Annotated in this window: 380 protein-coding genes, 1 tRNA gene, 4 pseudogenes and 1 riboswitch (2 of these 386 running past the window's edge); of the genes and pseudogenes, 200 read left to right on the top strand and 185 right to left on the bottom strand. The window is 63.8% G+C overall.

Annotated elements, in window-relative coordinates; all coding sequences use genetic code 11:
* Together LOY34_RS16190 and LOY34_RS16185 are read left to right on the top strand one after the other, a co-directional pair.
* On the top strand, window positions 1-752 hold the 3' portion of the coding sequence (locus LOY34_RS16190) for a DUF4880 domain-containing protein (RefSeq protein ID WP_195884487.1). The gene continues 217 nt to the left of window position 1, outside the view; the window shows 752 of its 969 coding nt (coding positions 218-969); the start codon falls outside the window, past its left edge; it ends in the stop codon at window positions 750-752.
* Between the two features lie 108 nt (window positions 753-860).
* Window positions 861-3,296 carry a TonB-dependent siderophore receptor gene (locus LOY34_RS16185; RefSeq protein ID WP_258663539.1) on the top strand — a complete coding sequence of 812 codons (2,436 nt, stop codon included), beginning with the start codon at window positions 861-863 and terminating at the stop codon, window positions 3,294-3,296.
* Here LOY34_RS16185 and LOY34_RS16180 read toward each other — a convergent pair.
* The 3 genes from LOY34_RS16180 to LOY34_RS16170 form a co-directional block, all read right to left on the bottom strand.
* Window positions 3,284-3,796: a hypothetical protein gene (locus tag LOY34_RS16180; protein ID WP_123566261.1), complete on the bottom strand. Its 513-nt coding sequence runs from the start codon at window positions 3,794-3,796 to the stop codon at window positions 3,284-3,286. The two genes, LOY34_RS16185 and LOY34_RS16180, sit on opposite strands and share 13 nt — an antisense overlap.
* Window positions 3,797-3,807: 11 nt before the next feature.
* Entirely contained in the window at window positions 3,808-4,746 is a 939-nt protein-coding gene (locus LOY34_RS16175) for a YncE family protein (RefSeq protein WP_258663535.1), read from the bottom strand.
* 106 nt (window positions 4,747-4,852) lie between these two features.
* Window positions 4,853-5,743 carry a LysR family transcriptional regulator gene (locus tag LOY34_RS16170; RefSeq protein ID WP_123566263.1) on the bottom strand — a complete coding sequence of 297 codons (891 nt, stop codon included), beginning with the start codon at window positions 5,741-5,743 and terminating at the stop codon, window positions 4,853-4,855.
* Between the two features lie 100 nt (window positions 5,744-5,843).
* On the opposite strand from LOY34_RS16170, the gene nfsB reads away from it, so the two are divergent.
* Both nfsB and LOY34_RS16160 read left to right on the top strand, forming a co-directional pair.
* Window positions 5,844-6,497: an oxygen-insensitive NAD(P)H nitroreductase gene (nfsB, locus tag LOY34_RS16165; protein ID WP_195884485.1), complete on the top strand. Its 654-nt coding sequence runs from the start codon at window positions 5,844-5,846 to the stop codon at window positions 6,495-6,497.
* Window positions 6,498-6,539: 42 nt separating this feature from the next.
* Window positions 6,540-6,851 (top strand): putative quinol monooxygenase, encoded by a 312-nt coding sequence (locus LOY34_RS16160; protein WP_195884484.1) that lies wholly within the window; start codon window positions 6,540-6,542, stop codon window positions 6,849-6,851.
* A 70-nt stretch (window positions 6,852-6,921) separates the two neighbouring features.
* Here LOY34_RS16160 and LOY34_RS16155 read toward each other — a convergent pair whose 3' ends face one another.
* Both LOY34_RS16155 and LOY34_RS16150 read right to left on the bottom strand, forming a co-directional pair.
* Entirely contained in the window at window positions 6,922-8,508 is a 1,587-nt protein-coding gene (locus tag LOY34_RS16155; protein WP_195884483.1) for a hypothetical protein, read from the bottom strand.
* A 115-nt stretch (window positions 8,509-8,623) separates the two neighbouring features.
* Window positions 8,624-9,010 carry a hypothetical protein gene (locus LOY34_RS16150; protein WP_123566267.1) on the bottom strand — a complete coding sequence of 129 codons (387 nt, stop codon included), beginning with the start codon at window positions 9,008-9,010 and terminating at the stop codon, window positions 8,624-8,626.
* Between the two features lie 131 nt (window positions 9,011-9,141).
* On the opposite strand from LOY34_RS16150, the gene LOY34_RS16145 reads away from it, so the two are divergent.
* From LOY34_RS16145 to LOY34_RS16125, 5 genes are all read left to right on the top strand, one after another.
* Window positions 9,142-9,609, top strand: coding sequence for an NUDIX domain-containing protein (locus LOY34_RS16145; RefSeq protein ID WP_093381448.1), 468 nt, complete (start codon window positions 9,142-9,144; stop codon window positions 9,607-9,609).
* Window positions 9,610-9,625: 16 nt separating this feature from the next.
* Window positions 9,626-10,105 (top strand): isochorismatase family protein, encoded by a 480-nt coding sequence (locus LOY34_RS16140; RefSeq protein ID WP_045194144.1) that lies wholly within the window; start codon window positions 9,626-9,628, stop codon window positions 10,103-10,105.
* Window positions 10,106-10,246: 141 nt separating this feature from the next.
* Window positions 10,247-10,741, top strand: coding sequence for an Hcp family type VI secretion system effector (locus LOY34_RS16135; protein WP_093387481.1), 495 nt, complete (start codon window positions 10,247-10,249; stop codon window positions 10,739-10,741).
* Window positions 10,714-11,442, top strand: coding sequence for a DUF4225 domain-containing protein (locus tag LOY34_RS16130; protein WP_230090871.1), 729 nt, complete (start codon window positions 10,714-10,716; stop codon window positions 11,440-11,442). The genes LOY34_RS16135 and LOY34_RS16130 overlap by 28 nt, the downstream gene beginning before the upstream one ends.
* On the top strand, window positions 11,439-11,729 hold the full coding sequence (locus tag LOY34_RS16125) for a hypothetical protein (protein ID WP_143013272.1): 291 nt from the start codon (window positions 11,439-11,441) through the stop codon (window positions 11,727-11,729). The genes LOY34_RS16130 and LOY34_RS16125 overlap by 4 nt, the downstream gene beginning before the upstream one ends.
* A 150-nt stretch (window positions 11,730-11,879) precedes the next feature.
* Here LOY34_RS16125 and LOY34_RS16120 read toward each other — a convergent pair whose 3' ends face one another.
* The 4 genes from LOY34_RS16120 to LOY34_RS16105 all read right to left on the bottom strand — a co-directional run bounded on the left by LOY34_RS16120 (window position 11,880) and on the right by LOY34_RS16105 (window position 13,546).
* Window positions 11,880-12,038, bottom strand: coding sequence for a DUF2986 domain-containing protein (locus tag LOY34_RS16120; RefSeq protein ID WP_093381451.1), 159 nt, complete (start codon window positions 12,036-12,038; stop codon window positions 11,880-11,882).
* A gap of 4 nt (window positions 12,039-12,042) precedes the next feature.
* Complete coding sequence (locus tag LOY34_RS16115) at window positions 12,043-12,933, bottom strand: sensor domain-containing diguanylate cyclase (RefSeq protein WP_195884482.1); 891 nt, start codon at window positions 12,931-12,933, stop codon at window positions 12,043-12,045.
* 89 nt (window positions 12,934-13,022) lie between these two features.
* Window positions 13,023-13,355, bottom strand: coding sequence for a low molecular weight protein tyrosine phosphatase family protein (locus tag LOY34_RS16110; RefSeq protein ID WP_195884481.1), 333 nt, complete (start codon window positions 13,353-13,355; stop codon window positions 13,023-13,025).
* Complete coding sequence (locus LOY34_RS16105; RefSeq protein ID WP_123566273.1) at window positions 13,352-13,546, bottom strand: hypothetical protein; 195 nt, start codon at window positions 13,544-13,546, stop codon at window positions 13,352-13,354. Before LOY34_RS16105 ends, LOY34_RS16110 begins: the two co-directional genes overlap by 4 nt.
* Before the next feature lie 154 nt (window positions 13,547-13,700).
* Between LOY34_RS16105 and LOY34_RS16100 the strand changes: the two genes are divergently transcribed.
* The gene (locus LOY34_RS16100; protein WP_195884480.1) at window positions 13,701-14,177 is read left to right on the top strand and encodes a hypothetical protein; all 477 of its coding nucleotides are present in this window, start codon (window positions 13,701-13,703) and stop codon (window positions 14,175-14,177) included.
* Window positions 14,178-14,342: 165 nt separating this feature from the next.
* Here LOY34_RS16100 and LOY34_RS16095 read toward each other — a convergent pair whose 3' ends face one another.
* The 3 genes from LOY34_RS16095 to LOY34_RS16085 all read right to left on the bottom strand — a co-directional run bounded on the left by LOY34_RS16095 (window position 14,343) and on the right by LOY34_RS16085 (window position 16,422).
* On the bottom strand, window positions 14,343-15,212 hold the full coding sequence (locus LOY34_RS16095) for a GyrI-like domain-containing protein (protein WP_195884479.1): 870 nt from the start codon (window positions 15,210-15,212) through the stop codon (window positions 14,343-14,345).
* Between the two features lie 146 nt (window positions 15,213-15,358).
* On the bottom strand, window positions 15,359-15,700 hold the full coding sequence (locus LOY34_RS16090; protein WP_195884478.1) for a DUF3077 domain-containing protein: 342 nt from the start codon (window positions 15,698-15,700) through the stop codon (window positions 15,359-15,361).
* Between the two features lie 395 nt (window positions 15,701-16,095).
* A complete protein-coding gene (locus tag LOY34_RS16085) occupies window positions 16,096-16,422 on the bottom strand; it encodes a hypothetical protein (RefSeq protein WP_195884477.1) in 327 nt (108 codons plus the stop codon).
* Window positions 16,423-16,765: 343 nt separating this feature from the next.
* Here LOY34_RS16085 and LOY34_RS16080 point away from each other — a divergent pair, with 343 nt between their 5' ends.
* A complete protein-coding gene (locus LOY34_RS16080) occupies window positions 16,766-18,985 on the top strand; it encodes a TonB-dependent receptor (protein WP_195884476.1) in 2,220 nt (739 codons plus the stop codon).
* A 140-nt stretch (window positions 18,986-19,125) separates the two neighbouring features.
* On the top strand, window positions 19,126-19,479 hold the full coding sequence (locus tag LOY34_RS16075; protein WP_195884475.1) for a DUF1428 domain-containing protein: 354 nt from the start codon (window positions 19,126-19,128) through the stop codon (window positions 19,477-19,479).
* A gap of 120 nt (window positions 19,480-19,599) precedes the next feature.
* Here LOY34_RS16075 and LOY34_RS16070 read toward each other — a convergent pair whose 3' ends face one another.
* Entirely contained in the window at window positions 19,600-21,225 is a 1,626-nt protein-coding gene (locus LOY34_RS16070) for a methyl-accepting chemotaxis protein (protein ID WP_195884474.1), read from the bottom strand.
* 139 nt (window positions 21,226-21,364) lie between these two features.
* Window positions 21,365-22,276, bottom strand: coding sequence for an AraC family transcriptional regulator (locus LOY34_RS16065; RefSeq protein WP_195884473.1), 912 nt, complete (start codon window positions 22,274-22,276; stop codon window positions 21,365-21,367).
* Window positions 22,277-22,382: 106 nt separating this feature from the next.
* Between LOY34_RS16065 and LOY34_RS16060 the strand changes: the two genes are divergently transcribed.
* From LOY34_RS16060 to LOY34_RS16035, 6 genes are all read left to right on the top strand, one after another.
* Entirely contained in the window at window positions 22,383-22,940 is a 558-nt protein-coding gene (locus LOY34_RS16060; RefSeq protein WP_195884472.1) for a carboxymuconolactone decarboxylase family protein, read from the top strand.
* 50 nt (window positions 22,941-22,990) lie between these two features.
* Window positions 22,991-24,052 carry an acyl-CoA dehydrogenase family protein gene (locus tag LOY34_RS16055; RefSeq protein WP_093381470.1) on the top strand — a complete coding sequence of 354 codons (1,062 nt, stop codon included), beginning with the start codon at window positions 22,991-22,993 and terminating at the stop codon, window positions 24,050-24,052.
* On the top strand, window positions 24,049-24,897 hold the full coding sequence (locus LOY34_RS16050) for an ABC transporter ATP-binding protein (protein WP_093381472.1): 849 nt from the start codon (window positions 24,049-24,051) through the stop codon (window positions 24,895-24,897). The genes LOY34_RS16055 and LOY34_RS16050 overlap by 4 nt, the downstream gene beginning before the upstream one ends.
* Window positions 24,863-26,062 (top strand): ABC transporter substrate-binding protein, encoded by a 1,200-nt coding sequence (locus LOY34_RS16045; protein ID WP_195884471.1) that lies wholly within the window; start codon window positions 24,863-24,865, stop codon window positions 26,060-26,062. The genes LOY34_RS16050 and LOY34_RS16045 overlap by 35 nt, the downstream gene beginning before the upstream one ends.
* A complete protein-coding gene (locus tag LOY34_RS16040; RefSeq protein WP_195884470.1) occupies window positions 26,062-26,817 on the top strand; it encodes an ABC transporter permease in 756 nt (251 codons plus the stop codon). The genes LOY34_RS16045 and LOY34_RS16040 overlap by 1 nt, the downstream gene beginning before the upstream one ends.
* 220 nt (window positions 26,818-27,037) lie before the next feature.
* Window positions 27,038-28,030: a hypothetical protein gene (locus LOY34_RS16035; RefSeq protein WP_195884469.1), complete on the top strand. Its 993-nt coding sequence runs from the start codon at window positions 27,038-27,040 to the stop codon at window positions 28,028-28,030.
* A gap of 105 nt (window positions 28,031-28,135) precedes the next feature.
* On the opposite strand, the gene LOY34_RS16030 is transcribed toward LOY34_RS16035, so the two are convergent.
* The gene (locus tag LOY34_RS16030) at window positions 28,136-29,266 is read right to left on the bottom strand and encodes a Bcr/CflA family efflux MFS transporter (RefSeq protein WP_195884468.1); all 1,131 of its coding nucleotides are present in this window, start codon (window positions 29,264-29,266) and stop codon (window positions 28,136-28,138) included.
* Window positions 29,267-29,366: 100 nt separating this feature from the next.
* On the opposite strand from LOY34_RS16030, the gene LOY34_RS16025 reads away from it, so the two are divergent.
* Window positions 29,367-30,137 carry a helix-turn-helix domain-containing protein gene (locus LOY34_RS16025; RefSeq protein ID WP_195884467.1) on the top strand — a complete coding sequence of 257 codons (771 nt, stop codon included), beginning with the start codon at window positions 29,367-29,369 and terminating at the stop codon, window positions 30,135-30,137.
* A gap of 19 nt (window positions 30,138-30,156) precedes the next feature.
* On the opposite strand, the gene LOY34_RS16020 is transcribed toward LOY34_RS16025, so the two are convergent.
* From LOY34_RS16020 to LOY34_RS15995, 6 genes are all read right to left on the bottom strand, one after another.
* Complete coding sequence (locus LOY34_RS16020) at window positions 30,157-30,552, bottom strand: hypothetical protein (protein ID WP_093381488.1); 396 nt, start codon at window positions 30,550-30,552, stop codon at window positions 30,157-30,159.
* A gap of 12 nt (window positions 30,553-30,564) precedes the next feature.
* Entirely contained in the window at window positions 30,565-31,395 is an 831-nt protein-coding gene (locus LOY34_RS16015) for an AraC family transcriptional regulator (RefSeq protein ID WP_195884466.1), read from the bottom strand.
* Window positions 31,392-31,715 carry an AzlD domain-containing protein gene (locus LOY34_RS16010; RefSeq protein ID WP_093381490.1) on the bottom strand — a complete coding sequence of 108 codons (324 nt, stop codon included), beginning with the start codon at window positions 31,713-31,715 and terminating at the stop codon, window positions 31,392-31,394. The genes LOY34_RS16015 and LOY34_RS16010 overlap by 4 nt, the downstream gene beginning before the upstream one ends.
* Window positions 31,712-32,410 carry an AzlC family ABC transporter permease gene (locus LOY34_RS16005; protein ID WP_045195646.1) on the bottom strand — a complete coding sequence of 233 codons (699 nt, stop codon included), beginning with the start codon at window positions 32,408-32,410 and terminating at the stop codon, window positions 31,712-31,714. Before LOY34_RS16005 ends, LOY34_RS16010 begins: the two co-directional genes overlap by 4 nt.
* Before the next feature lie 104 nt (window positions 32,411-32,514).
* On the bottom strand, window positions 32,515-33,243 hold the full coding sequence (locus LOY34_RS16000; RefSeq protein WP_195884465.1) for a sel1 repeat family protein: 729 nt from the start codon (window positions 33,241-33,243) through the stop codon (window positions 32,515-32,517).
* A 118-nt stretch (window positions 33,244-33,361) separates the two neighbouring features.
* Window positions 33,362-33,979 carry a LysE family translocator gene (locus LOY34_RS15995; protein ID WP_195884464.1) on the bottom strand — a complete coding sequence of 206 codons (618 nt, stop codon included), beginning with the start codon at window positions 33,977-33,979 and terminating at the stop codon, window positions 33,362-33,364.
* Window positions 33,980-34,091: 112 nt separating this feature from the next.
* Between LOY34_RS15995 and LOY34_RS15990 the strand changes: the two genes are divergently transcribed.
* A complete protein-coding gene (locus LOY34_RS15990; RefSeq protein ID WP_195884463.1) occupies window positions 34,092-34,991 on the top strand; it encodes a LysR substrate-binding domain-containing protein in 900 nt (299 codons plus the stop codon).
* On the opposite strand, the gene LOY34_RS15985 is transcribed toward LOY34_RS15990, so the two are convergent.
* Window positions 34,988-35,893, bottom strand: coding sequence for a LysR family transcriptional regulator (locus tag LOY34_RS15985; RefSeq protein ID WP_093381496.1), 906 nt, complete (start codon window positions 35,891-35,893; stop codon window positions 34,988-34,990). The two genes, LOY34_RS15990 and LOY34_RS15985, sit on opposite strands and share 4 nt — an antisense overlap.
* A 113-nt stretch (window positions 35,894-36,006) precedes the next feature.
* On the opposite strand from LOY34_RS15985, the gene LOY34_RS15980 reads away from it, so the two are divergent.
* A complete protein-coding gene (locus tag LOY34_RS15980; RefSeq protein ID WP_195884462.1) occupies window positions 36,007-37,215 on the top strand; it encodes an MFS transporter in 1,209 nt (402 codons plus the stop codon).
* A 66-nt stretch (window positions 37,216-37,281) separates the two neighbouring features.
* Window positions 37,282-39,642 (top strand): DNA polymerase II, encoded by a 2,361-nt coding sequence (locus LOY34_RS15975; protein WP_258663528.1) that lies wholly within the window; start codon window positions 37,282-37,284, stop codon window positions 39,640-39,642.
* 62 nt (window positions 39,643-39,704) lie between these two features.
* Here LOY34_RS15975 and LOY34_RS15970 read toward each other — a convergent pair whose 3' ends face one another.
* On the bottom strand, window positions 39,705-40,208 hold the full coding sequence (locus LOY34_RS15970) for a DUF1772 domain-containing protein (RefSeq protein WP_123566296.1): 504 nt from the start codon (window positions 40,206-40,208) through the stop codon (window positions 39,705-39,707).
* 223 nt (window positions 40,209-40,431) lie between these two features.
* On the opposite strand from LOY34_RS15970, the gene LOY34_RS15965 reads away from it, so the two are divergent.
* Window positions 40,432-41,013 carry a DUF4174 domain-containing protein gene (locus LOY34_RS15965; RefSeq protein ID WP_195884460.1) on the top strand — a complete coding sequence of 194 codons (582 nt, stop codon included), beginning with the start codon at window positions 40,432-40,434 and terminating at the stop codon, window positions 41,011-41,013.
* A 3-nt stretch (window positions 41,014-41,016) separates the two neighbouring features.
* Here LOY34_RS15965 and LOY34_RS15960 read toward each other — a convergent pair whose 3' ends face one another.
* The 4 genes from LOY34_RS15960 to LOY34_RS15940 form a co-directional block, all read right to left on the bottom strand.
* Complete coding sequence (locus LOY34_RS15960; RefSeq protein WP_195884459.1) at window positions 41,017-42,225, bottom strand: GNAT family N-acetyltransferase; 1,209 nt, start codon at window positions 42,223-42,225, stop codon at window positions 41,017-41,019.
* A 42-nt stretch (window positions 42,226-42,267) separates the two neighbouring features.
* Window positions 42,268-43,362, bottom strand: coding sequence for a polyamine ABC transporter substrate-binding protein (locus LOY34_RS15950; RefSeq protein ID WP_195884458.1), 1,095 nt, complete (start codon window positions 43,360-43,362; stop codon window positions 42,268-42,270).
* 36 nt (window positions 43,363-43,398) lie between these two features.
* Entirely contained in the window at window positions 43,399-44,214 is an 816-nt protein-coding gene (locus tag LOY34_RS15945; protein WP_195884457.1) for a carbon-nitrogen hydrolase family protein, read from the bottom strand.
* A 94-nt stretch (window positions 44,215-44,308) separates the two neighbouring features.
* Window positions 44,309-44,896, bottom strand: a complete 588-nt coding sequence (locus LOY34_RS15940) for an SMI1/KNR4 family protein (RefSeq protein ID WP_195884456.1) — start codon at window positions 44,894-44,896, stop codon at window positions 44,309-44,311.
* Window positions 44,897-45,099: 203 nt separating this feature from the next.
* Here LOY34_RS15940 and LOY34_RS15935 point away from each other — a divergent pair, with 203 nt between their 5' ends.
* The 3 genes from LOY34_RS15935 to LOY34_RS15925 all read left to right on the top strand — a co-directional run bounded on the left by LOY34_RS15935 (window position 45,100) and on the right by LOY34_RS15925 (window position 49,095).
* On the top strand, window positions 45,100-45,633 hold the full coding sequence (locus tag LOY34_RS15935) for a sigma-70 family RNA polymerase sigma factor (RefSeq protein ID WP_093381507.1): 534 nt from the start codon (window positions 45,100-45,102) through the stop codon (window positions 45,631-45,633).
* Complete coding sequence (locus LOY34_RS15930; RefSeq protein ID WP_195884455.1) at window positions 45,633-46,598, top strand: FecR domain-containing protein; 966 nt, start codon at window positions 45,633-45,635, stop codon at window positions 46,596-46,598. The genes LOY34_RS15935 and LOY34_RS15930 overlap by 1 nt, the downstream gene beginning before the upstream one ends.
* Before the next feature lie 157 nt (window positions 46,599-46,755).
* Window positions 46,756-49,095 carry a TonB-dependent siderophore receptor gene (locus LOY34_RS15925; protein ID WP_309475830.1) on the top strand — a complete coding sequence of 780 codons (2,340 nt, stop codon included), beginning with the start codon at window positions 46,756-46,758 and terminating at the stop codon, window positions 49,093-49,095.
* Window positions 49,096-49,330: 235 nt separating this feature from the next.
* Here the strand turns inward: LOY34_RS15925 and LOY34_RS15920 are convergent, their stop codons facing one another.
* Both LOY34_RS15920 and LOY34_RS15915 read right to left on the bottom strand, forming a co-directional pair.
* Entirely contained in the window at window positions 49,331-49,840 is a 510-nt protein-coding gene (locus tag LOY34_RS15920; RefSeq protein ID WP_195884453.1) for a methylated-DNA--[protein]-cysteine S-methyltransferase, read from the bottom strand.
* A 14-nt stretch (window positions 49,841-49,854) separates the two neighbouring features.
* Complete coding sequence (locus tag LOY34_RS15915) at window positions 49,855-50,412, bottom strand: helix-turn-helix domain-containing protein (protein WP_195884452.1); 558 nt, start codon at window positions 50,410-50,412, stop codon at window positions 49,855-49,857.
* Between the two features lie 96 nt (window positions 50,413-50,508).
* Here LOY34_RS15915 and LOY34_RS15910 point away from each other — a divergent pair, with 96 nt between their 5' ends.
* Window positions 50,509-51,432, top strand: coding sequence for a DMT family transporter (locus LOY34_RS15910; RefSeq protein ID WP_045194109.1), 924 nt, complete (start codon window positions 50,509-50,511; stop codon window positions 51,430-51,432).
* An 18-nt stretch (window positions 51,433-51,450) separates the two neighbouring features.
* Here the strand turns inward: LOY34_RS15910 and LOY34_RS15905 are convergent, their stop codons facing one another.
* From LOY34_RS15905 to LOY34_RS15895, 3 genes are all read right to left on the bottom strand, one after another.
* Entirely contained in the window at window positions 51,451-52,137 is a 687-nt protein-coding gene (locus LOY34_RS15905; RefSeq protein ID WP_195884451.1) for a TIGR04211 family SH3 domain-containing protein, read from the bottom strand.
* Between the two features lie 182 nt (window positions 52,138-52,319).
* A complete protein-coding gene (gene ppnN, locus LOY34_RS15900; protein WP_045194108.1) occupies window positions 52,320-53,693 on the bottom strand; it encodes a nucleotide 5'-monophosphate nucleosidase PpnN in 1,374 nt (457 codons plus the stop codon).
* Between the two features lie 86 nt (window positions 53,694-53,779).
* A complete protein-coding gene (locus tag LOY34_RS15895; protein ID WP_045194107.1) occupies window positions 53,780-54,874 on the bottom strand; it encodes a P1 family peptidase in 1,095 nt (364 codons plus the stop codon).
* A 166-nt stretch (window positions 54,875-55,040) separates the two neighbouring features.
* Here LOY34_RS15895 and LOY34_RS15890 point away from each other — a divergent pair, with 166 nt between their 5' ends.
* Together LOY34_RS15890 and LOY34_RS15885 are read left to right on the top strand one after the other, a co-directional pair.
* Window positions 55,041-55,832 carry a helix-turn-helix transcriptional regulator gene (locus LOY34_RS15890; RefSeq protein WP_045194106.1) on the top strand — a complete coding sequence of 264 codons (792 nt, stop codon included), beginning with the start codon at window positions 55,041-55,043 and terminating at the stop codon, window positions 55,830-55,832.
* A gap of 3 nt (window positions 55,833-55,835) precedes the next feature.
* A complete protein-coding gene (locus LOY34_RS15885) occupies window positions 55,836-56,459 on the top strand; it encodes a glutathione S-transferase family protein (RefSeq protein ID WP_093387487.1) in 624 nt (207 codons plus the stop codon).
* A 12-nt stretch (window positions 56,460-56,471) separates the two neighbouring features.
* Here the strand turns inward: LOY34_RS15885 and ampC are convergent, their stop codons facing one another.
* A complete protein-coding gene (gene ampC / locus LOY34_RS15880) occupies window positions 56,472-57,629 on the bottom strand; it encodes a class C beta-lactamase (RefSeq protein ID WP_195884450.1) in 1,158 nt (385 codons plus the stop codon).
* Window positions 57,630-57,760: 131 nt separating this feature from the next.
* On the opposite strand from ampC, the gene LOY34_RS15875 reads away from it, so the two are divergent.
* Entirely contained in the window at window positions 57,761-58,636 is an 876-nt protein-coding gene (locus tag LOY34_RS15875; RefSeq protein WP_195884449.1) for a LysR family transcriptional regulator, read from the top strand.
* Here the strand turns inward: LOY34_RS15875 and LOY34_RS15870 are convergent.
* From LOY34_RS15870 to LOY34_RS15850, 5 genes are all read right to left on the bottom strand, one after another.
* Window positions 58,626-59,675 carry an FAD-binding oxidoreductase gene (locus tag LOY34_RS15870; RefSeq protein WP_195884448.1) on the bottom strand — a complete coding sequence of 350 codons (1,050 nt, stop codon included), beginning with the start codon at window positions 59,673-59,675 and terminating at the stop codon, window positions 58,626-58,628. The genes LOY34_RS15875 and LOY34_RS15870 overlap by 11 nt on opposite strands.
* Window positions 59,672-60,097 carry a hypothetical protein gene (locus LOY34_RS15865; protein WP_195886012.1) on the bottom strand — a complete coding sequence of 142 codons (426 nt, stop codon included), beginning with the start codon at window positions 60,095-60,097 and terminating at the stop codon, window positions 59,672-59,674. Before LOY34_RS15865 ends, LOY34_RS15870 begins: the two co-directional genes overlap by 4 nt.
* Window positions 60,098-60,126: 29 nt before the next feature.
* Window positions 60,127-62,787 carry a DUF4132 domain-containing protein gene (locus LOY34_RS15860; RefSeq protein ID WP_195884447.1) on the bottom strand — a complete coding sequence of 887 codons (2,661 nt, stop codon included), beginning with the start codon at window positions 62,785-62,787 and terminating at the stop codon, window positions 60,127-60,129.
* A gap of 5 nt (window positions 62,788-62,792) precedes the next feature.
* Window positions 62,793-63,188 carry a hypothetical protein gene (locus LOY34_RS15855; RefSeq protein ID WP_195884446.1) on the bottom strand — a complete coding sequence of 132 codons (396 nt, stop codon included), beginning with the start codon at window positions 63,186-63,188 and terminating at the stop codon, window positions 62,793-62,795.
* 81 nt (window positions 63,189-63,269) lie between these two features.
* Window positions 63,270-64,082, bottom strand: coding sequence for a helix-turn-helix domain-containing protein (locus LOY34_RS15850; protein ID WP_195886011.1), 813 nt, complete (start codon window positions 64,080-64,082; stop codon window positions 63,270-63,272).
* Between the two features lie 79 nt (window positions 64,083-64,161).
* Between LOY34_RS15850 and LOY34_RS15845 the strand changes: the two genes are divergently transcribed.
* Window positions 64,162-65,154: a bile acid:sodium symporter family protein gene (locus tag LOY34_RS15845; RefSeq protein ID WP_195884445.1), complete on the top strand. Its 993-nt coding sequence runs from the start codon at window positions 64,162-64,164 to the stop codon at window positions 65,152-65,154.
* Here LOY34_RS15845 and LOY34_RS15840 read toward each other — a convergent pair.
* From LOY34_RS15840 to LOY34_RS15830, 3 genes are all read right to left on the bottom strand, one after another.
* On the bottom strand, window positions 65,135-66,052 hold the full coding sequence (locus tag LOY34_RS15840) for a bestrophin family protein (RefSeq protein WP_195884444.1): 918 nt from the start codon (window positions 66,050-66,052) through the stop codon (window positions 65,135-65,137). The genes LOY34_RS15845 and LOY34_RS15840 overlap by 20 nt on opposite strands.
* Window positions 66,053-66,463: 411 nt before the next feature.
* Window positions 66,464-67,183 carry a thioredoxin family protein gene (locus LOY34_RS15835; RefSeq protein ID WP_195884443.1) on the bottom strand — a complete coding sequence of 240 codons (720 nt, stop codon included), beginning with the start codon at window positions 67,181-67,183 and terminating at the stop codon, window positions 66,464-66,466.
* 294 nt (window positions 67,184-67,477) lie between these two features.
* Window positions 67,478-68,134 (bottom strand): HAD family phosphatase, encoded by a 657-nt coding sequence (locus tag LOY34_RS15830; RefSeq protein WP_195884442.1) that lies wholly within the window; start codon window positions 68,132-68,134, stop codon window positions 67,478-67,480.
* Window positions 68,135-68,211: 77 nt separating this feature from the next.
* On the opposite strand from LOY34_RS15830, the gene lexA reads away from it, so the two are divergent.
* The 4 genes from lexA to LOY34_RS15810 are packed head-to-tail and all read left to right on the top strand — an operon-like array spanning window position 68,212 to window position 73,948.
* On the top strand, window positions 68,212-68,829 hold the full coding sequence (gene lexA, locus LOY34_RS15825; protein ID WP_195884441.1) for a transcriptional repressor LexA: 618 nt from the start codon (window positions 68,212-68,214) through the stop codon (window positions 68,827-68,829).
* Window positions 68,829-69,446: a translesion DNA synthesis-associated protein ImuA gene (imuA, locus tag LOY34_RS15820; RefSeq protein ID WP_093381566.1), complete on the top strand. Its 618-nt coding sequence runs from the start codon at window positions 68,829-68,831 to the stop codon at window positions 69,444-69,446. The genes lexA and imuA overlap by 1 nt, the downstream gene beginning before the upstream one ends.
* A 6-nt stretch (window positions 69,447-69,452) precedes the next feature.
* A complete protein-coding gene (locus LOY34_RS15815) occupies window positions 69,453-70,868 on the top strand; it encodes a DNA polymerase Y family protein (protein WP_195884440.1) in 1,416 nt (471 codons plus the stop codon).
* A complete protein-coding gene (locus LOY34_RS15810; RefSeq protein WP_195884439.1) occupies window positions 70,844-73,948 on the top strand; it encodes an error-prone DNA polymerase in 3,105 nt (1,034 codons plus the stop codon). Before LOY34_RS15815 ends, LOY34_RS15810 begins: the two co-directional genes overlap by 25 nt.
* 15 nt (window positions 73,949-73,963) lie before the next feature.
* Here LOY34_RS15810 and LOY34_RS15805 read toward each other — a convergent pair whose 3' ends face one another.
* Window positions 73,964-74,791 (bottom strand): aldo/keto reductase, encoded by an 828-nt coding sequence (locus LOY34_RS15805; protein ID WP_195884438.1) that lies wholly within the window; start codon window positions 74,789-74,791, stop codon window positions 73,964-73,966.
* A complete protein-coding gene (locus LOY34_RS15800; RefSeq protein ID WP_123566324.1) occupies window positions 74,779-75,684 on the bottom strand; it encodes a LysR family transcriptional regulator in 906 nt (301 codons plus the stop codon). The genes LOY34_RS15805 and LOY34_RS15800 overlap by 13 nt, the downstream gene beginning before the upstream one ends.
* Window positions 75,685-75,821: 137 nt before the next feature.
* Between LOY34_RS15800 and LOY34_RS15795 the strand changes: the two genes are divergently transcribed.
* The 3 genes from LOY34_RS15795 (at window position 75,822) to LOY34_RS15785 (ending at window position 78,760) form a co-directional block, all read left to right on the top strand.
* A complete protein-coding gene (locus LOY34_RS15795; RefSeq protein WP_045194087.1) occupies window positions 75,822-76,520 on the top strand; it encodes a CoA transferase subunit A in 699 nt (232 codons plus the stop codon).
* A 32-nt stretch (window positions 76,521-76,552) separates the two neighbouring features.
* The gene (locus LOY34_RS15790; RefSeq protein ID WP_045194086.1) at window positions 76,553-77,209 is read left to right on the top strand and encodes a CoA transferase subunit B; all 657 of its coding nucleotides are present in this window, start codon (window positions 76,553-76,555) and stop codon (window positions 77,207-77,209) included.
* Between the two features lie 120 nt (window positions 77,210-77,329).
* A complete protein-coding gene (locus tag LOY34_RS15785; RefSeq protein ID WP_195884437.1) occupies window positions 77,330-78,760 on the top strand; it encodes a short-chain fatty acid transporter in 1,431 nt (476 codons plus the stop codon).
* On the opposite strand, the gene LOY34_RS15780 is transcribed toward LOY34_RS15785, so the two are convergent.
* Window positions 78,761-79,198: a carboxymuconolactone decarboxylase family protein gene (locus LOY34_RS15780; RefSeq protein ID WP_045194084.1), complete on the bottom strand. Its 438-nt coding sequence runs from the start codon at window positions 79,196-79,198 to the stop codon at window positions 78,761-78,763. It lies immediately after the preceding gene.
* A 102-nt stretch (window positions 79,199-79,300) separates the two neighbouring features.
* Window positions 79,301-80,731 (bottom strand): PLP-dependent aminotransferase family protein, encoded by a 1,431-nt coding sequence (locus LOY34_RS15775; protein ID WP_195884436.1) that lies wholly within the window; start codon window positions 80,729-80,731, stop codon window positions 79,301-79,303.
* Between the two features lie 160 nt (window positions 80,732-80,891).
* On the opposite strand from LOY34_RS15775, the gene LOY34_RS15770 reads away from it, so the two are divergent.
* Window positions 80,892-81,134, top strand: coding sequence for a DUF2790 domain-containing protein (locus LOY34_RS15770; RefSeq protein WP_045194082.1), 243 nt, complete (start codon window positions 80,892-80,894; stop codon window positions 81,132-81,134).
* On the opposite strand, the gene dkgB is transcribed toward LOY34_RS15770, so the two are convergent.
* Window positions 81,131-81,934 carry a 2,5-didehydrogluconate reductase DkgB gene (gene dkgB, locus LOY34_RS15765; protein ID WP_195884435.1) on the bottom strand — a complete coding sequence of 268 codons (804 nt, stop codon included), beginning with the start codon at window positions 81,932-81,934 and terminating at the stop codon, window positions 81,131-81,133. The genes LOY34_RS15770 and dkgB overlap by 4 nt on opposite strands.
* 159 nt (window positions 81,935-82,093) lie before the next feature.
* Between dkgB and LOY34_RS15760 the strand changes: the two genes are divergently transcribed.
* Window positions 82,094-82,714 carry a TetR/AcrR family transcriptional regulator gene (locus LOY34_RS15760; protein WP_045194080.1) on the top strand — a complete coding sequence of 207 codons (621 nt, stop codon included), beginning with the start codon at window positions 82,094-82,096 and terminating at the stop codon, window positions 82,712-82,714.
* Between the two features lie 41 nt (window positions 82,715-82,755).
* On the opposite strand, the gene LOY34_RS15755 is transcribed toward LOY34_RS15760, so the two are convergent.
* From LOY34_RS15755 to LOY34_RS15735, 5 genes are all read right to left on the bottom strand, one after another.
* Window positions 82,756-84,042, bottom strand: a complete 1,287-nt coding sequence (locus tag LOY34_RS15755) for a hypothetical protein (protein WP_195884434.1) — start codon at window positions 84,040-84,042, stop codon at window positions 82,756-82,758.
* Entirely contained in the window at window positions 84,039-85,772 is a 1,734-nt protein-coding gene (locus LOY34_RS15750; RefSeq protein ID WP_195884433.1) for a hypothetical protein, read from the bottom strand. The genes LOY34_RS15755 and LOY34_RS15750 overlap by 4 nt, the downstream gene beginning before the upstream one ends.
* Before the next feature lie 44 nt (window positions 85,773-85,816).
* Window positions 85,817-86,638: a WG repeat-containing protein gene (locus LOY34_RS15745; protein WP_176794246.1), complete on the bottom strand. Its 822-nt coding sequence runs from the start codon at window positions 86,636-86,638 to the stop codon at window positions 85,817-85,819.
* A 77-nt stretch (window positions 86,639-86,715) separates the two neighbouring features.
* A complete protein-coding gene (locus LOY34_RS15740; RefSeq protein WP_045195638.1) occupies window positions 86,716-87,195 on the bottom strand; it encodes a GNAT family N-acetyltransferase in 480 nt (159 codons plus the stop codon).
* 34 nt (window positions 87,196-87,229) lie between these two features.
* Window positions 87,230-88,441 (bottom strand): multidrug effflux MFS transporter, encoded by a 1,212-nt coding sequence (locus LOY34_RS15735; protein ID WP_195884431.1) that lies wholly within the window; start codon window positions 88,439-88,441, stop codon window positions 87,230-87,232.
* Window positions 88,442-88,531: 90 nt separating this feature from the next.
* Between LOY34_RS15735 and LOY34_RS15730 the strand changes: the two genes are divergently transcribed.
* Together LOY34_RS15730 and tam are read left to right on the top strand one after the other, a co-directional pair.
* Entirely contained in the window at window positions 88,532-89,986 is a 1,455-nt protein-coding gene (locus tag LOY34_RS15730; protein WP_195884430.1) for a PLP-dependent aminotransferase family protein, read from the top strand.
* Between the two features lie 62 nt (window positions 89,987-90,048).
* Window positions 90,049-90,813: a trans-aconitate 2-methyltransferase gene (tam, locus tag LOY34_RS15725; RefSeq protein WP_195884429.1), complete on the top strand. Its 765-nt coding sequence runs from the start codon at window positions 90,049-90,051 to the stop codon at window positions 90,811-90,813.
* 140 nt (window positions 90,814-90,953) lie between these two features.
* On the opposite strand, the gene LOY34_RS15720 is transcribed toward tam, so the two are convergent.
* The 4 genes from LOY34_RS15720 to hydA all read right to left on the bottom strand — a co-directional run bounded on the left by LOY34_RS15720 (window position 90,954) and on the right by hydA (window position 95,664).
* On the bottom strand, window positions 90,954-91,337 hold the full coding sequence (locus LOY34_RS15720) for a DUF2784 domain-containing protein (RefSeq protein WP_195884428.1): 384 nt from the start codon (window positions 91,335-91,337) through the stop codon (window positions 90,954-90,956).
* Between the two features lie 122 nt (window positions 91,338-91,459).
* Window positions 91,460-92,737 (bottom strand): NAD-dependent dihydropyrimidine dehydrogenase subunit PreA, encoded by a 1,278-nt coding sequence (gene preA, locus LOY34_RS15715; RefSeq protein WP_093387493.1) that lies wholly within the window; start codon window positions 92,735-92,737, stop codon window positions 91,460-91,462.
* On the bottom strand, window positions 92,734-94,101 hold the full coding sequence (locus tag LOY34_RS15710) for an NAD(P)-dependent oxidoreductase (RefSeq protein ID WP_195884427.1): 1,368 nt from the start codon (window positions 94,099-94,101) through the stop codon (window positions 92,734-92,736). Before LOY34_RS15710 ends, preA begins: the two co-directional genes overlap by 4 nt.
* Window positions 94,102-94,218: 117 nt before the next feature.
* A complete protein-coding gene (gene hydA / locus LOY34_RS15705; protein ID WP_195884426.1) occupies window positions 94,219-95,664 on the bottom strand; it encodes a dihydropyrimidinase in 1,446 nt (481 codons plus the stop codon).
* Window positions 95,665-95,995: 331 nt separating this feature from the next.
* Here hydA and LOY34_RS15700 point away from each other — a divergent pair, with 331 nt between their 5' ends.
* Window positions 95,996-97,483: an NCS1 family nucleobase:cation symporter-1 gene (locus LOY34_RS15700; RefSeq protein ID WP_195884425.1), complete on the top strand. Its 1,488-nt coding sequence runs from the start codon at window positions 95,996-95,998 to the stop codon at window positions 97,481-97,483.
* Between the two features lie 44 nt (window positions 97,484-97,527).
* Window positions 97,528-98,811, top strand: coding sequence for a Zn-dependent hydrolase (locus tag LOY34_RS15695; RefSeq protein WP_195884424.1), 1,284 nt, complete (start codon window positions 97,528-97,530; stop codon window positions 98,809-98,811).
* A gap of 59 nt (window positions 98,812-98,870) precedes the next feature.
* Here LOY34_RS15695 and LOY34_RS15690 read toward each other — a convergent pair whose 3' ends face one another.
* A complete protein-coding gene (locus LOY34_RS15690; protein WP_045194066.1) occupies window positions 98,871-99,740 on the bottom strand; it encodes a LysR family transcriptional regulator in 870 nt (289 codons plus the stop codon).
* A 191-nt stretch (window positions 99,741-99,931) separates the two neighbouring features.
* Here LOY34_RS15690 and LOY34_RS15685 point away from each other — a divergent pair, with 191 nt between their 5' ends.
* The 3 genes from LOY34_RS15685 to LOY34_RS15675 all read left to right on the top strand — a co-directional run bounded on the left by LOY34_RS15685 (window position 99,932) and on the right by LOY34_RS15675 (window position 103,460).
* Window positions 99,932-101,248 (top strand): MFS transporter, encoded by a 1,317-nt coding sequence (locus tag LOY34_RS15685; protein ID WP_045194065.1) that lies wholly within the window; start codon window positions 99,932-99,934, stop codon window positions 101,246-101,248.
* A gap of 18 nt (window positions 101,249-101,266) precedes the next feature.
* Window positions 101,267-102,658 carry an FAD-dependent oxidoreductase gene (locus LOY34_RS15680; protein WP_195884423.1) on the top strand — a complete coding sequence of 464 codons (1,392 nt, stop codon included), beginning with the start codon at window positions 101,267-101,269 and terminating at the stop codon, window positions 102,656-102,658.
* 94 nt (window positions 102,659-102,752) lie between these two features.
* Entirely contained in the window at window positions 102,753-103,460 is a 708-nt protein-coding gene (locus tag LOY34_RS15675; protein WP_045194063.1) for a YebC/PmpR family DNA-binding transcriptional regulator, read from the top strand.
* A gap of 68 nt (window positions 103,461-103,528) precedes the next feature.
* Here the strand turns inward: LOY34_RS15675 and LOY34_RS15670 are convergent, their stop codons facing one another.
* Window positions 103,529-104,821, bottom strand: a complete 1,293-nt coding sequence (locus LOY34_RS15670; RefSeq protein ID WP_195884422.1) for a leucine-rich repeat-containing protein kinase family protein — start codon at window positions 104,819-104,821, stop codon at window positions 103,529-103,531.
* A gap of 142 nt (window positions 104,822-104,963) precedes the next feature.
* Here LOY34_RS15670 and LOY34_RS15665 point away from each other — a divergent pair, with 142 nt between their 5' ends.
* Window positions 104,964-106,853 carry a propionyl-CoA synthetase gene (locus LOY34_RS15665; protein ID WP_195884421.1) on the top strand — a complete coding sequence of 630 codons (1,890 nt, stop codon included), beginning with the start codon at window positions 104,964-104,966 and terminating at the stop codon, window positions 106,851-106,853.
* 5 nt (window positions 106,854-106,858) lie between these two features.
* Here LOY34_RS15665 and zapE read toward each other — a convergent pair whose 3' ends face one another.
* Complete coding sequence (gene zapE / locus LOY34_RS15660; RefSeq protein ID WP_408980883.1) at window positions 106,859-107,983, bottom strand: cell division protein ZapE; 1,125 nt, start codon at window positions 107,981-107,983, stop codon at window positions 106,859-106,861.
* A 242-nt stretch (window positions 107,984-108,225) separates the two neighbouring features.
* Here zapE and LOY34_RS15655 point away from each other — a divergent pair, with 242 nt between their 5' ends.
* The 7 genes from LOY34_RS15655 to LOY34_RS15625 all read left to right on the top strand — a co-directional run bounded on the left by LOY34_RS15655 (window position 108,226) and on the right by LOY34_RS15625 (window position 114,558).
* Window positions 108,226-108,753, top strand: coding sequence for a spore coat U domain-containing protein (locus tag LOY34_RS15655; RefSeq protein WP_093381651.1), 528 nt, complete (start codon window positions 108,226-108,228; stop codon window positions 108,751-108,753).
* 32 nt (window positions 108,754-108,785) lie between these two features.
* On the top strand, window positions 108,786-109,313 hold the full coding sequence (locus LOY34_RS15650; RefSeq protein WP_195884420.1) for a spore coat U domain-containing protein: 528 nt from the start codon (window positions 108,786-108,788) through the stop codon (window positions 109,311-109,313).
* Window positions 109,314-109,330: 17 nt separating this feature from the next.
* Window positions 109,331-109,864, top strand: coding sequence for a spore coat U domain-containing protein (locus LOY34_RS15645; protein WP_123566347.1), 534 nt, complete (start codon window positions 109,331-109,333; stop codon window positions 109,862-109,864).
* 33 nt (window positions 109,865-109,897) lie between these two features.
* The gene (locus tag LOY34_RS15640) at window positions 109,898-110,371 is read left to right on the top strand and encodes a spore coat U domain-containing protein (protein WP_195886009.1); all 474 of its coding nucleotides are present in this window, start codon (window positions 109,898-109,900) and stop codon (window positions 110,369-110,371) included.
* 40 nt (window positions 110,372-110,411) lie between these two features.
* Entirely contained in the window at window positions 110,412-111,203 is a 792-nt protein-coding gene (locus LOY34_RS15635; RefSeq protein ID WP_093381660.1) for a molecular chaperone, read from the top strand.
* Window positions 111,204-111,268: 65 nt separating this feature from the next.
* Entirely contained in the window at window positions 111,269-113,596 is a 2,328-nt protein-coding gene (locus LOY34_RS15630) for a fimbria/pilus outer membrane usher protein (RefSeq protein WP_258665113.1), read from the top strand.
* Window positions 113,593-114,558, top strand: a complete 966-nt coding sequence (locus LOY34_RS15625) for a spore coat U domain-containing protein (protein WP_195884419.1) — start codon at window positions 113,593-113,595, stop codon at window positions 114,556-114,558. Before LOY34_RS15630 ends, LOY34_RS15625 begins: the two co-directional genes overlap by 4 nt.
* On the opposite strand, the gene LOY34_RS15620 is transcribed toward LOY34_RS15625, so the two are convergent.
* The gene (locus LOY34_RS15620) at window positions 114,522-115,730 is read right to left on the bottom strand and encodes an MFS transporter (RefSeq protein WP_195884418.1); all 1,209 of its coding nucleotides are present in this window, start codon (window positions 115,728-115,730) and stop codon (window positions 114,522-114,524) included. The two genes, LOY34_RS15625 and LOY34_RS15620, sit on opposite strands and share 37 nt — an antisense overlap.
* Window positions 115,731-115,821: 91 nt before the next feature.
* Between LOY34_RS15620 and LOY34_RS15615 the strand changes: the two genes are divergently transcribed.
* From LOY34_RS15615 to LOY34_RS15590, 6 genes and pseudogenes are all read left to right on the top strand, one after another.
* Entirely contained in the window at window positions 115,822-116,271 is a 450-nt protein-coding gene (locus tag LOY34_RS15615) for a helix-turn-helix domain-containing protein (RefSeq protein ID WP_045194053.1), read from the top strand.
* Between the two features lie 105 nt (window positions 116,272-116,376).
* Window positions 116,377-117,879, top strand: coding sequence for an APC family permease (locus tag LOY34_RS15610; RefSeq protein WP_045194052.1), 1,503 nt, complete (start codon window positions 116,377-116,379; stop codon window positions 117,877-117,879).
* Complete coding sequence (locus LOY34_RS15605; protein ID WP_195884417.1) at window positions 117,839-118,423, top strand: DUF3156 family protein; 585 nt, start codon at window positions 117,839-117,841, stop codon at window positions 118,421-118,423. Before LOY34_RS15610 ends, LOY34_RS15605 begins: the two co-directional genes overlap by 41 nt.
* Window positions 118,424-118,540: 117 nt before the next feature.
* Window positions 118,541-119,466, top strand: a pseudogene (gene feaR, locus LOY34_RS15600) (transcriptional regulator FeaR).
* A gap of 131 nt (window positions 119,467-119,597) precedes the next feature.
* Complete coding sequence (locus LOY34_RS15595) at window positions 119,598-120,821, top strand: multidrug effflux MFS transporter (RefSeq protein ID WP_045194049.1); 1,224 nt, start codon at window positions 119,598-119,600, stop codon at window positions 120,819-120,821.
* 27 nt (window positions 120,822-120,848) lie between these two features.
* The gene (locus LOY34_RS15590; protein ID WP_195884415.1) at window positions 120,849-121,433 is read left to right on the top strand and encodes a TetR/AcrR family transcriptional regulator; all 585 of its coding nucleotides are present in this window, start codon (window positions 120,849-120,851) and stop codon (window positions 121,431-121,433) included.
* 83 nt (window positions 121,434-121,516) lie between these two features.
* Here the strand turns inward: LOY34_RS15590 and LOY34_RS15585 are convergent, their stop codons facing one another.
* Together LOY34_RS15585 and LOY34_RS15580 are read right to left on the bottom strand one after the other, a co-directional pair.
* Window positions 121,517-121,882: a cupin domain-containing protein gene (locus tag LOY34_RS15585; protein ID WP_093381683.1), complete on the bottom strand. Its 366-nt coding sequence runs from the start codon at window positions 121,880-121,882 to the stop codon at window positions 121,517-121,519.
* A gap of 34 nt (window positions 121,883-121,916) precedes the next feature.
* Window positions 121,917-123,215 carry an FAD-binding oxidoreductase gene (locus LOY34_RS15580; RefSeq protein ID WP_195884414.1) on the bottom strand — a complete coding sequence of 433 codons (1,299 nt, stop codon included), beginning with the start codon at window positions 123,213-123,215 and terminating at the stop codon, window positions 121,917-121,919.
* Window positions 123,216-123,379: 164 nt separating this feature from the next.
* Between LOY34_RS15580 and hpaR (LOY34_RS15575) the strand changes: the two genes are divergently transcribed.
* Window positions 123,380-123,802 (top strand): homoprotocatechuate degradation operon regulator HpaR, encoded by a 423-nt coding sequence (hpaR, locus tag LOY34_RS15575; protein WP_093381688.1) that lies wholly within the window; start codon window positions 123,380-123,382, stop codon window positions 123,800-123,802.
* Between the two features lie 72 nt (window positions 123,803-123,874).
* On the opposite strand, the gene hpaI is transcribed toward hpaR (LOY34_RS15575), so the two are convergent.
* The 8 genes from hpaI to LOY34_RS15535 form a co-directional block, all read right to left on the bottom strand.
* Window positions 123,875-124,678, bottom strand: coding sequence for a 4-hydroxy-2-oxoheptanedioate aldolase (gene hpaI, locus LOY34_RS15570; protein ID WP_195884413.1), 804 nt, complete (start codon window positions 124,676-124,678; stop codon window positions 123,875-123,877).
* 10 nt (window positions 124,679-124,688) lie between these two features.
* Entirely contained in the window at window positions 124,689-125,492 is an 804-nt protein-coding gene (hpaH, locus tag LOY34_RS15565; RefSeq protein WP_045194043.1) for a 2-oxo-hept-4-ene-1,7-dioate hydratase, read from the bottom strand.
* Window positions 125,493-125,503: 11 nt separating this feature from the next.
* A complete protein-coding gene (locus LOY34_RS15560) occupies window positions 125,504-126,808 on the bottom strand; it encodes an MFS transporter (RefSeq protein WP_093381700.1) in 1,305 nt (434 codons plus the stop codon).
* 51 nt (window positions 126,809-126,859) lie between these two features.
* Window positions 126,860-127,252: a 5-carboxymethyl-2-hydroxymuconate Delta-isomerase gene (locus LOY34_RS15555; protein ID WP_045194041.1), complete on the bottom strand. Its 393-nt coding sequence runs from the start codon at window positions 127,250-127,252 to the stop codon at window positions 126,860-126,862.
* Between the two features lie 105 nt (window positions 127,253-127,357).
* The gene (gene hpaD, locus LOY34_RS15550) at window positions 127,358-128,215 is read right to left on the bottom strand and encodes a 3,4-dihydroxyphenylacetate 2,3-dioxygenase (protein ID WP_195884412.1); all 858 of its coding nucleotides are present in this window, start codon (window positions 128,213-128,215) and stop codon (window positions 127,358-127,360) included.
* 119 nt (window positions 128,216-128,334) lie between these two features.
* A complete protein-coding gene (gene hpaE, locus LOY34_RS15545) occupies window positions 128,335-129,795 on the bottom strand; it encodes a 5-carboxymethyl-2-hydroxymuconate semialdehyde dehydrogenase (protein ID WP_195884411.1) in 1,461 nt (486 codons plus the stop codon).
* Window positions 129,796-129,800: 5 nt separating this feature from the next.
* Window positions 129,801-130,574, bottom strand: a complete 774-nt coding sequence (locus LOY34_RS15540; RefSeq protein WP_045194039.1) for a fumarylacetoacetate hydrolase family protein — start codon at window positions 130,572-130,574, stop codon at window positions 129,801-129,803.
* A complete protein-coding gene (locus tag LOY34_RS15535; RefSeq protein ID WP_045194038.1) occupies window positions 130,574-131,245 on the bottom strand; it encodes a fumarylacetoacetate hydrolase family protein in 672 nt (223 codons plus the stop codon). Before LOY34_RS15535 ends, LOY34_RS15540 begins: the two co-directional genes overlap by 1 nt.
* 143 nt (window positions 131,246-131,388) lie before the next feature.
* On the opposite strand from LOY34_RS15535, the gene hpaA reads away from it, so the two are divergent.
* A complete protein-coding gene (gene hpaA, locus LOY34_RS15530) occupies window positions 131,389-132,291 on the top strand; it encodes a 4-hydroxyphenylacetate catabolism regulatory protein HpaA (RefSeq protein WP_195884410.1) in 903 nt (300 codons plus the stop codon).
* Here the strand turns inward: hpaA and LOY34_RS15525 are convergent.
* From LOY34_RS15525 to LOY34_RS15515, 3 genes are read right to left on the bottom strand one after another with little or no spacing between them, the layout of a single operon-like run.
* Window positions 132,288-133,847 carry an ABC transporter substrate-binding protein gene (locus LOY34_RS15525; protein WP_195884409.1) on the bottom strand — a complete coding sequence of 520 codons (1,560 nt, stop codon included), beginning with the start codon at window positions 133,845-133,847 and terminating at the stop codon, window positions 132,288-132,290. The genes hpaA and LOY34_RS15525 overlap by 4 nt on opposite strands.
* A 4-nt stretch (window positions 133,848-133,851) precedes the next feature.
* Window positions 133,852-135,048, bottom strand: a complete 1,197-nt coding sequence (locus LOY34_RS15520) for an LLM class flavin-dependent oxidoreductase (RefSeq protein ID WP_195884408.1) — start codon at window positions 135,046-135,048, stop codon at window positions 133,852-133,854.
* 11 nt (window positions 135,049-135,059) lie between these two features.
* Window positions 135,060-136,283 (bottom strand): lipase family protein, encoded by a 1,224-nt coding sequence (locus LOY34_RS15515; protein ID WP_195884407.1) that lies wholly within the window; start codon window positions 136,281-136,283, stop codon window positions 135,060-135,062.
* Window positions 136,284-136,557: 274 nt separating this feature from the next.
* Here LOY34_RS15515 and LOY34_RS15510 point away from each other — a divergent pair, with 274 nt between their 5' ends.
* The 9 genes from LOY34_RS15510 (at window position 136,558) to LOY34_RS15470 (ending at window position 150,907) form a co-directional block, all read left to right on the top strand.
* Window positions 136,558-137,631 (top strand): sigma-54-dependent Fis family transcriptional regulator, encoded by a 1,074-nt coding sequence (locus tag LOY34_RS15510; protein WP_093381715.1) that lies wholly within the window; start codon window positions 136,558-136,560, stop codon window positions 137,629-137,631.
* A gap of 134 nt (window positions 137,632-137,765) precedes the next feature.
* Window positions 137,766-139,448 carry a nitrite/sulfite reductase gene (locus LOY34_RS15505; RefSeq protein ID WP_195884406.1) on the top strand — a complete coding sequence of 561 codons (1,683 nt, stop codon included), beginning with the start codon at window positions 137,766-137,768 and terminating at the stop codon, window positions 139,446-139,448.
* On the top strand, window positions 139,436-139,930 hold the full coding sequence (locus LOY34_RS15500; RefSeq protein ID WP_093381720.1) for a DUF934 domain-containing protein: 495 nt from the start codon (window positions 139,436-139,438) through the stop codon (window positions 139,928-139,930). The genes LOY34_RS15505 and LOY34_RS15500 overlap by 13 nt, the downstream gene beginning before the upstream one ends.
* Window positions 139,931-140,210: 280 nt before the next feature.
* Window positions 140,211-142,349 (top strand): CHAT domain-containing protein, encoded by a 2,139-nt coding sequence (locus LOY34_RS15495; RefSeq protein WP_213604091.1) that lies wholly within the window; start codon window positions 140,211-140,213, stop codon window positions 142,347-142,349.
* A gap of 12 nt (window positions 142,350-142,361) precedes the next feature.
* Window positions 142,362-146,171, top strand: coding sequence for an AAA family ATPase (locus LOY34_RS15490; RefSeq protein WP_195884404.1), 3,810 nt, complete (start codon window positions 142,362-142,364; stop codon window positions 146,169-146,171).
* Complete coding sequence (locus tag LOY34_RS15485; protein ID WP_195884403.1) at window positions 146,168-147,586, top strand: hypothetical protein; 1,419 nt, start codon at window positions 146,168-146,170, stop codon at window positions 147,584-147,586. Before LOY34_RS15490 ends, LOY34_RS15485 begins: the two co-directional genes overlap by 4 nt.
* A 182-nt stretch (window positions 147,587-147,768) precedes the next feature.
* Window positions 147,769-149,607, top strand: coding sequence for an amidohydrolase (locus LOY34_RS15480; protein ID WP_195886008.1), 1,839 nt, complete (start codon window positions 147,769-147,771; stop codon window positions 149,605-149,607).
* A 48-nt stretch (window positions 149,608-149,655) separates the two neighbouring features.
* Window positions 149,656-150,165, top strand: a complete 510-nt coding sequence (locus tag LOY34_RS15475; RefSeq protein ID WP_195884402.1) for a GNAT family N-acetyltransferase — start codon at window positions 149,656-149,658, stop codon at window positions 150,163-150,165.
* A gap of 46 nt (window positions 150,166-150,211) precedes the next feature.
* Complete coding sequence (locus LOY34_RS15470) at window positions 150,212-150,907, top strand: glutathione S-transferase N-terminal domain-containing protein (protein WP_195884401.1); 696 nt, start codon at window positions 150,212-150,214, stop codon at window positions 150,905-150,907.
* 62 nt (window positions 150,908-150,969) lie between these two features.
* On the opposite strand, the gene LOY34_RS15465 is transcribed toward LOY34_RS15470, so the two are convergent.
* A complete protein-coding gene (locus tag LOY34_RS15465; protein ID WP_258663486.1) occupies window positions 150,970-152,586 on the bottom strand; it encodes an inorganic phosphate transporter in 1,617 nt (538 codons plus the stop codon).
* A 128-nt stretch (window positions 152,587-152,714) separates the two neighbouring features.
* Here LOY34_RS15465 and LOY34_RS15460 point away from each other — a divergent pair, with 128 nt between their 5' ends.
* Together LOY34_RS15460 and LOY34_RS15455 are read left to right on the top strand one after the other, a co-directional pair.
* Window positions 152,715-153,113, top strand: a complete 399-nt coding sequence (locus tag LOY34_RS15460; RefSeq protein WP_195884400.1) for a DUF488 domain-containing protein — start codon at window positions 152,715-152,717, stop codon at window positions 153,111-153,113.
* Window positions 153,114-153,131: 18 nt separating this feature from the next.
* The gene (locus LOY34_RS15455; protein ID WP_195884399.1) at window positions 153,132-153,563 is read left to right on the top strand and encodes a GNAT family N-acetyltransferase; all 432 of its coding nucleotides are present in this window, start codon (window positions 153,132-153,134) and stop codon (window positions 153,561-153,563) included.
* A 237-nt stretch (window positions 153,564-153,800) separates the two neighbouring features.
* Here LOY34_RS15455 and LOY34_RS15450 read toward each other — a convergent pair.
* From LOY34_RS15450 to LOY34_RS15400, 11 genes and pseudogenes are all read right to left on the bottom strand, one after another.
* Window positions 153,801-154,676, bottom strand: a pseudogene (locus LOY34_RS15450) (right-handed parallel beta-helix repeat-containing protein); the annotation flags it as partial.
* A gap of 350 nt (window positions 154,677-155,026) precedes the next feature.
* A complete protein-coding gene (locus LOY34_RS15445; RefSeq protein ID WP_195884398.1) occupies window positions 155,027-156,142 on the bottom strand; it encodes a polysaccharide lyase in 1,116 nt (371 codons plus the stop codon).
* On the bottom strand, window positions 156,133-157,536 hold the full coding sequence (locus LOY34_RS15440) for an alginate O-acetyltransferase AlgX-related protein (protein ID WP_195884397.1): 1,404 nt from the start codon (window positions 157,534-157,536) through the stop codon (window positions 156,133-156,135). The genes LOY34_RS15445 and LOY34_RS15440 overlap by 10 nt, the downstream gene beginning before the upstream one ends.
* A 2-nt stretch (window positions 157,537-157,538) precedes the next feature.
* On the bottom strand, window positions 157,539-158,183 hold the full coding sequence (locus LOY34_RS15435) for an alginate O-acetyltransferase AlgF (protein ID WP_195884396.1): 645 nt from the start codon (window positions 158,181-158,183) through the stop codon (window positions 157,539-157,541).
* Window positions 158,184-158,193: 10 nt separating this feature from the next.
* Window positions 158,194-159,288: an alginate O-acetyltransferase gene (locus LOY34_RS15430; protein WP_195884395.1), complete on the bottom strand. Its 1,095-nt coding sequence runs from the start codon at window positions 159,286-159,288 to the stop codon at window positions 158,194-158,196.
* A 9-nt stretch (window positions 159,289-159,297) separates the two neighbouring features.
* Window positions 159,298-160,725: an MBOAT family protein gene (locus LOY34_RS15425; protein ID WP_045194019.1), complete on the bottom strand. Its 1,428-nt coding sequence runs from the start codon at window positions 160,723-160,725 to the stop codon at window positions 159,298-159,300.
* A gap of 14 nt (window positions 160,726-160,739) precedes the next feature.
* Window positions 160,740-162,191: an alginate export family protein gene (locus LOY34_RS15420; RefSeq protein ID WP_045194018.1), complete on the bottom strand. Its 1,452-nt coding sequence runs from the start codon at window positions 162,189-162,191 to the stop codon at window positions 160,740-160,742.
* Window positions 162,188-163,639 (bottom strand): sel1 repeat family protein, encoded by a 1,452-nt coding sequence (locus LOY34_RS15415; RefSeq protein WP_195884394.1) that lies wholly within the window; start codon window positions 163,637-163,639, stop codon window positions 162,188-162,190. The genes LOY34_RS15420 and LOY34_RS15415 overlap by 4 nt, the downstream gene beginning before the upstream one ends.
* Before the next feature lie 24 nt (window positions 163,640-163,663).
* Window positions 163,664-164,815: a PilZ domain-containing protein gene (locus LOY34_RS15410; protein ID WP_195884393.1), complete on the bottom strand. Its 1,152-nt coding sequence runs from the start codon at window positions 164,813-164,815 to the stop codon at window positions 163,664-163,666.
* A 15-nt stretch (window positions 164,816-164,830) separates the two neighbouring features.
* Window positions 164,831-166,363: a glycosyltransferase gene (locus LOY34_RS15405; RefSeq protein ID WP_082075380.1), complete on the bottom strand. Its 1,533-nt coding sequence runs from the start codon at window positions 166,361-166,363 to the stop codon at window positions 164,831-164,833.
* A gap of 192 nt (window positions 166,364-166,555) precedes the next feature.
* The gene (locus tag LOY34_RS15400) at window positions 166,556-167,863 is read right to left on the bottom strand and encodes a nucleotide sugar dehydrogenase (protein ID WP_045194015.1); all 1,308 of its coding nucleotides are present in this window, start codon (window positions 167,861-167,863) and stop codon (window positions 166,556-166,558) included.
* A gap of 648 nt (window positions 167,864-168,511) precedes the next feature.
* On the opposite strand from LOY34_RS15400, the gene LOY34_RS15395 reads away from it, so the two are divergent.
* The 5 genes from LOY34_RS15395 (at window position 168,512) to LOY34_RS15375 (ending at window position 172,201) form a co-directional block, all read left to right on the top strand.
* Entirely contained in the window at window positions 168,512-168,898 is a 387-nt protein-coding gene (locus LOY34_RS15395) for a helix-turn-helix domain-containing protein (RefSeq protein WP_195884391.1), read from the top strand.
* Between the two features lie 100 nt (window positions 168,899-168,998).
* Window positions 168,999-169,637 carry a UvrY/SirA/GacA family response regulator transcription factor gene (uvrY, locus tag LOY34_RS15390; RefSeq protein ID WP_010221877.1) on the top strand — a complete coding sequence of 213 codons (639 nt, stop codon included), beginning with the start codon at window positions 168,999-169,001 and terminating at the stop codon, window positions 169,635-169,637.
* Between the two features lie 8 nt (window positions 169,638-169,645).
* Window positions 169,646-171,469 (top strand): excinuclease ABC subunit UvrC, encoded by a 1,824-nt coding sequence (gene uvrC, locus LOY34_RS15385; RefSeq protein WP_045194013.1) that lies wholly within the window; start codon window positions 169,646-169,648, stop codon window positions 171,467-171,469.
* 32 nt (window positions 171,470-171,501) lie between these two features.
* Window positions 171,502-172,062: a CDP-diacylglycerol--glycerol-3-phosphate 3-phosphatidyltransferase gene (gene pgsA, locus LOY34_RS15380; protein ID WP_010221879.1), complete on the top strand. Its 561-nt coding sequence runs from the start codon at window positions 171,502-171,504 to the stop codon at window positions 172,060-172,062.
* Window positions 172,063-172,125: 63 nt separating this feature from the next.
* A tRNA-Gly gene (locus LOY34_RS15375) sits at window positions 172,126-172,201 on the top strand.
* A 129-nt stretch (window positions 172,202-172,330) separates the two neighbouring features.
* Here LOY34_RS15375 and LOY34_RS15370 read toward each other — a convergent pair.
* The 12 genes from LOY34_RS15370 to tssF (LOY34_RS15320) form a co-directional block, all read right to left on the bottom strand.
* On the bottom strand, window positions 172,331-172,531 hold the full coding sequence (locus LOY34_RS15370) for a hypothetical protein (protein WP_195884390.1): 201 nt from the start codon (window positions 172,529-172,531) through the stop codon (window positions 172,331-172,333).
* 62 nt (window positions 172,532-172,593) lie between these two features.
* A complete protein-coding gene (locus tag LOY34_RS15365; protein ID WP_195884389.1) occupies window positions 172,594-173,484 on the bottom strand; it encodes a hypothetical protein in 891 nt (296 codons plus the stop codon).
* A 328-nt stretch (window positions 173,485-173,812) separates the two neighbouring features.
* Window positions 173,813-174,151: a hypothetical protein gene (locus tag LOY34_RS15360; RefSeq protein ID WP_195884388.1), complete on the bottom strand. Its 339-nt coding sequence runs from the start codon at window positions 174,149-174,151 to the stop codon at window positions 173,813-173,815.
* A gap of 69 nt (window positions 174,152-174,220) precedes the next feature.
* Entirely contained in the window at window positions 174,221-174,481 is a 261-nt protein-coding gene (locus LOY34_RS15355; RefSeq protein WP_408980916.1) for a PAAR domain-containing protein, read from the bottom strand.
* A gap of 105 nt (window positions 174,482-174,586) precedes the next feature.
* Window positions 174,587-174,961: a hypothetical protein gene (locus LOY34_RS15350; RefSeq protein WP_195884386.1), complete on the bottom strand. Its 375-nt coding sequence runs from the start codon at window positions 174,959-174,961 to the stop codon at window positions 174,587-174,589.
* Between the two features lie 4 nt (window positions 174,962-174,965).
* The gene (locus LOY34_RS15345) at window positions 174,966-176,063 is read right to left on the bottom strand and encodes an RHS repeat-associated core domain-containing protein (RefSeq protein ID WP_258663478.1); all 1,098 of its coding nucleotides are present in this window, start codon (window positions 176,061-176,063) and stop codon (window positions 174,966-174,968) included.
* 18 nt (window positions 176,064-176,081) lie between these two features.
* On the bottom strand, window positions 176,082-176,420 hold the full coding sequence (locus tag LOY34_RS15340) for a hypothetical protein (RefSeq protein WP_195884383.1): 339 nt from the start codon (window positions 176,418-176,420) through the stop codon (window positions 176,082-176,084).
* Window positions 176,421-176,489: 69 nt separating this feature from the next.
* A complete protein-coding gene (locus LOY34_RS15335) occupies window positions 176,490-176,753 on the bottom strand; it encodes a PAAR domain-containing protein (protein WP_195884382.1) in 264 nt (87 codons plus the stop codon).
* 891 nt (window positions 176,754-177,644) lie between these two features.
* A complete protein-coding gene (locus LOY34_RS27530; RefSeq protein ID WP_195884381.1) occupies window positions 177,645-178,028 on the bottom strand; it encodes a DUF2750 domain-containing protein in 384 nt (127 codons plus the stop codon).
* Window positions 178,029-182,561, bottom strand: a complete 4,533-nt coding sequence (locus tag LOY34_RS15330; protein WP_195884380.1) for an RHS repeat-associated core domain-containing protein — start codon at window positions 182,559-182,561, stop codon at window positions 178,029-178,031.
* Window positions 182,548-185,265 (bottom strand): type VI secretion system Vgr family protein, encoded by a 2,718-nt coding sequence (locus tag LOY34_RS15325; RefSeq protein WP_258663476.1) that lies wholly within the window; start codon window positions 185,263-185,265, stop codon window positions 182,548-182,550. Before LOY34_RS15325 ends, LOY34_RS15330 begins: the two co-directional genes overlap by 14 nt.
* Before the next feature lie 298 nt (window positions 185,266-185,563).
* Window positions 185,564-187,342: a type VI secretion system baseplate subunit TssF gene (gene tssF, locus LOY34_RS15320; protein WP_195884378.1), complete on the bottom strand. Its 1,779-nt coding sequence runs from the start codon at window positions 187,340-187,342 to the stop codon at window positions 185,564-185,566.
* 553 nt (window positions 187,343-187,895) lie between these two features.
* On the opposite strand from tssF (LOY34_RS15320), the gene LOY34_RS15315 reads away from it, so the two are divergent.
* The 8 genes from LOY34_RS15315 to LOY34_RS15280 all read left to right on the top strand — a co-directional run bounded on the left by LOY34_RS15315 (window position 187,896) and on the right by LOY34_RS15280 (window position 204,384).
* Entirely contained in the window at window positions 187,896-188,657 is a 762-nt protein-coding gene (locus tag LOY34_RS15315; RefSeq protein WP_082075376.1) for an efflux RND transporter periplasmic adaptor subunit, read from the top strand.
* Entirely contained in the window at window positions 188,654-189,973 is a 1,320-nt protein-coding gene (locus LOY34_RS15310) for an efflux RND transporter periplasmic adaptor subunit (protein WP_195884377.1), read from the top strand. Before LOY34_RS15315 ends, LOY34_RS15310 begins: the two co-directional genes overlap by 4 nt.
* Entirely contained in the window at window positions 189,970-192,069 is a 2,100-nt protein-coding gene (locus LOY34_RS15305) for an HlyD family efflux transporter periplasmic adaptor subunit (protein WP_177329136.1), read from the top strand. Before LOY34_RS15310 ends, LOY34_RS15305 begins: the two co-directional genes overlap by 4 nt.
* Window positions 192,070-192,183: 114 nt before the next feature.
* A complete protein-coding gene (locus LOY34_RS15300; protein ID WP_195884376.1) occupies window positions 192,184-192,687 on the top strand; it encodes a GNAT family N-acetyltransferase in 504 nt (167 codons plus the stop codon).
* Entirely contained in the window at window positions 192,684-193,013 is a 330-nt protein-coding gene (locus tag LOY34_RS15295) for a DUF6916 family protein (protein WP_052676460.1), read from the top strand. The genes LOY34_RS15300 and LOY34_RS15295 overlap by 4 nt, the downstream gene beginning before the upstream one ends.
* A 52-nt stretch (window positions 193,014-193,065) precedes the next feature.
* Window positions 193,066-193,602: a phage tail protein gene (locus LOY34_RS15290; protein WP_258663473.1), complete on the top strand. Its 537-nt coding sequence runs from the start codon at window positions 193,066-193,068 to the stop codon at window positions 193,600-193,602.
* 94 nt (window positions 193,603-193,696) lie between these two features.
* Complete coding sequence (locus LOY34_RS15285) at window positions 193,697-202,855, top strand: DUF4347 domain-containing protein (protein WP_258663470.1); 9,159 nt, start codon at window positions 193,697-193,699, stop codon at window positions 202,853-202,855.
* Window positions 202,856-202,908: 53 nt separating this feature from the next.
* A complete protein-coding gene (locus LOY34_RS15280) occupies window positions 202,909-204,384 on the top strand; it encodes a TolC family protein (protein WP_045194002.1) in 1,476 nt (491 codons plus the stop codon).
* Window positions 204,385-204,398: 14 nt separating this feature from the next.
* Here LOY34_RS15280 and LOY34_RS15275 read toward each other — a convergent pair whose 3' ends face one another.
* From LOY34_RS15275 to tssB, 20 genes are all read right to left on the bottom strand, one after another.
* Window positions 204,399-205,250 carry an alpha/beta hydrolase gene (locus LOY34_RS15275; RefSeq protein ID WP_195884374.1) on the bottom strand — a complete coding sequence of 284 codons (852 nt, stop codon included), beginning with the start codon at window positions 205,248-205,250 and terminating at the stop codon, window positions 204,399-204,401.
* Entirely contained in the window at window positions 205,250-207,865 is a 2,616-nt protein-coding gene (locus LOY34_RS15270) for an autotransporter outer membrane beta-barrel domain-containing protein (RefSeq protein ID WP_408980882.1), read from the bottom strand. Before LOY34_RS15270 ends, LOY34_RS15275 begins: the two co-directional genes overlap by 1 nt.
* A gap of 144 nt (window positions 207,866-208,009) precedes the next feature.
* Complete coding sequence (locus LOY34_RS15265) at window positions 208,010-208,660, bottom strand: hypothetical protein (RefSeq protein WP_195884373.1); 651 nt, start codon at window positions 208,658-208,660, stop codon at window positions 208,010-208,012.
* A 113-nt stretch (window positions 208,661-208,773) separates the two neighbouring features.
* A complete protein-coding gene (locus LOY34_RS15260) occupies window positions 208,774-210,513 on the bottom strand; it encodes a dipeptidase (protein ID WP_195884372.1) in 1,740 nt (579 codons plus the stop codon).
* Window positions 210,514-210,687: 174 nt separating this feature from the next.
* The gene (locus tag LOY34_RS15255; RefSeq protein WP_258663464.1) at window positions 210,688-211,887 is read right to left on the bottom strand and encodes a DUF2169 domain-containing protein; all 1,200 of its coding nucleotides are present in this window, start codon (window positions 211,885-211,887) and stop codon (window positions 210,688-210,690) included.
* Window positions 211,888-212,163: 276 nt separating this feature from the next.
* Window positions 212,164-212,379 (bottom strand): hypothetical protein, encoded by a 216-nt coding sequence (locus LOY34_RS15250; protein ID WP_195884370.1) that lies wholly within the window; start codon window positions 212,377-212,379, stop codon window positions 212,164-212,166.
* Between the two features lie 75 nt (window positions 212,380-212,454).
* A complete protein-coding gene (locus LOY34_RS15245) occupies window positions 212,455-213,447 on the bottom strand; it encodes a DUF6708 domain-containing protein (protein ID WP_195884369.1) in 993 nt (330 codons plus the stop codon).
* Between the two features lie 98 nt (window positions 213,448-213,545).
* On the bottom strand, window positions 213,546-215,102 hold the full coding sequence (locus LOY34_RS15240) for a DUF3396 domain-containing protein (RefSeq protein WP_258663460.1): 1,557 nt from the start codon (window positions 215,100-215,102) through the stop codon (window positions 213,546-213,548).
* A gap of 2 nt (window positions 215,103-215,104) precedes the next feature.
* Window positions 215,105-215,974: a VRR-NUC domain-containing protein gene (locus LOY34_RS15235; protein WP_195884367.1), complete on the bottom strand. Its 870-nt coding sequence runs from the start codon at window positions 215,972-215,974 to the stop codon at window positions 215,105-215,107.
* The gene (locus tag LOY34_RS15230; RefSeq protein ID WP_258663454.1) at window positions 215,974-218,340 is read right to left on the bottom strand and encodes a type VI secretion system Vgr family protein; all 2,367 of its coding nucleotides are present in this window, start codon (window positions 218,338-218,340) and stop codon (window positions 215,974-215,976) included. The genes LOY34_RS15235 and LOY34_RS15230 overlap by 1 nt, the downstream gene beginning before the upstream one ends.
* Before the next feature lie 18 nt (window positions 218,341-218,358).
* Window positions 218,359-218,616, bottom strand: coding sequence for a PAAR domain-containing protein (locus tag LOY34_RS15225; protein ID WP_195884365.1), 258 nt, complete (start codon window positions 218,614-218,616; stop codon window positions 218,359-218,361).
* A 75-nt stretch (window positions 218,617-218,691) separates the two neighbouring features.
* Complete coding sequence (locus tag LOY34_RS15220; RefSeq protein WP_045197961.1) at window positions 218,692-219,204, bottom strand: Hcp family type VI secretion system effector; 513 nt, start codon at window positions 219,202-219,204, stop codon at window positions 218,692-218,694.
* A gap of 120 nt (window positions 219,205-219,324) precedes the next feature.
* On the bottom strand, window positions 219,325-220,131 hold the full coding sequence (icmH, locus tag LOY34_RS15215; RefSeq protein WP_195884364.1) for a type IVB secretion system protein IcmH/DotU: 807 nt from the start codon (window positions 220,129-220,131) through the stop codon (window positions 219,325-219,327).
* Window positions 220,124-221,470, bottom strand: a complete 1,347-nt coding sequence (gene tssK, locus LOY34_RS15210) for a type VI secretion system baseplate subunit TssK (RefSeq protein ID WP_195884363.1) — start codon at window positions 221,468-221,470, stop codon at window positions 220,124-220,126. Before tssK ends, icmH begins: the two co-directional genes overlap by 8 nt.
* Before the next feature lie 37 nt (window positions 221,471-221,507).
* A complete protein-coding gene (gene tssJ / locus LOY34_RS15205; protein ID WP_258663449.1) occupies window positions 221,508-222,923 on the bottom strand; it encodes a type VI secretion system lipoprotein TssJ in 1,416 nt (471 codons plus the stop codon).
* Entirely contained in the window at window positions 222,920-223,945 is a 1,026-nt protein-coding gene (tssG, locus tag LOY34_RS15200) for a type VI secretion system baseplate subunit TssG (RefSeq protein WP_258663446.1), read from the bottom strand. The genes tssJ and tssG overlap by 4 nt, the downstream gene beginning before the upstream one ends.
* Window positions 223,909-225,675 carry a type VI secretion system baseplate subunit TssF gene (gene tssF / locus LOY34_RS15195; protein ID WP_258663444.1) on the bottom strand — a complete coding sequence of 589 codons (1,767 nt, stop codon included), beginning with the start codon at window positions 225,673-225,675 and terminating at the stop codon, window positions 223,909-223,911. The genes tssG and tssF (LOY34_RS15195) overlap by 37 nt, the downstream gene beginning before the upstream one ends.
* 7 nt (window positions 225,676-225,682) lie before the next feature.
* On the bottom strand, window positions 225,683-226,099 hold the full coding sequence (gene tssE / locus LOY34_RS15190) for a type VI secretion system baseplate subunit TssE (protein WP_045197969.1): 417 nt from the start codon (window positions 226,097-226,099) through the stop codon (window positions 225,683-225,685).
* Entirely contained in the window at window positions 226,100-227,578 is a 1,479-nt protein-coding gene (gene tssC, locus LOY34_RS15185; RefSeq protein WP_045197971.1) for a type VI secretion system contractile sheath large subunit, read from the bottom strand.
* Between the two features lie 62 nt (window positions 227,579-227,640).
* Window positions 227,641-228,156: a type VI secretion system contractile sheath small subunit gene (gene tssB, locus LOY34_RS15180; protein WP_195884360.1), complete on the bottom strand. Its 516-nt coding sequence runs from the start codon at window positions 228,154-228,156 to the stop codon at window positions 227,641-227,643.
* Between the two features lie 298 nt (window positions 228,157-228,454).
* Here tssB and vasI point away from each other — a divergent pair, with 298 nt between their 5' ends.
* From vasI to LOY34_RS15150, 6 genes are all read left to right on the top strand, one after another.
* Window positions 228,455-229,132, top strand: a complete 678-nt coding sequence (vasI, locus tag LOY34_RS15175; RefSeq protein WP_230090869.1) for a type VI secretion system-associated protein VasI — start codon at window positions 228,455-228,457, stop codon at window positions 229,130-229,132.
* The gene (gene tssA / locus LOY34_RS15170; protein ID WP_195884359.1) at window positions 229,120-230,550 is read left to right on the top strand and encodes a type VI secretion system protein TssA; all 1,431 of its coding nucleotides are present in this window, start codon (window positions 229,120-229,122) and stop codon (window positions 230,548-230,550) included. Before vasI ends, tssA begins: the two co-directional genes overlap by 13 nt.
* 7 nt (window positions 230,551-230,557) lie before the next feature.
* Entirely contained in the window at window positions 230,558-234,166 is a 3,609-nt protein-coding gene (tssM, locus tag LOY34_RS15165; RefSeq protein ID WP_258663437.1) for a type VI secretion system membrane subunit TssM, read from the top strand.
* A gap of 92 nt (window positions 234,167-234,258) precedes the next feature.
* Complete coding sequence (locus tag LOY34_RS15160; RefSeq protein ID WP_195884357.1) at window positions 234,259-235,569, top strand: coproporphyrinogen III oxidase; 1,311 nt, start codon at window positions 234,259-234,261, stop codon at window positions 235,567-235,569.
* A 203-nt stretch (window positions 235,570-235,772) separates the two neighbouring features.
* The gene (locus LOY34_RS15155) at window positions 235,773-236,963 is read left to right on the top strand and encodes an NnrS family protein (RefSeq protein WP_195884356.1); all 1,191 of its coding nucleotides are present in this window, start codon (window positions 235,773-235,775) and stop codon (window positions 236,961-236,963) included.
* A 17-nt stretch (window positions 236,964-236,980) separates the two neighbouring features.
* Window positions 236,981-237,418 carry a hypothetical protein gene (locus tag LOY34_RS15150; RefSeq protein ID WP_195884355.1) on the top strand — a complete coding sequence of 146 codons (438 nt, stop codon included), beginning with the start codon at window positions 236,981-236,983 and terminating at the stop codon, window positions 237,416-237,418.
* 138 nt (window positions 237,419-237,556) lie between these two features.
* On the opposite strand, the pseudogene LOY34_RS15145 reads toward LOY34_RS15150, so the two are convergent.
* Window positions 237,557-237,991, bottom strand: a pseudogene (locus LOY34_RS15145) (hemerythrin domain-containing protein); the annotation flags it as partial.
* A 167-nt stretch (window positions 237,992-238,158) separates the two neighbouring features.
* Here LOY34_RS15145 and norR point away from each other — a divergent pair.
* The 7 genes from norR (at window position 238,159) to LOY34_RS15110 (ending at window position 244,772) form a co-directional block, all read left to right on the top strand.
* Complete coding sequence (gene norR / locus LOY34_RS15140; RefSeq protein WP_195884353.1) at window positions 238,159-239,679, top strand: nitric oxide reductase transcriptional regulator NorR; 1,521 nt, start codon at window positions 238,159-238,161, stop codon at window positions 239,677-239,679.
* An 81-nt stretch (window positions 239,680-239,760) separates the two neighbouring features.
* Entirely contained in the window at window positions 239,761-240,408 is a 648-nt protein-coding gene (gene pdxH, locus LOY34_RS15135; RefSeq protein WP_195884352.1) for a pyridoxamine 5'-phosphate oxidase, read from the top strand.
* An 89-nt stretch (window positions 240,409-240,497) separates the two neighbouring features.
* A complete protein-coding gene (gene moaB, locus LOY34_RS15130; protein WP_195884351.1) occupies window positions 240,498-241,052 on the top strand; it encodes a molybdenum cofactor biosynthesis protein B in 555 nt (184 codons plus the stop codon).
* On the top strand, window positions 241,049-242,284 hold the full coding sequence (gene glp, locus LOY34_RS15125) for a gephyrin-like molybdotransferase Glp (RefSeq protein WP_195884350.1): 1,236 nt from the start codon (window positions 241,049-241,051) through the stop codon (window positions 242,282-242,284). Before moaB ends, glp begins: the two co-directional genes overlap by 4 nt.
* Window positions 242,285-242,411: 127 nt before the next feature.
* Window positions 242,412-243,407, top strand: a complete 996-nt coding sequence (locus LOY34_RS15120; protein ID WP_258663429.1) for a peptidase U32 family protein — start codon at window positions 242,412-242,414, stop codon at window positions 243,405-243,407.
* A 10-nt stretch (window positions 243,408-243,417) separates the two neighbouring features.
* The gene (locus LOY34_RS15115) at window positions 243,418-244,308 is read left to right on the top strand and encodes a U32 family peptidase (protein ID WP_195884348.1); all 891 of its coding nucleotides are present in this window, start codon (window positions 243,418-243,420) and stop codon (window positions 244,306-244,308) included.
* Complete coding sequence (locus LOY34_RS15110; RefSeq protein ID WP_093381867.1) at window positions 244,302-244,772, top strand: SCP2 domain-containing protein; 471 nt, start codon at window positions 244,302-244,304, stop codon at window positions 244,770-244,772. The genes LOY34_RS15115 and LOY34_RS15110 overlap by 7 nt, the downstream gene beginning before the upstream one ends.
* 20 nt (window positions 244,773-244,792) lie before the next feature.
* Here the strand turns inward: LOY34_RS15110 and LOY34_RS15105 are convergent, their stop codons facing one another.
* The 3 genes from LOY34_RS15105 to LOY34_RS15095 all read right to left on the bottom strand — a co-directional run bounded on the left by LOY34_RS15105 (window position 244,793) and on the right by LOY34_RS15095 (window position 248,006).
* On the bottom strand, window positions 244,793-245,470 hold the full coding sequence (locus tag LOY34_RS15105) for a Crp/Fnr family transcriptional regulator (RefSeq protein ID WP_195884347.1): 678 nt from the start codon (window positions 245,468-245,470) through the stop codon (window positions 244,793-244,795).
* An 89-nt stretch (window positions 245,471-245,559) separates the two neighbouring features.
* Window positions 245,560-246,207 (bottom strand): two-component system response regulator NarL, encoded by a 648-nt coding sequence (gene narL / locus LOY34_RS15100; protein WP_195884346.1) that lies wholly within the window; start codon window positions 246,205-246,207, stop codon window positions 245,560-245,562.
* Window positions 246,204-248,006, bottom strand: a complete 1,803-nt coding sequence (locus LOY34_RS15095; protein WP_195884345.1) for a HAMP domain-containing protein — start codon at window positions 248,004-248,006, stop codon at window positions 246,204-246,206. The genes narL and LOY34_RS15095 overlap by 4 nt, the downstream gene beginning before the upstream one ends.
* A 315-nt stretch (window positions 248,007-248,321) precedes the next feature.
* Here LOY34_RS15095 and LOY34_RS15090 point away from each other — a divergent pair, with 315 nt between their 5' ends.
* The 14 genes and pseudogenes from LOY34_RS15090 (at window position 248,322) to LOY34_RS15025 (ending at window position 273,516) form a co-directional block, all read left to right on the top strand.
* Window positions 248,322-249,617 carry a nitrate/nitrite transporter gene (locus LOY34_RS15090; RefSeq protein WP_045198009.1) on the top strand — a complete coding sequence of 432 codons (1,296 nt, stop codon included), beginning with the start codon at window positions 248,322-248,324 and terminating at the stop codon, window positions 249,615-249,617.
* Window positions 249,604-251,001: a NarK family nitrate/nitrite MFS transporter gene (locus tag LOY34_RS15085; protein WP_258663425.1), complete on the top strand. Its 1,398-nt coding sequence runs from the start codon at window positions 249,604-249,606 to the stop codon at window positions 250,999-251,001. The genes LOY34_RS15090 and LOY34_RS15085 overlap by 14 nt, the downstream gene beginning before the upstream one ends.
* Window positions 251,002-251,074: 73 nt before the next feature.
* The gene (locus tag LOY34_RS15080) at window positions 251,075-254,842 is read left to right on the top strand and encodes a nitrate reductase subunit alpha (RefSeq protein ID WP_195884344.1); all 3,768 of its coding nucleotides are present in this window, start codon (window positions 251,075-251,077) and stop codon (window positions 254,840-254,842) included.
* Between the two features lie 11 nt (window positions 254,843-254,853).
* A complete protein-coding gene (narH, locus tag LOY34_RS15075; protein WP_195884343.1) occupies window positions 254,854-256,392 on the top strand; it encodes a nitrate reductase subunit beta in 1,539 nt (512 codons plus the stop codon).
* A gap of 2 nt (window positions 256,393-256,394) precedes the next feature.
* Window positions 256,395-257,150, top strand: a complete 756-nt coding sequence (narJ, locus tag LOY34_RS15070; RefSeq protein WP_195884342.1) for a nitrate reductase molybdenum cofactor assembly chaperone — start codon at window positions 256,395-256,397, stop codon at window positions 257,148-257,150.
* Window positions 257,143-257,823 carry a respiratory nitrate reductase subunit gamma gene (gene narI / locus LOY34_RS15065; RefSeq protein ID WP_195884341.1) on the top strand — a complete coding sequence of 227 codons (681 nt, stop codon included), beginning with the start codon at window positions 257,143-257,145 and terminating at the stop codon, window positions 257,821-257,823. The genes narJ and narI overlap by 8 nt, the downstream gene beginning before the upstream one ends.
* A gap of 10 nt (window positions 257,824-257,833) precedes the next feature.
* Entirely contained in the window at window positions 257,834-258,658 is an 825-nt protein-coding gene (locus LOY34_RS15060) for a peptidylprolyl isomerase (protein ID WP_195884340.1), read from the top strand.
* Window positions 258,659-258,668: 10 nt separating this feature from the next.
* Window positions 258,669-259,661, top strand: a complete 993-nt coding sequence (moaA, locus tag LOY34_RS15055; protein WP_195884339.1) for a GTP 3',8-cyclase MoaA — start codon at window positions 258,669-258,671, stop codon at window positions 259,659-259,661.
* Between the two features lie 158 nt (window positions 259,662-259,819).
* Window positions 259,820-262,033, top strand: a pseudogene (locus LOY34_RS15050) (ribonucleoside triphosphate reductase).
* Complete coding sequence (locus LOY34_RS15045; RefSeq protein ID WP_195884337.1) at window positions 262,030-262,725, top strand: anaerobic ribonucleoside-triphosphate reductase activating protein; 696 nt, start codon at window positions 262,030-262,032, stop codon at window positions 262,723-262,725. The pseudogene LOY34_RS15050 and the gene LOY34_RS15045 overlap by 4 nt, the downstream one beginning before the upstream one ends.
* Before the next feature lie 12 nt (window positions 262,726-262,737).
* Complete coding sequence (locus tag LOY34_RS15040; protein WP_195884336.1) at window positions 262,738-264,357, top strand: methyl-accepting chemotaxis protein; 1,620 nt, start codon at window positions 262,738-262,740, stop codon at window positions 264,355-264,357.
* 95 nt (window positions 264,358-264,452) lie between these two features.
* Window positions 264,453-264,674: a DUF3079 domain-containing protein gene (locus LOY34_RS15035; protein ID WP_195884335.1), complete on the top strand. Its 222-nt coding sequence runs from the start codon at window positions 264,453-264,455 to the stop codon at window positions 264,672-264,674.
* A gap of 59 nt (window positions 264,675-264,733) precedes the next feature.
* The gene (locus tag LOY34_RS15030; RefSeq protein WP_195884334.1) at window positions 264,734-268,990 is read left to right on the top strand and encodes an NEL-type E3 ubiquitin ligase domain-containing protein; all 4,257 of its coding nucleotides are present in this window, start codon (window positions 264,734-264,736) and stop codon (window positions 268,988-268,990) included.
* A complete protein-coding gene (locus tag LOY34_RS15025; RefSeq protein WP_258663412.1) occupies window positions 268,987-273,516 on the top strand; it encodes an NEL-type E3 ubiquitin ligase domain-containing protein in 4,530 nt (1,509 codons plus the stop codon). The genes LOY34_RS15030 and LOY34_RS15025 overlap by 4 nt, the downstream gene beginning before the upstream one ends.
* A 7-nt stretch (window positions 273,517-273,523) precedes the next feature.
* Here the strand turns inward: LOY34_RS15025 and LOY34_RS15020 are convergent, their stop codons facing one another.
* The 3 genes from LOY34_RS15020 to LOY34_RS15010 form a co-directional block, all read right to left on the bottom strand.
* Window positions 273,524-273,772 carry a hypothetical protein gene (locus tag LOY34_RS15020; RefSeq protein WP_195884332.1) on the bottom strand — a complete coding sequence of 83 codons (249 nt, stop codon included), beginning with the start codon at window positions 273,770-273,772 and terminating at the stop codon, window positions 273,524-273,526.
* 272 nt (window positions 273,773-274,044) lie between these two features.
* Window positions 274,045-274,566: a lactoylglutathione lyase gene (gene gloA / locus LOY34_RS15015; protein WP_045198037.1), complete on the bottom strand. Its 522-nt coding sequence runs from the start codon at window positions 274,564-274,566 to the stop codon at window positions 274,045-274,047.
* A gap of 216 nt (window positions 274,567-274,782) precedes the next feature.
* Window positions 274,783-275,142, bottom strand: a complete 360-nt coding sequence (locus tag LOY34_RS15010) for a histone-like nucleoid-structuring protein, MvaT/MvaU family (RefSeq protein ID WP_045198039.1) — start codon at window positions 275,140-275,142, stop codon at window positions 274,783-274,785.
* A gap of 364 nt (window positions 275,143-275,506) precedes the next feature.
* Between LOY34_RS15010 and LOY34_RS15005 the strand changes: the two genes are divergently transcribed.
* Window positions 275,507-276,796 (top strand): OprD family porin, encoded by a 1,290-nt coding sequence (locus LOY34_RS15005; RefSeq protein ID WP_093381901.1) that lies wholly within the window; start codon window positions 275,507-275,509, stop codon window positions 276,794-276,796.
* A gap of 72 nt (window positions 276,797-276,868) precedes the next feature.
* Window positions 276,869-277,618 carry a precorrin-6A synthase (deacetylating) gene (gene cobF, locus LOY34_RS15000; protein ID WP_195884331.1) on the top strand — a complete coding sequence of 250 codons (750 nt, stop codon included), beginning with the start codon at window positions 276,869-276,871 and terminating at the stop codon, window positions 277,616-277,618.
* Here cobF and LOY34_RS14995 read toward each other — a convergent pair.
* Window positions 277,584-278,903: a glycosyltransferase gene (locus LOY34_RS14995; protein WP_082075442.1), complete on the bottom strand. Its 1,320-nt coding sequence runs from the start codon at window positions 278,901-278,903 to the stop codon at window positions 277,584-277,586. The two genes, cobF and LOY34_RS14995, sit on opposite strands and share 35 nt — an antisense overlap.
* Window positions 278,904-278,967: 64 nt before the next feature.
* The gene (locus LOY34_RS14990; RefSeq protein ID WP_093381907.1) at window positions 278,968-279,330 is read right to left on the bottom strand and encodes a response regulator; all 363 of its coding nucleotides are present in this window, start codon (window positions 279,328-279,330) and stop codon (window positions 278,968-278,970) included.
* A gap of 296 nt (window positions 279,331-279,626) precedes the next feature.
* Here LOY34_RS14990 and LOY34_RS14985 point away from each other — a divergent pair, with 296 nt between their 5' ends.
* The 7 genes from LOY34_RS14985 (at window position 279,627) to LOY34_RS14955 (ending at window position 288,667) form a co-directional block, all read left to right on the top strand.
* Window positions 279,627-283,118, top strand: a complete 3,492-nt coding sequence (locus LOY34_RS14985) for a response regulator (protein WP_195884330.1) — start codon at window positions 279,627-279,629, stop codon at window positions 283,116-283,118.
* Window positions 283,115-283,936 carry a protein-glutamate O-methyltransferase CheR gene (locus LOY34_RS14980; RefSeq protein ID WP_045198052.1) on the top strand — a complete coding sequence of 274 codons (822 nt, stop codon included), beginning with the start codon at window positions 283,115-283,117 and terminating at the stop codon, window positions 283,934-283,936. The genes LOY34_RS14985 and LOY34_RS14980 overlap by 4 nt, the downstream gene beginning before the upstream one ends.
* Window positions 283,933-284,508 carry a chemotaxis protein CheB gene (locus LOY34_RS14975; protein WP_195884329.1) on the top strand — a complete coding sequence of 192 codons (576 nt, stop codon included), beginning with the start codon at window positions 283,933-283,935 and terminating at the stop codon, window positions 284,506-284,508. The genes LOY34_RS14980 and LOY34_RS14975 overlap by 4 nt, the downstream gene beginning before the upstream one ends.
* Complete coding sequence (locus LOY34_RS14970; RefSeq protein WP_045198057.1) at window positions 284,502-285,728, top strand: hybrid sensor histidine kinase/response regulator; 1,227 nt, start codon at window positions 284,502-284,504, stop codon at window positions 285,726-285,728. Before LOY34_RS14975 ends, LOY34_RS14970 begins: the two co-directional genes overlap by 7 nt.
* Before the next feature lie 53 nt (window positions 285,729-285,781).
* A complete protein-coding gene (locus tag LOY34_RS14965; RefSeq protein WP_093381910.1) occupies window positions 285,782-286,159 on the top strand; it encodes a response regulator in 378 nt (125 codons plus the stop codon).
* Window positions 286,160-286,266: 107 nt separating this feature from the next.
* Entirely contained in the window at window positions 286,267-288,027 is a 1,761-nt protein-coding gene (locus LOY34_RS14960) for a PAAR domain-containing protein (RefSeq protein ID WP_258663408.1), read from the top strand.
* Window positions 288,020-288,667, top strand: coding sequence for a DUF2931 family protein (locus LOY34_RS14955; RefSeq protein ID WP_195884327.1), 648 nt, complete (start codon window positions 288,020-288,022; stop codon window positions 288,665-288,667). The genes LOY34_RS14960 and LOY34_RS14955 overlap by 8 nt, the downstream gene beginning before the upstream one ends.
* A gap of 1 nt (window position 288,668) precedes the next feature.
* Here the strand turns inward: LOY34_RS14955 and LOY34_RS14950 are convergent, their stop codons facing one another.
* The 3 genes from LOY34_RS14950 to LOY34_RS14940 are packed head-to-tail and all read right to left on the bottom strand — an operon-like array spanning window position 288,669 to window position 291,321.
* Window positions 288,669-289,262: a TetR/AcrR family transcriptional regulator gene (locus LOY34_RS14950; RefSeq protein ID WP_195884326.1), complete on the bottom strand. Its 594-nt coding sequence runs from the start codon at window positions 289,260-289,262 to the stop codon at window positions 288,669-288,671.
* An 11-nt stretch (window positions 289,263-289,273) separates the two neighbouring features.
* Entirely contained in the window at window positions 289,274-290,122 is an 849-nt protein-coding gene (locus LOY34_RS14945) for a 3-hydroxybutyryl-CoA dehydrogenase (protein WP_195884325.1), read from the bottom strand.
* A gap of 14 nt (window positions 290,123-290,136) precedes the next feature.
* On the bottom strand, window positions 290,137-291,321 hold the full coding sequence (locus tag LOY34_RS14940) for an acetyl-CoA C-acyltransferase family protein (RefSeq protein WP_045198067.1): 1,185 nt from the start codon (window positions 291,319-291,321) through the stop codon (window positions 290,137-290,139).
* 170 nt (window positions 291,322-291,491) lie between these two features.
* On the opposite strand from LOY34_RS14940, the gene LOY34_RS14935 reads away from it, so the two are divergent.
* Window positions 291,492-292,523: an AraC family transcriptional regulator gene (locus LOY34_RS14935; RefSeq protein WP_195884324.1), complete on the top strand. Its 1,032-nt coding sequence runs from the start codon at window positions 291,492-291,494 to the stop codon at window positions 292,521-292,523.
* Here LOY34_RS14935 and LOY34_RS14930 read toward each other — a convergent pair.
* The 3 genes from LOY34_RS14930 to LOY34_RS14920 all read right to left on the bottom strand — a co-directional run bounded on the left by LOY34_RS14930 (window position 292,492) and on the right by LOY34_RS14920 (window position 295,884).
* Entirely contained in the window at window positions 292,492-294,021 is a 1,530-nt protein-coding gene (locus LOY34_RS14930; protein WP_195884323.1) for a catalase, read from the bottom strand. The two genes, LOY34_RS14935 and LOY34_RS14930, sit on opposite strands and share 32 nt — an antisense overlap.
* Before the next feature lie 160 nt (window positions 294,022-294,181).
* Window positions 294,182-295,066, bottom strand: coding sequence for a dihydrodipicolinate synthase family protein (locus tag LOY34_RS14925; RefSeq protein WP_195884322.1), 885 nt, complete (start codon window positions 295,064-295,066; stop codon window positions 294,182-294,184).
* 35 nt (window positions 295,067-295,101) lie between these two features.
* On the bottom strand, window positions 295,102-295,884 hold the full coding sequence (locus LOY34_RS14920; protein ID WP_195884321.1) for an aldolase: 783 nt from the start codon (window positions 295,882-295,884) through the stop codon (window positions 295,102-295,104).
* A 160-nt stretch (window positions 295,885-296,044) separates the two neighbouring features.
* On the opposite strand from LOY34_RS14920, the gene LOY34_RS14915 reads away from it, so the two are divergent.
* Together LOY34_RS14915 and LOY34_RS14910 are read left to right on the top strand one after the other, a co-directional pair.
* Entirely contained in the window at window positions 296,045-296,581 is a 537-nt protein-coding gene (locus tag LOY34_RS14915) for a helix-turn-helix domain-containing protein (RefSeq protein WP_045198076.1), read from the top strand.
* Between the two features lie 5 nt (window positions 296,582-296,586).
* Window positions 296,587-297,372, top strand: a complete 786-nt coding sequence (locus LOY34_RS14910; protein WP_195884320.1) for an AraC family transcriptional regulator — start codon at window positions 296,587-296,589, stop codon at window positions 297,370-297,372.
* Here the strand turns inward: LOY34_RS14910 and LOY34_RS14905 are convergent.
* On the bottom strand, window positions 297,361-297,948 hold the full coding sequence (locus tag LOY34_RS14905; RefSeq protein WP_258663400.1) for a LysE family translocator: 588 nt from the start codon (window positions 297,946-297,948) through the stop codon (window positions 297,361-297,363). The two genes, LOY34_RS14910 and LOY34_RS14905, sit on opposite strands and share 12 nt — an antisense overlap.
* Window positions 297,949-298,129: 181 nt before the next feature.
* Between LOY34_RS14905 and LOY34_RS14900 the strand changes: the two genes are divergently transcribed.
* Together LOY34_RS14900 and LOY34_RS14895 are read left to right on the top strand one after the other, a co-directional pair.
* On the top strand, window positions 298,130-298,840 hold the full coding sequence (locus LOY34_RS14900; protein WP_195884318.1) for an SDR family oxidoreductase: 711 nt from the start codon (window positions 298,130-298,132) through the stop codon (window positions 298,838-298,840).
* 201 nt (window positions 298,841-299,041) lie between these two features.
* Window positions 299,042-300,613 carry a TerC family protein gene (locus LOY34_RS14895; protein ID WP_195884317.1) on the top strand — a complete coding sequence of 524 codons (1,572 nt, stop codon included), beginning with the start codon at window positions 299,042-299,044 and terminating at the stop codon, window positions 300,611-300,613.
* On the opposite strand, the gene rarD is transcribed toward LOY34_RS14895, so the two are convergent.
* Both rarD and LOY34_RS14885 read right to left on the bottom strand, forming a co-directional pair.
* A complete protein-coding gene (gene rarD, locus LOY34_RS14890) occupies window positions 300,576-301,463 on the bottom strand; it encodes an EamA family transporter RarD (RefSeq protein ID WP_045198084.1) in 888 nt (295 codons plus the stop codon). The two genes, LOY34_RS14895 and rarD, sit on opposite strands and share 38 nt — an antisense overlap.
* Before the next feature lie 61 nt (window positions 301,464-301,524).
* On the bottom strand, window positions 301,525-303,096 hold the full coding sequence (locus LOY34_RS14885) for an EAL domain-containing protein (protein ID WP_258663397.1): 1,572 nt from the start codon (window positions 303,094-303,096) through the stop codon (window positions 301,525-301,527).
* A gap of 325 nt (window positions 303,097-303,421) precedes the next feature.
* Here LOY34_RS14885 and hppD point away from each other — a divergent pair, with 325 nt between their 5' ends.
* Window positions 303,422-304,498, top strand: coding sequence for a 4-hydroxyphenylpyruvate dioxygenase (gene hppD, locus LOY34_RS14880; protein WP_123566094.1), 1,077 nt, complete (start codon window positions 303,422-303,424; stop codon window positions 304,496-304,498).
* A gap of 62 nt (window positions 304,499-304,560) precedes the next feature.
* Here hppD and LOY34_RS14875 read toward each other — a convergent pair whose 3' ends face one another.
* Window positions 304,561-305,349, bottom strand: coding sequence for a CSS-motif domain-containing protein (locus LOY34_RS14875; protein ID WP_195884315.1), 789 nt, complete (start codon window positions 305,347-305,349; stop codon window positions 304,561-304,563).
* A gap of 137 nt (window positions 305,350-305,486) precedes the next feature.
* Window positions 305,487-306,182 (bottom strand): type 1 glutamine amidotransferase domain-containing protein, encoded by a 696-nt coding sequence (locus LOY34_RS14870; RefSeq protein WP_258663393.1) that lies wholly within the window; start codon window positions 306,180-306,182, stop codon window positions 305,487-305,489.
* A 154-nt stretch (window positions 306,183-306,336) separates the two neighbouring features.
* Here LOY34_RS14870 and LOY34_RS14865 point away from each other — a divergent pair, with 154 nt between their 5' ends.
* Both LOY34_RS14865 and LOY34_RS14860 read left to right on the top strand, forming a co-directional pair.
* A complete protein-coding gene (locus LOY34_RS14865) occupies window positions 306,337-306,795 on the top strand; it encodes a nucleoside deaminase (protein ID WP_195884313.1) in 459 nt (152 codons plus the stop codon).
* 64 nt (window positions 306,796-306,859) lie between these two features.
* Window positions 306,860-308,887: a PAS domain-containing sensor histidine kinase gene (locus LOY34_RS14860; protein WP_258663391.1), complete on the top strand. Its 2,028-nt coding sequence runs from the start codon at window positions 306,860-306,862 to the stop codon at window positions 308,885-308,887.
* Here the strand turns inward: LOY34_RS14860 and LOY34_RS14855 are convergent.
* The 16 genes from LOY34_RS14855 to LOY34_RS14780 all read right to left on the bottom strand — a co-directional run bounded on the left by LOY34_RS14855 (window position 308,848) and on the right by LOY34_RS14780 (window position 330,496).
* Window positions 308,848-309,807 (bottom strand): lysylphosphatidylglycerol synthase domain-containing protein, encoded by a 960-nt coding sequence (locus tag LOY34_RS14855; RefSeq protein ID WP_195884311.1) that lies wholly within the window; start codon window positions 309,805-309,807, stop codon window positions 308,848-308,850. The genes LOY34_RS14860 and LOY34_RS14855 overlap by 40 nt on opposite strands.
* Window positions 309,804-311,015 (bottom strand): cardiolipin synthase ClsB, encoded by a 1,212-nt coding sequence (gene clsB / locus LOY34_RS14850; protein ID WP_195884310.1) that lies wholly within the window; start codon window positions 311,013-311,015, stop codon window positions 309,804-309,806. The genes LOY34_RS14855 and clsB overlap by 4 nt, the downstream gene beginning before the upstream one ends.
* Window positions 311,012-311,794, bottom strand: coding sequence for an endonuclease/exonuclease/phosphatase family protein (locus LOY34_RS14845; protein WP_195884309.1), 783 nt, complete (start codon window positions 311,792-311,794; stop codon window positions 311,012-311,014). The genes clsB and LOY34_RS14845 overlap by 4 nt, the downstream gene beginning before the upstream one ends.
* A complete protein-coding gene (locus LOY34_RS14840) occupies window positions 311,791-313,425 on the bottom strand; it encodes an ATP-binding protein (protein ID WP_195884308.1) in 1,635 nt (544 codons plus the stop codon). Before LOY34_RS14840 ends, LOY34_RS14845 begins: the two co-directional genes overlap by 4 nt.
* Before the next feature lie 121 nt (window positions 313,426-313,546).
* Window positions 313,547-314,602 carry a tetratricopeptide repeat protein gene (locus tag LOY34_RS14835; protein WP_195884307.1) on the bottom strand — a complete coding sequence of 352 codons (1,056 nt, stop codon included), beginning with the start codon at window positions 314,600-314,602 and terminating at the stop codon, window positions 313,547-313,549.
* A gap of 203 nt (window positions 314,603-314,805) precedes the next feature.
* Window positions 314,806-316,233 (bottom strand): efflux transporter outer membrane subunit, encoded by a 1,428-nt coding sequence (locus LOY34_RS14830; RefSeq protein WP_195884306.1) that lies wholly within the window; start codon window positions 316,231-316,233, stop codon window positions 314,806-314,808.
* Window positions 316,230-319,409 (bottom strand): efflux RND transporter permease subunit, encoded by a 3,180-nt coding sequence (locus tag LOY34_RS14825; RefSeq protein ID WP_045198110.1) that lies wholly within the window; start codon window positions 319,407-319,409, stop codon window positions 316,230-316,232. The genes LOY34_RS14830 and LOY34_RS14825 overlap by 4 nt, the downstream gene beginning before the upstream one ends.
* Before the next feature lie 12 nt (window positions 319,410-319,421).
* Complete coding sequence (gene mexE / locus LOY34_RS14820; protein WP_093381986.1) at window positions 319,422-320,663, bottom strand: multidrug efflux RND transporter periplasmic adaptor subunit MexE; 1,242 nt, start codon at window positions 320,661-320,663, stop codon at window positions 319,422-319,424.
* Window positions 320,664-320,788: 125 nt separating this feature from the next.
* A complete protein-coding gene (locus LOY34_RS14815) occupies window positions 320,789-322,108 on the bottom strand; it encodes a di-heme oxidoredictase family protein (RefSeq protein WP_195884305.1) in 1,320 nt (439 codons plus the stop codon).
* A complete protein-coding gene (locus LOY34_RS14810; protein WP_195884304.1) occupies window positions 322,105-323,406 on the bottom strand; it encodes an ABC transporter substrate-binding protein in 1,302 nt (433 codons plus the stop codon). The genes LOY34_RS14815 and LOY34_RS14810 overlap by 4 nt, the downstream gene beginning before the upstream one ends.
* A gap of 44 nt (window positions 323,407-323,450) precedes the next feature.
* Complete coding sequence (locus LOY34_RS14805) at window positions 323,451-325,427, bottom strand: TonB-dependent siderophore receptor (protein ID WP_258663379.1); 1,977 nt, start codon at window positions 325,425-325,427, stop codon at window positions 323,451-323,453.
* Between the two features lie 200 nt (window positions 325,428-325,627).
* Window positions 325,628-325,903 carry a hypothetical protein gene (locus LOY34_RS14800; protein ID WP_093381997.1) on the bottom strand — a complete coding sequence of 92 codons (276 nt, stop codon included), beginning with the start codon at window positions 325,901-325,903 and terminating at the stop codon, window positions 325,628-325,630.
* Window positions 325,904-326,341: 438 nt separating this feature from the next.
* On the bottom strand, window positions 326,342-327,739 hold the full coding sequence (locus LOY34_RS14795) for an isochorismate synthase (protein WP_195884302.1): 1,398 nt from the start codon (window positions 327,737-327,739) through the stop codon (window positions 326,342-326,344).
* The gene (locus tag LOY34_RS14790; RefSeq protein WP_045198124.1) at window positions 327,736-328,041 is read right to left on the bottom strand and encodes an isochorismate lyase; all 306 of its coding nucleotides are present in this window, start codon (window positions 328,039-328,041) and stop codon (window positions 327,736-327,738) included. The genes LOY34_RS14795 and LOY34_RS14790 overlap by 4 nt, the downstream gene beginning before the upstream one ends.
* Window positions 328,041-328,829: a thioesterase II family protein gene (locus tag LOY34_RS14785; protein ID WP_258663377.1), complete on the bottom strand. Its 789-nt coding sequence runs from the start codon at window positions 328,827-328,829 to the stop codon at window positions 328,041-328,043. The genes LOY34_RS14790 and LOY34_RS14785 overlap by 1 nt, the downstream gene beginning before the upstream one ends.
* Window positions 328,829-330,496: a (2,3-dihydroxybenzoyl)adenylate synthase gene (locus LOY34_RS14780; RefSeq protein ID WP_258663375.1), complete on the bottom strand. Its 1,668-nt coding sequence runs from the start codon at window positions 330,494-330,496 to the stop codon at window positions 328,829-328,831. The genes LOY34_RS14785 and LOY34_RS14780 overlap by 1 nt, the downstream gene beginning before the upstream one ends.
* Window positions 330,497-330,717: 221 nt before the next feature.
* On the opposite strand from LOY34_RS14780, the gene LOY34_RS14775 reads away from it, so the two are divergent.
* The 11 genes from LOY34_RS14775 (at window position 330,718) to LOY34_RS14725 (ending at window position 352,734) form a co-directional block, all read left to right on the top strand.
* Window positions 330,718-331,611: a helix-turn-helix transcriptional regulator gene (locus tag LOY34_RS14775; protein ID WP_045198130.1), complete on the top strand. Its 894-nt coding sequence runs from the start codon at window positions 330,718-330,720 to the stop codon at window positions 331,609-331,611.
* Window positions 331,612-331,764: 153 nt separating this feature from the next.
* Window positions 331,765-336,087 carry a non-ribosomal peptide synthetase gene (locus LOY34_RS14770; protein ID WP_195884299.1) on the top strand — a complete coding sequence of 1,441 codons (4,323 nt, stop codon included), beginning with the start codon at window positions 331,765-331,767 and terminating at the stop codon, window positions 336,085-336,087.
* Window positions 336,084-341,489 carry a non-ribosomal peptide synthetase gene (locus tag LOY34_RS14765; RefSeq protein WP_258663372.1) on the top strand — a complete coding sequence of 1,802 codons (5,406 nt, stop codon included), beginning with the start codon at window positions 336,084-336,086 and terminating at the stop codon, window positions 341,487-341,489. Before LOY34_RS14770 ends, LOY34_RS14765 begins: the two co-directional genes overlap by 4 nt.
* A complete protein-coding gene (locus LOY34_RS14760) occupies window positions 341,486-342,523 on the top strand; it encodes a Gfo/Idh/MocA family oxidoreductase (RefSeq protein WP_195884297.1) in 1,038 nt (345 codons plus the stop codon). The genes LOY34_RS14765 and LOY34_RS14760 overlap by 4 nt, the downstream gene beginning before the upstream one ends.
* Entirely contained in the window at window positions 342,520-344,259 is a 1,740-nt protein-coding gene (locus LOY34_RS14755) for an ABC transporter ATP-binding protein (protein ID WP_258663370.1), read from the top strand. Before LOY34_RS14760 ends, LOY34_RS14755 begins: the two co-directional genes overlap by 4 nt.
* Window positions 344,256-345,953, top strand: coding sequence for an ABC transporter ATP-binding protein (locus LOY34_RS14750; protein WP_195884295.1), 1,698 nt, complete (start codon window positions 344,256-344,258; stop codon window positions 345,951-345,953). The genes LOY34_RS14755 and LOY34_RS14750 overlap by 4 nt, the downstream gene beginning before the upstream one ends.
* 168 nt (window positions 345,954-346,121) lie before the next feature.
* Window positions 346,122-348,215, top strand: coding sequence for a TonB-dependent siderophore receptor (locus tag LOY34_RS14745; RefSeq protein ID WP_408980881.1), 2,094 nt, complete (start codon window positions 346,122-346,124; stop codon window positions 348,213-348,215).
* Window positions 348,215-348,496: a hypothetical protein gene (locus LOY34_RS14740; protein ID WP_045198145.1), complete on the top strand. Its 282-nt coding sequence runs from the start codon at window positions 348,215-348,217 to the stop codon at window positions 348,494-348,496. The genes LOY34_RS14745 and LOY34_RS14740 overlap by 1 nt, the downstream gene beginning before the upstream one ends.
* Entirely contained in the window at window positions 348,493-349,992 is a 1,500-nt protein-coding gene (locus LOY34_RS14735; RefSeq protein WP_258663366.1) for a PepSY domain-containing protein, read from the top strand. Before LOY34_RS14740 ends, LOY34_RS14735 begins: the two co-directional genes overlap by 4 nt.
* Window positions 349,993-350,004: 12 nt before the next feature.
* Window positions 350,005-351,222 (top strand): RhtX/FptX family siderophore transporter, encoded by a 1,218-nt coding sequence (locus LOY34_RS14730; protein WP_195884292.1) that lies wholly within the window; start codon window positions 350,005-350,007, stop codon window positions 351,220-351,222.
* Window positions 351,223-351,399: 177 nt separating this feature from the next.
* Window positions 351,400-352,734 carry a hypothetical protein gene (locus LOY34_RS14725; protein WP_195884291.1) on the top strand — a complete coding sequence of 445 codons (1,335 nt, stop codon included), beginning with the start codon at window positions 351,400-351,402 and terminating at the stop codon, window positions 352,732-352,734.
* A 35-nt stretch (window positions 352,735-352,769) separates the two neighbouring features.
* Here LOY34_RS14725 and LOY34_RS14720 read toward each other — a convergent pair whose 3' ends face one another.
* Window positions 352,770-353,390, bottom strand: coding sequence for a hypothetical protein (locus tag LOY34_RS14720; protein ID WP_195884290.1), 621 nt, complete (start codon window positions 353,388-353,390; stop codon window positions 352,770-352,772).
* A gap of 164 nt (window positions 353,391-353,554) precedes the next feature.
* Here LOY34_RS14720 and LOY34_RS14715 point away from each other — a divergent pair, with 164 nt between their 5' ends.
* The gene (locus tag LOY34_RS14715) at window positions 353,555-354,268 is read left to right on the top strand and encodes a tellurite resistance TerB family protein (protein ID WP_195884289.1); all 714 of its coding nucleotides are present in this window, start codon (window positions 353,555-353,557) and stop codon (window positions 354,266-354,268) included.
* A 6-nt stretch (window positions 354,269-354,274) separates the two neighbouring features.
* Here LOY34_RS14715 and LOY34_RS14710 read toward each other — a convergent pair whose 3' ends face one another.
* Complete coding sequence (locus LOY34_RS14710; protein ID WP_195884288.1) at window positions 354,275-354,847, bottom strand: LuxR C-terminal-related transcriptional regulator; 573 nt, start codon at window positions 354,845-354,847, stop codon at window positions 354,275-354,277.
* A gap of 143 nt (window positions 354,848-354,990) precedes the next feature.
* Between LOY34_RS14710 and LOY34_RS14705 the strand changes: the two genes are divergently transcribed.
* From LOY34_RS14705 to LOY34_RS14695, 3 genes are read left to right on the top strand one after another with little or no spacing between them, the layout of a single operon-like run.
* Entirely contained in the window at window positions 354,991-356,169 is a 1,179-nt protein-coding gene (locus LOY34_RS14705) for an acetyl-CoA acetyltransferase (protein ID WP_195884287.1), read from the top strand.
* A gap of 2 nt (window positions 356,170-356,171) precedes the next feature.
* Complete coding sequence (locus LOY34_RS14700; RefSeq protein WP_195884286.1) at window positions 356,172-357,713, top strand: class I adenylate-forming enzyme family protein; 1,542 nt, start codon at window positions 356,172-356,174, stop codon at window positions 357,711-357,713.
* A 43-nt stretch (window positions 357,714-357,756) separates the two neighbouring features.
* Window positions 357,757-359,106, top strand: coding sequence for an MFS transporter (locus LOY34_RS14695; protein WP_195884285.1), 1,350 nt, complete (start codon window positions 357,757-357,759; stop codon window positions 359,104-359,106).
* Here LOY34_RS14695 and LOY34_RS14690 read toward each other — a convergent pair.
* The 3 genes from LOY34_RS14690 to LOY34_RS14680 form a co-directional block, all read right to left on the bottom strand.
* Window positions 359,064-359,618 (bottom strand): YdeI/OmpD-associated family protein, encoded by a 555-nt coding sequence (locus tag LOY34_RS14690; RefSeq protein ID WP_195884284.1) that lies wholly within the window; start codon window positions 359,616-359,618, stop codon window positions 359,064-359,066. The two genes, LOY34_RS14695 and LOY34_RS14690, sit on opposite strands and share 43 nt — an antisense overlap.
* A 100-nt stretch (window positions 359,619-359,718) precedes the next feature.
* Complete coding sequence (locus LOY34_RS14685; RefSeq protein ID WP_195884283.1) at window positions 359,719-360,945, bottom strand: MFS transporter; 1,227 nt, start codon at window positions 360,943-360,945, stop codon at window positions 359,719-359,721.
* A 928-nt stretch (window positions 360,946-361,873) separates the two neighbouring features.
* The gene (locus tag LOY34_RS14680; RefSeq protein WP_258663361.1) at window positions 361,874-362,485 is read right to left on the bottom strand and encodes a recombinase family protein; all 612 of its coding nucleotides are present in this window, start codon (window positions 362,483-362,485) and stop codon (window positions 361,874-361,876) included.
* A 781-nt stretch (window positions 362,486-363,266) separates the two neighbouring features.
* On the opposite strand from LOY34_RS14680, the gene LOY34_RS14675 reads away from it, so the two are divergent.
* The 6 genes from LOY34_RS14675 (at window position 363,267) to LOY34_RS14650 (ending at window position 370,109) form a co-directional block, all read left to right on the top strand.
* On the top strand, window positions 363,267-363,698 hold the full coding sequence (locus tag LOY34_RS14675) for a hypothetical protein (RefSeq protein ID WP_258663360.1): 432 nt from the start codon (window positions 363,267-363,269) through the stop codon (window positions 363,696-363,698).
* A 289-nt stretch (window positions 363,699-363,987) separates the two neighbouring features.
* Entirely contained in the window at window positions 363,988-364,911 is a 924-nt protein-coding gene (locus tag LOY34_RS14670; protein ID WP_258663358.1) for a hypothetical protein, read from the top strand.
* Window positions 364,912-364,917: 6 nt separating this feature from the next.
* Window positions 364,918-368,337 (top strand): hypothetical protein, encoded by a 3,420-nt coding sequence (locus LOY34_RS14665; protein ID WP_258663356.1) that lies wholly within the window; start codon window positions 364,918-364,920, stop codon window positions 368,335-368,337.
* A complete protein-coding gene (locus LOY34_RS14660) occupies window positions 368,324-368,569 on the top strand; it encodes a hypothetical protein (RefSeq protein WP_258663355.1) in 246 nt (81 codons plus the stop codon). The genes LOY34_RS14665 and LOY34_RS14660 overlap by 14 nt, the downstream gene beginning before the upstream one ends.
* Complete coding sequence (locus tag LOY34_RS14655; RefSeq protein WP_258663353.1) at window positions 368,562-369,128, top strand: hypothetical protein; 567 nt, start codon at window positions 368,562-368,564, stop codon at window positions 369,126-369,128. The genes LOY34_RS14660 and LOY34_RS14655 overlap by 8 nt, the downstream gene beginning before the upstream one ends.
* 3 nt (window positions 369,129-369,131) lie before the next feature.
* On the top strand, window positions 369,132-370,109 hold the full coding sequence (locus LOY34_RS14650; RefSeq protein ID WP_258663351.1) for a hypothetical protein: 978 nt from the start codon (window positions 369,132-369,134) through the stop codon (window positions 370,107-370,109).
* Between the two features lie 500 nt (window positions 370,110-370,609).
* Here LOY34_RS14650 and LOY34_RS14645 read toward each other — a convergent pair whose 3' ends face one another.
* The 7 genes from LOY34_RS14645 to LOY34_RS14615 all read right to left on the bottom strand — a co-directional run bounded on the left by LOY34_RS14645 (window position 370,610) and on the right by LOY34_RS14615 (window position 376,732).
* Complete coding sequence (locus LOY34_RS14645) at window positions 370,610-370,978, bottom strand: DUF4238 domain-containing protein (RefSeq protein WP_258663349.1); 369 nt, start codon at window positions 370,976-370,978, stop codon at window positions 370,610-370,612.
* A 9-nt stretch (window positions 370,979-370,987) separates the two neighbouring features.
* Entirely contained in the window at window positions 370,988-371,590 is a 603-nt protein-coding gene (locus tag LOY34_RS14640; protein ID WP_258663347.1) for a DUF4238 domain-containing protein, read from the bottom strand.
* 73 nt (window positions 371,591-371,663) lie between these two features.
* A complete protein-coding gene (locus LOY34_RS14635; protein ID WP_258663346.1) occupies window positions 371,664-372,047 on the bottom strand; it encodes a hypothetical protein in 384 nt (127 codons plus the stop codon).
* Window positions 372,040-373,836, bottom strand: a complete 1,797-nt coding sequence (locus tag LOY34_RS14630) for a primase-helicase family protein (protein ID WP_258663344.1) — start codon at window positions 373,834-373,836, stop codon at window positions 372,040-372,042. Before LOY34_RS14630 ends, LOY34_RS14635 begins: the two co-directional genes overlap by 8 nt.
* Before the next feature lie 70 nt (window positions 373,837-373,906).
* A complete protein-coding gene (locus tag LOY34_RS14625; RefSeq protein ID WP_258663341.1) occupies window positions 373,907-374,257 on the bottom strand; it encodes an AlpA family transcriptional regulator in 351 nt (116 codons plus the stop codon).
* Window positions 374,258-374,425: 168 nt separating this feature from the next.
* A complete protein-coding gene (locus LOY34_RS14620; RefSeq protein WP_258663337.1) occupies window positions 374,426-375,664 on the bottom strand; it encodes an integrase arm-type DNA-binding domain-containing protein in 1,239 nt (412 codons plus the stop codon).
* 153 nt (window positions 375,665-375,817) lie between these two features.
* Complete coding sequence (locus LOY34_RS14615) at window positions 375,818-376,732, bottom strand: LysR family transcriptional regulator (RefSeq protein ID WP_093382064.1); 915 nt, start codon at window positions 376,730-376,732, stop codon at window positions 375,818-375,820.
* Window positions 376,733-376,931: 199 nt separating this feature from the next.
* Here LOY34_RS14615 and LOY34_RS14610 point away from each other — a divergent pair, with 199 nt between their 5' ends.
* The 9 genes from LOY34_RS14610 (at window position 376,932) to pgm (ending at window position 391,125) form a co-directional block, all read left to right on the top strand.
* Entirely contained in the window at window positions 376,932-377,957 is a 1,026-nt protein-coding gene (locus tag LOY34_RS14610) for a zinc-dependent alcohol dehydrogenase family protein (RefSeq protein ID WP_093382068.1), read from the top strand.
* A 516-nt stretch (window positions 377,958-378,473) separates the two neighbouring features.
* Window positions 378,474-379,943 (top strand): hypothetical protein, encoded by a 1,470-nt coding sequence (locus LOY34_RS14605; protein WP_258663334.1) that lies wholly within the window; start codon window positions 378,474-378,476, stop codon window positions 379,941-379,943.
* Window positions 379,943-381,346 carry a PLP-dependent aminotransferase family protein gene (locus tag LOY34_RS14600; protein ID WP_195884282.1) on the top strand — a complete coding sequence of 468 codons (1,404 nt, stop codon included), beginning with the start codon at window positions 379,943-379,945 and terminating at the stop codon, window positions 381,344-381,346. The genes LOY34_RS14605 and LOY34_RS14600 overlap by 1 nt, the downstream gene beginning before the upstream one ends.
* 39 nt (window positions 381,347-381,385) lie before the next feature.
* Window positions 381,386-381,898 carry a sigma-70 family RNA polymerase sigma factor gene (locus LOY34_RS14595; protein WP_258663331.1) on the top strand — a complete coding sequence of 171 codons (513 nt, stop codon included), beginning with the start codon at window positions 381,386-381,388 and terminating at the stop codon, window positions 381,896-381,898.
* Window positions 381,898-382,863, top strand: coding sequence for a FecR domain-containing protein (locus tag LOY34_RS14590; protein ID WP_258663328.1), 966 nt, complete (start codon window positions 381,898-381,900; stop codon window positions 382,861-382,863). Before LOY34_RS14595 ends, LOY34_RS14590 begins: the two co-directional genes overlap by 1 nt.
* 105 nt (window positions 382,864-382,968) lie before the next feature.
* The gene (locus LOY34_RS14585; RefSeq protein ID WP_258663326.1) at window positions 382,969-385,398 is read left to right on the top strand and encodes a TonB-dependent receptor; all 2,430 of its coding nucleotides are present in this window, start codon (window positions 382,969-382,971) and stop codon (window positions 385,396-385,398) included.
* Window positions 385,399-385,490: 92 nt separating this feature from the next.
* Window positions 385,491-387,134: a VRR-NUC domain-containing protein gene (locus LOY34_RS14580; protein WP_258663322.1), complete on the top strand. Its 1,644-nt coding sequence runs from the start codon at window positions 385,491-385,493 to the stop codon at window positions 387,132-387,134.
* Window positions 387,131-389,392 (top strand): ATP-dependent DNA helicase, encoded by a 2,262-nt coding sequence (locus LOY34_RS14575; protein WP_195884279.1) that lies wholly within the window; start codon window positions 387,131-387,133, stop codon window positions 389,390-389,392. Before LOY34_RS14580 ends, LOY34_RS14575 begins: the two co-directional genes overlap by 4 nt.
* A 95-nt stretch (window positions 389,393-389,487) precedes the next feature.
* Window positions 389,488-391,125, top strand: a complete 1,638-nt coding sequence (gene pgm / locus LOY34_RS14570; protein WP_195884278.1) for a phosphoglucomutase (alpha-D-glucose-1,6-bisphosphate-dependent) — start codon at window positions 389,488-389,490, stop codon at window positions 391,123-391,125.
* An 87-nt stretch (window positions 391,126-391,212) separates the two neighbouring features.
* On the opposite strand, the gene LOY34_RS14565 is transcribed toward pgm, so the two are convergent.
* Window positions 391,213-391,911, bottom strand: coding sequence for a pirin family protein (locus tag LOY34_RS14565; protein WP_093382094.1), 699 nt, complete (start codon window positions 391,909-391,911; stop codon window positions 391,213-391,215).
* Between the two features lie 189 nt (window positions 391,912-392,100).
* Here LOY34_RS14565 and LOY34_RS14560 point away from each other — a divergent pair, with 189 nt between their 5' ends.
* Window positions 392,101-394,605 (top strand): UvrD-helicase domain-containing protein, encoded by a 2,505-nt coding sequence (locus tag LOY34_RS14560; RefSeq protein ID WP_195884277.1) that lies wholly within the window; start codon window positions 392,101-392,103, stop codon window positions 394,603-394,605.
* Here the strand turns inward: LOY34_RS14560 and LOY34_RS14555 are convergent.
* Window positions 394,602-397,661: an efflux RND transporter permease subunit gene (locus tag LOY34_RS14555; RefSeq protein WP_195884276.1), complete on the bottom strand. Its 3,060-nt coding sequence runs from the start codon at window positions 397,659-397,661 to the stop codon at window positions 394,602-394,604. The two genes, LOY34_RS14560 and LOY34_RS14555, sit on opposite strands and share 4 nt — an antisense overlap.
* 5 nt (window positions 397,662-397,666) lie before the next feature.
* Window positions 397,667-398,770 (bottom strand): efflux RND transporter periplasmic adaptor subunit, encoded by a 1,104-nt coding sequence (locus LOY34_RS14550; protein WP_309475817.1) that lies wholly within the window; start codon window positions 398,768-398,770, stop codon window positions 397,667-397,669.
* 740 nt (window positions 398,771-399,510) lie between these two features.
* On the opposite strand from LOY34_RS14550, the gene LOY34_RS14545 reads away from it, so the two are divergent.
* The 11 genes from LOY34_RS14545 to cysC all read left to right on the top strand — a co-directional run bounded on the left by LOY34_RS14545 (window position 399,511) and on the right by cysC (window position 410,339).
* Window positions 399,511-399,930 (top strand): MAPEG family protein, encoded by a 420-nt coding sequence (locus LOY34_RS14545; protein ID WP_045198192.1) that lies wholly within the window; start codon window positions 399,511-399,513, stop codon window positions 399,928-399,930.
* A gap of 67 nt (window positions 399,931-399,997) precedes the next feature.
* Window positions 399,998-400,414 (top strand): hypothetical protein, encoded by a 417-nt coding sequence (locus LOY34_RS14540; RefSeq protein ID WP_195884275.1) that lies wholly within the window; start codon window positions 399,998-400,000, stop codon window positions 400,412-400,414.
* A gap of 116 nt (window positions 400,415-400,530) precedes the next feature.
* Window positions 400,531-402,363: a fatty acyl-AMP ligase gene (locus tag LOY34_RS14535; protein ID WP_195884274.1), complete on the top strand. Its 1,833-nt coding sequence runs from the start codon at window positions 400,531-400,533 to the stop codon at window positions 402,361-402,363.
* On the top strand, window positions 402,360-402,608 hold the full coding sequence (locus LOY34_RS14530; RefSeq protein WP_093382114.1) for an acyl carrier protein: 249 nt from the start codon (window positions 402,360-402,362) through the stop codon (window positions 402,606-402,608). Before LOY34_RS14535 ends, LOY34_RS14530 begins: the two co-directional genes overlap by 4 nt.
* Window positions 402,605-403,510, top strand: coding sequence for a fatty acid desaturase (locus LOY34_RS14525; protein WP_195884273.1), 906 nt, complete (start codon window positions 402,605-402,607; stop codon window positions 403,508-403,510). The genes LOY34_RS14530 and LOY34_RS14525 overlap by 4 nt, the downstream gene beginning before the upstream one ends.
* Window positions 403,511-403,529: 19 nt before the next feature.
* Window positions 403,530-405,011, top strand: coding sequence for a coniferyl aldehyde dehydrogenase (locus tag LOY34_RS14520; protein WP_195884272.1), 1,482 nt, complete (start codon window positions 403,530-403,532; stop codon window positions 405,009-405,011).
* Between the two features lie 2 nt (window positions 405,012-405,013).
* Window positions 405,014-406,225, top strand: coding sequence for an aminotransferase class I/II-fold pyridoxal phosphate-dependent enzyme (locus LOY34_RS14515; RefSeq protein WP_052676522.1), 1,212 nt, complete (start codon window positions 405,014-405,016; stop codon window positions 406,223-406,225).
* Window positions 406,226-406,263: 38 nt separating this feature from the next.
* Window positions 406,264-407,427, top strand: coding sequence for a sulfotransferase (locus tag LOY34_RS14510; RefSeq protein ID WP_052676523.1), 1,164 nt, complete (start codon window positions 406,264-406,266; stop codon window positions 407,425-407,427).
* Window positions 407,428-407,498: 71 nt separating this feature from the next.
* Window positions 407,499-408,857 carry a DUF1254 domain-containing protein gene (locus LOY34_RS14505; protein WP_176794251.1) on the top strand — a complete coding sequence of 453 codons (1,359 nt, stop codon included), beginning with the start codon at window positions 407,499-407,501 and terminating at the stop codon, window positions 408,855-408,857.
* A 5-nt stretch (window positions 408,858-408,862) separates the two neighbouring features.
* On the top strand, window positions 408,863-409,660 hold the full coding sequence (locus LOY34_RS14500) for an SDR family oxidoreductase (protein ID WP_045198203.1): 798 nt from the start codon (window positions 408,863-408,865) through the stop codon (window positions 409,658-409,660).
* Between the two features lie 67 nt (window positions 409,661-409,727).
* Complete coding sequence (gene cysC, locus LOY34_RS14495) at window positions 409,728-410,339, top strand: adenylyl-sulfate kinase (protein WP_045198205.1); 612 nt, start codon at window positions 409,728-409,730, stop codon at window positions 410,337-410,339.
* 12 nt (window positions 410,340-410,351) lie between these two features.
* On the opposite strand, the gene LOY34_RS14490 is transcribed toward cysC, so the two are convergent.
* A complete protein-coding gene (locus LOY34_RS14490) occupies window positions 410,352-410,564 on the bottom strand; it encodes a hypothetical protein (RefSeq protein ID WP_038994976.1) in 213 nt (70 codons plus the stop codon).
* An 11-nt stretch (window positions 410,565-410,575) separates the two neighbouring features.
* Window positions 410,576-412,003, bottom strand: coding sequence for a cytochrome-c oxidase, cbb3-type subunit I (gene ccoN / locus LOY34_RS14485; protein WP_045198209.1), 1,428 nt, complete (start codon window positions 412,001-412,003; stop codon window positions 410,576-410,578).
* A gap of 518 nt (window positions 412,004-412,521) precedes the next feature.
* Between ccoN and LOY34_RS14480 the strand changes: the two genes are divergently transcribed.
* The 9 genes from LOY34_RS14480 to LOY34_RS14440 all read left to right on the top strand — a co-directional run bounded on the left by LOY34_RS14480 (window position 412,522) and on the right by LOY34_RS14440 (window position 422,945).
* Window positions 412,522-414,060, top strand: coding sequence for a phosphopantetheine-binding protein (locus tag LOY34_RS14480; protein WP_258663309.1), 1,539 nt, complete (start codon window positions 412,522-412,524; stop codon window positions 414,058-414,060).
* Entirely contained in the window at window positions 414,047-415,624 is a 1,578-nt protein-coding gene (locus LOY34_RS14475) for a class I adenylate-forming enzyme family protein (RefSeq protein ID WP_093382133.1), read from the top strand. The genes LOY34_RS14480 and LOY34_RS14475 overlap by 14 nt, the downstream gene beginning before the upstream one ends.
* A gap of 45 nt (window positions 415,625-415,669) precedes the next feature.
* Window positions 415,670-416,596, top strand: coding sequence for an alpha/beta fold hydrolase (locus LOY34_RS14470; protein ID WP_258663306.1), 927 nt, complete (start codon window positions 415,670-415,672; stop codon window positions 416,594-416,596).
* A gap of 12 nt (window positions 416,597-416,608) precedes the next feature.
* Window positions 416,609-417,292: a ribulose-phosphate 3-epimerase gene (gene rpe, locus LOY34_RS14465; protein ID WP_045198215.1), complete on the top strand. Its 684-nt coding sequence runs from the start codon at window positions 416,609-416,611 to the stop codon at window positions 417,290-417,292.
* Window positions 417,293-417,336: 44 nt separating this feature from the next.
* The gene (gene hemE / locus LOY34_RS14460; RefSeq protein ID WP_195886004.1) at window positions 417,337-418,413 is read left to right on the top strand and encodes a uroporphyrinogen decarboxylase; all 1,077 of its coding nucleotides are present in this window, start codon (window positions 417,337-417,339) and stop codon (window positions 418,411-418,413) included.
* Window positions 418,406-418,834, top strand: coding sequence for a MarR family winged helix-turn-helix transcriptional regulator (locus tag LOY34_RS14455; protein ID WP_038994982.1), 429 nt, complete (start codon window positions 418,406-418,408; stop codon window positions 418,832-418,834). Before hemE ends, LOY34_RS14455 begins: the two co-directional genes overlap by 8 nt.
* 104 nt (window positions 418,835-418,938) lie before the next feature.
* Window positions 418,939-419,445: a sigma-70 family RNA polymerase sigma factor gene (locus LOY34_RS14450; protein ID WP_045198458.1), complete on the top strand. Its 507-nt coding sequence runs from the start codon at window positions 418,939-418,941 to the stop codon at window positions 419,443-419,445.
* A complete protein-coding gene (locus LOY34_RS14445; RefSeq protein WP_195884270.1) occupies window positions 419,442-420,416 on the top strand; it encodes a FecR domain-containing protein in 975 nt (324 codons plus the stop codon). The genes LOY34_RS14450 and LOY34_RS14445 overlap by 4 nt, the downstream gene beginning before the upstream one ends.
* 99 nt (window positions 420,417-420,515) lie before the next feature.
* On the top strand, window positions 420,516-422,945 hold the full coding sequence (locus LOY34_RS14440; protein WP_408980880.1) for a TonB-dependent siderophore receptor: 2,430 nt from the start codon (window positions 420,516-420,518) through the stop codon (window positions 422,943-422,945).
* A gap of 4 nt (window positions 422,946-422,949) precedes the next feature.
* Here the strand turns inward: LOY34_RS14440 and LOY34_RS14435 are convergent, their stop codons facing one another.
* Window positions 422,950-423,336 (bottom strand): hypothetical protein, encoded by a 387-nt coding sequence (locus LOY34_RS14435; protein ID WP_195886003.1) that lies wholly within the window; start codon window positions 423,334-423,336, stop codon window positions 422,950-422,952.
* 126 nt (window positions 423,337-423,462) lie between these two features.
* Between LOY34_RS14435 and LOY34_RS14430 the strand changes: the two genes are divergently transcribed.
* Entirely contained in the window at window positions 423,463-424,155 is a 693-nt protein-coding gene (locus tag LOY34_RS14430; RefSeq protein WP_195884268.1) for an MOSC domain-containing protein, read from the top strand.
* Between the two features lie 84 nt (window positions 424,156-424,239).
* Here LOY34_RS14430 and LOY34_RS14425 read toward each other — a convergent pair whose 3' ends face one another.
* Window positions 424,240-425,055: a gamma-glutamyl-gamma-aminobutyrate hydrolase family protein gene (locus tag LOY34_RS14425; RefSeq protein ID WP_195884267.1), complete on the bottom strand. Its 816-nt coding sequence runs from the start codon at window positions 425,053-425,055 to the stop codon at window positions 424,240-424,242.
* Window positions 425,056-425,422: 367 nt separating this feature from the next.
* On the opposite strand from LOY34_RS14425, the gene hpaR (LOY34_RS14420) reads away from it, so the two are divergent.
* Entirely contained in the window at window positions 425,423-425,845 is a 423-nt protein-coding gene (gene hpaR / locus LOY34_RS14420) for a homoprotocatechuate degradation operon regulator HpaR (protein WP_258663298.1), read from the top strand.
* A 161-nt stretch (window positions 425,846-426,006) separates the two neighbouring features.
* Entirely contained in the window at window positions 426,007-426,300 is a 294-nt protein-coding gene (locus tag LOY34_RS14415; RefSeq protein ID WP_010222003.1) for a hypothetical protein, read from the top strand.
* Window positions 426,301-426,340: 40 nt separating this feature from the next.
* On the opposite strand, the gene LOY34_RS14410 is transcribed toward LOY34_RS14415, so the two are convergent.
* The 7 genes from LOY34_RS14410 to LOY34_RS14380 form a co-directional block, all read right to left on the bottom strand.
* Window positions 426,341-427,486, bottom strand: a complete 1,146-nt coding sequence (locus LOY34_RS14410) for a DUF1624 domain-containing protein (RefSeq protein ID WP_195884266.1) — start codon at window positions 427,484-427,486, stop codon at window positions 426,341-426,343.
* 189 nt (window positions 427,487-427,675) lie between these two features.
* Window positions 427,676-428,464, bottom strand: a complete 789-nt coding sequence (locus LOY34_RS14405) for an amino acid ABC transporter ATP-binding protein (RefSeq protein WP_195884265.1) — start codon at window positions 428,462-428,464, stop codon at window positions 427,676-427,678.
* A gap of 18 nt (window positions 428,465-428,482) precedes the next feature.
* Window positions 428,483-429,724, bottom strand: a complete 1,242-nt coding sequence (locus LOY34_RS14400; protein ID WP_195884264.1) for an FAD-binding oxidoreductase — start codon at window positions 429,722-429,724, stop codon at window positions 428,483-428,485.
* 25 nt (window positions 429,725-429,749) lie between these two features.
* The gene (locus tag LOY34_RS14395; RefSeq protein WP_045198238.1) at window positions 429,750-430,460 is read right to left on the bottom strand and encodes an ABC transporter permease; all 711 of its coding nucleotides are present in this window, start codon (window positions 430,458-430,460) and stop codon (window positions 429,750-429,752) included.
* The gene (locus LOY34_RS14390; protein WP_195884263.1) at window positions 430,457-431,176 is read right to left on the bottom strand and encodes an ABC transporter permease; all 720 of its coding nucleotides are present in this window, start codon (window positions 431,174-431,176) and stop codon (window positions 430,457-430,459) included. The genes LOY34_RS14395 and LOY34_RS14390 overlap by 4 nt, the downstream gene beginning before the upstream one ends.
* A 143-nt stretch (window positions 431,177-431,319) precedes the next feature.
* Entirely contained in the window at window positions 431,320-432,078 is a 759-nt protein-coding gene (locus tag LOY34_RS14385; protein WP_045198241.1) for a transporter substrate-binding domain-containing protein, read from the bottom strand.
* Between the two features lie 34 nt (window positions 432,079-432,112).
* A complete protein-coding gene (locus tag LOY34_RS14380) occupies window positions 432,113-432,982 on the bottom strand; it encodes a MurR/RpiR family transcriptional regulator (protein WP_045198460.1) in 870 nt (289 codons plus the stop codon).
* 150 nt (window positions 432,983-433,132) lie between these two features.
* On the opposite strand from LOY34_RS14380, the gene LOY34_RS14375 reads away from it, so the two are divergent.
* The 8 genes from LOY34_RS14375 (at window position 433,133) to LOY34_RS14340 (ending at window position 446,958) form a co-directional block, all read left to right on the top strand.
* Entirely contained in the window at window positions 433,133-434,158 is a 1,026-nt protein-coding gene (locus tag LOY34_RS14375) for an Ldh family oxidoreductase (RefSeq protein WP_195884262.1), read from the top strand.
* Window positions 434,159-434,289: 131 nt separating this feature from the next.
* The gene (locus LOY34_RS14370; protein ID WP_195884261.1) at window positions 434,290-435,486 is read left to right on the top strand and encodes an amino acid aminotransferase; all 1,197 of its coding nucleotides are present in this window, start codon (window positions 434,290-434,292) and stop codon (window positions 435,484-435,486) included.
* Between the two features lie 217 nt (window positions 435,487-435,703).
* The gene (locus LOY34_RS14365) at window positions 435,704-436,981 is read left to right on the top strand and encodes a serine/threonine transporter (protein WP_195884260.1); all 1,278 of its coding nucleotides are present in this window, start codon (window positions 435,704-435,706) and stop codon (window positions 436,979-436,981) included.
* 159 nt (window positions 436,982-437,140) lie between these two features.
* Window positions 437,141-437,641 carry a thiol peroxidase gene (gene tpx / locus LOY34_RS14360; protein WP_195884259.1) on the top strand — a complete coding sequence of 167 codons (501 nt, stop codon included), beginning with the start codon at window positions 437,141-437,143 and terminating at the stop codon, window positions 437,639-437,641.
* 234 nt (window positions 437,642-437,875) lie between these two features.
* Window positions 437,876-439,159, top strand: coding sequence for an MdtA/MuxA family multidrug efflux RND transporter periplasmic adaptor subunit (locus tag LOY34_RS14355; RefSeq protein WP_195884258.1), 1,284 nt, complete (start codon window positions 437,876-437,878; stop codon window positions 439,157-439,159).
* On the top strand, window positions 439,156-442,251 hold the full coding sequence (locus LOY34_RS14350; protein ID WP_195884257.1) for an MdtB/MuxB family multidrug efflux RND transporter permease subunit: 3,096 nt from the start codon (window positions 439,156-439,158) through the stop codon (window positions 442,249-442,251). The genes LOY34_RS14355 and LOY34_RS14350 overlap by 4 nt, the downstream gene beginning before the upstream one ends.
* Window positions 442,252-442,369: 118 nt before the next feature.
* The gene (locus LOY34_RS14345) at window positions 442,370-445,477 is read left to right on the top strand and encodes an efflux RND transporter permease subunit (RefSeq protein WP_195884256.1); all 3,108 of its coding nucleotides are present in this window, start codon (window positions 442,370-442,372) and stop codon (window positions 445,475-445,477) included.
* Entirely contained in the window at window positions 445,474-446,958 is a 1,485-nt protein-coding gene (locus tag LOY34_RS14340; RefSeq protein WP_093382187.1) for an efflux transporter outer membrane subunit, read from the top strand. The genes LOY34_RS14345 and LOY34_RS14340 overlap by 4 nt, the downstream gene beginning before the upstream one ends.
* Before the next feature lie 91 nt (window positions 446,959-447,049).
* Here LOY34_RS14340 and LOY34_RS14335 read toward each other — a convergent pair whose 3' ends face one another.
* Window positions 447,050-448,186 (bottom strand): hypothetical protein, encoded by a 1,137-nt coding sequence (locus LOY34_RS14335; RefSeq protein ID WP_195884255.1) that lies wholly within the window; start codon window positions 448,184-448,186, stop codon window positions 447,050-447,052.
* A gap of 452 nt (window positions 448,187-448,638) precedes the next feature.
* Between LOY34_RS14335 and LOY34_RS14330 the strand changes: the two genes are divergently transcribed.
* Together LOY34_RS14330 and LOY34_RS14325 are read left to right on the top strand one after the other, a co-directional pair.
* Entirely contained in the window at window positions 448,639-449,574 is a 936-nt protein-coding gene (locus LOY34_RS14330; RefSeq protein ID WP_195884254.1) for a hypothetical protein, read from the top strand.
* 207 nt (window positions 449,575-449,781) lie between these two features.
* Window positions 449,782-451,866, top strand: a complete 2,085-nt coding sequence (locus tag LOY34_RS14325; RefSeq protein ID WP_093382198.1) for a bifunctional diguanylate cyclase/phosphodiesterase — start codon at window positions 449,782-449,784, stop codon at window positions 451,864-451,866.
* Here the strand turns inward: LOY34_RS14325 and LOY34_RS14320 are convergent, their stop codons facing one another.
* Window positions 451,867-452,127, bottom strand: a complete 261-nt coding sequence (locus LOY34_RS14320) for a DUF1652 domain-containing protein (RefSeq protein ID WP_045198261.1) — start codon at window positions 452,125-452,127, stop codon at window positions 451,867-451,869. It lies immediately after the preceding gene.
* A gap of 308 nt (window positions 452,128-452,435) precedes the next feature.
* Between LOY34_RS14320 and LOY34_RS14315 the strand changes: the two genes are divergently transcribed.
* Window positions 452,436-453,659 carry a pyridoxal phosphate-dependent aminotransferase gene (locus tag LOY34_RS14315; RefSeq protein WP_195884253.1) on the top strand — a complete coding sequence of 408 codons (1,224 nt, stop codon included), beginning with the start codon at window positions 452,436-452,438 and terminating at the stop codon, window positions 453,657-453,659.
* Here LOY34_RS14315 and LOY34_RS14310 read toward each other — a convergent pair.
* Window positions 453,618-454,265: a DUF1345 domain-containing protein gene (locus tag LOY34_RS14310; RefSeq protein ID WP_123566602.1), complete on the bottom strand. Its 648-nt coding sequence runs from the start codon at window positions 454,263-454,265 to the stop codon at window positions 453,618-453,620. The two genes, LOY34_RS14315 and LOY34_RS14310, sit on opposite strands and share 42 nt — an antisense overlap.
* 115 nt (window positions 454,266-454,380) lie before the next feature.
* Here LOY34_RS14310 and LOY34_RS14305 point away from each other — a divergent pair, with 115 nt between their 5' ends.
* A complete protein-coding gene (locus LOY34_RS14305) occupies window positions 454,381-455,187 on the top strand; it encodes a hypothetical protein (RefSeq protein WP_195884252.1) in 807 nt (268 codons plus the stop codon).
* Between the two features lie 181 nt (window positions 455,188-455,368).
* Window positions 455,369-456,283, top strand: a complete 915-nt coding sequence (gene xerC / locus LOY34_RS14300; protein ID WP_093382210.1) for a tyrosine recombinase XerC — start codon at window positions 455,369-455,371, stop codon at window positions 456,281-456,283.
* A 19-nt stretch (window positions 456,284-456,302) separates the two neighbouring features.
* Here xerC and LOY34_RS14295 read toward each other — a convergent pair whose 3' ends face one another.
* From LOY34_RS14295 to gspG, 4 genes are all read right to left on the bottom strand, one after another.
* Entirely contained in the window at window positions 456,303-456,968 is a 666-nt protein-coding gene (locus tag LOY34_RS14295; RefSeq protein WP_093382213.1) for a TenA family protein, read from the bottom strand.
* Window positions 456,969-456,971: 3 nt separating this feature from the next.
* Window positions 456,972-457,619, bottom strand: coding sequence for a TenA family protein (locus tag LOY34_RS14290; RefSeq protein ID WP_093382217.1), 648 nt, complete (start codon window positions 457,617-457,619; stop codon window positions 456,972-456,974).
* A gap of 81 nt (window positions 457,620-457,700) precedes the next feature.
* Window positions 457,701-457,815: riboswitch (TPP riboswitch) on the bottom strand.
* Window positions 457,816-457,853: 38 nt separating this feature from the next.
* Window positions 457,854-459,041, bottom strand: coding sequence for a type II secretion system F family protein (locus LOY34_RS14285; RefSeq protein ID WP_093382220.1), 1,188 nt, complete (start codon window positions 459,039-459,041; stop codon window positions 457,854-457,856).
* A gap of 15 nt (window positions 459,042-459,056) precedes the next feature.
* Complete coding sequence (gene gspG, locus LOY34_RS14280; protein WP_045198278.1) at window positions 459,057-459,479, bottom strand: type II secretion system major pseudopilin GspG; 423 nt, start codon at window positions 459,477-459,479, stop codon at window positions 459,057-459,059.
* A 177-nt stretch (window positions 459,480-459,656) separates the two neighbouring features.
* Between gspG and LOY34_RS14275 the strand changes: the two genes are divergently transcribed.
* On the top strand, window positions 459,657-460,256 hold the full coding sequence (locus tag LOY34_RS14275) for a lytic transglycosylase domain-containing protein (RefSeq protein WP_195884251.1): 600 nt from the start codon (window positions 459,657-459,659) through the stop codon (window positions 460,254-460,256).
* A gap of 186 nt (window positions 460,257-460,442) precedes the next feature.
* Window positions 460,443-461,373, top strand: partial view of a manganese-oxidizing multicopper oxidase MnxG gene (gene mnxG / locus LOY34_RS14270; protein ID WP_195884250.1) — the 5' portion only. 4,949 nt of this gene lie beyond the right edge of the window; only the first 931 of its 5,880 coding nucleotides appear in the window; the start codon lies at window positions 460,443-460,445; its stop codon lies off the right edge, out of view.

The following is a 461,373-nucleotide window of genomic DNA, read 5'->3' as shown; positions in this document are numbered from 1 at the left end:
CGGGGGCGCGCAGCCTGCTTGAGGCGCGTTCGCTGCCTTCGCGCAGGGCAGTCCTCAAGAGCCTGGTCGCCGGTGGCGTACTGATCGCCAGTGGCTACGGGGTACAGCAGCGCAGTGTGCTGCCGGGCCTGTTCAGCGATTACGCCACTGCCACCGGCGAGCGCCGCAACTGGACCCTGGCCTCGGGGCTGGCGCTGCAACTGGATACCCGTAGCGCCCTGGACAGTGATGTGCTCGATGGCGTCCGGGTGCTGACTTTGAACCGTGGGCGGGTATTGCTGGAGGTGGGGCAGGGCACCAGCGTCAGCCTGCGCACGGGCGAGGCCCGGGTACGGCCAGCGGCACTGTCGCGCCTGGTGGTCAGCCGGCAACCCAGCGCGACGCTGGTGCAGATGCTCAAGGGCACCGTGCAGGTCGAGCATGGGCAGGGCTCAGGCTTGACCCTGCAGGCCGGCTGGCAACAGCTTTACAGCAGCACCCGGGCCGGGCCGTTGTTGCCACTGGCAGCGGGTGCGCAGGCCTGGACCCAGGGCCTGCTGGTGGCGCAGCGCATGCCGCTGGCCGAACTGCTGGCCGAGCTCGACCGCTACCGCCCCGGCGTGCTGCGTTGTGATCCGCAGGTTGCCGGCCTGCAGGTCAGCGGCTCGTTCTCCCTCGATCAACCCGATGCCAGCCTTGAGCTGATCACCCAGGTGTTGCCGGTTCGCGTGCAGCGGCTGCTGGGTTACTGGGCCAGCGTTGTACCGGCCTGAAATAATGTTCATTGGCGTTGGCAGGTTTTCTTGCTTCGCGCATCAAGACAAGGGAAAGCGCTGAACAGCCAGCGCCATGCCCACCTCTGCTCTCCAAGGACTGTCTCGATGCGTTGTCGCCTTACCCCCCTTGCCACTGCCGTTCGCGCCCTGATGCTGGGTGCTACCCTGGTCACCTTCAACCCAACCGTAATGGCTGCCCAGGCGAGCGCGGAGCAGGCCGGTATGCGCAGTTATGACATCGCCCCGGGGAGCCTGGACAGCGTGCTCGGCCAGTTTGGCCAGCAGGCCGGGGTGATGGTCGCGGTGGACTCGCAGGTGTCCAACGGCCTGCACAGCCCCGGGCTGCGCGGCCAGTTCGCCGTCGACCAGGCACTGGCGCAACTGCTGGCCGGCACCGGCCTGCAACCTGTGGTCATGGGCCAGGGACGTTACCGGTTGATACCCCGCGCCGCGGATGCCGGTGCCCTTGAGCTGGGAGCGACCAGTGTCAGCGCCGCCGGCATGGGCGCCACTACCGAAGGCACGGGCTCCTACACCAGCGGCTCGACCAGCACGGCGACCAAGATGAACCTGTCGATCCGCGAAACACCGCAATCGATCAGTGTCGTCACCCGCCAGCGCATGGACGACCAGCAGCTGCGCAACATGTCCGATGTGCTCAACCAGACCCCCGGCGTGACCATGTCCCAGGACGGCGGCGAGCGCTTCAACATCTATTCGCGCGGCAGCGCCATCAACACCTATCAGTTCGACGGCGTCACCACCTACCAGGAAAACCAGACCCGCACCATGCCCAGCACCCTGCTGGACATGGCCATCTACGACCGGGTAGAGGTGGTGCGCGGTGCCACCGGGCTGATGACCGGGGCGGGCGACCCCAGCGGCGTGGTCAACGTCATCCGCAAGCGCCCGACCCGCGAGTTTCAGGGTTATGTGCAAGGCGGCATCGGGTCGTGGGATTTCAAGCGCCTGGAGGCAGATGTCTCCGGGCCGCTGACCCCCACCGGCAACCTGCGTGGGCGCATGGTGGCGGCCAAGCAGCTCAACGACACGTTCATGGACTGGTACCAGCAGGACCGCGACATTCTTTACACAGCGCTCGAAGCCGACCTCAGCGACACCACCCTGGTGCGCCTGAGCATCGATCACCAGCGCTACCGGCCCACCGGCGGCCAGGGGGTGCCGATCCTGTTCAGCAACGGCCAGCCAACGGATTTCTCCCGTGATGCCAGTTCCGGCGCGCGCTGGGCGTCAGATCGCTTCGACACCAACAACTACAGCCTGGCGCTCGAACAGCAGCTGGCCAACGACTGGCAGTTGAAGGTCGCGGGTACCTTCATGGATGTCGATCGCGACACCCGTAGCGGCTCCTACCAGAGCTCTACCGGCATGTCGTACATCACCCCCGAGGGCAATGCCACCATCAGCCAGGGCTGGTCCGAAGCCACCCAGCACCAGAAAGCCGTCGATGCCACCTTGCAGGGGCCATTCGAGCTGTTCGGGCAAACCCATGAACTGATCGTCGGCGCCAACTACCTCGACTACGTCAACCACCACTACGCCACCAGCGGGCGTTCGGCCATCGTCGACTTCAATACCTGGAACAACGAACTGCCCAAGCCCGACAAGGACAGCTTCGCCCCGGCGCTGGACTACGACGTCGACACCCGCCAGAGCGGCTACTTCGTCGCCGGGCGCTTCAACCTCAGCGACAGCCTGCACCTGATCCTCGGCGCCCGGGCCAGCAACTACCGCTATCACTACTATTCCAAGAGCCTGGCTTCCGGTTACGTGCTGGACTACAGCATGACCGAACGCGGCGAAGTCACGCCCTACGCCGGGGTGGTTTATGACCTGACGCCCGAGCAGTCGATCTATGTCAGCTACACCGATATCTTCAAGCCACAGTCGAGCCAGGACCGCAGCGGCAAGGTGCTGGAGCCGGTGGTCGGCAAAAACTATGAACTGGGCTGGAAGGGCGAGTTCTACGACGGCCGCCTCAACGCCAACGTCGCCGCCTACGTGATCAAGCGCGATAACGTCGCCGAGCTGGATGCCGGCTACACTGTGCCGGGCACCGACCAGGACGCCTACCGCGCGGTCAGCGGGGCCAAGACCAAGGGCGTTGACCTAGAACTGGCCGGTGAGCTCGCCCCGGGCTGGGAGCTGCAAGCGGGCTTTAGCCACTCGCGCACCGAAGACGCCGAAGGCCAGCGCCTGACCAGCCAGCTGCCGCTGGACACCTTCCGGCTGTGGACCACCTACCAGCTACCCGGCCAATGGCAGCGCCTGACCCTCGGCGGCGGCGCCAGCTGGAACTCCAGCAACTCGCTGTACTTCAGCCGCTACAACAGCCGCGTCAGCCAGGATGACTACGCGGTGTTCAACCTGATGGCGCGCTACCGGCTCAGCGATCATCTTTCCACCACCCTCAACCTCAACAACCTGCTGGACGAGAAGTACTACGCCGGGTTTTCCGGCAGCTACGGGCACTACGGGCCGCCGCGCAATGTGATGATGAATGTGCGTTACGACTTCTGAGGTTTGTAGTCGCAATGGATCTGCATGCTCTCTGTTTCGTTTCGATGGATGTCAAAGCCGCATTGTTTCAGTGCGTCTTTGACCCTGTCGATAACCACCAGGTAGTGCGCTGCGCGTGCGCGCTGGCGAGTCAGCGAGGTAAAGACGCCAAAGGGCAGCAAGCGCAGCCTTTTTCCCTTTAACACAATGGAGACATCGACATGTGAGCCATCCACGTCATGGCCATTGGCGCCAAATATCTCGCCGACTTCATCCTTGCGACCGGGGTAGCAGGCGCAGAACACCTTGATGCCCAGCCAGCGTGAGAGTGTTCTGAACGAACCCAGATGGCTGTTTTTGTTTTCATACCCGCGTACCAGCAACAGCTCAATGTCGGGTGGCAGCGTTGATTGGGCCTCAATCAACTTATGGAAAGTTTCTTCATCGATGGCTACTTCAGAGGACGGCCAGCGCGGGGATACTCGTATCCCGTGGCGCTCTCCCTTTGGCAATACAAGCATGCTGGGCGTTCTCAAATGGGGCTATCCGGGGAGAGGGGGCTGGTCAGATCAAGCACATCGACGACTGCACCGCTGAAAAAGTCCACGACCTCCAGACGGTGGGTCAGCAACTGATCGCCAAACCAGTCAGCGGCGAGCCGGCCGGGTGGGCCTTTGTGGCGTACAACCGTGGTTTCGATCTGGCCGCTGTCAGCCGCAAGGATGATGTCTTCACCCCAGTTCGAACGCTGCGTCGCTGAGATCGGCAGGCACAGGTGAGTAGCGGATTCATTGAACAGGATTGTCCCGGCGCCTACCTGACCATATTCGTCGATGTCCCTGGACCACAATGTCGCGCCGTTGCGATCGCAGCACAGCAGGCGGTTGTTTTCACCGGTGACAAACAGGTATTGACCATCACGGGAAAAGCGCAGGCTTCTGACCTTGGCGTCCAGCGCCAGGGTGATCTTGTTGATCTCGCCACTGGCGCAATCAACCGTCAGCACACTGTTGCTGGCCCGCTCATCGGGTGCCCAGAGTTTGCCTTGCACGGGGTCGATGCAACCAAACCGGGCATCGACATTGCGGGCGATCGGTTCGCTGCATTCGCCGCTGTCCAGGTCGATGATCACCGGGCGCTTTTTATCGTTGCCGACCCCGACCAGCGCGTACCGGCCGCTGGGGTCCAGGTGCGACCAGTACGCCAGGAACCTGTCGGTTTCATGCAGCGCCGTGCGATCTTCAAGAAAGCTCAGGCGCGAGCGACTGGCGCCGCGCACCACCCGCCAATCGGTGCCTTGCAGGGCCATGCGCCGGCCATCGTGGGAGATGTCGCAAACCCTGTCGTCGGCCTGGGTACCGACGGGGTGGGTCAATGCACCGGTGTCCGGATCGTACTGGGTCAGGCAGGCGGGGCGAATACTGTCGCTTTTATCGAAGAACACCAGGCGGCGGGGTACATCAATGTACATTGCAACTCCCGAAAGTCAGCGAGCAAAGTGCGCAAGGATAAGGCTGCGGCGGCTACCTGAAAAGCAGGTGCGAGCTGTGGGAGATTCTATGGTTCACAGGAAGGCCTCAAATCGGCTTCAACGACTCGAACTGATTGGCCAGCCACCCCTGCAGCCGTGACACCGCAGGCGAGACCTGCTTGCGGTGCGGGCAGACCAGACTCAACGGCAAGGCCTCGCCAGGATGGTCCTGCAACACCACCAGCAGACGCCCGGCCAGCACATCGGCACTGACATCCAGCCAGGACTTGAAGGCAATCCCTTCACCCTCAACCGCCCAGCGCCGGGCGACATCGGCGTCGTCACTGAACAGCGGCCCGGACACCTGGACCGTTTGCGCGCCTACCCGCCACTTGTCAAACACGCGGCCGTTCTGCAGGTAAAGCAAACACGCATGATTGAGCAAGTCTGCCGGTACCCGTGGGCTGCCATTGCGTCTGAGGTAATCCGGCGAGGCTACCAGCACCCGCCGATTCCACGGCGCCAGCGGTAGCGCAACGTAGTTGGCGTCACCATTGAGCCCATAGCGAATGGCGACATCCACCGGGTCGCGAAACAGGTCGGCAATCTGGTCAGAGAGAAAAAAGCGCAGGTTCAGCTGCGGGTGCTCACGTCGAAACGCCGAAAGCCAGGGCAGCAGGATATTGCGCCCCAGATCCGACGGCGCTGCAATCTGCAGCACCCCGCGCAGCGGCGCATTATCACCGCGCAGGCTCTCGCGCCCTTGCTTGAGGGTCTCCAGCACCGACACCGCAGTGGGCAGGTACTGCTCGCCTTCGGCCGTCAGGCGCAGGCTGCGGGTGGTGCGGGCAAACAGGCGCACATCAAGTTCGCGCTCAAGGCGCTTGATCGCCGCCGCCACCTGGCCTGGCAGTAAATCCGCCTCGAGCGCGGCGGCGGTAAAGCTGCCAAGGGCAGCGCTGCGGACAAACATGCCCAGATCATCGATACGGATCATTTTCACTCCTGCAGTGAAAGTGTTGGCGCATTCTGCCGGTTTTTCTTTACCCCAGGGAAGGTGCACCCTTCATTCCTGCTTTTTCAACCAGGAGTAACCCATGGATCTCGTCAGCTTGGCTCAACGCCGCTACACCACCAAGGCCTTCGATGCCGCCCGCAAAATACCTGCCGCCACCGTGCAAGCCTTGCTTGAACAACTGCGCAACAGCCCCTCTTCGGTGAACTCCCAGCCCTGGCATTTCGTCATCGCCCAGACGCAGCCGCAGCGCGTGCGGGTGGCCAAAAGCACTGACGGCGGGTTTGCCTACAACCAGGCAAAAATTCTCAATGCTTCCCACGTTATTGTCTTCTGCACGCGGACCCACATGCCCGACGACCACCTGCAGGCGGTACTGGCCCAGGAAGCTGCGGATGGACGTTTTCACAATGCCGAGGCCAGGGCAGGGCAGGACCGCAGCCGACGTGGCTACGTCGACCTGCATCGCTTTGACCAGAAAGACTTGCAGCACTGGATGGAAAAGCAAACGTACCTGGCACTGGGCACGCTGTTGCTGGGCGCGGCCGCCCTGGGCGTTGACGCCACGCCCATGGAGGGCTTCGACAGCAAGATGCTGGATGCAGAGCTGGGGCTGCGTGACCAGGGCTTTACCAGCCTGGTGCTGGTCAGCCTTGGCTACCACAGCAGCGATGACTTCAACGCCGGCCTGCCCAAGTCAAGGTTGCCGGCCGAATCGCTGTTTACCTTTCTGTAACGACCGGATTGCCTTTGGCCTGAGCTGAACAGTGGAGCATTGATGAAGACTGAACATGAGAAACACCTGGTATCGATCGCGGTACTCAAGGCTGCAACCGGTAAACAGCAAATGTTGAAAGAGGCGCTGGTGGCGCTGATCGAACCTACCCGGGCGGAGCCGGGCAACCTTGACTATGTACTGTTCGAACGCCGGGATGAACCGGGCACATTCTATATGCGCGAAGCCTTCAAGGATCAAGCGGCGCTCGATGCACACTTCGCTATGCCGTACTTCCAGAACTTTGCGGCTGCCAGCGAAGTGCTGCTCGCAGCACCCCTGGAACTGATCTTCCTCGAACAGGTTTCGACTTAGCGCATTGCGTCCCGGCGCGGGCCCGTGACCGCCTGGCCGGTGGATTACCGAGCTGCTGGCGTAAGCTGGGTTACTGCTGGGGATCCTGCGGGCGGATCAGCGCCGGATCGGACTGCAACTGCCACTGGCTGCGCAGCGACTGCAGCTGTGCCTCCAGGATCGATACGCCGCGGTCGCGCTGGGAGATGCGCTCGCGCTCGAACAGGTCAGTGATCAGGCCAAGCAGGTTGCGCGATTCCGAGACCGACGCCGGTGTGCTCACGTCGCTTTGCAGCACGCCATCGGCGTAAGAGCGCACACGTTCATTGCGACTGGCCTGCTGGCTGACGCTGGCTTGCACCAGGCTGTTTTTGTCGTAGCGCAAGCGCGTGCTGGTGCTCGATTGGTCGCTGATCTCGTGGTAACGGTAGTTCTGCGTCGCCAGGGCGTCGACCAGCGCCATCTGCGGGTTGAGGCTGGTGTGGTAGGCGGCCGACAGGTTCGCTTGCTGATCCTGTTGCACCGCGCGGTTCGCCGGCGACGCACCACTGATCGTGGTTGACTGGGACACTTTGTAGTCGAAGCGATCCAGCTCGGTGGGGCGCAGCGGGTTGGGCTGCTGGCTGGTCTGGCTGATCGAGGCACTGAAGTCGGCCAGGCCACTGAGCAGGGCGGTGTCTTTGGCTGCCAGCAGCGGGATGCTGCCGGTCGCTGGCCTGGCGATATCGTCGGCGCTGTTGAGCTGAACGAAGGCGTCCTTGAGCAGGCCCACCAGGTTCTCGTCGCCTTTGCCGCGGCTCTGCGCCGCATCGAACTGGCTCAGGTAATTACTGATCGCCGCCTGGCGCTGGGCGCTTTTACCCAGCAGCGAAGTGTCACGGGTATCGAGGTTCAGTTGCACGTTACCGGCCGGGCCCTGCAGGCTGAGCTTGCGCGCGCTGTCATCCAGGGTCAGGTCGAACGTCAGCTGCTGGCCATTTACCGTGTCCAGCTTGGCGTTCATCTGCAGCGCGCTGAACAGGGTCGGGTCGAGCGTGGCCAGCTTGCCCAGTTGCAGGCGTGGTGGTTGCTCGCTCAGGCCGTTGATGGCGCCCTGGAAACTTTCGGCCAGCGACGCCAGGCCCTTGAGCTCATCGCTGCTGAGCTGGCCGCCCTGTACCTCGGCGCTGACCGCCAGGCCTTGCTCATTGCTGGCCAGGGACAGGTTCACGGTGGCACCGGAAGCGGTGGTCAAGCTCAGGTTTACCGCATTGGCCGGGTGCTGGCGCAGGTTGTTGCTCTGCACCTTGAGTGCTTCGGCGCTTGGCTGGGCGCCGTCGGCGAAGGCGAACACCGATTGCGTAAACGACTGGCCGCCGTTGGCTACCAGTTGATTCACCAAGGCTGCGCCGAGCCCGTGGAAGCGCGAACCGATAGCGCTGGCCTGAACACCCACCATCATGTTCATGCTCAGCTTGTTCAGGTTGTCGTTTTCCAGCACATAGCGCAACGGCACCGCGAGGGTCCCGCGCGACGAATAAGTCGCTGCATCTTCGCTACGAGGGCTTTGGCCCAGGTTGACGGAGGTACTGGGCGGCGTCGCGAGCTGATCGGTGCGACTGCTGACAGCGTTGGCCGGTGTCGCCTGGGGGGCGGCGTATGCAGGGGCAATGCGCAGTCCTGCGTTGATTGTGGTCATGCTCGGTACCCGTAGATTCCATTCTTGTTCAAGGGTATCGGCGGTGAACTCCCAAGCTTGAGCGTGTGTAGGAGCGAGCCTGGCCCGCAATCCCGTTCAGTTGTCGCCCGGCACGTTAACGACGATAGTAGCGGCGGTCGTCCTCGTAACGGTAACGCATGGCCCGGTCATGGTGGCGCTCCCAATAACGATGGCGCTCGGCCTCGCGTCGGGCTTGCTCCCTGCGCCATTGTTCTCTGCGCCAGTTTTCCCGGCGCCAATCATCCCTGCGGTCGTGCCAGCGGTGGTCATCGCGGTAGCGGTCGTCATGGGCCAGCAATGGCCCAGGCTGTTGCTCGGTCATGCTCGCCAGGCTCGGCCAGGGGCTTGGCGCAGGTTGTACAGCACGGGCTTCAGGGGCCAGCAGCGGGGTGGACGTCTTCATCTGAGTGGCTGATGCCGAGCCCGCTGCCGCGAGTGCGAACAGGGCAGCGAGCAGCATCCGTGGGGCATGGAGTTTCATGAGCGAAGACAACCTCTGAATGACGATTGAACGTATCCCAATAGACCGGTAAACAGAGAAAAGTTCTATGGCTGCGCGGCTAAAGCGCTGGCGTATGATGCGCAGCCCTCTTTGCCGACAAGGATATCGCCATGCTCCCCAACAAGGCCTGCGCCGTGGTTGTTGCCGCCACCCCGAACCCCAGAATCCTCTTGTTTCGTCATCCGCTGGCGGGTGTGCAGCTAGTAAAGGGCACGATTGAACAAGGCGAAACGGCGGGCCAGGCAGCGCTGCGGGAACTGGCCGAAGAGTCTGGCATCAATGCCGCGACCCTTGCCGATGATCTTGGCTGTTGGGACGCCGGGCATCTGGGGCAGGTCTGGTCGTTCCACCTGTGCCAGGCGAGCGGACCTTTGCCGGAGCAATGGACGCATCAGACGCTTGACGACCACGGCCACAGGTTCGAATTCTTCTGGGCTGCGCTCGAGCATTTGCCCCTTGCCGATTGCCATCCGGTCTTTCAGCGCGCGCTGCAGTTTTTATCGGCAAGCCTGAAAGCGCGCGGTCATTGGGCAGGCGAACAGCCGTTGCAGGACGATATACTCCGCGCCATTGATTGATGCTCAAGAGAACGTTATGCGCCAGGTTTTGCTTATCGTAGATGTCCAGTCCACCTTCAGCCCGCCCGAGTGGCTGGTCGATGGCGTGCGGGCGTTGTCAGAACGGATCCTGACGATTGCCTCGGTCGAGTTGCACGATGAGCAGGTGACGCCGTTTGAACAGCAACTCGGCTGGCATCCTGCGGCCGAAGACGAAAGCCTGGTCGAGGCCGATAAAGTGTTTATCAAGCACGGTTACGGGCAGACCGCTGAAACCATCGAGTACATCAAGCAACTCGGCGTTGAGCGCGTGCTGGTGTGCGGCATCCAGACCGAAACCTGCGTGCTCGCCGCCGGCTTTGCGCTGTTCGATGCCGGGCTCTCGCCGACGCTGGTGACCGACCTTACGGTGGGCTCATCGCTGGACCGCTCGGGGCAGTTGGGCATCAGTCTGTGGAAGCATCACTTTCGTCAGGTTACGACCCGGGCAGAGGTGATTGCTGAGCTTGATGCTTGAGACCTCGCGGCAGATGCTTGAGGGATATTTTGATAGAGAGCGCTTTTAGCGCATCAGATAGGTGACGTTCGGAAACGTCCGACAGACGCGCGGGTCATGTTTTCCATAGTCTAGGTACTCTACTTACAAGGAGTACGCACAGTGGCGCATCATGGTTACATGTCAATTGTTGGCAAGCATCAAGGGTTGATCTCTGCAGGTTGTTCATCCTTGGACTCCATTGGCAATAGATGCCAGTCCGCTCACCTTGACAAGATCTTGGTGCTTTCTTTCTCTCACAACCTATCCAATGTAGATAACACCCAGTACGCGACGCACCGCCCCATCGTCCTCATCAAGCACGTCGACAAGGCAACACCATTGCTGGCGCAAGCCTTGGCTCGTCGCGAGAGAGTGAACTGCGAATTCGACTTCTACCGCACCAGCAGGAGTGGCAACCAGGAGCGATATTTCAGCATTCAACTTTGGGGTGGTGTGATTGTTGATCAAAGAATGGAAATGCCCCATTCCGTTCTGTTTAACGATCAAGATTCCCAGGAACAGTTGGCAATCAGTTACACCGACATCAACTGGACTCATCATATTGCCGCTACCACTGGTAGTGCCTCGTGGACGAACTCTCCGTGGATAGAGTGAGCAAACCCCACAAGGTGACCCCGCACGAATTCTGGGCGGTTAACGATGCTGCCGTCAGATTGAGCCAATATGCTTGCACCATCAGCGCTCAGCACATTGAAGACGGAGGATTGCGAAGTCGCTTCAATCGAGAAGTAACTGCCTTTGGGAAGTCGGTCGTTGAGGATGTTGAGCAGGCAAGAAAGCCCGTTGAGCACGGGCTTGAGGAAATCAACAACAAATATCGGTTTCTCAGGCAACAGGTCACTGAATATGCAAAACTGGTTGCTGGTTTGAGCGCTGGCGCCTTGCAGTTCGGTACAGGGGCGATGCTGTGTTACAGCTCGGCTGGAGTATTGTGCGGCCTGGCAGGTGCCCCCATGATGCTGCATGGATTGAACAACGCGTATGAGAGTGGTCGGAACATCATTCAAGGTCGCACAGATACGCAAGGTCCCCTCAGAAAAGCGTATCAAATGACGGCGCAGTCAGTGGGCGGGCGGGTGGTGCACGGGAACATGGCCTATGGCTTGAGTGATATCGGTTTATCAGTTTACGGGTTGTGGCGAATGGTACTTAAGCCTGATGCTTGGCGCCTGTTCCGCTATATCGACGCTGATAAAACTCGGGCTCATCGGGTCATGGGCTCTGGCCCGCTCGTCTTTGAGGTTGGCATCGACATGATGACCGGTGAGCAAGTGTACGTAGAGTCGCAGAAGTGATTCCCGGGCTGTTCGTACTCTTGTCCATATCAGCAGTAGTTGTAGCCTTTGTTTTGAGACACAAATCGTCGGGCGATGCCTTCAGCGGTTGGCGCTTCCTTGGCTGCCTGGCCTTCAACCTGTTTTTTGTGACCTACCATCTGCGCTTTCAAGACAATGGCTACTTGTTGCTGTTGGGAGAATACTCAGCGCTGGAAGGGCAATATCCCGTTGTCGGTTGGGTGTCGTTGCTCGCGATGCTGTTGCATTGTTTTGCTAGTCCGGTGAAATGGCGACTTGCTCGCTAAATGAAGCATCCTGAAATGTGCAGTCCCGACGTTCCTGAATCACGCACTGCCCATTTCTTCATACCAGGCAACAACGCGCGTTATCCGCGCTGCCCAAACGGCCCGGTGACCCCACTTCAATTATCGAATGGCAGTCCAGCGGGTGACGATTCACTCGGCAGTCGAAACGACAGCTTCGCTGGCCTCAGCTTCCAGTTTCAACCGGTCAGCCTTGCTGATGTATTTAGGCTTGCTCTTGGGCGCCAGTTTGGCGCTGGCCTTTTTCGCGTGGGCCTTTAACAGCTGCTTGATTTTCTTTTGACGGTTCACGTTGTCACTCGACTGGTAATTGCTTGAGAGCTACCCGCTGCGCGGCGCGGTGCTTCTTGATCCGGTACATATCGCCATCGGCATGGCTGAGCAGGGTATCGGCATTCTCCGCGTCCTGAGGGTAAAAGGCTACGCCGACACTGCACGACGGCATCGAGACAGCGCCGAACTCGGCACCCAGCGGCTCGGCCATGGCCGCGAGAATCTGCCCCACCTTGGCGTAGACGGCTTCCTGCGACGCGATACCCGGCAACAGCACGGTGAATTCATCGCCACCAATCCGCGCCACCGTGCCAGCCTCGCGCACACAGTCTTCCAGGCGCCGGGCAATCATGCAGAGGATGCGGTCACCCATGGCATGCCCATGAACATCATTGATCCCCTTGAAATCATTGACGTCGAGAAACAGCAACGCCAGTGCGCTTTGCTGGCACTGCGCCGTGCGCACGGCCGACTCCAGCCGATCATTGAACAGCGCGCGATTGCTCAGCGCCGTCAACGGATCATGATGGGCCAAAAAGCGTAACTCCGCTTCGGCCTCGTGCAGCGCTGTCACGTCCCGCGCCACACCGATGCGCGCACCCACCTCCTCGGACCAGAACGCCGCCCAGAGGATGTGCACGATGCCGCCATCCTTGCGGATGTAGCGGTTACGAAAATCGACGTGGGATTGGCCGTTCATGACCCGGACAATGGAGGCCTTTGTCACCGCAAGGTCATCAGGATGAATGTAGTCGGTGATCGGCGTGCCGGTCAGCTCGCCAGCGCGGTAACCCAGCAGCGCCTCGCAGGCATCACTGACAAAGACAATCTGGTGATCCCTGTCGACCACAAAGACCGTGTCCAGCATCAGGTGGATCAGTTTCGGGTACAGCGCTTGGAGGTCAACGGGCATAGGCTGGCACGTCCGGTGGGTGTCGGTGAATCGTAGCGCGATCGCCGCATTGCTAGTGCAGTTACGCTGTGCTTGCCAGCGTTTGTACATCAACCCTGGGCGGCTAGAAAAGCCCCGACGCTGTCTTCGAGCAAGGCCACCAGCTCCGGGTCCATGTACTGAAAATCGTCGGGAATATCCAGGGTATGGAGCGGCTTGTGCTCAAGCAGCCGCGCGTACTGCGCCTGCAGACGATTGTGGTGCTTGCGTTCCATGACGAAAATCACATCGGCCCAGCGAATGTCTGCCGGGCCGATGGGTTTGCGCGCATTCGGGCTGGTGCCCGCCGACCGGGCATCGAAACCTTGGCGGCGGCGCCAGAGCGCTTCTGCGGTAGGGCTGCGCCACTGGTTGCGGCTGCAGACGAACAGGAGGTTAGTCACTCTTGATCCAACAGTTGGCGGGTGGAGCGAACGGGGTAGCTCAGGCCGAGCTGGCGTGCCCGTAGCAACTTGTCGCCACGGGTGTAGAGCAGCTTCCAGTTCTTTTCAGGCTTGAACAGCAGCGGGTCTGGCGCTTTGCTCTTGGCGTTTTTGCGGGCCTGTGAACGTCTCCAGGCGCGGGTTCTTTGCATGATCATGTCCTCGTGAGTACCGGGTTCAGCAGCCGCGGTAATACGAGTTGGCGCTATAGTAAGCGCGAATCAGCGTTGCGGCTAGGTAGTCGCTGGTTTTCATGTAGGAGCGGGCTTGCCCCGCGATCCAGTCGGCGGATACAGGAAGTACTCAATGAACACACCGCAATGGCTCGCCTTGTTCGAGCACGCTTTTCGCAAAATGGAAAAGAAACTTGAGCAAGTCGTGCAACTGAACAGCTGCCGCGAACACTGGATACAGGCCGAAATCAGCCTGCACGCCTGGTTTGAACAGAACATTGAAATCTGGACAGAGCTGCCGATAGGTGAGCGGCGTAAAGCGGACCTGTACGCGCTGGATGCCAGTGGCGCCCCGGCGATGGTTGCTGAAATCAAATGCCTGGGCGATGTATCGCAAGCCAAGTGCCTGGAAGGCGATTGGTCGGTCCGTGCTGATGTCGACCGGTTGCGCTCGTTCGAGTGCCCGACCCGGTTGTTTGTGCTGGTGATCGCCAAGGGTGAGCGGGAAACCACTACCGGGCGCCGTCTTCGTGAGGACGAATGGGTGGATGGGCGTGAGTGCGTGAGCGTGGACCTGGAGTTTGCACGGGTGCGGATGTGGGCACTGTGATCGACCTCAGCGGTTGGTAAGCCGGGGTTTGCACATCCATTGTGGGAGCGGGCTTGCCCCGCGATCAGGCCAGCCCAGCCAGCACATAAGGCGGCGCCTGGATTACGACCGCTTCGCGCTCGATCGCGGGGCAAGGCCCGCTCCCACAGGCCCCAATACACCTCTCTAGCGTAACGGCACGTAGATATCCGTCTGCCACTGCGCCTGCGGCGTCTCTGGATACACGCTCAGGTAATGAAAAAACAGCGGCTGATCGCGCAGCTCCTCACCACTGTCCGGCAACCAGTCGCGGTAGATCGGATAGATGGATTCACCAATATGGTCGGGCGAACCCACATGCCGCACCACGGCATAGCGCCCGCCAGCAATCAGCCGCTCGTGCACGCCGGCTTCATTCGCCGCCACCGCCTCGTCGATCTCGCCACAAATGGCGAAACGAAAATCCTCCGCCGGCGTGGTATCGGGGTTGCCATAGGGGATGCCAAAAGTACGGCTCGACGCCACCGGCGACTGCCCGCTGGCCATGCGCCAGGCGATGAACCGGTTCACGCTCTGGCTGACCTGCGCGGGCGGCCCGCAGTGCTCCAGCGCCGCGACCCGGGTTTGCGCAAACTCGACAATACGTACCTGCATGATGACGCTCCTGGAAAAGTGAGGGATAGCGAACACCGCATTCCAGGCCTGCCAGTTCGGCTGCCGGCGAAAGCCACTCGGCGACATCCCCAGCGCCCGCCGAAACGCCCGGCTGAACGCCTCGGGGCTTTCAAAACCTGCCGCGAGGGCGGCCTCCAGCACCGAGAGCTCGGCATTGGCCGCCAACCGGTGCGCCGCCTGGCGCAAGCGCATCAACTGCACATAACGCGAAACCGGCACGCCGACGTACGCCGTGAACTGGCGGTGAAAGTGAAACACCGAAAAGTTCGCCACCTGGCTCAGGGTTTTTACCGACAGATCACCGTCGAGGTTGGCGTCGATGTAGGCCAGTACAGCGCTGAAGCGCAGGGTGTAGGCGGCGTTGGGCGGCAGGTCGGGCACGGCTTCAGGCTCTTGGAAGTACGGTCGGCATAGAATCGACTATACCCGCGTGGCTGCGCCTAGCCGGGTTTGCTCAAGATGAATTTTCAGCGGATGAGCATGCGCTCGGTGGGCCGCGTCGGCGGCCCGGGGTTAGCCTGCTGCCTTCACTTCAGCGTCGCTTGATCCATCTGCGCAACACGCCCCTGCAAGGCTGCAGTCATGGCGTGTGCCTCGACTTCATCCAGGCACGCTTCGACCAGCGCAATGCTCATTTCCAGCGAGTGCTGAGTAGCCCAGAGCAGGCCGCGTACGTCAGGGTCGACCTTTTCACAGGCCTGGGCGTTGGTCTGGTAGGCGCTTTTGAGCAGAACGGTGGCATGCACCAGGGCGTCTTCGGCGCAGGCACCCGTGCGCACGGCGAACAGAGGGGCGTGGCTGCCGTTGCAGGAGCCGAAGGTGGTGGCGGTTTTGGTGACGAGGGGTGGGTCGGGGACGGGCTTTGTCATTGTTGTGCTCCTAGAGTGGTGGAGCCAGCATCAATCGCTACCAAACGATTGGTGACGGCTGTACGCAGGTTGGTAGACCGGGACTCTAGGAACCCAGCGCGCACGAATGCGCCCCACGCACAGCCGCCATAGCACGAACAGCAGGCACAAAAAAACGCCGGCTGATCGGGAGCGGCGTCTGCACGCCTTAGAGTACTCGGGCTACCAAACCCGGCCGCTGGATTTACAGCGACTGGGGGCAGGGTAGCGAGGTTGACTGTGGGAATCAAGGGCAGGTCTGATGCCTTTTCTGCTATCTAGCTCGTTTAGTGAATGCTCGTATTGCGAGTGGCGCCACCTACAAAAGAGCCTTCTTTTGGAGCGGAGCTGTGCCAGCATTTCTGCTTGTGCAGATCCTAACCACCCCGAAGAGCTACTCTTTTAAAAGTGCCATCCTCAGAGCGCTGCCATTTCGACAAAAAACTAACCATACGTTCGTCATAGCTGTCGTTGTCGTCAATTGTAACTACGTCACTTATAAGGATTGTATCCCAGCCCCCATTGGGGTGATACAGAAGAAAATTGGCATCATTGGGGTCCCAGTTGTTCATGGAAGCGGCATTATATTTTTTTAAAATACCCTCGTAATGCCGGAGCTTTCCTCCAAAACTTGCATCAATTCGTAGGAATTTATCGGGGGTGTAACTGCTCAGTATCTCTTTAATATTTTTTGTTGTGCTCATAATGGCATCCTCGCATTTGAAAACGCACACTGCGCATTTGTTAGGTTAAGTTAAATTGTGCGCTTGAAAACTAGTAAAAATGATAGTTTTTAGCTGGATTTAGTCCCATCTGTCGGGTTTCACATGTCGACTCGAAAAGAAAGTGGCGTTTGTTCATGGGTAATCAGTTGGCAATCGTCGTAAGACGTTGCTGATCCGCATGCAACCAATGTTGAAGCACTGCTGGTAACGCAACACCTATTTTTTATCTGTCGGGAAAAGTCATAAAAATCAACCCACTTCCAACCTGGCACAACCATTGCGAAGCCCCCGTCTCTTTCCCCCTTGTGGAACATTGACGTTCATGACCGCTCCCTTCGCCCGCGTGCCCCTGTTACTGGCCATCGCCGCAGCCTTACCCACGCTCCCCGGCTTCGCCGCCGAGCCAGCCCCCGAAGCCCTGCCCACCGTTACCGTCACCGCGCAAAAGCGCGAAGAGTCGGTGCAGGACGTGCCCTCGGCCATCTCTGTGGTCAGCGCCAGACAGATCGCCGACAGCGGCGGCGGTTTCAGTGCCGGCAAGGCGTTGCAGAACGTGCCCAACGCCATCGCTCCGGAGTTTGCCGGGCACCAGCGGCCGCGCTGGTACATTCGTGGCATGGGCTCGGGGGACATGGCCTCGACCACGGTTTACCCGGTGGGCATCTACACCGATGACGTGTACATCGACCCTCACGTAGCCACCGGTTTTCCGCTCTACGACATGGAGCGCGTCGAGGTGCTGCGCGGGCCGCAGGGCACGCTGTGGGGCAAGAACACCACCGGCGGGGCGATCAACTTCGTTTCGCGCAAGCCGGATTTCGAGAAAGCCAACGGTTACTTCAAGCTCGACCTGGGCAACTACAATGCGCGCCTGTACGAAGGTGCCTATGGCGATACGCTGATCGACAACAAGCTGGCCGCACGGGTGGCGTTTGTCGACCAGAGCGCCGATGGCCAACTGGAGAACCAGGTCGATGGCCACACCGTCGGCGATATCCACGACCAGGCCCTGCGCCTGCAGTTGCTGGCGCAGATCAACGACGACCTGCAGGCCACCCTGCAATTTCATGGCCGCGACTACACAGGCCAGGGCATTGCCACCCGCGCCTGGGGCTCGGGGCCGGGCGGCAGCACGCTGTTTGGCCCGGCACCCAAGCCGGATACCGATGAGGCCGCATTTACCGGCAAGGCCGAAGACCGCATCGAGCACAACGGTGTGCAGCTGGCGCTGAAGTGGGACCTGGGCGACCTGCAACTGGATTCGATCACCGCCTTCGACGATATTCACGAAAAAGCTGAAAGCCCGAACATGAGCATCTACGAGTTCGGCCGCGGTTTTAACGATGACCGCTGGAAGCAGGTGTCTCAGGAGTTGCGTTTGTCTTCGGCGAAGAACCAGCCGCTCAGCTGGATCGTCGGCACCCATCTGTTCCACGAACAGCTCGACAGCCGCAACGACAACGGCCTGTTGCCCAAGCCCTACAACCAGGCCTTTGGCGTGGCCGATTATGGCCGTACCGATATCGACCAGCGCACCGACAGTTTCGCGATTTTCGGCAGCAGCACCTGGCAGGCCACTGACAACCTGAGCCTCACCGCCGGCCTGCGCTGGACCCGCGAAACCAAGGACATCGACCTGCACCGCGTCGCCGCGCCGGATGCCGACGGGGTCAGCTACAGCAGCGAACGCGACTGGTGGAAGCACTACAGCGGCGACCTGGTGACCCGCGTTGAACAGGACGAAAAGCGCACCTGGAACAAGCTCACCTACGACTTCACTCCCGAGTACCAGCTCAACGACAACACGCGGGTGTATTTTCGTTATGCCAAGGGCTTTCGCTCCGGTGGTTTCAGCGGCGGTGCACAGGTGCAGGCCGAGGCCTCGGTGGTGGCGCCGGAGAACGTCGATGCCTATGAACTGGGGGTCAAGAGCGAGTGGTTCGACGAGCGCCTGATCGCCAACGCCAACGTCTTTTACTACGACTACTCGGACATCCAGGTCAACGCCGTGTCGGTGCGCGACGGGCAGGTGGTGTCGCTGCTGACCAACAGCGGCCAGGGGGTGATTCGCGGCGCCGAGTTCGAGCTGCAGGCCTTGCCGTTCAGCAACCTGGAGCTGCATGGCTCGCTTGGCTTGCTGCATACCGAGTTGCAGGACTTCGAGTCGGGTGGGGTGGATTACTCGGGTAACCGCATTGCCCGCTCGCCGTCGCGGACCCTGGCGGTAGGCGGCAGTTACCGGATTCCGCTGGAGAATGGCGACGAAGTGCGCCTGAACACGGACTGGCGCTACCAGAGCCGGATCTTCTTCCTGCCCACGGCGCAGCAGGATCACAGCGTGTCCCAGGGCGGCTACACCCTTGGCAATGCCAGTGCCACCTATCACCTGGGCGGGCGCTATGACCTGGACCTGACCGCTTACGTGAACAACCTGACCGACAAGCAGTACAAGACCGACAGCGTGCCGCTGCCGTTTGATATTGCCTGGGATGCGCGCGGGGATCGGCGTACCTTCGGGGTGAGTGCGACTACGCGGTTTTGAGCCGGGGCTGCCGGCCTCATCGCTGGCAAGCAGCTCCCACAGGGTGCGATGACCATCGGTCGGGCTTGCGTGCAAGCCTGTCGATCCACCCCCGGCCCAATCGACCATCCTGCACATACCCCACGTGCAGGAGTGCCCCCATGTCCTATGTAGACGGTTTCGTCCTCGCGGTCCCCACCGCCAACCGCGACACGTTTAAAAAGCACGCCGAAGAAGCAGCCGTAGTGTTCAAGGAATGCGGTGCCTTGAAGGTCATCGAATGCTGGGGCGACGATGTGCCGGATGGCAAGATCACCTCGTTCCCCATGGCCGTGAAGCTCAAGGACGACGAGACGGTGGTGTTTTCCTGGATCCTCTGGCCGTCGCGCGAAGTGCGCGACGCCGGGATGCAGAAGATGATGAAAGACCCGCGCATGCAGCCGGACAAGAATCCGATGCCGTTTGATGGCATGCGAATGATTTTTGGTGGGTTCAGGATTCTGGTGGAAGCTTGAGGTTTTTGGGCTGCTTTGCAGCCCATCGCCGGCAAGGCCGGCTCCCACAGGGAACTGTGAACGCTGACCCTGTGGGAGCTGGCTTGCCAGCGATGCAAGGCAAAGCCTTGCTGCTTTTGATTACACCCTGAACCGCGCCACCAGCGCCGTCAGCTGCCCGGCCAGCCCCGCCAGCGCCTGGCTGGCTTCGCGGGTTTCCTGCGCCCCGGCCGCCGAGCGGGTCGACAGGTCGCGAATGTTCAGCAGGTTGCGATCCACTTCCCGCGCCACCTGCGCCTGTTCCTCGGCAGCGCTGGCAATCACCAGGTTGCGCTCGTTGATCTCGCCAATGGCGCTGTAGATTCCCTCCAGCACCTGCCCCGAGGCCTGGGTGATGCCCAGGGTTGATTGCGCCCGCTGGGTGCTGGCATGCATCGAGGCCACCGCCGCTTCGGTACCGTGCTGCACGCGGCCGATCATCTGCTCGATTTCCTGGGTCGATTGCTGGGTGCGGTAGGCGAGGGTGCGTACTTCATCGGCGACCACGGCAAAGCCACGCCCGGCTTCACCGGCACGGGCCGCTTCGATGGCGGCATTGAGCGCCAGCAGGTTGGTTTGCTCGGACACCGAGCGGATCACTTCCAGCACCTGGCCGATATCGCGAATCTGCCCGGCCAGTTGCTCCAGGTGCTCGCTGCTGGTTTGCACTTCACGGGCCATGGCCTGGGTGCCGTCGAGGTTGTCGCTGACCTGGCGGCGGCTCTGTTCGGCCAGGTCATTCGAGGCGCTGGCGGCCTGGGAGGTGGACACGGCATTGCGCGCTACTTCTTCCACCGCGGTGGTCATTTCAGTGACGGCGGTGGCAGCCTGTTCCAGCTCCTGGTCCTGCTGGCGCAGGCTGTGCGAGCTCTGTTCGGTGATGCCGTTGAGCGCACCGGCAGCTTCGGCCAGTTGCGTGGCGCAACTGCTGATCTGCCCCAGGGTGTCACGCTGGCTGTGCTGCATGCGCTGCAGTTCGCTGAACAACTGACCGATCTCGTTGCTGCTGTGCACCGCCACCGGTACGCTCAAGTCACCGCCGGCAATGCGCTGAAAGTGCTGCCCGGCTTCACGCAGCGGGCGCAGCACGCGCTGGGCGATAAAGCTCCAGCACAGTGCGGCAAGCAGCAAGGTCAGCAGCCCCAGCGCCACGCTCAGCACCTGGGCGCTGCTCAGGCGTCGATCGGATTCGAGCATGATCTGCTGGCTGCGCTCGTTCAGCGCCGCCACCAGTTGCTGGCGCAGCGCCTGCAAGCGGCCCATGGCGTTGCCAGCGTCGGTGTTGACCCTGAAGTAATGCTGCAGGTCGTTGTTGCCGGTCGCTTCACGCTGGCCGGCCACGGCCTTGGCGTAGTCGCCGAAGGTGGTTTGCAGCTCGACGGCGAGGCCTTTAAAGGTGGGCTCCTGGGCATTGCTGACCAGCTCGCTGATCAGTTGCGCGCTGTTGCCCAGCAGTTCTTGCGAGAGCTTCAAGCGTTTGTTGGCGCTGTCGCTGTGGCCGCCGCTCTGTTCGATAAAGCCCGAAGAGACATTGGCGCTGGCGCGGATCGCCATCAGCAAGGCGTTGTTCAGGCGATCCGACTGGTGCGCGGTCTGGTCCAGTTCGCTGATCTGCTGGTCGCTGCCCACCGCCGCGCGCCAGGCGCTGACGGTGGAAAACAGCAAGGTCAGGCTGAACAGCGACAGCACCCAGAACATACCGGTGCGGATTTTCAGGTCGGCGAACATGCGGGCAGTACTCCTTGAGTTGTTATCAGCACCACGCTTTGCCGCGGCAACGGCGGTGGGTGGTCTGCTATCGGAGTCGCCGGCGGCGGACTTGAGGGCGCTTAGCCTGCTTGTGTTCGATTACCGCCCGCTGTTTGCCTCAGCGCCCTTCATGCTGGCGCCGATAGGCCCCCGGCTGCACGCCAACGGCCTTGCTGAAGGCGCGGGTAAACGCGGCAATCGACTGATAACCCACTGCCGCGCACACCTGCTCGACGGTGTTGTTGGCCTTGAGCAACTGGCAGGCATGACGCATGCGCAGGGCCAGCAACACCTGCCCCGGCGATTGCCCGGCCAGTTCGCTGAAACGCTTGAAAAATGCCGAGCGCGACAGCCCGGTGCAGGCCGCCATGCTTTCCAGCGACCAAGGCTGCTCGGGGTGTTCGATCAACTGCTCAAGCAGGCTGGCAAAGTTGCCGTGGCGGGCCAGGGCGACCAGGCCGCGGATGCCCTGGTCGTCACTGACCCGCTGGCGCAGCACGTACAAGAACAGCAAGTGGCTCAAGCGTTCGAGCAAGGCCGAGGAGGGCGCAGGCAGGCGTTGGCACTCGGCCAGGATCAGCTCGAACAGCGCCCGCGCCGCGCTTAGCGCCGGGTCGCCGGCACGCAGGATGATCCAGTCGTCCAGGCCTTCGATGATCAGCGACGACAAGCCCGGCTGAAAATGAAAGAAGCCGCACACCAGGCCCACGCCATCGGTGGCTGTACTGTCCAGCGGCTGCATGACCTGGCGCGGTTGCTGCCGGGCCAGCTCGCACTCCTCGGCGTTGGACAGCCGATAGTTGAAGTCGCGCAGCAGGAACACCGCATCGCCCGCTTGCAGGCGAATGGCCTCGGCCTGGCCATCGATATGCAGCCAGCAGTGGCCCTGGACGATCAGGTGGAAACTGGCCCGCGCCAGGCCGTGGGTGCTGGCGTGCCAGCCACCGCAGTAACGCCCGACATGGAACAGGCTGGCGTCTAGCTCAAGGCTTTCTAATAACCAATCGACTACTGGGCTGGATGAAATCATCTAATGAAAAGACTCAGGAGCAAGTAATAGCGACTGCAGAATATGGCAGGTAATTCTTATAACCAACAGACTTGTGGCACACCCTCAGTCAGCAGGAGTCCACTCCATGTCGCGCGTCACTGTCCATACTCTGCAAAGCGCCCCAGAGGCTGCCCGCCCTTACCTGGAAAACGCCCAGAAGGCTTCGGGCTTCATCCCCAACCTGCTCGGCGTGCTGGCCAGCGCCCCGGCGGCGCTGGAAACCTACGTCACCGTCTCGGCACTCAACGCCAAGGCCGAGCTGAGCCTCGCCGAGCGTGAAGTGGTGCAACTGGTGGCCGCCACCAACCATGGCTGCGACTTCTGCGTGGCCGGCCACACCGCCGTGGCACTGAACAAGGCCAAGCTGGCGCAGGAGGTGGTCGACGCCCTGCGCGCCAAGGGCGAGCTGCCAGAAGAGAAGCTCGAAGCCCTGGCGGCGTTCACCCGCGAAGTGATCGCCACCCGCGGCAATGTCAGCGAAGCCGGCTACGGTGCGTTTCGCGAAGCCGGCTACAGCGAAGGCAATGCCCTGGAGGTGATCCTCGGTGTCAGTCTGGCAACCCTGTGCAACTTTGCTAATGTGTTCGCCCAGACGCCGCTCAATGACGAGCTGAGCAAGTACCGCTGGCAGCCTTCGGCATAACGACCCTCGGCGCCAGCGCAAGCTGGCGCATTGTTAAAGGAGTAAACCCTATGCTCGATCCCGCATTGGTCGCGTGGCTGGATGCCCAGGCCGAAGCCCTCGACCAGGGCCACGGCGACCCGCAGGCGGTACTGGGGCAACTGGCGGCGGCGCAGGTGCTGCGCGTCGGTATTGACCAGAACCTGGGCGGCAGTGGCGGCACGGTCGCCGACGCGGTCGAGACGCTGGCCACGGTTGCCAGCCATTCCCTGGCGGCAGCCTTCGTGTTCTGGGGCCAGCGCGCCTTTATCGAATACCTGCTGCACAGCCCCAACGCCGGGCTGCGTGAACGCCTGCTGCCTGAGCTGCTTAGCGGCCAACTGGCTGGCGCCACCGGCCTGTCCAACGCCATGAAGTACCTCTCGGGTATCGAAGCGCTGCAGGTCAAGGGCCTGCGCGACGACCAGGGCTGGACCCTGGCCGGGCGCCTGCACTGGGTCACCAACCTGCGCAAGGGCGGATTTGTGGTGGCGGCGGCGATTGAAGAGGAGGGCGCCTCGCCGTTCGTGCTGGCGATCCCCGATCACGCTGCAGGGCTGAGCCGCTCTGACGACCTTGAGTTAATGGGCCTGCAGTCGAGCAACACCGCAGCCTTGAGTTTCGAACAGGTGTCGATCAGCCGTGACTGGCTGCTGCACGACAACGCCAAGCAGTTCCTGCCTGCCGTGCGCCCGTCGTTCCTGGGCCTGCAATGCGGCATGGCCATCGGCCTGGCGCGGCGCTCGTTGAGCGAAGTGGAAGGGCACCTTCAGGGCATGCGCTCGTTCCTTGGCGAGGCGCTGCAGGTGCTGCGCGAGCGCCTGGAAAACACCGTGGCCGAACTGAAAAAGGGCTTGCTCGACGGCCGTTTCCTGAGCCAGCCGGCGGCCTTGTTCAAGCTGCGCATCACCCTTGCCGAAACGGCTGCCGATGCCGTGCAGCTTGAGTTGCAAGCCAGTGGCGGCAAGGCTTACCTGACCGCCTACGGCGCAGGTTTTGCCCGGCGCTGGCGCGAGTCGGCGTTCGTGCCGATCGTCACCCCAAGCCTGGTGCAACTGCGCGCCGAGCTGCAGCGCCAGGCGTCATCAGCATGACCGAAGTGTTGCTCGAAGCCCGTGGCATCAGCCTCGGCTACCCGCGTGAACAAGGCTGGCAAAGCGTGCTGGAAAATTTCGACCTGCAACTGGCGCCGGGCGAGGTGATCACCATCCTCGGCCCCAGTGGCGTTGGCAAATCCAGCCTGTTGCGGGTGCTGGCCGGCTTGCAGCAGGCCCGCGCCGGCAGCGTCAGCCTGCTCGGCGAGCCGTTGCAGGGCCCGCACCCGCGCCTGGCGGTGGCCTTCCAGGACCCCAGCCTGCTGCCCTGGCTGAGCCTGGAAAGCAACGTCGCCTTCGGCCTGGATTTCGCCCGCCAGCCCAAGCTCGCTGCCAGTGAGCGACGGGCGCGCATCGATCACGCCATCGAGGCGGTCGGCCTGCAGCATGCACGCGAGCAGTACCCGGCGCAGCTCTCCGGCGGCATGGCCCAGCGCACCGCGCTGGCCCGCTGCCTGGCGCGCCAGCCACAAGTGCTGTTGCTCGATGAACCCTTCGGTGCGCTGGATGAAGTCACCCGCGCCGACATGCAGCAACTGCTGCTGCAACTGATTGCCCGGCACAACACCGCGGCCATCCTTATTACCCACGATATCGACGAAGCCCTGCTGCTGTCCGATCGCGTGCTGCTACTGGGCAACCACCCGGCGCGCACCCTCGGCCAATGGCTCATCGACCTGCCGCAACCGCGCGAGCAGCGGGTCGAGGAACTGGGCGCGCTGCGCATCGACATACTCAAAACCCTTCGGCGGGCCAGCCGCACACCCGAACCTTCTTCTGAACCTATGCCGCTGCCGTCGGAGACTGCCCATGTGCCTGGACGACTTCACCCACACTCGTCGTGACTTCATCAAACTCAGCGCCTTGCTCACCGCCGGCGGCGCCATGCCGCTGCTCGGCAGCCTGCAGGCCCGCGCCGCGAGCGACCCGGACGCCCCGGTACGCATCGGCTACCTGCCGATCACCGACGCCACGCCGTTGCTGGTGGCGCACAACAATGGCCTGTTTGAAGCCGAAGGCATCAAGGCCGAGCGGCCGGTGCTGCTGCGCAGTTGGGCGCAGGTGATCGAGGCGTTCATCTCCGGGCAGGTCAATGTCATTCACCTGCTGTCGCCGATGACCGTCTGGGCCCGTTATGCCAGCAAGGTGCCGGCCAAAGTGGTGGCCTGGAACCATGTCGGCGGCTCGGGCCTGACCGTCGCCCCGGGCATCACCGAGGTCAAGCAACTGGGCGGGCAGACCGTGGCCATTCCGTTCTGGTATTCGATCCACAACGTGGTGGTGCAGCAGCTGTTTCGCGACCACGGCCTGACCCCGGTGTCCAAGGCCGCCACAGCCCAGCTGGCCGCCAACGAGGTCAACCTGGTGGTGTTGCCGCCGTCAGACATGCCGCCGGCCCTGGCCAGCAAGCGCATCGCTGGCTACATCGTCGCCGAGCCGTTCAACGCCCTGGCCGAAGACCTCAAGGTTGGCCGCGTGCAACGCTTTACCGGCGACATCTGGCGCAACCATGCCTGCTGTGTGGTGTTCATGCACGAGCATGACCTGAACAACCGCCCCGAGTGGTCGCAGAAGGTGGTCAACGCCATCGTCAAGGCCCAGCTGTGGACCCGCGAGCACCGCGCCGAAGCCGCCGCGCTGCTGTCCAAGAGCGGGCCGAACAAATACACCCCGCACACCCCGCAGGTGCTCAGCCAAGTGCTGGCGCCGGCGGCCGCGGCCCGCGACGCCTACATCGCCAGCGGTGCGATCCAGCATGCGCAGTGGGACGAAAAGCGCATCGATTTTCAGCCTTATCCGTTCCCCAGCTACACCGAAGAACTGGTGCGTCGCCTGCAGAATACCCTGATCGAGGGCGACAAGGGCTTTCTTGCCGGCCTCGACCCGCAACAGACCGCCCGCGACCTGGTCGACGACCGCTTCGTGCGTAACAGCATCGCCGCCGTTGGCGGGCTCAAGGCCTTCGGTTTGCCCGAGAGCTTCGAGCGTAGCGAGGAGTTTTCGATCTGATGGGCAAGCATGCAATCCATGGCGCCCTGGGCGTCGCCGGCCTGCTCGGCTTGTTGTTGCTGTGGTGGCTGGGCGTGCAGGTGTTCGGCCAGGCCGATGGCCTGTCGGCGCGTTTTTCGCCGCAGGCGACCCTCAGCAGCCTGATCGAGCTGCTGGGCCAAGGCGAGGTCTACGAGCACATCTGGGTCAGCCTCAAGCGCATCCTTGTCGGCTTGCTGCTGGCCTTGCTGATCGGCGTGCCGCTGGGCTTGCTGGTGGGCAGCTACCGTCACCTGGAGGCGGCGACTACCCCGGCGTTCCAGTTCTTGCGGATGATCTCACCGCTGTCGTGGATGCCGGTGGTGGTGATGCTGATGGGGGTGGGCGACCAGCCGATCTACTTCCTCCTGGCCTTTGCCGCGCTGTGGCCGATCTTGCTCAACACCGCCGCAGGGGTGCGCCAGCTCGACCCGCGCTGGCTGCAGTTGAGCCGCAGCCTCAGCGCCACGCGCTGGGAGACCCTGTGCAAGGTGATCATCCCCGGCGTGCTCGGCGATGTACTGACCGGCGTGCGCCTGGCCATCGGTATTCTGTGGATCGTGCTGGTGCCGTGCGAGATGCTCGGAGTCAGTGCCGGGCTGGGCTACTTCATCCTCGATACCCGTGACCGGCTGGCGTATTCGGAGCTGATGGCGATGGTGCTGCTGATCGGCGTGCTGGGCTTTATGCTCGATGCCATTGCCCGTGGCCTGCATCGGCGTTGGGTGCATGCCTGATCGTGGGCACGTTGCAGTGCTTTAGCGATTGGTTTGCAAATTGCCTGTGGCCGTCTAGATTCTCATTCGGACCACGTTCAGTTTTTCAATGAAGCAATTGACCTTCGCCGACGTCAGGTGCGCAAGCCAGTGGATAACTCAAGGTCGCCTTACTGCCGCTGTTTGGAAATGCGTGCCGTAGATCGAACTTATCCTGCTGACAGCGTCGTCGGAGAATGCCATGAGCCTCAGATTATTCAATGCAATCGTATTCCAGATCCCGATAGTGGCAATCGCTTTAGCACTATTGGCAGGGTGTGCCGAGCACCCACCAACGCCTGTTGCCCAGCCCCCTGAAAAGTCCAAGGGAACCTTGGTACACATCAAGCGAATAGATGGTTATTGCCTGGCCGTGGGCGCGTTCAACTTTGATAAACCCTATACACGACATGTTGGGCTGGCCACGTGCAATGATCAGGACCCCGCTCAGCAATGGCACTACACCGAAAATAAAGAAATACTTTCGCAAATCACCGATCCGAGGGGAGAGCGATTGATGTTGTATGGGATGGACATAGTGGGTGGCAGACCTTCGGTTTGGGTAACGTCACCACCCTCAGTAGTTTCTCCCAGTTACCGCTGGGAGCATGATGCCCAGCGAAACACACTGACGACGCAGGTTCCGGCTCATGCAGGGCTTGCTTTAACTGTGTTTGTCGAGGGCTATGGTTGGTTGGATCCTCGGGTCAATGGTCGTGTCACGCAGAATTTTACTATTGTACCGATTCAACAGCCCGTCGCTCCGTGGGTGCAAATCAAACAGAGTAATGGCCACTGCCTGGCCGTAGGGGAGCTTGATGCTACGCAATCGCTCGCGACTCGCCGTGTCGGCCTGGTTACTTGCAACGCTACCGATCCAGCGCAGCAATGGCGCCACACTGCAGATAACGAAATCATTTCCGCGGTGGCCGACAGCAAGGGCGGGGCATTACTGCTGGAGGGGGAAAACATAGAGGTTGGCCGAGGCGCTGTTTGGGCCCGCCCGCGCGCTTCAAAGGCACAGGCCTACCAACATTGGACGTACAACAGTCGGCGAAAGGGCCTCTTTCCTCAGGGCCCGGGCACGGCTGATAAAGCCTTGACCGCTTTTCTCGACGACCTGGGAATGTCCTGGCTGGACCCTTGGAACGGCACGCCAATGCAACGGTTCACGCTTGATCCCGTCAGCCCCTGACAGGTCAGCACGCTACCCCCACCAACTTGCCGCCTTGGTGCGGCAAGTTGATGATCGGGTTCTTGGGATGCTTCTGGCTTCAGTTCAATGGGCACCACGATGCACTCATAAGCTCCGTCGCCCATAAACCCGCGCCGCAACACTGGCAAGCGCTGCACACAACATCAGGCTAACCCCCAATGCCTGCCACTCACTTGCCAGGCTCAAGCCCGCGCCAATCAACGCGTAATACAACAACCCGAACAACGCCCCCGCCGTCCCCCGGCAATCGCCATACTCGATCAGCGCCGAACCCAGCAGCAGCGCAATCGCCATGGCGAAGGCGCCGAGCATGAAGGCCATGGCCACCGCGATCAGCCAGTGCTCGCCCAGCAGCAGGATCGCCAGCGCCGCCAGCAGGTTCACCGCGCAGGCCAGGTTGAGCAGGGTTGCCTGGCTGACACCCCGTGCCAGCAATCGCGCATTGAGGCGCGCGCCGAGCAGCGAGCCCAGCGCCAGCAGTACGCCGCTGTAGCCAAACAGGCTGTGCAACTGCAAACGCTGGAAAATGAACGGTGCCAGGCTGTACCAACTGAACACGCCGATGTTGAACAACGCCACCAGCAGCGTCGCCAGCAGCACCCGGCGATCACCGAGCATCCGCCGCAAGGTGCCGATCACACTGGCGTGGTGGGGCGTTTGCGGGCGGGTTTCCGGCATCAGTTGCCAACTCCACAGCGATAACGCCAGGGCCATCAGCAACTGCGCGGCGAGCACGCCACGGTAACCCAAGGCCTGGGTCAGCAGCGAGCCGCTGAGCACGCCAATCGCCGGGCTGATGGCCAGGAACATGCCGATCAGGGAAAACACCCGCGCCAGTTGCGCACCGCTATATGCATCGCGTAGCGCGGTTTGCGTGACCACCGAACCGACCGCTGCGGCGAAGGCGGCGACGATGCGCGCGCCAAGCAGGCCGGCGAAATGTGTGACCAACAGGGCCGCCAGCGAAGCCAGGCCGTACAGCAGCAAGCCTGCGAGCAACGCCGGGCGTCGGCCCCAGAGGTCGCACAGGCGGCCCCAGACCAGCACGCCGACGGCAAAGGCGGCGAAATACAGCGACAGGGTTTGCCCCGCCTGTGCAGGCGTTACCCCAAAGCCCTGGCCGATATCCACCAGGGCGGGGCTGTAGAGGGTTTCGCCGATCTGCGGGAACATCAGCAGGGCCGTGGCCAGGGGCAACCAGGTGCGTTGGGTCATGAGCAGGGTCCCGTGGGTAAAAGGGCGCTCATGGTAGGCGGCGGGCGATGGGTGTATTGTCGCGGTCTGGTCTAGAAATAGTGAAAATCGGACAACCTGCATGGCCTGGCTGGAACCTACCGCCCTCTTCAACCCCGAGCACGTCGATGCGCCCATCGTCGGCATCTGCTCGGCCCTGGGCGAGCACGATTCCGGCGTCCATCAGCACCGTATGGGACAGGTGCTGTTCACCCGCCAGGGCTGTGTGCGCATCGATGCCCAGGCGCCGGACCTGCTCTGCCTGCTGCCGCCGACCCGCGCGGCCTGGATTCCCGCCGGCGTAGCCCATCGGGCGCGAATGCGGGCGACCGTGGACTATCGCTCGGTGTACCTGGACACCCGCCACTGGCCGCGTTTGCCGGATGAAGTGGTGATCCTCGACGTCAACCCGCTGCTGCGCGAACTGCTCGAACGCATCGCCCAGGCGCCGTTCGAAACCGACTGGAGCCAAGGCGCCGCCGCGCACCTGGCCGGCCTGTGCATCGCCGAACTGCAGGCTGCCGGGCAGCAGCCGATGCGCTTGCCGCTGCCCAGGGACCGGCGCCTGGCGCGCCTGGTCGAGAACCTTGAGCAGTTGCCGCCGCCGCTGCAAGAGCTGGCCCGCACAGTGGGCGCCAGCGAGAAAACCATCGGTCGCTTGATTCGCCGCGACACTGGCATGTCCTACCAGCAATGGCGCCAGCAGTGGCGGCTGGTACGGGCGGTGGAGCAGTTGGCGATCCATCAGCCGCTGACCCAGGTGGCGCTGGAGCTGGGCTTTGCCAGCGACAGTGCGTTCATCGCTTTCTTCAAAAGCATGACCGGCAGCACGCCGCGGGCGTATTGCCGCTGAGCAGAAGAGCAGCCCAGGCTCAATCTTGCAGGTCGTCCTCGCTCATCCACTCCACGGCATCGGCCAGCGCCACTTCGGCCACCCACTCACTGAAACTGCGGGTCACCTGTTCATAGCTCAGCCGCGAGCGTAGCTCCAGCTTGTCGGCGAACGACAGGTGCGCGGTGATTACCTTGTCTTCGATCACCCCGTCGCGCACCACGAAGAAGGCAAAGTCTTCCCGGTCCTGGCGGCGGGCGAACAGGTAGACCTCGAAGTCCGCGCCGGTCTCCTTGGCAAAGGCCCGGGCGGCGAAGGCGTTTTTGCTCAGGTCCGGGCCTTGTTGCAGTGACGCCGGGGTGTCGCAGAAATACCACGGCTCCCAATCGGTCAGGCCTTTGTGGATGAACCAGCGGTAGGCAAGCGGGTAGGGCATGGGGTTGGTCCGTCAATGAATACAGGCGCGGCGGTACTCGCCCGGCGTTACGCCATAGGCTTGCTTGAACTGCCGGTTCAAATGGCTCTGGTCGGAAAAGCCCAGGGCGAAGGCGACGTTGAACGGTAGGCAATCGTTTTTCAGCAGTTCGCGGGCGCGGCTCAGGCGCCGTTGCTTGAGCCAGGCATGGGGCGGCAGGCCGGTGGCCTGGCGGAACACCCGGGCAAAGTGAAAGGGCGAGAGGTTGACCGCCGTGGCCAGTTCTTCCAGCGATGGCGGGTAGGCCAGGCGGCTGTCCATCAGTTCCTTGGCCCGGGCCACGGCGCAGGGTTCGTTGCCGGGCGTGCGCGCGGTGCCGGCACGGGCATGGCGTTGCACCAGCAACAGCACGGCTTCGCGCCAGGCGGTTTGTTGTTCCAGGGCACCGGCGCCGTGTTCGGCCGAGCAGTGCAGCCAGCTGAAGGCCTTGGCCAGTTGCGGGTCGTGCAGTACGCTGGCGTCGAAGCGCGGCAGGCCGTCGCGCTTGAGCTCCAGCTCGTCGAGCACGCCGGTGATGCGCTCGCTGTCGGGGTAAAAACCGCGATAGCGCCAGCCATCTTCGCTGGCCTTGGCACCGGTGTGCAGCTCGTCGGGGTTGATCAGCACCATGCTGCCCACCGGCGCCAGGTGTTCGCTGCCGCGGTGCCAGAAACGCTGGGCACCGGACTCGATGATGGTGATCACGTAGCCTTCGTGCACATGGGGAGCGAAGCGCTGCTGAAAATAACGCGCGTGCAGCATCTCGGTATCACCGAGCGCCGAGGCTTGCCAGAAGCGGGTCTGTTCCTTGTGTGCAGGGTTCATGGGCTGCCGTTCAACCACCAACGAAAGACAAAAAAGAAGGCCATGCTCAGCAGCATGCTGATCAAGGTGCTGCGGGTCAACAGCACCAGCACCACCGCCACTACCGAACCGACCAGGTACGGGTTGCTCAGGCTCAGGTCGAGCTGGTGCCCGGGCAAGAACACAATCGGCCCGCAAATGGCGGTGAGCATGCCCGGCACGGCAAAGCCGAGGAACTGCCGGGCATTGGAGCTCAGGCGCAAGGGCAGGCGCGGTTCCAGGAAGGCATAGCGGTTGAGGAACACCAGCAGGCCCATGCCGATAATCAGGGCGAAGATCATGCGCGTGCTCCACTGAATTTCTGGCAGACAAAGCCGGCGCTCATGCCCAGCAACCCGGCGGCCACCAGGCCGATGTCCCAGTGCCAGGCGCTGAACAGCACCGAGCAGAACAGCGACACCGCCACGCACACCACGGTGGGCAGGTTGCGCACCAGCGGCGCGATCAGGGCAACGAAAGTGGCGACGATGGAAAAATCCAGGCCTAGCTGGTCGAGGTGCGGAATGTTCTGGCCGAGGATGATCCCGGCCAGGGTGAACAGGTTCCAGGCAATGTAGAACGTCAGGCCGACCCCCAGGGCGTACCAGCGATTGAACTGCTGTTGGTCGTACTGGCTGGTGAGGGCGAAGAACTCGTCAGTGAGCAAAAAGCCCAGGCCCAGCCGCCAGCGGGTCGGCAGGCCCGACAGCACCGGGCGCATCGACAGCCCGTAGAGTAGATGCTGGGAAGTCAGCAACAGGGTGGTCAGCAGGATCGAGAACAGGTTGGCGCCGCCCTTGAGCATGCCGATTGCCACCAGCTGCGCGGCACCGGCAAAGACGATCGCCGACAGGCCCTGGCCTTCCCAGGGGCTGAGGTTGGCTTCGATGGCCATGGAACCGGCCAGCAGCCCCCAGGGAGCGACGGCGAGGGACAACGGCAGGATGGCGATGGCGCCACGGATGAAGGCCTGGCGGGCGAACGGCGGACTGGACATGGACGGCAGCAACAACCAATGAACAAGGTTGTACAGCATGCCAGAGGCGGGCGCCGCTGACTTGAACGATCTTGCTGTCAGCGGCGCGGCAGAGGGCTTGGCGCTCAGTAGTGGTTGCTGGCCAGGCGGCGCTGCGCGGCGATGCAGCCATTGATGTCCACCGCTTTTTGCCAGTAGGCCTTGCTCTGCGCCGGGTCGGTGCTGGCCAGCAGGCGGTAGACCTCGGCCTGGTAGTCGCGCTGGCGGCCCCACTGCATGGCCAGGCCCTGCGGTTGCTCGCGATGGCACAACAGGCGCACGGCCGGTTGCGGGTAGTAGGGGGCGTACAGGCTGGCCAGGTTCGGCACGCTTTCGAGCGCGTTGCGGTATTCGCTACGGCTGTAGTTGGGGCACCAGTTCTCGATGCCCAGGGCCGCCGGGGCAAAGCCCTGGCCCATGCTGGCTTCGAGCAGCGGGCAGGCGGCAGCGGAAATCTGTGCTGCCGGCAGGTAGGTGATGTAGTAGAGCGCCAGGCGATACTGGGCGGCCGGGTGGTCAAGCTCCACGGCTTTTTTCAACAGGCTCACCGCAGGCGCCAGGGTGCGGCCCAGGGCCTGGCCTTGCTGGGCAAGATCCTGGTCGGTGGTGCTGGTCTTGAGGGTGAAGCTGGCGCTCTGGTTGTCGGCCTGTTCCAGCAAACTCACGGCCTGGCGGTACAGCAGGTCGGCATGCGGGTCGATCTGTACGCCGGCAGCCAGTACCGAAGTCGGCAGCACGACGGCGAGCAGGCCGTGCAAAAGGGGCGAGCGGATCAAGGAAGTGCCTCTGGAATTCGGGGCCGGGCGGGTATGCATGTTGGCTTGGAGAAGACTGCGCTGTTCAGGGTTCAATCCGACTGTCCATAGTGTGGCTGGCCTGGGTGATAGCGCGCCATTCTAACCGCTCCGGGCCCGCGCCCGAAAGCGTAGCCCGTCAGGGCAACAGTTGCCGGATGTTGTAGGCCAGCCCGACGGCGGCGATGGCCAGCAGTACCACGGCGCTGATGGCGCTGATCAGGCGCCGGTCGAGGCGCTCGGCGAGGCGGCCGATGACCAGGATGTACAGGCCCAGAATGCCCAGGTCGAGCACCAGCCAGACCAGCGCCAACAGCATCAGGCTGTGGCTGAATTGCTCGGTGACCTGAATGAACTGCGGGAAGAAAGCGACGAAAAACAGGATGTCCTTGGGGTTCGACAGGCCAATGGCAAACCCCTGCCATAGCCCGCCCTGGTGCACCGCAGGCGGCGCTGCGGCGTGCGCGGGCCGGCGCAGTTCGGCCAGCGCGCCGAGGCCCAGAAAGCCGATGAACAGGCAGCCAAACACGCTCAAGGCGCTAAGCAGCAGCGGGTTGATCGCGGCGCTGCTGAAGATCAGCAGCGCCGCCAGGGCGATCAGCACCAGTGACGCGCCGTTGGTGCCCAGGGCGGTCAGCAGTGCCTGTTTGCGCCCGGCGCGAGCGGTGGTGTTGACCACCAGCGCCACCACCGGGCCGGGGCTGGCGATCAGCAGCACAACGGTCAGGGCGTAGGTAGCAAGCAGGGCACTGTTCACGGGCGGGTCTCGAGGGCGTTTGGCGGGAGCGCAATTCTCGGCAGGCCCGGTCCGGTTGTAAAACGCCTGTTACTGTGGCTTTCTATTAGTTTGACTCATGCTAGAGGCGGCCATGACCGAACGCATTCCCGCATTGCAGGCGCTCAGGGCGTTCGAGGTGGCCGCGCGCTACGGTTCGTTCACCCGCGCCGGCGAAGAACTGGCCCTGACCCAGGGCGCCATCAGCCATCACATCAAAACCCTCGAAGGCCTGTTCGACTGCGCCCTGTTCGAGCGCCGCGGGCCGAAAGTGGCGCTGACCGAAGCGGGCCGGCTGCTGGCCCAGGAGCTGAAAATCGGCTTCAAGATCATCGAAAACGCCTGTGGCCTGCTCAGGCAGGACCGCCAGCAGCTGCGCCTGAAGGCGCCCTCGACCCTGACCGTGCGCTGGTTGCTTGGCCAGTTGGCGCTGTTCAAGCACTGTGAAGAACACGCTCAGGTGCAACTGAGCAGCGTGTGGATGGACATCGATACGGTGGATTTTTACAGCGAGCCCTACGACTGCGCGATCCTGTTGGGCGACGGACATTTCGGCGCCGGCATCGCCAGCCTCAAGCTGTTTGACGAATGGCTGGTACCGGTGTGCCAGCCCGGTTACCCGGCAGACCTGGCCCATTGCGAGCTGCTGCACCCATCTCCCGACCGGCGCGACTGGCGGCGCTGGTTGCAGCGCACCGGGGCTGCGGCCATCAGCCTTGAGCGCGGCCAGCTGTTCGACACCCTTGACCAGGGCATCTCGGCGGCTCAGCAAGGCCTGGGTGTGGCCGTGGTCGACCTGTTGCTGGCCAGCGCCGAGCTCGCCGCCGGGCGCCTGGTCACGCCGTTTGCGCAGGCGGTGGCCACCGGTGAGGGCTATTACCTGGCCTGGCTGCAGGCCAGCCCCAAGGCCCGCCAGGTGCAACAACTGGGGGCGTTCTTGGTGCAGCAGGTGCCACAATTGCCTGCCCAGGGCTTTGATTATTTATATGACTAATACTGCGGCGCGCCAGCATCGGGCAGCAGCCGCGTGCTCATGAAGTCGATGAACACCCGCAGCCGTGGCGGCACTTGCCGCCCCGAGGGCCACAGCAGGTAGAAGCTGCCGCGGCGCTCCATGTAGTCATCGAGCACGGTCACCAGGTCACCGCGCTGCAACTGCTGGCGCACGGTGAAGTCGGGAATGCAGGTGATGCCGCGATCGCGCATGGCAAAGCAGATGCGCGTGTCGACGTGGTTGCAGACCATCGACACCGGGATCTCATAGGCGTGGCCGGCGGGCTCCTGACGCAGCGGCCACTGTTCGAGCTTGCCGGTGCTCGGGAAACGGTAGTGCAGGCAGGTGTGGCGGGCCAGTTCGGCGGGGTGCGCGGGGCTGCCATTGCGCGCCAGGTACGCCGGCGAGGCCACCAGTACATGGTGAAAATGGCCAAGAAAGCGCGCGCTCAGGCGTGAGTCGCTGGGCGTTCCGCCGCGCATTACCACGTCAAAACCTTCGCCGATGATATCGACCATGCGGTCGTCGAAATCCAGGTCCAGTTCGATCTCCGGGTACTGCGCCATGAACTCGCTCAAGGCCGGCATCACCAGCGCAGTCACCTGCGGCAGGCTGATGCGCAAACGCCCGCGCGGCACTTCACTGGCCTGGGACAGCTCAAGCTCGGTGGCCTCGATCTCGGCAAGGATGCGCCGGCTGCGCTCCAGAAACTGACTGCCCTCGGCGGTGAGGGTGATGCTGCGCGTGCTGCGGTGAAACAGGCGTACGCCCAGGCGGCGCTCCAGGCGCGCCACGCGCTTGCCAATGGCCGAGGCGCTGACCCCCAGCGACTGCGCAGCGCCGACAAAACTGCCGGTTTCTGCCACCCGCACGAACACCACGAAACCGCTGAGGCTATCCATCTGCATTTCCCGATTGCGGACACCCGTGTCCGTTATGAGCGGAATTGTACCCGGCTTTTTCCGCAGTGCGCGCAGGCTTAAGGTTCGCCCATCTTTCCTACAGGAGTTTCACCATGACCCACATCAGCTGCAGCGCCGATGGGCCGGCCGCACTGGAGCAGCCCTTGCCGGTCAGCGGCCTGCTGGCCCTGGCCATGACCGGCTTTATCGCCATCCTCAGCGAAACCTTGCCGGCCGGGCTGCTTGGGCAGATCTCCAGCGGCATGCAGGTCAGTGAGGCGATGGCCGGGCAGATGGTCAGCGTCTATGCCCTGGGCTCACTTTTGACCGCCATCCCGCTGGTGACCCTGACCCAGGGTTGGCGGCGGCGTCCGGTGCTGTTGCTGGCGATTGTCGGCTTTTTGCTGTTCAACACGGTGACGGCGTTGTCGAGTTCGTACTGGCTGACCCTGGTCGCGCGCTTCATGACCGGTGTTGCCGCGGGCCTGGCCTGGGGCGTGATTGCCGGGCATGCACGGCGCATGGTCAGCCCCGAGCAGCAAGGCCGGGCCATGGCGGTGGCGATGATTGGTGCGCCAGTGGCCTTGTCGCTGGGGGTGCCGGCCGGCACCTGGCTGGGCGAGTTGCTGGGCTGGCGCATGACCTTTGCCCTGGTGTCCGGCGCGACCCTGGTGCTGGTGGCCTGGGTGCTGTGCAAGGTGCCGGATTTCGACGGCCATGCCCCGGGCCAACGCCCCGGTATCGCTCAGGTGCTGCGCACACCCGGGGTGCTGGCGGTGCTGCTGGTGATCCTCACCTGGGTGCTGGCGCACAACGTGCTATACACCTACATCGTGCCGTACCTGGCCTCGGTGGGCCTGGCGGCGAGCACCGGCATGGTCCTGCTGACCTTCGGCATTGCCGCCCTGGCCGGCATCGGCGTGGTCGGTGCGCTGATCGACAAGCACCTGCGCAACATGGTCCTGCTGAGTTTGTTCGGTTTTGCCGTGGTGGCGCTGGTGCTTGGTTTTGTCAGCCAGTCGGCGCCGCTGGTGTATGTCAGTGTCGCGCTCTGGGGCCTGACCTACGGCGGCGCGCCAACCCTGCTGCAAACCGCCAGCGCCGATGCCGCCGGGGAGGGCGCCGATGTCGCCCAGTCGATGATCGTCACGGTATGGAACTCGGCCATTGCCGCCGGTGGCCTGCTTGGCGGTGTGTTGCTCAGCCAGTGGGGCGTGGGCAGTTTCCCCTGGGTGTTGCTGGCGCTGATCGCCCTGGCCCTGCTGATTGCCGGTCGCGCCCATGGCCACGGTTTCGCCCCGGGCGCACGGGTGCCGAGCTAAGTTCGCCAGGCCGCCGCGCAGACGGGTAGAATCGCCACATACACAGGTGTTTTCGAGGTTGCAGCGGTGGAGTTACAGCAGGGCTTTGTCCTGACCCGGCATTGGCGCGATACCCCGGCCGGTACCGTTGTCGAGTTCTGGCTGGCCACCGACCAGGGCCCACGGCGCTTGCGTCTGCCGCTGCAGACTTCAGTGGCGTTCGTCCCCGCCGAACAGCGGCGCCAGGCCGAGGCGGTGTTGCGCGGCGAGCGCGAGGTCGAGTTGCGCGAGCTGGCCCTGCGCGATTTTGAACAACGGCCGGTGCTGGGCTTGTACTGCCGTCAGCACCGCCAGTTGATCCAGCTGGAAAAGCGCCTGCGCGCCGCCGGCGTGCAAATCTACGAAGCCGATGTGCGCCCGCCGGAGCGCTACCTGATGGAGCGCTTCATCACCGCGCCGGTCAGCTTCAGCGGCACGGCGGATGCCAGCGGCGTGTTGATCGACGCCCAGCTCAAGCCCGCCGCCGATTACCGCCCCACGCTCAAACTGGTGTCGCTGGACATCGAAACCACCGAACGCGGCGAGCTGTATTCGATTGCCCTCGAAGGCTGTGGCCAGCGCCAGGTGTACATGCTCGGCCCGGCCAATGGCGACGCCGCAGGCGTGGATTTCGACCTCGAATACTGCGACAACCGCGCTCAATTGCTCGAACGCCTCAACGACTGGCTGGCCGTGCACGACCCCGATGCGATCATCGGCTGGAACCTGGTGCAGTTTGACCTGCGCGTACTGCAGCAGCACGCCACCCAGCTCAAGGTGCCGCTGCGCCTGGGCCGTGGCGGTGAGGCAATGGACTGGCGCGAGCACGGCAGCCGCGCGCATTTTTTTGCCGGGGCGGCCGGGCGGCTGATCATCGACGGTATCGAAGGGCTGCGTTCGGCGACCTGGAGCTTCCCCTCGTTCAGCCTGGAGAACGTGGCCCAGACCCTGCTCGGCGAAGGCAAGGCGATCGACACCCCGTACCAGCGCATGGACGAAATCAACCGCATGTTCGCCGAGGACAAGCCGGCCCTGGCCCGCTACAACCTCAAGGACTGCGAGCTGGTGACGCGGATCTTCGCCAGGACCGAACTGTTGACCTTCCTCCTCGAACGGGCCACGGTCACCGGTTTGCCGGCTGATCGCAGCGGCGGTTCGGTGGCGGCGTTCTGTCATTTGTATATGCCCTTGATGCACCGCCAGGGCTTCGTCGCGCCCAATCAGGGCGAGCGCCCGGAGGAGGCCAGCCCGGGCGGTTTTGTCATGGATTCGCGACCGGGCTTGTACGAGTCGGTGCTGGTGCTCGACTACAAGAGCCTGTATCCGTCGATCATCCGCACGTTTCTGATTGACCCGCTAGGGCTGGTCGAAGGCTTGCGCGAGCCGGGCGATGAGACCTCGGTGCCAGGCTTTCGCGGGGCGCGTTTTTCCCGCAGCCGGCATTGCCTGCCGGCGATTGTCGAGCGGGTCTGGCAGGGCCGTGAGACAGCCAAGCGCGAGCACAATGCGCCGCTGTCCCAGGCGCTGAAGATCATCATGAACGCCTTCTACGGCGTACTCGGTTCCAGCGGTTGCCGCTTCTTCGACCCGCGCCTGGCCTCATCGATCACCATGCGCGGCCACGAGATCATGCGCCGTACCCGCGAGTTGATCGAAGCCAAGGGTTATACGGTGATTTATGGCGACACCGACTCGACCTTCGTCTGGCTCAAGCGTGCCCATGACGAGGCGGACGCGGCGCAAATTGGCCGCGAGCTAGTGCAGCAGGTCAACCAGTGGTGGCGTGAGCACCTGCGCGACAGCTATGGCCTGGACAGTGCCCTGGAGTTGCAGTACGAAACCCACTACAAGCGCTTTTTGATGCCGACCATTCGCGGCGCCGAGGAAGGCAGCAAGAAACGCTATGCCGGCCTGGTGCAACGTGGCCAGGGCACTGAAGAGATGATCTACAAGGGCCTGGAAAGCGTGCGCACCGACTGGTCGCCGCTGGCCCGGCAGTTTCAGCAGGAGCTGTACGAGCGCATCTTCAAGCGCCAGCCTTACCAGCAGTACCTGCGTGAGTATGTGCGCAAGACGTTGGCCGGTGAGCAGGATGAACTGTTGATCTACCGCAAGCGCCTGCGCCGCCCGCTGGCTGACTACCAGCGCAACGTGCCGCCGCATGTGCGGGCGGCGCGCATGGCCGATGACTTCAATGACCGTCAGGGCCGGCCGCGGCAGTATCAGAATGGCGGCTGGATCAGCTACGTGATAACCGTGGCGGGGCCGGAGCCGCTGGAGACGCGACATTCGGCGATCGATTACGACCACTACCTGATCCGGCAATTGCAGCCGGTGGCGGATGCGATCCTGCCGTTCGTGGAGGATGACTTCACGGCGCTGATCGATCGGCAGATGGGCTTGTTCTAGCCGGACCTGCATGCACCGACCCTGTGGAAGCTGGCTTGCAAGCGATGGCTGCGTAGCAGCCGCTATTGAGTCCACACCACCCGCAGCAAAGCCACCATCAACCACGCCGTCGCCGCCAGGGCGGTGATGGTGCGCACATGGTTCCAGCGGTTCCACACCCGTGCATAGGTGGGCCAGGCACTGGCCGCTTCGCTGCTGGCCGGGTCCAGGCGCGCCAGGCTCTGGTTGCGCGGCACGTTGAACAGCAGGGTCACCAGTACGTTGCCGAGCAGGTACAGGCCGCTGCCGATGCCGATGCACAAGCTGCCGGGCAGTGGCCAGCGCAGCCAGGCCCAGGCCAGCAGGATCGCGCAGGTGACGGCGGTGCCGAGAAACAACGACAGGAACAGGCGGTTGAGCACCACCTGGTTGATCGACTGCATGGCGGTGACCGCGCTCTGCGCCGGGATGCGCTCCAGGGCCTGCATGACAAAGTTTGAGAAGGCGAAGAACAACCCGCCCATCAACCCACAGCCCAGGGCGGTAACAAGGATCAGCAGCAACAGCAGGGTATCGGCAATGCTCATGGTTCAGGCCTTTTTCCAGGGTGGTCGACGGGCATGGCTGGCGGCCTTCAGCTATCCTCAGAATCGGATGACAGACCTTTCGGAAGGTATCCAAGGTCGCACTTGGTAATCGGAAGTTACCTTTGCTTTGCCCACTCATCTGGCCCTGTAGTTTAGGCTCGCAACCCGGATCTTTCGTCGCGATTTGTAGTCTTTGATGCATGGAAATTGAAAGGAGATGCGCATGCTTGTTCGGTCACTGACCCTCGCCGCCTTGCTGGCCTTTGTTGCCGGTCCTGCCCTCGCTGCCGATAGCGATGACCCTCTGGCCCGGGATCTGAACAAGGCCCGTCCCTTGGTAGTCCTTGCCCCCAGCACCGCCGACCCGACTCTGCGCGAATTGAACAAGGCCCTGGAAGACCCGGCCAGCAAGGCGGCATTCGAGGAACGCAAGCTGGTGCTGTACAGCGTTGCCGGCATGATCGGCAAGCGCGATGACAAGTTCATGGATCAACAGGAGACCATGGCCCTGATCCGCCGGTTCAAGTTCAGTGCCCGGGATACGATGGTCACCCAGGTGGTACTGGTAGGCAAAGACGGCGAACAGCACCGGATCGAACACACCGGCACCCTCGAGCCCAAGGCGATTTTCGATGCGGTCGACCAGTTGCCAGCGGCAGAGAAAGCCATCGTGCCGGCGACCGTTGCCGATTTGAAGGAGGACGCCACCAAGGGCAAAGAGGTCAAGTCCGGCAAGGACGGCAAACCCGCTAAACCCGCCAAGCCGGCACCACCACCCAAACCGCCGAAGCCGCTGGAGGATTGAGGTTCAACCAGAAGCGTGCAGACGTACAAAGAATGCTGTGTTGAATGTGCCGAGCTGTTCGAGGAACTGTTCGGCGCTGGCTTCGGGTTGATAGGCGTGACGCAAAAAGAATTCGACCTCAGCGGCCAGTTGCGGACAAGCAATACGTAACTGGTCAGCATGATCCTCCAGGGTCAGCGGCCACGAAGGGTCCTTGTCACTTCGCAGCATATTGCCGGCCCGCAATGCCTTGCGTGAGGCTTCCCGTTGCAGCCGGCGCAGCGTGTCTGCGTCGCCCGCATCGGCGATACCCTCGGCATATCGCTCAAATGCAGCGTGCAGGTCGGTATTGACTGCCCGCGCGATGGCTGGTGAAGGCTTGAATGGCGCGAAGTTCTGGGCGAGGTCTTCGCCCCAGATACAGCGGCAGTGATGCTTTAGCCAGTAACCCCAACTGTTGCGGTGTTCCTCGGCCAGCACCTGATCACGGGTGCCGATGTCGAAATCGATCTTGCTCACCAGTGGGTGCCGGTCCTGCAGCTCAGCTCTGGCCCGTTCTAGCTGCTGCAGATCATTGGCGTTGGGGCAATGGTTGAATATCAGGGTCACGTCCAGGTCCGATTCACCTTCGCGGGCATCGCCACGGGCAACGCTGCCGTAAAGGTAAATGCCACCGAGCAGCGTATGGCATCGGTTTTCGAGGGTGCGGCAGAGGTCGTCGAGCACAGGCCGGTAGGCGGGTTGTTGCGCTATCGGCGCAAGCGTGAGGATATCGCCGTTGGCATCCACCCCACCGATGTACTTCTCCATGAACACCCGTTGGAAACCCTGATCGAGGGCGCGATGGGTTTCGTGATACCCAAGCGCTTGATACAGCCCCAGGTTCTCCGCCATGGCCTGGTTGGTGTACAGGCGAATCCGCGGCAATCCCAGCTGGCGGGCGCGGGCTTCGGCCTGCTCGAGCAGCTGGCGGCCATGACCGCGGCCCTGGGCTTGGGGATGCACCGCGACATTGTCGAGGAGCATTGTCTGCGCTTCGACGATCAGCACCAGCAGACCCACTACCTGTCCCTGGTCTTCCAGCACCTGAAGCTGCCGGCGGGTGACCAACTGCGCGTAGTCTTCCAGCATCGGGCCGGGCTTGGCGCCGATGCGGGCGATGTAGGGGCTGTAGGCCGCCTCGATCAGAGCATCGATGGCGGGCAGGTCTTCAGTGGAGGCCAGGCGGATCATGCAGCGAGTCCTTGGGCGAGCGTGCGGTTCACTACGCTAACACTAACTCCCGGTCTTGACCTTGCTCCATACCCGGGTGCGGATGCGTTCGTACTTGAGTGGCAGCGGCTCCAGGGCGAACAGGGTGTCGAGCACCGCCTGGGGTGGGTATACCGACGGGTTGTCGCGGATTTTTGCGTCTACCAGCGGCGCGGCATCCTTGTTGGCGTTGGGGTAGCCGAGGTAGTTGGTCGAGGCAGCGATTACCTCGGGGCGCAGCATGTAGTCGATGAAGGCCAGGCCTTGCTGCGGGTTGGGCGCGTCCTTGAGCAGGACCATGCTTTCGAGCCAGAACGGTGCGCCTTCGTGCGGAATGCTGTAGCGGATGTCGCGGCCATTGTTGGCGTTGTTGGCGGCAAGCTTGGCATCGAACACCCCGCCAGACCAGCCGAGCACCACGCAGACATTGCCGTTGGCCAGGTCGGAGATGAACCGCGAGGAGTCGAAGTAGGCGATGTGCGGGCGCACCTTGAGCAGCAGCGCCTCGGCCTTGCGGTAGTCCTCGGGGTTCTTGCTGTTGTAGGGCAGGCCCAGGTAGTGCAGGGCGATGGGGATGATCTCGCCGGGTGCATCGAGCATGGCCACGCCGCAGTCGGCCAGCTTGGCGAGGTTTTCTTCCTTGAAGATCAGGTCCCAGGAGTTGAGCGGTGCATCCTTGCCCAGGCGCGCCTTGACCTTGTCGACGTCATAGCCCAGGCCCGTGGTGCCCCACAAGTAGGGGGCGGCGAAGCGGTTGCCGGGATCGTTGCCCTGCAGTTTGGCGAGGATCTGCGGGTCCAGGTGCGCCAGGTTGGGCAACTGGCTGCGGTCGAGCTCGGCCAGTACCCCGGCCTTGATCAGGTTGGGCAGCAGGTCGGCGCTGGCAAACACCACGTCATAACCGCTGCGCCCGGCCATCAGCTTGCTCTGCATGCCATCGCTGTTGTCGAACACGTCATACACCGGGGCGATCCCCGAGGCCTGCTGGAACTCCTTGGTGGTGTTCGGCGCGATGTAGTCATACCAGTTATAGATGTGCACGCTGGGCGCGGCGGCCTGGGCGGCGGCCAGGTTGAGCAGCGCGGCCAGGGCCAGGGGCAGGCGACGGATCGACTTCATGAAGGGCACTCCGGATTCTTGTTATAGGGGTAGCGCTCAGGGGATCAGCAGTTCGCGGCGGCCATCGGCGTGTTCAAGGCGCTGGCCAGGCAGGTGCAGGCGCCGGTCGGCCAGGTAGTCGTAGTCGCGGCGAGCCAGTTCGAGTTGCCCAATGTCCAGTTCGATGAGCTGCCGGCAGGGCTCGCGCCCGGCCTCGAACAGCAGGCGCCCGTGCGGGTCGACCACGGCGCTGCCACCGGCGAACACCAGGTTGTCATCGCCTGCACCGACGCGGTTGACCATCAGCGCGAAGGCCTGGTTCTCCTGGGCGCGGGCCATGATCGCGGTGCGGTGCACCGGGCCGTAGGGGTCCATGTTGCCGTTGCTGACCACGATCAGCTCGGCGCCCAGTTGCGCCAGGGCGCGGCTGCTTTCCGGCAGCTCGATGTCGTAGCAGATCAGCAGGCCGATACGCAGGCCTTTGAAGGTGGTGGTGGCGTAGCGATCACCGGGGGTGAACAGGCCGCGCTCCGAGGGCCACAGGTGGGTTTTGCGGTAGCGCAGGGCGATGCCTTCGGGGGTGAGTAGCAGCGAGGTGTTGTAGAAGCGGCCATCGGCCTTTTCGGCCAGGCCGATCACCACCGCCACGTCACGTTTGCGCAGCGCCTGCAGCACCGCCTGGACGCTGGGGCCGTCCACCGTTTCGGCAACTTCGGCCAGCTGTTCGGCGCTGGCAAAACCCATCAGTTGGGTTTCCGGGAACACCAGCAGGTCGGTGTCGGCCGCACAACCGGCGATCGCTTCAAGGGTGCGTTGCAGGTTGTAGGCGGTATCGCCGTCGCGGCCGGCGAGTTGTATCAGTTCGATCTTCATCGGGGTTCCTTGCGGGGGGCTGGAACCGAGTATGCGGCGCGACGGCGTGGGCGTTAATTACGTTGATGGAGTAACCCTGAATGGGTAATGGCGTTCAGATCTCGCGTTCGACAAAGGCAAAGTCATCGTCGATCAGTTGCTGCAGGTACTGATCGAAACTGTCGGCGATCACTTCATAACTGTCCGGGTCGTGCAGGTAGCGCACCACCTGGCCGACAGTGCCACCAGCGGCGGGGTTGAAGTCGATGTACAGCTTCGAGCTACCGCCGTTGTTCATGCAATGGGAGAAACACAGGCGCTGGTTCATGGCCAGGTCGCTGTCGATGCCCGCGCCGACGGTTTCCGGGTATTCCTCCAGGTACTCGCCGTACATGCCGCGAATGCTGTCGGTGTAGCTCCGGGCGTCTTCGAGGATCTGCTCGCTGGCGCTGAGGTAATAGGGGTATTCGAACACGTCCGAACCGAGCACCAGGACGATGACCGTGCCGCCTGGGTAATCACGAAAATGAGTGCCGTCGATCTGCCCGAGCAATCGCAGCAGGCTGTCGGGGCACAGCGGGTAGTGGGCGCTGAGTTTTTGCAGGTCTGCGGCCGAAGCGCCGTGGGCGAGGTTCAATTGTTCAAGCTCTTCGCTTGGCAGCGCCTGGCGCAGGCCGCTGAGGTAGGTTTCGACGAGTGACATGGGGCGGTTCCTTCCTGAAAGCGCAGAGATGTCTGGGCAGGCTGACTGAAATTGGCCGTGATTGCGAGCGCTATGCGCTCGATCGCCGGCAAGTCCGGCTCCCACAGAGCTGGCGCAATTCTCAAGGTTCACCGGCGCTCTTCCAACCACTTCACTCATTCGCATAGAATGATAGAAATTCTCATTTACTTTTTCGAGTCATCATGAGCGATTCCAACCCCGCCCTGCGCCAGCAGGTCAGCCACCTGTACCAGGCTCATCACCGCTGGCTGACCGGCTGGCTGCGCCCGCGAGTGGCGTGCCATGACCTGGCCGCCGACCTGATGCAGGACGTGTTTGTCCGCGTGCTCAGCGCCGACGATGCCGTCGACCGCCTGCGCGCCGTACGCGAACCGCGGGGCTACCTGGCGACCATCGCCCGGCGCTTGATGATCGACCATTTTCGCCGTGCGCGGCTCGAACGCGCCTGGCTGCAGGCGCTGGCCGAGCAACCTGAAGCCCTGGATATTTCCGCTGAAGCGCGGGCGATCCTGCTGGAAACCCTGTGCGAGCTGGATGCCATGCTCGCCGGCCTCGGCGCCCGGGTGCGCAAGGCTTTTCTGCTCTCGCAACTGGACGGCATGACCTACAAGGCCATCGCCGAAACCCTCGGCATTTCGGTGGTCACGGTCAATCGTGACATCGCCAAGGCCCTGCACCATTGCACGCTGTACAGCCTGCAACACGAGGCTGACTGATGGCCGCCCTCGATTCGCGCCAGCTCGCTGCCCTTGAGCAGGCCGCCGCCTGGCGTGCGCGCCTCAATGATGAAAGCGCCGGCAGCGCCGAACACGCCGCCTGGCACGCCTGGCTGCAGGCCGACGAGCAGCACCGCTGGGCCTGGCAGCAGGTCGAGCGGGTGCAGCAACGCCTGCAGCAAATGCCCACGCGCCTGGCCGGGCGCACCCTGGAACTGGCCGGCCAGCAACCGGCGCTGGGCCGTCGCGGTGTGCTCAAGGGGCTGGTGCTGGCGGCGGGAGCCGGTGCTGTGGGGTGGGGCGGTTACCAGCAGGCGCGCCAGGGCCCCTGGTTCGCTGATTATCACACCCGCACCGGCGAACGCCTGAACCTGACCCTGGACGACGGCAGCCAGGTTCAGCTCAACACCGCCAGCGCCCTGGATGTGCGCTTCGACCTTCAACAGCGCCTGCTGGTGCTGCGCGATGGCGAGGTGCTGATCACCACCGCCAAGGACCCGGCCAACCGGCCCTTCCTGGTACAAACCCGCCACGGCACCGTGCAGGCATTGGGCACACGCTTTTCGCTGCTGGCCGGCGAGAACACCACGCGCCTGGCAGTGTTCGAAAGCCGCGTACAGGTGCTGGCGGGCGAGCAGGGCGGCGGTGCGCTGCTGGAGGCGGGCGAGCAATGCCGCTTTGCCAACCCGGCGCTGGTGCTCAGTTCGCCACTGGAGGGCAACCTGGATGCCTGGAGCAAGGGCCTGCTGATCGCCAACGAGCAGTACCTGGGGGTCTTTATCGCTGACCTGGCGCGCTACCGCCGCGGCTGGTTGCGTTGCGCGCCGCAAGTGGTGGGGCTGCGCATCAGCGGCACCTTCAGGCTCGACGACCAGGCACAGATCTTCCGCGCCCTTGAAAGCACGTTGCCGGTGCGGGTCAGCCAGCGCACGCCGTATTGGGTGACGGTAGAGGCACGCAAATAAAAGTATTTTTCATGCAAATGATATTAATTCGTCTTGTCGTTCGACTTATGGAAGGCAGGCCCACTGCCTGAATGCCAACCAGAAGAGAACGCATCGAATGAGAACCCGCCCGATTCACCACGCCCTGCGCTGTTGCGCGCTGTTGTTGCCCTTGAGCATGGCCCAGGCCGAATCGGCCGCGCGCAGCTACGACCTGGCCCAGGACGATCTTGGCCAGGTGCTGACCCGTTTTGCCGCCCAGGCCGGCGTGGTGCTGTCATTTGACCCGGCGCTGACCCGGGGCCAGCGTAGCGAAGGCCTGCACGGCCAGTACGGGGTCGAGGAGGGCCTGCGCGCCTTGCTCGCCAGCAAGGGCCTGGCACTGATCAAGGAAGCCGACGGGCGCTACAGCCTGGTGCGCGAAGTGAACGAGGCGGGTGCGATCAACCTCAGCGCCACCGAGGTCACCAGCAACCAGCTGGGGACCATCACCGAAGAAAGCCACTCCTACACCCCCGGCACCATTGCCACCGCCACACGCCTGGTATTGACCCCGCGCGAGACGCCGCAGTCGATCACCGTGGTGACCCGCCAGCACATGGATGACTTCGGCCTCAACAACATCGACGATGTGATGCGCCACACCCCGGGCATCACCGTCTCGGCCTATGACACCGAGCGCAACAGCTACTACGCCCGCGGCTTTGCCATCAGCAACTTCCAGTACGACGGCATTCCCTCGACTTCGCGCAACGTCGGTTACTCGGCTGGCAACAGCCTCAGCGACATGGCCATCTACGACCGCGTCGAAGTGCTCAAGGGCGCCACCGGCTTGCTCACCGGCGCAGGCTCGCTGGGCGCGACCATCAACCTGGTGCGCAAGAAACCCACCGCCGAGTTCAAGGGCCATTTTGATCTGGGCGCCGGCAGCTGGGACAACTACCGCAGCGAACTGGACGTCAGCGGCCCGTTGACCGACAGCGCCAACGTGCGTGGCCGGGCGGTGGCGGCCTATCAGGACAAGCACTCGTTCCTCGACCACTACCAGCGCAAGACCAGCGTCTACTACGGCGTCCTCGAGTTCGACCTCGACCCCGACACCCTGCTGACCGTCGGCGCCGACTACCAGGACAACAACCCCAAAGGCTCCAGCTGGTCGGGCACCGTGCCGCTGTACGATGGCAATGGCGACACCAATAATGTCTCGCACCACTTCAACAACGCAGCGAAATGGAGCAGCTGGGAGCAGTACACCCGCACCGTGTTCGCCAGCCTTGAGCATCACCTGGACAACGGCTGGGTGGCCAAGGCCCAGTTCGATCACAAGATCAACGGCTACCACGCGCCGCTCGGCTCGATCCAGGGCTACCAGCCACGCAAGGACGGCACCGCCGGCATCTATGCGCAGAAGTACACCGGCGAAACCGTGAGCGACTCCCTCGACCTGTACCTGAGCGGGCCGTTCCAGCTGTTCGGCCGCGAGCATGAACTGGTGATCGGCAACTCCTATACCGCCTCGCGCTGGAAGGGCAACGACTACCGCGACGTTACCCATGCCAATAACAACATCCTCGACTTTCCCAGCTGGGACGGCGACATCGCCGAACCTGACTGGGGCCCGGTGTCGGCGCGCACCGACGACAAGGTTCGCCAGAACGGCACTTACCTCACCGCGCGCCTGCACCCGATCGACGACCTGACCCTGCTGCTCGGCGGGCGCCTGGTCAACTACAGCTACGACGGCATCGACGCCGACAACAAGGAAAACGACCGCCTGATCCCTTACGTAGGCGCGGTCTATGACCTCAACGACACCTATTCGCTGTACGCCAGCTACACTGACATCTTCATGCCTCAGGACAGCTGGTTCCGCGACCGCACCGACCGCCTGCTGGACCCGGACGAAGGGCAGAACTACGAGGTGGGGATCAAGGGCGAGTTCCTCGATGGCCGGGTCAACGCCAGCCTTGCCTATTTCGAGATCCACCAGAGCAACCGCACCGTCGAGGACAACCAGTACAACGGCGACCCGACCAACCCGGCGGTGGGCTTCGCCTGGATGGGCGTCAAAGCCAAGACCAAGGGCTTCGAAGCTGAAGTCTCGGGTGAGCTGGCGCCGGGCTGGCAGCTGCAGGGCGGCTACACCCACAAAGTGATTCGCGATGACGATGGCCAGAAGGTGTCGACCTGGGAGCCGGAAGACCAGGTCAGTTTCTACACCAGCTACAAACTCAAGGGCGCGCTTGATCGCCTGACGGTCGGCGGCGGCGCGCGCTGGCAGGGCAAGGGCTGGCAGGTACTGCGCAACCGCCCCAAGGGCATCGACGAGGAGTTCGCCCAGGACCCGTTCTGGCTGGTGGACCTGATGGCCCGCTACCAGTTCACCGAGCGTTTTTCGGCCACGGTAAATGCCAATAACCTGTTCGATAAACGTTATTACACCAACATCGGTTTTTATAACTCGATGTCGTACGGTGACCCGCGCAATTTAATGCTGACTACGCGCTGGGATTTCTGATCGGCTAAATAAAAAACGCCCCCTTGATCTATAAAAAAGGGGGCGTTCTGTTATTCCGGCTTACAATTGCTTATCGAGCGCCAGGCCCGGCTTCTACGGGCGGCTTCAGGATCAGGTAGGCTTTTAGCGCAAGGGCTGCAAAGCAGAAGGCCATGCCGGCAATGAATTGAAATGTAGTCATAAACTGCCCTCCAAAACAATTAACTGACGATTATAACATCTATAAATAATATAACTAGGCGTGGCGTTCGTGTTGCAATAACCAGCGCTTGCGTTCAATACCGCCGCCATAACCTGTCAGTGCGCCATTGCTGCCCACCAGCCGATGGCAGGGAATGGCCAGGCTCACCGGGTTCAGCGCATTGGCCAAGCCCACTGCCCGTGCAGCTGCCGGGTTACCCAGCTGTGCAGCAATCTGCCCGTAGGTGCGGGTAGTGCCTGGCGGAATTTCCCGTAACGCCGCCCACACCCGTTGCTGGAACGGCGTGCCGCCGGCATCAACTACCAGCGCATCAAACGCCTGCAACTGGCCTGAGCAATAAGCCTGCACAGCATCGGCGAGCGCCGTCAGCCCAGCGGTTTCGCGTAATTGCACAGCGGCGCCAAAACGGGTGCGCAGCAACCGCAGCAGGCGTTTTTCTGGCTCATCGAATTCCAGCGCCAACAGCCGTTGGTCATCGCCGACGATCAGCACCTGGCCAATCGGCTCCGGCAGGTGCAGGCGGCGCAGCAGCAGTTCGCTCATGGGCAGTCCTCGTTTCAGGCGTGTTCGATCAGCATCACCGCCAGGGTGTCGGCGGCCAGGGCCTCGAACACGTGCGGGGCGTCGGCCGAATAGCTCATGTAGTCACCGGCCTCCAGGGTCACCGTTTGCTCGAGCGGGCCGACCCGGGCGCGGCCGCTGCAGAGGATCACGTGCTCAAGGGTACCCGGTGGATGCGGTTTTGACCGCCGCGGTTCACCCGGCTGCACCCGCAGCCGGTAGAGATCGCGCTGTGCCCCGGCCGGGCAGGCGGCGAGCAGGGTGGCGGCGTAATGGGCCTGCTCGCTATGGCTGGCGGCGCCTTCAGCGGCGCGAATCACCTGCACGTGCTGACGCGGCTGGCCCATCAGCCGGCTGACCGGCACCTGCAACGCAGTGGCCAGGGCCCAGAGGGTTTCCAGGCTGGGGTTGCCGACCCCGGACTCCAGTTGCGACAGGGTCGACTTGGCCAGGCCCGCGCGCTTGCCCAGCTCGGTCACCGACAGGCCCAGGCGCTCGCGCTCGCGGCGGATGGCGCTGGCCAGCAGCAGGATAGGGGAATGGGCTTCGATCATGTGTTCTATATACCGGTCATTTGTTCGTCTTGACGAACGCTACTCATCTGTTCAGCATAACGGACCTTTGTTCGATATGACAGGAGTCGATACAGCATGCACCTGAAAACACGTGGCACCCTGGAGATGACCGCGGCCATGGTGATCTCCGGCACGGTGGGCTGGTTCGTGCTGGCCGCAGACCAGCCGGCAGCGGCTGTGGTGTTCTGGCGTTGCCTGTTTGGCGCGCTGGCGTTACTGCTGGCCTGTGCCGGCCTGGGCTTGCTCCGGCGCAGGGTGATTAGCGGCCGCCAGGCGCTGGCGGCGGTGTTGGGCGGGGTCGCGCTGGTGCTGAACTGGGTGTTGCTGTTCAGTGCCTATACCCATGCTTCGATTGCCGTTACCACCGTGGTTTATCACACCCAGCCGTTCATGCTGGTGGGTTTGGGCATGCTGCTGTTCGCCGAGAAGATGACCGTCAACAAGGCCGGCTGGTTGCTGGCGGCGTTCGCCGGGATGCTGCTGATCGTCATGGCCGGATCGAGCGTTGACAGCGTTGCCGGAGACTACCGCCTGGGCGTGCTGATGGCCCTGGGCGCGGCGTTTTTCTATGCCGTCGCTGCCGCTATCACCAAGCGTTTGCAGGGGGTGGCGCCGCACCTGATCGTGTTGATCCAGATGCTGGTCGGGGTGCTGCTGCTGGCGCCGTTTGCGCAGCTGCCGGGGTTGGCCCTGGCGCCCGCTACCTGGGCACTGCTGGCCACGATCGGCATCGTCCACACCGGCTTGATGTCGACCCTGCTGTACAGCGCCATCCAGAAAATCCCCACCAGCCTGGTCGGCGCCTTGTCGTTCATCTATCCGGTGGTGGCGATCCTGGTCGACTGGCTGGCCCTGGGGCATCCGCTGAGTGCGCTGCAACTGGCCGGTTCCGGCTTGATATTGCTGGCGGCGGCGGGGATGACCTTTGGCTGGATGCTGCGCATCACGACTGCTGCGCGGCCGATCGCTGGCAAGGCCAGCTCCCACGGGGATCGTTGAGCACCTCAGGATTATCCATCAGAACCAGCGGTCATTCTTTTTGCGCCCACGGCTCAAGGCCGGCAAGATCAAGCCCGCCAGCAAACCGGCACCGGCGATGCCGCCGCCGTACACCATGTAGCGCATCAACACCTGTTTGTTCTCGTCACCCAGGCGCGCCTGGGTGCTGCGCAGTTCCGACTGGGTGTCGCTCAGCTCGGCATTGAGCGCCTTGCTGCGTGCTTGCAGCTCGTCGATCAGCGCCTTGCGCGAGTCGAGGGTCTCTTGCATGCCTTGCACGCGGGTCTTCCAGCTGTCGTCGATGGTCTTGAGCTGTTCGCTGAGCTGGGTCACCTGCTCGGTCAGTTGCGGCAGGCGCTCGGCCTGGCCGGGCACGGCCTGCAGGTCGCTGCTGGTGATCCACACGGTGTCGCCGGATTCGCCGCGCACCTGGCTGTAGTTACCCTGGGTGGCCAGTAGTGTGACCTTTTGCCCGGACTTGAGGTTGCCGACAATGCGGTGGCCGTCGGTAGGGCCGCTACGCACGTAGGTGCTCAAGCTGTCGCTGACCCAGCGCTCGCTGCTGGGCGCTGCCTCTTCGGCATGCAGCGGGTTGGCCAAAACCAGCAGGGCGCCTATCAGGCTGCCGGTCAGCAGGCGGCGCGCGCCCGGGTTGCAGGAGGAAAACAGCGCGGGCGCCGCAGAAACGGGACGAGAGATAGGCATGATGGTCTTCGCGTGAAATAAACAATAAAAGCCCGATGACTGGGCCGGTGAACAGTCGGCGTGCGCGCAGGCCGCCTGCTGAAAGACCATATTTCTGCGGGCAGGTTCACTGAAGGGGGTAGGAAAATAGCAGCAAATGTTGCGGGCACAGGCTGTGCCCGCAAGCGGGGGCGGGGCTTGAATCAGCTCACGACGCGGTAGCAGGGCACGTATTCGGCACCGCCCGGCAGTTTCATCCGGTGCTGGTCGACGAACGCCTGCAGCAGGTGGCCGAGGGGTTCGAGCACGGCGCTGTCACCTTTGATTTCGTACGGGCCTTTCTCTTCGATCAGGCGGATGCCCTTGTCCTTGACGTTGCCGGCGACAATCCCGGAAAACGCCCGGCGCAGGTTGGCGGCCAGTTCGTGAGGCGGTAGCGCGCGGCTGAGCTTGAGCCCGGCCATGTTCTCGTGGGTCGGGTCGAAGGGGCGCTGGAAGCCTTCTTCAATCTTCAGCAGCCAGTTGAAGTGGAAGGCGTCGTTGCGCTCGCGGCGAAACTGCTTGACCTCCTTGAGCCCGTCGACCATCTGCCGGGCCACTTCGGCCGGGTCGTCGATGATGATCTGGTAGTGCGCCTGGGCCTCGTCGCCGAGGGTCGCGCGCACGAAGGCATGCAGTTGCTGCAGGTACGGCGCGGCGCTCTTGGGCCCGGTGAGGATGACCGGGAACGGCAGGCCGCGGTTGTCCGGGTGCATGAGGATGCCGAGCAGGTACAGGAATTCTTCGGCGGTACCGGCGCCACCGGGGAAGATGATGATGCCGTGGCCGACACGCACGAAGGCTTCAAGACGCTTTTCGATGTCCGGCAGGATCACCAGTTCGTTGACGATCGGGTTCGGCGCTTCGGCGGCGATGATGCCAGGCTCGGTCAGGCCCAGGTAACGGCTGCCGCTCATGCGCTGCTTGGCGTGGGCGATGGTCGCGCCCTTCATCGGGCCTTTCATCACGCCCGGGCCGCAGCCGGTGCAGACGTCCAGCTTGCGCAGGCCGAGCTCGTGGCCGACCTTCTTGGTGTACTGGTATTCCTCGGTGCTGATCGAGTGACCGCCCCAGCACACGACCATTTTCGGCTCCACGCCAGGGCGCAGGGTGCGGGCGTTGCGCAGCAGGTGGAAGACGTAGTCGGTGATGCCCTGGGAGCTTTCCAGGTCGATGCGCTGGCTGGCCAGTTCGCTTTCGGTGTAGACGATGTCGCGCAGGGCGCTGAAGAGCATTTCACGGGTGCTGGCGATCATTTCGCCGTCGACGAAGGCATCGGCCGGGGCGTTCAGCAGTTCCAGGCGCACGCCGCGGTCCTGCTGGTGAATGCGTACCTCGAAGTCCTTGTAGGCTTCGAGGATGGTCTTGGCGTTGTCGACGTGCGCGCCGGTGTTGAGGATTGCCAGCGCGCACTGGCGGAACAGGGTGTACAGGCTGCCGGAACCGGCTTCACTCAGTTGCTGTACTTCACGTTGAGACAGTGTTTCCAGGCTGCCTTTTGGGCTGACAGATGCATTGATAACTTCACGTTGGGGCATTCTGGGTTTCCTGTGAGCGGGTAAACGTCCATCTTCAGAACACCACCATACCGACAAATTGTCGCAGCAACGAGTGCCTTTCGCTGTCAGGCCTTCCAGCCGACCGCCTGCAGGGCCTCAAGCAAACGCTCGGGGCGCAGCGCCAGGACCTTGCTGCCATGGGCCTCGAGGTCGGTGGCAGCCAGCAGGGCATTGACGATGGCTTCCTCGACGGCGTCCGCCGCTGCGCTGAACAACGCTGAGATATGGTCGTTGTTGACCATCTCAACCGTGCTGGTCGGCGCGCCGGGGTGGCCGAAGTTGGCTGCCGGCAGGCTGTTGCCGGTGGAGAAGGCGATGAAGATATCGCCACTGGAGTCCTCGGTGCCGCCGCCGACCCGGGCCAGGCCGACGCTGGCCCGTTGCGCCAGGCGCGTGCATTGGTGCGGCAGCAGCGGGGCGTCGGTGGCCAGGGTGATGACAATCGAGCCCATGCCCGGCTCGCCGACATTGCGCGGCGCGCTGAACGGCGAATGCACCTCGCCCAGCACCTGGCCGACCGGGTAGCCGGCCACCCGCAGGGCGCCGCGTACGCCATAGTTGGCCTGCACCAGGACGCCGACGGTCCAGCCGCCGGCCGCGCGGTCCAGGACCCGCGACGAGGTACCGATACCGCCCTTGAACTCGTGGCAGATCATCCCGGTACCGCCGCCGACGCACCCTTCGGCCACCGGCCCCGATTGCGCCGCGGCCAGTGCGGCGTGGACATGCTCGGCCGTTACGTGCTGGCCCCAGATGTCATTGAGCACGCCGTCGTAGGTTTCCAGTACCGTCGGCATGCACCAGTAGGTGCGGGCCTTGGCCATCTCGCGCTCGGCCGCCACCAGCGCATCGCGGACCACGCCGACGCTGTGGGTGTTGGTGTAGGCAATCGGCGTGGTCAGCAGGCCGGCTTCGCGAATCCACTCAAGGCCGGTGGCATCGCCGTTGCCGTTGAGCACGTGCACACCGGCAAAACACGGCTGCAGGCTGGCGGCCTGGGCCCGTGGTTCGATCACCGTGACGCCGGTATTGACCGCGTGGTCGCCGCTGCCGCGCTGCACGGTGTGATGGCCGACACGCACGCCCGGCACGTCGGTAATGGCGTTGAACGCGCCAGGGGTGCCGACGCCGATACGAATGCCCAGATCACGTACACGCATTGATTCACAGCTCCTGTTGGAAGGTTCGAGGGGCGCGCAAGGGCCGTTGTTCGCAGCGCATGACAAGTGCTTGAGCAACGGCAATACTGCGTGCCGGTGTGCAGAGTCTAGGAGCCCGACCTGCCGCTGGCGATTCCCCCCAATCGTTACCCCCTAGGAGTTACCGGTGAACCTGCTATTCGAAGCCGCTGCCCACCACCATGGCCTGGCCCGGGTCATCGACCAGTTGGGCAAGCCGGGGTTCTGGCATCAGCTGATCGTGCTGCTCGATCAACTGCTGCCGTGCGACACCGCCCTGGCCTTGCTGGTGGAGCGCGAGGGCGCGCCGCAGGTGCTGGAGGAATTTGACCGCGGCTTTCGCGATGCGCCGGCGGCAGCGCCCCTGTACCTGGGCGGTCTGTACCTGCTCGACCCGTTCATCCAGGCCATGCGCGACGGCCTTGCCGATGGCGTGTACCGCATGGAAGAGGTCGCCCCGGACGAGTTTCGCAAGAGCGACTACTTCAACAACTACTTTCGTGCCCTGGTCGGCGAGGACGAGCTGCAACTGATCCTCAACCTCGATGCGGGCAAGGTCCTGGCCATCTCGCTGGGCGCCAACCAGCGTTACAACACCGCGGCCATAGGCCAGCTGAGCCTGCTGGCGCCGTGGCTGCTGGCCTTGATGCGCCAGCACTGGCACCAGCAGCATCCCCGGCAGGTTGCCGAGCATTCGACCCCGGTCGAGCGGGCGCTGGAGCATTTTGGCAGCGACACGTTGTCGGCGCGTGAGCTGGAAACCGCCCGCCTGGTGCTGCGCGGCAACTCCAGCAAGGCCATCGCCAAGCGCCTGGACATCTCCCAGGAGACGGTCAAGGTGCACCGGCGCAACCTCTACAGCAAGCTTGGGGTCTCGTCCCAATCGGAGCTGTTCAGCCTGTTTTTGCAACACCTGGGACAACATGACCATCAGGAGTGAATGATGCTACGGATACTCGGCAAGGCTTCATCGATCAACGTGCGCAAGGTGCTGTGGACCTGCGCCGAATTGCAGTTGCCGTTCGAGCGCGAGGACTGGGGCTCGGGCTTTCGCTCGACCGAGGATGAGGCCTTCCTGGCGCTGAACCCCAACGCCATGGTGCCGGTGATCGTCGACGGCGATTTTGTCTTGTGGGAGTCCAACAGCATCATCCGCTACCTCGCCGCCCAGTATGGCGGCCAGGCGTTGTACCCGGCCGAACCGAAGGCGCGGGCGCGGGTTGATCAATGGCTGGATTGGCAGGCCACCGACCTCAACGGTTCGTGGAGCTACGCCTTTGTCTCGTTGGTGCGCAAGGCACCGACCCACCAGGACCCGCAAGCGCTGGCGGCGGGTTGCCGCAACTGGGCGAAGCACATGACCATCCTCGAACGTCAGCTGGAACGTACCGGGGCCTATGTCAGTGGCCAGGACTTTGCCCTGGCGGACATCGCCATCGGCCTGTCGGTCAACCGCTGGCTGCAGACCCCCATGGAGCGCCCGGCGTTGCCGGCGGTCGAGGCTTACTATGAGCGCCTGAACGTGCGTGAAGGCTATCGCTTGCATGGGCGCAACGGGTTGCCGTGAGACCTACTGGCCTCATTGCGGGTCAAGAGCCGTGAGGATCTGATGCGCCACCTTCACCCGCTCGGCAATCGGGTAGTTCTTGTTCGCCAGCAACACAATGGCGATGCGTTTTGACGGCACGAACGCCACGTAGGCACCAAAACCATCGGTCGAGCCGGTCTTGTTCAAGAAGGTGTCGGCTGGCAGCGGCCGCGCCGGTTTCAGCCAGCTCACAGGTTGCGGCTCCAGCACCATCGACGGCGCATTGCCGGCCTGCAACTGCTCAAGGCTGACCGGGTAGGCATACTGCTCCCAACCCAGGCCCTGGGTCATGGCACCGACCTGGTAATAGCCGGTCTGGGTGGTGGCGATGGCCCGTTGCAGCGGTTTGCTCAGGCTGTGCGGCTGCATGTTCAGGTCCAGGTAATGCAACAGGTCCACGGCCGTGACTTTCAAACCATAGGCCTCGCCATCCAGCGGCCCGGGGCCGACGCGCACCGCTTGGTCCTGCTTGTTGTATCCCTGGGCATAGTTGCCCATCTGCGCGCCAGGCACTTGCAGGTAGCTGTGCTGCAGGCCCAGTTGCGGCAGCAGCTGTTGCTCCATCAACTGGGCGAACGGCGTTCCCAGGCTTTTCGCCGTGAGGTAGCCGAACAGGCCCAGGCTGGGGTTGGAATACAAGCGCTGAGTGCCCGGCGCGTAGTCGGCTTTCCAGTGGCCGTAGTAGCCGGCCAGGTCGGCTTCGCCCTTGACCGCGTCAGGGAACTGCAAGGGCAGGCCGCCCGCGCTGTAAGTCCCAAGGTTGAGCAGGGTGATGCCATCGAACGCGGTGCCTTTGAGTGCGGGCCAGTGCTTGCTGGCCGTATCGCCAAGGCTCAGCTTGCCACTGGCCTGGGCAAAGCCTGCAAGGGTGGCGGTAAAGGTTTTGCTCACCGAGCCGATCTCGAACAGGGTGTCGGCATTGACTGGCTGGCCGCTCTGTTTCGAGGCCACTCCGTAGTTAAAGTAGTGCTGCTGGCCATCGACGCTGATGGCCACGGCCATGCCGGGGATTGCCTGTTGCTGCATCAGCGGGCGCACGACGGCGCTCACCGTTGACTCCAGCGGCGTCTGCGCAAGGCTTTGCCCGGTAACCAGGCAAAGGGTAAAGGCAGCCAGAATCCCTGGCTTGAGGTTGGTTTTTTGGTGCATGATCGGCAACCTTTCCTTAAGTGGACTGTTGTGAGCCTGGCTGCAGCAGGGAGCGCCAATCTAGGCGCTTTGCCCAGGTTGCACAAACGATGATATTTCGCAGCAGCCATTAGAAAAATTTGGGAGTCTGCATGATCCGACCACACCTGCCCCTGAATGCCCTGCGTGCCTTCGAGGCTTCGGCCCGGCATTTGAGCTTTACCCGCGCGGCCATCGAGCTGTGCGTGACCCAGGCGGCGGTCAGCCATCAGGTCAAGAGCCTCGAGGCCCAGCTCAAGGTCGCCCTGTTCAAGCGCCTGCCGCGCGGGCTGATGCTCACCCGTGAAGGCGAAACCTTGCTGCCGGTGCTGCGCGAATGCTTCGACCGCATCGCCCAGACCCTCGACTGCTTCGACGGCGGCCACTACCGCGAAGTACTCACCGTCGGCGCGGTGGGCACCTTTGCGCTCGGCTGGCTGCTGCCACGCCTGCCCGAGTTCCAGGCCCTGCACCCGTTTATCGATTTGCGCCTGTCGACCAATAACAACCGCGTCGATATCGCCGCCGAAGGCCTGGACTACGCCATCCGCTTTGGCAGCGGCGCCTGGCATGGCATCGATGCCATGCCGTTGCTGGAGGCGCCGCTGTCGGTGTTGTGCGTGCCGTCGATTGCCGTGCAGTTGCACAGCCCGGCTGACCTGCTGCAACACACCCTGCTGCGTTCCTACCGCAGCGATGAGTGGGCCGAATGGTTCCAGGCCGCTGGCCTGCCGGGCGCGGTACAGCCGTCGCGGACCATGGTCTTCGATTCGTCGCTGGGGATGATGGACGCCGCCCTGCAAGGCGCCGGTGTGGCCCTGGCGCCACCGCTTATGTTCGAACGCCTGCTGGCCAGCGATGCCATTCGCCAGCCATTTGCCCTGGGCATCAGTACCGGCAGCTACTGGCTGACGCGCCTGCAGTCCAAGGCCGAAAGCCCGGCGATGGTGGCGTTCAAAGCCTGGCTGTTGAAGGCAGCTACAGGCTGAAACGCGAAGGCCGGCAGCCTTGCAGCTCGGGCGCCAGTCGGCTGTCGATCAGCTCTTGCGCCACCAGTCGGCCGACCACGGCCGCCAGGGTCACGCCCGAATGCATCACCGCCAGGTACAGGCCGCTGACAGTTGGCAAGGCACCGATAATGGGGATGCGATCATCCGGCATGGGTCGCAAGCCAACCTCGGTACTGATTAGCTCAAGGCCCTGGCCGCCGTGCAAACTGTTGCGGATGGTAGTGCGCGCCCGCTGGGCAATGCCCTCGGGACCGTCTTCGCCGTCGGCGTCGAGGTAGTCTTCGGCGGCCAGGATCAGCTCCGGCGTCGGTTGGCGGATTTCCAGTTCGCTGCTGGCGATCAGGGTGTGCACCAGCCGCCGTTGCGCCCGCAGGCGGATCAGGATCGACGGCGACGGATGCAGTGGCAAGCTGACGCCCAAGGGCTGCAGCAAGGCCTTGCACGCGGTGCCTGCCGCTACGACCAGGCGCTCGCAACTGATCCGTCCCTCTGCGCTGACAAGCGCGGCGACGGCGCCGTCCCGGCATTCAATCGCCAGCACCTGCATATCGGTCAGCACCCTGGCGCCGTTGGCCTGGGCGCGTTCCAGCAGCAAGCGGGTCATCGCCAGCGGGTCGATTGAGCCTTCCTGCGGTGCAAATAGCGCCTGTTGCAGTGGCGCTTTGAACTGCGGCTCAAGCTTTCGCACGCGAGCCGGGTCGATCGGCTCGACGCCAGCGGCGGGCGAGGGCGCTGCACTGAACGACAGTGCGCCGCTCCAGTTGATCGGCGCCGTGCCCAGCTCGTCTTGCAGGCGGTGATACTCACCAATCGCCAGATTGCGCAAGGCGGCGAATTCGCCAGGCTGCGGCGCCGTGGTGTTGATCCAGCCAAAGGCTCGCGAGGTGACCCCCAGGCCCGGCTGGCCCTTGTCGATCACTGTCACCTGGGTGTGCTTGCTCAGGTGATAGGCAATCGAGGCACCGACGATACCGGCGCCGATGACCACCACGTGCGGGCGCTCGGCCTCTGCTGTCATTGGCGATTCTCCGGCCAGGTTGCGGTCGGGAAGTAGCTTTCCATGCCCGGCTCCTTGTGCTCGACGCCGTCGCGTTGCCAGTAGCAGGTCAGGCGCGCGTAGTTGTCCAGGTCGCCGTGGATCAGGCAGGTCGAACGGTGACCGGGCCAGGTGAAACGCAGCACCTTGGCCTTGGCAATGGCCGCGACCTCGACCTGGCCGATGGCGGTGTGGGTCTTGCCGTCAATGGTCGTTGCCAGCAGCAGTTGCCCGTCCACATAGCGCAGCGTGGCCCGGCCGGCATAGCTGGCGCCGTTGTCGGGTTCTTTCCCGATCAGCGCATAGGAGCCGACCACGAAGCCGTACAGCGGGTCCGGATAGTCCTCGTCATCGGCCACGCAAACCGTGCCGACCAGCAACAGACTCAGCAGCAACAGCCTCATGGCAGGCACGGGGCGATACTCTTGTACGTTCACTTCAAAGCCAACTGCCGGGTAATGGTCGGGTCGCTGATCTTGTCGTCGTCAATCAGCAGCAAGGCCTTGGAGAGGATGATCGACAGCAGCGCGTCGCCCTCGAACGGCAGGTACTGCGGGGTGTTTTTCTGCCGCGCCTTGGCGTCGGGGACGATGCACAGGTACTGATCGTTGGGCAGCATCAGGATGTTGCCCGAGCCCAGGTGGATCTTGTAGCTGCGCAGCTTGCCGGTGACCTCCAGGAAGCGCCCGTGCAGGGTCCATTTGTCTTTGAGGCGGGTCATGCGCGGCAGCAGTTTTTCCAGCAATTGCTTGCGCGTTTGCGCGGTGGCGCCCAGCTCGCCGAACGAGTGGTTGTGCCAGTAATCGCGGTAGCGGCCGTCCGGCCCGCCGTCGGCCCACAGCGGGTCGTTGGCCAGCGAGGCGACGCCGACAAACAGGTCGACATCGCGCATCACTTCGCTGAGCACCAACGGCGGCACCTGGTCCAGCGGCAAGGGCGCAGCGTCCACGGCGTTATCCCAGCGGTTCAAGGCATAACCGCCGCCACCGGCATGGGCGCTGCGCTGGGCGGCGTCGATGGGGTAGAAGCGTACCTGGTCGCTGCTCAGGCGCAGGAAGGCGCCGGCTTCGTTGGTATCGACGCCATAGTCGTCGCCCACGCCCTCGATCCAGAACTCGGCGCGCAGGCCCCAGGCCGGCAGTTCGCGGCTGGCCGGCGGGTAGGTATCATCGACCATCAGCCGCAGCTTGTTGCGCCAGCCGCGGGCGGCGGCCAGGGCGTGGAACTGGTGCTGGCGCAAAATGTGCGCGGCGAAGCGGTTGGAGTAGCTGGCGGTGTTGCGCTCGGCTTCGGTCAGCAGGTAGACCTCGCGGTGGGCCTGCTTGAATGGCTGGGTGATCTGCAGCGCTTCAATGCGCTCGCGCCAGGCCAGGACCTCCTCCAGCGGGCGGCCGATCGGGTGCCAGAGGCGCACTTGCGCCGCGCTGGAAGGGCTGATGGTTTTACCGTCCAGGGTTTGCAGGCAGCCTTCGTTGAACACCACGGCGTGCTGCTGGCCGCCGTCGCTGATCACCCAGATCAGCCGCCGCGCCAGGGTGCCGATCAGCGGGTGGTCGAGGTAACGCTCCTGCCATTGATCGTACGGCCAGTGCTTTTCCAGCAGGAACAGGCTGTCCAGGCGCTCGGCCTGGGCCGGCAACATGGCGCCGATGTCCTTGAGCGCGCCTTGCAGCTCCTTGAGCTCGTCCTTGTAGTCGGCCTTGACCTTGGCCGGCACCGATTTTTGCGGCGTGCCGTCGGCGCGGAACCAGCTCAGGGTAGCGGCCTTGCCATCGACTTTGAGCTCGGCGACAAAGGCGCCGTCATCAAAACTTTCGCGGCGCAGGCCGACCTGCTCCAGACCGTAGGTCGGCACGCCGAGTTCTTCGATCTGGTCACGGGGCAGTTGCAGTGCTTGGGCGGCGCTGGTGAAGGCTTTTTCGATTTCCTTCTGCGCGGTGCCGAACTTGACCCGCACCTTGAGCAGGGCCAGTTGCCCGACTGCTTCGCTGGTTGGGATCGACGACAGCGCGAACACCGCCGCGTTGCCGACCTTGGGCGCCCGTGGGCCGATGCCGCGCACCTTGCGGTAGGCGCTCAGGGCCAGGCGGGCGATGGCCCGGGTCAGTTCGCTGTCGGCCAGCGGCGCGCACATCCACAACAGGCCGCGCAGCACCGTGGCGTTGCCATCGTGCATGCGTGCGCGGTCATCGGTGCTTTCCCAGCCGACGTTGAGCAGCGCGCCGCAGCGCCCGGCATCGACCCGCGCAAACCAGCGCAGCAGTGCCGCCCGCAGCGGTGCTTCACCGACCTTGGCCAACAGCGCCTGGGCGTTCTTCAGCCATTTCGCCGAGGGCCGCGCCGAAGTTGCCGCAGCGGCCTGACGCAACAGCGCCAGCCAGTCTTCGCGCACCTCGGGGCTCAGTTGTTCGAGGTCTTCCAGGGCCAGTTGGGTCCAGTGTTCGCACGGCGCCAGCACCTGCCAGGCGCCGCTGCCCAGCAGCGGGTCGAGCTTGGCCAGCAGTTGTTCGCCGAAGTTGCCGTAGTGGCCCAGGTCGGCGCACTGGCTGCGCAGCATGATCAGCAGGTCACGCAGGTCGGTTGGCACTGTGCTGAAGTGTTGCGCGATGATCCAGTCGGTCACCGTCAGGGTTGGCAGGGTGCCGTAATAGGCAAAGCGGTAGCTGGTAAACCACTGCAGCACAGGCTCGGCCAGCTGGCCGACGTCGGCGCCGTTTTCCATCAGCCAGGTCATCAGCGCCGGCAGTACGCCGTAGTCGAAAATGTGCGAGAAGGCATGCCCGGCACTGGCGGTGCTCAGCTCACCGTTGTAGGCCACCACCCGTTCGATCAGCGCCAGCACCAGGCGCGTGCGCAGCGCCGGGTCAGGGCTCAGGGCCATCACCGCCGGCAATTTGCCCAGGGCGAAGACCATGGCGTCGGGGCGGCCGTGAATTTTTTGCAGCAGCGGCAGCAGTTCGCTGATCAGCGCATGCTCGTGGCGCAGTTCGGAGCCGGCCAGCAGCGGGTAGCCGTCCGGGCCGATGTGCTCGACCGGGCCCAGTTCGGTTTGCGCGCGATCGTGGCGAAACGCCTGAAGTTGTTCCAGTGCCATGAGGTTCAGCCTCCTACCAGCGGGGTCAGTTTGATGAAATTGACCACGCTGTCGTGGCGGATGGTCAGGACTTCGTCGAGGCTTTCGGCCTGACGCTCGTCGAGCAGGATGAAAAAGCCATTGCGCTCGAAGGCCTCACAGGCGATGTCGACCTGCTTGCGCCAGTCGATGGTCTGGCGCTCGACGACAGGCTCGCCATTGAGCGCAGCTTCCAGCGGTTCGGGGCTGACCAGGCGCTGGCGCCGACTGTGGCCGGTCTCAGTGCTGCGCTGCTGGACTTCCTGATGGACCCGTTCGCGGATCAGTTGGCGCACGGTGATGGTGTCGGTGGCAAAGTGCAGGGCGAAATCGTCGAAGACTTCGCCCGAAACCGACTCGTCGCGGACGGTGAGCGTTGCCATGGGAACTCCTTTTCTGGCAAGAGGCAAAACGAATGGGCGCAAGAGTATCAGGCTGGTCGGCGGATTTCGACGTGCAGGCGCTCAACCATCACTGCCGTTGCGTGCGCGAAAGAACTCCCCCGGCGGCAGGCCGAACTGCTTGCCGAAGGCGGCGATAAACGCCGACAGTGATTCGTAGCCGCAGGCCAGGGCCACGTCGGTGACCCGCTCGCCGCGCTCAAGGGCCGGCAGGGCGCAAAGCAGGCGCATGCGCTGGCGCCAGAGGCGAAAGCTCAGGCCGGTTTCGCGTTGAAAACGCCGGCTCAGGGTTTTCTCCGACACGCCGGCTTGCCGCGCCCAGTCGGCCAGCCCGGTCGGCGAATCGGGTTGTGCCTGCAGGTGGCTGCACAGGGCACGCAACTCAGGGTCCAGTGGCAGCGGCAGCATCAATTGCTGTTGTTCTGCATTGTCCAGCTGGTCGAGCAGCACCTGCACCAGGCGCCCGTCGGGGCCCTCGCTGTCGTATTCCACTGGCAGTTCGCTGAAGCTGCGGATCAGCTCGCGCAACAGCGGCTTGACCGCGACTACCCGGCATTGCGGCTCGCGCCAGCTTGCCGGTGCTTGCTCCAGGTACAGGCTGCGCAGGCAGGTGTCGTCGGCGCAACTGACCCGGTGCGGCACGTGCGCCGGCAGCCACACTGCGCGCTGCGGCGGCACCAGGTAGAAACCCTGGTCGGTGTGCACCTCCAGCACGCCGCGAATGGCATAGGACAACTGCCCCCACGGATGGCTATGGCGGTAGCCGAGCACCACGTTGGGCAGCGCCTGCACATGGCCATACACCGGGCGCGGCAGTGCCGTCAGCTGCTCCAGTGACTGCGGGGTGAAGGCGGGCGGTTGTCCTTTTGGCGACACTGGCGGGGCGCTGGCGTTAGTCAAGATCGGGCAAAGACCTTAACGTCTGCGGCGCCACAATAACAAGCCGGGAGCGGCCATGAAGTACCTGCGGATGCTGTTCGACAATTTCACCCTGGCGCTGCTCGGGGTTATCCTCATTGCCACGCTGCTGCCCTGCGAAGGCAGTGGCGCCGTGCTGTTCGGCTGGTTGACCAACCTCGCCATCGGCCTGCTGTTCTTTTTGCATGGCGCCAAGCTGTCGCGCGAGGCGGTCGCCGCCGGTGCCGGGCACTGGCGCCTGCACCTGCTGGTGTTTGCCTGCACCTTTGTGATGTTTCCGCTGCTGGGCATGCTGCTCAAGCCGCTGTTGCTGCCGCTGGTGGGCGATGAACTGTACCTGGGCGTGCTGTACCTGTGCGCCTTGCCGGCCACGGTGCAGTCGGCCATCGCCTTTACCTCGCTGGCCCGTGGCAACGTACCGGCGGCGATCTGCAGCGCGGCGGCGTCGAGTTTGCTCGGCATCGTCTTGACGCCGTTGCTGGTGGTGCTGCTGATGGGCGTCGAGGGTGACAGCGGCTCGAGCCTCGATGCCGTGCTGAAAATCGTTGTGCAACTGCTGGTGCCGTTCGTGGCCGGGCAACTGGCGCGGCGCTGGATCGGCGCCTGGGTGGCGCGCAATGCCCGCTGGCTGAAGAGCGTCGACCAGGGTTCGATCCTGCTGGTGGTTTATACCGCCTTCAGCGATGCGGTGGTCAGCGGCCTGTGGCATGCAGTACCTGCGTCGCGCCTGCTGGGCCTGGCGCTGGTCTGCTGCCTGCTGCTGGCGCTGGTGCTGTGGCTGACCGGCGCGCTGGGGCGCTGGCTGGGCTTCAACCTCGAAGACCGCATCACCATTCTGTTTGCCGGCTCGAAAAAAAGCATGGCCACCGGCGTGCCGATGGCCCAAGTGCTGTTCGCTGGCGGCGGTATCGGTGCAATGATCCTGCCGCTGATGCTGTTCCACCAGATCCAGCTGATGGTCTGCGCGGTACTGGCCCAGCGCTATGCCGCGCGTACTGAAGAACCCTCGCTTACAACAGAACCCCTTTGACCGGTTGCAGTGGTGCCGGCGCCGCCTCATCGGCCAGCTCGCGCACGGCGATTTCCAGGTTGCGGCACATGGCGTCCAGGGCCAGGTCGTTGGGCTGGGTGTCGAACGGGTCGGCGATCTGGTCACCCAGGGCATCCAGGCCGAAGAAGGTATAGGCCAGCACGCACACGGCAAACGGCGTGAACCAGCCGATGCTGTCGACCAGGCAGAACGGCAGCAGGAAGCAGTAGACGTGGACGATGCGGTGCAGCATGAGGATGTAGGGGTAGGGGATGGGCGTGTTTTTGATCCGCTCGCAGCCACCCAGCACGTACGACAGCCGGTTGAGCTGCTGGTCGAGGTTGGCCTGGATCACCTCGCCGGCGCCGGCATCGCGGGCCTGGGCCATGAAGCGCTGGCCGAGCAGGCCGAGCAGGCGGCTGGCAGGCGCATCGCTGCTGGCCAGGCTGGTGCGCGTCGGGGTGTCGAGCAGGCGCTGGCGGTCGGCGCAGGCCGGGGTGCCGCGCAACTGGTCACGCAGCACGTAGGCGAAAGCAATCAAGGGGTCGAGCAGGGCGCGGCGCTGGCTGGCGTCGAGGCTCGGCAGCAGGCTCAGGGTCTGGCGGGTCAGGTTGCGGCTGACGATCAGCAGCTCGCCCCACAGCGTGCGCGCTTCCCAGAAGCGCTGGTAGGCCACGGTGTTGCGAAAGCCGAGGAAAATCGCCAGGGTCAGGCCCCAGAGGGTAAAGGGCGTGGCGGTGAGGATCACCTTGTACTCGAACAGGGTGCCATGGGTGGCTACCACTGCCGAGCTGATCAGCACGGTGTACAGCACCTTGCGCCAGATCGCCGGGATGATCGAGCCCTTGAGCGAAAACAGCAGGACGCGGATGGAGGGTTTTTGTGGCTGGATGATCATGCAAGGCAGGCCCTGTACAGTAACGCGAGTATTGACGCGCGTTACTGTAGGGCAAAGCTGGGTCAGGATACAGTTTGGGATAAAAATGCCAGGGTCATCGGCACCAGAGAGTGAAGTTGTCGAGTAAAGAGTAGTCGTGTGCGATGACACGGATCAGGGCGATGTTGCTGTTCGCCGGGGCCGGGTATTCCAGCCAATCATACGCAGCAGAAGCAGGGCGCTCGAGAATCTGTCTATGCAGAAGATTGCCTCGCGGATCAAGGAACTCAACTTCGCCGTGTTCGTTTCTGCCGCTCCAATAGAACCTGATACGCCCTGCCTCCGGGGTGGGGCCTGTCGGTCGACAGGCCTCGGTGCATTCGAGCACCGCCAGGGCGTGCTGGCTACTGGCAAAAATACCAGGTAGCGCGGCTATTCATGGCAGCAGTGGGGTGGTTGGGCGAGGTCTTGGTAACGGTCATGATGGCGCACCCAGTCCATGGTGCCTTCCTCGTTGCGGCCTTTGGGCATCAGGTCGAGAAAGTTGTAGGTACCGACCAGCATGTCCAGGCCGCGGGCGTAGCTTGAGTAGGTGTGGAACAGCGTGCCGCCGGCATCGCGGTAAAACACGCTGAGGCCCGGCAGCTCGGTTTCCTCGCCCGAATACGGCTCATAGTTGTACTGGTCGCTGCCCTTGGCGCCGACGCCGAAGTCCTGGTTGAAGCTGCTGCCATGCGACGAGACCCAGGGAAACTTCCAGCCCATGCGTTGTTTGAACGCCTGGAACTGGACGTAGGGCGCGCGCGACACCGCCACCAGCGACACATCGTGGTGGGCCAGGTGCAGGTTGGCGCCGTCGAAATGATCGGCCAGGAACGAACAGCCCGGGCAGCCTTCATCCCAGCCTTCGCCGAACATGAAGTGATAGACCAGCAGTTGGCTGCGGCCGGCAAACAGGTCGCCAAGGCTCAGGCGGCCCTCGGGGCCTTCGAAGCGGTAGTCCTGGTCGACCCGCACCCAGGGCAGGGCGCGGCGGGCCTTGCTCAGTTCGTCGCGCTGGTGGGTCAGGGCCTTTTCATGCAGCAACAATTGGCGGCGGGCGCTGAGCCATTCGCTGCGCGAGACCACCTGGGGGTTTTGATGGTTGTCCATGGGTACGGCTCCGCTGGGGGGAATGTACTCATGGTCGATTGTCGGGTGGGGGATTCGACAGAGGTGAGTGCAGGGCTGATGAACGGTGGTGAATTCATCGCGGGTCAAGCCCGCTCCCACAGGTTTTGCATCAACCCTTTGTGGCTGGCTTTAAGCCCCCACAGACCCACTGTGGGAGCGGCGGTGCGGCGACCCGACTTGACCCGCGATGAGGCCAGTACAGCCAACTCATCAAGTGGTGCCCGGATTACGACCGCTTCGCGCTCGATCGCGGGGCAAGGCCCGCTCCCACTTTCAGCCGGACATCCGCCCGATCAGCGCCCACAAGCGCTCATCGTCGAAATCCTCTACCACCAACTGCGCACCAGCCTCCAGCAAGGCTTCAGGCCGCTGGCTGGTCGATAGCCCGACGGTGAAGATCCCCGCGCCGCTGGCCGCCTTCACTCCCGGCAGCGAGTCCTCGAACGCCAGCGCATGCGCCGCCCGCGCCTGCAGGCGTTCAAGGCCGGTGAGGTAGGGCAGCGGGTCGGGCTTGGCCCGGGCCAGTTCTTCGGCCACCAGCACATGCTCGAAGCGTTGCTCCAGGCCCATGGCGGCGAGCATGTGCACGGCGTTGGCCCGTGGTGCGTTGGTGACCACGGCAACGCCGATGCGCTGGCGTTCGGCATGTTCAAGCAAACGCAGCAGGCCGGCGGTGGGCTGCAAGGTGGGCGACAGGGCGCGAAAGCGCGCCTCCTTGCGCTCGGCGAACAGCTGGTGCTCGCTCACCGGCCGGTCAGGGAACAGGTAGCGGCACAGGTCGGCATTGGCCCGGCCGCTGACGTGGGCATCGAACTCGGCTTCGGTGAACACCCGGCCTTCTTCGAGCAACAGCTGTTGCATGGCCAGCAGGTGGAGTTTGTCGGTATCAGTCAGTGTACCGTCGAGGTCGAACAACAGGGCATCAAGCATGGTCGGCTTCCGCTGCGGTGGCCGGCCATGATAACCGGATCAGCGGGGCTGGTCAGATGCGTAGGAAAAGAGTACAAATGTACTCCATGAATAAACTATCGCCCAAACGCCGCGCTATTCTCGATTTCATTCGCCAGCGCATCGCCGATCAGGCCCAGCCGCCAAGCCTGGCCGACATCGCCACGGCCTTCGGTTTTGCCTCGCGCAGTGTCGCGCGCAAGCACGTCCAGGCGCTGACCGAGGCCGGTTTCATCGAGGTCACCCCCAACCAGGCCCGTGGCATCCGCCTGGCCGGTGCCTTGCGCCGCCCCGAGGTGCTGGAGATCCCGGTGCTCGGCCAGGTCGCCGCCGGCCGGCCGATCGGCCCGGACGTGGATATCCACGAACAACTGATGCTCGATTCGCACCTGTTCAGCCGCTCGCCGGACTACCTGCTCAAGGTGCGCGGCGACTCGATGATCGACGCCGGCATCCTCGATGGCGACCTGGTCGGCATCAAGCAGCAGGCCGAGGCCCGTGACGGGCAGATCATCGTCGCGCGCCTGGACGGCGAGGTGACCATCAAGCGCTTCGAACGCGCCGGCGGGCATTACCGCCTGCTGCCGCGCAACCCGGCCTATGCCCCCATCGAGGTCGGCCCGGAGCACGACTTCGTCATCGAAGGGGTGTTCTGCGGCCTGGTGAGGCGCGGCTGATGGGCGCGGTGGTCAGCCTCGACGGCCTGCTCGACCAGCAACGGCTCTGGAAGGGCCGCCCGCAGGCCTTGCCCCAGGGCCTGCAGCCCAGCGGTCATGCCGCCCTGGATGCGGCACTGCCCGGTGGCGGCTGGCCGCCCGGGGCGCTGACCGAGCTGCTGCTGGCGGCCGAAGGCTGTGGCGAGCTGCAATTGTTGTGGCCGAGCCTGGCGCGACTGACCCAGGCCGGCGAGCGGGTGGTGCTGATTGCGCCGCCGTTCATTCCCTACCCGCCGGCCTGGCAGGCGGCCGGGGTCGACCTGCAGTGGCTGGCAGTGGTCCAGGCCACTGCCGGCGAAGTACTCTGGGCCGCCGAGCAGTGTTTGCGCTCGGGCAGTTGCGGCGCCGTGCTGTGCTGGCCGCACAAGGCCGATGATCGCGCCTTGCGCCGCTTGCAGGTTGCCGCCGAAAGCGGCCAGACCCTGGCCTTTGCCTGTCGCCCGCAACAGGCTGCGCTCAACCCGTCACCGGCGGCGCTGCGCATTGCCGTCGATGCCCAGCCGGCCCAGTGGCGGGTGCTCAAGTGCCGCGGCGGCCTGGCTCCGGCTACGCCCATTGCCTGCCCCGGGCGAGGCTGATGGATCATGCTCTGGGCCTGTATCCTGCTGCCGCAGCTGGCACTCGACGCCGTGCTGCGCGCCCGCGACGACGCCGACACGCCATTGGTGCTGCTCAGCGGCCCGGCCCAGCGCCGGGTCTTGCAGGCGGTCAACCCGCCAGCCGCTACCCTGGGCCTGCGCGCCGGGCAGGCGCTGACCACCGCCCAGGCCCTGGCCGGCAGTTTTACCTGCGTCGAGCACGACCCGGCAGCTATCGAGCAATTGCAGCAGTTTCTGGCCGCCTGGGCCTATCGCTTCAGCTCCCAGGTCAGCCTGCATTACCCACGGGTGCTGTTGCTTGAAGTCGAGTCCAGCCTCGGCCTGTTCGGGCCCTGGCCGGCCTTTGAAGCGCGGCTGCGCGCAGAGCTCAAGGCGCTGGGTTTTCGTCACCGCATCGTCCTGGCCAGCAACCCGGTGGCGGCGCGCATGCTCGCCAATGCCCACGACGGCCTGGCCCTTGAGTGCCCGCAGCAAACCCGCGCGGCGCTGGAGCAGATGCCCATCGACCGCGTCGGCCTGCCCGCCGAGGCCGCCAACGCCTTGGCGCGCATGGGCCTGCGCCAGCTCGGCCAGGTCCTGGCCTTGCCCCGTGATGCCCTGGCCCGGCGCTTTGCCGCAGCGGTGCAACTGCACCTGGACCGCCTGCTCGGGCGCCGGCCCATGGCCCTGGAATTCTATTTGCCACCGGACCGCTTCGATGCGCGCCTGGAGCTGAACTTCGATGTCGAATCCCATCAAGCCCTGCTGTTCCCCCTGCGCCGGCTGATCAACGACCTTGCCGCCTTCCTCGCCGGGCGCGACAGCGGCGTGCAGCGCTTTGCCCTGCACCTGGAGCACGGCGAAGGGCCCGACACCTGCGTGCCGGTCGGCCTGCTGGCGGCCGAGCGTGATCCGTCGATGCTGTTCGAGCTGGCCCGTGGCCGCCTTGAGCAACTGCAAATTGCCGCGCCGGTGCGCAACCTGCGCCTGCTGGCCGAAGACCTGCCGGCCTTCGTGCCGCAGCGCGCCGAACTGTTCGACCCGCGCCCGCAACAGAACCAACCCTGGGAGCAACTGCGCGAACGCCTGCGCGCGCGGCTGGGCGACGAAGCGGTACGGGGGCTTGCGGCCCAGGCCGATCACCGCCCCGAGTGCGCCTGGCAGGCGGGCGACGGGCCGCGCCAGGCGCTGGCGCTACCAGGTGCGCCACGCCCGGGCTGGCTGCTGGCCGAGCCCCAGGCCTTGCCCGGCGTCGGCGTGCAGTTGCTGACCGGCGCCGAGCGCATCGAATCCGGCTGGTGGGACGGCGGCGATGTGCGCCGCGACTACTACCGGGTGCGTACCGCCAGCGGTCTGCACGGCTGGGCCTACCGCACCCTCGGTGAAGACGGCCGCTTGTGGCTACAGGGCTGGTTCGCATGAACACCCCGGGCTACGCCGAGCTGCACTGCCTGTCCAACTTCAGCTTCCAGCGCGGCGCTTCCAGTGCCCAGGAGCTGTTCCAGCGTGCCCGCCAGCAGGGCTACCAGGCCCTGGCGATCACCGACGAGTGCACCCTGGCCGGTATCGTCCGCGCCTGGCAGGCAGCCAGGGCGGCGGGCCTGGCGCTGATCGTCGGCAGCGAAGTGCGCCTGCACGACGGCCCCAAGCTGGTGCTGCTGGCCGAGAACCTCGGCGGTTACCAGCACTTGTGCAAACTCATCACCCTGGGCCGGCGACGGGCGAAGAAGGGCGAGTACCAACTGCTGCGCGAAGACTTTGCCACGCCCCTGGATGGCCTGCTGGCGCTGTGGGTGCCGGACGGCAGTGAGGCTGACCAGGCCAGCGGCCACTGGTTGCGCGAGGTGTTCGCCGAGCGGCTGTGGCTGGCGGTCGAGCTGCACCGTGGCGCCGATGACCCGCGGCGCCTGCAACAGTTGCTGGCCCTGGCCGAGCGCCTCGATATTCCGGCCGTGGCCAGCGGTGATGTGCACATGCATGCCCGTGGTCGTCGTGCCCTGCAGGACAGCATGACCGCCATCCGCCATCACTGCAGCGTGGCCGAGGCCGGCCAGCGCCTGTTCGCCAATGGCGAACGGCACCTGCGCCCGCTGGCGCAACTGGCCGAGCTGTACCCGCCGGCATTGCTCGAAGAAAGCCTGCGCATTGCCGCGCGTTGCCAGTTCGACCTGGGCCAGTTGCGCTATCAATACCCTCGCGAACTGGTGCCCGAAGGCCAGACGGCCAGCGCCTGGCTGCGCCATCTGTGCGAGCGCGGCCACCGTGAGCGCTGGCCCGGGGGCATTGGCGACAAGGCGCGCCAGTCCCTGGAACACGAGCTGCAGCTGATTGCCGAGCTCAACTACGAAAGCTACTTTCTTACCGTCCACGACATCGTCAACTTCGCCCGGGGCCAGGGCATTCTCTGCCAGGGGCGCGGCTCGGCGGCCAACTCGGTGGTGTGTTTCGTGCTCGGCATCACCGAGCTCGACCCGATGAAAAGCCACCTGCTGTTCGAGCGCTTTTTGTCCCGCGAGCGCGACGAGCCGCCGGACATCGACGTCGACTTCGAACACGACCGCCGCGAAGAAGTCCTGCAGTACGTGTTCCGCCGCTACGGTCGCCATCGCGCGGCGCTCACCGCCGTGGCCAGCACCTACCACGCTGCCGGTGCAGTGCGCGATATCGCCCGGGTGCTGGGCTTGCCGGTGCAGCAGATCAACGCCCTGGCCGATTGCTGCGGGCGCTGGAGCGACCGCCTGCCGCCTCCCGAGCAACTGCGCGAAGCCGGTTTCGACCCCGACAGCCCGTTGCTGCGCCGGGTGCTGGCGTTGACCGGCGAGCTGATCGGTTTTCCTCGCCACCTGTCCCAGCACCCGGGCGGCTTCGTGATTTCCGAGCAGCCGCTGGACAGCCTGGTGCCGGTGGAAAACGCCGCCATGGACGAGCGCACGGTGATCCAGTGGGACAAGGACGACCTCGACCTGGTCGGCCTGCTCAAGGTCGATATTCTTGCCCTGGGCATGCTCAGCGCCTTGCGCCGCTGTTTCGACCTGCTGTATCGCCACCGTGGCCGCCGGTTGACCCTGGCGAGCATCCCGGCCGACTGCGCGGCGACCTACGCGATGATCGGCCGCGCCGACACCGTCGGTGTGTTCCAGATCGAGTCGCGGGCACAAATGGCCATGCTGCCGCGGCTCAAGCCGAAGAACTTCTACGACCTGGTGATCGAGGTGGCTATCGTTCGCCCCGGGCCGATCCAGGGCGACATGGTTCACCCGTTCCTGCGCAGGCGCCAGGGGCTTGAGCCGGTGAGCTATCCGTCGGATGCGCTGAAGCAGGTGTTCGAGCGCACCCTCGGCGTGCCGTTGTTCCAGGAACAGGTGATGGAACTGGCGATGGTTGCCGGCGGTTATTCGGCCGGCGAGGCCGACCAGCTGCGCCGGGCCATGGCCGCCTGGAAGCGCCACGGCGGCCTGGAGCCGCACCGCCAACGGCTGACCCAGGGCATGCTCGACAACGGCTACAGCGCAGAATTTGCCGAGCGCATCTTCGAGCAAATCAAGGGCTTTGGCAGCTATGGCTTCCCCGAGTCCCACGCCGCCAGCTTCGCCTTGCTGACCTATGCCAGTTGCTGGCTCAAGTGCCACGAGCCGGCAATCTTTGCCTGTGCGCTGATCAACAGCTGGCCCATGGGCTTCTACAGCCCCGACCAGATCCTGCAGGACGCCCGCCGTCATCACCTCGAGATCCGCCCGGTGGATGTCTGCCACAGCGACTGGGACTGCAGCCTGGAGCCGGGGGCAGGGGACGCCCTGGCCATTCGCCTGGGCCTGCGCCAGGTGCGCGGCTTTCGCCAGCAGGACGCCTTGCGCATCGAACAGGCGCGGGCCGAGTGCGGCTGGCGCGATGTCAGTGACCTGTGCCTGCGGGCGCAGCTCGATGCCCGTGCGCGTGAGCTGCTGGCCGATGCCGGGGCCTTGCGCGGGTTGGCCAGCGACCGTTACCGGGCGCGCTGGAGCGTGGCCGCGGTGCAGGCGCAACTGCCGTTGTTCGCTGGCATCGAGGCGCCAGTGGAAGCACCGGTGGATTTACCGCAACCGTCGCTGAGCGAGGACATGTTTGCCGACTACGCCAGTGTCGGCACCACCCTCGGCCCGCACCCGCTGACCTTGCTGCGCCGCCGCCTGAATGCCCTGGGGTGCCGCAGTTCGCAAGCGCTGGAGCAGGCCGAACACAACGATCGGGTCAGCGTGGCGGGGCTGGTGACCGGGCGCCAACGACCGGGGACCGCCAGCGGGGTGACCTTCGTCACCCTTGAAGACGAGTTCGGCAACGTCAACGTGGTGGTCTGGCGCGACCTGGCCGAGCGCCAGCGGCGGGTGCTGGTGGGCGCGCAACTGCTGCGGGTGAGCGGAAAGCTGGAGTGCGAGAGCGGGGTGCGTCACCTGATTGCCCAGCGCCTGGAGGATCTGAGCCCGCTGTTGCAGGGGCTGGATGTGCGCAGTCGGGATTTTCACTGAACAGCATCGCGGCCCTCATACCATCGACAGATGCTGCTTGCGTGTCGGCGGCGCAAAGGCCCGGTCGATTGCGCGCAGGTCTTCACTGCTGAGCACCAGGTTGGCCGCCGCCGCGTTCAGGCGCACATGCTCAAGGTCCACCGCCTTGGGAATGGCAATCACGCCGTCCTGGCGAATCACCCAGGCCAGGCTCACCTGCGCCGGCGTCGCACCATGGCGCTCGGCAATCTCGGCCAGGGTCGGGTGCTTGAGCAAGCGCCCGGCCTGGGCCAGCGGGCAGTAGGCCATGGTCGGCAGGTTACGCTTGTGGCTCCAGGGCAGCAGGTCGTATTCGATGCCGCGCAGGGAGGGGTTGTAAAGCACCTGGTTGGCCGCGCAATCACCGCTCAGCCGATACAGCTCGCGCAGGTCGTCGACATCGAAGTTGGACACGCCCCAACGGCCGATCTTGCCCTCGACGCGCAAGCGCTCGAAGGCTTCGACGGTTTCCGCCAGCGGGTACTGGCCACGCCAGTGCAGCAGGTACAGGTCGATGTGTTCGGTGCCCAGGCGCTTGAGGCTACGTTCGCAGGCCGCGGGAATGCCTTTGAGGCTGGCGTTGTGCGGGTACACCTTGCTGACCAGGAACACCTGCTCGCGACGCCCGGCAATGGCCTTGCCTACAACGGTTTCCGCGCCGCCTTCGGCGTACATTTCGGCCGTATCGATGAGGTTCAGGCCCAGCTCGATACCGTGCTGCAAGGCGGCGACTTCGGCGTGCTGGCGGGCCGGGTCTTCGCCCATGTACCAGGTGCCCTGGCCGATGGCCGGGATGTTGTGTTCGGCAAGTTTCACGGTACGCATGTCACCTCCTGTGGGCGGATATGTTCAAGCAATACATCGAGCAGCGCCTGCGCCGCTGCCGAGAGTTTATGGTCGGCCAGCAGGGTCACGCCAATACGCCGTTCTATACTCGGTTCTACCAGCGGCACGCAACGCGCACCCAGCTCCTGCATCTGGCCGATGCACAGCGCCGGCACGGCACTGACGCCCAGGCCGTTGGCAACCATGCGGCCGATGGTCGACAACTGATGGCTTTCAAAGGCTACCGCCAGCTTGCCGTGTTCGGCGGCCAGGTGTTGCTCCAGCAGCAGGCGCACCGCCGAAGGGCGTTGCAGGGCAATGAAGTCCTCGCCCAGCAGTTCACGCCAGCTCACCTGTGGCTGTTGCGCCAGCGGCGAGTCGGCTGGCACCACGGCGACGAAGCGGTCCAGGTACAGCGGCGTGAAGCGCAGCGGCTCGCTGGCTTCGGGTTCGAAGCCGATGCCCAGTTCGACGCGGCGGTGGCGCACCAGTTCCAGCACCTGTTCGTTGATGACGTCGTGGACGGTGACGTTGACCCTCGGGTAGCGCTGGCGGAACACCTTCAGCGCCGCCGGCAGCAGGTTGCCGGCAAAGGCCGGCATGGCGGCGATCGACACCCGGCCAAGCTGCAGGGTAAAGCGCTGGCGCAGCAATTCTTCGGTGTTGTCCCAGTCGGCCAGCAGTTGCCGGGCCAGCGGCAGCAGCACTTCGCCCTCAGGCGTCAGGCTGACGCTGCGGGTGGTGCGGCTGAGCAGGGCGCCGCCGAGGTTGTCCTCAAGGGCCTTGATGGTCAGGCTCAGGGCCGGCTGCGACAGGTGCAGGTGTTCGCCAGCCTGGGCAAAGCTCTGGTATTTGGCGACGGTGACGAAGGCGCGCAACTGTTTGACGTTCATCGGGCTAGGCTATTCTTTTGAAAAGTTAATCAATCGATCATAAAAACAAAATTAACAAATAAGTGCTCAGGGGTGAAGATGGTTCAAACGCTCGCCGACACCCCTGTCGGATCAACAACTACAAAAGGCGGATCAGCATGGCCGGACTGGACAAGCGCGTAGCAACCTATGAACAGGCCCTTGAAGGCCTGACCGACAACATGACGGTACTGGCCGGTGGTTTCGGCCTGTGCGGCATCCCGGAAAACCTCATTGCCGAAATCAAGCGCCGTGGCGTCAAGGGCCTGACCGTGGTCTCCAATAACTGCGGCGTCGACGGCTTTGGCCTGGGCGTGCTGCTTGAAGAGCACCAGATCCGCAAGATGGTTGCCTCCTACGTGGGCGAAAACGCCGAGTTCGAGCGCCAGCTGCTCAGCGGCGAACTTGAAGTGGAACTCACCCCGCAAGGCACCCTGGCCGAGAAGATGCGCGCTGGCGGCGCCGGCATCCCGGCCTTCTTCACCGCCACCGGCTACGGCACCCCGGTCGCCGAAGGCAAAGAGGTGCGCGAATTCAACGGCCGCAAGTACATCCTTGAAGAGTCCATCACCGGCGACTTCGCCATCGTCAAGGGCTGGAAGGCCGACCACTACGGCAACGTTGTGTACCGCAACACCGCGCAGAACTTCAACCCGCTGGCCGCCACCGCCGGCAAGATCACCGTGGTCGAGGTCGAAGAGATCGTCGAGCCGGGCGTGCTGCTGCCGAGCGAAATCCATACCCCGGGCATCTATGTCGACCGGGTCATCGTCGGCACCTTCGAGAAGCGTATCGAAAAACGCACCGTCAAAGCCTGACCCGACCCCAGAACAATAAAGAGATCCTGACCATGGCACTTACCCGCGAACAAATGGCCCAACGTGTAGCCCGTGAACTCAAGGACGGCTACTACGTCAACCTCGGCATCGGCATCCCGACCCTGGTGGCCAACTACGTCCCGGCCGATATGGACGTAATGCTGCAATCGGAAAACGGCCTGCTGGGCATGGGTGAATTCCCCACCGAAGCGCAGCTGGACGCCGACATGATCAACGCCGGCAAGCAGACCGTCACCGCCCGCACCGGCGCCTCGATCTTCAACTCGGCCGAATCCTTCGCCATGATCCGCGGCGGTCACGTCGACCTCACCGTGCTTGGCGCCTTTGAAGTGGACGTGCAAGGCAACATCGCCTCGTGGATGATCCCCGGCAAGCTGGTCAAGGGCATGGGCGGGGCGATGGACCTGGTGGCCGGTGCCGACAACATCATCGTCACCATGACCCACGCCTCGAAGGACGGCGAGTCCAAGCTGCTGCCGCGTTGCAGCCTGCCGCTGACCGGCGCCGGCTGCATCCGCAAGGTGCTCACCGACCTGGCATACCTTGAGATCGAGAACGGCGCCTTCATCCTGCGCGAGACTGCGCCGGGGGTGACGGTTGAAGAGATCATCGAGAAGACCGCGGGCAAGCTGATCGTGGCGGATGATGTTAAAGAAATGACCTTCTGAGTCGTACTTTCGGGCCCCATCGCGGGTCAAGCCCGCTCCTACAGGTATTTGTGGGAGCGGGCTTGCCCCGCGATGGGGCTTTTGGCTGTTCCAGAAAAATAACGATAAAAGGAAAATCCCGTGGCCGCTGATATCCAAGACAGCCGCTCCGCCCGTTTTGCCCTGCGTTGCTCGAACTGGGCCGAACGCTGGTTCCCCGACTCCTGGGTGTTCGCCGCCCTGGCCGTGGTGCTGGTGTCGGTCGCTGCCCTCGCCATGGGCGGCAAACCCACCGATACCGCCAAGGCCTTCGGTGACGGTTTCTGGAGCCTGATCCCGTTCACCATGCAGATGGCTTTCGTGGTCATCGGCGGTTACGTGGTGGCCAGCTCGCCACCTGCGGTCAAGTTGATCGACCGCCTGGCGCGCCTCCCCAACAACGGTCGTTCGGCGGTGTGCTGGGTGGCGTTGATCTCGATGGTCGCCTCGTTGCTCAACTGGGGCCTGTCGCTGGTGTTCGGCGGTTTGCTGGTGCGCGCCCTGGCCCGGCGCACCGACCTTAAAATGGACTACCGCGCCGCCGGTGCCGCCGCCTACCTGGGCCTGGGTGCGGTGTGGGCCCTGGGCCTGTCGTCTTCGGCCGCGCAACTGCAGGCCAACCCGGCCAGCCTGCCGCCGTCGATCCTGGCGATCACCGGGGTGATCCCGTTCACCGAGACCATCTTCCTCTGGCAGTCGGGGGTGATGCTCGCCGCGCTGGTGGTGGTTTCGCTGGTCGTGGCCTATGCCACTGCGCCGGGCCCCAACAGCGCCCGCAGCGCCGAAGCCTGCGGCGTCGACCCAAGCTTCTCGGCACCGCCAACACCGCAGCGCACCCGCCCGGGCGAGTGGCTGGAGTACAGCCCGATCCTGATCCTGCTGCTGGTGGCCCTGGCCGCTGGCTGGCTGTACAACGAGTTTTCGACCAAACCTGCGATCACCGCGATTTCCGGGCTGAACACCTACAACCTGCTGTTCATCATGGCCGGTGCCTTGCTGCACTGGCGCCCGCGCAGCTTCCTCGATGCCGTGGCCCGTGCGGTACCGACCACCACCGGGGTGCTGATCCAGTTCCCGCTGTACGGCTCGATCGCGGCGATCCTGACCCAGGTCCAGGGCGCCGATGCGCAGAGCCTGGCGCACCACATCTCGACCTTCTTCGTACAGATCGCCACCCACGACACCTATGCCTTGCTGATGGGCGTGTACTCGGCGGTGCTGGGCTTCTTCATCCCTTCGGGCGGCGGCAAGTGGATCATCGAAGCGCCGTACGTGATGCTGGTGGCCAACGACCTGCAGTACCACCTGGGCTGGGCGGTGCAGATCTACAACGCCGCCGAGGCGCTGCCGAACCTGATCAACCCGTTCTACATGCTGCCGCTGCTGGGCGTGCTGGGCCTGAAGGCGCGCGACCTGATCGGCTTCTCGTTCGTGCAGTTGCTGGTGCACGTGCCGCTGGTGCTGTTCCTGCTGTGGATCCTCGGCACCACCTTGCAGTACACGCCGCCGGTGATGCCGACCCCTGCGGGTTGATCAGCCAGGAATCATCGCAAAGCCGACGCCGAAGCGGTTCCAGGCGTTGATGGTGGCGATGGCCAGGGTCAGGTTGACCACTTCGGCTTCGCTGAAGTGCTCGAGCAGCGCGCGGTACTGGTGCTCCGGGGCGCGCTGGTCGGGCAGGCGGGTCAGGCTTTCGACCCAGGCCAGCGCCGCCCGCTCGCGCGGGCTGAAGAATTCGGTTTCGTCCCAGACGCTCAGGGTCTGCAGGCGCGCTTCGCTTTCCCCGCTTTTGCGTGCATCGTTGGCGTGCAGGTTGACGCAGTAGGCGCAGCCATTGATTTGCGAAGCACGCAGGCGCACCAGCTCCAGCAGCGAATTCTCAAGCCCCGATTTACCCAGGGCCATTTCCAGGCCGACCATGGCTTTGTAGGCTTCAGGCGAGTGTTTGGCCCATTCGATACGATTGCTCATTGCTGCTCTCCGCTAAGGTCCGCCACAGGCGGCGATGGCGCTACCTTAGCGCCAGGTACGGCGTACTCGAATAGCCAATTTTGCCCTTTGTCAGGAGGCCAATCAGTCAAGGGCCTGGAGCACGTCGCGCAGGCGGTCCAGGGCCGGGTCGATGTCCAGCCGTTCGATGGCGCCAAAGCCCAGCAGCAGGCCCTGGCGCACCGGCACGCGGGCATGGAAGGGCGCCAGTGAATACAGGCCGACCTCGACCTTGCGCGCCATGCTGATCAAAAACTCCACGTCCAGCTCGCCCCGGGCCAGGGCGCTCAGGTGATAACCGGCAGTGGCCGGCACCACTTCGAACCAGGGCGCAAGATCACCCTGCAGGCGGGCCAGGATGCATTCGCGGCGCGCGGCATAGACTTCATGCACGCGGCGGATGTGCTTTTGCAGCGAGCCTTCGCTGATGAACTGCGCCAGCGCCCACTGGTTGAGGGTCGGGGTGTGCCAGTCGGTCAATTGCTTGGCGATGCAGATCGCCTCGCGCAGCGCTTCGGGGACGATGCAGTAACCCAGGCGCAGCTCCGGCAACAGGGTCTTGGAGAAGGTCCCGACATAGGCCACCAGGCCGTGGCGGTCGAGGCTTTGCAACGAGTCGGTGGGCCGCCCTTCATAGCGGAACTCGCTGTCGTAGTCGTCCTCGATGATGATCGCGCCCAGCGCTGCGGCACGTTCGAGCAAGGCCTGGCGGCGCGCCGGGCTCATCGGCATGCCCAGCGGGAACTGGTGCGAGGGGGTGACGTAGATCAGCCGCGTACCCTCGGCGATCTGCTCGACGCACATGCCCTCGGCGTCGACCGGCACGCATTGCAGCTCGGCGCCCTGGGCCAGGAACAACTGGCGCGCCGGGGTGTAGCCGGGGTCTTCCATGGCCACCTGGCAACCGGGTTCGACCAGCACCCGGGTGATCAGGTCCAGGGCTTGCTGGGCGCCGTTGCAGACCACCACGTCCTGGCTGCTGCAACGCACGCCGCGGGCGAAGGCGATATGCCGGGCGATCGCTTCGCGCAACTCCGGCAGGCCCTGGTGGGCGCTGTAGCGGGCGCTGCTGTGGCGGATCTGGCGCAGGGCGTATTGGCTGCAGCGGCGCCAGTCATCGAAGGGGAACTGCACCTTGCTCGAGGCGCCGCCGATAAAGTCGTAGCGCAACATCGGCAGTTTGAGGTCAGCCAGCGGGTTGGCCCGGGCCTGCCATTTGGCCAGGGTGGCGGCGCTGGCCAGGGGGATGCTGGTACCGGGGGGAGGGTTGCGGGTGGTGGCAGGGGTGATAAAGCTGCCTTTGCCGACCTGGCCGCTGAGCAGGTTGTCGTAGGTCAGGCGCGAATAGGCTTCGGCCACGGTCTTGCGCGACACCCCCAGTTGCTCGGCCAGCAGGCGGCTGGGGGGCAGTTGCGTGCCGGCCGCCAGGCGGCCGCTGTCAATGCCGTCGCGCAACTGCTGGTAAAGCTGCTCGGCCAGGCCCTTGCGGCCTTGCAGGCTGATGTGGAGTTCCATGGTGAGGGGCGTATCCGCAGGCGTTTGTCTGGCGTTCAGGTTACCTGATTCGCTGCCGTTGATCCCCTGGTGCAACGCCTATGCCCGCAGCGCGCCACACTCAACGGGTCGAGGTTCGCCGGCACTGCGGCGAACCGCTTGCGTGCACAGGAGAATCACCATGAGCCTGCGTTATCTGCCGGGTTTGAGCCTGTTGCTGGCGGCGACGGCCCAGGCCGCCACACCGGTGCCGGTCTATCACTATGGCATGCCCGTGGATGTCGCCCGGGTGCTGCAGCTGAGCGAACCGGCCAGCGACACCTGCGAGGTGGTGCTGGCCAGCATGGTCTATGTCGACTCCGCGGGCCGGCAACACAGCCTGCAGTACCTGAAACTGGCCCGGGTCTGCACCGACCGCGGTTAGTCCCAGGCTGGCGCCAGGCTCTCGGGGCTGGTCAGGCGCAGGCCGCTGTCGAGGGCGGCGATCCTGCCCATGTCGTCAGCGCTGAGCTTGAGTTCGCGGGCCTTGAGGTTGCCGGCCAGGTTCTCGCGCCGGGTCGAGGACGGGATCACCGCATAACCCAGCTGCAGGGCCCAGGCCAGGGTCACCTGCGCCGGGGTGGCGCCGTGCTGCGCGGCGATCTGCTCGATCACCGGGTCGTGCAGGACCTTGCCGTAGCCCAGGGTCATGTACGAGGTCACGGCAATCCCCTGGCGGTGCATGAAGTCCACCAGCGTGCGGTTCTGCAGGTACGGGTGCAGCTCGATCTGGTTGGTGGCGATGGCGTCCTTGCCGACCACCTCAATGGCCTGGCGCAGCAGGTCGATGGTGAAGTTGGACACGCCGATCTGCCGGGTCAGGCCCTGCTTTTGCGCTTCGGCCAGGGCGCCCATGAACTCGCTGACCGGCACTGCGCCCTGGGGCGATGGCCAGTGGATCAGGGTCAGGTCGAGGTAGTCGCTGCGCAGCTTGTGCAGGCTGTCCTTGAGGCTGGGGATCAGCTTGTCGGCGGCCAGGTTCTCGGTCCAGATCTTGCTGGTGATGAACAGCTCGTCACGGTCGATGCCGCTGGCGGCCACGGCCTGGCCGACCTCGGCTTCGTTGCCGTAGATCTGCGCGGTGTCGATGGCGCGGTAACCGAGTTCGAGGGCGGTGGCCACCGAATCGATCACTACCTGGTCCTTGAGGCGGAAGGTGCCAAGGCCAAGGGCGGGAATAGTCATGAGCGGGTTCCTCCGGTGCGAGCGTTGATAAACAAGACGTGCAGTATTGCGACTGTGCCCGCGCAGAAAAATGCCCGTTGCCGCACAAGCTTTTTGCTTGCAGCGCACGAATGCTCCGGCAGTGGTAGCCTTGCAGGGTCAGTCGCAACGGATTCGGCCATGGCCCAGCACAAGCTCAGCATTCGTCAACGCAACGTTGACAACATCCTTCTGGCAGCGGAAAAGGTCTTTGCCGAAAAAGGCTTCGCCGGCACCGCCATGGCCGACATCGCCGAGGCCGCGCAGCTTCCACGCAGCAACGTGCACTATTACTTCAGCACCAAGGCCGAGCTGTACCAGGCGGTGCTGTTCGGCCTGCTCGATGTGTGGAAGCAGGATGCCCTGTGTTTTGAACTGTATGACGATCCGCGCATCGTGCTGAGCAGCTACATCCGAGCCAAGATGAACCATTCGCGCACCCGGCCCCATGGCTCCAAAGTCTGGGCCAACGAGATCATCCATGGTGCGCCGAACCTCGGCGCGGCGCTGGACGACCCGCTGTACGACTGGGCGAAAATGAAAGAAGCGAAGATCCGCCAGTGGATCGAAGACGGGCGGATCCTGGCGGTGGAGCCCTCGGGCCTGCTGTACATGATCTGGGCCTCGACCCAGCACTACGCCGACTTCAGCCACCAGGTCGGGCTGCTCAACGATCACCAACCGCTGTCGGAGCTGCAGTTCGAACGGGCGGTACAGACGGTGACCAGTGTGATCCTCAGGGGGATCGGGCTTGAGCCCTGATCAAAAGCATCGCTGGCAAGCCAGCGATAGGGCCCTGATCGTCAAAAGCTGAACTCGATCTCCTCGTACAAGCTTCCCGGCTCCAAGCCATCGGTGCTGTGCAACTCGCTCTCCTTGCCCAGCGCCTCCAGCAACGGCCGCCTTGGCACTTCGGTGCCGGCCTCGGGGTTGCCGTGCTTGCCGGGCATGGTCGACAGCACGCTGGTCAAGCGTTGTGGCGTGCCGGCCTTGCCGCGTTTGTTGAAGCCGCCCCAGAGGCTTTTTGGCGTGGCATTGAGGCTGCCGTGGTGGCCGACCTTGTACAGGTCGACGTCTGCCAGCAACGCGCGAATGTCCGGCTGGCTCAGTGCGTAACTCCAGTTCTCGATCTGCGCATCGCCCGGGAACAGCAGCTTCTTGCCCGCCACTTCAAACAGCAGGATCAGGCTGGTGTTGTTCATTGCCTTATCCAGCGCGGTGACGATCTGCAGCAACTGCTCGCCACGGGCTTCGCGCACCCGCCGGGCGATCCAGCGGGTGCTCATCGGCAGCTTGCTGCCACGGGTCGCCGGGTAGTCGGCAAAGGGCCCGGGGTCGTCGTCCGGCGCATTGACCTGGGCATCGACCAGTTGCCGGTGCAGGTGCCAGAACTCGGCCGGGTCACGGCTGCGCTGCTTGCGGATCGAGGCGCTCTGCTCGACCGTGGGCGGGCCGAGAACATGGGTACGGACACCGGGCAACAGTTCGGCCAGGGCATCTTCGCTGCCAAAAAAGGCATAGGCGTTGCGCTTGCCCATGCTCGCCAGGTTGTTCACCGCGCTGGCGTTGGAGATGTTGTCTTCGCCGATAAACCCCAGGCGCCTGGCCAGCTCTGCGGACAACCCATGCTTGCCCTGGTCGAGCAGCTTGACTACGGCGCTGGCCAGGGCATTCATGCTCTTGAGGGTCTGGGCCATGCTGCGCGCGCCGCGCAGGCCCGGTTGCTCGGGGGCAATGGCGTCTTCGGCCAGCTCCAGCTGTTCGGTCCAGGGTTGCAGCACCAGCTCAGGTGCCAGGCTGCGAATCACATCGCCACTGGCGGTGCCGGCGCGATTGCTGGCAAAGCCGCTGATATGGTCGGCGTGCCGGTGGGTGGCGACCACCGCATCGAGCTTGCCCGCGCACTTGGCCTTGATGTCTTCGGCGATTGCCAGCAGGCGCTGGCCCTGGGCAACGCCCTTGGGCATGCCCATGGAGCCGAAGTCGATCAGCACATGGCGGCGTACGTCACCGGGGTAGTTGAAACGCAGCAAAAAGCAGTCGCCAAAACCGACCTGGTAGGCATAGAGGGTCAGGCTGGTCGGGTTCATGCTTGCTCCTCGCGCAATGGGCCGACCTGCCAGGCGCGCTGGCGGTGCAGTTGCGCCAACGGGTTGCGCAGGTCCAGCTCGCTGGTATCGAGACCTGCCAGGTAGCTCAAGCGCCGCAATTGCCACTGGCCGTCGTTGAGCGGGCGCTGGACGTGATACTTGATGCGCCCGTACTGGTCGAAAATCAGCGTGCCGGCGCCGTAGACGGTGAGCGCGTCGGTGGTCTTGATCCAGGCCGGGCGCGGGCTGATGTTGCACACGCTCTTGAGCTCGGCGCCAAAGATGTTGGCCTTCATGATGTATTCGCACACGCTCTCGCGCAGCAGCAGGCCGTCGGTGCCCAGGCGGATGCTCGGGCGCACCGACACCACTTCGGTGTAGGCGCGCTCGTCGATGCCCAGCACCGCACGGTTCTCCCAGAGAAAACGGAACACCTCTTCGTCGTCGCGCAGCATCGAGTCGAAGTGGCTGTTGCGGTATTGCACCCGGCCGTTGTCGGCAAAGCCGTGCCAGCAGCCGTCGCTGTCGGTGCGCGCTGGCGGCGGATTGATGCCGAAGGCTTCGAAGGTGGTGCGGATGATCAGCCGGTAGTCGTAGCGCGAATCGTCCGGGGCCACCTGGGCATCGACGGTGAGCAGAGCGGCCAGGTAGTCGCCGAACTCCAGGTCCAGCGGCGGGCAGTAGTCCAGGGCGCGGATGGCGATGGTCAGCAACTGGTCGGCGGCCTTGGCGCCTTCTTCAACCACTTCGCGCAGGTTGTACAGGTTGTCGCCAAAATTGCCCAGCTCGCCCAGGCGCGCCACCCACAGGGCGAGCATGCTGCGAAGCATGGCGGCGGCGAAAACTTCGCCACGGTTGTGGGCTTCGGCGAACTGCTCGTCGCTCAGGTAATCCGCCGACGGCGGCAGCATCACCGAGCGGCGCAGGGCATTGGCGCGCAGGCCTTCGAGTTGCTGGCCGAACTCTTCGCCGATACCGAACAGCAGCGACTCGGCAAGGTTCTGCGGGCTCAGCTGGTCGCCGTTGAGCAGCCGGCGATCGCCCTGTACGGTGAGCTCGATACGCCCGCCATTGGTCAGGGCGTACTCGATGATTTCGCGCAGGGAAAACACCGACAGCAGCGCCACCACGTCGGCAAAGCCTTCGTGGAAGGCTGCCTGATCGGGCCCCGAGGCATTCATGAAGCCGCCGCGCAGGCCGTCGAGAATCGCGTGGGTGGCCTCGTGGGCGACGATGTCGTGGGACAGGCAGGTGAACACGTGCTGGCCGTCGAGGCCCTTGAAATAACCGAACATCAAGGCGCGGTCGGCCCGCGAGTAAAAGGCATTGGCCTCGACGAAAGCATGCGGCACCACATGCAACTGGTGGCCCTCGAAGCCCCAGCCGACCCTGCGCCCCAGGGCCATCTCGAAGCGCGCCAGGGTGCGCATGACCACCGCGTAGACGTGCTGGCAGTGGAACGCCGGATTGCCCAGCAGCGCCTCGCCGGGCTGATCGAAGGGGTCGATCATCGCGCCGCTGGTGGCGTCCTGCTGGTAGGCGTGGGCGTGGTACAGCTGGTTGCGCGAGGCGTCGAAGTCGACCACCTTCAGGCGGTAGCCGGTGGGGCCCAGGCCGAGGGTTTCCAGCGGCACGCTGACCCGGGCGAACAGCAACTGGCCGCGGGCATCACGCACCGCCGGGTCCTGGGCGAGGATGGTGAAGGTCTGGCTATTGGCTTTGACGACCATGGGCAGCACTCCTGTGCACCAGGCTTACATCATTGGAAATACTCTCAGGGTAGCTTCAATGGCTCGTATTCCAAGGGCGTTTCGTTGCCCTTGCGGTCGATCCGGTAGTGCTTGCCATCGCGTTGTACGATGGCCTGGCCGTCGCGAAAAAAACCGGGTCTGTCATAGATATAGGGCAGCACCACCTTGCCCTTAAGGTCGATAAAGCCCCATTTACCTTCTTTTGCCGCGCTCAGCAGATTGTCGTTGATCAGCCGTCCGCCCCAGGTATTGTAGGCGAAGCCGTCGTATTCGAAAGGCAGCACCACTTTGCCGGATGTGTTCATCAGGCCGCTTTTTTTGCTGGCGCTGTCGTTCAGCAGCACATAGCCCTTCTCGGTAATGGGCCGCGAGCTGAAGCGCAGGGGGATCACCTGCTCGCCCTTGCGGTTGATCATGCCGAACAGGTTGCCTTTGGCGACTACCGCCAGGCCGTCCTTGGCGTCGTCGAAACCCTCTACCCAGTCATACTCGAACGGCACCACGGTGCGGCCCCGGGTATCGATGTAGCCACACTCGGAATACGTCAGGCAGACGCCTGCCAGGCCATCGCTGAACGGCCCGGGGCGCTTGTAGAGGGTCGGGATGAGCAACTGCCCCTTGCGGTCCATGTAGCCCCATTTGTTGTTGATGCGAACGGCTGCCATGCCTTCGTGGTAAACCGGTTGCAGCTCGATGGACGGCGCAACGATGACCTTGCCGCTGGGGTCTTTAAGGCCATACAGGTCATTTTCCTTGAAACTGACCGGGTCGGCGGGGGTGGCGCTGCAGGCCGCCAGGGCAGCGCCCAGGCACAGTAACGGGAGGGAGCGAAAGAGGGCCTTCAATTCAGTGCATTCCTTGGCAAGGCGAGGTAAGGGCAAGGCGCGCACCTTAGCCGATCGCGCCGCACTTGCCCAGCCATTCAACCGCGGGCGAAAGCCTCAAGGCCGGCGCCTTCGAGGCGGTAGCGCACCCATTCATCCTGGGGCAGGGCGCCCAGGGATTTATAGAACTGGATGGCCGGCTCGTTCCAGTCGAGCACGCTCCACTCCAGGCGCCCGCAGCCGTTGGCCAGGGCTTCGACGGCGATATGACGCAGCAACTGCTTGCCGGCACCGCCACCGCGTTGCTCGGGGGTGATGTACAGGTCTTCGAGGTAAATGCCGTTGCGCCCCAGCCAGGTCGAGTAGCTGTAGAAGTACACCGCATAGCCAATGGCCTGGCCGTCGCGCTCGCAAATCAGGCTCAGGGCCTTGGCGCCGTCGTCGAACAAGGTGCGTTCGATGTCGGCCCGGGAGGCGATTACTTCGTGGACGGCGCGCTCGTAGTCGGCAAGCTCGGTGATGAAGGCGAGGATCTGGGCGGCGTCTTCGCGCCGCGCGGGGCGGATGGTCAGGCTCATGGCAGGCTTCCGGCGGGTGAGGTAATCGCCCATGTTAGCCGGAACCAGCCTTGAGCGTCATCGCTTCGCTGCGCAGCCATTTGAGCACCAGGGCAAAGGCCAGGCTGGCCAGCGCAGTCATGCCGGCCAGGGGCCCGGCGCTGCCATCGGAGAGCTGGCCGATGACCAGGCTGCACAGTGCAGTGAAGGCCATCTGGATGAAAAAGAACAACCCCGAGGCGCTGCCGGCGATGGCCGCATAAGGCTGCAGCACCGCCCACTGGCAGGCCGGAATGGCCAGGCCCACCGAGAGCATGATCAGCAGCATCGGCAGGACGATCGCCAGCAGCGCGTCGGGCCACAGCCGGGTGGCGAGCATCAGCAGCAGCGCGCCAGCCAGGTTGAGCACCAGGGCCTGGCCGAGCAAGGCATCGGCGCTGTAGCGGCCACTGCGCCGGCGAAACAGCTGCGAGCCTACCAGGTAGCCACCGACGGTGACGGCGAACAACGCGGCGTACTGCGCCGAACTCAGGCCCAGGCGGCGTTGCAGCAGGGTCGAGGACTCGGCGATGAACGGGAAGTAGGTGCAGTAAACGCAGGCAATCGCCAGTGAATAGCGCATGAAGTAGCCGTCACCGAGCAGGCGCAGGTAGACCTTCAGCACCGGTTGCTGACGCAGCCCGTCCACTTGCGGCGGGCGGGTTTCCGGCAGGCGCAGGGCGATCAGCAGCAGGCTCAGGGCAGCGCTCAAGGTCAGCAGCAGGAAGATCCAGCGCCAGCCCAGGCCGGTTTCGATCAGGCTGCCCAGCACGGGCGCGATCATCGGCGACAGCGCCATACCCATCGACAGGTAGCCGAGCAACTGGCCCTGCTGCTGGCGGTCGAAGTGATCACGCACCATCACCCGGCCAATCACCGCCCCGCAGCAACCGCCCAGGGCCTGGAACAGGCGCGCGGCAATCAGCACCTCGACACTGCTGGCCAGGCTGCAGGCAAGGCTTGCCAGCAGGTAGATCGTGCCGCCGAGCAGCAACAGCGGGCGGCGGCCAAAACGGTCGCACAGCGGGCCGCTGATCAGCATGCTCAGGGCGTAGCCGAGCATGTACAGGGTCAGGGTCAGGTGCAACTGGGCATCACTGGCGTGCAGGGCGATGGCGATGTCGGGCAGGGCGGGCAGGTAGATGTCCAGGGCCACCCGCGGCAGGCAGACAATCATCAGCAGCAATAGAAGCCAGGTTCGCGGGCCGGGCGAGGAGGGGGTGGGCATTGAACGGTTCCTTGTGATCGATGCGCAGACCTTAGCGGCCAATGTGGTTTAATCGGCAGCGCCATTAAGAACAAACCTGATTGGACCACTATGCGCACAGGCAAAGCCGCCATCGCCCTCGATCTCCCGCTGCCCACGGCATTGGCCCAGGGCAAGCAGCAAGGCGCCTATGCCGCCCTGCGCGATGCGATCCTCGACAAGCGCCTGGCGGCCGGCAGCCGCTTGCCCTCGACGCGCACCCTGGCCGAGCGTTGGCAGCTGTCGCGGGGCACCCTGGAGCTGGTGTTCGAGCGTCTGCGCGATGAGGGCTATGTCAACCGGGTGGCCGGCTCCGGTACCCGGGTGTGTGCGGTGGTGCCTGACGCCTTTATCGCTGCTGGCAGTGAGCCGGCAGCGGCGCCGGCGTGCCAGCCGCTCAGCGCACCGAGCACGGCCAGCGGCGCCGGTGTGCAGGTGGGTGTGCCGTTTGTCGCGCGCCTGGCCGACCCGGCGCTGTTCCCGCTCAAGGCCTGGTCCCAGGCGCTGGCCAAGGCCCTGGCGACAGCGCCGGCAGCCTTGCTCAGCTCGCCGGATGCGGCCGGGCTGCCGGCCCTGCGCGAGCAGATCGCCGACTACCTGCGCCGCTATCGCGGCATCCGCTGCACTGCCCAGGACTTGATCGTCACCAGCGGCATCCGCCAGTGCATCGACCTGTTGGCGCGCAGTGTGATCCGCCCGGGCGACAAGGCCTGTGTCGAAGACCCCGGCTACCGCACCGCCAGGTCGCTGTTTGCGCGGGCCGGGGCGCAGGTGGTGGCGGTGCCGGTAACCGCCGAGGGCATCGACGCGCAAGCGCTTGAGCGTCACCTGGATGCCCGCCTGGCCTGCGTGACCCCGGCGCACCAGTCGCCGTTGGGCGTGACCCTGTCGGTGTCGCGGCGGCTGATGCTGCTGGACTGGGCCAAGCGTGCCGAGGCGTGGATCGTCGAAGACGACTACGACAGTGAATTCAACTACAACAACGCACCGCTGCCGGCGCTCAAGGCCCTGGATCACGGCGACCGGGTGATCTACTGCGGCAGTTTCAACAAGACCCTGTTCGCCGGTCTGCGCGTGGGTTTCATGCTGGTGCCGGCGAGCCTGCGCGCACCGTTGCTTTCGACCCTGCAGGGCACCGGCGGCGCGGTCGGGGTTACCGAGCAACTGGGCCTGGCCGAGTACCTGGCCAATGGCAGCTTCGTACGCTACCTGAGGCAGGCGCGCCAGGCCTATCAGCAGCGCCGCGACCTGCTGCTCGCCTGCCTGGCCGAGCATGCGCCGGGCCGTTATGAGGTCAGCGGCCAGCAAGCCGGTTTGCACTTTGTCCTGTGGTTGCCGGCAGGGGCGGATGAGCAGGATTTTTGCCAGCGCGCCGCCGACCAGGGCCTGCAACTGCAACCGATCGGCAGCTTCTGCCAGCAGGTGCAACTGCGGCCTGCGGTGATGATCGGCTTCACCGCCCTGAGCGATGCGCAGTTGCGTTTTGCCGGGCGCAAACTGGCGGCGCTGCTGTACGAGGTTTCTTAATCGGCGGGTAACCGGCATGCTAGGACACGCTCGATTTCCCAAGGCCACTAAAGGAACCTGCGATGACCTGGTCAGCTGCGCAATACAGCACCTTCGAGAACGAACGCACGCGCCCGGTGCGCGACCTGGTAGCGGCGCTGCCCAACCACACAGTCGCCAGCGCCGTGGACCTTGGCTGCGGCCCGGGCAACTCCACGCAAGTGCTCGCCAGCCGCTATCCCGAGGCGCAGGTGACCGGCCTGGACAGCAGCGAAGACATGATCGCCGCCGCCCGCCAGCGTTTGCCGCAGATGGCCTTCGAAGTGGCTGATATCGCTAGCTGGAGCGTCGATGAGGGTGTCGATGTGATCCTCGCCAACGCCTCGCTGCAATGGCTGCCCGACCACGCGCTGTTGTACCCGCAGCTGGTACGTCAACTGACGGCCGGTGGCAGCCTGGCGATCCAGACCCCGGACAACCTCGACGAACCGGCACACCGCCAGCTTCGCGAGATCGCCAAACTGGGCAGCTGGGCCAGCAAGGTCGGTGATCTGCAGTTGCCGCCACGGCACACTGCGGCCTATTACTACGATGTGCTCAGCCCCCATTGCCGGCGCGTGGACGTCTGGCGCACCACGTATTACCACCCGCTGGCAGGCGGCGCGCCGGCGGTGGTGGAGTGGTTCAAGGGCTCGGCATTGCGGCCGTATCTGGCGGCGCTGGATGCCCAGGAGCAGGCAGACTTTCTGCAGTACTACCTGCAGGCGATGGAGCAGGCGTATCCGCCTGCCGCCGATGGCACGGTGCTGTTGCCGTTTCCGCGCCTGTTTATCGTTGCTACACGCTAGGCTTTGTACGAAAAGTGCCTGCGCGACGATCATGCTGCGTTGAAAACAGGCTCGGAATGCTCATTTACAACTCGTAAACTCCGCTTCCTCGCCTGTTTTCGCCTTGCCTGATCGCCGCTCGGCGACTTTTCGTACAAACCCTAGGCAATGCGCTGCTGACGTCGCGCCTGCCACTGGCGCATTACGTGCAGGTAGACCAGGCCGTTGACCAGCACCACCACCGAACCGAGCACCAGCTGGATGCCAGGCGTCAGCCCCGCCGGGTAGATGATCGGCCAAATGTAGTGCTCGATGAAGCCGCCTTCATAACCGGCCAGGCCCGAGGCCTGGCGCAGGCGGTTTTCCCACTCGGTGAGCGGGCAGGTGAGGTGCAAGAACTCCACGGCCATGCCCCAGCTCATCGCCGGCAGATGCCACCACATCGCACCGCGCCATTTGAGCACCAGCAAACCGCCAAACAGCACGAAGACAATAAACAACAAGTGAAACAGCACCAGACCATCGGCGCCCAGGCGGTAAAGCATGACGATTCCTTCCTCGCGGGGATATTCCTGTAACCGTCATGATATAGGCATTCGTGCAGCGCTACGATTGCCTTCAGCGAGGGAGAGCCGCCAGGCCTCCCTCGCTGTTTTTGCTGCCTGCCTCAGGACGCTTCGCGGTAGGGGTTGCGCGGGTCATGCAGCCAGTCAAGAAACGGCTTGCCGGTGTCCTGCGGGACCATCTCGATGCAGTCCTGCACCGGGCAGGTGATCTGGCACAGGTTGCAGCCCACGCATTCGGCGTCGATCACCTCGTAGCGGTGGCTGCCGTCGGTCTGCTTGAGGTTGGCGATGGCCTGGTGCGAGGTGTCTTCGCAGGCGATGTGGCAGCGCCCGCAACCGATGCACGCCGCCTGGTCGATCCTGGCCACCACCTGGTAGTTGATGTCCAGGTACTTCCAGTCGGTGGTGTGGCCCACGGCGCGGCCCTGGAACTCCTTGAGGCTGCGGTAGCCCTGGCTGTCCATCCAGCGCGAGAGGCCATCCTTCATCTCGTCGACGATGCGAAAGCCATGCAGCATCGCCGCCGTGCACACCTGCACCGCGCCGCAGCCGAGGGCGACGAACTCGGCGGCGTCACGCCAGCTGCCGATGCCGCCAATACCGCAGATCGGCAGGCCGTGGGTGGCCGGGTCGCGGGCGATTTCGGCAACCATGTTCAGGGCGATCGGCTTGACCGCCGAGCCGCAATAGCCGCCATGGGTGCTCATGTCGCCGACAATGGGGTGGGCAACCATGCGTTCGAGGTCGACGCTGGTGATCGAGTTGATGGTGTTGATCAGCGACACCGCGTCGGCGCCACCACGATGGGCGGCGCGGGCCGACTGGCGGATGTCGGTGATGTTCGGTGTCAGCTTGACGATCACCGGCAGCGAGCAGTACGTCTTGCACCAGCGGGTGACCTGTTCGACGTACTCCGGCACCTGGCCGACCGCCGCGCCCATGCCGCGTTCGGGCATGCCGTGGGGGCAGCCGAAGTTGAGCTCGATGCCGTCGGCGCCAGTGGCTTCGACCAGCGGCAAAATGGCTTTCCAGGATTCTTCGACGCAGGGCACCATCAGCGAGACGATCAGTGCGCGGTCTGGCCAGTCCTTCTTCACCTGGGTGATTTCGCGCAGGTTGATTTCCAGCGAACGGTCGGTGATCAGCTCGATGTTGTTGATGCCCATGACCTCGCGGTTGGCCCCGTAATGCGCCGAGTAACGCGACGAGACGTTGACTGCGGCGGGGTCTTCGCCCAGGGTTTTCCAGACCACGCCACCCCAGCCGGCCTGGTAGGCACGGACCACGTTGTAAGCCTTGTCGGTGGGCGGTGCGGAGGCCAGCCAGAACGGGTTGGGCGCCTTGATGCCAGCGAATTCGATCGACAGGTCAGCCATTATGCAGCCTCCACATTGAGCATCAGGTGCGCATGCATGGCCTCGGCGGCCAGCTTGCCGTGCTGCACGGCCTGGACGGTAAGGTCCTGGCCGAGCTGGGTGCAGTCGCCGCCGGCATACACGCCGGGCAGGCTGGTGCGCAGCTGCTCGTTGACGCGAATGCGCTCGCCCTCGCGGGCCAGCTGCTGGCCGCTGCTGTCGCTCAAGGCGCTGGCATCGAAGGCCTGGCCGATGGCTTTGAAGATCGCGTCGGCAGCCAGTTCGAAGGTCTCGCCGGTTGGCTGCAGGCGGCCATCGCTTAACTGCGTGCGGGCAAAGCGCATGCCGCGCACCCGGCCCTGATCGTCGAGCAGCACTTGTTCGGGCTGGGCCCAGGTCAGCAGGCGTACCTGGTTGTCCTTGGCGATGTGTTGCTCGTGCGCGGTGGCGCCCATGTCCTCGACGCCACGGCGATACACCAGGTTGACGTCGCGGGCACCGAGGCGGGCCATTTGCACGGCCATGTCGATGGCGGTATTGCCGGCGCCGAGGACGATGCAACGGTCGGCCACCGGCAGGGAGGTGAGGTCATCGGCCTGGCGCAGTTCGCGGATGAACTCGGTGGCGGCGAGCATGCCCGGCGCTGCCTCGTTGGCCAGGCCCAGCTGGCGCACGGCATTCAGGCCCAGGCCGAGGAACACCGCGTCGAACTGCTGTTGCAGCTCGGCCAGGCTGAGGTTGTCGCCCAGCACCTGGCCGTGACGAATCTCGATGCCGCCGATCTGCAGGACAAAGTCCAGCTCGCGCTGGGCGAAATCGTCGACCAGCTTGTACTTGGCGATCCCGTATTCATTGAGGCCGCCGGCTTTGTCCCGGGCTTCGAAGATCACCACGTCATGGCCGTGCCAGGCCAGGCGGTGGGCGCACGACAGCCCCGCCGGGCCGGCGCCGACCACGGCAATGCGTTTGCCGGTGCTGGCGGCGCGCTGGAACGGGTGCTGGGCAAACTCGGCATGGTCCACGGCATAGCGCTGCAACAGGCCGATCAGCACCGGCGCGCACTCCTGGTGGTTGTTGCGCACGCAGGCCTGCTGGCAGAGGATCTCGGTGGGGCACACCCGCGCGCAACTGCCGCCGAGGATGTTGGCCGAGAGAATTTTCTGCGCCGCGCCCTGGACGTTCTCCTGGTGGATGTTGCGGATGAACGAGGGGATGTCGATCTCGCTGGGGCAGGCGTTGACGCAAGGCGCGTCGTAGCAATACAGGCAGCGTGAGGCTTCAAGCGCGGCCTGGCGGGCGTTCAACGCTGGCGCCAGGTCGCTGAAGTGCTCGGCGAGGGTGGCGTTGCTTTCGGACGGTCGGGGGAGGTGGTTGAGGGAATCGATCACGGTGGGTTCCTCATTTTTTTATTTTTTTTGGGGAAGGCTTTGCCTTCCATCGCGGGTCAAGTCGAGGCGTCGCACCGCCGCTCCCACATGTGGGAGCTGGCTTGCCCGCGATGCTCTTCAGCGCTTAACGGCGACCGGCCGGGAATGCTCGGCCCGCTTGCTGAGCAGGTCGAACACCGCCGGGTACGCCGGCCGTTCGATGTAGCGCCCGGCGCCGCGCTCGGCGCGCAGGTCGCCGTGGGCCCAGACCAGCTTGCCCTGGCTGATGGTGTGGCTGGGGATGCCGCGCACGGTCTTGCCTTCGAAGATGTTGAAGTCCACCTGCTGATGGTGCGTGGCCGCCGAGATGGTCCGTGTGCCTTGCGGGTCCCAGAGCACCAGGTCGGCGTCGGCACCGACGCGCAGGGCGCCTTTGCGCGGGAACAGGTTGAAGATCTTCGCGGTGTTGGTCGAAGTCAGGGCGACGAAGTCCTGCATCGACAACTTGCCGCTGTTGACCCCTTCGTCCCATAGCACTGCCATGCGGTCCTCGATGCCGGCAGTACCGTTGGGGATGCGGCTGAAGTCGTCGCGCCCGGCGGCTTTCTGTTCGGCGCAAAAGCAGCAATGGTCGGTGGCGGTGGTGTGCAGGTTGCCCGATTGCAGGCCGTGCCACAGCGCCTCCTGGTGGCCGTCCTGGCGCGGGCGGAACGGCGGGCTCATGACGTAACCGGCGGCGGTTTGCCAGTCGGGGTGGCGGTAGACGCTGTCATCCAGCAGCAGGTGCCCGGCCAGCACTTCGCCGTAGACCTGCAGGCCTTTGTTGCGCGCGTAGGTGATTTCATCCAGGGCTTCGCGGGTCGAAACATGCACCAGGTACAGCGGCGTGCCGAGGGTTTCGGCGATGCGAATGGCGCGGCTGGCGGCTTCGCCTTCGACCTGCGAGGGCCTTGATAGCGGGTGCGCTTCCGGGCCGGTAATGCCCTGGGCCATCAGTTTGCGCTGCAGGTGATAGACCAGTTCGCCGTTCTCGGCATGCACGGTCGGCACCGCGCCGAGCTCCAGGCAGCGCTCGAAGCTGGCGACCAGGGTGTCGTCGGCGGCCATGATCGCGTTCTTGTAGGCCATGAAGTGCTTGAAGCTGTTGACCCCATGCAGGCGCACCAGTTCGCCCATCTCCTCGCGCACCTGCTCGCTCCACCAGGTCACGGCGACGTGAAAGCCGTAGTCGCTGGCCGACTTCTCGGCCCAGCCACGCCACTGGTGGAAGGCTTCGAGCAAGGACTGCTGCGGATTGGGAATCACGAAGTCGATGATCGAGGTGGTGCCGCCGGCCAGGCCCGCGGCAGTGCCGCTGTAGAAGTCTTCGCTGGCCACGGTACCCATGAAGGGCAGTTGCATGTGGGTGTGCGGGTCGATGCCGCCGGGCATCAGGTACTGGCCGCTGCCGTCGAGCACTTCACAGCCGGCCGGCACTTCAAGGTCAGGGCCGATGGCCTTGATCACGCCGTCGGCACACAAGACATCGGCGCGGTAGCTTTCTTCATGGGTAATCAGGGTGGCGCCACGAATCATAAGCGTCATCAGATGCTCCTCGCAGGCTTGACCGGTTGTTACCGGTTCTAGGTTTTGTACTTTTTTCAGCGTAGGCGAAAACCTGTCATCGCTGTCAGGAAATGAATCTAGTCGGCGATTTCAGATAGGGCAAATATTTAATTTATATGCATATAACAAGGTTAACTTACTGATTTATAAGATTTATATGATTTGAGTGGTGCTGAGGGAAAACGACCAGTGGTCCTGTCGTTCTTGACAGGTTGTAGAAATGGTCAAGATTTCTCATGGGCAACCGTGATTGCCCACATGCCCGTGCAATGCAACCAACTCCCAAAAACACAACAACAGTGGAGCGGCCATGCAGCAGACCAGATCGCAGGTGAGCGAACGCGACGGCTTGTTCGAACTCGACGCCGGCAGCGACGTCCTCGACAGCCCCCGGTATAACCACGACATCGCCCCGACCAAGGTGCACGAGCGCACCTGGAACAAATGGCACATCACCGCGCTGTGGGTCGGCATGTCGATCTGCGTGCCGACCTACACCCTGGGCGGCGTGCTCACCGCCTATTTCGGCCTGACCGTGGGCGAGGCGCTGCTGGCGATTTTGCTGGCCAACACCGTGGTATTGATCCCGCTGACCTTGAACGCTTTTCCCGGTACCAAGTACGGCATTCCCTTTCCGGTGCTGCTGCGTTCGTCCTTCGGCATCATCGGCTCCAACGTACCGTGCCTGATCCGCGCCCTGGTGGCTTGCGGCTGGTTCGGCATCCAGACGATGTTCGGCGGCCTGGCCATTCACCTGTTTCTCGGCTCGCTGTCGGCGGACTGGAAAGCCCTCGGCGGCACCGGCGAGGTGATCGGCTTCATGCTGTTCTGGTGCCTGAACCTGTGGGTGGTGCTGCGCGGCGCCGAGTCGATCAAATGGCTGGAAACCCTGTCGGCGCCGCTGCTGGTGCTGGTGGGAGCGGGGCTGCTGGTGTGGGCCTTGCCCAACGTCTCGATCAGCGAGTTGATGGCCCAGCCGCCCAAGCGCCCCGAGGGTGCCAGTGTCTATGGCTACTTCTTTGCCGGGCTCACCGCCATGGTCGGGTTCTGGGCCACCCTGTCGCTGAACATCCCTGACTTCAGCCGCTACGCCAAAAGCCAGAAGGACCAGATCCTCGGGCAGATCTTCGGCCTGCCACTGACCATGTTCCTGTTCGCTGCCCTCGGCGTGGTGCTGACCGCAGCCTCTGCCTCGCTGGTGGGCGAAACCGTGTCCGATCCGGTCAGCCTCATCGGCCACATCCAGAGCCCGATGTGGGTGGCGCTGGCCATGGCCCTGATCATCATCGCCACGCTGTCGACCAACACCGCAGCCAATATCGTCTCGCCGACCAATGACTTCCAGAACCTGGCGCCCAAATGGATCGGGCGCACCACGGCGGTGCTGCTCACCGGCCTGGTGGGCTTGCTGCTGATGGGCCATGAGCTGCTGAAAAAGCTCGGCTGGATCGTCAGCGACGTCAGCCTGGAGAGCGTCTATTCCAACTGGCTGCTGGGCTATTCGAGCCTGCTCGGGCCGATAGCCGGGATCATGGTGGTCGACTATTTCATCACCCGCAAACAGACCCTGGACCTCGCCGGCCTGTACCGCGACGACGTCTACCCGGCCTGGAACGCCGCTGGCTTCATTGCCTTCGGCGTGCCGGTGGCGCTGACCCTGCTGTCGCTGCACAGCAGCGCCTTCAGCTGGTTCTACGACTTTGGCTGGTTCACCGGTTCTGCCCTGGGCGGGCTGATCTACTACGCCCTCGGTAGCTTCAGGGCCGCCCGCACGGCCAACCTCAAACCCACCGTGTAAGCCCATGGCCCGCAGAGGCCAGGCACGTGATGCAGGAGACGCACATGCAAACCGCTCAGGATGTTCTGCAATCGACCCAACGGCATATCAACGGCGAACGCCTGTGGCAGTCGCTGATGGAGCTGGCCCGGCTTGGCGCCACGGTCAAGGGTGGCGTTTGCCGGCTGGCTTTGACCGACCTCGATCGCCAGGCCCGCGACCTGTTCGTCAAATGGACCGAAGAGGCCGGCTGCACCGTCAGCATTGATGGCGTCGGCAACATCTTCGCCCGCCGCCCGGGGCGCAACCCGCAATTGCCGCCGGTGATGACCGGCAGCCATATCGATACCCAGCCCACCGGTGGCAAGTTCGATGGCTGCTTTGGCGTGCTGGCCGGGCTGGAAGTGCTGCGCACCCTCAACGACCTCAAGGTCGAAACCGAAGCGCCGCTGGAAGTGGTGGTGTGGACCAACGAAGAGGGCTCGCGCTTTGCTCCGTGCATGATGGGTTCGGGGGTGTTTGCCGAAAAATTCACCCTGGCCCAGACCCTGGCCAAGACCGACGCCGAAGGCATCAGCGTCGGCGAGGCGCTTAACGCCATTGGTTATGCCGGGCCGCGGGCGGTCAGTGGTCATCCGGTGGGCGCCTATTTCGAAGCGCATATCGAGCAGGGGCCGATCCTTGAAGACCAGCACAAGACCATCGGCGTGGTGCTTGGCGCGCTCGGGCAGAAGTGGTTCGACCTGACCCTGCGCGGCGTCGAGGCCCACGCCGGGCCAACGCCGATGCACCTGCGCAAGGACGCCCTGGTCGGCGCCAGCGCGGTGGTGGCGGCGGTCAACCGCGTGGCTCTGGAGCACCAGCCCCATGCCTGCGGCACGGTCGGTTGCCTGCAGGCTTATCCCGGCTCGCGCAACGTCATTCCTGGCGAGGTGCGCATGACCCTGGATTTCCGGCATCTGGAGCCGGCGCGGCTCGACTCGATGATCGCCCAGGTCAAGGATGTGATCAGGAGCACCTGCCAGCAGCATGGGCTGACCTACAGCCTGACGCCGACCGCAGACTTTCCACCGCTGTACTTCGACGAGGGTTGCGTGCAGGCGGTGCGCAGCGCAGCCCAGGGCCTGGGGTTGTCGCACATGGATATCGTCAGTGGCGCCGGGCATGATGCGATCTTCGTCGCCGAACTGGGCCCGGCGGGGATGATCTTTGTGCCTTGTGAAGGCGGGATCAGCCACAACGAGATCGAGAATGCCGCGCCGCAAGACCTGGCCGATGGCTGCGCGGTGCTGTTGCGCTCGATGCTGGCCGCGGCCCAGGCGCTGGCGCGGGGCAGGGAGGCGGCTTAGGCCCTGATCGCGGGTCAAGCCCGCTCCTACTGTAGGAGCGGGCTTGACCCGCGATGGGACTAAAGGCTGTCCTGCACCATCTGCAAAAACGTCGCCACCAGCCGCCGTGAGCTCTGCTCGCGCAAGCACACCAGGGTCTCGGTCAAACGCCGCTGGCAATCGACAATCGGCAACGCACACACCCGCGCATCGGCGCCGAACTCGGCGGCCGACACCACGCCCACGCCAATCCCCACCACCACCGCCTCGCGCGCCGCTTCGCGGCCTTCGACCTGGATCGCCGCGCGGATGCGCAGGCCGGCGCGGGCCATTTCTTCTTCCAGGGTCTGGCGGGTGACCGAACCCGGTTCACGCAGCACGATTGGCGTGTCGTCAAGGTCGGCCAGGCTGATCGAACCACGGCTGGCCCAGGGGTGGTTGTGCGAGACGAAGGCCACCATCGGGTCGCTGCGCAGCGGCACGCACAGCAGCCGGTCATCATCAACGTCGCGGCCGAGCAGGGCCAGGTCGGCCTGGTAGTTGAACAGCCGCAGCAGCGACTCGTCGGTATTGCCGGTCTCGACCTTGACGCTGATCCCCGGGTACTGCTGGCAGAAGCGCGCAATCTGCGGCAGCACGTGCACCGGCGCATCCACCGCCAGCACCAGGGTGCCGGTCTGCAAGGCGCGCGAATCCTGCAGCAGCTCATGGGCTTCGGCCTCGCAGACGAACAAGCGCTGGGTGATCGCCAGTAAACGCTCGCCCAGATCGGTCAGTTGCACCGAACGCTTGTTGCGGTGAAACAGCAAAACCCCGAAACGTTCTTCGAGTTTACGCACCTGGTCGGAGATCGCCGGCTGGGTCAGGAACAACCGTTCGGCGGCGCGGGTGAAGCTGCCGTGCAGGGCAACTGCGTGAAAAGCCTTCAACTGAGCGTGGGACACCGACATCGCAGCACCTGTTACAAGCTGAGCTTATTTGTGAAATACGATAAATCGATTTTATTTATCAGTCAGTAATTGTTTCTATCTGAGCAGGTGACGGGTTCGACCGGCCGTCACGCAGTGCGCAACACAACAACAAGACAGGCGTTTTTTTCAAATTCTGCCGGCACACTCAGCTCTCGAGGTCAGATCCCACCATGAACAAACACGTTGCAGATATCAAACGTTGGCGCGTGCAGATTTTTGCCATCACCTGGCTGGCCTACGCCGCGTTCTACTTCACCCGCAAAGCCTTTTCGGTGGCCAAGCTCGGCATCGCCGAAGACCCAAGCTTCACCCTCGACAAAATGGCCATGGCCAACCTCGACGCCATCTACCTGACCGCCTACGCATTCGGGCAATTTACCTGGGGCATGCTCGCCGACCGCTTCGGCCCGCGGGTGGTGGTGCTCGGCGGCCTGGTGATTTCTGCCGCCGCTGCCGTGGTGATGGGCAGTTACGCGACCTTCCCGATCTTTGCTACCTGCATGCTGGTCCAGGGCCTGGCGCAATCGACCGGCTGGGCCGGGCTGTGCAAGAACATCGGCAGCTTCTTCCCGTCCTCCCAGCGCGGTCGGGTATTGGGGCTGTGGAGTTCATGCTATGCCTTTGGTGGCCTGGTGGCCTCGCCGTTTGCTGGTTGGTGGGCCTACACCCTGATCGGCAGCTGGCATGCGGCGTTCATCTCCAGCGCGGCGGTGGTGGCGCTGGTAGCGGTGCTGTTCTTCATCTTCCAGCGCAACAAGCCTGAAGACGTCGGTTTGCCGGCGGTGGAGCCCGAGCCCGAAAGCATGCTGCCGGGCTCGACGATTTGCAGCATCTGGGCGCCGTTGCGCGAGATCCTGCGCAACCGCACGGTGCTGACCCTGGGGCTGGCGTACTTTCTGTTAAAACCGGCGCGCTACGCGATTCTGCTCTGGGGCCCGGTGATCGTCTTCGAACAGATGCCGTCGGTGGGCAAGGTTGGCGCGGCAATCATCCCCACTGCCTTCGAGCTGGCCGGCTTGCTCGGCCCGATCATGATTGGCCTGGCCTCGGACAAACTCTTCGGCGCCCGGCGCATGCCGGCCTGCGTGATCAGCCTGGTGGTGCTGACCGTGGTGCTCGGGCTGTTCATGGCCGCCCTGCATACCGGCAGCGTATTGCTGGTGGTGGCTTTGCTGTTTGTCATGGGCCTGACCCTGTACGGGCCAGACTCGATGATCAGCGGCGCTGCCGCCATCGACTTCGGCACCGCCAAGGCCGGCGCCACCGCCGCAGGCTTCGTCAACGGCTGCGGTTCGGTCGGGGCGATTCTCGGCGGCCTGCTGCCGGGTTACTTCGACAGCGTCACGGTGTTCATTGTCTTTGCCGGCTGCGCGCTGTTCTCCGCCCTGGTGCTGCTGCCGCACTGGAACAGCCGCCCGGCCAGCCCCGAGCACACCCCGGCCGTTGCCCCCAACACGGCCATGGCGATCAAACCGCTGCGTACTTGAACCTATAAGGAAACCGACATGAGACCGTTCTGGCTGCAACAGGCGCTGGACCAGGAAGTTGCACCCGCGTGCCCGCCGCTGGCGGCTGATACCGACTGCCAGGTGTGCATCGTCGGTGGCGGCTACACCGGCCTGTGGACGGCGCTCATGCTCAAGGAGCACAACCCGGCGCTGGATGTGGTGCTGATCGAGGCCGACATCTGTGGCGCCGGCGCCAGCGGGCGCAACGGCGGCTGCGCGCTGTCGTGGTCGGCCAAGTACTTCACCCTCGAACGGCTGTTCGGGGCGCAGGAGGCGGTGCGCCTGGTCAAGGCTTCGGAGCAGAGCATCTACGCCATCGGCGAGTTCTGCCAGGCCCATGGCATCAACGCCGACTACCGCCTGGACGGCACCTTGTACACGGCCACCAATCGCGCCCAGGTCGGCGCCACCGATGGCGTGATTGCAGCGCTTGAGCGCCAGGGCATCAACTCGTTCCAGCGCCTGGCGGTTGCGCAGGTGCAGCGTCTAGCGGGCTCGGCCAAGCACCTGGAAGGCTGGTTCTCGCCGGCCGCTGCCACGGTACAGCCGGGCAAACTGGTGCGCGGCCTGCGCCGGATCGCTTTGCAAAAGGGCGTGCGCATTTATGAGGGCACGGCCATGAGCGGTTTGCAGCAAGGGCCGCAGGCGCTGGTCGAAACCGCCCGTGGCAACATCCGCGCCGGTCGCGTGGTGCTGGCCCTCAACGCCTGGATGGCGCGGGCCTTCCCGCAGTTCGAGCGCAGCGTGGCGATCGTCTCCAGCGACATGATCATCACCGAGCCGCAACCGCAGTTGCTCGAACAGATCGGCCTGACCAGCGGCATCAGCGTGCTCGATTCGCGGATCTTCGTGCATTACTACCACAACACCAGCGATGGCCGGCTGATGCTCGGCAAGGGCGGCAATACCTTCGCTTATGGCGGGCGGATGCTGCCGGTGTTCGACCAGCCTTCGCCCTATGAGCCGTTGCTGCGCCGCAGCCTTGGCGAGTTCTTCCCGGCCCTGGCCCAGGTGCCGGTTGCCGCGACCTGGAACGGGCCGTCGGACCGTTCGGTGACCGGCTTGCCGTTTTTTGGCCGGCTCAATGGCCAGGGCAACGTGTTTTACGGCTTTGGCTACTCGGGCAGCGGCGTCGGCCCCTGCCACATGGGCGGGCAGATCCTTTCGTCGCTGGCCCTGGGCCTGGACAACCCATGGACCCGCTCGCCGCTGGTCAACGGCCCGCTGGGCTACTTCCCGCCGGAGCCGATCCGCTACCTGGGCTCGCTGATGGTGCGCAATGCCATCCGTCGCAAGGAGCAGGCCGAAGACAACGGCCGCCGGCCGCGCCACCTTGACGTGCGCCTGGCGCGTTTTGCCGCTGCTGCGGGCAAGGCCGACAAGGGCTGAAGGGTTTTTTTGTCGATGGCTTGCGGAGCGTATAAACTGCTTGCCACTTTGGCCGGTCGCTACCTGAACCGGCACCTGAAACAAGAGAGTCGAGATGGGCGCACAGTGGAAAGCCAAGCATAGAGAAGTCGCAGCCAACGCCAAAGGCAAGATCATGGGCAAGCTGTCCAAAGAGATCCAGATCGCTGCCAAGTCCGGCGCCGACCCGGACATGAACCCGCGCCTGCGCCTGGCCATCGAGCAAGCCAAAAAGGCTTCGATGACCCGCGAGACCCTTGAACGTGCCATCCGCAAGGGTGCCGGCCTGGACGGCGACGCGGTGCAGTACACCGCCGTCACCTACGAAGGTTTTGCCCCGCACCAGGTGCCGCTGATCGTCGAGTGCCTGACCGACAACGTCAACCGCACCGTGGCGCAAATCCGCGTACTGTTCCGCAAGGGCCAGCTGGGCGCTTCCGGTTCGGTGGCCTGGGATTTCAACCATGTCGGCCTGATCGAAGCCACGCCGGCCAGCCCTGACGCTGACCCGGAAATGGCCGCCATCGAAGCCGGCGCCCAGGATTTTGCCGAAGGCGAAGAAGAGGGCGCGACCCTGTTCATCACCGACACCACCGACCTCGACGCCGTGCAGAAAGCCCTGCCGGGTCAAGGCTTCACCGTGGTCTCGGCAAAAATCGGCTACACCCCGAAAAACCCGGTCAGCACCCTGAGCGATGAGCAGATGGCGGAGGTTGAAGCCTTCCTGGAAGCCATCGACGATAACGATGACGTGCAGAACGTCTATGTAGGTCTGGCGGGTTGATGTGAACCTTCCGCTCCCACAGGTACATTGTGGGAGCGGCGGTGCGACGCCTCGACTTGACCCGCGATTCAGACGCCGCGAAGCCGCTGACAAACCTCGGCAAACCCCGGCCGCAGCATCACCTCATCCCGTACACACTCGCGCTGCACCCCCCGCAACACCTCGCAATCGCCCTCGCAACACGCCAGCAATTCCCCCAGCAACACCCCAAACGCCAGCACCTCGATCCGCTGTAGCGCTTCAGTCGCCACGCTGCCATCCAGCGGATGGAACGACGCCGCGCCAAAGTCCCCCAGCAAGCAGTCGCCATGCTCGTCACACAGCACGTTGTGCGCATACAGGTCGCCATGGGTGATGCCGTGCCCGTGCAAATGCGCGCCTACCGCTGCAATGGCAGCGGCCAGGCGCCGCACGCTGGCAAGGCGCAAACGCCGCTCGCGCGGATAACAGTCGCGGGTGCATGAATCCAGGCTCGGCGGCCCGGCCAGGTTGAACCAGCTCGGCTCGATCAACTGCATCACCAGCGCCGGCAGTTGCTGCGGGTGGTTGTCGATGCGCCCGACCAGGCGCACCAGTTGCGGGTGATCGCCAGCGGCAATGCAGGCGCTCATTTCGTTGAGCGGCAAGCCGTCGCTGGTGATCTCGCCCTTGTACAGCTTGACCGCCACCGGTGCGCTCTGCTGCTGCCAGCGCGCCTGGTGAATGACCCCGGACGCGCCCTGGCCCAATACCTGTTCAAGGTCGATCTGCTGCCAGTCAATCACCTGGCAATGGCCAGGATCTTGCGGTGTGCAGTAGCCCGCCGCCATGGGGTTGCCGGCGTAGGCCAGCCAGGCCAGGCGCGGCATCTGCAGCAACCAGTCGGGCAGGGCCGGCAGCCGGTTGGCCGACAGGCGCAGCAGTTCAAGCCTGGTGCAGCGCGCAAGGCTTGCCGGCAGTTCGCGCAGGCGGTTGCCGGCAAGCATCAGCTTTTGCAGGTGCGGGCAATCGCCCAGGGCTTCGGGCAAGTATTCGATGCGATTGTCGGTCAGCACCAGGGCCCGCAGCCGTGGTGGCAGCGCCGCGCCGCTGACCTGCTCGATCTGGTTGCTCTTGAACCCGACCATTTCCAGCATCGGGCACTGGCCGATGCCTTCGGGCAGGTGGCGAAAGCGGTTTTGCGAGCAGAACAGCACCTTGAGCTGGTGCAGCCGGCCCAGGTCCTCGGGCAGGTCGCTTAGGTTGTTACCGGTCAGGTTGAGTACCTGCAGGCTGTCGGCCAGGTCGAAAATTTCCCGGGGGAAGTGCTCCAGCCCGCAGGCCAGGTCGAGGCGGGTAATGCCCGTCAGACGGCCGGCTTTGAGGTCTTCAAGGGTATGCATGGGGTTGGCGGCAGGCTCGTAAATAAACGCCGGTCATCATACCGGCAAGATGCGACTTAAGTCCCATGGCAGACTGACAACTGCGGTCCATACTCGAAGCTCGCCCTTTATTAATAACAACAAGTTCAGGGTTCTACATTCAATGACATACCAGCACAGCTACGCCCGCTCCATCGCCGATCCTGCCGCCTTCTGGGCCGAACAGGCCGATCACCTGGCCTGGTACCGCAAGCCCCTGCAAACCCTTGTTGAAAATGCCGATGGCAGCCACCAGTGGTTCGCCGACGGCCGTCTCAACAGCTGCTACCTGGCCCTCGACCATCAGATCGAACAGGGCCGTGGCGAGCAGACCGCGCTGATCTATGACTCGCCGGTAACCGGCAGCCAGCAGCAGTTCAGCTACAACCAGCTGCGCGATGAAGTGGCGCGCCTGGCCGGCTTGCTGCGCGAGCTTGGGGTCGAGAAGGGCGACGGGGTGATCATCTACATGCCCATGGTGCCCCAGGCGGCCATGGCCATGCTCGCCTGCGCGCGTATCGGCGCGGTGCATTCGGTGGTGTTTGGCGGCTTTGCCGCCAACGAGCTGGCGCTGCGCATCGACGATGCCCGGCCCACCCTGCTGCTGACTGCTTCGTGCGGGCTGGAATTCGACCGGGTCGTCGACTACAAGCCGCTGGTCGACCGCGCCTTGCAGCTGGCCAAACACCAGCCGCGCCAGGTGCTGGTGCTGCAACGCCCGCAAGCCACCGCAACCCTGGTCGAAGGCCGCGACCTCGACTGGCTCGAAGCGGTGGCCACGGCCAGAGCGGTGGCGCCGGTGGAACTGGCCGCCGCCGACCCGCTGTACATCATGTATACCTCGGGCACCACCGGCAAACCCAAGGGGATCGTGCGCGAAAACGGCGGCAACGCCGTGGCCCTGAGTTTTGCCATGCGCCATATCTATGGCATGCAGGCGGGCGACGTGTGGTGGGGGATTTCCGACGTTGGCTGGGTGGTTGGCCATTCGCTGATCGTCTACGGGCCGCTGATGAATGGCTGCACCACGGTGTTCTACGAAGGCAAGCCGATCCGCACCCCGGATGCCGGCGCCTACTGGCGGGTGGTCGAGCAGTACCGGGTCAACGGCCTGTTCTGCGCGCCCACCGCCATGCGCGCGATCCGCAAGGAAGACCCCGACGGCGAATTGCTGCGCCGCTATGACCTGAGCTCCCTGCGCCAGCTGTTTCTGGCCGGCGAGAAACTCGATTCCAGCACCCATCAATGGCTGGAGGCCACCAGCGGCAAGACCGTCCACGACCACTGGTGGCAGACCGAAACCGGCTGGCCGGTGACCGCACCGTGCGTGGGCATGGAGGGCAGTGCAGCGCGGCCGGGCTCGAGCAACCGGGCGGTGCCGGGCTACAACGTACAGGTGCTGGATGATGACGGGCATCTGCTCGGCGCCAACCAGCAAGGCTCGATCGTCATTGCCTTGCCGCTGCCGCCCGGTTGCAGCCAGACCTTGTGGGGCGACCACCAGCGCTACCTGGATGCCTACCTGAAGACCTACCCCGGCTATTACCACACCGGCGACGGCGGCTATCTGGATGAAGACGGTTTCGTCTACATCATGGGCCGCACCGACGACGTCATCAACGTCTCCGGCCATCGCCTGTCTACCGGCGAGATGGAAGACCTGGTGGCCCGCCATCCGGCGGTGGCCGAATGCGCGGTGATCGGCGTGCACGACGAGATCAAGGGCCAGGTGCCGCTGGCGCTGGTGGTGCTCAAGGACGGCCAGGACATTGCCCAGGCGCAGTTGCAGAGCGAGCTGGTGGCCAGCGTGCGCGAGCAGATTGGTGCGCTGGCCTGTTTCAACCAGGTGCGGGTGGTCAAGCGCCTGCCCAAGACCCGCTCGGGCAAGATCCTGCGCGCGGTGCTGCGCAAGATTGCCGATCAGCAGCCGTATACACCGCCTTCGACCCTGGATGATCCGGCGGTGTTGGTGGAGATTGAAGCGGTGTTGGCGAGCCTGGCGCGGGTTGGGTAGGGCTTTCATCGCGGGTCAAGCCCGCTCCCACAGATCTCAGCAACCTGGCGCAACTGCCCCAACCGACTACGGGTGCGGGCCAGGTCGCTGGCGCTGCCGCCCAGGCTTGCGGCCAGCGGCAGGCTGCCGATCAGCACCAGGTGCTTGTCCTGGTCATAGAGCACGTCCACCAGGTTGACGAAGCGCTGCTGGGCGGCAATCGAGCAGTCTTCAAGGTTCGGCAGGCAGTCGATGATCCAGTGGTCAAAACGCCGCGCCAGCTCCAGGTAGTCGATCACCGCGGTGGGTTGCTCGCACAGCTCGACAAAATCAAACCCCACGGTGCGCTGCTCGCTCAGGCGGGCGCGCAGTGTGCGCTTGCCTACCTCCAGTAAAACCGGCGCGTCACCCGGCTCGGGCAACTGCAGGGCCTGGCGCTGTTCGCGGCTGCCCGGCCACAGGTAATGGCCCTGGGTAAAGCGCTGCTGGCCAGCCGCGCCGGGCAGGCTGCGAAAGTCTTGCTCACCGCCGACTTCCAGCACTTGCATGCGGCTGTTGATCAGGCGGATCACCGGCTCGAAACGCTGGTGATACAGCGGGTTGGGCAGCAAGCCTTGCGGCGCGTAGTTGGAGGTTACCAGGAGAAAAATCCGCCGCTCGAACAAGGCCTGGAACAACCGGGTGATGAGCATGGCATCGCCGATGTCATGCACGTGGAACTCGTCGAAACACAGCACCTGGCAGTCGTCGAGCAATTCATCCAGGGTGCAGGCCAGGGCGTCGTCCTGCTGGCGATGATCAAACATGCCCTGGTGCAGGCGGGCGAAAAAGTCATGAAAGTGCAGGCGGCGCTTGCGCGCCTGAGGCAGGGCCTGGAAGAAACCGTCGAGCAGCCAGCTTTTGCCGCGCCCGACCGCGCCGTACAGGTACAGGCTGCGCGCCTGGCCGCTCTCAATTTGCGCTGCCTGGGCCGCCATATGTTCGATGACGTGTAACTGGCCGGCGCTCAGGGTATAGCCGCGGGCTTGGGCCTTGGCGGCAAAATGCTGACGAACGGTCGCCGCCACGCTGTTGTCTTCGGCCACCGGCGTGCGTAAGCGACGCCAGGCGCGCAACGGCGAACGTATCCAGGAAGGGGGCAGGGCAGGCAAACCGGGCTCCTCGGGGCAACGGCACTCAAGGGCCAGCTTGAGCGAGGGCGGCTAATTTAACCAATATGAATAAGGCCGGCCAGCGATCTCTGAGCGGGATAAGTGATGGCTTCTATCGCGGGGCAAGCCCGATCCTACAGATAGATCTTGTACGGGGCTTATACATTTCCCTGCAAACTGGCAGGTTTTTCCTTCACTGCTACCCTCAAGGTCAGATCACTCCTGCGTTGAAGGATGACAAGGTGAAGGGACGCTCTTTGGCGACGCTGCTCGGGCTGAGCATGGCCAGCACCGCAGGCGCCGCCGATTTCATGGTTGAAGTCAAAGTGCAAGTGGAGCGCGGCTGCCTGCTCATCCACCAGCCCCGCGATGCCGGCGCCCAGGCCTTGGGTGTGCTCGATTTCGGCCGCACGGCGCGGCTGGACGACCCGGCCGGCCCGCTCAGCAGCCAGTTGCTCGCGCTACGCCCGCCACGCCTGGAATGCAACCCAGACACCGCTTACCAGGTGCAGGTCGATGGTGGCCAGCACGGCGGCATCGGCGAGGTGCGCTACCTGGCCAGCAACCAGCCTGCGGCGAAACCCATACCCTACCGTTTGTACCAGGACCCGGCCTGGCGCCTGCCGCTGCCGGTCAATGTTGCCCAGCATGCGCGGGTGCCCGATTCGGGCTCGGTGGCGCTGCCGTTGTATGCGCGTATCGAGCGCCTGGCCGAAGTGCCGGCGGTGGGGCGTTATTCGGACCTGCTCAAAGTCACCGTCACCTGGTAACCGGGGCGGCGCCTGCTAAAGGAACTGGCAGTATGAAAGGGATAATGCTGTTGACGCTTGGCCCGCTGCTGTTGCTCAGCCCCGATGCTTTCGCGGCCATGAGCGGGCATATCCAGGCGCGCCTGGTGATCAGCAGCGCCTGCCAGATCAGCGGCGGGCCGGGCACCCTGGAAACCCCCGGCGGCGGTGTACTGGATTTTGGCAGCCAGGGCCCGAGCTGGACCAACCCGCTGCGTTCCGGCATCGAAGAGGCCACCGGTGACGGCAGCCTGCAGGTGCGCTGCAACCCGGCGGTGCGCGCCTTTACCGTGAGCATCAACGGCGGTGCCAACGGTGATGGCGCCACCCGGCGCCTGAGCAATGGCCGCGAGCTGATCCCCTATGAGCTGTCTGCCGACCCGTCGGGCCGGGCCCGTTACAACATCGGCCAGACCCGCAATTTTTCGGTCAGCAGCGCCGCGCAGATTCCGATTCCAATCTACGGTGCAGTAGTCGCCCATCCCAAGGCGCTACCGGCCGGCATTTACCGCGACACCCTGATGGTGACCCTGGACTGGTAATACGCAAGGAGTGACTCATGCACCCGAACCTCTCACGCTTGATTTTCGCAGGCCTAGGCCTGGCGCTCGCCACCCAGGCCCAGGCGGCCACGGTAACCGGCAACATCACCGCCACCCTGACGCTGATCGCCAGTTGCCAGGTCAACGGGGGCGGCGGTGCCAGCGGCCTGAACTTCGGTACGCTGAACTTCGGTACCCAGGAAGCGCTGTTCACCACTGCCGGCGGGCAGGTGCTGGGCGGCGGCGGTGGCGCCATGAGCATCCTCTGCTCGAGCGGCACAGTGCCGGTGATCAAAGTGCGTGCCGGCGCCCACGACAGCCAGTCGCCCGGCGGCAGCCGTGCGCTCTACGACGGCGTGGCGAATTACGTGCCCTATGATTTCTACACCGATTCAGGGCACACCCAGCTGCTGGCCATCGACGGCACCATCACCTTGCCGACCAGTACCGGCGTGGCCCAGACCGTCAACCTGTATGGCCAGGCCAAGGGCAAGGCGGGCCTGCCAGCCGGGGTGTACACCGACACGGTGGCGGTCGAGCTGAGCTTCTGAACCGTGAGCCGCACCTGGTCCGGGCTGCTGGCCATGGTTGCCTGCTGCCTGCCGCTGCCGTTGGCGGCGGTCACCACCAGCACTTTCCAGGTCAGCGCCACGGTGGCGGCCGGTTGCCTGGTGATGGGCGGCGTGAGCAACTACGGCAACCTCAATTTCGGCAGCTATTCGGCGCTGTCGACCAGCAGCGTCACCACCGCCCTGGGCGGCACCACGGTGACCCTGCAATGCACGCCGGGAGTGAGCTTGAGCATGAGCGTCGATGCCGGGCTGAACAGCGCCAGCGGCACGCGCAACCTCAAGCGCAGCAGCGGCACCTCGCTGGTGGCCTATCAATTGTTTCGCGACGCCGGCTTCAGTCAGAGCCTGGGCATCAACCAGAGCGTGGCGGTGAGCTACAGCGATCCGAGCACGATCAAGTTGCCGGTTTACGCCCGTGCCCAGTTGACCGGCAACCTGCCGGCCGGCAGTTACACCGATGTGGTGCAGGTGGTGCTGACCTTTTGAACGGCGCCGCCGGATGAATATGACAATAAGGAGAGTGTGCATGGAAGTAGGCGCCGGCAGTTCGCGCTTGAGCTACACCCTGTTGAGCTGCGCCCTGGCGCTGTTGTGCAGTGCGCCGTTGCAGGCCGCCACCTCGGTACTGATCTGGCCGATCGATCCGGTGCTGGAGGCCAATCAGAAAGCCGGCGCGCTGTGGCTGGAGAACCGTGGCGATGCGCCGGCCAACCTGCAGGTGCGGGTGTTCGCCTGGCGCCAGGGCGAGTTCGACGACCAGTACCAGGCCCAGCGCGAGATTATCGGCAGCCCGCCAGTGGCCAATATCGCCCCGGGGCAAAAGCAGCTGATTCGCCTGACCCGCACCGGCAGCTCGCCGGTGGGCCAGGAGCAGGCCTACCGGATCATCATCGATGAAATTCCCCCGGCCTTGCCGGCTGCGGCCAGCGCCGACAAGGCCCAGGCGGCGATCCGCTTCCAGATGCGTTATTCGGTGCCGCTGTTCGTCTATGGCGAAGGCTTGTGGGGCAAGCCTGACCCCAGTGGCCAGCGCGGTGACAGTGCGGTGGGCAAGCCGTTGCTGAGCTGGCGTCAGGTCTCTGTACAAGGCAAGCCCTATGTGGAAATCCGCAACAGCGGCCCGGTGCACGCGCGCCTGACTGACGTGGTGCTACAGCAGGGCAGCCAGAGCCGGCCGCTGGTGGAGGGTTTGCTCGGCTATGTGCTGCCCGGCGCCAGCATGCGCTGGCCGGCGCCGCAGCCGCTGGGCGCCGCTTCAGTGCTCAAGGGCCGGGTCAATGGCCAGGAGCCTGCGCAAACCCTGAGCCAGGGGCAATGAACGACAGCTAGCAGCACTACAGGGGCCAGGGAGGACCCGGTAATGGTCGGATACTGTGTGTGAGCATCTCTTCGGCGCTGCGGGCCTGTGGCCTGACCGTGCTGGGCTGTGGATCGCTGCTGGCTGGCGAACTGCCGCCGCCCCCGGCCAGCCTCGAGGCGGTCGCCGATGCGCCGTTGTTCCTGGAACTGCTGGTCAACCAGATGAGCAGCCCTGAGCTGGTGGCGGTGCAGCAGCGCGCCGGGCGCCTGTACATGGCCACCGCCGACCTGCAGGCGGCCGGCATCGAGCTGCCCGGCGAGTATGGCGACGAAGTGGCGCTGGACAGCATCCCCGGCCTGCACAGCGACTACGACAGCCAGGGCCAGCGCCTGGTGCTGCAGGTGCCACCGGCCTGGTTGCCGACCCAGCGCATCGGCAGCCGCCAGTTGTACCCGGCCAGTGAAGCGCGCAGCAGCTTCGGCGCCTTGCTCAACTATGACCTGTATTTCAACGATACCGACGACGGTGGCCGCTATCTCGCGGCGTGGAACGAGCTGCGCCTGTTCGACAGCTGGGGCACGCTGTCGACCACCGGCCAGTGGCGTCAGTCCTTGGGCGGCAACGACTACGCCGACAGCCAGGAAGGCTTTCGCCGCTACGACACCACCTGGCGCTACACCGACGAGGCGCGCCTGCTGACCCTGGAAGTCGGCGACGTGCTCAGCGGCGCCTTGCCCTGGACCAGTTCGGTGCGCCTGGGCGGCCTGCAACTGTCGCGCGACTTTGCCGTGCGCCCGGACCTGGTCACCTATCCATTGCCGGCCTTCGCCGGGGAAGCGGCGGTGCCGTCCTCGGTGGATCTGTTCATCAACGGCTACAAAAGCTCCAGCGCCGATTTGCAGCCAGGCCCCTACACCCTGACCAACGTGCCGTTCATCAACGGCGCCGGCGAAGCGGTGGTGGTGACCACCGATGCCCTCGGCCGGCAGGTGTCGACCACCTTGCCGTTCTATGTCACCAGCAGCTTGTTGCAAAAAGGCCTGGCGGACTTCTCGCTGGCCGCCGGCAGCCTGCGCCGGGACTACGCGCTTCGCGACTTTGCCTATGGCCCGGGGGTGGCCGCCGCCAGCCTGCGCTACGGCCTGAGCGACAGTTTCACCCTCGAAAGCCACGCCGAGGCGGCCGAGTCCCTGGCCCTCGGCGGGCTGGGCGGCAACTGGCAGGTGGGCAACTGGGGCGTGGTCAATGCGGCGCTGAGCCAGAGCAGCTTCGACAGCCGCAGCGGCCAGCAACTGAGCGTCGGCTACCAGTACAACAGCCAGCGCCTGGGCTTCAATTACCAGCGCCTGCAACGGCGCGGCGACTATGCCGACCTGTCGCTGGTGGACAGCCCCTACACGCGTCTGAGCCAGCGCAGCGAACAGGTGACCATGAGCGTCAACCTCGAACGCTACGGCAGCCTCGGCGCTGGTTACTTCGATGTGCGCGCCGGTGACAACTCGCGCACCCGTTTGCTCAACCTCAGCTTGAGCAAGCCGTTGTGGCGTAACAGCAGCCTGTACCTGTCGGCCAACCGCGAAATCGGCGACAGCCAGTGGGCAGTGCAGGCGCAACTGGTGATTCCGTTCGACCTGCGCGGCACCCTGAGCTTTAGCGTTGAGCGCAACAAGGAGGGCCAGAACCAGCAACGGGTCAACTACAGCCGCGCGGTGCCCAGCGAAGGAGGCTTGGGCTTCAACCTCGGTTACGCCGACGGCGACCGTGAGGCTTACCGCCAGGCCGACGTCACCTGGCGCCTGCAGTCGGTGCAACTGCAGGCCGGCGCCTACGGTAGCAGCGACAGCATGACCCGCTGGGCCGATGCCAGCGGTTCGCTGGTGTGGATGGACGCCGGGCTGTTCGCCGCCAACCGTATCGACGATGCCTTCGTGGTGGTCAGCACCGAGGGCTTTGCCCAAGTGCCGGTACGCTACGAAAACCAGTTGGTCGGGCGCACCGACAAGAACGGCCACCTGCTGGTGCCCTGGAGTAGCGCCTACTACCGCGCCAAGTACGAGATCGACCCCATGGAACTGCCGGCCAACGTCCAGAGCCCGCAGGTCGAGCAGCGGGTGGCGGTGCGCCGGGGCAGCGGCTACCTGCTGGAATTCCCGCTGCAACGGGTGGTGGCGGCGAGCATCGTCCTGGTCGATGGCAACCATAAGGAACTGCCCCTGGGTAGCCAGGTGCGCCATGAGCAGAGCGGGGCGCTGGCGGTGGTCGGCTGGGACGGGCTGGTGTACCTGGAAGGGCTGGCCGCGGACAACAGCCTGCAGGTGCAGATCGCCAACGGCGGCAGTTGCCGGGTGCAGTTCAAGCTGGCGCCCGAGCAGGACCAGGTGCCGCTGATCGGCCCGCTGGTGTGCCAATGAAGCGCCTGCTGATGCTCCTGGCCTTGCTCGCCAGCCCCCAGGTGCACGCGTTGTGCTCGGTGATCGATACCGCGCCGGCAAGCTTTGGCAGTGTCAGCTCGACCCTGGTGCGCACCACCGTGCAGTCGGCCTCGACCCTCAATGGCGGGCTGCAATGCACCGGCTCGCTGGTCAGCCTGCTGGCCAGCGACGATCACTTCTACGCCACTTTCACCCCACCGGCCGGCAGTACCGGCCTGCTCGGCCCCACGGGCGATGTGATCGGCTACACCCTGTACGCCAACAACACCACCAACTACCCGATCGCCCGCAGCCTGCCTTACGACTTTGCCCGCAACGGCATCCTCGATGCCTTGGGCCTGCTCAACGGCACCACGCCCAAGTCGGTGCCGCTCTACCTCAAGAGCCTGAGCGGCAGCAACGTTGCCGCCGGTCTTTATCAGGAAGTCCTGACGGTGTACTGGAACATCAGCTACTGCTGGGGCATCGGCATCGGCAGCATCTGCCTGGGCCGGCAGAACCTCACCGGCACCACCAGCCTGACCGTGAGCCTGACGGTCACCAATGACTGCCAGATCACCAGCCCCAACATCAGCTTCGGTAGCGCGCCGGTGGTCGGCGGCTTCAGCACGGTCAACAGCAACGTCAATGTCTCCTGCACCAAGGGCAGCAACTACACCGTGGGCCTGGACGATGGCCAGAATGTCTCCGCCGGGCGCCGGCGGATGAAGTCGGCGGCCAACAACTATATGGCCTATGACATCTTCAAGAGCGCCGGCAGCGTGCGTTGGGGCAGCGTCACCACGGCCCGGCGGGCCAGCAGCGACGCCGATATCAACCCCGGTGTGGGCACCGGCACCGGCAGCCAGATCTTCAACTACAACGCCAAGGTCTACACCGACCAAGCCACACCGCCCGCCGGCACTTACCTGGACAACGTAATACTCGACGTGCAGTTCTGAGCCCGTGCGCCTTCGCTCAGCCACCAGTAACCCAGGGCCACGGCATTGAGCAGCGCGCCATAGGCACACACCAGCAGCCAGCCGCCCCAGGCATAGGCCAGGGTCGAGGTCAGCGCGCCGAAGGCACTGCCCACCGAGTAGAACAGCATGTAGGCAGCGGTCAGCCGGCTGTGGGTGGCTTCAGGCAGGCGGTAGATCAGGCTCTGGCTGGCGACGTGCACGGCCTGCAGGCCCAGGTCGAAGACCACCACGCCGAGCAGCAGCGCCCACAACGAATATTCAGTCAGGGCGATGGCCGCCCAGGACGCCAGCATCAATAACAGCGAGCCGCCACTGACCCACTGGCCCAGGCCGCGATCCACCAGCGCCCCGGCCCGCGCCGCCGCCAGCGCACCTGCTGCGCCCGCCAGGCCGAACAGGCCCACTTCGCTGGTCGACAACGACAGCGGCGGGGCGCTCAGGGGCAACACCAGCGGCGTCCACAGCACCATCGCCGAGGCGAAGCTGAGCAGGGCCAGCACTGAGCGCCGGCGCAGCAGCGGTTCATCGCGCAGCAGCAACGCCAGTGAATGCAGCAGCTCGCGGTAACTGCCCGCCGCCTGCACCGGTTGTTGCCGAGGCAGCACGCGCCAGAGCAGGGCGGCAATCACCAGGGTCAAGGCCGCCGACAGCCAGTAGATCGAGCGCCAGCCGGCGAGGTCAGCCATGGCCCCGGACAAGGTACGCGCCAGCAGGATGCCGATGACGATGCCGCTGGTGATCACCCCCACGACATGACCGCGTTCGCTGGCCGCCGACAGCGTCGCGGCGTAGGCCACCAGCACCTGGGTGACCACCGCCAGCAGGCCGGTCAGGCCCATGCCCAGCAGCAGCCAGGGCGTGCTCGGCGCCCAGGCGATCAGCACCAGGGCCAGGGCCGAGAGCAGCGACTGGCCGACGATCAGTCGCCGGCGGTTGAGGCGATCGCCCAACGGCACCAGCAACAACAGGCCCAGGCCATAGCCGACCTGGGTCAGGGTCACCACCAGGCCGACCAGGCCGGGGTCGATGGCAAATTCCCGGGCCATGGCTTCGAGCAAGGGTTGCGCGTAGTAGACATTGCCAACCGCCAGGGCACAGGCCACGGAGAACAGCAAGATGACGGCGGATGACATTCGGTGTTGGGGTTGCATGGGGTCTACCCTTCTGGTTGCATAATGAAACCAGTTGTACGCTAGAGAAACTGGTTTTATATTGCAACCACTTTCACTGGCGAGATTTCCCATGGTCCAACGTACCCGCCTGCAAGACGCCGAATGCCCGGTGGCGCGTTCCCTCGATGCCATTGGTGACTGGTGGTCGCTGCTGATCGTGCGTGATGCCTTCGATGGCCTGAAGCGCTTCAGTGAGTTCCAGCGCAACCTGGGCATGGCCAAGAACATCCTCAGCACCCGCCTGCGGCAACTGGTCGAGCACCAGATCTTCGAGCTGGTGCCGGTGTCCGAGGGCAGCGCCTACCAGGAATACGTGCTCACCGAGAAAGGCCTGGGCCTGTTCCCGTTGATCGTCGGCTTGCGCCAGTGGGGCGAGGCGTTCTACTTCGCCGAGGGCGAGGCCCATTCGCAACTGGTCGACCGCGAACACGGCAAACCGGTCCAGGCCCTGCAGTTGCGCGCCGCCGACGGCCGCCTGCTCGGCCCGCACGACTGCGTGCGCCTGCCGGCCCGGGGCTGAGCCTGGCAGCCAGCTACAACCTTCACGGCAGCCACGGGCAAGACGGCCATTGCCAGCGCGCGCAGAGTAGGACCACTGTCATCCTTCTGCTCGAGGTCTTTTGCCATGTCGCTCAACGACACGCTCAGTGCGCACCTGAATCGCGGCACGGTCGGCTTTCCCACCGCCCTTGCCAGTACCATCGGCCTGATCATGGCAAGCCCGGTGATCCTCACCGCGACCATGGGCTTCGGTATCGGCGGCAGTGCCTTCGCCGTGGCCATGCTGATCGCGGTGGTGATGATGCTGGCGCAGGCGACCACCTTTGCCGAGGCGGCGTCGATCCTGCCGACCACCGGCGCGGTGTACGACTACATCAACTGCGGCATGGGGCGCTTTTTCGCCATCACCGGCACGCTGTCGGCCTACCTGATCGTCCACGTCTTTGCCGGCACCGCCGAGACCATGCTGGCCGGGGTCATGGCCCTGGTGAACTTCGAGCACCTCAACACCCTGGCCGAATCGGCCGGTGGTTCGTGGCTGCTGGGTGTCGGCTTCGTGATCATCTTCGCCATCCTCAATGCTTTTGGCGTCAGCGCCTTCGGCAAGGCCGAGATCATCCTCACCTTCGGCATGTGGACCACGCTGATGGTCTTCGGCGTGCTCGGCCTGATGGCCGCGCCGGCGGTGGAGCTGGAGGGCTGGTTCGGCGTGTCGCTGGTCGGCACGGACCTGGTGACCATTCTCTCGCTGGTGGGCATGGCCATGTTCATGTTCGTCGGCTGCGAGTTCGTTACGCCGCTGGCGCCGGATTTGCGCCAGTCGGCGAAAAGCATGCCACGGGCCATGGCCCTGGGCCTGCTGGGGGTGGCGACGTGCATGTTCATCTATGGCGCAGCGATGAAGCGCCAGGTCGACAACGTATTGCTCGACGCCGCCAGCGGCGTGCACTTGCTCGACACGCCCATGGCCATCCCGCGCTTTGCCGAACAGGTGATGGGCGATATCGGCCCGCTGTGGCTGGGCATCGGCTTTCTGTTCGCCGGTGCGGCGACCATCAACACGCTGATGGCCGGGGTGCCGCGGATCCTCTACGGCATGGCCGTGGACGGCGCCTTGCCCAAGGTGTTCACCTACCTGCACCCGCGCTTTAAAACGCCGCTGCTGTGCATCCTCGTCGCCGCCTTGATTCCATGCCTGCATGCCCTGTGGCTGGGCGGCAACACCGACCGCATCATGCACCTGGTGCTGGCGGCGGTGTGCGCCTGGAGCACCGCGTACCTGCTGGTAACGCTGTCGGTGGTGATCCTGCGCATCCGTCGCCCGGACCTGCCACGGGCCTATCGCTCGCCATGGTTCCCGCTGCCGCAAATCCTCTCGAGCGTCGGTATTGTCCTGGGCATGTGGTTCATTACCCCGCCGGGCATGGACCCGGCCGACATCTACGTGCCCTTTGGCCTGATGCTGGCCGGCACCGCGGTGTATGCGCTGTTCTGGACGCTACTGGTGCAGAAGGTCAACCCGTTCAAGCCGGCTTCGGTAGAAGAGGTGCTGGCGCGCGAATTCGCTCATCAACCGGGGACTGCACATGGCTATTGCCCTGCGCCAACTGTGGCAAAGGCTGTCTGATCGGGCGCCGGCCGGCTATCGGCCGGGGCTGACCCTTGAAAAGCTGCAACGCAACCTCGGTCTGGACAGCTTCGAGGTGCTCGGCCCGGGCTTTGGTCGCTTCAACTGGGCCGGGCAGGCGGTGCAGGTGCGCGAGCGCTGCGAAGCGCAGTTGCTCATGCACCTGGTGCTGAGCGAATTCAGCCTGAGCCTGCCTGCCACAGGGCAGGGCAGCGCCCACCTTGAACTGCACCACAGCGGGTCGTTGCGCCGCAGCGGCCTGCGGGTTCAGCTGCGTCAGGGCGAGCCGGCGTTGCAGGCCGAACTGCAACGGCGCCTGCTGGCCGATAGCGCGTTGCTGCAGGCGCTGATGCCCCTGGACTTCAAGCGCCTGCGCCTGCACAGAAGCGACGGCCAATGGACCCTGACCCTCGAACACATCGGCGCCAGCGAGGTGGTCAACCGCCTGCCGGCCTTTCGTCGCTACATTCGCCTGAGCCCCGAACAATGCCAGCACCTGCTGGCCACCCTGCAAGGCGTGCCGGGGCTGTTGGCCGGGCTCTGAGCCGGCCATCTGGCATCAAACCTGCTTCCACTCTGGCTGCTTCACGCAAGTTGCGCGCACATAGATAACATGTTAACTATTGCCCAACAAAAACAAGATGCCATTGTGGAGGTACCCATGAGTATCCATCACGCCAGCAGCCCTGCGCTGGAACGCTGGAACGCAACGATGCAGAACATCTGCGGGGTGTACGAGACGGAACTGGCGTTCAACCCCTCGCTGTTCATCGGCGAGATTTCCACCTGGTCGCGCGGCGGCCTGGCCCTGGCCAACCTGCGTACCAACGCCGGGCTGATCCGCCGCAAGGGCCTGAACAGCGACCGCGACAACGACCAGCATTGCTTTCTGGTCAGCCAGCGCACCGGCTTCTCGCAGATCACCCAGAACGGCGTCAGCATCCAGCTGGCGCCCGGCGAAATGCTCCTGATGGACGCCGCCGGTGCCTGCGAAATCATGCCCTTCGGCCTGATCGAGCACGCTTCGCTGTCGCTGTCGCGGGCCGAGGTGTGCAAGCAGTTGGGCAGCGACAGCCGCACCTTCGGCAAGATCTCCCAGACCCGCGCCTGCTGATGGACCAGCTGTGCAAAGAGCAAAGCGCCGGCGAAGACGAGCAGGGCGAGGGCCAGGCGCTGCACAGCGCCTTCCTGTCGCTGCTCGGTTCGGCCCTTGAAGGCAGCGACGACCTCTGCGCGTTGCCGGCCTCAATACAGGGCGCCAACCTGCGCAGTTATGTGCAAAAAGTCATCGATGACTCCCTCGGCCAGGCCAACCTGACCCCGGTCAACCTCGCCAACCGCCTGAACATTTCCGTGCGCCACCTCTACCGCCTGTTCGAAGAGCAGGGCGACAGCGTCTGCCGCTACATCCAGCGCGCGCGCCTCAAACGCAGCGCCGCCGACCTCGCCAACCCGGTGCTCAAGCGCGAGTCGATCACCACCATTGCCTACAAATGGGGCTTCACCGACTCGGCGCACTTCAGCCGCTCGTTCAAGAAACAGTTCGAGCAGTCGCCCAAGGACTACCGCGCCAGCAGCCTGGCCTGATCAGCGTTTGATCGTTGCTGACTTGACCGCAGGATGCGGTCTGTATAGGCTCGTCCGACCTCGCTACCTACCGATAGGTAGGTAGAGCGCCAAGCGCCAGCCAGGTCCCGTTTTTATCTGGAATCAAGCCTATGCACAGTGCAGCCTCCACGCCGACCGCCCGGGTCGGCTTCGCCATTTCCCTGGCCCTGATCGGCGCCCTCGGGCCCTCGGCGGTCGACATGTACCTGGCCAGCATGCCAAGCATCGCCAGCGAGTTCGCCACCTCCTATGCCGGGGTGCAACTGACCCTGACCGTGTTCCTCCTGGCCATGGGCGCCGGGCAGTTGTTGTTCGGGCCGCTGGTCGACACCCTCGGTCGGCGCCGGCCGTTGCTTGCCGGTTTGCTGGTATTCGTCTTGAGCTCGCTGGCCGCCGCTGCCGCGCCCGACCTCAACAGCCTGCTGCTGGCGCGTTTCATCCAGGGCCTGGGTAGCGCCCTGACCCTGGTGGTGATCATGAGCATGGTCCGCGACGTTGCCGAAGGCGCGCGGGCGGCGCAGATCTTCGCCTTGCTGATGACCATCGAAGGCCTGGCGCCGGTGATCGCCCCGGCATTGGGCGGCTTTGTCGGTGCGCACTTTGGCTGGCGGGCGATCATGCTGGTGCTGGCGGCATTGGGCGTGCTGGTGCTGATCAACTCGGCGCTGATGCTCAAGGAAACCTTGCCCGAGGACAAACGCATGGCCTGGCAGCCTCGGGAGTTCCTGCGCACTTACGTACGGATCGCCCGTGACCGCCAGTTCCTGCGCCCGGCCCTGGCCTTGTCGGCGGTGTTCTTCTTTCTGTTTGCCTACATCGGCGGGGCCGCTTTCGTTTACCAGCATCACTTCGGGCTGTCGGTCGAGGCGTTCGGCACCCTGTTCGGCGCCACCGGCGTGGCCATTCTGCTCGGCGCCATCACCGCGGGCCGCCTGGTGGCGCGCAAGGGCCTGGTGCGCCTGGCCCGCTGGGGCGCGGCGTGCATGCTGGTCGGCGCCGTGCTGGTGCTGGCCGGTGCGCTGAGTGCGGCGGGGCTGGTGGGTATCGTTGCCGGCATGGCGGTTGCCATGTTCGGCCTGGGCATTGCCGAGGCCACGCTGATGTCGCTGGTGATGTCTTCGCAGAGCACCGCGCTGGGCTCGACTGCTGCGTTGCTCGGTGCCTTCCAGTTGATCATTTCGTCGTTCGCCACGCCATTGTCGGGCATCATGGCGCCTTTGGGCGCGGCGCACTGGGCGTTGTTGCTCGGCCTTTCGGCGCTGTGCGTGGCGCTGCTGGTGCACATCAGCACCCGCCATGCCGAGCCGCAGGTGCACAGCCTGGCTGGGCATTGATCCGTATTTGTTGGGGGAGACACCGCTATGAGAAGCCTGACGCCGTCGGCGGAAAAGATCTGCGCGATTGCCGTCGAGCAGTTTGCCGAGCTGGGTTACGACGCCTCGTCGCTCAACGATATCGCCGCCGCGGCGGGCATGCGCAAGCCGTCGTTGTATGCGCATTTTGCCGGCAAGGACGACCTGTTCCAGGTGGTCTATGCCCGGGCCCTGCACGCCGAGCACGAGTACCTGGAGGCGTGCTTTGCCGAGCAGGTGCCGACCGGCGAGCTGCCGGGGCAACGTTTTGCCGAGCGCTTGAACGCGCGCTACCAGGCCTCGGCGCATTTGCGCTTCATGCTGCGCACGGCGTTCTTCCCGCCCAGTGAACTGCGGCCGGTGATCTGTGCCGGCTTCGAGGCCTACCTGGCGAGGTTGGGCGAGTTGTTTGCCCAGGCGTTGCGCACGTTCGCGCCGGGGCTGGAGGAGGGGCAGCAGCGCTTGTATGGCGATGCCTACCTGGGGATCGTCGACAGTTTGAATGTCGAGTTGATCTATGCGGGGGCGGAGGCGTTCGAGCGGCGGTTGGCGGCGCTTTGGTGGATGTTCGGGGCGTCTTTGGCCAGGCTTTAGGGCCTCATCGCGGGTCAAGCCCGCTCCCACAGGTTCGGTGCATGCAGTACTTGTGGGAGCTGGCTTGCCAGCGATGCTTTCAGTCAGACCACCGCAAAGTAATGCTTCACAAAGCTCTCGCTGAGAATCTCCCAGAGCACCGGCGTGCCCTTGGTCACGAACCAGCTGTCACCCACGTTGTAGGTGCGGCTCACACCCGTGGCTTCGTCGGTCAGGCGCACCTGGCCGGTGACTACCACGGCCTGTTCGTTGAACGGGTAGACCATGCGGAACTTGCCGGTGGTGGTGCCAAAGTAGGCGCTGCTGACCGGGTCGGTCGGTGCACCGAAGGTCATTTTGCCGAAGGCGCGTACTTCGCCTTCGAGTATCTGCGAGCCCAGGTCGGCAACGGTGCCCCAGGCGTCGAGTTGGCTGAGCTGGAGGTTCGGGGTGACGGCAGTCAGGGTCATGGCAGTGTTCCTTGAGGGTTGAAAGAGTTGGGGCTTAGCGCCGGCCATTCCAGTAGCCGGACAGCTGGTGCCAGGATTTGCCGGCGGTCAGCAGCACCGAGCGCAGTTGATCCTTGGCCGGGATGGTCGGGCGTGGCACCGAGCTGATCAGGTCATAGCGCGCCGAGCCTTCGCTCATGCCTTCGGCCAGGACCTTGCAGATGATGTGGCTGGGGGTGACGCCAAAACCGGAATAACCTTGCACGTAGAAAGCGTTGCGCCGACCGGGCAGGGTGCCGATCTGCGGGAACAGGTTGGGGCTGCAGGCCATCGGCCCGCCCCAGGCCAGGTCGATTTTCACGTCCTTGAGGTAGGGGAAAATCTTCAGCATCAGGTTGCGGTTCCAGGCCTTGAGATCGCCCGGGATGTGTTCGACCAGCGGCGTGGCGGCACCAAACAGCAGGCGATTCTCATTGGTCACCCGGTAGTAATCGATCACCGGGCGGATGTCGCTGTAGGCCCCGCGAATCGGGCTAATGCGCTGGATCAGCTCGTCTGGCAGCGGCTCGGTCATCATCTGGAAGGCGTAGGTGTTGATGGTCGAGCGGTGCAGCTCCGGCTCCAGCTTGTTGAGGAAACTGTCGCAAGCCCACAGCAGCTTGCTGGCGGTCACCGAACCGCGCCCGGTGCGCACGCGGATGCGCTCGCCGTACTGCACCTGCAGCGCCGGGCTGTTCTCGAAAATGCGCACGCCGTGTTCGCTGAGCGCCTTGGCTTCACCGAGCAACAGGTTCAGCGAGTGCACATGGCCACCGCCCATGTGCAGCAAGGCGCTGCTGTAGGTGTCGGAGCCGATGATCTGCTTGACCTCGCTGCCACCGAGAAATCGGATCTCATGCTGGGAGTTGACTGACTTGAAGTCTTTTTCCCAGGCGCGCAGGGTTTTTTCCTGGCGGGCGTTGAAGCCCATGTAGCCATAGCCGTGACAGAAGTCGGCGTCGATGGCGTACTTGGCGATGCGGTTCTTGATGATGTCGGCGCCCAGGTCGCTGATCTCGAAGATCTGCCGCAGGCCATCGTCGCCGACGTGCTGTTTGATCTTCTCCAGATCATGGCCGATGCCGGCCATGATCTGCCCGCCATTGCGCCCGGTGCCACCAAAGCCCAGGTAGCGGGCTTCGAGTACGACGATGTTGGTGATGCCTTTTTCCGCCAGCTCCAGGGCCGTGTTGATCCCGGAAAAGCCGCCGCCGATGATGACCACGTCGGCGTCCACGTCCTGTTCCAGGGTCGGGAAGCTCAGGTTGTATTTTTTGGTGGCGGTGTAGTAGGTCGGCGTTTCGATGTTGATCATGGCGCAGCCTGAAAAGTGAAGTACTGATGGGCTCTATTAAGGCCTTGCCCGGCGCCTGCGTCTTGACCCTGCGTGCCGCCGGGCTTGACTGCCGGTGCCAGGGCTGTGGCAAGGCGTTGATTTTGTTAAAGTGTTAACAAAATAGCCTGATGATTAGCCTTCCCATGCCCCAGCCGCGCCCGTCGTTGACCCTGACCTTGTTGCAAGCCCGCGAAGCGGCCATGCGTTTTTTCCGCCCCTCGCTCAACCAGCACGGGCTCACCGAGCAGCAGTGGCGGGTGATCCGTATCCTGCGCCAACAGGGCGAAATGGAGATCTACCGCCTGGCGGAACTGGCCTGCATCCTCAAGCCGAGCATGACCGGGGTGCTGGTACGCATGGAGGCGGCCGGCCTGGTCAGCCGGCGCAAGGCCGAACAGGACCAGCGCCGGGTGCTGGTCAACCTGGCGCAAAAGGGCGAGGAGATTTTTGCTTCGATGAGCCAGTGCATGGAGAGCAATTACCGGCGCATTCAGGAGCAGTTCGGCGAGCAGAAGCTGCAGGCGTTGCTGGGCTTGCTGGAGGAGTTGAAGCAGGTGGGGCGGTGACTGCATCGCGGGTCAAGCCCGCTCCTACGGGATGTGCAGGAGCGGGCTTGACCCGCGATGAGGCCAGTACAGTCAATACACAGAAGGCCCAGACGAGCTCACTACCACATCCCCCTTGAACTTACCCGCCAACCCCTGCAAGCCCTTCATCAACACCGTGGTATCGACCCCCACCGCGACGAAGCCTGCGCCCAGTTCCAGGTAGCGCCGCGCCAGGCCCTCATCGGCACTGAGAATTCCCGCCGCCTTGCCGGCCTTCTGAATCTGCACGATCGCCTGTTCAATCGCCGCTTGCACCTCGGGGTGCCCGGGGTTGCCACGATAGCCCATGGAGGCACTCAAGTCCGCCGGGCCGATGAACACCCCGTCAACGCCCTCGACCGCAGCAATTGCCTCGAGGTTGCGCAGCCCTTCAAGGCTTTCGATCTGCACCAGCAGGCACATCTGTTCATCGGCCTGCTCGAGGTAGCCGGCGATGCTGTTCCAGCGCGAGGCCCGCGCCAGGGCGCTGCCGACGCCACGCACGCCCTTGGGCGGGTAGTGCATGGCGCGCACCAGTTCGCGGGCCTGCCCGGCGCTTTCGACCATCGGCACCAGCAGGGTTTGTGCGCCGATATCCAGCACCTGCTTGATCAGCGCGGTGTCGCCGATCACCGGGCGGATGATCGCCTGGGCCGGGTAGGGGGCGATGGCCTGCAACTGGCCGAGCATGCCGCGCAGGTCGTTGGGCGCGTGTTCGCCGTCGATCAGCAGCCAGTCGAAACCGGCGTTGGCGGCAAGCTCGGCACAGTACGGCTCGGCCAGGCCAAGCCACAGGCCGATTTGCGCCTCGCCGCGTTGCAGGCGTTGTTTGAAGCGGTTGACGGGCATGTCCATGGGCAATTCCTCAAACGAAACGGCAGGCAATCGAACCGAGCATGTCGTAGTCGACATGGAAGGTATCGCCGGGGTTGGCCGCCACCGGGCGGGTGAAGGAGCCGCCGAGAATGATTTGCCCGGCTTCAAGGGTGACGTCGTACGGCGCCAGCTTGTTGGCCAGCCAGGCGACGCCCTTGGCCGGGTGGTTGAGCACCGCCGCCGAGACCCCGGACTCTTCGATCACGCCGTTGCGGTAGAGCACCGCCGGCACCTTGCGCAGGTCGATATCGCCCGGACGCACCGCGCGCCCGCCCATGACCACGCCGGCGTTGGCGGCGTTGTCGGAGATGGTGTCGAAGACCTTGCGGGTGGCCTGGGTCTGCGGGTCGATCTGCTGGATGCGCGCATCGATGATCTCCAGCGCCGGGATCACCCACTCGGTGGCATCGAGCACGTCGAACAGGGTCACGTTCGGGCCCTTGAGCGGCTTGCCGAGGACGAACGCCAGCTCCACCTCGACCCGCGGCACGATAAAGCGCTCGAAGGGAATGTCGCTGCCTTCGTCGAAGAACATGTCATCGAGCAGCGCGCCGTAGTCCGGTTCGGTGATGTTCGATGACACCTGCATGGCCCGTGAGGTCAGGCCGATCTTGTGGCCGACCAGCTTGCGCCCGCCCTCGATTTTTTGTGCGACCCAGGCGCGCTGGATGGCGTAGGCGTCCTCGATGCTGATGCCCGGGTGCTCCAGGGAGAACTGCCGCACCTGTTCGCGGCTGCGTTCGGCGCGCTCGAGCTGGGCGGCGGCTTGCAGGATCTGGCTGTGGTCAAGCATGGCGAAATCTCTTACTGAGGGTTGACGATGGCAGCCTTGGTGCGCAGCACCAGCAAGCCGCCGAGGGTGATGAACAGCGCCAGTACGTACAGGGCCAGGCTGGCGCTCTGGGTGGTGTCGCGCATCCAGCCGATCAGGTACGGGGCGAGGAACGAGGCGATGCTGCCGAACGAGCTGATCAGGGCGATACCGGCGGCCTGGGTGGTGTTCGACAGGAATGCCGGCGGCAGCTGCCAGAACATCGGCAAGGCAGCGCTGGCGCCCATGCCGGCGATGATCAGGCCGCCCAGCACCATCACCGGGTTGCCGGGTGCCAGGCCGGCCACGGCGATGCCGGTGGCCGACATCAGCAGCGGCACGCACAGGTGCCAGCGGCGTTCACGCTGACGGTCGGAGGAACGGCCACAGGCGATCATGAAGAAGCACCCGGCCAGGTACGGCACGGCGCTCAAAAGCCCGACGCGGCCATCGCTGCCGATGCCGGCGCCGTGGATCAGGGTCGGCATCCAGAACGCCAGGGTGTTGACCGCCAGCATCACCGCAAAGTACACCGCCACCAGCAGCCAGACCTGGCTGTCACGCAGGATGCCGGCAAACGAGGTGATGGATTTGCGCTGCTCTTCCTGGTTCAGTTGCTCGCGCAGTTGCTGCTTTTCAGTGCCGTTCAGCCAGCTGACACTCTCGAAGCTGTCGGGCAGGCACTTGAGTACCACCAGGCCGAGCAACACCACCGGCGCGCCTTCGATCAGGAACATCCACTGCCAGCCACGCAGGCCGGCGGCGTCGTGGAACAGCTCGAGGATGCCGCCCGACAGCGGCCCGCCGACCACCCCGGCCATGGGCACGGCGATGGCGAACAGCGCGGTGATCTGCCCACGACGGCGGGCCGGGTACCAGCGGTTGAGGTAAACCAGGATGCCGGGGAAGAAGCCGGCTTCAGCGACGCCGAGCAAAAAGCGCAGGACATAGAAGCCCGAGGCCGATTCGACCCAGAGCATGCTGGTCGACAGCGTGCCCCAGACCACCATCAGGGTGGCGATCCAGCGCCGTGGGCCGACGCGGTCCAGGGCCATGTTGCTGGGTACGCCGAACAGCGCGTAGGCAATGAAGAACAGCCCGGCACCAAAGCCGTAGACCGTGTCGCTGAAGTGCAGGTCGCTGCTCATCTGCATCTTGGCAAAACCAATGTTGATGCGGTCCAGGTGAGCGAACAGGTAGCAAATCAGCAGCAGCGGCATCAGCCGCCAGGTGATCTTGCTGTGGGTCGAGTCATGTTGGGCAAGGGCAGCGTGTTGGGCAGTATTGGCTGTGCTCATGATCTTGTACTTTTTGTCAGAGGGCCGTTGGGGAGGGCGGGTGGCTGTGGTTCAGCCCGCCTGGTTTTGCAAAAAGGCGTGAACGTTGTTCTGTTTGAAGTTCAGCTGCGGGTGCAGCTCGATCATCTCGAACGACAGCGCCAGCAGGCGTTGACTTTGCAGCTCGGCAAAGTGCGCGGTGATCACCGCGAACAGCGCCTCGGCGACCTCGGTGCGGGTTTGCAGATCGCGGCCGTGGCCGACCTTGAGGGTCATGTGGACGAAGGCGTAATCGTGCTTGCCATCGGCCATGCGCCAGCTGTCCAGGCGCACGCCACGGCTGCGGATGCCGCCCAGGGGGAACACGCCGCTGGCGCCCAGGCTGGCGTGGACCTTGGCGAACAGGCCGGGCAGGTCGGCCTGTTGCTCGATGTTGTCGGTGTACTCAATGATGAAATGCGGCATGAAGATCTCCGTTTGAACGGCGGCAAGCGGCAAGCTACAAGCGGCAAGAGCGCGTGCTCTTCGCTTGCAGCTTGTGGCTTGAAGCTTGTGGCTGCTGCCTTCGCGCTACAGCGGGAAGATGGCGTTGATTTGCCCGGTGCCGGAGCTGCCGAACGGCTCGGTCAGGACCTCGACCGGCTTGTTGTAGTCGGCGCCGCCAAGCAGGCCCAGGAGCATCGCCGTGTCGTGCATGCCGCCTTCGCCGTAGCAGTGGTTGGCGTAGTCCGGGAGCATCGCGCAGAACTCCTTGAAGCGGCCCTGCTTCCACAGCTCGACCACGCGCAGGTCCATCTGCTTGTCGAATTCGCGGGTCCAGTTGTGGATGTTGGCTTCGGCGTTGCGGTCATCGGAAAAACGGTGCGACAGCGAACCGGAGGCCAGCACCAGCACTTTGCGGTCGCTCTTTTCGATGGCCCGGCGCACTGCGGCGCCGAAGGCGAAGCTGTCTTCCAGGCGGTGCCAGGCGCACCAGGCGGCAATCGACACGACCTTGAGCTTATGCGCGTCGGGCACGTCCATGTGCATGTAGCGCATCGGCACCAGGGTGCCGTATTCAAGCTCAAGGCTTGGGATGTTGTGGGCCAGGGTGCGCACGTCGGCGGCGTTGGCTTCAAGGCCGATCAGCTCGCCCAGTTGCGGGCAGCCGGGGTACTCGAAGTCCATGTTCTTGATGAAGTGCGGCAGCTCGTTGCTGGTGTAGGTGCCCTTGAAGTGCTCGCCACAGTTGATGTGGTAGCCGCTGTTGACCAGCCAGTGGACGTCGAACACCACGGCGGTGTCGGCGCCCAGTTCGCGGGCGCGGCGGCCGATTTCCTTGTGCCCGGCGATCGCCGCCTCGCGGCAGCCATGGTGCTTGCCGGGCAGTTCGGACAGGTACATCGAGGGTACGTGGCAGACTTTGGCTGCCAGGACGACTTCGCCCATGATGGAACTCCTGGAAATTGTTGTTCTTGTGTGCGATCGGTTGCGCCTCATCGCGGGTCAAGCCCGCTCCCACAAGGCAGCCTCAAAACCTGTGGGAGCGGGCTTGCCCCGCGATGCTGTCAGACGCCCCAGCGCGGAATATGGTGACTGCCCATCGAGATACACACGTTCTTGATCTCGGCAAACACCTCGAAGCTGTACTGCCCGCCCTCACGGCCGGTGCCTGAACCCTTGACCCCGCCGAACGGCTGGCGCAGGTCGCGCACGTTCTGGCTGTTGATGAACACCATGCCGGCCTCGATGCCGCGGGCCAGACGATGCGCCTTGCCGATGTCCTGCGTCCAGATGTACGAGGCCAGGCCATACTCGGTGTCGTTGGCCAGTCGCAGCGCCTCGGCTTCGTCCTTGAAGGGGATCAAACACACCACCGGGCCGAAGATTTCTTCCTGGGCGATGCGCATGCTGTTGTTCACGTCGGCAAACACCGTCGGCTGAATGAACTGCCCGCGGGCCAGGTGCGCCGGCAGGTTGGCCGGGCGCTCAAGGCCGCCAGCGAGCAGGGTCGCGCCTTCTTCGATGCCGATCTTGATGTAACCGCTGACCTTGTCATAGTGGGCCTGAGTGATCATCGAGCCTACCTGGGTTTGCGGGTCTTGCGGGTCGCCGACGATCAGGCGCTTGGCCCGCGCGGCAAACTCGGCGACGAACTGCGGGTAGACGCTCTGCTGGATGAAGATACGGCTGCCGGCGGTGCAGCGCTCGCCATTGAGCGAGAAGATGGTGAACAGCGCCGCATCCAGGGCGCGCTCAAGGTCGGCGTCTTCAAAAATCAGCACCGGCGACTTGCCGCCCAGCTCCATGGAGTACTTCTTCAGGCCCGCAGTCTGCATGATCTTCTTGCCGGTGGCGGTGCCACCGGTAAAGGAGATGGCACGCACGTCGGGGTGGCGTACCAGGGCGTCGCCAGCGGTGGCGCCGTAGCCCTGGATGACGTTGAGCACGCCGTTGGGGATGCCGGCTTCCACCGCCAGGCGCCCCAGTTCGTTGGCGGTCAGCGGCGACAGTTCGCTCATCTTCAGCACTGCGGTGTTGCCCAGGGCCAGGCACGGCGCGGTCTTCCAGGTGGCGGTCATGAATGGCACGTTCCACGGCGACACCAGCCCGCACACGCCCACCGGCTGGTACAGGGTGTAGTTGAGCATCTGGTCGTCGACCGGGTAGGTATGGCCGTCCATGCGTGTGCAGACTTCGGCGAAAAAGTCGAAGTTATGCGAGGCCCGCGGGATCAGCACGTTCTTGGTCTGGTGGATCGGCAAACCGGTGTCGAGGGTTTCAAGCTCAGCCAGGTGCGGCACGTTCTGCTCGATCAGCTCGCCGAGCTTGCGCATCAGCCGCGCGCGCTCCTTGGCCGGGGTGTTGGCCCATTTCGGGAACGCCTCTTTCGCTGCCGCTACCGCCTGGGCTACTTCTTCGGCGCCGCCGCTGGCGACTTCGCCAATGGCCTCGCCGGTGGCCGGGTTGTAGTTGACGAACACGTCTTTGCTTTCGACCTCACGGCCGTTGATCCAGTGTTTGATCATGCTGCTCATGCCTCTTGGCGGTTGAGGGCGAAGAACTCGGCTTCGCTGACAATACGGTTGACCAGGCGCCCGACGCCTTCGACTTCGACCACCACTTCATCGCCCGGCACCACGTCGGCCAGGCCTTCAGGGGTGCCGGTGGCGATCATGTCGCCCGGCTGCAGGGTCATGAAGCTGGACAGGTATTCGATCAGGTAGGGGATGTCGAAAATCATGTCCTTGGTACTGCCTTGCTGCTTGAGCTCACCGTTGATCCAGGTGCGCAAGGTCAGGTTGGAGGCATCCGGCACATCGGCGACATCGACGATCCACGGCCCGACCGGGGTGGTGGCGTCGCGGTTCTTGACCCGCAGGTTGGGACGGTAGTAGTTCTCCAGGTAATCGCGAATCGCGTAGTCGTTGCACACCGTGTAGCCGGCCAGGTACTCCAGCGCATCCTCGCGCTTGACGTTGCGCGCAGGCTTGCCGATCACTGCCACCAGTTCGCACTCATAGTGCATGTAGGCGACGTTGTCCGGGCGCCAGCTGACCTGGTTGTGGCCGGTGTAGGTGCCCACCGATTTGACGAACGCCAGCGGTTCGGTGGGCGGTGTGAAGGCAAGCTCGGCGGCGTGGTCGGCGTAGTTCAGGCCCAGGGCGAACATATTGCCGGTGGCCGGTGGCAGCCACTCGACCTGCTGCTCGGCGAGCAAGCGGCCATCGGCCAGGCGCACGGCGTTGTCGGCCTCGACGGTGACGGCGTGGACTTCGCCCTGGTAACGGATACGTGCGTGTTTCATCAGCGCTTCTCCTGCGCGGCAACGATGCTGTTGGTCAGGCGTCCGAGGCCGCTGATCTCGACTTCAACCTGGTCCCCGGGCAGCACATCGACGCGGCCTTCGGGGGTGCCGGTAATCAGCACATCGCCTTCGTGCAGGGTCATGAATTCGCTGATCTCGGCGATCAGCTGGGCGACGCTGCGAACCATGTTGGCGGTGCTGTTGTGCTGGCGCAGGGCGCCGTTGACGAACAGCTTGATGCTCAGTTGCTGCGGGTCGGCGACCTGCGCGGCCGGCACCAGTTCAGGGCCCAGGGCGCAGAAACCGTCGCGGCACTTGGCCTTGACCGCCGGGCGGTAGTAGCTGTCTTCGGGCAGGCTGAATTCGTTGACGATGGTGTAGCCGGCGACATGGCTGAGGGCCTCGTCGACGCTGACCCGGGTGGCACGCTTGCCGATCACCACACCCAGGGCCGGGCCCGGTTGCAGGTGCTCGATGCCTTGCGGGTAGACCACCGGCTGGCCATGGCCATTGCGGGTGTTGGGGGTCTTGATGAACAGCACCGGCTTGACCGGTGGCTTTTGATAGGGCGGCTGTTCGAATTCGGCGAGACGCTGGTCAAGCAGGCCCTGGTAGTTCAGCGCAACGCCGAACAAGGTACCGCTGGCAGCATCGTGCAAGGCACGGCTCATGGGGTTCTCCTGGCTGGGGCAGGGGCAGGGTCCCTGCTCGAATAATTGTTAATGTGTTAACGTTATAATTAAGATGTTAACGAAATGCAAGCGGCTTGCTGCAGGAGTAAGCTGGCCGCATAACAACAGGCGTGAGCAGGGCCATGCGCGAGCAACAACCAATCCCCAACATCAACATCGGCCAGGTCTACGATCAGCGCTACAGCGATGCCGAGGTGCACTACGACAAGCTCGGCAACCTCGCCGGGTTTTTCGGCCGCAATATGCCGGTGCACCGCCATGACCGGTTTTTTCAGGTGCATTACGTCAAAAGCGGCACGGTGCGGGTGTACCTGGACGATCAGCAGTACGTCGAATCGGGGCCGATGTTTTTCCTTACGCCACCGACCATCCCGCATTCCTTCGTAACCGAACCCGATGCTGACGGCCATGTGCTGACCGTGCGCCAGCAACTGGTCTGGCAGCTACTTGAAGCCGATTCCGGATTGGCGCCGGGGCCGCAAGTGGCGCCGGCCTGCGTGGCCTTGAGCGGCCTGGAACCAAGCTACGCCGCCGAGGCGCGGCGCCTGGCGCTGCTGTTCGATGAGCTGCACAGTGAAATCAACGCCAGCGCCGCCGGGCGCGGGGCGGCGCTGGAAAGCCTGACGCGGCTGATCATGACCAGCCTGCTGCGCCTGTGCGCGCGCTCGCTGCCGGCGCGGCAAACCCGTCATGAAGACTTGCAGGTGTTTCATCGTTTCAATGAACTGATCGAGGCCCACTACCTTGAGCACTGGCCGCTGGCGCGCTATGCCCAGGGCATCGGCGTCACCGAAGCGCGGCTCAACGAAGTGTGCCGGCGCATCGCGGACCTGCCGTCCAAGCGCCTGATTCTCGAACGCCTGATGCAGGAAGCACGGCGTCTGCTGCTGTACACCGGCAGCTCGGCCAACGAGATCTGCTACCGCCTGGGCTTCAAGGACCCGGCGTACTTCAGCCGGTTCTTTTTGCGCTATGCGCAGCTGACGCCGGGGGAGTACCGTCAGCGTCAGGCTGGATTGCGCTAGGCCTGGCCGCGCAGCCAGAGGTTGTCGAAACGCCAGGTGCTGAACAGTGTCTGCTCGGCTGCGGCGCCGCCGACCTGGCGCGAAAACGCATCGAGCAGATTCACATAGCCCCAGATCAGCAAGCCGCCGCGCTCATACTGAATCTGCTGGGCCTGGTGCACCAGTGCGCTGCGCTTGGCCAGGTCCGGCTGGGCCATGGCCTGGAGGAACAGTTCGCTGAACTGCGGGTCGTTGAAGTGGGTCTTGTTGGCCACGGCGAAGGGCGCATCGATGTGCATGGCGCTGGCCAGAAACGGCGCGCCGATGGTGCCGCCAGTGCTCAGTTGCCACTGGTCGTGCTGCGGGCCGTCGAAGGTGGCCTGGTCGACCTGGCGCACCTTGAGGTTCACACCGATGGCCTTGGCCTGTTCGGCGAACACCAGCGCCGAGGCCAGGGCCGGGCCGCTGGTGGTCACCAGCTCGACTTGCAACTGCTCGTAGCCGGCTTCGCGCAGCAATTGCGCCGCCCGTTGCGGGTCATGGGGGCGCGGGCCGAGGCTGTGGTTGAAGGTCGGGTCATCAGGTGCGTACAGGTCGTTGGCCACCCGGCCCTGGCCGTTCAAGGCACGGCGCACCAGCTCCGGGCGGTCGGCGAGGAGGCGAAACGCCTCGCGCACCTTGGGGTTGTCGAACGGCGGTTTGCTGGTGTTCATCTCGAACGACAACCAGTTGCCGCTGACCGAAGTCACCAGTTGCAGGCGCGGGTCGCGTTCGATGATCTGCAGCTGCTCGCTGGGCAGGCCGTTGGCCATGTCGATCTGCCCGGCGCGCAAGGCCGCCAGGCGCGAGACCTGGTCTTTGAAGTCGATGATCTCCAGTTCATCGGCGTAGGGTTTGCCGTCCTTGTAGTAGTTCTCGAAGCGGCTGAACACCGAGCGCTGGCCGGGGCTAAAGCTTTTCAGCTTGTACGGCCCGGCACCCACCGGGTTGGTCACCGGGTGGTAATCGACCGGGACGATGCCGCCGAAGTTGACCCAGGTTTCGGCCAGCGGCAGGTAGCTGCGCCCGTCCTTGAAGCGGATGCGCACGGTGCGCGCGTCGAGTTTCTCCAGGTTGTCGCGATCGACCCAGTGCAGCAGCGCGGCGTAAGGCGACGCCAGTTGCGGGTCGGTCAGGCGGCGAATGGAAAAGATCAGGTCGTCGGCATCGATGCTCTTGCCGTTGTGAAACTCAAGACCCTGACGCAGGCGCACGGTCCAGCTGCTGGCGTCGGCGCTGGCTTCGGCTTCTTCAGCCAGGGCCAGGCGCGGCTGCATCTGCTCGTCCCATTCCCACAGCTTGCTGTACAGGGCAAAGCCGCGGACGATGCCGCTGCCGATCGGTTTGTGGGCATCGAGGTTGCCGACCTGACCGCCGGCCAGCACGCCCAGGCGCAGGCGCCCGCCATGGCGCGGCTGGTCGCTGGCCGGGCTGCTGGCGGCCGGTGCGTCAGGGCCGCAGCCGCTGAGCAGCAGGCCGCCGCCCAGCGCCAGGCTGTAGCCGAGAAAGCGTCGGCGCTGCTGATCGAAAAGGTCCATGGCCTCAGGCTCCTGCTGCACGCAGGGCTGGCGCCTGGGTGTCGATGCGCTTGAGCGGCGCCCGTTCGCCGCGAAAGTGCGGGAGGATGTGCTCGCCCAAGCGGTAGGCTTCTTCCAGGTGCGGGTAGCCGGCGAGGAAGAACAGGTCGATGCCCAGCGCGTTGTACTCGCGAATCCGCGCCACCACGTTGGCGTAGCTGCCGACCAGCGCCAGGCCCGGCGGAATGCCGATATAGCCGAAGCCGGCCCAGACGTTGGGGTAGATGAAAAAGTCGTCGAACGGCCGGGTTTCGTCCTTGGCCGCGTACTCGTTTTCGTAACTGAGCTTGCGCGCGGTGCGCAGCCCGGCATGGGCGGCCACAGCCTTGACCGCACCTTTGGCCACGCCTTCGTCGAAGAAGCGCCTGGCCTCGGCCAATGCCTGGGCTTCGGTCTCGCGGGTAATCACATCGATCGACAGGCCGAAGCGGATATTGCTGCGGCCATGCTTGAGCGCGCGCTCGCGAATGTCGGCTATCAGCGTGCGGATCTCGTCCGGGTGCTCGGCGCGCATCAGGTAGAAGTCGGCGTGGCGGGCGGCGAATTCCCGTGCTGCGATCGACGAGCCGGCGGTGCAGATCAGCGGCAACTCGGCCTTTTTCTGCGGGCCGCGCAGGCCGCCACCTTCGGCCTTGTAGAAGCGCCCCTGGTAGTGGAAGTTCTCCGAGTGCCAGTAACCCTTGACCACGTCCATGAACTCGGTGGCGCGCTCGTAACGTTCATCGTGGTCGCTGAAGTCGCCAACCTGGCGCTGCACGGCATCCGAGCCGCCATTGATGATGTTCCACACCAGGCGGTTGCCGCTGGCGCGCTGGTAGGTCGCCGCTTGCTGCACCGCGATCCAGGGCGTGTAGTGGTAGGGCTGGAAGGCGGTGACGTAGCTCAAGGTGCGGGTTTCGCGGGCCAGCAGCGAGCACACTGTCCAGGGCTCTTCGCCGGACGGCGCGTTGACCATCAGCGCGCCACCGAAGCCGTTGATTTCGGCGGCGCGGGCGATCTGCCCGAGGTAGTCGATGTAGGTGAAGTGATCACCCACGGCAAAGTTCGACACGGCGCCGGTGCTGTCGCCGCCGGCATGCCAGTCGCCGCGGTTGCGCGGGTCGCCGGGGAGGAACTGGGTTTCGCCGTGCAAGGGCAGGCGGGTGAAGAACTCAATGCTCACGGTCAGCGTCCTTATTGCACGGTGGGGTTGCAGAGGGGGGCGATGGGCTGGTCGTTGAACACCTTGCGGGCAAACGGCAGCGAGTCCTTGAGCGAGGCGTTGACCGTCTCGCTGTGGCCCAGCCCCTTGTACAGGTGGCCTTCGACGATCGAGCCGGTCTTGCAGGCGTCCTGCATCAGCGCCACCTGGGTAGCGGCCGCCGGGGTCTTGTCTTCGGCGCCGGTGCCGATGAAGATCGGCTGGGCGAGTTTCAGGGTCGGGTAGGAGACTTGCGCCAGCCACGGCTTGAGCTGCTCGCCGTTGTTGGCCTTGCGGGTGTTGGCCGGGGTCAGGCCGGTGCCGAGCACATCGGCCACCAGCGACGACAGGCAAGTGCTGCGCGCTTGTTCGAACAGCGGCAGGGCCTTGTCGGTGTAGAAGTCGCGTGGGTCGATGCTCGGGTCGTACTGCTGCGCCGCCAGCAGGGTGTAGAAACCGTAGGCCAGCGAGGCGTCGACCTTGTCCTGGTCCTGTTCGCCGACGTTCTTGGCGCCGACGGTGTAGATCACCCCGGTGCCGACGCTGCCCTTCAGGCCCAGGTCCGGGGCATAGGTGGGCGCATAGGCGGCCGAGGCGAAGGCGCCGGCGCCGCCCTGGGACTGGCCGACCACCAGCACCTTGTTGGCCAACCCCGGCACCCCGGCGATCACCGCGCGGGCGGCATCGAGGATGCCGTAGGCGGCCATGCGGTTGTTCAGCAGCGGATGGCCGCCGGGCACGCCCAGGCCCTGGTAGTCGGTGGCGACGATGGCGTAGCCCTCGTTGAGCCAGCGCGCCAGGTACTGCACGTCGCGGTACGAGCGCCCGGCCCAGGACGGCGCGCAGACATCCGCCACGCCCACCGTGCCATGGCCCCAGGTCACTACTGGCCAGCCGCCTGCCGGCGCCTGGCCTTTGGGGATGAACAGCGCGCCGGAGACCGCCACCGGGGTCTTGCCGTCGATGCCGTCGGTAGAGCTGTAGAGAATGCGCAGTTGCGAGGCGGCGCCAGGCAGGCTCAGGGTCTTTTCCAGCGGTTCGCTGCGCAGCAGTTTGCCCGGTTTGCCAGGGATCGCCTGGCTCCAGCTGTAGAACGCCGAGACCCGGCCATCGCCTTGCAGCGGGTCGGGCTTTGGCGCGAAGGTTTCTGCGGCCACGGCGCTGAGCGACAGGGCCAAAAGGCTCAGGCCAAAGGCGAAGGTTTTTTCCAGTTTCATCGAGAGGTCCTTGCACGGTGCGTTTGCCAGGCCTGAGCGAAATGCGTGCCAGGGCGCTGCAGGGCTCGGTTTTGCGGGGCCGAAATGCCTTCAAGGGCAATCCTGGCGGCGCGTCGATGCTGGCTGGCAGCCACGGGTTGCTGGGCGACTGCTGCTGTGGCAGCAGCCTCAAGTGCATATCTCTAATTGGAATATATAAATACTAATTAATAATTATTTGTTCTAATTTGTTTCGGGCACTATGGCCCTGCGCTTTCACTGCCAGGAATGCACCATGTCGCTGATAACCCATCCCCACGCCCGGGAACTGACCAAATCCGTTCGCGCCACCGTTCTGGTGTTCAAGGACCCGCGCTCCCAGGAACTGCTCAGCCGCATCGAACGCCTGGCGCCGAGTGAAGCCAACACCCTGATCATCGGCGAGACCGGCACCGGCAAGGAGCTGGTCGCCCGCCATATCCATCAACTCAGCCGCCGCGGGCGCGAGCCGTTCGTGGCGGTCAACTGCGGCGCCTTCGCCGAAACCCTGGTCGAGAGCGAACTGTTCGGCCACGAGAAGGGCGCCTTTACCGGTGCCACCAACAGCAAGGCCGGTTGGTTCGAAGCGGCCAATGGCGGCACGCTGTTCCTCGATGAAATCGGCGACCTGCCGTTGAACATGCAGGTGAAATTACTGCGCGTGCTGCAGGAGCGCGAAGTGGTGCGCCTCGGTTCGCGCACACCGATCCCGATCAACGTGCGCCTGGTGGCGGCGACCAACGTCAACCTTGCCGATGCGGTGGTGGCCGGGCATTTCCGTGAAGACCTGTTCTACCGTCTGCACGTGGCAACCATCCGCCTGCCGCCGCTGCGCGAACGGCCTGGGGATATCCTGCCGCTGGCTGAGTTTTTCCTTGAAGAGCACTGCCAGCGCCTGGGTTACAGCCGCGCCAGCCTGAGCCTGGAAAGCGAACGCAAGCTGCTCTCGCACAGCTGGCCGGGCAACATCCGCGAGCTGGAAAACGCCATTCACCATGCGCTGCTGGTGTGCCGGCAACAGGTGGTGCAGCCGGCCGACCTGCACCTGGTGGACATGCGCTCGGTGGGCATCCGCCAGGAAGAACACAGCCAGCCGCTGCGTATCGCCAGCGAGCCGCCAAGCCTTGAAGCGGCGCTGACGGCGCTGTTCGAGCAGAACATCCCGGACTTGTACGAGCATATCGAGCAGACGGTGTTTCGCAGCGCGTACCGCTTCTGTCATGGCAATCAGTTGCAGACCGGGCGCTTGCTGAATATCAGCCGCAACATCGTGCGGGCGCGGCTGGAGAAAATTGGTGAGTTGAAGCGCACGGACGGTGTCGCCCTTTAGGGCCTCATCGCGGCGACCCGACTTGCCCCGCGATGCTTAAAGTCCATCTGATCCGTATAATTACCGCCAACCTGAATCTGTAACTCAGTACACCCAAAAGCCATAGTAACGGCCTCCCTGATGAGGTCCGAACCATGTATCAGTATGACGAGTATGACCGTGCGCTGGTGTTCGAGCGCGTGGCGCAATTTCGCGATCAGGTGCGCCGGTTCATCGCTGGCGAACTGAGTGAAGAAGAGTTCCTGCCCCTGCGCCTGCAAAACGGCCTGTACCTGCAAAAGCATGCCTACATGCTGCGCGTGGCCATTCCCTACGGCACCTTGGGTGCCCGGCAGCTGCGCACCCTGGCGCAGATCGCGCGCGAGTACGACCGTGGCTACGGCCACTTCACCACGCGCCAGAACATCCAGTTCAACTGGGTCGAACTGGCCCAGGTGCCGGACATCCTCCAGCGCCTGGCCGAGGTCGAGATGCATGCGATCCAGACCTCCGGCAACTGCGTGCGCAATATCACCACCGAGGCCTTCGCCGGGGTGGCCGCCGACGAGTTGCTCGACCCGCGGCCGCTGGCCGAGATCCTGCGCCAGTGGTCGACCATCAACCCGGAATTCCTGTTCTTGCCGCGCAAGTTCAAGATCGCCATCTGCTCGGCCATCGAAGACCGCGCAGCAATCATGATGCATGACATCGGCCTTTATCTTTACCGCGACGGCCGTGGCCAGATGTGCCTGCGGGTGATGGTCGGCGGCGGCCTGGGGCGCACGCCGATCCTCGGTTTGCAGATTCGCGAAGGGCTGGCGTGGCAACACCTGTTGTCCTACGTCGAAGCCATCTTGCGCGTGTACAACCGCCATGGCCGGCGCGACAACAAGTACAAGGCGCGGATCAAGATCCTGGTCAAGGCGCTGGGCATCGAGGCGTTCTCCCGCGAGGTGGAGGAGGAGTGGCAACACATCAAGGACGGTCCGGCGCAACTGACCGAGGACGAATTCCAGCGTGTCGCCGCCGCCTTCGAACCACCGGCCTACGACAGCGTCATCGATGATGAGCTGGCCTACGACACCCACCTGGCCCAGGATCACGCCTTCGCCCGCTGGGTGGCCTGCTGCGTCAAGGCGCACAAGGTCCCGGGTTATGCCAGCGTGGTGCTCTCGACCAAACCGGGCGATGCCTCGCCACCGGGCGACCTGACCGATGCGCAGATGGACGCGGTGGCCGACTGGTCGGAGCAGTTCGGTTTCGGCGAGATCCGTATTGCCCACGAGCAGAACCTGATCCTTCCCGACGTGCGCAAGCGCGACCTGCACGCGCTGTGGCGCCTGGCCTGCGAGCGCGGCCTGGGCACCGCCAACATTGGCCTGCTGACCGACATCATCGCCTGCCCGGGCGGCGACTTCTGCGCCCTGGCCAACGCCACCTCGATCCCGATTGCGCAGTCGATCCAGCGCCGCTTCGATGATCTTGACTACCTGCACGACCTGGGTGAGCTGAGCCTGAATATCTCCGGCTGCATCAACGCCTGCGGCCACCACCACATCGGTAACATCGGCATCCTCGGCGTCGATAAAAACGGCAGCGAGTGGTACCAGGTGACCCTCGGTGGCGCCCAGGGCAAGCACAGCACCCTGGGCAAGGTCATCGGCCCGTCGTTCAGTGCCGCCGAGATCCCCCAGGTGATCGAGCAGATCATCGCCACCTACTGCGCTTATCGCGAACTGGACGAACCCTTTGTCGACACCGTGCGCCGGGTCGGCCTGGAGCCTTTCAAGGAACGTGTCTATGCCAAGCGCCCGGAGGAGCTGATATGCGTAATGTGATTGGCCTGCGCAACGGTGAAGCGCAGTTGATCGAGGACGATCCCTGGCAGCTGTTGCGCGAACCCGGCGAGCTGCTGCCTGACGGCCTGGTGATCTTGCCCCTGGCCAGCTGGATTGCCCGCCGTACCCAGCGGCCCTTCGGCCGTGATGGCGTGTTGCTGGGCCCGGACGACGAGCTCGAGCCGCTGCGCCCGTGGCTGCCCCAGGTGCCACTGATTGCCGTGGATTTCCCGAGCTTTCGCGATGGTCGTGGCTACAGCCAGGCCTACCTGCTGCGCAGCCGCCTGGGCTGGCATGGCGAGCTGCGCGCGGTGGGCGATGTGCTGCGTGACCAGCTCAGCCATATGCGCCAGTGCGGTTTCGACAGCTATGCCGTGCGCCAAGACAAGTGTGCCGAGGATGCCCTCAAGGGCCTGGCCGGCATGAGCGTGCTGTACGGGCGTTCGGTGATCGAACCACGGCCGCTGTTTCGTCGACGTTGATCAACAAACGGCATTCCGACCAATGGTTAAGGCCCTGTGTACGGGGCCGCGTGTGGATCCAAGCGCCGGGGTAACATCTTGAATAAACATGTAAATTGCAACTAAAGGAGGACGTATAGATAACAGCTAAATGTCATAAGCTGTTATCGCCGCTTGGCCAATTAGCGATAGTCTGGCTGTACTGTTGCGCGCTTGAAACACCTGCGCCGGGCGGTAGTTTGCGTGGCGCATAGCGCCTGCTATACCAAGGGAACGAGGTGTTGTCAGGACGCTGAATATCATGCCGAAGAATGAATACTGTGAATTAGAGTTACGCTTGGCCTGGCATGATGAAAGCAGTTATCTGCTGGATGCACGGTTCATGAACCCAAGTAGTGATACGGAGAATGAACTGGTTGCGCCGGTGCGAATAACGTTTGACATGGCGCAACTTCGTGATGCCGTGCTTGATGCCGAGCGCTACGGAACATTATTGACTCACCTGTTGTTTTCCGGCGCCGGAAGTCCCTTGCGGGAAGCGTATGTCCATGCACGTATTGCCGCCGCCAGGCAACATGGATTGCGCGTGCGTTTGAATATTCAGAGCAGTGCGCCGGAACTTCACGCTTTACGTTGGGAAACCTTGCAGGATCCGGATGATAACAGCCGGCTGCTGGTGCAGGAGAATGTATGGTTTTCGCGCTTCCTCAGTGCCCGGGACTTTCGCTGGCAACCGCGTGCCGACAGCGGGGAAATCTCCACCTTGGTGGTGGTGGCCAACCCGGATGACTTGAACACGCGCTGGAACCTTGCGGCCATCGACAGTGCTGCCGAGCTGGCGCGGGTCACGAACGCGGTGAAGCTGGGCGAAGCGCGTGCGTCAACCAGCATACAGATACGCACCCTGGATAAACCCGCCTCGGTGTTCAATATTGCCACTGCCCTGAAGCACAAATACGCCGACGTCCTCTACATCATTTGCCACGGAGCGATTACCAGCGATGGCAAACCCCGGCTATTGCTCGAAAAAGAAGACAAGACTTCGCATTTCATCGAAGGCAAGGAGCTGGTCGAACGTATTCGAGACATGGATGAGCGGCCTCGCTTGATCATTCTCGCTTCCTGCGCCAGCGCCGGCGACGAACACGCCGGCGCATTGACCGCCATCGGTCCCAGCCTGGCGGCAGCGGGGGTGCCGGCGGTGATAGCCATGCAAGGTGCGATCACCCAGCGCACCAGCGCCATGTTCATCAGCACGCTGTTCGAGGAACTCGCCTGCCACGGCCAGATCGACCGCGCCGTGGCCGCTGCGCGCAGCCAGGTGCGCGGTGAAAGCGACTGGTGGATGCCGGTGCTGTTCATGCGCTTGCGCTCCGGGCGGTTGTGGCCGGCGTTTGCCCAGCCCGACGCCCAGTTCGACAGATGGAAAAGTATCGTCACCGATGTGGCCAAGGAAAAGTGCGTACCGATTCTGGGGCCCGGACTGGTGGAGTCGACACTGGGCAGCATGGGTAACATTGCCAAGAAGTGGGCGCAACTGTATGAGTTTCCGTTGGCCCCTCAACACCGCGATCGGATCGAGCATGTCGCCCAGTACTTGAAGTACCGGCAAAGTCCGAATGTGGTCGTGGCGGAACTTCAGTCGTATTTGATATCGCACATCCGTGAACGCTACAAGGAACAGCTGGCAATAGTGGAGGATGATCAGGGTGAACGGTTGCGCAATGGCAAGGACTCGGATCAAACCCTCAATGAGTTAATGGCTTTTGTTGGCCGTCATCAGCGCCAGCAGCATAAAGAAGATGTGCATCGATTATTGGCCAGGTTGCCAGTGCCGATTTACATCAATGCCAACCGGGATAATTTTCTCAGGGATGCCTTGATTGAAGCAGGTAAACAACCGCAGATTGCATTGTGTACCTGGGTGACCAATAACAATACGCCGCAGTTCAATGGCCCGTCGCTGCCGAAGAAATACAAACCCAGTGTCGCCGAACCGTTGATCTTTTATGTGTATGGCAGCCTCGAATATACCAACAGCCTGGTGATTACCGAAGATGATTATTTTGATTTCCTCATGGCGGTCACCCGCAATGAGCGCTCCCAGCTGGCCAGTATCCCGGGGGCGGTGTCCAGCGCATTGGCGTCGCAAGGTGCACTGTTACTGGGATTTCAACCCGATGACTGGGACTTCCGGGTGCTGCTCAAAGGGATCCTGATGCAGCCGGGAAGCTCGCTTAACGGTACCCGCGTGGCGGTGCAGGTCAGCCCGCGTGAGGGCCTGATCATCGACCCGGACCGCGCCAGTGATTACCTCGCCAAGTATTTCATCGATGCCCACCAAGGCAAGCTTCACGTGTTCTGGGGCAGCGCCCAGGCGTTTATCCAGTCACTGACGGAACGTTGTATCGAACAAGGTGTAATCCCTCCTGACGCGTAACGAGGTGGCACCATGACAGACCATGCCAACCCCTATATTGGTCCGTTACCGTTCACTGAAGGCAAAACCTTGTACGGTCGGGAGCAGGAAACCCAGGTGCTGTTCGACCTGTTGATCAGCAAGCGCATCGTACTGCTGATTTCACCCTCCGGTGCCGGCAAGACATCGCTGATCCAGGCCGCCTTGCTACCGCAGCTCAGAGAGCGCCTGTGGCCATTGCCGATTATCCGCCTGGACAGCCTGAGCCCGCCTGGTGCGGGCGAAAGCGATTCGTTCAATCCGTACCTGAGCGCGACCCTGCATTCGATGGAGGCCGGGCGCGGCGATGAGCGCTTGAGCGAGGGCGTGCTGGCGCAGCAAACACTGGCAAGCTACTTGAAACTGCGCATGCGCGATGCAGAGCAGGCGCAGCCCAATGGGGTGTTTCCGGTGCTGGTCCTCGACCAGTTTGAAGAGCTGTTTACCCTGGATCGATACGACTGGGAGCGCAAGCAGGCATTCATCCAGCAACTGGGTAAACTGCTGAGCGAAGGCATTGACCTGGGGCCCGGCGAGGATGGCACCCCCCGGGTGCAGCAGGTCTGGGCACTGTTCTCGATGCGTGAGGACTATGTTGCCGAACTTGAGCCGTATCTGGACCTGATTCCGACGGCCCTGACTTTCCGTTATCGGCTCGAACCACTGGACCGCACGCAGGCAGTGGAGGCGATCGTTGGCCCGGCAGCGGGGTGGTTTGAAGCCGCTGCCGCCGAGCGCCTGGTCAGCGACCTAAGCGGCACCGGCCAGCCGGGCGAGCGCAATACCAAGCAAGGGCGCTATGTCGAACCGGTGCAACTGCAGGTCGTCAGCTTGCGCTTATGGGACAAAGTGGTTATCGGCGAACAGCGGGCAATCACCGCGGCGGATATCAATGCCGATGGGCAAAGCAACGAGGTCGACACCGCGCTGGAGGAGTACTACCAGGTCGAATTGAATCGGGCCAGCGCCGGTCGCAAGATTCGAGAACGCACTCTGCGCGACTGGATCGAGAGCAAGCTGTTGACCGACAGCCAGGCACGTACTCGGGTGCTGCGGGAAATCGGCGTTGATCCTGCTCTGGATGAAGCGGTGGACTCATTGATCGACGGCCACCTGTTGCGTGCCGACACCTCGGGTGAGCGCACCTGGCTGGAGCTGTCCCATGATCGCCTGGTCAGGCCGATTCTGGACAACAACCAGAAGTGGCGGGAGTCGCATCTGCAGTTGGTGCAGAAGCGCGCCATGCAGTGGATCAAGGAAAACCGCGCGGAAAACCTGCTGCTCAATCCTGCAGAGTTACTAAAAGCCCAGGAATTCGTGGAGGAGCATCCTGGCGAACTCAACCCGCTCGAATGCGAATTTCTCCAGGAGTCCCGGGACTTGCAGGCCGAGCTGCAGGAGCAGGCACGGCGCAATGAACAGATACGCGCTGACAATCGCCGATTGGGCAAGCGCCTGGGGATTGCCGCGGGGTTGATTGGCAGCCTGGTCTTCGGCCTGGTAATCGTGGCAATTGCCTGGATCAGTGCAAACGATGCCAAGGATGCGGCAGAGAAAGCAAAAATCGCTGCGGACCAGCAACGTACTGAAGCCTTGCAGGCCAAGTACCAGGCCCAGGAACGGCTGCTGCAGGCACGAATGATGGAAGCCAACGTGCAGACTGACAGTGGCCGGTCGTTGAGCAGCTTGTCGCTGCTGGAGCCCGGCACGAGTGTGTCGATGCAGGCGATGTATTTTCGAAGCTTGCTCAAAGCGTTGGGGTCGAGTCCGCCGCTGACCCGGGTGGTCGGCCAGGGCCATGTGGTCAAGGGCTTGCAGTTTTCCGCCGATGGCGGGCAGTTGTACTCCGGCGACTGGAACGGGCAGACCTTCGCCTGGCCGCTGGCCGGGGACGAGGCGCCCGGCCAGAGCCTGGACAACGATGCAGGGCAGAGCATCCAGTCGCTGGCCTACAACCCGCTGCGCAAGCTGTTGGTCAGCGCCAACCGCATCGGTGCAATGGTCCTCTGGCAGGAAGGTGGCGCGGCCCCGGTGGAGCTGGCGCGGTTTAATGCTCGGGATGTGAGTGTCGACCGTGGCGTGCTGATGAGTGCGCAATTCGATGCCAGCGGCCAGTGGCTGGTAACCCCGGGCAATCGCCGCAGGCAACCGTCGTTGTCGGTCTGGTCGCTGGCCGACCTGGCCAAGCCGGCCGTGGTTGCAACCTTGAGTGGCTACCACACCACCAACATTTCCAGGGTTACCTTCGTACCGGCCGGAAAGTATGCCGGCTACCTGGTCTCTGCCGATACCGAGGGCAATCTGGCACTGTGGAAACTGCCCGCAACGGCCACGGCACCTGTCGTTACCCTGCACACCCTGGACGTCATTCGCAAGAAAGTCGGTGTCTTTGCCGCAACGGTCGACCCCTCCGGGCGCTGGCTGGCAGCAGGCACCGCCGACGGCAGCCTGCTGTTCTGGGATCTGTGGGCGCAAAAGCCGGGCGACAGTGGAGTGGTAGTGCCCAGTTTCATGCATCACGGCCGCGTCACAGCCATGGCTTTTTCCCGCAAGGGGGACAAGCTCTATAGCGTTGGCGGCGACAAACTGTTGCTTGAGTGGACGCTCCCTGAGCAAGCAGCCAAACCGCTGGATACCCAACAGTTGGCATCCGCCATCCAGGTCGTGCGCGTCGATGGCTGGGGCGAGAAGCTCTACAGTATTGCCCTGCACCCGCAACAGGAAGGCATTGTCGCAGTGGGTGGCGGTACCCAGATCCGCATGCTCGATCTCAACCGCATGACGCCTTTGACCAGCCGCATGACTGGCAGTGAAGGCCCCTGGCGGGCAATGAGCGCTTCGCATGATCAGCAGGTGGTGGTCGGCCTGTCGGCCAATACGCTGAGCGTCAGGCGTTGGTACCGGCGCGAGGCCAACGCACAACCGCAGTCCCTGGACTTCCCGGGCCCTGAACGGCGGCTGACGACCCTGGCATTGTCGGGCGACGGGCATACCCTGGCAGACCTGACCTGCGATGGCTACTTGCAAGTCTGGGATGTGACGGGCGATACACCGCAACGCAGGCTGGAAAGCAGGGCCGGCCGGCAGGAGCAGCAATGCCGAAGTGAGCGCGATGAGTCCGTGGCATTTCAGCCCGGCGGGCAATTGCTCGCCAGTGCCTTCGGTAATCAACTCAAACTCTGGGCGCAAGACACCAATGGCGGCTGGTCACTGGTGGGCCAGCACGCGCTGGCCGAGCAGCAACGGATCAAGGCGCTGGCCTTCAGTCCGTCTGGCAAGCAATTGGCCATTGCGGGGGATTGGGGCGTCATCGAACTATGGTCTACCGACGGCGGCGCGCTGAGCCAGGTTAATCAGGTCAGTGCGGGAGCCCAGGCATTGATCACTGCTCTGGCCTTCAGCAGCAATGGCGAGCGCCTCGCTTCCGGTGGTGATGATGCATCGGTTATCGAGTGGCGGGTGGCCGACCTGCAGTTCCTGGGTTCCAGCCAGTGGCACAACCGGGCGGTGTCGAGTATTGCCTACCTTGCCCAGTTCGACTCCACCCTGCTGGTCAGCGGTGATCGCGAAGGGCAGATGGTGCTGTGCGCGACGCCGGTCAGTGAAGACCAGTGCTCGCCAGTGGGCAGCCCCCGGGGGACGCCGATCAGCGCAATGGCCGCCGTGGCGGACGAACTGCTGGTATCGAGCAACGCGCTCTGGCAATGGCAACTGCAACCGCAGGTAATGCGCGCCGCGGCGCAACGTCTGGCGCGCAGGCCCACGGCAGTCGTCGAGGTGCCTACCCAGGCGCAGGCGCAATGAACAACCAGACGGTTGTCTTCAACGGTATCAACGGTGCCGACGGCAATTACCTGACTGCACCGTTAACGCCTGAGTGTCTGGGGCAGCGCCTGATGCAATTGAACGACCCTGCCAGTGACCTTGAATCCCTGAAGGCGCGTGACCTGAAAAGGCAGGCGTGCTTCGGTCTGCCATTGGACATGGATGGCCAGGCATTGGCGCAAACCGGTTGGGCGGTAATCTTTGCCCGCTCGGCGCGCGCCGAGGTACGCCAGGCCCTGGCTCCGCTGCTGGCGTTGCGAGCCCAGGAGGCCGGGGCGTTGTACCGCGAGTTCAGCGGCGAAGCGGGTTACTGGCCAGGCGATACCGCACGTGCATGGCTGGCTCGCCAGCCCCGCGGCAAGTCACCGGGTGTTGTCGCTCCGCAGAAGGTGCCCTACTACCTGATGATCGTTGCTGACCCGCAGGACATTCCTTTTCGCTTCCAGTATGAACTGGCCGTCAGCTATGCAGTCGGCCGAATCCATTTTGACCATCTGCAGGGCTACCACAACTACGCCCGGTCGGTTGTCGCGGCGCAGGCCGCCGAGGTCGCATCGACACGCCGGGCATTGTTCTTCGGCCCCTGCAACGAGGCGGATGCGGCCACTCGGCTGAGTTGCGCGCTGCTGGTCGAACCCCTGGCACAACAACTCGCAACGCTTTCGCTCGAACATTGGCAGGTCGAGCAGTGCGTGGCAGACCAGGCCACCAAGGCCAGGCTGCTTGGGCAACTGTCGGGGCAGCCGCCGTCTCTGCTGTTCACCGCCAGCCATGGCATGGGCTTTCCTTGCGGCGATCCGCGACAACTGCGCCATCAGGGCGCGTTGCTGTGCCAGGACTGGCCAGGGCCGCAGCAGCACCGGGGGGCGATCCCCGCTGACTACTACTTGAGTGCCGATGATCTGGACGACCATCTGTGCCTGGCCGGCAGCGTGATGATGCATTTCTGTTGTTATGGTGCCGGCACGCCACTGCAGGATAACTTCAAGCACAGCAACGAGGCCTTGCGCCAGCTTGCATCGCGGCCATTTCTGGCCGCTTTGCCGATGCGTGCGCTGAGCTTGCCGGCCGGCGCTGCGCTGGCGGTGATCGGACATGTCGAGCGGGCTTGGTCCTACTCGTTTGACTGGCCCGGTTGCGGCGATGACCTGGCCACCTTCAAAGGTACCGTACAGGCGTTGATGAAGGGCAAGCGCGTGGGGCTGGCAATGGATCATTTCGCCATGCGTCACGCCGAAGTGTCGGTAGCGTTGAATGGTGAACTGGATGTGCTCAAAGACCCGATCGCCAAGCGAGATGACCTCGCGCTTGGCGCGCTGTGGATTGCCAGCAACGATGCACGCAACTATGTGATCCTCGGCGATCCGGCAGTCAGGCTGCAGGTAGAGGTCTGACCGGCAGTGGTCTATGGTTTCTGTCTGGTGAGTACATCCTGCCTGAGAGAGGCCTTATGACCGAGCCCAGCAACAGCCGCCGCCGCTTTATCGCCGCCAGTTCCGTGCTCGGTGCCGCCGGGGCCATGTACTCGACGGCGCCACTGGCCGCCGGAGCCCTCCTGCGCGGGACCGAAACGGCCGTGCCGGCCGAGCTGATCCTGCACAACGGCCGGCTGCACACGGTGGACCGCGAGCGGCCACAAGCCAGCGCCGTGGCCATCCGCGACGGGCGCTTCGTGGCGGTCGGCGATGACGCCCAGGTCATGGCCCTGCGCGGGCCGGCGACCCAGATCATCGACCTCAGGCAACGCACAGTGATCCCCGGGCTCAATGATTCGCACCTGCACTTGATCCGCGGCGGCCTGAACTACAACCTGGAACTGCGCTGGGAAGGCGTGCCGTCGCTGGCCGACGCCTTGCGCCTGCTCAAGGACCAGGCTCTGCGCACGCCGGCGCCGCAGTGGGTCAGGGTGGTCGGTGGCTGGAACGAGTTCCAGTTCGCCGAGCGCCGTTTGCCGACCCTTGATGAGCTGAACCAGGCCGCGCCCGACACCCCGGTGTTCGTCTTGCACCTGTACGACCGTGCCTTGCTCAACCGCGCCGCCCTGCGCGTGGTCGGCTATGACCGCAATACGCCCAACCCGCCGGGTGGCGAGATTCAGCGCGACGCCAACGGCAACCCTACCGGCATGCTGATCGCCCGGCCCAACGCGATGATCCTTTACTCGACCCTGGCCAAGGGACCGAAGCTGCCACTGGAGTACCAGGTCAACTCGACACGCCAGTTCATGCGCGAACTCAACCGCCTGGGCCTGACCAGCGCCATCGATGCCGGTGGCGGCTATCAGAACTACCCCGACGATTATGCGGTGATCGAGCAACTGGCCAAGGCCAGGCAGTTGACCGTGCGTATCGCCTACAACCTGTTTACCCAGAAGCCCAAGCAAGAGCTGGCCGACTTCAAACACTGGACCCGCAGCGTCAAGTACGGCCAGGGCGACGACTTTTTGCGCCATAACGGCGCCGGCGAGATGCTGGTGTTTTCCGCTGCCGACTTCGAGGACTTCCTCGAACCACGCCCGGACCTGCCCGCCAGCCTGGAGGGCGACCTGGAGCCGGTGGTACGCCATCTGGTCGAACAGCGCTGGCCGTTTCGCCTGCACGCCACCTACGACGAATCGATCTCGCGCATGCTCGAGGTGTTCGAGAAGGTCAATCGCGACATTCCCTTCAACGGTTTACCGTGGTTCTTCGATCATGCCGAAACCATCAGCCCGAAGAACATCGAGCGGGTGCGGGCGCTGGGCGGCGGCATCGCCATCCAGGACCGCATGGCCTTCCAGGGTGAGTACTTTGTCGAGCGCTACGGTGCCAAGGCCGCCCAGCACACACCGCCGATCCAGCGCATGCTCGCCGAGGGCATCCCGGTGGGGGCCGGTACCGACGCCACCCGGGTGTCCAGCTACAACCCCTGGACTTCGCTGTACTGGCTGGTCAGCGGCCGTACCGTCGGCGGCCTGGCGCTGTACCCGCAGGGCCTGGACCGCGACACCGCGTTGTCGCTGTTCACCCATGGCAGCGCCTGGTTTTCCAGCGAGCAGGGCAAGAAGGGCCAGATCAAGGTTGGCCAGTTGGCAGACCTGACAGCCTTGAGCGCCGACTACTTCAGCATCGACGCCGAAGCGATCAAACACCTGGAATCGGTGCTGACCCTGGTCGACGGCAAGGTGGTATACGGCGCAGCCGAGTTCGCCCGGCTTGACCCGCCGGCGTTGCCGGTGTTGCCCGACTGGTCGCCGGTGGCCAAGGTGCCTGGGCATTGGCGCCAGGGTGCGCCGCTGAGCGCCCAGGTGCATCAATGCGTCGGGGCCTGTGCGGTGCATGCCCACCAGCACCAGCACGCGCGCCAATCGTCGGTGCCGGTCAGTGATTTCCAGGGCTTTTGGGGCGCTTTTGGTTGTTCCTGTTTTGCCTTCTGAAGGTTCGGGCTACCATGCCGGATCGCCCGTTCGACAGGATGTTGCTGCATGCCATTCACTACCCGCGTTGCCCGGCCCAGTGATGCCGAGGCGCTGAGCATCATCGCTGGCCAGACCTTTGCCCTGGCCAGCCCGCCAGACGCTGCCGCCCCGGCATTGCAGGCGTACATCGACACGCAGTTGCAGCCCGAACACTTCGTCCTGCACCTGCTCAACCGACGCAAGCGCCTGCGCGTGCTCGAGCACCTGGGCGCGGTGGTGGGCTACAGCCTGGTAGACAGCACACCCGAGGTATTGGGAATTGCTGAAGCGGACGGCTTGCCGGAGCTCAGCCGCTGCTACGTGCTACCCGAGCACCATGGCCACGGCGGCGCCCAGCGGCTGCTCGACGACACCCTGGCGCAGGTGAGCGGCGCCATTCGCCTGACCGTCAACGAACAAAACGCCCGGGCGATCCGCTTCTACCAGCGCAATGGCTTTAACAAGGTCGGCGAGGCCGTGTTCGAATGCGGGACGGAGCGCCATCGCGACTGGGTGATGGTCGCGCGGCGTGGATAAAACTGGTTAAAGTGTCGTTCACCTCTTATTGCTCAAGGTTGTGTTCATGACTGATCTCAGCGCATTCCCGATCACCCGCAAATGGCCGCCCAAACAGCCCGAGCTGCTGCAGCTGTATTCGCTGCCCACACCCAACGGCGTCAAGGTGTCGATCATGCTCGAGGAGATCGGCCTGGCCTACGAGGTGCACAAGGTCAGCTTCGAGAGCAATGACCAGCTCACCCCCGAATTCATCTCCCTGAGCGCCAACAACAAGATCCCGGCGATCCTCGACCCCAACGGCCCGGGCGGCCAGCCGCTTGCGCTGTTCGAGTCCGGGGCGATCCTTATCTACCTGGCGGAAAAAACCGGCAAGCTGCTGCCGGCCGACCCGGCCAAGCGCTACCAGACCCTGCAGTGGCTGATGTTCCAGATGGGCGGCATCGGGCCGATGTTCGGCCAGCTAGGGTTCTTCAACAAGTTCGCCGGCAAGGACTATGAAGACAAGCGCCCGCGTGACCGCTATGTGGCCGAGTCGCGGCGTTTGCTCGGGGTGCTCGACAAGCGTCTTGAAGGGCGCGACTGGGTGATGGACGAGTACAGTATTGCCGACATCGCCATTGTGCCCTGGGTGCGCAACCTGATCGGTTTTTATGAGGCGGGCGAGCTGGTCGGCTTTGACGACTTTGCCAACGTCAAGCGCGTGCTCGCGGCGTTTGTCGCGCGGCCGGCGGTGGAGCGGGGGCTGAAGATCCCTGCTTAGCGCTCAATCGCGGGGCAAGCCCGCTCGCACATACCTGTGGGAGCGGGCTTGCCCCGCGATGACTAAAACACCTGCCGAAACACCCAGTACAACCCCCCGGCCAGCACAATCGCCGCCGGCAAGGTCAGCACCCAGGCCATCAGCAGGTTGAACAGGGTGCGCATCTGCAAGCCCGAGCCATTGGCAACCATGCTCCCGGCCACCCCGGACGACAGCACGTGGGTGGTCGATACCGGCAGCCCGTACATGTCCGCCGCGCCAATGGTGCACATCGCCACCAGCTCCGCCGAGGCGCCCTGGGCGTAGGTCAGGTGGGTCTTGCCGATCTTCTCGCCGACGGTCACCACGATGCGCCGCCAGCCGACCATGGTCCCCAGCCCCAGGGCGATGGCCACGGCGATCTTCACCCACAACGGAATGTAGCGGGTGGCGCTGTCGATCTGTTGCTTGAACAGCTGCACCTTGGCCCGGGTATCGGCATCGAACCGCGCCAGCTGGTGCTTGTCGATCAGGCGGATGGCCTCGGAGGTCAGGTACATGTCGTTGCGCACGTTGGCCATGGCCTCAGCGGGCACCCGGTTGAGCGAACCGTAGCCTTTGACTTCGCTGCCGATCATCCCGGCCAGCGCCGCCAGGGCCGGCAGCAGTTCGTCGCTGGCCTGTGGCTGGCGGATGAAGGCGCTGAGGGTCTGTCGTGAGTCCGCCGGCGCTGCTTGCGGGGCACTGCGCTGCAAAGCCTGCTGGGTGACCTCGGCGACGGCGGCGAACTGCAGCGACTGGTCGGCCGGCATGGTCCGGTTCAGGGCATAGGCCATGGGCAGGGTGCCGACCAGGATCAGCATGATCAGGCCCATGCCTTTTTGCCCGTCGTTGGAGCCATGGGCGAACGACACCCCGGTGCAGGTGAGGATCAACAGCCCGCGAATCCACCAGGGCGGCGGCGTGTTGCCGACCGGCGCCTGGTACAGCTCGCGGCGCTTGACCAGCATGCGCAGGGCCAGCAGCAATAGCGCCGCGCAGGTAAAGCCCACCAGCGGCGAGAGCAGCAGCGAATAGCCGACCTTGCTGGCCTGGGCCCAGTCCACGCCGCTGGTGCCGTCGCGCCCGTGCATCAGTGCGTTGGCGATACCAACGCCGATGATCGAGCCGATCAAGGTATGCGAGGACGAAGCCGGCAGGCCCAGCCACCAGGTGCCCAGGTTCCAGATGATCGCCGACAGCAGCAGGGCGAACACCATCGAGAAGCCGGCCGAGGAGCCAACCTGCAAAATCAGCTCCACCGGCAGCAAGGCGATGATGCCGAAGGCCACCGCGCCGCTGGACAGCAGCACGCCAAGAAAGTTGAAACAGCCGGACCACACCACGGCCACCGACGGCGGCAACGAATGGGTGTAGATCACCGTGGCGACGGCGTTGGCGGTGTCGTGAAAACCGTTGACGAACTCGAAGCCCAGGGCAATCAGCAACGCCAGGCCGAGCAGCAGGAAGGGGGTCCAGGTGGTGACGACGGTGCCGGTGGCGTCGATGTCGCGCAACACGCTCCAGGCGGTATATACAAGGCCGGCCACCAGCAGGCCGAAAAACAGGGTCAGGGTGGTACGGCCGGGTTTGTGATCCAGACGTGGGCGTGGATCGTGGTTGGCCAGCGATGGGCTGCCAGCCAGGGTCGGGGTGGTCATGATGACGGGTCCGGGTTACCAGAAAGGGTCTAGCCTTGCCCGGCCATGATAAAAACAATCGGTGACAGCACCGTGACCTCGGTCAAGGAAAGTCCTAGGATCAAGGGACCTGCCGATGGAGGGTAACGATGATCCGCTGCAAACGCGTTTATGACCCGCAGGACGCTGCCGATGGCCAGCGGGTGCTGGTCGACCGCCTGTGGCCGCGCAACACGCGCAAGGACCAGCTGCAGGCCCTGTGGCTGCCGCAGGTGGCGCCGTCAACGGCGTTGCGCCAGGCGTTTCATCAGGGTGAAGTGGACTTTGCCGGCTTTGCCCAGCGTTATCGCCAGGAACTGACGGCGCAGCCGGCGCACTGGTGGAAACTGCTGGGCATGGCCGGGCAGGGCGATCTGACCTTGCTGTATGCCGGCAGGGACACCGGGCACAACAATGCCACGGTGCTCGCGCAATGGCTTGAGGATGAGCTGGAGCGCCAAGGGCCGGGGAGTTCGCCGGTGTGTTATGCCGACGAGTTCAAACCTTGACCCGCGAAGAGAACCACTATGACTGTGCAACTGACCCCCGCCAGCGACCAGCACCGCACCTTCGCCCGCGACCTCACCCGGCGGGCCATGCTGCCCTATTACTGCGAGTTCGACCTGCTCTGGCAGGAAGAAGCCTTCGACCAGGCCTGGGGGTGGCGCGAGCAATGGCTGATCAGCGACGCCGAACAGCCGCTGGGTTACTTCAGCCTCAGCCAGGACCGCCAGGCCCTGTTCATCCGTGAACTGCACCTGCTCGAAGGTTTTCGCGGCCGCGGCATCGGCAGTTGGGTATTAACGCAACTGGCCGACTGGACCGGCCAACGGCACTTGCCGCTGCTGCGCCTGATGGTGTTCAGGAGCAACCCGGCACGCTTGCTGTACCTGCGCGAGGGCTTTGTCTGCGTCGGCGAAGACGAGTGCTTTTTGCGCATGCAGCGGGCGATCACTTAGCTCGACCCGTACTACGCAGCCCTGGCGTTGGGTCGCCTCAAGCAGCAGGCCCTGCACCGGCAACAGGTCGCCAATCAGCAGGTTCTGCAAAATCGGCTTGCCCTCGAAGGTATTCGGCCCCAGCACCACCCGCTGCACACCCTCGACCCGCACCACCGCCTTGCCGACCTTGCCCAGGGTGTTGCCGCTCAAGGTCAGGGGGCCGGCCAGCGGCGTGGCATTGCGCAGGCTGACGGCGTATTCCGGGCTGTTGCCGATGCGGTTGCCGATCAGGCTGACGGCGCCGACCTCGCTGGCATCCACGGCGCTGCCCTGGCTGTTGCCGATCAGGTTGTCGCTGATCAGCAGCGGTGCGGCTGCGCTCGGCGTCAGGTTGCGCAGCTGGATGCCGTTGCCCCGGCTATCGCCAATCAAGTTGCCGCTCAGTAGCAGGGCACCCTGTTGCTCGCTGACTTCGATGGCCGCCTTGTGCGCGCCAAGGATCAGGTTGTGCTCGATACGTGCGCGGGTCTGGCCGCGCAGGCGGATGCCGCTGTTGTTGTCGATGCCGCGTAGCTGGTTATTGCGTACCACGACCTGGCTGTCGCGCACGTCGATGGCGTACTGCTGGGACTGGCCGAACTGGCTGTTGTCGATCTGCGCCTGGCTGTGTTGCAGCTCTACCGCGCTGGACAGTTCATTGAACTGGCTGTCGCGGATGATCAGCGTGGCCGGGCGGGTAGAGGCTGCCTGCTGGCTGCTCAGGGCGGTGCTCAGGCCGCGCGAGAGGTTGGCGTTGTAGCCCAGGCGGTTGAGGGTCGAGCCGATCACCTGGGTGTGGCTACCGGCCCAGGCCACCACGAACGGCCGCCAGGCGCGCTCGGTGCTGCCGGGCTTGTCGCCGGCGACGCTCTCCAGGCGCGACTGGTTCAGGCCCAGCCAGCCCTGGTTGATCAGCGCCGTGCCGGAGTAGCTGTACAGGTACAGGCTGGTGCCTTCGAGCAACAGGCCGCCGTCGCTGGCGATCACCAGCGGGTAGCTGAGCAGGTAGCCGTCCTTGTAGCGCTTGATGATCTTGGGGTCGTTGAGGGCATCGTGCAGTTGCGCCAGGCTGATGCTGCCGCCGCGCACCATTACCGCTTGCGGGTGATGCGCCTGGTAGCCGGCGATGGCGCGGAACAGGCCGTTATTGACGAACGGCTCGAACGGCCAGCTGCCGACCTGGGAGGAGAACATCGGTTGCAGGCTGATACTGGCGCGGCCGGCCGGGCGCGGGCGTTCGCTGACCTGCAGTTGCACGGCCTGGCTGACCTGTTGCCGCAACTGCTGCAGGTCGCGCTGGTGTTCGGCGCTGTCTACCGCGCTCAGTGTTTGCTGCAGCGGCAAGCTCTGGCTGGCAGCCTGGGCCACGGCGCTGAACAACAGCGCCAGGCAGGAAAGGGTAAGCGGGCGGGCAAGCATGGCCATGACGGTTCGTCCTTGGGTTACGGCAGTGTGGGATAGAACGGCTTGAGCGGGCCGCCGATCTGGCTGTAGTTGTCGACCTCGCCATCCTCGCTGTCATACAGCTGGCGGGCCAGGCGGTTACCCGGGGCGCGCTGCAGGAAGGGGATCAGCCAGGCCAGTTTGTACGGGGCGACGTCGCTCTGCGATTTGCCCTTGAGCTCGGGCAGGCCGTCGGGATCGAGGATGCTGCGGGCGGCGAAGTTGGCCAGCAGCTCCAGGGTCTGCTGATCGTCGCTGCTCCACGGCAGGTCGTTGGCCCGCGCCGACTCGGCCAGCAACACCAGCGGCACCAGGGCATACTGGCTGTAGGTGGCGGCCAGTTTGCTGCGCGCCACTTCCAGCGGCAGGTAGGCGTAGCTGCCGTCAGCGGACTTCACCGCCTGCTGCAGGCCGCGGCGCAGGTTGCCGTCGGCCCACTGGATGAAGTCGTCGCGCTGCACCAGCATGCCGGTCGCCGCCACCGCCCAGGCCGCCCAGTAGTCGTGGTTGTTGAACCAGGTAAAGCCCGGGGTGCGGCGCGGCTGGTACTCGGCGATGATGCGCTCGCCCAACTGGTTGAACCAGGCCTTCTGCGTCGGCGACAGTTGCAGCTTGGCGTCGCTGGCGGCCTGGGTCATCAGCACGGTCGAGGCCATGGCCGCCACCGCCCATTTGCGCGCGGCCATGCCGGTGCTGCTGGCGTCGGGGTTGAGCAGCGCACCGGCCTCGGCCCAGCGTTCCAGCCACTGGTCCTGGCAAGCCAGGGCCATGTTCGCTTCCTGCGGATTCTTCGCCCGCTGGAAGCGCTTGCTGGCGTAGATCAGGCCGCCGATGAACTGTTTGACCTGCTTGCCGATCTGTTCGCTGTTGGCGTCCGGGCTGCTGCGCAGGGTCGACTTGCTGGCGTCGCGCTGGTCGTACTTGCTTTGTAGCTGCAGGCTGCCGGTGTAGGGCGGCGGTGCTTGTTTGCTGCAGCTCAAGGTGCGGTAGTCGGCGATCATCGCCGATTGCGCGGTGGCCCGCGGTGGCCAGATCGAGCTGGCCGCCAGGCTGTCGGCCAACTGCAGGCTGGCGCACAGGCCCAGGCCCAGCGCGGTCCAGGTCTTTACAGGCATACGCGGGTTTCCACTTGGGTGGCGGCGGTGCCGGGCTGGGTCGGCTCCATGAACACCGACAGCAGGTTGGCCCCGGCAAATTCCTTGGCCCGGCTCAGCTCAAGGTAGTACTGGCCGCCGCTAACCACCGCCTCGCGGCGAAACCAGACCTTGTCGCGGGCGCCGTTGTCGTAATAGACGATCACGTAGAAATCCTTGACGTTCTTGTCGCTGATGCGGATATCGAGAAAGCCCTGGCCGTTGCCGAGGTGCTTGCGGTTTTCGCCTGCGTTGCTGAGCAGTTCGATGCGCTCGTTGACCCGCAGCGGCGGGCGCTCTACCCGGTTGGCCAGGACTTCGGTCGACACCGGGCAACCGCCTTTGATCGCCGGGATCAGCTGGCGGTACATCTGCTCGGATTCCAGCTGGTAGTTGGCCGGCAGTTCCCAGATGATCAGCTTCGGCGGTGCCTTGGGCTTGTAGTTCTCTGACAGCAGGTATTCGAGCAGCGAGCCGTCCTGGCCGACGCCGGGCAGGGCGTAGTTGAGGATGTCGACCTCAAGGTACTGCTTGAGGTAGCCGTCGAAGTTGAACTGCTTGCTCTCGTCTTCACGGGCGGCGGCGTTACTGTCGCCAACCAGGATCACCTCTGGGTCCGGCGCGTCGTCGAACAGCGCATCGGCACCAGCGGCCTCGGGGATGGTCTGGTAGCCGCGCACGTACTGGAAACCGTAGTTGTTGCCGCAGATATAGCTCAGCGCCAGGTTCAGGGTGCCGTCCTTGGGCACCATGACCCCGGGTTCGGTGCGGTAGCTTTTTTTGCTCAGGTCGGTGTAGAACGGCTGGCGACGGATTTCTTCGGCAACCAGCCGCGCCGTAGCTTGGGCACCGGCCGGGGTCCAGTGGTGGTCACGGCGAAAGAAGAACTCGCCCTTGGGCGGGGTGTGCACCAGTTGCATCAACGGCGGCACCACCGCGCCACCGGCGCGCAATTGCTGCAGGTAATTTTCCAGGTTACCGCTGGCGCGGGCAAAGTCGAAACCATGCAGCTTGTCGGCGTAAAGCTTGTCGCGGTGCATCAGGCCACGGGTCGGTTGCACCGCCATGGCCACATGGATGCCCTGTTGGCGAAAAGCGGCCATCAAGCGCGCAAACTCCGGGCGCATGGGCGCCGGGATGCCGAAGTCGTTGGTCAGGTCGACCGCCGAGCGGAACAGCCAGCGGTCCTTGGCCGGGACGATTTCGCGCATCAGCTTCATGCGCCCTTCGGCGTAATTCTGCGGGTTGCTCAGGCCCGGGCAGACCATGCACTCAAGGCTCGTGCAACCGGCCTTGGCGGGCTCTGCGGCCACGCTCGGGGCGCTCAGCAGAGGGCCCAGCAGCGCCGCCAGGCCAAGGGGAAGAATGCGCTTCATGATCACTCGCTCGGGTCGATGCTGTTGGCCAGGCTCATGCTCTGGTAGCCGGCGCCCTTGGGCAGCAGCACATAGCTGTAGGAGCGGCCCTTTTTCAGGAACAGTTCGTCGAACTGGGCAACGTTCTGCTCATCGACGTAGGCGGCAAAGCCGATCTTGATCTCGTTGACCATGCGGCTGCCGGTCTGGTCCTTGCCCAGCGGGTCGACGATCACGTGCTTGCCATCGACGGTTTTCAGCGCTGCCTGGGCCGGGGTCAGGTTGTAGAAGGCGACCTGGGCCTTCTTCGGCTCGTTGACGTACTTGTCGGCGATCAGGGTCAGCTTGCTGCCATCAAAGACTACGGTGCTGGCGGCGTTGGCCTTGAGCTGCGGCTCGATGGCGGTGCCGCCGACGGCGATCTTGTGCGCGCCGGCCGGGGTGAAGCGGTAGCCGCTGAGCTGGCCGGCGGCGACCCGTTGCGCGGTGATCTTGCCGCTCATGGTCACATCGATGTTGCTGCCGGACAGGTTGAGCACGCGCACGAAGGCCGAGTCGGCCGGGGCTACGGCGTCATAGAGGTCGGCGTTGCCTTCGGCGGCATGAACGGCGGCGCTGCCCAGCAGCAGGGCGGAAGTGGCGAGCAGGCGTTGCAGTGCAGTGTTCATCAGTCTCTCCTTAGAAATGTTGGGTCTGGCCGGGGCGGCTCAGCGAGCCGAGGCGGTGGGCGAGCAGGGTGCGCAGGGGGAATTCCCAGACCACGGTGTCGATCTCGGGGTTGCTCAGTTGGTCGCTGGCAAGGAACTGGCTCATGGCCTCGAACGGCCCGCGGGCTTCCACCGACACGCTCAGCAGGTCGCGGTTGAGTGCCTCCTTGAGAAAGCCGACGAAGTTCCAGTCATCGATCTTGCTGTAGCTGGTACCCACCAGCATCAGGCTCTGGGTTTCGCTGGCGAACAGGTCGCTGGCGCTCTGTTCGGCCTTGAGGGTTTCGTACAGGGCGATCTGGTTGGGGCCGAACTGCGGCGCCAGTTGCGCGTGGTTGAACTGGATGTAGTTCATCAGGTCGCCCTTGACCGTCTTGTCGGCGACTTTGTGCGACAGGTAACGCTGGTCACCGAGCAGTTCCGGGTGCTGGCGGGCCAGCTCGTAGGCACTCAGGCGCGCGCCTTGCGGGCTCCAGTGGGTGTCGGACTTGAGGAACAGCTCGGGGCCGGCAAGGTTGGCCAGAAATGCCGAGCGCAACGGCGTGACGGCAATCTCCTGCGCCTGCAGGCGCTCGACGAAACGGTCGTAGAGGCTGATCGCCCGTGGGTCGACGGCGCGCTCGGTGTGCGCGGAATACACGTCGACTTTCATCGGCAGCGGCAGCACGATCAGGCGCTTGTTGTGGGCCTTGAGCTGCTGCTCGACCTCGGCGATCTGCTTGAGCTGGCCGTCGAGGTTGGCCTCAAGGTTGTTCGGCACGCGGTATTCCTGGTTGGTGTAGAGCCAGCCGTCCTTGCCCAGCACCACGCCCTTGGTGCCTTCGTCGAACAGCCGGTACTGGGCGTTGGCCCACAGCTCGACCGACGGCTCACGGAGGAAGAAGCGCTTGTCGTAGACCTGCTCGAATTTGCGCAGCAGCTTGCCGTCGACGAACAGGTTCCAGGCGTCGGTCTGGTTGCGGGCAAAACTGAACACCGGGGGCAGCGAGTAGACGAACATGCCCGCCAGCAGGACGCCGAAGGCAATGCCGTTGACCTTGCTGGCCGAATTCATTACCGGGTACATGGCGGTCTCCTAGAACTGAAAGTACAGAAAGGGCGAGAACGAATGCGCCGCCAGGCTGCTCAGCGCCAGGGCAAAGCCGGCCCACAGCAGCAGGGCCTTGAGGCCGCCGACATGGCGCATGAAGTACTGCTCCTTGTTGCCGGCGTAGAAGCGCACGTTGTTGCTGCCGGCCAGCACCAGCCAGCACAGGGCAATGGCGGCGAACGACATGGCCATCTTCGAGGCGCCAAGCACGTACAGGTCCAGCGAACCGAGGCCGTTGAGGCCGAACAGCGCCTGGTAGATGTCGATGCTGTGGCGCAGGTCGTTGGTGAAGAACAGCGGCATGCTCAGGATGATCAGCACGAAGGTGCGCAGGTTGCGGCCCAGGTGATAGGGCGTGGTGATCTTGGTCGCCAGGTTGAATTTGCGCTCGATGACCATGCCCAAGCCAAAGAACAGCCCCCAGCAGATGAAGGCGAAGCTGGCGCCGTGCCACAGCCCTGACAGCAGCATGGTGTAGACCAGCGCCGGCAGCGCCCCGGCGATGCGCTTGCGCACCAGCGGCATGTACACGTAGTCGCGCAGAAAGTGCGCCAGGGTCATGTGCCAGCGCGCCCAGAACTCGGTGATGCTCTGCGACACATACGGCTGGTTGAAGTTTTCCGGAAAACGGAAACCCATCATCAAGGCCAGGCCCAGGGCCATGTGGCTGTAGCCGGCGAAGTCGAAGTACAGCTGCAGGGTCGAGACCACCAGGCCGAACCAGGCATCGCTCAATTGCAGGGTGCCTTCGCTGATGAACAGCACGTTGATCGGCGCCAGCTGGTCGGCGATCAGCACCTTCATGATGAAGCCGAGCATGAACCGGCACACGCCCAGCGAGAACAGCTCCAGCGAATGGGTGCGCTGGCGCAGCTGCGGTGCCAGCTGGCTGTAGCGCAGGATCGGGCCGGCCACCAGGTGCGGGAACAGCGCGACGAAGGCGGCGAAGTCGATGAAGTTGTTGGTCGGCGTGGCGTCCTTGCGGTAGATGTCGACGATGTAGCTCAGGGCATGGAACACATAGAAGGAGATACCCAGCGGCAGGAAAATCGTCTCCAGGGTGAAGGTGTTGATGCCCAGCGGCGCGAGCAGGGCGGCCAGCACCTCGGCGCCGAAATTGGCGTACTTGAAGTAGCCCAGGGTCGACAGGTTGCCGATGATGCCGATCCATAGCAGGCGGAACGCCCAGCGCTTGTCGCCGGCATCCAGGCGCGCCTTGATGCGCAGGCCGAACCAGTAGTTCCAGTAGGTGATGGCGACGAACAGCAGCAAAAAGTCCGGCCGCCACCAGGCATAGAAGATGTAGCTGGCGGCGACGATCACCGTCGAACGCCACGGCGCCCGGGCGAGGAAGTACACGGCCAGGAACAACGGCAGGTAGAGGAACAGGAAGACGTTGGAGGCGAAGATCATCTCGGGTTCCGTCCTTAGTAGCTGACCACGACGCCGAAGGTCAGCTGGTAGTCATCACCACTGTCCAGGGCGTTGCCGGCGTTGAGGTAGCTGGCGCTGACCAGGGCGTTGACGTCCAGGTGCTTGCCGTCGATGGCCACCGGAAACATCTTCCAGTAGTAGTTGAGGTCGAGCATCTGCCCGACGTCCTTGCCGCCGCCGTGGTTGCCCTGGGCAATGGCGCGGTTGCGCTCGCTGCGCTGGTCGCCTTCAAGGCGAATCGGCAGGGTGCCGTTGGCATCGCGCAGCTTCAGTTCGGTGAGGCGAAAATCCAGGGCGCTGCGCGGTGTCGGGTTGGTTTCCAGGGCGATGCCGTAGTAGCTCAGATTGCGCAGGTCGAGGCTGACGAAAGAGCTGGCCAGGCGCGTGCTGTAGCTGCCCTGGCGGGTGATGCGGTCGGACTGGATGGCATTCAGGCGAAAGCCGTCGTTGTCGTTGCTCGGCTTGTCGGTCAGGCCGCCGCGCAGGGCCACCCGTGGTGTCCATGGCAGGTCGTGGAAGCGCTTGCCGATTTCGCCCAGGGCCGCCCAGCCGCTGGCGTTGTGGCCGCTGCTGGTGAGGCCGTTGACATCGGTGTTGTCGACCTTGCCGTCCAGGCCCGCGAGTTCCAGGTGGTAGTCGCTGAACAGCGGCGTCAGGTCAAGATCGTCAGCCTTGAAGAACAGCCCGTAGCGCATGCCCTTGAAGTCGTAGCGGTCCTCGGCGTCGTGGCCGCTGTGGTCGTTCTCGTGCATCAGGCGCACGCCGGCCCAGTTGTGCTCGCTCCAGCGGTAGGCGTACTCGCCCATCAGGTAGGTGGTGCGCTCCTCGCTGTCGGCCAGGCGATTGACGTCGCTGTTGTAGTTGTAGAACTTCTGCGCCACGGCGACAAAGCCACGGGAGAAGGTGTCGTTGTAGTTGAAACGCAGCGACTCGATGCTGTCGTCCCACCAGATGCCGTAATCGTCGAAATAGCGCTGGCGCCCGGCCGACAGCGAAAAACGCGGGTCGTCGCCGAGCAGGTTGCGTTTCACATACAGCTCGCGCAGTTCGGCGTACCAGCCTTCGGGCTGTTCGCGGTCGAGGTTGTTGGCGTTTTCGTTCTGCACGCTGGCCGACTCGCTGGAGTCGTAGTTAAGCCACAGGCGGCCATAGACCATCCACTTGGCCCAGCGTTTTTCCGGCGAGTACCAGGCGAACGACGGCTCGTAGCGCAAGCTGTAGAACATCTCGCGGCTGCGGCCGACTTCGGAGTTTTCCGGGCCGTAGCCGGTTTGTACGGTGAGCTTGTTGAAAAACTCCGAGGTGATCACCGGCTCGCTGCCATCGGCGACCCGCACCGGCTCGCTGCTGTCGGCCTCGGGGCCGGTGACTTCTTCCAGGGCGTGCGCCGGGTACAGCGGTGCCAGGGCCAGCAGGGCGCCGAACAGGGTGTGGTGGGCTTTCACAGGGTTGCCTCCTTCAACAGATCGTTGCGTGCCGCCAGGGCGCGCGCGATGTCATCCTTTTTCAGGGTCTTTTCCAGGCGCGTGACCAGGCTGCGGGCACCGTTCTCGCCCAGCGCCAGGGCCACCTGGGCATAGGTGTAGGCCTTGACCGGGTCATGGCAGATGGCACGGCCGTAAGCGTGCAGGGTGGCCATGCGGTACCAGGCGGCGGTGGAGCCGGCCCGGGCCTGGGCCTGGAAGATCTGCAGGGCCTTGTCCTGGTCGGGCTGGTCGGCCACGCCCTTGCTGTAGTACTCGGCCAGCAGCAGCTCGGCGTCGGGGTAGCGGCTGGCAACCAGCTCGTCGATCAGCGCGCGGGCCTTGTCCGGGTCCAGGGTCAGCCAGTTGTTGACCATGTAGAACGAGGCCTGCAGCGCCTTGGCCCGGGTCGCTTCGCGGGTCCGCACCTGGTCGATCAGCGCCTGGGTCTCTTCGGCGTTGTGCTCGGTGGGGTTGGAAATCATAAAGTTGGCCTTGGACACCATCGCCGGCACGAAGCCGCGCTCGACGGCGTTGTCACGCCAGCGATGGGCTTCGCCGCGGGCGAGGTCCAGGGCATCGCTGCGCTGTTTCTCCAGGGCCAGTTGCGCGGCGTCCGGCTGCACCCGCGCCGGGCCCATGGCACTGGCCTGGCGCTGGTAGCGGTCGGCTTCCTGCTCGGCGCGCTGCACGCTGTTGATGCTGTCGAGCAGCGAGCCGATGCGGTGCACGATTTCAACCGCCAGGGTCGGGCGCAGCGCTTCGAGGCTGCGGGCAAAGGCCGGGAAGGTGCGGTCCTGGTCATCGCCGAGAAAGCGGTAGTAGCGGTCGATCGCCCGCACATCGACGCGCACTGCCTGCTGGTACCAGCGCTCGGCGCCGGCGCGGTCGCCCTGGCGCTCGGCCAGCACCGCCTGGTACAGCTCGGGACGGCAGTTGAGCAGGCACGACTGTTGGTACAGCGCCAGCAACTGCGCCGCCTGTTCGCTGGAGACCAGCTGCGGGTAGACCAGGAATACCTCCAGGGTGGTGCTGGCATTGCGCGGGTCGAGGGTCGCCGGGTAACGCGTCAGGGCCTGGGCCATCCACTGCTGCTGGCCCTTTTGCAGGCTCGGGGTGCGGTCCAGCAGACGCGCCAGCGAGGCCAGCGCCGGCACTTGGCCGCGGCCGTCGGCAAACGCCTCCTTGTACAGGGCGATGACGTCTGCGCGGCTGGCGCCATCGCTGTTGGCCAGCACATCACCGAGCAGCAGCTTGGACGCCAGGTCACCGCGCTCGGCCAGGATGCGCAGGTCGGCACTGACATTGGCGCTCGGATCCTTGTACAGCGCGTAGCGGATCTGCTCCAGGCTTTGCCCGGCCAGGGCATTACCGGCACAGGCCAGGCCAAAGCCTGCCAGCAGCAGGCGGGAGGGCGTCTTCGCATTCATTGCCTATTCCTTCCTTGGGGGTGCTTAGCGCGACGCCGTGAACGGCAGGCCCAGGTACAGGTCCACCGCCACCGGCTTCTGGTACGCGGCGCGCGGCAGCGGGCTGTCGGGGGCGATGGTCAGGGCCAGGTTCTTGTTGGCTTCATCGACGCGAGAGTCGATAACCTTGCCGCTGAAGGTCTCATCCAGGCCGAACACCTTGAGGTCCACCGAGGTCACCCGGCCGATGTCGGCGAGCTTGTCGAACGGCACGTTGGCGGTGACGAACAGGCCTTCATCCCTGGGCAGCAGATGCACCAGTGGCGCCTGCTTGTAGCCAAAGCCGTCGAGGGGCTTGCTCGGGAAGTACAGCTCGCAGTCGCACGGGCTGTTGATCACGGTTTCGATGGTGGCGCGCCCGAGCAGGGTCTGCAGGTCGCCGGGCGAGAGGTCGGCCACCGCCTTCATGTCGGCCGGGCTGGTGAAACTGGTGGCCAGCTGGGTGGAAATACTCGCCACCGGCGCGCCGGCTTTGACCTCGGTCTGCCCCGGCGCCAGGAGGAACTTCACATAGCCGTTGTCGGGCATGCTGATGACCTGGGCATTGGCCGAGACCTGGGCCTGTACTGCCGGGATACGGAAGAACAGCAGGTAGCACTTGTAGGCGACAAAGCCCAGCGCGGCGAGGCCGGCGGCGGCATACAGCAGGGTGCCGAGGGTGGCCTTGAGGCGCTCGCTGGAGCTGCGCGCACTGGCGTACTTGTGCTTGCGTTCCTTGATGTAGTTTTCCCGCTGCATCACGTTGAACAGGCCATTGATGTCGGCGATTTCGCCCGACAGGTAGGCGCTGATGATGTAGCGCAGGATGTCGCGCTTTTGCGAATCGAGCTCGACGAACTGGGCGCCGACTTCCTGGCCGCGCTGGGAGACGATCTTGATCTGGCTGTCGATGTTCAGGTCGACCTGGTTCAGGCGCAGCTGGATCGAGGCGTGGTACAGGCTGCCGATCTTCAGCGGCTCGGGGTGGACCAGGCCGATGCCGCCCAGGGAGATGTCCTGCAGGGTGCTGTCGAACGGCGCCTGGCCGGCCGCGCTGAGCTTGACCCGGGCGTTGAGTTTGGTGCGCACGTACTGGCGTTCGTCGATGGCTTCGTGGACTACGTTGGCCGGTACTGCGGGTGTGCTTGAGCTACTCATGGCAGGCGCCTTTCCTTAACGTTGCGTGAGTTCGAGAAGAACCGAGATGACCCCGAAGAAAATCGCGATGGATGAAAACAGCATCGCCTTCGAGGACCAGCGGTTCAGGGCGGCATCGAAGTTGACGGCGCCGTTGCTTAATGTGGTTTTTTGCCGGGTCCAGCTCTGCTGGTCCATGTGGAACAGGGCGTAGACTTTCATCAGCGAGCCGATGATCTGGTTGTAATAAAGAACGAACGGGTACACCGGGCTGACCGGGTGGCCGGCGAACAGAAACAGCACGGTGACGATGCTGCGCGACAGCAGCACCCAGAACAGGTACACCAGCAGGTACTGGATGCCGAACACGATGCCGGCGACCACCGAGGCGGTCAGGCCCATCAGGCAGGTCCACATCGACACCCGCTGATCGAGCAGCACATACAGGGTGAACAGGCCCAGGCGAGCGCGGCCGAGCAGGGCGGTGGCACGAAAGTTCTGGCGCAGCGAGTTGCCGTACCAGCGGAACATCAACTGGCGGGTGGCGCGCCAGAAGCTGTTGTCTGGTGGATGCTCGACGGTCAGGGTGTTGCTGTCGGGCACGTAGAAAGTGTCCCAGCCGGCGCGCATCAGGCTCAGCCACGACGACTTGTCGTCCCCGGTCAAAAACTGAAAGCGCCCCAGGCGCCAGTGCTGGAGAAAATCCGCCTCGACGTCGCGGATGAAGTCCGGGTCGGTCATGACGCTGGCGCGAAAGAACGACAGCCGTCCGGTCAGGGTCAGCACCCGGTGCGACAAGGCCATCGAGCACATGTTGATGTGCCGCTGGACGAAGCGCATCGAGTGCCACTGGCGCATCAGGCTGCTGCCTTCGACTTCGCAGAACTCGTTGGTGGTCAGGCCGCCGACGTTGGGCAGGTAGGCAAACAGCTTGACCGCACGCTCGACGCAGCCGGGCAGCATCATGGTGTCGCCATCGACCACGCCGACCACCGAGTCTTCCAGCGGCATCTGCCGTGACAGGGCGCGAAAGGCATGGGCCAGGCCGTCACGCTTGCCGGTGCCACGGGCGCGGACGATCACCAGCTTGATGTCATCGCGGTCCTTGACCTCGTTGCGCATGATCTCTTTGATGAACTGCTCGTCGCCCTTTTCGACGATCGAGGCAATCACCGTGCACGGCACCTTCAGCCGCTGCACCTCCTGGAACACCGACTGGTAAACCTTGAAGGTGGTGTGGGTGGGGATGCGAAAACTGGTCACTACCATGAACATGTGCGCCGGCAGCGCCGCATCGCCCATGCGTTCGACCGCCTTGCGCATGCGCGGGAACTTCCAGTGCAGAAAGTACATGCCGCGCAGGTAATGGACGATGGCGTTGCCGTAGCGCCACATGCCCAGTGCACCGATGATGAAGATGAACTTATGGTGCGCAGGGTCGAGGTACTGCGGCGCGACCATCTCCGACGCCAGCGCAATCAGGCCGAACAGGCAGGCCCAGGCGCAAAACCGCGCGCCTGCCTGCAGGTAGTCCGGCCGGCCCGAGGGCGGCTGTTGCTGTCGTTCCATGTAGTCGTTGCTCCTGTGTTCGGGCCGCACCCGGCTGAATGACATGCGCACTGTTCGCGCCTGGCCAGGACAAGGCCGGCCGGGCAGGAGGCAGGTGGGCAGTCAGTCAGGCGGGGCGCCTGGGTCAATCGCCGGGTACTCTCTGGATGGAGTACTTTCTGGCTGGAGTGCTCTGTGCTGGAGTACGGGGCCTTACCAGCAGATACCTTCACGCCGGGCATCGCTGCCGTGGGCCATGAAGCCGACCAGGTCGATGATCTGCTTGCCATCGCTGGCATCCAGGGCCTGCGCAAAACGGTCATCGTTGTTGCCCAGCACCACCACCTCGGCGTCGCGGATCACCTGCTGCAGGTCGTTGCACAGCAGCGACGAAACGTGGGGGATCTTCGATTCGATGTACTCGCGGTTGGCACCGAACACCCGCGCGTACTCGACGTTGGCGTCGTAGATGGTGAGCTCGTAGCCTTTGCCGATGAGCATTTCCGCCAGCTCCACCAGCGGGCTTTCGCGCAGGTCGTCGCTGCCGGCCTTGAAACTCAGGCCCAGCAGGCCGATGCGGCGCTTGTCCTGGCGGGTGATCAGCTCGAAGGCGTTCTTCACCTGGTTGCGGTTGCTGGCCATGATCGAGGCCAGCAGCGGGTGCTCGACGTCCAGCTGGCCGGCGCGGTAGGTGAGGGCGCGCACGTCCTTGGGCAGGCACGAGCCACCGAAGGCGAAGCCGGGGCGCAGGTAGTAGCGCGACAGGTTGAGCTTGTAGTCCTGGCAGACCACATCCATCACCTCGCGGCCATCGACGCCGGAGGCCTTGGCGATGTTGCCGATCTCGTTGGCAAAACTGACCTTGGTCGCGTGCCAGACGTTGCAGGTGTACTTGATCATCTCGGCGACTTCGATCGACTTGCGGATCACCGGGGCGTCCAGGCCCTGGTACAGCGACTGCAGCAGGTCGCCCGATTGCGCGTCCAGTTCGCCGATCACGGTCATGGCCGGAAAGTCGTAGTCCTGGATCGCGGTGCTTTCGCGCAGGAACTCGGGGTTGACCGCCACGCCGAAGTCGATGCCGGCGCGTTTGCCGGAGTACTTCTCGAGGATCGGAATCACCACGTTCTTGGCCGTGCCGGGCAGCACGGTGCTGCGCACCACGACGGTATGACGGCTGGCCTTGTCGCGCATGGCGGTGCCGATTTCGCGGCACACCGCTTCCATGTAGACCAGGTCCAGGTCGCCGTTTTTCTTGCTTGGGGTACCCACGCACAACAGCGACATCTCTGTAGCCAGTACCGCAGCCTGGACATCCGTGGTACCGCGCAGGCGGCCATGGCGCACGCCATCGAGCAGCAGTTGCTCAAGGCCCGGCTCGACAATGGGCGACTTGCCCTGGTTGATCATGTCGATCTTGGCCGGCGAGATATCCACGCCCAGCACCTGATGGCCCCGTGCAGACAAACAACCGGCACAGACAGCGCCTACATAACCCAATCCAAAAATACTGATATTCATAGTTCCCTCTCCCAAGGTGCAGCGAAAGCTGACCGAGATACTCAGTTAAACGGCATGGTCGACGCGGCAGACGCGCAAGAAAAAGCAGCGCGCTAAAAGGAGGCGATGCAAGCGTTTTTCGTTGTCTTATTACATCCTAAGGGAGTTTTTTTAACTTCGGCAAGCAGTCTCTAACTCTTGCTTGGATAAAGTTTAAATCCACTCTGTTAAAGTTTAAAAACCGTTACAAATCAATGATTTAAAGTTTGTGGTTAGTTCGGCGTCAAAAATCCGATATCGGCATTTTGCCGAGAAAATGGCGCCAGAAAGCCGTTGCATCTGTGGCTTTTGACGATTTTCACGGTTTTTTTGACGGGGCTTTTGCATGCGCTATGGAACTTCTTTATTCTCCCCGCGCTGTTGTATTAGTGGCTGTTGATTTCGTCGGTGATGGCACTTTAGCTATTAAGCAAAGTTGTTGGCTTATTAGCGCCTTGAGTAACAAGTGTGGGGCACAGTTGCAGGTTGTCCAGACAACCCCGGACAGGTAGGGCGGGCTTTGACTTGTGCCGCGCGGCTGATCGCGGCATAGTTCGGGCTTCGTTCGAGGCACGCCATTGACGGCTGTGTGCTCATCCATCCGGATGCTGGATAAAGGACGCCAAGCAAATGAACGGAATCGGTTCGCGTATCAGGGAAGAAAGAGAACGGCTGGGCCTGACCCAGCGCGCCTTTGGCGACATTGGCGGGGTAGAGCCCAACGCCCAGGGCAAGTATGAAAGCGGCGAGCGCACGCCCAAGGCCGACTACCTGGCGGCAGTGGCGGCGCGCGGGGTCGACGCGTTGTATGTATTGAGCGGCGTGCACACGCCGGTCGAACACAGCAGCCTGAACACCCAGGAAGAACAGTTGCTCAATAGTTTTCGCCTGCTGCAAGAGGCCGACCAGGCTGCCGTCCGGCAGTTGCTCGGCAGCCTGGCCGAGCGTGCCCAGATGCCGCCGGCGAGAGCGGGCGGCTATGAGCGCGGGATGTACGGGCGACTGTCGGGTAAATGAAAAAATGACGTCAGGTAAATGACGTCTTCCGTTAGGTCTACGGCTGTATTTTTTGCTAAGGTGGCGGGATCCAATTACCGCCGCAGTGCGAGGTGTCTGCTTGATTAGGGTGCTGGTGGTCGATGACCACGATCTGGTGCGTACGGGCATCACGCGCATGCTGGCCGATATCGATGGCTTGCAGGTGGTGGGCGAGGCCGACTCTGGCGAGGCATCGCTGAAGGTTGCGCGCGAGCTCAAGCCCGACGTGGTCCTGATGGATGTGAAAATGCCCGGTATCGGCGGCCTGGAGGCGACGCGCAAACTGCTGCGCAGCCACCCGGACGTGAAAGTGGTGGCGGTGACCGTTTGCGAAGAAGACCCGTTCCCCACCCGCCTGTTGCAGGCTGGCGCCGCCGGCTATCTGACCAAGGGCGCCGGACTGGACGAAATGGTCCAGGCCATTCGCCTGGTGTTTGCCGGCCAGCGCTACATCAGCCCGCAGATTGCCCAGCAACTGGCGCTCAAGTCGTTCCAGCCGCAAGGCTCGCCGTTCGATGCGTTGTCGGAGCGGGAAATCCAGATCGCACTGATGATCGTCGGTTGCCAGAAGGTGCAGATCATCTCCGACAAGCTGTGCCTGTCACCGAAAACGGTCAATACTTACCGTTACCGGATCTTCGAAAAACTCTCGGTCACCAGCGACGTCGAGCTGACGCTGCTGGCGGTCCGCCACGGCATGGTTGACGCCAGTCTCTGAGCGCATTCATGACACCTGTGTTCGATTCAAGCGCATTCCTGGCGACCTGTAGCGGTCGCCCGGGCGTCTACCGGATGTTCGACGCTGAGGCCCGGCTGCTCTATGTGGGCAAGGCCAAGAACCTCAAGAAGCGCCTCGCCAGTTACTTTCGCAAAGCTGGCCTGGCGCCGAAGACGGCTGCCCTGGTGGCGCGCATCGCCCAGGTCGAAACCACCATCACCGCCAACGAGACCGAGGCGCTGCTGCTCGAGCAGACCCTGATCAAGGAATGGCGGCCGCCGTACAACATCCTGTTGCGCGACGACAAATCCTATCCTTATGTGTTTCTTTCCGACGGCGACTACCCGCGCCTGGGCATCCACCGTGGGGCGAAGAAGCAAAAGGGCAAATACTTCGGCCCGTACCCCAGCGCTGGCGCCATCCGCGAAAGCCTGAGCCTGCTGCAAAAGACCTTTTTCGTCCGCCAGTGTGAAGACAGCTACTACAGCAACCGCACCCGGCCGTGCCTGCAGTACCAGATCAAGCGCTGCAAGGCGCCTTGTGTCGGCCTGGTCGAACCCGAAGAATACGCGGTGGATGTGCGCCACTCGGTGATGTTCCTTGAAGGCCGTAGCCACCAGCTGACCAACGAGCTGAACGCCGAGATGGAACAGGCGGCCATGGCCCTGGAGTTCGAGAGGGCCGCCGAGCTGCGCGACCAGATCGCCTTGCTGCGCCGCGTGCAGGACCAGCAGAGCATGGAAGGCGGCAGCGGCGACGTCGATGTCGTCGCCGCCTTCGTCAACCCCGGCGGTGCTTGCGTGCACCTGATCAGCGTGCGCGGCGGGCGGGTGCTGGGCAGCAAGAACTTCTTCCCGCAAGTGGGCATCGAGGAGGAGGTGGCCGAGGTCATGGCCGCATTCCTCTCGCAGTATTACGTGGGCAACGCCGAGCGCGAACTGCCGGGAGAGCTGATCGTCAACGTCGTCCACGAGGATTTTGCCGCCATCACCGCCGCGATCGAAACCCTGCGCGGCCGCGAGCTGACCATCAGCCACCGGGTGCGCGGCACCCGTGCGCGCTGGCAGCAACTGGCGGTGACCAATGCCGAGCAGGCACTGGGCGCGCGCCTGGCTAACCGCCAGCACATGGCCTCGCGCTTCGAGGCCCTGGCCCAGGTGCTGGCCCTGGACGAAACCCCGCAGCGCCTGGAGTGCTACGACATCAGCCATTCCAGCGGCGAAGCCACCGTCGCCTCGTGCGTGGTGTTTGGCCCGGAAGGGCCGCTCAAGTCCGATTACCGCCGCTACAACATCGAAGGCGTAACCCCGGGCGATGACTATGCGGCCATGCATCAGGCCCTGACCCGGCGCTTTGGCCGGCTCAAGGACGGTGAGGGCAAGCTGCCCGACGTGCTGCTGGTGGACGGCGGCAAGGGCCAGCTGAACATGGCCCGTGAAGTGCTGCAGGAACTGGCGGTGCCCGACCTGATTTTGCTCGGGGTGGCCAAGGGCACCACGCGCAAGGCCGGTTTCGAAACCCTGTACCTGAACGACGTGGCCCACGAGTTCACCCTCAAGGGCGACTCGCCAGCGCTGCACCTGATCCAGCAGATTCGCGACGAAGCCCACCGCTTCGCCATCACCGGCCACCGCGCCCGTCGCGGCAAGACCCGCCGCACCTCGACCCTTGAAGGCGTCGCCGGGGTCGGCCCGAAACGCCGCCGCGACCTGCTCAAACACTTCGGTGGCTTGCAGGAGCTGACCCGCGCCAGCGTCGAAGAAATCGCCAAAGCACCGGGAATCAGTAAAAAGCTTGCCGAGTCGATTTATGCCAACCTGCATAGCGAGTAGAATGCCCGCTCACTTTGCAGCCAGTTGTGCCGATGAATATTCCAAATCTGCTTACCGTTCTTCGTGTCCTGCTCATTCCGATCTTCATTTTGCTGTTCTATGTTCCGTATCACTGGAGCTATATCGCAGCGAGCAGTGTCTTCGCCATCGCCGCGGCCACTGACTGGCTGGACGGTTACCTGGCCCGTCGCCTGCAGCAGAGCACGCCGTTCGGTGCCTTCCTGGACCCGGTGGCCGACAAGCTGATGGTGGCGGTGGCCCTGGTATTGCTGGTGCAAGTGCACGCCAACTTCTGGCTGACCCTGCCGGCGGCGGTGATCATCGGGCGCGAGATCGTGGTCTCGGCGCTGCGCGAGTGGATGGCCGAGCTTGGGGCGAGGGCGCACGTGGCGGTGTCGAACCTGGGCAAGTGGAAGACCGCAGCGCAAATGCTTGCCCTGGTGATCCTGCTGGCCAACCCGCCGGTGCTGACCTTCTGGGTGATTCTTGGCTACGCCTTGCTGATGATTTCTGCCGGCCTGACCCTGTGGTCGATGGTGCACTACCTGCGCGCCGCCTGGCCGCACCTGCGCGAAGGCTCGGAGCAGAAATAAAGCTTTTTTGAATCAAGGGCTTGACGAGATTTATTGAATCGTTACAATAGCCACCATCACGACGCGGGAATAGCTCAGTTGGTAGAGCACGACCTTGCCAAGGTCGGGGTCGCGAGTTCGAGTCTCGTTTCCCGCTCCAAATATGGCGCTACAGCATTCAGCAGAGTGCTGTGGTGATAGAAAAAAGGCCCTTCGGGGCCTTTTTTCGTTTCTGCTGTTCGGTGCTGGGCAGGTGTCTGGTCCAGGGCGCTGACGCATCGTTGAACCATCAGTGTCTTGAGGTGAATTCACCATCCGTGTCTACGGCAATGCGGTCCATCGTCTTCTGCGTGTCTTTGACGATTTCGCCAATTCGATGCGCTTCCTTGGCAAAGCCTTTGGCTGCCAAAAGTGGCAGGCTTTCTTGCAGGGCCTTCAGGGTTTGGCGGATATCGGCAGCGGCCTTGAGGTTTCGGTGCGGGTTGTCCATTGGCTCTCCATTGACGGTCTGTGAAGTGGCAGTGCCCGCCCACGCAGGGCGGGGCAGCCGCTTCAGGGTTTGCGCGAAGTCACCGCCGTCAGCGACAGCGTCACGGGACCGGTCGGTACGGCAGAGGCTACGGGGGCTGTCAGTTGCATCCCCATCGCACCTTCCTCGCGGGTGTGCATGTAGGGCGTGTGCTCCAGCTTCTCGACCTGCAATGAGGTGACACTGGCCTGATCACGGTGACCGCCAAGGACGGCGTGCTTGAGAACGTCCGTGTCGGGTGTTTGCCCACGGTCGATCACGCTCAACAATCCGCCGGGACGAAGCACTTCATCGGCCAGTTCATAGACGCTGTTCTGCACGAAAATTCGGTGCTCGAAGGCGGTTGGCATCAGGCGAGTGTCCACCGCGACGTTGTGGCCTCGGGCGTTGTGGGTGCCGAGCAGCCAGCAGGCCACCGCGTCGAATCGAGGCTGGGCCTTGAGCCACTGCTCGAACTGCGCGTCACCCAGGGCATCGCCTTCGATCAGCAGGCAGTCGGCCTTGGGCGCATCACCCGGCGCGCAGTAGTCGAGTCGGTAGGCGTTGTCGTCCAGGCTTTGGGCAGATTCGCGCGCAATGACCGCGACCGAGTAGCCGTGCTCTGAGAGCAGGGCCTGAGTGGCTGCAATGCAGTGGGGGTTCTCTTCCACGCAGACCACGCTGTGACCATTCTTCAGCAGCGCCAGGGTGGAATGGCCGACGCCGCAACCAATCTCCAGGAGGCGCAGGTAGCCCTCAACCTGAGCGGTCATCCAGGCATAGTGTTCCTGGTTGCGGTGGCTGTTGGCATTGATCCGCCAGTTGCGGGTGTACTCGCGGCGAAACTGCTCCAGCTGGTGCAGTGCGCGCGGCATATGGGTGGTCCAGGGCGGTGAGAGGCTGTCGCCTGGGTTTGGCGATTTCTTGTTGTTCACGGTAAGTCCTTTGCCTGAGTTGTTTCGACGATCTGCTATCGCCAGGCTGGATCTTCGGGCAAGGAGCGTGCACAGGGCAAGCGGCGGGATGGGGAGAAATCGCAAGTGGTCAGGGCGCGAAGCCTGCCGGTTTTGCTAAATGCTTTCAGCCAAGGCTCTGGTACGCGCCTCAACGACATTTCATACACTCGACTGACCGGTCGCCTGGACACATTGTCTTGCAAATTGGTTGAGTGGTCACCCGAGGTTGCCGCGTTCGTCGTAGACGTAATATTTGCCGCAATAGTCGCGCAGCCGGTTATCGAGCAGTTTGCTGCGCGGGTAGCCGTCACGCTCTGGCAGCACTCACGGTGATACGACCTGCTTGTAACACCTCGATGCGGATAACCGTTTCATCGCCGCGGGAGGGCATTGACTCCTGGATGATGACGCCGTCAATGCAGGCGGTGCGCATGCGGTGGCGCAGTGCCCTGCCTTGAGGGTCGAAGAACAGCTCGCTGGCGAGGATTTCAACCTGCTCGACCAATACACGGGTACGTTCGTCAGTGGCGCAGAAGAACAGCACGCCGCTCCAGTGGTCATCGTCGTCCGGGTTGTGGACGTTGTGCTCGACAAGCTGATGCAGGGCTTGCTTCAGCTCGGCAATTCGGGTTTTCAGTTGGCCCATGGCCTCATCCTCCGTTGACGCTGAGGTGTGGTCGCAATCCGTGCGAACAAAGTGCTCTTTGGTTTCGGGTTATCGATGCACGCTGCCGTGAGAGGCGCTGGCGATCAGGCTGGCGCCACAGGCGGTTTTCATGCCGTCGAGCGCGACCGGGATGCCGTTGATGCTGTAGGTGCTGCTGCCTTCCACGATGGGGAAGATGCCTTTGCAGAGTGGGCAGGAGACTAGGTTGCCTTTGCCGGACATGGGGCGGCCGTTTAGTTTGGTATGAGGGATGGAATCGGTGACAACACCACCATGGTCTGTAAGGTCGCCAAGTCTAATTATCGGAATCATGAATGCTATTCTTTGTTGTTCGTTGCTATGGTATTGAAGGGAGTTAAATTTGTGTTCATGCTGTGCCTCCGCTAGGGGGGGTTATTGATGTGCGTAAAATGACTATTGAGTTTCTAAAAGTCTGAAGGTTAGGGTTGAAGCTCTTTGTTCTACAGGGCAGTCGGCAATTAAAGTAAGTTCGGAACATTTGTCGTGCCCCCATAACTGACAAGAGATTCTGAGCGAGCACGGTTCGGCATCTGTTCTAAAGATGTCAAAAGGAACTCTGCCTGTACTATCCGGGGTGAAGGCTACGTCAAAAGGTGGGAGCCTAAGGTCTGAAACGTTCTCACCTGATCGTTCCAGTTCTTCAGCGATTTCTTCGTAAATGGCCGGTGTTATTCCAGCAGACTCTAGCTTTGCTTCTGTACCGTCTTTTATGGTCCTGAGGAGATCGTCAGCAAGCTGGTAGGCTTTTTTATTATCAAGGTTTTCCATGTTTTTATTTCCTTCGCTTTGGGATGGTGGTGTTTGATGTTGCGGAGGCACCAATGTCTGAGAAATATGCATCCGCTTTCAGGATGCTGCATCTCGACTGTTGTGATGTCAGTCCTGCTCGTCTAACCGCTTTATAAGCAATACGACGTTCAGCTGCCAAACTCCCTCCGCCCCTCTGATCCTGAACCCGATTTGCATTATAGTGGGGAGTGCCGCGTGTAGTGCCATCCATATTCCTTCCTTGAAGTACTACAGCCGGCGCATCGTAATAGTCGTACTTTGGCAAGTTGCCAACAGCTGCATGTTGATAAATATGATGTGAGTCATAGAGCCCGCCTCCAGCTGCTTTCATGTCTCGATGGCTTCCGACTTGTACGCCACCTTCTTCTAGAATTTTTTCACACTCGGCTATACTTGGTCTGCAGCATTTACTTAGGCCAAATGGGTCGGTCCATGCAACTGGATTTGGTGCGTACGAGTAAACGTTGAGTCCCCCCGCAAACCCGATCGGATCCTTCCCAACAAACCGCCCGACCCCCGGATCATAGTACCGATACCGGTTGTAATGCAGCCCTGTCTCGACATCGAAGTACTGCCCCTGAAAGCGCAGCGGATTGTGGATGCCCGCGCGTTTGGCGGTGTCGCTGCGTTTCTCCTGTGCCGCGCCCCAGGCCTTGTAGGAGCCGCTCCAGGCCACTTCGCCCTGTTCGTCAGTAAGCTCCATGGGCGTGCCCAGGTGGTCGCACTGGTACCAGGCAAACGCATCGAAGGGCGTTGGCGCGGGCTTGTGCTGCCAGACGGGATCACGCTCGATGTCGTAGGGAAAGTCGTAGACGGGCTCGAGCAGCAACTTGATGGAGCGGTGCTCCAGCGCTTGAGCAACGGGCACGAAGGTGCCGGGCTCGTACACGTAGTGGGTCAGGCGGGCGCCAAGGTCATGGGTGCGGTTTTCGAAGGCCAGGGTGTCGCCATCCCAGCCGTAGAGGGTGTTGCCGCAGCCGTACTGCTGATCGAGCTTGCGCTGCTCGTTCTGGTTCCATGCGGGACCGGCCTCGCGGCGGTGCTGGTACTTGGCGCGGGAGCTGGCCGGGTCGAAGGCCAAGTATTCAAGCGGTAGCCCTTACTCCCTGGCTGCACTCACAGTGATACGACCCGCTTGTAACACCTCGATGCGGATAACCGTTTCATCGCCGCGGGAGGGCATTGACTCCTGGATGATGACGCCGTCAATGCAGGCGGTGCGCATGCGGTGGCGCAGGGCCCTGCCTTGTGGATCGAAGAACAGCTCGCTGGCGAGGATTTCAACCTGCTCGACCAATGTACGGGTACGTTCGTCAGTGGCGCAGAAGAACAGCACGCCGCTCCAGTGGTCATCGTCGTCCGGGTTGTGGACGTTGTGCTCGACAAGCTGATGCAGGGCTTGCTTCAGCTCGGCAATTCGGGTTTTCAGTTGGCCCATGGCTTCATCCTCCGTTGACGCTGAGGTGTGGTCGCAATCCGTGCGAACAAAGTGCTCTTTGGTTTCTGTTTATCGATGCACGCTGCCGTGAGAGGCGCTGGCAATCAGGCTGGCGCCACAGGCGGTTTTCATGCCGTCGAGAGCGACCGGGATACCGTTGATGCTGTAGGTGCTGCTGCCTTCGATGATGGGGAAGATGCCTTTGCAGAGCGGGCAGGAAACTAGATTGCCTTTGCCGGCTATTGGTTTGCCGTTGAGGTTTGTGTGGGAGATAGATTCAATCACTATGCCGCCATGATCGGTGGTGTCTCCGAGTCGAATCAAATTTTTCAAATAATCACCATTTACGTGTCCCTGAATTTCTAATCTATGGTCAGATCGTACTCGGTTGGTGCGCTAGTGCTGGAAGTTAACCTTTCGCCTCGAGACAGAGCTTTGATTGCATTATTGCCAACATAATATGATTTTATTTTTGTGAATCGTTGTTTTATCAGTTTCTCGAATAGTTTGTAGAGCTCAAGGCTCTCGGTGGAGGCGTGAATGGTGGATATCTCCCCTGAGATAATGCCATCTGGGTGCGCACCGCCGGGTCGGATTACTATCGTTTCTGGGTTGTCTCTCTGGTCAACCAGATTTATTGCTCCACCCTTCCTTTGAGGTACTTCTCGTGATCTGATCTCGTTTTTAGTTTCCCAGACTAAATAGGAGGGGTTCAATGCGCTGTCAGTGTATGGTGAGTTACCTAAATTCGGTATGTTAGATAAATTAATAACATCGTCCTTAAGATTTTTTTGCTTTGCCAGTGGCTATTGCGTTTAGTTGTTTTAGGTGTGTAGCCTCCCTTATCAGGAGGAGCATGTCGCTTTCCGCAGCGAAGAAATGCATTTGTTTTCCTCTCCTATGGCCTGAATTGAACCTCGGCAGGTGTGTCGTTTTCAGTTGCATTTTCTTTTCGAAGCGAGAGTTAAGTTTTTTGCGGTGGGGTTATGGCTTGATCCTTCTAGTCGGTTTCGGCGTCGCGCTAGAATTAGGTAAGTCGATTGGGTTTTAAAGAGCATTCAGCCAGTCAGAGTGTTGCGGCGCTGGCGACTTCACATCGTTCGTCGGTAACTTCCATCGGCGTATCGAGGTGATTGCACTGATTCCAGGCAAAGGTACTGCTGATGGAGCGATTCTCAACAGTTTGCGTTTCAACAACAAACTACCCATGATCGTAGTGTCGGGTTATTCATATTGGGAAAGTTCCCTCTTCAAGTCGTGATGTAGAGAGTGGGGAGTGATTATCATTCCTTGGTCGCTAGGGGTAGGGAATATTAAGCACAAATGGTTATCACCTTCTAGTCCTGGAATCCACTTGTCTATAAAATCTTGCAGATCAATGTGTTGGGGTTCTAGGTTACTCCATTCATTGGTGGCGCAAATTTTGGCAAAGCACTCCTCGGGCCAGAGAGGAACTATAGTCGAATTCTCGGCTTGGAGGGTTGCCCATCCTACCTCGAATAGTCCCCATAGTTTCATGGAGTCAGTGACTTTTCGAAGGAAATACTCGTATCGCTCTTTCTTTGATAGAGATACGATGTTGCTGATTTTTTTTGGGTGGTGTTGCACTTAATAACCCCCTATTTTGTGTTGTGTTTTGTGCAAGTCGGCGTCCTGGAGAGCTGAGTGACGATAGCAGTGTCCTGTTTTCGCGGGAGTGTTGCGTCCATGGGCTAGCTCTCGGCCAGGAGCTCTGGAGTTCCTCGAATTCCCAGGGAGGCGAATTGATGTGCGGTTCCCTGTTTCAATGTGACGAATTTCATTGCGTACCCATCCGCGAACATGTCTGGGCTGATTAGGGTCGTTTGCAAGCTCTAGAAGCCGCTCCTGCTTATTTGATCTTCCGTGTGATCCATCACAACATATTGGGCAGTTGATCTTTGCCTTTAATCCTAATGGGTCTGTCCAATGGGTTGGATTCGGCGCATAGGCATAAACATTCAACCCACCCGCAAACCCGATCGGATCCTTCCCAACAAACCGCCCAACCCCCGGATCATAGTACCGATACCGGTTGTAATGCAGCCCTGTCTCGACATCGAAGTACTGCCCCTGAAAGCGCAACGGATTGCGGATGTCCGCGCGCTTGGCGGTGTCGCTGCGTTTCTCCTGTGCCGCGCCCCAGGCCTTGTAGGTGCCGCTCCAGGCCACTTCGCCCTGTTCGTCGGTGAGCTCCATGGGCGTACCCAGGTGGTCGCACTGGTACCAGGCAAACGCATCGAAGGGCGTTGGCGCGGGCTTGTGCTGCCAGACGGGGTCACGCTCGATGTCGTAGGGAAAGTCGTAGACGGGCTCGAGCAGCAACTTGATGGAGCGGTGCTCCAGCGCTTGAGCAACGGGCACGAAGGTGCCGGGCTCATACACGTAGTGGGTCAGGCGGGCGCCAAGGTCATGGGTGCGGTTTTCAAAGGCCAGGGTGTCGCCATCCCAGCCGTAGAGGGTGTTGCCGCAACCGTACTGCTGATCGAGCTTGCGCTGCTCGTTCTGGTTCCATGCGGGCCCGGCCTCGCGGCGGTTCTGGTACTTGGCGCGGGAGCGCTTGCACAGGCGCCGGCCGAGGGCGTCATAGGCATAGTAGACAGTCAGCCGATCATCCTCGTAGTGAGTCAAGCGGTCGTAGAGGTCCCAGCTGAAGCTGGCTTTCTTGCCGTTCTCGATGCGCTCCTTGAGGTTGCCGCGTTCGTCGTAGAGGTAGTGCTTGCCACAGTAGTCGCGCAGCAGGTTGTCGAGCAGTTTGCTGCGCGGGTAGCCGTTGCGCTCCTGGGGTGCCTGCGGGTCGAGGAGGTTGCTGGCCGGGTCGAAGGCGAAATGTTCGCTATTTGCCAAACTGCCTGCTTCGAGCAGGCGGCCAACAGGATCGTAGCGGTAGTTGAGGGCGCCACGGCGCAGGTCCTGGATGTTCGTGAGCTGACCGGCAACGTCGTAACGGTAGTTGCGCACTGACAAGCGGCTCGACTCACCGCGTCGAGCGACGGTCTGTTCCTGCAAGTGACCGTTCGGTGTCCAGCTCTGGCGTTGTTGCAGGCCGTTGCCTTGCTCGCGGCCAATCTCTCGGTGCAGGTCGTCACGCTGATAATTCAGCAGTTCCCGATCGTCGAGCTTCAGCGCCAGCAGGTGGCCGCTGCCATAGGTCAACCAACTGACCCGATGGCCATCGGGGCGGACCGTGGCAACCCGCTGGTTCAGCGCGTCATACTCGTGCCGCCAGATGGCAACATGGGGCTTTTTCAGGTAGCGCAGGTACTGGTGTTCGCGCGTGTTGTTGCCCGCAGCATCGTAGAACCATTGCAGCTTGCAGGCGTCGTTCTCGGCGAGCAGCAGATTGCCGTTACCGTCGTAGGCGAAGGTTTCGGTTTGCCATTGCTGCGCCGTCCTCTGGCCTGCCTGGCGCATTAGCAGTCGGCCCAGGGGGTCGTATTCGAAACAGGTGACGCGATTGCCATCAAGGCGGCGGGTAGGCTGGTTGCTGCCGTTGTCGTAGAGGTAGTGGGTGGTTTGCTGGTCGAAACCGGTTTCCTTCAGCAGGCGGCCAACCGGGTCGTACTTGAAGGTAGCCGTGCTGTTGTTCTCGTTGCGCAGCTCGACAAGCTGGCCAAGCCGGTCCCAGCGGTAGTTGAGGATGCTGCCATCGGCGTTCTGGCGTTGCTGGATCAGCCCCGCTTCGTTGTATTGCCAGACGGTGCGGCGCTGCAGGGCGTCGATGTGGTCGAGAAGACGGCCTTCGGCATCGCGCTCGAAACGCTCCTCGGTCTTGTCCGGGTGAACAATACGGCTGAGCTGACCTGCCTGGTAATGGTAGCTGGTGACCATGCCTGCGGCGTCGGTGACTTGGGACAGTTGCCCCAGCGCGTTGTATCGCCATTGGCTGGTTTTGCCGGAACAGTCGGTGTAGCGGATCAGTTGGCCGTCGGCGTTGTAGGCGAGTTTTTTCTCTGCGCCGTTGGCGTCGATGATGGCAACGGGCAGGTTGTCGCTGTTGTACCTGTACTGGGTCTTGTGCTCCAGCGGATCCAGGGTTTCGATGATGTTGCCGCGCGGGTCGTAGTCGTACTTCCACAGCCCGCCCTCGGCATCGCGGGTCTTGAAGCGCAGGTCCTGGTCGTCGTAGGCATGGTGGACGCTGGTGCCGTCGGGGCGGGTGTGCTGGACCAGGTTGCCGCGCTCATCGTAGGCGTAGCTGTCGACACTGCCGTCGGTGTGGATATGCTGGGTGACGTTCTTGGCGTCGTCGCGATAGAACCACTCCTCGTTGCTATCGGGATGGATGATGCGGTAGGTGTAGCCGAGGACATCGTAGTAATACAGCGTCTCTTGACCGTTGGCGTCGAGCAGGCGTGTCAGGCGGATGTTCGGGTCCCAGCTCAGGCGGGTGTCCTGGCTGCCATCGTCGGCCCATTCTCGAACCGCTTTGGCATCCGGCCCGTTGCCTTGCCATTGCAGGTTCATGCCGCGACCGGTGCGGTCGGTGTAGCGGGTTAGCAGATGGTGCTGATAGTCATAGTTCCATTGAGCATCGTGCTCGTCGCGGGCGGCGCGCAGGTCACCCTGGTGGTCGAACTCATAACGTGCCAACTGTCGAAGCGCTTGGCCGTCATGCATGAGCCAAAGTGCCTTGATTCGGCCCTGGTCGTCGATCTGGGTATGGATGTGCTGGTGCGGGGTGTCGTTCTGGTAGGTGAGCAAATCCGAGAGCACGCTGTGTTCAGCGTGTTGGTGCTCGTAGTGCAAGGCAATGCGGGCACCGCCGCGCAGGCTGATGGCTGTCAGGCGGAACTGATTGCTTACCCGTTCGTAGTGCTCCTGGCTGTCATGCCCCCGCAGCAGTACCAATTTGTTTTTGCTGGTGCGCGCAATGACCAGGTTTTCAATCGGGTCGAGATGGTGATGGTGAACATCGGGAAGCGGGTAGTGGTGGCTACGCCCATCGGTCGCATGGTAGGTAAGTTGATCTTCGTTCAGATCGAAGCGGCTGGAGAACGGGGTGATCCAGCGGGCACCGAACGGGTTGTTGTCGAAGGCTGAGAGTGAGGAGCGGTAGGTCCTGTTCCACACCAGGGGGAAGGTGCCGGGAAGCTCGAAGTCGGTATGGACAATTGTTTCGCTGCCCATGGCGAAGCTGATGCTGCACTGGGTGCCAGCTTTGCTTCCCTGCTTTTGGCAGTTACCGTCAGCGCGGGCAGAGCGCTGGGCCGGACTGGCTTGAGTGCCATTTTGCGGCTGTGGCCTTCTGGCTTCGTTGGTTCTGCCAGGCGCCATGTTGGCCTGGTGTGGGGCATTCTTGCGTCGCTGCAAGGCACTGGAAAGCGCCCTGATGATGGTAAGAAGGCTGTCCGGATTGGTTTCACTACCTGTCTGGATGATCTTGTCGCTGGCGATCCTGCCAATCTGCTCGATGCTGGCCGCAACGGGCTCAAGGGTTTTCTGCAACTGTTGCTTTTGTCTGTCGCCCAAGCCGATATCGTCTTTTCCAAAGCCGATGCCGGTGCGTCTCTTGAAGGCATCGGCCGCTTCAACTATCAGGCTGATTCCGGGAAAGAGCGCGGTCAGCGCCACGTCCTGCACAGTGCCGCTTGCCACTGAGCGGATGAGGTCAGCGAGGAATTTACAAACCTCGATGACCTTTTGTGCAAAGGCCTTGAGGATGCTTTGCAGGGTGGCTTCAACTTCCTTGACGAACGCCTCGAGATCGCCGGGGCAGACATCGGCCAGCGCGCTTTCTATGGTAGTCAGCAGCGCCTGGCTGATGTCGCCTTTGGTGGTTCTGAGGGTCTTCAGTGAAGGGCGCATGACCGCTCGGGCTGCTCCGACTCCAGGGAGCGGAACCAGGCCGAACAGGTTGATCCCCAGGCCGACCCAATTGTAGAGATCGGCCCTGTAGGTGGCGTCGCCCTGGGCCAGCTCAATGATGTCGCCGATCGCATCGGCCGCAGCGAAGATCGAGCCCGCGACGGGTAGCATTTCACCGACAGTAATAACAGTGCGCCAGTTGACGGCATCACCGGTGAGCCCGGTCAGCCACTGCGCCAGTTTGTCGGTGCCAGCCCTTACATCCTCTTCGGTAAAAGTATTCTTGGGCGCGACCGCGCCTTCACATCGAGCCATTCGGGCCGCCTCCGTTACTGGTTCGATTTGCGGGAATAGCGGGAAGGGAGAGGGGCAGTCCTTTATCAGCGGACTCCATTGCGAAGAGGCGGTCCAGCGTCTGCTGGATGACCTGCGACGGCCGCAAGGTAGTCATGGCGCCTGGCGTCGCGGCTGATCGTGCTGCTTGCTCTGCAAATGGCGCTGCCGAGGCGGCGCGAGTCTGGTCTGTGCCGAACAGCACCTTGACCGGTCCTGGCGCCAGGCCTGCCACCGCCGCAAACCCGTTGTCATCCAGCGTGCCCTTGAAAACCTGCCCGAGTGCATCCTCGACCTGATACTCCGAGCCCTTGAACGCAAAACCATTGGCGTAGTGCTGGAACAGCTCAAGATTGCCTTTGCCGGCTTTTGGCCCTTCAGGAAAGGCCGCCGTCTGGCTCTTCGCGCCTTTGTAGAGAAAGTCTGTGGCGTGGGTTGTGTACACGCCGCTGGTGGCGTGGCTGATGCCGCCGGCGTTGTAGGTGGTGCTGCTGCCCGCCGCCTGGATCACCAGCTCCTCCTTGGCGCTGAGGATGATGCGTTCGGCGCTGACGGTGACCTTGAGTTTGGCCAGCAGGTTGATGCTGTCTTTCAAGGCGCGGATGTCGATATCGCCGGAGGCTGCGACCAGGCGCCAGCCGAGGCTTTGCACGAAGGTGCGCAGGCCTCGGCTGACACTGATCAGCAGGCGCTTGCCGACGGCCAGGCTGGTATGCCCGCCACTGCTCAGGCCCAGGTGTTCGCCGCTGGCCAGGTGGGTGGATTGCGGCGTGCTGCTGGCGATCCCGGCCGGGCTGTCGAGGACCAGGAAGGGTTCACTGAACTCGGGGTATTGATTGGCATTGGGGTTGCCGGTACCGCGGCCGCGTATGCCGTCGTGCTGGGCCTGCAGGGCATCGGCGACTTCGTCCTGGTCGCCGCTTTCCTGGGCCAGGTGGTCGCGGGCTTCGCTGGCGAAAGTGGCGTGGTATTGCTGGGCGGTCCTCAGGCGTTCGGCGGTTTGCGACAGGTCGGTGTGGTGGGAGGCGGCGCGGGCGCGCAGTTCGCTGGTCAGCAGCAGGCCGCCGCCGGCACGCACCACGCCGTGGGCGTCGGTGCGCAGTTCGAAGCCTTCACCCCGGGGCTGCCCGCCACCGGGCCGGGGATGGGTCAGGTAGCCCAGGTTCAAGGCACTGGCGGCGTGATCGCTCATCAAGGTGGCGCTGATCTGCCCGCTGGTGTCGTCCAGGCGCAGTTCGTTGTGGCGCTGGCCGTGGTGCTCTTTGCTGCGCAGCGGGCTCAGTGCTTTGAACTCGGGCAAGCGGTACGGTGGGCGGTTGATCGCGTGATAGCTGCGGCCCATGATCATTGGCTGGTCCGGATCGCCGTGGAGAAAGCCCACCAGCACTTCCTGGCCGATCCGCGGCAGGGCCACATGCCCCCAGCCCGCCCCGGCCCAGGTCTGGGCGACGCGCACCCAGCACGAGCTGCGATCGTCTTCGCAGCCTTTGCGGTCCCAGGGAAACTGCACGCGCACGCGGCCATGCTCGTCGCAGTAGATTTCCTCTTTGGCCGGGCCGACCACCATGGCGATCTGTGGCCCTTCGATGCATGGCTTGGGGCGCGCCGGGGCATGCCATTCAACGGTATCGGGGATCAAGGTGGCGGTCAGGCTGTACCAGGTGCCGTGTTCGCTTTCAGCAGACTCTTCTTCCAGGGCGGTGTGCTGGCGGCCTTGGTGCTTGATCTGGATTGGCCGCCAGCCGCTGTTGAGGTCTTCGCGCGGATGGCCACTGAGGGTGAAGGCCTTGCCCGGCAGCAGACGCGCATCGTCGCCTTCGACCTCGGCGGTGCGCGCATCACCGCGCAGGGCCTTGAGGCGGGTCTGGGTGAAGGGTTTGCCGGCGTCGTCGTGCTTGTAGCGACCGGGGTAGTCGTAGCGCTCGTAGTCGACGGTCTGGCTGCCCATCTCGGCGGCCAGCACGTTTTGCTCCAGGTTGTAGCGCGGATGGCTGAAGGTGTAGTCACGCTGGGTCTGGCAGCTGGTCCGTACCTGTTCGCGGTAGGTGAACTGGCGCAGGGACGGTTGCCAGGCTTCGCCCCCCGGATTGGCCTCATACAGCACCGGCCCGCCCTCGATGGCGCCGAAGGTCGCGATATGGTCGGCCTGGATCAGCCGATGGCCGGCTTCGCTGTGCTCGAAGCTCGACAGCAAGCCTTCCTCGGCCGCCAGGCGCAGGTAGAAGTCCAGGTCCAGTTCGCCCGCCTGCACGCAGTACTCGCGGGGCAGGTGGGTTTCGCTCAGGTGTTGGCTGGCCTGGCCCCATTGACGCTCCTTGCACAGTTGCTCAAGGATCTGCGGCACGCTGCGTTTCTGGAAGATGCGCCAGTCGGAGCGCAGTTGCGCGCGGGCCAGCTGCGGTTCGATCTCGGCGCGGTAGCGGGTGCGGCGAAAGCCGGTCTGGCCCTGTTCGAAACGACTGATCAGGCCATGCACATGGCGAACGGCCTGGTTGCCCTGCCAGAGGGTCAGAGCCGCAGGCTGGTCGAGCAGGGTGGCAAAGTCGGCGTCGGCGGTGGCACTGACCAGCTCGATGGTCAAACGATAGAGTTGGGAAATACCCTCGTTCAGTTCAAAAGACACCACATCAAAGTCAATGTCAGCCGTCGAGCTGAAGGTAAAACGCACATCGCGCTGGCCGGGCATGGCAACTCCTGCTGTTCATTGCGTCGGGCAGGTCGAATGGACGTGGATGGAACGTCCAACAAGATTTGTTCCTACAGAGGGGAGAGACAGTAAGAGGTAACTTACTGCCTTGTCTTTGTTGGGCTTCCTAAATGCTTGTGGGAAAAGTCACTTGTTGTTTTTGGGGTGTTTTTTGCAGGCGTAGTAGTTTGCTCTGCTGATTACAGAGCGGTTCAAGTGCACGTTATTGAACGCAACTAAGCACATCGCACGCGTAGTTTTTCCCGGCTCATACTCAGGTAGTGGCGGCCTGCCGGGCTCACATCACCGGCTGCTGGCCGGTGCGTGCGGGCCAGACGAAGCTGGTGTTACGCACGCTGTTGATGATTTCCAGCTGGTGAAAGGAGTTGCTGCTGGCATACAGCGCCATGAAGTGCGAGAGCACGCTGCCAAACAGCTGCAGGTCACCCTCATTGTCGAAGGCGTTGGGGTTGACCCTGAGCGTGGTGAGCATGCCGCGCACGGGCAGGCCCTTGATCAACCAGTCAGTCGGCGCCGTGCTGGCGTGTTCGATAGCGTTCAGGCGGCGCTGGGTGGCGCGCTTGTGCTGCAGGTCATAGGGCGCCACAAAGTCATAGACCTGCAGCACCGCCTTGAGCGCGTCGGCGCAGGACAGCGACAGGTCATTCAGGGCCAGGTTGGAAAGCAGTACCCACTGCACATCCCCGTGCAGGTCGTCATCCAGCGCCGGTGGGTAACAGCGGGTCGGGCGGGTCAGGTTGCGGTAGGTGGCAAACGAGGGCGTGGCCTGGGTGGTGAGGTTGATATCGCCGATGTCCAGTTGCAGGGGCAGGTTGCCATTGCAGCAGGTGAGGTCGATGTTCAGGGTCTGCTGCTGGCCCCGGTAAGGGCGTTGATCACCGTGCAGCAGGCGGATGACATGGCGCGCCCGCTCTTTGATCAGGTCTTGTTCGAGCGTCACGCTGTAATAGTGTGCGCTACGCTCTTCGGCGCGTTCGACACGCCGGGGCAGTGCTTCGTAGGGCGCGAACTCCAGGCTTTGTTCATCGTGCGAGGTCTGCGTGTCCCGGCGTCGGGTAGCGACCTTGTCAACGCTGAAAATCTCATAGGCCTGCGCTCGCCGCCCGCTGGGTTGCACGGCTTCGCAGACGGCCTGCCCGTCAAGCGGGATGGGCCTGGCCGGGTGGTCGAAGAGGTTGATGGCCGGTGTGCAGTACAGTGAAAGGCTGTCGCGGTCGAGCTGGAAACCGTTGGGGAAGGGCGCGTCAAAACGCAGTTCCAGGCGGATATGCTCGGCTGCGACGTCCGGCCAGTAGCGGCGCAGTTCGGTCAGGTTGAAGCCGTGAAAGCGCTGCGGGAAGTAAAAGTACTCCTGTATCAAGCGGTAGCCATCCAGGTGCTCGCCCGGGCTTGGCAGGAGTGCCTCGCCGGGTTCGAAACCGGCAAAGGTCAAGGTCGCGGGCGGGAGGGAATAGCGATGGTCGTTGATGTGCAAAACCACCTTGTGCAGGTGCTGTGACAGCCATTGGTAGAGCGTCAGGGCGTTGCTTGCAGCGCCTCCCAGATGAAAGCTCAACCGGTCGCAGTCGAGCTGGCGCAGCGGTTGCTCGGTCAGCGCGCCAAGGTCGATGTGGACGATGGATTTGTCGGCACTGTCGATGTGGCAGATCTCATCGATGACCAAGGGGTAGAGGGTCACGTCGGTACAGGTGCGAAAGGTACAGTTCACGCCGTCGACCGGCCTGGAGAACAGCGCGGTACCCTTGGGGATCAGCTGGCTTTCGCTCAGCGCATGATCGATCGGGTCGAAGCGCACCAGGGTGACGCTGGGCAAGGGCCGAAGGAAATTGGGGTAGACCAGTTGCAGCAGCGGCTGGGTGATTTCCGGCAGGTGGTCGTCGATCTTCATCGCAAGCTTTGCAGTCAGGAATGCAAAGCCTTCCATCAATCGCTCGACGTCGGGGTCAGAGGCTTCGCTGCCGAGAAAGTGCGCCAGGCGCGGATCGTCTTCGGCAAATTCGTCGGCCAGTTCGCGCAGGCGCCGGCGTTCTTCCATATAGCGACTTTTTAATGACATGTGCGGCCCTGCGTGAACGTTTACATTCAACGTATTGGGGGAAGTTGTTTAATGTCTTTTTTTGTTTGTAGGAAGCATCTTTAATGTTTGCTTTTCAAACTTCTGTGTATCGCTCGGTCTGGGTTTATTGTTTTCGCCAGAGGGGCTGAAGCGTCAATGCAAATGTTTTGACAAGATGTAAGTTCTTATTTTATGGAGTATGTATTCAGACGTGTTTGAGCGTGCTGCTGGTAGAGAACCGTGCGCAGATGCAGCATCGTTCGCATCGCTGACGAAGGCCAGCTCGCCGGGCCAAAAAAATACCGTGTTTACCCCCTCGCACCCGCTACCGCGCCTCGAAAAACACTGATAGCATCCTGCCACTTACCTTGATTGCAGTTCGCGCATTTCATCGCGCATGTTCCCCGCTACTACACTCGCCATGCCACCTGTGCCTGGCACGTAGGGCGGTGTCTGGGTTGCCAGCCAGCGGCTGCTGACCAACGGTAATCAGGTTCGCGCCGCTGCAACCGATACACAACGCATACAACCAATAATGAAAGGATGCAGCGAGATGAAGCACGGAGCCTGGTGCCTGGCGTTGGTGATGGTCGCAAGCCTGGCGCAGGCGGCTGCCGACAGCGATCCGCTGCTCGAGGGCGCGACCTCGAGCGTCAGCGAAGTGCGCGGCGTGCTGCGCGCGCGCTCGCAGGCGGTGCTGGCCAGCGAGCTGGCCGGGCGGGTGGTGGACATGCCGTTCGCCGAAGGCCAGTCGTTCAGCAAGGGCGATGTGCTGGTGCGTTTTGATTGCAGCGCTTACCAGGCCCAGCAGAATGCCGCCGGCGCTGCCGTGCGTGCGGCCCGTGAAGAGCTGCGCAACAAGCAGCAACTGGCGGCGCTCAATTCGGTCGGGCGCTTCGAAGTGACCCTGGCCGAAGCGCGCCAGGCGCAGGCCCAGGCCGAGGCGCAGGTTTATCAGGTGCAGGTGCAGCGCTGCCAGGTCAAGGCCCCGTTCGACGGCCAGGTGGTTGCCCGTAAGGTCCAGGCCCACGAAAGCGTGGCCAGCGGCGCGCCGTTGCTGGAAATCGTCGACAACCGTTCGCTGGAGGTGCACCTGCTGGTGCCTTCGCGCTGGCTGGGCAAGCTCAAGCCGGAACAGACCTTCAGCTTCGTCCCCGATGAAACCGGCGCGCCGCTGCAGGCGGTGGTCAAGCGCCTGGGCGCGCGCATCGATGAAGGCAGCCAGACCCTGCTGCTGATCGGCACGCTGCCGGCCGACAGCCGCGGCCTGCTGGCCGGCATGAGCGGCACCGCGCACTTCGCCGGCCAGCCATGAACGCGCCAGTAGCCAATGGCATGGAGCAGTTACTGGCGCATTACCTGCGCCTGGAGCATCAGGCCCGGGCCGCGACCACGGTCGAGGCGCTGGCCTTCAGCATGGTCAACGATCCCCAGCCGCTGTTCGCCTTTCGCCACGCGGCATTGCTGATTGCCGGCAAGGTGCGGGCGTTGACCGCGATCAGCATGGTCGAGGCGAATGCGCCGTTCGTGGCCTTCATCGAACATGCCGCCGCGCAACTGGGCAACAGTGCCCGCCTGGACACCAGCGGCCCGCTGAACCCGGACAGTTTCGATCAGGCCAGCCGCGATGACTGGCAGTCGTTGTCAGCTGCCCACGCCTTCTGGCTGCCGCTCAAGGACCGCCAGGGTGTGGTTTTTGGCGGTTTGTGGCTGGCCCGCGACAACCCTTGGGTCGAGGCCGAGCACAGCTTGCTCAACCACCTGGGCGAGTGTTACAGCCATGCCTGGCTGGCCTTGCAGCCGGGTAAACCATGGCGCCTGCGCTGGCCGGCACGCAGCCGCTGGGCGATTGGCGCCGCAGCCCTGCTGGTGCTGCTGGTGCCGGTGCGCCAGTCGGTGTTGGCGCCGGCCGAAGTGGTGCCACGCAACGGCCAGGTGGTGGCCGCACCGCTGGATGGGGTGATCGCCGAGTTCCTGATCAAGCCCAACCAGGCGGTGCAGGCCGGGCAGGTGCTGGTGCGCTTCGACGCCACTAGCCTCAAGGCCCAGGCCGATGTTGCCGAGCGCACCCTCGGGGTCGCCGAGGCCGAGCTCAAGGCCAACACCCAGCGAGCCTTTTCCGATGCTGAATCCAGCGCCCGGCTTGACCTGCTGGCCGCCCGTGTCGAGCAAAAGCGCGCCGAGCGCGATTATGCCCGCGAGCTGCTGGCGCGCGCCGATGTGCGTGCCGAGCGTGCCGGTATTGCCGTGTTCGCCGACGCCCAGCGCCTGACCGGCAAGCCACTGCAGACCGGCGAGCGTCTGCTGGAAATCGCCGACCCGGCCCAGGCCGAGCTGCGCATCGAGCTGCCGGTGGCCGATGCCTTGAGCCTTGAGCCTGGCGCCGAAGTGGCGCTGTTTCTCGACAGCGACCCGCTGCACCGCCATGGCGCCGAGCTCGAACGCGCCGCCTACGAAGCGCAGAACACTCCGGCCGGGCAACTGGCTTATCGCCTGGACGCACGCTTTACCGACGCGCCGCCGCGCATCGGCCTGCGTGGCACTGCCAAGCTGTTTGGCCAGCGTGCACCGCTGGCGCTGTACCTGCTGCGCCGGCCGTTGGCGGCCCTGCGCCAGACGGTGGGCCTTTGATGCTGCCGGCACTGCGCCCGGACCTGCAACTGTCGCCCGCCGCGCCAGGGCTGGACGGCGCTGCGCAATGGACCCTGGCCGACCCGCTGCGCGGGCGCTATTTCAAGCTCGGCGCGCCCGCCATGCGTCTGTTGCGGCACTGGGCGCTGGGCGATCCGGCGCGGGTGCTGGCCGCAGCCAATCGCGAACCGGGCATGCCGCTGCCGGGCACGGCCATTGAGGAGCTGTTGCGCTTTTTGCGTGGCCATGACCTGGTCACCGCCAGTGATGACGAGCAACGGGCCAGCTACGCCGACAAGGCCGCCCGCCAGCGACAGGGGCTGTGGACCCAGTTGCTGCACAAGTACCTGTTCTTTCGTATTCCATTGTGGCGCCCGGATGCCTTTCTCAACCGTACCTGGCCGTGGCTGGCGCGGTTCGGCCCGAACCTGCTGCGCTACGGCCTGCCCACGGTACTGTGCCTGGGGCTGTTTCTGGTCATGCGCGACTGGCAGCGCTTTCTCGCAACCTTTCCCCACCTGTTGAGCCTCGGCGGTGCTGCAGCCTTTGCCATCGCCCTGGGCTTTGCCAAGTTGTGCCACGAATTCGGCCACGCCTACATGGCCAAACGCGCCGGCTGCCGGGTGCCGAGCATGGGCCTGGCGTTCATGGTGCTGTTGCCGATGCTCTACACCGATGTCAGCGATGCCTGGCGCGTGCAGGACCGCCGCACCCGCCTGTTGATCGGCGCCGGCGGGGTGCTCGCCGAGTTGCTGCTGGCCTGCCTGGCCCTGCTGGCCTGGTCGCTGTTGCCGGACGGGGCAGGGCGCACGGCGGCGTTCATGCTGGCCAGCGCCACCTGGATCACCACCCTGGCGATCAACCTCAATCCGTTGATGCGCTTTGACGGCTACTTTCTGCTCAGCGACCTGTGGGCGGTCGACAACCTCCAGGGCCGGGCCTTCGCCCTGTGCCGCTGGCGCTTGCGCGAGGCGCTGTTCGGTTATGGCGAGGCGGCGCCCGAGCCGTGGTCGGCGGCCATGCGCCGGCGCTTGTTGAGCTGGGGTTACGCCGCCTGGCTGTGGCGCGCAGTGCTGTTTTTCGGCATCGCCCTGGCGGTGTATCACTTGTTTTTCAAGGCGCTGGGCATCTTTTTGATGCTGGTCGAGCTGACCTGGTTCATCGCCTTGCCGGTCTATAAGGAGGGCCAGCACTGGTGGCAGCAACGCCAGCGAGCGCAACCGCGCAAGGTGCTGGGCCTGGGCCTCGGCCTGCTGGCGGTGCTGCTGGTGCTGGTGTTGCCGTGGCGCAGCGATGTCGAGGTGCCGGCGCTGCTCGAAGCGTCGCGGGTCAGTGCCCTGCATGCACCGACCGCAGCGCGTATCCGCGAGGTGCATGTGCAGGACGGCCAGCGCGTGGCCCGCGATCAGTTGCTGGTGGTGCTGGAGTCACCGGACCTGGAATCGCGCCTGCAGATCGTACGGCGCGAAATCCAGATCCTGCAGCTGCAATTGCGTCGCCAGGCCGGGCGCAGTGAAACCGCTGCCGACAGTGGCATCCTCGAGCAGCGCCTGGCCGAGGCGGTGGCCGAATACCGTGGCCTGGCCGCCCAGCGCGAGCGCCTGAACCTGCGCGCGCCGCACGCCGGGGTGATACGCGACCTGGCCGTGGGCCTGGCACCGGGCCGCTGGATTGCCGCGCAGTTGCCGCTGGCTGCAGTGGTGGAGGAGGGCCTGCGCCTGCGTGGTTACCTGGCCGAAGCGGACTTGTGGCGGGTCGAGGCCGGCGCGCCCGGGCATTTTGTTGCCGATGATCCGCTGCGCGATTCGCTGCGGGTCAGCCTCAGCGATATCGACACCACCGGGGTCAGCGCCATCGATCAGGAGGCGCTGGTTTCCGAGCACCAGGGCCCCATCGCCATCCGCCGCGACGAGAACCGCCGGGCGCAGCCGCTGCAGGGGCAATACGGCGTACGCTTTGCCCTCGAAAACAGCCCGCCTGGGGGCCTGCAACGCCCGGTTCGCGGGCTGGTGGTGCTCGAAGGCAAGGGCCAGTCGCTGCTGGCATCGGCATGGCGACGAATGGCCGCGCTGGGGGTAAGAGAAAGCGGATTTTGATAGTGCGATTGTCAGACAATTAGAATAAAATGCCATCACAATGATCTCACGCCCGGCGTGGGGCATTGGGGCGGACGGATCAATGCTCAGCATCTCGCAGGGACGCTACACACGATGAACCCACTCGGTTTGAGTTTCCGCCCCATCGGCCAAGGCGACCTGCCTTTCCTTGAGCATTTGTACGCCACCACCCGCGCCGGCGAAATGCGCCACAGCGGCTGGTCGGCCGAGCAGATTGCGCAGTTTCTGCGCCAGCAATTCAATGCCCAGCACCAGTATTACCAGGCCCATTACCCGGATGGTGAGTTCCTCCTGGTCGAACGCCAGGGCCAGGCCATCGGCCGCCTGTACCTGTTCTGGGGGCAGACTGCACTCAACCTCATCGATATCGCCTTGTTGCCCGCCTGCATTGGCCACGGCACTGGCAGCGCCATTCTCGACGACTTGCTGCGCCGCGCCGACCAGCGCGGGCTGGCCTGCGAGCTGTGTGTCGAGCACTACAATCCGGCGCAACGGCTGTATGCAAGGCTTGGTTTTATCCCGGTCGGCGAGTCGGGGGTCTACCGCCGCCTGCGGCGTGAGCCGGTGCCTGGCTGCCTGATGGCGCAGGCCTCATGAGCGCCGCCGGCCAGTTCCCCATGCCCACCTTCGCCGAGCTGCAAGCGGCCGACCGCCATGCCTTTGCGCTCTGGCTGGGGCCGGAGCAGCGCGTAGCCGTCGAACGCGTGCAACTGAGTGAGGGCGTGGCCATGAGCGCCCGCCACGAATGCTTCCTGGTGTTTTTCGCCTTGCCCGCCGGCCTGCTGCCGCAGCAGGGCGTGTACCGCGTTATCGGTCCGCAGCAGCAGGAATGGTTGCTGCTGATGACCCCGGTGCAGCCCGAGCCCGATGGCCGCCATGTGCTGCAGGCGGTGCTGCACCGTGAGCGGGAGCCGCAGGCCTGAGCGCCCTGAACTGATCTGTTCACACCCACAACCCAAAAACAGGTAATGCCAGATGAGTGATCCCTTCCTCGGTGAGATCAAGATGTTCGGTGGCAACTTTGCGCCCCGTGGTTATGCAATGTGCAGTGGGCAATTGATGGCGATATCGCAAAACGCCGCGCTGTTTTCGGTCCTAGGCACGATCTATGGCGGCGACGGCCGGGTCACCTTCGGCTTGCCCGACCTGCGCGGCCGCTCGCCCGTCGGTTGGGGCCAGGGCCCGGGCCTGGGTGAAGTCGATCTCGGTGAAACGGGAGGTAGCCAGAACACCACGCTGACCGTGCAGCAAATGCCGATGCACAGCCATCCGCTAATGGTCTCGACGGAAGCTGCCGGCGCCGACAAAGGCACGGCAAGCCTGGTTCTGGCGCAGAGCGGCGATGCCAACCTGGGCACGGTCAACATCTATGGCAACCCCACGGCGCTGACCAACCTGGCAGCGCAAAGCTGTGGCGTTGCCGGTGGCAATCAGCCCTTCAACAACCTCAGCCCGTACCTGGGCCTGAGCATGATCATCGCCACCGAAGGCATCTTTCCTTCGCGCGGTTGATGAACCGGCGCGGTGGCGCGTGATGCGCGCCACCGCTGCCATAGCCGTTCCATAGCAGTTTTAGGGCAACAACCCGTACAGCCTGAGGTGCAACATGAAGTTCATCGACCGATTCAAACGCCAGGGCCGGCCAGTGCCCACCCCTGCCGGTCAGGCACCGCTGTTGTTTGCCCTGGAACCGCGGATCATGTTCGACGCCTCGGTTGCGGTGGTTGCCCAGGAGGCAACTGCCGAGGCCGCCAAGGACACCGGCAAAGACAGCGCAAGCGATACCGCGGGGGCCGACAAGGCCGCGCTGGCCACGGCCGATACGCGTGGCGCCAGTGCCAGCGAACGCCATGAAGTGGTGTTTGTCGATGGCCAGATCAGCAACCCGCAGGAAGCCCTCAAGGGCCTGCCGGCGGGCAGTGAAGTGGTGGTGCTCGACCCGGGCAAGGACGGCCTGCAGCAAATGGCCGACTACCTCAAGGGCCGCAGCGACCTGGATGCCATCCATGTATTTTCCCACGGTGCGTCGGGTACCGTGCAGTTGGGCAATGTCTGGCTGAGCAGCAGCAACCTTGCCGATCACGGCGAGACGCTGCAGTCCATCGGCCAGTCGCTCAAGGCCGACGGCGACCTGATGCTGTATGGCTGCCAGGTCGGCAAGGACGATGCCGGCCAGGCCTTTGTCAGCCAGCTGGCAAGCCTGACCGGTGCCGACATCGGCGCCTCCAGCGACGACACCGGTAGCGGTGCGCTGGGCGGCAACTGGACCCTGGAGCGCAGCAGCGGCCCGCTGGCAACCACGGCCCTGGCGCTCAACGATTACCAGGGGCTGCTGGCCACCTCCTGGAGTACCGGCAGCGCGCCGCTGAGCGGCACCACCATCGCCGCCGGCAGCCGGGTGGTGGTGGGCGATTTCGACAACGACGGCGACGCTGACATCCTCTACCAGACCGGGGGCAATGGTTCGCTCTGGGCATTCGCGCGCAGCAACGGCAACGGCAGCTTCACCCTGCAAAGCCTGGCGCAGTCGCCCTTTGCCGGGTTGTCGCTGCCGGACCACACCGGCTCCAACTACCACGTTGCCGACTTCGATGGCGACGGCGACCTCGATGTGCTGGCCGGGGTCAACAGCACTACCGGCACCTACCTGCGCAACGACGGCGGCAGTTTCAGCAGCCAGTCGACGGCAAGCTTCCCGGCGCCAGCGGCCGGCTCACGGATGCTCGCCGCTGACTTCGACAACGACGGCGACGCCGACCTGCTGTACCAGACCGGCGCCAACGGCACCGGCTTCGCCTATGCGCGCAGCAACGGCAACGGCACCTTTACCTTGTTGACCCTGGCGCAATCACCCTTTGCCGGGTTGACGCTGCCGGACCACAACGGCAGCAACTACTACGCCGCCGACATCGACGGCGACGGTGACATCGACGTACTGGCCGGCAGTAACGCCACCACCGGGGTCTACCTGCGCAATGACGGCGCCTCCTTCAGCAGCCAGTCAACCGCCTCGTTCCCGGCCCCGGCAGCGTTCGGCCGCATGGTGCTGGCCGACTTCGACAGCGATGGCGACGCCGACATCCTCTACCAGACTGGCGGCAACGGCACAGCTTTTGCCTATGCGCGCAGCAACGGCGACGGCACCTTCACCCTGCAGACCCTGGCCCAGTCGCCGCTGGCCGGCCTGAGCCTGGTCGATCATACCGGCACCACCTATCGCGCCGCCGACTTCGACGGCGACGGCGATATCGACCTGTATGGTGGGTTCAACGCCACCGCCGGCAACCTGTATGTACAGAACGACCGCCCACCGATCGTGGTCAGCTCGACGCCCAGCGACAACGCCAGCAACGTCGACACCAACGCCAACATCGTGCTGACCTTCAACGAAGCGGTGAGCAAGGGTAGCAGCGGCAACATCTACATCGTGCGCACCTTCGACAATGTCGTGGTCCAGACCATCGCCATTGGCAGTGCGCAGATCAGCGGCTCCGGCACCACCTGGACCATCGCCCTGCCGGTCCCCCTGGCACTGGGCACCGGCTATGCCATCCGCCTGGACGCCAAGACCTTCGTCGATGGCGATGGCGCGATCTTCAAGGGGGTGAAGAACAACACCACGCTGAACTTCACCACCAAGTCCAATGACCCGCCGGTGCTGAGCAACCTCAATGGCGACAGCAACACCTTTATCGAGGGTGGGGCGCCGGTGCTGCTCGACGCCGGCGGCAATGCGCTGCTCACCGACCTGGACTCGGCGGACTTCAACGGCGGCAACGTCACCGTGGCGATCACCGCCAACAGGGTCAGCGGCGAAGACCTGCTGGGGATCTTCAACCAGGGCAGCGGGGCCGGGCAGATCGGTGTCTCGGGCAGCAACGTGACTTATGCCGGGGTGATCATCGGCAGCTTTGCCGGCGGCAGCGCCAGCAGCAACCTGGTGATCTCGCTCAACAGCAACGCGACCGCCGCTGCGGTGCAGGCGCTGGTGCGCAACCTGACCTACAGCAACAGCAACAATGGCGATATCTCAACCGCGGCGCGTACGGTGCAGGTCAGCATCAACGATGGCGACAGCTCCAGCGACGCCAGCGCCCTGGTCAGCGTCAATGTCAGCGCGGTCAACGATGCACCGACGGTAACCGCCAGCGGCGGCACCCCGACCTTCACCGAAGGTGGCGCGCCGGTCGACCTGTTCAGCGCGGTGGTGGTGTCTACCGTCGAGGCCGGGCAGGGCATCAAGCAGCTGACCTTCACCGTCAGCAATGTCAGTGATCCCGGCAACGAGCGCCTGACCCTCGACGGCAGCAACATCGACCTGGTCAACGGCGCCTCGGGCACCACGGCCATCAACGGCTTCAGCTATTCGGTGACGCTCAGCGGCGCGACCGCGACGGTGACCCTGACCAAGGCCGCCGGCATCAGCAGCGGCCTGACCCAGACGCTGATCGATGGTGTGCAATACAGCAACCTCAGCCATGCGCCGACCATCGGCACCCGGGTCATCAGCTTGAGCGGCGTGGCTGACACCGGCGGCACCAGCAATGGCGGTGCCGACAGCACTTCGCTGGCCATCAGCGCAACGGTCACGGTGCAGGCCAGCAATGATGCGCCCAGCCTCTCGGGCGGGCCGTTCGTGCTGCCGGGCACCGATGAAGACAGCAGTTCCAGCGGCCAGCTGATTGCAAGCATTCTCGCCGGGCTGAGCCATGGCGATGTCGACGGCGCCGGTTCGCTGAGCGGCGTCGCCGTGATCGGCAGCAGCGGTAATGGCTTCTGGCAGTACTCCAGCAACGGATTCAGTTGGGCCGACATCGGCGCGGTCTCCAGCAGCGCCGGCCTGCTGCTGTCGAGCACCGCGCAAGTGCGTTTCGTCCCCGATGGCACCAATGCCGGTAGCGCCAGCCTGACCTTGCGGGCCTGGGACCAGACCAGCGGCACGGCCTCCAGCAACTCAGTACGCCGCACTGGCGACACCACCATTAACGGCGGCAGCAGCAGCTTCTCGGTCGGCACCGCGCAGGCGCAGATCACAATCAGCGCGGTCAACGACGCGCCGCTGCTGACCCCGACTGCACCGGTGCTCATCGGCATCACTGATGGCCAGCTGAACAACCCCGGGCAAACCGTTGCCAGCTTCCTCAGTGGCGTAACCGATGTCGACACCGGCGCCCTTGTCGGTATCGCCATCACCGGCCTGAACAGCGGCACCGGCACCTGGCAGTACAGCACCGATGGCAGCACCTGGAGCGATATCGGCGCCGTGGCCGGCAACAGTGCCTTGCTGCTGCGCGGTAGCGACAAGCTGCGCCTGGTGCCCGACGGCGCCAACGCCATGGTGGCAACCCTGACCTACAAGGCCTGGGACCAGACTGGCGCCTCGGCAGGGCAGCAGGGCAGCAAGGTCGACACCACGGCCAGCGGCGCCAGCACGGCGTTTTCCATCGCCAGCGACACTGCCAGCATCACCGTCACGGCGGTCAATGACGCGCCGAACCTGAGCACCAGCGCTGGCAGCGCGCACTTCGTCGAGGGCAACAACGGCCCCTCGACCCCGGTAGTCATCGACAGCGGCCTGACCCTGAGCGATTCCGACAACAGCACCCTGGCCAGCGCCAGGGTCAGCATTATCGGTAATTTCCAGGGCGGTTTCGACGTGCTGGCATTTACCAACAACCCGGCAACCATGGGCAACATCAGCGCCAGCTACGACGTTTCCACCGGCGTGCTGACCCTGACCTCCGCAGGCGCCGCTGCCACCCTTGCGCAGTGGCAGGCGGCATTGGCCTCGGTGACCTTCAGCAACCAGAGCGAATCGCCCAGCACGGCCACCCGGACCCTGAGTTTCGTGGTCAACGACGGCACCCTGGACAGCCCGGCCGCAACCCGCACCTTGACCGTGGCGACAGTAGACGATACGCCGGTGATCGCCACCAGCGGCGGCAGCGAAACCTACTTCGAGAACGCAGGGCCCGTGGCAATCGACAGCGGGCTGACGCTCAGCGACATCGACAGCAACACCCTGGCCAGCGCTACCATCAGCATCACCGGCAACTTCCGCGCCGGCCAGGATGTACTGGAGTTCAGCTCCGGTTCGCCGATTACGGGCAACATCAACGCCAGTTACAACGCCGCGACCGGCGTCCTGACCCTGACGTCGGCGGGGGCCACCGCGACCCTTTGGCAGTGGCAGGTCGCCCTGCAATCGGTGGGCTATCGCAACGTTTCCGACAACCCCGACACCTCGACGCGCACCGTGTCGTTCTCGGTCAATGACGGCAACAGCGACAGCGCCGTCGCCAGCAAGGCCGTCAACATCCAGGCCGTCAACGACGCCGGGATCCTCAGCGTACCGAGCAGCCTGAACTTCAATGAAGATGCGTCTGGCACGGTGTCGGGCATTTCCATCAGCGATGCCGATGCCGGTAGCGGGCAGGTCACCCTGACCCTGAGCGTGGCGCTGGGCCAACTGCACGCCAACAGTGGCGCCGGCGTCACGGTCAACACGCTGGGCAGCGGTCTGATACTGGTCGGCTCGGTAGCGGACATCAACGCCTTTATCGCCGCCAACGGGGTCTCCTACATCGGCGCCGCCAACGGCAACGGCAACGTCAACCTGACGGTGACCTACAACGATGGCGGCAACACGGGCAGCGGCGGGGCGCAGCTCACTCAGCGGGTGGTGACGCTGGCCATTGGTGCGGTCAACGATGCGCCGGTCAACCAGGTACCGAGTAGCCAGAACGTCCTTCAGGACGGCTCGCTGACCTTCAACAACGGCAACGGCAACCTGATCAGCATCAGCGATGTTGACGCCGGCAGCGCCGCCTTGCAGGTGACCTTGACCGCCAGCAATGGCCTGCTGACGCTGTCGAGCCTCAGCGGCCTGGTGTTTACCGTCGGCAGCGGCACGGGCGATGCGAGCATGACCTTCACCGGCTCGCAAAGCGATATCAATGCCGCGCTCAACGGCCTGGTGTTCTCCCCGGTGGCCGGCTACCACGGTTCGGCCAGCCTGCAGATCACCACCAGCGACCTGGGCGGCAGCGGCAGCGGCGGGGCGCAGACCGACACCGACACCGTTAGCATCAACGTCGCCTCGTTGAACCCGCGGGTTACCGATGTCTCGGCGCAGAGCGCCAATGGCAGCTACAAGACCGGCGACAGCATTACCCTGACCCTGACCTTCGACCAGATGGTCAGCGTCGACACCACTGGCGGCATCCCGGCCTTGCTGCTGGAAACCGGCCTTATCGATCGCTATGCCACCTATGTGGCCGGCTCGGGCACTAACACCCTGACGTTCCAGTACACCGTGCAGGCCGGTGATACCAGCGCCGACCTCGACTACGCCGGCAGCGCCGCCCTGGCCCTCAATGGTGCAGTGATTCGCAACGCCACCTTCGACAATGCCGTTTTGACCTTGCCAACGCCGGGCTCCGCCCATTCGCTGGGGGCCAACCACAACCTGGTCATCGACGGCATCGCGCCGCAGGTTACCAGTGTCAGCGTGCCGGCCAATGGCACCTACGTCGCCGGCCAGCAGCTGGACTTCACCGTCAACCTCAGCGAGGCAGTGACGGTGACCGGTACACCGCGCCTGCAGATCACCCTGGACACTGGCGGCACCGTGTTCGCCGATTACCTTTCCGGCTCCGGGACCGGCGCGCTGGTATTCCGCCTGACAGTCAGCAGCGGTCAGCTCGATAGCAACGGCATCACCCTTGGCAGCAACCTGGTGCTCAACGGCGGATCGGTTCGCGACCAGGCGGGCAATCTGGCAGTCGCGACACTCAACAACGTCGGCAGCACCACGGGCGTCAATGTCGATGCCGTGGCGCCGGTTATCGGCAGCGTCGCGGTACCGGCTGCGGGCAGCTACAAGGCCGGCGACGTGCTGAGCTTCACCGTCAACGCCAGCGAAGCGCTGATCGTCGATACCTCCACCGGTACGCCGCGCCTGCAACTGACCATTGGCGGGCTGAGCCGCTATGCCAGCTATGTGTCCGGCTCCGGTAGCGGCCAGTTGCTGTTCCAGTACAGTGTCGATGCCGGCGTCAACGATGCCGATGGTATTCAGCTCGGCAGCACCCTGGACCTCAACGGTGGTACGCTGCGCGACGCCGCCGGCAACGGCCTGGTGCTGGCCCTCAATGGCCTGGGCAGTACCGCCGGCGTGCTGGTCGATACCCTGGCACCCAGCGCTGGAGCGCTGCTGGCCATCGATGCCAGCCCGAGCAATGCCGGCAGCGTGCGCTACAACGTGACCTTCAGCGAAGCGGTCAGCGGTGTCGATACCAGCGACTTCAGCCTGGTGTTCAGTGGCACGGCCAACGGCAGCATTAGCAGCGTCACCTCGCTGGACGGGCGCACCTACAGCGTACTGGTGTCCGGCCTGAGCGGCGTTGGCAGCCTGCGCCTGGACCTCAACAGCAGCGCCACCGGCATCAGCGACGCGGCCGGCAACAGCCTGAGCAATGGGCAGAGCGGCACCAGCTACCAGATCGACCGGGTGGCACCGACGGTCAACAGCGTTACGGTGCCGGCCGACGGCAACTATGTCGCTGGCCAGCACCTGGACTTTACCGTCAACCTCAGCGAGGCGGTGATGGTCACCGGTACACCGCGCCTGCAAATCACCCTGGACACTGGCGGCACAGTGTTTGCTGATTATCTGTCCGGCTCTGGCACTGGCGCGCTGGTGTTCCGCCTGACGGTCAGCACCGGCCAGCTCGACAGCACCGGCATCAGCCTGGGCAGCGGCCTGGTGCTCAATGGCGGTGCACTGCGCGACAGCGTTGGCAATGACGCGCTGATCAGCCTCAACAACGTCGCCAGCACCAGTGGCGTACTGGTCGACGCTGTGCTGCCGACGGTGGCCAGCGTGTCGGTACCGGCAGCAGGCAGCTACAACGCTGGCGACGTGCTGAGCTTCACGGTCAACGCCAGTGAAGCGCTGATCGTCGATACCTCTGCCGGCACGCCGCGCCTGCAGCTGACTATTGGCGGGCTGACCCGCTATGCCAGCTATGTGTCCGGCTCTGGTAGCGGCCAGTTGGTGTTCCAGTACAGCGTGCAAGTCGGTAACAACGATGCCGATGGCATCCAGGTCGGCAGCACCCTGGATCTGAACGGGGGCACAGTGCGCGATGCGGCAGGCAACCCCCTTAACCTGGGCCTGAACGGGCTCGCCAGCACCACAGGGGTGCGTATCGATACCGCAGCGCCACAAGTGGCGGATATCGTTCGCGTCGATGTCAGCCCGAGCAACAGCGGTTCGCTGCGCTACACCGTGAGCTTCGACGAGAGCGTCAGCGGCGTCGACCTGGCCGACTTCAGCCTGGCGTTCAGCGCCAGTGCCAGCGGGCGGATCAGCAGCGTGACGCAGCTTGACGGGCGCACCTACAGCGTCCTGGTCGACAACCTCAGCGGTGTCGGCACCCTGCGCCTGGACCTGAATCCGACCGGCACCGGCATCACCGATGCGGCCGGCAATGCCCTTGCAGGGGGCCTGCAAGGCAGCAGCTACAGTATCGACCGCGTGGCGCCAAGCGTGACTGCGGTGGCGGTGCCGGCGGCGGGCAGTTATGTCGCCGGGCAGGGGCTGGAGTTCAGCGTGCAGCTGGACGAAGCGGTGCTGGTCGATACCGCCGATGGCGCGCCGCGCCTGGCGGTCACCCTGGACAATGGCCGGGTGGTGTATGCCGATTACGTTTCCGGCTCCGGCAGCAACACCCTGGTGTTCCGCCTGACCATCAGCCCGGGCCTGCAGGCCAGCAATGGCCTGAGCGTGGCGCCGAGCCTGGACCTTAATGGCAGCACCGTGCGTGATGCACGCGGCAACGATGCCGGCACCGGCCTGAGCAACGTCGCCAGCACCGCCGGCATCCTCGTCGATGCCCGCGCACCGCGGCCTGCCGAGATCGTCGTGCAAACTCCGGCAACGCCCGGCGAGCGGACGCTGAGCTACACCTTGAGCTTTGACGAGGCGGTCAGCGGCGTCGATGCCGCTGACTTCAGCGTGCTGTCCAGCGGCAGCGCCACGGGGGTGGTGCAGTCGGTGCAGCAACTGGATGCGCGTACCTACCGGGTAACCCTGGGCAGTATCAGCGGCCAGGGCGGCCTGGGGCTGAGCCTCAACGCGCTGAACAGCGGCATCCGCGACGGCGCCGGCAATGCCCTGGCGGTGTCGATGAGCAGCCCGCTGTATCAATTGCCGAACCAGGATGTCGGCGATCTCGAATTCCGGGTCAATCCGCCCGTCAGCAACCCGGCGGTGAGCGTGCCGCTGTTGCAGCCACAAGTACCACAGTTGCCCTCGGTTGCCAGCACGTCGCCGATGCTGCCCGCGCCGCTGTTCGAGGAGCGCACGCTGGGCAGTGGCATCGACACCCTGGGCAGCATTTTCATTCATAACGGTCTCAGCGCGCCGAGCTTCATCGCCCAGGTATTTGCCAGCAGCGATGGCAGCGGCGACGGATCGGGGCAGGGTTTTCTCGGTTTTGGCGGCGGTGATGGGGGCGTGTTCGGCACCAGTACCTTTGCCGCCCTGTTTGCCCGCGAGGCGGCGCCGGAGGGCGAGTCGATGCGGGTTTTCGACGGCAAGCAGTGGCGCACCACCGACCCTGCCCAAGGCTTGCGCGCAGTGTTTGGCGCCGCCTCGCTGGAGCAGCAGTTGCAGGACATCAAGGACGCCGAACAGCGTCCCGTACGCGAATTGGCCATGGCTCTGGCACAGCCGACACAGATCGGCAACCGGACCTGAAACGCCAGCACTTATTCAGAGATGATCGAGCCGTACCAGGGGGCGGCCCAAGGATGAAAAAAAGTCAGAAACTGTTCAGCGCCAGCTTGCTGGCGCTGGCAATCAGCGGATGTGCGGTTACCAGCGAACCGATCGAGCGCAGCATCAGCGAGGAGCGCGCGCGCACCGACCTGGTCAGTATGTTCAAGGACCAGGAGCCGCTCAACGGCCCGCTGACCCTGCACCAGGCCATGGCCCGGGCGGTCAAGTACAACCTCGAATCACGCCTTAAGGTCATGGAAGAAGCCCTGGCCAAGCGCCAGGTCGACCTGGCGCGCTTCGACATGCTGCCACGCATGGCCATGGAAGCCGGCTACGCCGGGCGCAACAATGTCAGCGCTTCGAGCAGCCAGAGCGTGCAGACCGGCACCCAGTCCCTGGAGCCGTCGACCTCCCAGGACCGCGACCGTGAAGTGGCGGACCTGACCATGGTCTGGAACGTCCTGGATTTCGGTGTCAGCTACGTCAGTGCCAAGCAGCAGGCCGACCAGCGCCTGATCCTCCAGGAACGGCGCCGCAAGGTCATCCACACCATCACCCAGGACGTGCGCTCGGCCTATTGGCGGGCGGTCGCGGCGCAGCGCCTGCTGACCCAGATCGACAGCCTGATGGGCCGCGTGGCCCAGGCCCGGGACAACAGCCAGCACATGAGCAGCCAGCGCATTGGCGACCCGGTGCAGTCGCTCAGCTACCAGCGTGCGTTGATCGAGGCGACCCGCCAGCTCGAAGAGCAGCGCCGCGCGCTGTCGCTGGCCAAGACGGAACTGGCGGCGCTGATCAACCTGCCGCTGAACACCGACTTCAGCCTGGCGCCGGAAGAGGGCTACACGGTGCCGCAGTTCAAGGGCGACTTCACGCGCCTGGAGCAACAGGCCCTGGCCAGCCGCCCGGAACTGCGCGAGCAGGACTACCAGGCGCGGATCAGTGCCGCCGAAACCCGCAAGGCCATGCTGCGCCTGCTGCCGGGGCTGGAGTTCTCGGCCGGCGGGCACTACGACAGCAACTCCTTCCTGGTCAACCAGAGCTGGGCGGATTACGGCGTCAAGGTGACCTGGAACCTGTTCAACGTGCTTTCGGCACCGGCGGCCATCAAGGTCGCCAAGGCCGGCGAAGACGTCGCGGCGGCGCGCCGCCAGGCGATGTCGATGGCGGTGCTGGCGCAGTTGTACGTGGCCAACGCCAACTACAACGAGGCCGCACGGCAGTTTCGCACCAGCGAAGAGCTGGCGGCACTCGACGGGCAGATCGCCGAGCAACTGCGCAACCGCTACCAGACCCAGAACATTGGTGAGCTGGAGCTGATCCAGGGCGAGCTGAACAACCTGCAGACACAGTTGAAGCGCGACCTGTCGTATGCCGAATTGCGTAATGCCTATGCGCAGTTATACGTCAGCTCCGGTACCGACCTGTTGCCGGACACCCTGCCGGACGGCAAGTTGGCGACCATTGCCTCGGCGCTACAAAACAGCGAGGCGCGCTGGGCACAGTGAGGCGATGCCTGGGTTCAGGGGCAGGGCCCGATCGCCTGGCCTTGCCAAAGCGCCCAGGCTGTCTCCCAACCCTGCTCGTGGGTTGCAGCCGGGATGATCACCCGTTGATTGCACCGGCTGGATGCCTGCGTGCCGCGAAAACTGGCGCTGATCTCGGCGCTGATCACCTGGTCGCGGCCGCCCAGCAGATGGCGCTGGGGCAATGCTACAAGGCGTTGGCGATAGACCATCGGGTCGAGCGAACCGTTCAGGGGCGACAAGCCTTTAAGCTGTACCCATAAGCCTGGATCAAGATTGCCGGCAAGGGTCTGGATCTGCGCGACATCGTCCCGTTGCGCGGCCAGCAGCACGGCCAATGCCGCACCACCTGAATAGCCCACCAACTCGAACTGGCGATTGCCAACGCGCTGCTTGAGCCGGTCCAGGGCCTGGCTGAGGCTGGTCACCACCTCCTGGGAAAAACGCCGATCGGTCCACAGCGCCGCCGTGCAGCCTGCAGCCGAGACAAACTGGCAGGGCCGGGCAAGGTAGGCGTTGGGGGCTGGATCATTGATCGCCAGGCGCGCCACCAGCAGGTTGCGCGGGCTGGGGTCGAGGCTCGGCTGGCTAGCCGTGGCCCAGGCATGGCCGTCGCCCTCCAGGTACACCCGCAGGCGCTCGGTGGGGCGTTGCTCAGACGGCGGCAAGAGGACCAGCGGGAATGCCTGGCCCGGCACGATTTGTACGTGGCGACCGTGCTGTTCAGCCAGCTCCTGCAGCGCTTGAAAGGGGGATTGGCAGGCACCAAGAAGGGCGCTGACCAGCAGCGCCCCCAAGGTTCGACCGACGCCGGCCCACGGGTGTGGGCCGGCAAGGTGTTGACTCATCAGAAGTCGTAACGGACTTTCGCCGAGAACACGTCGGCATCGAAGCCCGACTTGCCGATGTAGTCGTAGTTGACGCCCAGGGTTACCGCGCCCAGCTTGTAGTCGGCGCCCACGCCGGCTTCATAGCTGTCACGCGCCGCCTTGGCACCGCTGGTCACGAACGGCGTGCTGCCGAGCAGGAAGGTCGAGGTGCTTTTTGCTTCGTCAGCGGCGAAGTCGTGATACGCCATCAGCTTGGCTTGCGGCTCCAGGGTACCGGCGCCCAGGGCGACGCTGCCGGCCACGCGCAGGCCAGCACCGAGCTCGATGGCTTCATAGCGCTGGTCTTCGACTTTGAGCGCTGCCGAAGAGCCTTTTTCACGGTAGCCGTCGATGTTGACCAGGCTGTAGCGGGCCGCCAGGCGCGGTTCGACCAGCACTTGCGGGTTGATGTGATAGGTGTAGCCACCGACCAGGTTCAGGCCCAGCAGGTCGCTGTCGTAGTCGGCCTTGGCTTGGGTGCCGGCAATGCTGCGCTTGCTCTGGTTGTCGTTGAAGCCGTAGGTCAGGCTGGCATCGACGAAGTAGTTGCCGTGCTCGAAACCGCCGTAGAGGGTGAAAGCATGGCTGTCGACTTCGGTCTGGTTGCCGCTTTTGCCGTTGACGTCGGTGTTGATGAAGCTGTACGCCAGGCCCAGGGTCAGGTTGTCGTTGAGCTTGCCATCGGCACCGACGGCGATACCGCGGCTGTAGGCGTTGTAGCCGGCCACGCCGTCACGCAGGTCCTGGCTGGCATCGCTGTACAGCGACTGCACCCAGACGCCAGCTTCCTTGAAGCCTTCACCCGAGGAGGCGCCGCGCAGCGAGCTGGTGCGGCTGCCAGTGACGTTGCTGACCAGGTTCTGGCTGGTGGTGGCCGCCTGGGTCGCGCCGCCGTTGGTTTCCGGGGTCAGCTCGGAGGCCAGCTTGGCGACCTGGGCTTCGTCGGCGTTGAGCAGCGCCTGCTTGAACGGGTCGTTGTTGGCCATCTTGCTGATCATGCCGTCGGCGGTCAGGCTGCCCAGGGCTTTCTGGCTGTTGGCCGAGCCCCCCTGGTTGGTGATGATCTGTTCGACTTCTTCCTTGCCCTTGCCGGTGACCACGGCCACCACCTGGTTGTTGTCGACGGTGAAGCTGTCGACCTTGAGCAGCGCCGAGCTGCTGACCAGGTTGAGTTTGCCATTCGGGTCGACTGTTTCGCCGTCGGCGCCCAGCAGTTCGATCTGGCCGGCTTGGAGCAGGGTGTAGCGGCTGCCATTGGCGTTGAAGTCTTCGCCCTTGGCCGCCAGTTGCAACTGGGCGCCCTGGCCGAACTGAGTGGTGCCGCTGACCTTGAGCACGGCGCGGTTGGCGTCGGTGGCGCTGCTCAGGTTCAGGCCCAGGGCCGAGTTGCCGGCGACGTACAGGTTACCGTCGATGCTGGTGTGCGGGGCTTCGAAGGTCAGGGTGGTTTTCAGGTCTTCGCTGAGGCCGCCGACATCGATCCAGCCGCCGTCTTTCATGCGGATGTTGGCGCCGTCAGCGCGGCTGTCGGTACCGGTGAAGGAGGTGTCGCCTTCGATCTCGATGTTGCTCAGGTCGATCAGGTTGCCGACGATGACGCTGCCTTTGCGCAGGATCAGCTCGACCGGGCGGTTGCTTTGCGAGGCGTCGATGGCCTCGTCGGCAGAAATGATCGAACCGCTGTTGAAGATGTTGAAGTCGCCTTCGGTTTTGTACCAGGGCTGGGCACCCGGGCTGTCGAAGTCGCTGAAGCCGATGGCGATGGCGGCGTCTTCGGCGCGGATGGTGCCGGTGTTGACCAGGTGGTTGTTCATGCCGGTGAAGCTGGCGCCGTCGATGCGGATGCCCTCGGCGTCGTCGCCATTGGCAATGATGGTGCCGTGGTTCTCGATGCCGGCCAGGTCGACCATGTCGGTGTACATGCCCGAGCCGCTGGTGGTGGCGTCGATGCCGGTGGCGCCGGCGCCGGTGACCTCGATCAGGCCGCGGTTGATGACCTTGCCGACGATCTCGCCGCCTTCAAGGTTGATGCCTTTGGCATCTTCGCCCTTGGCGATGATCTTGCCGCTGGCGGCGTTGAGCAGGTCGCCCTTGATCACCGACGAGCCGGAGAAATCCACGGCGCGGGCAACATCACGGCCGCCGTCGTCGCTCAATGGCGCACCTTCGGCGTACAGCAAACCTTCGTTGATGACGCTGCCGCCGATCTTGGCCGGGTCGATCATCAGCGCGTTGGCGCCACCGCCGATGGCAGAAATACTGCCCTTGTTGATCACGTCGCCGCCAACGCTGTTGGCCACCCACGGCTGCGTACCTTCCCACACGTCCATATCGACGCCGCCGGCGAAGTCGCCGGTGCTGTTGATGGTGGCGTTGAGAATCAGGTCTTTCTCGATGCTCGAGCCATTGAGCTCGATGGCATCTTCGTCGCTGCCGCCGCTGTAGGCGCCGTTGATCTCGAGGTTGCCGCTGTAGCGCTGGTGCTCGCTTTTGAAGCCGGCGTTGGTCAGTTGCACGGTTTCAGCGAGGGCGGGCAGGGCGGTGGCGGTTACGGCCAGGGCGAGCAGGGTTTTGCGGAACATCACGGGGGTCACGGTTCATTCCTTTAGCGGCGTTTTAAGTGCTTCGCTTCCGTGCGGGGCTGGACCTTGCGCTGACAAAAAGACAGGGCCACGCAGAAGAGCGCGGCGATGGTAAATTAGTTGACGTCAAAATGATATCATTTGGCTATACCAGTGCTATTTGACCCGGAACGGTTGCGCCGCCATGAACGCCACCGGCAGCAGCGGCACGGCGAGGATCATCAACACGCCATCCGCAGTGACAGTGACCGGTGTCAGCAGCACCTGGGTGACCTTGCTCTTTTCTCTGTAGGCCGAAACCTGAAGGGTGTAGGTGCTGTTCAGCGTGTTGCCCTCCAGGGCGCTGATGTCCTTTCTCGCCTCGAATCGGCTGCCTTGAATTTTGTAGCGACGCACCAGGGCGTCCTGTTGCGTTGAGACCACAAAGCCCAGCGCTTTTGCCTCGTTGATCTCATGTGCCTGGAGTTGCGCAAGCCCGGGAATCCTGAGCTCGAACTCGCCGTCCAGGGTTTCATACATGCTGACGTGAACCGGCAGAAACTCGGCCTGCATCCTGGCATGCAACCCTGAGTGAATCGCCTGCAACAGCGCGGGTTCGACGAGGATGAAGTAATGGTACTTTTTGCCCAGCACCACAAAGCTCTTCTGGTCTGCCGTCACATAGAGCTGGCCAACCTGCTCGGTATAGACTTCATCGCTGGCTCGCGGCTCGTACAACTTGCTGGTCAGGCAGCCACTGATGCTGGCGATGGCCAGTGCAGACACTGCGGCCCTGAGCAATCGTGACCTGGGTGGGGGCTTGTGCATGTTTTATCCATTCCATGGAGGGACGTTGGTGGATCATAACCTGCAAGTGGTGCGATAGCGTCTAACAAACTGCGCAAGGCACGCCCGCCACAACAGCGGGCCTGCTGCATGGGTCAGAGCTTGGGCAGTTGCCCGACACGCCCCATCATTTCCGTCACCACCTGCAGGTCCAGAAGGAACTGCTCCACCGTCTTGAACTCGTTGTCGTTATGCCCGGTGTACTTGACGTCGGGCATGGCCAGGCCGAACTGCACGCCGTTGGGCAGTTCATGCACCGAGGTGGCGCCTGCGGAGGTGCCGAATTCGTGCTTCATGCCCAGGTTCTCGCTGGCCACCGCCAGCAGCGCCTTGACCCACTCGCCCTCGGGGTTGCGGTACATCGGCTCGGCGATCGAGTAGTCGAAGGTCGGGCTGATGTGGCTCTGCTTGCTCCATGCATCCAGCTTGCCGGCGATTTCGCTCTTCAGGGTTTGCGGGCTTTTGCCCTTTGGCACCCGCAGGTTGACCGCCAGTTTCAAGGCTTTGTCATCGAGGCCAACGTAGGTCAGCGAGGTGGTCAGCGGGCCCATGAAACTGTCGGAGAAACCCACGCCCAGTTTGCCGCCCAGGTAGTCCAGGCCCCAGTTGTCGGCGGCGTAGCGAGCGGCGTCGGTGATGTGGTTGTGTTTGAGCGCAACCTTGCCATCAAGGCCGTTGATGAAGCCGAGCATCCGCGCCACCGGGTTGACCCCGGACTCAGGTTCAGAGGAGTGCGCCGAGACGCCGGTGACGGTCAGCTTTACATCCTTGCCGTCGGCCTTGGCGCTGACCTCGAAATTGCCGCCATTGGCCTTGACGTACTCAGCGCCGGCTTTTTGCAGGCTGGCTGCCAGTTCGGCGGGCTTGTCGGTCACCAGGGTCGCCACCGAAGTCGAAGGGATCTGGTTGGTGGCCAGCCCACCGCTCAGGGTGGTGATTTCAGCGCCGTTGCCTTCGCCTGCGCGGCGGGCAAAGCTGGCCATGACCGTGCCGTAGCCTTTCTCGGCGATCACCACCGGGTAGCCACCGTCCAGCGCCAGGTTGTAGTTGGGCGTGGGGTTGCGTTCGAAGTAGTAGGGGATGGCGTCGCCGGTGGTCTCTTCGGTGGTGTCGACCAGCAGCTTGAAGTTGCGCGCCAGTGGCAGCTTTTCTTCCTTGATGATCTTCATCGCGTACATCGCCACGACGATGCCGTTTTTGTCGTCTTCGGTGCCGCGGCCGTACATGCGATCGCCAATCAGGGTGACCTTGAACGGGTCAAGGCGGGTGCCGTCCTTGAGTACCCAGTTCTCTGGCGTCACCGGTACTACGTCGGCGTGGGCGTGGATGCCGACCACTTCATCGCCTTTGCCTTCAAGGGAAATCTCATAGACACGGTTGTCGATGTTACGAAAGTTCAGGTTGAAAGCCTTGGCCAGACCTTTGATCTTCTCGGCGATCTTGATGAACTCGGGGTTGTCATGCTGCTCGACGCCGTCGACCCGGAAGGTCGGGATGGCCACCAGCTCACGCAGGGTCTGGGTGGCCGCATCGCCGTACTTGACCCGCGCATAGATGCCCAGCAGGCGATGGATTTCGTTCTGTTGTTCAGCCGTCAGCTGCTGGTTGGCGAGGAAGGCGGCGATGCTCTGGTCGAGTTTGTCGGCCTTGCCGAGTTCGCTTTTCGCCACACTGGCGAGGAACTGGCGGAAGTCCTTGACCGAAGTGTCGCTGAAGCTTTTGAGAATGGCTGCGCTTTGCTGTGGGGTGAGGTTGGCATAGGCAGGCGTGGTAATCGATGCCAGGCCAGCCAGCATCAAGGTGGCCGCAGCCAGTTTTTTCAGGGCGAAATTCATTGCGGGGGGCATTCCTTTGCAGGCAAATAATGAGAAAGGATGGGTGCAACAAAACATTTCCAAGCTACCACCATGAGGGCCTGGTACGGGAGTGCCTGAAGTGGGATGTGTCGCACAGAAACGTAAAAGCGACGCAGAAACGAAAAAGCGTCGGGAGGGAATGGCGTGGAGTTTTCAGTCAGCCGCGCACGGCTCGGCATCGAAGCAGGCCTCCAGTGCCTCGATGTCATCCGGGCGGGGCAGGCTGATCCGGTGCGTCAACGACAGGGTCATGGCATCGGTATCGATGTGCAGGGTGTCGGTGAACAGGGGCAGCGCCAGGACTTCGCCACTGCGCAGGTGCATCAGCACGAAGGGCCGGTGCGCGGGCAGTTCGACGCAGAGTTGGCCGTTGTGGCCCAGGGCTGGAGCCGTGAGGTTGAACAGTTCGATGCGCAGCCTGGCGGGAAGAAAGTCAATTTGCTGGTCGATAGGGGCAGCGTTCCAGTAGGCAAAGTCGAAGTCGGCGGGTAGCCCGGGCCAGGGCTTTGCCTGCCAGGCTTTGTTATAGGTACCGGCCAGGGCCAGGCGTGGTGCCCAGTCCCGGCCCACCACCCCGAAGCCTGCCGGGCAGTAACCGTAGGTGGCCGATAGCTGGGCCATGTCGGCCGCACTGATATCGCCGTCCGGGTGGTGAGTGATGTGCAGGTGGGTCACCGGCCGCTCGAGTGCTTCGATTTGCGGGGCTGCCAGGCGTTGCAGTGGCGTTTGCAGGGACCAGGCGTGCTTTTCGTGACGCTTTTCGATCCAGCCCCGGCCCAGAGGGTTGCTGTAGCAGACCTGATGGAGCAGGTAGGGCTCGGCGCTGGTGCCCGGGTAGCCGGGGTTGGGCAACACGCTGCTACCGCCAAAGGCATACTCCCAACGCAGCGGCACGCAGGTGGCAGGCTCCGCGGCAGACAGGCGCCAACCGCTGAACAGACCGTGTTCAAAGTAGCGCGGGCCGCTGAAACGCAGCTGTTTGTCGAGCAGGATGTCGCCCGCGGTTTCGCCCTGGGGCGCACTCAAGCGGATGCCGGCGGTCCAGGACGTTGCCGGTTCGCCGCCGGGGGCGTGGGCATGGCCGTTGACGATCACATCGCAGCGCGGTTTGAACGGCGCCAGGTCGCTTTCTTCATAGACACTGCTGCGGCCTTGTTCACCGAAGTAGCGATCGGCGGCGCAGAGCAGGGCCGGTTCCTCAGCCATCACTTCGGCACTGCAGTGCCCCGGCTGGCCGGCAATCGGCAGCAGGCGATAACCAACCTTGATGACCACCACGGGATGTTCGTTGCCCCGCGGGTCGAGCGCGCTGAAACACACCGCGGCAAAGGGCGTCTGGTTGTGAAATTCCATCGTGGGTCCTTGAATTGATGTCGACATCCTTGCCGTTGATTGGGGTAGCGCCCTGAGCCTGAGCCTGAGGCTGCAGGGGACGCGTCAGGGGAATCTAGGTGGGTGGGGCTTGGTGCCTCAAGAGACGAGATGGAAATCAGACACGTCCTACATAGCTCTTTGCTTTTGTCTGTCAGATATGTCGGATGAGATCTGGATTTTTGTTGACTAGGGGCTGTTTCTTTTACGGGCATCAAGGGGCCGTCCGTGATTCCAGGTCCAGATCTTCCGGCCATTTCACCTTGGGCGCGAGGCGCCGGGCGAGATTGCCTGGCCCGAGGCAAAATCGTCACCGTCGTAATCGTGCTGTTCGCAGCATAAAAAGGCCGGCGTGCGGCAGGCCCCGGCGTAGGCTCGGCCGGCACCGTCGATGATGCGCTGGAAGCTTGCCAGCTGCTGGTCATAGCGCTGCTGGAACTTAGCGCGTTGCTGCTCGTTGTTTTCGTTGGACAAGGGTTGGGAAGTGCACCGGTAATAGATGGGGAAGGGCGGCTGGCAACGCAGCCCGCAAGTCCACGCTTGCAAGGCTCATTCGATGCCTGCCTTTTCGATGGACTTGGGGAACTTCGGCTCATAGCACAGCAACAGGGAAACCCAATGGCCGAAGGCGTGGATCACGATCAGTGGCAACAGCAAGCTGTAAACGAGCACGAACACCCACAGCGCAGGGGTTTTTATCAAACGGCTGTCCAGGCGCCAGACGGCCATGAACGAACGCCATGGCCAGGGGAACTTGCCAATCAGCTTCGTCGGTTTGGGTGCGGCTTCAGGGCCTTCATCCATATAACGACGGATATATTCCCAGAACGCCAATAACTCCGAGGCATTGCGGGTAGGTCTACCCACCAGGGTGACTTCGAAGTCATCCTTCAAATTGCCGTCGGCGTCCCGTACGGACCGGGTTTCCTTGTCCCAGCCCAACATGACAAAGCCGCCGGTGCCTTCCAGCTCGGACATGTTCGGGTCAATGCAGACCTCGGCCGCGTCCCAGTCCAGCGCAACGATACCGCCCAGGTGCTTGGGACGGAGCAGGTAGACCTTGCGGGTGATGCGGTTGAAGCGGACGATCAGTCTACGAGCGGTAAAAAGTTCGAGTCGGAGGTAAGGGGCAACATGTTTAATGTAAAAATACAGGGTTGTTGCAGGAATTGCTGGTATTACCCACATGAATGCATAGTCAAGTGAGTTTAATTGTTCGTCAGTTTCTGAGAAGGCAGATATGTAATAGCCTCCAATGTAATAAAGTGATGACATTAACATGCAGAGTGGTAATGCGCCGCCGACGCCTGGGATTAAAGTGATCAGTCCGCGTTTTTCATCGTTGGGAGTGCGTGCGTCTATGTATGTGGGAGTATAAGAGTAAAAGGATAGGTTGTCCGAAATGGTACTGGATACCCGCTGGGTAACTCGAATCGGTAGCAAGGTTTTGGGATTGGTTTTTTGGTTGCTGGTATCTTTTGTTAATGTGTTGTGGTTTACTTTTTTGCGCCCGTCGAACAGGACCCATTCAAATATGTACATTGGAAAGTGCTCTCTATGGCGTTTTGGTCGCGGCTTGTACGTTCTGCTTGGGCTGTAGCGAGTGGTTGTTGCAGTCAATGATCACCAAGTAGCAAGTCTCACAGGGGCGATAGGGTCAACCAAAACCAGACGACTTTTTCGCCGTCGATGGTCGGCATAGGGGCCTCGTATTCGAAAAAGCGCTTGCTGCCAGTTTTGTACTCACATACCCATGTTCCAGGATATGGACACAGTGACCCACTGAGTACACGAAGCCCGAAGCCAAGCCAGCGCCAGCGCACAATCTGATCTGCATGAAGCGGGAGCAGATCATTCACGCGCAGTTCGCATGACACGCACGGGTCGCTCTCAAGTTCCCAGCGCCCTGCGCGAGGAGCTGGCTCATGGCTGTTGGCGTAACGAGCCGGTTCCGGCGGGGTCTGGTCGGGGTCGCGCTGCCAGATAACAAAGCCGTCATCCGACTCATTGCTCAAGTGGGGCAGGATGTCCCCCTGTTCAAACACTCGGCGGCTGTCCGCCTGGCCGACCATGCGCCAAACCCCGGCTTGGAGGCATGGCATACCGGCGACGGCGCATGCCGGTGCAGGGGGTAGAGTGCACGTCTTCGTCGGCAGCGCGCCAACGCGCATGAAGGGTGTAGGCCAGTCGCTGTCGGCATCAAAGCGGCCCATCCAGCGACGGCCGTCCGCGTCAGTGAAGCGCTCGTTGGGATCGCCGTCCCATTGACCAAATCCCAATAAGCCCAAGTCGTCGTAGCGAATGGGCTTTAACAATTTGTTCAACAGCATTGGCAACTCAGGCACGCCATACTCGGCGGGATAGAGCTCCGGTTGTTCGCCCAGTTCGATCCATAGGCCGCATTGCAATTCGGTGATACTGATGCGCGGATGCGCCAGGGCGTTGTGCACTTGCTCACGCGTCAGGTCAAGTTTCTCGCGCCAGGGGTCGGCGAGCAAAAAGGCCCACGTGGGCGGGCGAATGCCGTCGAGTAACTCGTTGTCCATCCCGTACGGGTAATCGATATCCAAGCCGTAGAACGCAGGTGTCAAGGCGCGCTCCCAGGTGGTGACGGCGGCACGTGTGCCGAACTCCAGCGGGTTGGCCATGGCAAAGCCGCTATAGACCTGGTCGGCTTTGAGCCGGTCGATGGTCTTGAGCACAAATGTGCGCCACGCCTCGCGGTTGTCCAGCCACCACTGCCAGCGGTAGTAAAAGACAATCGATGAATAGGCTGTTTTCCAGTCGGCCGCTTTGAACTTGCTGCGCCAAAAGTAGCCGGCCGTCGTCGGTGAAGAGGCATGGTTTTCTTCATCGGTGAACTCGAAGACAAAGTATTCGTACGGCTCAGTCTTGCTGGCCAGTTTTCTAAGGTCAGGGCGGTGCAATGCATCATAGCGACGAGGGCGTGCAGCGGCGCCGTGCATGAAGATGCTATAGGGGTACCCGGCCAGCTGTTCAAACTCCTCGTGAATATCAACTAACAGTGCTGAAATTTCTTTGTTTTCTTCTTCTTTGGGTAAGAAATAGAAGGTTGTAAATGGGCTGATACTGTGCCGAGCCTCATCTGTCCCCCAATATGAATTTGGCCACTCCTTGAGTAAATCAATAAAGTCGCGGCGCTCTTCGTCATCAAATAGTTCGTGCGTAGTGCTCATGGCTAGCTCCTTCCACCTTTGCCTTTCTGTACAGTTTTTTTCTTTTCTTCCGCTTCGAAGCCAGTGCAATCTTCCGGAACCCGCAGCAGTGCTACTTTTTCTTTGCCGATCTTCTCTCGATTCCCCCCGGATTTTGGCGTCATGAGGTCGACGTATTCCTTTATCTGTATCGCCTTGGCCCAATCCCTGGGGAACTTGATTTCGACTGCCGCAAAAACGTTTTCGATTTCAAAGGGTTCTTGTCGGTACTCGACTACCACCAAGTCCGGTGCAAGGCTTCCCCGAGGTCGCGGCCAGAATGACGTCACCTTGCCAAAGCGCTTGGGCCGTGTCGGTGGTTCACCCAGCAGAGCTTTGCTGCTGGCACGGTTGTAATTGGGTTCAGCCTTGAGTGGGCTGTGCCAGTCCAGCGCTTCGTCAATGGCTTCGAAAAACAACGAGGCAGTGAGTTGCTTGAGTGCGATCTCGATTGTGCTGTTGACCAATTCATCACCCATCTTCTTGCGAATCCGTCGAGGTGTTTTGATGGGGACTTGCAACGCAGTGGTACACACCTGGCTAATGGCAGGGCGAAAGGGAACCTTGCGCTCAATGAACTCCTTGAACGTTATATTTTCATTGCCTCTTCTGGAGACGGTGCTATTGCCACCGTGGTCGACTTGAGCAAAGGTTGAACTCTTAGTGTCAACTTCCTGCGCCATCTTCTCTATGGTGGTTTGAAGAACTTGCTTGATCTTGTTTCTGCGTTCAGTAATCTCGTGCGCGAATTCGGCCAGATCTGCTGCGCTCTTTACTGCCTCAGAAACCTGATGCGCCCTGTAGGCGCGATAGGCGGCCTCGATGACACGCGCAATAGCGGCGGGGGCTGGCATCAGTCCTCTACTCCCATGTAATAGTCAATCAATGCGTCCGGAAACAATTCATCGGCACTGTACTCAGCAGCTTGCCAGTCGATCGCAGCCACTTTTGACTGCCAGTCCTCGGTGATCCGTTGGTCTTCACGCATGACGGCCTTATGGACCTGCACGGCTTGGACGTTCTCGGTTGTCACCCAATCGGTTTCGCCTGAAGTGCGGGTCAAGCCTTCGGCGAGTACGCTCGCGCCAGTGCTGATGCGGTACCGGTAACCTGAGAAGGCGCGTTGATCGTTCTTCACCAGCGTGTAGCGGCCCAAGAAATTGCCGAGTGGAGCGGGAGAGGGAGGTGCATGGGTAAACGAATTACCCGATCCTTTTGCATCGCTGGTCACCGTTCCCTTGAAATGGATGGTCAATCCGTCGAGGGTGATGCCCCTGGAATCGATGGTGATACTCCCGCCAGCGGCCTTGAGCTCGATTCGCTCGCCTGCGGCAACTTCGAAGCGGGTAGTCTTTTGCTCGATACTGTGGCGGGCAGACAGCTGATAGGCGTTTCTCACCGAATGTTGGGCGTTGCCTCCAACTTCGGAGTGATAGTCAGCGGCAATCTTCTCTACTCGATTGTTGGCTACCTCCTCGATACGATCGCCACCGATGTTGAGCGAGTGGTTGCGGCCAATGGTCTGAAAGCGATCACGCCCCACCTGCAAATGCTGATCCTGCCCAACCTCAACCCGCTCATCGTTACCGACCCGTTCGCTGCGGTCGTGGCCGATCTCGATCTGCTCATCGCGCTCGACCTTCTCACTGCGATCATTGCCAACAAACACCCCATTGTTGTGTTTGATATGAACGTTCTTGTCCTTCTGGGCATGGATGAACACCTCTTCCTGCCCCAGCTCATCCTCAAAGCGCAGCTCGTTGAAGCCCTGGCCCTTGTGGCTGCGGCTTTTGATGGTCATGCGCGTTTTGTGCTTGGGCAGTTGATACGGCGGCAGGTTGGTTTCGCGGTAGGCGCGGCCGGTGGCGATGGGCTGGTCGGGGTCGCCGTCCAGGTAGCTGATGATCAGTTCCTGGCCGACCCGGGGGATGGCCATGGCGCCCCAGGTGGCGCCGGCCCAGCCCTGGGCGACGCGGATCCAGCAGGAGCTGTGGTCGTCCTGGTGGCTGTCGCGGTCCCAGGGGAAGCTGACTTTGACCCGGCCCCATTCGTCGCAGTAGATCTCTTCGCCCGGCGGGCCGACCACGCTGGCGATCTGCGGGCCGTCGATGCGCGGCTTGGGCCGTAGCGGCGCTTTCCAGTCGGCGTCCCAGCGGATGGCGCTGGCGCTGAGCCGGTAGGCGGTGCCGCTGTCGCTGCCGAAGGCCTCTTCGAGCAGGCTGCTGTGCTGCGTGCCGTGGTGCTCGATGGCGATGGTGCGCCAGCGGTCGTTGAAGTCTTCGCGCGGGTGGTCGTTGAGGTCGAAGGCCAGGCCCGGCTGCAGGCGCGCGTCATCGCCTTCCATATGGGCCAGGCGGGCGTCGCTGCGCAGGGCGGTCAGGCGGGTTTTGGTGAAGGGCTTGCCGCTGGCGTCGCGCTTGTAGCGGCCGGGGTAGTCGTAGCGTTCGTAGTCGCTGTGCTGATGGTCGAGGTCGCTGGCGCCGACGGCGTTGTGCTGCAGGTTGTAATAGGGGTGGGTGAAGGTGTAGTCGCGCTGCACCTGGCGCGCGCTGCGCACCTGTTCGGTGTAGTGAAAGCGCTGCAGGGCCGGCTCGGCGCTGTCGCCGCCGGCCAGCGGCTGGTAGAGCACCGGGCAGTGCTCGTGGGTGCCGATGGTGCCCAGGCCGCCGACGCGGTCGGTGAGCCACAGGGTATGGCCGTCGGCACGGTGCTCGAAGCTGTACAGCAGGCCTTCTTCGGCGGCCAGGCGGGCGATGAAGTCGAGGTCACTTTCGCCGGCCTGGACGCAGTACTCGCGCGGCGGATGGTCGAAGCACAGGTAGGTTTTGACCTCGCTCAGGCGCTGGGCCTCGAGCACCGCGAGGATGATCTCGGGCACGCTCTGGCCCTGGAACATGCGCCAGTTCGAGCGCAGGCCGGCGCGTGCCAGGCTGGGTTCGAGCACGGCGCGGTAGCGGGTGCGGCGAAAGCCGGTGTCGCCCTGGCTGAACAGGCTGACCAGGCCGTGCACGTAGCGCACCGGGGTGTCGCCCCGCCACAGGGTGAACAGCGCGGCCAGGTCGAGCACGCGGTTGAAGTCGACGGCCGGGTCGTGGCTGGCCAGCTCCAGGCTCAGGCGAAAGGGCTGGGACAGGCCTTCCTCGAGGTGGAACTCGACCACCTCGAAGGCGTCGCCCTGCAGGGGCTCGAAGGTGAAGCGCAGGTCGCTTTGGCGGGGCATGGGGGGCTCCTTGTAGGGTCAGTCGACCAGCCAGCTGGGGTCGCCGTTTTCCAGGGTGCCGCCGTGGTCGGTGGTATCGCCGACCCGGGCCACAGAATGGCCGCCAATGGTCATCGACGACGAGCCGCTGGTGATGCTGGCGCCGCAGCCGAGGGTGTCACCAACCCGGGCAATGGCGCGGCCGTTGACGGTGAAGCTGTCGGCGCCACTGTCGACCGTGGTCGGGCCGCAGGTGGGGCAGTGATGGTTGTGGCCAAGCAGTACGATGGCAGGCATATCGCCTCCTGATCGGTGCAGCAGGAAAGGGGTGCGCCACTGGCGAGCCGTGGCGCAACGGTACGGGCGCAGCGGTTAGGCCGGTTTGCGCCAGTCGTCAGAGGCCTCGGTGCCGGCCACTTCATGGCTCCAGCTGACCTTGCGGTAGGCCAGGCTGGTCTTGATCAACTGGGTGTAGTTGGCGTTGTCGCTGTCCTGGGCATGGGGCAGCACGGTGTGGATGTCGACCACGGTGGCGTCTTCCAGCTTGGTGGTGAAGAAGTGCTCCTGCTTGCCGTCTACCGAAGTCCGAAACCACTTCACCTCGACGGTCGGCAGCATTTCGCCGGTGGCCAGGGCCTGGTAGAGCATCGGCGAGGCCTTGCTCAGGGCGCTGGTGAAGATCAGCGGTTTGTGCACCCGCTGGCCCGACGGCTGGCCGCTCTGCGGGTCGGTCGGGGTGGTGATCTGGTGATCGATTTCCTGGGCGAGGATCTCGTCTTCATGGCCTTCGACATAGACGTTGCCGACCGAGTCGGCGGTGAAGGCGCCCTTGGTGATGTGGCCCTGGTTCTGGCCGTGGATGCTGATGTAGGCAGGTGTTGGCATGACATGCTCCGTGTCGCGTTCGATTGAACGACCCGCAGGTCGCCACCGTCGCCATGACGGTGAGTGTGTTGGCCCGATGGGCCAGGCTTTGCAGGCGCCCGGGGGCGCGCTGAAAATCGTTCAAAGGCTGAGAATCCGTTCCAGCGACACCAGCACCTGTTCGCTGATGCTGTTCAGGCGCAGGGCGTAGGCGCTGTAGGCGCCCACCAGGACCACGGCGGCCAGGGCCCAGGGTGTCCACAGCGGCAAGCTGCGCTTGAGCCGGTAATTGCGTGGGGCAATGTTGCGCAGCGGCTCGGTCAACTGCGTGGGCGTTTCGCCCCTGAGCGGGCGCAGCACGCCGTGCAACTGGGTGATGATCTTCTGCACCTCGGCCTCACCATTGGCCTGCTTGCCGTACTTGCCCTTGAGGCCCACGCACAGGCACAGGTACATGAACTCCAGGACGTGCTGGTACTTGGCCGCTTCGCTGGACATGCGCGCCAGCAGGGTGAAGAACTTTTCGCCGCCCCAGGATTCATGGTGCAAGGCACTGAGCAACGGCTGCTGTCGCCACTCGCCGTGAAAGCCCCAGGCGCTGCTCATGACCACTTCATCCACCAGCAGGCAGAGGCTGTAGGAGTAGGCCTTGAGGGTGCTGGGTTGGTAGTCGAGCTGGGCGACTTCTTCCATTACCGTGACGATCTGGTTGTGAATGCTCTGGCGCAAGGCCAGCACCTCATCGTGCGCGTCCAGGCTATGCAGGCGCAGGACCAGCCCGATCAGCGGCATGGCGGCATCACACAGGGGGTTCCACGACAGCCCGCGCAAGTCGAACTGCGGGTCGCAGCGCAGCGGCCCGGGAGCGCCGGCGGGGTTGCCGGTTTTGTGCAGCACCGCGTCAACGTGGAGCTCTTGATTGCGCGTCTCCTGGCTGGCATCACGCATCTTTTTCACTCCTGATGGCCCACAGCTGCAGCTCAAGCTCAGGGAAGTCACCGGCGATGTGGAAGCCAAAGCCGCTGGCGCTGTGCAGGCTTTGCCAGGCCGGGTCGTGGCGGTCGAGCTCGAAGTAGCTGAAGCCGGCGTGGAACGGCAGGTGGCGTGGCGCCACCGGCAGGGGGATCAAGGGGATGCCCGGCAGTTGCAGGCTGATCAGCCGGCCCAGGGTTTCGCTGGAACTGATCTTGATCTGCCGCGGCAACTGCTGGCGCAAGGTCTCCAGCGGCAGGCTGGCGCGTACCGCCAGAATGAATTCGGCGTTGTCCAGCAGGCGCTTGTCGCCCAGTGCGGCGCTCATGACGCCGTACTCCAGGGTTTCGATCGGCAGCGATACCGCCCGTGGTTGCAGCACCGTGCCCAGGGCCCGGCGCAGGGTAAGTTCCAGGGGCTTGAAGCACTGGTGCAGGCTGTCGTGCTGATAGGCCGGGCATTCCTCGGGCAGGTGGCTCTCATCGGTGAAGGTCACCAGCTCGCCGCAGGCCTGGGCAAAGGTGATGTACAGGCGTTCGGGGTGGATGTGGCGTTGCCGGTTCAGGTGCTGGAACAGCGGGTACCAGCGGTTGAGGGTTTGCAGCAGGTTGAAGTCGGTGACGTCGGCCACCCCGGACTGCCCGGGCGAGCCGATGCGTTCGGCCAGGTTGCGCGCCCGTTCACGCATCAGCCCGGTGATTTCGCCCAGGTAGCGCTGCAGCGCCGGCACCGCCTGCAATGACAGGCTGGTGGGATAGAACTGCTCGTCCATCACCAGGCTGCCGTCGGGGCGCTTGTCGTGGATCCTGCCCAGGGCAATGCTGGTGAAGGCGCTGCGGTCATCGCGTTCGAGCATCAGTTGCAGGTTGGGGACCGCCAGGTTCATTTCCACCTGGTCGCCGCTTTCGCTGTGGATGTCATGCACCGGCTTGCGCTGGGCGATGTAGCGGCTGTTGGCGTACTGCTCGGGCCAGCGCACCTCCAGGCCTGCGGCGGATTTGAGCGGCAGCGTCAGGTAGACCACCTGGTTGACCAGGCCGCTGTCGCTGATTTCCAGTGGCGCTGGCGGGGCCAGGTCGCCGGGGATGTCGAAGACGCTGCCGTCAGGCAGGATGCCGCGCGCGCGGTTGATAGCCACTTTGCCAAAATTGAGGAACTCGTTGTTCAGCTCCAGCTCGCTGAAGCCGTACGGCGCCGGGTTGAGGCTCTCGACCCGCTGTTGCGCGGCGGCCTCCGTAGCGCGTGCCTGTTGCTGGAAGTGCTGGGGTTTGACGAACAAACCCTCGTGCCAAATGACCGGGTGGCGTGAACTCATTGTCGGGCTCTCTGAAGGTAAGGGGCGCAAGCTGGCGTCATCGGGTTTCACCCTTGAGCTCGACCTGCGCCTGGCCAAGCTCGACCAGCAACGCGTAGCGCCGGCCCTTGGGTTCGACGCGCAGCAGCTGCTTCCACTGGCTGACCTCCTCGTTGTGGTAGTCGGCGATCACCGCGACGAAGCGCGTCTGCTCATCAAGGGGCTGTGGGTCGATGAACTTGAACTGGCCGGGCCGCAACAGGTAGTCGTCGACGCGGATATAGGTGCTGCCCAGGGCGTGTTTCAGGTCGAGCGCCAGGGCTTGGGCACTGGCGCTGATCAGCAACGAGTCGTCGCTCAGTTGCAGGACCCTGAACGCCACCGGCGTGGCAATCAGTTGCGGGGCAAGGTGCTGCGCCGAGGTAGCCAGGTGGACGCCGGCAGCCTGGTAATCGCCCAGGGGCGACTCCTCGACCCAGGACGCCCGGGCTTCAGGCTCAGGTTCCTCAAGGATGGGTGACTGCGCCGGGGCGTTTTCGTACAGATGCTCGAGCACCGCTTGCAGCTTGTCTGCCAGGGCCTGGGGGCTGCTGGCCTTGATGTCGAGGCGGTAGGGCGCCTCGGCGGGGTGTTCGGCGGCCATTGGCGCGTTGCCGGGGGTGACCAGGCGGCGGTTGACGTCATCGCTGGCGTGCAGGCTCAGCGAGTAGTAGCTGGGTTGATCACCGGGCCCGCCCACCGGCGTCGAAGGGTCGACGATCACCTGGCCGAGCTTGCCCAGCAGTGTGCAGCCGCCGAGGGTCAGGGCTGCCAGCAGCAACAGGCCCAGGCGCAGTGAGCTGGCCGCTGCCGGGTATTTCCTGCCACGCGCAACAGGCGGGTGGCGGTGGTTGGGTGCGGGCTGGCGATGGGCTGTTGCCAGCGGCATCGACGGCGGCGCACCCAGGCCCAGCATCGGGTCGTGCTGTTCGCGCGGATCCAGTGGCCGGCACAGGCGATCGAAATCCGCGCACAAGGCCGGGGCAGGCACAGGCACAGGCGCTGGCTGCAGCGGGCGGGTATTGGCGTGCCAGTCCTCCAGGCCGTCCTCGTGGCCGCTGAGCAGCTCGGCCAGCGAACGCTGGCTCAGGTGGCGTGGGTCATCGTCGGTACAGGCAGCGCTGTGCAGGTGCACGACGATCCGGTAGACACCGACCTTAAGCCAGTCGCCTTCGTTCAGGCGAACGGTGGCGCCGCGGCCCAGGGGCAGGTCATGGCCATTGAGGTAGGTGCCGTCGCACAGGTCGGTGACGCAGAAGCGGCCTTCATGCCAGTGAATCCGGCAGTGCTGAGGGCGCACGCGGCCAGAGCGGTCACGCAGCAGCCAGTCGCAGCCGTAGCTGCCGATCAGGCCGCCGCGGTAATCCATGCGCCGGCTGGGCAGGCAGCCATGCAGCAGCTGCGCCGGATTAGCGATCACCAGGGTCAGCTTCATGCGCGCCCCCTGATCCGTACCACGGCAGGGTGGCGCTGTTGCTGGCTCTCGATGAAGCTGGTCCAGCCCAGGTGGGTACCGCCCTGGCGCTGCAGGTTGAACGGCGGTACGTCCTCTGCGCACAGGCGCAGCTCCAGATCGTAGGCGGTCACGTCGCGCAGCAGAAACTCCAGCAACTGGCGCAGGCGGGCGAACTGCGTACCACTGGGCAGAAACTGGCGAAAGCGCGCCTGCGACAGGTTGGGGATTACCAGGGTGAACTTGCTGGCGCGGGTCCGGGTGCGCTCGCCAACCACGAAGCTGTTGCCCAGCTGGCCGTTGTGCTCGCCCAGCACCAGGCGCTGGCGCGAGGGCACGGGCACGGTGCGCCGTTCGAACTCACGTAGGTAGACGCCCTGTACATCGAAGCAATGCTCGACGATGCCGGAGACCATCGACGGCGGCCGGCTGCGGCTGGCGATCAGCCCGGCAAAGCTCAGCAGGCGGCCCCAGGGCAAGGGCGTAGCACCGCGCAGGTCGTTGTCGTTCAGGCCGATCAGAGAAAACACATAACGCGAAAAACGGTCGCGGGCCCCGGGTTGGAAGCGGATGTAGTAGCGGTACTTGCGCCAGCTCTGGTGCAGCAGGGTCAGCAGGCGATGATTGAAAAAGTCCAGGAATGCCGGGCGAATCCCGCGCTCCTGGGCCTGCTCGTAAGCCAGGCGGTCGAGGTAGTAGGCGGGCAGGGGCGAGTCGCTGCCCTGCAGGCCGAAGAAGCTGGTCTGTACCCGATAACGCTGGTTGCCGCTGCCGTCGTCGGCCAGCACGCCCGCCTGGGTTACGTCGGACGCCGGAAAGCCGAGGCTGGCCTGGCTCTGCAGGCGAACCCGGCGGCGCGTGGCCAGGGCCGCAGGCAGTGCTTCGAGGTCGTCGCCGTGCAGGGCGTGCAGGTGCTCGAGCAGGCGATGGAACGAATAGTTGCGGGCGTCGGCCAGCAGCGCTTGGGCTAGATCAGGGGTTGCCTGCCGGTCAACAGTGGCCATTCATAGTGCTCGTTGTTGGTGGTGTTGATCACTTCCAGGCGATGGAAGGAATTGATGCTGGCGTAGAGGGCAAAGAAGCGTGACAACACGCTGGCGAACAGGTACAGGTCGCCCTCGCAGAGAAAGGCCTGCTGGTCCAGGTGCAGGCAGGTCTGCAGGCCGCGCACCGGCAGGCCCTTCATCAGCCAGTCGACCGCGCAGGTCTGGGCCTTTCCAATGCCATTGAGGCGCTTGCGTGTGGCCCGGGCCTGCTGCAGGTCATGCAGGGCGGCAAAGTCGTAGGCGCGAATCACCGCCTTGAGCGGCTCGGCCGACAGCAGCGACAGGTAGTTGAGCGACAGGTTGGAAATCAGCGTCCAGTGCAGGCTGCTGTCGAGTACCGGCCGGTAGGCGCGGGTCGGCGCGATCAGGTTGGTATAGGTGGCGAACGAAGGCGTCGCCTCGGTCGACAACGACAGATCGCCGACCCCCAGGGCCTGGGGCAGGTCGCGGTTGCTGCAGGTCAGCTCGATCGAGGCGGTTTCGCGCTCGCCGATGTACAGGCTCTCGTCGCCGCGGACAAAGGCGATGCGATGGATCAGGCCATCACGGCCATGGGATTCTTCGATGTGGGTGCGAAAGTACAGGGCGGTGCGCCCGCGGGCGAGTTCGATCTCGTGCTGGAACGACTCGAAAGGGGTGAAGGTGCGCAGCGGCTCGCCCTGGCGTTCCTTGTCGCTGGCATCCCAGCCGGCTACCCGGTCGACGCTGAATACCTCGTACGCTTCAGGGTGCTTGCCCGCAGGCCGGATACGCCGCTCCAGCTGGCGTCCGTCGAGGGCAATGGGCTCGGCATCGTGGCTGAACAGGTTGACCGCCGGTGCGCAGTACAGCTGCAGGTCGCGGGTGCACAGGCGCATGTTGGCCGGCATGGGCCGGGAGAATTCGAACTCGAAGCGAATCTGCCCGCAGCTCAGCGCCGGCCATACCCGGGCAAGGCCAGTGAGGCTGAAGAAGTGAAAACGCTGGGGGAAGACGAAGTACTCCTGCAATATCCGGTAGCCGTCGAAAACATTGCGCGGGTAGGGCAGCAGCGCCTCTTCGGCGCTGAACCCGGGAAAGCCGATGTTCTCGGCCGACAGCCCGTAGGTGTTGCCATCGATATGCAGGGTCAGGCGTTTCAGGTAGTGGGCAATCCACAGGTACAGGGTCTGGGCCGTGGCGTCGTCACCGCTGAGGTGAAAATCCAGTTGCTCGCACTCCAGGCTGTTGAGCGGTTGCGGGGTCAGCACCTTGAGATCGATGCGCAGCATTGAGGTCTCGCGGCTGTGTGCATCGCTGACCTCCTGCATGGCCAGGGGGAACAGGCTGACTTCGGTACAGGTGCGAAACTCGCACGACACACCATCCACGGGCTTGGCGAACAACCGCGTGCCCTTGGGCAGCACTTTGCGCCGGGTGATCGCGTCAGGCCGCGGCTCGAAGCGCACGATGGTGGCGCTGGGCAGTGGGCGCAGGTAGTTGGGCCAGAGCATCTGCAGCAACGGATGGGTCAGCTCGGGCAGGTCGTCGTCGATCTTCATGCCCAGCTTGGCGGTGAGAAAGGTGAAGCCTTCCAGCAGGCGCTCGACGTCCGGGTCGCCGGCCTGATCGCCGAGAAACTGCGCCAGCTGCGGGTTGTCTTCGGCAAACTCGCGGCCCAGCTCGCGCAGGTAACGCAGTTCATCGGCAAAGCGTTGTTTCAAGCTCATGGTCTTCTCACTTCACCCGGGTGTAGCCGTCGCGGCCATGGATGGCCACTTGCAGTTGCACCTGTTCTTCCCTGTGCTCGAGCCGTACCTGGCAGTCGAGGCGAAAGTTCAGCTCCAGCGGCAGGTCAGGGTCAGGCTGATAACGCACACCGGTGACCTTGATCCGCGGCTCGAATGCCTCGACCGAGCGGCGAATGTCGGCGCTGATGGCGATCAGCAGGTCGTTGCTGCCCTGGGCGGCACCGTTGAAATCGCGCAGGCCCAGTTCAGGGCTGCTTTGCGAGCAGCCCTGGCGGGCGTTGAGCACCTGTTCAAGGTGCCGCTTGATCGCTTCGATCGCCTGCCGGGCCTGGCTCTGCGCCGTGCCCGGGCGGTAGTGCGGGGCGTCGGGCTCGAGGCGTTCGAACAGGCTGTTGACGCTCATCTACTGGGTGTCCAGGCGGCCAACCAGCGAGATCTCGAAGTTGGCGCCCATGTACTTGAAGTGCGGGCGCACCGCCAGCGAGACCTGGTACCAGCCCGGGTTGCCGGCCACCTCCTGGACTTCGATCTGCGCGGCGCGCAAGGGCCGGCGGCTGCGTACGTCGGCGGACGGGTTGTCCTGGTCGGCAACGTATTGCTTGAGCCAGGTAGTCAGTTCGCGCTCGACGTCCTGGCGCTCCTTCCAGCTGCCGATCTGCTCGCGTTGCAGCACCTTGATGTAATGGGCCAGGCGATTGACGATGAACAGGTAGGGCAGCTGGGTGCCCAGCTTGTAATTGGTCTGCGCTTGCTGGCCTTCGCGGGTCTTGGGGAAGGTCTTGGGTTTTTGCACCGAGTTGGCCGAAAAGAACGCCGCGTTGTCGCTGTCCTTGCGCATGGTCAGGGGGATGAAGCCGGCTTCGGACAGCTCGAATTCCTTGCGATCGGAAATCAGCACTTCGGTGGGGATCTTGGCCTGCAACTGGCCCATGGCTTCGAACAGGTGCACCGGCAGGTCATCGACCGCACCGCCCGATTGTGGGCCGATGATGTTCGGGCACCAGCGGTAGCGGGCAAAGCTTTCGGTGATGCGTGAAGCCATTAAAAACGCCGTGTTGCCCCACAGGTAGTGATCGTGATTGGCGTCGATGCCCTCGTCGTAGCAGAAGCTGCGAATCGGGTTCTCGGTGCTGTGCCAGGGCGAGCGCAACAAAAAGCGCGGCAGGGTCGCGGCCAGGTACTTGGCGTCTTCCATGTCCCGCAGACCGCGCCATTTGGCATGCGCCGGGCCTTCGAAGATGTCGTTGACTTCCTTGACCGCGGCCAGCTCCTGGAAACTCTTGAGGTTGAAAAACTCAGGCCCTGCGGCCATCACGAACGGTGCATGGGCCATGGCGCCAACTGCTGCCACGTAGCCGAGCAACTTGATATCCGGCGACGACGGGCCGAAGGTGTAGTTGCCGATCATCGCTGCCACCGGCTCGCCACCGAACTGGCCGAAGCCTGCGCTGTAGACGTGCTTGTACAGGCCGCTGCGGGTGATGTCGCCGGCATTGTCGAAGTCGTCGAGCAACTCCTCCTTGGTGACATGCAACACCTCGAGCTTGATGTTCTCGCGAAAATCCGTGCGATCGACCAGCAGCTTCAAACCGCGCCAGGCCGATTCCAGTTGCTGGAACTGCGGCTGGTGGAGGATCTGGTCGATTTGCCGGCTCAAGGCCTGGTCGATTTCGCTGATCATCTGGTCGACCCGGTGCTTGTTCACCGGTTGCTGGTGATCACCGCTTTGCAGGATCTCGCTGATGTAGGCGGCCACCCCCTGGCGGGCGATGGCGTAGCCTTCCTGGGCAGGGCGGATCGTGGTGTTGGCCAGTAGTTGATCGAGCAGCGAGGCGTGTTCATCGGTCGTCAGGACCTGGGCTGCAGCGCTTTCCTTGGGCATGGTGGGTTCTCCGTTCATAACTGGGATGCAGGGCAGGGGAGTCAGTGTTAGTTACGCGGTTGTTATGCGTCGGTAACCGTATTTGTTGCATCCAGTACCAGGTCAAGTTCCTGGGCCAGGCGCTGGCGAGTGGCTTCGTCACTGAGCAGGCTTTGCAAGTGCTTGCGAAAGGCCGGTACATTACCCATCGGCCCTTTAAGGGCGACCAGTGCTTCGCGAAGTTGCAGCAGTTTATTCAACTCCGGTACTTGCCGGGCGATGGCGTCCGGGCCAAAGTCATTGATCGAGCGAAAGTGCAGGTGCACGTTCAGGTCATTGTCGCTGTCGGCGCACAGTGTCGACGGCACCGCCATCTGCAAACCGACTTCGGCCTCGGCCAGCACGGCATTGAAGCTGTCCTTGTCAATGCGCACCGGGCGGCGCTCCTCGAGGCTCGAGGTATCGCCGCGGCCCAGGAAATCCCCGGTGACCAGCAGTTTCAGCGGCAGCTCGACTTCCGCCTGCTGATCACCGGTAGCGGGCACATATTTGATATTGATGCGCTCTTTGGGGGCGACGGAACCGTGCATTTTTGACATGGGAATATCCATTTCAGGCTGTAGGTCATTTATATTAGGAATGGATCCAATACCCTTTGTCATGTCGGATGCTTCCTAAAATGTTCTGATTAATGCGTAGGACAATTCGCCAATGTTCTGGTTTGCGTTTAAGGCTGTGTTTATATTTCTTACTTGCTCTTCCTGTATTTGGCGATTTGCTGTTTTTTTACCTGTTGCAGCTTGCATTTTATTTTTTAATTGAGTGATGCTTTAAATACGTTTTATTCGACTGAACAACTATCGGCAAACTTGCATGAGTTGCAGCTGAGGAGTGGCGATGGGCGCTATGGGCAAGGAGTGGCGATACAGGTGGCTGGGCCTGTGCGTAGCGGTATTGATGCCAGCCTGTGCGCTGGCGGCGCCGCTGGACTGCACTTCGATCGTTTCGCCGCTCAAGCGCCTGGCCTGTTTCGACGAAGCCGCCGGTACGCCACCGGGCCCGGCGCCGGTGGCGAGCCCGGCTTCGCGGGTAGGCCTGGTACCGGCTGTCGTCGACCTGGTGCAGCGCAATGAGCAGCGCCGCGCCGCGGACGACTTTCGCTTCCTCGCATCGCTCTGGCCCGAAGCCGATGATGACAGCCGCCAGCGGATGATCATTTCCGCGCCGGCGCTGGGCGTCGCGCCGCCGCGGCCTTACCTTGCGATCAGCTGCGAGGCGAATATTTCCCGGGTGCAACTGGTGCTGGATGAGCCGCCCGGGCCCAACCGTATCCGCCTGCAACTGCTCAAGGACGGCCAGCCGGTGGCCGATGCCTACCCGTGGCAAGTACTCGACGATGCCGGTTTGGTGGTTGACGCCGGGCGCGGGCTGCAAGCCATTGCCCTGCTGCGGCGCATGGGCGGCGGCCAGCGCCTGAGGGTGAAAAGCGATTACCCGGCACTGGACGGGCTGGTTTTCGATGCGCAAGGTTTGGGTGAGCTGATCGAGCAGGAGCGCCAGCTATGTCGCTGGTGATCGACCTTGCGGCCGGCGCTCTCACGCAGTTGTTGGCACCCATCGAGACCGACCGGCCCGCCGGTTATTTTGATGTGGAAGATGAAACCTTCCAGGCCATCGACCAGGAAATGGTCAAGCTGGGCGGCCTGCGCGAGAACACCATCGACTGGCCATACATCGATGAAGCCTCGCGTCAGTACCTTGCCACTCAGTGCAAGCACCTGCGCATCCTCGGGCATCTGCAGGTGGTGTGGCTGCGCACCGCAGAGTGGGGGCACTGGAGCGCTGCCCTGACGCTGCTGGCGGGCATGGTCGAGCATTACTGGGACAGTGCTCACCCGGTGCCAGGGCCGACCGGCTACCTGAACAAGCGCAAGCAGGTGCTGCGCCTGCTCGAGGGGCTCGGCCAGGCCCTGCCGAGCCTGCAGCGCAGCAGCTTTGCCGAGGTTCACCAGGCCGACGCCGAACAGGCCCTGGCCAGCTTGCTGGACGGCATCGAAACCACGCGGCTCGAGCCCGCAGCGATCGAAGCGCTGCAATTGCAACTGGGCAAGTACCGCGAACGCTGCCTGCCGGCCCCGGCAGGTCGCGCGGTAGCTACCGATGCCGGCCTGAGCCCGGCGTTCTTCGCAAGCACGGCGCCGGTGGGCAATGAGCGTGAACAGCGCCGGGCCTTGCTGAACATGGCTGAACAGATCAACCAGCAGGACCCCTACGACCCGGTGGGCTATCAGTTGCGGCGCTTCGCCTTGTGGACCCCTGTGCGCACCGCGCCGTCGGTCACCCGCGAGCGGCGCAGCGAACTCAGCGCGGTGCCCCGGGATATCGTCGACAGCTACCACGACGCCCTGGCCGCCAACAACGTCGAGCCCGCGTTGCTGATGCGCATCGAGCGCAGTGTTGGCGCCTCACCCTACTGGTTGCGCGGCAGCTTTTTGGCGGCCAGCGTGGCTTCGCGCCTGGCCATGGACGAAGTGGCGGGCGCCATTCGCCAGGCCTGCGAACGCTTCGCCTGCCGTTTACCGGGTTTGACCAGCTTGTGCTTCAGCGACGGCACGCCGTTCGCCGATGCCCAGACCCTGGCCTGGATCAGCGGCGCCGATCAACCCGAGGCGGCGCATAGCCCGGTGCAGGAGTTCGCCGGGCTGCGCGACGAACTGATTGCCCAGCTTGATCGCGAAGGCGTCGAGGTCGTGCTGTTGCGCTTGCAGGAACTGCAAGCCGAGCAGCAGGCCCCACGCCAGCGCTGCTATGCCACGGTGATTGCCGCCGACCTGTTGGCGGCCCGCGGTCTGGCGTGGCTGGCGGACGATCTGTATGCCGGCGTTGTCCGGATGATGCGCGAGACCAGCGCACAGGGCTGGGAGCCACAGTTGTACCTGAAGGTGGCACAGCGCTCTGGCGCCGACCCGCTGATCACTGCAGTCAAGGAGTAGCGAAAATATGGATAGGGTCTGGAGTCACCTCAAGCGTTGGCGGCTGCCGATGCTGCGCCAGTTCAACCGGTCACTGGCGCTGCTGGTGCTGCTGGGCGTGCTGCTGGTGCTGGGCGCAATCTGGTGGCTGGGCCCACAATGGGTCTGGAATGACCATCGACCGCTGGCGCCACTGCCCATGCGCGTGGCGGCCAGTGTCGTGGTGCTGGTAGCGCCGCTGCTGGCCTGGGCCTGGCGGGTACGCCGGCGATACCAGGCGTTTCAGGCCGAGCGCCAACAGCAGGCGGCGCGCCAGGCCGACCCCTGCCTGCCCCATGTACAGGCCCAGGAGCGGGCGTTGGCGCGCAGCCTCGATCACCTGCTCAACAACATGGAGCGCCGCCGCTCGCTGTACCAACTGCCCTGGTACCTGGTGCTCGGGGCGCAGAATGCCGGCAAGACCAGCCTGATTACCCGCTCCAACCAGAGCTTCGCCCTGTCCCAGGTCACCCGCGCGGGCGCCAGCGCCCAGCAGGATCCCGATCTGGCGTACCCGATCGACTGGTGGATAGGGGACGAGGCAGTGCTGTTCGACCCGCCGGGCGAACTGCTCAGCCAGCCTGAAGAGCCATTGCCCCACCAAGCCAGTGCCGAGGGCGAAGACAGCGTTCAGCAGGGGCTCCCCGTCGGTACTCACCAGCGGCTGTGGCTGCACCTGCTCGACTGGCTGGCCCGCACCCGCAGCCGTCGCGCCCTCAATGGCGTGGTGCTGGTGATTGACCTGCAAAGCTTGCTGACCCAGGCGCCGGAGCAGCGCAAGGCCCAGGCGAACCTGCTGCGCACACGCTTGTATGAACTGACCCGGCAGTTGGGCACCCGCCTGCCGGTGTACGTGACCCTGAGCAAGGTCGACCTGCTGGAAGGTTTCGAAGAGTGCTTTGCCCGGCTTTCGCCGAGCGGGCGTGAAGCATTGCTGGGCTTCACCTTCAGCCTGGCGGCAGTGGACGACTTCGATGCCTGGCAACAAGAGCTGGCCAGCGGTTACGACAGGTTTGTCGAGCTTCTGGGGGCGCAGGTATTCGACAGTTGCGCCCAGGCCCATTCGTTGAGCGAGCGTCAGCGGCTGGTGGCGCTGGTGCGCCAGTTATCCGGCCTGCGTCCGGCACTGCTGGGTTTTTTCGCCGAGATGCTCGGCAGCGACCGCTTCACCACGCCGGCACTGGTACGGGGGGTGTACTTTTCCTCGGTGTACCAGCAGGGTACGCTGAGCAACGCCTTCGTCGACGAGGCCGGCAAATCCTATCAACTGCCGTCGCCGGCAGCCGAGGTACAGCCTGCCGGCGGCAAGGTGGTCTATTTCGCCCAGCAGCTGTTCCAGCGCGTCATCTACCCGGAGGCGGGGCTGGCCGGCGACAATATCAAGGTCGCCCGCAGCAAGCGCCGGCTGTTGCTTGCCGGGTTTGCCGTCGCTTCATTGGGCTGCTTGCTGGCGGTGGGGCTGTGGCAGCTGTACTTCAGCGTCAACCGTGACAAGGCGGCCAGCGTCCTGGCCAAAAGCCAGGAGTTCAGTGCACGGGATATCGATGCCAAGGTCGACACCACTGGCCGTAATCTTTTGGCGCCGCTGGACCAGATTCGTGACGCGGTGTCGGTGTACGGCGACTATCGTCAGGCCTGGCCGCTGCTGTCCGACATGGGCCTGTACCAGGGCAAGAAGATTGGCCCGACGGTGGACGAAGCCTACCTCAAGCTGCTGTCCAAGCGCTTTTTGCCGGCCATCGCCAGCCGCGCCCTGGAAGCTGTCTTCGCTGCGCCTACCGGCAGTGACGAGCAACTGCAGGCGTTGCGCGTGTACCGCATGATTGAAGATCGAGGCAATCGCCAGGCGGCCATTGTCGAGCAGTGGGCAGCTCGGCAATGGCAGCGCGCCTACCCCGGTCAGGGGCAGGTGCAAGCCGACCTGATGCGCCACCTCGACTACGCGCTGAAGTACGCCGACGCCGATCTGGCGCAGCACCACGAAAAAATCGCCCAGGTGCAACAGGCCTTGCGTCAGCGGCCCATGGCCGAGCGGGTTTATCTGGCTCTCAAGCGCCAGGCGCAGGCGCGTCTGCAGCCGGCGCTGGACCTGCGCAGCGAAGTGGGCCCGGCCTTTGACATCATCTACCAGGTGCCGTCCGCCAGTGAGGGCGACAGCCTGTTGCTGGCTCCGCTGCTCACGGCCAAAGGCTACAAGGCTTACTTCGAGTCGGGTAGCCGTAACCTCATCGAGCTGGCAATGATCGACCAATGGGTACTCGGCGAACGTCAGCGCCTGGATTACTCCGAACATGACCGCGAGGTGCTCGGCCAGCGCGTTCGCGCCCTGTACCACGCCGACTATGTGGACAGCTGGCGCCGGGCACTGAGCCAGGTTTCTATCGTCGATTTTCGTGACCTGGGCCACGGCGTGGCGGTGCTGGAGCAGGTAACCGGGCCCGGCGCACCGGTGCGCCGCCTGCTGGAAACCCTGCGCGACAATACGGTGATCTTTGCGTCGCTGCCGGTGGCCGAAGTTGAGCCGTTAGCCGGTGCGCAAACGGCAACGGATGGGCCGCCCCAGGCGGTGGCGATCCGCCGGGCATTTTCCGGCCTGGCGGAGTTGATCACGCCCCAGGCTGACCGGCCGTCCTACTATGACGAAACCCTGCGTGCGGTCAGTGCGGTGTACGACTACGCCAAGACCGTGCACGACAGCCCCGACCCGGGCAAGGCCGCATTGAAAGCGGTGTTGCAGCGCTTCGCGCTGGGCGGCGCCGACCCGATTGCCAACCTGCAGCGTATCGCCGCCGGCTTGCCCGAACCGCTCAACCAGCAGGCCAGAAAACTTGCCGACCAGACCGCCCAGGTGTTGATGATCACCGCCCTGGGCGAACTGGAAAAGCGCTGGGACAGCGAGGTCTACAGTTTTTACCATGAGCGCCTGGCCAATCGTTACCCGTTCAGGCCCGCTGGCGAGGATGCCTCGCTGGAAGACTTCGAAAGCTTCTTCGGCCCCAAGGGGCGCTTGCAACAGTTTCAGGACCAGTACCTGAGCGTATTCCTCAAGGACAACCTTGACGCGCTGTACTCCGATGCCCTGGGTGGCTACCTGGTGCGCAGCGATGTGCTGGAGCAACTGCAGCATGCCGAACGCATCCGTGACACCTTCTTCAACAACCGCGGCCACCTGGCAGTGCAATTGAGCATCGAACCCCTGGCCTTGAGCAGCAGTCGCCTGAGCAGCCTGCTGAGCATCGATGGCCAACTGGTCCCGTACCGCCATGGCGCGCCGCAGCGCACCGGGCTGGTCTGGCCCAATGACCTGGGCAGTGCCAGTGCCAGCCAGCTGACGCTGGTGAACAGCAGCGGCAACACCGCCAGCCTCAGCTATCGTGGGCCCTGGTCGCTGTTTCGCCTGCTCAGCCGCGCCCAGCTCAACGGCCGCACCGACACCAGCGTCGATCTGACCTTTGCCGTCGCCGATGGCCTGATGCGCTACCGGGTCGAGGTACAGAAGGCCAACAACCCGGTGACCCAGCGCAGTTTCGCCGGGTTTGCCTTGCCCAGGACCTTGCTCGAGGCGCGCCGCGGCCTGGCGGTCGATGATGAGTCATAGCCGTGCGCCCCGCGCCGCGCTTGATGCAAATCAAGGCCTGTGCGCCGCTCAGGGCAGACACTGAGGCTCCGCAGCCCGCCTGGGAGCCCGCCATGCCTGATTTACACCATCGCCACCCGCAGCCCGTCAGCGTGCACGGGCAATGGCCGGGCGAGCCCGGCGGGCATGCCGATACCCGCAGGTTCCACACCGGCATCGGTTCGCTGGATGTGTTGCGCGCCTTGCGCGCGAGCCGCAAGCAGCACCGGCCATTGTCGCTAAGCGTGCAACTGGCGGCCGGGCTCGATGAGCTGGAGCAGGACGCCTACCTGCGCGGCCTGCAACGGGAGATCGCCCTGGTCGGCTGCCACCTGGGGGCCGACCAGAGCATCGAGCAGTTCCGGTTGAGCGGTGCCACTCCAGGCCTTGAGGTGTTGCAGCGGTTGATGGAGCAACTGCGCCAACGCTTCAGTTTTTTGCCACACGAACTGGGTGACTACGCTGTTGAAGTCGATTTGCACCACACCCGGTGGGCGACCATGGGGCTGTTGCGCGACCTGGGTTTCAACCAGGTCAGTATCGGTGTGCCCGATTGTGGCCAGGGCGGCGTGCTGTCGGCTGCCGACTGGCAGAACCCGGCGCCGATCCATTCACTGATCGATGCCGCGCGCACCTTTGATTTTCGCTCAGTGAGTGTCGACCTCGGCTATGGCCATGCCTGGCAGACCCCGGACAGCTTTGCCCGCAAGCTTGCCACCCTGATCGAGCTTGAGCCCGACCGCCTGCAAGTTTTCGACTACAGCCAGCCGCCGGCGCGCTACGCCCAATGCGCCCGGCAGGCACCCTGCAGCGAGCAGGACAAAGCCCTGATGCGGCGCCTGTGCTTTGCCCAGTTGCTGGCTGCAGGTTACCAACACATCGGCCTCGGCCAGTTCGTGCGCGCCGACGACGACCTGGCGATTGCCCAGGAACGCGGGCGTTTGCGGCGCAATTGCCAGGGCTTTACCCGCCACGGCTATTGCGACCATGTCGGTCTGGGCCTGGGCGCGATCAGCCAGTTCGACGCGCTCTATGCGCAGAACGCCCTGACCCTGACGCACTACCTTCAGCCGTTGCGCAACGATCAGTTGCCTACGTGCCGCGGCTGGCGCTGCGAGGCCGATGAGCAACTGCGCCAGGGCGTCAGCGAGCGCCTGGCCTGTGACCTGGAGCTGGATATCGAGGCCATCGAGGCCCGCTACGGCGTGGATTTTCGCCAGTACTTCGCCAGTGCCTGGCGCCAGCTGGAGGCCATGCGCCGGACAGGGCTGGTCGAGGTCTCGGCGCGCCACATCAGCATATTGCCCGCCGGGCGGGTGAACGTGGATGCCATCTGCCAGCTGTTCGAACAGCAGCAATGGGTCGATCACGATGCCGGTCTTTGAGCCTGGCCAACTATTCTTTTGAGGGTCGAAAATACCCTGGATGACAAGGGTAGAAACAACCATGGCAGGGTCATTGTTACCCCGAATTCAGCCCATGGCCGAGCCCGCGCCCCGTAAACCGCGAGGGGCATGGCTCTTGCACTACCTTGCTCAAGTCCGACGGCTCACGCTGAGCTGTCGGGAACAAGGTAAGGAGAGGCTTGATGCAAGTTCTTGATCGGCGTAAAGCGTTGGCCATCGTGCCGCTGTTACGCCTGGCGTTCCGCCCGTTGTTCCTCGCGGGCTGTGCCCTGGCAGTGCTGGCGATACCGCTGTGGCTGGCGGCCCTGAACGGCACCCTGGGCAACTGGCAGCCGGCCGGCGGCTGGCTGGCCTGGCACCGGCATGAACTGGTGTTCGGTTTTGGCCTGGCGATCATTGCCGGCTTTGTGCTCACGGCGGTGCAGACCTGGACCGGCCAGCCGGGCCTGAGCGGCAAGCCGCTGGCCGGCCTGGCGTTGCTCTGGCTGGCCGGGCGGGTAGCATGGTTGGTGAATGCGCCCTGGCCGTTGCTGGCGCTGCTGGAACTGGGCTTCCCGCTGCTGGTGGCGGTGCTGATGGGGCGCACCCTGTGGCAGGTGCGGCAAAAACGCAATTACCCGATCGTGATGGTGTTGCTGCTGTTGACGGCGGTCGATGGCCTGTCGGTGTATGGCCTGGTGCAAGAGCACGACGGTTGGCAGCGCCAGGGCGTGCTCGGCGGCATCTGGCTGGTCGGGGCGATGATGGGCCTGATTGGCGGGCGGGTGATTCCGTTCTTCACCCAGCGCGGCTTGGGCCGCACCGCGGCGGTAGTGCCCTGGCCGTGGCTCGACGGGCTGCTGCTGGCGGGTTCGGCACTGGTGGCGCTGTTGTATGCGGCGGGGCCGGCGCTGACCACCAATACCGGGATCGGCGCGCTGTTTGCTGCCCTGGCGTGCGGCCACGGGCTACGCCTGTGGCGCTGGTATGACCACGGGCTGTGGCGGGTGCCGCTGCTGTGGTCGCTGCACCTGGCCTATGCCTGGTTGGTGCTGGCCTGCCTGGGCATGGCCCTGTGGCATTTCGGCGTGGCGCTGAATCCGAGCCTGGCGGTGCATTGCCTGACCATCGGCGCCATGGCCGGGTTGATCCTGGCGATGATCGCGCGGGTCAGCCTTGGCCATACCGGGCGGGCGTTGCAGCCGCCGGCGGGGATGACCTTGGCGTTCATCCTGCTCAATCTGGCCGGGGTCAGCCGGGTGTTGCTGGTACTGTGGCTGCCGCTGGGCGGTTTGTGGCTGGCGGGCGGGTGCTGGGTGCTGGCGTTTGCCTTGTATGCCTGGCGCTATGCGCCGATGCTGTTGCGCGCCCGGGTCGACGGGCACCCTGGTTAAGCGCCTGGAGGCGAAGGATGCTGTATCCGTATTTGTTGGTGGTTCATCTACTGGCGGCCATCGCCTTTATCGGCACGCTGTTTTTTGAACTGCTCATCTGGCAGGCGGCGCGCCGGCAGGTGCCGGCTGCGGCGCTGGCCGGGGTAGACCAGGCGCTGTCGGTGCGTTCACGCAAGGTGCTGCATGGTGTGGTGCTGTTGTTGTACGGCGCGGGGCTTGGCCTGGCCTGGCATCACCGCGCAGCCTTGAGCGAACCGTTGGCCAGCAGCTTTGCCAGCCTGCTGAGCCTGAAGATCGTCCTGGCCCTGAGCATCATTGGCCATTACCTGTTGCTGGCGTACTGGCTCAAACGCGGACGCTTGAGCGAGGGGCGTGCGCGTTGGATTCGCTGCAGCATTCTTGGCCATATGTTGGTGATCGTGGTACTGGCCAAGGCGATGTTCTATTGGCATTAGCCTGCGCCGTACTCAGGTGGGCCCTTGCCTGGATTACAACTGCTGCGCGCTCGATCGCGGGTCAAGCCCGCTCCCACAGGTTTGGCGTACACAGACCCATTTGTAGGAGCGGGCTTGCCCCGCGATGAGGCCAGTGCGTTAAGCCAGGGCTTTGACGAACAGCACATCGTTCTCCAGATGAATATGCTGCAGCAAATCCTCGCGAAATTCCGCCAGCCCACGGTACAGGGTACGCCATGTGTTGCAGGCACCTTCCGGCACGCTGATGTCGTTGGTCAGCAAGCTCAAACGCGCCAGCGCCTCACCATGCTGGTCGTGCTCCATGCGCATCACCTGGATCGGCGCACCCGCCTGGCGACCCATGCCCCGTTGTAGCAGGGGGAACAGCACCTGTTCCTCCTTGAGCATGTGCCCTTCAAGTTCCTGTTGCATGTCCTGCAGGTGGTCGGCCAGGCCGTTGGGGCACTGGGCGTGGCCGCCATGGACCTGCTCGACGCGTCGGGCCAGGCGGATCAGTTCCGGCAGTTGCTCACGGTGACGATCGTGGTAGCGGGTGAGGATATAGGCGATCAGTTCGGTCGGGTTCATCAGGGGGCCTGCTCTGCTGGCAAAGTGTCCCAGGGTGATTGCATCGCCCATGCCAGCTTTACTTGCCCGAAATCAAGGTCTGGCGCCGGGCTTGTGGTGAAATCTACCCGCCTGCCTGCGGGTAGCGATAACCATAGAGGGTAATAACTACCATGCTGCGTGAAAGCCTGGCCGCCGACCTGATCGTCGAACTGCCCAATGCCGTGCGCTTGCAGCGCCTGGTACAAACCCTGCGCGAGTACTTCAACTGCGGCGCGGTCGGGCTGTTGCGCCTGGAGGGCGACAGCCTGCGCCCGCAGGCCACGGTCGGGCTGGTCCACGAAGCCCTCGGCCGGCGCTTCGTGATCGCCCGGCATCCGCGCCTGGCAGCGATCATGGCTTCGCGCGAGCCGACCTGGTTCGAGCCCGACAGCCGCCTGCCGGACCCTTACGATGGCCTGCTCGACAGCGCCGTGCACGAACCCCTGGCCGTGCACGACTGCATGGGTGTGAGCCTGTATGTCGAGGGTCAGGTCTGGGGCGCGATCACTCTCGATGCGCTGCGCCCCGGGACCTTCGACAGCGCTGCCCGCGATGAACTCAAACGCTGCACCTTGCAGATCGAAGCGGCCCTGCGGGTCACCCGCCTGGAACAGGAGAACCGCAGCCTGCGCCTGTCACGCAGCGAACCCCAGGACCTGCGTGCGCCGCTGGAAGCGAGCGAGATTCTTGGCCACAGCCCGGTGCTGCAGCAGTTGCTCAACGAGATCGAACTGCTCGCCGACGCCGAACTGCCGGTGTTGCTGCTGGGCGAGACCGGGGTCGGCAAGGAGCTGTTCGCCCGCCGCTTGCATGGTTTATCGCGGCGCCGCCACAAGCCGCTGATCCAGGTCAACTGCGCGGCCTTGCCCGAATCCCTGGCCGAAAGCGAGCTGTTCGGCCATGTCAAAGGTGCGTTTTCAGGCGCCAGCAGCGACCGCGCCGGGCGCTTCGATGCGGCCAACGGTGGCACGCTGTTTCTTGATGAAGTCGGCGAACTGCCGCTGAGCGTGCAGGCCAAGCTGCTGCGCACGTTGCAGAACGGCGAGATCCAGCGCCTGGGCGCCGACAAGCCGCTGCACGTGGATGTGCGCATCATCGCTGCGACCAACCGGCACTTGCCCGACAGCATCCGCGACGGTCTGTTTCGCGCCGACCTCTACCATCGCCTGTCGGTGTATCCGCTGCCGATCCCGCCGCTGCGCGAGCGCGGCGACGATGTGTTGATGATTGCCGGGCAGTTCCTTGAGCTCAACCGCACCCGCCTGGGCCTGCGCGGCTTGCGCCTGTCGCCGGCGGCCGAGCGGGCGCTGCTGGCTTACCACTGGCCGGGCAATGTGCGCGAGCTTGAGCATGTAATCAGCCGCGCCGCGCTCAAGCAGCTGAGCCGCGAGGGCAGCCGCAACCTGATCATTACCCTGGAGCCGCAGGTGCTCGACCTCGACAGCGCGCCGGCAGCCGCGCCAGTGGCAGAGCAGGGGGCACCACCGGCGCTGGCGTTCAGTTCCCTGAGCGAAGCCGTCGACGCCTGCCAGCGCCAGGCCATTGCCCAGGCCCTGCGCCTGAGCGGCGACAACTGGGCCAGCGCCGCGCGGCTGCTGGCGCTCGACCCGAGCAACCTGCACAAACTGGCCAGGCGCTTGCGCCTCAAGTAACGCCGCTGGCGTTGATGGCGGTCAAGGTGCGGGCGGGGCGCTGCTTACAGACTGCGCACACCTAACCAGGAGATCATCGCCATGCCGTTGTCCCTTGCCCAGATGCGTCGCAACTACACCCTCGGTGGCCTGCAGGAAGCCGAAGCGCCGCTGGAGCCTCTGAGCCTCTTTGCCCAGTGGCTGCAACAGGCCCGCGAAACCGAGCGCGAGCCGGTGGAGGCCAACAGTATGCACCTGGCCACGGTGGACGCCACTGGCCGCCCGCATTGCCGGGTATTGCTGCTCAAGGGCGTTGACGAGCAGGGCTTTACCTTCTTCGGCAACTACCAGAGTGCCAAGGGCCAGGAACTGGCAGCCAATCCCTATGCGGCGATGACTTTCTTCTGGCCGGGGCTGGAGCGCCAGGTTCGCATTGAAGGGCCGGTGGCGCGGCTTGACCCGCAGCTGTCCGATGCCTACTTCGATTCGCGCCCCGAAGCCAGCCGCCTGGGCGCCTGGGCGTCGCCGCAAAGCCGGCCGCTGGCCGACCGCGACGCGCTGCAGGCAATGCTCGCGCAGACCATTCGCCGCTTCGTCGAACAACCCCTGCGCCGCCCCGAGCACTGGGGCGGCTACTGCCTGAGGCCTGAACGCATGGAGTTCTGGCAAGGCCGTGCCGACCGCTTGCACGACCGCCTCGACTACCGCTATCAGGGCGGGCAGTGGACGCGCCAGCGCCTGGCGCCCTGAACCCGAAGAGATACCTCCAAGGAGGAATAGGTTCGCCCAGCCTTTAGGTTCAGGCTTGGGCCCATCCCTATCTCACCGGAGCCCAGGCCATGGCCCATCTGGCGCAACGCACGTTTGAACCCCTGAACATCGCTGTGCTGACCATCAGCGACACGCGCAACTTTGATACCGACAGCTCGGGGCAGACCCTTGTCGACCTGCTGCAGGCGGCCGGGCATGTGCTGCTTGAGCGCGACCTGGTCAAGGACGATATCTACCAGATCCGCGCCACGCTCTCGCGCTGGATCGCCGACCCCAAGGTGCAGGTGGTACTGACTACCGGCGGCACCGGCTTTACCGCCCGCGACAACACCCCGCAGGCGGTGCTGCCGTTGCTGGACAAACACGTCGAGGGCTTTGGCGAGTTGTTCCGCCAGGTGTCGCTGGCCGAAATCGGCATGTCCAGCCTGCAGTCGCGCGCGCTGGCCGGCATGAGCAATGGCGTGCTGGTGTGCTGCGTGCCGGGCTCGCCCGGCGCCTGTCGCACGGCCTGGACGCAGATCCTCAATAGCCAGCTCGACAGCCGCACCGGTCCGTGCAATTTCGCCCCGCATCTCAAGGCTCAATCCGAGCAGGCCATCGACGCCTGTGGGACGCGGCCATGAGCGGGCGCGTGTGCGACAGCGGCAAGTTGATCCCGGTCGACCAGGCGATCCGCCATTTGCTTGAACAGGCGCCACCACCACCGGCGGCGCAGATGGTTTTGCTGGAGCAAGCCCTGGGCCGGGTGCTGGCGGCCGATTTCCACGCCCCGCGCAGCCTGCCGGGCTGGGATAACAGCGCCATGGACGGTTTTGCCTTCAGGGCCGCCGACCTGCCTGCGGCGGGCGGTTGCCTGACCCTGGCCGGGCGCATCGCTGCTGGCCAGCAGGCCAGTACTGCATTGCAGCCAGGCCAGGCGGTGCGCATCTTTACCGGCGCACCCTTGCCGCCAGGCGCCGACACGGTGGCCCCGCAAGAGCTGTGCCGGGTTGACGGCGAGCAGGTCTGGCTGCCGGCCGCAAGCCTTGGCGCGCATGTGCGCAAGGCCGGCGAAGAGGTGCGCGAAGGTCATCTGCTGCTGCAGGCCGGCAAGCGCCTGCGCGCCCAGGAGCTGGGCCTGCTGGCCGCCTCGGGGCTGGCCTGGGTCGAGGTCCATCGGCCCTTGCGCGTCGCTTTGCTGAGCAGCGGCGACGAGCTGCGCGAACCCGGCCAGCCACTGGCAGCAGGGCAGATCTACAACAGCAACCGCTATTGCCTGACGGCCCTGTTGCAAGGCTGGGGCGTGGAGGTGCATGACTACGGGGTGATGGCCGATGAGCTGGCGGCCAGCAAGCACGTGCTGAACCTGGCGGCGGCCGAGTGCGACCTGCTGCTGACTTCTGGCGGCGTGTCAGTGGGCGAGGAAGATCACCTCAAGCAAGCCATCCAGGACCTGGGCAGCGTTGACTTCTGGCGCCTGGCGATCCAGCCGGGCAAGCCCCTGGCCTTTGGCGAGGTGGCGGGGCGGCCGTGGATCGGCATGCCGGGCAACCCGGCCGCGGCGCTGATCACCGCGCTGGTGGTGGTAAGGCCCTTGCTGCTGCGCGCCCAGGGCGTGCGTGACGTGCTGCCACAGCCCGTGGCGCTGCCGGCCGGTTTTGACTGGCTGCAGCGTAACAAGCGCCGCCAGTACCTGCGGGCGCGCTTGTTGCCCGAGGCCAACGGCCAGTCCAGCGTGCAACTGCATCCGCAGCAAAGTTCGGCGATGCTCAGCGCCGCCTGCTGGGCCGACGGCCTGGCGCTGGTGGAGTGCGAGCAACAGGTGCACAAACACGACAGCGTACCGTTTTTGTCATTTGCCGAGCTGATGCAGTGAGTGGCCTTGATTGCCGTCAAGGTTCTGCTGGAGGCGCTGGCTAGACTGGCAGCGCTTTTTCCAGTGCTCCGGGCCTGTGTCAACCGCGCAGGCCAGTGGAGATAGGTTTCTTTGATGAGGAAAACCCATGCAACTGGTCTGCCCGGCAGGCAACCTGCCTGCGCTCAAAGCCGCGGTGCGCCAAGGCGCCGATGCGGTGTATGTCGGCTTTCGCGATGACACCAACGCCCGCCATTTCGCCGGCCTGAACATGGACGACAAGCAGTTCGACGCCGCCGTCGGCCATATCCGCCAGCACAATCGCAAGCTCTATGTCGCGGTCAACACCTACCCGCAACCGCTGGGTTGGGAACGCTGGCAGCGGGCGGTGGACCGCGCCGCCGACCATGGTGTCGATGCCCTGATCGCCGCCGACCCGGGGGTGCTCGGCTACGCGGCCGAGCGCCACCCGCAGCTGAACCTGCACCTCTCGGTCCAGGGCTCGGCCACCAACGCCAGCGCCCTGGCTTTCTACGCCCAGCACTACAACATTCGCCGCGCCGTGCTGCCGCGGGTGCTGTCGCTGGCCCAGGTGCGTCAGGTCGCTGCCAGCACCACGGTACCGATCGAGGTGTTCGCCTTCGGCAGCCTGTGCATCATGGCCGAAGGGCGCTGCCACCTGTCCTCGTACATCACCGGCGAGTCGCCGAACCTGTGCGGCGTGTGTTCGCCGGCCAAGGCGGTGCGCTGGAGCGAAGATGCCGATGGCCTCAGCGCGCGCCTGAGCGAGGTGCTGATCGACCGCTATCAAGCTGACGAACCCGCCGGCTACCCGACCTTGTGCAAGGGCCGCTTTATGGTCGGCGGCAAGCGCTTCCACGCCCTGGAAGAGCCCACCAGCCTCGACACCCTCGACCTGCTGCCAGAGCTCGCCGCCATGGGCGTCGAGGCGGTCAAGATCGAAGGCCGTCAGCGCAGCCCGGCGTATGTCGAGCAGGTCACCCAGGTCTGGCGCGCCGCGCTCGACGCCCACCGCCTGGCGCCGCAACGCTTCACGGTCAAGGCGCAGTGGCGCCAGGTGCTGGCCGGTTTGTCCGAAGGCAGCCAGACCACCCTGGGTGCTTACCATCGATCATGGCAATGAGGGACTGCACATGAAGCTCAGCCTGGGACCCGTGTTGTACTACTGGGACAAGGAACAATTGGGGCGTTTCTACAGCGAAATGTCGGCTTTGCCCCTGGATGTGATTTACCTGGGGGAAACCGTCTGCTCGAAACGCCGGGCGATGAACCTCGACCACTGGCTGGGCCTGGGCCGCGAGCTACAGGCCTGCAGCCCGGCGCAGATCGTGCTGTCGAGCCTGACCCTGATCGAAGCTGCGTCCGAGCTCTCCAGCCTGCGCCGCCTGTGCGATAACGGCGAGTTGCTGGTGGAGGCCAACGACATGGGCGCGGTGCAGTACCTGGCCGAGCGCAAGCTGCCGTTCGTGGCCGGGCCGGCGCTGAACCTTTACAACGGCCACGCCCTGGCCAGGCTGCTCGAGTGCGGGATGATCCGCTGGGTGCCGCCGGTGGAGTGCTCGGCGGCGCTGATTCGCGCGGTGCTCGACCAGGCCGTTGAACTGGGCCGTGAACTGCCCGAGGTCGAGGTCTTTGCCTATGGCCACCTGCCGCTGGCCTATTCGGCGCGCTGCTTTACCGCGCGGGCGGAAAACCGGCCCAAGGATGACTGCCAGTTCTGTTGCATCAACTACCCCGATGGCCTGGCCCTGAGCAGCCAGGAAGGCCAGGCGCTGTTCACTCTCAACGGCATCCAGACCATGTCCGCCGAAGTCACCAACCTGCTGGCCGACTATGCCGGGTTGCAAGCCTGCGGCGCCGACCTGCTGCGCCTGAGCCCGCGCGCCCAGGGCATGGCCGAGGTGGTCGAGGCCTTTGCCCGGGTGCGCCAGGGCGAGGCGCCGCCGCTCTGTGTCGATGGCTGCAACGGCTACTGGCATGGCCAGGCGGGCATGTTGCGGGTTGAGGAGGTGGGCCTGTGCTGAACCGTACGCAATGGCTGCTCAAAGGCGCCGACAAGGTCCTGCCGTTGGTGCGCAAGGTGCCTTTTGTGATCCAGCGCGTGGCCTTGCAGCAGGCGCTCAACCGCTGCCTGGCCGAGCCCTTGCGCGACGGCGAGTTCGACCTGCTGCGCGGGCGCTGGCTGTGCCTGCGCATCCCTGACCTCGACCTGACCTGGTACCTGACGCGCAACCGCGAGGGCCTGCAGATCGCCGAGCGGGCCAGGGCCGATGTGACCATTCGCGGCAACTGGCGCGAGTTCCTGTTGCTGGCCAGCCGGCAGGAAGACCCGGACACCCTGTTCTTTCGCCGCCGCCTGGTGATCGAGGGCGACACCGAGCTGGGCCTGACCCTGAAAAACCTGATCGACAGCCTCGACCCCGAGGTGCTGCCGGTGTGGTTGTGGCGCAACCTGGAACGCGCCGGCAAGGGCCTGGCAGCAAGCTGAGGGCAGCGCCGGCGCGCGGGCTAGCCCGTGTAGCCGGCCAGATCATCGGTGTTGAGGATCTGGATGCTGCGCCGCTCCATGGCGATCAGGCCGCGTTCCACCAGGCGGTGCAGGGTGCGCGAAAAGGTCTCCGGCTGGATCCCCAGCTTGGAGGCCACCAGGCGCTTGGACACTTGCAACTCGACCCGGCCGCTGTCCGGGTCGCACTCCTGCAGCAAAAAATTGATCACCCGCCGGCTGGCGCTGGCCGAGGTCAGGGTGTCGATGTCCTTGAGGCGCTGATGCAGGTGGATGCTCATGTTCGCCAGGATCGCCAGGCACACCTGCGGCTGGTCTTCCAGGGCATTGCGGTAGTGGCCGCCGTCGATGCTGATCAGCAGGCAATCCTTGAGCGCCGTGGCCGTCACCGGGTAGCTGCGCGCCTGGCTGAACAGCAGCGCCTCGGCAAAGGTCTGGCCCGGCTGGATGATCTCCACCAGGTGTTCCTGGCCCTCGGCGCTGAGCCGGTACAGCTTGATCTGGCCGCTGACCAGCAAGAAGAAGCGCTTGGCCGGGTCGCCCTGGTGCATGAGCGTGTCGTGACAGCCCAAGCGCCGGAGCATGGCCAGGCTGCAGACGGCTTCGAAGACTTTCTCCGGCAGTTGGCTGAACAGGTGGTGGCGACGTAAAAGCAGAACGCTAGAAGGGTGGGTCAGCATGGCGTACCTCCGCTGACGCCTATGGTAGAACCCGTGGCGCCGGCGGCCTATGCCTCTGCCGGTCTACCTCCAAAGGGGCAGTCGCCGGCTCAGGCACTGTGGCGCAGGTGCTCAAGGGCCCACACCGCCGCCTCCACCCGCGAGCGCAGGCCGAGCTTGTGCAGCAGGTTCTTCACATGCACCTTGACCGTGCCTTCGGTGATCCCCAGCTTGTGGCCGATGACCTTGTTGCTGTAGCCGCTGGCGATGGTTTTCAGCACCTGGCGTTCGCGTTCGGTGAGCTCGACGTCGGCCTGGCGCGGCGGTGAGCGCAGGGCCTGGGCCATGACCCGGGTCAGCCCCGGGCTGATCACCAGGGCGCCGTTCATGGCATCGCGGATGTACTGGGTCAACAGCTCCGGCTCCATGTCCTTGAGCAGGTAGCCGTCGGCGTCCAGGCGCAGGGCATCGCGGATATCGTCTTCGGCATCGGACACGGTAAACAGCAGCACCTTGCCGGCAAAGCCCTGGCTGCGCAGATGGCGCAGGGTTTCGATGCCGTTCATCTGCGGCATGTTGTTGTCCAGCAGCAGCAGGTCAGGTTGCAGCGGCGCGATCAGGGCCAGGGCTTCTTCGCCGTGGCTGGCCTCGCCGACGATCTCGAAGTCGTCTTCCAGTTCAAGCATCTGGCGAATGCCATGGCGCATCATCGGGTGGTCGTCGACCAGCAGTACCCGGTAGCGCGGGGAGGGGGTCATACAGGGTTACCTTCGTTCAAGTGCCCGAGAAATTCCGGGCGAAATTCCATCTGTACCCGGGTGCCTTGCGGCGTCCGGCCAACAATCTGCAACTGGCCGCGCAGGCTGCGCGCCCGCTCGTCCATGATGTTCAGGCCGTGGTGTTCGCGCAGGTCGTGGGTGGCGCTGAAACCACGGCCATCGTCCTCGATCGACAGGCAGACCTGCTCGCCGTGCTGGCGCAATTGCAGCCAGGCGTTCTGCGCATGGGCATGGCGCAGGCAGTTGGACAGCGCCTCGCGGGTGATCTGCAGAATGTGGATCTGTTCGCTGGCCGACAGCTCGAAGGCCAGGCTGTCGACGTGCAGGTGCACCTGGAACTCGCCCCGGCGGGAGAACTCCTCGGCGGTGTCCTTGAGTTCCTGCACCAGGCCTGCGTCATGGATCTGCAGGCGAAAGGTGGTGAGCAGTTCGCGCAACTGCCGGTAGGCGTTGTTCAGGCCTTCGCGCAGCTCGGCGGTGACGTTCTCAAGGGTTGCCACCGGCTCGCCACGGCGCATCAGGGTTTGCATGCGGCTGACCTGCAGCTTCATGTACGACAGCGCCTGGGCCAGCGAATCGTGCAGCTCGCGGGCGATGATCGCGCGTTCTTCGAGCAGCACCAAGCGATGGTCCTGTTCGCGCTGGCGCTTGAGCGACAGCGAGGTGCCGATCAGGTTGGCCAGGGCCTGGATCAGCTCGGTTTCCCAGGGTTGCGGCTCGTGGCCGTCGATAAAGTGCGCCTTCAGTTCACCGAGGGTGCTGCCCTGGTTGCTGATGCTGAAGGTATGGCGCAGGGTGCGCTGGTGGCGCTGGCAACTGGCGCAGTCGCTGCTGGCGCAGATCTTGCGGCTGGCGGCGCCATGCAGGGCCAGCAGTTGCTGGGCCGGGGCCTGCAACTGGCCTTGCAGGCACAGCGACAGGCGCAGGCCCGGCAAGCGCTGCTGAAAGCGCCGGATCAGCTCATCCAGGCCCTCGGCGTTGGCCAGCCGCGTGGCCAGGCTGCGGCTGCTCTGGTACAGCAGCTCAAGGGCGGCATTGGCCTGCTGCAGGTTGAGGGTTTTTTGCTGCACCTGGCTTTGCAGCGTGCGGTGCGAGTGTTCGATGGTTTCGGCCATGGCGTTGAAGCGGGTGGCCAATTCGCCGAGTTCGTCTGCCGACTGATGATTGACCCGCGCCTGGAACTCGCCACGGCGAAAGCGCTGGGTGGCGTCGACCAATTCCTTGAGCGGCGTGATGACGTTGTACTGTAGCTCGTACAGGCCGAACAGCAGGACGATCATGGTGGTGAACAGCGCCGCGCCCTGGATCACTTGCTGCCAGCCCTGCTTATGCTCGCTCTGGCGCTGCAGCAGGCTGACGAACTGGTTGAGCTGGTTGACGAAGGGCAGGGTGCTGGCCTGAAACGTGGCGGCGTCGCCGCGCTGCAAGGCTGGCAACAGGGTGTGCTGCCAGTAGTCCTGCAAGCGCTGGTAGCTGGCCTGCAGTTCAAGGTTCTTGCCGTCTTCGAGCACCGCTTGCAGGGCCGGGCTGTTGAGCCGTTGCTGCAGGCTGTCGCGGATGCGCTCAAGCTCGGCAGGCTCGGCACCGGCGGCGAGCTTCCAGCTCAGGTGGTAGGTCTCCATGCGCACCGAGCCTGCGGTATTGATCGCCGCCGCATCGCCCTGGCTGAACCAGGCGATCAGGCCGGCGCTGAGCGAGCTGGCCAGGGCCAGCACGGCAATCAGAATCACCGCCAGGCCGGCGCGCGCGGGCAACGAGCTGCGCAGCCAGCCGATCATGGACGGCGGCCGGGGGCGATGAGTGGAAAGCGGTACATGGAGCACTCCAGGGTGTTGCAACTGATCGTTTCGCAGCCTTCCCTGGCGCTCTACCTCTAAAGAGTTTGCAACTGTCAGGTTTCTTGCGATGGCGCTGAGAAACTTGACAAGGCCCTGATAAACAAAGGGTTTAGAGGTTTTTCGGCGCTACCTCGTTGGAGGTAGGCAGTACAAGCATAGGCCCAGGGGCGCCAGGGCTTCTTTGATCGGGGTCAAGTTTTATCGGGGTTTGCCTCTCTAGTCTGCCGGCCATGGCTACCTGACTGGAGACCCGAGATGACTCAACCGCGAATACGCCAAGGCCTGGTATTGGGCATGAGTACGCTGGCCTTCACCGTCTGCTTCATGGTCTGGATGATGTTTGCCGTGCTCGGCGTGCCGATCAAGGACCTGCTCCAGCTCAACGAAACCCAGTTCGGCCTGCTGGCCGCCACCCCGGTACTGACCGGCTCGCTGGTGCGCCTGCCGCTGGGCATGCTCACCGACCGCTTTGGCGGGCGCAGCGTGTTCTTCCTGTTGATGCTCGCCTGCGTGCTGCCGCTGTACCTGATCAGCCACGCTACGGCGTACTGGCAGTTCCTGGTCCTGGGTTTGTTCGTCGGCCTGGCCGGTGGCTCGTTCTCGGTGGGCATCGCCTATGTTGCCAAGTGGTTCGAACAAGACAACCAGGGCCTGGCCATGGGCATTTTCGGTGCCGGCAACGCAGGCGCCGCGGTCACCAAGTTCCTCGCCCCGGCGCTGATTGCCGCCGGCAGCTGGCAGCTGGTGCCGAAGGTGTTCAGCGCCATCCTGTTCATTACCGCGCTGCTGTTCTGGTTGCTCAGTGCCGACAACAAGGCCCATCGCAGCGCCAGCGGTGCGAGCCTTGGCGAGCAGCTCAAGGCCCTGGCCGAGCCTGCGGTGTGGCGCTACTGCCAGTACTACTCGATCGTCTTCGGCGGCTACGTGGCCCTGGCGCTGTGGATGACCAAGTACTACGTCCAGGAATACGGCTTCAGCCTGCAAAGCGCGGCGCTGCTGGCCGCCTGCTTCTCACTGCCGGGTGGCGTGCTGCGCGCCGTCGGCGGCTGGATGTCGGACCGTTGGGGCGCGCAGAGCGTGACCTGGTGGGTGCTGTGGGTCAGCTGGATCTGCCTGTTCCTGCTCTCGTACCCGCAAACCCAGCTGCAGGTGCAGACCATAAACGGCCCGCTGGACTTTCACATCGGCCTGAACCCTGCGCTGTTCACCGTGCTGCTGTTCGTCATGGGCATCGCCTTCGCCTTCGGCAAGGCCTCGGTGTTCAAGTACATCGCCAACGACTACCCGCAGAACATGGGCGCGGTGTCCGGCATTGTCGGCCTGGCCGGCGGCCTGGGCGGCTTCATTCTGCCGATCCTGTTCGGCGCGCTGGTCGACCTCACCGGCGTGCGCTCCTCCTGCTTCATGTTGATGTACGGCGTGGTCTGGGTCTCGCTCACCTGGATGTACTTCAGCGAAATCCGCAAGCGCCCGCTGCTGGGCAGACAGCCTGCAGCCGTAACGCCCCCGTTTTCCAGCATTGCCCAAGGAGAAGACCATGTCGGTTCTTAAACAGCCTGACCAAGGCCCGGTGATTCACGACTGGCGCCCGGAAGACCCCGCGTTCTGGGGGCAAAGCGGCAAGCAGACCGCCACCCGCAACCTGTGGATCTCGATCCCCGCACTGCTGCTGGCCTTTGCCGTGTGGATGGTGTGGAGCACGGTGATCGTGCGCCTGAATGCCATCGGCTTCAGCTTCAGCACCGACCAGTTGTTCTGGCTGGCCGCCTTGCCCGGGCTCTCGGGGGCGACCTTGCGGGTGTTCTACTCGTTCATGGTGCCGATCTTCGGCGGCCGGCGCTGGACTGCCCTGAGCACCGCCTCGCTGCTGGCACCGTCGCTGTGGATGGGCTTTGCCGTGCAAGACCCGAACACCCCCTACAGCGTGTTCGTGATCATCGCGCTGCTGTGCGGCTTTGGCGGCGGCAACTTCGCTTCGAGCATGTCCAATATCAGCTTTTTCTACCCCAAGTCGCAGCAGGGCACCGCCCTGGGCCTGAACGCCGGGCTGGGTAACCTCGGCGTTTCGGTGATGCAGTTCTGTGTGCCGCTGGTGATCACCTTCGGCCTGTTCGGCGCCCTCGGTGGCCAGCCGCAGGCACTCGCCGACGGTGGCCAGCTGTGGCTGCAGAACGCAGGCTTCATCTGGGTGCCGTTCATTGTCCTGGTCACGGTGCTGGCCTGGTTCGGCATGAACGACCTGTCCAGCGCCAAGGCTTCGTTCAGCGAGCAGGCGGTGATCTTCAAGCGCAAGCACAACTGGCTGATGTGCTGGTTGTACCTGGCCACCTTCGGCTCGTTCATCGGTTTTTCCGCAGCCTTTCCGCTGCTGATCAAGACCGCTTTCCCGCAGGTCAACGCCCTGACCTTCGCCTTCCTCGGCCCGTTGGTCGGCGCCCTGGTGCGTCCGCTGGGCGGCTGGCTGGCCGACAAGCTCGGCGGCGCACGGGTGACCCTGTGGAGCTTCGTGCTGATGATCGTCATGGTCTTCGGCGTGCTGGCGTTCATCCCCGCCCAGGGCGAGAGCAGCAACTTCTACGGCTTTCTCGGCATGTTCATGCTGCTGTTCATCACCACCGGCATCGGCAACGGTTCGACCTTCCGCATGATCCCGGTGATCTTTCGCACCCTGCACGAACAGGCCGCCAGCGGCAAAGGCGCCGCCGCCCGCGAACAGGCGCTGAAGAACGCCGGCAAGGAATCGGCCGCAGTGCTGGGCTTCAGCTCGGCGATGGGCGCCTTCGGCGCGTTCTTCATCCCCAAGACCTTCGGTACTTCCATGGCCCTGACCGGTGGCCCGCAGATGGCCTTCTACCTGTTCGTCGGCTTTTACCTGAGCTGCATCGTCGTGACCTGGTGGTGGTACGCGCGCAAAGGCGCCGCGACCCCCTGCTGACAGAACCCCGAATTCACACCTTGCCCGGGCGGGGCGCAGAACCCCGCAGCCGCAAGCCTGAGAGGAAAGCACCATGAGTCATCTACTGGATCAACTGCGGTTCTTCAATCGCAAGCAAGGCGAGTTTGCCGACGGTCATGGCGAGACCCGCAAAGAGTCGCGCGACTGGGAGAACGTCTACCGTTCGCGCTGGCAGTACGACAAGATCGTGCGCTCCACCCACGGGGTCAACTGCACCGGTTCCTGCTCGTGGAAGATTTATGTGAAGAACGGCCTGATCACCTGGGAAACCCAGCAGACCGACTACCCGCGTACCCGCAACGACCTGCCCAACCACGAGCCGCGCGGCTGCCCGCGGGGTGCCAGCTACAGCTGGTACATTTACAGTGCCAACCGCCTGAAGTACCCGAAGATCCGCAAGCCGCTGCTCAAATTGTGGCGTGAGGCGCGCCAGAACCTGGGGCCGGTCGAAGCCTGGGCCAGCATCGTCGAGAACCAGGCCAAGGCCGACAGCTACAAGAGCAAACGCGGCATGGGCGGCTTCATTCGTTCCAGCTGGGATGAAGTCACCGAGATCATCGCCGCCGCCAACGTCTACACCATCAAGCAATACGGCCCCGACCGGGTGGTGGGCTTCTCGCCGATCCCGGCGATGTCGATGGTCAGCTACGCCGCCGGTGCCCGCTACCTGTCGCTGCTGGGCGGCACCTGCCTGAGCTTCTACGACTGGTACTGCGACCTGCCGCCGGCCTCGCCGATGGTCTGGGGCGAGCAGACCGACGTGCCGGAATCGGCCGACTGGTACAACTCCAACTACATCATCGCCTGGGGCTCCAACGTTCCGCAGACCCGCACCCCCGACGCGCATTTTTTTACCGAGGTGCGCTACAAAGGCACCAAGACCGTGGCCATCACCCCCGACTATTCGGAAGTGGCCAAGCTCACCGACCTGTGGCTCAACCCCAAGCAGGGTACCGACGCCGCCCTGGCCCAGGCCTTCAACCATGTGATCTTCAAGGAATTTCACCTCGACCGGCCCAGCGCCTACTTTACCGAGTACGCCAAGCGCTACACCGACCTGCCGGTGCTGGTGCTGCTCAAGCCGATGCTCGGCACCGCGCCGGGCAACGGCTATCAGCCGGACCGCTTCCTGCGCGCCTCGGACCTGGCAAACAACCTTGGCCAGGACAACAACCCCGAGTGGAAAACCATTGCCCTGGACGCCGACGGCGAGCTGGTCTCGCCCCAGGGTTCGATTGGCTACCGCTGGGGCGAGCAGGGCAAGTGGAACATCCTTGCCCGTGAAGGCGGCGAAGGCCGCGAGATCGACCTGACCCTGAGCCTGATCGGTGGCGACGTCGCCGAAGTGGCCTTCCCGTACTTTGCCGGCGAGAGCCACGAGCACTTCCAGCATGTCGCCGGCGACGCCGTGCAGTACCGCCGCGTGCCGGTGCGCAGCCTGACCCTGGCCGACGGTAGCCAGGTCAAGGTGGCCACGGTGTTCGACCTGTCGGCGGCCAACCTTGCCATCGACCGTGGCCTGGGCGGCGCCAATGTGGCCCGCGACTACGACGACGCCAGCGTGCCCGGCACCCCGGCCTGGCAGGAGCAGATCACCGGCGTCAGCCGCGAGAAAGCCATCCAGATCGCCCGCGAGTTTGCCGACAACGCCGACAAGACCCGTGGCCGCTCGATGATCATCGTCGGCGCGGCGATGAACCACTGGTACCACATGGACATGAACTACCGCGGGCTGATCAACATGCTCATGCTCTGCGGTTGCGTCGGCCAGACCGGTGGCGGCTGGGCCCACTACGTCGGCCAGGAAAAACTGCGCCCGCAGTGTGGCTGGCTGCCGCTGGCCTTCGGCCTGGACTGGAGCCGGCCGCCACGGCAGATGAACGGCACCAGCTTCTTCTACGCCCACAGCTCGCAATGGCGTCATGAGAAGATGAGCATGCACGACGTGCTCTCGCCGCTGGCCGACAAGCGCGAGTTCCCCGAACACGCCCTGGACTACAACATCCGCGCCGAACGCGCCGGCTGGCTGCCCAGTGCGCCGCAGCTCAACACCAACCCGCTGCACATCTGCCGCGACGCCGCCGCGGCCGGGATGGCGCCCAAGGACTACGTGGTCAAGGGCCTGCACGAAGGCAGCCTGCGCTTTGCCTGCGAGCAGCCGGACAACCCGGTCAACTTCCCGCGCAACATGTTCATCTGGCGGTCCAACCTGCTCGGCTCCTCGGGAAAGGGCCACGAGTACATGCTCAAGTACCTGCTCGGCACCCGTAACGGGGTGATGAACGAAGACATCGGCCAGGTTGGCGACTGCAAGCCGCAAGAGGCCGAATGGGTCGACGACGGCGCCATCGGCAAGCTCGACCTGGTGACTACCCTGGATTTCCGCATGTCCTCGACCTGCGTGTATTCCGACATCGTCCTGCCGACCGCGACCTGGTACGAGAAGGACGACATGAACACCTCGGACATGCACCCGTTCATCCACCCGTTGTCGGCAGCCATTGACCCGGCCTGGGAATCGCGCTCGGACTGGGAGATCTACAAGGGCATCGCCAAGGCCTTCTCGGCTATGGCCGAAGGGCACCTGGGCGTCGAGCAGGACCTGGTCACCGTGCCGCTGATGCATGACAGCGTCGGCGAGCTGGCCCAGCCGTTTGGCGGCACCGACTGGAAAACCGCCGGCGTCGCCCCGCAGCCGGGCAAGAACGCACCGAACCTGCAGGTGGTCGAACGCGACTACCCGAACATCTACAAGCAGTTCACCTCGCTCGGCCCGCTGCTGGAAAAACTCGGCAATGGCGGCAAGGGCATCAACTGGAACACCGATGAAGAAGTGAAGTTTCTCGGTGAGCTGAACTACCGCGAAGTCGAGGCAGGCATCAGCCAGGGCCGGCCGAAGATCGACACTGCCATCGACGCCGCCGAGGTGATTCTCTCGCTGGCCCCGGAAACCAATGGCCACGTGGCGGTCAAGGCCTGGGCGGCGCTGTCGCAGTTCACCGGCATCGACCACAGCCACCTGGCGCTGTCCAAGGCCCACGAAGCGATCCGCTTTCGCGACATTCAGGCGCAGCCGCGCAAGATCATCTCCAGCCCGACCTGGTCGGGGCTCGAGGACGATCACGTCAGCTATAACGCCGGCTACACCAACGTCCACGAGAACATCCCGTGGCGGACCATCACCGGCCGCCAGCAGTTCTACCAGGATCACCCGTGGATGCAGGCGTTCGGCGAGCAGTTGATGAGCTACCGGCCACCGGTCAACACCCGCACCATCGCCGGGGTGAAAGACAAGCGCAGCAACGGCGAGACCGAGATCGTCCTGAACTGGATCACCCCGCACCAGAAGTGGGGTATCCACAGCACCTACAGCGACAACCTGCTGATGCTCACCCTGAGCCGTGGCGGGCCGATCGTCTGGCTCTCGGAGATTGATGCGAAGAAGGCCGGCATCGAAGACAACGACTGGATCGAGTGCTTCAACGCCAACGGCGCGCTGACCGCCCGGGCGGTGGTCAGCCAACGGGTCAAGGAGGGCATGGTGATGATGTACCACGCCCAGGAACGGATCGTGAACGTGCCCGGCGCCGAGACCACCAAGACCCGCGGCGGCCACCACAACTCGGTCACCCGCGTGGTGCTCAAGCCGACCCACATGATCGGCGGCTACGCGCAACAGGCCTATGGCTTCAACTATTACGGCACGGTCGGCTGCAACCGCGACGAATTCGTCGTGGTGCGCAAGATGGCCCAGGTCGACTGGCTCGACGGCTCGCGCGGCGATGAGCTGCCCCGTCCGCTGCCGACCGAGATGGAATAAGGAGCACTGTCATGAAGATCCGTTCACAAATCGGCATGGTCCTCAACCTGGACAAATGCATCGGCTGCCACACCTGTTCGATCACCTGCAAGAACGTCTGGACCAGCCGCGAAGGCATGGAATACGCCTGGTTCAATAACGTTGAATCCAAGCCCGGGGTCGGCTACCCGAAAGAGTGGGAAAACCAGGACAAGTGGAAGGGCGGCTGGCTGCGCAACGCCAACGGCTCGATCAACCCGCGCATCGGCGGCAAGTTCCGGGTGCTGGCGAACATCTTCGCCAACCCCGATCTGCCGAGCCTGGACGACTACTACGAGCCGTTCGACTTCGACTACCAGCACCTGCACACCGCGCCCCTGGGCGAGCACCAGCCGACCGCGCGGCCGCGCTCGGTGGTGTCCGGCAAGCGTATGGAAAAGATCGAATGGGGGCCGAACTGGGAGGAGATCCTCGGCACCGAGTTCGCCAAGCGGCGCAAGGACAAGAACTTCGACCAGATCCAGGCCGACATCTACGGTGAGTACGAAAACACCTTCATGATGTACCTGCCGCGCCTGTGCGAGCACTGCCTCAATCCTGCGTGCGCGGCGTCCTGCCCGAGCGGGGCGATCTACAAGCGCGAAGAGGACGGTATCGTCCTCATCGACCAGGAAAAATGCCGCGGCTGGCGCATGTGCATCAGCGGCTGCCCGTACAAGAAGATCTACTTCAACTGGAAGAGCGGCAAATCCGAGAAGTGCATCTTCTGCTACCCGCGCATCGAAGCCGGCATGCCTACGGTGTGCGCCGAAACCTGCGTCGGGCGCATCCGCTACCTCGGCGTGCTGCTGTATGACGCCGACCGCATTGCCGAGGTGGCCAGCACCGCCAACGAGCACGACCTGTACGAGAAGCAGCTGGAAATCTTCCTCGACCCCAACGACCCGGCGGTGATCCGCCAGGCCCTGGAGGACGGCGTACCGCAGTCGGTGATCGATGCCGCGCAACGCTCGCCGGTGTACAAGATGGCCGTCGACTGGCAGCTGGCGCTGCCGCTGCACCCGGAATACCGCACCTTGCCGATGGTCTGGTACGTACCGCCGCTGTCGCCGATCCAGAACGCCGCAGCTGCCGGCACCGTGGGCATGAACGGGGTAATCCCGGACGTCGACAGCCTGCGTATCCCATTGCGCTACCTGGCCAATCTGCTCACCGCCGGTGACGAAAAGCCGGTCAAACGCGCCCTCAAGCGCCTGCTGGCCATGCGCGCTTACAAGCGCGCCGAGCAGGTCGAGGGCGTGCAGGACCTCAAGGTGCTGGAGGACGTCGGCTTGAGCGTCAACCAGGTCGAGGAGATGTACCGCTACCTGGCCATCGCCAACTACGAAGACCGTTACGTGGTACCGAGTGCCCACCGCGAAGAGGCCATGAGCGATACCTTCGCCGAGCGCTCCGGTTGCGGCTTCAGCTTCGGCAGCGGCTGCAGCGGCAGCTCCGACACCAACCTGTTCGGGGCGAAGAAGGCCAACCGCCGCGACATCCTCAAAACCGTACAGATGTGGGAGGAATGAGCATGCGCATCCTGAAAGTGATTTCGCTGCTGCTCGATTACCCGAACGAAGCCCTGGTGGCCGGCCGCGACGAGCTGGAGCAGGCGATCATCCAGGCGCGGGAAATCAGCCCGCGCCAGCGCGGCGCGCTGTTCGAGCTGCTGGAGCTGATCTGCAACAACGACCTGATGGATGGCCAGGAGCATTACGGCGCGTTGTTTGGCCGTGGCCGTTCGTTGTCGCTGCTGTTGTTCGAGCATGTGCATGGCGAGTCCCGCGACCGTGGCCAGGCCATGGTCGACATGCTCGCCCAGTACCAAGCGGCGGGCTTTGCCATTGGCGTCAGGGAGCTGCCGGACTACATCCCGCTGTATCTGGAGTACCTGTCGACCCGCGAAGACCTCGAGGCCCGCGAGGGCCTGGCCGATGTCGCGCACCTGTTGGCGCTGCTTGCTGCACGCCTGGAGGAGCGTGAGAGCGCCTACGCCAGTTGCTTCCGGGCGTTGCTGCAGATTGCCGGCGCCGAGCCGCACCAGGCGGTGGCTGATTTGCGCGAGCAAGTCGCCGCCGAGCAACGCGATGATTCTCTCGAAGCCCTGGACAAGATCTGGGAAGAGGAGGCGGTGGACTTTCTCAAGGCCGAGCAGCAGGAGCGTTGCAGCTCACTGCCAAGTGCGCCGGGCAAGGCCCGGGAAGAAAGCGCGGTACCGCTGCACTGGGTCGATTTTCAGCATCAAGGCCAGGCCGCTGCGCCGGCCGGGGAGGTGGGTAATGTCTAAGTGGAACCTGTTGATGTTCGGGGTCTATCCCTATGTCGCCCTGGCGATCTGCTTGCTCGGCAGTTGGGCACGGTTTGACCTTTCGCAGTACAGCTGGAAGGCCGGCTCCAGCCAGATGCTCGACAAGCGCGGCATGCGCGTGGCGAGCAACCTGTTCCATGTCGGCGTGCTGTTCGTGTTGGCCGGGCACTTCGTCGGCCTGCTGACCCCGGCGTCGGTCTATCACCATGTGCTCAGCACCGAGCACAAGCAGCTGCTGGCGATGGTCTCTGGTGGGTTCTTCGGCCTGCTGTGCCTGATCGGCCTGATCATGCTGCTGCACCGGCGCCTGACCGAGCCACGGGTGCGGGCGACTTCCAGCACCTCGGACATTCTCATCTTGCTGGTATTGCTCGCGCAACTGGTACTCGGCCTGCTGACCATCGTCGCCTCCACCGGCCATATGGACGGCTCGGTGATGGTCATGCTCGCCGACTGGGCGCAGAACACCGTGCTGCTGCGCCCGGTGGATGCGGCGGCGGCAATCGCCCCGGTGAGCCTGGTGTACAAGCTGCACGTGCTGCTGGGCCTGACCCTGTTCGTGCTGTTCCCCTTCACCCGCCTGGTGCACATCGTCAGCGCGCCGGTGTGGTACCTGGGCCGGCGCTATCAAATTGTCCGGCAGAAAGCCTGAGGAGGTCGCCATGACGTACGCAAGCGAAGCGCACCTGATTGCCAGCAGTGAACAGCAGTGGCCGGTCATCAGTGTCAATGACGTGGTCATCAGCCAGCAGGCCCTGGCCCAGGAGCTGCAATACCACCCGGCCAAGGATCGTGAAGAGGCCGTGTACATGGCCGCCCGCGCCCTGGTGATCCGCGAGCTGATGCAGCAACGCATCGCCGAACTGGGGCTGGCGCTGCAGGTGGGCGCCGGCGAGAACCCGGAGGAAGCGGCCACGCGGTTGCTGCTGGAGCGCGAAGTGCAGGTGCCCAGCTGTGACGAAGCCACCTGCCTGCGCTACTACCACAGCAACCGCGGGCGCTTTCACAGCGCGCCGCTGCTCGCGGTGCGGCACATCCTGCTCGAATGCGCGCCGGACGATGCCGAGGCGCGCAGCCTGGCCCTGGTGCAGGCCGAGATCCTCCACGAGCGGCTGTTGCAGTTCCCCGAGCAGTTCGCCGAGCTTGCGCAAAAGTACTCGGCCTGCCCGTCGAAGGCCCAGGGGGGTGAGCTGGGGCAGATCAGCAAGGGCCAGACCGTGCCGGAGCTTGAGCGCCAGCTGTTTACCCTGGCGCCGGGCCTCGCGCTCAAGCCGCTGGAAAGCCGCTACGGCTGGCACCTGGTCAGTGTCGACCAGCGCATCGAAGGCCAGGCCTTGCCTTACGAGGCAGTGGCCACGGCGATCCGCACCCAGTTGCAGCAGGGCGTGTGGCAAAAGGCGCTGGTGCAGTACCTGCAAACCCTGATCGGCGCCGCCGATATTCGCGGCATCCGCCTGCAGGGCGCCGATTCACCGCTGGTGCAATAAGGGGACGCTGATGAGCACTGTGATGCAGGACGGCTTCGGGCGGCAGATCGATTACCTGCGCATGTCGGTGACCGATCGTTGTGATTTTCGCTGTGTGTACTGCATGGCCAAACACATGACCTTCTTGCCGCGCCAGCAGGTGCTGACCCTCGAAGAGTTGCGGCGCCTGGCCACGCTGTTCGTCGGCCTGGGCGTGGGCAAGATCCGCCTGACCGGCGGCGAGCCGCTGATTCGCCCGGGTATCGTCGAGCTGTGCCGTGACATTGCCGCCTTGCCCGGCCTGCGTGAACTGGTGATGACCAGCAATGGCTCGCAGCTGCAGCGCCTGGCCCGGCCGCTGGTAGAGGCCGGGGTCAAGCGCATCAACATCAGCCTCGACAGCCTCGATGGCCAGCGCTTTCGGGCAATTACCCGCACGGGCGATCTGGATCAGGTGCTGCGCGGCATCGAGGCGGCGCGCGAGGCCGGTTTCGAAGGCATCAAGCTCAATTGCGTGGTGATGAAGGGGCGCAACTTCGAGGAGGTGTTGGCGCTGCTGCAGTACGCCATCGACCAGCGCATCGACATCACCTTCATCGAGGAAATGCCCCTGGGCGAGGTTGGCCGTTCGCGTGGTGAGTCGTTTTGCGCCAGCGACGAGGTACGGGCGCTGATTGCCAGCCGCCACGCTTTGCTCGATAGCGCCGAGCACAGCGGCGGGCCGGCGCGCTATGTGCGCCTGGCCCGGCACCCGGCAACGCGCATCGGTTTTATCTCGCCCAACAGCCACAACTTCTGCGCCAGCTGCAACCGGGTGCGGATGACCGTGGAAGGGCGCTTGCTGCTGTGCCTGGGGCAAGAGGATTCGCTGGATCTGCGCGGCTTGTTGCGGCGCTATCCGCTGGATGACCAACCGATCATCAGCGCTTTGCAACAGGCGTTGCGCCGCAAGCCGTTGCGCCATGATTTCAACCCGCAGGGGGAGGTGCAGATCTTGCGGTTCATGAACATGAGCGGCGGATGAGGGTGGCTGTTCTGGCCTTATCGCGGGTCAAGCTCGCTCCTACAGGATCCCGCCAGTCTTGATATCGATCAATTTCTTTCACCCGCTTTACCCGTAGCCTGCACTGCATATTGTGTTTTCAAATCAATAAACGTCTATATGTAGTGTCAGGAGGGCAAATGCACAGCACGCTGATCAGGGTAGGGCACAACCGGTTGCACAAGCGCGATGGCAGCCTGGTGGCCTTCGACGCCGACAAGATCCGCCAGGCGTTGATCGCCGCCGGCAAGGCCACTGGCGAATATGCCGAAGCCGAGGCAGACGGTTTGCTTGAAGCAGTCCTTGTCCACCTTGAGGGCTACTCCAAGCTGCACGTCGAGCAGATCCAGGACCGGGTCGAACGGGTGCTGATGGACGCCGGGCACTTCCTTTCGCTGCGTGCCTATATCGTCTATCGCGAACAGCACGGACGCCTGCGCCGTGACCGCAAGACCCTGGTCGAAGTCGCCACCTCGATGAACGAATACCTCAACCGCGAAGACTGGCGGGTGCAGGCCAACGCCAACCAGGGTTATTCCCTTGGCGGCCTGGTGCTCAACGTTTCCGGCAAGGTCACTGCCAACTACTGGCTCGACGAGGTCTACAGCGAAGCCATCGGCCGCGCCCATCGCGAGGCCGACCTGCATATCCATGACCTCGACATGCTCGCCGGCTACTGCGCCGGCTGGTCGCTGCGCAGTTTGCTGCACGAGGGCCTCAATGGCGTGCCCGGGCGGGTCGAGGCCGGCCCACCCCAACACCTGAGCAGCGCCCTGGGGCAGATGGTCAACTTTCTCGGCACCCTGCAGAACGAGTGGGCCGGGGCCCAGGCCTTCAGCTCCTTCGACACTTACCTGGCGCCCTACGTGCGCAAGGACCGGCTGAGCTATGAAGAGGTGCGCCAGGCCCTCCAGGAGTTCATCTACAACCTCAATGTGCCGTCGCGCTGGGGCACGCAAACGCCGTTTACCAACCTGACCTTCGACTGGGTCTGCCCGCAGGACCTGCGCGAGCAGATCCCGGTGATCGGCGGCGAAGAAATGCCCTTTGCCTACGGCGAGCTGCAAGCGGAGATGGACCTGCTCAACCGTGCCTACATCGAAGTGATGCAGGCCGGCGACGCCAAGGGCCGGGTGTTCACTTTCCCGATCCCGACCTACAACATCACCCACGACTTTCCCTGGGACAGCGACAACGCCGAGCGCCTGTTCGCCATGACCGCGCGCTATGGCCTGCCGTACTTCCAGAACTTCCTCAACTCGGACATGCAGCCCAACCAGGTGCGCTCGATGTGCTGTCGCCTGCAACTGGATGTGCGCGAACTGCTCAAACGTGGCGGCGGCCTGTTCGGCTCGGCCGAGCAGACCGGCTCGCTGGGGGTGGTGACCATCAACTGCGCGCGCCTGGGCTACCTGTACAAGGGCGACATCAGCGGCCTGTTGCAGCGCCTGGATGCGCTGATGGAGCTGGCCATGGAGAGCCTGGAGGTCAAGCGCAAGGTGATCCAGCATCACATGGATGCCGGGCTCTATCCGTACACCAAGCGCTACCTGGGCACCCTGCGCAATCACTTCTCGACCATCGGCGTCAACGGCCTGCATGAGATGCTGCGCAACTTCAGCGACGAGCAGATGGGCCTGCACACCGCCCAGGGCCGGCGCTTCGCCCTGAACCTGCTGGACCATGTGCGCGCCACCCTGGTGCGTTTCCAGGAAGAAACCGGCCACCTGTACAACCTCGAAGCCACCCCGGCCGAGGGCACCACCTACCGCTTCGCCAAGGAAGACCTCAAGCGCTTCCCCGACATCCTCCAGGCCGGCTGCAGCCAGGCGCCGTACTACACCAACTCCTCGCAACTGCCGGTGGGCTATACCGACGATCCGTTCGAGGCCCTGGAGCTGCAGGACGAGCTGCAATGCAAGTACACCGGCGGCACTGTGCTGCACCTGTACATGGCCGAGCGGATCTCCTCGGCCCAGGCCTGCAAGCAACTGGTGCGCAGGGCCCTGGAGCGCTTCCGGCTGCCGTACCTGACGATCACCCCGACGTTTTCCATCTGCCCGGTGCATGGCTACCTGGATGGCGAACATGAGTTCTGCCCCAAGTGCGACGAAGCGCTGCTGCTGGCCCAGCAGCAGGGCAGCGTGCATTGACCCGTTTTACCCTCAACAGCAAGGAGCTTCATCATGACTGCACAGCAAACCCTGCCGACGGCGCAACGCCAACGGTGCGAAGTCTGGACCCGGGTCATGGGTTATCACCGCCCGGTGTCGGCGTTCAACCCCGGCAAACAGTCCGAGCACCACGAGCGGCTGCACTTCAATGAGGGCGCGGCAACGGCCGGGCATCCATGAGCCGAGCGCTGCGGGTCGGGGGCATGGTGCCCCTGACCACCCTCGATTATCCCGGCAAGCTCGCCTGTGTGCTGTTCTGCCAGGGCTGCGCCTGGCGCTGCCGTTACTGCCACAACCCGCAACTGATCCCGCCCCGGGGCCGTGATGAACTGCCCTGGGCGCAGGTACTGGCGTTTTTGCAGCGTCGCCGCGGCCTGCTCGATGCCGTGGTGTTCAGCGGCGGTGAGGCAACCCTGCAGGACAGTCTGCCAGAGGCCATGGCCCAGGTGCGGGCCATGGGTTTTGCCATCGGCCTGCACAGCGCCGGGATCAAGCCCGAGGCGTTTGCCCGGGCATTGCCTGGGGCCGACTGGGTCGGCTTTGACGTCAAGGCGCTGGCCGAAGATTGCCAGTTGGTTACCGGCGTGCGCGGCAGTGGCCAGGCCAACTGGCGCAGTCTTGAATACCTGCTGGCCAGCGGCGTCGACTACGAATGCCGCACCACGGTGCACTGGCACCTGATCGATCCACCGCGACTCCTCACCCTGGCCCGGCGCTTGAATGCGCTTGGGGTCCAACGCTTCGTCGTGCAGCGGGTACGCACGGCACGCATGCTCGACCCGCAGCTGCCCGGTGCTTCGGCACACAGATTGCTACCCGAGCTGTGGGACACCCTCCACACGCTGTTTCCCGCGTTTGAAGTACGCGACTAGTAAGGCTTTGAAATGACCAGATTGACCACAGCACAACGTATCCTCATTGGTTTTGCCATCGCGCCCCTGGCGCTTCTGGGCCTGGCCTTTTATGCATTGCATGACCTGGCCACGCTTAAAGAGCAGGCGGTGGTGATCGTCAAACAGGACTGGCCGAAGATCGAACCGATCATGGTCATCGCCACCGGGGTGCGCGACAACGCACGCAACACCCGCGACCTGTTGCTCGACAAGGACAACCTGCAGGTGCAGCAGGCCATCGACACCACCAAGCAGCGCATCAGCCAGGCCCTGGCAACGCTTGAGCCGCTGTTCTACCTGCCCGAGGGCAAGGCCGCCTACGCTGCGCTGAAAGCCAGCCGCGAAACCTATGTCGCGGCGTTTACCCAGGTACAGACACTGATCCGCCAGGGTGACGCGCAGGCGGCAATGACCCAGCTCAAGCAAAACGTGGTACCCGCCGAGCACGAGGTATACCAGCACCTGGAAAGCCTGATGGCCTTGCAGGGGCAGATCTTCGTCGAGCGCGAACAGGCCGCCCAGGCCCTGTACAACGACGCCCGGCTGAACATGCTCGGCCTGGTCGTGCTGTGCCTGTTGGCGGTGATCGCCGCTGCGCTGCTGGTGACCCGCAGCGTCACCCGGCCGCTGGGCGGCGAGCCGGATACCGCCGCACGGGTGCTCAGCCGGATCGCCGAGGGCGACCTGACCATCGCCGTGCCGACCCATGGCAGTGCCGACGGTAGCGTGATGCTCAACATGCAGCAGATGCAGCAGAGCCTGAACAGCATGGTCAAGCACATCGCAGCTTCGGTGGAGCGCGTCGCCAGTTCTTCCGAGGAACTCAGCGCCGTCAGCAGCCAGACCAGCAGCAGCCTGCAGCTGCAGGGCCTGGAAATCGAACAGGCAGCAGCCGCGGTCAACGAGATGACCGCCGCGGTGGACGAAGTAGCGCGCAATGCGGTGAGTACCAGCGAAGCCTCGAAGGTCTCCGAACAAACCGCCCAGCGTGGCCGTGAACAGGTACGCGAGACGGTCGCCTCGATCAGCACCCTGGCCGACGGCGTCAGCGATACCTCCGCACGCATCCAGCAACTGGCCGGGCGTGTGCAGGACATCAGCACGGTGCTGGATGTGATCCGCAGCATCGCCGAACAGACCAACCTGCTGGCGCTCAACGCCGCCATCGAAGCAGCCCGCGCCGGTGATGCCGGGCGCGGCTTTGCCGTGGTCGCCGACGAGGTGCGGGCCCTGGCCCATCGTACCCAGGTGTCGACCCAGGAGATCGAGCAGATGATCGGCAACATCCGGCAGGACACCAGCGAAGCGGTGACCGCCATGCTCAGCAGCAGCGAGTTGGTGCACACCACCCTGGATGTGGCCCAGCGTGCCGGCGAAGCGCTGGAGGCGATCACCCGGTCGATTTCGCAGATCAACGAGCGCAACCTGATGATCGCCAGCGCCACCGAAGAGCAGGCCCTGGTAGCCCGCGAGGTGGACCGCAACCTGGTGGGCATTCGCAACCTCTCCGAACAGGTGCTGCTGGGAGCGCAACACACCGACAGCGCCGGCCAGGACCTGGCGCAGATGGCCGGCAGCCTGAGCCAGACCGTGGCGCGCTTCAAGGTTTGATGCCCGTCTGGATCAGCGCCCTTGATCTGTATCAAGGGCAAACCCGGCACTGGGCGCTAGCGTGAACGCTCGCCCATTGCCGCCTGAGGCACTTCATGGCCAAGCCCTTTCCTGTCAGCCCCAAGCACCCCGAGCGTATCTGCTGGGGCTGTGACCGCTACTGCGCGGCCAACGCCCTGGCTTGCGGCAACGGCGCCGACCGTACCATGCACCCGGCAGAGATGTTCGGTGACGACTGGAACGAGCAGGGTGACTACGGGTTGGCGTCGCCGGCCGAAAACGAAGGCGCAGCGCAGCGGGCCACACTACTTAAATAGCACCCGCGTAGACCTTGGCCAGGGTCTGCTGCTGACTTTTCCAACACCAGGAAGTCAGCATGAACGACCACGACGATGCCTCGATCGACAGCTTTATCGCCCAGCGCCTGCCAGGCTGGTTACGGGATGCGCCGTTGGCCGCGGTGCAAGCCTTGCAGCAGAGCATGGGCGATAGTCAGCGCGCCCAGGTGCCGATGCAGGCATTGCTGGACTCGCTGCAGTCTCCTGAAGATTTTGCCGCGCCACTGTTGAGCGCAGCGCTGAGTGCGCGCTTTGCCCAGCGGGTAAATGTGCGCACCTGGCGCTTGCGCCTGGTGCGGCGCATTATCGACGGCCTGCCGCAAGCGTCACTGCCGCCGGTTTTTCGCGTGCAGACCCGCTACCAGAGCCTGTTGCATGCCGCGCTGCACAACTTTGCTGCAGAAGAAGCCGTCGAAGGCAGTCATGATCAACAGACCGCGATCATCGACGAGCACGGCACGGTCCAGCCGCTGTCGGTGGCGGCTTTCGCCCGCCTGTGCCGGGAGCTGGATGTGGGCGGCAAGTACCAGGCCCATATTAAATCGGTGTTCAGCCCGGCCGCCGAGGGCGCCCGGCAGGTCAACAAGACCCTCGAACAGAGCTGGCGCAGTGGTCTGGCCGTGGCGCTCAATCAGGCCTGGATCAAGGGCGATCTCGATGACGCCAGCCACCAATGCCTGTTGCGCACCCTGGCGCTCAGGCCGCTGGTGCCCAATGCCACCCTGAGCAGCTTTGCCCATCACCTCAACCTGCTGGGTAAGCGCCTGGTCGGCGTGGTGGCTTTCGAGTTGCGCGAGCAGTTGTTCGAACCCAACGGTTACTCCGATGTGTTGAGCGTGGTGTTGTACATACCCGATGACCCGCTCAAGCCGCTCAAGCAATACACCTCGTGGGACGCGGCCTATTCGGCGCTCGCTGCACGCTTTGCTCAGGCCGGCTATGCACGCTTCTTTCAACGCTTTGTCAGTGAGCGTGATCGCGGTGCCTTCTTGACGACCCTGAGGCGGCTGCTCACGCAAGGCTCAACGGGCTCGGCGATCGAGCTTGATGGTCGTCACTTTGCCTTTGCCGGGCCACTGCTGGCCACGCTGTCTGCTGCGCGCATCGCCAAAATCGAGGATGACGCCCGGGTACTGGCAGTGCCCACCGATGATGAAGACCGCACAGAGCGCAGCCAGCGCCTGCAGGAGTACCAGGAGATTGGCCTGACCCTGGCCAACCTGGCAGCCTTTTTTGTCCCCGGGCTCGGGGAAGTGATGCTCGGGGTTGCCGTCGCGCAGCTGCTGGGCGAGGTTTATCACGGCTATGAAGACTGGCAGCAGGGCGACCGTGAAGGCGCCATGAACCACTTGCTCGGGGTGGCGGAAAACCTGGCGGCCAACGCCTTGTTGCTGGCGGGTGGCAAGGTGCTGGTCAAGGCGCTGCAGCGGTCGGGTTTTGTCGATGGCCTGGTGCCGGTCGAACTGGCTGACCAGCGCCAGCGCCTGTGGAACCCCGACCTGCAGACGTACCGGGACAATGCCTTCGCCCATCGCCTGGAGACGGTCGGCGCCACGGGCTGGCGCCCGGCCTGGGACAGCCCGCAGCACTGGCAGGGCAGTGAGGCAATGCTCAAGCGCTTCGGCGGGCAATGGCAGCAGGCCTCGGACGCGCAACTGCAGCGGGTGCTGGCAATCACCGGCACCGAGCAAGCGCAGATAAGGCAGTGGCAGGTGCACGGTGAAGCGCCACCGGCGACGTTGGTCGATGCCCTTGAGCGAGTTCGGCTCGATCATCAGCTTGCTTCAACGCTCAGTAGCCTGAGCGTGGGTAACGTCGGCCAGCCGGCGCCTGTGCTGCTGCGGGCGTTGACCGCCCTGGAAGGCTGGCCTGAACAGGTGCTGGTGACCCTGGGCGAGGAGCGCTTCGGCCAGGCAACGCCGACGTTGCCGCGCACCATCGAATTGAGCCCTGTGCCTTCGGCCAGTGGCGACTGGCTGGACCAGGTTCTGCTGGCGCTGGAGGAGACTGACAAGCTGGCGTTGCTGACAAGCCCGGGCGAGGGCCTGAGCGAGCGCCAGCAACTGCTCGCGCGCCTGTCCAGGCACCTTGAACAACGCCGTGCCGACGCCTTCGACTTCCTCTATGCCCATTCGCGCCAGGAGCCGAGCGCCGGGGCGCAGATCCTCCAGCGCAACTTTCCCGGGCTACCGCTGGTGGTCGCTGAAGAGATCTGCAGCCACGCCCGGGCCGATCACCTGCAGAGCCTGCTGGACACCTCGAAAGTGCCCTTGGCGATGCTGGAAGAGGCTCGCCTGCTGATGCGCGAAGTGCGCATCAACCGCGCCCTGGAAGCTGTCCACCTGCAGAGCCCGGGCCGGGCCAGCAGCGCTACGCTGGCGGCCCTGAGCGGTGCGCGACGCGAGGAGGTGGCTGGCATTATCGGCCTGAGCGAGCCGGGGCAGTGGTTTCACCCGCCGCAGCGCCTGGCCGACGGGCGCATTGGTTACCCCTTGAGCGGGCGTGGGGTGGGCGGGCGGCAGGCAGTCAATCGCGCCGTGCGTGAGTTGTACCCCACGTTCAGCGACGCCGAGGTTGGCGAGTTCCTCACCGAGTTGCGGGTGTCTGGCCGCGAGTTGTGGAGCGGCTTGCAGGCGCTGCATCAGGAACTGGCAACCCTCAACGAAACCCTCTACAACTGGCAAGCGGCCGACCCGATCCGCGGCGCTGCCCGCGAACGGGTCGCCGCGCGCTTGCGTCGCTGCTGGCGCCGGCAGACGGCGCGGGTGCGCAATCGCGGCGCCGACTATCGCCTGCTGCTCGAGCACGAGCCGATAGGTGCATTGCCGCAGCTTCCCGAGAGCATCAGCTTCGCTCATGTGGCGGAGATTACCCTCAATGACTTGCAGATCACCGATTTGCCGCCAGGCTTTCTCCAGCGCTTTAGTGCATTGCGCTGGCTTGATGTAGTGCACGGTGATCTCGCCCGAGTGCCTGAAGGCATTGACGGGTTGAATCATCTGACCTGGCTGAACCTCAGTCACAACCGGATTGCCTGGACCCCTGCCGACAATCGTCTGCTGGCATCGCTGGGCCGCCTGGAGGTGCTCGACCTGGATCACAATCCGCTGGCGTCCCCGCCGGATGTGACCGCCTTGTCGCGCTTGCGCTTGTTGCGCCTGCGCAATACCGCCATCACCACGGTCCCGGCCGGCTTGCTCAGCCGCCCGGTGCTGGAGAGCGCCGACCTGCGCGAAAACCCCATCGTGGTGTTGCAGGAGGGCCTGTTCAACGCCCCGCGGCGCATCCTCGAACGCATCAACTTCCACGACAATCCGCTCAACGCCGAGAGCCGCGAACGCTTGCTGGCGTTCGAGCGCGCCGGTTTGTTGCCGGCGGTCGCCGGCTTCAGTCACGCGCGCTTCGACAACCTGCAGGAGGAGTGGCTGACGGGGTCGCAAGACGAGGTGCGCGTGCAGCGCGCCCGGCAATGGCAGGCACTGCAGGGGGAGGAAGGCTCCGCCGACCTGTTTCGCCTGCTGGGCGACCTGCGTGAGACGGCCGACTTCAGGCGTCGGCGCCAAGACCTCACGCGCCGTGTCTGGGAGGTGCTTGAGGGTTGTTATGACGATACCGGCTTGCGCAATGAACTGTTCGCCCTGGCCGGTGCACCGCGAAGCTGCTCGGACAGCGTCGCCCTGAACTTCAGCGCCCTGGAGGTGCGCGCCCATGAACTCACCGCGACCCGTGGCCTTAGCGGAGCCAGTCGCCAGCAACCGTTGCTGAACCTGGCCCGTTCGCTGTTTCGCCTGGATGAAGTGGACCGCCTGAGCGCCGAGGAAATCCAGCTGCGCCGCTCGATGGGCATGGCCCCGGACGAAATCGAAGTTCTGCTGGCTTTTCGCACCGGGCTTGCCGACGAACTGGAACTGGTCGGGCAGCCGCGGAACATGGCCTACCGCTTTGTCGCCGGCGTCGATCGGCATGCCTTGAACACCATGCGCGACCAGGTCCGCATGGCCGAGCGCACGCCACGCCTGGCGGCATCGGTGGCGGCCCGGGGATTCTGGGTCCGCTTTATCGAAGCGCATCAACAGGCGGCGTTCGACGCGCTGGACCAGCCGTTCTTCCAGCAACTGGAATCGCTGCAGGCGATGCAGGCCGAGCTTACCGACCAGCAGTACCTGCAGCGCAGCAATGAAATCGGTGCCGCCCGGGAAACGGCGCGTGGCGAACTGGTCCTGCAATTGACCACCCTTGCCCTTGGGCTCCACCCCGCGGCCAGCGCCGGCGTTTTGAGCGAGGAGGGGCGATGAACACGCCAGGCCCGCAGGCGCACCTGCCAGTGAACGACAGCCAGGTCCACGACTACTTGCCTCAATGGCTGCTGCAGGCGCCGGCCGAGCGCCTGCTGGCCCTGAGCCGCGCGATGCAGTTGAGCCAGCAGCAACGTACCCGGGTCGCTGGCGTACTGTCGAACATTCAACCACTCGACGGTTTCGCCCGCACCTTGCTGCGGCAACAATTGCGCAGGCAAACCGGCGCGGACCTTGACGTCGAGCACAACCAGCTGGTCCACACCCGGCACCTGAGCCGGACCGCGACCTTGCTGTCGCTGCCGCGCCAGGGTTCAACCGCAGTGGTCTCCAGCCACAGCCTGTTACAGGCGGCGCTACAGAACTTCAGCGCGGCCGAGGCGGCCAATGGCGGGCTTGCGGGCAAGGCCCGGCTGCAGTTTGCACGACCGCTGGCAACCTCGGCGCAATTGACTCCCGAATCCTTCGCCGGCTTGTGCCGCACACTCGACCTGGGTGGCCGCTACCAACTGCATCTGGATCAGGTGCTGACGGACGAGTTCTTGCAAACGTTGCGGCGCAGCCACTACCACGACCTGGAGGTCGCCGCGTTGCTCGCGGTACTCAGTGGCGCGCTCGATGAATACGGCTTCACGGCACTCTTGCAGCATATTCATGCAGATTTTCTGCAGTTGGGCGATGACGCGGTCATCCGCCCCCGGCAGGTGCGTTTGGGTGGTGTAAGGCTCAGTGGCATGGTGGTCTTCGAGCTACTGCCGGAGTCGGCCTTCAGCCCCTCGCCGGGCGCGGTGCTCCTTGGCCAACTGAACTGGTTATTGTACATCCCCGGTGACCCACAACGTCCGTTGGTTCAGTTCAGTGCCCGGGAAGATATGCTGGGTGAGTTGGGAGTGCGCTTGAAATCGCCCGGCTACGCGCGCTGGTTCATGCGCTTCGTGCCCCAGGCCGAGCAACTGGCATTTGCCGCGAGCCTGGGTGAGCAGCGCCAGCGCGCTGCGCCGGGAGCGCCGCTGGCAATAAGCATGGGCTTGTCAGCCTTCGCCGGGCCGTTGTTCAGTACCCTCGCCAGCCAACAGCTGGCGAAGATCCGCAACGATGCGCGCACCCTGGCCGTGCCTACCGATGACGAAGATGAAAAACAGCGGGTGGAGCGCCTGCATGCCTACGAGAACGCCGGCCTGTTGTTGCTCAATGTTGCCGGTTTGTTTGTGCCGGTACTGGGTGCGGTAATGCTCGGCGTGGCTGCAGCGCAGTTGGCCTCGCAGTTGTTCGAAGGCTTTGAGGACTGGCTGCAGGGCGACAGCGACAAGGCGCTCGAACACCTGACTGACGTGGTCGAGAACCTGGCGTTGGTTGCGGCCGCTGGCGCCGGCGTGCACCTGGTGAGCAAGGCGCTGCGCCACGCAGCCTTCATCGAGGCGCTGGTACCGGTCAGTAACCGGCAAGGCCAGGCGCGTTTGTGGAAGCCCGACCTGGCGGGTTACCAGGCCCGGATCGAACCGGGTACGGCTGATGCCCAAGGGTTCATTGGCGGCGACCCGGGCCCTTATCTCACCCTGGACGACCGGGTTTACGCAGTGCAGCACGACAGCGCTCTGGGGCAATGGCGCATCGTCCATCCCGAGGGGGGCGAACGCTATTCGCCAGTCCTGCAGGGCAACGCTCGGGGAGGGTGGCGCCATAGCGGGGAGAACCCGCTGCAGTGGCAAGACACGCGGTTCATGCTCAAGCGCCTGCTACCTGAGCTGGCAACCTTGGCGGAGCCTGCGCAAGAACAGATTCTGACCATAAGCGGCCTTGATGGCGGGCAGTTACGCCGCTTGCACCTGGACAACCTGGCGGCTCCGGGCCTGCTGCGCGACTGCCTGTTGCGCTGGCGTCTGGATCAGGACATTGAGCGCTTTATCGAGCAACTTGCGGCTGGGGCACCGCTGGACACCACAGAGGCGCAGATGCGTGACTACCTGGTGTCACGCCTGCCCGCTGACACTACCGGCAGCCCTGCGCCCGGGGTGCTGGCCCGGCACGCAAGCATGCTGCGCCAGGCGTTGTTCAGCCATTGCTATGGCCTGCGTACGCGCCTGGCAGGCATCGCCGAGTCCGTGGTCCAGGTGGATTTTCCCGAGCTGCCCAGCAGCCTCGTCGGTGATCTGCTCGAGGCGGCCAGTGACGTTGAGCTAGGACGCCTGGTGGAGCAATGGCGGGTGCCTCTGGCGATGGCCAACCGCATACGGGCGCCGTTGCACGATGTACGGATCAGCCGCGCCGTCGAAGGGCTGTACCTGCAATCGGTGCGCAGCCGCGACAGCGACAGGTTGATCCTGGCCCTGCTTGGGCAACTGCCCGGCTGGCCGCAGGCGTTGGCTATCGAGGTGTTCGAAGGCAGCCTGTCAGGGCCCAGACTCGGCCCGGCCGCGCCAGCGACCGGCAGCCGTCGCGTACAGATCGTCAGGCTGGAGTCGGGATACCAGCTGTATCGCCAGGCGGGGGAGCACACGGGCGAGTTTTACCCTGATCTGTTCAGTGCCTTGAGCAACGCGCTGTCTGCCTCGGAACAGGCGGCGCTGGACACGCCGCTGCGCAGCCGCCTTGGCGAGCTGATGCACCTGCACCGCGGCAAGGTTGGGCAGTGGCTGCAACCGACGCCCAGGCAACGCCCCTGGTTCAATCCGCCACAGCGCTTGGCCGATGGGCGTATCGGCTATCCCTTGAGTGGTCGCGGCCTGTTCGGTGGGCGCCGCGCGGCCCAAGTGCGGGATATCCGCCAGCTGTACCCGGGGCTCTCGGATACCGACGCCGATGCCTTTATCGACGCACTGCAGCGCAATGGTGTCGACGTCGCGGCGCGCATCAAAGCCTATCAGCGTGAATACCAGTTGCTCGACGGCACCTTGCGGGCCTGGAGCCAGTCAGTAGCCGCCGATGAAGCGGGCCAGGCCCTGCGCCGCAGCCGTCAGCAGGCGGCGCTGCTGATCCGCCGTGCCTGGCGCAAGCTGTCGCCCAAACGTTGGTCCAACCACAGCGTCATCGGTTACAGCCTGAGCCTCGAAGGGCTGTACACCGGCGACTTGCCTGGCTGGCCGGCCGAGGTCAATTTTGACCATGTGGTCGATCTACAGTTGCACAACATGGGCCTGGGCGACGCTTCGGCGGCTTTCCTGCTGCCCTTCAAGCGCTTGCGCGAGTTGAACCTGGGCAACAACGCCCTGACCCGTTTACCCGACGCCCTCAGTACTATGCCGGCGCTGGCGCGCTTGTTGGCGCCGGGTAACCACATCGAACTCGACCAGCAGGCGGCCCGGCAACTGGCCGGGCTGTCGCAACTGCGCATCCTCAACCTCAATGACAATCCTGTGGGACCCTTGCTGGACCTTGAACGTTTGTCGCGCCTGGAGGAGGTGCAACTGCGCAACACCGGGCTGCAAGCCTGGCCGCACGGGCTGTTGAACCGCTATCACGGCTACCGCCTGGACCTGCGCAACAACCAGATCGACAGCCTGCCGCAAGCGGTGCTCGACGCCCCGGGCTGGATCAACCGCGGGCTGGCGCTGCATGACAACCCGCTGTCGCAGGCAACCTTTGAACAGCTTGAGCAGTACCAGCAGCGCACCGGTATTCGCCTGGCCAGCCGCCGTAGTCATCAGTCGCCGGTCAGCAAGGCGCGGCGCCTGTGGCTGCAAGCGGCGCCGGCCGGCGATAGCGCCCAAGCGCTGACTACCTGGCAGGCATTGGCCGACGAGCCGCAGGCGACAGGTTTGTTCCAGCTGCTGGCCGACCTCAGCGCGACTGCAGAGTTTCAGCGCACGCCTGCTGACCTGGGGGGCCGGGTATGGGCTTTGCTCGATGCCGCCAGCAAAGCGCCCGAACTGCGCGAGTCGCTGTTCGAGCTTGCGGCCTCACCAATCACCTGCGGTGACAGCGTTACCCTCAATTTTGCCACCCTGGAAATCCGCGCGTCGGTGTACATCGCCTCGCACCTGGCGACCGACCAGCCTCTGGCACAGCGGCTATTGAGCCTGGGTCGGCGGCTGTTTCGCCAGGAGCAACTGGACCTGCTGGTTGCCGAGCAGGCGCAGGCGCCAACAAACGCGGCGGCAGTTGTCGATGTCGTCGAGCTGAACCTGGCCTACCGCATTGCCCTGGGCGAGGCGCTGGACTTGCCGAGCAAGCCACAGAGCATGTTGTTCCCGGCCCTGGCGCCGCTGGATGAGGGCGAGATCGCAAGCGCCCGCCAGCGCATCGAGGGCCGTGAACAGACGCAGGCGCTGCAGCGCTTCATCGGTAGCCGGGACTTCTGGCTCGACTACCTCAAGGCGCAACACAAGGCGCAGTTCGAAGCCCTCGACCTGCCTTATCGCAACCAGCTGGAGGCGATCATGGACAGCCAGGGCGAGCTGCGCGATGACGATTATCTTCAGCGCATGCGGTCATTGGCCAGTGCCCGCGAGCAAGCCGAAGCGAACCTGGCGTTGCGCTTGACCGAGGAGGCGTGGGCCGCCTTCGTGGCCCAGGCGGCCGAACCGTGAAGGTGCCTCAGAACAGCTGCTGGCGCCTGTCCAGTTGCTGATCGACCAGCCACTTGCCGTGGGCCAGCGCCGCATGCTGGGCGTTTTCCAGGTCGGCCAGGTAGGCCATCTTCACTGGCAATGACAAGCGCCGGCTGGTGTGGCCTTCGGGATCGGTGATCAGGCAGCCGGCGTTATAGGGCGTGGGGATGCCGGGGTGGGTTTCGACGCTGGCGGTGATGGTGTGGTTGCGATGCTCGCATTGAAGGGTTTTCATCGTCCTTACCTCGCTGCTGTGGTATCGAAAGCGCCTCAGTCAGGGTGCTTTTTCGGGTATACCACAGCAGCGGCGCGGTTGGATCCGGGCCGACGAACGTCAGCTTCAGCGAAACGCCGGCAGCAATCCGTTGATGGGGCGTGATCCTCGCAAGCTAGACCGTAATACGTGATTTGCAGGTGTAATAGTTGGCTGCGAGCGCTGCGCGCTCGATCGCCGGCAAGCCCGGCTCCCACAGCTCTGGCGCACACCGTGGGAACCGGCGAGAAGGATCAGAACTCGGTCGGCTGGATGATCTCGACCCAGTAGTCATCCGGGTCCTTGATAAATGCCAGGTGCTTCATGCGGCCGTCGCTCAGGCGCTTCTGGAAGGTGACGCCCAGTTGCTCGAAACGCTCGCAGGCGGCGCGGATGTCCGGCACCGAGATGCAGATATGACCGAAGCCACGCGGGTCGGTGTTGCCGTTGTGGTAGGCAAACCCGGCGTCGTTTTCGGTGCCGTGGTTGTGGGTCAGCTCGAGAATGCCCGGGATCGATTTCATCCACTCGGTGCGCTTGGCAGCATCGGCCGGGATCTGCGCCTTGTCGACCAGGGCGAGGAAGTACAGGCTGAACTCGGCCTCGGGGAAGTCGCGCTTCTCGACCAGGCTGAAGCCCAGCACGCGGGTGTAGAAGTCCAGGGACTTGGCAACGTCCTTGACCCGCAGCATGGTGTGGTTGAAAACGAAATTGTGGGTCGCGGCATCCGGTTGCGCGGTGACACCAGGGAGGGTGTCGAGATGGTTCAGGCTCATGGGCTCTCCGCATTTGAGGCTGGCAATAGCGCTGCCAGCAAAACAGTCAGGGCGTCATGATACGGAACTGAAGCGATTGCGCAAACGATTTGCGCCCCGCCTTTGTGGGGCGGGGCGCAAGAATTAGAAGCCCGCCGAAGCGGGCGTATGGGGCGCTAGTCCGTTAGCAGTCTTCATCCTGAGCCAGTCGATGTGAAAAAAGTGTGAAGGGTTTTTTCACCTGCGCAACCAGCTGTCGACAGTCTTGGCCCCGTACTGCTCCTTCCAGGCCTTGAGGCCGCGGTGGTTGCCACCCTTGGTTTCGATCAACTCGCCGGTGTGCGGGTTTTCATAAACCTTTACCACCCGCGCACGGCGTTGTTTCGGTGCACTGGGCGAGGCTTTGTGGGTAGCCTTCGGGTCGAGGATCGCGACAATATCGCGCAGGCCCTTGTCGTAGTGTTTCATCAGGTCGACAAGTTTCTTCTCGAACTCGATTTCACGCTTCAGGCCGGCGTCCTTTTTCAGCGCCTCCAATTGCGCCATTTGTTCCTGAAGGGCCTTTTCGGCGGCGCGGAACTCTGCAAGTCTGGACACTGTCATCACTCCTTTAAGTCTGCAGTGGCCCGGCATGCGTGTAGATAGCAACATTCTGTATAACGCAGCCGCCACCGGGTTGGGCACAACATCGCACTAATAAAGAGTGTAGTAGTCGTCGCGCAGTGGGTAAACATTAAACTTTTATATTGTGTGTTATGGAACTTTCTTAATTGCCACCGGACCTTGACCAAAGAACTAGTCAATATTCCGCCGGCGGCCTTAGACCATGGTCCAATGGCCCGAAATAGAGCGGTTGCGAGATCATGATCGGTCACCGTCGACTGCCATCGACGCTGGGAGCATTGTCGGCGCCGGGATCGGCGCCGGTTGTTTTTTGCCTTTCTTTCGGATTTCGCTTCTCATGTTTGCCCCATACCCTCTCGCGCCCGGGCGCAGCCTTGTCGGCCTGCTCGCGATGTTTGCTGCTGTCTCGACACAGGCCGCTGGTTTTCTTCAAGACAGCAGCGCCAAAGTCGAAGCACGCAACGTCTACTTCAATCGTGACTTTCGCGATGGTCATACCAGTTCCGACCAGGGCGCGTCGAAACGCGAAGAGTGGGCCCAGGGCTTTATTCTCAATGTGCAGTCTGGTTATACCGAAGGCACTGTAGGATTTGGTGTAGATGCCATCGGCATGCTCGGCTTCAAACTCGACTCCAGTCCGGCCGATAGCAACAGTGGTCTGTTGCCCTCCAGCGGACATGATCCGCGTGGTTCGGTAGACCAGTACGCGAAGATGGGCGTAGCCGGCAAGATGCGTTATTCGCAGACTGTGCTCAAGGTCGGTTCGATGATGCCGGACATGCCGCTGCTCAAGTACAACGACGGCCGCCTGTTGCCGACGATGTTCCAGGGCGCGATGCTGAGTTCCGAAGAATTCAAGGACCTGAAGTTCACCGTGGCGCGCCTGGACAAGTACACCGCGCGGGACTCGACCGACCGCGAGGACATTCGCGTTCACTGCAAGAACAAGCGCTACGCCTGTGGTACCACGGCCGATCATTTCGACATGGCCGGGATCGACTACAAGTTCAATGACCGCCTCAGTGCGCAATACCAGGTAGGCAAACTTGAAAACATCTACCGCCAGCACTTTTTCGGCCTGGTGGCCAGCCAGCCGCTGAGCGTCGGCAGCCTGTCGGCCGACCTGCGCCTGATAAAAAGCGATGACATTGGCCGTGCCCGCGCCGGTGACATCGATCACCGCGCCTTCAGCGGTATGCTCGGCTACAGCCTTGGTGGTCACAAGGTCAGTGCCGGCTGGCAGCGCATGTATGGCGAGAACGCCATGCCGTACCTGGATGGCAGCAACCCGTACCTGGTCAACTACGCCCAGGTCAACGACTTCGCGGCGGCCCAGGAGCGTTCCTGGCAACTGCGTTACGACTACGACTTCAAGGCCATGGGTGTGCCGGGCCTGAGCTTCTTTACCCGCTACATCAACGGCGACCATATCAAGGTCCCGGGCAGCCTGGCCGAGGGCAAGGAGTGGGAGCGCGACAGCGAACTCAAGTACCAGGTCCAGAGCGGTACCTTCAAGGATGTCAGCGTGCGCCTGCGTAACTCCACCTACCGCAGCAACTATGAGAAGTATGCCCGCGACATGGACGAAACCCGGGTGATCGTCAGCTACAACTTCTCGATTTTCTAAAGCGCAGTACGTTGCCATTGTGCTTCGGCCAGCCGACTATGAAGGCTGGCTGAATCATGGAAGCGACGCGCAATGAAACAACTGCTGTTGATTGGTATCGGGCCGGGCAATCCGCGCCAGATCACCCTGCAAGCCATCGACGGGCTGAACCGGGCCCAGGTGTTCTTCGTGCTCGACAAGGGTGTGGTCAAGGACGAATTGCTGCAACTGCGCAAGCACATTCTCGAGCGTTACATCGATAAGCCCGGCTATCGCCTGGTTCAGGTCGAAGACCCCCTGCGCGATGGCGCTGCCAGCGATTACGTTGGCGCCGTCGAGGACTGGCACAAGCAGCGTGCGGCGTTGTACGCCAACCTGATCGAAAACGAACTGGCTGACGGCGAATGCGGCGCTTTCCTGCTCTGGGGCGAGCCGACCCTGTACGACAGTACCCTGCGTATTCTCGACCTGGTCCAGGCCCGTGGCGTGGCCCTGTCGCTTGAGGTGATCCCCGGCATCAGTAGCGTCCAGGCCCTGGCCGCCGCTCACCGTATTCCCTTGAACCGTATCGGCGAGCCACTGACCGTGCTGCCTGGCCGGCGCCTGGCTGAACAGCCGTGCATCGACAACCTGGTGGTGATGCTCGACGGCCAGTGCGCCTTTGCCGCGCTGGACGATCCGCAGTTGCATATCTACTGGGGCGCTTACCTGGGTAGCGCCGATCAGGTCCTGATCGCCGGGCCGCTACTGGAGGTCAAGGCGCAGATCCTCGCCGCCCGTGAACAGGCACGGGCGCGCAAGGGCTGGATCATGGACACTTATCTGCTGCGTCGGCCGCTGTAGCCAGGCGGTTCTTGGCCTCGATCCACTGCGACATGTACTGGGTACTTTTGTGCTGGTGGTGACGGAGCATGGCGCCGGTGAAGTTGAACAGCCGGTGCTGGTCGAGGTCGGCCAGGGCGTACTCGATACGCTCGACCAGGGCGCTGGCGTGCTGGCGCCGGTCGTAGCGTGCGCCGAGCAAGCGCAGCGCGTCCTGCTGGGCGCGGTTCCAGCGTGCTTCATCGCTGTACAGGGCGGCGGCGGCTTCGGCCAGGCCTTCGGCGGTTTCGGCGATTGCCCCGGGCCAGGGCAGGGCGCCGTGCATGGCTTCGGCGCCGATGGGAGTGGTGACGCTGGGGGTACCGCACTGCATGGCGTCGGTGAGCTTGCCCTTGATCCCGGCGCCAAACCGCAGCGGCGCCAGGCAAATGCGCGCGTTGCTCATCACTTCAAGGGCGTCTTCGGCCCAGTTCATGATGTGAAAGCCCTCGGCGGGTTTGTGCAGCGCCGTGGCCTTGGGCGGGGTGTAGGCGCCGTAGATGTGCAGCTGCGCCTGTGGCAGGCGCCGGCGGATCATCGGCCACAGGCTGTTCTTCATCCACAGCACCGCGTCCCAGTTAGGCGCATGGCGAAAGTTGCCGATGCTGAGAAAATGCGCGCGCTCGGCAAATGGCTTGAACGGCTCGCTGGGGGCGTCGAGCATCAGCGGGCACCAGTGCAGCAAGTGCTCGGGCACACCGAAGCCGTTGATCAGCAGGTCGATCTCGACATCGGAAATCATCAAGCTCAGGTCGCTGCGGTAAATGGCGGCGAGTTCGCGCAGGGTCAGGTCGGCGCTGGCCATCTGCCGATAGAGGTCGGGGCCGGAGGTGTTGAACAGCGCGCGAAAGTCATTCGGGTCCAGGCCTTCGATCAGGCGCCGGCGCAGCAGTTGCTGGCGGGCATCGCGCAGGCTTTGCAGGTCGGAGGTTTCCAGCACGCGCAGGGCGTTGGGGCAATGTTTTTCGACGCGCCAGCCGAACTGCTCTTCCATCATGAAACGGTCGAACAGCACCACGTCCGGGGCCAGTTCGCTGACAAACGCGTCGAAGCTGCTGTCGTTGAGGGCAATGGCCTGTTCGCCGATGCCCAGGCTCGCCAGGTCGGCCTTGTGCTCGCCAATGGCTGCGGGGCTGCTGAAGGTGACGCGCCAACCGCGCTGCACGAAGCTTTCAAGGATCTGCATCATGTGCGAGCCGGCGGCTGAGGAGCGCGGCTCGGGCCACACGTAGCCGATGACCAGGACGTTGAGGGCAGGGGCGGGCATGGGCATCGGGGACCTTGGCAAAAAGTGCGTATTAAAGCAGATTCCGGGCGGGCCGGTAGGTGCACTAAATGGCCTGGAGAATACCCTGCACCTTGTCACGCAACTGGTCGATGCTGAATGGCTTGGTTATCTGGTGCATGCCGAGCGGTATGTCAACGTCGCCATAGCCGCTGGCAAACAGCACCGGCAGCTCCGGCCGCAGTTCCCGGGCTTTGACGGCCAGGTCCTTGCCGTTCATGTCCGGCAGGCCGACATCGGTGAGCATCAAGGCCAGGGATTGTTGCGTGTTTTGCAAAACCACCAGCGCCGTGTGCGCATCAGCCGCTTCCAGCACCTGATAGCCCAGCTCTTCAAGCACCTCGACCGTCAGCATGCGCACGATATCGTCATCTTCAACGACGAGCAGGGGCGGGGATGTCTGCGGCATGGCGGTATTCCTGTACAAAAGTCTGTTCATTATCTGTAAGCCGGGCACGCCCTGAAGTTCCCTCTGCGCTGAAAAAAGCCTCCCGAATGAACAGCATAGCGGTCATTGAAAAAGCAGGGAACGTTTGCGCGCGACACCTCTCAAATGCTGGCTAAATGCCCTGCCAGAATGGCCAAAGGCGTTTAGACTCGGAGTAGGAAGGGCTGGCAGAATGGCCGTTCCCGCGGAAAATAGAACGATTACTCGAAAATTCCGCCACACTCTTTCGTTTGCTTCCTTAGCTCGGGCGTCTTGAGATGATTCAACCAGCCTCAATCGATCAGCGCAGCTTTCGCAAGCTGCTGACCCGCAACATCGGCCTGCCCCTGGGGGTAGGGCTGCTCAGTGCGGTGGTGTTCGTGACGATCATCAGCTACCTGCTGTCGGCCATTCAATGGGTCGAGCACACCGACCGGGTGATCAACAACGCCAACGAGACGGTGAAACTGTCGATCGACATGGAAACCGGCATGCGCGGCTTCCTGATCACCGGCGAGGAGCGCTTTCTCGACCCCTATGAGGTGGCCAAGCCGCAGGTGATTGCCGGCATCAAGGGCCTGGAACAACTGGTGGCCGACAACCCGCAGCAGGTTGACCGCCTGCAGCGCCTGCTGGGCCTGCAGGATGAGTGGAACACCTTCGCCGCAAACATGATCAGCCTGCGCCGCGACAATGGTAATTTCCGCGAAGCCGTCGGCTCCGGACGGGGCAAGCGCCTGACCGACGAAATCCGCAAGGAATTCGACGCGTTCATTGCCATGGAGCATCAGCTGCGGGTGGCCCGCAACGAAACGGTGAATACCACCACCATTGTGTCGATTTCGGCATACCTGGTGTTTGTCATCCTGCTCAGTGGCCTGCTGGCCTACCTGGGCCGCCGCGACCTGCTGGCGCTGTCGGGCAGCTACGCCAGCGGCCTTGAGTCGCAGCAACGGGCCAACCAGCGCCTGGAGCGCCAGGCCTGGCTGCGTACCGGGCAGACCGAGCTGGCCGGCCAGGTATTGGGGCAACTGACCCTGCCGATGCTCGGCAACAACATCCTGCGCTTTTTTGCCGGTTACCTGGGCAGTGCCGTCGGCGCCATGTACGCCCGTGACGAGCACGGCGGCCTGCGCCGGGTGGCCACTTACGGCATGTCGGCCGAGCAGGCCGGGCAAGAGCAACTGGTCGGCAGCCACGAAGGCATTCTGGCCCAGGCGGTGATGCAGGAGCGCCTGTTGCGCCTGGACGAGTTGCCGGCTGACTACTTCAAGGTCAGCAGCGGCCTGGGCCAGGGCTTGCCGCGCAGCGTGCTGGTGATGCCGACCAGCAACGACGGGCAGATTAACGGCGTGGTTGAACTGGGCTTCTTGCGCAGCCTGGATGAACGCGACATCGAATTCCTCGAGCTGGTGGCCGGCAACATGGGCACTTCGATCGAGAGCGCCCGCTACCGCCAGCGCCTGCAGGAAGTGCTGGCCGAAACCCAGCAGCTCAACGAAGAGCTGCAGGTGCAGCAGGAAGAGCTGAAAACCGCCAACGAAGAGCTCGAAGAGCAATCGCGGGTGCTCAAGGAGTCCCAGGCGCACCTGGAAACCCAGCAGGCCGAGCTTGAGCAGACCAACGAGCAACTGGCCGAGCGCACCGAAGCCCTGGCCGAGCAGCGCGATGTGCTGGACCGCAAGAACGGTGAACTGAACCAGGCCCAGGTCGAGCTGCAGGAGCGCGCCGAAGAGCTGCAGCGCTCGAGCAAGTACAAGTCCGAGTTCCTCGCCAACATGTCCCACGAGCTGCGCACGCCGCTCAACAGCTCGCTGATCCTGGCCAAGCTGCTGGCCGAGAACGGCGAAGAGAACCTCACCGGCGAGCAGGTCAAGTTTGCCGAGTCGATCTACTCGGCGGGCAACGACCTGCTCAACCTGATCAACGATATTCTCGACATTGCCAAGGTCGAGGCCGGCAAGCTTGAAGTGCGCCCGGAAACCACCCACGTGGCGCGCCTGAGCGAAGGCCTGCGCAACTTGTTCGAGCCGCTGGCCAGCGAGAAGCAACTGAGCTTCACGGTGTCGGTCGAGCCGCAGGTGCCGGCGACCCTGTACACCGATCGCCAGCGCCTGGAGCAGATCCTCAAGAACCTGTTGTCCAACGCGGTGAAGTTCACCGAACGCGGCGAAGTCAGCCTCACTATCGGCTGGCAGCCCGGCGCCGGCATTGTCTTCTCGGTGCGCGACAGCGGCATCGGCATCGCCGCCGACCAGCAGCAGAGCATCTTCGAAGCCTTCCACCAGGCCGATGGCACCACCAACCGCCGGTATGGCGGCACCGGCCTGGGCCTGTCGATCTCGCGTGACCTGGCGCAGTTGCTGGGCGGGCAGATCAGTGTCGACAGCAGCCTGGGCCAGGGCAGTGTGTTCAGCCTGGTCCTGCCGGAACGCTACGAGCCGATTGTCGATCAGAGCCCGGTGCAGATCGTTCATCAGCCAGCGCGCCTGGTCAGCGCGCCGTTGCCGGCACCCGTTGCGCCTGCGCCGCTAGCACGCCCGGCGCCGAGCTTTGCCGACGACCGCGACAAGGCGCCGTTCAGCAACCGCTTGATCCTGGTGATCGAAGACGAGCCGAATTTCGCCCGTATCCTCTTCGACCTGGCCCACGAACTGGGCTACAGCTGCCTGGTGGCCCAGGCTGCCGACGAGGGCTTTGAACTGGCGGCGAGCTTCATTCCCGATGCGGTGTTGCTGGACATGCGCCTGCCGGACCATTCCGGTCTCACCGTGCTGCAGCGCCTTAAAGAGCAGGCCAGCACCCGGCACATTCCGGTGCATGTGATCTCGGTCGAGGACCGGGTCGAGGCGGCGCTGCACATGGGCGCCATCGGCTACGCGGTCAAACCCGCCACCCGCGAAGAACTCAAGCAGGTGTTCGCGCGCCTGGAAGCCAAGCTGACCCAGAAGCTCAAGCACATCCTGCTGGTCGAGGACGATGACCTGCAGCGCGAAAGCATTGCCCGCCTGATCGGCGACGAAGACATCGAGATCACCGCGGTGGGCATGGCCCAGCAGGCCCTGGACCTGCTGCGCGAGAATATCTACGACTGCATGATCATCGACCTCAAGCTGCCGGACATGCTCGGCAACGAGTTGCTCAAGCGCATGTCCGACGACGACATCCGCGCGTTCCCGCCGGTGATCGTCTACACCGGGCGCAACCTGACCCGCGAAGAAGAAGCCGACCTGCTCAAGTACTCGCGCTCGATCATCATCAAGGGCGCGCGCTCGCCCGAGCGCCTGCTCGATGAAGTGACGCTTTTTCTGCACAAAGTCGAATCCAAGCTGTCCCATGAAAGACAGCGCATGCTCAAGACCGCGCGCAGCCGCGACAAGGTCTTCGAGGGCCGCAAGCTGCTACTGGTGGATGACGATGTGCGCAATATCTTTGCCCTGACCAGCGCTCTGGAACACAAGGGCGCGATTGTCGAGATCGGGCGCAATGGCCGTGAAGCCATCGAGCGCCTGGAGCAGCACGAGGACATCGACCTGGTGCTGATGGACGTGATGATGCCGGAGATGGACGGCTACGAAGCCACCCGCCTGATCCGCAAGGACCCGCGCTGGCGCAAGCTGCCGATCATCGCCGTCACCGCCAAGGCGATGAAGGATGACCAGGAGCGTTGCCTGCAGGCCGGGGCCAATGACTACCTGGCCAAGCCCATCGACCTTGACCGGTTGTTCTCGCTGATCCGTGTCTGGCTGCCGCAACTGGAGCGAATTTGAGTATCGAACGCAACACCGACATTGAAATACGGCTGCTGATCGAGGCGATCTACCTCAAGTACAGCTATGACTTTCGCGATTACTCCGGCGCCTCGATCAAGCGCCGGATCCAGCACGCATTGCGCCAGTTCGACTGCAAGACCGTCTCGGCCCTGCAGGAGCGGGTGCTGCACGACCCGGGCATGTTCATGCAGTTGCTGCAGTTCCTGACCATCCCGGTCAGCGAGATGTTCCGCGACCCCGAGCACTTCCTTGCAGTGCGCCAGGAAGTGGTGCCGCTGCTGCGTACCTGGCCTTCGATCAAGATCTGGATCGCCGGTTGCAGCACCGGCGAGGAGGTCTATTCGATGGCCATCCTGCTGCGTGAAGAAGGCTTGCTGGAGCGCACCATCATCTATGCCACCGACATCAACCCCAGCTCCCTGGAGAAGGCCAAGCAGGGCATCTACAGCATGCACAACATGCGCCTGTACGGTGACAACTACCGCAAGGCCGGCGGGCGCGGTGAGCTCAGCGACTACTACACCTCGGCCTATGGCAACGCCATCGTCGACAGCAGCCTGCGCGACAACGTGACCTTCGCCGACCACAGTCTGGCCACCGACAGCGTGTTCTCCGAAACCCAGTTGATCTCCTGCCGCAACGTGCTGATCTACTTCAACAAGACCCTGCAGGACCGCGCGTTTGGCCTGTTTCACGAGTCATTGTGCCATCGCGGCTTTCTGGTGCTGGGCAGCAAGGAAACCCTGGACTTTTCGGCCTATGCCGACAAGTTCGAGGCGCTGGTCAAGCCCGAACGGATCTACCGCAAATCATGAACGGCGTTCAGGCGATTACCCTGGGCGCTTCGGCGGGCGGCGTCAGTGCCTTGCTCACGGTGTTTCATGCCTTGCCGCCGGCGTTTCGCATTCCGCTGCTGTGCGTGCTGCACTTGCCGGATGACCGGCGCAGCCACCTGGCCGAGGTCCTTGCCCGCAGGCTCAAGCGCCCGGTGCGCGAAGCGCGCGACAAGGAAGACATCGCCCCCGGCACCATTTATGTGGCCGGGCCCGGTTATCACCTGTCGGTGGAGCGCGACCACAGCCTGTCGTTGAGCCAGGAAGAGCGCGTGCATTTTTCCCGGCCTTCAATCGATTTCCTTTTCGAGTCGGCCGCCGATGCCTACGGCGCGAGCCTACTTGGCGTGCTGCTGACCGGTGCCAACGAGGACGGTGCCCGCGGCCTTGCCTGCATCAAGCGCCAAGGCGGCCGGACCATTGTCCAGGACCCGCTTGAAGCGCAAGTGTCGACCATGCCGCGTGCGGCGCTGGCCCTGCATCGGCCCGACTACATACTCCCTTTGAATGGCATCGGGCAACTGCTCGCCAGCCTGGAAGCCCCAGAATGCTAAGGCACATACAAGCAAAACTGCTGATCGTCGACGACCTGCCGGAGAACCTCCTGGCCCTGGAGGCGTTGATCAAAGGCGAAGACCGCGAGGTGCACCAGGCCCAGTCCGCCGACCAGGCCCTGGCGCTGCTGCTCGAGCACGAATTCGCCCTGGCCATTCTTGACGTGCAGATGCCCGGCATGAACGGCTTCGAGCTGGCCGAACTGATGCGCGGCACCGAGAAGACCAAGAACATCCCTATCGTCTTCGTCAGCGCCGCCGGGCGCGAAATGAACTATGCCTTCAAGGGTTATGAAAGCGGCGCGGTGGACTTCCTGCACAAGCCGCTGGACAGCCTGGCGGTGAAAAGCAAGGTGGCGGTGTTCGTCGACCTGTTCCGCCAGCGCAAGGCCCTCGGCCAGCAACTGGAAGCCCTGGAGCGCAGCCGCGAAGAGCAGGAACTGCTGCTGGCCCAGTTGCAGGTGACCCGCCGGGAGCTTGAGCACGCGGTGCGCATGCGCGATGACTTCATGTCGATCGTCTCCCATGAGGTGCGCACGCCGCTCAACGGCCTGATTCTGGAAACCCAGTTGCGCAAGCTGCACCTGGCCAAGGACAACGCCGATGCCTTTACCCTGGACAAGATGCGCGCCATGGTCGAGCGCGACGAGCGGCAGATCAACAGCCTGATCCGCTTGATCGAAGACATGCTCGACGTGTCGCGGATCCGCACCGGCAAGCTGTCGATCCGCCCAAGCCAGTTCGACCTCGGGCAACTGGTCGGCGGCTTGATCGAGAACTTCCAGGCCCAGGCCGCAGCTGCCGAGTCGCATATCGAGTTCAACGCCGGCGTGCCGCTGGCCGGCGTATGGGACGAGTTTCGCATCGAGCAGGTGGTCGCCAATCTGCTGACCAACGCCCTGCGCTATGGGGCGAAAAGCCCGGTGCAGGTGCGCACCTTCGAGGAAGGCGGCATGGCCTGCGTCGAAGTGCGCGACCACGGCATCGGCATCAGCGAGCATAACCAGCAGCGGATTTTCCAGCAGTTCGAGCGGGTTGCCTCCAGCCAGAGCAGCGCCGGCCTGGGCCTTGGCCTGTATATCTCCGAGCAGATTGTGCTGGCCCATGGCGGCAGCATCAGCGTGCACAGCATTGAGGGTGCGGGCGCGACTTTTACCGTGCGTCTGCCGCTGCCGCAATCGCTGCGGGAAAATGACCGGCACCAGGCAACCTCTGCCTGAGGCCGGGGTCGTATAGCCAAACAGCTGAATATTTTATCGAACAAGGCATTGGCATGAGTGAAGATGCGCAAGACGTAGTACTGGTGGTCGAAGACGAGCCAGTGATTCGCATGATTCTCGAGGACTACCTCAAGGGCGAGGGTTACCACGTGCTGGTGGCGGAGAACGGTGAGCAAGCTTTCAAGATTCTCGCGAGCAAGCCGCACCTGGACCTGATCGTCACCGATTTTCGTTTGCCGGGAGGAATCACCGGGGTGCAGATCGCCGAACCTGCGGTGAAGATGCGCCCGGACCTGAAGGTGATCTTCATCAGCGGCTACCCCGCGGAAATCCGCGAATCAGGCAGCCCGATCGCCTTCAAGGCGCCGATCCTGGCCAAGCCGTTCGACCTGAACAGCTTGCGCGAGCAGATTCAGGAGCAATTGCGCTAGGAGCCTGCTGACTCTTCCCACGCCATCCAGCATGGGTGGCTGATATTCCCCGCCGAGTAAAAAAGCGTCCGATAGCACCCTTGTGAGTCGCCACAGGGAGTCGGCGCATGCGCTTTATCGTTCGCAAGGGAGACGCCACCAGCACCGGTGGTGAAGTACGCAATGGCTGCGCAAAGCACCCGCTTGGCGGTCGGCCCATCGCCCGCATGGGCGACCCGGTGTATTGCCCTCGCTGCCAGCGTACCGGCGAAATTGCCCAGGGCAACCCGGCCTACCGGGTAAGCGGCCAGGCGGTGGCCGGCGAAGGTCACCTGGTGCGTTGCGCCTGCCCTTATGGCAGCCACACGCTGATTGCCAGCCAGCGGCGCGCACGCATGGGCCTGACCACCACCGGGCGATCGCTACCGCCCGCTATTGCCCTCGAAGAAGAGGAGGAAGAGGTCGAGGCAGACAATGGCGTCACCCTGCGTATTGGCGTGTTCTTTGATGGCACGGGCAACAACCTGGCCAACAGCGCCACCGTCGCCCAGTGTTTTGCCCGCGATGTAGAGCTGGCAGAGGACGCCGAGGAAGTGCGTCGCCATTGCGCCAGGTATGGCTATGACGGCCAGGGGAGTGTGCCGGATGACAGCTACGGCAATGACATGACCAATGTCGCGCGGTTGTATGAGTTGTATCAGGATCGGGTGTGGGGTGATGAACAGCAGGGCAGGCGCCAGGTGGTGCTCAAGGTCTATATCGAAGGGGTCGGCACTACGAGCGGGGGCAAGGATTCCGCTCTTTCTCAGGCAACCGGTCGATACGGGACAGGGGTGATTGCTCGGGCAGAACAGGCACATGCCGAGGTCTTGAATCAGGTCAACATTTGGTTTGATGAAAATCCTCAGGCAAAAGTATCCGAACTGCAATTTGACCTGTTTGGCTTCAGCCGAGGCGCTGCCGCGGCGAGGCACTTTGCTAACAGTCTTCACAGGGGCAAGCGCGGCGGTCTGGCAGCACGCTGGCCGGTGCGCGTCATACTTTCTGATGACTTCGACTGGAACTCAAAACGTCATTTGAACATTCAGTTTATTGGCCTGTTTGATTCTGTTGCAGCGATTGTTGCGGTTCTTCGCGGTAACTTCAGTCCGGCGAACGCTAACTACTCTGGTGTGGAAATGGGCCTCAAGGCAGGTGTTGCCCATAAGGTCGTACAACTGGTGGCAAGGGATGAGTGGCGCAAAAATTTCCCTCTGACCCGAACCGATAATGATATCGAGGTGCCTGGTGCGCACTCTGATGTCGGTGGAGGTTACCTGCCACGTATGCGAGAAAAAGTCTTGCTGTCCAGGCCGCGTAGCAGTGTCGAGCTACGTAGCCTGGCCAACGAACGGAGCCAGTCCTATCTAAAAGTACAGGAAGATTACTTGCGCAATCGCTCGAAGTGGGAACGCCTGAAGTTGCAAATGAACATAGTTACATGGTCGGTGGACCTGCCCTTTATTCCCAATCGAGACGCACACCCGTACAAGCGTGTATTTGCCTTTATTCGATGTGAGCGCGATGTGTTTGCCGATTTATCGTGGGTCTATTTGCGCATTATGCGCGAACTTGGCATACGAAGTGGTGTGCCGTTCCATGAAATTGGTGATCAACCGGACTTGCCCGATGAGCTTCAGGGGATTGCAGCGAAACTGACCGCTTATGCGCTAGGCGATCGGGCCAGTACTGGGCTCACCCCTGATGAAGAGACATTATTGCGTACTCGATACATTCATCTGTCCAGCCATTGGAACCCCCTGGGTTATCTAGTACGCGACAGCACAGAAGTGGTGTTTATCCATAGGCCGAATGCAAACGGTCAACGCACGGTATTACCCAATGAGTAGTACCTGGCGAGTCGTGCTGCTGCTCACTGCTTTGCTGCTTGCAGGGTGTGCAGGTCAAGACAGTACTCGGCTGCCTGCTGGCCCATGGTATTTGGGTTTTGTGGCGCCTACCCACATGGCCGTGTGGATTGAGACTGCCGATGTGCTGGACATTAAGGGCCGCGGGTTCAGACGAGTCATGGGCGGGAACGCCAGAATGGATTTTACATTCAAGCCTGAGGATGGTTGGTCAACGCGCACGGGAGTGGGGTCGGGAAAATATGTATCGGGGAGTGATCTACCCAAGTTGATTTATGTACGCTGGCAATCATTGGCCGAAGCACAGACCTACGAAGTAGTCATTGAGATTCCTGAGGCAACGCGCCACAGCATGTTGAAACCTGAGCGCGCCTATTGTCCTTTGAATGATCGAGTCATCGATAACTACCGTACATACGTGACCATCGGCCTGGCCCCTGGCGGTGTCGCCCAAACCTGGCTGCGTGGAGTTTGCCTTGAGCGCATCAAGGTGACTCGAACGGTCGGTCGCATAGTGCCACTGGGACCGGACCTGGGGCGCTCCAGCGTTGGCTACCTACCCCTGGAACCCGAATCCCAAGCCTACATCGACGCCCACGGTATCCCCTATGGCGCCTGGTAAGTCAGGCCATCGAGTTCAGGCTTTCACCGCGCAGGGTCCGCTCGATTCCGCCCAGCAGCATGCTTTCCATCAGCGCCAGGCCCTGGGCCTGGGGCAGTTGCGAGGTTTGCAGCCAGCCGGGCAGGCTGTTGAGCAGGTTGGCGATGACATGGGCGGTGGCTTGCAGTGCCTTGCCGTGCAGAGTTGCCTTGGGCGCCAGCAGGCGCAGCAGGGCGCTTTCATACTGTTGACGCAGTTGGCCGATGCGCGCTTGCTGCTCGACACTCAAACAGCACAGGTCACGCTCGGCCAGGCGAAACTGCAGCGGCCGCTCGGTATGCAGGCTCCAGTGCGCGGCAATCACCTCGCCGAGGGTCTGTTGCTGGCTGCGCCGCCCCGGGTTAAGGGTGGCCAGCAGCTCCTCGAACAACTCCTCGATGAGGTCGAACAGCAAGTGCTGCTTGCTCGGGAAGTGGTGGTACAAGGAGCCTGCAGTCAGGCCCAGGTGGGCGGCCAGTTCGCGCATGCTGACCTGGCCGAAACCCTTCTCGGCGAACAGCTCCAGGGCCTTGTCACGCCGCTCCTCAAAGTTCGCACAACGCAAAGCGGCGTCCATGGCAGGGCTCCCTAGTAGGTGAAAAAGCCGCGACCGCTTTTACGCCCCAGGTAGCCGGCGGCAACCATTTCCTTGAGCAGCGGAGCAGGGCGGTACTTGCTGTCGTTGTAACCTTCGTGGAAGGCTTCGATGATCGCCAGCAGGGTGTCGAGGCCGATCAGGTCGGCCAGGGCCAGCGGGCCGATCGGCTGGTTGCAGCCAAGGCGCATGCCGGTGTCGATGTCTTCGGCGCTGGCCAGACCTTCCTGGAGCACGAAGATCGCCTCGTTGATCATTGGCACCAGGATGCGGTTGACCACAAAGCCCGGGCGATTGCCGGCGCTGATCGGGGTCTTGCCGACCTTTTCGGTCAGGGCCAGGGCCTTGGCGTAAGTGGCGTCACTGGTTTGCAGGCCGCGGATGATCTCGACCAGGGCCATCATCGGCACCGGGTTGAAGAAGTGCACGCCAACAAAGCGCTCCGGCTGGCTGACCGCCGCGCCCAACTGGGTGATCGACAGCGACGAGGTGTTGGTGGCGATCACGCACTGGTCGCTGACGCTGGCGGCGATCTGCTTGAGGATGCGCAGCTTGAGCTCGAGGTTCTCGGTGGCCGCCTCGATCACCAGTTCGGCCTGTTGCAGTTGCGCGTAGTCGGTGCTGGTGCGGATGCGTGCCACGGCGGCTTCGGCATCTTCTGCGGCCAGGGTCTGCTTGCTGACCTGGCGCTCGAGGTTCTTGCGCAGGGTGGCCAGGCCGCGCTCCAGGGCGGCGTCGGAAACGTCGATCAAGGTGACCTGGTAACCGGCAACCGCACAGACTTGGGCAATGCCATTGCCCATGGTGCCGGCACCGATTACTGCAATGTTCTGAATACTCACTTTTAAATCCTTGCTCAGACGCGTTCGAAGACGATGGCGATACCCTGGCCGCCGCCGATGCACATGGTTGCCAAGGCGTAGCGGCCCTGGATGCGCTGCAGTTCATGAATGGCCTTGGTGGCGATGATCGCCCCGGTGGCGCCGACCGGATGGCCGAGGGAGATGCCCGAGCCGTTGGGGTTGACCTTTTCCGGGTCGAAGCCCAGTTCACCGGCAACCGCGCAGGCCTGGGCGGCAAAGGCTTCGTTGGATTCGATCACGTCGAGGTCGGCAACGCTCAGGCCGGCCTTGTCGAGCACCTTGCGGGTCGCCGGTACCGGGCCCAGGCCCATCAGCTCAGGTTCGACGCCGGCGTGTGCGTAGGCCACCAGGCGTGCCAGCGGCTGCAGGTTGTGGCGCTTGACGAAGTCACCTGTGGCCAGCACCAGGGCGCCGGCGCCGTCGTTCAGGCCGCTGGCATTACCGGCGGTGACCGTACCGTCCTTCTTGAACACCGCCTTCATGCCGGCCAGTTGCTCTGCGGTGACTTCGCCACGCACATGTTCATCCACCTCGAAACGCACCGGGCCTTTGCGGCTGGGGATCTCGATCGGCACGATCTGGCTGGCGAAGCGGCCCTCGGCGATGGCGCGGGCGGCGCGGCGCTGGCTGGTCAGGGCCAGTTCGTCCTGCATCTGGCGGGTGATGCCATTGCGTTCGGCGACGTTTTCCGCGGTGATACCCATATGAAAGCCGGCGAACGGGTCGTGAAGGATGCCGAGCATATAGTCGATGCCCTGCAGGTCACCCATGCGTGCGCCCCAGCGGGCTTGCGGGAGCAGGTAAGGGCCGCGGCTCATGGATTCGGCGCCAGCGGCGACCACTGCTTCAGCGTCGCCCAGCAGCAGGCTTTGCGCCGCCGAGACAATGGCCTGCAGGCCCGAGCCACACAGGCGGTTGACGTTGAACGCCGGGGTTTCCTTGGGAATGCCGGCGTTCATGGCCGCTACCCGCGCCAGGTAGGCGTCGCGCGCCTCGGTCGGAATCACGTTGCCCATGACCACATGGCCGATCTGCTCGGGGGCAACGCCTGCACGTTCGATGGCGGCACGGGTCACGCTGCTGGCCAGGTCCGCCAGGGGCAGGTCCTTGAGGGCGCCGCCGAAGCTGCCGATGGCCGAGCGTACAGCGCTGACTACATAGATGTCCGGGGTATTCATGATCGACTCCAGTGTGCGAAAGCGTGGCGGGGCAGGCCCGGCGTCTGCCAGAATGCTGCCCGCAGCCACCTTCAGGTTGGCTTCGAGTCTAGGCAAAGCCTGCGTACGGGCCTATGCCATAACTGTCCAGTGACACTGGTATTTTTTGCCACACCCTTGCGGAATCCGCCATGCGGGAAAACGATACAGTCGCCGTCTATTTCGTCCATACCATGCTCCATGCCCTGCGCGCGCAACCGGCGCGGGCGGCGGCGCTGCTGGTCGAAGCCGGAATCGACCCGGCGGTGCTCCAAGCGCCTGGCGCACGGGTGCCGGCGCCCGCGTTTGCACGCCTGTGGTTGCTGCTGATCGAGACCCTTGACGACGAATTCTTCAACCTCGACAGCCATGGCATGCCGTTGGGCAGCTTTGCCCTGATCTGCCGCGGGCTGATCCAGGAGCCGAACCTGGAAAGGGCGCTGCGCCAGTGCCTGAACAACTTTGCGTTGTTCCTGCGTGATATTCGAGGGCAGTTGACGATCAAGGGTGGGCGCGCGGTGATCAGCCTGCGCACTGGCATCGAAGATCCGCTGACCCGGGTCTACGCCGAGGAAACCTTTCTCGCCCTGGTGATCAGCCTGGCGTGCTGGCTGGTCGGGCGACGCGTGGTCATCGATCGAACGGCACTGGCCGACACACGCCCGGCCCAGGACGATGACCCGTTGCTGTGGGGCGCCAACGTGCAGACGGGCGGTGGCCGTACCGAGATCGAGTTTGCCGCCGATTACCTGCGCCTGCCGGTGGTCCAGGACCTGGCGGCGCTGAAGACCTTCCTGCGCAGCGCACCGCAGTGGCTGGTGATTCGCTACCGCAACCAGAATGGCCAGGTGGCTCAGGTGTACCGTTATCTGCGTGCCCGTCAGTACGGCCAGTGGCCGACCCTGCTGGCCATGGCCGAACGCCAGGGCCTGAGCCCCAGCAGCTTTCGCCGCCAGCTGGAGCGCGAGGGCCGTTCGTACCAGCAGATCAAGGATGAAGTGCGTCGGGCCATGGCCTTTGAGTGCCTGCGCCAGACGCACCTGAGTATTGCCGAAGTCGCCGAGCACACCGGCTTCCAGGAGCCCAGTGCGTTCCACCGGGCGTTCAAGAAATGGACCGGCGAGAGCCCCGGCAGTTACCGCCAGCGCATGCTCAGTCCCGCAGCTGCGCTGCCAGTTGCTTGACCCTTACCAGATCGCCACCGGCAACCTTGGCCACGCCCTTGCCATAGGCAGGGTCGGCCTTGTACAGGTACGCGAGGATGAGGTGCTTGCTTTCGTCGTCGCTGCTGGCCAATGAGCCACCGAAGCTATTGATCAGGTCGCGGCGGTCGTTGGCGCTATAGGAGCGGAACAGCTCGCCGGCCTGCTTGAAGTTCTGCTGACGCTCGATGCCTTGCTGCTGGGTGCTGCCGCTCAAGGGTTGCTGGCTGTAACGTGCCGACTCGGTCGAGGGGCGTGGCATCAGGCGGCTGGGCTCGTAGTTGACCCCGCTGACACTACGCGCGCTGTTGAGGGCACCATCCTGATTGGCGTTATTGATCCTGACCCTGGGCTGATTGATTGGCAAACCGGCGGCATTGGCGCCGACCCGGTACATCTGGGTGTCGGCATAGGAGAACAGCCGGCCTTGCAGCAGGCGGTCTTCCGAAGGCTCGATGCCCGGCACCAGGTTGGACGGCGCCAGGGCCACCTGCTCGGTTTCCTGGAAGAAGTTGCCGACATTGCGGTTGAGTACCATCTGCCCGACTTTTTGTTCAGGCACATCTGGCCAGATCTTCGTCGGGTCCAGTGGGTCGAAGTCAAAACCGGCGAGCTGCTCGGGCTTGAGCGTCTGGATATACAGGTCCCACTTCGGATGATCACCACGATTGATCGAATTGACCAGGTCGTTGGTCATGTGGCTGAAGTCATGCCCCTGAATCTTGGTCACTTCGCCAGGGCTCAGGTTTTTCTGACCTTGTAGGGTTTTCCAGCGAAACTTCACGTAGGTGATTTCACCGTCGCGGTTGACGAACTTGTAGGCATGCACGCTGTTGCCATCCATGTGCCGGTAGCTCAGCGGCGTGCCTTCGTTGGAGTAGAGCAACGTCAGGGTGCGGGTGGCTTCGGGCATGTGCGAGAGCAGGTCGAAGCGGCGGGCGTCGTTGCCAAGGTTGGTGCGCGGGTCGGGCTTGAAGGCGTGAACCATGTCCGGGAACTTGATGGCATCACGAATGAAGAAGGTCGGGAAGTTATTGCCGACCAGGTCCCAGTTGCCATCGGTGGTGTAGAAACGTGTGGCAAAGCCGCGCGGGTCGCGCAGGGTTTCCGGGGAATGAAGGCCGTGCGCCACCAAGGAGAAGCGCACGAACACCGGGGTTCGCTCCCCCGGGGTAAATACCTTGGCCTGGGTCAGTGCGGAAATATCGGCGCTGGCGGTGAACTCGCCATGGGCACCGGCACCGCGGGCATGCACCACACGCTCAGGCACCCGCTCGCGGTTAAAACGCTGCAGCTTCTGGATCAACTGCACGTCCTGCAGCAGGGTGGGGCCGGTACTGCCAGCGGTCTGCGAGTTCTGGTTGTCGCCCACCGGGGCGCCATTGTCGCGAGTTAGCGGGGCGGCGAATGCCGTGCCGGCAATCAATACGGCCGAGGCGAGTACGCCCAGGGTAAAGCCTGAAAAACGTCGGGTGCTCATGGTGACTGTCCTGTCATGGGTTAGAGCAGCCGATGATAGAAACGGCAGGACACTAGCCCCAGATGGGCTTTCTTCAAGCAGTGTCGGACTTCTCCGGAACTGCTGGGTGACTCTGCACCGGTCCCCGGCACTGTTGCAGTGCCGGGTTGTTACGGTCGTCCTACAGCATTTGTTTGAGCAGTTGTTGCAAGTGCGCCTGACCTGCGTTGTCGAGGGCAAACACCGGCCGCCGCGGCTCACCCACCAGCAAACCGGTCATGCCCAGACCGGCCTTGATGGTTGCCGGCAGGCCACCTTTGAGGATGAACTCCAGCAGCGGCAGTTGACGGTAGAACACCGCCTTGGCTGTGCTCAGGTCGTTGGCCTGGACGGCCTGGTACAGCTGCTGGTTGAGCGCCGGGATCAGGTTCGCAGCGGCGGTGCACCAGCCGCTGGCGCCGGCCACGAAGGCTTCCAGGGCCAGCGGGTTACAGCCGTTGTAGAATGGCACCTTGCCTTCACCCAGTAGCTGCAGCTTGTGCATGCGCTGGATGTCGCCGGTGCTCTCCTTGACCATGGTGACGTTTTCGACCTCGCGCACGATGCGCAGGATCAGCTCCACCGACATGTCGGTACCGCTGGTGGCCGGGTTGTTGTAGAGCATGATCGGCAGCTCGATGCTGGCGCCGATGGCCCGGTAGTGCTCGAGTATCTCCTCCTCGGTGAGCTTCCAGTAGGCGGCCGGCAGCACCATCACCGCGTCGGCGCCGTGTTCCTGGGCAAAGCGCGCGCGGCGAATGGCACCGGCGGTGGTCAGGTCGGAGACGCTGACGATGGTCGGTACTCGCCCGGCGATCTGACGCAGGCTGAAGGCGGCTACCTGCTGCCATTCCAGATCGCTCAGGTAGGCGCCTTCGCCGGTGCTGCCCAGTGGCGCAATGGCGTGAACGCCACCCTCGATCAGGCGCTCGATCGAGCGGCCCAGGGCCTCGAGGTCGAGCTGTTCGCCGTCGGCGCTGAACGGGGTGATGGTGTAGCCGATGATGCCGTGAAAAGTCTTGGACATGAAATTTACTCCGCAAGGTCAGTGACAGGCTTGGTTCAGTTCAGGCAGTCGCCATGTACCCGCAGGCATTGGCGCGCATAGTAGTTGAAGGCGGCGCTGTGGCGCTTGGGCCGGGAGATCCAGTCGTGGGCTTCACGACCCAGCTCAGGGGCGATCGGCTTGATGCTGCCGGCGGCCATGGCCAGCAGTTGCAGCTTGGCGGCGCGTTCGATTAGCTGGGCAATCACGCAGGCTTCCTCGATGCTGGCACCGGTCGACAACTGGCCGTGGTGCGACAGCAGGATGGCGCGCTTGTCGCCAAGGGCGGCACTGATGATCTCGCCTTCTTCGTTGCCCACCGGCACGCCGGGCCAGGCCTCGAGGAACGCGCAATCGTCGTACAGCGGGCAGAGGTCCATGTGCGAGACCTCAAGTGGCACTTCCAGCATCGACAGGGCGGCGACGTGGGTCGGGTGGGTGTGGATGATGCAGTGCACATCCGGGCGGGCACGGTACACCCAGCTGTGGAAGCGGTTGGCCGGGTTGGGCATGCCCTGGCCTTCGAGCACGTCCAGGTCTTCGTTGACCAGCAACAGGTTGCTGGCGGTGATTTCGTCGAAACCCAGGCCCAGTTGCTGGGTGTAGAAGGTGCCTGGCTGCGGGCCGCGGGCGCTGATCTGCCCGGCCAGGCCGGAGTCGTGGCCGTTGTCGAACAGAATCCGGCAGGTCAGTGCCAGCTTTTCGCGCACAGTCCACGTATTATCGGCAAGCGAGCCTTGCATCTGCTTAAGGGCCTGCTGGATCAGTTGGTCCTTGGGGAGTGCCATTGTCTTGGCCATGGGGCTATCCTCGGTGGCGTGATGGAGTGTCACGGCTGGCCCACCCCGGTTGCTTGGAAGGTGACGGGGTGGTCAATCGCATTACACAATAAAGGCTATATGACACAAGGTGTCATTAGCAAGAAAATACTTGCCCATGGCATTGGGAAAATCGCGTCACATGTCTATCCGATTGAAACTGTTGAGAAAAAAACTGGGTATTACCCTGGAGGCGCTGGCTGAAACGGCTGGCATGACCAAGAGTTACCTGTCCAAGGTCGAGCGCGGCTTGAATACGCCCTCCATCGCTGCAGCGTTGAAGCTGGCGCGTGCCTTGAACGTCAATGTCGAGGAGCTGTTTGCCGAAGACCAGCCAGGCCAGGCCCGCTACAGCCTGGTGCGCAGCCATGAACGCCAGGCGGTGTCGGGGCAGGGGCCGGGTTATTCGGTGCTGGCCAAGCAGATCGGCAGCCGCAGCCTGCTGCCGTTCATCATCAGCCCGCCGCCGGAGTTCAGCGATGCCTCGTTCAAGGAGCACCTGGGCGAAGAGTTTCTGTTCGTCCATGAAGGCCAGGTCGAGGTCGACTTCATGAACGAGCGGGTGATCCTCGAGCGTGGCGATGCCCTGTATTTCAACGCCCAGACCCCGCACCGCCTGCGTTCGTTGGGGCCGGTGCAGGCCCAGTTACTGGTGGTGGTGCACGACGCCGAGGGCTGAAGCCTATGCACGCAAATTCGCGATTCTGGCGTGACCCGGCGCTGCCCTTCGTTGAAGTGCGCAGCGTCGCCGATGGTCGCAAGGTCTGTTACGCGGCGCATTCGCACGAGAGTTTCTCGATTGGTGCGATTACCGCAGGGCGCAGCACCTACATCAGTGGCGATCGCCAGCAGCAAGTGGCTGCCGGCACCGTGGTGCTGATGAACCCCGGAGTGGTGCACACCTGCAATCCCATCGCGGGCGAGCCCTGGTCCTACCTGATGCTGTTCATCGACTGGGCCTGGTTGCAGGGCCTGGGTTTCTCGCCGCTGGCGGCTGTCAGCAGCACCGAGGCGGGGCTGTTCGATGATTTGCTGCAGCTGTTTGCCATGCTGCTGGATGAGCAGCAGCCGCCAGTTGGCAAAGAGGCGGCACTGCGAGTGTTTTGCAGCGCACTGAGCCTGCGCCTGGGCGAAAGCGCAAGCGCGCTGGGCCAGGGCGACCCGCGCCTGCTGGCCGCAGCCGAATTCATCCGCGCGCACTGCACCGAGCCTTTGCGCCTTGAAGACATCAGCCGCGCTGCCGGCTTGTCCGCGTCCTACCTGATCCGTGCGTTCAAGCAGCAGTTCGGCTTGACGCCCCATGGCTACCTGCTCGATCAACGGGTGCAGTATGCCCGTGCCCAGTTGCGCCGCGGGCGGTTGATTGCCGAGGTGGCACTGGAGGCAGGTTTTGCCGACCAGGCGCACTTGCAGCGAGCCTTCAAGCGCCACCTGGCGGCGACGCCTGGGCACTATCGTTCAGCCCACTAGCAGGTACAGCGCGCTGGCCAGCAACAGCAGCGCCAGGCAGCGGTTGAACCGGCGCATACGCTGGGCATTGCTCAGGGAGTGGCTGATTGCACTGCCGGCCCAGGCCCAGCTGGCAATCGACAGAAAACAGATTACCAGGTAGATCGCGCTGAGCTGCCACAACCGGCGGCTATCGCCCTCGCCGACATAGGCGCCGATGCCGGCCACACAGGCCAGCCAGGCCTTGGGGTTGAGCCATTGCAGGGTGGCGCCGGCGAGCACCGAGGGCGCGCCCGTAGCGCCGCCAGCGCCCAGTTCGCCGTTGTCGCTGGCCAGTTTCCAGGCCATGTACAGCAAGAACACCACGCCGGCCCAGTGCAACACTTGGGTCATGGCCGGCCAATGGCGCAACAACTCGTGCAAGCCAAGGCCGATCAGCACCAGCAGCAGGACAAAGCCGAGGGTTGCGCCGCTGACATGCCGCAAGCTGGCGCGAAAGCCGTGGCGGGCGCCGGCGCTGAGGGCGACGATATTGACCGGGCCGGGGGAGATTGAGGCGGCCAGGGCGAAGGCGGCCATTGATAACATCAGGCTCATGAGGGGTATCCAGCAGTGGAAGACCGACACAGCCTAAGGCGCGGCGAATGGCCGGGTATTGAAGAAAATTACCCTGGATATCTTCAAGCAATGGTTACAGGTGCTTGGCGTGCAGCCTGGTTTTTCCCTGATTGCTCGCAGAGCAAGATGTAATCACTTTCAAGCACAGGCAGTGATCATCATGTACAACGCTCATCAATCCTTGTTGCACCAGACCGTGCTGGTGCTCGGCGGCGCCAGCGGTATCGGCGCGGCGGTAGCGCGCCAGGCCAGGGCACGTGGTGCACGGGTCATCGTTGCCAGCCGCCAGGCGGTAAGCCCGGGTGAGGGGATCGAGGCATGTGTTGCCGATATCACCGATACCCGGGCGCTGCAGGCGCTGTTTGCCGGCGTTGGCACCGTCGATCATCTGGTCATCAGCGCTGGCCCCGCCGTGCAGGCCAGGCCCCTGGCGCAGAGCGACCTGCAACTGGCGCGCGAGGCTTTCGAGGTGAAGTTCTGGGGCGCCTTGCAGGCGATCCAGCTGGCGTTGCCGCACCTTTCTGCGCACGCCAGCATCAGCCTGACCTCGGGGTTGCTGTCACGCAAGTTCGTCGCCGGGCAGATGATCAAGACCACCCTCAATGCGGCGCTCGAAGCCCTGGCCAGGCAACTGGCCAAGGAGCTGGCGCCACGCCGGGTCAACGTTGTCAGCCCGGGGCTGACCGAAACCGAAGCCTACGCCGGGATGGACGGCGAAGCGCGGCAGGCGATGTTCGCCCGCGCCGGCGCGGGCCTGCCGGTCGGACGGGTGGGGGCGGCGGATGAAGTGGCGGCCGGGTATCTGCTGGCCATGGAGAACGGCTTCATGACCGCCAGCGTCATTGATATCGATGGTGGTGGGTTGATCTAGGCAGTTGTGGGAACGGGCGGGTACAGAATTTGAAATAGTTTCGCGCTGTGAGAAAAGCCTGCTGCAATTGTAGGATCACATCCCCAATTGATTTCAGGTTGATATGACTTCGTTCTCGGAGCCTCCCAGTACCCGGCCGTCCCGGCCATTCTCCCGTCCTTGCGACGTTTTCCGCCCGTTCTCGCACATGAGTAATCGCCCATGGAATGGCTAGCCGACCCCACGGCCTGGCTGGGCCTTGCCACGCTGATTGTGCTGGAACTGGTACTGGGTATCGACAACCTGGTGTTCATCGCCATCCTCGCCGACAAACTGCCGCCCCATCAGCGCGACCGCGCGCGGGTGATCGGCCTGTCGCTGGCGCTGATCATGCGCCTGGGCCTGCTGGCCAGTATCTCGTGGATGGTGACCCTTACCGCGCCGCTGTTCGAGGTGTTCGGCAAGAGCTTCTCCGGGCGCGACCTGATCATGCTCTTCGGTGGTGTGTTCCTGTTGTTCAAGGCCACCATGGAGTTGCACGAGCGCCTCGAAGGCCACGTTGCGCAGAACACCGGCAGTGTGCGCCATGCCGCGTTCTGGCCGATCGTCGCGCAGATCGTGGTGCTCGATGCAGTGTTCTCCCTCGACGCGGTGATCACCGCCGTGGGCATGGTCGAAGAGTTGTCGATCATGATGATCGCGGTGATCTTCTCCATCGGCATCATGATCGTTGCCAGCAAGCCGTTGACCCGCTTCGTCAACAATCACCCGACGGTGATCATGCTGTGCCTGGGCTTCTTGATGATGATCGGCTTCAGCCTCACCGCCGAGGGCCTGGGCTTTCATATTCCCAAAGGCTACCTGTACGCGGCCATTGGCTTCTCGATTCTGATCGAGCTGTTCAACCAGCTGGCCCGGGCGCGGCGCAAGCGCAGCCTGCAGCAACACCGGCCGCTGCGTGAGCGCACCGCCCACGCGGTCCTGCGCCTTTTGGGCGGGCGCCGGGTCGAGGCTGATGATGTCGGCGAGGAGATTGCCGACCTGGTCGAAGGTGGCGAAGAACAGGTGCTGTTCGACCGCCGCGAGCGGGTGATGATCAGCGGCGTGCTGAACCTGGCCGAACGGCCGATCAAGACGGTGATGACGGTGCGCGCCGAGGTCGATGCCATCGACCTGGCGCAGCCGGCCGAGGCGATTCGTACCGCACTGATGCATTCGTCCTACTCGCGCCTGCCGTTGATTCGAGACGGGCGTATTGAAGAACCGCTGGGCTTCGTGCACAAGAAGGAGCTGCTCAAGGAACTGCTGGCCGGTAATCAGCCTGACCTCGAGAGCCTGGCCCGGGCGCCGGTGAACCTGCTGGAGAGTTTCAGCATCCTCAACGCACTGGAACAGATGCGCAGCCAGTCGACGCACATCGCCTTCGTGGTCAACGAGTTCGGTGATTTCACCGGGGTGCTGACCATGACCGACATCCTTGAGTCCATCGCCGGTGAACTGCCCGATGCCAGTGAGGTGGAAGGCCCGGGCATCGTCGAGGACGGCCACGGCTTTGTCGTCAGCGGCGCCCTGAACCTCAGCCAGATCCAGGCACGCACCGGTTTTGCCGCCAAGCCCACCGAGGACTACCAGACCCTCGCCGGCCTGGTCATGAGCCTGCTCGATCGCTTGCCGATGGTCGGCGACAGCCTGGTGTGGAACAACTGGCAAATGACCGTGGTCGCGGTGGAGGAGCGCCGCGTGCGCCAGGTGCGCCTTACACCGAACGCCGCCGTTGACGCAGCAGGTGCCTGACGCCTTCGGCGATCAATACCAGCACCGCCAGCCAGATCGGCAGGTAGGTCAGCCACTGGTCGGGGCCGATGGTCTCGCCCAGCAGCAGGGCCACGGCCACCAGCAGCACCGGCTCGACATAGCTGAGCAGGCCGAACAGGCTGAAGGCCAGCAGGCGGCTGGCCAGCACATAGCAGATCAGCGCCAGGGCGCTGATCACCCCAAGCAGCGGGATCAGGCCGTACAGCCCCGGATGCGCGGCCAGGTCCTGGGCTGACAGCGGCCCCTGGATGACAAAGTACAGCGCCGCCGGCAGCAGCAGGCACATGTCGGCCCACAAACCGCCGAGGTGATCGGTCGCGCATTTGCGCCGCAGCACGAAGTACAGCGGGTAGCCTGCGGCGACCAGCAAGGTCTCCCAGGCAAAGCTGCCGTGCTGGTAGAGCTCATGGCCGACACCGGTCATCGCGCAGGCTACCGCGACTTTCTGCAGCCGCGACAATTGTTCGCCATACACCAGGCGGCCGGTCAGGACCATGGTCAGCGGCAACAGGAAGTAGCCCAGCGACACTTCCAGGCTGCGTCCGTGCAACGGCGCCCAGAGGAACAGCCAGAGCTGCACGCCCATCAATGATGAAGTACCCAGCAAGCCGAGCAACAGCAGCGGCGTGCGCCTAACCCGCGCGAGCAAGCCGGTGACCAGCGGCCAGTCGCGGGTAAACAGCATGAACAGGGTAACGCAGGGCAAGGTCAGGAGCATGCGCCAGCCGAACACCTCCTCGCCATCGAGCGGGGTGAGCAGCGAGGTGTAGTAGTACATCACGGCAAACAGGAACGAGGCCGTGACCGATGTAATGATGCCTTTTGACACAAATGCCTCGGTTACAGAAGAAAACAGAGCGGGGAACCCGCCATGATCTCAGGGCGCAGGCCTAAACGGCAACCTTCGCGACCTGCGGCGCGGTTTCGGCCTGGGCCGCCAGGGCGGCGACAAAGTCCTCGATCGGCATCGGCCGGGCAAACAGGTAACCCTGCTGGAAATCGACATTGTGGCGCGCCAGGTAATCGCGCTGGGTTTCGTTCTCGACGCCTTCGGCGACGATGCCCAGCTCAAGCTTGGCCGACAGTTCGATAATGCTGTCGAGAATGTGCAGCGACAACGCATCGACCCCGATCAGGGCGACGAAGCTTTGGTCAATCTTCAGGTAATCGACCTTGAACTGGCGCAAGTAGCTGAGGCTGGACTGGCCGGTGCCAAAGTCGTCGATGGCGATCATCACCCCCAGTTCGTGGAGTTTGCCGAACAGCGTCTGGGTAACTTCGCTGGGGGCAATAAGCTTGCGTTCGGTCAGCTCCAGGGTCAGCAATACCCGGCCAGGCGGGAAGGCGCCGAGAAAGGCCCGGCAGTCGTCGTACAGGGCCAGGTCCTGGCAATGATCGGCGGTGATGTTGATGCCGACATGAAAACCCTCGCCCATCAATGCTGCATGCGGCGCCAGCAATTGCGCAGTGCGCTGCATGAGCATGCGCGTCATCGGTACGATCTGGCCGCTGTGCTCGGCGTAGGGAATGAACAGGTCGGGGCGCACCAGACCGTCGCGCGGGTGCTGCCAGCGCATCAGCACTTCGGCGCCGGCCCAGCGGTAGTCGCCCTTGCGCACCACTGGCTGGAAGTACGGCAAGAACTCGTAGGCTTCCATGGCCCGCTGCAGCTCGGCCCGTGGTGAGCTGGCACGGCGCAGCATCCAGCGGCATACGGTACCGGCAATCACCCCGAGAAACACCAGCAGGCCGAACAGCGCAGGGTATTCATCGCGCATTACCTGGCCGACCTTGCCTGGCGCATAACCGCTGTGGATCGAGAACGGGTAGTGGCTGGAGGTCAGGCGCACTGGCGCGACCTCAGCGGCGGGGGCGATCCCTTCATGGACCAGGCCGTCCTTGCCCATCCAGTAACGGCCCACCTGTAGCAGCAACTGGGTCTGCGGGCCGATCAGGCGCAGGGCGGTCAGCAGGTGGTCACCATCGACGGTAGTGATGGCGCCGCGCTCGCCTTCATAGACCCGATACACCAGCAATGGGTGGCCAGGAGTCACCGAGTTGCCGTTCATCAGCCAGAGCTTGCCGTCTACATAGTCGCTGGCATTGACCGGTTCGCTGTAGGGGCCGAACAGCGAGCTGCAATACAGCTCGTTGCGGTACACCAGGTTGGTCGAGCGTACGAACGAGCGGCGGGTGACCTGGTCGCGCAGGGCCAGTTTCTCTTCCACGCACGGCATTCCGGCCAAGGGCAGCAACGACCTGGCCGCGCCAGAAATGTTGTCGAGGATCAGCTCTACCTGGGCCACCACTTGCTGCGCGGTGGCGCGGCTGCGGGCGTCCAGCTCGCGCTGGGCCTGCAGGTGCATGATCAGCAGCCCGCACAGCACCGGCACCGCGCCCACTACCCAGGGCAGCAGGGCACGCAGGGTCCAGCGTCCGGGGCGTTTTACCGTGAGCGGCATGGCAGCTAACCTGTACAAGCGGAGGGAAGTAAACGGCTGTGTGCCAAGGATAGCCGTTCGTCGCCGCCCGGGCGTCAACTAAAGTGCGGACAAAACGGTTTACGCACTGTAGAATCCCGTTACGCATACAATAATAAGGTTCTCCACCTTCGGGGAATCAACCCGCCGAGAATGGGTCCATATGAAGTGTCATGGGTTCAAGCTGATCTATGGTGACTACCTCGCCAGAAGTGTGAGGGGCATCTCTTGCGCGCCACCACGCCTGCTCGACATCGATAGCAATTAACGACCGTTATTTACCCGCTTTGATGATGAGGAAACGAGCATGGCTGATATCTTTGAAAACCCGATGGGCCTGATGGGCTTTGAATTCATCGAGTTCGCATCGCCGACCCCGGGCGCCCTGGAACCGATCTTCCAGATCATGGGCTTCACCAAGGTGGCTACCCACCGTTCCAAGGACGTGCACCTGTACCGCCAGGGCGGTATCAACCTGATCCTGAACAACGAACCGAAAAGCGTCGCCTCGTACTTTGCCGCCGAGCATGGTCCGTCGGTGTGCGGCATGGCCTTCCGTGTGCGTAACGCCCACGAAGCCTACGCCCGCGCCCTCGAGCTGGGCGCCCAGCCGGTCGAGATCGAAACCGGGCCGATGGAGCTGCGTTTGCCGGCGATCAAGGGCATTGGCGGTGCGCCGCTGTACCTGATCGACCGTTTCGAGGAAGGCAGTTCGATCTATGACATCGACTTCAACTTCATCGAAGGTGTCGATCGTCACCCGGTCGGTGCGGGCCTGAAGATCATCGATCACCTGACCCACAACGTCTACCGCGGGCGCATGGCCTACTGGGCCGGCTTCTACGAGAAGCTGTTCAACTTCCGCGAAATCCGTTACTTCGACATCAAGGGCGAATACACCGGCCTGACCTCCAAGGCCATGACCGCGCCGGATGGCATGATCCGTATCCCGCTGAACGAAGAGTCGTCCAAGGGCGCCGGGCAGATCGAAGAGTTCCTCATGCAGTTCAACGGCGAGGGCATCCAGCATGTGGCCTTCCTCAGCGACAACCTGCTCGAGAGCTGGGATGCCCTGAAAAAGCTCGGCATGCGCTTCATGACCGCGCCGCCAGACACCTACTACGAGATGCTCGAAGGGCGTCTGCCGGGCCATGGCGAGCCGGTCGGCGAACTGCAGGCCCGTGGCATCCTGCTCGATGGTTCCTCCGAGGCCGGTGACAAGCGTCTGCTGCTGCAGATCTTCTCCGAAACCCTGATGGGCCCGGTGTTCTTCGAGTTCATCCAGCGCAAGGGAGACGACGGCTTCGGCGAAGGCAACTTCAAGGCCCTGTTCGAGTCGATCGAGCGTGACCAGGTCCGTCGTGGTGTACTCAGTACCGACTGATCCGGACCGTCACTGAAAAAGGCCATTGAGCAAACGCTCAATGGCCTTTTTCATGGTGGAGCTCACGCTGTTTTTCGTCGTTGCCTGAACAGCCCCCAGTAGGCCACGGCGCAGGTGATGATGCCGACCAGAAGCAGGGAAGGTGCTGTGGAGGCCATGGCCTGGCTGAGCATCTTGCGGGTGTGGCCATCGGGGTAGCCGGCGTGGACGGTGTAGCCGTACTTCTCCGAGACCATGCGCTGGCTGTTTTCTTCATGGTTGGGTACCTGCTTGGCGCTGCCACTGCCGGTTGCCCAGACAAAATCGCTGCCGAACTGCAGGGCCAGGACAATGGCGTTCTTGAAGCCCTGCAGTTCTGTTTGCAGGGAGCGCGCATCGCTGATGGCGATGACGCCCATGGGATATTCCTGCAGGCGGTAGTGCAGCACCGGCATGTCCGGGGTGATTTCGTTGCGCGAGTCCAGGCGCAGGCGCTGGTTGAAGTAGCTGCCCGGGTCGATTGCCGTGTCGATGCTGCCGAGCAGGGTGCTGCAGTAGGCACGGTTTTCTCGGGTCAGCACCAGCGAGCGCACGCTTGGCTGCCTCAGCGCTTCCTGGCGCAGAGTCGGGAGGATTTTCTCGCAGGGTTGCCCGACCAACCCGAGCACAGCATTGCTGGAGCCGTGCATGGCATCGAAGACCCGGTCGATAGCATAGATAGCCTCGACCACAGACACCTCGGCGGTTTCTTCCTGCTTACGCTCGACCTGCAGGGCCAACACCAGAAGGCCACAGGCCACGGGCGCCAGGCCGATCAGCAGGGTTATCAGAAACTCGAGCAGGCTGCGGCCGGCAAGACGGGTTGGAGCCATGAGTGCACCTCTATGCTGAACAAGAGCCCGACCTTCCTGGTCGGGTGACACTCGTCAGCATAAAGAGCGCAATCAGCGGCGGATGTAGGCCGTGTTTACCCTCGGCGAAGTACCTATCGGCAAGCCAAGTAGGCGCCTCAGCGCTTTTTCAGTGCGGCCACCACCAGGTCGGCCACCGCGCCCCCAGAGGCGGGATTCTGTCCGGTAATCAAGCGTCCGTCTTTCTGGTCGGCGATGGCGAAGGCCTGCCACGGCTCTTCTGCCTTGCGGTACAAACCGCCGCGGGCCTTGAGCTCGGTTTCGGTGAGGTAAGGCACCACTTTGTCCAGTTCGGCCAGTTTCTCTTCAGTATCGGAAAAACCGGTGACCTCGCGGTCCTTGACCAGCAAGGTGTTGTCACTGAGCTTGATATTGAGCAGGCCGACCGCGCCATGGCACACCGAGGCCACCACGCCGCCGGCCTCAAAGATGCGCCGGGCCAGGCCCTGCAGCCCGCTGTTGTCGGGGAAGTCCCAGATCACCCCATGACCGCCGGCATAATAAATGGCGCTGTAGTCCTGGGCCTTGACCTCGCCGGGGCTCAGGGTCTTGCCCAGACGGTTCATGAACGCCTTGTCCTGGTACCACTGCCAGTCGATATCCGCCGCCATCTGCAGGCTGTGCGGGTCAATCGGCACGTAACCGCCGCTGGGGCTGAGGTAATCGACCTTGTAACCGGCCTTTTCGACCTTGTCGACAAAGTGCACCGCCTCGCCCAGCCACAATCCGGTGGCGCGCTTGAGCGTCGGGTATTTGGCCGTATTGGTCAGCACCACCAGTATTTTCTTGCTCATCGCAACGCTCCCTATACTGGAACGGACCCGGACTGCCCAGGTCGCAGAGGAGAAACCTGTACAGCATAGTAGCGACTGGCATGGATGCCATTCCTTGCTGGCGGTATGCTAGCCTGCGAAGAAAACCGCTTTGCCACAGGGAGTCGACCAACCGATGAGCACGTTGAACCAAGACGTAGATGCGTTCATGCAGGCTGCTATCGATGAGGCCCAACGGGGCCGTAAAGAAGGCGGCATACCGATCGGTTCGGTGCTGGTACACAATAACCAGATCATCGGCCGTGGCCACAACCGCCGGGTCCAGGAGGGCAGCGCGATCCTGCACGGCGAAATGGACGCTCTGGAAAACGCCGGCCGCCAGCCGGCCAGGGTTTATCGCGAGGCGACCCTGTACACCACCTTGTCGCCATGCCCGATGTGCAGCGGGGCGATCCTGCTGTATGGCATCAAGCGCGTGATTGTTGGTGAAAACCAGACTTTCATGGGCGAGGAAGCGCTGCTCAAGGCCCGCGGCGTCGATGTGCAGGTGCTGCACAATGATAACTGCGTCAAGATGATGCGCGCTTTTATCAAGGACAGCCCCGAACTCTGGAACGAAGATATCGGCGTTTAGGTCCGATTGTTCAGGCCCCCACCGTCAGCTGAGCTTGCCCATGCCAGGATCAATGAGTGTAAAGGTGCGTAACCACGACTGGGCCAGTACCGCCCTTGGGCCTTTGCACCTGTGGCCGGCGCCCTTGCGCATTGCCGTGGACATGCTGCTGGCGTCCAAATTCCCCGGTTGCCTGGTCTGGGGGCCGCAGTTGGTGACCATTTACAACGATGCCTTCAAGCCGATCCTCGGGGCCAAGCCCGAGGCACTGGGACGCGGGTTTGACGAGGTGTGGAGCGAGGCCTGGGAGAACATCGGCGCGCTGGTCTTCCGTACCCTGTCGGGGGAGGCGATCTTCATCGAGAACTTCCCGTTGATGATCAATCGCAACGGCAGCCTCGAGCAAGCCTATTTCACCTTCTGCTACAGCCCCATTCGAGACGAGCGCGGGGCGGTGGCCGGCTTTCTCGACACGGTGATCGAAACCACCGCCAGCGTCGAATCGGCGCAGCAGTGGCGTCACCTGGCCAATACCTTCGAGCGCCAGGTGCAGGAGCGCACCTCTGATCGAAACCATTTCTGGGATTTGTCCGGCGACATCATGGTGATTGTCCTGCCGGATTTGCGCATCAGTGCGGTCAACCCGGCCTGGAGCCAGGTCCTTGGCTGGGCTGCGGACGAGGTGCTGAACACCTCGATCATGGACTTGCTGCATGCCGACGACCAACCGCAAGTCACCTCGGTGGTTGAGCGCCTGCGCGCCGGCCAGCGCACCGAGAACACCATCAGCCGCTTGCGCCACAAGGACGGGCACTACCGCTGGTTCAACTGGGCAGCGGTACCCTCGGAGCTTGGTTTTACCGCCGTGGGCACCGACATCAGCCAGGAGCGCGAGCGCGAAGAGGCGCTGCGCCATGCTGAAGAACTGTTGCGTCAGAGCCAGAAGATGGAAGCCATCGGGCAACTGTCCGGCGGCATGGCCCATGACTTCAATAACCTGTTGACCGGCATCAGCGGCAGCCTGGAGTTGCTCGAGCGACGCATTGCCCAGGGTAATGTGGATAATCTGCAGGTCTACCTTGATGCCGCTCGGGGTGCGGCCAAGCGCGCCGCCACGCTCACCCACCGCTTGCTGGCCTTCTCCCGGCGCCAGGCGCTCGACCCCAAGCCCGTCTGTGTCAACCAACTGGTGCAGGACATCGAGCAGCTGATCCAGCAGACCGTGGGTAGCCATATCGATCTGCAGGTCCAGGTGGAGCCGGCGCCCTGGTGGGTACTGATTGATGCCAACCAGCTGGAAAATGCCCTGATCAACCTGTGCATCAATGCCCGCGATGCCATGGGCGCCGGTGGCTGCCTGCGCATCACCACCGCTAACGAACGTCACGAGCTGGCCCTGGAGGGCGAAGACAGCCTGGGCCCGGGCGATTTCTTTGCCTTGCAGGTGCAGGACAACGGCCACGGCATGAATGCCGATATCGTCGCACGGGCCTTTGACCCGTTCTTCACCACCAAGCCGGTCGGTCAGGGCACCGGGCTTGGCTTGTCGATGGTCTATGGCTTTGTCCGTCAGTCAGGGGGCCGGGTGTGGATCGATTCGAGCCCTGGTCAGGGTACCCGGGTGAAGGTCCTGCTGCCGCGCTATGTGGGCGAGCTGCCGCAGCCGCTGGCCGGCGAGCCGGGGCGCAAGTGCTACCCACGCGCCAATGGCGAACGCATCCTGCTGGTCGACGACGAGAGTACCTTGCGCTTGCTGATCAAGGAGGCGCTGGAGGAGGAGGGCTTCGAGGTGTTTACCGCCGCTGACGCCAACAGCGCGCTGCAGCAGTATCGCCAGTTGGGCACGGTTGACCTGCTGATCACCGATATCGGCCTGCCAGGCGGCTTCAGTGGCCGTCAGGTGGCCAATGCCCTGCGCATGCTGCAGGCGCAGCAGAAGGTGCTGTTGATCACCGGCTTCGCCGAACAGGAAGTGACCGACCAGGAGGTGCTGGAGCCCGGCATCGCCCTGATGACCAAGCCCTTCGCCCTGCAAGACCTGGTGTACCAGGTACACCAGATGCTCGAGCCGGTTCAGCCGGTGGTTTGCGAACTTTCCCCGCTGGCGCGCTGACTGGCCAGGCGCTCGAGCATCAGGTAGGTCAGCGTGGCTACCAGCAACGGCAACAGAAAGTAGACCGCCCGGTAGCCAATCAGCGCCGCGAGCAGCGTGCCCTTGCCGTAGGTGCCTTGCAGCAGGGTCAAAAACACCGTCTCGAGTACCCCAAGCCCGGCCGGAATATGAGTAATGACCCCGGCAATGCTGCTGATCATCAGTACCGCCAGCACGGTCGGGTAGCTAGCCCCCTTGGGCAGCAGGATGAACACCACCAGCGCCATCAACGACCAGTTCAGAGCGCCCATCACCACTTGCAACGCCGCCAGACGGATGCCTGGCAGGGTGATCTGCTGCTTGCGAAAGTGCCAGGTGCGGCGAGTCGCGAAGGCGCAGGCCAGCAGGTAAGCGATGACCACCAACAACAGCGCTGCACCGATCAGGCGCAGGCCGGTATTGCCGATCTCCATGCCCGCTGGCAACTTCGGCAGCCCGCAGACGAACAAGCTGCCGGCCACCGCGAAATAGCCTGCCCAGTTGGTCAACAGCCCGAGGCTGAGGATCCGGGTGATGGTCGCGACCTTGAGGCCGAGGCGGCTGTACAAACGATAGCGCAGGGCGATGCCGCCGACCCAGGCGCTGAGGTTGAGGTTGAAGGCGTAGCACACGAACGCCAGCGGCAACACCTGGTGCGCCGGCAAATGATGCCCGGTGTAGTAGCGCCCGAGCAGGTCGAAGCTGCTGAACAGGGCAAAGCTGCACAGGGTTACGCCTGCAGCCATTGCCAGGGTGCGCCAGCGATAGGAGGCCAGGGCCTGGTACACCTCTTGCCAGTCGAGGTTTTTCAGCACGCTGAACAGCAGCACCGGCACCAGGATGAAGAACGCCAGGGTCAGCGCCTGGCGGGCACGGCGCCAGTGCTTGTGCTGTTTGCTCATGTCGGCTTGCCCGCAGTTTGCTCGCCGTCATACAGCGGCTTGAGCCGTGGTACATGGGCCGGCAGCCAGCCGATCACGGCCGGGAATCGGCGGATGAAGTGAAAGGTCAAAAAGATCAGCGGCGCCCGCCACCAGTAGCCGCGCAGTGCCCGCTGCAGGCTCACCGGTTTGCAGCGGTGGGCGGTAAGCTCCTGCAGGTGTTCATGCAGGCGGCTGTTGAAGGTCTGGTCGCGGATAACCAGGTTGGCCTCAAGGTTCAGGGCCAGGCTCAACGGGTCGAGGTTGCTTGAGCCAACGGTCGACCAGTGCCGGTCCACCAGCGCCACCTTGCCGTGCAAGGGCCGTTCGCAGTATTCGAAAATGCGCACGCCGTCGCGGATCAGGTAGTTGTACAGCAAGCGCGAACACAAGCGCACCCAGGGCATGTCAGGCATACCCTGCAGCACCAGGGTAACCTTCACGCCCCGGCGCGCGGCGTTGCGGATCGCCCGCAGCAGGCGGTAACCGGGAAAGAAGTAGGCATTGGCAATGGTGACCCGCTCGCGGGCGCCGTTCAGCGCCCGCAAGTAGTGCTGTTCGATGTCGTTGGGGTGATCATGGTTATCGCGGATGCACAGGGTCATGCTTGCCTGTTCGCTGTCGGCGGCGATCGGCACCCGGCGTTGCCACCAGCGCCGGCTACCGGGCTTGAGCGCGCTCTGTTGCTCCAGTAGGGTCAAGGTGGCGCGCTGCAGGTCGGCGACGATCGGCCCGCGTACTTGTACCGCGTAGTCCTGCTTGGCCATCGGTCCGAAATCGGCCAGGTGATCGGCGCAATAATTGATGCCGCCAACAAAACCGACCTCGCCATCGACCACCAGGATCTTGCGGTGCAGGCGGCGAAACAGATTGGTGCGCATGCCCAGGCGTTTCGGGCTCGGGTCGAAGGCCTGCAAATGCACGCCGGCGTCGCTGAGCTCGCGCAGGTAGTCAAGGCTCAGGTCTGCGGTGCCATAACCGTCGACCAGCATCTCGACCTTTACCCCGCGCCGGGCGGCGGCGATCAACAGTTGCTGCAACTGCTTGCCGACCTTGTCTTCAAAGATGATGAAGGTTTCCAGGAGAATTTCCGCCCGGGCCTGCTCGATCGCGGCAAAGGCGCTGGCGAAATAGTCCTCGCCGTTGATCAGCAGTTGCACCTGGTTGTCAGGTCGCCATTGGCTGTTCACAAGAGCACCTCCACTGCCAATGGCAGGTGATCGGACAGGTGGGTCCAGGGCTTGCGCGCCATGACCTTGGGCGCCTGTGCGCGGGCATTGCGCAGGTAGATGCGGTCCAGGCGCAACAGCGGCCAGCGTGCCGGAAAACTGCGTGCCGGGCGACCATGGGCCTGGCTGAACACTTCATTCAGGCCGCATTCGGCCAGCACTGCATCCGCGCGCTGGCGCCAGTCATTGAAGTCGCCGGCGACGATCACCGGCGCGTCGATCGGCAGGCTGTGCAGTAATTCGCAGAGCAGGTGCAACTGCTGCTGGCGCTGGCGCTCGTCCAGGCCCAGGTGCACACAGACGGTATGCAGCTCGCACTCGGCGGGCAAGGCCAGTACCGAATGCAGCAAGCCGCGCTGCTCGGTGCCATGGACGCTGACATCGAGGTTGGCGTGGCGCCGGATCGGGTATTTCGACAGCAGGGCATTGCCGTGTTCGCCGTCCGGATACACCGCATTGCGGCCATAGGCGAATTCTGGCCAGAGGCTGTCGGCAAGAAACTCATATTGCGGCACATCCGACCAGTTGCGGTGGCGCAGAGCGTGCTGGCGGTGGCTGCCGAGCACTTCCTGGAGGAACACCAGGTCGGCGTTTTCGCTGCGTACCGCCTCACGCAGTTCTGGCAGCACGTAGTAACGGTTAAGCGCGCTGAAGCCCTTGTGCGCATTGACCGTCAGCACCCGCACCCGCTGTACGGCCGGCGCCGCCGCCAGGGCGGCGCTGGGTTGCACCTGGCTCATGAGGCGCTGCCCTTGCCGAGCATCTGCGCGACCTTGGCGGTCAACTGGGCGAACTCGAAGGGTTTGCAGATCATCTGCATGCCGGGGTCAAGAAAGCCGCCGCGGGCCACCGCGGTTTCGGCGTAACCGGTGATGAACAGCACTTTGAGTTGCGGGCGCAGTTGCCGGCCGATTTCCGCCAGTTGCCGACCGTTCATGCCTGGCAGCCCGACGTCGCTGACCAGCAGGTCGACCGCTTCTCCGGCCTGCAGAATGGCCAGGGCGACATTGGCATCCTCGGCCACCTTGCACGGGTAACCCTGGTCACTCAGCACCTGATGCACCAACTGGCGCACAGCGGGGTCGTCCTCGACGATCAGCACCGTGTGGCTGTTGCCGCAAGGCGGCGCCGGCGATGCTGGCTCTTCGCTTTCACGGTTGGGTGCGGCGTGGCGCGGCAGGTAGACATCGACCCGGGTGCCGTGGCCGATGCGGCTTTGCAGCGCCACATGGCCCTGGGACTGCTTGCTGAAGCCATACACCATCGACAGCCCCAGGCCCGTGCCCTGGCCGATAGGCTTGGTGGTGAAGAACGGATCGAAAGCGCGGTCCAGGGTACTTTGCGGCATGCCACAGCCATTATCGTTGAAGCTGATCAGCACATAGTCGCCAGCGGCCAGCGAGTGGCCACCGAACAGGCTGCCGTCCTGACGCTGATTGCTGGCGCTGACGGTCAGGCGCCCGCCGTTGGGCATGGCGTCGTGAGCGTTGCTGAGCAGGTTGCCGAGGGCTTCCTGCAGTTGCACCGGGTCGGCTTCCACGGCCCACAGATCCGCCTCGATATGCAGTTGCAACTTGATTTGCGGGTCAAGCAACGGCTGCAGGCGCTCGGCCGTGAGCAGGGTGGCTACTTCCACGGGCTGGGCATCGAGCGATTGCCGGCTGGAAAACGCCAGCAGGCGGTGGGTCATGCTGGCGGCTCGCTTGACCGCCGCCTGGCTGAGGCTGAGCAGGGCGGGCAGGGCGTCGTGGCGACCCTGCTGCAGGCGTTTGCCGATCATTTCCAGGCTGCCGCCGATGCCAGTCAGCAGGTTGTTGAAGTCATGAGCGACGCCGCCTGCGAGCTGGCCGATGGCTTCCATTTTCTGCGCCTGGCGCAGGTACTGTTCTTCTTCGCGCAACTGGCGCAATTGCTCTTCGACCCGTTGGCTCTGGCGCTCCAGTTCCTGGCCCTGGTTGCGTGCCTGGTACTGGCGCCGCCGCGCGCGTAACGAGGAATGGGTCAGGGCCAGCAGGTTGTCGGGTTCGAATGGATACTGCAGCAGGAACAAGTTGCCGAGCGCGGCGTGCTGGCTTTGCGGCGGGCTCTGGCCCTGGACTGGCGGCCCCGTCAGCAGCACCACCGGCAAGTCCGACCAAACCGGCTGCTTGCCAAGGTAAAGGTGCAAAGGCGAGCGTACGCTGCCGTCCAGGCAAGTGTCGGCAATGATCGCCAGGCCCACGCCTTGCTCCAGGGCAAGGCCCAGGTCTTCCATGCTGGCCGCTTGCAGCGCCTGGATGCCGGCCTGGTCGAGCAGGCGCTGGGCCAGCTGGCCAAGCTGGGCCGGGGCCAGGATCAGCGCTCGTTCGGCATTGGCTAACGCGTCGCCCACGGGTGTTCTCCTTTGATAACGCTCAGGCAAGCACCGCCGGTGCCTGCTGTGTTCGCACTATCTCTGGACCACAGGCTGGGTTGAGGGGTTCAACCGGGTTGTCAGACGGTCGTTTGCAGGCCTACAGGCCTTGCTGCACCAACGGATCGTCGGGATTCTGCTGCTCCAGCTGGGCCAGCAGCACCTGCACATTCTGCAACTGGCCGGTCTCTTTCCAGTACACGATCAGCAGCACCCGGGCCTTGCGGTTGGCCGGTTGCCGGGCAAGGATGGTTTCCAGTTGCTTTTGCGCGGCGTCGACCTGATCCAGCTGATGCAGGCTGGTGGCCAGGGTGTAGCGGTAGTCATTGTTGTCCGGCTCCAGCTCCAGGGCCCGGGCAAAGGCCAGCAGGGCGTATTCGTCCTGGCCGTGGCGCAGCAGCCAGCGGCCCAGTTCATGTTGTAGAAAGGCCGAGTCGGGACGTTGTTGCAGGGCCTTGGCCAGCACCTGGCGCGAGGCGTCGGTCTGGTTCTGGCGCTCCAGCAACTGCACCTGCGCGGCCAGTGCCTCGAGGTTGTCCGGCGCCAGCTGCAAGGTGCGCTCAAGCGCCTGCGCGGCCTCCTGGTAGCTGTTTTCATGCAGGTACAGCTGCGCCAGGTGCAACTGCGCGCTGGCATCGTCGTCGCGCTGCGCCAGCACCTGCTGATACTGCTCCAGCACCTCTTGCAGCGGGCCGAAGTACAGGCCGATGTCATCGGCGCTGAGCCCCAGCAGGGCATCGACCACGGCAAAGCGTACGCTTTGCTCCTCATCATCGAGCAACGGCCCGAGCACCAGGCTGCGCTGGGCGCCGGGCAGCATCGCCTGGATGCTGGCTATGGCCGCGCGACGCACCAGCGGCTCGTCATGCTGCAGGTCGCGGCTGGCCAGTTTCAGGGCCAGCGGCGAGGGGTAGTTGGGCAGTTCGGCGTACAGGCTGGCGCGGCGGATCGGCGACAGGTCATTGCGCCCCAGTTGCTGGTAGAGCACTCGGGCGGCGCCGGGCTGGCCGTCATGGGCCATGGTCAGGGCCTTGGTGTAGCTGTGCTTGAGGGCAGGCGTCGGCGCCGGGCTGTCGTCACGCCAGAAATAGCCACCCAGACCGAGGATGATGAGCAGGGTCAGGCTGATAAGCGTGTACTGGCGCTGTTTCGACATGGTGAATCCGAAGCGTGTCGCGGCTGCAAAGGCTTGAGCTTGGGTCACGAGGGCCGGTGGCGTCAAATGTAAAAGGGGGGGGTCCCTATCGCGGGGCAAGCCCGCTCCTACAGATATCGCGGGCTTGCCCCGCGATCGGCCATAAAAAAGCCCCGCAAGCGGGGCAAAAGGCCGGTCAGAAACCAACCAAAGGAGCCGTTGAATCAGTTCGCCGCAGCCACGCTTTCGGCCTGCCAGCCGCCACCGAGGGCCTTGTAGATGGCGACGATGCCGCGGTACAGGTCGACTTCGCCCTGGGCCTGGGCATCTTCGGCGCTCAGGCGTTCGCGTTCGGCGTCGAGCAGCACCAGATAGTCGACCGTGCCTTCGCGGTAGCGAATCGAGGCGAGGTCCGCCGCCTTGCGGCTGGCTTCGCTCTGGCGCAGCAGGGCCAGCAGCCGTTGCTGGCGTTTGCTGTAGTCGCTGAAGGCGTTTTCCGATTCTTCCAGGGCCAGCAATACCTGCTGCTCATAGTTGGCCAGCGCACCCTCGGCATCGGCGTTGGCGCCGCGCAGGCGGGCGCGCACGCTGCCCAGGTCGAAGGCCGCCCAGGTAATGCTCGGGCCCAGGGCCCAGGCCTTGGCGGCCGAGGAGCCCAGTTGCGAGCCGCGCCCGGCGGTAAAGCCGAGAAAGCCGCTGAGGCTGACCCGGGGGAACAGGTCGGCGGTGGCCACGCCGATGTTGGCGGTTGCCGCTGCCAACTGGCGCTCGGCGCTGCGGATATCCGGGCGGCGCTTGAGCAGCTCGCCGGGATCACCGATCGGCAGGGCCTTGGCGATGGCCGGCAGTTGCGCCGGCGACAGGTCAACCGCCAGGGCGTCCGGGCGCTGGCCGAGCAGAGTGGCGATGCGGTTGCGCGCCCGTACCTGTTCGGCCTGCAGTTGCGGCACACTGGCCTCGACCGCCGCCAGGCGGGCATCGGCCCGCACCACATCAAGGTCGTTACCGACCCCGGCGTCACGCAAGGTTTCGGTGATACCCCGCGAATCCTGCTGGGTCTTGAGGTTGGCCAGGGCGATCTTCTCGCGCAATTGCGCACCGCGCAGTTGGCCATAGGCATCGACCAGTTCGGCGATCAGGCTCACCTGCAGTTGCTGCAGGTCGGCCTGGGCGGCGTCCTGCTCGGCTTCGCTGGCTTCAAGTTGACGCTGGATGCGGCCGAACAGGTCCAGCTCCCAGGCCATGTCCAGGCCCAGGTCGTAGCGTTCGCTGTTGACCCGGTCCTCGCTCTGGCCAGGCACCTGGCCCTTGCCCAGGTCGGCGCTGGCGCGGCTGGTGACGGTGGGCAGGGCGTCGTTGCTGACATCGTCGCGAATCGCCCGCGCCGCTTTCAGGCGAGCGAAGGCCACGCGCAGTTCGCGGTTGCCGTCCAGCGACTGGCTGACCAGTTTGTTCAGTACCGGGTCGTCGAACTGCTTCCACCAGATGCTTTCAAAACGGCTGCGGTCGAAGGTGGCCTTGGCGCTCGGTTCGTTGGCCGCGCTCAATTGCGCCGCCGCGGTGTCCGGGGCCTTGTAGTCCGGGCCCACCGCACAAGCGGCCAGGGCCAGCACCAGCAGGCTGGGCATAAAGAATTTCACACTGCGGTTCATGCATGAGTCTCCAGCTTCAGCGCACGCGCCGCTTTGCGGGCCTGGCTGCGTTCCACGTAACGGCGGATCAGAACAAAGAACACCGGCGTCAGCAGCAGACCGAAGAAGGTCACCCCGATCATCCCGGAGAACACCGCCACACCCATGGCATGACGCATTTCAGCACCGGCGCCGGAAGAGAACACCAGCGGCACCACACCCATGATGAAGGCGATCGAGGTCATCAGGATCGGCCGCAGGCGCAGGCGGCAGGCTTCCAGTACCGCGGCCAGCGGGTCGAGGCCTTCGGCCTGTTTGTCCTTGGCGAACTCGACGATCAGGATGGCGTTCTTGCACGCCAGCCCCACCAGTACGATCAAACCGATCTGGGTGAAGATGTTGTTGTCGCCACCGGACAGAATCACCCCGGTAATCGCCGACAGCAGGGTCATCGGCACGATCAGGATCACCGCCAGCGGCAGGCTCCAGCTTTCGTACTGGGCGGCCAGCACCAGGAAGGCCAGCAGCACGCAGAGCGGGAAGACGAACAGCGCGGTGTTACCGGCCAGGATCTGCTGGTAGGTAAGCTCCGTCCATTCGAAAGTCATGCCGTTGGGCAGTTCTTCCTTGAGCAGTTTCTCGATGGCCTTTTCCGCTTGCCCGGAGCTGTAGCCCGGTGCTGCGGCACCGTTGATCTCGGCGGTGATGAAGCCGTTGTAGTGCATGACGCGGTCCGGCCCCGAGGTGTCGCTGACCTTGATGAAGGTCGCCAGCGGGATCATCTCGCCCTGGTTGTTGCGCACCTTGAGCTGGCCGATCTGCTCGGCTTCAAGGCGGAACTGCTGCTCGGCCTGGACGTTGACCTGGTAGGTGCGGCCAAAGCGGTTGAAGTCGTTGGCATACAGCGAACCGAGGTAGATCTGCAGGGTGTCGAAGATATCGCTGATCGCTACCCCGTGGGTCTTGGCCTTCTCGCGGTCGATGGCAGCATCGACCTGCGGCACGTTGACCTGGTAGCTGGTGAACAGCCCGGCCAGCTCCGGCACGTTGTGGCTCTTGGCGATGATGTTCTGGGTTTCCTTGTACAGCGCTTCATAACCCAGGTTGCCACGGTCTTCGATCTGCAGGCGGAAACCACCGATGGTGCCCAGCCCCTGTACCGGCGGCGGCGGGAAGATCGCGATGTAGGCGTCTTCGATATCGGCGAACTGCGCATTGAGCGCGGCGGCAATCGCGGCGGCCGACTGGCTCGGGTCCTTGCGCTCGTCGAAGGGCTTGAGCGGGGTGAAGACGATGCCGCTGTTCGGGCTGTTGGTGAAGCCGTTGATCGACAGGCCCGGGAAGGCCACCGAGTCAGCCACGCCCGGTTGCTTGAGGGCGATCTCGCTCATCTTCTTGATCACCGCCTCGGTGCGGTCAAGGCTGGCGGCATCCGGCAGTTGCGCGAAGGCGACCAGGTACTGCTTGTCTTGCGCCGGTACAAAGCCGGTAGGCGTCGACGAGAAGCCCAGCCAGGTCATGATGATCAGGCCGCCATAGACGAACAGGGCGATGCCGCTGCTGCGGATGACCCGGCCGACAGCACCGACATAGCCATGGCTGGCACGGTCGAAGAAGCGGTTGAACGGGCCGAACAGCCAGCCACCGAGCAGGCGTTCGAGCACTTTCGAGAAGCGGTCTTTGGGTGCGTGGTGCTCCTTGAGCAGTACCGCGGCCAAGGCCGGCGACAGGGTCAGGGAGTTGAAGGCCGAGATCACCGTGGAGATGGCGATGGTCAGCGCGAACTGCTTGTAGAATTGCCCGGTAAGGCCGGAAATGAACGCCGCCGGCACGAACACCGCGCACAGCACCAGCGCCGTGGCGATGATCGGCCCGGTCACTTCGCCCATGGCCTTTTGCGTGGCTTCCAGGGGCTTGAGGCCCAGGCCGATGTTACGCTCGACGTTTTCCACCACGACGATGGCGTCGTCGACCACGATACCGATGGCCAGTACCAGGCCGAACAGCGACAGGGCGTTGAGCGAGAAGCCGAACAGGTGCATCACCGCGAAGGTACCGATCAAGGAAACCGGAACCGCCACCAGCGGGATGATCGAGGCGCGCCAGGTCTGCAGGAACAGAATGACCACCAGCACCACCAGGATCAGCGCTTCGAACAGGGTGTGGACCACCGCCTCGATCGAACCGCGAACGAATACCGTTGGGTCATAGACAATGCTGTAGTCCATGCCTTCAGGGAAGTCTTTCTTCAGCTCGGCCATTTTCGCCCGGACCTCGTCGGAGATCTCGATGGCGTTGGAGCCTGGGCGCTGGAAGATCGGGATGGCCACGGCCGGCTGGTTGTTCAGCAGCGAGCGCAGGGCGTACTGGCTGGAGCCGAGCTCAACGCGGGCGATGTCCTTCAGGCGGGTGATCTCACCATCGGCGCCGGAGCGGATGATGATGTTCTCGAACTCTTCTTCGCTGACCAGGCGGCCCTGGGTGTTGACCGACAGCTGGAAGCTGGTGGCCCCGGGTGCGGGTGGCGCGCCAAGTTGACCGGCGGCTACCTGACGGTTCTGCTCGCGAATGGCGGCGACCACGTCGCTGGCGGTGAGGTTGCGCGAGGCAGTCTTGTTCGGGTCGAGCCAGACCCGCAGCGAATAGTCGCCCATGCCGAACAGTTGCACGTCACCGACACCGCCCAGGCGCGCCAGTTCATCCTTGATGTTGAGGATGGCGTAGTTGGACAGGTAGAGCATGTCGTAACGGTTGTCCGGCGAGGTCAGGTGCACGACCATGGTCAGGTCGGGCGAAGCCTTGTCGACGGTAATACCGATACGCGTAACTTCCTCGGGCAGCTTGGGCTGGGTGCGGGTCACGCGGTTCTGCACCTGAACCTGGGCGTTGTCCAGGTCGGTACCGAGGGCGAAGGTGACGGTCAGAGTGACCTTGCCGTCGGCGGTGGACTGCGAGGACATGTAGAGCATGTTCTCGACCCCGGTAATCGCCTGCTCAAGCGGCGCGGCGACGGTTTCGCCGATCACTTTCGGGTTGGCGCCGGGGAAGTTGGCACGCACCACCACGGTGGGCGGTACCACTTCCGGGTATTCGCTGATCGGCAGCTGGAACAGCGAGATGCTGCCGGCGATCAGAATCAGCAGCGACAGCACCGCGGCGAAGATCGGCCGGGTGATAAAAAACTTGGAAAAATTCATCGGACTGATCCCTTAACCGCGCGGTGCCGAGGCACTGGCGAGTTTTACGCTGGGGGTGGCCACTGTTTTGCCCTGGATACTGGCTTCGAGCGCCTGACGTTGTTGGGCGAGGGCGGCGATGGTCGCGTCACTGGCCATTGGCGTGTCCTGCGGGTCGACTGGCGAGCCCGGGCGTACCCGTTGCAGGCCCTTGACGACAATGCGGTCATCCTTGCTCAGGCCGTTGCGCACGATGCGCAGGCCTTCGAGTTTCGGCCCCAGCTCGACGGCGCGGTAGGCGGCCTTGTTGTCCTTGTCCATGACCAGCACGAACTTCTTGCCAAGGTCGGTACCGACCGCTTCGTCGTTGATCAGCACCGCCGAGTAGGTGGCGCTGCCGACCAGTTTCAGGCGTGCGTACAGGCCCGGGGTGAACTGCCCGTCGCGGTTGTCGAACACCGCACGGCCACGGATGGTGCCGGTCTTGGGGTTGACCTGGTTGTCGACGAAGTTCATCTGGCCCAGGTGCGGGTTGCCGTTTTCGTTGGACAGGCCCAGGTACACCGGGGTGCTCTGGCCACGTTGGCCGTCGCGCGCCAGCTGGGTGTACTTGAGGTACACGCGCTCGTCGGCGTCGAAGTAGGCGTAGACCTTGTCGGTGGAGACCACGCTGGTCAGCGGCGTGACGTCAGCCGTGACGATGTTGCCGGCGGTGAATTGCGCGCGGCTGACCCGGCCGCTGATCGGCGCGGTGACGCGGGTGAAGCTTAAGTTCAGGCGCGCCAGGTCCAGTTGCGCCTGGATCGCGGCGACACCGGCGCGGGCTTCGGCAGCGGCACTGGTGCGCGACTCGGCAAGCTCGGCGGAAATCGCGTTGCTGCTGCGCAGGCGCTCGCCGCGCTGGGCTTCGTTTTCGCTGCGGATGGCGGTGGCGCGGGCTTGTTGCAGTTGGGCTTCGAGGCGGCGGACCTCAGCCTGGAACGGACGCGGGTCGATCTGGAACAGCAGATCGCCTTTTTTCACCTGGGCGCCTTCGGTGAAGGCCACCTGGTCGATCTGCCCGGAGACGCGCGGACGCACCTCGACGGTTTCCGGCGCCTCCAGGCGGCCGGTGAACTCGTCCCATTCGTTGATTGGTTGTTCCAGCACCTTGGCCACGCTGACCTTGGCCGCCGCCGGCGCCTGCACGGCCTCCGGGGTGCGACCGCAGGCACTCATCACCAATACAGCCAATAGAGCAAGGGGGTAACGCAAAGGTTTGAGTGACTGTTCCATGGGGAGTCCGCCAATTTATTGATAGTGGGCGGATTCTGCGATTTGAAACTATCAACGACGAATCGAATGGGGCGAAGGTTATTATCATTGGGAATGATATGAGGGCATCTGGCCCGCGATTGGGATTACAGCGACCGCAAAAACGCCCGCAGCGCCCGCCGATCATCGGCCACCAGCGCCTTGAACCGCTCGCGCGCCACTTGCGCCTCCCCACCATGCCACAACACCGCCTCCTCAAGCGTACGCGCGCGGCCATCATGCAGGTAGCCAGCACCGGGGTTGATCCGTTCGAGCAAGCCCAGGCCCCACAGTGGCGGGGTGCGCCACTCGCGGCCGGTGGCCAGGTAATCGTCACGGCCATCGGCCAGGCCCGGGCCCATGTCATGCAGCAACAGGTCGCTGTAAGGCTCGATCTGCTGCGCTGACAGCAGCGGGTAGAGCGGATGCTGGCCCGTGCTCAGGCGCGGGCGGTGGCACTGTGCGCAGCCAGCCTGGCTGAACAACTGTTCGCCACGCTGCACCTCGGGCTTGCTCCGGTCGCGGTGCGGCGGTGGCGCCAGGTGTGCCAGGTAGAAGTGCAGGTCGCCCAGTTGCACAGCGTCGAGCTCCGGTTCGCCGCCGCTGGCAGCCTGGCGACAGGCCGTTTGCAACGGCGTGCAGTTTTGTTGGGGATACAGCGGCGAAGTGATCCCCAGGTCACCGTGCATGGCGCCGGCAATCTGCTGACGCAGGTCCGGCTGGTTGGCCTTGAGGCCAAAGCGCCCGGGCTCAAGGCGCTGGCGTTCGACGCTCCATACCTGGTTGACGCGGCCCTTGACGCCATCGGGCTTGGGCGCGTCGGCCAGTGCCTGCAGGGTGCTGGCCTCGATGGCTTCGAGCAGGCCCAGGCCGAACACCGGCGAGCCGACCCGCATCGAGGTGCGCACGTTACCCAACGGGCCGTAGGCCAGTTCGCTGAAGCTCAGGCGCGGCGAACGCAGGCCGATGCGTTCGCCATCGGTCAGGGTGACCCACTGCTCTTGCCAGCGCACTTGCGCCCGACCTTCAGCGGCCACGCCGGGAACAGCCGATTCGCTGAGCTGATCACCATAGACCGGATGTGGCAGCGGCCCGCCGTGGGCATCGTGCCCGGGTAGCGACAGGCGCACCAGCATCGTGCGCAGCGGTTGCTGTTCACTGGCAGGTGCCTGCCCGCGACCATTCTTGGGGTGGCAGGCAATGCAGCTGATGCGGTTGTACAGCGGCCCCAGGCCATCGACCGCTTCGTCCCGCGAAGGCGCCACCACCCAGGCCTGGCGGAACAGGCTGCGGCCGTGAAAGAAACGCTCCAGCTGCTGCGCATCGTCCAGCCCCGGCAAGGGCTGGGCGAAGGCTTCACGGCTGACGGCGGCGCTGGCGGGCGTGCTCAGCAGCGTGGCGAGCAGCAAGCAGATACCGCGCTTCACAGGCCCATGGCCGATAGCAGGCGCTCGGCTTGCGCCTGTTGCCGGGCGCTATGGAACTGCCAGGCGATTTCCTCGCGGCCGAGGGCATCCTGGTCGCTCGCCGGCTGGCGCTGCATGCCATGGTCCTGGCGCTGGGCAAACAGTGCCAGCAACGGCGCCGACGCCGCTTGCTCCTCGTCGATAGGCGGCACGCTGAGAAACTCGCGCACCGCGGTCAGGTCGCGGCCCTGGGCTTCACCGGCATGCACCCGCGCCCACAACACGGCGAGGCGTTCATGGGGTTGGCCGAGCCATTGCTCGAACAGCGAGGTGATCAACGCCAGGCGCTCGCGCGAGCTGTCGTCGGTGTAGGCATAGGCGCCCTGGCGGGCGGCGGCGAAGGGGTCGTGATAGCCCGCCGGCAAGTCGGCATAAATGCTGGGGCGCACCGGCAACTTGCGAATGTCCGGGTCGGCCAGCAGGCGTTGCCCTTCAGGCGACAACACGAAGCGCACGAAGGCCCGCGCTCCCTCGACCTGCCTGGCCTGGCGAGGGATGGCGATATGCGCCGGGTTGAGCCCGCCGTGGGCCGGGTAGACAAACTCGACCGCTTCGCCGTTACTCACCGCCGAAGCCACGAAAAAGTCGATCGACACACCCACTGCCGAACGCCCGCTGGCGACCTCGTCACTGACCAGGGTGCCGCCGCGACTGACCAGCCGCGATTGCCCGGCGAGCTCGCTCCATAGCGCCCAGCCTTGATCCCAGCCGTAGGCCTGCAAAACGATATCCAACAGCACTGGAGCAAAGCCGACGCGCGCAGGGTCGGGCAAGGCGACGCGCCCGCGCAGGCGGGCATCGAGCAGGTCCGGCCAGTCTTGCGGGGCAGGCATGTTCAGCTTGGCCAGTTCTTCCGGGTTAATGGCAAAGCCGTAACCGGCAAGCTCCGTGGCCTGGTAGCGCGCCGCGCGGTCGCGCAGGGGGATGCCGCCAATGCGCGGCGGCAAACCGTCCAGCTCGACCCCTAGCGGCTGCCAGCCGGCGTCCTGGGCCAGACGCTTGAAGTTGCCCGGTGACGGCGCCCAGTAGACATCGACCCCGCCCTGGTCGGCCTGGCGCAGATAGGGCAGGGCATCGAAGCCCTGGCGCCAGAGGATCTGCAGGCGATAATCAGGGTTGGCGCGCTCGAAGGCCTCTTCGAAGCGCGTCATCATCTCCTCGGGGTAGCTGGTCAACACCACCACCGGCTGCGGCGCGCCCGCCTGGACACTGGCTGCGCCCAGCAGCAGCGCAAGCAGCCAGGCCTTAGAGCGGCACATTGAACTGTACGAAGTAGCTGCGGCCAATTTCCGGGTACCCCTCGCTAAAGGCGATCGAACAGGTTGCGGATGCCCGCTTCGATGCGCACGTCATTGCTCAAGCGATAGCCGCTTTTGAGGTTGTACACCGCGTATCCGCCGCTCATCTGGCTGCCATCGGACATGTTGTAACGCCGCGAAGCAGCTTCGACGCTGGCGGTGTGGCGCCAGGCGTCGAGGTTCAGGCTGGCCGAGGCGAACAGGTTGTGGCGCGGTGTATCGATCGGGCGCAGCTCGGGATTGCTGCGGTTTTCACGATCGAGGTAGGTGTAGCTGGTGTTGAATTCCCAGTTGCCCAGATCGCCGCGCAGGCCCAGTTCGACACCCTGGTTACGCGCCTTGGCGATGTTCTGGTACTGGCCGCACGGCGCTGCGCAACCGGCGACCGGGGCGACGGTGACCTGCTGGATGGAGTCTTCGATGTTGCTGACGAACAGCGCCGTGTCGAGGGTCCATTGGCGGCTGATCGCGCCGCTGTAGCCCAGCTCGTAGTGGGTGGCGCGCTCGGACTTCAGATCGGGGCTGGGGATCACCGTGCCAAAGCGCGTCGAGTAGCGGTCCTTGATGGTTGCAAAGCGGCTCTTGCGCGCCACGGTCAGGCGCACCTGGCCGTTGTGGTCGATGTCCAGCAAGGGGCCTGTGTTGATGAACAGGCCCAACTGGCTGTTGACCGCATCGTCGCTGCCGGTCGGCTCGTCATACAGGGTCTTGACCCGGGGCGAGGCGGCGCTGGTACCGAAGTTTTCGGCCTCAAGGCTCTTGCGGTAGTTGTACGACATCCCGCCGACCACGCTGAAGATGTCGTTCAGGCGCAGGGTATCTTCCAGGGCGATGGACTGGGTCTGGTCGCGAAAGTGGGTTTGCGGGTCGCTGCCATCGCGCGAGCGGTGCACATCTTCCTTGAAGTGATAAGCGATGCCCAGGCGGTTGCCGGTGCTCAGGGCCAGGTCGCCCTCGACCGAGAAACCGGTGGACTCGTCATCGTATTTGCTCGGGAACCCCGGCTGCATCGCGCCATGGATACCGTTGTTGTAGACAAAGCTTTCCAGCGAGTTCTTGAAGGTGTCGCGGAACACCCGGGTCTTCAGGCCGTGCTCGCCGAAGCGGGTGTTGGTGGCCAGGAACAGGCTGGTCTTGTCCCACTGCGGCCACTCCCACCAGCGCTTGCGCTGGCCGCTGGCGGGCAGGTCGCCGGCGTAGGGCGGCTGGCCCTTGCGGCCTTCCTGCTGGACATAACCGAGCACGTACTCGTCGGTGTCGTTGGGGGTGAAGCCGAGCTTGAAGCTGAACTTGCCGTCGCGCTTGTTACTGTTTTCCCGACGGCCCTTGCCTTGCTGGTTGTTGGTTGGCTCGAAGTCGTCGGGCAGCATCGTGTAGTCATAGTCGACATACGATACGCCACCCTGCATCCACCAGTTGCCCTGGTTGGAACCCAGGTTGGCGTAGCTGCGATAGGCGTTGACGTTGCCGTGGTCGGTCAGCTCCAGGCCGCCACCGACTTCACCTTCGAAGGTTTCGGTGGGCCGCCGGGTGATCAGGTTGATCGCCCCGCCCAGGGTATTGGGGCCGTACAGCAGCGAGGCGAAACCCTTGGCCACTTCGATGCGCGACAGGTCGTAGGTGGTGAAACGTCCCAGGTCGATGTTGCCGTCATAGGGCACATAGGTGGGAATGCCGTCGATATACACCGGCACCTGCAGGCGGTCAAAACCGCGCACGTACACCACCTGCTCGGCGCGCCCGCCCATGTAGGCGAGGTTCACCCCAGGCGCCAGGGCCAGGGCGCGGTCGACGGTCTCGCGGTCATGCAGGCGCATGTCTTCGAGCTCGACGACGCTGCTGCCGGTGGCGAGCGCCTCATCCTGCGGGGCCCAAATCTGGATTTCACCGAGGCTGAAGGTTTTCTTCTGCTCGGCCACGGCAGCCTCGGCGCTGATGGCGGCCAGGGCGAGCAGCAGGGTACGGGGGGCGAACGGGGTCATGACGCTCCTTGGTCGGTATCGTTATATATTATTTTATATAGCGCGTGGCGCAAAACGACCGACAGCTCCCTCCCCGGAGCCGTCTGATCGCATCGATCAAGCGGGTACGCGCAACGGCAGAACGCCGCCGATACTAGAGCCAGGCGAGCAAATTGACAACGCTATATAAGAATTTATATAGCGTATGGCTTACATGCGGATCAGCGTTTGCACTCGGCCAGCACCACCTTGCAGGTCCTGGGCTGGCCGCCGGAGCGCCCGGCGTAGCGGATGCAGTTGTTCATGGATTTCTGCCGGGCGATCTGCAAGGTCGGGCCCCACGCCAGGCCGCCTTCGCCGGCTGTGGGCACGGCTTTGGCGTGGCAGTTGGAACCGGCGTTGGCGGCCAGGTATTTGGCCTTGGGTTTGCTCGAGCAACCGGCCGTGAGTGCCAGGCAGAGGGCGAGCAGGCAGGTGGTGAAGAGGGTAGTGTTCATGTCAGAGGCAGTCCGGATCGCCGAAGGGGGCTGTGCCCGGGTTGGCTACCGGTCAACTCAATTATAGGGGCTTAACGCAATTCTGGTGTAGCGAGGCTGGTATCAGCTTGGCTCCAGCAAACCTGACTTCGAAGATACGCCAGTGCAGGCGGCGCCCGTAACTTCGCGACTTCAGGAGGCCGAGCGTAGGTGCCTGTAGGGGCAGTGCGTAGCACCTTCGGCGTTAGCCGAAGACGCGAGACGTAGACTTGGCGTAGCAAGTCGTAGGCCGCGATGCCCCGGAAGGTGCCGTAGCGAGGGGACCCGAAGCGCAGCGTAGGGCCGTATGCTGGAGCGAGCGGTTTTGCCTACTTTCCCCAAGAGAAAAGTAGGCCGCCGTAAGGGCGGAAGGGGCCATCAGCAACACCAGAGCGAATGGATAAGCTCACAAACTCACACTCACGCCTGCAACGCCAACTGCATCCCCGCAAGCTTGATGCAGGTCTCCTCGTATTCACTGGCCGGGTCCGAGCAGGGCACGATGCCGCAACCGGCGAACAGACGGGCCTGCTCGCCGTTCAACAGCGCCGAGCGCAGGCCGACGATGAATTCGCCGTTGCCCCGCGCGTCCAGCCAGCCCAGGGGCGCGGCGTACCAGCCGCGGTCAAAACCTTCACAGTGGCGAATATGCTCCATGGCCTGCTGGCGCTCGTGGCCGCCGACGGCGGGTGTCGGGTGCAGGGCTTCGACCACTTGCAGCAGGCTTGTTTGCGGGCGCAGGCGACCTTCGATCACTGTACTCAGGTGCTGGACCCGACTCAGGCGTTGCACCGACGGTGTCGCCGGTACCTGCAACTGGCTTGCCCACGGCGCCAGGCCGCTTTCGATGATCTGCACCACCAGTGCATGTTCGTGGCGGTTTTTCTCGCAGTCCAGCAGCGCCTGTGCCAGTTGCGCGTCTTGTTGCGGGTCGGGGTCGCGGCGGCTGGTGCCGGCCAGCGCCAGGGTCTGCAGGCGGCCGCCGTCGAGCTTGACCAGGCGTTCCGGCGAGGCGCCGATAAAGCAGCTTTGCTGGCGGCGAAAGGCGAACAGGTAGGCCGCCGGATCGTTGCTGGCCAGGCGCGCCAGGGTGCGTCCCGGGCTGACGGCCCGGGAAAACTCGCTGAGCACTTCGCGCGCCAGCACCACCTTTTTCATCGAGGTATCGCGTAGCGCGTCCAGGGCCTGGACGATTTTGCTCTCCCAGCAGGCGCGCGGCAGGCTCTGGTCGCGGCGGTGCTGCGCGGGCGGCGTGACAACCGGCGACGACAGATAGCGATCCATCAGCCCGTGCCACTCATTGAGCACCTGCTCGCAGCGGCTTTGGGCAGTGTCCGCAGGGCCGACCAACTGCTGGCACAGCAGCCAGCAGGCGTCGGCGTCGCGTATCAGCAGCAAGGTCATCAGTCGCATCGAGGCGTCGCCAAACCCCTGCCAGGCGCTGCTGGCCTGGACCTGGTGGTCGAAGCGAAACCCCCCGCACAGCAGCGGCGGCTGCGGGCCGTGGATCACCGCGCTGCGCAGCCAGTGCTGCCACTGCTGGTCAACGCTGGCGAAACGCTGCTCGCCAGCACCGCTCAGCTCTGCAGCCACGCCCCAGCCGAACAGGCTCCTGCCGCCATCGGCGGCGCGCCAGAACACGGCCTCGGCGCAGGGCTGGTCGACCCGGCAAAACAGCTCCAGCAGGTCCACCGCATCGATCGCCAGGGCGTAACTGGCCAGCACCGGCTCAGCTTGCAGCACCGCGCGCTGGCGGGCCTGCTCGAACACCTGGGTCAGCTCGTCGAGGTGCTCTTCCAGTCGGGTCAGGGCTTTCATGCGGGCACCCTCATGCTGCGCCAGTGCACGACTTGCTGGGCGATGTACCAATGAATGATCTGGGCAAACAGGGTTTCGACAAAGTGTGCATCGAGCCCGGCGTCCTCGGCCCACTGGCGCCGTTGCGGGAGCATCTGGGCGACGCGCTCGGGCGCGGCGATGCTGTTTTCGGTCGGTTTGAAGCGGGCGGCGGCTTTGACGTAAGCCATGCGTTGGCGCATGAGTTCGATGATCTGGTGGTCCAGTGAATCGATGGCGATCCGGATGTCCGGCAGGCCTTCACAAGCGTCAGGGGATTTCATCAGAGGGCTTCCTCAAGGGCAGGTGATGTCAGCGGGCGACGGCCGAGCAGGCTGGCCGCCAGGGCATCGAGCAGCGCCTGGCGCTGCTCCATGAGGTAGAAGTGCTCGCCCTGCCAGCGCTGCAGGTGCAGTGGCTGGAGGCTGGCGGCTTGCCAGGCCAGGGCTTCGTCAAGGTCGATCTCCGGGTCCTGCTCGGGGTAGAACACGGTGATGCGGCTGTTGAGCGGTTGCGGCGCGGCGCGGCTGTAGGTTTCGACGATCTGGTAGTCATGGCGCAGGCTGGGCAGGAACATCTGGCACAGGGCCGGGTCTTCGAGCAGCGGGTTGGGCCGGCTCGACAGCCGCCGCACATCGTCGAGCAACGCTTGGTCGGGGCCGCTGTGCAACCGCCCGCCACGCTGGCACTGCGGCGCCGGGTGGGCGGAGACGAACAACTGCTCGACGGCGATTGTCTGCTGCGCCAGGCGCACCGCCACTTCATAGGCGACCGCCGCGCCGAGGCTGTGGCCGAACAGCGCCAGCGGCCGGTCGGCATAGCCACGCAGCGCAACGCTCGCGGCCTCGGCCAGGCTGGTCATGTCGCTCAGGCAGGCTTCGCCGAAGCGGTCTTCACGGCCCGGGTACTGGATGGCCAACAGGTCGATATCGGCGGGCAGGGCGTTGGCCCAGTCGCGGAAAAAACTCGCACTGCCGCCGGCATGGGCAAAGCACACCAGGCGCCAGCGCGGCATCGGCGTCAATCGATACGGGCGCACCCAGCGCTCGCCCTGGGACAACAGCCCGGCCATCACGAGGCGACGCTCCCACAGTTGGCATCGAGCCAGGCCTGGCGCAGGGTTGCGCGCAGGTCCTTGCGGCTGACCTTGCCGACCCCGGTCTGCGGGAACTGCGCCACGAACTCGATGCGGTCTGGCACCTTGAACGCGGCCAGGCCCTGGCTGCGCAGGTGCTGCTTGAGGCCAAACGCCGAGGGCGCCGGATCGCGGGCGACGATAAAGGCGCAGGTGGACTCGCCCAGCACCGCGTCGGGCATCGCCACCAGCGCCGCGTCATGCACCTGGGGATGGTTGATCAGCAGGTTTTCCACTTCTTCGGCGGCGACCTTTTCGCCGCCGCGGTTGATCTGGTCCTTGTCCCGCCCCTCGACCACCAGGTAACCCTCGGCGGTGCGCCGCACGCGGTCGCCGCTGCAATAGAAACCATCAGCGGTGAAGGCCTTGGCGTTGTGTTCGGGCAGCCGGTAGTAGCCGCGAATGGTGTAGGGGCCGCGCACTTGCAGCTCGCCGACTACACCGTCGGGTACAGGCTGGCCCTGTTCGTCGACGATGCGCAGCTCGTCATCGGCGCACAGTGGCCGGCCCTGGGTGTGCAGAAGCAATTCCTCGCGATCGTCCAGGCGGGTGTAGCAGAGCAGCCCCTCGGCCATGCCCAGCACTTGTTGCAAGGTGCAGCCGAGCACCGGTTTGACCCGCGCCGCAGCAGTGCTGAGCAGCTTCGCGCCGCCGACCTGGAGCAGTCGCAAGCTCGACAGATCGGCCTGGCGCTGGGCCTGGGCGTCGAGCCAGAGCATGGCCAGCGGCGGCACCAGGGCGGTGACGGTGACCCGCTCGGCGCTGATCAGGGCGAAGCAGGTGTCCGGATCGGGGCGGCGGCTGCACACCACCCGGCCACCGGCGAGCAAGGTGCCGATCACCCCGGGGCAGCAGAGGGTGAAGTTGTGCGCCATGGGCAGCGCGGCAAGGTACACGGTCTGCGCGTCGAGCCCGCAGACCGCGCTGCTGGCGCGCACGTTGTAGAGATATTCGGCGTGCCGGCGCGGAATCAGCTTGGGCGTGCCGGTGGTCCCCCCCGACAACTGGAAGCAGGCCACCGCCTCGGGATCGCCGGCGTCCTGCTCCATTGCTTCGCCGCCGTACAGCGTGCTGAGGGCAATGAACTCTTCGGCGTCACCGTCGATCAGCACATGCCGCAGGTGCGGGTTGGCAGTGCGCAACTGGCGCGCCATCTGCCGGCAGTCGAAACCTTCGAGCTGATCGCAGCCGATGTAGGCCGTGGCCTGGGCGAAGCTGCAGAAGCCGCCGATCTCGTGCTGACGATGAGCGGGCAGGGCCAGGATCGGCCGCGCGCCGAGGCGAAACAGGGCAAAGCACACTTCGACAAAGGCGCTGCCATTGGGCAGGTGCATCACCACGTTGTCACCGGCGTTGAGGCCAAGGGCACGCAAGCCGCCGGCCAGGCGCTGGCAGCGTTCTGCCAGGCTGGCGTAGCTCAAATGCAGGGCGCCGTCGCTGATGGCGATCGCAGCCGGGTTGCGGGCCGCGGCGGTGTCGAGGGCCTGGGCAAAGGTCTGCGCCTGCCAGTAGCCGGCCTGGCGGTAGTACTGGGCAAAGGCCGGCGGCCAGTCGGGAGCGTCGTCTACGGCATCTGGCAGGGGCGTCGAAGTGTTCAAGGACATGAAATCTCCTATTTGTAGAAATAATTGGCTACAAATGGCTTAATGAGATCTATTATCATTATCCTTCGCCGAGCGCTTCTCAACGCCAAGGCTTTCGGTGCCGCGACTTTTTCATTAGATGAAATACGCAGTGGCTTCAAACAGGGAGGTTGAGGGTTTACAAACCTCCCGTTATTTCAGGTCAGGCCCCACGTAATGGCCTCAGGAAAAGGGAAAACCCAATGACTATTACGATCATCGCCCCCACTCACCCAGAGAAGCAGGCCGAACCCAAGGGCAACCAGCCCGGCACGGTCTACCTGGAACCGCACATGACCCTGGTTACCGGCACCCTCTGGTCCGAGAGCGAGGCCTGGGTCGAAGACCCGCTGGAGCGCGGTCTGAAGCTGATCCTGGTGCAGAGCGGCGAGTTGTCCTGCCGGATTCCGGGGCACGCCGAGCAATCGATCCGCGGCCCGAGCCTGTGCACCATCGTCAATGACGGCGAGTTCACCTCGTCGCAGATCTACGGCACCTCGACGCCGTTGCGCTACACCATCGTCCAGCTCGACCTGGAGTCGCTCGACCGCCACCTGGGCATGGCCCCGCGCAAGCTGCTGGCGGCCAGGGGCGGCGACCCCTACATGATGGTGCGCCCGGCGCCGCGGGCAATGCAGGCCCTGGCCACGCAGATCGCCACCTGCCCGATGCAGGGCCCGAGCCGCTCGCTGTACCTGGGTGGCAAGGCCCTCGAGCTGACCGCGCTCAGTGCCCAGTTTTTACTGGATGAACGCGCCCAGCCAGAGCAGAAACTGCGCATCACCGCCTCGGATGTCGAGCGCGTGCACGCCGCCCGTGACCTGCTGGTGCGCTCGCTGCTCGAGCCGCCGAGCCTCAATGCCCTGGCCGCCCATGTCGGCATGAGCCCGCGCAAGCTCACCGCAGGCTTTCGCAAGGTGTTTGGCACCAGCGTGTTCGGCTACCTGCACGAGCATCGCCTGAGCGAAGCGCACCGCATGCTCAGCGATGAAGAGAGCAACGTTTCGACCGTCGCCTATGGCGTGGGCTACAGCCCGGCGCATTTTTCCATTGCCTTTCGCAAACGCTACGGCGTATCGCCCAGCGAGATCCGCTGACGCGCGCTGACTCTGAATCGAATAAAAAGGCCTGTGCATCTAAAGCCTTGAGCGCTTCCTGAAAACCCGCCTGCGATAAAGTCTCATTTGATAATGGCTTGCATCTTGGTGAGCCACACAGACTTTATTCTTACGGGCTACAGGAAGCTTTTCATGCGCGAGCTGACAACAGCAGACACCCCCTCGGCCAACCCGCTGCGCTTCTGGCTGATCGAACACCTCGCCCAGTTGCTGGGCGCCTCGGTGGCTGAAATCGACAGCCTGGGCGACGAGCAGAACCTGCTCGGCTGCGGGCTCGATTCGATCCGCCTGATGTACCTGCAAGAGCGCCTGCGCAGCCACGGCCTGCAGGTCGAGTTTGCCCAGCTGAGCGCTGAACCGAGCGTGGCCGCCTGGCTGGCGCTGCTGCACGGGCAAACCTTGCAACCTGCGCTGGCGCCTGGCGTTGCACCGGCATCAGTTGGTGAGCAGCACTTCGAGCTCAGCGCCGTGCAGCAAGCCTATTGGCTGGGCCGGGGCGCCGCCGAAGTGCTGGGTAATATCAGTTGTCACGCCTGGCTTGAGTTCGATTGCCAGGGCATCGACCCGCAGCGCCTTGAAGCGGCGGTGAACCTGGTGCAACGTCGCCACCCGATGCTGCGCGCCCGTTTCAACGACGGCCAGCAACAGATCCTGGCGGCGCCGACCGCGCAGGTCTTCGACCACCAGGACTGGCGTCAGCAGTCGCCCCTGGGCGCGCAGCAGGCCTGGGCTGAACTGCGCCGCTGGCGCTCGCACCAGTGCCTGGCGGTGGAGGCGGGGCAGGTGATGCTGGTGGGCCTGGTGCAACTGCCGGGTGGCCGCGACCGGGTCTGGCTGAGTGTCGACCTGCTGGCCGCCGACGTAGAAAGCCTGCGCCTGCTGATGGCCGAACTGGGCCAGGCTTACCAAGCGCCGGCGTTGCTGCCGGCGCCGCCGACCCTGCACTTTGCCGACTACCTGAGCCGCCGCCAGCAACGGCGCGCCGAGGCTTACGGCCGCGACCGCGAGTACTGGTGCCAGCGCCTGGCGCAATTGCCCGATGGCCCGGCGCTGCCGCTGGCCTGCGCCCCTGAGTCAATCCGCGAACCGCGTTTCAGTCGCCAGGCGTTTGTCTTAAGCGCCGCTGAAGCCGAGCGTTTGCAGCGCCAGGCCAGCGACCATGGCCTGACCTTGTCCTGTGTGTTCGCCACTGCTTTCAACGCAGTGCTGGCGCGCTGGAGCGGGCAGTCGAAGTTCTTGCTCAACGTGCCGTTGTTCGACCGCCATGATGACCATCCGGACATCGACCGGGCGATCGCCGACTTCACCACCTTGCTGCTGGTGGAATGCCAGGACGCGCCGCAGTTGCCCTTCGCCGAGGCGGTGCGCGAGTTTCAGCGCAGCCTGCACGGCGCCATCGACCGTTCGGCCTTTGCGGCCCTGGAAGTGTTGCGCGAAGGCCGTCGCCAGGGCCACCCGCGCTCAGCGCCGGTGGTGTTTTCCAGCAACCTCAACGAGACGGGGTTTGTTCCGGCAAGCTTTCGCCAGGTGTTTGGCGACCTCGACGACATGCTTTCGCAAACCCCGCAGGTATGGCTCGACCACCAGCTGTACCGGGTTGACGACGGCCTGTTGCTGGCCTGGGACAGCATCAGCGAACTGTTCGCCGAGGGTGTGCTGGCGGCGATGTTCCAGGCCTACATCGAATTGCTGCAGCGCCTTGCCGACAGTGACTGGAGCCTGCCGCAACCGGTGCTCCTGCCGCTGGCGCAACAGGCCCGGCGCGAGCGCCAGAACAGCGTACCGGCGCTGGCCCCGGGGCGCGGCCTGCTGGACGACTTTTTCCGCCACGCCAGCCAGCGCCCGGATGACCTGGCGCTGATCTGTGGCGCCCAGCGTTGCAGCTACGGCGAACTGGCCACGCGCGCGCTGCGGGTGGCTGCCGGCTTGCTGGAGGCCGGCATGCGCCAGGGCGAGGCGGTGGAAGTCTGCCTGCCGCGCGGGCTTGGGCAGATCGTCGCGGTGTTCGGCGTGCTCGCGGCAGGTGGCTGCTATGTACCGGTCGACACTGCGCAACCGCCGGCGCGCCGTAGCCTGATCGAATCGGCGGCGGGCATCAGCCTGGTGATTGCGGAGCAAGCACCAACGCCCACGGCGCATAGCCCGTCATTGCGCTGGCTCAACCTGGCGCAGCTGGAACAGTGCGCAGCATTGGCAGCGCCGCGGGCGGTGGCGGCGCAGGCCAGTGCCTATGTGATCTACACCTCCGGCTCCACCGGTGTGCCCAAGGGTGTCGAGGTCAGCCATGGCGCGGCGATCAATACCATCGACGCGCTGCAGGCCGAACTTGGCATCGACCGCGACGACTGCCTGCTGGCAGTGTCGGCGCTGGATTTCGACCTGTCGGTGTTCGACCTGTTCGGGGTGCTGGGGCAGGGCGCGCGCCTGGTGTTGCTGGAGCCCGAAGAAACCCGCGATGCGGCGCGCTGGGCGCAGTTGATTGCCGAGCACCGGGTGAGCCTGTGGAACTCGGCGCCGGCGTTGCTGGAAATAGCCCTGGGCATTGCCGCCAGCGACTGCCACTACCAGAGCCTGCGGGCGGTGTTGCTGTCCGGCGACTGGATCGCCCTGGACCTTGCCGCGCGCCTGCGCCGGCATGCCACGGCGCAGTGCCGGGTGTATGGCCTGGGCGGGGCCACCGAGGCCGGGATCTGGTCGAACCTGCACAGCATCGACGAGGTGCCGGGTCATTGGACCTCGATCCCCTATGGCAAACCTCTGGCCGGCCAGGCCTATCGGGTGGTCGACGACAGCGGCCGCGATGTGCCCGAGCAGGTGGTCGGGCAATTGCTGATCGGCGGCGCCAGCCTTGCCCGTGGTTATCGCAACGACCCGCAATTGACTGCCCAGCGTTTTCGCAGCGACGAGCGCGGGCGTTGGTACCACACCGGCGATCGCGGGCGTTTCTGGGGCGACGGCACCATTGAGTTTCTCGGCCGTATCGACCAGCAGGTCAAGGTGCGTGGGCAACGCATCGAACTGGGCGAGATCGAGGCGGCGCTGAGTGCCCATCCTTTGATCGACAACGCCTGCGCGGCGGTGCTGCCAGGCACTGTCGCCAGCCTTGGCGCGGTGCTGGTGAGCAGCCCGGCGCCGGTGACTGTGGCCACGGATGCCCTGCAAGGCGGCTCAATGCTGGACGACACCCTGCAAGCTGAAGCACGGGTTAGCGCCGAGCTGCTGCAACGCCTGCTCAATGGCCAAGCGTTGCCGGCGCCGGCGCTGCTGGACACCTGGCGCCAGTGGTTGGGCGAACAACCCACCCAAGCCATGAGCCTCGGTGATGCCCTGGCGCAACTGGGCTGGCGCGAGGCCGACCTGCAGGCCATGGTCGCTTCGCTGCAGTCGCTGTTGGCGGTCGAGGGTGGCGCGGCCCAGGTGCTGTTCGATCCGCTGCTGGCGCCCCAGGCCATGGCCCTTAACCTGCCGGCCGGGCGCCAGTTGCTCGATGCCATGAGCCAGGCGCTGCAGCAGCAGTGCCGCGCCCAGGCCGGGCCGTTGAGGGTCGCGGTGCTGGACGTGCGCGGTGGCCAGTTGCTCGAACAATGGCTCGATCACCTGAGCCACTCTGACTTGCAATTGACCTTGTTCGAGACCAGCCCCGGCCTCTTGGCCGCCTCTGCCGGCAAGCGCCCGGGCGTTGCCAGCCAACTGCTGGTGGATGGCCTGCTGCCCGTCGAGCAGTGCGCGCAGTACGACCTGGTGATCAGCTTCGCCGCCTTGCACAGCTATGCGCAGCCGGCTGACTGCCTGAACCTGGCCCAGGCGCTGCTCAAACCGGGCGGGCGCCTGCTGCTCGCCGAGCTGTTGCGTGACTCGCCGCTGAGGCTGGTCAGCGCAGCACTGCTCGACAGCCGCAGGCCAGTGCTGCCTGACCCTGCGCAGATCGCCCAGCTGCTTGGCCGCAGTGGCTTTGCCGAGCTGCACAGCCTGTGGCAGAACCCGGCGATGCTGTTGCTCAGCGCCACCGCCACGGCCGATGCCCTGAGCGCCGACAGTCTGCAGCACTGGCTGCAACAACGCCTGCCGCAAGCGATGCGCCCCGAACACCTCTGGTGCCTGCCGCGCCTGGAGCTCAACGCCAACGGCAAGATCGACCGCAAGCGCCTGCAAGCCTGCATGATGCAAGCGCTGCAGCGCAAACAGCCGGCCAGCAGAGAGGAGGGCGAGCTCAATCCTGCGCTACAACCCCTGGCCGGGTGCTGGGAGGCGGTGCTGGGACGCCCGGTGCGCAGCGCCCAGGGCAGTTTTTTCAGCCTCGGCGGCGACAGCCTGCTGGCGACCCGGCTGCTGGCCAGCGTGCGCGAGCAACTGGGCGTGAGCCTGCGCATGAGTGACTTCTACCTGCAGCCAACCTTGGCCGGCATGGCCGCGCTGCTGGCCAGCAGTGCCGCAGTAGAGGAGGGCGTGCTATGAGCCTGAATGACCTGTTGCACATCTGCCGTGAGCGCCAGATCGAACTCTGGGCTACTGAAGGCCAGTTGCATTTTCGTGCGCCGCAAGGGGCGCTGGACCCGGCCCTGGCCGAACGTATCCGCGCCCAGCGCGAGGCGTTGATGGACCATCTGTTGCCACGTTCGCAATGGCGCTCGCAACCCGATCAGGCGCTGCAACCTTTTGCCCTGAGCGCGGTACAGGGCGCCTACGTGCTGGGGCGCAATCCGGCCTTCGACTATGGCGGCAATGCCTGCCACTTGTATGTTGAATACCCCTGGCCGGCTACTGTCGACAGCGAGCAACTGAACCAGGCCTGGAACGCCCTGGTGCAGCGCCACCCGATGCTGCGCGCGGTGGTGCAAGACAACAGCCGTCAGTGCGTGCAGGCCCAGGTGCCTTGGCAATGCCTGCCGTTGCATGACCTGCGCCAGGCTTCGGCGCAAGCCTTCGATGCGCACCTGCAGCAGGTGCGCGAGCGCCTCGATCACGCCTGCCATGCCCTCGACCAGTGGCCGGTCCTGCTGCCGGAACTGAGCCTGGGCGCCGATCGCGCGGTTCTGCATTGCTCGGTGGATTTCACCCTGATTGACTACGCCAGCTTGCAACTGCTGCTGGTAGAACTGAGCCAGCGCTACCTGGAGCCAAACCGGCACTGGCCGGTGCTGGAGGCGACCTTTCGCGACTACCTGCAGCATGAACAACAGAGCCGTGAAAGCGCTGCCTGGCAGAGCGACAAGGCCTGGTGGCTGGCGCGCCTGGAGAGCCTGCCGGGGCGTCCGGACCTGCCCTTGAGCGATGACGCCGGGATCACCTCGCGGCGCTTCCAGCACCACCATGCCAGCTTGAGCGTGGCCCAGTGGAATGCGCTCTGCGCCCTGGCCAGCGCCCAGGGTTTGAGTGCGGCGGGGGTGACCCTGGCGGCGTTCGCCGAGGTCATCGGGCGCTGGAGCCAGAGCGCTGACTTTTGCCTCAACCTCACCGTCCTCAACCGCCCGGACCTGCACCCGCAACTGGGCCAGGTGCTGGGCGACTTCACCGCTTTGAGCCTGTTGCAGGTCAATGGCGCCAGTGGCGCCAACTTCGTCCAGCGGGCACGGCGCATCGGCGCGCAGCTGTTCGACGACCTCGACCACAGCCGCTTTACCGGGGTCGAGGTGTTGCGCGAACTGGCACGGGTCCAGGGCCGTGGCGCCGACCTGATGCCGGTGGTGTTCACCAGCGGCATCGGCAGCGTCGAGCGCCTGCTGGGGGATAGCGGGCGCTTGTTGCAGCCGCCGAGCTACATGATCAGCCAGACCCCCCAGGTGTGGATCGATTGCCAGGTCAGCGACCAGTACGGCGGTTTGCAGATTGGCTGGGACGTACGCGTCGGCGTCCTGCCAGACGGCATGGCGGCGCAGATGTTCGAGGCCTATGTCGCGTTGCTGCAGCGCCTGTCTGCGGATGCACAGCTTTGGCAGCAGCGCGGCGATATCGTCCTGGCGCAGCAGCGGGTCGCGCATCTGTCGGCGGTGAAAGCCGAGGACCGCAACATCGCCAGCGGCTTTGCCGGTCAGGCGTTGCGCAGCCCGGATGCGCCGGTGATCAGCGATCGCGACGGCGTTTACAGCTATCGCCAGGTCGCCCAGCACGCCGACGCCGTGCGCGCGGCGCTGGAGGCCCTTGATGTTGCCCCCGGGGCGCGGGTGGCGGTGATGCTGCCCAAGAGCGCCTGGCAACTGATGGCCGTGCTCGGCATCAACCAGATGGGCGCAGCCTATGTGCCCATCGACATCCGCCAACCGGCTCTGCGCCGCGAAGCCATTTTGCGCGATGCCGGAATTGCTGCGCTCATCTGCCTGGAAACCGAAGCCTTGCCTGCAGGCCTTGCGCTGCCGCGCATTGCCATCGACAGCCTCACGGCCGCCAGCCACTGGCCGCCGCGCGAACCGCTGGCGGTGCAGGCTGGCGACCTGGCCTACATCATCTACACCTCCGGCTCCACCGGCACGCCCAAGGGCGTGATGCTCAGCCATGGCGCGGTGGTCAACACCCTCGACGACATCAACCAGCGCTACGGCGTCAATGCCCGGGACCGGGTGCTGGGGCTGGCGGAGCTGAGTTTCGACCTGTCGGTGTACGACTTTTTCGGCGCAACGGCTGTGGGCGCGCAGGTGGTACTGCCAGACCCCGAGCGTGGCGCCGATCCTTCGCACTGGGCGCAACTGATGGCCGAGTACGGTGTGACCCTGTGGAACTCGGTGCCGGCCCAGGGGCAGATGCTGATCGATTACCTGGAAAGCGAACCGGCAGCCATTCCCGGGCCGCGTTGCGTGATGTGGTCTGGCGACTGGATTCCCACCACTTTGCCAACTCGCTGGTGGCAGCGCTGGCCCGACAGCCAGCTGTTCAGCCTCGGCGGTGCGACCGAGGCGGCGATCTGGTCGGTGGAGCACCCCATTCGCCCCGCCGACACGGCCTTGCCGAGCATCCCCTACGGCCTCGCCCTCAACGGCCAGACCCTGGAAGTGCTCGACAGCCTCGGCAGGCAATGCCCGCCGGGGGTTCGCGGCGAGATTCATATCGGCGGCCTGGGCCTGGCATTGGGCTACGCCGAAGACCCGCAACGCAGCGCCGAGCGCTTCATCACCCATGCCAGCGGCCGGCGCTTGTACCGCACCGGCGACCTCGGCCGCTACCTGGACGAGGACGGCCTGATCGAGTTCCTCGGGCGCCAGGACGATCAGGTGAAAATCCGCGGCCATCGCATCGAGCTTGCGGAGATCGACGCTGCCTGGCTCGCTCATCCACAGATCGCCGCCAGCACCACGGTACTGGTGGGCGAGCGTCACGAGCGTTCGTTGTGCAGCTTTGTCACTGCACAAACTTCGGCTAACGATCCACAACGGGTTGGCGAGGAACTGGCCGAGGTTATGGCCAAGGCGCGCGACACCCTGGAACAGGCCGATTTCGGCCCGCGTGAAGAGATTCAGGCCGCCCTGGCGGCGCTGGACCGGGCGGCCGATGCCTCGCTGCTGCACTGGCTGGCCAGCAGCGGCCTGCTCGCAGCGGGCGAGGAGGTGGCTTTTGCCCCGCTGTGCCAGGCGCTCAAGCTTGAAACCGGTCAGCAGCGGCTGCTGCAGCATTGGCTGATGCTGTTGACCGACAGCGGCTATCTGCAACGTGCGGGTGCAGGCTGGCGCTGCCTGGTAGACCCCGGCGCGTTCGATCAGGCCCAGGCCTGGGCGCGTTTCGCCCAATTGGCCCCGGCGCCGTTGTGGCCGGTGGAACTGGTCGACTACCTGCGTGGCAGCGCCATGCGCCTGGCCGAGCAACTGGATGGCCGGCTGAGCCCGGCCAGCCTGATGTTCCCCGAGGGCTCGGCGCATATTGCCGAGGCCATGTACAGCCGTGGCCTGCATGCCCAGGTGCTGCACCAGGCCATGGCCGAGGCGGTCAGGGCGATTGTTGCCCGTGAAGGCCAGCGCAACTGGCGCATTCTTGAAGTCGGCGCCGGCACCGCTGCCGCCAGTGCCTCGGTCATTGCCGCGCTGGCGCCTTTGGCGGCAGCCGGGGTGCAGATCGACTACCTGTTCTCGGATGTCTCCAGCTACTTCCTCAATGCTGCTCGGGAGCGCTTTGCCGAGTACCCGTGGGTGCGCTTCATGCATTTCGACATGAACAAACCCGCCTGCGAGCAAGGCCTGCAGCCAGGCTCGGTGGACCTGCTGCTCAGTTCCGGGGCCTTGAACAATGCCCTCGACACCCCGCGCTTGCTGGCCGAGCTGCGTCAGCTGTTGCAGGCCGATGCCTGGCTGGTGATCCAGGAGCTGACCCGCGAACACCGGGAAATCAGCATCAGCCAGAGCCTGATGATGGAAACGCCGCTAGACCTGCGGGCGAGCACCGGGCAATTGTTCGTGCACCGCCAGCAGTGGCTGGACTGGCTCAACGCGCAGGCCGGCGACCATGCCCAGGCCCTGGGGTCAGCGGACAGCGTATTGTCGTTGCTGGGCTATGACCTGCTGGTGGCACGGATGAAAACCGACCGCCCCGTGCTCGCCAGCAACGACCTGCTGGCGTTTATCGCCGAGCGCGTGCCGCGCTACATGGTGCCGGCCCAGGTGCGGGTGCTGGACGCGCTGCCGGTGACCGCCAACGGCAAGATCGACCGCCGCGCCCTGAGCCATCAGGCCCAGCAGCGCCAGCTGGAGCCGGTGCGCCAGGCGCGCAGCGAGGTCAGCGATGAGTTGGTCCAGCGCCTGGTCGGGCACTGGCAGCGGGTGCTCGACTGCAACGAGCTGTCGGCCGATCAGGACTTCTTCGCCGCCGGTGGCGACTCGCTGCTGATCGCCCAGTTGATCGCCGGCCTGCGCGAGCAGGAAGCGCTGGCCCGTGCACACCCCTTCGATCGCCTGTTGCGCTGGGCCCTGAGCCAGCCGACCCCGGCCGGCCTGGCCCAGCGTTTGCGTAGTGAGTCAGGGGCTGAGGCGCCGGCCGCTGAACAGCCGGCAACGCCTGTTTTGCAAGCCACCCGGGCGCCGCTGGCCGGGCGCGTAGGGGGCGACGCCTTGAGCGAGCTGGCCGCAGGCGAGGGCATTGCCCGGGTGCTGGTGCATGAAGGCCTCGGCACGCTGTTGCCGTATCGCCGGCTGATTGCCGAGCTTGCCGGCAGCGGCCCGCTGCTGGGGCTGGCGGTACACGACAGCGAGGCCTATCTGCGCCTGGCGCCGCAGCATGTCAATGCCACCCTCGGCAAGCGTTATGCCCAGGCTCTGTGGGACAGCGGCCGGCGCAGCTTCGATCTGCTGGGCTACTGCTCCGGCGGGCTGGTGACCCTGGAACTGGCCAAGGCGCTGCTGCAACTGGGCGCCGAGGTGCGCCGGGTGGATATAGTCTCCAGCTACCGCATCCCGTACCGGCTGGATGACGAGCTGCTGATCCTCTACAGCTTTGCCGCCACCCTCGGCCTGGACCCGCAGGCGCTCGGCTTGCCGTCGGCCGAGCAGTTGCAGGCGGCCCTGGCGCCGCTGCTGCAGGCATCCGTGCAACACCTGCCGGCGGGCAGCTTGAGCGCAGCCTTGCCGGCCTTCGACGTTGCCCAGCTCAAGGCCCGGGTGCTGAGCGCCGCCAGCGGCATCGCCGATGAACAGCTGTACCGGGTGTTTGCCCATTCGGTACGGGCCAGCCACTACAGCGACAGTGCGCCGTACATCGGTGCCGTGCGCCTGTTCGTGCCCAGTGTCGGCAACCCCTTGATCGCCAATCACCAGGCCAGCCTGCAGGCCTGGTGGCAGGCCGCGTCGCTGGCGCCGCTCAGTGTGCAGACCCTGCGCGGCAATCACTTCGATTGCCTGAACGCCGGGCTCAGTCGTTACTTGCTGGAGGAACAGCGCCCATGAACACTCCCGTCAAAACCCTGGTAGTGGGTTCCCGATTCGGCCAGTTCTACGCCGCCGGTGTCGCCGCTGCCGAGCACCTGCAACTGGTCGGCGTGCTGGGCCAGGGCAGTCGCCGTTCACAGGCCCTGGCCCGGCATCTTCGTGTACCGTGTTTCGCGGCCCTCGAACAGCTGCCCGACGACACCCGCCTGGCCTGCGTGGCGGTGGGCGGCGCGGCGCGCGGCGAGCAGGGCCCGGCTCTGGCGCAAGCGTTGATGGCGCGCGGTATCGATGTGTTGATCGAACACCCGCTGTTGCCACAGGAACTGCACGAGCTGTTGCGCTGCGCGGCACGCTTGCAGCGCCGTTGCCTGCTCAACAGTTTTTACCCGCAGTTGCCGTGGGTGGCGCGCTTCATCGAGCTGGGCCGGCAGTTGCATCGTCAGCAGGGCATCCGCCATATCGAGGCCAGTTGTGCGGTGCAGGTCAGCTACGCCACCCTCGACATCCTGGCGGCGTTGTTGGAGTCGGTGGGGCCGTGGTCGCTGGACAACCTGGCACCGGCGCTGTCGCCGTGGCGCGATGTCAGCCTGGTGATGGCCGAGGTGCCGGTGTCGTTACGGGTGCTCAATGAACTGGCGGCGGCCGATGACGGGCGCATGCAGATGCTCCAGCGCATCAGCCTGGCCACCGACAGCGGCACCTTGCTGCTGGCCTCACCGCACGGGCCGCTGCTGTGGATGCCAGCGGTGCGCGCGCCGCGCGAGGACGAGGACGGCTTGTTTGTGCTGAGCGGCGGCGCCTTGCCATGTGCCGAAGTGCTGATGGACGCCGCCACGGACTGGGGCCAGGTCTATCGGCAGCTCTGGCCACAGGCTGCGGCCAGGGCCTTGGAGCCGTTGCTCGACGGTGCAGGGCTGGTGCGCCGGCAACAGCGCAGCCTGGAAGTGGTCGCGCTGTGGCAGCAGGTGACAGCCGCCATCGGTTTTCCGCAAACGCCCGCACAGGCCTTGCCGGCAGCCACCCTGGCGCAGGCACTGGAGGGGTGCCAATGAACCTGCTCGGGCCTGAACTGCAGGCACTGCTGCGCCCGTTCCGGGTGCGTTTGTGCCTGGCGGTGGTGGTGCAGGCCATATCCGGGGTCAGCTCGCTGTTGCCGCTGATTGCCCTGGCGCACCTGGCCGACAGCCTGCAACAGGCGCCGCCGCTGGCGCCCGGGGTGATGAACTGGGTGCTGCTGGCGGTGCTCGGCTCGGCCCTGTGGCTGTGTGGCCAGACCCTGGCCCTGCACCTCACCCACGGTGTCGATGCCGACCTGTGCGAGCGTTTGCGCGTGCGCCTGGCCGAGCACCTGCAACGCTTGCCGCTGGGCTGGTTCGCCCGGCTCGGGCCCGAGGGCGTGACCCGCTATGCCGAGCAGGACGTACGTGCATTGCACCAGTTGGTCGGCCATGCGCCGACCGATCTGGTCAACCTGCTGCTGATCCCCCTGGCCACCTTCGGCTACCTGCTGTGGAGCGACAGCGCCCTGGCGCTGTGGTGCCTGCTGCCATTGGCACTGGGGGTGCTGGGGTACTGGCGGCTGGGCTCGGCGCACTACCGTGAAGATGTCGAGCAGCGCAATGCGGCGGTGCAGCAGTTGTTCAGCGACTACAGCCAGTTCGCCGCCAACTTGCGCCTGGTGCGCCAGTTCCCGGGGGCCGGCGTGCAGCGCAGCCTGCAGCAGGCGGTACGGCGTTTTGATCAGCGTTTCAGCCACTGGGTGAGCCGCGCCGGTCAACTGGCGGCGTTGGTCCAGGTGCTGCTCAGTGCGCCCTGGCTGCTGGCCTGGGTGGTGCTTGGCGCGTTGCTGCCGGGGCTCAGCGAGGTCGGCGCGGCGCAGTTGTGCGCCTTTGTGTTGCTGGTCCGGGCCATGGCCGCGCCAGTGCTGGCCATGGGGCACGGCCTCGATGCCCTCAATAGCGCGCGGGTCAGTGCGCAGCGCTTGCAGGCAGTGTTGAGCACGCCACCGCTGGCCGAGCCCGACGCGCCGCAAGCGCCCAGGGACGCCAGCGTGGAAATGCGCGAGGTGTCCTTCGCCCATGGCGAGGTGTCGGTATTGTCAGCGATCAACCTGCGCCTGGAGCCAGGCACCACCACGGCCCTTGTGGGGCCGTCGGGGGCGGGCAAAAGTACCCTGGCCGGTTTGATTGCGCGGTTCATGGACGTCGACAGCGGCCAGGTGCTGGTCGGCGGGGTGGATGTTCGGCAGATCGCCAGCGCGCAACTGCAACGGCATCTGGCGCTGGTGTTCCAGCACGCCGGAGTGCTGCGCCTGTCGCTGGCGCAGAACATCGCCCTGTACCAGCCCGACGCCAGCCTCGAGCAGATTCGCGAGGCTGCACGGGCGGCCTGCCTCGACAGCCGGATCATGGCGCTGGCCAAGGGCTACGCGAGCATAGCCGGTGACGATGTGCAGTTGTCGGGCGGCGAGCTGCAACGCCTGGCCATCGCCCGGGCGCTGCTTTCGAGTGCGCCGATCATGCTCCTCGACGAGCCGACCTCGGCCACCGATCCGCACACCGAGCGGGCCTTGCGCATGGCCCTGCACGAGGGGGCGGCCGGGCATACGCGGTTGATCGTTGCCCACCGCTTGCAGAGCATCTGCCATGCCGAGCAGATCCTGGTGTTGAACCAGGGCCGGATTGTTCAGCGTGGCAGTCATCAGCAGTTGCTGGCCATGGACGGCCTTTACCGTCAGTTGTGGCGTGAACAAATGTCCGATGCCGAGCAAATGGAGCCTGTGTCATGAGTGTTTTTTCGTCCTTGCGCCAGTTGCCGCAGCGCACCTGGCTAGCCCTGCGCGCGGCGCTGATATGGATGGTGCTAGCTGCGGTGCTTGATGGTCTGGCGGGGCTGGCACTGGTGCCGCTGGTGCTGGCCTGGTTCGACCGCGCAGGCGCCGATGTGCTGCAGCCGGTGGCGCTGCTGCTGGGCCTGACGCTGCTGCAGGCCCTGGTCAGCTATATCGCCCAGCGGCGTGGTTACCTCGCCGGGGCAGGGCTGGCAGCGGGGCTGGTGTCGCGCTTGCTGGAGCATTTGCCCCGGCTGGCGCGGGGCCGCCAGCGCCATCTCGACGACCTGGTGCGCGGGCCGGTGTTCAGCAGCATGAGTATCCCGGCGCACCTGTTGGCGCCGTTGATTACCGCGTTGGTGACGCCAACGGTGGTGGTCCTTGGGTTGTTCGCCCTGGCGCCATCCGTGGCGCTGGCGCTGGCCGTGGCCTACCTGCCGTTGTTCGGCCTGCTGCGCTGGGCCGGGCGGCGCAGCCTGGACCTTGAGCAACAGCGCCAGGCGGTTGATCGGCATGCCGGGCAACTGCTGCAAACTTTCGCCGAACAACAGGCGCTGATGCGTAGCAGCGCCGTTGCCAGCCAGGGCCAGGTGGCCCTGCGCGAGGCCCTGCAGCAGCAACATCAGGCGACCCGTTCGCTCAACCGCCAGGCATTGCCCGCCAGCCTGGGCTTTGCCAGCGCAGTGCAACTGGTGTTTTCGGCGCTGCTGGTCGGCGGCGTGCTGGCGGTCGCCGCCGGGCATTTGCCCGGGGCGCTGCTGGTGGCGGTGCTGGTATTGCTGGTGCGCTTTGTCGAGCCGCTGTCACAACTGGCGCAACTGGACCAGGCCCTGCGCATGGCCTGGCAGGCCTTGGCACAGGTGCTGGGGGTATTGGCGCAACCGATCCTGCACAGCCCGCAACCCGGCTTGCAACCCCTGGACGCCAGCCTGCAGGGCCAGGGCCTGAGCAGCTACGGCGAACATGGCGAGCACCTGCTCAAGGACCTCGACCTGTACTGCGCGTCTGGTACCTTCACGGCCATTGTCGGGCCGTCGGGCGCCGGTAAAAGTACGCTGCTGGCGTTGCTGGGGCGGGGCATGGATGCCCAGGCCGGCGAAGTGCGTCTGGGCCAGGTGGACATCCGCCAGTTGAGCGAGCAAACCCTTGCCGCGCACTTGACCCAGGTGTTCCAGGACAGCGGCCTGTTCGCCGGCAGCCTGCTGTGGAATGTCAGCATGGCGCGGCCACAGGCAACGCCTGGGCAATTGCAGCAGGCCGCTGAAGCAGCGGCGCTGGATGAGGTGATCGCCAGCCTGGCCGAGGGCTGGCACAGCGAGGTCGGCCCGGGCGGTGCCTTGCTCTCCGGTGGCCAGCGCCAGCGCGTAGGGCTGGCGCGGGCGCTGCTGTCGCCGGCGCCGATCCTGTTGCTCGACGAGCCCACTGCCAGCCTCGATGCGCGCAGCGAGGCGCGGGTCAATCGCAGCCTGCGGGCATTGCGCGGCCGGCGCACGCTGGTGTTGGTGTCGCACAACCCGGCGCTGGTGCGCGACGCCGATCAGATCCTGGTGCTGGAGGCCGGGCGCCTGAGCGGCAGCGGCAGTCATGAGCAACTGCTGGCCACCCACCCGTGGTATGCGCAGTTCGTCGAGCAGCACGGTGTCGTCGATTGAATGCACCGGTGCCGGGCATCAATTGAAAAAGTCCCTAAATCGAAAAGTTCGCCCACTCGTTTGAAGGATACTAATGAGAATTATTATCGAAATTGGGGCGGGGCAATGTTACATCAGGGAGTCAAAAAGGCAGGACGGAGTGGGCAACGCAGCCGGGCGCACTTGGCTATGGTCCTGGTACTGGGCCTGAATCCGCTGGCGCTGGCGATTGCTGCAGAGAACGGCAACGGCACGCTGCAACTGGGCAACATCGAGATCACCGGCAAGGACAGCGCCAGCAGCGTGACCGCACCCGGTGTCACCACCATCGGCAAGATGCCGCTCAAGCTGCGCGAGACGCCGCAGTCGGTGAGTGTGATCGACCATGAACGCATCGAGCAGCAGAACCTGTTCAGTCTCGATGAGGTGATGCAGCAAGCCACTGGCGTCACCGTGCAGCCGTTCCAGCTGCTGACCACCGCTTATTACGTACGTGGCTTCAAGGTCAACTCGTTCGAGCTCGACGGCGTGCCGGCCTTGCTCGGCGACACCGCCAGCTCACCGCAGGACATGGCGGTGTACGAACGGGTCGAGATCCTGCGGGGCTCCAATGGCTTGCTGCACGGCAGTGGCAACCCGGCGGCGACGGTCAACCTGGTGCGCAAACGCCCGCAAAAAGAGTTTGCCGCCAGCACCACCTTGAGCGGTGGCAGTTGGGACCGTTACCGCGGCGAGGTCGATGTCGGCGGGCCGTTGACCGAGTCTGGCAATGTGCGCGGGCGCATGGTCGCCGCCTACGAGGACCGCGACTATTTCTACGACATCGGCAAGCAAGACACTCAGCTGCTGTACGGCATCAGCGAGTTCGACCTGAGCCCGGATACCCTGCTGACCCTGGGCGCGCAGTACCAGACCATCGACTCGGTGACCAACATGGCTGGTGTGCCGATGGCCAAGGACGGCTCGAGCCTGAACCTGCCGCGCTCCACTTACCTGGATGTCGACTGGGACCGCTTCAAGTGGACCACGCGGCGGGTGTTCGGCTCGCTCGAGCAGCAACTGGACTACGGCTGGAAAGCCAAGGTCGCCGCCGAATACCAGGACGCTGACTCGAGCCTGCGTTATGCCGGCGCCTACGGTGCGATTGACCCCGTCACCGGTGACGGCGGCCGTCTGATGGGCGCGGCGTACAAGTTCGAAAGCACCCAGAAGAGCGTCGATGCCTCGGTCAACGGGCCGTTCTCGCTGTTCGGCCGCAGCCATGAACTGCTGCTGGGCAGCAACTACAGCCAGGGTGAAACCGAGCAGCGCACGGCGGACTTCACCACGCCGTTGAACGTGCCGGTCAACGTCTATCGCTGGGACCCGCACAGCGTGCCCAAGCCGGGTATCGGCGCCTACACATCGCCGGGTTCGACCACCACCACCTCCAAGGGTGTCTACGCGCTGACCCGCTTCAAGCTGCTCGATCCGCTGACCCTGGTGGTCGGTGCCCGGGCCAGCTGGTGGGACCAGGATGCACCGAGCGATCACTTCAAGCCCGGGCGTGAGATCACCCCGTACGGCGGGCTGATCTGGGACTTCGCCCAGGACTGGTCGTGGTACGCCAGTTACGCCGAGGTGTTCCAGCCGCAGACCGGGCAGACCTGGAGCGGCGACCTGCTCAAGCCGGTGGAAGGCAAGACCTACGAGACCGGGGTCAAGGGCGAGTTGCTGGAGGGCCGCCTGAACGTGTCGCTGGCGGCGTTCCGCATCGACCTTGAGAACAATCCGCAGGTCGACCCGGAACATCCCGGCGCCGGCCCCAACACCTACTACATCAGCGGCGGCAAGGTGCGTAGCCAGGGCTTCGAGCTGGAAAGCACCGGCTATATCACCCCGGACTTGAGCCTGTTCGCCGGCTACACCTACACCACCACCGAATACCTCAAGGACACCCGCAGCAACTCCGGCGAGCGCTATGCCGAGTTCACCCCGCGGCACATGCTGCGGTTGTGGAGCCAGTACGAGCTGCCTTGGCAGGAGCGGCGCTGGAGCGTCGGTGCCGGGGTGCAGGCGCAGAGTGATTTCTCGGCGCAGTCGGGCGCCGTATCGATGCAGCAAGGCGGTTATGCGTTGCTCAATGCACGGGTTGCCTATCGCATTGACGAGCACTGGACGGCCTCGCTCAACGGCAACAACCTGGCCGACCGCAAGTATTACCAGAGCCTTTCCAACCCCAACTGGAACAACCGCTACGGGGAGCCGCGCAGCCTCAACATGACCTTGCGAGGCACGTTCTGATGGCAGCCCCGGGCCTTGGGCCATGGCCGCTGCGCATCAGCCTGGCGCTAGCTGGTAGCGTGCTCAGCAGCCTGCAACTGGCGGTGCTGCTGGCCCGCCACTACCCCTTGGGCGACGGGCTTGAGCGGCTTTATGCGGCGATCTTTATCGGCCTGGGGTTTCTCGTCACGGTGCTGTTGTGGGCGCTGCTGGCGCCGGACTGTAAGCGCGTGGTCTACCGCTCCAGCGCCTGGTTGCTGCTGTTCAGCCCTTGCCTGGCATGGGCAGGAGCCGGGTCATGATGGGCGCACCGCGGGCGCTGGTGCAGCGCGTGCATGCCGGTGCCGGCGGGGTGTTCGGCGTGCTGCTGTTGGTGATTCTGCTCAGCGGCGCCTGGAGCATGGCCCATGAGGACCTGCGCAGCTGGTTTCGCGGCCCGGCAGCCTTGGCGCCAGGGCCGCTGTTGCCCTTGGCGCAATGGCTGCCGGTGGCCAGCCGCCACGGCCTGGCGCCCGAGGCGTTGCAGATTCGTCTGCCCGACGGCGAGCGCGCGGTGGTCGAGCTGTGCGCGCCTGCCAAGCCGTGCAACCTGGCCCTGGACCCGGCCACTGGCCGGGCGCTGGAAACGGAGAACGCCGCCGATATCCTCTTCAACCTGCACAAGAGCCTGTTTGCCGGTTTCCCCGGGCGGGTGCTGATCAGCCTGCTGGGGGTGGTGCTGTTGCTGATGATCTGGGCCGGCAGCGCGCTGCACAGCGGCCGCTTGCAGGACCTTACGCGCTTGCGCCGTGACCGTGGCCCGCGGCTGCTGGCCCACGACCTGCACAGCCTGATCGGCCGCTGGGCCGGGCCGTGGCTGCTGTTGTTCGGGGTTACCGGGGCGATGTCCGGCCTTGGCGCCCTGGGTACCCTGACCCTGGCCGGGCAGGCGTTTCCCGGGGCCCCGCAACAGGCGTTCATGCAGCTGCTGGGCGCACCACCGCAGGTCGATCCGCAAGCGGCGCCGGCCCAGCCCTTCGATCTCGATCAACTGCTGAGCAACGACGCGGCGGCGCACCCGGGCTTCACCGCCCAGAGCGTCACCCTGCATCACTGGGGTGAGCCCGGGGCCTGGCTGGAAGTGGCCGGCATCGAGTCCGGCCTGCCCAGCACCGCAGTGTTCGAGCGCCATGCCTACCGCGGCGATGACGGTAAGCCGCTGGCCACCAGCAGTGCCAGTGGCCGAGGCTTCTGGCTGCAGGCGTTTATCGCGGTGCAGCCGCTGCACTTTGCCGATTATCGCTGGCTACCCCACGCCGGGCCGCTGTTGCGCGTCGTGCATTTCAGCATGGCCCTGGGCGCCGTAGTGCTGGTGCTCAGCGGCCTGTACCTGTGGCTGGAGCGCCGACGGCTGAAGGGCGGGGCAGGCTGGCAAGTGCTGCTGCGCCTGGTGGTCGGTGGCGGCGGGTTGCTGGCGGCCAGCGCCGTGCTGCTGTGCGCCGGGGCGCTGGCCAACCTCGGGCTGTTGCCGCGCGGTTCACTGACGGCGTGGTTCTGGGGCTGCTGGATCGCCAGCCTGCTGCTGGCCGCGCTGATGCCGCCGCAGCGCCAACCGCTACGCCTGCTGTTGAGCGTGGCCGGCCTGGCCTTCCTGAGTGCTGGCGCCTTGCACCTGGCTGGCAGCCTGGTGCACGCCAACCTGAGCCTATGGCCGATTGACCTGGTGCTGTTGCTCGCCGGTGCCAGTGCCCTGTGGGCGGTGCGCCGCCTGACTGTCTTTTCGCGTACGGCACGAGCTGCCGACGCCAACGCTATCTGAATGGAGACTCGCATGCTGGATCTGTTGAAACACTGGCGCATGGTGCTGACCTTCGCCCTGTTGTACCTGTCCCAGGGCATTTGCTTCGGCATCGCCATGGACGCCTTGCCAACCCTGTTGCGCCACGACGGCGCGGCCCTCGATGCCCTGGCCTTCCTGCCATTGGTGGGCCTGCCGTGGGTGGTGAAATTCATCTGGGCGCCGCAGGTCGACAACCACTGGAGCCCGCGCCTGGGGCGGCGGCGCAGCTGGATCATACCGATGCAGATCCTTGTGCTGCTGTGCCTGGTGACCCTGGCGAGCATCGGCCTGAGTGTCGATACCGCCGGCTGGGCCGTGGGCCTGCTGATCCTCGCTTCGTTCGCCAGCGCCACCCAGGACATCGCCACCGACGGCATGGCCGCCGAGTATTTCAGCGACAACATGCTCGCGCGGATCAACGCCATCCAGGTCGGCGGCACCATGTTCGGCTTCTTCGTCGGCGGCGCCGGGGCGCTGCTGCTCAGTGGCCACTGCGGGCAAACCACGGCCTTCGGCCTGTTGGCCCTGGTGCCCTTGGCGAGCCTGTGCTGCGTAGCCTGGCTGCACGTGGCGCCGGCAAAAGAGAAACAACCCGACGTCGCCCACGCCAGCCTGTTGCGCTTCATCAAGCGGCCCGGGGCGCTGTCGCTGGTGGTGCTGGCATTGCTCTCGGCGATGACCGCGGTGTCTGGCTTCGGCCTGTCGAAACTGTTCCTAAACGATGCTGGCTGGTCGTTGCAGGCCATCGGCCAACTGGGCATGAGCGGCGGCGTGGTGACCATCGTGCTCGGTTGCGGCGGCGGTGCCTGGCTGATCCGTGTGCTGGGCTTGTGGCCGGCGTTCATGCTGGCGGTGGCCATGGCCGGGGTGGCGGCGCTGGTCTGGCTGCTGCAGGCAAGCGGGCTAGTGGCGCCCCGGGTCGAGTTGATCTGGCTGGCGGTGGGGCTGGGCTCGTTTGCCACCGGCGCGACCTCGGTGGCAATCATGACCGCCTCGATGGCGTTTGCCGGGCAAAGCGACCAGGCCGGCACCGACATGACCGGCGTGCAAAGCACCCGCGACCTTGGCGAAATGCTGTCGTCCTCGCTGTTGCTGGGGCTGACCGCGCAGGTCGGTTACAGCGGCGGGTTCCTCACCGGGGCGCTGATGGCGGTGGTGGCGCTGCTGGTGGCGCTGAATTTGGCGCGGTATCGGGTTATTGCGCAGTAGGGGGGGGCGTGCGCTCGAGCACGCTCTTTGGGTGAAGCTGGGTTCGTTGGACATCTTCGGTTCTGAAGATGGGCTGTTTCGTTGATGGTGCTGGCAGATTGCTGCTATGTTGGAGCGCTGGGAACCCCCTCTCACGCGCTGCTGGGACAGCCGGTTTTTTGTTAAGGCGAAAGGTCTATGTTAAGAGTCGGCGATTTCGATGAGTTCAGCTCATTGAAAAGAGTTTTTGTTGACGGGAAAATTGAAAAGCTCAAGCTGAATAATTTCTTGACCCGCGTTGATCTGAAGATCATGGCGGAAGATGACTGTCTGGTTTTTCTCGATGATAGTTTTTTAGGGTTGTGGGGCGAGGGGGTTCTTTTTACAAAAAATTATCTGGTGTATAACCTGCTGGGCGAGCGCGGGCATATGCCGCTTTGCAGTATTTCAACTATCGAATTCGTCGGTTCGGATGTGGTCATAAACGCATCGCTCGCGTTGACCTTCAGGAAAATCCCCCTCGGATTGGTTTTTGATGTTTTCAGGGTGGTGTATGCCTCGCTGAAAAGGAATGATGCATCCCTCATTGATGTGCGTAATCATGTTGGCGGAAGAGGAATTCTCAGCAATATTTCGCTGAAAGATGAGGTGGTAGGTTTTTTCCTTTTTGTTAAGGCAAATCAAAATAAAGAGAAGATTGTAGCGCTTATAGGTGAGCATAACTTCAAGGACAAGGAGCATATTCGCGAGTTCATTGTGCATGATGATAACTTGAAGGCGCTGTCATCGGCCCTGGTAGGGTGTTCGGGGCTGGAGGGCGATGTGCTCGCAAAAACCACCGATTTCTTTTACATGGCGTTCAAATACTATTCGTCATTTTTCTATGATGAGTTGAACTATTACAAAGAAGATTTGGCGCGGGCCGAAGCCCGGGAGCTGGAACTGCAGCGCACGGAAGATCTTGCAAGAAGTAAAGCAAAGGCCGAAGCGCAAGCAGCAGTCAAGGCTTCAAGGGTATGCTCATTTATCAATGTGTTCGCCGTCAAGGGCGAACCTGCGTCGGATTTCATGGACGCCTTTTTGTCAGTGGTGAATGGCTATTCCAGAAAATACCAGATGAACGAATCTGCGTATTGGTTTGTCTTCACTGCCCATCTTGATTTTTATCTTTACACCCTGGCGACCCGCAAGCTGTTGCAAGCGTCTGGGCTGAACCAGGTTTTCCTTGCGCCCTTTGTCTTTTTGCTTGAGGGTAACAAGGATCGAATGCAGGAACTGTCGGGCTTGATGAATGACGAGGTGGTCAAGGATGCGCTGGTGAGCATGTTTATCCTGATGGCTAACCAGAAGGCCGGGAATAAAGAAGGTAGCTTTAATTTTCTCTATGAGAAGATCCTGCTGTGTGAAAAAGATATATCGGAAGGCGAATTCATGCAGGGCCTTAACGTTGTCAAGCAAATAACTGAAAGGCTGGTGCTTGAGGTTTTGCGACCTGAGATGGAACGGTCCGCAGGAATAGATAATTTGTTCTGATGGATTACCCCTCGCAAGCGGGGGGCGCTTGCATGCTATTTACCCTGTTTGTTGCCAGATTGCGCAACCGGCACCGAGGATTGCCCCACGATTCGCTTGACCAGCGCCGCATGACTGCTGGCTTGGTCGCTGCGGGAAATGACCTGGATGACCGCCATGCGCTCGCCGGAGCCTGCGATAAAGGTGCTGTTCAAGGTTTTGCCGCCGCCCAGGGTCGCCGTGCTGTCGATTTGTCGCACGCCAAGGCCGTTGCGGTTCAGGCGTGCTTCGCCGGTTTGTCGAAAGTCCGGCAGCCCGGCACTCTGGCGTTCGACGAAACCGCTGACGGCGCCGTCGAGGAAGGCGTCGTCGTTGTCGCCGGGGCGCGATGCTTCGGGGAGCGGTTTTTCAATCACCATGACCACGCGCTTTTCCTGCGCATTGGCATACAGGGTGCCCACGGCGCCGGCGCCTTCGCTGCTCTGTTCGTCGGCGCTCAAGGGGCTGGCGATGAAGCCTGCCGGCAGGGTGAAGCTGAACTTGCCGCCGAGCACCGCGACCTTTACTTCAGCTTTCGCCTGGCTGCCGGCTTTGCTCGCGGCATGCAGATTCGGTAGCGCCAACAGGCCGAAAACGGCCAGGGTCAGCGTCAGGGCGGTTTTGTGGAAAATCTTCATACAGCCTCTCGTGGGGCGCGGGGCAGGGCGGGGTGGCTATGCTCACATAAACCTGCATGCTCGGTAAGCCCCGGCTTTGCCGTCGGCCAGACGGTCATGGCAGATCGCCTTGCGGGGGCTATCGTTGCTTGTCTAAACAGCAACTACCGACCGAGGGCGGTGCTATGAACACCAGTGATCTACTCGAACAGCTGCTTCGCGCCGGGCAGGGTTCGCAAGCGCAACAAGGGAGCAGCGGCAGGTCCGTGCAAGACGGCCTGGGCGGTTTAGGCGGCTTGCTGGGCGGGCTGCTTGGCGGCGGCAGTGCATCGGCGGGCAATGCTGGCCTGGGTGGTCTACTGGGCGGGCTGTTGGGTGGCAACGCGGGTGGCGCTAGCCAGGGCCGCTCTGACGGTGGCACCAATTACGCCGCCCTGGCGTCGTTGGGCATGATGGCGTTCCAGGCCTATCAAAGCTGGCAGCGCAGCCAGGCGGCGGCCCCGCAACAGGCGCTGCGTACGGTCGATCAATTGTCCGGCGCCGAGGCCGAGGGCCACAGTCATGCAATCTTGCGCGCGCTGATTGCGGCAGCCAAGGCTGACGGTCGTATCGATGAGCAAGAACAAGCGTTGATTTACGCTGAAATCAAACGTCACACCAACGACCCGCAACTGCAGCAATGGCTGGACGAGGAAGTCAGCAAGCCACTGGATGCTGGCGAGGTGGCGCAGTCGGCCCAGGACCCAGGCATGGCAGCGGAAATGTACCTGGCCAGCGTAATGCTGGTGGATGACCAGCAGGACGCAGAGCGGGCCTACCTTGACGAACTGGCCGGCGCGCTGCAGATCGATCCGGCCTTGCAGGTGCACCTGGAACAGCAGGCCAAGGGAAACGCCTGACGCCGCTCAACTGATGAAGATGATCTTCGACACCAGCTCTGCGCTGTTCTTGGCCTGAAGCTTCTTCATCAGCCGGGCGCGGTGGACTTCCACGGTGCGGTGGGAGATCCCCAGCTTGCGCGCCACTTCCTTGCAGGTCAGGCCGTTGACGATATGCAGCGAGATCTCGCGTTCGCGCGGGGTCAGCTGGATGGTCGGCGCCGGCTGGCGGTCCAGGCGCTCGAAATGCCAGACCATCAGTTTGAACGGGTCCTCGACCGTCAGCGAAAAGCCGTGGGCCCGGGCCCAGAACACCTCGCCATTACGATGCTGCATGAAGCGCTCGTCGGAGTAGAAGGCGCCGGGGCCGTTGCGCAGCCAGTGCTCGCTGCGTTCGCCGATGCTCTGGTAGTCGGCGTGGGAGGGGTACAGCAACAGGGTCAGGTTGCCTTGCAGATGCTTGCGCTCGTAGCCGAACAGGCGCTCAAAGGCCTGGTTGCAGTCGAGCATGCGCCGATGGCCGGTGATCATCTGCGGCGCGGGGGAAACCTGGAAGGCCAGGCGCTCAAGGTCCTGGAAGTGCGGGGCGTCTTCGGTCATCGGGCGTCCTGCCTCGGGTTTGTCGGTGTGCACCGGGTTGGCGGGCACTACTTACTGGCGTAAGTAGTTGCCCCAACTAGCGTGGGATTCGGGCGCTGAATCATTGTATGGAATACGCGCTTCAAGGACAGAAGAAAATCACCATGACACACGATTCCGTATCCATCGTCGCGGCTGCCCACAGCCCTTTTGGTCGCCTGGATGGCCTCAACCTCGAAGACCTGATCGTCAAGGTCACCCGCGAAGCCTTGGCAGACGCCGAGATTGACGCCGGCGAGATCGACGCGCTGTTCCTCGGGCACTTCAACTCAGGCCTGGTGGCCGACGGCTTTCCTGCCTCGCTGATGCTTCAGGCCGACCCGCAACTGCGCTTCAAGCCCGCCACCCGCTGCGAGAACGCCTGCGCCTCGGGCTCGGCGGCGATCCAGGCCGGCATCAACGCGATTCGTAGCGGCGCCGCCGACCTGGTGCTGGTGGTCGGCGCCGAGAAAATGACCGGCAACAGCACCGTCGAAGTCACCCGCGCTTTGGCCGGTGCCGGCTACCAGAACGCCATGCAGGAGGCCGGCCTGAGCTTCGCCCAGCTGTTTGGCCAGGTGGCCCAGCAGTATGCCGAGCGCTACCACAGCCCGATGGCCTCGATGGCCGCGATTGCGGTGAAAAACCACGCCAATGCCATGGCCAACCCGTTGGCGCAGATGCACCGGCTGATGGATTTCGAACACTGCAACAATGTTTCCTCGGGCAACCCGCTGATCGCACCGCCCCTGCGCCTGACCGACTGCTCGCTGATCAGTGACGGCGCGGCGGCGATCATCCTCGCCTCGCCGCAGCGTGCACGCTCGATGCGCCGCCAGGTGGCGATTCGCGCCATGGTCCAGGTCAACGACTTCCTGCCGCTGTCGCGCCGCGATGTGCTGGCCTTCGAGGGGCCGCAGCGGGCGATTCAGGGTGCCTTGCGCGAAGCCGGGGTGACCCTAGGCGACCTGAACTTTGCCGAAGTCCACGACTGCTTCACCATCGCCGAACTGCTGATCTACGAAGCCATGGGCCTGGTCCCCCGCGGTGAAGGCCATCGCGCCCTCGACGACGGTATCGTGCGCCAGGGCGGGCGCCTGCCGGTGAACCTCTCCGGTGGGCTCAAGGCCAAGGGCCATCCAGTGGGCGCCACCGGCGTGTCGATGCATGCCCTGGGCTTTGCCCAGCTGACCGGCGAGCCGATCGGCCTGGGCGTACCCGGTGCCGAGTTCGGCTTGCTGTTCAACATGGGCGGCATGGCCGTGGCCAACTACGCCAGTGTCCTGCAAGCGGTCAAGGCCTGAGGATGAACATCGCCCATTGGCTGCGCGATGCGGCCCAGCGCTGGCCGCAGCGCCCGGCGTTGTTCGAGGGGCAGCGCCAGGTTGCCGACTACCAGGCGTTCGCCGCCCAGGCCCGGGCCCGCGCCGTGCAACTGCGCGAGCAATACGACATTGCACCGGGCGAGCGGGTGGCGCTGTTGATGAAGAACAGCTGCAGCTATCTCGAACTGCTGTACGCCATCTGGTGGAGCGGCGCGGTGGCGGTGCCGATCAACAGCAAGCTGCACGCCCTGGAAGCCGCCTGGATTGCCGCCAATGCCGGCGCCCGGCTGGTCTACTCAGATGACGGCCAGGTGTTCGCCAGCGGCGCCTTGCCGAGCGGCTGCCAAGAACTGGCGGCGCACACGCCGAGCCCGCAAGGCCCCTTGGCGGATGAGCAACTGCCCGAGCCGTACCCGCGCCAGGACAGCGACCTGGCCTGGCTGTTCTACACCTCCGGCACCACCGGGCGCTCCAAGGGTGTGATGCTGTCCCATGGCAATTTGATCGCCATGTCCCTGTGCTATCCACTGGACGTCGATGCGGTGGCCGCTGGTGACGCGGTGGTGTACGCCGCGCCGATGTCCCATGGCGCCGGCCTGTACAACTTCATTCATGTGCGCTGTGGCGCCCGCCATGTGGTGCCGGCGTCGCGCGGCTTCCAGGCGGCGGAGCTGTTTGAACTTGCGCAGCAACTGGGCCAGGTCAGCCTGTTTGCCGCGCCGACCATGGTCAAGCGCATGGTCGACCAGGCACGCCTGCAGGGGTATGCCGGCGAAGGCATCAAGACCATCGTCTACGGTGGCGGGCCAATGTACCTGGCCGATCTTGCCCAGGCCCTGGACACCTTCGGCCCGCGCCTGGTGCAGATCTACGGCCAGGGCGAATGCCCGATGACCATCAGCGCGCTGTCGCGCCAGGCCATCGCCGATCGCGGGCACGCCGACTGGGCGCAGATCGCCGCCTCGGTGGGGCGTGCCCACGCCTGCGTCGAGGTGCGCGTGGTGGATGCCCAAGGCCAGCCGGTGGCCGCGGGCGAGCCGGGGCAGATCGTGGTGCGCGGGCCAGTAGTGATGCTGGGCTACTGGGACAACCCGCAAGCCACCCAAGAGGCCCTGGTAAACGGCTGGCTGCTGACCGGCGACATTGGCTTTTTCAACCAGCAGGGCTACCTGACCCTCACCGATCGCTGCAAGGATGTGATCATCTCCGGCGGCAGCAACATCTACCCACGCGAAGTCGAGGAAGTGCTGATGCAGCACCCCGAAGTGTTCGAGGTGTGCGTGGTCGGCGAGGCCGATGCCGAATGGGGCGAATCGGTGGTAGCCTTCGTGGCCTTGCGTTCACCCGATAGCCTCGATGCGCAGGCCCTCAACCAGTGGTTTCTGGCGCGCATGGCCTCGTTCAAAAAACCGAAAAAGTTCGTCTTTTGCCCCGAGCTGCCGAAGAACAGCTATGGCAAGATTCTCAAGACCCGCTTGCGCCAGTGGTTACAGGAGCCTTCGCAGCCTCTGATCAACCTCTGAAGCGCGGTATTTCATGGATAGCACTACGACAGGAGTCCCCACTATGGGTGTGCCAGCTTCCAACCCCCAGCGCCAGCGGCGCCGGGCCTTTATCGGCGCCACCTCCGGCCACTTGATCGAGTGGTACGACTATGGCGTCTACGGCTTTCTCGCCGTGTACATCGGCAAGGCGTTTTTTGTTTCTGACGACCCTACCAGCAGCCTGCTGGCAAGTTTTGCCGCCTTTGCCCTGAGCTTCTTCATCCGGCCCCTGGGCGGGCTGTTCTTCGGCCCCCTGGCCGACAAGATCGGCCGGCGCAAAACCCTGATCACCGTGCTGGTGATGATGGCCGGCTCGACCTTCCTGCTCGGCCTGTTGCCAACCTACGCCAGCATTGGCATTGCCGCGCCGATAATCCTCGTGTTGATCCGCTGCGTGCAGGGCTTCTCGGCCGGTGGCGAGATCGGCACCATCACCAGCTTCATTTCCGAATACGCCGGCCCCGGCCGCCGCGGCTTTGCCACCTGCTGGCTGATGGTCACCGCGGTGCTCGGCCTGCTGCTGGGCGGCGCCGTGGCCAATGGCATGACCTGGGCCCTGGGCGCCGAGCTGATGCAGGAGTGGGGCTGGCGTATTCCGTTCCTGGTGGCCGGCCCACTGGGCTTTATCTCGATGTACATCCGCCTCAAGCTTGAAGACAGCCCGGAGTTCCTCGCCCTGGTCGAGGCCGGGCAGACCTCCAAGGCGCCACTGCGCGAGGTCTGGCAGTGGAAGCGGGCGATCGCCCTGGTGTTCTTCATCATCACCCTGCACAGCTCGATCTTCTACCTGGTGCTGACCTTCGCCTCGACCTACATGTCCAACACCCTCAAGTTCGACAGCGGCACCACCTTGCTCTACGTCTTCGTCGCCAGCCTCTCGGCGGCGCTGGTGATGCCCCTGGGCGGCGCCTTCACCGACCGTTACGGGCGCAAGCCGTTCTTGCTGGTGATCGGCACCCTGGCAACCCTGGCCATGTACTGGTTCTTCAAGACCGCGCCGGGCGCCACGCCTGCGACCCTGTTCTGGCCGCTGATGGCCGTGGCGATTTTGTTCGGTTTGTACGCGTCCTCGACCTACGCCTTGATGAGCGAGTTGCTGCCCACCCGCATCCGCTCCACCGGCATCGCCGTGGCCTACAACATTCCGGTGGCGGTGTTCGGCGGCAGTGCGCCGCTGATTTCTACCTGGCTGATCAAGCTGACTGGCGACATCACTGCGCCCTGGTTTTTCTATGTGGGCACCGGGGTGGCGTCGCTGCTGGCGCTGGTGGTGTTGCGCAAGGAAGATTTTGTCGCGGCTGGCCATGCGGTTGGCAAGGAGGGGGCAGCTCAGGAGTTTTCTGCCTCGGGCGCACGCAACGCCTTGCTGTAGTAGCCGGACGAATCGAAACAGCACACCTGCTTCTTGCCGGATGCAAGCATATCGCAGGCATCGCTTATGCGTTTTGCCCGGGTCTTGAGTTGCTTGGCTGACGTGATCCAGTGGATCCAGTCGACGCGTGCGAGGGTTGTCGTACTGTTCCAGACTTCACGCGCCTCGCCAGCGCTGGCCAGGGCCTGCTGAAAGTCGGCCGGGATGTCGGGCTCGGGCTCCTTCTTCACCGGGGTCAGCTCCAGTGTAACGACATCCCCCACGGCCGCGCCTGCGGCTTCGAGCAAGGCGCTGTTTACCTGCAGCCAATGGCTCAGTTGGCCATCGGGCTCAAGCGTTGCCTGGAAAGGCTGCCCGTTGATGGTGCCTTCAACGCTGGTCCGGCCGCGCCGGGGAAGCTGTTCGCTCGCCTCTCTTGGCAGGACGACGAACGCCCACGAGGCATCGTCGCCAGGCTTTGCCGGGCGCAGAAGCTTTGCTTCGAAGCGGGATTTAGCAGCGATTGTTGTCATTGCCACACCTTCCTATCTACTCACTGTCGCGTTTGAACGCGACAGTGAGAATAGATTCAGTACAGAAGGTCTAGCTATTGGCCACGGGTCTGTCCAGCGGCTAGGCGGGTTGGGCTGCCAGGCGATTGCTGACGTTACGCCCCAGCACCAGCACCGTGACGAAACCGCAGCCCACCAGGGCCGTGGCCAGGCTCAGCAGCACCGAGCTGCCCAGCTGGTCGACGATCTGCCCGCCGAAGAACGAGCCCAATGCGATGATCACCTGGAACATGGCGACAAACAGGGGCATGCCGCGTTCGACATCCTTGGGTGCGACCACAAACATCCAGATGCTGGCACAGGCCGGGAAGGCGCCGAAGGCGAAGCCCCAGAGCGCGATCAGCAGCGCTGCGCCGGTCATGCCGGTGGCGAAGTAGGGGAACAGCGCGGTGCTGATGGCGATCATCAGGGCGACCAGCATCAGGGTGTGACGCACGCTGCGGTTGGCGGCGAAACCGGCAAAGATATTGCCCGCCACCCCGGCCACACCATACAGCAGCAACAGTGAGCCAATGGTCGGTCCATCGAAGCCGGCACTCTGTTTGAAGAACGGTGCGACGTAGGTGTAGGCGGCAAAATGCGCCAGGCCAATCAGCAATACCGCAATCAAGCCAACCCGGGCCTGTGGATTGATGAACAGGGCCGGCAGGTCACTGATGCGAATGGCCTTGTCGGGATTGAGCCGCGGCAGCAGGAAGACCTGCGCCAGCAGCACCGGCACGCCGACCAGCGCAGTGACCAGGAAGGTCATGCGCCAGCCCAGCAAGCCACTCAGCCAGGTGCCGACGGGCACGCCCAGCACGGTGGCCAGGGTCACACCGACCATGATGATCGAAGTGGCCTGGGCCACGCCCACGCCCTTGGGCGCCAGGCGGCCGCTGAGGGCAATGGCCGTCGCCCAGAAACCGCCGATACTCACGCCCAGCAGAACGCGGCCGAACAGCAACAGACTGAAGTCGCTGGCGTAGGCCACCACAGCGTTGGCGATGATCATGATCAGCGTCAGGCCGATCAGCAGATAACGCCGGTCCAGCGCGCCAATGCCCACCGACAGCAAAGGCGCGGCGAGGGCGGCCATTATGCCGGGCAGGGTAACCATCAGGCCGGCCTGGCCGGCACTGATGCCCAGGTCGCTGGCGACATCGTTGAGCACGCCCACCGGCAGAAACTCACTGGTTACCAGGGCGAAGGCACCCACGGCGACCGAGAGAATCGCCAGCCACTGCTGCTTGACGCTCTGTTGATTATGTTCGGGAAGGCCGTGACGGCCTTGGCTTGCGCTTGGCATGGTGCGGGGTTCCAAGGGGGGATATCGTCTGGGGCAGGCGGGGGGAGCGGGGGAAATCTGCAGGCGATTATAGGGGGTGGTTATGGCAAGCAGACAGGTGGGGTACTCGATAGTAATCATTAGTGTGATTGATGAGGGCTTTGTTCAGGCAAGGCTTGGCCTTGTACTCACTCGGGTTGCGAGTGCGTTGAACAACTGGCGCAGGTTCTGAAGTGCTTTCAGAGGCTGTCCGGATCGCCGAAGAACATTTTACGAAGGCTCTAGACTGGTAGCTAATCCAATCGCTGAGAGAAAAGTACCCCCAGAAATACCACCTTCTGGCAGGCTGCAGACAGCTAGGGGAGGGATTGGGCAGGTTGAGGTGTTTGCGGGTTATGTGCATATGATGGCACATTTGAGGTTGCTTGACCTTGAGGTCGGGAATTTATGCAGCTATGGCAGCGTTTTAGAGATTTTAAGTCGGACACCATAAATTTTTAACTGTGGTATTCGGTTATAGGGTTTATACAAAATTCGCATATGGACACGCTCGTTGCACGGGCACAGGTGTCTGGTGGCTAAAAGTACCGTCAAGACGGAGGTTGTCCCCGTGACGGGAGGGCACAGCGTGACAAGCATGGTGACGCGGTGGAGGTGTCTAGCACTGAGGTGTTAGGGCTTTGTCACTATGTCACTATCTTTTTTTATATATTCAAGAGAAAGAAATACATAAGAAAATTAGAGTAATAGCTCTAAATATGTGCTGTGTATATCTGCTCACCAAAATGGACTTTTACATTGTGACGCCTGTGACAACCGCTGAAACCAGCGTGCTAGACGATCGCGTTGCTGTCACGCACTCTTTGTGACGGCGTGGGGCGTGCGTGACAGGTGTGCCACCATAGCCATCGTTGTGCTATCCCTGGCGTGAGAGTCCTTCCAACTACAGTCAACCGGAGTGCAAAGCCCTTTGCACTGTGCTCAGTGCACAGCCGACCGTGTTGGCTGTCTCTCGTAGGCTCATCCCCTTTGCCCTACAGGTATGGATGCGCTTGTGTAGATCCAGGTCAATCGGCCGCCCTTTGTACTTACCGTTATCCTTTGCCTTGGCGATTCCCTGCGCCTGACGACGCCTGCGGTCTTCGTAGTCTTTGCGGGCAACCACGGCCAGCATATCCAGCAGCATGCCGTTGACTGCAGAAATCATCCCTCGTGTGAAGTCATCACCTCCGGCTGGCTTTAGCGCTGCGTGGCTTGTGCTCAGATCCATGGAAACCACTGTAACGCCGCGCTCAGCAATCTGTGCTTTGAGCTTGGCCCAGTCGTCCTGAGAAAGTCTGGAGAGTCGATCAACCTGTTCCAGCAGCAACACGTCGCCGCGGTGGCTTTCGTGCAGCAACCTAAACAGTTCAGGTCGATCAAGCCGAGTGCCGGACTCATTCTCGGTATACCACGCGGCCACCTTGTGCCCGTTGCTTGCTGCGAACTGTTCGAGGACATCTCTGGCGCGGTTGGCGTCCTGATCCTCGGTGGACGCCCTTAGGTAGGCACGGATAAACATGGCAGACCCTCATATACCGTTTTGGGTGTACCTAATATAGGTGTGCTCAAATGGGTTTGAAAAGAGGTATTTCGGTACAGGTTAAGTCAGCCGATCAATGGTACTCGTATAGGCATACTCAAATCAGTACAGGCCTGCACTCACTGCCGGTTCATCACTCCACGCACTCGAATGTGTAGTTTCGATCCCAGTAACCGCCTTTGATTGTCATCTTGGCATAGCGGCTGTGCTTCAAGCATTCAGCATCAGCCAACCTCTGTGCCTCCTTTGCGTTCAAAGACTGTGACTCAACTACCACGTTTCGCGGGTTTGAACTGACAACTACTGTCGAGCACCCACTTACACCTATCGCGGCAACGCCGACCAGTGCGACTCCTAGGCTTGCTTTAAGATGGCACATGTCATTCTTCCCTTATGAGCTTAGGTGTATTGGTTCCTTTAGGAGGATAGCCAAGTCAACTGCACGGCTGCTGCCTGGCGCTGCGGGCTCGGGATAAAGACCCTCAGGGGCTGAAAACCAGCCACCGTGGGTGGGGGGTATCCTCCTTTTGCAAACGCAAAATATGCATATCGGCTCCAGAGATTTCAGACCCCCGATACGAATCCCGAAACCGTGATAATTCAGTCCCGAAATTTCCCAGCGCGTGGCAGCAAAAACCCGACCGCACGAATGTATAACTAGTTGATTATTCGAATAAATATCAGACAACCGGTAGCTTTCACGGCGCCAGTTCTCGCTAACATCAATGGCATTGATCAACGCCAACCGGAGGGGTAGGCGATGTGCTCAGTCACCACAAGCGCAGCCGTTTCGATTCGCCAGCTGGCCGACCTCACCGGGCTCACTCCTGCATTCTTCAGCCTTCATCGCGAAGAGCTGCCAGAAGCCCACCCTGTGCGGACAAATCGCCTCGGACATCCGACCCTGTGCTATTCCATCGCCGACCTGGCCGAATTCATCACCCGACGCACCGGGCACCTCAGCGATGCTGAGTGCCGACTGAGGGTCGCGCTCATGACCAAAAGTTCCACAGCGTCGAACGTCAGGGCGTGGCGCCATGGGTTGTTCCGGCTCATCACACTGGCCAACGGTAACCACATCGTTGTGCCGACAGACCTCAGCAGCCTGCCCAAGGCTGATCGTGTCGCTGCGCAGCAGGCTCTGGATTTCGAGCGTGCGCGCCTCGCTTCGACTGGTTCTTCCACGCGTTGAGGGTTCAGACCATGTCCCACCAAAAGTTCATTCCAAATCCGATGGCCACCCTAATGTCCATGCATCCATACAGCGCCTCTGACACGCTGTTTGGGTATGGCTCAGTAGCCTTATGCCAGCCGCCAGCGGGGGTCACCGTCAGCCCTCACTACAACGCGATCTTCGACGGAACGTTCGCCAGTGTGCTGGGGCTTGACCACCAGAAACTCGTTGACGAGGCCATGGCGCAAAAGGCGTCAGGTCCGCACACGCAACACTGATCGCCAGCCACTGTGCTGGAGGAGCAACCATGGCAAGTTTCGCAGATGCGTTTAGCCAAGAAGGCCTTGGTCAACTGATGGCTGACCCAAGAATGGTTCTCGGCCTGCAGCTTATGGCGCAAGGTCGCCAGGGCAGTGGCGCCCAAGTGCTGGGGCAGGCAGGCGGCCAGGCCGCGCAATTGATCGCGCAGCAGCAGCACTCCCAGCAGCTGCAAGCCTACCGGCAGCAAATGACTGAGGCGCAGCGACAGCAAATAGCCATGCAGCAACAAGCTGCACAAGCTAAACAGGACGCGCTCCAACGCCAGCAACAGGCGTTTAGTGACCCGCAGTTACAGGCACAGCTTGGCCCATTGGCTAGGGTCTTGGCAGCGCAGGGCCTCTACCCCGAAACTGTGCTTCGTGCGAACAGCAATGACGCGTTGCAGGCTCATCGCCAAGCGCAGTTGGCTCAGCAGCAAGGCCAGTTCGAGCAACGCCAAGCGCACATCGGTTCTGGTGGTGGCGGATCCAGCGGGCCACGCATGCCGACCCAGCGTCAGGTGCTCGACCAACCGTTAGGCGGCGGCATGATGCAGCGCCATGTGCTCAATGCCCAGACCGGCCAGTACGAAAAGTACGGCGAGCCCTTCTCGCAGTACAGCCCTGGCCGTAAGCCCGCAAAGGCGAACAAGGCCGACCCACTGGAGTCCGCCCTTGACGAATTAGCTCCACTGCCTGCAGGCGCCGATGGCGCAGCGGTGCCGGGGCTGCCGGGCGCTGATGCGGTGCCCAGCTACACGCGGCCGCCACAGGGTGCAGAACTGCTCATGTCTGCAGCTGGCAGCAATCCACATGCGAACGTTAGGGCCCCAGCTCGACCTACTACCCAAGCCGAGTATGACGCGCTGCCTGCTGGCTCTCAGTACATCGATCCGGCAAGTGGCAAAGTCGCCACGAAAAAGGCGCGGTGATATGACATGGCACTTTCAGCGTTTGGCGATGACCTCGACGGCCCGGAACAAGTGCCTGGCCCTGCTATCCCTGAATCGCAGGCGGCGCCGCAACGGATCGTAAGCGCATTCGGCGATGATATTGATGCCGAGCCCGAACAAGCTCTCACTGCGCCGCAAGGCCAGGCCCCCACAGTTGGCCGGCGCGGTCTGCCGCCACTGGTGGACAATGGCCCGACCGGCTTGGGCGACGTTGGCCGTAGCGTCGTACGCGGAGCGGTGGGCCTGAGCGAAGGTGTCGTCGGTTTGGGCGATCTTGTTTCAGGTGGCGGCTTGGGCAATTACCTGCAGTCGCTCGGGTACGACCCGCAGGCGGCACGCAAACAGATCAGCAGTCGCGATACCCCTGAGCGCCAGGCATCAGCCCAAGCGCTGGACAAGGCAAGTGGCTTCGGAGGCACGTTGGACGCACTCGCAGCCAACCCCGGCAACATCCCGCATCTGGCTATCGAATCGTTACCGTCCATGATCGGCGGGGGCCTGGTTGGCCGCGGCATCGCTCTCGGCGCGAAGGCGCTGGGCGCTGCGCCAGCTATGGCTGGTGTCATCGGCGCTGGTGCTGGTGAAGGCTTGATCGCAAGCGGTCAGCAGGCCGAACAGACGCGGCAACAAACTGGCGATCTGACCCTGGGACAAAGCGGACTTGCGTTGTTGTCCGGCGGTTTGACGGGATTGCTCGGCGCAGCAGGAGCCCGTATTGGTCGCAAGCTCGGCGTCGCTGACATCGACGCGCAGATGGCGGGCCAGAATGGCGTGGATGTAGCTACGGGGCTGGTCCACCGTGCATTGGTTGGCACTGGTATCGAGTCCCTGGAAGAACTGAGCCAGTCCGGCCAACAGCAGGTGCTGACCAACCTGGCCACCGACCGCCCCGCCCTGGAAGGCGTGGGCAAGCAAATGGTGATTGGCGGGGCACTTGGTGGTGCCATGGGTGGCGCGGTTGGCCTGCGCCGTCCGAACATGGTCACGCCAGCACAGCAAGCCACCCCTGCGCCGATGCCAGCCCAGCAACCACAGGCCATGGCGGCAGCGCCTGTACAAGCCATGCCAGCCCTTGGCCCAACGCCCAGCGCGCCGCAGATCGCACCACAGCCAACCCCAGCGCCCACTGCACCGAAAGTACCGTTCGCCGGATCACAGAATGTACGCCCGTTGTTCGAATCGATGGGCATGGATCAGCGGCAGATGGACAAGAGCCTGGACCTGTTGCGCGGCGATGAGCCCGAAATCGAGGTGGCACGTCGAGGCACTATCAGTTGGGAAGAAACCGGCCGTCTCGCCGCGCTGACCGGGATTACTATCGAGAAGTTGAGGAAGCACCGTGTCGGTGTCGCGTTCAACGCCGAGGAGCAAGTGGCCGCGACTCGCCTGCTTAAGGATCAGACGTTGAAAACTCTGGAGCTGGGCAATCGGATCAGCACCGGCAACGCCAGTGAAATCGATCAGGCCAATTTCCTGCAATCGCTTGCCGACCTACGCAGTACCCAGAAAGCCGTGATGAGCAGTCGAGCAGAAATTGGCCGCGCCATGTCCGCTATGCGTGCGGACGTGACCTCAATGAAACAAGCCAGCAGCATGTTGGAATCGGTCGGCGGCGCCCAAGGTGCAAAGGCCATTGCCGAAGCGCTGACCAACGCCACCCGCGTCGGCGGTGTCGAAGCTGCCAACAAGCTGGCACGTCAGGCTGGAAGCGACGGATTCTGGACTGCATACAAATCGCTGTTGCTATCGTCGCCTGACACACACGTCGTCAACATGGTGTCGAACTTGTTCACCAGTGCCCTGCAGGTGCCAACCCGTACCCTGGCTGGTGGTATCGGTGCCGCTAAACGAGCGGTTGGCTTGAATGGCGAAACCCGGCTGGGCGAACCCGTCTATCAACTGGCTGGCATGCTGGAAGGCGCCATTAACGGCGCAAAAGGGGCGGTGAGTTCCTGGCAAACGGGCGAAGACGCCTTCGGTGGCAACAAGGCTGAGGTTTACCGCAATGACCTGCCAGGGCAGAAGGTCTGGGGTGTGCCGTTGCGCTTGCTCCAGTCCGAGGATCAGTTTTTCAAGTATCTCAATGACGGCATGGCGCGCTATGCGGGAGCTTACCGCATGGCGGTTCAGGAGTTGAAAGGCCAAAGCCCAACAGCTGTGCATAAACGTGTGCAAGAGCTGGTCGCCAATCCTCCCCAGGAGTTAGTCGAGGCTGGTCAGGATGCAGCGCTGTTCCACACCTTCAACAACCAGGCGGGCAAGATCACCCAGGCGGTGAACAACCTACGCCACTCGCTGCCACATGGCACGGGCAATCTCGTTGTTCCTTTCCTGAAGACCCCGGCGAACCTCATTACCTATGCCGTAAAGCACAGTCCGGCTGCTCCTATCTTCAAGGAAGTTCGCCAAGATCTTCACTCTGGCGGCGCCCGTCAGGAAGAAGCATTAGCCCGGATGGGTATTGGCTCGCTGCTGATCGCCTTGGGCTCTGTGGGCGTAATGGGCGGCAACCTCACTGGCGGCGGGCCAGAAGATCCAGAAGCCCGCAAGGCGTGGCTTGCTGCTGGCAACCAACCCTACAGCCTGAAGGTCAACGGCCGTTGGCAGCAATACAGCAGGATTGAGCCTATCGCCTCGTTGGTCGGCATCGCTGCCGATGTTGCCAGCGGTGCTCAGGATCAAGCGTTGGGCATGGGCAGCATCATCAAGGCGGTCGGTCGCAACTTCACCAGTAAAACCTGGTTGCAAGGGCTCTCCGGCGTCATGCAGGCCATGACCGACCCTGACCGTTATGGTGCCAGCTGGATCAACCGCAGTGCCGCGACCTTGGCCCAGCCTGCCACGTTGCTGTCACACATCGGCCGGTATATGGATCCCTACCAACGCCAAACCGACCGCGACAGTTTTGTCGACCAGTTGAAGTACCGTCTGCCAGGTGAGACGTTCGGCCGTGAATCTCTGCCGATTAAGCTGGACCAGTACGGGCAGCCAATCATGGAGTCTCAACGTCAGATTGGCCGCGCCGGTCCGATTCCGATCACCACCCCCAGTGAAGACCCTGTGCGCGTCGAATCCGGTCGCCTTGGCTGGTCGCCACCAGCGTTCAAGAGAGCGCTGACCAACCGCAGCAAAAAAGTCCAGATCCCGGCTGACCAGTATCACGAACTTGCGCAGTTGGCCGGGCAGCTGACCTTCGACGGCGCTCAACGCTTGATGCGCACACCGGGCTGGGCAAGCTTGGATGACGACGCACGCAGAGACGCGCTTGAAAGAATGGCGAGGAAAGTCCGTGCCGTTGTGCGCTTGGCCGCGATTCCATTCGTCACGTCCGGCAACCGCCAGGCAGTCGACAGGCTACGAAATACGTTGGGGCGCCCCGGAGGGCAAGACGATGAACGAAATTGAGGCAGCCAATGCGTTGGTGAAAGTTGCACAGACCCGAGTCGCTGAATTGCAGGACGCTGAACGCATGCTGCGCGAGGCACTGCCGCAAGCGCAGCAGGCCCTTGAGGCAGCGAAGGCGCGGCTACGCAGACTCAAGACAGCTGGTGCCCGTGCCGACGCCCGCGCGGCGGAAATAGCAGCCCTGCAATCCCGCATCGCTGAAGCCAAAAACACCGAGGTGCGTCATGTTTGATCTTGAACAGCTGAAGGATCTGCGCCGTGAGTGCGAGCTGCACAACATCGATTTTTCACGTGTGAAGCTCGAAGCTCGAACTGACACAGCAGGCGCGAATGATGGTTTCGTGGTGCGTCCGGGGAGCCCGCTGGTTGACTTGGGAAATCGTCTCACTGTGCCGGCTGCTATTTCAACGCGGACTGCTACACAGGCTGAGGGACTGCTATTGGAGTGGGCGCTCAAGATTCAACGCGCTGAGCGCCAGCAAGTGCGCACCGGGCGGGTCTACGGCTGGGACAACACGCGGATCGCTCGTGAGCCGTTGACCGCTGACGAGTTAGCCAAGTACCGCGCCGACACTGCACACCAGCGCAAGGTTGCATCACTGCAGGCGGAGCTGGCTGAGGTTGTCGCTCAGGCTGCTCAGAAAGCCGCCGCCAGCAGCCAAGCCGTTGAACTGCAAGAACGCTACGGGTTAGTCGTTGCTAAGCCAGCTGCTTCGCTCGTAGATCACAGCAAGCCTGTGCAAGGCACCGCTGCGAATCAGGTTCGCACACGTAAGCCGAAAAGGGGGTGAATCATGAGTGATTTAGAGCACGAAGACATCAGCCAATCCCTGGCCGCTGAGTTGACCGGCACTGCTGGGATGACAGATCACGTCGACGACGGCCAGACCCTGCCCAACGAGGTCGCTGACCAAGTCGAAGCGTTCGAGCAGCATCAGGCCGACAAGGCCTCGGACTTGGGTCTTGACCAAGACTTGCCAGAAGACGCTACGCCCGGCACAGAGGTCGGCAAGCCGACCCGCAAACTTGTGCCGTTGGGCGCCCTTCAGGAAGAGCGGGCCAAGCGCCAAGAGCTGCAAGCACAGCTTGTCGAGCATCAGCAGCAACTAGCGCGCCTGCAACAGCAGCAGGTTCAATGGCAGCAGTGGCAGTTGCAGCAACAACAGCTTGCGAGCCAGCAGATTCCCGGCGCGGGTGAGCAGATTCCCGACTTTGACGAGGACCCCCGCGGCTACATCGAAGCCAAGGAACGGCAGTTTGCTCAAGTGATCGGAGGCATGCAGCAACAGCAGCAGGCAGCAGTCTATCAAGCCGAATTGCAGCGCGAACTCGCAACCGCGGGGCCCGCCGTCGCCGAGTCTGAAGCACGCTTTATGAGCGAGCATCCCGACTATCGACAGGCGTTTGACCTGGTGCAGGCCAACGCCGACGCGCAGCTGCGCGCGCAATATCCGAGCGCAAGCCCTGACCAGCTCGGGCTGGTGCGCCAGGGCGCGCTTCTGGAATTCGCCCGCATTTGCCAGCAGCGGGGCCTTGATCCAGCCGCAGAGGTGTACGCGAAAGCTCAGGCACTGGGGCATATTGCTGGCACCCGCACCGCGCAGGTACGAAAAACCCCGCCTACTAGCCTGTCAAACCTCAGCGGTGCCGGTCTAGCGCCAGACGAGCGCGGCAGGTTGACCGCTTCGGCGATCAGCGATCTGTCCGACGCCGAGTTCGATCAGTTGTTCGATCAGATGGAGAAAGGTAGTCGTACCGGGCTCAAGTTCTGAGGGCTGCACGATGAAAAAGTTATGGCCCGCCGGGGCATATCCAACCAAGGGGCTCCCCCCGGCGCACATTGAAGAGGTACTGCGCCGCCTGCAGGAGACGATCGAGGCGAGAGGCAGCGCTCAGGACAAGCAGAGGCGCCGCCTGTTGCTCCGTGGGGTACGGGCGGGGCTGTGGGCTGCCCAGGATGCAATGTGCCTTGATGAGGTGTACGCAGCGTTGCGAGGGGAGCTCTTCGGGGCAGTGGTGAGCCCACCTTTCAGCGCATTAACTGAAGAAGCTGCCGAACGGCACAGAGGTGAAAAATGAGCGTCAAACGCGATGGTGTGACCAAGAAGCCGGTGCCGACGCAGGCACCGTACTTTCCGCAGTCCAAACCGACACTACCGACTGGGGACAAGCAGCCTAGTCAAAGGCCAGCTCCAAGGCCGGGCTTTCATGACTGAGGTGCAGAGGTTACTGACTAGATCCCGCTTGGTCTGATTAGCATTCTTGAAGGGTGCTACGACCACCTACGGTATCTACTGCCTATATATTTTTGATAGGGGCGGATGGCATCTCCACTGCCCCCGATTATGTGAACCTTAGCCTGTCCAGAGATTTTTTGGTTGAACTCGTGCACGTCTTCAATGCTGACTTTAGCCTTTCCGGCTGGAAATCGCTCGGAATCGCAGATTATATACGCGCAGCGTGGAGATAAGGGGTAATAGAAGTCCGCGTATTTAGGGGGTTTAATTTCCGTTTCTGAAACGCATGCGTGCGTATTTACTAGGGGCTGGTCTGAAGTAATAAACGGTATGCCAGTTTCATTTATTAACAGGGCGTGACGGGTATTATGTCTGCCGAAGTACAAGCTTGCACCTATACTCATTCCAAACATCTAGCTAAAAAACCACCACGCGTGGGCCATAGTGTCGGCAATAAGGATTTCTTGTTCATTGCTTCTTGGTTGAGCGCAAGCTACCCCATCTCTGAATGTTTTTGTTCGAGAAACTTGGTGGCCAAGAAACATCGTGAACTCGATCATTTGAGAGTTATCCTGCAGGATGTCTAGGTTCTCATCTGCTAATGCATTAAGTATTGGTAGTGCGGAGCGTTCATGGGAGGCGTGAAGGTTTTCTATCATGTTGCATTTCGCAGCATGCAGTTTCTTTTCCACCTCTTCATCTGTCTTTCCTGAACTTCGGTAGAGTTTCTCAAGCTGCTGCATTATAACGAAGTCATTGAGATATGACATGTGCTGTTCATGAAGGTGTTTAGGGCTTTGGGCTGAGAAGCTCTTTATGATTTCGACGTGCTGGGGTGTTAAGCGAGTTAGTTTGTAGAAATAGTCTTCGACAACAATGCCTCGTATACTGTCGCAGGCGATGTTGCCTTTCGCAGTGCTGTAGTGGACCTCTCCTTTCTGGTTTGCCCAACGAGAAAGATAGTTGGCCCACACGTAATGGTGCCGCCTCTTAGCTTGCTGATTCTTGGGGGTCATACATAATCCAGTCGGAGTGCGTAAACCAACGTTCTCAATACATCACCTCGATGTCAACATGATGGCTCCGTCGTTACTGGACAAAGCCGTGCTCATCTCGCATCCATCGCGCCAGATCACCGACTTCATCAGCTTCTTTCAATAGCTCGCTGACGCGATGGATGATGTTTTGTGGTGTCGGCCCGCTGGTGCTCGTGTTGGCCATTTCGGTCGCTACCTCGCACACAATGTCTTGAACCCACATGGGTAGGCCGGCCATCGTCCGGCCTACCCAGCCCAGGTCAACCACAGCAAGCCCCTCATCGGCCTCTGCAGCTGTACACAGCGGGCTATTGGCTGGCAACTCCACGACCTCACCAGCGACTACCCTCGCTTTGAGCCGCTGGAGTGCGAAAGCGTTGAAGTCGAGTACTTTGGCTGGCTCAGGCAGCACAGTGGATGTCGAGAGACTATTCATGATTGGCCGCCCCATTTACCTCTGTGTCCGCGGGGACTGGAAACAGTCGAGTACCTTGCTCAAGGTGAGCACCGCGTTGCTCGGGCGTCGCCAATTCCCACTGTTCCACGTTGCGAAGGCAGTAAAGTCTTGGCCTGTGCGTAATGCCGTTTTGGTATGTCACACGCGCTTGCGTCGAGTCCCCAGTGAGCGACTTGAGCACACTGCCGAGTGACGTCCTGTTAGGCCTGACTCGCAGGCTGTGTTGGTACAGAGTGTCTAACTGGAAGCAGGCCTGATCGATGACGATCAGGTCTCTATCGAACGGAGGCCGGCGCTCTTCGATCAATTCTTGCACTAGGGCAAACAGCTCTCCCTGCGCGGCGTCCTGCATGATCCTGGTTGCGTTGGTTGACGGCACCGGTGCATGCGGATCCCAATCAGCCGGGAACTTCCACTGCTCCAGCACATGGGCCATGATCGCAGGCCCGGGCCCGTCGATCCATTCGGCCAAGGCCTTGTAGTAGGCGTCCGGTTTGCGCTCAGAATCGCACATCAACACAGCGATGCGGCGATCCCCCCTCATCAGCGGTAACGCGTCGAGGTTGTTGGTCGTGACGACAAAGTGAGTGATATTGCGGATGTCCTTAGCCGCTCGCCCCTTGCCTTCAAATGACACGTGATCTTCAGAGATCAGATTCTTGAAACTCTCGTAAGAGTCGGCCTTGTCTGACCTGGCCATCTCATTGACCACCAGCAAGCGCTTGTGCTCAATGACATCGTCAAACCCCTTGCTCAGCGCCTTGCCGCTGCAGCTGCCGACCATGGGAGGTCCAAATACCCGCTGAAAGAGCTTGAACAGCATCGACTTGCCCACGCCGCCTACGCGGGAGTACATCAGGATGGCGGTTGGCATCTTGACCTCGGGTGTCTGGTAGAGCTGTGCCAGCCAGTTCAGGAAAAACGAAACGCCGATTGCGTCGTTGTCGCTGATATACATCAGGTGCGCCAGCAGGATTTCCATGTCAGCCATGGTCGCCTGGCGGTCGGGCTCGACCATGGTGTGCTTGAGCACATGCCAGCGATTGTACAGCTCGGGGTTGTCGTCGTTCTCGGGCAGACTGGTCGGCTCCATGATGATGCGGCGGACCACACGCCGCTCGGGATCGTTCCAGTTCCACCAGATATCCCCAGAGTCGACACGCTTCTCGTTGCCATCGTTGTCGACAAGCACGATGTCGCCGTAGTGCTTGGCACAGTAGTGCTTGAACCCTTCCTTGCCCAGCTCATCGCCGCTTTCAATGTGGTAGGCCACGGCGCCCCCACGTGCTGCCAGCATCACGAAGTCTTCCGAGATGTAGCGCAGCAGTTCCCTTGATTCCCTGTCGACCTTCGTGCCTCCGGACTTGGCTTCCCCGCCAGGATTGTTCCGGTCGGTCTTCTTCCGCGGCTGTCCCTGTGTCAGCAGGGCACCGGGTTGCTGATTGTGCACGGTGTGCTTAGGCATAAGGGCGCCCTGAGGCGCGCTGTCGAAGCTGACAGCCTTGTCTGGCACAGTGGGCGCAGTCTCAATCCGCCGAGCAGCGTCGAGCTCTCTAAGCCCGGCCATGTTCAGGCCGCTGTCGCCGGCCGACACGATGGTCGACAGGGTGAGCGTGGCGCTCATCGTCGCGCACAAAGTGCTGATCGTGCTTGCTGATGCCGGTTGCACCCCGGTTGCGTTTGGTGCGCTGTTCAAGATCGCCTTGATGGCTTGCAGCGAGTCACCCAGCTGCGCCGAGGCGGTAGATGTTGCGTTATACTGTTGCATAGAAATCCCCCTTTGGCCCGGCGAGCGCTACAACGCTTTGATCCGGGCTTTTTATTGCCTGGACGACGGGTCAAGCAGGTTGCTGCACGTCTTGGCCCGTACTGGCCTTCGGCTTTGATTTGCCGGTGCGCTCACGGCCTTTGGTTGCTTGCTCGTGAACCCACTCCATAATCTCGCTGCGCAGCCAGGCAGTGCGGCGAGCCAAGCCATCCGAGCGTTCGGGGCCTAGGGAGAAGGACGCAGGAATGATGCCTTCGGCATCCCAGGCGTATAGGGTGCTGTCGCAGATCCCTAGCATGCGGCGAAGCTCAGGACGAAAAACCAGCACTGATTCAGTACCAGGCGCAGTGCTGTTATGGCGGTAGGTCGTTTTGGGGAGAGGCTTTTTGGAGTCTTCTTGCTTGGTTCGGTTGGCACACATGGCGATCACCTGAGAGTCTGTTGACGTTCGGGTCTGCGATGTATGCGGTCGGCTTGCTGGTACGTGGCGTGGGGTTGCCACAGCGTGGGCCGACAGGCGAGGCTCATTTGTTCGAGCGACTTCAGGTTAGTGCGAAACCGAAGAGGCTACAACCCCCTCCAAAAAACTCTACTCTGTGCTGTCCTTAGCTGTTGACCGTAACCGGTCGAGGTAGGCTGCCCATCGTTGTGCGGTTTCTCGGCGTTGCTCTAGCAGTTGCGACCTTGCGTAGGTGGCTCCGTGCGGCCCTGGCATCCGGTGCGACAACATCAGTTCAAGCACTACCCAGTCTATGCTGAGCGCTTCGTGTGCCAGAGTCCTGAATGTACTTCGAAAGCCGTGAGCGGAAATTTTGCGTTCTGGCCAAAGACGTTGCGCTGCTTTCAGTAGGGACGTTGGGTTGATCGGCTGTCCGGGGTGGACCAGAGAGGGGAACACCCAGCCTTGACCTTTTGAGTTGACGACGCGGTGGTTGTGTAGCTCGCGCAGGATGTCGAGTGCTTGAGTCGATAGCACCGCTATATGCTTCTCACTGCTCAGGCGTTCGGTCTTACTAACCACGTAGCGCCAGTCAGCACCGATGAAGTCAATATCTTCCCACCGTGCTGCGCAAAGCTCGCCGGGTCGGGCGGGGATCAGGGTCAAAAGTCGTAACGCCTGGGTCACAACGCCGTCGCCTGCAGCGTCCAGCTTGCACAGGTAGCGTGCCAGCTCATCCGGTCGCTCGATCGCAGCGGCGTGGGTCACAGCATGCCGTATTTCCAGTTCGTCGCTACGGCCAAGTGCCACGTTGCGCGGCACCCATTCCCGGCCAACGGCGAAGCCCAGCACTGCGCGAATGATGGTCCGGCAGCGCTTTGCCATCGCCAGTTTGCCTTGGCCGGAAAGGGCGGCTAGAACCGCGCTCACGTGTTCCAACTTGATCTCGCTGACGGGCATCCTGCCAATCAACGGGTTGATGTGGTTGGCCAGCGCCCCCTTGAATCCGGAAAGTGACTTCTCAACCAGCTTGGGGGCCTTGAGGGCAAGCCACTGATCGGCGATGTGCTGGAAGGTTCTGGCTTGCTCGGCACGCTGGGCTTCGATTCTGGCGGTCTTGGCCTTAAGTGGCGGGATGCCTTGGGCGATGCTGACGCGAGCTTCCTCGGCCAACTCTCGCGCACGTTTAAGGCTTACGGCAGGGTAGGCGCCGATGGCGAACAGGTTCTCCTTGCCGTGCAACCTGTACTTCAGTCTCCACAGCTTGCCGCCAGCCTTGGATACCTGCACATACAGTCCTGGGGACCCCGACACATTGTAGCGGCCTGGCTCGTTCAAGGATCTGACGTGGGCGTCGGTCGTTATTGGCTTCTTGCTGGGGGTGCTCATGCTGGGGGTATCCAGTGTCGTGCCGGTGTGGCCTACCCCGAATAATACCCCCTGATACCCCGGATTAACATAGAGGTTAGTGGGGGTTCTTAGAGGTGCTTAGAATCTGGAAGAGCTTTATTTTCGGTGGTTGTAGGCTGAAGCTGGCGATTGCTAAAGACTGTCCGGATCGCCAAAGAACATCTGAATCCGCGACCGCAACCACCGCTCCCCCGGATCATTGTCCTGCGACCCGCGCCAGGCCATGTGCAGCTCGAATGTCTGCACCTCGAGCGGCGGGTCTTCGGCGCGCAGGCCGCCGGCGGCGGTCAGCACTTCGGCGGTGTAGTCGGGGACGGTGGCGATGATGTCGGTGCCGGTCAGCAGGCTGCCCAGGCCGTTGAATTGCGGTACGGCAAGGACTACGTGGCGCTTGCGCCCGACCTTTTCCAGGGTTTCGTCCATGAACCCGCCCAAGTCGCCGGCAAACGACACCAGGGCGTGGGGGCGGGCGCAGAAGTCGTCGAGGCTCAGGCTCCCGGGCATGCTGTCGGCACGCAGGACCTTGGGCTTGCTGCGCCGCAGCACCTTGCGCTTGGCGTTGGCCGGCAGGTCGTTGGTCCAGCTCACGCCGACCGAGATTTCTCCCGAGGCCAGCAGCGCCGGCATCAGCAGGTAGTTGACCCGGCGCACCACCAGGACGATACCCGGGGCTTCGGCGCGTACGCGCTTGAGCAGTTGCGGCAGCAGGGCGAATTCGGCATCGTCCGACAGGCCGATGCGAAACACCGCGGTGCTGGTCGCCGGGTCAAAATCCGCTGCGCGGCTGACTGCGGTGGAGATCGAGTCCAGCGCCGGCGACAGCAGGGCGAAGATCTCCACCGCCCGCGCCGAGGGTTCCATGCTGCGCCCGGTGCGCACGAACAACGGGTCGTCGAACAGGTTGCGCAGGCGCGACAGGGCGGCGCTGATGGCCGGCTGGCCGAGGAAGAGTTTTTCCGCCGCGCGGGTCACGCTACGCTCGTGCATCAGGGTCTCGAAGACGATCAGCAGGTTCAGGTCGACGCGGCGCAAGTCGTTACGGTTCATCGGCTCGGCTTCACAAGGCGGATGGGGCAGGGGTGAATCTTACGGGTAAAGGCTGCTACCCTGCACCGCATAATTTGATGGACGCTGCATTACCATCAATCAATGACAAGCATGTTGACTATTAATGGCCACTGATGGTCTAACCGTCAAAGCCCGGATAGAGTTCAGGGCATTAGAGGTTCAATTGGCGAGGTTTGCGATGTCCCGCATGATCCGTTTCCACAAGTTCGGCCCGGCCGAGGTGCTCAAGATCGAAGAGCAGGCCCCGGCGCAACCGGCGGCTGGCGAGGTGCAGATTCGCGTTGAAGCGATCGGCATCAGCTGGTACGACGTGCTCTGGCGGCAGAACCTGGCGCCGTCCCAGGCGCGCCTGCCTGCCGGTATCGGACACGAGATGGCGGGTGTGGTTACAGCCGTGGGCGAAGGTGTCGATGACCTGGCGGTCGGCGACAAGGTTGCCAGCTTTCCGGCCAGCAGTGCCAACGAGCACCCGGTGTACGGCGAAGTCATCGTCATGCCGCGCAATGCCCTGACCCGTTACCCCGAGATTCTCTCGCCGGTCGAGGCCAGCGTGCACTACACGCCGCTGCTGATCGCCTACTTTGCCTTCGTCGACCTGGCGCGGGCCAAGGCCGGGCAAACCGCGCTGATCACCGACGCCAGCCACTGCGCAGGCCCGGCCTTCGTGCAACTGGGCAAGGCCCTGGGCCTTAAGGTGTTTGCCGCGACCAAAGAGGCCGAGCAGCGCGACTACCTGATCAAGCTCGGCGCCGACAAGGTGATCGTCACCGAAGAGCAGGACCTGCTCATGCAGATCAACAAGTACACCGACAACCGCGGTGTCGATATGGTCCTCGACGGCCTTGGCGGGCCGCAGATGGCCTTGCTCGGTGATGCCCTGGCACCGCGTGGCAGCCTGGTGCTGTATGGCCTGCAAGGCGGCAACCAGACGCCGTTCCCTGCTTGTGCGGCGTTCCAGAAGAACATCCAGTTCTTCGTGCATTGCATCGGCAACTTCACCGGCAAGCCGGAGCTGGGCATCAGCCAGGACCAGGTGGCGCTGCAGCGCGCCCTGCGCGATATCAACCAGTTCACCGCCGACAAGCTGCTGACGCCGCTGATCATCAAGACCTACCCGTTCGAGAAGGTGGTCGAGGCGCACCGCTACATGGACGAATGCCCGTGCGGTGGCCGGTTGGTGCTGGACTTGTCGCAGGCGGAGTAAACGCAGCACGACTGTCCATCACGGCAAAAGCCCGAGCATTGACTCGGGCTTTTTTGTGGGTATTTCCCAGGGTTGTTTAGGATATTTCCGAGGTAACTTTGCCTGCTGACGCTTGCCTGCTTGCGCTATGTTTGTGCAATAGGAAAAAGCACAGGCAGCCTGTCTGATTATCGGTATTGTCGAAGATGAATCTGAATGGTTTTTTTACCGTGATCTGTATCTTTTATTCGCGGGGCAACGCCCGATAATAGTTCTTCAATAGTCGTCTCACGGAGCGAGGCATGATGGGTCGTAAGCCAGGGGTTAAAGGCGCTGTGCTGCCGGGCTGGGGGAGGGAAGAACGATGGTGAGCAAGAGCTTCTGAAGTTATTTCCGTAGGAAGTTGTAGGAAGTTTCTGAGGATAAGCTTATTTATCCTTCTTTGCTGATTGAAAGTTCTTCGATGGAATCTTTTTCTTTCAGGTGGCCGTTTATTGAAATCGGGTAGGCGTTATGAGCAGCATTCACGATCAAGCCATGCAGTATATCTACCAGCAAGTATTAGCGCGCTTGCTGGAGCATTTGTCCCAGGCCCAGCGGGCCTCTTTGCAGTTATTGATTCAACGCTTGATTGTCGCGGCGGGCGGCGCCGAGCGCATCAACGGCTTCAGGCTGATGTTCGCCCATGATGGCAGCCAGAATGCCAGCCATGCCCTGGCCTGCCTGCGCGCGGCGCAACTGAGCATTGCCGCGCGCTCGCCGGGCACCTTCGAGCTGCGTATCGCCGTGGTGCGCCAGGCCGGCATGAGTACTACGGCCTTGAACAATATCGAGCAGGGCTTCTCGGCGCTGTTTCTGCACGATGATCCGCGGGTCGAGCTGCTGATGCTCGATGACCAGCAGCTGCTGCCATTCGACCGCCGCCACGCTATTTCCCAGAGCCAGCAACTGGCCGAGCGTCACGAATTGCTGTTGTTCGGGCATTTGCTCGCTGGCGGGCCACGGGCCGGTTTCGGTAGCCATGGCACCCTGCGCCTTGCCGAGCTGTGCCGTCAGGCCATCGGCTGGCGCGGCGGTGTCGATGCCATCATCACCGCCCAGCCGCTGCCCGAGCGCAGGCGCCTGCTGGCCTGGAGCCGCCGCGCCCTGCGCGAGGAAGACCTGCTGTGCATCCGGCCGATACACAGTTGTGCCACGTCGCTGTGCGAGGGCATGAGCGAGTTGCGCCAGCGTTACCTGCAGCAGCTGTACGGCCAGGCCCGGCCCATGGCTACCGGGCCCAACGGCGATTACTGCGCGCCGGCGATGCGCTTCATCATCATCGATGACCTGGTGCATGACCCCGACCTGCCGTATGACGAGCGCCTGAACCGCTTTCTGGGCTGTCGCTTCGACGAGCAGTACTTTGCCTGCGCGCAGGCGGGCACCGCCAACCCGCTGTTGCTGGCGCACCTGAGCGGGCTGCACGGGCAGTTCATCGAAGACAGCGACTACCGCGAAGGCGTCGATGCCTACCTGCGCCAGGCGCGCCAGCGCATGCAACGCAAGGGCCTGCCGCGCACGTTGCAGGTACGCCTGCTGGGCCGCTGGCAGCACGCCGAGCAGTTACAGCAACGCCGTAGCCAGGCCAGCGACTTCGCCTTACAGGCCTACGGCTTGAGCGAAGCGCAGCTGGTCTGCCAGTTGTTTGCGCCGTTTGTTTCCCGGGGCCTGCGCCTTGAGGTGTTTTTGCGCCGCTGTCACCCCGGCATGCTGGTGGCCTTGCCTTACCTGCACAAGGCCCTGCAACGATTGCCGGCGCCGGAGCCGGTGGTGCAGTGGATGGTCGACATCAGTGGCCTGGACCTGCCACTGCTGCAGATGCTCTATCTGCGTGAACCGGAAAGCTGGGCCCGGCCGCGTTCGTTGCTGGCGCGAATCCAGGGCCGCGGCGCCGACCTGCGCCACCTGCGCGTGCAGCCGCCGTCCTGGGCCTGGCTCAAGGCAGAGCAGCCAGGCCGGTACTGATGAAAGCCCCGCACAGTAGCGAGTTCGCCTACCGGGCGGTGTATCGCTACCTGGTTGAGCTGATCGAGCAGATGGCGCTGGGCAGCTACAGCCGGATGCCGTCGTTGCGCGACCTGGCCCAGCGCCTGAACGTGTCGATTTCGACGGTCCAGTACGCCTATTCGCTGCTTGAGCACGAAGGGCGGGTGCAGCCGGTGCCCAAGTCGGGCTACTACGCCAGGGGGCCGGCCCTTGAGCCGGCACGGCCCAGCGCTGGCGATCTGCTCCAGGATTTGCAGCAGCACGCCAACTCGGCGCGCATGCTGGTGCTCAGCGGCGGCCAGGAGCAGGCGCCGCAGTCACTGGAGGCAACCTTGCTGGGCATCGAGCGCCAGTTGCTGCGCCAGTACCCGCGCCTGGGCGGCGCCCCCCAGCCCTGTGGCGAGCTGGAACTGCGCACCGCCCTGGCGGCGCGCTATACCCGCTCGGCGCAGTTGTACTGGAGCGCCGAGGATGTCTACCTGGCGCTGGACCTGCGCTCGTTGCTGGAGACCACCCTGGCCGCCCTTGAGCTGCACAACAGCGCCGTGGTGGTGACCACGCCCTGTTCCTGGCGTTTGCTGCGGGTGTTTCAGGCGGCGCGGATACGGGTGCTCGAAGTGCCCTTGCAGGCCGACGGCGGCCTTGACCTCGAGCGCTTTGCCCGGCTGCTGCGCGACGAGCCGGTGCGCCTGGCGATGCTGGCCTCGCGCCTGAGCCTGCCCCATGGCAGCATCATGCCCGAGGCCGCGCGCCAAGCCGTGGCCAGGTTGCTCAACCAGCACGGCGTGTGGCTGCTGGAAAACGACCTGGACAGCGAACTGTGCCTCAGCCCAGGCTCTGGCGCTGACCTGCGCGAACTGGTCGACCCGCAGCGCCTGCTGGTGTTCTCGTCGCTGGAGCGCAGCGTTGGCGCCGAAGCGCCTTACGCCTTCCTGCTGTCGCGCCAGTGGCACGGGCCCTTGCTGCGCCAGTTCCTGCTGCGCGGGTTTCGCCTGCCGCCGTTGCGCCAGCAAGCCGTGGCCAGGCTGTACAGCAAGGGCCGTGTCGATGTGCACCTGGAGCAACTGCGGGCGCGTCTGCACGAGCGCCTGGGCCTCCTGTACCGGCAGATGCAGCTGTACCTGGGCTCGCAGCTGGAGTTCCAGATGCCCGCCGGCGGTGGCTGCATCTGGGCCCGGGTATGCGCCCCGGTAGAGACCCGGCCGTTGTTCCATCGCCTGCTGCAGCAGGGCCTGGTGATTGCCCCGGGCGAGCTGTTCAGCCTGCAGGGCGATTTTCGCCAGCACCTGCGCCTGGGCTGGCCCGCCGGGCCGCAAGGGGACTTGCCCTACGGCTTGAGTGTGCTCAGTGATGAGTTGCGGCGCAGCAACGGTTTAAATTAGTATTGAAAATCGTTATCAATTACAAAAAACCGCCACCCCATGAGCGATGCGCTGCCTTCTGCCGACTCCCACCTGCGTACTGCCGAGGCGCTGTACAGTGGCCATCACGGCTGGCTGTACGCCAGGCTGCGCAAGCGCCTGGGCAATGCGCTGGATGCGGCAGACCTGGCGCAGGATACCTTCACCCGCATCCTCGCTTCGAAGGTGGCGGTGTTCGACAACCCGCGGGCGTACCTGAACTGCGTCGCCGGCGGCATTCTCGCCAACTGGTGCCAGCGCAAATCGCTGGAGCGCGCCTACCTGACGGCGCTGGCGCAACTGCCGGTGCCCGAGGCGCCGTCCCCTGAGCAGCGCCTGCTGGTGCTCGAGACCCTGCACGAAATCGATGCCATGCTCGATGCCCTGCCGGCGGTGGTCCGGCGCACCTTTTTGCTGTCGCAACTGAACGGCATGAAGTACGCCGAGATTGCCGAACAGCTCGGCGTTTCGCTGATCAGCGTCAAACGCTACATGAAACAGGCCTTCTTGCAGTGCCTGACGCTGGTGGAGTGATGACGTCAACCGCGATTGACCCGCAAGCGCTCGATGAAGCGGCGCAATGGCTGATGTGCCTGAGCGAAGGCGAGGCCTCTGAGGCTGAGCAGGCGGCGTGGGCGGCCTGGCGCACCAGCAGCGTCGAACGTGAGCGCGCCTGGCAGCGCGCCGAATTGTTGCTGGGCAAACTCGGCGGCTTGCCGCCGGCGCTGGCCATGTCGGCGCTCGATCGCCCGGCAGACCCGCGCCGGCGCGCCGCCATCGCCCGCCTGGCGTTGATGCTCGCGGCAGTGCCAGCCGCCTGGGCCGGCTGGAAGGTCAGCGACGAGCAAGCGTGGATGGCCGACTACCGCTCTGCGCTGGGCGAGTGCCGCGAGTTGACCCTGGCCGACGGCACCCGGGTGTTCCTCAACACCGACTCGGCCATCGATGTGCGCTATGACGCGCAGCAGCGCTTCATCCAGTTGCGGCGTGGCGAAATCCTCGTGCACACCGCCACCGACCGCCAGCAGCCGCCACGGCCGTTGCGGGTTGGCACCCGCGAAGGCCGCATGCAAGCGCTGGGCACGCGGTTTTGCGTGCGCGAGCAGGGCGGGCGGACTTACCTGGCGGTGCTCGAAGGGGCCGTCCGCATCGAACCGGCCAATGCACGCCCTGGCGCGGTGCAGGTTGTCCGCGCCGGAGAAAAGACCGACTTTGATGCCCACAGCAGCCGTGCACCACAGGCGGTCGACGCCAGCATCAGCGCCTGGACCCAGGGCATGCTGCTTGCCGACCGCATGCGCCTGGAAGATTTTGCCGCTGAGCTTGGCCGTTATCGGCGCGGTTTCATCCGCTGCGACCCGCAGATCGCCGACCTGCGCGTATCGGGCGCGTTCCCGCTCAACGACAGCCAGCGCAGCTTGAACATGCTGGCAGCGACCTACCCGCAGGCGGTCAAGGCGCACCTGAACGGCTATTGGCTGTTGCTCACGCCGGCCTGAGTCAGGCGCAGGAAAATAAACCTGGCTGGCGCTGATACTTTTTTGCGTTTCGACTGGCAAGGGGAGTGCACACCTCATTTATCCAGTCCAAAGGATCCCTCAGTCATGTCTGTTGCAAGTCGCCCTCGCGCTCAACGTCCCCTGGCCCTGGCCGTGCGTAGCGCCATGCTCGGTCTTACCCTGGTCGCAGGCAGTGGCGCCTCGTGGCTTGCCGCCGCGCAGCCACTGGATGCCGTCGCCGCCCAGGCCTACGACATTGCGCCAGGGCCGCTGGGGCGCGTGCTGTCGAGCTTTGCCATGGCCTCTGGTATGGCCTTGTCGTTCGAACCGGCACTGACCGAAGGGCAGCACAGCCAGGGCCTGCGCGGCAGCTACACAGCGCACGACGGCGCGGCGCGGCTGTTGGCCGGCAGCGGCCTGCAATTGCTTGAGCGCGCAGACGGCAGTTTCACCCTCGCCAGGCTGCCTGCCGGCGCCGACGGCGTGACCCTGGACGCCACCACCATCGAGGCCACCAGTACCCGCGCAGGTGGCCTGCCCGAGGCCTATGCCGGTGGCCAGGTGGCCCGTGGCGGGCGCGTGGGCATGCTCGGCAACAAGGACGTGATGGACACGCCGTTCAGCGTCACCAGCTACACCGCCAAGACCCTGGCCGACCTGCAGACGGTCACCGTCGCCGATGCCCTGGAACGCGACCCGTCGGTGCGCTCGACCGGGCAGACCGGCGGGATCGTCGACTCGTTCTTCATTCGCGGCTTTGCTGTGGGCGAAGGCAACCTGGGTGAGCTGGCCTTCGACGGCGTGTATGGCGTGGCGCCCAACTACCGGGTGTTCACCGAATACGCCGAACGGGTCGAGGTACTCAAGGGGCCCGGGGCGCTGATGTATGGCATTTCCCCCAACAGCGGCGTCGGCGGGGTGATCAACATCGTGCCCAAGCGCCCGCTGGCCGAAGACCTGACCCGTTTTACCGCCAGCTACAGTTCCGACACCCAGGTGGGCGGGCACCTGGACATCAGCCGCCGCTTCGGTAGCGAGAAAACGTGGGGCGTGCGTTTCAACGGCAGTCTCGCCCAGGGCGATACGGCCATTGACGAACAGCAACGCGCCCTGGATATCGGCGCCATTGCCCTGGATTACCAGGGCGAGCGCTTGCGCCTGAACCTTGACTTCATCAGCCAGAAAGAAAAATGGGACGCCTCCTCGCGACCCTTTACCGTGGCTCCGGGCATCGACGTACCGTCGGCGCCGAACGGGCGCAGCAACCTGCCGCAGGACTGGGGCTGGTCCAATACCCGCGAGCAATCGGCACTGCTCGGCGGCGAGTATGACCTGAACGACTCCGTCACGGTGTTTGCCCACGCAGGCGGCGGCAAGGCGGACGTCAAGCGGATGTCTGACCAGGTACCGCGAATCCTCAACGAGGCGGGCGACACCAGCAACATTCCCGGCTACTACAAGTTCAACGTCGACCGTTCGACGGCGGACGTGGGCATGCGCGCGCTGTTCGACACCGGCCCGGTCACCCATACGGCCACGCTGATGGCGACCCGTTATCAGGACGAATTGTCCCGGGGCATCAACAACGGCAGCGAAATCCTCTCCAACATCTACCACCCGATCGATGTGCCCAAGCAGTACATCAGTGCGCCGAAGGTGCTGCGCATCTCCGAGTCGGAACTCTCCGGCGTGGCGTTGACCGACACCTTGTCGGTGCTAGAAGACCGCCTGCAACTGACCCTGGGTGTGCGTCGCCAGGAAATCGAGTCGCGCAACTACAGCGCCACCGGGGTAGTGAGCTCACGCTACAAGGACAGCGCCACCACGCCGGTGGTCGGCCTGGTGGTCAAGCCCTGGGACGACGTCTCGTTCTACTACAACTACGTCGAAGGCCTGAGCAAGGGCGATATCGCCCCGGCCACGGCGGCCAACGCCGGTGAGGCCTTTGCGCCCTACGAGTCAAAGCAGCATGAACTGAGGGTCAAGTACGAGCACGGCACCTTCATGACCACCCTGGCGCTGTTCCAGATCGAGAAACCCAGTGGCGAACTGGCAAGCGGCAATGTCTTCGCGGTGCAGGCAGAGCAGCGCAACCGCGGGATCGAGCTGAGCATGTTCGGTGAAGTTGCGCCTGGCACCCGCTTGCTCGGCGGGGTGACGCTGCTCGACGGCGAGCTGACCGACTCGGCCACCGCTGCCAACCGGGGCAATGAGCCGGTGGGGGTGCCGGATGTCCAGGCCAACCTCTGGGCCGAGTGGGACACCCCCTGGGCCGAGGGCTTCACCCTGACCGGCGGGGCGATCTACACCGCCAGCCAGTACATCAACCAGGCCAATACCCAGGAGCTGGACGCCTGGACCCGCGTTGATGCCGGTGCCCGCTACAGCACCCGCATCGACGGGCGCCCGACCACCTTCCGGGCCACGGTGCAGAACGTCTTCGACCGTGAGTACTGGTCGGGGGTAGCCTCTTATGGCGCCATCTCGCCGGGCTATCCGCGAACCTTGCAGCTGTCAGCGACGGTGGACTTTTGATGCGCTAGGCAGCGCGTTGGTCGCCCGCAGGTTGCCAGAGGGCGGCGTCTGTATGTATAACCAGTACTCCAGCCGCCAGCCCGTACCGCGCCGTGATCGCCCATTCCGTCGACGACCCGTTCTACTACCTGCACAACTTCCAGCAAGTGCTCGACTGGATCGAGCTGCGCTATGCCGACCTGCTCGACGACCAGGAGCAAGCCTTCATCAGCCAGTTCCGCCAGCAGCCGCAGGCGGCCCGGGCCTTGCTGGTGCGCATGGTGATGCGCAAGGGTCAGCTGTTTCGCCCGAGCAAGCTCGACTACGCCGAAATCGGCTCGACCCAGGCTGCCCTGGCGCCATTGCTGGCCCTGGGCTGGGTGGTCGATGACGGCGTGCTGAGCCTTGAGCAGCTGTTCCAGCTGCTGCGCAAGGACGAGTTGGCCCAGGGCTTTGCCGAGAGGCTCGAACGGCCACGGGCGGCCAAGGGCGAACTGCTGGCCCAGTTGCAGGCCCTTGAGCTGCCGCCGCAGCCGTTGCAGCAATGGCTGCCGGGGTTTGCCGAGCCGATCATCGAACTACGCCTGCAGGCCTTGTGCGACCGTCTGCGCCTGCTGTTCTTCGGCAACCTGTACCAGGACTGGTCGGAGTTCGTGCTGGCCGATCTGGGCCTGCTGCGCTACGAGCAGGTGGCCTTCAGCGCCGACTCGCGGGCCCTGCGCCAGCGCAGCGACATCGATGTGGCGCTGGCCTTGCACCAGTGCGCCGAGCTGCTGGAGCAGGGCGTGGCGCTTGAGCAGGTGGTCGGGCACATCGAGTGCCTGGACAGCGACAACCCCTGGCTGCTGCGCCGTCGCTCGCGGCTGCTGTACCAGCTTGGCCAGCACAGTGAGCGCCTCGGTGACTGGCCGCTGGCCCTGCGCATCTACCCGCGCAGCCAGCATCCGCAGGCGCGCATCCGTCATGTGCGGGTACTGGAGCGTAGCGAGCAGTGGGCGCAGGCGTTCGAACTGGCCGCGCAGATCGCCCGGCAACCGGCCAACAGCCTTGAGGTCCAGGCCCTGGCGCGGATGCTGCCGCGTTTGCAGCGCAAGCTGGGCGGGCCGCCGCAGCCACGGCGGGCCAAGCCCCAGGTCAGCCTGGTCGAGCTGCAACTGCCGGCCGAACTGGCGGCGCTGGGCGTCGAGCAGGCCGTGCAGTTGCACCTGGGGCAGGGCGGCGGGCAGGTGCATTACGTCGAGAACAGCCTGTTTAACAGCCTGTTCGGCCTGTTGTGCTGGGAGGCGATCTTCGCGCCGTTGCCGGGGGCGTTCTTCCACCCGTTCCAGAGCGCCCCGCAGGACTTGCACGACGCCGAGTTCCAAAGCCGGCGCAGCGAGCTGTTCGCCCGTTGCCTGGGGCAACTGGACGACGGCAGTTACCGGCAGACCATTCGCCGTCATTTTGTCAGCAAGCAGGGGCTGCAATCGCCCTTCGTCTATTGGCAGGTGCTCAGCGAAGAACTGCTTGAGCAAGCCCTGGCCTGCCTGCCCCCGGCACACCTGAAAAGCTGTTTCGAGCGCCTGCTCGAAGACATCCAGGCCAACCGTTCGGGCATGCCTGATTTGATCCAGTTCTGGCCCGAGCAGCAACGCTACCGCATGGTCGAGGTCAAGGGCCCGGGTGACCGCCTGCAGGACAGCCAGCTGCGCTGGATCGAATTCTGCGCCGGGCACGGCCTGCCGGTGGAAGTCTGTCACGTGCACTGGGCGCCATGAGCTACAGCGTGGCGGTGCGGGCGTTGTGCGAGTTTACCGCCAAGGTCGGCGACCTCGACCTGCGCTTCACCCCGTCGCCCACTGCCCAGGAGGGCATCAGCGGCCACCGGCGGGTGGTGGCCGGGCGCGGCGAGGGCTACGAGGCCGAGGTCAGCCTCGAAGGCCAGTATGCGGCCTTGCAGGTGCGCGGCCGCGCCGACGGCTACGACTCGCGGCTCAACCGCCTCGAAGAAATCAAGACCTATCGCGGCGACCTGACGCGCCAGCCCGACAACCACCGCCAGTTGCACTGGGCCCAGGCCCGGGTCTACGGCTGGTTGTTGTGCCAGCAGCGCCAGTTGCCGGCATTGCGCCTGGCGCTGGTGTACCTGAATGTCGACAACGATGAACAGACCCTGGTCGAAGAGCAGCGCAGTGCCCAGGAGCTTGAGCAGTTCTTCAACGCCCAGTGTGCGATCTTCCTGCACTGGGCCGAGCAGCAGCTGCAGCGCCAGGCCTTGCGCAATCAGGGCCTGCAGGCCCTGGCATTCCCGCACGGGCAGTTTCGCCATGGCCAGCGTGAACTGGCCGAAACCGTCTACAAGGCGGTCAGCACCGGCCGCTGCCTGATGGCCCAGGCCACCACCGGCATCGGCAAGACCTTGGGCACGCTGTTTCCGCTGCTCAAGGCCATGGTCCCGCAGCAACTGGACAAAATCCTGTTCCTCAGCGCCAAGACCCCCGGCCGCGCCCTGGGGCTGGAGGCGCTGCGCCAGGTGATGGCCAGCGGCACCCAGCCGGCCCTGCGCAGCCTGGAGCTGGTGGCCCGCGACAAGTCCTGCGAATACCCCGGCACGGCTTGCCATGGTGATGCCTGCCCGTTGGCCAAGGGCTTCTATGATCGCCTGCCAGCGGCGCGCCAGACCGCCCAGGCCGTGGCGGTGCTGGACAAGGCCGCCCTGCGTGAGGTGGCCCTGGCCCATCAGCTGTGCCCCTATTATCTGGGCCAGGAAATGGCCCGCTGGGTCGATGTGCTGGTGGCCGACTACAACTATTACTTTGACCAGAGCGCTTTGCTGTTCGGCCTGGCCCAGGCCAACCAGTGGCGTCTGGCACTGCTGGTGGACGAGGCGCACAACCTGGTCGAGCGGGCCCGGCAGATGTACAGCGCAAGCCTCGACCAGGGCCAGTTGCTGGCCCTGCGCAAGCTTAAGCCGGCCGGGCTGGGCAGCGCCCTGGAGCGCCTCAATCGCCAGTGGAATGCCCTGCACAAGGCGCAGCTGGCGCCTTACCGGGTGGTCGACGGCCTGCCCGACGCCCTGCTCAAGGCCTTGCAACAGTGCATCGGGCTGATCCAGGAGCAACTCAACCAGACGCCGACTGGTATTGACCCTGCGGTGTTACAGTTCTTCTTTCAGGCGCTGCAGTTCAGCCGCGTCAGCGAGTTGTTCGACGAGCACTTCCTGTTCGATATCAGCAAGCGCCCGGGCCCGGGCAAGCGCGCCTTGTCGACCCTGTGCCTGCGCAACGTGGTGCCGGCGACGCTGATTGGCCCGCGGCTGACTGCAGCGCGCAGTGCCACGCTGTTTTCCGCCACCTTGAGCCCGCGCCATTACTACGCCGACCTGCTCGGCCTGCCGGCCGATTGCGCCTGGCTCGAGGTCGCCTCACCGTTTGCCGCCGAGCAACTGCAGGTGCGGGTGATCAGCAGCGTCTCGACCCGTTACCAGCACCGCGAGGCGTCGCTGGCGCCAATCGTCGAACTGATCGCCGAGCAGTATGCCCAGGCGCCGGGCAACTACCTGGCGTTCTTCAGCAGTTTCGACTACCTGCAGCAGGTCTCGAGCCTGTTGGCCGCGCGCCACCCGGCCATCAGCCAATGGAGCCAGGCGCCGGGCATGGACGAGCAGCAGCGCCAGGGTTTTCTTGAGCGTTTTGTTCCCCAGGGCCAGGGCGTCGGCTTTGCCGTGCTCGGCGGCGCCTTTGCCGAAGGCGTCGACCTGCCGGGCACGCGCCTGATCGGCGCCTTTGTCGCTACCCTCGGGCTGCCCCAGGTCAACCCGGTCAACGAACAGATCAAGCAGCGCATGGCCCGGCTGTTCAGCGCAGGCTTCGACTACACCTACCTGTACCCCGGGGTGCAGAAGGTCATCCAGGCGGCGGGCCGGGTGATTCGCGGCAGCGACGACCGTGGCACGCTGTTGCTGATCGATGACCGCTTCGCCGAAGCCCGCGTACAGCGCATGTTTCCGGCCTGGTGGGCGCCTGAGCAGAAATAATCGCCGGCGCGGGGATAGTCACGGTCGCTTGCTGGTCAAACTGCCAGTAAACTGTTCGTTTTCATCACCCTGAACATCCTTTCTTGAGGTTTTGCATGAAGCTCAGTCCTTTGGCGGGCAAACCGGCCCCGGCCTCCGTGCTGGTGGATATCCCGCAACTGTTGACCGCCTACTACACCGGCCAGCCCGATGCCCGCATCGCTACCCAGCGCGTGGCCTTCGGCACCTCCGGGCACCGTGGCAGCTCCCTGGACCTGAGCTTCAACGAAAACCACGTGCTGGCCATCAGTCAGGCCATTTGCCTGTACCGTCAGGCCAAGGGCATCGACGGTCCGCTGTTCATCGGCGCCGACACCCATGCGCTGTCGACCCCGGCCGCAGCCAGCGCCCTGCAGGTACTGGCGGCCAACGGCGTTGAGGTGATGTTGTCCAAGGACGACGAGTACACCCCGACCCCGGCAGTGTCCCACGCCATCATCTGCTACAACCGCGGGCGCAGTAGCGGTCTTGCCGACGGCATTGTCATTACCCCGTCGCACAACCCGCCGCAAAGCGGTGGCTTCAAGTACAACCCGCCCAACGGCGGCCCGGCCGACAGCGATGTCACCAAGTGGATCGAGACCAAGGCCAACGACCTGCTGGCAGCGGGCCTCGACGGCGTCAAGCGCATGGCCCATGAGCAGGCGCTGGCGGCCAGCACCACCCACCGTCATGACTATGTCGCCAGCTACGTCGCCGACCTGGAAAACGTCATCGACTTCGACGTGATCCGCGGCGCCAACCTGCGCCTGGGCGTCGACCCGCTGGGCGGGGCAGGGGTGCGCTACTGGTCGGCGATTGCCGAGCACTACAAGCTCAACCTGGAAGTGGTCAACACCGAGGTCGACCCGACTTTCCGCTTCATGTCGGTTGACTGGGACGGGCAGATCCGCATGGACCCATCCTCGCCGTACGCCATGCAGGGCCTGATCGGCCTGCGCGAGCGCTTCGACGTGGCCTTTGCCTGCGACCCGGACCACGACCGCCACGGCATCGTTACCAAAAATGGCCTGCTTGCCCCGAACAACTACCTGGCGGTGGCCATCGACTACCTGTTCCAGCACCGTCCCCAGTGGCGCAGCGACGCCGCCGTGGGCAAGACCGTGGTCAGCAGCGGCCTGATTGACCGCGTCACCGCGCGCCTGGGCCGTCGCCTGTTTGAGGTGCCGGTGGGCTTCAAGTTCTTTGCCGACGGCCTGTTCGATGGCTCCCTGGGCTTTGGTGGCGAGGAGAGCGCTGGCGCCTCGTTCCTGCGCAAGGACGGCAGCGTCTGGACCACCGACAAGGACGGCCTGATCCCGGCCTTGCTGGCGGCGGAAATCACCGCGCGCACCGGCCGCGACCCGAGCCAGGCCTATGCCGAGCTTACCGCTGCGCTGGGCGAGCCGTTTGCCACCCGCGTCGAGGCCAAGGCCAACCCGCAGCAAAAGGCCCTGCTGAGCAAGCTGGCACCCGAACAGGTCAAGTCGACCATGCTCGCCGGTGAGCCGATCGAGCAGATCCTCAGCCATGCGCCGGGCAACAACCAGGCCATTGGCGGCCTCAAGGTGATGACTGCCAACGGCTGGTTCGCCGCGCGGCCGTCGGGTACCGAGGACATCTACAAGATCTACGCCGAAAGCTTCATCGATCAAGCGCACCTGCAGCGCCTGGTGGCCGAAGCCCAGGAACTGGTGGACGCGGCGATTGCCTGACCGCTAACAGCATCGCGGGTCAAGCCCGCTCCTACAGATGGGTGTAGGAGCGGCGGTGCGGCGATCCGACTTGACCCGCGATGGCCCTCACGCGATATCAACCAGCACAATCTCGCTGTCCTGCACCGCCATCACCCTGAGCACCTGCTCATCCTCGATCGCCAGCCCGTCACGGGCTTCGACGCTCACGCCGTTGACTTCAACCAGGCCCTTGGCCGGCACCAGGTAGCCTCGACGCCCGGCTTCGAAGCGGTATTCGGCGCTTTCCCCGGCGCGCAAGGTCGCCGCCACCAGGCGTGCATCGGCACGAATCTGCAGCGCCTGCTCATCGCCTTCACGGCCGCTGGCCAGGGTCACGAAGCCTTCGCCGCGCTCGCCTTTGGGGAACGGCCGGGTGCCCCAGGACGGCGCCTGGCCGACGCGCTGCGGGATGATCCAGATCTGGAAGATGCGCGCATCGACCTGCTCCAGGTTGTACTCGCTGTGGGTGATGCCGGTGCCAGCACTCATCACCTGCACGTCACCGGCTTCGGTACGGCCCTTATTGCCCAGGTTGTCCTGGTGGCTGATGGCGCCTTCACGTACATAAGTGATGATTTCCATGTCGCGGTGCGGGTGCGGCGGGAAGCCGCTGCCGGCGGCGATCAGGTCGTCGTTCCAGACCCGCAGGGTGCCCCAGTGCATGCGCGCCGGGTCGTGGTACTCGGCGAACGAGAAGTGGTGATGGGCGTCGAGCCAACCATGGTTGGCATGGCCAAGGCTCTTGAACGGGCGCAGTTGCAGCATGATGGTTGTCCTCGAAAGTGAGTGGATGGGACAAATGATCCATCAATCAATGATCGAAAATAAGCGTAAATTTCGACTGATAATAATCATGTTTGTCGATATATAGAGCTGCGGTAATTTGTACGCTTCATCGCCTAATTCACTGATCTACAAGTAATCGGCTGGTGATTTTTGCCCGATGGAGCGAACATGGCCGCTGGTTTTCATTCTGTTGGAGTCGGTGTGTCTGAAGAGCGTCCCAAGCTACCCCTGGAGTTGATTGCGCCGGCGCAGTTGCCTTGGCTGCGGCGCCTCGCTGCGCGCCTGCTGGGTCGAGGCCTGAGCCGTTTGCAGGCGCAGCACCGCGACTCCTGGTTCCAGGGCCATGCCAATGGTCAGCGCACCGGTCACGCCGATGGCTTGCGCGAAGGCTACGAAGAAGGGCGGATTGATGGCTACGAAGCCGGGCGCCAGGTTTTGGTGATCCGTGACACCCGCCCCGACGGCCATGGCGTGCCCGGGCTCGACGACGCCCTGTTCGACGACTGGCGCCTGGCGCTGACTGCCGAGCTCAAGAAGCGCTTCAAGGCCGACGTCGCCCAGCGCCTGCCAGCCCACGCCCAGCCGAGCGCGGCGCAGTGGAAGATGATCTTCAGCGACACGCCGTCGACCTGCGTGATCGCCGGTGCCGGCGCCGGCAAGTCGACTTCGCTGGTACTGCGCATCTTGCTGTTGCGCCATTACCTGGGCTACGAGCTGGACGCCATGACCGTGGTGACCTTCACTCGCGAATCGCGCAAGGACTTCATCAACCGCCTGGTCCAGGTCTTTGCCCTGTGGCAACTGGAACTCAGCCCGGTGCAGGCGCGCGAACTGGTGCGCACCTTCCATTCGCGTATCCTGCCGCTGGTGCGCAGCCTGCCGGGTTTCAGCCAGGTGCGCGCGTTCGAGACCCTGGGCAGCGAAATGCCCGGCGGCAGCGAAGCCAATGCCGACAGCAACCCGTTTGACCTGCGTATCAACGATGCCCAACGCCAGCAACTCAACCTCTGTTACCGCGACCTGCTGGGCAGCAGCCCGCGCTTTGCCGAGCTGATCGCCGGCCTGCGCCGCGAGGCCCTGCAGCTCAAGGCGCTGGACCGCGACCACCCCGATGTGCAAAAGCGTGTGGCGGTGACCCAGCTGTCGGCCAGCCGCGATGAAGAGCTGTGCGACACCCTCGAAGACCTGTGGTTTGCTGCCGGTGCCTGGCCGATCAAGGGCATCGAGCCGAGCCGCGAAACCGTCGAAATCAACGGTAGCCGCTTTCATTTCCATGGCCATATCGCTGAGCTGGACGCTTACGTAGTGCTCGGTTTCGACCCCAAGGAAAACCAGCAGTACAAGCGCCCCGGGGCCAAGCTGCCGGTGTGGGCGGAGTGGGTGATCAAGCGCACCCTGTTTCAAGCTTTCTGCGATAAGCCTGTGATTTGGCTGGAAAACTACGCTGCGGCCAAGCGCCTGACATCGTCCCTGGCCGGTGATGCCGTGGCCGGGCCGGGCTTTGATTACAAGGTCAAGGGCGAGCTGGGCGCAGCGCCGCTGCTGGATGCCTTTGTTGGCGCTGCCGGCTTTATCGAGAACCTCGGGCTTGAGGTCAACAAGGCGGTCGGTGCCATGAGCTTCCCGGCCGGCGACACCGACGCCCTGTTCTTTGAAGCCCTGGGCCTGTACTGGAAAGCCCTGGAGGCGCACCTGCTGGGCCAGTCGCCGCCGATCATGAGCTACAACCGCATGTTCGCCCTGTTCGGCGAGAACAACCCGCAGAACCTGCAGCTGTTGCCCGACCCGCTGTTGCGGCCGTTGACACACCTGATGATCGACGAGTTCCAGGACGTCTCGCCGCAGATCGTGTCCTGGCTGCGCGCCTGCCTGCGCGAGATCCGCCGCCGTGGCCCGGCCATGCAGGTCGGGCGGGTGGCGCAGCATTCGTCGCTCTTGTGCGTGGGTGATGACTGGCAGTCGATCTACGGCTGGCGTGGCAGTTCGCCCAAGTACTTCATGGAGTTTGCCAAGGAGTTCCCGGCGCCGAGCAGCACGCGGGTGATGCTCGCCGACAACTACCGTAGCCACCAGCACATCATCGATGCGGCCGAGCACATCGTTAAATCGGCGCCGGCCATCAGCGGCAAGAAGGCCAGGGCGTGTGGCCCGGCAGCCGAAGCGCCGCTGCCGGTCAAGGTGCTCGAGCGCGACGAGGCGAGCCTGGCCGAAACCCTGCTGGAGCACTACCGCAACGGCGAATCGGTCATGCTGCTGTACCGCAAGAGCAGCGACAAGGCGGCGATTGCCGAGCACCTGCAGGCACTGGTCAACCACGAAGCCGGTTTGCCGGCGGCGCAACGGCGCCTGCGCCAGCTGACCTATCACAGCGCCAAGGGCCTGCAGGCCGACGCGGTGTTCATGCTCGGCGACTGCCAGCACCTGACCCATTCGCCGTACAAGAACCAGGTATATCGTCAGGCGGGCCTGGGCCGCAGCGGCGATGCCCAGGCGTTCGACAACGCGCAAAAGGACGAAGTCCTGCGCCTGGCCTACGTGGCCATTACCCGCGCGGCGAAACACTGCTACTGGTATGTCGAGAAGCCCACGGCAGAGGCGGCCAACCTGCCTCGCGCCTCCAGCCAGGTGGATGGGCGCAAGGCCTTTTTTGCCGACGAGCGCGTGCCTGGCTAGGGCCGCTTGACCCGGCACCAGGCGGCGTACAGCGCCGGCAGGAACAACAGGGTGAGGGCGGTGGCGACGATCAGGCCGCCCATGATGGCCACCGCCATGGGCCCGAAGAAGATGCTGCGCGACAGCGGAATCATCGCCAGCACCGCCGCCAGGGCGGTCAGCACGATGGGCCGAAAGCGCCGTACCGTGGCCTCGATGATCGCCTGCCAGCGGTCCATGCCGGCCTTGATGTCCTGTTCGATCTGATCGACCAGGATCACCGAGTTGCGCATGATCATGCCCGACAGGGCGATGGTGCCCAGCAGCGCGACAAAGCCGAACGGCTGCTGGAACATCAGCAGAAACAGGGTGACGCCGATCAGCCCCAGCGGGGCGGTGAGGAACACCATGATCGAGCGCGAGAAACTGCGCAACTGGACCATCAACAGGGTCAGCACCACCACCACGAACAGCGGCAGGCCAGCCTTCACCGACTGCTGGCCGCGCGCCGAGTTCTCTACCGTGCCGCCGACTTCCAGCAGGTAGCCGTCAGGCAGGCTGGCGCGGATCGGCTCCAGGGTCGGCTGGATCTGCTTGACCAGGCTCACCGGTTGCTGGTCGCCCTGGATATCGGCGCGAATGGTCACTGTCGGCAGGCGGTTGCGGTGCCAGATCACCCCCTCTTCAAAGCCGTATTCAAGAATCGCGATCTGCGCCAGGCTGACGCTATGGCCCTGGGCGGTCGGCATCGACAGGCTGGACAGTTGCGACAGTTGCTGGCGCTCCTGCTCGCTGCCGCGCACAAGAATCTCGATCAGTTCGTTGTCTTCGCGGTACTGGCTGACCGCAGCGCCGGTCAGCGAGCCCTGGAGGAACCGCGACAGGTCGGCGGTGCTGGCCCCCAGCGCCCGGGCGCGGTCCTGGTCGATGTTCAAGCGCACCACCTTGCTTGGCTCTTCCCAGTCGAGGTGGACGTTGAGCACATGGGGGTTCTCGCGAATTTTGTCGGCCACCTGGCGGGCCAGGGCGCGGACCTCCTGAATGTGTTCACCCGATACCCGAAACTGCACCGGGTAGCCCACCGGCGGCCCGTTCTCCAGGCGTGAGACCCGTGTGCGCAGGGCCGGGAATTGTTCATTGAGGGTCGCGACCAGCCACTGGCGCAGCGCTTCGCGGTCCTCGATGGTTTTCGCCAGCACCACGAACTGGGCAAAGCTTGCCGCCGCCAGTTGCTGGTCCAGGGGCAGATAGAAGCGCGGCGAACCGGTGCCGACATAGGCCACGTAGTTGTCGATGCCGTCATGCTCGGCCAGCAGGCGCTCCAGGCGATGGACCTGTTGTTCGGTTGCGGTCAGCGATGCACCCTCGGCCAGCTTGATATCTACCATCAGCTCCAGGCGCCCCGAGGCCGGAAAGAACTGCTGCGGGACGAAGCGAAACAGCAGGATCGAGGCGACGAACAACCCCAGGGTCAGGGCGATCACGGTTTTGCGATGGTCCACGCACCAGGCCACCAGTGCCCGCACCCGGCGGTAGAAGGGCGTGTCGTAAGTGGCCTGGGCGCCGTGCGCCTGGGCTTGCGCGCCGGTGTGGCTGCGCTGTGGTAGCAGCCGTGCGCCCAGGTAGGGGACGAACACCACCGCGGCGATCCACGACATCAACAGTGCCAGGGTCACCACCTGGAAGATCGAGCGGGTGTATTCGCCGGTGTCCGACTGCGCGGTGGCAATCGGCAGAAAACCTGCGGCGGTGATCAGGGTGCCGGTGAGCATCGGAAAGGCCGTGCTGGTCCAGGCGTAACTGGCCGCGGCCAATCGGTCGAGGCCTTGCTCCATCTTGATCGCCATCATTTCCACGGCAATGATTGCGTCGTCGACCATCAATCCCAGCGCCAGCACCAGTGCCCCCAGGGAGATCTTGTGCAGGCCGATGCCCAGGTAGTACATGGCGGTAAAGGTCATGGCCAGCACCAGCGGGATCGACAGGGCCACGACCAGGCCGGTGCGCAGCCCCAGCGACAGGAAGCTGACCACCAGCACGATCACCAGGGCTTCGCTCAGCACCCGGACAAACTCGCCGACGCCGGTCTTTACCGCCGCCGGCTGGTCAGAGACCTTGTGCAGTTGCATGCCCGCCGGCAAGTGCTGCTGCAGGCGGGCAAACTCGCCTTGCAGAGCCTGGCCGAGGACCAGGATGTCGCCGCCGGCCTTCATCGACACGGCAAGACCGATCGCCGGTTCGCCCATGAAGCGCATGCGCGGCGCCGGCGGGTCGTTGAAGCCGCGCTTGACCTCGGCAACGTCACTCAGGCGAAAGGTATTGCCGGCCACCTGCAGGGGGAAGTTACGGATCTGCTCGACGGTCTCGAAGCGCCCGCTGACCCGCAATTGCACGCGGTCGGTCGGGGTCTCGACGAAACCGCTGGCGGCCACCGCGTTCTGTTCCTCAAGGGCCTGGCGCACCGCACCGAGGCTCAAACCGAGGTTGACCAGCTTGGTGTTCAACAACTCGATCCAGATCTTTTCATCCTGCAGGCCCAGCAGCTCGACCTTGCTGACGTCCTTGACCCGTTGCAGCTGCAACTGGATGCGGTCGGCGTAGTCTTTGAGCACGGCATAGTCGTAGCCCTGGCCGGTCAAGGCATAGATGTTGCCGAAGGTGGTGCCGAATTCATCGTTGAAGAACGGCCCGAGCGTGCCCTGGGGCAGGGTGTGGCGGATATCGCTGACCTTCTTGCGGACCTGGTACCACAGCTCGGGCAGTTTCGCCGAGTTCAGGGTCTGGCTGGCGGTGAAGATCACCTGCGATTCCCCCGGGCGCGAGAACGAGGTGATGCGTTCATACTCGCCGGTTTCCATCAGCTTCTTTTCGATCCGTTCGGTGACCTGGCGCGCCACCTCTTCGGCGCTCGCCCCGGGCCACAGGGTACGGATGACCATGGCCTTGAAGGTGAAGGGCGGGTCTTCGCTCTGGCCCAGCTTGGTGTAGGCCAGGGCGCCGGTCACGGCCATCAGCAACATCACATAGAGGACGATCTGGCGATTGCGCAGCGCCCAGGCAGACAGGTTGAAATTCATCCGGGCTACTCCTTGCCGGCCAAGGCAACCTGACGGTTCTGGTTATCGACCGGCTGGACCTTCTGCCCCTCGCGCAGCACCTGAACCCCGGCGCTGACCACCCAGTCGTCCGGCGCCAGCCCCTGCAGCACCGCGACCTGCTGTTCGCCATAGCTGCCGATGCTGACGAAGGCACGGCGCAGGGTCGATTGCTGCGGGTCGACCACCCACACAAACGGCCGGTTGGCTTCAGCGCTGAGCGCCGACAGCGGCACTGCCAGGGTCGCGCTGGCTTCATGGGCGATGAACACTCGCGCGCTTTGCCCCAGCTCCACCGGCACTGCGTTGTCGGTGAAGGTCACCCGGGCGGCAAAGGTCCGTGAGCGGGGGTCGGCCGACGGTGACATCTCGCGGATCTGGCCGTTGAAGCGCCGTTGTGGTTGCGACCACAGCTCGATCGATACCGGCTGGCCAATGCGAAAACGCTCGAAGGCTTGCTCCGGCAAGTTGATCAGCACTTCACGCTCGCCGTCGGCGGCCAGGCTGAACACCGTGCGCCCGGCGCTGACCACCTGCCCGACTTCGAGCATGCGCCGGGCAATCACCCCGCTTTGAGTGGCGCGCAGCACGGCATAGTCGGCCTGGTTGCGGGCACTGTTGAATTGCGCGGTGGCCTGCCTGAGCTGGGCTTCGCCTGCGCGGTAGGCGTTGTCGACATTCTCGAATTGCGAATGGCTGACCATATTGCGCTGCAACAGCCGCTGGTAGCGATCACGCTCGGCCTGCACCAGGCGCAGGTTGGCCTGGGCGGCGGCCACCTGGGCGCGGCGGGCGTCGAGCTGAAAATGCAGGTCTTGCGGGTCGAGTTGCGCCAGTGGCTGGCCCTCGCGCACCTTCTGGCCAACCTCGACCAGGCGCTTGCTGACCTTGCCATCGATGCGAAAGGCCAGCTCCGGCTCGAAGCGTGCTCGCACTTCCCCCGGGTAGGCATCGGCCAGGTCGGTCGCCGCCTGCGGGTGGACGATCAGCACGGCGAGGGGAGGGGGCGAAGGCGGGGCAGGGGCGTCGCAGGCCGCGAGCAGGGCAATGAGGCTGACAGGCAATACCATAGACAACACGGGGCTGTGCATGCGGATAAACCTTCCCTGGGCGTTGTAATTGTTATGGGCAGCGAAAAGATCCTAGGTCTGCTACCCCCAAGCGTCCAGTAATGAAATGTAAATCCGGGCAACGCTGAAACTGCAATTTCAGCGGGAAAATAGCGTGACCGTTTGGTCACTGTAAGACCGATAGTTATTTATTAAAAAATATCAACTCATTTGAATAGCCGTTATCGCCAATCCCTCTTTATGGCGTGATGCCCGGTCTAGACTTGTTACTCGACGCCGGTGTGACAACTTCTTTACAGGTAAACAGCGCAAGTGCCCGGCGAAGGGATCCAAAAGCGATGAGCGGCATTTTTTTTCGCTTGACGCTCGAAAAGAACCGTGCAACTTTTGGAAACAGTTAAGCGAGGAGCGCGAATATGTCGAACGGAGTCGACCACGTCATTCGGGTTGCAGTTAAACCCATCACCACACGGCTTTTGTCGTCTCGGTCCTGCTCAGATTGCTGGCGTAACCGCTGCTGCTGCATGCAGTAGACACGGTCTCGGGCAATCGCTGTCAATGCTGCCGAAGTAGCCTGAATAGTCACAACTGTTTGGGATGTTTCTTACGCTGTATTACGCCACCGTAAAGTAGTCGGTCTGTTATCGTCGATTTGGCCTTGAACCCAGGGCCAACTGTTCAGCCTGCGCGCCGGTGTAGTGGCGGGCGAGCGGCTGGGCATCGGAAAGTTGTAGAAAACCAACAATAAGAAGGTGTGTGCAATGAATCAAGGTCTGATGTTTTATCCGGCGCTGGCAATGATCCTGCTGACCGTCGTGGTGCTGTATCTGATGTTTCGTGGACGGCAAAGTGCCGTGAAGTCCGGAGCGCTGAGTGCCGCTTACTTCAAGACCTATGACACCGGCGAGAAGCTGCCACGGGCAGTACGCCAGACCGAGCGCTGCTTTCACAACCTGTTGGAGTCAACGCCACCGTTCTACTTCCTGTGTGTCGCCCTGATCAGCCTGGCCAAGGTTGACTGGGTGTTCATCGGCCTGGCCTGGGCCTACGTCGCCTGCCGGGTGCTGCAGAGCCTGGTGCACGTCACCAACAACAAGGTCGGGCCACGCTCCAAGCTGTTCATGCTGAGCTGGCTGGTGCTCCTGGCGATGTGCGTGCGCCTGGGCTTTCTGATCCTCTGACAGTACGTTTGTTTGTTTCTAATGATAGACCGCGGCTACTACTGGCAATCACCGGAGACCGTTCGAGATGAGCACAACAATAACAACAACAGCGCGTGGCAGTAAAAGCAGGCGAATGTTTATAACCGGGGTGTTGTCGGCCATCCTCTACGGCGGCTGGGCCTATTATGTAAACGCCGGGCTGGAAACCGCCATGGCCTCGGCCATGGTACAGGCGCTGGGCAGTTTTATTGGCGGCTACCTGGTTGCCGGCCTGGTAGAGTTTGCCTTTAGCGTCACGCCCAAACCCTGGCGCTTTCCAATTGCTGCATTTGTCCCCTATGGCTTGACCCTGCTGACCTATGCCGCTGCGCATCGATTGGTCGGAACGCCGGAAATTCTTAAAACCATCATGCTCAATATTATTGTCGGGACACCCTACTTTGTTCTTTATTGCGTGAAACTTGAACGCAATGAAGCGCAGCGTTTGATATTGAGCAGTTGAGTCTCGCGCGTCACACCTAATAGCAATGTTTTCAATAACACGTCGGTCGCGCGCAAGTGCGCGCGAGTTAGGGCTGTGCGCTGTATAAAAATAATAACGAACCAGAGCCGTTAATCATGAATATGAACGTTGAGCGGAGCACCTCGCTGGTGAAACCGTCGGCCGCTGCATCGGTATTTGCAACGCTGGTGGATCTCGCCCGTCATCATGCCCGGGTACAACCCGATAAACAGTACCTGTTGTGGCTCGACAAGGGCCGCGAAGAGGGCAAGACCTATACCTTCGCCGAGCTGGATTACGCCGCCAGGGCACTGGCGGTCGAACTTCAACGGCAACTGGCGCTGAGGGCCGACACCGAGCGACAACCACCGGCGGCGATCATCGCCACGCAACCCGGGCCGCAGTTTGTATTGGCGTTTTTCGCCTGCCTGTATGCCGGCATTGCCGCAGTGCCGGTCTACCCGCAGAAAAAAAACGAAAGCAGTGAGCGCTTGTGCCGGGTCATCAGCGATGCCGGGGCGCAGTTGCTGATCACTGACCGGCTGTCGCTGGCGGCGCTGCTCGCGCATGAGGCCATCACCGGCCTGGTGCAGGTGGTCGACGTCGACCAGGCCGACCCCGCGCTTGCCGGGCAATGGCAGGCGCCGGCCATCGATGCAGACTCAGTTGCCTTCATCCAGTACACCTCGGGCTCCACCGGCATTCCCAAGGGCGTGGTGGTCACTCACGCCAACCTGATGAGCAACGAGCAGATGATTGCCGAGTCGCTCAATCACGACCACAACACCGTGTATGTCAGCTGGCTGCCGGTGTTCCACGACCTGGGCCTGATCGGCCTGCTGCAGGCGTTCTACCTGGGCGTGCGCTGCATCCTTATGTCGCCGCTGGCTTTTGTCGCCAACCCGTTGCGCTGGCTGGAGGCGATCTCCCGCTACCGCGCAACCACCAGTGGCGCACCGAACTTCGCCTACGACCTGTGCCTGCAGCGCACCACGCCAGAGCAACGCCAGCAGTTGGACCTGAGCAGCTGGACGGTCGCCTACAGCGGCGCCGAACCGGTGCGCAAGGGCACCCTCGAGCGCTTTGCCGAAGCCTTTGCCGACAGTGGCTTCCGGGCGCAGGCGTATTGCCCCTGCTATGGCATGGCCGAAAGCACGCTGTTCGTCACCGGCGTGCCGCAAGGCGTCACGCCGCTGACCCTGACCCTGGACAAAGCGCAGCTCAACCTCGACCGCGCGGTGCTGGTCGACGCACAGCACGCCGGGCCACAGAGCATTCACTTCGTCAGCTCCGGGGTACCGGCGCAAAGCTGCCAGGTACGCGTGGTCGACCCGCAGCGCTGCGTGGCACTGGCGGACGATCTGGTCGGTGAAATCTGGGTCAGCAGCCCGAGCGTCAGTGGCGGCTATCGCAACCGCCCGCAACTGTCCCAGGAGGTGCTGCAGGCAACCCTTGAAGGCGAGCCGCAGCGGCGCTTCCTGCGCACCGGCGACCTGGGCTTCATGCACCAGGGCGAGCTGTTCGTCACCGGCCGGCGCAAGGATCTGATCATCATCGATGGCAAAAATCACTACCCCCACGACCTTGAACAGACCATCGAAAGCACCCTCGCCGAGCTGAGCATCAGCATCGCCAATGCCTTTTCCATCGCGGCGTTTTCCGTCGATCGCGACGAGCGCGAGCAACTGGTGGTGGTGATCTCGCTGCACAAGAGCCAGGCGCAGATCTTCTCGGTCGAGCAGACCAGCCGGGCGATCAGCGCGGCAGTGTCGCGTGCCCATGGTGTGGCCCTGGATGAGCTGTTGTTCGTCAGCAGCCGCTTGCCCTTGACCTCCAGTGGCAAGTTGCAGCGCGCGCAGTGCCGCAGCCTGTACCTGGACGGGCAGTTGCAGGCGGTGGTCTCGCCGTTCGAGCTCAACCACCAGGGCACCAGGGAGGTGACGTCATGAGCCAGCAACAGATCGCCCAATGGCTGCGCGAACACCTGGCAAGCCTGCTCAAGCTTGACCTGGCGCAGGTCGACAGCGCCCTGGCGTTCGATGAGTACGGGGTCGCCTCGCGCGATGCCGTGGGCATGATCGGTGAGCTCGGTGAATGGCTTGAGCGCGAGCTCGATCCTGCCCTGGTCTACGACTACCCGTCGATCGACGAACTCAGCAACCACCTTTCCACGTTCACGAGGGCTGAACCATGAACCCAGTACCGCAGCACGGCGCGCGCGTCGATTGCGAGGACGAGTTTCGCCGCCTGATGACCCGCCCGCGCTTCGCCTGGCCGACCATCATCCTGTTCGTGGTGATCATGCTGGCCTTCATCCTGTCCACGGCGCTGGCGGTCAGCGACCGCCTGGCCATGGGCTGGGCATTCGTCATCAACACCTTGTGTTCGTACCTGGCCTACACCGTGTTGCACGAAGCGTCCCACGGGCTGATCTGCGCCAACCGCTTTGCCAATGACGTCATTGGCCGCCTGGGGTTCCTGCTAGTGACCCTGACGCCGTTCTTGCGCACTTACCGCTTCCTGCACATGGCCCACCACCATCACACCAATGATCCGCGCCTGGACCCGGATTATTCCTGCGGTGGCGGCCGCACCTGGACCCTGCCGCTGCGCTGGCTGATGATGGACAGTGCCTACATCACCACTTACTTTCGCAACGGCTCTTATCAGTCCCGGCCGACCGCCGAGAAGGTCGAGTTCTGGCTGGCCTGGCTATTTGCCGTGGCGGTGGTGGTGACAGTCTGCCTGATGGGCTGGATCGTACCGTTCCTGGTGCTGTACCTGCTGCCGACCCGGGTCGCGCAGTTCTTCCTGGCGATCACCTTCGACTACCTGCCGCACTTTCCCCACGCCACCAAGGCGCACGACAACAAGTACCAGGCGACCAACAACCGGGTCGGTATGGACTGGCTGTTCTTCCCGTTGTTCGTCGGCCAGAACTATCACCTGTCGCACCACCTGTACCCCGGCGCGCCGTTCTATCGCTACAAGAAAGTCTGGCTGTCGAGAAAGACCCGCCATGAAGCCCAGGCGCCGGCACTGGTGCCCGGGCACCGGCTGGCACCGATCAAGCAACCCCTTTCTCTGGCTGAGTAACTGAAGGCAGGTGATGGACATGAACCATTCGATTTCCAGTGTTGCCGACCCGGCCCAGGTGCGCCCTGTGTCCTTGAGTGATCAGCCACAGGTGCCAGCCTCGGCGCTGCAGGCGATTTTCGAGCAACAGACGGCAGCCTTTCTCGAACAGCCGATGCCCAGCCTTGAGGAGCGCCTGCGCGCGCTGGACGACCTCGAGCAACTGGTGCGCAGCCACATCCCGCAGATCCAGGCGGCGCTGGACAAGGACTTCGGCCACCGCTGCGAAGAAGAAACGCTGATGGCCGAGATCGTCGGCAGCCTCAAGGCCTGCACCTACGCCAAGCGTCATCTGAAGCGCTGGATGAAACGCCGGCGCTGTGCGGTGGACATCAACTTCAAGCCCGCCCGCGCCTGGGTGATGCCGCAGCCGCTGGGGGTAGTGGGAGTCATGTCGCCGTGGAACTACCCGTTTGGCCTGGTGATCAAGCCGCTGATCGCCGCATTGGCCGCCGGCAACCGGGTAATGATCAAGCCCAGCGAAATGGCGCCCGCGGTCGGCCGCCTGCTGCAGGTGATGCTGGCCAAGGCGTTCAAGCCGTCGCACGTGTGCGTGGTCGAAGGCGACCAGCAACTGGCCCGGCAGTTTACTGAACTTGCCTTCAACCACCTGCTGTTTACCGGCAGCACTTCGGTCGGCAAGCAGGTGATGGCGGCCGCGGCGGCCAACCTCACGCCGCTGACCCTGGAGCTGGGCGGCAAGTCGCCGGTGATCATCGACGAGCACTTCGACATGCGGCGCGCAGTCAAGTCGATCGTGACCGGCAAGCTGCTCAATGCCGGGCAAACCTGTACCGCACCGGACTACGTGATGGTGCCCAAGGCGCGCCAGGCCGAGTTCGTCGAGGCGTTCAGCGCGCAGGTCCGGCACATGTACCCCGACCCGCTGCACAGCCCGGATTACACCAGCATCATCAACAGCCGCCACTTCGAGCGCCTGCAGGGTTATTGCGACGATGCCATTGGCCGTGGGGCGCAGCAGCACCCGGTGTACCCGCAGCAGCTGTCTTGCGCGCAGAGCCGCAGGTTGTTGCCGACGCTGTTGATCGACCCGCCCGAGGATGCGCGGATCATGCAGGACGAGATCTTCGGCCCGCTGCTGATTGTCGTGCCTTACGAGCAGCTTTCCAGCGCCGTTGGCTACATCAACCAGCGCCCGCGGCCACTGGCCCTGTATGTGTTCACCGACGACCATAACGTCGAGGACTACGTGCTCAAAAACACAGTGGCCGGTGGCGTGACCATCAATGACACGCTGCTGCACTACACCCAGGAATCGCTGCCGTTCGGCGGCGTCGGCAACAGCGGTTTCGGTGCCTATCACGGCGAACGCGGGTTCCAGGCCTTCAGCCATTTCAAGCCGGTGTTCCGCCAGTCGCGCATCAACTTCCTTGATGCGGTGCGCGCGCCCTATACCAGCAGTTCACGCTGGTTCCTGAAGAAAATGATCGGGATGGCCTGACCATGAACGCACCCCTGCACACTTCTAACCCGGCGCGCGTGCCTGACTGGTACGTCGAGCACATGCGCCCGGCTTGCGAGTTCGTCGCCAGCCTCGACCCGTTCCCGTTCTGCCAGCCGAGCGACCTGAGCGGCTACATCGCCTTGCACCAGAACGACTACCTGCGCCTGGGCAATCACCCGGCCGTGAGTGCCGCCCGCGCCGGGGCCAATGCCCAGTTGCGCGACGAGTCGTTCATGTCGAGCATCTTTGGCGGCAGCGCCGATGAGTGCGAAGCGTTCCGCGCGCAGATGGCCCGCTGCATGCGCGCCGACGACGCGATTCTGACCACCTCCGGCTGGGCCGCCAACGTCGGCCTGCTCGAGGCGATCACGCCGCTGTTCAAGCCGGTGTACATCGACAGGCATGCCCATGCGTCGCTGTATGACGGCATCAAGTTGTCGCTGGGCAAGAAGATCGTCATCGAACACAACGACACCGACGATCTGCTGCGCCGGCTGGAGAAGAACGGCCCGGGCATCGTCGTCATCGATGCGGTGTACAGCACCGACGGCTCGATCGGCGACATCCGCCGCTACCTGGAAATCTGCGAAGCCCATGAGTGCCTGCTGGTGCTCGACGAGGCGCATTCCTTCGGCATGTTCGGCAATGGCGGCGGGCTGGCGGTGGAACTGGGCCTGGCCGAACGCGTGCACTTTCGCACGGTGAGCCTGAACAAGGCGCTGGGCGGGCACGGCGGGCTGATTGCCGGCAATGCCCAAGCCATGCAGCTGGTGCGCGCCGGCTGTCGCTCGGTGATTTTCAGCTCAGCCACTTCCAGTGTCTCGGCGGCGGGGCACCTGGCTGCGCTGAACATCATCATGCACCAACCCGAGCGCGCCCGGCGCTGCCTGGACAACGCCAGCGAGTTTCGCCGCCAGTTGCAGGAGGCCGGGGTGGCGGTGGGCGACAGCCAGTGCCAGATCGTCTCGCTGTTTTTCGACGACGAACAGCAAGCCTGCGTGTTCTACGGCAAGTTGCAGCAGCGCGGGGTGTTGACCTCGGTGTTCCTGCAGCCGGCAATCCCGGCGGGCATGGGTGTGGTGCGCTATTCGATCCACTCCCAGCTCAGCGCCGCGGAGCTGGACAAGGCGGTCGCCGCCACCCTGCAAACCCTGATGGAAATGGACCTGCTCGATGCACCGCAGGCCAGCGCGCAACAGCGCGAAGGCTGAGCGTGTCTGCGCATAACTATAAAAACAAGGGAGTCATCATGAGCGATAAGAAACAAGGCAAGCTGTCGGTGCATCCGTACATCGGCGGCAGTGCCAGCAACCTGATCCGCAATGTCATCAAGCATGGCGGCGTCAGCCGCGACAAGCTGGCGACCTTCACCCTGACACTGTGCGGCACGGCGCTGACCTTGCCGCTGCGCCTGGTGGAAACCCTGCGGTTCAACAAGGCCATCGAGCGCAGTCGCCTGCAGGAAGACCCGATCTTCATCCTCGGCCACTGGCGCAGCGGCACCACCCATTTGCACAACGTCATCAGCCAGGACAAGCGCCTGGGCTACCTGACCACCCTGCAGGCAATTTTCCCTACCTGCGCGGTGATCCTCAGCCGCCACAAGCTGCTCAAACGCATGGTTGCCAGCCTGCTGCCGGCGCAGCGGATGATGGACAACATGAAGATCGGCGTCGACCTGCCTCAGGAGGAAGAATTCAGCCTCTCGTGCCTGATGACCACCTCGCACCACTGCAACCACTTTCCGCGCACCATCCGCGAAAGTTTCGACAAGTACGTGCTGTTCCAGACCAGCCCCGACGAGGTGGCGAACTGGGAAAAGGTCTACCAGCAGGTGATCAAGAAGGCCTCGTTCCTGGCCAACGGCAAGCGCCTGGTGCTGAAGAACCCCTACAACACCGCACGGATTCCGATGCTGCTCAAGCTCTATCCCAACGCCAAGTTCATCCACATCTCGCGCAACCCCTACAACATTTATGTGTCGGCGCTGCATGACTTCGTCAAGGAAGCCGAGGAAATGGCCCTGCAGGAGTTCACCAACGAGGACTTTTCCGAGCTCTGCTACAGCCTGTACGGGAAGATCATGAATGCCTACTGGGATGCGCGCGACCTGGTGCCGCCGGGCAACCTGGTCGAGGTGAGTTACGAGGACTTTGACGAAGACCCGCTCAACGAAGTCAAGCGTATCTACCAGACCCTCGACCTGCCGCTCGAGCCTGCCGTGCTCAAGGACATCGAGGCCTACCTGGCATCGATCGCCGGCTACAAAAAGAACAAATACACCTACAGCGAGCAACAGGCCCGGGCCATCGAGGCCAACTGGGGCTTTGCCCTGGAAAAAATGAAATACAGCCTGCCGCCCGACATCGTCGTCGATAACAGCCGCGACTGGTCCTGCGACATGAACTACTGAGTGCCCTGGTTCACCCGTCAATGTCCGCGTGGGCCACAGGCTCACCCCTCTATAGCGCAGGAAGTGTGTTCATGAGCATGGCTGAAGATATCCACCAAACGGTTGCCCAGGGTCAGCAGGACTGGGCGTTCAGTGTCGGTGTGCAACTGGTGGTCTGGGGGCTGCCGATCGTCGAGTGCTGGAAATATCGCCTGGGCAAGGTGGTCGGCCACGGCGCGCAAGCGCAGGGGCAGGCGATCAACGCCTTCCAGCATATGCGTAGCCTGTCGACCCGGGCGTCGAGCAAGTTCGTCAACTCGGCCACCGATTTTCTCTATTCAACCGCGGTACTGGATTTGCACCAGGGCCCGCTGGTACTCACGGCGCCAGATTTCCAGGAGCGCTGGTACGGCCTGCAGGTGCTCGATCCGTACATGGAGACCCTGGCCAACCTCGGCACCCGCACCTATGGCCGACAACTGCCCAGCGTGGTGATTGCCAACCGTCGCGATCAGCATCGGGTGCCGGCGCAGGCCACGGTGATCTACAGCGACAGCGACTTTCTGTATGTGGTCGGGCGCATTGCCGCGGGCGATCATGAAGACCTGAGCGCGGTTAACGCCCTGCAGGACGGCCTGCGCCTGACACCGCTGCACGGCGCCGACCACCCGGGCTTTGACCTCGCGCAGGTTACCCCGGGGTCTTGTGCGCCGCTGCGCGCGGGCGATTCCAGTTGCCCGGCGGAGCTGGCGTTCTTCGAAGAGCTGGGCGCGGTGCTCAAGTTTGTCCCGCCCAGCGCCAGCGAAGGCATGTTGCTCGGGCTGATGGCCGACGTCGGTATCAGCGTTGAAAACGGCTTCGCCCACCAGAGCCTGGCACCTGCAGTGCGCGAAGGCCTGGCGCGCGCGGTGGTGCAAGCCACGGCGATCCTGCAAGGCAAGGTGTTCGAGCGCGGCGAGCTGAACAACGGCTGGAAGTTGCCGGGGGCGATCGGCAACTACGGCCATGACTACATCCTGCGTGCGCTGGTGTCGTTGCACGGCATCTGGGCCAACGTAGCGGAAGAAAGCCTGTACTTCATGGCCTGGACGGATTGCGAAGGCAACCTGCTGCATGGCGACAACCAGTATGAAATCCGCTTTGAAGCCGGGCAGTTGCCGCCGGTTGAAGCCTTCTGGTCGATCAGCTACTACGACGACCAGGGCCGCCTGACCGACAACCCGCAGGACAAGTACACGGTCAATTCGCTGTATCACCAGTTGCAGGCCAATGCCGATGGCTCGACCTCGGTGTTCATTGGCAAGGCGCCGGTTGCGCCGCCGTTCGCGGGGAACTGGCTGCCTTCGCACAGCGGCTACTTCAACCTCAACCTGCGCTGCTACAACCCGGGGCCAGCCTTGCTTTCGGGCCAGTACCGAGTGGCGCCGATCGTCCGCATACAGGGGCAGTGAAGCCGATGAACAAGATCGCATTGATTACCGGCGGCTCATCCGGCCTGGGCCTGGAGCTGGCCGGGCAACTGGCCAGAAAAGGCTATGACGTGCTGCTGCTGGCCCGCGACGAGGGCCGGCTGCAGGCGGCCAAGGCCAGCCTTGAGGCGCTGAACAGCCGGATCAACGTGCACACCTTCGTCTGTGATGTTGCCGACGAGCAGGCCATGTGCAGCACCTTTGCCACGATCAGCCGGCGCTTTGAGGCCATCGACTTTCTGATCGTCAACGCGGCGATTGCCACCATCGACCTGCTGGGCGATTACAAGAGCCTGCAGGAGGTCAACCGCAACCTGAAGATCAACCTGCTCGGCGCGGTGTCGTCCACCTACCTGGGCATCCCCTTGCTGCGTCGCGGCGCCCATGTGCTGTTCATCTCATCGGGCTTTGGCCTGGTGGGCGCGGCCGGTTATTCGTTGTACGCCGCCTCCAAGGGCGGCCTGAACAACTTTGCCGATGCCATCCGCCGCGAGCTGTTGCCGCGCCAGGTGCACGTGCACCTGGCCTGCCTGGGCGACCTGGACACGCCGATGTACGCCGGTGAGCTTGAGCATATGCCGGCCTGGATCAAGGCCAAGATGGGCCGTGGCAAGCCGATGCCCGCAGGCCAGGCGGCCGCGGCGATTCTCAAGGGCTGCTTCAGGCGCCAGTTTCGCATCAACCTGTCCAGTGACGTCAAGCTGCTGATTCTGGTGCAGAAGTTGTTACCGCAAAAACTGTCTACCTATGTCATCGACCGGGTGCTGCCGTTCCCGCCGGTTTGAACCGCCGGGCAGCCGATGACACAGCGTGAAGTGGAACTTCAACCGTTATTGCATGAGGTCGATGGACATGGGAAAAGTCGGAACCAATATCGTCTGGCATCCACAAGCGGTCGAGAAGCAGGCACGGGCCAGGCTCAAGCGGCAAAAGCCGTGCATCATCTGGCTCACCGGGTTGAGCGGGGCAGGCAAGTCGACCATCGCCAATGCGCTGGATCAGTTTTTGATCGACCAGGGCTTTCATACCTACCTGCTCGATGGCGACAACGTCCGCCACGGGCTGAACAAGGACCTGGGTTTCAGCGAAGCCGACCGCATCGAGAACATCCGCCGCGTGGGTGAGGTCTCGCGCTTGTTTGTTGATGCCGGGGTGATTGTGCTGTGCTCGTTCATCTCGCCGTTCTGCGCCGATCGCCAGCTGGTGCGCGAGCTGGTCAAGGGCGACGAGTTTGTCGAGGTCTACGTCAAGGCCAGTGTGGCCACTTGCGAGCAGCGCGATGTGAAGGGCTTGTACAAGAAGGCCCGGGCCGGGCAGATCAAGAACTTCACCGGTATCGACTCACCTTACGAGGCGCCGCAGCAGCCGGAGCTGCTGCTGGACACCGAAAGCCAGGATGTCGACGCCTGCGTCGCGCAGCTGGTGGCAGTGCTGCGCGGGCAGGGCTACCTGGGCGCCTTCTGAGCCCGGCGCGGCTCAGGCCTTGAGGGCCGCATCCGGCGCCACTGCCGGCACCGGCTTGCCGGTGGCGGCCTCGACCCGGCGGGCCACCGCCGGGTCATCGGCGAAGGGTATCAGGCTGGCCTGATCGTCCACTTCGCCGCTGTGACGCTGCAGGCAGGCGCTGGTGACCAGGTAGAAGAACAGTACGCCGCTCAGGCAATACAGTGCATACAGCCAGTCATCCATGGTCGGGCCTCCTAGGCCAGGCTGGCGTTGTTCAGCGCCAGTTTTTCATCGGCCACACGCACGGTGCGCCAGGTGTTGTAGGCCATCAGCAGCATGCCGCTCAAGAAGCACACGCCGCCGACAAAGCGCACGATAAAGCCCGGGTGGCTGGCCACCAGCGCCTCGACGAACGAGTAGGTGAGGGTGCCGTCGTCGTTGGTGGCGCGCCACATCAGGCCCTGGGCAATGCCGTTGACCCACATCGAGGCGATGTACAGCACAGTGCCGATGGTGGCCAGCCAGAAGTGCAGGTTGATCAGGCCGACGCTGTACATCTGCTCGCGGCCGAACACTTTCGGGATCATGTGGTATAGCGAACCGAAGGTGATCATCGCCACCCAGCCCAGGGCACCGGCGTGTACGTGGCCGATGGTCCAGTCGGTGTAGTGCGAGAGGGCGTTGACGGTCTTGATCGCCATCATCGGGCCTTCGAAGGTCGACATGCCGTAGAACGCCAGCGACAGCACCAGAAAGCGCAGGATCGGGTCGCTGCGCAGCTTATGCCAGGCGCCGGAGAGGGTCATCATGCCGTTGATCATGCCGCCCCAGCTGGGTGCCAGGAGGATCAACGACATGGCCATGCCCAGCGATTGCGCCCAGTCGGGCAGGGCGGTGTAGTGCAAGTGGTGCGGGCCGGCCCAGATGTACAGGGTGATCAGCGCCCAGAAGTGCACGATCGACAGGCGATAGCTGTACACCGGGCGACCGACCTGCTTGGGCACGAAGTAATACATCATGCCGAGAAAGCCGGTGGTCAGGAAGAAGCCCACGGCGTTGTGGCCGTACCACCACTGGACCATGGCGTCGGTGGCCCCGGCGTACACCGGGTACGACTTGAACCAGCTGACCGGGATCGACAGGTGGTTGACCACGTGAAGCATGGCGATGACCACGATGAAGGCGCCGAAGAACCAGTTGCCGACGTAGATGTGCTTGGCCTTGCGGCGCATCAGGGTGGCGAAGAAGACGATGCCGTAGGCGACCCAGACGATGGCCATCCACACCGCGCCGGTGAATTCGATCTCGGCGTATTCCTTGGTGGTGGTCAGGCCCAGGGGCAGGCTTACCAGCATGATCACGATGGTCGCCTGCCAGCCCCAGAAGGTGAAGGCGGCGAGTTTGTCGCTGAACAGCCGCACCTGGCAGGTGCGCTGCACGGCGTAGTAACTGGCGGCAAATTGCGCGCTACCGGCAAAGCCGAAGATCACCAGGCTGGTGTGCAAGGGGCGCAGGCGGCCGAACGAGGTCCAGGGCAAGTCGAGGTTAAGTTCTGGCCAGACCAGTTGCGAGGCGATCCAGACGCCCATGGCCATGCCGACGATACCCCAGACCACCGTCATGATGACGAATTGCCGGACCACCTTGTAGTTATAGGCCTGCGCCTGTTGATGTGTGCTCATGGCTAGTTTCCACAGTTCCTGTATGGCTCGCCCTGCCGTGGGGCAGGGGCACAGGCGCAGACTCTAGGAAGCTGCCGACATACAAAACAGACTCAGAAACCTGTGTTAACACCGGATCAGATCAAACCCCCGTATTCATTGGCCAATACGGCACCTGTTATGGGCAAGCTGTAGTGAATTACTGCTGTTCTGCATTGATCGTGCCGGTAAATGCGTGTCGCTGTGTCGCAGCCAAAACCCCGTGGAATTATCTTGACATCACCGCAAATGCGGCCGCAGAATTTCACAAACTTTGCGCGCAAAGTTTTATGCCGGACGTCAGCACACGTCCGGCAGTGGTGCGCAACCAACCTTGACGCCATCCCGCTATTCGCCCCTGTGACGGTGCTTTCGAGCCGGGACGGGGTACGCGCGCAGCGGCGGCACACTATAAGAACGAAGGGAGCAACAGATGAAGCTTTCCAAGGAACTGGTCGTCCAGGCAAAAGCAACGTTCGGGACACCGACCTACCTCTACGATGAAGCCGTGCTGCGCAACAGTTTTCAACGAGTTGCGCGATGCATTGCCGGACTGTGTGGACATCTTCTATGCGTTGAAGGTCAACCCGAACCTGTCCCTGGTAAAACTGATCCGCTCCTACGGCGGTAACACCGAAGTCTGCTCGCTGGGCGAGCTGGAAATTGCCCTCAAGGCCGGGGTCGACCCCCAGGACATCATTTTCCTCGGGCCCTATAAAAAGCCTGAAGAACACCGGCGCGCCCTGGAGGTCGGGGTGTTCGCCATCGTCGTCGAGTCCGAGACCGAGCTGCGCAAGCTCTCGGCCCTGGCCGGCGAGCTGAACTGCGTGGCGCCGGTGGCGATCCGCATCAACCCGAATTTCTCCGCCTCCGGCTCGCCGTGGAAGATGGGCGGGCGGCCGACCCACTTCGGTATCGAAGAAGACACCGCGGTGGCCAATTTCGGTGACTACGCAGCGTTGCCCAACCTGAAGATCAAGGGCATTCACGTCTACAACGGCACCAAGATCCTCGATGCGCAATCGGTGTACGACAACGCCAAGTACATCCTCGGCCTGTTCCGCAGCCTGACCCGGCGCTACAACCTGGACATGAGCATGGTCGATGTCGGTGGCGGCCTGGGCATCAAGTACTACGAGAACGAGAACGAACTCGACACCCGCCAGCTCAAGCAACTGCTGGCGCCGCTGTTCGAAGCCTTCAACCAGCAGTTCCCGCAGACCCGCATCATCGTCGAGTCCGGGCGCTTTATCGCCGGCAAGTGCGGCGCCTTGCTGGTGACGGTCGACAACATCAAGGAAAACCACGGCAAGACCTTTGCCGTCACCGATGGCGGTACCAACTGCCATGGCGCCGCCGCTGGCAGCGGCCAGGTGCTCAAGCGCAACTTTCGTATCGTCCATGCCACCGGTAGCACCGGCGCACCGCTGCGCGAATACCATATCTCCGGGCCGCTCTGTAGCCCCGACGACCTGCTGGCCCGCGACCTGCAGATCGAAACCCTGCACGAGGGCGACATCCTCGCTGTCACCGCTTCCGGCGCCTATGGCCCGTCCGCATCGCCCACCCTGTTCCACAGCCATGGCCACCCGGCCGAGGTGATCGTCAGCAACGGCCAGCTGTTCCTCGCCCGCGCCCGGCAAACCGCCCTGGACATTCGCGACAGCCATGCCGACGTACCACTGTCGGCCATGCTCGGCGCCGCACCGGCAGCGGCACCTGGCGAGCCGACGCCGATCGCCCAGGCCGCGACCCAGCGCCAGCTTGGCGAGATCCTGCGGGTGGTGCTGAAGCTGCCAGAAAACACCGTGATCAGCGCCGACTCGCACCTGCGCGACGACCTCGGCCTGGACTCGCTGACCTCGATGGAGCTGCTGGTCAACCTCGAAGACGACATCGAAGGCTTCTTCGTCAATCCCGACACCATCGCCCCGGGCCACTTCAACACCGTGGCGACCCTGGCGGGCTACATCGACGCTCATCGTCAGCCGGCGGTCGTGCGCCGGTCGCGTACCGAGGTGCAGCATGAAGGCGTCTGACGTCCTCCTGCAGCAGGTGCTGGAAACCCCCAACGGCCTGCACCCGGACAAAGCGGCGATCATCTACGCCGATGAAACCTACACCTACGCCCAGCTCGATGAAGCCAGCGGGCGCCTGGCCGCCGGCCTGCAGGTCAATGGCCTGCTGCGCCAGGAACGCGTGGTGGTGTGCCTGGGCAACCGGGTCGAAACCGTTTGTGCCTTCTGGGGCGTGCTGCGGGCCGGCGGGGTGATGGTCAACGTCGGCCTGGAAACCCCGGCCGACAGCCTCGACTACATCATTCGCGATGCCGAGGCCTCGGTGCTGATCACCACCTCGGAGAAATTCGCCAGCCTGGCGCCCGGCACCGCCGGGCTGAGCTACCTCAAGGCCATTGTATTGCTCGACGGCGAAGCCGACGCAGCCGATACCCACACGCTCGAAAGCCTGCTGGGGCAGGGCGCCGGCATTCCGCTGCCGTGCGGCAACCTTGACCTGGACCTGGCGGCGATCATCTACACCTCCGGCTCCACCGGCGCGCCCAAGGGCGTGATGCTCACCCACCGCAATATGCTCGCGGCGCTCAACTCGTTGCACACCTACCTGGGCTACCAGGCCAGCGACAATGTACTGTGCTCGCTACCGCTGTCGTTCGACTACGGCCTGTACCAGATGATCATGGCCCTGAGCGCCGGGGCCACGCTGGTGCTGGAGAAGGAGTTCACCTGGCCGATCTTCCTGATCAAGAAGATCCGCCAGTACCAGGTCACGGTGATCCCGTTCGTGCCGACCATGCTCATGCTCCTGCACGAGTATGCGCACAAGCGCGAGGCGACCTTCCCGCAGGTACGCATGGTCACCAACACCGGCGCGGCCTTGAAGGCCAACCATATTGCGCAGATGAAGGGCCTGTTCCCCCAGGCGCTGATCTTCTCGATGTACGGCCTGACCGAGTGCAAGCGCTGCACCTACCTGCCGCCCGAGGACATCGACGACAAGCCGGGCAGTGTCGGCATCGCCATCCCCAACACCGAGCTGTGGCTGGTGGACGATGAGGGCCGGCGCATCGACACGCCGCATCAGGTCGGCCAGCTGGTGATTCGCGGCGCCACGGTGATGGCCGGCTATTGGCGCAACCCCCAGGCCACCGCGCAAAAACTCAAGCCGGGGCCGTACCCGGGGGAAAGCGTGCTGTACACCGGCGACTATTGCAGCCTCGACCAGGATGGCTACCTGTACTTCCAGGGGCGCATGGACCACATGATCAAGTCGCGCGGCATGAAGGTCAGCCCCAGCGAGGTCGAGAGCTTTCTGTATGCCATCGACGGTGTCGAAGCGGCGGCGGTGGTCGGTATCGAACATGCCTCGGTCGGCGAGGGGCTATGGGCGTTCGTCACCTTGGGCCAAGGTGTCAGCCTGAGTGCCGAGCACTTGCTCGAACGTTGCCGCCATGGCCTTGAAGCGCACAAGGTGCCGCTGTCGATCAGCATCGAGGGCAACCTGCCGCGCACCGCCAATGGCAAGTTCGACTTGCAGCAACTGCAACAGACAGCGCGCCATGCGCAACTGGCCGTGGCCGGTTGAGTGGCGCTTTTTTATCGGTGATTCAGGCATACAGGATGTGCGGATATGAGTCTGGGCAACAGAGGTCGCGAGCAATCGCTGGACGTCAACGGCAACCATTTCGCCTTGCGCATCTGGGGCAATGAGCGCGGCCACCCGGTGCTCGCCGTGCATGGCTGGCTGGACAACGCAGCGTCGTTCGAACGGCTCGCGCCGCTGCTCGAGGACTGCTTCGTGGTCGCCCCGGACCTGGCCGGTCACGGCCGCTCCGAGCACCGTCGGGGTGACAGCGGCTATTACCTGTGGGAACACGCCGACGACATGAACGCCCTGGTCGAGTGCCTGGGCTGGAAGCGTTTTTCGGTCCTGGGGCACTCAATGGGCACCGGGGTTGCATCGATTCTGGCGGCGATGAACAAGTCGATCGACAGCATGGTGTTCATCGACGGCATGGGCGCACCCTTTACCATTGCCGAAGAAGACACCGTCGAGCACCTGAAAAAATCCCAGCGCCTGCTGCGCCTGGCCTTGCGTACCCGCTTGCATGGGTTTTCAGCGCCGCAATCGGCACAGTTTGGCAGCCTTGAAGCGGCCATCGGCGAGCGGCGCAACAGCATCGACGGCACCCTGTGCGCTGAGGGCGCGCGGCTGCTGGCCATGCGCGACCTGCTCAGTGTCGGCGACGGCTACCGCTGGCGCCACGACCCACGCCTGGTGCTGCCTGAGCCTATGCAACTGACCGAGCGCCAGGCTTGCGACTTTTTGCGCCAGATCAGCTGCCCGCTGCACCTGCTGCTCGGGCGCCAGGGGCTGTTTGCCGGTGCCCAGTTCGATAAAAGAAAAAACGCCTTGCCCTGGGCCACCCAGGTGCACTGGCATGAGGGCGGCCATCATTTTCACCTGGAGGAACCCGGCACGGCCTTGATCGCGCAGATCAACGCCGCGCTGCTTCAGCGTGAGCCCGGGCCGCGGCAACGATTAGTCAATGAGTAATGGAGTACACCCGTGAAAGAGTTCTGGATTGCACCGTCGATTCTGGCGGCCGATTTCGCCCGCCTCGGCGCTGAAGCCGAGCAGGTACTGGCCGCCGGTGCCGATGTCATCCATATCGATGTGATGGATAACCATTATGTGCCCAACCTGACCATGGGCCCGCAGTTCTGCAAGGCCCTGCGCAGCCACGGGATCACCGCGCCGATCGACGTGCACCTGATGGTGACGCCGGTGGATGCGATGATCCAGGCCTTTGCCGAAGCCGGCGCCGACTACATCTCGATTCACCCCGAGGCGACCCTGCACCTGGACCGTTCGCTGCAACTGATCAAGGACCTGGGCTGCAAGGCGGGCCTGGTGTTCAACCCGGCCAGCGGCCTGGACGCCGCGCAATACGTGCTCGACAAGCTCGACCTGATCCTGCTGATGTCGGTCAACCCGGGCTTTGGCGGACAGAAGTTCATCCCTGCGGTATTGCCCAAGATTGCCGCAGCGCGCAAGCTTATCGACGACAGTGGCCGGGCGATCCGTCTGGAGGTGGACGGCGGCGTCAACCTTGACACCATCGGCCAGGTGGCCGCCGCCGGTGCCGACATGTTCGTGGCCGGCACGGCGATTTTCGCCCAGGGCGATTACCGCGCCAGCATCGAGGCCTTGCGCCGCGAGATTGCCCACGCTTTGCCCAACCGCCACTGATAGGCGGTCTTTCCAACGATTCTCGCGAATCCAGTACGAGTTACCTGTCCTTGCACACTACAACCCTAATCAAGGCCTTGCTGCGTCAGCCGACAACGCATACGCCGGTCTGGCTGATGCGCCAGGCCGGGCGCTACCTGCCCGAGTACCGCGAGCTGCGGGCCCGGGCCGGGTCGTTCCTGAGCCTGGTGAAAACCCCGGACTACGCCACCGAAGCCACCTTGCAACCCTTGCGGCGTTTCAACCTGGATGCGGCCATCGTTTTTTCCGACATCCTCAGCGTGCCCGATGCCATGGGCCTGGGCCTGTATTTCGGCCATGGCGAAGGCCCGCGCTTTCGCCATCCGCTGCGTGACGAGCAGGCCATCAAGCGCCTGCGCGTGCCAGAGCCCGAAGCGCTGGACTACCTGTACCAGGCGGTGGCCCAGAGCCGCCGCGAGCTTGACCCCAAGGTGGCACTGCTCGGCTTTGCCGGCAGCCCCTGGACCCTGGCCTGCTACATGGTTGAAGGCGGCCCGCCGGGCGATTTCCAGCTGATCAAGAAGATGCTCTACCGCCGCCCGGAGCTGCTCCAGCGCATTCTCCAGGTCACCAGCCAGGCGGTGGCGGCCAGCCTCAATGCGCAGATCGAATCCGGTGCCCAGGCGCTGATGATCTTCGACACCTGGGGCGGGGTGCTGGCCGACGGCGCCTACCAGCGGTTTTCGCTGTTTTACATGCGCGAGGTGCTGGCGCGCCTGCACAAGACCCACCACGGCCAGCGCGTACCGTCGATCATCTATACCAAGGGCGGCAGCCCGTGGCTGGCGGAGATGGCCGACAGCGGCGCCGATGCCCTGAGCCTGGACTGGACCTGCGACCTGGGCATGGCCCGGCAACTGGTGGGTAACAGTGTTGCCCTGCAGGGCAACCTCGACCCCAGCGTGTTGCTGGGTGATGAGGCCTGTATCCGCCATGAAGTGCAGCGTACCCTGCAGGCCTTCGGGCCGCCTGCTGCGGGCTTTGGCCATGTGTTCAACCTGGGCCACGGGATTTCCCCGGCGACCTCGCCCGAGGCGGTGGCCACGCTGGTCAATGCCGTGCATGAACTGAGCCGTGTGCGCGGAGGTGCCTATGCTTGACCCGACCTTCGACTTCGACCGGATGCTGTGCTTCTCGCTGTACTCGACGGCCAACGCCATGGTTCGCGACTACGCCGAGCCGCTGAAAAAGCGCGGCGTAACCTACCCGCAACTGCTGGTGATGGCCGGCCTGTGGGGCCAGGACGATGTCTCGATCAGCGCCCTGAGCGAGCTGACCCTGTTCGACCTTGGCACCCTGACGCCGATCGTCAAACGCCTGGCCGACAACGGCTTCATCACCGTGTACCTCGACCCCAACGACCGTCGCCGGCGCAACCTGTTGCTGACCGACAAGGGCCGTGAGCTCAAGGCCGAGGCGGCGCAGGTGTTCAGCAACATGGCCTGCAAGATCGACCTGGGCGAGGGTGAGGTGGAGCAGGTGCTGGATGTTTGCCACCGGATCAGGGCGCGTTTGCGCTGAGCCCGCCGCGCGGGGCAAGTCCGCTTGCCCCGCGAAAGGGGATTGTGCAATCACTCCAGCATCATGATAATGAGAGTAATTACCATTAATGTGTGATCACCCTCGTGCCGAGCTCTGTCGACTCCAAGGCTATCGTCGCCCACCTCTACAGTGACCATCACCGCTGGCTGCGAGCCTGGCTGTACCGGCGGCTGAACTGCCCGGACGATGCCGCGGACCTGGCCCAGGACACCTTTGTGCGGGCCATGACCAGCAGCGCCTTGCCCGCCCTTGACCAGCCGCGGGCGTTTCTCGCCACTGTCGCCCGCCGCCTGCTGAGCAATCTGTTCCGCCGCCGGGCGCTGGAGCAGGCCTACCTCGACGAGCTGGCGAGCCTGCCCGAGCAGTGCATGCCTTCGGCTGAAGACGTGCTGCTGGTGCGCGAAGCCCTGGCTGAAATCGATCGCCTGCTTGACGGCCTGCCGCCGCGGGTGCGCCATGGGTTCATCCTGCATCGTCTCGAAGGCCTGAGCCAGCCGGCCATCGCCGAGCACCTGGGGGTGTCGCTGGCGACGGTCGAGCGTGACCTGCGCCGGGCCTTCCTGCATTGCCTGAGCGCCAGGCCAGAATGAGCAGCACACCACTGGACCGCGCTACCCACGAAGCGGTGGACTGGCTGCTCAAGCTGGAGGATGCCCCGGCCGGCAGCCCGTTGCTGCTGGCCTTCAACACCTGGCTCAAGCAATCGCCCGGCCATCAGGCCGCCTGGCAGCGGGTCAACGCCTTGCTCGACGAACCCCTGGCTGATCTGCAGCAGGCCGAGCAGCGTAGCCCCGGCCAGTTGGCCATGGCCAGCCGCAGCCTGCGCGCCTTGCCGTCGCCGTCGCGGCGCAAGGCCCTGGGCGGCGGCCTGGCGATGCTGTTGCTGGGTTTGGGCGCCGGCGCGCTCGGCAATCGCATGACGCCACTGGGCGACCTGCTCGCCGACCTGCGCACCGGCACCGGCGAGCGGCGCACCTTCACCCTGGCCGATGGTTCGCGGCTGTGCCTGAATGCGCGCAGCGCGGTGGATGTGCGCTTCAGCGCCGGGCAGCGGCTGGTGCTGCTGCGCGACGGCGAGCTGCAAGCCGAGGTTGCTGCAGAGCCGGGCCGGCCCTTTGTCGTCGCCACCCGCGAAGGCCAGGTGCAGGCCCTGGGCACGCGCTTCAGCGTGCGCCAGGAACAACAACAGAGCCTGGTCTCGGTGCAGCAGCACAGCGTGCTGCTCAGAAGCGGCAGTGCGCCCGCCTTGCGTGTGGAGGAGGGCCAGGCCTTTCGTTTCGATGGCCACGCCAGCCAGCCGCTGGCCGCGTCGCTGCGTACCCGGGCGAGCTGGACCGAGGGCCGCGTGGATGTGCGCGACGAACCCCTGGGCGAACTGATCGAAGCCTTGCGCCCGTACCGCGCCGGGCTGCTGCGCATCAGCCCGCAGGCCGCGCAGGTGCGGGTCTATGGCAGCTTTCCGCTGGATGACAGCGAACGCACCTTGCGCTCCCTGGCCGAGACCTTGCCGATCCGGGTCGACAGCTTTGGCGGCTGGTTGACCCGCATCGATGTGATCTAAATAAAAATAATTGCGATTTCCTTGAGGGGGTTTGTTGCGTGGCGTGTCCTCGTTATCGACAACAACTTTGAACGAGCCAACACCTCCATGCCCGACTCCATGATCCGTCCCAGCCTGCTGGCCCTTGCCATCGCCCTGGGCAGCAGCGCGCCACTGTACGCCGTGGCGCAAACCGACAGCCGCGTCAGCGCCAGCCAGCGCTTTGAGATCCCGGCCGGCGACCTGGGCGAAGCCCTGAGCCGTATCGCCCGGCAGTCTGGGCGGGTGCTGTCGGTCAAGCCTGCGCTGCTGCAAGGCAAGCGCTCAGCGGCGGTCAGCGGCCAGTTCACGCCCGAGCAAGCGGCCAGCCAGGCCCTCAATGGCAGCGGCCTCAACCTCAATATCACCGCCGGCGGCACCTGGAGCCTGGTGCCGGCCGAGCACAGCGGGGCGCTGGAGCTGGGCCTGACCCAGATCGTCTCCAACGCCAGTGAAGACGCCTGGGGCCCGGTGCAGGGCTATGTGGCCAAACGCACCGGTACCGCGACCAAAACCGACACCTCGGTGCTGGAAGTGCCGCAGACCATCAACGTCATCACCCAGGATGAAATCACGGCGCTGGGTTCGCAGACCGTTACCCAGGCCCTGCGCTACACCCCGGGCATTACCGGTGGCGGTTTCTCCGACCGGGTGGGGATTTTCGACGAACCGACCTCCCGCGGCTTCAGCCCGACGCCGCTGTACCTGGACGGCCTGCACCTGCCGTATGGCGGTGGCAGTACCGGTGGCGCCCTGCAGATCGACCCCTACGCGCTGGAGCGCATCGAGGTGATGAAGGGCCCGGCCTCGGTGCTCTACGGCCAGAACCAGCCAGGCGGGCTGGTCAACATGGTCTCCAAGCGCCCGACCGCGACGCCGCTGCATGAGGTCAAGATCGGTGGCGGTAGCCAGGACCGCCGCTATGGTGCCTTCGACTTCGCCGGCCCGGTGGATGACCAGGGCGAGTACCAGTACCGGGTCACCGGCATGGGCCTGGATAAGAACGGCGAAATCGACTACGTCGAACAGCAGCGCTACATGATCGCCCCGAGTCTGACCTGGAGCCCCAACGAGCAGACCCGCCTGACCATCTACGGCCATTACCAGCGCGACAACGGCGTACCCGAAGCCCAGGGCTTGCCGGCGGTGGGCACGGTGTTCGCCAGCGCCAACGGGCGGATCAAGCGCAGCCGCTTCATCGGTGAACCGGGGGTCAACGCCTACGATCGCGAGCAGTACACCTTCGGCTACGAAGTCAGCCATGAGCTGGACGATGTCTGGACCCTCAAGCAGAACACCCGCTACGCCTACGTCGATGACAAGTTTAGGGCGCCATTGCACGGCTACGCTTTCGTGCCCAACCCGGTCACCGGCGCCGACGACCAGAGCGCCATGACCCGCTTTGGCGTCGACTGGGCCCAGCGCAACAAGGTGTTCGGCATCGATAACATGGCCCAGGCCAAGTTCAATACCTTCGACCTCGCCCACACCCTGTTGATCGGTGTCGATTACTACCACTCCAACTCCCGATTCCTCGGCCTGTACGACCGCAATCCGCCGATCATCGACCTCTACAACCCGGTGTACGGCAAGCCTATGAACTTCGGCCAGCCGTTCAAATGGGACCGCACCATCAACCAGACCGGCCTGTACGTGCAGGATCAGCTCAAATGGGATAACTGGTTCCTGACCCTCGGTGGTCGCTATGACTGGGCCGAGGCCGATAACAAGGAGCCGCTCGCTGGCACCCATACCACTGTCAAGGACGAGAAATTCACCGGCCGCGCCGGCCTGGGCTACGCCTTCGACAATGGCGTCACGCCTTACCTCAGCTACTCCGAATCATTCCTGCCGCTGGCCGGCGCCGACTACGCCGGCAAAGCGTTCGAGCCGTCCACCGGCAAGCAGGTCGAGGCCGGCATCAAGTACCAGCCGCCTGGCCAGGACAGCTTCATCCAGCTCTCGGTGTACGAGATCAAGCAGCAGAACATCCTCACCGCCGATGTCAGCAACCCCGGCTTCAATAGCCAGGTCGGCGAGCTGCGTTCACGCGGTGTCGAGCTTGAGGGCAAGGCCAGCCTCACCGACAACCTCGGCCTGATCGCCTCGGTGTCGCGCAGCGACGTGGTCTACACCAAGGACAACGACGGCCGCGAAGGTCGTCATCCGTCCGGCACGCCGCCGATGACCGCAGCACTGTGGCTGGATTACCACTTCACCGGCGACACGAAGGTCGCTGGCCTCGGCATGGGCCTGGGCGCGCGTTATGTGCGCGGTAGCGACGGTACCGATTTTGCCGACGGGCATTTCAGCATCCCGTCCTACACCGTGTACGACGCCATGCTCTCCTACGACCTGCAGCAATCGCCGCTGCGCCTGAAGGGCGTGAAGGTGCAGATGAACCTGCAGAACCTCGAAGACAAGACCTACGTCAGCCGCTGCACCAGTGACGTGGACTGCTACTACGGCGAAGGGCGGACCATCACCACCGACCTGACCTACAACTGGTAAGCCTTCAGGTATCGCGCAACAAGTCATGGGCATCCAGCAGCCGGTAGGCAATCTCCGGCTGCTTCTCCAGTGCCCGGCGAATCGCCGCTGGAATGTTCTGCCGGGTCTTGCGGCACAAGCCCGGCAGGTCTTCGATCTGGATGCTGATACCGCGCATGGTCCGCACCTCGTTGAAGCTCGGAGTGATCTGCAGCCGAATCCCCAACTGCTCGTACAAGCGCCGCTGCATGTGCTCCAGGTCGTCAAGGCTGTGCAGGTTTTCCAGGCGTTCGAGCAGGCGCTTTTCTTCCTGGCGCGTCAGCAGCAGGATGCGCGGGTCCTGCAGCGTCTCGCGGCCGCAGTCGCAAGCGCCGGGCGGGCAGGGGGTGCGGGTGGGCAGGGTGGCGTTCATGCCTTGCAGCATAGCGAGGCTCGAGGACTTTTGCCCATGCCTGGCAGATCGCTATTGAGCACTGGTGCGGGCGGCGCTCAGTGATACCCTTACACTTCGCCGAACTTCACCAGGAGCGAGTCGCCCATGCTGGCGCAACAACTGCAACTGCAAAGCGTATTGACCGGGCGCGCCGTGCCTTTCACCCGTCCGGGCTCATCCAGTGCCATCGCCAAGATGCCGCGTGACGGCGAGGTCGCGGTCACCGAACTGGGCCTGGTTGGCGACGAGCAGGGCGACTTGCGCGTGCATGGCGGGGTCGAAAAGGCCATCCACCATTACCCCCGCGAACACTATGCCGCCTGGGCTGCAGAGCTGGGCGAGCATCCGCTGCTGCAGGCTCCGGGCGCCTTCGGCGAAAACTTAAGCACCTGCGGCTGGACCGAGCAGACCGTATGCCTGGGCGATCGCTTTCGCGCTGGCAGCGCGCTGCTGGAGATTTCCCAGGGGCGCATGCCGTGCTGGAAACTCAATGACCGCTTCGGGGTAAAAGACATGTCGTTGCGGGTCCAGCAAAGCGGCCGTACCGGCTGGTACTACCGGGTGCTGGAAGAAGGCATATTGGCTGCCGGCATGAACATCGAGCTGATCGCACGGCCGCATCCGCAGTGGTCGGTAGCGCGCTTGTCGTCGGTGCTGTTCGACAGGCAGGTCGACCTCGAGGTGATTCGCCAGTGCCTGGAACTGCCGCTGGCGGCTTCCTGGCGCCGGACCCTGTCACGACGTTTGGAAAAGGCCGAAGTCGAGGACTGGGCGCCGCGTTTGCAGGGGCCTGGGTGATTGGCAAGTAGCCTGTCGCGGGTCAAGCCCGCTCCCACAGCGTGTGTAAACTCGTGTGGGAGCGGGCTTGACCCGCGATTGCAATCAGGCAGCGGTACCCAGCTTCTTCACCACCTGACCCTTGGCAGCCTGCTTGCGGCAGGCTTCACCGAAGGCCTGGAACATCTTCACCGAGTCGGGGTTTTTCGCCGCTTGCCATTCCGGGTGCCATTGCACTGCGAAGAGGAAAGGCGACAGGCTCGGGGCGTGGATGGCTTCGACCAGGCCGTCTTCGGCACGGGCCAGGGGTTCGATGCCTTCGCCGAGGTTTTTCAGGCCCTGGCCGTGCAGCGAGTTGACGCGGATTTCATCGCTCTGCAGCAACTTTTGCAGCCAGCTGCCTTGCTCCAGTTTGACGCTGTGAACCGCGCTGTACTGGACATCGACCGGATCGTCCGGGTTTTCCCGGTGGTCGTTGAAGCCTGGCTCGGTGTAGACCTTCTGGTAGATGTCACCACCCAGCGCCACGTTGATTTCCTGCATGCCACGGCAGATGCCGAAGATCGGCAGGCCACGGGCGATAGCCAGTTGCACCAGCGGCAGGTCGAACAGGTCGCGGTCGCGGTCCTGGGCCTTGCCCGGGGTTTCGTTCTCCTGGCCGTACAGGGCCGGGTCGATGTTGCTGCCGGCGCCGGTCAGGTAAACACCGTCGGCCATGTCCAGGTAGGCTTCGAGGTCGTCGGTACCGCAGCAGGTCGGCACCAGCACCGGTACACAGCCGGCGTGTTCAACCAGCGGTACGATGTATTTGTGGGTCATTACCTGATAGTCGTGGCCTTTGCGCTCCTGGGAGCCCATGGTCATCAGCACGACGGGTTTGCGAAGGGTTTGATTCTTATTGCCAATGTTGCTGTTGGGCATATGTCACCTTGGGACAGGCGCAGCCTGTCATTATTGTGCAGGCGCGCTGCTGGAACCTTTGCGCTGCCTGAGGTTTCGAGCACTGCCGGTACGCCAAGCAAGGGGCTGTATCCGGTCGAAACCTGTCATATAGCTTGCCAGAGCCGTTTAATATGTCAAACGACTTCAGATTGCACGGGCGAAGCTTGAGATTGCCTGGATGCAATTATCAGCCTGCAGCCCCCGATAACCGGTAAGGCGCCTGCTGCGGCCAGTTCATTATATTTAACAAGCGTCCGGTGTATGGCCGAACCAGCGCCTGCGCGGCTTTGCTGCATCGCGCGGTTTCTCTTAAGCTGGCTGTCACCGATGACTACCAGCCTGAACCATGCCCACTCCAAGACCGTCCCTGACCCTGACCCTGTTGCAAGCCCGCGAAGCCGCCATGGCCTTCTTCCGCCCCTCGCTCAACGCCCATGGCCTGACCGAACAACAGTGGCGGGTGATCCGCATCCTGCGCCAGCAAGGCGAACTGGAAAGCCACCAACTGGCCGAGCAGGCCTGCATCCTCAAGCCGAGCATGACCGGCGTGCTCGCGCGCCTGGAGCGTGACGGCCTGGTGCGGCGCAAGAAGTCGACCCAGGACCAGCGCCGGGTGTTCGTCGGCCTGACCGGACAGGGCCAGCAATGCTTCGTCGACATGAGCGAAGACATGGAACACAACTACCAGCGCATCCTTGAGCAGTTCGGCGAAGACAAACTGCACGAGCTGCTGGGCCTGCTCAACTGCCTGAAGAACATCAAGCCCTGAGCGCCGTTTTGGCGCACTGGCCGCTGGCTACCTATACTGTGCCTATCCGCAACAGTGTGCCGTCGTTGACCGGAGCGCGGCGTCTCTGTTCCCGTGGTCGTGACTTTCTGAAGTAGCAGGACGCGAGTCGTCAATTGATAACGCTACAAAGGGGTTGGATCATGGATATTGTCAGTCTGATTATTCAGATTGTTGCCGGTGTGGTGGGCGGCAACGCAGCCGGTATGAGTAAACAAAGCATGGGCCCGTTACTCAACTCGATCTTCGGTGGAGTGGGTGGGGTGATTGTCGGGCAGATACTCGCAGCCTTTACCGGTGAACCCGGTGCGGCGGTGGCCGCGGGCGGTTCGCTGGACCTGCCGGCACTGATCAGCAGTATTGTCGGCGGCGGTGCAGGGGGCGCGGTGCTCACCTTCATCGCCGGCCTGATCAAATCAAAAATGCACCCGCAGTAAGCCTTGCCAGGCCTGCCCCTGATTGCAGGGGCGGGCCTGTTCAGAAGTACTTCAGCCAACCGATATCGCGGCGCCGGGCCTTGAGGACGGCGAACCAGCGCACCGGCGGATAGAGCACAACGCTCAAGATCATCGCCGTCAGCCATACCGACCAGACCCCGTCGAAACCAAAGTAGCTGCCCTGGTTCAGGCCAAAGCAGGCGACGCCGATCAGGTACAGCACTTTCAGTGCGTACAGGTGCAGCAGGTAGAAGAACATCGGCGCGGCACCGAATACGCTCAGCACCCGGATCGCGTGGCTGCCTTGCAGGTGCTCGAACCTGCGCAGCAGCAACAGGCCGACACCCAGGGTCAGGGCCAGGAACAGCAGCGATGGCGGGTACTTGGTGATGTTGAAAAAGCTCATCAGTGTGCGCAGCGTGGTTTCGCCAACCTGCCACCGAGCCTCGCCGTAAACGTTGAGCAGGCGCAGCAGCAGGAAACCGGCGAGGGCGCCGATACCGCACAGCAGCAACTTGCGCTGACGTGCCTGCGCATCCGCGTCTTTGGCAAACCAGGGGCCCATGGCATAGCCCAGGGCAATTACGCCGATCCATGGCAGCAACGGGTACGAGGTACGCAGGCGCAAGTTGTCGGCTACCTCGATCCAGCCACGGTCATGCAGGATCGCCCAAGGGATATGCAGCGCCGAGCCCGCAGCGAAGTGCAGCGGGTCGAGCAGGTTGTGCCCGGCGACGATCAGCACGCCGACTACCACCAGCAGCGGGCGCGGCAGCCACACCAGGCCGGCCAGGGCGATCATGCTCAAGCCAATGGCCCAGATCACCTGCAGGTAGATCACCTTGGGCGGCAGTTCCAGGGTCCAGGCCAGGCTGACCAGGGTGAACTCCAGCAGCACCAGGACCAGGCCACGCTTGAACAGGAAGGCCGAAACCGCAGCCTTGCCCTGGTGCTTTTCGCCATACAGGTAAGCCGACAAACCGGTCAGCAGGACAAACACCGGCGCACACAGGTGGGCGAGGGTACGGCTGAGGAACAGCCAGGGGTCGGTGCTGGCGACATCCATCGGGTCGCTGACCTGGCGGTGCAGAAAGAAGGTTTCGCGTACATGGTCAAGGAGCATGAAGACAATGACCAGGCCGCGCAGGGCGTCGATGCAAAGCAGGCGTTGGGTGGCGGGTGGCATGGGTGAGGTGGCGGTCGCTGAGTGATTGGGTGGTGCGTTATAACATAACTAGTATTTCTCGCAAGCAAACCAGGGCTGCTACGCAGCCCATCGCCGGCAAGGCCGGCTCCCACAGGTCCTCAGTGTTGCAGAGATCTCTGTGGGAGCTGGCTTTGCCAGCGATGCAAGGCGAAGCCTTGCCCAAAGGCCTCAGTGCAGTATCTGCGCCAGAAAGCCCTTGGCCCGCGCACTCTGCGGGTTATTGAAGAACGTCTCGGGCGCTGCGTCTTCAATGATCTGCCCGCCATCGAGAAACAGCACCCGCTCGGCCACCTGGCGGGCGAAGCCCATTTCATGGGTAACGCAGAGCATGGTCATGCCGGTATCGGCCAGTTTCACCAGCACATCCAGCACTTCGGCGACCATCTCCGGGTCCAGCGCCGAGGTCGGTTCGTCGAACAGCATGATCTTCGGCTTCATGCACAGCGCCCGGGCGATCGCCACCCGTTGTTGCTGGCCGCCAGACAACTGGCTGGGGTATTTGCCGGCCTGACTTTCGATTCCGACCTTGTTCAGGTAGAAGCGCGCGCGGTCTTCGGCCTCCTTGCGCGACAGGCCGCGCACGCTCATCGGCGCCAGGGTGCAGTTGTCGAGCACGCTCATGTGCGGGAACAGGTTGAAATGCTGGAACACCATGCCGATTTCGCTGCGCACCTCGGCGGCCTGGCGGGTGGTCAGGGCAAGATCGGTGTCGTTGACGCGGATGTTGCCCTGTTCGGCGATTTCCAGGCGGTTGATGCAGCGGATCAACGTCGATTTGCCCGAACCGGAAGGGCCGCACAAGACGATACGCTCGCCCTCACGCACCTGCAGGTTGATGTCGCGCAGCACATGGAAGGCGCCGTAGTGCTTGTTCAGGCCCTCGATGGTCACCACGACCTTGCGCGGGTCGGCGGCAAGGGCAGGGGTTGGGGTAGCAAGGCTCAGTGAAGCGGTCATGTTGTTATTCTCCCGCGATCAGTTGAAGCGGTCCGCGCGGTACGGCGCAGGGTCGGTAAAGGGTGTTTCGCCGGTGATCATTTGCGCCAGCAGGCGGCCGGTCACCGGGCCCAGGGTCAGGCCGTGGTGGGCATGGCCGAAGTTGAACCACAGGCCCTTGTGGCGCGCGGCCGGGCCGATCACCGGGCGCATGTCCGGCAGGCACGGGCGGCGGCCCAGCCAGGGTTCGGCATCGATCCGCTCGCCCAGCGGGAAGACCTTGCGCGCCAACGCTTCGCAGCGCTGCAACTGGATCTGGTTGGCGGCATCGCTGCTGGCGGCGAACTCGATGCCGGTGGTCAGGCGGATGCCCATGGCCATCGGCGCCAGCACGTAACCGCCCTGGGCATCGCAGATCGAATGCTTGAGCTCGGCGCCGTCACGGGCACGATAGTGCATGTGGTAGCCGCGCTTGATTTCCAGCGGAATGCGATAACCCAGCGGCTTGAACAGCTCGGCCGACTGCGGACCGAGGGCGACCACCACTTCCGGCGCGCTGATCGGCCCCTGGCGGCTGTCGACCTGCCAGTCGCTGCCGATCTGGCGCAGGGTGCGGGCATCGCCGTGGATGAACTGGCCGCCACGCTGGACGAACAGCGCCGCATAGCCGCGGGTCAGGCCGCCGGGGTTGCTGACGGTCTTGGGGTCGAGCCAGTGAATACCGCCGACCACCTTGTCGCTGAGGTCCACTTCGCGCGCGTGCAGTTGCTGGCGGTCGAGAATTTCGTACTTCAAGCCATAGGCTTTCAGGGCATGGGCGTCGGCCACGGCTTTGCGGTAGGCCTCTTCATTGCGGTACACCTCGATCCAGCCGCTGGCCTTGACCAGCTCGCCGAGGCCTGCGGCATCGATCAGCGCGTCGTGTTCCTCGACACAGCGCTGCACCAGCGGCAGCATGGCCTGGGTGGCCACGGCAAGGCCGGCGGGCGAGGAGTTCTGCCAATACTTGAACAGCCATGGGGCGATCCTGGGCAGGTGGGTGAAGCTGTAGCGCACGTCGGGTTGGCGGTTCAGGCCGTAACGCAACAGGCTCGACAGCTCGTGGGGGAAGGCATAGGGGATGACGCTGGAGCGCTCGATCAGCCCGGCGTTGCCATGGCTGGTGCCGCTGCCCGGCTCTTCACGGTCGATCAGGATCACCTTGCGCCCGCGTGCCTGCAGGTGCAGGGCCGTGGACACGCCGACGATGCCGGCGCCCAGAACGATGGTTTGACAATGCATTGGAGCGGTCCTCACAAACAGGCGATCAGCGCAGGTGGCGGCCCAGGCGGGCTTCGATGTGTTTCAGGCTGCGCCGCACGATCTCGACGATCAGCAGGTAGAGCACGGCAGCCCACAGGTAGATCTGGAAGTCGAAACTGCGCGAGAACGCAAGCTTGGTCACGCCCATCAGGTCGTAGATGGTCACCAGCGAGGCAATCGCGCTGGCCTTGATCATCAGGATCAGTTCGTTGCCCAGCGGGCCGATGGCAACGATCAATGACTGCGGCAGGATCACTTTGAAGAAGGTGGTCGAGCGCTTCAGGCTCAGGGCCTTGGCGGCTTCGTACTGGCCGGGGGCGACTGCCAGCAGGCTGCCCCGGAAAATCTCCGCCTGGTAGGCGGCGGTGTTGAGGGTGAAGGCCAGCACCGTGCAGTACCAGGCATCGCGGAAGAACCACCACAGGCCAACCTCTTGCCAGAAGCCCTTGAGCGACCCCAGGCCGTAGTACAGCAAGAACAGCTGGGCCAGCAGCGGCGAGCCACGGAAGAAGTAGATGTAGCCGGCGCTCAGGCGTTGCAGCACCAGCTTGTCCGACAGCCGGGCCAGGGCCAGGAGCATGCCGAGCAGGGCGCCGAGGGTAAACGACAGTGCCACCAGCTTGCCGGTGACCAGCAGGCCGTCGATAAAACGCGGGCCGTAGCGTTCCAGCAGGTCGGGGTCGAGTACCAGCGCCAGCAGTTGTTCGAAGCTCATGTCCGTGCCCCCCGCAAATGGCGGCTGAAATACTGTTCGATGAAGCTGAACACCCGTCCCGACAGCGCCGAGAACAACAGGTAGCCCAGGCAGGCGACGCCGTAGAAGAACATCGGCTCCTTGGTCACGCTGACCGCGAGGTTGGTCTGGCGCATCAGGTCGACCAGGGAGATGGTCGATACCAGCGAGGTGTCCTTGAGCAGCGACAACCAGTTGTTCGACAGGCCCGGCAGGGCGATGCGTACCAGTTGCGGGAAGACCACCTTGCGAAAGGTCGTGGCCTTGCTCAGGCCCAGCGCCGCCGAGGCTTCGTACTGGCCCTTGGCGACGGTCTTGAACGCAGCCAGCCAGATCTCGCTGGAGAACGCGGCGAACACCAGGCTGAAGGCGATCATCGCCGCCAGGAAGGTGTTGATCAGCACTTCGCCTTCATAGCCCATGGCCAGGAGGATTTTCTGCGCGGCAATCTGGCAGCCGTAGTAGATGATCAGCAGCGTGAGCAGTTCCGGCAGGCCGCGGAACACAGTAGAGAACACCGTCGCCGCAGCACGCGGGAAGCGCTTGGAGGAGCGGGCGGCGAGGGCCACGCCCAGGCCTAGCGGCAGGCCGATGGGCAGGCAGGCCAGGGCCAGGGAAATGGTCACCAGGGCGCCGGCCAGCAAAGCCTGGCCCCAGCCGCCGCTGGCGAAGGAAAGCAGTGACAGTTGTTCGAGCATGCTCAAACCCTCTCGCAAGACAGACACACAGCCCCGTGGGAGCCGGCCTTGCCGGCGATGGCATCGACACGCAGTCAGTCAGTGCGCGGCGTCTGCATCGCTGGCAAGGCCAGCTCCCACAGGTCCCTCACAGGACGTGAGATTTACTGATAGATATCGAAGTCGAAGTAGCGACTGGCGATCTTCTGGTAGGTGCCGTTGGCGACGATTTCGTCCAGGGCCTTGTTCAGGCGTTCGCGCAGCGCTTGGTCTTCCTTGCGCACGGCAATCGAGGCGTCGGCTTTGGTGCCGTTGACGTCGCCAAGGATCTTGCAGCAGTCCTTGCCGGCCTTGCCCAGCCATTCGGTCAGCGGGAACTTGTCGGCAATCACCCCGTCCAGGCGCCCGGCGGCGAGGTCGGCGTTGGCTTCATCAAGGGTCGGGTAGAGTTTGACGTCGGCACCGGCCTTGCCATAGACGTCTTCGGCGTAGATGGCCTGGGTCGAGGAGGATTGCGCGCCGACCGTGTAGCCTTTGAAGGTGGTCTGTGCGTCGGTGATGTCGCTGTCCTTGGCCACGGCCACCGACAACGGGGTCTTGTAGTAGTGGTTGGTGAAGGCGATCTTCTTGCGCCGCTCTTCGGTATCGATCATCGACGCCACCACGGCGTCGTACTTCTTGGCCATCAGGGCCGGGATGATGCCTTCCCAGTCCTGGGCCACCAGGGTGCATTCGACCTTCATCTGTTCGCACAGGGCGTGGCTGATGTCGACGTCGAAGCCATGCAGTTTGTTATCCGAATCAACGTAGTTGAACGGTGGGTAAGCGCCTTCGGTAGCGATCTTCAGGGTTTCGGCCTGAGCCAGGGTCGAGCCGGCGAGCAGCAGGGCGCAAGCCCCTGCGAAGCGGATAACAGGTTTCATGACACACCTCGATCTGTTGTTGTTTGCACTCTTGCTATTGTTTGCTCGTTGACGTGTAGCCAACGAATTCGTTGTGTAGAGCTGCAGTTGCTTCCAAGCGTTTTTCAACATCCGGTCCTAGCTTCTTGCAGACCTCGTTGACCATCAGGTGTACCCACGACAGCATCGTCGCGGTGGACTCCCAGAACAGATTGAATTCGGTGGGGATGCGAAACACCTCACTGGCGTTGGCATCGGCCCAGTCACAAAAAGTGTCGGTCACCAGGGTGACGGCAATGCCCGCGGCATGCGCCTTGCGGCACAGGTTCAGGGCATGGCGGGAATAGCGGCGGGCCTCGAACACCACCAGGGCGCAGTCGGCCGGGTCACTGAGCAGCACTTCGCCAAAATGCCCGGCACTGCCATCGACCACCTGCACGCCGTCGCGCAGGTATTGCAGCAGGTGCGCCATGCACTGGGCGATGCCGCGCTCGGTCTGAAAACCGGCGATAAACACCTTGCGCCGCTGCGCCAGCCGCTGGCTGACGGTGTTCCAGGCCGGGGTGCGGCTGTATTCGTAAACCCGCACCAGGGCGCCGACTTCCTGCTCCAGGCTGCGCGCCAGGCCGGCGGCATCCTGGCCATGGCGTTGGCGAAATTCTTGCAGGCGATCACCGACCAGCCACGGGCCTTCGCCGAGGTCGTCCTTAAGATCGTGCTTGAGGGCCTTGAGGTGCTCGTAACCCAGCGAGCGGCAGAAACGCCCGACACTCGACTCGCTGACGCCGATTTTCGCCGCCAGGCTTGCGGAGGTTTCGAACGGCAGGTCGGTGAGGTGGGCGAGCATGTAGCTGGCGATCTTGCGCCCCGACGCCGCTGCGTTGTGCAGGCTGTGTTCCAGGCGCTGTTTGATCGGTTGGCTCACAGGGCGATACTCGAAGGCGGTGGTCCGTGGAAACAGAAAATGAATGTTTTCTGTCATCAAGTCAACATTTGACAGTTTGCTGTCACTGGAGGAAAGTCTGGCCATTGCCCATCGCTGTCGCCCATTCCAAATCCAATAAGGGAGCTTCAGATGTCCGCACGTCCCGACACTGCTGTCGCGCAGATCGCCTTTGCCGACCTGCAGGCCTTGTTGCAGCGTATTTTCGTCCGCCATGGTTGCAGCGCAGCGGTCGCCCAGGCCCTGGCCTTCAACTGCGCCAGCGCCCAGCGCGATGGCGCTCACAGCCACGGTGTGTTCCGTATTCCCGGTTATGTCTCGACCCTGGAAAGTGGTTGGGTCGATGGCCAGGCCGTACCCGCTGTCGAAGACCTCGCCAGCGGTTATGTGCGCGTCGATGCCAAGGGCGGCTTTGCCCAGCCGGCGCTGGCCGCGGCTCGCGAGCTATTGGTGGCCAAGGCCCGCAGCGCCGGCATCGCCGTGCTGGCGATCCATAATTCGCACCATTTCGCCGCCCTCTGGCCGGATGTCGAACCTTTTGCCGATGAAGGCCTGGTGGCCCTGAGCGTGGTCAACAGCATGACCTGCGTGGTGCCCCATGGCGCCCGGCAACCGCTGTTTGGCACCAACCCGATTGCCTTTGCCGCGCCGTGCGCCGGCAGCGACCCGATCGTCTTCGACATGGCCACCAGCGCCATGGCCCATGGCGACGTGCAGATCGCCGCGCGCAAGGGTGAACGGCTGCCCGAAGGCATGGGCGTCGACAATAAAGGCGAACCGACCTGCGACCCGCAGGCGATTCTCGATGGCGGCGCGCTGCTGCCGTTTGGCGGGCACAAGGGCTCGGCGCTGTCGATGATGGTCGAACTGCTGGCGGCGGCGTTGACCGGCGGCAACTTCTCGTTCGAGTTCGACTGGTCGCAACACCCAGGCGCGAAAACGCCCTGGACCGGGCAGTTGATCATCGTCATCGACCCGGCCCGCTCAGTGGGTAACCGCTTTGCTGAACGCAGCCGCGAGCTGGTGCGGCAGATGCAGGCGGTGGGCCTGCAGCGCATGCCGGGTGAGCGGCGTTTTCGCGAGCGCGAGCAGTCGGCGAAGGAGGGCGTGACCCTGACCGTGGCGGAGCTTGAGCAGCTACAGGGCCTGGCGGGGTAGGGCAGCCAGCCGATTACCGTGCATACATGCATAAATCAGTTGCACCAAGGGTAATGTTCCTCGGCCGCCAGTACAGGTATCCTCGACACAGCTTTTAGTCCGAACTGTCCTGACCCAAGGAGCTGTGCGCTGTGTTCAAACATGTCGATGCCTATGCCGGCGATCCGATTCTCTCCCTGATGGAGACCTTCAAGGCCGATCCGCGCGGCGCCAAGGTCAACCTGAGCATCGGCCTGTATTATGATGCCGCAGGCGTGGTGCCACAGCTGGCCGCGGTGCGCGAAGCCGAGCAGCGCTTTGCCGCCCAGCCTCACGAAGCCTCGATGTACCTGCCGATGGAAGGCCTGAACAGCTACCGCCAGGCGATCCAGGCGCTGTTGTTCGGTGCCGGCCACCCGGCGGTCGAGGCCGGTCGTGTGGCCACCGTACAGACCGTCGGCGGCTCCGGCGCGCTGAAAGTCGGTGCCGACTTCCTCAAGCGCTACTTCCCCGAGTCGCAGGTGTGGGTCAGTGATCCGACCTGGGACAACCACCGGGCGATCTTTGAAGGCGCAGGTTTCAAGGTCAACACCTACCCGTACTTCGACCCGGCCAGCCGCGGCGTCGACTTCGACGGCATGCTTGGCAGCCTCAGCGGCCTGCCGGCCAACAGCATCGTCCTGCTCCACCCGTGCTGCCACAACCCCACCGGCGTCGACCTGAGCCAGGCGCAGTGGCAGCAAGTGATCGAAGTGCTCAAGGCGCGCAACCTGATCCCGTTCCTCGACATCGCCTACCAGGGCTTTGGCGAAGGCCTGGACGCAGACGCCTACGCCATCCGTGAAGTGGCCCGCGCCGGTGTGCCGTGCCTGGTGAGCAACTCGTTCTCGAAGATCTTCTCGCTGTATGGCGAGCGGGTTGGCGGCCTGTCGGTGGTCTGTGACGACAGCGATACTGCACAAAGCGTGCTCGGCCAGCTCAAGGCCACCGTGCGCCGCAACTACTCCAGCCCGCCAAGCTTTGGTGCCCAGTTGGTGGCCGCGGTGCTCGGTGATGCTGAGCTCAATGCCCAGTGGGAGGCGGAAGTGGAGAGGATGCGCCTGCGTATCCTCGACATGCGCCAGGCCCTGGTCGATACCTTGGGTGACTTGCTGCCGGGCCAGGACTTCCAGTTCTTCCTGCGCCAGCGCGGCATGTTCAGCTACACCGGCTTCAGCGTCGAGCAGGTGCGTCGCCTGCGTGACGAGTTCGGTGTGTACCTGATCGACAGCGGCCGGGTGTGCATGGCCGGCCTGCGTCCGGACAACCTGCAGCAGGTGGCCAAGGCGTTCGCTGCAGTTCAAAGGTAACTGGCACTTCTAGCTTCAAGCTGCGAGTGGGTACAACCTTTCTTGCAGCTTGAAGCTGATGGCTTGCAGCTTCGGTGCAACCACTCCTCGGCCAGGGCTTTGCAAGTGCAACCAATCGGCGCACAATCGCGCCCCTCTTTGTATGGTCAAGAGGGGCGAAGCGTCTGTTTAGCCACTCCTGGCCCTGTTGCAGTCTTGCGAGTGGAGTTGCACCCGGATGAATGAGCAGGCCCCAAGCGTTGAACAACGCTTCGAATCGACCCCCGCCGCCCTCGGCAGCTGGGCCCGTCAGGACACTACCTGGATGCTGGGCCTGTTTGGCACGGCGATCGGCGCCGGGACCCTGTTCCTGCCGATCAACGCCGGCCTCGGCGGCTTCTGGCCGCTGCTGATCCTGGCGCTGCTGGCGTTCCCGATGACCTTCTACGCCCACCGCGGCCTGACCCGCTTCGTGCTCTCCGGGCGCGACGGCGCCGACATCACCGACGTGGTCGAAGAGCATTTCGGCCTGAGTGCCGGTGCCCTGATCACCTTGCTGTACTTTTTCGCCATCTTCCCGATCCTGCTGATCTACAGCGTGGCCCTGACCAACACCGTCGGCAGCTTCATGGAGCACCAGCTGCACATCGAGCCGCCACCGCGCGCGCTGCTGTCGTTCGTGCTGATCCTCGGCCTGCTGGCCATCGTGCGCTGCGGCGAGCAGGCCACGGTCAAGGTCATGAGCTGGCTGGTCTATCCGTTCATCGTCGCTCTGGCGTTCCTGGCGGTGTTCCTGATTCCGCACTGGAGCGGCGGCATCCTCAGCACCGCCACTGAAATGCCTTCGGGCTCGGCGTTCCTGCATACCCTGTGGCTGGCGATTCCGGTGATGGTCTTCTCGTTCAACCATTCGCCGATCATCTCGGCCTTTGCCGTTGACCAGAAGCGCCGTTATGGCGTGCATGCCGATGAACGCAGCGGGCAGATCCTGTGCCGCGCGCACCTGCTGATGGTGGCCATGGTGATGTTCTTCGTCTTCAGTTGCGTACTGACCCTGACCCCGGCGCAACTGGCCGAAGCCAAGGCGCAGAACCTGTCGATCCTGTCGTACCTGGCCAACCATTTCAGCAACCCGACCATCGCCTTCGCCGCGCCGCTGATTGCCTTCATCGCCATCGCCAAGTCGTTCCTGGGCCACTACATCGGTGCCAGCGAAGGCCTCAAAGGCCTGGTGCTGAAGACCGGCAAGCGCCCGGGCGCCAAGGCCCTGGACCGCATGACCGCAGCCTTCATGCTGATCATCTGCTGGATCGTCGCCACCCTCAACCCGAGCATCCTCGGCATGATCGAGACCCTCGGCGGCCCGGTGATCGCCGCGATCCTGTTCCTGATGCCGATGTACGCCATCCGCAAGGTGCCGGCGATGAGCAAGTACCGCGGGCAGATGTCCAACGTCTTCGTCGTCGCCGTGGGCCTGGTGGCCATCTCGGCACTGGTGTACTCGCTGCTGAGCTGAAATGCCTGATTCGGGAGCCGGCAATCGGCTCCCGGACAACTAAAGATTGTCCACAAAAGTTGTCTGGCAATTCAACAATTTAACATTCGCCCATAGGTAGACGGGCACTTTCATGGTTAACTCTGGTCCTTTAATCACCCCCGCATAAGGACTTCGTTCATGGCTCAAGTGACTCTTAAAGGCAACCCGGTTCAGGTCAAAGGCGAACTGCCGAAAGTCGGCGCCCAGGCACCTGCGTTTTCCCTGGTTGGTGCAGGCCTTGCCGACGTGACCCTGGCTTCCCTGGCCGGCAAGCGCAAAGTGCTGAACATCTTTCCAAGCGTCGACACCCCGACCTGCGCCACTTCGGTTCGCAAGTTCAACGCCCAGGCCAACGAGCTGAACAACACCGTCGTCCTGTGCATCTCCGCCGACCTGCCGTTCGCGCAAGCGCGCTTCTGCGGTGCTGAAGGCCTGGAGAACGTGCAGAACCTGTCGCTGCTGCGCGGCCGTGAGTTCTTCGGCAACTACGGTGTTGAAATCGCCGACGGCCCGCTGGCCGGCCTGACTGCCCGCGCCGTTGTTGTGCTGGACGAGAACGACAAGGTGCTGCACAGCGAGCTGGTTGGCGAAATCGCCGAAGAGCCGAATTATGAGGCTGCCCTGGCTGTTCTGAAGTAACAGTGACAGCCGATCGCGGGGCAAGCCCGCTCCTACACCATCCCTGTAGGAGCGGGCTTGCCCCGCGAAGAATTGCGAAGAGATGTAACGGCCTGGCCCTCGTCCAGGCCGTTTTTATTTATAGTTCATTACGTTAGCTACGTAAGCTCAAGGTAAAGTGCCGGTAAAGGCGCTTTGCTTATCTGTCTGCAGTGCTTATCGTTCAGCCTCCTGAAAAGAATTCTTTCCCGCACAATGGTCGATCAACCGATGCTTTCTCGTTCCCGTTCCTCCCGTCGCTGGCTTGTCGGCCTGCTGATCCTGCTGCTGGTCGCCGGCCTGTGCTGGTGGCTGTGGCCGTCGCCGGCGGCGCACAAGGCAGGTGCCGCGCCGGGCGGCAAGGGCGGGCGGCCGGGTTTTGGCGCGTTCGGCGGGCCGGTACCGGTACGGGTCGAGCCGGCCACGGTTGGCGACTTCCCGGTATACCTCAAGGCCCTGGGCACGGTGACCGCGACCAACACGGTGAATGTGCGCAGCCGGGTCGGCGGCGAACTGGTCAAGGTCAACTTCCAGGAAGGCCAGAAGGTCAAGGCCGGCGACCTGCTGGCCGAGATCGACCCGCGCAGCTACCAGATCGCCCTGCAACAGGCCGAAGGCACCCTGGCGCAGAACCAGGCGCAACTGAAAAACGCCCAGATCGACCTGCAGCGTTATAAAGGCCTGTTCGCCGAAGACAGCATCGCCAAGCAGACCCTCGATACCCAGGAGGCACTGGTCGGCCAGTACCAAGGCACGATCAAGACCAACCAGGCGGCGGTAGGCGACGCCAAGCTCAACCTCGACTTCACCCGCATCCGCGCGCCGATCAGCGGCCGTCTCGGCCTGCGCCAGCTGGACGTCGGCAACCTGGTGGCGGCCAACGACACCACCGCGCTGGTGGTCATCACCCAGACCCAGCCAATCACCGTGGCCTTCACCTTGCCGGAAACAGAGCTGAACACGGTGCTGGCGCGCTATCGCAGCGGCGCGCAGTTGCCGGTCGAGGCCTGGGACCGCAGCGACAGCAAGCAACAGGCGGCCGGCGTGCTGCGCAGCCTCGACAACCAGATCGACACCACCACCGGCACCCTGAAGTTCAAGGCCTTCTTCGAAAACCAGGACGAAGCGCTGTTCCCCAATCAGTTCGTCAACGTGCGCCTGCTCGCCGATACCCTCAAGGGTGTGGTGATGGCGCCGTCGGCGGCGATCCAGTTCGGCACCGACGGCTCGTTCGTCTATGTCATGGAAGGCGACAACAAGGTACGCATCCGCAAGCTCACGCTGGGCGCCAGCGATGGTGATCTCACCGTGGTCAACGAAGGCCTGGCCAAGGGCGAGCGGGTGGTGCTTGAAGGCACCGACCGCTTGCGTGATGGCAGCGAGGTCGAGGTGGTCAACGACAGCGCCGAAGTGCCGGTCACCCCTGGCCAGCACCTGCAGGGCCAGGACAAGAAAGAAGCCTCCGCCGCTGACGGCGCACAGGGCAAGGCCGGCGCATGAACCTCTCGCGGCTGTTCATCCTGCGCCCGGTGGCGACCACCCTGAGCATGCTGGCCATCGTCCTGGCCGGCCTGATCGCCTACAAGATGCTGCCGGTGGCGGCGCTGCCCCAGGTCGATTACCCGACCATCCGGGTGATGACCCTGTACCCCGGCGCCAGCCCCCAAGTGATGACCAGCGCGGTCACTGCGCCGCTTGAGCGCCAGTTCGGGCAGATGCCCGGGCTGACCCAGATGGCCTCGACCAGCTCCGGTGGCGCCTCGGTGCTGACCCTGCGCTTCAGCCTGGACATGAACATGGACGTTGCCGAGCAACAGGTGCAGGCGGCGATCAACGCAGCCAGCAACCTGCTGCCCAGCGACCTGCCGGCGCCACCGGTGTACAACAAGGTCAACCCGGCCGACACGCCGGTGCTGACCCTGGCGATTTCGTCGAAAACCATGCCGCTGCCCAAGCTCAACGACCTGGTCGACACCCGCGTGGCGCAAAAAATCGCCCAGATCGGCGGCGTCGGCATGGTCAGCATCGCCGGCGGCCAACGCCAGGCGGTGCGGATCAAGGTCAACCCCGACGCCCTGGCCTCGGCCGGGCTCAACCTGGCCGACGTGCGCACCCTGATCGGCGCCTCCAACGTCAACCAGCCCAAAGGCAACTTCGATGGCCCGACGCGGGTGTCGATGCTCGACGCCAACGACCAGCTGCGTTCGCCCGAGGAATACGCCAACCTGATTCTCGCCTACAACAACGGCGCGCCGCTGCGCCTCAAGGATGTCGCCGAGATCGTCGACGGCGCCGAAAACGAGCGCCTGGCGGCCTGGGCCAACCAGAACCAGGCGGTGCTGCTAAACATCCAGCGCCAGCCCGGGGCCAACGTCATCGAGGTGGTCGACCGGATCAAGGCGATGCTGCCGTCGATCACCGACAACCTGCCGGCGGGCCTGGATGTTAGCGTGCTCACCGACCGCACCCAGACCATCCGCGCCTCGGTCAAGGACGTGCAGCACGAGCTGCTGATCGCCATCGCCCTGGTGGTCATGGTCACCTTCATCTTTTTGCGCCGCTTCAGCGCCACCATCATCCCCTCGGTGGCTGTGCCGCTGTCGCTGATCGGCACCTTTGCGGTCATGCACCTGGCCGGGTTCTCGATCAACAACCTGACCCTGATGGCCCTGACCATCGCCACCGGCTTTGTGGTCGACGATGCCATCGTCATGCTGGAGAACATCTCGCGGCATATCGAAGAGGGCGAAACGCCGATGCAGGCGGCGCTCAAAGGCGCGCGGCAGATCGGCTTCACCCTGGTTTCGCTGACCTTCTCGCTGATTGCGGTACTGATCCCGCTGCTGTTCATGGCCGATGTGGTCGGCCGGCTGTTTCGCGAATTCGCCATCACCCTGGCGGTGGCCATTCTGATCTCGCTGGTGGTGTCGCTGACCCTGACGCCGATGATGTGCGCGCGCTTGCTCAAGCGCGAACCGAAGGAGGAAGAGCAGGGGCGTTTCTACCGTGCCAGCGGCGCCTGGATCGACTGGATGATCGACTACTACGGCCGTGGCCTGCAGTGGGTGCTCCGCCACCAGCCGCTGACCCTGCTGGTGGCCGTGGCGACCCTGGGCCTGACCGTGCTGTTGTACCTGGTGGTGCCCAAGGGCTTCTTCCCGGTGCAGGACACCGGGGTGATCCAGGGTATTTCCGAGGCGCCGCAGTCGGTGTCGTTCAGCGCCATGAGCCAGCGCCAGCAGCAGCTCAGCGCGGTGATCCTCAAGGACCCGGCGGTGCAGAGCCTGTCGTCGTACATCGGCGTCGATGGCGACAACGCCACGCTTAACAGTGGTCGCCTGCTGATCAACCTCAAGCCCCATGGCGAGCGTGACCTCACCGCAGCCCAGGTGATTGCCCGCCTGCAACCGGAGGTCGACAAGCTGGTCGGCATCCGCCTGTTCATGCAGCCGGTGCAGGATTTGAGCATCGAAGACCGGGTCAGCCGCACTCAGTACCAGTTCAGCCTGTCCTCGCCGGATGCCGAGCTGCTGGCGCAGTGGAGCGCCAAGCTGGTCGATGCCCTGCAGCAACGCCCGGAACTCACCGATGTCGCCAGCGACCTGCAGGACAAGGGCCTGCAGGTATTCCTGGTGATCGACCGCGACGCCGCCAGCCGCCTGGGCATCAACGTCGCCGACATCACCAACGCCCTCTACGATGCCTTCGGCCAGCGGCAGATCTCGACCATCTACACCCAGGCCAGCCAGTACCGCGTGGTGCTGCAGGCCGAGGCAGCGTCGAGCATCGGCCCGCAGGTGCTCGAGCAGATTCACGTCAAGGCTGCCGACGGCGGCCAGGTGCGGCTGTCGAGCCTGGCGCGCATCGAGCAGCGCCAGGCGCAACTGGCGATTGCCCATATCGGCCAGTTCCCGGCGGTGATGATGTCGTTCAACCTTGGCGACGGCGTGGCCCTCGGCGAGGCGGTCAAGGTCATCGAGCAGGTGCAGCAGGACATCGGCATGCCGGTGGGCGTGCAAACCCGCTTCCAGGGCGCGGCCGAAGCCTTCCAGGCCTCGCTGTCGAGCACCTTGCTGCTGATCCTGGCGGCGGTGGTGACCATGTATATCGTGCTTGGCGTGCTCTACGAGAGCTACATCCACCCGGTGACCATCCTCTCGACCCTGCCGTCGGCGGCGGTGGGCGCCTTGCTGGCGTTGATCCTCTCCGGTAACGACCTGGGCATGATCGCCATCATCGGCATCATTTTGCTCATCGGTATCGTCAAGAAGAACGCGATCATGATGATCGACTTCGCCCTGGAGGCCGAGCGCAACCAGGGCATGGCCCCGGAAGCGGCCATCTACCAGGCCGCGCTGCTGCGCTTCCGGCCGATCCTGATGACCACGTTGGCGGCACTGTTCGGCGCCATCCCGCTGATGCTCGCCAGCGGCTCCGGCGCCGAACTGCGCCAGCCCCTGGGCCTGGTGATGGTTGGCGGGCTGCTGGTCAGCCAGGTGCTGACGCTGTTCACTACGCCTGTCATCTATTTGTACTTTGATCGGTTGTCGAGGCGCCATCGCTCCCGTGGCTTGACCGGAGACTTGGTATGATCGGCGCCAGCTCCAAGCCGCAAGCTGCAAGCTGCAAGCGGTCCGGTGTTCGATCTGTGCATCGAAGGTCACCTCAAGTTGCTTGCAGCTTGCAGCTTGCAGCTTGGAGCTACCGCCCATGAACCTCTCAGCTCCGTTCATCGCCCGCCCAGTGGCGACCATGCTGCTGAGCCTGGCGATCATGCTGCTTGGCGGTGTCAGCTTCGGCCTGTTGCCGGTGGCGCCGCTGCCGCAGATCGAGTTCCCGGTGATCGTGGTCCAGGCCAACCTGCCGGGCGCCAGCCCCGAAGTCATGGCCTCGACCGTGGCCACGCCGCTGGAGCGCTCGATGGGCGCGATCTCCGGGGTGACCACCCTTACCAGCAGCTCGAGCCAGGGCTCGACGCGGGTGATCCTCGGTTTCGACCAGGGCCGCGACATCGACGCCGCCGCGCGCGAGGTGCAGGCGGCGATCAATGCCTCGCGCAACTTGCTGCCCAGCGGCATGCGCAGCATGCCCACCTACAAGAAATACAACCCGTCCCAGGCGCCGATCATGGTCCTGGCGCTGACCTCAAGCGTGCTGCAGAAGGGCCAGTTGTACGACCTGGCCTCGACCATCCTGTCCCAGAGCCTGTCGCAGGTGCCGGGGGTCGGCGAAGTGCAGATCGGCGGCAGTTCGCTGCCGGCGGTGCGGGTCGAGCTCGAGCCGCACTTGCTCAACCAGTACGGCGTGTCCCTGGACGACGTGCGCCAGACCATCGCCAACGCCAACCAGCGCCGGCCCAAGGGCTTTGTCGAAGACAGCCAGCGCAACTGGCAGGTGCAGGCCAACGACCAGCTGGAGAAAGCCAAGGACTACGAGCCGCTGGTGATTCGCTACCAGGATGGCGCGGTGCTGCGCCTGAGCCATGTGGCCAGGGTCAGCGACGCGGTGGAGAACCGCTACAACAGTGGTTTCTTCAATGACCAGGACGCGGTGCTGCTGGTGATCAACCGCCAGACCGGCGCCAACATCATCGAGACCGTGAACAAGATCAAGGAGCAGTTGCCGGCCCTGGAGTCGCTGATGCCGGCCAGCGTCAAGCTGGACGTGGCCATGGACCGCTCGCCGGTGATCAAGGCGACCCTCAAGGAAGCCGAGCACACCCTGATCATCGCCGTGGTGCTGGTGGTGCTGGTGGTGTTCCTGTTTCTCGGCAACCTGCGCGCCTCGCTGATCCCGACCCTGGCGGTGCCGGTGTCGCTGGTCGGCACCTTCGCGGCCATGTACCTGTGCGGCTTTTCTCTGAACAACCTGTCGCTGATGGCGCTGATTCTTGCCACCGGCCTGGTGGTGGATGACGCCATCGTGGTGCTGGAGAACATCTCCCGGCATATCGACGAAGGCGTACCGCCGATGCGCGCGGCGTACATGGGTTCCAAGGAGGTGGGCTTCACCTTGCTGTCGATGAACCTGTCGCTGGTGGTGGTGTTCGTCTCGATCCTGTTCATGGGCGGCATCGTCGGCTCGCTGTTTCGCGAGTTCTCGATCACCCTGGCAGTGGCGATCCTGGTCTCCCTGCTGGTGTCGCTGACGCTGACGCCGATGCTCTGCGCGCGATGGCTCAAGCCCCACGCCGAGGGGCAACAGACCCGCCTGCAACGCTGGAGCGAGCAGCTCAACCAGCGCATGATGGCCGGCTACGGGCGCAGCCTTGACTGGGTCATGCGCCACCGGCGCCTGACCCTGTTGAGCCTGCTGGTGACCATCGCGGTCAACATCGCCCTGTACGTGGTGGTGCCCAAGACCTTTTTGCCGCAGCAGGACACCGGCCAGCTGATGGGCTTTGTCCGCGGCGACGACGGTCTGTCGTTCCAGGTCATGCAGCCGAAGATGGAGATCTTCCGCCGCGCCTTGCTGGCCGACCCGGCAGTGGAAAGCGTTGCCGGCTTCATCGGCGGCAACAGCGGCACCAACAACGCCATGGTACTGGTGCGCCTCAAACCGATCAGCGAGCGCAAGGTCTCGGCGCAGATGATCATCGAGCGCCTGCGCAAAGAGATGCCCAAGGTGCCCGGCGGGCGGCTGTTCCTGATGGCCGACCAGGACTTGCAGTTCGGCGGCGGTCGCGACCAGAGCAGCTCGCAGTTCCTCTACACCCTGCAAAGCAGTGAGCTCTCGGCCCTGCGCGAGTGGTACCCGAAGGTGGTCGCGGCGTTCAAGAGCCTGCCGGAGCTGACCGCCATCGACGCCCGCGAAGGCGGCGGTACCCAGCAGATCACCCTGGTGGTCGACCGCGAACAGGCCAAGCGCCTGGGCATCGACATGAGCATGGTCACCTCGGTGCTTAACAACGCCTACAGTCAGCGGCAGATCTCGACCATCTACGACAGCCTCAACCAGTACCAGGTGGTGATGGAGATCAACCCCAAATATGCCCAGGACCCGCGCACCCTCGAGCAGGTCCAGGTGATCACCGCCGACGGCGCGCGGGTACCGCTGTCCACCTTCGCCCATTACGAGAACAGCCTGGCCGACGACCGCGTCAGCCACGAAGGCCAGTTTGCCTCCGAGAGCATCAACTTCGACATTGCCGAAGGCTACAGCCAGGACCAGGCCCTGGCCGCGGTGGAGCGGGCAGTGGCCAAGGTCGGCTTGCCCGAGGACGTGATCGCCAAGCTCGGCGGTACCGGCGATGCCTTCGCCGAAAGCCAGAAGGGCCAGCCGTTCATGATCCTCGGCGCCTTGCTGGCGGTGTACCTGGTGCTGGGCATTCTTTACGAAAGCTACATTCACCCGCTGACCATCCTCTCGACCCTGCCATCGGCCGGGGTAGGGGCCTTGCTGACCTTGTATGTGGTCGGCAGCGAGTTCAGCCTGATCTCCCTGCTGGGCCTGTTCCTGCTGATTGGCGTGGTGAAGAAGAACGCGATCATGATGATCGACCTGGCCCTGCAGCTGGAGCGCCACGAGCACCTGAGCCCGGAGGAGTCGATCCGCCGTGCCTGCCTGCTGCGCCTGCGGCCGATCCTGATGACCACCCTGGCGGCCATCCTCGGCGCCTTGCCGCTGCTGCTCAGCCACGCCGAAGGCGCCGAGATGCGCCAGCCGCTGGGCCTGACCATCATCGGCGGGCTGGTCTTCAGCCAGATCCTCACGCTTTACACCACCCCGGTGGTCTACCTCTATCTGGACCGCCTGCGCCATCGCTTCAACCGCTGGCGCGGCGTGCGTACCGACGCTGCTTTGGAAACCCCGCTATGACCCGACGTCCGCTTCTTTCCGACCGTTCGCTGCAGCCGTTGCTGGCTGCCCGCGGCTCGCGCCTGCTGGCCTCGGCCCTGTGCCTGGGGATGCTCAGCGCCTGTACCCTGAGCCCGGACTACCACCGGCCCGAAACCCCGGCGCCGGTGGCCTTCAAGCACGCCGAAGGCTGGACCCAGGCCAACCCCTCGGACGCCATCGCCCGCGGCGCCTGGTGGGAGCTGTACGGCGACGCCCAGCTCAACGGCCTGGTCGAGCAACTCAACGCCGGCAACCAGACCGTCGCCCAGTACGAAGCCCAGTACCGCCAGGCCCAGGCCCTGGTGCGAAGCGCCCGCGGCGCCCTGTTCCCAAGCCTCGACCTGTCGGCCGGCAAGACCCGCTCAAGCCAGGGCACCGGCAGCTCGAGTTCGAGCCTGAGCAACAACAGCAGCGGCATCCGCAACACCTACAACACCCAGCTGGGGGTGAGCTGGGAGGCCGACCTGTGGGGCAAACTGCGTGACGGCCTGGCCGCCAACCAGGCCAGCGCCGAGGCCAGCCTCGCCGACATGGCGGCGATCCGCCTGAGCCTGCAGTCGGAACTGGTGCAGAACTACCTGCAACTGCGGGTGATCGACGAGCAGAAGCGCTTGCTCGAGGCCACCGTCGAGGCCTATGAGCGTTCGCTGAAAATGACCGAGAACCAGTACCGTGCCGGGGTCTCGGGCAAGGACGCCGTGGCCCAGGCGCAGACCCAGCTGAAAAGCACCCAGGCCGACCTGATCGACCTGGTGTGGCAGCGGGCGCAGCTGGAAAACGCCATTGCCGTGCTGCTCGGCAAGGCCCCGGCCGAGTTCGCCCTGGCCGACAGCAAGGACATCCCGGCCCTGCCGCAAGTGCCGCTGGCCTTGCCTTCGCAACTGCTGGAGCGCCGCCCGGACATCGCCAAGGCCGAGCGTAACGTGATGTCGGCCAACGCCAGCATCGGCGTGGCCCGCGCCGCCTACTTCCCGGACCTGACCCTGAGCATGAGCGGCGGCTACAGCAGTAGCAGCTTCAGCGACTGGATCAGCCTGCCGAACCGCTTCTGGTCGGTCGGCCCGCAACTGGCCATGACCCTGTTCGACGCCGGCCAGCGCGCGGCAGAAGTCGACCGCAGCGAAGCGGTCTACGACCAGACCGTGGCCCAGTACCGGCAGACCGTGCTCGACGGCTTCAAGGAAGTGGAAAACTACCTGGTACAGCTCAAGGTCTATGAAGACGAAGCGCGGGTGCGCAGCGAAGCCCTGGCCTCGGCCCGCGAATCCCTGCGCCTGACCAACAACCAGTACAAGGCCGGGCTGATCGCCTACCTGGACGTGGTCAACGTGCAGACCACCGCCCTGAGCAACGAGCGCAGCGTGCTCAACCTGCTACAGGGGCGGCTGGTGGCGAGCGTGCAGTTGATCGCGGCGCTGGGTGGGGGCTGGGAGGCGCAGGCGGCGTTTGCCGAGCAGTAAAGCGCGAGCACTCAGCCAGAAGGCTTCAGCTGAAATACTGCTGGGGGCCTGAGCTGCCCTGCAATTACGCTTGGCTCGCAACAAAACTCGCTCAATGGTTCATCCGGTATCCGCCGCCGGGTGTACCTTCGTGCAGCGCCGCCTGAATGCGTTCGTAAAGCGCATTGGCCTCTTCGGTTGCGATAGATCGTGAGCTGTCCCGTAGCACTACGCTGAGTAATACGTTTTCTTGCCCCGGCAACAGGCCGAGACGATCGATTGCCTGAGTTGGCAAGTCGCTTGCCGCCCAGCGTCCTTTTATTTGCATTTCTTCGATCCAGTTTGCCCTGTCCGCAGCAGCCACCAGCATTTTTTCAGTGAGCTCTTCTTCACTTTGGCCGGGCGATACGGCAAGGGAAATATCACGCGTGATGGAAGGCAGGCGGGAGACGGGGCTCCAGGGAAGAAGGTCGTGCATCTGCGCTTGCACGCGGGGATGCTCGTCTCTGAGCAGTCGTATATCGGGAATCCCTTTACGCAGCATGGTCAGGCGATCCAGGCCCATGCCCAGTGCCAGTCCGCCATGTTGATTCGGGTCGATACCCAGGCGTTGAAGAAGCGATGTGGCGATGCATCCGCATTCAAGCACTTCTACCGGATTTTCTTCTGCAAGAAGGTTCACCTCGATTCCGCCTTCGGTGTAGTGATGCGGACTGTCGCTGTAAATCCAGGCCATGTCCGGCACCGCAATGTGAAGGATATCGCGGACCAGTCGCAGGAGTTCGGTTCGGGATGACAGGGCAGGGTCGCCGAGGACCCAAATGTCCATCTGATGGGGTTCTGCGCAATGCCAGCGATCGCGCGTGTCGCGCCGGAAGGTAATGCCGGGCGCAGCAATCATGATGAGTTCTTCAGGGCCCCGGCATCTCGCTGCGGCCTGCAGCGCTGCGGGAATCTGGCTGGTGGTCTGAGTTCGCAACAAGGTCAATTCATCTACCCAGCGAGTGTGCGCACTACCAAGCGTTATTTCGTCAGGGCTGTATCCCAGCAAGCCGTAGTTTTCCTCTGCGGTCACGACTCTGGGCCCGGTAACAAGTTGAGCCTCTGGCCATCCTTTGTGGCGCAGGCCTGAAATTATTTCCTGCTGCAGCAAATGAATTGCGTGAGAAGGCGATGACTTTTCCGATAGGTCTTTAAGTTCTAAAGAATATTTTAGTTTTTCTGTCGGAATTGTACGGTTTGTAGGCATGCGCTGTAGTTCCTGGGCTAAGGATGGCGTGATGTTTAACTGTTTTTCATGGGGAGATCAAAAAACGTACTCTTGGTTTTTTTCTTCGGCAAGTGGTTCTCAGAGAAAAGGAAGGTTCTTTCGGTGTTCGGCTACATGTGGCGCTATGTATTAAACGGCTGACTAAACATCTGCAGAAAGGCGTAGTTGAAATTAATCTAAGGAAGTTGATGAAAATAATTGCATCGGCTTTATTGAAGGCCTAAGAATAGATCGCTCCTCATTTGGAGGGGTGCCATCGAAACTTACTGAAGGAGAATGCGATGAAAGCTACAACGTCCACGTTAAAGCGCATGGCGCCGGGTCCTGACAATTTCGGCTGGGCACCACTTGCCTGGGCTCATGTTGAAGACTAAACCGTGAGTCATGGTAGAGAGGCGCGCCTCTCTACCATGAAACAAAGGAGGTGACAGATGTCTGCTGATCTATCCGGGTTTGACTGGGTTCGCAATGGCGAGGCAGTCATCGTTACCGACTCGTCTGAGCTTCAATCAATTTTGCAACGGCGAGGGGTCGCCACACAGAGCCTGCTGGAACTGGCCGAGTTGCCGCCAAGAAGCCTGGTGCTCTCGTTTTCGAAAGAGGCATCCAGGCATACCTTTGAAATTGCCACACACGGGGTCGGCAGGAAGTGCATTTTTTGTGCGTTGCATGTTTTTGAGGCGTCTGTGCAGCATGCGGAATATGCGATCAAAGCAATCGTTGGAAGTGATTTCAGTTCTTCGTTGGCTCAACAAGAAAAGCTCTTGGCCAAGCTCGACGATGCAAATGTCATTGTTGTTTCAGGCGGCTTTAACACAGGGCAAGCATTGATCCATTCAGACGCTGTGCCTTACGCCATGATAAGGGATGATGCAGAAGGGGACTACATTCATTCTGTCGCTGAGTTTTTTGAGGTTCACTACGCTCATATGCAAGCGGAAGCGCCTTGCCCATTTAGTTTTACTGGGCAGTTGCAAGTGGCAGGAATGCTGAGTGTCATAAGGAATGAGGGCTGGGCGCTACGCTCCGAATTCAAGGGTGAACTTGAAGGTCTTGCTCGCTCGGTGGCTGAATGTGGTGCGATTCTGAAGATTGTAGATAATACTGTTGTATCTTTTTTAGTGGCGGGGGAAGAGTGTTCTGATTTATTGGCAGTTGCCGCAGGCAAAAGAGGTCTACAACTTACCGAGTTTGCTATCGGTGTGAATCAAACGATTGCTCGTTTTATCGACTATAAGCTCAACTCTCAGCTCAATGAAGGTGTCGAGGGCATTCATGTTGCCATTGGCGACGGAGCGTCTGGGTACCACATTGACCTGTTGGTTCCTGAGGTCGAGTTAGCGTTTTCCAGCAAATGTCAGCATTAAGGGCGAGACGGGCGCTGCGCAACCGTCTTTGGCCTTGAGTCACCCGCGTTAGTGAGGGAAATCCAAAGGTTATCCGCTGTCTTTTACTGGCTGGGTCTGGTTTTCCAACCCACCGAAAACTCCGTGCGTTTCGCCAAAGGTTGAGTACAATCATCGGCTTTTATCCGGGCCTCGCCAGTGCCCGGTCTACGGGTTGTGGAAGGCCTCATGCTGATCGGTAGTTACTCTTCGTCGCTGGTATTGATTTCGCTGTGTGTGGCCATCCTTGCTTCGTATACCGCCCTCGACCTCGCCGGCCGGATCAACACCGCCAAAGGCCGTGCGGTGTACCTGTGGATCGGTGGCGGGGCGCTGGCCATGGGCATCGGGATCTGGTCGATGCACTTTATCGGCATGCTCGCCCTGAACCTGCCGATCGAGCTCGGTTATGACATTACCCTGACCCTGCTGTCGCTGCTGATCGCCGGGCTGTCGTCGGGTTTCGCCCTGTGGCTGGTCAGCCAGCCGACCTTGCCGTGGCTGCAACTGGGCGCTGGCGCGTTGATCATGGGCACCGGCATCAGCAGCATGCACTACACCGGCATGGCCGCGCTGCGCATGACCCCGGGCATCGACTACGACCCCGCGCTGTTCAGCGCCTCGTTGCTGATCGCTGTCGGCGCTTCAGCAGCGGCGTTGTGGATCGCCTTCCGCCTGCGCCAGCAAACCCTGTACGTACGCCACTTGCGTGGCGGCGCGGCGATCATCATGGGCGTGGCGATCGTCGGCATGCATTACACCGGCATGGCCGCGGCGAACTTCCCCGAAGGCAGTTACTGCGGCGCACTGGGCGGCGGCCTGAGCGGCAACGGCCTGGATTACCTGGTGCTGATCACCACCCTGGCGGTGCTGGCCGCAGCCTTGCTGACCTCGGTGCTGGATGCGCGCCTGGAAGCGCGCACCGCCGAGCTTGCCCGCTCGCTGACCCTGGCCAACCAGGAACTGACCCAACTGGCCCTGCACGACACCCTCACCAGCCTGCCCAACCGTACGCTGCTGGCCGACCGTATCGACCAGGCGATCAGCAAGGTGGCCGAGCAGGGCGGTTGTTTTGCGCTGATGTTCATCGACCTGGACGGCTTCAAGCCGGTCAACGATGCCTTCGGTCACCACATGGGCGACCAGTTGCTCAAGGAAGTCGCCCTGCGCCTGCGCGGCCACCTGCACAGCCAGGACACCCTGGCGCGGATCGGCGGCGATGAGTTCGTGCTGCTGGTCGAGCTGCAGGAAGCCGACGACGCCGTGGGCGTGGCGGCCAAGCAGGTCAACCTGATCTCGCGCAGCTTCCGCGTTGCTGAACAGAACCTGCAGATCTCGGCGAGTATCGGCATCGTCCTCTACCCGGGCAATGGTATCGACCAGCACGAACTGCTGCGCAACGCCGATGCGGCCATGTACCACGCCAAGAGCGCCGGCAAGAACGGCTACAGCTTCTTCGACGTGTCGATGAACAGCAACGCCCGCCTGCAACTGCAACTGCTGCAGGATTTGCGCGTGGCCCTGGAGCAGGGCCAGTTCCGCCTGTACTACCAGCCCAAATTCGACGCCCTCGAGTGCCAGCCGATCGGCGCCGAGGCCTTGCTGCGCTGGGAACACCCGCAACATGGCCTGTTGCTGCCCGACCGGTTCATCATCCAGGCGGAGAAAACCGGCCTGATCATCCCCATCGGCGAGTGGGTGCTGGACGAGGCCTGCCGGCAGATGCGCATCTGGATCGACCGGGGCCACAGCAACTGGCGCATCGCCGTTAACCTGTCGGCCATCCAGTTCTGCCACACCGGGCTGGTCGAGAGCGTTGCCAGGGTGCTGGCGCGTCATCAGTTGCCGGCCAACAGCCTGACCCTGGAAATCACCGAAACCACCGCCATGCGCGATGCCGACGCCAGCATGCAGGTGCTGCAGCGGCTTTCGGACATGGGTGTGGACCTGTCTATCGATGACTTCGGTACCGGCTATTCGAGCCTGATGTACTTGAAGCGCCTGCCGGCCAACGAATTGAAGATTGACCGCGGCTTCGTGCGAGACCTGGAGCAGGACAGCGACGACGCTGCCATCGTTTCGGCCATCGTCGCGCTGGGCCAGGCCCTGGGCTTGCGGATTGTCGCCGAAGGGGTCGAGACCGACCGCCAGCAGAGCTTCCTGACCCGCCTGGGCTGTGACTCGTTGCAAGGTTATCTGCTCGGCCAGCCGCAGCCGGCCGAGCGCTTCATTGCCGATATCGAGCGCGGGCGCGAACCCCGGGTTGTCAGCTGATCAGCCGACCGCACGCAGGTTGCAGGACGGTTCGAAGGCGTCGAGTTCGGCCTCAACCGCTTCGATGATGCGCTCGACGTCCGCCGCGTGCATCAGCGTGGCGCAGGGAATGCCGGCAATCGCCAGCAGGGTTTCGCCGGTGGCCCGGTCGAACAGGCGCGCCACCATGCTGCGCGGGGCGTCCATGCTGGCCTCGAAGCCCAGCGGATGGAAATGCCAGCGCATCATCTGGCAGGCGTTGGGGAACGTCAGCTTGTTCATGCCGGCCTCCTTGTACGGTGAACCTCACGCAAGAATGGGCGGGTCGGTGCGACCCGGCGGGAAACCTAAACATAGCATTGATGGCGCCAGTGTCGGCCCAGGATGATGACGGTTTGTCGAGAGTTTGACCCAGCTCACGTTCCCCGGCAGGCGCGGCGACCACTTTGGTGTTGGCGGCAAACGTTTGCTGGCAATATTTCCCCGCCTGCTATGGCGCCGCTCTGCTATTTTTACCGACAGTCGGCTGGGATGCTTGCCTGGGAGTTTCAGACCAATGGCGCGTCCAGGTTCAGTCAAGGAGACCGTCCATGCGTTATTCCGCGCTCACCCAACGTATCGCCGGTGACGGTGCTGCTGCCTGGAACATCCACTACCGCGCCGTCGAACTGCAAGGCCAGGGCCGGGATATCATCCTGTTGTCGATTGGCGACCCGGACTTCGACACCCCGCAACCAATAGTCGACGCCGCCATCGACAGCCTGCGCGGTGGCCACACCCACTATTCCGATGTGCGCGGCAGCGAGGCCCTGCGCCGCGCCATCGCCGCCCATCACACCCGCCACAGCGGCCAGCCGGTCGACCCGCTGGAAGTGGTGGTGCTGGCCGGAGCGCAATGCGCGCTGTATGGCGTGGCCCAGTGCCTGTTCGACCCGGGCGACGAGGTGATCGTCGCCGAGCCCATGTATGTCACCTACGAAGCGGTGTTCGGTGCCTGCGCCGCAAGGCTGGTGCCGGTGCCGGTACGCCCCGAGCAGGGCTTCAGGGTCGACCCTGACGACATCGCCCGGCGTATTACCCCGCGCACCCGCGCCTTGCTGCTCAACAGCCCGCACAACCCCTCTGGCGCCAGCCTGCCCAAGGCCACCTGGCAGCGCCTGGCGCAGCTGTGCATCGACCACGACCTGTGGCTGATTTCCGATGAGGTCTACAGCGAGTTATTGTACGAGGGCGAGCATTTCAGCCCGGCCAGCCTGCCGGGCATGGCCGAACGCAGCGCGACCATCAATAGTCTGTCCAAGTCCCATGCCATGTCGGGCTGGCGGGTCGGCTGGGTGATCGGCCCGCAGCAGTTGACCGAGCACTTGAGCAACCTGGCGCTGTGCATGCTGTACGGCCTGCCGGATTTTATCCAGGACGCCGCCCAGGTGGCCCTGGAGCAAGACCTGCCCCAGGTGCGGCAGATGCGCGAGCGCTACCGCGAGCGGCGCGACCGGGTTTGCGCAAGCCTTGACGGCTGCCCGGGCATCCGCGTGCACAAGCCCGATGGCGGCATGTTCGTGATGATCGATATCCGCGAGACCGGCATTGGCGCCCAGGCCTTTGCCGAGCGTCTGCTGGAGGAGCATGGGGTGTCGGTGCTCGCTGGCGACGCCTTCGGTCCCAGCGCCGCCGGCCACCTGCGTTTTGGCCTGGTGCTCGACAGCGACCGTTTGCAGCAGGCCTGCCAGCGCATCGCCCGTTGCGCCATGCAGGTGCTTGAAGGCGTGCCGTCAGTTCAACAGGCCGGCGGCGATGTTGATGGTAAAGCCTAGAATCGCGGTGTTGAACACGAAACCCACCAATGAGTGGGCGAGGACGATACGGCGCATCTGCCGGTCGGCAACGCCCACGTCCGAGGTCTGCACGGCGACGTTGAGGGTGAACGAGAAGTAGTGGAAGTCCCAATAGTCGGGGTTCAGCTCGCCATCGGCAAAGCGCAGCAAAGGCTCCTTGCTGCCGGCGGTGTAGAACAGCCTGGCGTAGTGCAGGCTGAAGATGGTGCCGATCATCAGCCAGGAGCCGGCAATGGTAAAGCCGGTGTAGGCGTAGTGCAGCAGTTGCGGGCCACCGGCAAGGCCGCGGCTGGCGGCCAGTTGCAGGGTCACTGCGGCAAGGCTGGCGATCGCTGCGATGCTGACGGTGAGCAGCACCAGGCCGGCGTTTTCATCTTCGACACAGGCCACTTCGCGTACCTTCTCGGGGCTGGCGCGCAGGGTCAGCCACAGCACCAGCAGCAGGTACAGCCAGACGCCGATGTTCCAGCCAGTGAGGATGTGCTGCACCAGATTGTCGGCGGGAATCAGCCAGCCGCCCAGGCAGCCGGCAACGGCAGAAAAACTCAGGCGCGGGTGGGTGCGGGTCAGTCGATGGAAAGCCATGGGGCCTCGGGGCAGGGGGTTCCTCGGCAACTGTAGCCCATCGTTGCCGGCTGCGGGCGCGGAAATGCTTGCTGGCGGGCGCGGCCTTGGGCATTCTTGCGCGCCTCGTTTGCTCATGGATGACGCCCCTTTGTTCGCCCCCTCTTTAGGCCTCGCCGCGTGCGCCCTGGGCGCTGCGCTAGCGCTTGGCGGTTGCAGCCACGGTATCGAGTCGATGCCGCTGGAATTCACCTCGTTCACCTATCACGATGGTTCTTACTCCCTGCGCTTTCGCAGCGACGAAGAGATTATCAGCCTGTTCGAACGGCATACCGGCGACGGGCAGATCGGCGAGTGGTTTACCTGCGCCCTGGACGATGACCAGGATTTCACCGTTGGCCATGCGATGATCTACAGCCTGGTTGGCGGTGTCGATTTCGAGGGCATCTCCGAAATCAAGGGCTACAACTACGTGGTCAACGCGCATTTCTACAAGACCACCCCGGACCGCAGCACGCAGACCGAACTGCTCAAGCCGGCGATCCAGCGCCTGCTGGCGGACAAGGCGCAGATCCCCTGCAAGCTGAGCATTACCGCGTTTCTTTACGATGCCTACTATTCGAAAACCCTGCAGTTGCCGGTCGACCAGGTGCTCACCGAAGTGGCCCGGCACCGCGAGCGCCTGGTGCAGTGGCAGCCCGAGCCGATTGTCATCGGTCGTTCGCCCCTGGTGCCGCGGATCGAGCCGTTGCCGCTGTACAGCGACCGCCTGCAAATCATCGATAACGACACCGGCCGCCCACGCGGCCACGTGGCCTATGTGGTCAAGCGCAGTGACGGCTACCTGGAGCATGGCGAGACGGATTTCAACGGTTTGACCCATGAAGTCATGTCGCTGACCCGCGAAACCGTGAAGCTGTACCTGGATGACGCGGTGCCATGAAAATGCCCTCAATCGATTCCGGGGGCGTCGATGAGGTACTATCGGGATTCTTGCCGTGGCTAAAAAGGCTTGCCAATCAATGACCTGATTGTGATGCAGGTCAGTGGCCACGGTGTTGTCACGAGTCAGACTGGCCCGTTGCAGGCCCCTGACCTCAGCTGCGCTCTACAGGATTCCCGGTTTGTCCGATTCACTGCAAAACCCCTTGCTGCAATACCTCGCCCGCCTGGCGCCGTCCAGCCAGCTGACCATGAAGTACATCCTCCAGGATGCTGCCGACCGCCTGGGCTTCGAGGATTGCGACATCGCCGAGGTGCCCTGGCACCAGCTCGAGCCCGGGCATGTCACCGCGCTGGTGGCGGCCTTGCGCGCCGACGGCTATGCGCCGAACACCTCGTCGCTGTACGTCAACGCGGTGCGCGGGGTAATGAACGAGGCCTGGCGCCTGAGCCTGATCAGTCAGGAGCAGTTGCTCAAGATCCGCACGGTCAAGCCGACCCAGGGCACGCGCCTGCCGGCCGGGCGCAACCTCAAGCGCAGCCTGATTCGCGAGCTGATGGACGCCTGCGCTGCCGACCCGCGCCCGCAGGGGTTGCGCGATGCGGCGGTGATCGCCTTGCTGTACGGCACCGGTATGCGCAAGTCCGAGTCGGTCAACCTGACCCTCAGCCAGGTCGACTTCAGCGAGCGCAGCCTGCAGGTACTGGGCAAGGGCAACAAGCAACTGATCAAGTACGCGCCGCCCTGGGCGTTTGCAAAGCTCAACGCCTGGCTGGCGTTTCGCCGCGAGCAGTTGCCTGAAGGGCAGGCCGACGACGAGTTCCTGTTCAACCGCATCCGCCGTGGCAGCCACATCACCCGCGAGCGCATCACCAAGCACGCGATCTACTACATCGCCCGCCAGCGTGGCACCCAGGTCGGGGTAAAGATCATGCCCCACGATTTTCGCCGCTCGTTCATCACCCGGGTGATCGAAGAGCATGACCTGTCGATCGCGCAAAAGCTGGCCCACCACACCAACATCCAGACCACCGCCAACTACGACATGCGCGATGACAACGAGCGGCGGCGGGCGGTGGATCGCTACGATTACTGACCTGTGGAATCTTTGACCCTTACTGTCCAGCCGCATCCAGCCCCATCTGCCAGAAGTCGGCTTCCAGCCGCGAGGCCTGGGCGAAGACCTTGACCAGTTCCTCGAAGCGGCGCTCGGTCATGGTTCGCGCGGCCAGGTCATCCAGGTGCGCACGCGCAGCCGTGGCCACGCCCTGGTAGCCGGCGCCTGCGTATTCGCCAATCCACTCGCGGTAAGGGTGATCGCCCAGTGCCTGAACGCCGTCGGGGGTCAGGTTGCGGCCGATTTCGGCGTAGCCGATCACGCACGGCGCCAGGGCCACGTGCAGGTCCAGCAGGTCGCCGGCGGCGCCGCAGTCCAGCACGAAGCGGGTGTAGGCGACAGTGGCCTGGTGCTCCGGTGTCGCCGCGAGGTCGTCGGCCGACAGCCCCCAACGCTCGCACAGGCGCACGTGCAGCTCGGTTTCGTCGAGAATCGCCGCCAGCCCCGCCTGGGCGGCGCGGATGTCGCTGAGGGTGCGGCTCTTGTAGGCGGCCAGGGCCCAGGAGCGGGCGAACTGGATCAAGAACAGGTAGTCCTGTACCAGGTACTTGCGAAACGCCGGTTGCGCCAGGGTGCCGGCGCCCATCTGGCGAACGAAGTCGTGCTCGACGTAGCTGTGCCAGTCGGCGCTGGCGGCCTGTTTCAGGCGCTCGAAGATATCCATGGCTTAGCCCTCAATGTCGTAGGCGGCGTCGAAAAACGCCTGTTCCAGCGCCACGCTGCGCAGGAAGAAGTCGCGGCTGACCTGTGCGTGTGCAGGCCCGACGCGGTCCAGCTCGGCGCGTAGAAAGGCGACAAAGTCCTGGAACGCCGGGTTGTCGTGCAGGGTGATCCACTCGGCGTGCTCGAAGCGCGGCGGCAGTTGCTTGTTGGCCCGCAGCGCCCAGTCCAGGTACAGGCCCTCGGCGACGTTGAGCACCGCCAGGGCGGCGGCGTAGGAGCGGGTGGCCGCGGCTTCGCGCATGATCGCCTTGAAGCCTGCGGTCGGCGCTGAGTCCGGTGCCTCAAGGCGCTGCGCCTCGCTGACGCCCAGGGCTTCGAAAGCGCGCAGGAAGTAGGTGTTCTCTTCACCGGCGATCACCCCGGTAAAGCGCCCCAGGCGAATCCGCGCCTCGAAGGTATCGGCGCTGGCGATGGCGGCGCCGAGCAGGGTCAGGAACGCATCGATGAAACGGTGATCCTGGATCAGGTAGTTGACCAGCACAGGGTCGGCCAGGCTGCCGTCGAGCAGTTCATTGACGAAGCGGTGTTCGATGCACTGGGTCCAGCTCGGCTCGCTTTGCTGGCGAAGGCTGTCGGTGAAGCGCGCGGTCATACTGTTGTCCTTTTTATCGTGACGACAGCGGGGCCGGTGATGGCTGGCATGGTCGGCCCCGCAGTGAGGCCGGCAAAAAGGCAGGTGCACAATACCCATCCCTTCGCCGGCATGATCCGGATCAGGTTCGAAGGGTCACCGCGCTGCACATGCCAGCGGTTTCTCAGCCCGTTGCCGGGCTCCCCTTGGTGGCCGAATCTATACAGCAAGGGCCCTGGATTGTCACGCGTTGCGCTAGTGGATGCTCGAGGCCAGCTCGAAGATCGGCATGTACATGAGGATCACGATCAGGCCGATCAGCAGGCCGATGAAGGTCATCAGCAGCGGCTCGAACAGGCGCACGAACCACTCGATCCAGCGGCTGATCTCCTCGTCGTAGAAGTCGGCGCTGCGCTCCATCATCTGCCCGAGGTTGCCCGACTGCTCGCCAGCGCGCAGCAGGCGCAACGACACTGGCGTCACCAGGTGCCCGGCCTCCAGCGCCGCCGACAGCGACTGGCCTTCCTTGACCCGTTCACAGGCCTGCTCCAGCCGCAGGCCACTGGCCGCGCCGAGCAGGCCGCGGGCCATGGCCATGGCGGTGAGAATCGGGATGCCGCCCTGCAGGAGGATCCCCAGCGAGCGGTAGAACCGCGCCAGCTCATACATCACCAGGCGTTTGTGCAGGGCCGGCAGGCGTTCCAGCTGGCGGTTCAGCCAGCGCCGCACCCGCGGCTCGCGACGCAGCATGAACAGCAGCGCCATGAGTAGGCCAAAGCTGCTGGCCATGGCCAGCTGATGCGCGTGCAGGAACATCCCGGCCTGCATCAGCCAGCGCGACATCCACGGCAGCTCGGTGCCCAGGCCTTCGAACACCAGACTGAAACGCGGTACCACATAGCCGAGCAGAAACAGCACCACGCCGCCGCCGACCAGCAACAGCAGCAGCGGGTAGATCGAGGCGCTGATGATCTTCTGGCGCACTTCGTCCATGCGCTGGCGGTAGGCAACATAGCGGCCGAGGGCATCGCCCAGGGCGCCGGTCTTTTCGCTCGATTGCACCAGTGCCACGTACAGCGGCGGGAACACGCTGGGCAACTGCGCCAGGGCCTGGGAGAACGACTTGCCTTCATACAGCAGGCGCACCAGTTCGCCGAGGGTCTTGCGTGCCTGGGGCGCGGTCTCTTTTTCGGCCAGGCTCTCGAGGGCGTCGATCAGCGGCAGGCCAGCATTGAGCAGGGTGGTCAGCTCCTGGCTGAACAGCACCAGGTTGAACACCTCGCCACGCCGCCAGCGCAGACCGGCCAGGCGCTGGCAACTGCGCACGCTGACCACCCGCAAGCCTTGTTGCTCGACCTGCTCGCGGGCCTGGCCCGGGTCCTGGGCGTCGACCTGGAGCAAGACCACCCCGGCCTTGCCCAGGGCCTTGAGTTCATAGCGCATGCGCAAGCCCTCCGGTTATTGCCAACTGGTGATCTCGGCATTTTCGCCATCGCCACCGGGCTGGCCGTCCTTGCCCATCGACAGCAGGTCGTACTCACCGTTTTCACCGGGCTGGCGGTAGATGTAGTTACGCCCCCAAGGGTCTTGCGGGACCTTTTTCTGCAGGTACGGGCCCGACCAGCGGGTTTCGTCGCTGGGTGCCGCCACCAGTGCCTGCAGGCCTTGCTCGGAATTGGGGTAATGCCCCACTTCCAGCCGGTACAGGTCCAGGGCCTTGCTCAGGCCTTCGATCTGCGCCCGGGCGACCTTGGCCTCCGAGCGCCCCAGCTGGCTGAAGTACTTGGGGGCAACGATGCCGGCCAAGAGGCCCAGCACTACCAGGACTACCAGCAGTTCGAGCAGGGTGAAGCCGCGTTGCGCGCGATGGTTGTTGTTCATAGCCAGGCCCTCCACAGGTGCGCTGCAAGGCCTTATGCAATTGCCGTGCGCGTCTGCGCCGGGCCTTTGCCGCACGGGCCTGGCAAGGCGGCACAGTGCTTGCGTCAGAAGGGTAACGCCCTGGCAATCGGGGCATATGCCCCACTTTCTGGGGGACGCAACGGGGAGGGTGGCACGATGCGCTGGCTCACTGCGGCAATCCTGGCCTGGCTGGCCACAGGCAATCCGGCTCAGGCCGATGTGTACATCTCGATCAAGGCCGATGGCAGTTATGTGTTGAGCAACGTCCACCGGCCGGGGCGAACCTACCAGCGGGTCATCAGCGAGGCCGTGAGCCTGGCCAGCAACGGCCCGCAACTGATCACCGGCATGCCCTACGCCGAAGTGGTGGCGGCAGCGGCGCAGGCCAACGACCTGCCGGCGGCCTTGCTGCACGCAGTGATCCAGGCCGAATCGCGCTACGACCCCAACGCCCGCTCGACCAGCGGCGCGGCCGGGCTGATGCAGCTGATGCCCGACACCGCCAAGGAAATGGGCGTGAAGAATGTCCTCGACCCGGCCGCGAACGTGCAGGGCGGGGCGCGCTACCTCAAGCGCATGCTGACCCTGTTCGACAACGACATCACCCTGGCCGTGGCCGCCTACAACGCCGGGCCAGATGCGGTGCTGCGTCGCGGTCGGGTAGTACCGCCGTTTGCCGAAACCCAGCGCTACGTGCCCAAGGTGCTGCGCCAGTACCGGCGGCTGCAGGGCCTGGCGGTGGATGCGCCTTTGTAATCGCAAAACCTGTGGGAGCGGGCTTGCCCCGCGATGAGGCAACCCCCGATTAGTGGGGAATACCGGGGAATCACCCCCAATCAAGATTCATTCAGCTTTATAAGCTACTGAAAAACAACAATAAAAAATTTGGCATGGGCCTTGCTCCGGCCCCTCCAGAGTCCCCTTGCACCACCGAGGCACGCCATGATGACTCCAATCAAAGGCTCAGTCCTGACTTCACTGCTGCTTGCGGCCGCCAGCCTTGCCTGGCAACCGCTCAGCGAAGCTGCCGTGCGCTGCGAGCGCAACCTGGTGGCCAATGTGGTGGCGCTCGATCAGCCACTGATGTTCAACCGCCTCGGTGCGCAGAACGCCAACGGCATGATGTTCGCCCTGCGCCGCGACGTGGTCGACGAGCACCAGGTGTCGCTGGCCACTGGCGGCGCCGCGGTACCGGGCAAAGTCAGCCTGCGCCCGGACAAACGCCCGCGGCCGATCGTGCTGCGGGTGGCGGCGGGCGACTGCCTGACCATCAACCTGCAAAACCTGCTGGCCTACCAGGCCAACCCGAACAAGCACGGCATCGACCACGAGCAAGAGAACGAGGTCGAAGGCGAGGAAAACGAAGGCGCTGAGAACGAAGCCGGCGAGGGCAACGAGCAGGGCGGCGAGCATTTTGTCGCCGACGAGCAGGTCAGCGACCGTCATGTCGGTTTTCAGGTCAACGGCATGCAGGCGGTCAACAGTATCGGTGACATCGCCGCCAATACCGGGCGCAACGGCAACTTCCTGATCGCCCCCGGCGCCAGCCGTTCCTACACCCTTTACGCCGAGCGTGAAGGCGCGTTTGCCGCCACCAGCCAGGGCGCGACCTTTGGCGGCGAGGGCGGTGCCGGCAACGTCGCCAATGGCCTGTTCGGCCAGGTGGTGGTGGTGCCCAAAGGTGGGCGCACCTTCCGTAATACCCTGACCGAAGAAGAGATGCGCCTGAGCAGCAGCGGTCGCACCCCCACCGGCCAGCCGATCGTCGACTACCAGGCGCGCTACCCGCAGCAGGAGCCGTGGATCCGCGAAGGCAAGGCCGGTTCGCCGATCATTGCCATGACCGATGGCAACGAGATCATCTCCAGCGAAT

This window comes from Pseudomonas sp. B21-009, assembly GCF_024749345.1.
Lineage (GTDB): Bacteria > Pseudomonadota > Gammaproteobacteria > Pseudomonadales > Pseudomonadaceae > Aquipseudomonas.
This window is presented reverse-complemented; position numbering and strand designations above follow the sequence as displayed.

Bases quoted from the DNA above. Each gene is read 5' to 3' on its own strand.
- LOY34_RS15615 (WP_045194053.1), top strand. From the start codon at position 115,822: ATGGTCCAACGTACCCGCCTGCAAGACGCCGAATGCCCGGTGGCGCGT.
- LOY34_RS14905 (WP_258663400.1), bottom strand. From the start codon at position 297,948: ATGAGCCTGATGTTATCAATGGCCGCCTTCGCCCTGGCCGCCTCAATC.
- LOY34_RS14725 (WP_195884291.1), top strand. From the start codon at position 351,400: ATGTTAAGAGTCGGCGATTTCGATGAGTTCAGCTCATTGAAAAGAGTT.
- LOY34_RS15295 (WP_052676460.1), top strand. From the start codon at position 192,684: ATGAGCGCCGCCGGCCAGTTCCCCATGCCCACCTTCGCCGAGCTGCAA.
- LOY34_RS15625 (WP_195884419.1), top strand. From the start codon at position 113,593: ATGAAGCGCCTGCTGATGCTCCTGGCCTTGCTCGCCAGCCCCCAGGTG.
- tssA (WP_195884359.1), top strand. From the start codon at position 229,120: ATGTCGCTGGTGATCGACCTTGCGGCCGGCGCTCTCACGCAGTTGTTG.
- hpaD (WP_195884412.1), bottom strand. From the start codon at position 128,215: ATGGGCGAAGTCGTCCTGGCAGCCAAAGTCTGCCACGTACCCTCGATG.
- LOY34_RS15510 (WP_093381715.1), top strand. From the start codon at position 136,558: ATGTCGCTGATAACCCATCCCCACGCCCGGGAACTGACCAAATCCGTT.
- LOY34_RS14700 (WP_195884286.1), top strand. From the start codon at position 356,172: ATGAACATCGCCCATTGGCTGCGCGATGCGGCCCAGCGCTGGCCGCAG.
- LOY34_RS15950 (WP_195884458.1), bottom strand. From the start codon at position 43,362: ATGAAGTCGATCCGTCGCCTGCCCCTGGCCCTGGCCGCGCTGCTCAAC.
- LOY34_RS14320 (WP_045198261.1), bottom strand. From the start codon at position 452,127: ATGAACAAGCTGACGTTCCCCAACGCCTGCCAGATGATGCGCTGGCAT.
- tssF (WP_195884378.1), bottom strand. From the start codon at position 187,342: ATGTCATTAAAAAGTCGCTATATGGAAGAACGCCGGCGCCTGCGCGAA.
- LOY34_RS14600 (WP_195884282.1), top strand. From the start codon at position 379,943: ATGAAAGCCCCGCACAGTAGCGAGTTCGCCTACCGGGCGGTGTATCGC.
- LOY34_RS15105 (WP_195884347.1), bottom strand. From the start codon at position 245,470: ATGCTGACCCACCCTTCTAGCGTTCTGCTTTTACGTCGCCACCACCTG.
- LOY34_RS14545 (WP_045198192.1), top strand. From the start codon at position 399,511: ATGAATCAAGGTCTGATGTTTTATCCGGCGCTGGCAATGATCCTGCTG.
- LOY34_RS15235 (WP_195884367.1), bottom strand. From the start codon at position 215,974: ATGCCAGCCCCCGCCGCTATTGCGCGTGTCATCGAGGCCGCCTATCGC.
- LOY34_RS14750 (WP_195884295.1), top strand. From the start codon at position 344,256: ATGAGTGTTTTTTCGTCCTTGCGCCAGTTGCCGCAGCGCACCTGGCTA.
- LOY34_RS14635 (WP_258663346.1), bottom strand. From the start codon at position 372,047: ATGAATAGTCTCTCGACATCCACTGTGCTGCCTGAGCCAGCCAAAGTA.
- LOY34_RS15300 (WP_195884376.1), top strand. From the start codon at position 192,184: ATGAACCCACTCGGTTTGAGTTTCCGCCCCATCGGCCAAGGCGACCTG.
- LOY34_RS15490 (WP_195884404.1), top strand. From the start codon at position 142,362: ATGACAGACCATGCCAACCCCTATATTGGTCCGTTACCGTTCACTGAA.
- LOY34_RS14765 (WP_258663372.1), top strand. From the start codon at position 336,084: ATGAGCCTGAATGACCTGTTGCACATCTGCCGTGAGCGCCAGATCGAA.
- LOY34_RS15090 (WP_045198009.1), top strand. From the start codon at position 248,322: ATGACTCAACCGCGAATACGCCAAGGCCTGGTATTGGGCATGAGTACG.
- LOY34_RS15465 (WP_258663486.1), bottom strand. From the start codon at position 152,586: ATGACCACCCCGACCCTGGCTGGCAGCCCATCGCTGGCCAACCACGAT.
- LOY34_RS14455 (WP_038994982.1), top strand. From the start codon at position 418,406: ATGCTTGACCCGACCTTCGACTTCGACCGGATGCTGTGCTTCTCGCTG.
- LOY34_RS14685 (WP_195884283.1), bottom strand. From the start codon at position 360,945: ATGCCAAGCGCAAGCCAAGGCCGTCACGGCCTTCCCGAACATAATCAA.
- LOY34_RS15875 (WP_195884449.1), top strand. From the start codon at position 57,761: ATGATCCGACCACACCTGCCCCTGAATGCCCTGCGTGCCTTCGAGGCT.
- ppnN (WP_045194108.1), bottom strand. From the start codon at position 53,693: ATGCCCCAACGTGAAGTTATCAATGCATCTGTCAGCCCAAAAGGCAGC.
- glp (WP_195884350.1), top strand. From the start codon at position 241,049: ATGAGCGGGCGCGTGTGCGACAGCGGCAAGTTGATCCCGGTCGACCAG.
- LOY34_RS14925 (WP_195884322.1), bottom strand. From the start codon at position 295,066: ATGTCCAAGACTTTTCACGGCATCATCGGCTACACCATCACCCCGTTC.
- LOY34_RS15290 (WP_258663473.1), top strand. From the start codon at position 193,066: ATGAGTGATCCCTTCCTCGGTGAGATCAAGATGTTCGGTGGCAACTTT.
- LOY34_RS14885 (WP_258663397.1), bottom strand. From the start codon at position 303,096: ATGCCGCTCACGGTAAAACGCCCCGGACGCTGGACCCTGCGTGCCCTG.
- LOY34_RS15115 (WP_195884348.1), top strand. From the start codon at position 243,418: ATGAAGCTCAGCCTGGGACCCGTGTTGTACTACTGGGACAAGGAACAA.
- LOY34_RS15535 (WP_045194038.1), bottom strand. From the start codon at position 131,245: ATGAGCCGTGCCTTGCACGATGCTGCCAGCGGTACCTTGTTCGGCGTT.
- LOY34_RS15400 (WP_045194015.1), bottom strand. From the start codon at position 167,863: ATGAATATCAGTATTTTTGGATTGGGTTATGTAGGCGCTGTCTGTGCC.
- LOY34_RS15895 (WP_045194107.1), bottom strand. From the start codon at position 54,874: ATGCGTGTACGTGATCTGGGCATTCGTATCGGCGTCGGCACCCCTGGC.
- LOY34_RS15285 (WP_258663470.1), top strand. From the start codon at position 193,697: ATGAAGTTCATCGACCGATTCAAACGCCAGGGCCGGCCAGTGCCCACC.
- LOY34_RS15415 (WP_195884394.1), bottom strand. From the start codon at position 163,639: ATGAATGCGAAGACGCCCTCCCGCCTGCTGCTGGCAGGCTTTGGCCTG.
- LOY34_RS15700 (WP_195884425.1), top strand. From the start codon at position 95,996: ATGCAGCAGACCAGATCGCAGGTGAGCGAACGCGACGGCTTGTTCGAA.
- LOY34_RS14295 (WP_093382213.1), bottom strand. From the start codon at position 456,968: ATGGATATCTTCGAGCGCCTGAAACAGGCCGCCAGCGCCGACTGGCAC.
- LOY34_RS14555 (WP_195884276.1), bottom strand. From the start codon at position 397,661: ATGAATTTCAACCTGTCTGCCTGGGCGCTGCGCAATCGCCAGATCGTC.
- LOY34_RS15740 (WP_045195638.1), bottom strand. From the start codon at position 87,195: ATGAGCCTGACCATCCGCCCCGCGCGGCGCGAAGACGCCGCCCAGATC.
- LOY34_RS14760 (WP_195884297.1), top strand. From the start codon at position 341,486: ATGAACACTCCCGTCAAAACCCTGGTAGTGGGTTCCCGATTCGGCCAG.
- LOY34_RS15680 (WP_195884423.1), top strand. From the start codon at position 101,267: ATGAGACCGTTCTGGCTGCAACAGGCGCTGGACCAGGAAGTTGCACCC.
- LOY34_RS15540 (WP_045194039.1), bottom strand. From the start codon at position 130,574: ATGAAACACGCACGTATCCGTTACCAGGGCGAAGTCCACGCCGTCACC.
- LOY34_RS14680 (WP_258663361.1), bottom strand. From the start codon at position 362,485: ATGTTTATCCGTGCCTACCTAAGGGCGTCCACCGAGGATCAGGACGCC.
- LOY34_RS15310 (WP_195884377.1), top strand. From the start codon at position 188,654: ATGAACGCGCCAGTAGCCAATGGCATGGAGCAGTTACTGGCGCATTAC.
- LOY34_RS14950 (WP_195884326.1), bottom strand. From the start codon at position 289,262: ATGGACGCCGCTTTGCGTTGTGCGAACTTTGAGGAGCGGCGTGACAAG.
- LOY34_RS14525 (WP_195884273.1), top strand. From the start codon at position 402,605: ATGAACCCAGTACCGCAGCACGGCGCGCGCGTCGATTGCGAGGACGAG.
- icmH (WP_195884364.1), bottom strand. From the start codon at position 220,131: ATGCGTGATGCCAGCCAGGAGACGCGCAATCAAGAGCTCCACGTTGAC.
- LOY34_RS15885 (WP_093387487.1), top strand. From the start codon at position 55,836: ATGCTACGGATACTCGGCAAGGCTTCATCGATCAACGTGCGCAAGGTG.
- moaA (WP_195884339.1), top strand. From the start codon at position 258,669: ATGAGCACTGTGATGCAGGACGGCTTCGGGCGGCAGATCGATTACCTG.
- LOY34_RS16140 (WP_045194144.1), top strand. From the start codon at position 9,626: ATGCGCCAGGTTTTGCTTATCGTAGATGTCCAGTCCACCTTCAGCCCG.
- LOY34_RS14325 (WP_093382198.1), top strand. From the start codon at position 449,782: ATGCTGATCGGTAGTTACTCTTCGTCGCTGGTATTGATTTCGCTGTGT.
- LOY34_RS14340 (WP_093382187.1), top strand. From the start codon at position 445,474: ATGACCCGACGTCCGCTTCTTTCCGACCGTTCGCTGCAGCCGTTGCTG.
- LOY34_RS15620 (WP_195884418.1), bottom strand. From the start codon at position 115,730: ATGCAACCCCAACACCGAATGTCATCCGCCGTCATCTTGCTGTTCTCC.
- LOY34_RS16105 (WP_123566273.1), bottom strand. From the start codon at position 13,546: ATGCAAAGAACCCGCGCCTGGAGACGTTCACAGGCCCGCAAAAACGCC.
- LOY34_RS15990 (WP_195884463.1), top strand. From the start codon at position 34,092: ATGACCGAACGCATTCCCGCATTGCAGGCGCTCAGGGCGTTCGAGGTG.
- LOY34_RS14955 (WP_195884327.1), top strand. From the start codon at position 288,020: ATGAGTAGTACCTGGCGAGTCGTGCTGCTGCTCACTGCTTTGCTGCTT.
- LOY34_RS14870 (WP_258663393.1), bottom strand. From the start codon at position 306,182: ATGAGCAAGAAAATACTGGTGGTGCTGACCAATACGGCCAAATACCCG.
- LOY34_RS14590 (WP_258663328.1), top strand. From the start codon at position 381,898: ATGACGTCAACCGCGATTGACCCGCAAGCGCTCGATGAAGCGGCGCAA.
- LOY34_RS15265 (WP_195884373.1), bottom strand. From the start codon at position 208,660: ATGCACAAGCCCCCACCCAGGTCACGATTGCTCAGGGCCGCAGTGTCT.
- LOY34_RS16160 (WP_195884484.1), top strand. From the start codon at position 6,540: ATGAAGACTGAACATGAGAAACACCTGGTATCGATCGCGGTACTCAAG.
- LOY34_RS14385 (WP_045198241.1), bottom strand. From the start codon at position 432,078: ATGAAACCTGTTATCCGCTTCGCAGGGGCTTGCGCCCTGCTGCTCGCC.
- pgsA (WP_010221879.1), top strand. From the start codon at position 171,502: ATGAATATTCCAAATCTGCTTACCGTTCTTCGTGTCCTGCTCATTCCG.
- LOY34_RS14285 (WP_093382220.1), bottom strand. From the start codon at position 459,041: ATGCGCTATGAACTCAAGGCCCTGGGCAAGGCCGGGGTGGTCTTGCTC.
- LOY34_RS15795 (WP_045194087.1), top strand. From the start codon at position 75,822: ATGGCCGGACTGGACAAGCGCGTAGCAACCTATGAACAGGCCCTTGAA.
- LOY34_RS14720 (WP_195884290.1), bottom strand. From the start codon at position 353,390: ATGAAGATTTTCCACAAAACCGCCCTGACGCTGACCCTGGCCGTTTTC.
- LOY34_RS14610 (WP_093382068.1), top strand. From the start codon at position 376,932: ATGTCCCGCATGATCCGTTTCCACAAGTTCGGCCCGGCCGAGGTGCTC.
- gloA (WP_045198037.1), bottom strand. From the start codon at position 274,566: ATGAGCCTGAACCATCTCGACACCCTCCCTGGTGTCACCGCGCAACCG.
- cobF (WP_195884331.1), top strand. From the start codon at position 276,869: ATGAAACAACTGCTGTTGATTGGTATCGGGCCGGGCAATCCGCGCCAG.
- LOY34_RS15815 (WP_195884440.1), top strand. From the start codon at position 69,453: ATGCTCTGGGCCTGTATCCTGCTGCCGCAGCTGGCACTCGACGCCGTG.
- LOY34_RS14740 (WP_045198145.1), top strand. From the start codon at position 348,215: ATGGCAGCCCCGGGCCTTGGGCCATGGCCGCTGCGCATCAGCCTGGCG.
- LOY34_RS14310 (WP_123566602.1), bottom strand. From the start codon at position 454,265: ATGGCTTTCCATCGACTGACCCGCACCCACCCGCGCCTGAGTTTTTCT.
- LOY34_RS15495 (WP_213604091.1), top strand. From the start codon at position 140,211: ATGCCGAAGAATGAATACTGTGAATTAGAGTTACGCTTGGCCTGGCAT.
- LOY34_RS15475 (WP_195884402.1), top strand. From the start codon at position 149,656: ATGCCATTCACTACCCGCGTTGCCCGGCCCAGTGATGCCGAGGCGCTG.
- hpaR (WP_093381688.1), top strand. From the start codon at position 123,380: ATGCCCCAGCCGCGCCCGTCGTTGACCCTGACCTTGTTGCAAGCCCGC.
- LOY34_RS14795 (WP_195884302.1), bottom strand. From the start codon at position 327,739: ATGAAAGCCCTGACCCGACTGGAAGAGCACCTCGACGAGCTGACCCAG.
- LOY34_RS14605 (WP_258663334.1), top strand. From the start codon at position 378,474: ATGCAGTATATCTACCAGCAAGTATTAGCGCGCTTGCTGGAGCATTTG.
- LOY34_RS15275 (WP_195884374.1), bottom strand. From the start codon at position 205,250: ATGAGTCAACACCTTGCCGGCCCACACCCGTGGGCCGGCGTCGGTCGA.
- LOY34_RS15325 (WP_258663476.1), bottom strand. From the start codon at position 185,265: ATGCCCGGCCAGCGCGATGTGCGTTTTACCTTCAGCTCGACGGCTGAC.
- LOY34_RS15350 (WP_195884386.1), bottom strand. From the start codon at position 174,961: ATGGAAAACCTTGATAATAAAAAAGCCTACCAGCTTGCTGACGATCTC.
- hpaI (WP_195884413.1), bottom strand. From the start codon at position 124,678: ATGGACATGCCCGTCAACCGCTTCAAACAACGCCTGCAACGCGGCGAG.
- LOY34_RS16080 (WP_195884476.1), top strand. From the start codon at position 16,766: ATGACCGCTCCCTTCGCCCGCGTGCCCCTGTTACTGGCCATCGCCGCA.
- LOY34_RS14790 (WP_045198124.1), bottom strand. From the start codon at position 328,041: ATGAAATCCCCTGACGCTTGTGAAGGCCTGCCGGACATCCGGATCGCC.
- tam (WP_195884429.1), top strand. From the start codon at position 90,049: ATGACCTGGTCAGCTGCGCAATACAGCACCTTCGAGAACGAACGCACG.
- LOY34_RS14825 (WP_045198110.1), bottom strand. From the start codon at position 319,409: ATGAATTTTTCCAAGTTTTTTATCACCCGGCCGATCTTCGCCGCGGTG.
- LOY34_RS14535 (WP_195884274.1), top strand. From the start codon at position 400,531: ATGAATATGAACGTTGAGCGGAGCACCTCGCTGGTGAAACCGTCGGCC.
- LOY34_RS14770 (WP_195884299.1), top strand. From the start codon at position 331,765: ATGCGCGAGCTGACAACAGCAGACACCCCCTCGGCCAACCCGCTGCGC.
- LOY34_RS15675 (WP_045194063.1), top strand. From the start codon at position 102,753: ATGGGCGCACAGTGGAAAGCCAAGCATAGAGAAGTCGCAGCCAACGCC.
- LOY34_RS14755 (WP_258663370.1), top strand. From the start codon at position 342,520: ATGAACCTGCTCGGGCCTGAACTGCAGGCACTGCTGCGCCCGTTCCGG.
- LOY34_RS14875 (WP_195884315.1), bottom strand. From the start codon at position 305,349: ATGGCTCCAACCCGTCTTGCCGGCCGCAGCCTGCTCGAGTTTCTGATA.
- LOY34_RS15775 (WP_195884436.1), bottom strand. From the start codon at position 80,731: ATGGAACTCCACATCAGCCTGCAAGGCCGCAAGGGCCTGGCCGAGCAG.
- LOY34_RS16090 (WP_195884478.1), bottom strand. From the start codon at position 15,700: ATGACAAAGCCCGTCCCCGACCCACCCCTCGTCACCAAAACCGCCACC.
- LOY34_RS14665 (WP_258663356.1), top strand. From the start codon at position 364,918: ATGGCACTTTCAGCGTTTGGCGATGACCTCGACGGCCCGGAACAAGTG.
- narI (WP_195884341.1), top strand. From the start codon at position 257,143: ATGTCTAAGTGGAACCTGTTGATGTTCGGGGTCTATCCCTATGTCGCC.
- LOY34_RS15685 (WP_045194065.1), top strand. From the start codon at position 99,932: ATGAACAAACACGTTGCAGATATCAAACGTTGGCGCGTGCAGATTTTT.
- hpaH (WP_045194043.1), bottom strand. From the start codon at position 125,492: ATGCTTGACCACAGCCAGATCCTGCAAGCCGCCGCCCAGCTCGAGCGC.
- LOY34_RS14690 (WP_195884284.1), bottom strand. From the start codon at position 359,618: ATGACAACAATCGCTGCTAAATCCCGCTTCGAAGCAAAGCTTCTGCGC.
- LOY34_RS14670 (WP_258663358.1), top strand. From the start codon at position 363,988: ATGGCAAGTTTCGCAGATGCGTTTAGCCAAGAAGGCCTTGGTCAACTG.
- LOY34_RS15960 (WP_195884459.1), bottom strand. From the start codon at position 42,225: ATGATCCGCCTGGCCTCCACTGAAGACCTGCCCGCCATCGATGCTCTG.
- LOY34_RS15940 (WP_195884456.1), bottom strand. From the start codon at position 44,896: ATGTCACTCGTCGAAACCTACCTCAGCGGCCTGCGCCAGGCGCTGCCA.
- LOY34_RS14445 (WP_195884270.1), top strand. From the start codon at position 419,442: ATGAGCAGCACACCACTGGACCGCGCTACCCACGAAGCGGTGGACTGG.
- LOY34_RS14745 (WP_408980881.1), top strand. From the start codon at position 346,122: ATGGTCCTGGTACTGGGCCTGAATCCGCTGGCGCTGGCGATTGCTGCA.
- LOY34_RS14390 (WP_195884263.1), bottom strand. From the start codon at position 431,176: ATGCTCGAACAACTGTCACTGCTTTCCTTCGCCAGCGGCGGCTGGGGC.
- tssB (WP_195884360.1), bottom strand. From the start codon at position 228,156: ATGTCAAAAATGCACGGTTCCGTCGCCCCCAAAGAGCGCATCAATATC.
- LOY34_RS16030 (WP_195884468.1), bottom strand. From the start codon at position 29,266: ATGACCCAACGCACCTGGTTGCCCCTGGCCACGGCCCTGCTGATGTTC.
- LOY34_RS15650 (WP_195884420.1), top strand. From the start codon at position 108,786: ATGAAAGGGATAATGCTGTTGACGCTTGGCCCGCTGCTGTTGCTCAGC.
- LOY34_RS15225 (WP_195884365.1), bottom strand. From the start codon at position 218,616: ATGCCTGCCATCGTACTGCTTGGCCACAACCATCACTGCCCCACCTGC.
- LOY34_RS15460 (WP_195884400.1), top strand. From the start codon at position 152,715: ATGATCCGCTGCAAACGCGTTTATGACCCGCAGGACGCTGCCGATGGC.
- LOY34_RS15025 (WP_258663412.1), top strand. From the start codon at position 268,987: ATGAACACGCCAGGCCCGCAGGCGCACCTGCCAGTGAACGACAGCCAG.
- LOY34_RS14350 (WP_195884257.1), top strand. From the start codon at position 439,156: ATGAACCTCTCGCGGCTGTTCATCCTGCGCCCGGTGGCGACCACCCTG.
- LOY34_RS15560 (WP_093381700.1), bottom strand. From the start codon at position 126,808: ATGAGCACAGCCAATACTGCCCAACACGCTGCCCTTGCCCAACATGAC.
- LOY34_RS14775 (WP_045198130.1), top strand. From the start codon at position 330,718: ATGACTATTACGATCATCGCCCCCACTCACCCAGAGAAGCAGGCCGAA.
- tssF (WP_258663444.1), bottom strand. From the start codon at position 225,675: ATGAGCTTGAAACAACGCTTTGCCGATGAACTGCGTTACCTGCGCGAG.
- tssM (WP_258663437.1), top strand. From the start codon at position 230,558: ATGGATAGGGTCTGGAGTCACCTCAAGCGTTGGCGGCTGCCGATGCTG.
- LOY34_RS14585 (WP_258663326.1), top strand. From the start codon at position 382,969: ATGTCTGTTGCAAGTCGCCCTCGCGCTCAACGTCCCCTGGCCCTGGCC.
- LOY34_RS14645 (WP_258663349.1), bottom strand. From the start codon at position 370,978: ATGAGTATAGGTGCAAGCTTGTACTTCGGCAGACATAATACCCGTCAC.
- LOY34_RS16010 (WP_093381490.1), bottom strand. From the start codon at position 31,715: ATGATCTTCGCCCTGATTATCGGCATGGGCCTGCTGGTGTTCCTCAAC.
- LOY34_RS14500 (WP_045198203.1), top strand. From the start codon at position 408,863: ATGAACAAGATCGCATTGATTACCGGCGGCTCATCCGGCCTGGGCCTG.
- LOY34_RS14395 (WP_045198238.1), bottom strand. From the start codon at position 430,460: ATGAGCTTCGAACAACTGCTGGCGCTGGTACTCGACCCCGACCTGCTG.
- LOY34_RS14940 (WP_045198067.1), bottom strand. From the start codon at position 291,321: ATGAATACCCCGGACATCTATGTAGTCAGCGCTGTACGCTCGGCCATC.
- LOY34_RS15440 (WP_195884397.1), bottom strand. From the start codon at position 157,536: ATGAAGCGCATTCTTCCCCTTGGCCTGGCGGCGCTGCTGGGCCCTCTG.
- LOY34_RS14375 (WP_195884262.1), top strand. From the start codon at position 433,133: ATGTCCGCACGTCCCGACACTGCTGTCGCGCAGATCGCCTTTGCCGAC.
- LOY34_RS15730 (WP_195884430.1), top strand. From the start codon at position 88,532: ATGCGCACAGGCAAAGCCGCCATCGCCCTCGATCTCCCGCTGCCCACG.
- tssE (WP_045197969.1), bottom strand. From the start codon at position 226,099: ATGAGCGTCAACAGCCTGTTCGAACGCCTCGAGCCCGACGCCCCGCAC.
- LOY34_RS14520 (WP_195884272.1), top strand. From the start codon at position 403,530: ATGAACCATTCGATTTCCAGTGTTGCCGACCCGGCCCAGGTGCGCCCT.
- LOY34_RS16150 (WP_123566267.1), bottom strand. From the start codon at position 9,010: ATGAAACTCCATGCCCCACGGATGCTGCTCGCTGCCCTGTTCGCACTC.
- LOY34_RS14290 (WP_093382217.1), bottom strand. From the start codon at position 457,619: ATGACCGCGCGCTTCACCGACAGCCTTCGCCAGCAAAGCGAGCCGAGC.
- LOY34_RS15500 (WP_093381720.1), top strand. From the start codon at position 139,436: ATGCGTAATGTGATTGGCCTGCGCAACGGTGAAGCGCAGTTGATCGAG.
- LOY34_RS14705 (WP_195884287.1), top strand. From the start codon at position 354,991: ATGACACACGATTCCGTATCCATCGTCGCGGCTGCCCACAGCCCTTTT.
- ccoN (WP_045198209.1), bottom strand. From the start codon at position 412,003: ATGAGCACACATCAACAGGCGCAGGCCTATAACTACAAGGTGGTCCGG.
- LOY34_RS14565 (WP_093382094.1), bottom strand. From the start codon at position 391,911: ATGCTGCAACTGCGCCCGTTCAAGAGCCTTGGCCATGCCAACCATGGT.
- pgm (WP_195884278.1), top strand. From the start codon at position 389,488: ATGAAGCTCAGTCCTTTGGCGGGCAAACCGGCCCCGGCCTCCGTGCTG.
- LOY34_RS15605 (WP_195884417.1), top strand. From the start codon at position 117,839: ATGGCTATTGCCCTGCGCCAACTGTGGCAAAGGCTGTCTGATCGGGCG.
- LOY34_RS15445 (WP_195884398.1), bottom strand. From the start codon at position 156,142: ATGCCTGTAAAGACCTGGACCGCGCTGGGCCTGGGCCTGTGCGCCAGC.
- LOY34_RS15470 (WP_195884401.1), top strand. From the start codon at position 150,212: ATGACTGATCTCAGCGCATTCCCGATCACCCGCAAATGGCCGCCCAAA.
- LOY34_RS15695 (WP_195884424.1), top strand. From the start codon at position 97,528: ATGCAAACCGCTCAGGATGTTCTGCAATCGACCCAACGGCATATCAAC.
- gspG (WP_045198278.1), bottom strand. From the start codon at position 459,479: ATGAACAACAACCATCGCGCGCAACGCGGCTTCACCCTGCTCGAACTG.
- LOY34_RS15220 (WP_045197961.1), bottom strand. From the start codon at position 219,204: ATGCCAACACCTGCCTACATCAGCATCCACGGCCAGAACCAGGGCCAC.
- LOY34_RS15405 (WP_082075380.1), bottom strand. From the start codon at position 166,363: ATGGAACGACAGCAACAGCCGCCCTCGGGCCGGCCGGACTACCTGCAG.
- LOY34_RS14345 (WP_195884256.1), top strand. From the start codon at position 442,370: ATGAACCTCTCAGCTCCGTTCATCGCCCGCCCAGTGGCGACCATGCTG.
- LOY34_RS15905 (WP_195884451.1), bottom strand. From the start codon at position 52,137: ATGCCTATCTCTCGTCCCGTTTCTGCGGCGCCCGCGCTGTTTTCCTCC.
- LOY34_RS16025 (WP_195884467.1), top strand. From the start codon at position 29,367: ATGGCCTGGCTGGAACCTACCGCCCTCTTCAACCCCGAGCACGTCGAT.
- LOY34_RS14845 (WP_195884309.1), bottom strand. From the start codon at position 311,794: ATGAGCCAGGTGCAACCCAGCGCCGCCCTGGCGGCGGCGCCGGCCGTA.
- LOY34_RS15755 (WP_195884434.1), bottom strand. From the start codon at position 84,042: ATGAACCCGACCAGCCTGACCCTCTATGCCTACCAGGTCGGTTTTGGC.
- LOY34_RS14355 (WP_195884258.1), top strand. From the start codon at position 437,876: ATGGTCGATCAACCGATGCTTTCTCGTTCCCGTTCCTCCCGTCGCTGG.
- moaB (WP_195884351.1), top strand. From the start codon at position 240,498: ATGGCCCATCTGGCGCAACGCACGTTTGAACCCCTGAACATCGCTGTG.
- LOY34_RS14510 (WP_052676523.1), top strand. From the start codon at position 406,264: ATGAGCGATAAGAAACAAGGCAAGCTGTCGGTGCATCCGTACATCGGC.
- vasI (WP_230090869.1), top strand. From the start codon at position 228,455: ATGGGCGCTATGGGCAAGGAGTGGCGATACAGGTGGCTGGGCCTGTGC.
- LOY34_RS14660 (WP_258663355.1), top strand. From the start codon at position 368,324: ATGAACGAAATTGAGGCAGCCAATGCGTTGGTGAAAGTTGCACAGACC.
- LOY34_RS15750 (WP_195884433.1), bottom strand. From the start codon at position 85,772: ATGGTCGTCAAAGCCAATAGCCAGACCTTCACCATCCTCGCCCAGGAC.
- LOY34_RS15230 (WP_258663454.1), bottom strand. From the start codon at position 218,340: ATGCCCCGCCAAAGCGACCTGCGCTTCACCTTCGAGCCCCTGCAGGGC.
- LOY34_RS14275 (WP_195884251.1), top strand. From the start codon at position 459,657: ATGCGCTGGCTCACTGCGGCAATCCTGGCCTGGCTGGCCACAGGCAAT.
- LOY34_RS15160 (WP_195884357.1), top strand. From the start codon at position 234,259: ATGCCTGATTTACACCATCGCCACCCGCAGCCCGTCAGCGTGCACGGG.
- LOY34_RS15925 (WP_309475830.1), top strand. From the start codon at position 46,756: ATGGCCCAGGCCGAATCGGCCGCGCGCAGCTACGACCTGGCCCAGGAC.
- LOY34_RS15870 (WP_195884448.1), bottom strand. From the start codon at position 59,675: ATGACAGCAGAGGCCGAGCGCCCGCACGTGGTGGTCATCGGCGCCGGT.
- LOY34_RS15370 (WP_195884390.1), bottom strand. From the start codon at position 172,531: ATGGACAACCCGCACCGAAACCTCAAGGCCGCTGCCGATATCCGCCAA.
- LOY34_RS14575 (WP_195884279.1), top strand. From the start codon at position 387,131: ATGAGCTACAGCGTGGCGGTGCGGGCGTTGTGCGAGTTTACCGCCAAG.
- LOY34_RS16170 (WP_123566263.1), bottom strand. From the start codon at position 5,743: ATGATCCGTATCGATGATCTGGGCATGTTTGTCCGCAGCGCTGCCCTT.
- LOY34_RS14835 (WP_195884307.1), bottom strand. From the start codon at position 314,602: ATGTCGAAACAGCGCCAGTACACGCTTATCAGCCTGACCCTGCTCATC.
- LOY34_RS15340 (WP_195884383.1), bottom strand. From the start codon at position 176,420: ATGGGCCAACTGAAAACCCGAATTGCCGAGCTGAAGCAAGCCCTGCAT.
- LOY34_RS15640 (WP_195886009.1), top strand. From the start codon at position 109,898: ATGGTTGCCTGCTGCCTGCCGCTGCCGTTGGCGGCGGTCACCACCAGC.
- LOY34_RS14810 (WP_195884304.1), bottom strand. From the start codon at position 323,406: ATGTGCCGCTCTAAGGCCTGGCTGCTTGCGCTGCTGCTGGGCGCAGCC.
- LOY34_RS15505 (WP_195884406.1), top strand. From the start codon at position 137,766: ATGTATCAGTATGACGAGTATGACCGTGCGCTGGTGTTCGAGCGCGTG.
- norR (WP_195884353.1), top strand. From the start codon at position 238,159: ATGCTGCGTGAAAGCCTGGCCGCCGACCTGATCGTCGAACTGCCCAAT.
- LOY34_RS16055 (WP_093381470.1), top strand. From the start codon at position 22,991: ATGCTCGATCCCGCATTGGTCGCGTGGCTGGATGCCCAGGCCGAAGCC.
- LOY34_RS15760 (WP_045194080.1), top strand. From the start codon at position 82,094: ATGGCCCAGCACAAGCTCAGCATTCGTCAACGCAACGTTGACAACATC.
- LOY34_RS16145 (WP_093381448.1), top strand. From the start codon at position 9,142: ATGCTCCCCAACAAGGCCTGCGCCGTGGTTGTTGCCGCCACCCCGAAC.
- tssJ (WP_258663449.1), bottom strand. From the start codon at position 222,923: ATGAAGCTGACCCTGGTGATCGCTAATCCGGCGCAGCTGCTGCATGGC.
- LOY34_RS14780 (WP_258663375.1), bottom strand. From the start codon at position 330,496: ATGTCCTTGAACACTTCGACGCCCCTGCCAGATGCCGTAGACGACGCT.
- LOY34_RS14335 (WP_195884255.1), bottom strand. From the start codon at position 448,186: ATGCCTACAAACCGTACAATTCCGACAGAAAAACTAAAATATTCTTTA.
- LOY34_RS15980 (WP_195884462.1), top strand. From the start codon at position 36,007: ATGACCCACATCAGCTGCAGCGCCGATGGGCCGGCCGCACTGGAGCAG.
- LOY34_RS15915 (WP_195884452.1), bottom strand. From the start codon at position 50,412: ATGATCGAAGCCCATTCCCCTATCCTGCTGCTGGCCAGCGCCATCCGC.
- LOY34_RS14935 (WP_195884324.1), top strand. From the start codon at position 291,492: ATGCGGGAAAACGATACAGTCGCCGTCTATTTCGTCCATACCATGCTC.
- LOY34_RS15585 (WP_093381683.1), bottom strand. From the start codon at position 121,882: ATGACCCTGACTGCCGTCACCCCGAACCTCCAGCTCAGCCAACTCGAC.
- LOY34_RS15845 (WP_195884445.1), top strand. From the start codon at position 64,162: ATGAAGTACCTGCGGATGCTGTTCGACAATTTCACCCTGGCGCTGCTC.
- LOY34_RS15245 (WP_195884369.1), bottom strand. From the start codon at position 213,447: ATGTACATATTTGAATGGGTCCTGTTCGACGGGCGCAAAAAAGTAAAC.
- LOY34_RS15260 (WP_195884372.1), bottom strand. From the start codon at position 210,513: ATGAATTTCGCCCTGAAAAAACTGGCTGCGGCCACCTTGATGCTGGCT.
- LOY34_RS16185 (WP_258663539.1), top strand. From the start codon at position 861: ATGCGTTGTCGCCTTACCCCCCTTGCCACTGCCGTTCGCGCCCTGATG.
- LOY34_RS15410 (WP_195884393.1), bottom strand. From the start codon at position 164,815: ATGAGTAGCTCAAGCACACCCGCAGTACCGGCCAACGTAGTCCACGAA.
- LOY34_RS14405 (WP_195884265.1), bottom strand. From the start codon at position 428,464: ATGACCGCTTCACTGAGCCTTGCTACCCCAACCCCTGCCCTTGCCGCC.
- LOY34_RS15860 (WP_195884447.1), bottom strand. From the start codon at position 62,787: ATGGCACTGGAACAACTTCAGGCGTTTCGCCACGATCGCGCGCAAACC.
- LOY34_RS15920 (WP_195884453.1), bottom strand. From the start codon at position 49,840: ATGAGCGAACTGCTGCTGCGCCGCCTGCACCTGCCGGAGCCGATTGGC.
- LOY34_RS15665 (WP_195884421.1), top strand. From the start codon at position 104,964: ATGACATACCAGCACAGCTACGCCCGCTCCATCGCCGATCCTGCCGCC.
- LOY34_RS15805 (WP_195884438.1), bottom strand. From the start codon at position 74,791: ATGCGTACCGTGAAACTTGCCGAACACAACATCCCGGCCATCGGCCAG.
- LOY34_RS14785 (WP_258663377.1), bottom strand. From the start codon at position 328,829: ATGGCCGGGCTGTTGTCCCAGGGCGAGCGCTGGGTGCGCCCGTATCGA.
- LOY34_RS15395 (WP_195884391.1), top strand. From the start codon at position 168,512: ATGAACGGAATCGGTTCGCGTATCAGGGAAGAAAGAGAACGGCTGGGC.
- LOY34_RS15595 (WP_045194049.1), top strand. From the start codon at position 119,598: ATGCACAGTGCAGCCTCCACGCCGACCGCCCGGGTCGGCTTCGCCATT.
- LOY34_RS14305 (WP_195884252.1), top strand. From the start codon at position 454,381: ATGGATGACGCCCCTTTGTTCGCCCCCTCTTTAGGCCTCGCCGCGTGC.
- LOY34_RS15930 (WP_195884455.1), top strand. From the start codon at position 45,633: ATGGCCGCCCTCGATTCGCGCCAGCTCGCTGCCCTTGAGCAGGCCGCC.
- pdxH (WP_195884352.1), top strand. From the start codon at position 239,761: ATGCCGTTGTCCCTTGCCCAGATGCGTCGCAACTACACCCTCGGTGGC.
- tssG (WP_258663446.1), bottom strand. From the start codon at position 223,945: ATGGCCACTGTTGACCGGCAGGCAACCCCTGATCTAGCCCAAGCGCTG.
- LOY34_RS15280 (WP_045194002.1), top strand. From the start codon at position 202,909: ATGAAAAAAAGTCAGAAACTGTTCAGCGCCAGCTTGCTGGCGCTGGCA.
- LOY34_RS14415 (WP_010222003.1), top strand. From the start codon at position 426,007: ATGGATATTGTCAGTCTGATTATTCAGATTGTTGCCGGTGTGGTGGGC.
- LOY34_RS16050 (WP_093381472.1), top strand. From the start codon at position 24,049: ATGACCGAAGTGTTGCTCGAAGCCCGTGGCATCAGCCTCGGCTACCCG.
- hpaE (WP_195884411.1), bottom strand. From the start codon at position 129,795: ATGATCAAACACTGGATCAACGGCCGTGAGGTCGAAAGCAAAGACGTG.
- LOY34_RS15965 (WP_195884460.1), top strand. From the start codon at position 40,432: ATGCTTGTTCGGTCACTGACCCTCGCCGCCTTGCTGGCCTTTGTTGCC.
- LOY34_RS15525 (WP_195884409.1), bottom strand. From the start codon at position 133,847: ATGGACCTTTTCGATCAGCAGCGCCGACGCTTTCTCGGCTACAGCCTG.
- LOY34_RS15580 (WP_195884414.1), bottom strand. From the start codon at position 123,215: ATGATCAACATCGAAACGCCGACCTACTACACCGCCACCAAAAAATAC.
- LOY34_RS14805 (WP_258663379.1), bottom strand. From the start codon at position 325,427: ATGACCCCGTTCGCCCCCCGTACCCTGCTGCTCGCCCTGGCCGCCATC.
- LOY34_RS15040 (WP_195884336.1), top strand. From the start codon at position 262,738: ATGACCAGATTGACCACAGCACAACGTATCCTCATTGGTTTTGCCATC.
- LOY34_RS15645 (WP_123566347.1), top strand. From the start codon at position 109,331: ATGCACCCGAACCTCTCACGCTTGATTTTCGCAGGCCTAGGCCTGGCG.
- LOY34_RS15030 (WP_195884334.1), top strand. From the start codon at position 264,734: ATGAACGACCACGACGATGCCTCGATCGACAGCTTTATCGCCCAGCGC.
- LOY34_RS14990 (WP_093381907.1), bottom strand. From the start codon at position 279,330: ATGCCGCAGACATCCCCGCCCCTGCTCGTCGTTGAAGATGACGATATC.
- LOY34_RS15080 (WP_195884344.1), top strand. From the start codon at position 251,075: ATGAGTCATCTACTGGATCAACTGCGGTTCTTCAATCGCAAGCAAGGC.
- LOY34_RS15240 (WP_258663460.1), bottom strand. From the start codon at position 215,102: ATGAGCACTACGCACGAACTATTTGATGACGAAGAGCGCCGCGACTTT.
- LOY34_RS14490 (WP_038994976.1), bottom strand. From the start codon at position 410,564: ATGGATGACTGGCTGTATGCACTGTATTGCCTGAGCGGCGTACTGTTC.
- LOY34_RS15435 (WP_195884396.1), bottom strand. From the start codon at position 158,183: ATGAACACTGCACTGCAACGCCTGCTCGCCACTTCCGCCCTGCTGCTG.
- LOY34_RS15935 (WP_093381507.1), top strand. From the start codon at position 45,100: ATGAGCGATTCCAACCCCGCCCTGCGCCAGCAGGTCAGCCACCTGTAC.
- LOY34_RS15800 (WP_123566324.1), bottom strand. From the start codon at position 75,684: ATGAACGTCAAACAGTTGCGCGCCTTCGTCACCGTCGCCAAATACCAG.
- mexE (WP_093381986.1), bottom strand. From the start codon at position 320,663: ATGGAACAGTCACTCAAACCTTTGCGTTACCCCCTTGCTCTATTGGCT.
- LOY34_RS15455 (WP_195884399.1), top strand. From the start codon at position 153,132: ATGACTGTGCAACTGACCCCCGCCAGCGACCAGCACCGCACCTTCGCC.
- LOY34_RS14900 (WP_195884318.1), top strand. From the start codon at position 298,130: ATGTACAACGCTCATCAATCCTTGTTGCACCAGACCGTGCTGGTGCTC.
- LOY34_RS15045 (WP_195884337.1), top strand. From the start codon at position 262,030: ATGAGCCGAGCGCTGCGGGTCGGGGGCATGGTGCCCCTGACCACCCTC.
- LOY34_RS14530 (WP_093382114.1), top strand. From the start codon at position 402,360: ATGAGCCAGCAACAGATCGCCCAATGGCTGCGCGAACACCTGGCAAGC.
- LOY34_RS14695 (WP_195884285.1), top strand. From the start codon at position 357,757: ATGGGTGTGCCAGCTTCCAACCCCCAGCGCCAGCGGCGCCGGGCCTTT.
- LOY34_RS14895 (WP_195884317.1), top strand. From the start codon at position 299,042: ATGGAATGGCTAGCCGACCCCACGGCCTGGCTGGGCCTTGCCACGCTG.
- LOY34_RS14960 (WP_258663408.1), top strand. From the start codon at position 286,267: ATGCGCTTTATCGTTCGCAAGGGAGACGCCACCAGCACCGGTGGTGAA.
- LOY34_RS15780 (WP_045194084.1), bottom strand. From the start codon at position 79,198: ATGAGCAATCGTATCGAATGGGCCAAACACTCGCCTGAAGCCTACAAA.
- LOY34_RS14480 (WP_258663309.1), top strand. From the start codon at position 412,522: ATGAAGCCGTGCTGCGCAACAGTTTTCAACGAGTTGCGCGATGCATTG.
- LOY34_RS14930 (WP_195884323.1), bottom strand. From the start codon at position 294,021: ATGAGCACCCGACGTTTTTCAGGCTTTACCCTGGGCGTACTCGCCTCG.
- LOY34_RS15790 (WP_045194086.1), top strand. From the start codon at position 76,553: ATGGCACTTACCCGCGAACAAATGGCCCAACGTGTAGCCCGTGAACTC.
- LOY34_RS14620 (WP_258663337.1), bottom strand. From the start codon at position 375,664: ATGAGCACCCCCAGCAAGAAGCCAATAACGACCGACGCCCACGTCAGA.
- LOY34_RS14865 (WP_195884313.1), top strand. From the start codon at position 306,337: ATGAGCACGTTGAACCAAGACGTAGATGCGTTCATGCAGGCTGCTATC.
- LOY34_RS14655 (WP_258663353.1), top strand. From the start codon at position 368,562: ATGTTTGATCTTGAACAGCTGAAGGATCTGCGCCGTGAGTGCGAGCTG.
- LOY34_RS14425 (WP_195884267.1), bottom strand. From the start codon at position 425,055: ATGCCCAACAGCAACATTGGCAATAAGAATCAAACCCTTCGCAAACCC.
- hpaR (WP_258663298.1), top strand. From the start codon at position 425,423: ATGCCCACTCCAAGACCGTCCCTGACCCTGACCCTGTTGCAAGCCCGC.
- LOY34_RS14615 (WP_093382064.1), bottom strand. From the start codon at position 376,732: ATGAACCGTAACGACTTGCGCCGCGTCGACCTGAACCTGCTGATCGTC.
- LOY34_RS15865 (WP_195886012.1), bottom strand. From the start codon at position 60,097: ATGAGGCTGTTGCTGCTGAGTCTGTTGCTGGTCGGCACGGTTTGCGTG.
- LOY34_RS14730 (WP_195884292.1), top strand. From the start codon at position 350,005: ATGCTGGATCTGTTGAAACACTGGCGCATGGTGCTGACCTTCGCCCTG.
- LOY34_RS15590 (WP_195884415.1), top strand. From the start codon at position 120,849: ATGAGAAGCCTGACGCCGTCGGCGGAAAAGATCTGCGCGATTGCCGTC.
- LOY34_RS16015 (WP_195884466.1), bottom strand. From the start codon at position 31,395: ATGAACCCTGCACACAAGGAACAGACCCGCTTCTGGCAAGCCTCGGCG.
- LOY34_RS15635 (WP_093381660.1), top strand. From the start codon at position 110,412: ATGGAAGTAGGCGCCGGCAGTTCGCGCTTGAGCTACACCCTGTTGAGC.
- LOY34_RS15020 (WP_195884332.1), bottom strand. From the start codon at position 273,772: ATGAAAACCCTTCAATGCGAGCATCGCAACCACACCATCACCGCCAGC.
- LOY34_RS14470 (WP_258663306.1), top strand. From the start codon at position 415,670: ATGAGTCTGGGCAACAGAGGTCGCGAGCAATCGCTGGACGTCAACGGC.
- uvrC (WP_045194013.1), top strand. From the start codon at position 169,646: ATGACACCTGTGTTCGATTCAAGCGCATTCCTGGCGACCTGTAGCGGT.
- LOY34_RS14715 (WP_195884289.1), top strand. From the start codon at position 353,555: ATGAACACCAGTGATCTACTCGAACAGCTGCTTCGCGCCGGGCAGGGT.
- LOY34_RS15150 (WP_195884355.1), top strand. From the start codon at position 236,981: ATGCTGTATCCGTATTTGTTGGTGGTTCATCTACTGGCGGCCATCGCC.
- LOY34_RS15835 (WP_195884443.1), bottom strand. From the start codon at position 67,183: ATGGACAACCATCAAAACCCCCAGGTGGTCTCGCGCAGCGAATGGCTC.
- LOY34_RS14475 (WP_093382133.1), top strand. From the start codon at position 414,047: ATGAAGGCGTCTGACGTCCTCCTGCAGCAGGTGCTGGAAACCCCCAAC.
- LOY34_RS16020 (WP_093381488.1), bottom strand. From the start codon at position 30,552: ATGCCCTACCCGCTTGCCTACCGCTGGTTCATCCACAAAGGCCTGACC.
- LOY34_RS16060 (WP_195884472.1), top strand. From the start codon at position 22,383: ATGTCGCGCGTCACTGTCCATACTCTGCAAAGCGCCCCAGAGGCTGCC.
- LOY34_RS15555 (WP_045194041.1), bottom strand. From the start codon at position 127,252: ATGCCGCATTTCATCATTGAGTACACCGACAACATCGAGCAACAGGCC.
- LOY34_RS16040 (WP_195884470.1), top strand. From the start codon at position 26,062: ATGGGCAAGCATGCAATCCATGGCGCCCTGGGCGTCGCCGGCCTGCTC.
- LOY34_RS15985 (WP_093381496.1), bottom strand. From the start codon at position 35,893: ATGGATAGCCTCAGCGGTTTCGTGGTGTTCGTGCGGGTGGCAGAAACC.
- LOY34_RS16070 (WP_195884474.1), bottom strand. From the start codon at position 21,225: ATGTTCGCCGACCTGAAAATCCGCACCGGTATGTTCTGGGTGCTGTCG.
- LOY34_RS16085 (WP_195884477.1), bottom strand. From the start codon at position 16,422: ATGAGCACAACAAAAAATATTAAAGAGATACTGAGCAGTTACACCCCC.
- LOY34_RS15515 (WP_195884407.1), bottom strand. From the start codon at position 136,283: ATGAAACTGGAAAAAACCTTCGCCTTTGGCCTGAGCCTTTTGGCCCTG.
- LOY34_RS15610 (WP_045194052.1), top strand. From the start codon at position 116,377: ATGTCGCTCAACGACACGCTCAGTGCGCACCTGAATCGCGGCACGGTC.
- LOY34_RS14675 (WP_258663360.1), top strand. From the start codon at position 363,267: ATGTGCTCAGTCACCACAAGCGCAGCCGTTTCGATTCGCCAGCTGGCC.
- LOY34_RS15085 (WP_258663425.1), top strand. From the start codon at position 249,604: ATGTCGGTTCTTAAACAGCCTGACCAAGGCCCGGTGATTCACGACTGG.
- LOY34_RS14985 (WP_195884330.1), top strand. From the start codon at position 279,627: ATGATTCAACCAGCCTCAATCGATCAGCGCAGCTTTCGCAAGCTGCTG.
- LOY34_RS14910 (WP_195884320.1), top strand. From the start codon at position 296,587: ATGCACGCAAATTCGCGATTCTGGCGTGACCCGGCGCTGCCCTTCGTT.
- LOY34_RS14365 (WP_195884260.1), top strand. From the start codon at position 435,704: ATGAATGAGCAGGCCCCAAGCGTTGAACAACGCTTCGAATCGACCCCC.
- LOY34_RS14965 (WP_093381910.1), top strand. From the start codon at position 285,782: ATGAGTGAAGATGCGCAAGACGTAGTACTGGTGGTCGAAGACGAGCCA.
- LOY34_RS14855 (WP_195884311.1), bottom strand. From the start codon at position 309,807: ATGAGCAAACAGCACAAGCACTGGCGCCGTGCCCGCCAGGCGCTGACC.
- LOY34_RS16005 (WP_045195646.1), bottom strand. From the start codon at position 32,410: ATGTCCAGTCCGCCGTTCGCCCGCCAGGCCTTCATCCGTGGCGCCATC.
- narJ (WP_195884342.1), top strand. From the start codon at position 256,395: ATGCGCATCCTGAAAGTGATTTCGCTGCTGCTCGATTACCCGAACGAA.
- tpx (WP_195884259.1), top strand. From the start codon at position 437,141: ATGGCTCAAGTGACTCTTAAAGGCAACCCGGTTCAGGTCAAAGGCGAA.
- LOY34_RS15720 (WP_195884428.1), bottom strand. From the start codon at position 91,337: ATGCTTTACCGCCTGGGCGCCGATGGTCTGGTGCTGTTTCACTTGTTG.
- LOY34_RS15485 (WP_195884403.1), top strand. From the start codon at position 146,168: ATGAACAACCAGACGGTTGTCTTCAACGGTATCAACGGTGCCGACGGC.
- narH (WP_195884343.1), top strand. From the start codon at position 254,854: ATGAAGATCCGTTCACAAATCGGCATGGTCCTCAACCTGGACAAATGC.
- LOY34_RS14595 (WP_258663331.1), top strand. From the start codon at position 381,386: ATGAGCGATGCGCTGCCTTCTGCCGACTCCCACCTGCGTACTGCCGAG.
- LOY34_RS15690 (WP_045194066.1), bottom strand. From the start codon at position 99,740: ATGTCGGTGTCCCACGCTCAGTTGAAGGCTTTTCACGCAGTTGCCCTG.
- LOY34_RS14315 (WP_195884253.1), top strand. From the start codon at position 452,436: ATGCGTTATTCCGCGCTCACCCAACGTATCGCCGGTGACGGTGCTGCT.
- tssK (WP_195884363.1), bottom strand. From the start codon at position 221,470: ATGAGTTCACGCCACCCGGTCATTTGGCACGAGGGTTTGTTCGTCAAA.
- LOY34_RS15425 (WP_045194019.1), bottom strand. From the start codon at position 160,725: ATGATCTTCGCCTCCAACGTCTTCCTGTTCCTCTACCTGCCGTTGTTC.
- LOY34_RS14995 (WP_082075442.1), bottom strand. From the start codon at position 278,903: ATGCCCGCCCCTGCCCTCAACGTCCTGGTCATCGGCTACGTGTGGCCC.
- LOY34_RS16115 (WP_195884482.1), bottom strand. From the start codon at position 12,933: ATGCCCGTTGACCTCCAAGCGCTGTACCCGAAACTGATCCACCTGATG.
- LOY34_RS14505 (WP_176794251.1), top strand. From the start codon at position 407,499: ATGAGCATGGCTGAAGATATCCACCAAACGGTTGCCCAGGGTCAGCAG.
- LOY34_RS14735 (WP_258663366.1), top strand. From the start codon at position 348,493: ATGATGGGCGCACCGCGGGCGCTGGTGCAGCGCGTGCATGCCGGTGCC.
- LOY34_RS16035 (WP_195884469.1), top strand. From the start codon at position 27,038: ATGAGCCTCAGATTATTCAATGCAATCGTATTCCAGATCCCGATAGTG.
- LOY34_RS14515 (WP_052676522.1), top strand. From the start codon at position 405,014: ATGAACGCACCCCTGCACACTTCTAACCCGGCGCGCGTGCCTGACTGG.
- LOY34_RS14630 (WP_258663344.1), bottom strand. From the start codon at position 373,836: ATGCAACAGTATAACGCAACATCTACCGCCTCGGCGCAGCTGGGTGAC.
- LOY34_RS14330 (WP_195884254.1), top strand. From the start codon at position 448,639: ATGTCTGCTGATCTATCCGGGTTTGACTGGGTTCGCAATGGCGAGGCA.
- hydA (WP_195884426.1), bottom strand. From the start codon at position 95,664: ATGACGCTTATGATTCGTGGCGCCACCCTGATTACCCATGAAGAAAGC.
- LOY34_RS16045 (WP_195884471.1), top strand. From the start codon at position 24,863: ATGTGCCTGGACGACTTCACCCACACTCGTCGTGACTTCATCAAACTC.
- LOY34_RS15095 (WP_195884345.1), bottom strand. From the start codon at position 248,006: ATGATCGGCTGGCTGCGCAGCTCGTTGCCCGCGCGCGCCGGCCTGGCG.
- LOY34_RS14970 (WP_045198057.1), top strand. From the start codon at position 284,502: ATGCTAAGGCACATACAAGCAAAACTGCTGATCGTCGACGACCTGCCG.
- dkgB (WP_195884435.1), bottom strand. From the start codon at position 81,934: ATGACTATTCCCGCCCTTGGCCTTGGCACCTTCCGCCTCAAGGACCAG.
- LOY34_RS16075 (WP_195884475.1), top strand. From the start codon at position 19,126: ATGTCCTATGTAGACGGTTTCGTCCTCGCGGTCCCCACCGCCAACCGC.
- LOY34_RS15360 (WP_195884388.1), bottom strand. From the start codon at position 174,151: ATGGGCCAACTGAAAACCCGAATTGCCGAGCTGAAGCAAGCCCTGCAT.
- LOY34_RS14640 (WP_258663347.1), bottom strand. From the start codon at position 371,590: ATGACCCCCAAGAATCAGCAAGCTAAGAGGCGGCACCATTACGTGTGG.
- LOY34_RS15945 (WP_195884457.1), bottom strand. From the start codon at position 44,214: ATGAAGATCGAACTGATACAACTCGCCGGCCGCGACGGCGATACCGCC.
- LOY34_RS15770 (WP_045194082.1), top strand. From the start codon at position 80,892: ATGAGCCTGCGTTATCTGCCGGGTTTGAGCCTGTTGCTGGCGGCGACG.
- LOY34_RS16065 (WP_195884473.1), bottom strand. From the start codon at position 22,276: ATGATTTCATCCAGCCCAGTAGTCGATTGGTTATTAGAAAGCCTTGAG.
- tssC (WP_045197971.1), bottom strand. From the start codon at position 227,578: ATGCCCAAGGAAAGCGCTGCAGCCCAGGTCCTGACGACCGATGAACAC.
- ampC (WP_195884450.1), bottom strand. From the start codon at position 57,629: ATGCACCAAAAAACCAACCTCAAGCCAGGGATTCTGGCTGCCTTTACC.
- LOY34_RS15155 (WP_195884356.1), top strand. From the start codon at position 235,773: ATGCAAGTTCTTGATCGGCGTAAAGCGTTGGCCATCGTGCCGCTGTTA.
- cysC (WP_045198205.1), top strand. From the start codon at position 409,728: ATGGGAAAAGTCGGAACCAATATCGTCTGGCATCCACAAGCGGTCGAG.
- LOY34_RS15840 (WP_195884444.1), bottom strand. From the start codon at position 66,052: ATGATCATCCAGCCACAAAAACCCTCCATCCGCGTCCTGCTGTTTTCG.
- narL (WP_195884346.1), bottom strand. From the start codon at position 246,207: ATGACCCCCTCCCCGCGCTACCGGGTACTGCTGGTCGACGACCACCCG.
- imuA (WP_093381566.1), top strand. From the start codon at position 68,829: ATGGGCGCGGTGGTCAGCCTCGACGGCCTGCTCGACCAGCAACGGCTC.
- LOY34_RS14650 (WP_258663351.1), top strand. From the start codon at position 369,132: ATGAGTGATTTAGAGCACGAAGACATCAGCCAATCCCTGGCCGCTGAG.
- LOY34_RS16155 (WP_195884483.1), bottom strand. From the start codon at position 8,508: ATGACCACAATCAACGCAGGACTGCGCATTGCCCCTGCATACGCCGCC.
- LOY34_RS15910 (WP_045194109.1), top strand. From the start codon at position 50,509: ATGCACCTGAAAACACGTGGCACCCTGGAGATGACCGCGGCCATGGTG.
- LOY34_RS16180 (WP_123566261.1), bottom strand. From the start codon at position 3,796: ATGCTTGTATTGCCAAAGGGAGAGCGCCACGGGATACGAGTATCCCCG.
- LOY34_RS15005 (WP_093381901.1), top strand. From the start codon at position 275,507: ATGTTTGCCCCATACCCTCTCGCGCCCGGGCGCAGCCTTGTCGGCCTG.
- LOY34_RS14440 (WP_408980880.1), top strand. From the start codon at position 420,516: ATGATCCGTCCCAGCCTGCTGGCCCTTGCCATCGCCCTGGGCAGCAGC.
- LOY34_RS16100 (WP_195884480.1), top strand. From the start codon at position 13,701: ATGAACACACCGCAATGGCTCGCCTTGTTCGAGCACGCTTTTCGCAAA.
- LOY34_RS14830 (WP_195884306.1), bottom strand. From the start codon at position 316,233: ATGAACCGCAGTGTGAAATTCTTTATGCCCAGCCTGCTGGTGCTGGCC.
- LOY34_RS15970 (WP_123566296.1), bottom strand. From the start codon at position 40,208: ATGAGCATTGCCGATACCCTGCTGTTGCTGCTGATCCTTGTTACCGCC.
- LOY34_RS15060 (WP_195884340.1), top strand. From the start codon at position 257,834: ATGACGTACGCAAGCGAAGCGCACCTGATTGCCAGCAGTGAACAGCAG.
- LOY34_RS14430 (WP_195884268.1), top strand. From the start codon at position 423,463: ATGCTGGCGCAACAACTGCAACTGCAAAGCGTATTGACCGGGCGCGCC.
- LOY34_RS15120 (WP_258663429.1), top strand. From the start codon at position 242,412: ATGCAACTGGTCTGCCCGGCAGGCAACCTGCCTGCGCTCAAAGCCGCG.
- LOY34_RS14540 (WP_195884275.1), top strand. From the start codon at position 399,998: ATGAGCACAACAATAACAACAACAGCGCGTGGCAGTAAAAGCAGGCGA.
- LOY34_RS15255 (WP_258663464.1), bottom strand. From the start codon at position 211,887: ATGGAATTTCACAACCAGACGCCCTTTGCCGCGGTGTGTTTCAGCGCG.
- LOY34_RS14410 (WP_195884266.1), bottom strand. From the start codon at position 427,486: ATGCCACCCGCCACCCAACGCCTGCTTTGCATCGACGCCCTGCGCGGC.
- LOY34_RS15035 (WP_195884335.1), top strand. From the start codon at position 264,453: ATGGCCAAGCCCTTTCCTGTCAGCCCCAAGCACCCCGAGCGTATCTGC.
- LOY34_RS14975 (WP_195884329.1), top strand. From the start codon at position 283,933: ATGAACGGCGTTCAGGCGATTACCCTGGGCGCTTCGGCGGGCGGCGTC.
- hppD (WP_123566094.1), top strand. From the start codon at position 303,422: ATGGCTGATATCTTTGAAAACCCGATGGGCCTGATGGGCTTTGAATTC.
- LOY34_RS16000 (WP_195884465.1), bottom strand. From the start codon at position 33,243: ATGCATACCCGCCCGGCCCCGAATTCCAGAGGCACTTCCTTGATCCGC.
- LOY34_RS14550 (WP_309475817.1), bottom strand. From the start codon at position 398,770: ATGCACAGCCCCGTGTTGTCTATGGTATTGCCTGTCAGCCTCATTGCC.
- LOY34_RS15855 (WP_195884446.1), bottom strand. From the start codon at position 63,188: ATGGCAACGCTCACCGTCCGCGACGAGTCGGTTTCGGGCGAAGTCTTC.
- LOY34_RS14625 (WP_258663341.1), bottom strand. From the start codon at position 374,257: ATGTGTGCCAACCGAACCAAGCAAGAAGACTCCAAAAAGCCTCTCCCC.
- LOY34_RS14710 (WP_195884288.1), bottom strand. From the start codon at position 354,847: ATGACCGAAGACGCCCCGCACTTCCAGGACCTTGAGCGCCTGGCCTTC.
- hpaA (WP_195884410.1), top strand. From the start codon at position 131,389: ATGCGCGAGCAACAACCAATCCCCAACATCAACATCGGCCAGGTCTAC.
- LOY34_RS16175 (WP_258663535.1), bottom strand. From the start codon at position 4,746: ATGTACATTGATGTACCCCGCCGCCTGGTGTTCTTCGATAAAAGCGAC.
- LOY34_RS15670 (WP_195884422.1), bottom strand. From the start codon at position 104,821: ATGCATACCCTTGAAGACCTCAAAGCCGGCCGTCTGACGGGCATTACC.
- nfsB (WP_195884485.1), top strand. From the start codon at position 5,844: ATGGATCTCGTCAGCTTGGCTCAACGCCGCTACACCACCAAGGCCTTC.
- LOY34_RS15830 (WP_195884442.1), bottom strand. From the start codon at position 68,134: ATGCTTGATGCCCTGTTGTTCGACCTCGACGGTACACTGACTGATACC.
- LOY34_RS15330 (WP_195884380.1), bottom strand. From the start codon at position 182,561: ATGGCTCGATGTGAAGGCGCGGTCGCGCCCAAGAATACTTTTACCGAA.
- LOY34_RS15430 (WP_195884395.1), bottom strand. From the start codon at position 159,288: ATGTACCCGGTAATGAATTCGGCCAGCAAGGTCAACGGCATTGCCTTC.
- LOY34_RS14560 (WP_195884277.1), top strand. From the start codon at position 392,101: ATGGCCGCTGGTTTTCATTCTGTTGGAGTCGGTGTGTCTGAAGAGCGT.
- LOY34_RS15735 (WP_195884431.1), bottom strand. From the start codon at position 88,441: ATGCCCACCCCCTCCTCGCCCGGCCCGCGAACCTGGCTTCTATTGCTG.
- LOY34_RS14435 (WP_195886003.1), bottom strand. From the start codon at position 423,336: ATGAACGCCACCCTGCCCACCCGCACCCCCTGCCCGCCCGGCGCTTGC.
- LOY34_RS14400 (WP_195884264.1), bottom strand. From the start codon at position 429,724: ATGCATTGTCAAACCATCGTTCTGGGCGCCGGCATCGTCGGCGTGTCC.
- lexA (WP_195884441.1), top strand. From the start codon at position 68,212: ATGTACTCCATGAATAAACTATCGCCCAAACGCCGCGCTATTCTCGAT.
- LOY34_RS14920 (WP_195884321.1), bottom strand. From the start codon at position 295,884: ATGGCCAAGACAATGGCACTCCCCAAGGACCAACTGATCCAGCAGGCC.
- LOY34_RS14915 (WP_045198076.1), top strand. From the start codon at position 296,045: ATGTCTATCCGATTGAAACTGTTGAGAAAAAAACTGGGTATTACCCTG.
- LOY34_RS15315 (WP_082075376.1), top strand. From the start codon at position 187,896: ATGAAGCACGGAGCCTGGTGCCTGGCGTTGGTGATGGTCGCAAGCCTG.
- LOY34_RS14800 (WP_093381997.1), bottom strand. From the start codon at position 325,903: ATGAACACTACCCTCTTCACCACCTGCCTGCTCGCCCTCTGCCTGGCA.